The sequence below is a fragment of the Mesorhizobium sp. WSM4989 genome (assembly GCF_029625795.1).
Taxonomy (GTDB): Bacteria; Pseudomonadota; Alphaproteobacteria; order Rhizobiales; family Rhizobiaceae; genus Mesorhizobium.
This window is the reverse complement of record NZ_JARTVN010000002.1, coordinates 1,081,277-1,536,218: the sequence shown is the minus strand read 5'-3', so window position 1 is coordinate 1,536,218 and position 454,942 is coordinate 1,081,277. Positions and strand designations below refer to the sequence as shown.

Here is a 454,942-nt window from a genome sequence, read left to right as displayed (position 1 = left end):
AAGCGGCTTGAAAAGGGTGTCGCCGCCCAGACCTACCCAGACAAGCGACACCTCGGAGGCGATGGGAAACCACATCTCAAGTTCAGGATCGTCGAGGTTGGCTCTTCCAGGATGGTGCAGTTTGTAAACCGGGTAACTCGAAATGATGAAGGCATGTGCCGGGTTTGAGGTGCGGACGATGCAAAGCCTCTTGTTATTGATGGCTTCGACAATGGCCGGGTTGCCCCTCGCAATTACATCCCTCCGGACATTTTGGAGCATGCGGCGCCAAGTCTCGTCCTTCTGGAAATGCTCTCTCTCTTGGTCATTGAGCGCCCCGAATTCCGCCTCGAACTTGCGGAGGGCTTTCTCGCCGTCCTCCCGGATCGTTCCTACGCTCGCATATTGCTTGAAATTGTCCGGCACGCGCTTCCACTGGAAGTAGGTATACAGCGCCAGCAACTGGCGCTCGCCAGGATGAGGAGCCACGTCCTGGCCCTGCCTTGCTCCCTGGACGATTCGGTCAACCACAGGAGCGAGAACGCCTTCTAGGTTAGCAAACGCTAGCTCAAGATCCACGTTCTTCGACAGGTCTTTCTCATATGCGGTGTAAAGCTGGCTTTCGAAGAACACCTTCTCAGGTGAGTTGTTGAACACACCCCGTTGTGAGGTCCGCCGGTCATAGACGTGCAACTCGCCCGCCGCGTCGACAAAATTTCGGAGAAGGAACTGCGGCACGAAGTGATGGTCGGCCGGCGGCTTGTTCTTGACCATGGCGTTAGATAGCAGGCCAACGAAAAGCCTGCCACCGTGAGGCAACGGGGCACTGTTGTTCGCCGTAACAAAACTCAGCCGGCGAGGAGGCCTGTGCCAGCCAGCCGGCGAGCACGGTCCCGAGGAACATGATGTCGCGTTTCTGTTCGCTGAAATCCTCAAGCCGCTCCCCATACAGGCATGGTTGCGTTATCCTGCTTTTTGATGGGGCGGATTCCGGGGATGTTCACGATACGCGGCGTTTGCATGCTCTCGGCATTCGGCATTCTCGCTGGCTGTAACACCAGCCCATCAAGCGAGTGGAGGCCAATCGCCACTGGAAGCTATGAGGCGCGGTTCGAGCGAGCGAAAGCAATCTGCAATGGTCGCGCGGCCGAGACGCAAGTTGCTGCAGGTCGACTATGGATTGCCGGCGCGGTTGCATCAGGCAGCACCTTCCGCGCATGCATGGCCGAACAGGGCTTTGAGCCGAAACGTTAGGCAAAGCAGCTTCCTTGTAATTACTCTAACCGCAGAAGAGATCGGGCGCGCTACTTCAGTCCGTACCGGGGCCTGGTCGGCCATTCCCTCGGTCAGCCGGACGCCCTTCGAGGAAGTGAACAGCAGCCCGGATGATGTTCGGCAGCATGTCGGACGCGCTACCAAACTGTTCGCATTCCTCAGGGGCAAAACGAAGGCGACGGCCCCTCCAAGCGAGATCGCCGGCGCATCCCGCGACATTAAAGGGCCTGCTCGCGCAATGTCTTTTGCCAACGTGGGAATAAAAGAAAATCCAAGCAATCAGCCAGCAAGTTTCGGTAAAGGTTTGTGGGCCACTATAGGGAAATGGAGATTCGCATGCAGAATACTTCACATGCGGTCATGGCTCAGCGGCGAGAAGCAGCCGACAGTGCCGACGACTTTCCAACCCCGCCATGGGCAACTAGAGCACTCGTTGAACACGTTATAGGACGCGATGAGGTTCGAGGACTCACGTGCCTCGAGCCGGCGTGCGGACGCGGGTATATGGCGAGGGCCCTCGCCGAATTTTTTCGATCGGTCGAAGCGGCCGATGCCTATTCCTATGGATTCGGCAAAGTTAGGGACTTCCTTAGCTTTCCCTATGAAGCGCAGTCCCACGACTGGGTGATCACTAACCCGCCATTTCGGCTGGCCGAGGACTTCATAGAAAGAGCGTTCATTGTGGCCCGTAAAGGCGTGGCCATCCTTGCACGAACCGTGTTCCTCGAGAGCGTGGGACGATATGAAAACATCTTTACCGCGAACCCGCCGGTGAAGTTCGCACAGTTTACCGAGCGCGTTCCGATGGTGAAAGGAAGGCTTGACGCCAAGGCGAGCACGGCTACCGGGTACGGCTGGTTTGTCTGGGAAAAGGGGGGACTGTCTCTCTGCCGCGACTTATGTGGGTTCCACCTTGTCGCAAGGCACTGGAAAAGCCTCGGACTACGGCTTTGCTTCAAGCAAGGCGTGAAGCCGGTCCTTGAAGTAGTCATTCGCCTTCTCGACAAGCTCGATGATAGGGAAACCGAAGTGCTGGTCTAGCTCAGACTTATCCAGCGACCAGGGGCGAGGCAGCGATCGCATTCCGTAATAGAAGATGATCCTAGATTCAGCGCTCATGGGCTGAAACTTGCAGAACTCCCCATAGCTTCTCAGAAGCACCTGAATGCACATGAGATCGCGGCGGATCGACCGAATCTTGCCAGCGTCAAAATGCCCGTTGCCTCGTTTAATCTCGTAAGCTCGCATGGTCCTGTCGGCGTTGTCGAACGCCAGCAGGTCGATCTGGAGCGTTCGAACCGCGTCCCCGTAGGAAAGAACGCTCTTGGCGCACTCATCCAGGCTGAGAGAGCTTGCCAGCCCGTCAGCCGCACGAGACACCCGGAAAATGTCATCCTGCCAAACGCTGTGTCGGTTGCTCTCGCGCAAGCCTTCTCGGGTGGCGGTCTCCAGGATCTTACCGTGGCGCTTATAGGCGGAGCTGATGATGCTTGTCGCGCGAGAGTATTTCACCCCGGCGATTGGGTCTTCAACAAACTTGGTCCTCGCCAGCGTTGCTATCGTCTCGTCGACCACAGGAGCAACGCGGTCCATAAAACCCATGACAATCCCCGCCTCTGCCGCAACTATTGTCGCAGGAATTATTTAAATCCATGTGGACGGAGATGGTGAGTGATTGCTTAAGAAAGGCTAGGTCCATGTGACCCACGAATTACCGGTTTAACATCCTTGCTGCCCGGTGCACTTGAGTATACCGTATCTTCTTCCTCGCGGGCTTTGTGCATTCCGCCCTATCTTCTCGCTGAGCCTTAACCATCTACTTGTCCTCTTGTTTCGATCGGCCCCAACCCCGCAGGCCTGCGCATTTGTTCTCCGGCCCGAGCGGTTTAAGGCACCGGTCTTGAAATTCGCTCGCTCCCGTCCCTACCCTTCCCGCTTCGTCACGGCAAATCCTTGCCTGTCAAGGCTTTCAGCGGTTCCGGCGGGTGCCTTGTCCCCAACGGTCCCTGCCCATACCGTAGCATTTAGTTGCAAAAAGCGTAGCAGCGTATTCCCGGCACGTTGCTTGAAATAGCGGACACTAAAAAGGCCCGGCAAGCCGAAGAAAGCCGCCGGGCCGGTCCCATGGAGTAATTTAGGTGACGCAGGTCACTCTAACCCGCAATCCGGTTCAAATGCACATCACACATTCGCGATTGCTAAAAAGCCCGGCCACCGGAGCAGCCGGGCCAAAAGAGAACCCCAACTTGGAGAGTTCAGGTGTGTGGCGTCATTGTATGCTGGAAGCTGGTTGTGCGCCACAAACGCGGGGTTGCCGCGCCCATTAGAACCCTTCGCTGCCCAGTAGTGCGCGCGGAGGTCCATCGCGTCGGGATCGAGCGGCGGGCTCGACGGCGGGTCCAATTTCAACTCTCCGGCGCGGCGGGCGCCCGCGCCTTCTTACAGCTTTTCAGCGATGGCACGGCCGGAGCCGTCACCGTAGGTGATAGGGTCGTCTTCACCTGTCGGCTCCCGCTCGTCGTCATCGTGAGGCCTGTCCTGGATGTCTTCCTCTAGATCTCCTTCGCTGCCGTAGCAGCCCAGGTTGCCGGTTAGCGAGGCGACTTCCGTCCAGCCGAGTGAGTGCTCGTCGTCGCTATCGTCTGCCTGCGGCTCGTCGTTGCTGTCGCCGCCGTGCTCGTCTTCAGCCTCTCGATCGTCATAGGCGCTGCCACGTCCATCCATGAACATGTTGCTGCTGGCTTGCGGCCCGCGATCGGTCCAGCCTTGGCGACACCCCGACCTTCTCGGGAAGACGCGGCTGGTCAGATTGAGGGGTCGCGAGAAGGGGCGGCCACCAGCCCAAACATTAGCGGATTCTTTCGAACCAATTTGCCGCGCCGGAGTTGTTGGCGCATGGCAAACGGCTCTTTGAAAGTCGGGGATGAGGTCGTGATAACAGCAACCGTGCGAAAGCGCGTGACGGAGGATCGCGTGGCCGTCCTCATTCCGTCCTACCATCAGCCGCATTCGATCGTGGATACCACTCCGAGCATTAGCAGCGGCCAGAAGATCGAGCTGATCGGCGAGGTGACGCGGGTTGACGAAAACACCGTTACCGTTAGCGGACAACATCTCGGGATAACGGTCAACCGGGACGCTGTCAGAAAGCGTTCTGGCTGATGATGCCGGTCCATCGCAGGGTCGCATTGCCGCAATCGGCATTGTGATGGTCGCCAGCGCGGTCTGGCGCTATCGGCAGCGAGATATGGTCGGGATGGTCGCAAGCCTTGTGATGGCTGCTCTGGCCGTTTATGCTCTGCTTCTGCCCGTTCGGGCTAAGGACTAGACGTTCACCCTTTCCGCTTATCCGGCGTCACTGCATGATTGGTGAACTGAAGGTTTCGGTTCTGACGGCCGGCGGCGCGGCACTCGTGGCAGAAGATGGCCTTCACCAAATCCCAGTGCAGGCATCCATGGTCCGGCCCGAGCCGCTAACCAGTGCGGCAACGTCCAGCACCGCCGACCGCCGACAAGTGAGGCAACAGACAGACAGGCCCGTCCCGGCCTCCAGCTTTTTGCCGAGCGGGTCTTCCGTGAAGGGAAACTTCATTGTCATGGCGATCCTCGTGAAGTGGGGTCGCCGCACGGGTGAGGATTATATTCCTGATCTCCAGCCGATTGCCAAGAGGTTACGCGATCACGCCATGTCCTTTTGAGGTAGACATTAGCTATCTTGCATGTGCGGCGGACCTTTCGTTCGCCAGGCCGGCGCCGGGACTCAGGCAATTCTCCCCCACGAGAACAGGCGCCGGTCACCTTAGCCCGCCGCTGGGTGTGGGGGCACACCGAGCGGCGGGTTATCGGATTCTGCCGAATATTGGCATCCGCTTAGCGAGGCGTAAGAAGCCAGTGGCCACGCTGCCTCGCATCGCAGGTCGATGAGCGCTTTTTGGTTGAATTTCATTATTAGCAGCTGCGCATATAGTGGCTCGCCGGCTCTTACCCCTGCCGGCAAGGCCCGGTGGCCACCCCCAAAGCCACACCGGCGAACATACGTGGTATCGCTGTTGGGCTCGCGGTCGCGGGTTAAGCCGAACATGGCATCCGCGAACTGGCCAGTTGCTCCAAAAATGAGGTCGCCGCACCAGCGAGGATTATATTCCTGATCGATGGACGAACCGAGAGGTACGCGATCAGGCCCTGTCCTTTTGAGGTAGAAATTAGCTATCTTGCAAGTGCGGCGGCCCCCTAGTTCGCCAGGCCGGCGCCGGGGCTCCACCGGGCTTTCACCTGGTGCTTCCTGATGACCACGTGATGCCGAATCAGGAGCGATCCGACCGGTCGTCGACAGGGTCTTTCCATTTGAAGCGACCAATGAGGCTCTGGCGTCGAACAGGCGTGCCAAGGGCAAGGTACTCATCAAGGTCTGGTAGTAGCTCTCCTTTGTTGTGAGAAGACATCGCTGATGCCAGCCTATGGCTAAACGCCGCTCAGCCTCGCAAGCTATGTCTGCCTCGGGAACGGCACGGGACTTCCTTTGCCTCGGCGATTTCGCTGGCGCCTTGGTAGTTAGTCTTGGACTTATAGCGCAGACAGCGCCCTTCGCCTGCCGCTCTCCGCGCCGGTCTGACCCGGGTGCGACGTTTGCACCGATCAGGCGCTGCCGGCCAGTCTATTTGCAATCGAACTGTGCGAGGGAACATTCCCGCTGATGGACGGTTCGGGGAACCCCAACCCTGGAGAAAACTCATGTTCATGCACAATAAGCGACTGCAATACACCGTCCGTGTGTCGGAGCCGAATCCGAAACTGGCATGCATGATAATGGAGCAATTCGGCGGAGCCGATGGCGAGTTGGCCGCCGCTATGCGCTACTTCACCCAGGGGCTGGGCGAGGATGATGTCGGCCGGAAAGACATGTTGCTCGACATTGCGACCGAAGAACTAAGCCACCTCGAGGTGGTCGGATCTATTGTCACAATGCTGAACAAGGGGCTCAAGGCGCAGCTTGCCGAGGGACAGATGAAGGAAGCCGAGCTGTATTTGATGGTTGGCGCCAGCGGCACAACGGCCAAGGAGTCAATCCTGTTTGGCGGCGGACCCGCATTGTGCGACTCGGCCGGAGTGCCTTGGACCGCCGCCTACATCGATTCTCGCGGCGAACCAACGGTGGACCTGCGCTCCAACATCGCGGCCGAAGCTCGTGCCAAGATTGTGTACGAGCGACTGATCAACATCACCGATGATCCCGGCGTCAAGGATGCCCTCGGCTTTCTGATGACGCGCGAAGTCGCCCACCAGAAGTCTTTCGAGAAAGCGCTGTACGCGATAGAGAACAACTTCCCGACGGGCAAACTGCCGGGCATCGAGAAATATGCCAGCATGTACGTCAACACCTCGCAAGGCGAAGGAGACGCCACGGGACCCTGGAACTCGGGAGGCGAATGGGACCGCATCGACAATCTCGAAGAGGTGATGCCCGCCGACGGCGGTGACGGGATGGCGACTATCAAGCTAAATGCCAAGGACAAGAAGCTCGCGGCCAATATGGCGGAGCGGACACTCTCGGACCCCGCTTCCGATCCGATGACGGGCGCCGATATTGGAGCAGGACCGGGGGCGGGCCGTACCAAGAATGGTGACATGGGCGGCGCCGCCAACATCCAGGAGGCGCCGGCGCGGGCAGCTGCCGCTCGCAAGAGTAGGTAGAATTAGGCGGCATGCAACGACGGAAAGCCGGTGAGAACGTTTTTTGCCGTGCCGAAGCCAAAAGAAACACCTGTCGCGACCGAGCATGGGAGCTCCCCTGCCCCGTCGGCGCGACCAACTTCAGAAAAAGCAAGAAGGCAACGCGGCCTTATGACCGTCCAAAGGGCCAGCGAGAAATACCCATCGCACCGAGCGGCGATTCTCGCATTGCCTCGTCACCTTCGATACCACGGGAGCGAAAATGCAAGGTTTGAAGCGGTCGTGTTGGGAGGAAGCCTACGACCTTGGGGAGTTTGCGGGGAGGCACGGTCTGACGGCCTTTGTTCCACTATCCGCCAACGGGATGCAGGCCGCCCGATGATCAGTTGTCTGTCATCTTATGAAGGCCACGCCGCATCATCTGGGCTTCGGCAAAGTTAAAGGCTGGCACCCCTCCCTGAATGTGCGGCTGATCGTGCCTACACCGCATTCCTCTACCACGACCCGCCATTCATCACTGGTGTCAGATATCCCGACCGCATTCCGGGTGATAAGGTGGCTTAACCGGTGCGGGTTACCAGCGGCCTGGTTTCACGCAATTTCTGACAGGAACGGTCGATAGCTTCCCTCGGCGACTAGCTGAAAGTCGTTGTTATAGAGGTGCGCGTGAAGGGATTGACAGGGTACATACCGCCTCCAGTCGCAGAAGGGAGCTGTCTCTCAGCCGCCGATATCCATTTGGCTGTTACCGGCGGTGCGCATAAACTTACAGGAACCGGGCTCGGTTCCCGACTATTTTATCAAATGTTGTGAAGACATGATTGCTGGAAAGGCAAGAGCCCGCTCGCGGGAGGGTCGAGCGGGCTCCGTTGCTGCTTATCAGGCGACTCGGATAGAACTGGGACACCAACCGTGCCGCCGAGTTCATAACCGCTCGCCGGTCCGAACGTTCCCCGAGGTCGGAGAGACGGCGGGGCCTAGCTTGGGGCAGGAGGACCCGGCCTGTCGCGGGGTGGGTGGGGACGTGGAGAGCAGGCCGGGGCCTCTTACCCGTTCCAAGCCTGGGCAGATGCAGCGTCGTCTACTCCCACGGCAAGGTGCAAGCGGCCGCGTCCGTCAGGAAAGCAACAGCCCTGCCAGCAGCACAGTCAGGGCAAGCGAAGCGGGCACGGCGAGAAGCCAACGAGCTTCCAGGACACTGTTGCGAGGGTCTTGCATTTCCTTCACTCCTAGCAAGACGGCTCCAGCGCGAACCCGCCAAGCGCTGGAGCCGATGGCTTGCGCTCAACCGCCGTTACCGGGAGCTGCCGGCACCCCTTTTCAACGGTGCCTCTATCCATTCGTTCCGAGTTCGGGCACACAGCCGGCGCTAGGTACGACTGAAGCCCTGTCACCGCGCGCATAGGTCCACACCGTGAAACATAGAGCCCGCTATCGCACATTGGCTCCGGATTTGAAGAGTGGGTAGATGCCCGCCCCCGTTGCCTGGGGTGACGGCATTTCTCCTTTGCATGTCAGCCGGCCAACCTGCCTCGCGGTGCTGCAGCGTCGAAGATAACTTCGAAAACGCTGTCAACCTCGTCTGAAACTCTTTGGGCGAGTTGCCTTCGCGCCTCGCGGCCGCCATCCCCGGCCGCCTTCGGTCGGGGCGAGCCGGCGCCACAGACAGGGGCCTGGAATGGCCCGATTACTTGGAAAACTGTTTTAGGTAAGCAATGACGTTGGCCACGTCCTGATCGTTCTTGAGGCCGGGAAACGCCATCTTCGTACCCTTGACCGTCCCCCTCGGGTCCTGAAGGTACTTTGTCAGCCTAGGCTCATCCCATTTGATGCCGGATTTTCCGGCCTCGGTCATGGCCATGGAATAAGTGAAACCGGGATGCGTGCCCGCGGTGCGCCCGATGACGCCGTGCAGAGACGGGCCGACCTTGTTCTGGTCCTGGTCTGCAATGTGGCAGACCTTGCACTTGGTGAAGACCTTCTCGCCTGCGGCGACATCCTGCGCCAGCGAAGGACTTGCAATGAAGATCGTGGCCGACGAGGCGATCAAAAGTGCGATTGCGCGCATGGCATACCTCCCTGATCGATCGTCATTTGCGCCGGACGATCCGTACCACGCCAGCTGCGCTGGGGCAGCCTGCACGGTAGAGCGGAATATCCGTGGTCCCACCAATGGAATTGCGGCATCTACATACCACAGTATCAAGCCGATGGGTAGAAACGCCAGTTTATGTGAAGACCTAAAGCGCGTCCCAAGGAAACGGACTCAGGCGACGCGGTCATGGCGCTCGGCCTGCTGTCGGGACGCGGCGAGGCTGCCTTAGGTTCCTTCCTCGAAGTCCTGTAGTGTCGCATGGCGTAGCGTATGCTCGCCGCGAAGGAATCTTACCCGGCCCGTGATGCCTGGCTTAACCCACTCGACAGCATCGGCAAAGGCGCTCGGCACCCGCTGCGCGGGCTTTGGCGCGCTGGCCTCCTGGACACGCTTCCAAAGCCGTTCCCTGAGGCCGCTGGGCAGCGTTATGAACGCGGTGCCGGCATATCGGCCACCGCGCGCCATGATCGCCACAGCAGGCTTCCCAGGCTCGCGTCCGATGCCCAGAAGCTTGAAGTCGCCGACACTTCCCGCTTCGATAGGGCCTTTCGCGTCGCTTCGAGACCATTCCTTCAAGGGCCATCTGCTCGACGGCTTCGAAGAACGCGGCGCCATTGCCCTCTACATGATCGCCGTATTGAATGATCCCCTTGGCCGGCTTAATCAGGTTCCAGAGCTTGGCCTTGCGCTCCATCAGCGGCAGGGAACGAAGATCCTGGCCGTCGAGGTGCAGGATGTCGAAAGCGACGAATGCAAGCTGTTCGGCATTCCACACCATCCGCGAATGCATCCGGTGAAAGTTCGGTCGTCCATCCGGCTCCGGCGCGATCATCTCCCCGTCAAGGATGAAGGCCTTGGCGGGCAGCTTCTCGGCCGCAGCGACGATAGGCCAATACCTTTGCGACCAGTCGTGCCCATGGCGGGAGAAGGCGCGCGCGCCGGCCCCGTCGAGGATGACCTGGATTCTGTAGCCGTCGTATTTGATTTCGTGCAGCCAATCATCGCTGACTGGCGGTGTTTCAACCTGGATTGGCTCAAGAGGCCTAATAAAGTACAGCCGGGCTTCGCCGGCAGGCTTACGCATACGAACCCCAACGCAAAACTCCAATTTGATTCAATCTCGAATGGCGGCTTCGGTTCCGTTAGCAGTTACTGAAATACCTTGCCGCGATTTGGCATTCACACTAGACTCTGCGCTTCTCGAAGCGTGCCACGTCCTCCGGTTTGCACAGGGGATGCCGAATGCGCGACGTTTTGCTTTTCATTCTGTTACTGCTTCTGCCCGTTCCGACGGCATCGTATGCCGCCGCCATCCACGACGCCGCTATGAAGGGCGATATCGGGGCGATCACGGCAGCTCTCGACGCAGGTGCAGGCGTCGATGAGAGTGACGGGAAAGCGACACCACTCTATCTTGCGGTCAAGGGTGGGCATTTTGCAGCGGCAAAAATGCTCATTGAACGCGGTGCGGACGTCAACGCCGCCCCGACACCGTGTTTTGGGTCCTGCGCTCATGCCAGCTTTGGCAAAACGCAGGATCGACCTGATCAATCTGTTGCTGGACGACGGCGCGAATCCAAATCCGCAGCCGCGAAAACGCTATCCACATCGCGGTCAATCTCGGTTGCATCGATTGCGTGAAGGCACTGGTCGAGGCCGGCGCGGACGTGAATGCGAGGACAAAGGACGGCAAGACACCGATCCATCTCGCAAAACGCAAGGGGCAACGCGAAATCGCTGACTATCTCATGTCGCACGGCGTCGTCTTGCCGACACCGGCTCCGATCTCGATGAAGTTGGCTGCTGCCGACGTCGAGAATGGCCGAACCTACTTCACCCATGTGTGTCACGGTTGCCACAATGGCGAGCCCCAGGGAGGGAGCAAAACGGGACCGAACTTGTGGGGGGTAGTCGGCCGCGACAAGGCTTCCACGGCAAAAATGGATTATTCCGATGCCTTGCTGGGCTGGGAAGGTGTGTGGGTGTGGACGTATGAGGACCTGAACAGATATCTTTTCGGGCCCATGCTCACCACGCCCGGCGTTAAGATGGAGACGCCTGGCGTTCCGGACGAGACTGAACGGGTCAACCTGATCGCCTACTTGCGCACACTCAGCGACAAGCCGATCCCGCTCCCCTGATTGCTCGCGAAGGGAGCCTGTATGCCGATCATGAAAGCATACGCGCAGCACGCCTTGGCCGGCTGAGACCAAACACATCTGTGTCGTTTTAGGACGGGAATGCTGGCATCGACCTTGCATCGAAGAAATTGCCGGTAACGCCTCACCGGACTTCCTGATTGGGCATCAGGAAGTAACTACGCCGGGCTTGAGGATTTGGGGTTCCTCGCCCGGCGATCTCTTTCAGCAGTCGCCAAACTGGTGCGAAAACGCCAGCCTATGGACGCGATCTTCGATGATATCGCCACTGCCCTCAGAGAGCTCCGCGTAGACGTTTGGGCCAAGGTCCGCGTCATTGCCCTAGGTGCTGCTGGCAAGTTCTTTACGGGCATTGCAATCGGGCTCGGTTTCGGGATCGGACGCCTTCGTGGGCTGACCCAATCAACAATTGCCATCGCCCGCCGTGACGCTATGGTTAACGCTGTCCGGGGTTTTTGGCTACCCACTCCCGGACTACCTCGGCACGGCGGTGCGTCACCACTTCCCCCCGAAGCAAGATGGCTGCCGGGCCGTTCTATAGCCTCCAGGCTCGTGAGCGCGGCAGCGTTCCAGCCGAGGCCATAGCCCTGGCTATGTAAGTTGCCTGCCATTCAGAGGCCAGAACGGAAAGAGTACGAGAGCGTGGTGACGCTCCATAGCCGTCGACGAGAAGGCGCCTCTGGCGACCAGCCGAGTTGAGGGCTCTCGGCGTTGATCAGAAACCTTATCGACGGTCCGGCGTTGGCTCCTCACGATTTCGGGACCAGGAGATAAAATGCAAGGTTTGAAGCGGTCGTGCTGGACGGAAGCCGACATAGACGAGTTTGCGGCAAAGCATGGTCTGACAACCAGGCAGGCCGAAATTGTCATCCAGAGCAACGGTCCATCCAAGCGCAAATGCGACCTGGCAGCCGAGGCATTTATGGCCGCGCTCAGACAGTGCAGTTATTCGAAAAGGCGCGAGAAGATCCCCTCTAAGGTCGGGAAGCAATGATAGCCGTAGGGTTTGAACTATGTCCGGTGAAGCCGCGACCTCTCACAAGGTCGCGAGCGAGGACAGACCGGAGGCCGCAGCTACCAAGATGACTTGGCCGGGCCGTTGGAGGCCGGCGCCCGAAAGTCAAACCCGTCGCAGCTTCCTGCCCGTTGTTGTGATCGTATCGCTGATACACCTAGCCGTGCTTACGCCCGTTCGTTGGCTTCTTCGCCGTCGGCGTGTACGTATTTGTTGCCTCCCTGGCAAGCCTCGCCAGCCTTAACCGCTCGGTCTTCTGTTCTCGCGCGGCGTCTTCACCGTCGATAATTTGGCGGGCGGCCCTGGCTGTGGCGTCCTGCCTTGTCTCGATCGCGGTCGGCTTGGGCTTGAATATTCCTTGCGGTATATCGGGGTGTCGCATGATGCGCTCTCCAAATCGGAAAACAAAAAAAGGCCGGGCTTGCCCGACCTCTCTGATCTGCGCTCTGTGGCCTGTGCCAGTACATCCGTGGTCAACGGCCAGAGCGCAATAATTTATGCGGCTTGCAGGTTCTCGGCCGCGAATTTGCCGTTACGCTTGTCCTTCACGAGTTCGAAGCTGAGTTTCTGGCCCTCGACCAGTGAGCGCAGACCGGCCCGCTCGACAGCGGAGATGTGGACGAACACGTCCGGCTGGCCGCCACCCTGCTCGATGAAGCCGAAGCCTTTGGTCGAATTGAAGAACTTTACGGTTCCCGTATTCATGGCGATTTCCTTTCAATCATCCATAGAAAATTGCTTGCCGTGCAAGACACACGGCAAACGGTTCAGATCGATTTTGAGAGGAGAAGATCGCCGAAGACGCGTTTCGCGTCAGAAACAAAGTTCGACAGACAAGATCGATATTTGCAACATAGACCCGTTCAGTGTTCTAAACAAGGCGCGGCCGGCACTAATTCTCGCCTTTCAAGACCGACGGCCTTCCAGCTGGCGAGTCGGTTCTGGAATGGCACTCGGCAGCTGATTGCGTAATCCACCATCCGACCTGAATGGCGGGACGATCACCGCGAGTGGCGGAAAGTCACCAGGCCGGGTGGTGACACAGAACCATTCGTTGCGTCCGCTCTTTCTCCATGCCAATTCCCCCGCGGAGGACCACTTTAAGGAAACGAAGGGTCAGCTCACGAAAATCGAACAGGTGTTCAAGTCGACCGGCAAGAAGACTTCCGGCGAGAAATACGACGTTATCGAAGGGCCTCGCTTGGAAGTCGGCGGCCCGATCGCGAATGCCGGCTTGCTGGCGGCCTGCCAGGCGGTTGAGCACCCATGACATTGCCCGGCCGGCTCTTTGGGGAATGGGCGCAGGAGCTCGAGCACGATAAGACGCATAAGCTGCTCAGCAGATCCTCGACCAGGAGAAACACCTCGCGTCAACAAAACGGCTTGACGGCGAACTGGGAGGTCCCCGCGCGAATTGGGGCGGAACGTGGAATTGCCTCGCTATCCAGGCGTCAATGCCCTAAGGACAGCGATGCAAAATCCCAAATTCACTCAGCCGGTGACTGTTCGGGCCAGTGCTCAAGGCGCCGAGACGATCATCACTGACGTTTACGAATGCTCGTCATTTCTGCTTCGGAAGTGGCCGGGCAAGCGTGGACCGTCACATCGCGCCGCGCTCCAGGCTTGCCACGATGCCAGCGCGGACAAAAAGCCCATATCGAGCGTTCGGCGGGCGTTCGCTTTGGCTGCGCGCGAGGCTGGTATCCTGGTGGGGCAATAACGGAGCGGGCTTGCCGAGGGACACGCGGGATATATCTATCCCCACGCCGAGGGTAGTTACCTGGCCAACCGACATGAATAGACGACCAGCGTGATGCCGTTTGCAGACAGGTCAAAGGAGGTCCGCCATGTCAAACCCGTCACGGGCATTCTACACAAGTTCCAACGGCGACCGCTGGCTGGTCGTCAAGGTCGGCGAGCGCGATGAGATTTTCGTGAGGCATGAGCCAAACCGGGCTTCGGGCGGTCAACCCTCCGAGGTTGACATCGAGACGTTCATGGCCCGCGGGCCTGGCTCGCCCGAAGGCGAAGCCTTGATCGATCTGCTCGACCAGCTGCGCACCGAACAGGACCGGGCGAGCATGGAAAAGCCAGACGGTCGATAAATAGCCAACCTGCAAGGACTCGGATAGCTGCGCCGTACCGGTCACGCCTTCCGCCCTCCCCTTCGCGCTGCCTGCGGTTTGATTCTTATGCGCAACGTCCCGCCCTCCGGGCGGTCGATTTCGAACGCGTTCGTCTTGCGGACGAGATCGCTTAGCTTGCGAAAACCAAAGGTGCGGGGATCGAAGTCGGAGGCCAGATTGGCAAGCTGCGTGCCGACCGCACCGAGCGGAACCCAGCCATCCTCGCTTTCCATCTGCGCGATAATCTTGCGGATGATCGGCACGGCCGCTGAGGGCGGTTGCAATGGCTTCACGCTCGATACCGCCTCAGGTTCGTTGCCCGGCGCAGACGGAAGCAGATTCTCGGTATAGACAAATCGCCGGCATGCCTGTCGGAAACTCTCGGGCGTCTTCTGTTCGCCGAAGCCGAAGACGTCGATGCCCTGCTCGCGGATGCGGGCGGCCAGCCGGGTAAAATCACTGTCGGAGGAAACCAGGCAGAAACCATCAAACCGACCGCTATGGAGCAGATCCATCGCGTCGATCACGAGGGTGATGTCGGAGGCGTTCTTGCCTGTTGTGTAGGCGAACTGCTGCTGGGGTATGATTGCGTGCTTCGAAAGAACGTCGGCCCACGCTTTCGAACGCGAGCTTGAAAAATCGCCGTAGATGCGACGCACGCTGGCCTCGCCAATCTTGGCGATCTCCTCGAACAGCCCGTCGGCGATCTTGGCGGAGGCATTGTCGGCATCGATCAGAACGGCTAGGCGCGGCGACCGCGGCTCGGACGGTATCATAGAGCTTTCCTAGCGCTGTTCGTGCGACCTGAAGTTTTTGCTCTCAATGTCAATGATGTCGCCGCAGTTGGAGCATTCCATCTGGGTGTGAGTACGAATCCAGCCGACGACGGTCTTTGCCTGATGATGGCAACGGGGACATTCCACGTCGATTTCGAAGCTGTCTGTCTCGCGCTGCGTCATCGCCATGCCTCAGCTTTCGTCAGCAGCAGGCTCTCGCGCCTCTTTCTGCTCTATGGGTTTCTCCTTCGCAGCTTTCCCGGCAAGCTTGGCTTCTTTCTTGGCCGCCTTGGCCTTGTCTCGTTGACTCCGCTCGGATCGATAGTTTGGCTTCATCGCCATTCGAACTCTCCCTATCTGGTAGTCCGCAAGGCGCCGAATGCTAGCTGTCGCTACCCGGCCAGCGCGCGGCTTCAAACCGCGCAGTCGTTCGCCAAGCTCAGTAAATCTCAACCGTGCGGTCGTACCCGATCCCCGCCCCCTCAAGCGCGGTGAGGAATGCGACACTCGCGTCATCGGCAGCACCATCTTCGGCGCAGCGCTTCATCGCGTCGGTCCAAGCCAGGCTGTCGTTTCCTTGCCAATGGTCAAACAGGAAATCCGAGGCCTGTGCAACGGATTCAATCAGAGTGAAGCCGATCGGACCGGCGACATAGACAACCACGGGAACCCGGAATTTTTTGCCAGCCATCGTGCACCCTACGCCCAATTGTATGGAAAGACGAGCGCGGCGGGTCGATTGTTCACCCGCTTTGACCGCAACCGATGCTGCTACCTGAAATCGGCGGCGGTCAAAGTGTAGGAGTCGCGGCGGTGGCGCGCATAAACCTTGCCTGCCACGTGCTGGATGGAGGTTCGCAGGCCATCGAATGCCGAAAGATAGGCCGTCTCCACGCTAGCCTTCCCACCCAGGACAATGCCGTTTTTGGCCAGAGCCTCGGCCTCGATGAAGAAACGGATTTGAAACATGCCGTCATGACCGATGAAGTAGACGCCGTTACGCTCCTGATCGGAACTTCGGTTCGGGAACGCGAGCGTCATGACTGATCTGCCGGTGTCTCGGGAGCAACGAAGAAGCGCGCGGCGATCCTCTGCTTGCGGCGCTCCCTGTTGCAAAAGTTGAGGGACAGCATGCTTCTCGTCGCTTCCGAACGGCTGAGCCCGATCATGGAGGCGCCGTTCACATGCGCTGGAATGCCCGTGAAGACGTGATAGACGGTCCAGGAACGATCGACTTCGACGCGGCGGCCATATTGATGATCCCCAAAGTCGCATGCCTGCGCGCCGGCCGCATTGTCCTCGCCTGGATTAGCGGATAATTCGCGAGCTGCATCGGTGCGATGGTTGCTGGCGTTCATGATGCCGGCCCTTTGTCCATGTCACCCTGCGCAGCAATAACGCTGGAATAGACCGTCGCACCCTCGGCGTCGGCAATGGCGACGGCATCTGGCCATTGGGGCATGTTCAGTGTCCTCGCCAGAAGCCGCGCGATCTCGATCGCCGCGTCGAGGTCGGCCGCGTCCACGGTCTCACGGCCGACGACGGCGTGCGCGTCGTCGGCAACGCGCGTGCGATAGAATTGGATCACGACCTTCATCCGAGTTCGTCGCGCACGACCATCCTGCCGTCAGCCCTTGCTCTTGCTTTGGGCGTGGGTGCCGCCGGCGCCCTTGATTTGGCCGAACGCACTCTCAGGCTTCAGCGGAAGCTTTTCCTGCTTCGGCTTCCTGATCTCTCTGTTCGAGCGTTTCTGTCCCTTGGCCATGTCCGAACGTCCTTTCGATGAGCCTTATGCCGCCGTGCGATACTTCGGCGACCGGTTCCAGCCTGTCCTCCGTGACAACCCGCTCGTGCGGTTCGGCGTCGCTGCGGATGCGATATTGCGGCGAGTTTCCCCTCGGAGGCAGGGTACGAGTGACACGGTAGATTTCGCCGGTCTTTGGACCGACGCCGAGACCGCCCTTCAACCGGACCGCCTGTCCGATGTCAAAAAGGCGTGCCGGGGCTCCGTGCTGGATGGGTCGTGCTTTGCGTTGCATGAGGGTGGTCATGGTTGTCTCCGGTCCTTGTCGAGCGCCGCCTCGAGTAATGCCGGCTCAATCTGCACCATTTGTTCCTTGGACCCCCTCAAGGAGATCGCTGGCAGGTGAATGAACGCGGCCACGCGGCGCCAAGCGGTGTGGGAAGCGCTTTCGAGAGCCTCCTCATCAAGATCGACACGATACTCTCCAGCCGGTTGCGGCGCATCGAAGCCGGGCAGCAAAAACGCTGCATTGAAGCGAACGACGGTCGACGTAGTGCGAGTGGTCACTTGCGGCTCTCTGCGGAAACGTGCGCATGCGGCGACTGCTTCAGTTCCAGCCAACCGGCGAAACAATCTCGGATGCCGCTCGTACATCCTTGGTCAGCGCGGGATCATCTTCAGGGTACGAACGTAGCGAGATGCCGCGCCGGGAGCAGCGCAATGCATTCGCTATCGAAAATTCGGATACGGATGGCGAGGCTTCACGCATGACCTCGACAAAAATCAACGAACTTATATATGCGCCCCAATTGCGCTGGGAACAAGGTGCTTCCGCGTTTTTATTTTATTGGTCAAATAAAAACTCAAATGCATCGCTCAAAAAGCGGCAGAATTTTTCCTCGTTCCACGCAAAATTTTCCCCGTTTCCGCAATTATTTCGACGAATTATCTGCGGGGTTGGCAAATAATTTCGCTTCTCCTATCTATCGCTAGGAAAGCAGTCTATAGAAAGGGTATGCGAACCCGTTCCGCCACGCGAAAGAAATTGCCATTAAGGCTTGGTCGCCCGACAGCCGCGCCAACCACCAAGCCTGGCATGTTGAGCACATCCGGAGTGTCCTCCAAGCATGAACTGCACCGCGGTTTCGGCAAGCTTGGCACCAAGGCGCAGCTGAGTATGGCGACGGCGCGGACTAGCGCAAATTTGATGATGGGGACGCGCATGGGTGCGGCACTCTCTTCATATGGTCCATTCGCCTTAAAGGTGTGTGTCGCGCTCTGGATTACCCCTTTGCTGGCCTCGGTTTTTGTCATCTTAAAAGCCTGAACTCGGTCGGCATTCGTGGAGAGGCGAAAACGAGAAGGATGCGAGCATGGCAAACCGCTACGCGCTTCGGATGGACGAGCCGAACAGCTGGACCGTTTTCGACATCTTCACCGGCCAGCCCGCCGAGTTCGAGAAGAAGATGATGGTCGGTATCAAGACGCGCCCGGCGGAAAAGATTGTTGGCGAAATGAACATTCAGGACGCCAAGCGGCGGGAAGTGGCCGGCCGGGAATCCTAATTGGCAGGCCCACAATACGGTTCAGGGCTTCTGGGCCGGTCATGTGGAGCAACCGCCGAATGTCGACTGCTCCTGCAGTCATTCAGTTGAAAGGATAATACCAATGAGAACCTTGAAAACACCGGATGCACCGCCCCTGGTGATCGAGGCGGTCACCAAGTCACCCAAGATTATCTCAGCTCGGCTGACGATTAGAACCGACGAAGCAACAAGGCGCAGGATCGCTGACACTGACGGCACTCTGAGGCGGGCACGCGAACTCGCGGAACGCAATCGCCTGATTTGAACGAGCCCCTCGTTGGCCCAAGGTATCGACCGAACTAGAGCCGAAAAACTGCAATTCCCAGCCAACCGAGGTGAGGGATTCGGGTGACGAGTGGGAGAGTAACAATGGCAACTGTCGAATTGATAACAGTTGAGGAGCGGCCCGGTGGCCAGCTTTTATTTAATGTTCGCGTGACCTCACCCGCCGGCAAAATAGAACTGCCGATCGCTATCGAGGGCCAAGGATCTGTCGCTTCGAATGAAACGACGGTTCTTCAGTTCGCGCTTGGTTTTGCCAAAGACCTAGAGGCTTCGGTCCGGCTTCGCCTTGGAGTGCAAAGTAGCGGTCTCTAGCAGCGACGATTCACTGTGCCAATGCATCACCGGCGATGACCTTGGCCGTCCAGTAACGTCGCCAGTCGCTTTTCTGTCCCCAGCAGCGGCTTCCACGATTAACGCCGACCGAAGCCTTGATCCTGCTTTGATTCCCGCGCTGAGGCGTGGCTGAATACCTAGCCGCGGAGCTCCTTCGCTGCGCCCTTAACTTCGTCTCTGTGCATCGTTCTCGCCTTTTGAGCAGCGAAGTCTGCTTACGGCCGTCGGGCAAGCTAGCTCCAATGGCCGGACGGCGGCGCAAAGCAGCCGAACTGGTTCCTTTCGCCGTGACTCAGATTTGCGTCCCGCGTCATACGTGCAGACATTGTACCTAATTAAACGGACGATCGTGTTCGTGCGTTCAACGTTGTTGTCCTAATGACTAGCTAAAGACGCGCCAAGCCATTGCCGATCGTCATCGACCCGGCAACTGAACTGCGTCTTTCAACGTACCGTTTCCATGGGCCGGGGGCTCGTGCGCAAAAACATCCAGCACCACTTGGCGCGCGACACGACGCTGACTTGTTCTCGGTGGTTTTGCTGCTGATTTCTTCAAGATCGCAAACCTTGAGATCCCATTCCCCAACGAGAGCAGTGTCGCCGGGATAGTTCTGCAAGACCAACGCCTCGTCGACCAGTTCCTGAAGCGTCCAGCCGTTACCCATGCCCAGTCATGTAGGCTGGTAGTGTCTCAGTTTGAAATTTGAGGCCGCGAAAGCCGTTGTCGCAGCTTTCCCCAAACTCCTGTATGCTCAGCGCTGCTATGGACCACAGGAAAACGACCCTTGAGCGCGCATTCGAACTCGCCAAGTCTGGCGTTTACGCCAATTTTGGTGAGGTGCGTACAAAGATCAAAAAAGAAGGCTACGACATTCGTCAGATGATCGGCGGCTTGAGCCTTCGCAAGCAGATCAATCAAATAATTCAAAGCGCGAGAGCGAATGCCGACTGTGGCGTTGGAACCTCAGAGGCAAGAGCCCGCTCGCCTGAGGGGGTCGAACGGGCTCCCGGGAGGAGCGCCCCAGTGCGGTGAGTCTCATGCCGGAAAGACACGCTGCGAGACTCAACCGGGACACTGGTGGGAATGTTCCCGTCCGCCGATGCGACCGAAGTCGGATAGGCTGATGCTTTGGTCCCTGTCCGGAAACCTTCGCCTCGCTGCATCATTTCACAGAGCCCGCCAGCATACGTCCCTTCGTTCGGCGGCATCAGAGAGCGAATAGATGCCCGCAATCTCGTTGCCTGGGGTGACTGGCGTGTCTGTTAACCGACCGGCCTTCGCAGTGCTGCTGTCGGTGGGTCGCGCTACAGCTTTTTCAGCAACCGCGCCTCTCGAAGGAGCGAAGCCGGGGCATTGCCGATCATGTCTACGAGGTCGCGCGCTTGGGCTTCGGTGATGCCGGTTTCCCGGGTTAGGAACTGCACGATCAATTGCTTATGTGCCTGCGCGCGGTCGCTAAGCTCTTGCCCGGTTTCGGCCATAGGAAAAGTCCCCAGTGGTCCGCAACGCGACTTGATCGGTTTGGTTCCACAAAAAAGCCCGTCGCGGACAATCAGCGCAAGCAACGGGCTTTTTAGGTTGCCACCGCGCGGCTGCATCCCCGAAGGGATCGACCTCCGCGGGTTATCTCTGACCACCGTCAATCTATTCTACTGGTAAACATTAGCTCAACCTTGACGAAGTCAGTAGCCGCGCCAGACACCTCATGGCAAAGGGCGGCATTAACATTGGCGATGAGGTCGCGATCACGGCCAAGGTTCGCAGGCGCGTCACCGAGGATCGAGTGAGCGTGTCGATCCCGTCTTATGGGCAGCCCCATTCCATCGTTGATCGGATCTCGAAGGTTAAGCAGGGCCAGGAGATCGATCTGCGAGGCGATGTCACCCGCGTAGACGAAGGCAAAGTGACCATCAACTTAGGCGTTCCTGCCACGGTGAATGCCGATACGGTCAGAGTGGTGACCCCTTACAAACCGCCGACAAGGAAGACGCCGCTTGTGGACAAGGCGACGTGACCAAGCTGTCCGAGGCCGCTCGGCCGCCGCCACCAGCAAGGAATACGTCAACGAACGCGACCATTTCCGCAAGTGCCCGGTCTGCGGACAGGCGGTCGACTGGCGCGATCTGCGACAAGTGATCTTGCATGAACAGCCGGGCCACGAACCGCTAGAGACAGACGCCTAGAAGCGTAGCGCTTGCCTGTCTCACTTCGGGACCAAAATGCTGGCATCGACCTTACATCGAAGAAATTGCCGGTGACGCCTCACCGGACTTCCTGATTGGGCATCAGGAAGTAACTTCGCCGGGCTTGAGGATTTGGGGTTCCTCGCCCGGCGATCTTCCTTTCAGCAGTCGCTAAGAACTGGTGCCTTCGCGCCAGAGGACGGGAGGATTCACAGCGAATCCGTTTCGATCTAGGATCTCTGCTATGGCCGCGATCTTCGATGATATCGCCACTGCCCTCAGAGAGCTCCGCGTAGACGTTTGGGCCAAGGTCCGCGTCATTGCCCTAGGTGCTGCTGGCAAGTTCTTTACGGGCATTGCAATCGGGCTCGGTTTCGGGATCGGACGCCTTCGTGGGCTGACCCAATCAACAATTGCCATCGCCCGCCGTGACGCTATGGTTAACGCTGTCCGGGGTTTTTGGCTACCCACTCCCGGACTACCTCGGCACGGCGGTGCGTCACCACTTCCCCCCGAAGCAAGATGGCTGCCGGGCCGTTCTATAGCCTCCAGGCTCGTGAGCGCGGCAGCGTTCCAGCCGAGGCCATAGCCCTGGCTATGTAAGTTGCCTGCCATTCAGAGGCCAGAACGGAAAGAGTACGAGAGCGTGGTGACGCTCCATAGCCGTCGACGAGAAGGCGCCTCTGGCGACCAGCCGAGTTGAGGGCTCTCGGCGTTGATCAGAAACCTTATCGACGGTCCGGCGTTGGCTCCTCACGATTTCGGGACCAGGAGATAAAATGCAAGGTTTGAAGCGGTCGTGCTGGACGGAAGCCGACATAGACGAGTTTGCGGCAAAGCACGGTTTGACGACCAGGCAGGCTGAAATTGTCATTCAGAGCAATGGTGCATCCAAGCGCAAATGCGACTTGGCAGCCGAGGCATTTACGGCCGCGCTTAGATATTGCCGTCACTCGCGAGAAAAAGGTGCGAGAAGATCTCCTCTAAGGTCGGGAAGCAATGAAGCGCCTCAGGGTTGAAGTTATGTCCGGGGGAGCCTGACAGGGGCGGCGCTCATTCAACGCCGGCTCTTGAGCATGTCCGCGCACACTTGCATACCGTTGGCTATCTAAGGCCAGCAGCCGCAAGCGCTCGGTAGACCGACCCCCGCCCGATGCCGAGAGACGTGGCGATCTCTGACACGGACTTCTGCTGCTGAAACAAGACGACCGCCTCGCCAGCCTTGGCTCGCGCCGTCGGCTTCCGCCCTTTATACTTCTTCTCTGCCTTTGCCTTCGCGATGCCTTCCTTCTGTCGTTCTCTCATCAGGTCTCGCTCGAACTCGGCGAAAGCGGCGAACATGTTCAGCATCAGCCGACCGTAAGCTCCCGTCGTGTCCAACGTGTCCTTGCCGAATTGCAACACCTTCAGACCGACACCCCTTCCATGTAGACCATCGACAAGATCGCTCAGCGTGCGCGTGTTCCGCGCGAGGCGATCAATCTTCGTGATCACCAACGTATCACCCTTGCGGAGGAACTTCAGGGCGCGGTCCAATTCCTTTCGATCTCCTAGAGCCGACACTTGCTCCGAATAGACTTCCTCGCAACCCGCGGCCTGGAGGTCTCGAACCTGTGCCTCCAGACCAGCCACCTGTTCTTCTGTTGAGGTTCTCGCGTAACCGACCTGCACCCCACCCTCCAATGTCCAATAGCATTTAGACTTTTGAGTCAAATACGTCCAAACGTCAACAGACCTTATTGGACGCGATTGGGCTGCGGTTCAGGACGTCCGATAAAGCCTGCCCATGCGGACGGTTGCTCACATGTCTCTGGGTCTTCAGGGCACCCTTCAGTGGGTAGAAGGCAGCAGAAGTCGCCAGCAGGGCGCCGCAGACTGGCTGCGAGCTTCTCTATGGACCTAAATCAGACCTTCGCTCTCAGGGAGGAGGTCTGCACGACGGCCTTCGAACAATAGATGCATCCAAGGCGCTCTTCTTCGCCGGAAAGAGCCGGTAGAAAGGCTCGAGCGCGCCTTTCCAGGCTTCCTTACGGCGTGACGGACGACTGTAATGCGTCAGCGCGTTGCGGTAATGAGAACGGATCCAGTAGGGGTTGGCTTGCCTTTTGCGCTTCCCGAAGCAGGGGCCCTACGCCACCTCTGGTTCGGCGACGGCAAATCCGTGCGCCTTGACCTCGGCGCTGATCCACTTTCGGGCCGTAGTCAGGCTCTGGCGGTAGTCATCGGCAGCGAGAGAAAGAGACTCTGGAGAGGTTGCCCGGTCGAGATCTTCGAGCGACCATCCGTCCACCAGCCGTTTGCTGATCGCGTAACAGGTGGCTTTGCCCACGCGGTACGCCATGGATCGCTGCGCCGCTCTCAAGACGATGCTGCGAAGCGCCTCTCCCTCTGCCTGCCCCACAAAGTGTATCTCGAGCTCTGCAATCATCCTGTCGACCGCCGAATAAAGCCCGTTGATGAAAAGTGTCTGTGCATCCTTATAGAAGCGCGCGGCGCGACCCTTCATCTGCTTCTCGTCAATTTCTGCGGGATCGTCCAATATCTCGATCGTTGGCGCACGCTCGAGTGCCTGCGCCTCTTTGGAGAGCTTCGCGCCCTCTGGCGCCTTTCGGACCTTCTTCTCCGTCGCCCTCTGCCCGAAGTTCCGCTCGCCGCGAAGGAAGCGATCTTCGTCAACGTCAATCGGATCGACTTCGGCCGAGCGGGCCTCGTCGAGTCCGAAATCACTGGTTTCGGTGCGCTCGGGCGCCTTGAGTGACTTTATGTATGTCGAAGTCGGCAAGCGGAACTCGTCGAGTAGCTTCTGAAGATCCTTCTGCAGATCATCGAGGTTCTCGTCCCTTGGTGGGTGCGCCTCTCTGATCACATCTTTGACCCACTCGGGCATTAATTCTCGGACCTTCACCGCGTAGTCATCGGTAGTAATCGGATTGCGCTCCTCGACGGTCGTGAGGGCGTCGCGATATTGGTTCGGAAGAGCTGAATCGTCCGGGAGGTATATCTCGACCGTGAGGACGGTGGATCCGAAAGGAATTCCGTAATTTGGGGCGACTGCGGACCATTTCTTCCCAGTGCGGAAATCGTATCGCTCACCTCTATGAACTAGTGCGCAGAACGAGGTCGATGAGGTCGCTGGGTTGTTGAGCGCGCTAATAGAGTGACTGTAATTCGCGTGCTTCGGGTCGTGCAGGTATTGAATCTTCACGCCTGTCTCGGGACAGGCGACGATTTCAGCGTTCGGGAGTTGCGAGACGACGTCCTGCAGCGTTTTGAGGGTGCGCGTCCTTCCCGTTTCATCGCGCCCTCCCCCTTTTGTCACGGAGACATCCAAAATCACCCTAACGCCAGGTCGAAATTCCGCGAAGCGCCGAAAAATTTGGGTTGCAACATAGCTGCGATCGACGCGGATTCCCTTGCCGATTGGCTCTGATATCGTGTCGTGGTCATCGTCCTCGCCTATGAGCACGACCTCCGTCCAGTCAAAGGAGAGATCGGCCGTCTTTCGAACCGCCTGGGTGACGTCGAAAACGGACTCCTGTCTTCCCTCAACCTCGTAGACGAAGCGAACAAACGTGTCAGCTTCTTGGTCGAATCCTATCGTGACCTCGTGAACCACGCCGTTCTTGCAGGAACGATAGCGGATACCCGCTGGCGAGACAGTCAGGCCGGAAACCTTAGCACCGATGCCGAAGTTCCCACTGAGCGACATCTGTTTGTTGATGGAGGCAGAGATGTTCGTTGCCGTCCGAAGCTCTACTGCATCCATTCCCGGACCCGTATTCCAGAACGTTAGCTTTCGAACACCTTCGATCAGCGTCGGGTAAATGCGAACGAATCGCTGGCCCTCCGGTGCCAACGTTGCACTTTCCTGCGCGTTCATGAAAAACTCGCGGACGAGCGTATATCGCGGCGCCTGTCCGATAAGGCGGTTGATCAGAAATCTGTCATCTTGGATTGTCAGGCGTTCGAAGCTCATCGCAGAAATCCTAAAGTTTGAAGACGTCCTTCTCGGCTGCCGAAGTGGATCCGAACTTCCGTTCGATGTCTGACGTCGCATCTCGCAGCGCCTTGATCATCTTCTTTACGTCGCCGTCATCGAATTCGTAGGCTCGCCTGTTCGAAAGATTCCCAATTTTCCGAATAGCTTCCAACGCCGCTTGGGTCCTAGCCTCGGCAAGTTTCACGAATTTCATCCTCTTTTCCGACATGCGGGAACTCCAGAATTCAGAGAAAGGATGAATCAATAGCCCATTTGAGATGTCAAGATGCAATGAATATCTCGTCGAAATACGCGGAAATTTTGCAGTCGGGCGCGCTGGCCAACTATGAGAAGCGATCCCCTGGTAATTTTCAAAACAGCGCCACAGCGGTGGGCTTAATTGGACGTTGTGCCGGAGGGAGGACAGGTATGATGAGAGAAGACGAACGGATTTCGATTGTTAAGGAGCTCCTCTTTGCCTACGTGAAGAGCCCGTCCCTGCGCCACATCCGCGATCCCTATTCTGTGATTAGGTTGGCGCAGGAGATCGTCAGGCGCATCGATCGGAGCAACTCAATCTGGAGGAAATGGGACGGGCAACGCGAGGTCCTTCTCAAATCCGCCTTGGCTTGTTGGGTACCAATCGAGGCTCTGCGCGATTTCATCAATGACATGCCGGGGCCACAGGTGACGACGACGGATGTCGACCAGCGCATGAGAGCGTTCGAGGACGAGGAATACTTCTCGTACCCAAAAGAGGAGCTTCGCCCAGGGTGTCTCGCGATCTACGAGAAGGAAAGGGCCGAGGGTACCGAGCTGCCGGCCATCATCGGCCTGCTCAGAGACCACGTGGAGCGGGAAGAGGAGCGGCTTCGGGCGGAGCAACAGGAGAGGTATCAGAGATTGAGGGAAGAGGATCGAGTGGCTCGCGAACAGCGCCTCCTGTCGGGCGCTGACTGCAAGTGGACGCAGCTCCAGAAATCTCCTCACTGGTTTTGCCGCGCCAATGGCAGAACATACCGTCTCTCGCCAACGAAAGACAAAATGTGGAAACTGTACCGCGTTAGCTCGGTCTCGGAGGACGACGAGAAGGGATTGATAGGGAAGTACCAACGGCGCGGAGACGCAACGAAGGTGATCGCTCAAATGGCTTATCAGCCGGAGCCAAGATGGTAGTTGGCCGGAGCAGCACCCAAAAGGCAACGGATTAGGCGACGCTCTCTGGATTTCTTGGCGGCTGCGAGCGTTGCCGCTGTGGGGAGGCGGCGGTGGGTCTTCGCGCTTCGGCTGTCTGCTGAGGGCCGGTACGAAATTCCGACCCTCGGGCCTGTCCACGTGGACGTGTTGCTAGCATGTCAATGATCGTAGGATCGGACAGGGCCGTCCGCCTGGCCGTCGCACCGATGAACGAACGCAGGTTTCAGGATCATCGCAAGATTTCCACCGAAAGAAGGCACTGAGGCGCGAAGCAGCCATGACGTCTTTGGGGCCGACGAACGAACCCGCTGCGCGGGATGGGCGCGTGGGGTGAGGTAGAGATCACGAGCCGGACGTCGCGCCCGCGTTGAGCGGGGTTCGGCAGCGGCAGAGCATCACGGGCTTCTTCAACAAGGAGCCCGACCATGCCCTATCCTGTTCTTGATGCACCTATCAGTCCACTGCGTCAGCGACTGATCGACGACATGAACATGCGACGTTTCTCACAGGAGACGCAGCGCAACTATCTCCGCGACATCGGACGCCTGGCGACGTTCCTCGGCCGGCCGCCGGATACAGTGACCACCGACGACCTGCGCCGGTTCCAGATCGAGCAGCAGGACGACGGCGTGCCGGTTCCGACGATGAACAGCATCGTGTCGGCGCTGCGCTTCTTCTTCACGCATACGGTCGATCGTCCCGATCTGGCGCGCAAGCTCGTTCGTCTGGCGCACCCGCGCAAGCTGCCGGTGGTGCTGAGCCGCGACGAGGTCGCCCGGCTGCTCAACGCCACCACCTGCCTCAAGCACCAGGCCGCGCTCTCGGTCGCCTATGGCGCAGGCTTGCGCGTGGCCGAGGTGGCGATGCTGAAGGTCGCCGACGTCGACAGCGAGCGGATGCTGCTACGTGTCGAGCGCGGCAAGGGCGGACGATACCGGAACGCCATGCTGTCGCAAGACTTGCTCTTGTTGCTGCGTCAGTGGTGAAAGGTCGGACGCCAGCAGGGGGTGATGCATCGCGACGGCTGGCTGTTTACGGGGCAGCATGCGATGAAGCCGATCAGCACCCGCCAGCTCTATCGCGTGGTCGTCGAGGCAGCACAGGCCGCCAACATCGCCAAGCGGGTCGGACTGCACACGCTGCGCCACAGCTTCGCCACCCACCTGCTGGAGGACGGCACCGACATCCGGATCATCCAGGTCCTGCTCGGGCACGCCAAGCTCAACAGCACCGCCTTCTACACCAAGGTTGCCACCCGCACGGTGCGCACCGTCACGAGCCCCTCTTCAAGCCGGAAGAGATCTCAGCCGACGGCTGAGCGTGCGCGCCTCGATCGAGGTTGCCGACATCTTCCGCACTGCCGGGCCCGCCTACCGGGTCGCCCATGCCGGGCATCTGAGCCTCGCCCAGCTCAAGGTCATGTCGGCGATCGAGCACTGCCGCACCGCGGCCCTTGGTGGTCACGTCGAGGCCTGCGAGGACTGCGGCCAGTGGCGCATCGCCTACAATTCCTGCCGCAACCGGCACTGCCCGAAGTGCCAGGGTGCCACGGCGCGGACATGGCTTGTCGAGCGCGAGGCCGACCTGCTGCCGGTCGGCTCCTTCCACGTCGTGTTCACGCTGCCGGCCGAGGTCGCCGACGTCGCCTTCCACAACAAGGCGGCGGTCTACGACCTGCTGTTCAAGGCAGCGTCGGAGACGATGCTGACGATCGCGGCAGATCGGAAGCATCTCGGCGCACGCATCGGCATCACCGCCGTGCTTCACACCTGGGGTTCGGCGATGACGCACCATCCGCACGTGCACATGATCGTGCCGGGCGGCGGCATTGCACTCGGCGGAAGCCGCTGGGTATCGTCGCGCCCGGCATTCCTGCTTCCGGTGCGGGTACTCGGCAAGCTGTTCCGCCGCCTCTTCCTCACCCGTCTGGTCGGGCTGGCGACGCCGGCCGGCTCGTCTTCTTCCGATCGATGGCGCACCTCACCGACCGGCGGGCATTCCTGCGCCACCTCGCTCCCGTCGGGAGGAAGCGCTGGGTGGTCTACGCCAAGGCACCCTTCGCCGGCCCGGAGGCGGTGCTCGCCTACCTGTCGCGCTACACGCACCGTGTCGCCATCTCGAACCGACGCCTCATCCGTTTCGACGAGGACCGCGTCACTCTCCGCTACAAGGATTATCGTCGCCCTAGCGCAGACCAGCAGCAGGTCATGACGCTCGCCACCGACGAGTTCGTCCGCCGCTTCCTGCTCCATGTCCTGCCACGTGGGTTCCACCGCATCCGTCACTATGGGCTGCTCGCAGGCTCCGCCCGCAAGGCCAGCCTCGCGCTTGCTCGTGAACTCCTGAACGTCGCCGCACCGTCCGACGATGACACCACGCACGAACCGGACAACTTCCGCCCGCCATGCCGCTGCTGTGGCGGCCGCATGATCGTGATCGAGGTGTTCGAACGATGGAGGCAGCCGCGCGGACCGCCACACGGTTCCCCGTCGACCGAGAGCAGCATGCCATGACCCGGCATGGAATGGTTCAGCCTTCAGCTGCAGGCTCCGACAGAGCCTCGCCCAGCCGCCCACCGTCCCGACAACACCGCGCGGAGGCGCAGCGAAGCGGTCTGTCCGCATTCACCCCAGAGCTTCCCGACGGCGGTCGCGCCATCGCCGACATCGGCCGAAAATCGAAATCCCCATAGCCATCGCCTGTGGCCCGCGGGTTCCTTCCTCGGGGACTTTCGTACGCCTGCCGGCGCCCGAAACTCCTCACGACAGCGGAATGGCAGCTTTTGGTTTCCGAAGAGTGATAACGGACGTTCAGATCTCAAGCTGATCCGATGCAGGCCGCAGTAGACTCAAAGTGGCACTCGCAACAGCGGGAGGCGGTCTCCCTCGCGTGACGTTTGGCGCGAGTAAGTTTTGCGCTCGCAGCCAACACAAATTGGGCGTATCGTGGCATATCGTCGGCGGCCAATGACCCGGCGACTGAGAGCGCAAGACTCCCGCATCGGACTGGGCGCGCTAGAACCCACAACTACTCGTCGCGCTCACAAGACCATCTGCCTCTGCCGAAGCCTCTTTTGCTGGTTCCGGCCAGATTTGCCCTTTGCAATTCGGAATAGGAGCCTTCCGATGCAGATCATCCAAACCCGCCGCCGATTCCTGGCCGGCGCTGCAGTGGCAGGCGCCGCCGGTATCATCGGCTTTCCGAGCTCACTCCATGCGGAACCGACGCTGGAAACGACCACGGTTCGTCTGCCACGGTGGATTGGTGGTTCCTACTGCTGGGCAGGCGCTTACATCGCCGGGGAACTGATGCGCGCAGAGGGCTTCACAGACGTTCGCTACGTGGAAGGCGACAGGAACGTCGACCAATCGGAGTGGATCGCACGCGGTGAGACCGATTTCTCGGTCAACTTTCCGCCGAACCAAATCGCGTCGATCGATGCCGGCGTGCCGATCAAGGTGCTAACCGGATTGCACTCAGGATGCCTTGAACTGATCGCCAAGGAGAGCATCCGCAGCGTCACGGATCTGCGGGGCAAGAGGGTGGGCGTTGATGGTTTCAACAACTCGCGACACGTGTGGCTGTCCCTCATGTCCGCCTATGTCGGGCTCGATCCCGTCAACGATATCCAGTGGGTCTTGACTGAGGGCGTCAAGCCCACGGAACTCTTCGTCCAGGGGAAGATCGACGCATTCCTCGGCACGCCGCCCCAGCCGCAGGAGCTGCGCGCCAAGAAGATCGGCCACACCATCCTCAACAATGCCGTCGACCGCCCATGGTCACAGTATTTCTGCTGCATGATCTCCGCGACGATGGATTACGTGAATAGGTATCCGGTGGCGACCAAGCGGGTCTTGCGATCCATCCTGAAGGCCGCCGACCTCTGCGTGTCGGATCCGGAAAGGGTGGCCCGGCAGATGATCCATCGCGATTTCGTCCCATCGTATGACTACGCGCTGCAAACGCTGAAGGATATCCGGTACGACCGCTGGCGGGAATTCAATCCTGAAGACTCCCTGCGATTCTACACACTGCGCATGCAGGAGACGGGCATGATCAAATCGAGCCCGCAACAGATCATCGCATACGGAACGGACTGGCGCTTCCTCGACGAGTTGAAGAGTGAGCTGAAAACCTGATCCGATTTGTCTCAAGGGGAGACGTGGAGATGCAAATCATCCAGAGTCGCCGTCATTTCCTGGCCGGGATTGCGGCGCTGGCAGCTCCAAGCACTCGAGACGAGGCTACCCAAGAATGCCGCGCCGGGCACGGCAGAGATGCTAATGCTTCTGCTCATCTATCGCGAGATGAAGAACTGGAAGGATTGCGCTTGACCTGTCGAAGCTGATCGACACGCTGCGCGTGGTCCGGGTGACATGCGCCAGCATAATTAAGAGCCATAACCAGACAAAGGTATGATCGGGGATGGACGCCCGTAGCTGCTATCGCCGCTTGCTAACGGTCCCTGCCCACAAGTTGCGTTTGGCAATGCGAGCTTCTTGCTCCTCGGCAAGGTATCGAGTGTCGGCCACCGCCAATCCGTGTTTCACCAGGTCCCGTCCGAGATCGATGCCTCCCACGAAGCAGACCCCGACGTCGTCGTTATAATCTTCCTTACCTTCGATGATGCAGGATACATCGCCTGAGGCAATAAGATGTTGGATGTGGTCACGCGCATACTTGCCGCAGGGCCAGATCTTGTCAGCGGCATCAAAACACACCTGCGAAAGTTCGGGGGCATCAAAACCGAGCAATTGAATTCGTTTTTTGTTGTGCCACAGCGTGTCGCCGTCCTCAGCAGACCAATGCTCTGCTGCGGACACAGGGCACAGGTGAGCACGAAGGCAAGGGTGAGGATCAACCTACACATGGCCGTGCTAAACGCACACCCCCTACGGCAGTGGCACCGGTGTGTCGGCGAGCGTTCTGAGATAGGCGATCACGTTCAACCGGTCGGCCTCTTCAGGCACCCCGCGAATATCCATGTTGACGCCGGGCGTCGTCAGCGTGGGACCGGCCAGGAAGATGTTCAAGTCCTCGTAGGTCCAGTTTCCCTCCCAGCCCAGCAGGGTCTTGGAGTAACGCTCGAACTTCGTCGATGCCTTGTCCCGCCCGACGACGTTCCATAGGTTCGGCCCGATGGTAGGAAGTTCCTTTGGCCGCACGACATGGCAGGGTGCGCAGGTGCTTTCAAAAAAGGCCCCGCCTTTGATGGGATCGCCTTTCGCAAGCCGGGCGGAAATCGGCTCCGGCTTCAGGATGACGACGCCATGCTCCAAAAGGTAGGCGGCGATGTCCTCATGATCGTCGTGCTTTGCCAGATGGTAGGCCGTGATGATGCCCGGCCGTTGATTGGGATCGCCCTGGAGCCAGATGGCGTTGACGTCGGCGCCAGCCTCGACCAGCGCCTTGACGCAATCGAGGCAGCCACTCGCGACCGCGAGGATCAGCATCGGTTCACCCCGCGTCCTGCCGTTGGCATCGGCACCATGCGCCAGCAGCAGCCGGATCATGTCGGCGGCTTTCTTCAGAACGGCAACGGTGATCGGCCGGCCGAGCGCCGCCTCCTTGTTCACCTCGGCCCCGCGCTTGATCAGCAGTTCCGCCGCCTCGATGTGGCCGCTTCGCACCGCCAAGAACAGCGGTGTTGCTCCCTTCTCCTGCTCCTCGATGTCAGCGCCTGCATCGAGTGCGGCCGCAATTGCCTTAAGGTCTCCGCTCTTGGCCGCGTTGTGGAGCGCACCGCCATGCGCTGTTGTGACGGCACATAGCAAGAGTAGGAAGCTTGCGAACAAACCCCGCATTTCGGCATCCCTCCGCCGATAAGGAGGAAGATACATCCGATAGGCGCTCGCTTCCAGCATATATTAGCGGCGACTAATGGTGTATAATGGCCTTGACGACATCAGATGCCGTTGAGGGCGGCCACGTCGATGCATGCGGTCGGCAGAAGACAGGTGAACTGCTTTGCAGGCGTGATCGCGACGGCTGCGGCAGTTCAGGGAAGTGCGGCGTTGGCCCACGGCCCGGATCGGAATTGGGGCTATCCACCAGCTTGCTGCCACGGCGACCCGCTCACTGGCGACTGCGGGAAAATTCCCAGTTCAACTGTGACGCCCAGGCCAGATGGCTTTGTGGTTATCCTACGACCGGGCGACCATCAGAAAGTCACTCATCAGGACCGCTACTTCGTGCCGTACGATGTCGTCATCCCCTCGGGGGATGGCAACTTCCACATCTGCCTACACCCCACGGAGGAAGACGAAAACTGCTTCTTCGCGCCACCCGATGCGATGTGAATGTTCTTCTGTCTTCGCTCGATTGAACCTGTCCCCGCCGGGGCGAAAAAGCACGTCCGCCGAAATCTGTGATAGGCCTCGAAACTCATGTGCGGGGTCAGCGACCGATAGAACGTCATCAGGCGCTATACCATTCGTGGGCGGCATTGCCGAGGAGTGCGAGCCACGCCAATGCGAAATACCGCGACTGCGTCATCCAAATCCCCTCTAATCTTCAGACTTGAGGTCGCATCGGTCGCCGCAGAGGTCCGGCCGCCTTGTCTAATCAGCCTCGCGAAAGTCCTTCAACGGCGCATGGCGAAGCTTCTCCTCGCCCTTGAGGAACTTGACCCGACCCACCAAGCCCGGCTTGAGCCACTCGGGCTTGTGGGCAGAACTTACTACGCCAAGCTCGTCGAGCAGATGAACGCACGTCTGGCACCCTATCTGCTCAAGCATGGCGGATCGGCAAAGCAGGCGCTGATCGCGCCCCGACTGAAAGACGACGATCGCCGAAAACGGCTGCCCAGGGGCCGCCAGCAGCGTCCGCTTTTCGGCTGATCGTGCAAAGGACTGCCTTCACGCCCGCTTGCCGCGACCCGGAAGGCGAGATGCTACACTTCCCCGCTGGAGCACCGCGGCATGGATTTATTCGGCGGCTATTCTGAGACCGGATTTGGTGGCTAGCAGAACCGCGGTTTCATCAACCGCCTGTGCCGCTCGCTTCAGGATCAGTTCGGACCGAAGCACACCATCGGTGAAGTCTTTGTCGGTCGCGTACACGGCTGTGGGCAGCGCGAAAGCCTCGAAGAAGCCAAATAGCGGCCTGAGTTGATGCTCAACGATAAGGGCATGGCGCTCACCGCCCCCGGTGGCTGTGAGAAGCACGGGCTTACCTCTCAAGGCCGTTGGATCGATCAAGTCGAAAAAGTGCTTGAACAGTCCGGTATAGCTACCCTTGTATGTCGGAGAGCCGACGACGAGCACGTCCGCGGCGACAACATTTGCAACTACGGTTTGGGCTTGCGCGTCTAGGTCGCGCTGCCATTTGGCGGCCCCCAGCGACGGACCAACATCCTCGATATCATAGGTTCGATGGGAAAGGTGGTGGCGGCTGGCGATGTTCTGAACGACGAGGTCGACGAAAGCGCGGGTCTTCGAGGGTCGGCTGAAGTTCCCCGAAAAACCGACGATTGATGGATTTGACATAAGCCGAACTCCGATGGTCAAACTCAGACGTAAGCGGGCCTGGCACGGCACCAGCGATGCTGCGTGGACCACTTCTCTCCTCTAGGCAAGAAATCGACCTGCCTAAGACGCCGCTACTCGGACACCGGCGCCCCGGCCGCGCCCAAACTCCAGATCCCAGCCGCGCTCCTTGACGGGCAATTCACCCTGCAGTCCGAGCCGTGGAAAAAGCAGCTCGGCAACATTGAAAGCTTCCTCCAGATGCGGATAGGCCGAGGCAATAACCGTCTCCACCCCTATTTCTTGATATTCGCGAATGCGGGCGGCAACGCTTTCCGCACTCCCGACAAGCGCGGTGCCGGCACCCCCTCGCACGAGACCCAATCCGGCCCATAGATTGGGAGCTATAACCAGCTTGTCGCGGCGTCCCTGGTGCAGAGCGGAGATGCGCTTTTGCCCGACCGACTCCGAAACCTTGGTGAATTGATGCTGGGCTTCAGCGATCACGTCGTCGGTGACGCGGCTGATCAGTCGATCCGCCGCCGCCCAGGCCTCCTCCTCCGTTTCACGCACGATCAGGTTTATGCGCAATCCGAAGCGGATTTTGCGACCTTGAGCCGCCGCTCGTGCCCTGACTCTATCGAACTTCTCCTCCACCTGCTCGACGGGTTCACCCCAGCTCAGATAGACGTCGGTGTGTTTGGCGGCGACCTCGATGCCCGCCTCCGATGACCCGCCGAACCAAAGTGGCGGATAGGGTTGCTGGACCGGCGGGAAAGAAATGTCGGTGCCGTGAGCAGATAGATACTTGCCCTCGAAGTCCGCCGGCTCTCCGGACAGGATACGGCGCCAGATCGTGAGGAATTCATCAGTCTGGGCATAGCGCGCGTCATGACCGAGCTTGTTGCCGTCGCCGGCAAGGTCGGCCGGATCCGCCCCAGTGACGACATTGAGCAGCACCCGGCCGCCGGAAATGCGGTCCAGCGTGGCCGCATGGCGCGCGAACAGTGCCGGCGTCCCGCTGCCCGGCCGCAGCGCCACCAGGAATTTCAGCCGTTCGGTCAGAGGGATCAGCCCGGCGGCCACGATCCAGGCGTCCTCACACCGTGTTCCGGTTGGCAGGAGCACGCCCTTGAAGCCAAGCCGATCGGTGGCTTGCGCAATTTCCTTGAGATAGCCGAAGGTTGCCGGCCGGTGCCGCTCGTCGGTGCCGAGATAGGGGCCGTCGCCATGGGTCGGCAGGTACCAGTAGATATCGAGCGGGCGGGTGCTGTTGCCGGACATCGGATTGTCTCCTTCAATGATTGCGGAATCTATGGGAGCAAGCCTCAGAGCTTGCCTTTCCAGGGGATCAGGCGATGTTCCAGCCAACGCATGCCGCTGGTGAAGGCGAAGGCGAGCACGGCGATGACGATGAGGCCGACGAACACGACGTCGGTCGCGAGGAAATTGGCCGCCGACATGATCATGTAGCCGAGCCCCGACTGGGCTGCGATCAGCTCGGCCGCGACCAGCGTCGACAGTCCGGCGCCGATAGCGATCTTCAGGCCGGTCAAGATCTCCGGCAAAGCGGACGGCAGGATGATGCTGGTGAAGAGTTGCAGCCGGTTGGCGCCGAGGGACAGCGCGGCGTTGATACGTTCGACGGGCACCGATCGCACGCCCGCCTGTGCCGCAAAGCAGATCGGGGCGAACGTCGACAGCGACAGGAGAACGATCTTGGAGGTTTCGCCGATACCGAGCCATATGATCAGCAGCGGCAGGTAGGCCAGCGGCGGCAAGCCCCAGTAGAGATCGATCGGCACGCTGAAGATGCCCTTGACCCAACGATTGAGCCCCATGAGCAGGCCAAGCGGAATGCCGACGATAATGCCGACGCCGAGGGCCGCGGCAATGCGGCCGAGGCTTGCCAGCGTGTGGTCGAGCAGCGTGCCATTGGCATAGCCATCGGCCGCGACGGCGTTGAACTGGGTCAGCACGTCGGCCGGCGACGGCAGGAACAGCGGCGATGCCCAGCCGAATTGCGCGGCGAGTACCCACAATGCGATCAGCGCCGCCAACGTCACCAGGCTGATGCCGAACGTCCTTGCCGATGCTGAGCTGCGCGGCCGGGGGGACGGCCTCCGCTGAGCCGTGGCGGGAGGAAACGGGGTTTGGGAATTGGCGGCGAGCGTCATTGCAAGGCTCCTCTGCGGGCGCCTTCCGGCTGGTGGATGAGCGAGCGGATTTCCTGCCGCAGCTCGATGAAGCGCGGGTGGGACTGGATCGGCCCGATATCGCCGCTCTCGGCGAAATCGCGCACGAAATCGGCGTCGAAGCGGGCGACGATACGGCCCGGCCGGGGCGACATCACGACGATGGTCGTGCCGAGTGTGAGGGCTTCCTCGATCGAATGGGTGATGAACAGGATCTGCTTGTTGGTCTTGACCCAGACGGAGGCCAGAAGCTGCTGCATGGTCTCGCGCGTCAGACTGTCGAGGGCGCCGAATGGCTCGTCCATCAAAAGGATTTTCGGATCAGTGGCCAGCGCCCGGGCGATGCCGACGCGCTGGCGCATCCCGCCCGACAGTTCGTAGGGTGGCTTTTCGGCGAAATCGGCGAGCCCGACCAGTTCAAGAAGGTGCCTCGAGCGCTCATGGCGTTCGATGCGCGACACGCCCCGGTACTTCAGGCCGAGCGCGACGTTGTCCAGCACATTGGCCCACGGCAGCAGGGTGTCTTTCTGGAACACGACGCCGCGATCGCCGCCCGGCGTCGCGATTTCCTGTCCGTCCAGCGTGATCGAGCCTTCGGTGAGCGGCAGGAAGCCGGCGATCGCGTTCAGCAATGTCGACTTGCCGCAGCCGGAAGCGCCGACCGCGACAACGATGGAAGCGGGAGCGATATCGAGGGAGACGTGATCGAGCGCATGCACGTCCTGGCCATCGGAAGCCGGAAAGGTGACGCTGGCATCGCGGATTCGAAGCATGGTGGCCTCCAGGCGATCTGGCTGGCGTGCCAGCCAGATCGGCGTTTCCTTCAGGGATTGCTAGTTCGAGGCCTTGGCCACTGCCGCATATTGCGGATCGGCGAAGGCCGCGTAGCTGTCCTTGATCGAGGTGATCTTGTGCTGGTCCTTCAGGAAGCCCGCGGTGTCCTTGAGGATTTTCGCCACCGCGCTCTTCTCGCCGCCGCCCAGCCATTTGTCTGAGACCTGTTCGTCGAGCGGCGGGACGACCGTCGTCTTCAACTGCTCCGAATTCTCGGCCGCTGTGCCGCCCTGCAATTTCGCGATCAGCTTGGCGCTCTCGGAGTCTGGCCCCCAGGCGGCCGGGTTGCTCAGATAGGCCTGGTTGTAGCCGTCGATCAGCCTGACATACTGGCCGAGGAACTCCGGATTGGCCTTGGCGAATGCGCCGGTGACGACCAGCGCGCTAAAGGTGGGCGCGCCGCGATCAGCAACTTGGCCGGCCGTGAGCAGGACCTTGCCGTTCTTCTTGAGTTCGGACAGCGCTGGATCCCAAACGAAGCCGCCGTCGATGTCGCCGCGCTTCCAGGCCGCGACGATCTCGGGCTGCGGGATGGCTATGACCTGGGTTTCCCTTTCGGAGATGCCTTCCTGCTTGAGCACGGCCAGAAGCTGGTAATGGTCGGTCGACACTGGTGCGGCGGCGAGCTTCTTGCCGCGCAAATCCGCCGGCGACTTGATTTCTGGGCGCACCACCAGCGCCTCACCGTCGCGAGAGACGGACGAGATGTAGAACGCCTTCACATCGAGGCCCTTACTGACGGCAGCCGAGAACGGGCTCGATCCGACATCGCCGATCTGGACGTCGCCGGAAGCGATAGCTGCGAAAATGTCGGCGCCTGAATTGAAGCGGCGGAATTCGATGTTCCAGCCGGTTTTCTTGGCAAGGTCGCCGTTGGCGATGCCAAGATTATAGGGATTAGCCCCGGTTTGGTAAGCGATGACGACCTTCTTCTCGTCGGCATGAGCCATTCCAGGACTGGCCGTCGCTGCGAGCGCAACCAGGGCGGCGGAAATCAGTTTTCGCATGAGATCGATCCTTTGAGCGGAGGGTTCACCCTCGATTGCCGCTCCATCCAGAGCGTTGGCTCAAAATCTACTTAGTTTATAGAATAAGACAGGAACGAATTTCCGAATGACAAGGGGAGAGCGGAAAATTGACTCTCATCTGGATCGTCAGTCCGACGAATGATCGTGCGCTTTCTCTCACCTTCCGAGGCGAAGCGAGGCGAAACCCTACTTCAAATCCGCGACAACACCTTATGGCGGATCATCCGATGTCCGCTTGTAGGCAGGGCGCGAGCGGCGAGAGCAGTCAGACTAGCGCCTTGCCCGAGCTTACACGCCCATTGCTTCAACTTGCGTCGACAGAATATCCGGTTTTTGGATAAAATGAAATTCGGATTACCGCAACGTCGAAGCGAAATTTGCTCGACGAGCGGATGGCCAAAACCCTGCATTCGGACCGCCATCGGCGACTTGCTGAGCTGCTGACCGAGAAGCGAAAGCAGGCAGGATTGACGCAGGCAGCTGTCGCCAAAGCTCTCCATCGCCATCAACCGTTCATCGCGAACATTGAAAATGGCGATCGCCGTTTGGACCTCGTTGAGTTTCTCGAACTGGCCAAGGTGGTGGGCTTCGACCCTTATGAAGTCCTGCGCCAAGTCGAGGCCGTCGACCCACTGAAGGATTAGAAGTTGCCCGGCTCCGGACCTGTTCAATAGACAGCGCGGTTGGCTTCCGTCGAAAGAAGCCCTTGATGAGATCCTACGGCGCGGACTGATCCCGCTGACATGCGCCGTCCTCACGGACTGACTATCGGGCTCTAAGGGGCAACTTTCCGGTCGAAGCCCATTTCAAGGGGCACTTTCTCGCCATCTAAAGGGAATATCGACGAACGAAATTAAGAACAGTCATATGTCTATCGACGTGTCCGGCAAAGGGGGCGCATGTGAAGGTACTTGTGTCCGGCGGCCGAACTTTCACGGACACAACGTAGCTTGATCATCTCATGGGCAGTACCACTTCCAGCTCGTTATCGAGGGCGACGCGAGGGCGGGTCCTACGCCGACACGCCTCTCGCACTCTGGCGCTTCTCGCTGGCCCGCTGCATGCTGGCGCCGTCGGCGCGCGCGCCGACAAAACGGTGATAGCGATCCCAAGTCACGAACGTGCACCGCACCGGCCTCGAGGCGGCCAGAAAGGTATCCAGCGGCGAGCCCACCGTTCATCTAAATCGGCCGAGAAATTGGCTGACGTACGTGTCCACCACGGTGCTAATGCGCCAACGGTATAGTCGAGCGGTTACTCGTTCGCGCCCCAAAATCCTCTCTGCGTGTTCTGTCGCGAGTTTGAGTAGCGTTTCCGAGACTTCCTGCGCCGACCAGCCTCTCTCAAGGCAAGCCTTCACCAAAGCTTCAAACACGGGATCGAGCGCAACCTCGCAGTTGACTGAGCGGTCGGGGCAACCTTCAGGAAGCAGGGGCGGTTCGATTGGTGGCATCTTGGCCATGCACCCAGAAAGCTCAGCAAGGAAATTCGTTCCGCCTGTCATTGATAGGCGCGCGCGATCGTCCCCTGATCTTTTTAGTAGCTGCTAACGGAATAACGGAACGCTTACGCAGACAAAACACGCCGACGTTTCTGAGCAGCAGTGCGGCCCTCCGCAGCAGCACTTGCAAATCGGCCCGCGAAGCGTCCGCTATCTGGTCGGCCGCGTTTTCCAGTTCATGCACGAATTGATGGCGGGACGGTCACGCTCCTATAGGAATTTCTCGCCTTCCGTCCGGTGCTCAAAGCAGAACCAATGCGGCGCCTGCTTCGGCTTGGCGAAACCCCAACCCGCATCCTTGCTGCACCCGTCGTGCTCGCAAACGTGGTGCTGGACGCCGGCCGGAGTGGCGTATTCGGGTCGCGGCAGTCTGATTTCGTCGCTCATGGGCAACAGTGAACAAAATGAGAACAAAAGAGTCAAGCGGCCCCTCGACCGGATGGGAATATGTTCTCAATTCGAGTGAAAGCCCGAGCAACCGGAAAAGTGGCCGAGAGGCGCCCCCGTGGACCCTGACCACGCCCTTGACGCCGGGCAGGTGGCGGGCATTCGCTGCGCCCGCTGCAACGTCACCCCGGTACTACAAACCGAACGAGTTGCGGGAAGTGATCGGCAACGTCACGATCGACGACGTGCGGGACAAGGTGCGCTGCCAGCAGTGCAAGAGCTGGGAGGGCTGAGCGCGCAGCTATTCCATCCGACCGGAGAGCAGGCGCACACGATCCGATATCGGCGGCTAGTCCAGATCCGATGGGAGAAGCGGGTGATCTGGCGGGATGAATGACTGGTCCGTAGGACCTAGTCGCATTCTGGGCTGTCGCTACACTAGTTCGATAGGCAAGGAGGAAACGATGTCGGTCTTCGATGATCTACAGGAGATTTGGGACCTGTATGTCGCCGCGTACCGATCAGGGGATGCTGCCGGCTGCGCTGCCATTTTTACGGATGATGCGGAAGTGCATTCACCTTACGGGCCTCCAGCGCGCGGCCGAGCGGCAATCGAGGCGTTGCACGGCACTTGGGTTCAACATGCCGGGCCTAACAAGACTCTTCAAGTAATCGAAGCGGGCAGATCAGGAGATCTCGCCTGGACACTGGCCACCTACTCGGAAGGGGAGGCAGTCGGCAACGGCACCTCGCTCAGTGTCTTTGAGCGTCAGGTCGGCGGAGGTTGGTTGATCCGGATCTGCAGTCTGAACAGTACTGACGCCGTCGGCTGAAGCCCCGCCGCAATTCTGTCGTTAGGTGGCCTTTCGCCTCGCGCTCGCCTTCTTGACCGGCTTGGCCGCCGGCTTCCGACCAAGCCCACTGGCCTTAGCCAATTCAGATCGCTGGGCGGCATAGTTAGGCGCTACCATCGGGTAGTCCGGCTTCAGACCCCATTTGGCCCGGTATTCGTCCGGTGTCAGGCCGTGGTCGGTCGACAGGTGCCGCTTCAGCGACTTGAACTTCTTCCCGTCCTCGAGGCAGATGATGTAATCCGGGAACACGGATCGCTTCGGATTGACCGCGGGAGCCTGGGCCGGCGTCTCGGGTTTGGCCGATCCCTCGATCTTCGAAAGAGACAAGTTCACGCTCGCGATCAATTCCGGGAGAGACGCAACCGGCACGGGGTTGTTGCCGACGTAGGCAGACACGATGTCGGCGGTGAGCTCGATCAATTGGCTTCGGCTGTCTTCCGGCATGCAGTATCTCCGCTCGTGGCACTAGGTAGCCGAACTCTCTTAGCCGGTTTTTGGCCAAGCGCAACAGCGCGATGATTACCTAAACGAAGCCATAGCTAAGCATCAATTGCCCGTTGTGCCGCTGGTAGCCGTTCCCGTCACAGTGCCCGTACTGGTATTTTCCATGCTGCCGCCGATGAACTGCATCGAGGGGCTTTCGCGCATGACTGGCATCAAGATCGATGGCACAAAGGTCGACTCCTCGAGCCGGCAAACCATCGTGCTAAGGCGCATCGCCGGTTCTTGGAAAATCATTCACGAACATGCCAGCTTCCTATGGCAATGGACGGAAGTGGGCTCGCTGTTACGGATCTTTTGCCGTAGTTCCGGAGTGCGCCCTCAAAAGGGATTCGGCTTTCACGCGGCTAAGGTCCGTAGGTGAACGGTCGATTTTTGGGCGCGTAGCTGCCATTTGTCGGTTCGGCATCTGCCGCCCCACACCACCTCGCCGACACCGGCGGGGTTGTCGGCTTGGCACCATTTAGCCTGGACTATTCCAGGCCTGCACTTCGTAGGCCTTCGATATACCTCGATCGGTCTTCGTAACACGCAGCTAACGTGGAAGGTCAGCAGATTGTTGCGAGCCGGATCTACTTATTCGATGCAAATCAAAGGAAGAGGGTATCGATCTCTACAACAATCTTCCCGTCGACTCAGCCTTGCAGATCAGCAAGTTACAAAAGCTTGTCTTTGATGAGTCCACCCCTAGTAAACGTCCGCGATCTATTTTTTAGTTCGCGGTCGTTTTCGCGCCTGTGCCGGTCCGACCAGTCCCATACCGACCATGGGATTCTCTTTGGCGTAATCTTCAAGCTTCGTGGCACTAATCAAGGACGCAGGCTGGTATTTGAACTCGCTCCGGGATGGATCTCTCGACCAGTAAGCTCGAAGCTTTGTGATCGCTTCGGAAAGGTTAGGCGATTTTCGTATGGCGTCATTCAGACCAGCTATCGCCGATTCTGAATCATATGACCAAAAAGTTCTGTAATGATATCGGTAACCAATTGACCAATAAGTTCCTAAGTACCTCGCACCGTCAACCTTTTCCACCGTCTGCCGAATGAAAGCTTCATTGTCTACCAGGAATTGATGGAATGCGGGCACATCCTGGTAAGGAATGCCAAATGTCCATTCAATCAGAATACAACCCAGGGCGTAGGGAACAGCCGGCTCGCACGGTGTAAATGAAATAGCCCCGTGCGTGCGAACTTCAACGACAACCGGCTCTACCGCCGGTGGCGCCGGAATGCCTTGCCGACGTACCAAGCGCTTGACCTGTTCGATAGTCGGTTTGCGTGCCACTAGGAAGTCCTCCTGGTCGCGAATGGTTTCTTCGGCGCTTCAAGCCGGTTCTACAGGCTCTATGACACCCTGCTGAATGAGGTCCTCAATGCCCCGCCGCAGTTCAAGCCGTGCCACTTCGCGCGAGCGCGAAGGTTCGATTGTAGCAAAATAGCTACGCTCCAGCGACCTCCAACTCCGCCCGTCGCACAATTCCATTATAAGCCACGCAGACGAATTGAGGGTGTATAGCCTCGGGTTCTCTGGGGTGAACACGATGCAGATACCCATCTCATCGATGGGGCGAATACGTAGGTTTGCGACCTTTCGAAAGGAGACGCGACGGTAAGACACGTAAGTCGACTCCATTATTCAATGTCGAGCAGAACGGGTCAGGCGCCCCCCAGCGACCATGATAGGCATAGGCTGCCGAGCGGCATCCTCCGCGCGTTCCTTCAACGGCATCGCAGGTCGGGCAGGACTTTTCGACCACACCGGAGCGCAGTTCTCGGTAGAGGGCGTGCTCCCAAGTGGCGAGGAACGGCACCTCGCGAATATTGCCGTAATTGACGTACTCGCGGAGATAAGCGCAACCAATTGATCGGCCGAATGGATCTACCGCGGCAGCCTGCCAGCAGCAGTTTCGGTCATTGGGATGCCACGACTTCATCACGGTAAGCCCAGATGGTGGTGCAAGCGAGTTGAGCACAGCCATCTGCTCTTGCAGGGACATCGCCAACTCACCCCAGCGGTACTTAGCCCGCCCCAGGGGATAGAGACGCAGAATTCCTGCGCGGGGAACACCGAGCTCGTGTGCAAGTTCCAAATAATCTTGCAGTTCGTGCATATTTCTCCGGTTTAGGATCGTGAGCACATCAGTATCGATGCCAGCCTCGAGCAGGTAGCTGACCGCTTCGCAAGCTTTCTGGAAGCTCCCGCTAACTCCGGTGAAATAATCGTGCGTCTCGGCTCTCGCTCCCATCAGGTCGATGAGCACACGTCCTATGCCGATCTGCTTTAGGCGATGCGCCATCTCGCGATTGATGAGGGTTCCGTTGCTCCGCAACATAGTCATCATGCGGCGAGCGCAGTGCGCCAAAATTTGAAGAAAATCTTGCCGAAAAAGAGGTTCCCCACCTTCGAAATAAACGGAAATAAAATCATTGCTGACCAAGTAATCGAGAAACCTCTGCCATTCGTCAGTAGTAACTTCGGCAGGCGCTTCGCTGATCTGGCAATCTGCATAACAATGCTTGCACTCTAAATTGCACGTCTGGGTTATTGACAAGGTTATGCTTAGGGGTGAGTTCAGAACAGGTGGCAACTTCAGGTCCTCCTCCGCAAGAATAGCACCTCTCGTTAGGGAAATCCAACGCGGCGCCGCTGGCGCTCTGACGGGCAGCCCTGGAGTCAGCGCCTCGTTTTGCGTCAATCGGTGCCCCGAGCCTGGTTTCGGCTTAGAGTGCTCGCAATTCCAGGGCGTAAAAGATCGCGTTGATGATTTCACGCGACGACCAGCGCGCGCGCTTTCGCACGTCGGCATAAACGGCTCGGTCAGAGTCCATTCGGAGTTTCTAACATAAGCCGCCGCGGCTATGATGTCGCCGGATCCACATCGTGGTTCCAAGAGGGCTTCGACAACCTTTGGAGTCGCACGAACCCGGCCACAAACCCATTTCTCGGGACGGGCACCCACAGGTCCATAAGCTGGAGACGCTCCGTATGCGCTGTCCTCAGTGTCGGTTCGAGAATGGGGTTGGTATGCGGTTCTGCGGCAACTGCGGAGCACCCCTGACGAGCGCACCTTCGCCCCTGTCCGACGCCGCCGCACTCGCCTCCGCAGAGCGCAGGCAGATCACCGTCGTGTTTTGCGACATCGTCGGGTCAACTGCTTTGTCGGAGCAACTCGACCCCGAGGATCTCCGGGACCTTTTTGCTACCTATCGATCCACTTGCGATGAGGTTGTTCGCCACTGCGGCGGGTGGATAGCTTCATACTTCGGGGACGGTCTTCTCATTTACTTCGGCTATCCCGGTGCAAGCGACGACGATCCGGTAATGGCTGTGCGCGCTGCGATTGAAATCATCTCACGTTTCCAGCAACGTAGCACTGAAATGGTCGATTGCGCTGATGCCAGCTTGCAGGTTCGCATCGGCATTCATACCGGATTGGTGGTTGCTGGCGATCTCCCCAGTGGATCTGAACGGGAGATTTATTCTATCGTCGGCGAAACTCCCAATCTCGCAGCTCGTCTGCAAGCGCTCGCTGCGCCCCAGACGGTACTCATCAGCGATGCCACATACGCTCTGGTCAAGCATCGATTTGAATGTCGCGCTTTGGGAGAGCGCCACGTCAAAGGCATTTCGCGTCCGATTCGGGTCTATGTACCGTTGGCTGAATCAGCCTTCACGTGGCAGGATGCATTTGAAGTCCGAGACCTTACTCCCCTCGTTGGACGCACACGCGAGTTGGCACGCCTCAGAGAAGGTTGGGAGCGCGTACTGCAGGGCAAGGGTCAAGTGGCGTCAATTTGCGGCGACCCAGGATTTGGCAAGTCACGCCTCGTACATGCTTTTCACGCCAGCATAGCCGACGAGCATTCAATGCTTGCGTGTAACTGCGTGCCGCATTCGTCCGACAGCGCGTTCCTCCCGATTATTGATTTGCTGCATCGGCATCTTTCAATTGCCTCGTCGGATGGCGCGGCCGAAAGACTCGCGAAACTTGAAACGTCGCTAAAGCAATCGCCCTTTCGGGTGGAAGAAGCGCTGCCTCTGATTGCCTCTCTGCTGTCGCTTCCGACTCCTGCCGGATTGGACACGACCAATATGCTGCCTCGGAGGCGGCGGGAGAGGACGATTGAAATCCTGCTGACCTGGTTGCTTCGAGAGACGGAGCGTCGCCCAGTTATTCTTGTCGTTGAGGATCTCCATTGGGCCGATCCCTCCACGCTCGACGTCATCAAGCAACTTCTTCAGCTAGTTCCAACCGCGAAGCTATTTCTCCTCCTGACGTTTCGGCAGGAGTTCGTGCAACCTTGGGTCGATCCCTCTTACGCTATGCGATTTACGCTTTCGCGCCTCTCCTCTGGTGAGACCAACGAGATCATTGCCAACCTGACCAAAGGAACCGAGCTATCACCGGCGTTGCTCAGTCAGCTGATTGAACGGGCTGACGGCGTGCCGCTATTCGTGGAGGAATTAACGAAGACCGTTATTGAATCTGCGCAGGCCAGCGATAGCGCGGCGACTCCCGCCCTCCTCGACGAGGCTACTATCCCTGTAACGCTGCGCGACTCCCTGATGGCCCGACTAGATCGGCTGAATTCCATCAAAGCGACCGCGCAGATCGCGGCAACTCTTGGCCGCGAGTTTCCGTTCGAGTTGCTGAAGGCAGTCACGTTGGCTTCTGAGACAGAGCTGCTGAGCGCTCTATCCCAGCTGGTCGACCGTCAGATTCTGTTACAGCGTGGTATTCCTCCGCAGGCTTCGTATTCTTTCAAGCATGCACTCATTCAGGAGGCAGCCTACCAATCTCTGCTTCGAAGCTCACGGCGCCGCTATCATCTGCGGGCCGCCGAGGCGTTGGTTGTTCAGTTCCCGGATTTCGCCGAGCGGCAACCGGAGCTGATAGCTGGGCATCTCAACCTCGCTGGAGATACAGAGCGCGCCATAGACTACTGGCAAACAGCCGGCGAACGGGCACTGAGCCGCTATACAAACCTCGAGGCAGAAGCTCACTTCCGAAAAGCATTGGCTGCTATCATGAGCCTTTCTTCCTCTCGCCAGCGCCAGCAACAGGAAGCCTCGCTCTTGATCGGGCTTGGCACCGCGCTGACCGCGATCAGAGGTTGGGCCGCTTCTGAGGCTGAGCACATCTATGCGAGGGCGCGTTTGCTGTGCCAGACAATCGGAGATACGCCACAGCTCGCGGCTGCCCTTCGAGGTTTGCAGTCGTACTACCAGGTGCGAGGACCTGTTCAAGCGGCACGAGAAATCGGTGAACAACTCCTTGAGGTGGCAGACCGGGGTAATGATCGCTCAATTCGAGTCGAGGCTCGACGCGCCCTCGGCTGGTGTCTCTTCTGCCTCGGCGAATTCACGGCAAGTAGAAAGCAGCTCGAGGCTGCCATCGGCGACTACGATCCAGCGTTGTCGCGCAGAAACGTCGTTGCGTACGGATCCGATGCTGGTGTCGCTGGCCTTGCCAATCTTGCCTGGCTCGAATGGTGCGTGGGTAACTCCGAGTGTGCAGTTGAGCGAAGCCGCGAAGCAATCCGTTTGGCAGAAACGCTCGCGCATCCGCTAAGCCTCACCTATGCACTCTGTATGTCGGCAGCTGTCCATCAGGGCCTCCGTCAGCCAGAAATTGCTGAGGAGCTCGCGACGAGCACCGTTGCGATAGCTACCGAGAATAACCTTTTGTACTGGATGTCCTGGGGTACCATTCTTCGGGGCTGGGCCGTTGCCGAGCAAGGCTCAACCGATGCAGGGATCAACATGCTGAACGAGGGAATCCAGGCGTACGCCGCAACAGGTGCGGAGCTGTTTCGGGGCTATGCTCTCGGGCTTCTCGCCGACGCCTGCGGCAAAGCAGGGCAGCCAAGCGAGGGGCTTCGCCATATCAACGAGGCGGTCGTCAGCAGCACGGCCGTAAACGTGCACTTCTTCGACGCGGAACTCCACCGGATTGAAGCGGCCCTTCTTCTACAGTCGGGAAGTGGCCCCAAGGCAGCCACTGAGGCGCTTGAACGCGCGATAGAGACTGCCCGTAGTCAGGATGCGAAGATGCTCGAGCTTCGCGCCCTGAACGATCTGGTACAATTGCGCAGGCGAGCTGGCCCGTCCGTCTGACGATCAGACCGCGATCGCGACATTGTTGCTAGACCGCCCTGGTGTCAGCATCGCAGTGGATGCGCCGAGCCCGCCAATTGGGGTTCAGCCATCCCGGGCCTCATGAGGCCGAGCCAGCTGCACTGTCGAAACGAGAACTGCTCGACCCTGCCCCGGTCTGCCACAAGGCCGAGAGCCAGGTGCCGACCATCGCAGGAGCGGCGCTTCGTGGCCCCTCCATCCGAAATTCCCCGAGGAAGAAGCGCAGCAATGTACGCTGAGGTATAGCCTATCGATCAACGGAAATGGGGTCCGAAGAAGTGTCCGTTAGGGTTGACTTGGATCAACCGACAGGATATTCAACGGACACAACCCTTTCGGATAGATGTCGTCCTGTGACCAAGACCGTCTTTTATGCCCGTGTCTCGACTGCCGACCAGACGCTTGAGCATCAACGCAGGCAGGCCGAGCTGGCAGGTTTCAAGATTGATCAAGAGATTGCCGATCATGGTGTATCCGGCATCTCGACGAAGCTGGCGGAGCGACCTCAAGGAAAGCGGCTGTTCGACATCCTTCGTCCTGGTGACACGCTTGTGGTGCGCTGGGTCGACCGGCTGGGCCGCGACTATAGGGACGTGTCGGATAGCATCCGGCATTTCATGCGTGAGGGTGTGGTGGTCAAGACCGTTGTCAATGCCATGGTGTTCGACGGAGCGACCAAAGACCCCATCCAGCAGGCCGTTCGGGACGCGCTGATAGCCTTCATGGCAGCAACGGCTGAAGCACAGGCGGTCGCAGCCAAGGAAGCCCAGAAGGCAGGCATTGAGGGCGCCAAGTCCGACCCCAGGTCGTACCGTGGCAGGAAGCCGAGCTACGACCGTAAGGCATTCGACACGGTGGTTGCAATGCTGGGTACAGGGGCTGGTGCATCAGCCATAGCCAAGGTCACGGGCTTGACGCGGCAGGCGGTCCTCAGAATCAGGGACGACCGGATTGGAGCGGAGAGGGCACTCGCAATGTGGGCGCTTTAGGCGTGGTCGGCGGGAAGGTCACCTGGCCCATCCTCACCAAGCGCAAGGGGTTCGCACCGTAGGAGCGAAGGCCACCCGAAAAGCTAGAGGGCTCCAACCGGATTACCCCACGCCCCAGGCCGTCTTGGCCCCCCATTTACCCGGCATAACAGGAGATAGAACTCTCAGTGCTCTGATTTCTTCGCCGGCAGCGCCAGCGGCGGCTGGCCCTTGATCGCCCGCGCCTCGTTGATCATCGAGGCCACCTCGAAGCGCAGCTCGTCGTCGGTAAGCTGGCTGAAGGTGCCAGTCAGGTTGACGTTTAGGCTCCGCTGGATGTCGTGGCCGGTGATCTTCGCCTTGGCCGCCAAAGCCGTCGCTGCGGCACCGTACTGCTTTTCCCGGTGTGCGGCGGCAATTATCTGATCGTACTCGGCGACCAACGATTCCCGCGTCACGACCATCTTGTCGGCCAGATCGTCGATAAGCTCCTTAAGCCGCGCCCGAATGTTATCCTTCCTCATCAGCCTCGCAGAGTTGGCGATGGCTGCCTCTTCGGTGCATTTGTACCCTGCTTTCAGGTATGCCTGATAGGCCGGCATGCCTTCTGCCTTGAACTGACAAAACTGCTCCCAGCGTGCATCCTTCAGCGCAGGCATCGCATCTCGTATCCCACGGATTGCAAGCGCTCGGCGACTCTTCGGCGATCGCGCATGAGGCTTGGGCGCATCAGCTTGACGCCGTGCAGCTTGTGCCTGTTTTTCCCTCTCCCCTCTGGCGACATGACAGCAAGTTCGCACAGGACAGTGAAGCACTTGAAGATGTATTGGTTGATCAGATTGAAAAGCTGCGTCCATTCGCGCTTGGCGCGGGCCGGAGGGGACCATGACTGTGCAGCGGCCCGGACACTGCATTTGTAGCCAGCTTCGAGGTACGCCTTATAGGCGGGCAGGCCATCCACATAGGCTTGGTGACGCGGATTTTTAAGTGGCGCGCATTTGACCTGGCTTTCCTCGTTGCTCATGGGCCTCGCTCTCCATTGATACCGTTCCCAAGGTACACACATGCGCCCCCATAAATTCTGAAAGCGCATGCGGGGGGCCGCGGCCCATGAGCAGGATGGTGAAGTCTCGGGGCAGCGACGATTGCTGATTGGCGGCGACACGCAACCCGCTGATCAAGGGGGAAAGATGTGGGAGTTCGATCGACTACTATCTCGCACGGACTGAAAAAGGCTGGTTGCGGAGTTGGTTCCAGAAGGAATTTCCTCGCTTGCACTGTGCATGTCTGATCTGCCGTGCCTTCTTCAGGCCAACTAGGCGACCAAGGCAGAGATCGAAGAGCCCTTCATTCCGGGAGAAGGACAGCAGAAGGCACGAAGACGCCGTTCCAGGCTCTTCTCGGGAATCGTAGGGCGCAGCTAGTTCGACCACCGGCCGGAGTCGAGGCGCCGCGCAATTTCTTCAGATTGGCTGGGGGCGAAGCAGTCGGCACGTTTATCGGCGCTTCCTTCCCTCCGCCGCCATCGCACCATTCGAGCATGCGCGGCCGCGCTCGGATTATGCACTCTTCGCGGGACCTCCTCGAGATGATTCCGTCGACCGTCATCACCGTGCCGTCTTCCTCCGCCCTCGACAGATAGGCGCCTTTGCGCTCTCTTGGCTTCGAGCTTCGTCGCCTTGCGTCGGCTCGCCAGGTGTCGTGCCGTTACCTCCGTTTCGGTTCGCGCCGGCTCTGACCGCGGCCTTTGCCGTGGCGCGCCTCTTCCGGCCTTCAGATCGACGCGAAGGGGGCCGTCGCTAATCCGAATGCCGGGTTCCAATTCTCGCTCCGCCTCAACCTCCCTGACCGCATGTCCGGTTTACACACCTAGGCCGCAGTTTCGGTTCTCGCGGTTAGTGTGATCCCGATCGTGGCCTGGCTCGTCACGCAACATCCCCGCCGGCGCCGATTAATTCGATGAGTGAGACGAATGATCTCGGCCTGGATGGCAGCTTGGAAAGGCGCCGAGATGTTGGTCCTGCTCCGCCACGCCAATGCCAGCGCCGACATTTGCCGGATCAGGGCGTCCGTCACCTGGCCTCGGTAAGACTGGGCCGAGCGGAGGGTCGGCTTGGCGAGCGTCTTTTCTCCCGTCGAACGGATACAGCCTAGCCTCCGGACCATTGAAAGACGACGACGGTCATGCCGCGCCACCGTAGCTGCGCCGTTGCCTTTCGGCCTCGGCGGCTCGCCTCATTTCTGCCTGAACGGCTTCGGCGAAACGATCGACGTATGCCCGAATCTCAGCATCGGCCAGCCCCTGCACCTGAAGCCGAGCGTATAGGCGCTGGCACTCCATCCGCCAGAACCGCACCGCACGTTCGCCCTGCCGGCGCTCAAGAATGCGCGCAGTCTGCCGGATAAAACGAATCTCCGGATCGATCGGGAACGGAATAATCTCGGCCTGTGTACATACGTGCGTACATGCTTTTTCGTCATTGTGTCTGCACATTTTCGTCACGCTGCTTTCCTCCTCGCACACGTTCGTCGCAACTCCCAGGGACCCAAGCCCCTGGCACCCCTGCTGGGGGATGATCCCCCAGACCCTCTCGCGCGGTCGGCTTCGCCAGCCGCGAGTGGCAAGGAGCGAGGAACGGGAGATGGCAGTGCGTCCCTCTGGAGGATCATGCCGCAGCCTCCTGCTTCGATGACACAACTGGGTCGCCGTCCGTCTTGGCATCCCTTTGCACAGGTGTGTCGCCGTTCCTAGGAACATCTACTCGCGACGGACTTGTGCAATCGGTCCTCGCCTTCCTGTAGAACCACGTCCGTCGGCTGATGCCCTCGGCGTTCCAAGGCTCCAGATGCTCAGCGGACTCGGCCTCGTAGGACTCGCGATCTTTGCAGCCGCGCGCCTTTCTGCCCTCCGCTTTCTTGCTTCGATCGCGGTCCCGCTTCCGCTCTTTCGCGAGGTTCGCCCGCTCCTCCTTGGAAATGTCGCACGCGCCGATCGTCTTAAGCCGAAGCCGATCACGCTCGGCCATCGTCACCGCCAGAAGCCCGGCGACACCATCCGCAGCCATCATGCGACTGTGACGGCTGGCTTGAGCGAGAATATCAGTGAGTTCGGCATCGAGCAGCCACGGCGCCCATTTCCGGCACCAATTGAACATGTCCTGCCCCGATGGGGAAAAGGCCGCGGCCTTGACGTAGTTGAGGCAGGTTTCGCGATCGTCGGTATCTTCTGGATCCGGGATCATGCCGCCGTGGCGATCCTTGATGACCTTCTCGACTTCACGCAGGCGCAGAAGCTGAATCGAAAAGGGCTTGGTTGTCTTGTGAGCCGGCTTCTCTTTCAAGATGACGTAGCCGAGCATCAGGCGCTCGGAGCCGTCCTTGTTGAGTTTGACGACCGGCCGCACCTACGTCGCCCTCCGCAGTTCATGGCTCTGACGAATGGCCTCGATCGCTTCAGCGGCGCTCAGGCCAAATGTCTTTCGCAACGCCGGGAGAAGCGGCTTCGGCCGGGCCTGGAAAGGTGTCGCGACCAGGAAGCGGGCGGCCGCGTCGATCTTGGAGGGGTGCTTGGTCATGCCGCTCCCCTCTTTCCGCCGCTCGGACACACCATGCGTGCGCTGACGATGGCATCGGCCACGATCTGCAGCTCACGCTTTTCGCCGGCTTGCGTTGTCAAAGTGCTGCGCTGGACGCGGCCTGACGCGCTGAGCAGGCCACCGTTGCCGTGCCGGAGGAGATCGTCAGCCACGCTGCCTAACGCAACGATGCCGATCCACAAGGGTGCAGCATCGTTGTCATCGAAGCAAACGACGTGCCTGCCGTTCTCGCGTCTACCTGTTCTACAAGACGCCATGACTTGCCATAAAAATCAGTCGGGATGGAAGCTGTCGCCGGTCTCGGCGAGGATCTGGGCGATGCTCAGCCCGCCGGAGGAAGGCAGCGTCATCCGGTCACCGTCAGCGTGCCGTCGCCCTTCGCCGAGGCCTTATTGTCATTGATACCGTCTCGGTCTTTCAGGGACCGGGCGGGCAACGCACGAAGGAACGCTTCCAGGTCTTCACGCAGGATGACCGTGCGCCGGCCGAATTTTCGGGCTAGAAGCTGTCCATTGCCGATTGCGGAAAAAATCAGCGTGCGGCCGATGCCGGACACTTTCGCTGCTTCCTCGACGGAAAAGCCGAGTTTCTCGATTTCGTTCATCACGACGCTCCGCGAGCCGTTAAAGATCGCGGACGACGGTAGGGAGGGAGCGCCGAAAAAATTCTGACGCGCAAAAAAAGTTCCGTGGAAATTAAAAAGCGCCCGCATGTGGGGCTGGATTTCTATCTGCCGCTGGAGATCTTTGCGCTCGGAAGCCCGCTCAGCCTTGGCGGATCTGCCCTTAACTCTATCGCGGCGATTGGCGTCGATAGGCTTTGGTCAAGTGGGATCGTGCCAGGCTCATGGCATCACGCTCACGCTTGGAAATCTCCCCGTCGGCCTGGAACATGGCTCTGGCTGCGGCCAGCACTTCGCATTCTTCGGCCGTCAACTCGTCTTCCGACTGCGGGTCGCTCCGTTTCGGCGGCTGTGCCTGCACCCTTGGGTCTTCAGTCGGGATTTGCTGGGCTTCGACGGTAATGCTCCCCTCATGGCCGACGACATAAAGGCCGACCCCTCGGGCGCGAGCTTCCTTGCGGGCCTTCTGCACCAAGAGCGTGAGTTCTTCGTCCCGGCGCGCCCCGTACAATCGATCTTCAAGCGTCCGCCTATTCTCATCGTTCCAGTGATTGAATCGCCTCGAGGTGACCAGGATCCGCACGGCTGCCCTATCGGAACACTGCCGCTCAGTAATGACGCGATCGGCATCGAGGATTAATGCGATGTCTTTCCCGTAGTCCCGCGGACGGCCACTCCTGTGGCGCTTGTGCGGCCGAAAGCCCTGCTCGGGTTTCACCAGGAGTGCCGTCAGGAGTCCGATGAAGCCGTCGGCGGTTGGCTCGATGCCGAAGTGCACGTACAGCAGTCTCAACTTGTCCAAGTCGGTCACGACCGACCTGCGATCTGGATGACATTTCCATTGCTCTGGGCAGGCACCAGCGGAACCACTGCCGCCGCCGCAAGGTCTTCGAGGCCATCGGCAATCCATCGGCCATAGTGGCGCTCGATCATTGGCACAGACGTGTCGTGCAGCGCAGCGACAAGCCGTATCGGCAGATTTGCCCTGATGCCTCGCACGATCGAGCTGTGCCGCAGGCTGTAGGGGATCACGGTCGGCATCTTTGCCCTGGCCCGGATCTCATACCAAGGGCGCTGCATTTCACTGGCGAACTGCCATGCGCCACGGCCGGCGCGCTCCCATCCAATCGAGCCCGCAACCTGCTTGCTGCGCCACCGCTCCATCAAGATCTCATCATTGCCCCTGCCCGTCGTTGCCGGCAGCAGCGCGTCCATCACATCCTTCCCGACCGGCACCGGTACACTGGCGATCTTGCCGCCACGGCCCTTGCGGGAGCTTGGAACCATGAGGCGCGACTGTGCCCGCTGCACGTCGCCAACCTTCATGCGGGTGATCTGGGAGAACCGGGCACCGGTTGCCGCAAGCACGACCACCAGCCGAAACAGATCGCCATTCCAATTCCCTTCGATGTCGATTTCACGAGCGGCGGCGAGCAACTTGCCGACTTGCGCGGCTGATAGGATCTGATTGTCTCGGGCAAGCGGCGCTGCTTCGTCGGTGTCCATCTTCTCAGCCTTGAGGCCTTGCTTGATGACCGCCGGCAATGTCGGATCCAAATGCTCCCGATGCGCAGCATAGGCGCCGTTGAGAGCGGCCTTGAGGTCGTTGATGAGGCGCTGCTCGGTCGAGCCCTTCAAATCGTCTGGCAGCAACTTGCGCCAGTTCAGAAGGTCACTTTCCTTGAGAGCATGCAGGCCGACATCGGCCAGCGGCGCCGCAGCCACGGCTCCCCGACTGCCTCGCTTGTCCTGACCGAGTATATAGCGCCGCAATCGTTGCCCGGCATCTGAGCGCACCGGGCGGCCCTTCCTGCGGCTTTCCCTTGCATCTCGCTCGGCAATGTAGCTTTCAACAGCAAGGCGCACGGTCAGCGCAGGACCGGCAGCTGCAGCCTTCGCTTCCTGTCTGGCCTTGGTGACGATCTGGCGAGCCTGAGCTTCCGCCTGAGCGAACGTTAGCACGCCGTCCGTGAGCTTGTCGTTGACGTCGTTTGCTGGCCCGACTGGCGCCTGCAGATAGTTCGCGCCCGGCCCATGGTTACGCCAGCGAGCGAACCAGACCCCTCCCCGTTTGCCCCGGCGATACCAGACCGCAGCATCGGCATCGAGGCGACGAGCGTATTCGCCAGCAGGCAACTTTGAACGTGCGCTGGCAGTGGTGATCGGGGCTTCCCTGAGGGTCTTGGCCATCGTGTTCCCGCCTTGCGGTTTTGAAAACACGTCGAATATAGGTCGAATAAACCCCGGTGTACAGCAGCGAACCGAAATGAATGAAAAGCCCAGAAATCCTGGATTTCAGCGAACCAGCGCGAACGCAAAGCCTCGAAAATCATGCCCTTTCACGGCGGTAACAGGGGTTCGATTCCCCTTGGGCGTACCAGCAGATGTCAGCGACTTAGCACCCTCTCCCGGCAAATCATCCAATAACGTCAAATAGCGACTGCGTATTTCGGCCGACGGTGACCGCGAAATGGCCCGCTCTGAGAATCCGTGGCGGCTCGCGTCATCCGGTGGCGCTTTTCATAACGTGAACGCCCTCCAGCGCTCCTCGAGTCAGACATTATGGCTCAAGCAGTGCGAAACCATATAGCGCCCACAACTGCTCACATTCTCTCGCCCTGAGGCTCGGTGTTCCTGCTTTTCCGTAAAACACCATCGCTCCGCGAACTCCGTATCCAAGCACGGATGCATTCGCAACGAACTGGATAGCTTCCCCCAGGCGCATGGTGCCGATCTTGGCATCAGTCTTGTTGGCGAGGTCGACGACTCCAAGGATCTCAGCGTCAGTGTTCCTGGCTTCGAGAACAGCATCCGAAGTCGCACTGGTGACGCTAAAAGGCATCGTATTAGCCTCTGCTAATAATAACAGCGAACTAACGCGTCTTGTTCCCGAGGATCGACAGGCCCGGCCACCGAGGTCGCCGGGAATTGCCTCGTATTTTAGCGACATCTGAAACAAAGGGATTTCGCGAGCGTTTAAAGCTCCAGAAAGGAGCTTCGACGATGGACCCGGCTACGGCAGCGGTGATGGTTTTGCTTTTGTGCAGCCCAGGCGAGGCTTCGATCTGCAAACCGCTTAATACCGCGCCTCGGGTTTTCGCCTCCCTCAACGAATGCCGTGTCACATTGGAAGCTGAACTCGCCGGCGCTCCTAGCGGAAGAATGGTCGGCCGATGCCAGGTGATCGATCCGACCATCACGGGCTCTTTGCCAGCCGGCTATACGACAGTTACGGTTACGCGCGGCGAGAGCGTTGTCAGGTATATTGTTCCGTACAAGGAATAGCCGGGCCACCTGAGCAGCCGAGCCTCGTCCGAAGAGTATCGATCAGCAGCCCGTCTATTTCCGCCGCCAAACATTCTCCACCCGAACCAAGACGAAGCCAGTGGCGTGGGTCGATCTCAATCCGGTAGGGATCGCCGTGCAGGGTTTCCATCGTATGGGCCAGGAATCGCGCAGCAAGATCGACTTGGGCCAGCTTCGCCTTGACCTCTGCGGCTCCGTCGGCGACGGCATCGGCACGCTGCGGAATTGTCCTCCTGCCGAACAAGGGCGGCTTAGCCGGCTCTACGCTGAAACTTCGTCAGATACCGTCCCAAGTGTTGGAAGAAAGATACTTGGTGGTCGGCATAACTGCCCAGCCAAAATCCATTTGCATTTCGCGCGGCGGGCCGTTCAGCATCCGCGTCGTTTTTTGGGCATCATGCGCATATTTCAGGGCCGCTCCCATGCGGTTGAGCGTTTTTAAGATCGGCATGGCTCATCATCCTTCCATGTGCCGAAGCCGTCCCGCGAGCGATCTTCGGCTGCTTTCGATCGGTACTAGATGGTCGATGATTGTTTCCGCCGCGTCGCACGCAAGCTCACCGGCTGTAACCAAACAGTTGCCCCTGAAACGCTCGCACACAACCAAGCTGGTCAGAAGGTTTTGAGGTGATCGGAGTTGTCCCAGGCATCCCACGCACAGGGAGCGTGTGCCGTTGCCTCCTCGAAACAAAGCCGAAATTGCGCACCATCAGATCGAAACATGATCGCTGCAAAAACGGCGTTGACCGGCACTGCCGGAAATGAGAGCAAAGGGAAACTCAAATGACCAACATCATTCGTAATGCAATTCTGGCTACTGTCGCGGTTTTCAGCTTGTCCGGTGCGGCTTATGCTCAGCAGCAGACCATCACTTCTTGCAGCAATCACGATTATTACTGGAGCCAGTGCCTGGGTGCCGCAAACAACGGCCACCAGAGCGGCGGCCGCGGACACGATCGCCACTGATTGACGATCGGGTTCCAACAAATGCCTCGCCGGCAAGTTGCCGGCGGGGCTTTGTGCGTTCTGGCAACCTCTTTGATCACAGGACGCCGCGCAGCGGCCCAATCGCCCCCGGTGTGTCCTGAGTTGCACGACGGCGGCTGCAGCCGACCAGCCGCTGGCGCTGAGACGCCACGATCGACAGCACGACGCCCGAAGTCATCGAGGCGTCACGACTGGTCCGCAGATGACATCCAAGACGCGTGATACAAAACCGAACGTCTGGCTGACGCCTCGGAACAAATCTCCGTGACCCATAGCTGAAAGCAATCGTGCACTATATTATAACATGGTCGAGGCGATGCGATGTCGAACGTCTACGATCTTGGAAGCGATCTGGTGCGTCGTATCTATGAAAAACGCATAGATGCACCGGCGATTCTTGATGCCTCCACGCATTTTCCCAACGCCACAAAGTTCGCGGCCGTCTGGCAGAGTATTCGCGATGAAGCGCTGTCGGTGCAACTGAACCGGGTGCCGCGTTTTCACGACATCATGCCGGAACAGGCCGAGATTTCGGCCAATGACGGCCTCGATTGGCGCATGTTCGTGCTCAAGGCTTACGACATGACGATCCCGGAAAACCTTGGGAAGATGCCTACCCTCAGCCGGTTGCTGTCCGAGTGCCCCGAGGTCAAATCGGCGGCTGTTTCATTCCTGGCGCCGCGCAAGCACATCCCGCCCCACCGCGGCCCCTTTCGCGGCATCATGAGATTTCATCTCGGCCTTGTCATTCCGAAACTGGCGGACGGCCGCCCGGCAACGATCATGATGATCAACCATGAGGAAAAGCGGATCGCCGACGGCGAATGCCTGCTGTGGGACGACACTTTCGAGCACGAGGTCATGAACAGCGCCGATCAGGCGCGTATCGCCTTGTTGCTTGATGTGTGGCGCCCGGATATGCCGCTGGACATGGAGATCCTGTCCAGGTTGATCGTTCGCGGCGTGCAGGTGGGAATGCACTACAGAGGGGTATCTTTCGCCGGTTGACGCGTCACGCCCTCGCTTCGCGAAATCCTCTTGCGCTGCCGCCGCGCTTCAGCGGCAACATCATGTCCCTTGCAAGCAAACCGCTGACGCGGCAGAAGGCCATGAAGGCCCGGCACGCTTCCTCGGCGCTTGCCACATCGACCGTCGCGCCGAAGCAGGAGTTAAACGCGGCGTCATAAACCTTGCCCTGCCGGCGCTTCGGCCAATTCTGCAGGAAATCGAGCGCCTGCTCGACGCTGTAGATTTCCTCGACCGGCAGGCCAGGCGCGGGCGTGATGCGCACCGGCACCTCGAATTGCAGTCTGTCCATTCCCTGTCTCCCGAACTGGCGAAGTCGGAGCGACGCCGTTCGTTCTGAAAAGTTCTTTGACCGGCTTTTGACGCAGGAATGTGACCTCAGTGCGGTGCGGGCCCGGCGACTGCCGCGGCAGATCGGCGCTCTGGCCACATCGTTCGACCGGGCGATGCAACCGGCATCGCCCTGTCGAGGTTGCGTCTACCGGTTCGCCGGGTCCCTCTCCGCCTCGTAGGCCATGCGCGAGACCACCATCAGCAGATTGGCGGACGGCACGGCGAAGATGACGCCGAGCACAATCGCCGCCGTCCCTTCCACACGAAGCGTTGCGGCTACAGCCCAATAAACGGTGCCTTTGCAGATAACTGCCTGGACGGCGAGAAACGCGGCTGCCGAAGCAGCGCGCGTGAGTGTCTTGAATGTCTTGATACGTTGCATCGAGAAATGTCCAATGGACGCGCCACGCAACCTGCCGACGGCCGATAGCCGTCGCCAGGTCGCGGCGCGCAAGGAATAGTTGAGGTGAGGAAGCTGCGGCCAGCGACCGCCTGACTCAGGCGGTTGGTGGCGCGCGAGGCTGATTGGGATGCGAGAGCGGCGCGGCCACAAAGGGAGGCGCGATGCCGGCCTGCGCCGGCAAAGCCCCGCCAGCGACAAGGAAATCGGATGCGGGAGCGAGAATGCCGGGATTGCCGCTGACGAGCTTTACCGGCAGCGGCCGGCCGGCGCGGGCTTCGAGGGCCTGCGCCTTGCCAGCGATCCTCAGCCAGGCAAGCGTTTCGCCCTGCCGCATCGCGCTGATGCCGGCGCCGCGCGGGGCAGACGCTGTCGAGGCGGAGACCTCGGCCTGGCGAAGCTCACCAGCGCAAGCGCAAGCAGCGCCATCAGAGCCGAGCACGCGGTCCTGCTTGGCAGCAGCGTCGATCTTGCGCGTTCCGGTGCCGTCAACGGGCGTAAATCTCCTGAATCCTGACCCGGCTACCTCAAGGGATGGTGCAAGGAAAGCTTCGCGACACCCAGACGCGCCCGCCCAGCGAATATTCCCTCGGCAAACCGGTTGCAGGCACTTCGTCCTTGAACCTTGCGGCTTCCAGTGCCAAATCTGGAGAAAATTTCCGCACCGGCTCGCGTCAGGAGCCAACCCGCGAACGGACAAGAATGGTTACCTATCTCGACGCCGCAACGGCCCCCTTGAGAAACACCGGCCAGATCCGCCTCTATGGCGAGGAAGGGTTTGCGGGCATGCGCAAGGCCTGCGATCTCACCGCGCGCTGTCTCGACGAGCTTGTGTCGATGGTGAAGCCCGGCGTCACCACCGAGACCATCGACCGTTTCGTCTTCGAATTCGGCATGGATCACGGCGCATTGCCGGCCACGCTCAACTATCGCGGCTACACCAAATCGTCCTGCACTTCGATCAATCACGTGGTCTGCCACGGCATTCCCGACAACAAGCCGCTCAAGGACGGCGACATCGTCAACATCGACGTCACCTACATCCTCGACGGCTGGCACGGCGATTCCTCGCGCATGTATCCGGTCGGCACGATCAAGCGCGCCGCCGAGCGCCTGCTCGAGGTGACTTACGAATGCCTGATGCGCGGCATCGCCGCAATCAGGCCGGGCGCTCGCACCGGCGCGATCGGTGCCGCTATCCAAACCTATGCCGAGGCCGAGCGCTGCTCGGTGGTGCGCGACTTCTGTGGCCACGGCGTCGGCCAGCTTTTCCATGACGCGCCGAACATCCTGCATTACGGCACCGCCGGCGAAGGCGTCGAGATGCGGCCCGGCATGATCTTCACCGTCGAACCTATGATCAATCTCGGCCGCCCGCATGTGAAGGTGCTCTCTGACGGCTGGACGGCGGTGACGCGCGACCGTTCACTGTCGGCACAGTACGAGCATACGATCGGCGTCACCGATAGCGGCTGCGAGATCTTCACGCTGTCGCCAAAGAAGCTCGACCGCCCCGGCTTGCCGGATTAGTCTGCCGCAGGCACGGCATCGGCACGGTCTAATATCCATAACAATTGGCGAGGCGCGCCTAGGCTGGAAGCCCGGCAGTATCACCAAGCCCGGCTCCGGCTAGAAGTGCGGACCTGAGGCACATGGCTGCCGGCAACAAGGGTTTGTCGAGCCGTCGGGCAAGATAGATCCAGCTCTTCGTCGTCCCATTTTCACCAAGCGCAGCGGCTGAAAGCTGCACGAGCCGCTCTTCGACAAGATCCTGCGCGATCAACCAAAGTGGAAGCCGCCCCCAGCCGATGCCTGCTCTGATCAACGCCAGTTTCGCCTCTTGGCTACCCACCCGCCACTTGCGCTGGGAGAGCACGCCATAGTCGCGGCCATGGGAGCGAGGAGAAGCGTCCATCAGCACGATCTGGATGTGATCGGCCAGCTCTGGCGTACTCACCCGGCCTTTCTTCGCTATCAAGGCAAGAGCGTGCCCAGCACCGACGACCGCCGCCATCGACAGCGGCGCGAGGGAATCGAATTCCAGGCGCGGATCGCGCAGGTCTTCGCCCACCGTTATCGCGAGGTCGACCGTGCCTTGCAGGAGGCAATCGATCGGTTCCCCAAGGGTACCTACCTGCAACCGGACGCCAACCGTCGGATAGGTGGCGTGGAGGGCTTCGAGAGCCCTGCCGACGGCCGGCAATGAAACAAGCGTGTCCACCATCAGCGCAAGCTCGATTTCAATGCCGCTGCCCATACCCTGCGCCTTCGCGCGCAGCAGATCGGCGCGTAGAACCAGCGAGCGACAGTCGTCCAGCAGGGCCCGTCCGTCCGAGGTCAAGGTCGGCCGACGAGTCGACCGGTCGAACAGGACCGTCTTGAGTTCGGTCTCCAGATTGGCAATCGCGTGGCTTACCGCCGACTGGGCGCGACCGAGCCGCATGGAGGCCAGGCGAAAGCTACCCGCGTCGCCACGGCCAGGAACATCCGCATCTGATCGAGAGTGAGCGCGTCGAGCATGATCGATCAATTAGATCAGAAAGCGCCAACTTTTAGCAATCCCATCGATCGCCCCGGTGTGTCATCACTTCCTGACCTGAGACAGGAGAGCGAAGTGACTGAACGGCTCAAGCTCGCAGCGCTGATCGGCAGCACGCGGGAACGACGCTATGGCGACAAGGTCGGAAACTGGTTTGCCCAAGAGGCGCAGAGACTGGGAGATTTCGAGCTTTCCCTCATCGATGTTGCAGACATTGATCTGCCCAGCCGGCACTTGGCGGAGCCGACACCGGCGATGAAGGCATTCGCGAGTAAGCTCGCCAAGGCAGACGCCTTCGTTGTCGTCACCCCCGAATACAATCACAGCATGCCCGGTCATCTTAAGCACGCTATCGACCAGGCTACTGAAGAGTGGCACGCCAAGCCGGTCGGCTTCGTTTCATACGGTGGCGTTTCCGGCGGGTTGAGGGCCGTCGAACATCTTCGGCAAGTATTTGCCGAGCTCCACGCCGTCACCGTCCGGGACGCAGTAAGCTTTCACGGGGTGTGGGAGCATTTTGCCGATGGTGCGGGCCCGCTCGATCCGAAGCGCAGCTCCGGCGCTGTCAAAACCATGCTCCACCAACTCAAGTGGTGGGCTCTTGCGCTGAAGGAGGCGCGTTCGCGCGCCCCCTATACCGTAGGCTAACACATGGATTCGCAACGCATCATTGCAGGCGCCCTCATGACCATAGCCATGACGCTGGTCGGATCCGGCGTGGTGGCCTCGAAAATCATTGCCGGCGGCATGCACCCTTTCCTCGCCGTTCCCCTGCGTTTCCTGATTTCGACGCCGATCCTCTGGGGACTCGTCTTCCTGACAAGCACGCCGCGGTCGCGGCTCTTGGCAAAGGAATATATGATTGTGATGATTCAGGCGGCCGCGGGCAGCGCCGGCTATAGCATTCTAATGATCCTCGCCTTGACCTTGACGACGAGTGCCAATGCCAGCGTCATCCACGGCCTTTTGCCTGTATTGGCTGCCCTCGTTGCAACGCTGGCCTTGAAGGAGAGGCTTGGCGCCAAGCTATGGATCGCCGTCGGCGCTGTCACGGCAGGCGCACTTATTGTCAATGTCGCCTCTGCCAAGGGCTTTGGCCTCGATCTGAAGCTGCTGGCGGGTAACCTGCTGGTGGTCCTCGCTGTTTCCGGCGAAGCACTGTTTGCTATCCTGAACAAGAGAATCAGCAAGCCGCTGGCGCCGCTCTATCTCGCGGCGCTGATGAGCAGCATTTCACTGGTGCTGACCTTGCCGCTCGCCACTGCCCTTGTCGCGTTTACCACCGTTGCAGCAGCACCTGCCGCCCTATTGGCGACAGTCTATATCAGCATTTTTCCCACCGTGATCGGCTTCTGGCTCTGGTATTCAGGAGCCGCGCGCGCCAGCGGCGGAGAGGCTGGCGTGTTCATGGCAGTGCTGCCGGTCGCGGCACTCGCGCTCTCGTTTCTTCTTCTCGGCGAGACCATCACGACGATCCACATTCTCGGAACCGCCCTTGTCGTCCTCGGCATCGCTGTTTCGGTCAGCGGGGCAAGAACGGTGAAGAAGCAGGCTGCCGAAGGTGCTCATGTTTAACGCTCGCCAATAGGCGATGCAGCCCTCATCGTCACGGCGTCTTGATATGTCCCAGCAACGCTCCCGGCTACTTTCTTGAAATGATCGAGAACCGTTTCGCGTTTCAGAATCATGCTTTAGTCTCTGGCAAAGGTCTTCTTTCGATCAGCGATGTGGGCGGGCGATGGGAAAAGTCGAGGACGAGCGGGCGTTTTTCTCTGAAGCCTGGGTAGAGCCGCCGAAGAAAGAGGTGGCGCCTGTTGAGAAGCCGCACTACCACGGCCATCGTGATCGTCTGCGCGAACGCTTCTTGGCCGGCGGTCCGGACGCCCTGCCCGACTATGAACTGCTTGAGCTGCTTCTCTTCCGGCTGATCCCGCGCGTCGACACCAAGCCGATCGCCAAGGCGCTGATCGCGCGCTTTGGTTCGCTTGCCGAAGTGCTCGGCGCGCCGGCGTCCCTGCTCGAGGAAGTGAAGGGCATCGGGCCGACGGTGGCGACCGATCTCAAGGTCATCGCCGCCACGGCGCAGCGCATGGCGCGCGGCGAAGTGCGCGGCCGCGAGGTTCTGTCGAACTGGACGCAGCTTCTCGATTATTGCCGCTCGGCCATGGCCTTCGAGGCCCGCGAGCAGTTCCGCATTCTCTTCCTCGACAAGAAGAACGGGCTGATCGCCGACGAGGTGCAGCAGACCGGCACGGTCGACCATACGCCTGTCTATCCGCGCGAGGTGGTCAAGCGCGCGCTCGAACTTTCCGCCAGCGCGATCATTCTGGTGCATAACCATCCGTCCGGCGACCCGACGCCCTCGCGCGCCGACATCGACATGACCAAGCAGATCATCGACACGGCCAAGCCGCTCGGCATCGCCGTTCACGACCACGTCATCATCGGCCGCAAGGGCAACGCCTCGATGAAGGGCCTGCTGCTGATCTGACAGTCCCGAAAATCAGCTGGACACCGATCAGGAAATCATCCCCGGGCGGGCACGTCGCGGGCGATGGCTCGATCGAGACGCGTTCACGTTAGTTCATCAAAAGCACCAGAGCGGGATGCAGCTTCTTCAGGTTCGGCAGTGATTTCGATTGCCAGGGTATGTCGGGCGTTCCGCGCACGACAAGTCGAACATCGGGATGCTTGCGCACCTCGATGGTAAATTTCGCCAGCAGGTTGATGCCGGAAGAGTTGAGAAAGTGAAGGTCCTTCAAATTGAGTGTGATGGAAGCGGGATTTGAGGCAAGAACACTGGTCGCCAAAGCCGTGATCGGGGCACCTGCCTCGGAACTGGCAAGCCGCATTGCACCGTCGAAAAAGATATCGCTTCCCTCAGTCCCTCAGGGTCTCGCAGTTAAGAATCGCTGTCGCCCACATTGATCGGAGGCCTCCGTGCGCGGGAGTAGAACCAGCGGACATAGCCGGATAGAAATAGGTTGTCTGCTGGCGAACCCGACCATATGCGACGAATGGAAGGCGCGGCTTAGCGCGCCTTTAAGGGTTGTTTTTTGCTGGCCGTAGTCGTTGCGTCGGCCGCCAAAGCCGCCAGCGTAGGTGGGCATCCGCGACGTCATCCAGAACGTGAAGCGCGAGATTGACGAGTTCCGGGTGTAGGCAAGCCCCCGTCCCCCATCAGGCCTGCATGGATTCACGGCCTTTGCTCTCACGTTTGCGTGATCCCCAACCTCAGCCTGCGTCATTCGCAAGCGAGTGTTGCGGTCGGGGTACAGCCAATCCCGAACGTTCTGCTAAAACAACCACTGCTTGTAACAACCTGGGCGGGTCCGACTTTGAAAAAGCTAATAGGCTCTATAGCTCTCTACTGTGCATTTAGTTCGTCAGCGTTCGCGGCGGATGCCCTCTCGGTTGGAGGCCCTGCTTCATACAACTGGAGTGGCGGCTACATCGGCGCCGTCGCCGGTGTAAACTTTTTGCAGGGGGATGTGACGATACCTGCGTACGACCCCACTGGTTATGACGGAGATAGTACATCCGCGTCGATCGGCGGGCAGATCGGCTATCAGTACCAGTTCGACAACAACGTCGTCCTCGGAGCCGAAGCGCGACTGGTGGCAGTGTTCAACAGGAAGACTGTGCCGACCCACGACGACGAAACCTTTGAAACCGGTGCCAACTGGCAAGGCAACATCGTGGCGAAAGCCGGCTACGGTATGGGCAATTTTCTCCCTTACCTCAAGGGCGGCGTAGCTTTCCTGCACCTTCACGACACTGGCTACGAATCGGGTTTCGGGATTGCCAAATTTGACCGTACCTACACCGGCTGGACGGTTGGATTCGGAGCCGACTACGCTTTGAACGAGAAATGGGTGGTGGGCGTCGACTACGCCTATTCGCATTTCGCAAAGCACGACTTCTCGGAAGACAGCGCGGCCGTGGGACCGACGATCGTGAAACCCAGCACGCACACTGTGTCGCTGAGCGTCAACTACCGTTTTTAGATCGTCGATCGCGTGAGGCGATTTGGGAAGCCCGTTGGCTATGGCCGGCGGGTTTTTCTTTTTAGTCATCCAACTGCAAACATGGAAGACAAGGCCAACAACCCGGCAATGTGGATGGCATTCTACGAGCGAAGCCGAAACTAGCTTCGAGAGACACGCGACAGTTCGGACAAGCAGGTTAGTTCATCAAAAGCACCAGAGCGGGATGCAGCTTCTTCAGGTTCGGCAGTGATTTCGATTGCCAGGGTATGTCGGGCGTTCCGCGCACGACAAGTCGAACATCGGGATGCTTGCGCACCTCGATGGTAAATTTCGCCAGCAGGTTGATGCCGGAAGAGTTGAGAAAGTGAAGGTCCTTCAAATTGAGTGTGATGGAAGCGGGATTTGAGGCAAGAACACTGGTCGCCAAAGCCGTGATCGGCGCACCCGCCTCGGAACTGGCAAGCCGCATTGCACCGTCGAAAAAGATATCGCTTCCCTCAGTCCACACGCGGTAGTCGTCTGTCTTGATTTCCATATCTGGCTTCGTTTCATCTAGTTGTGAGTTTGCGAGATCGGAATGGAGGCATATGTTTCCAGGCAAATACGGTCGTTTTCATCGGCCGGGCTGAATATCCAGGCCAGACGTGCGCCATAGTCGCTCATCAACGTCAGCAATCCAAGCCCGGAGCTCCCCACGTCGGGGTTCGCGGCATTCGCCTCAATCCGCTGTATCAGCAGGTCCTTTGGGTCGCCAACCGTGATGTCCGCCAGCAGGCTTTGGAACTCGGACGCGATTTCACCATCGACGTCATTCGACACCTTGAGCTTGAAGCACTCGGAATCCATCGACGCCTCAACCACGATTTCGCCTGGTGCGCGGAACTTGACGGCGTTTTCGATGAGTTCGTTGACCAGATATCCGATGCTATGCCGCACCTCCATGTAGTCATTGCGCGACGACTGAAAGCGCAACGCGAAAAGATCGGCAATGAAGTCCGAGGTCGTGGCGCAATGACGCCAACTCAAGTCGAGAGGTCCGTCGAACAGCCGCACGCGACTGACGCTCCCCTTCATCCCTATTGCAATGTCAGGCGTACCGAACAGCGCTGTCATCCTACGTATGCCTTATGATCACGAGTGTGATGTCGTCGTGGATCTTCTGGATTCCGATATGAGCCATCAAATCCTCGATGATCCCGGTCTTGATGTCCTCGGCGCTCCTGCCATGGCGCTTTTGCACGCTCTTGCAGAGGCGATCGAACCCGAACAGTCTTCTGTCTTCATCTTCCGCCTCGGTCACACCGTCGGTGTGCAACACGATTACGTCGCCGCTCCCGAACACGATGTCTCGCGTGTCAACAAACTGCGAGATGTCGTTCTCCAGGCCAACGGGCAGACCCAGATCAAGCGTGTCGATACGTTCGACGTCCCCATCCGCACGCACGACGAGAATGTCCTCGTGCTGGCCGGATAGCGTTACCCGCCCGTCCTCAAAGTCAAGAAAGGCCAGCGAGAGATGCTTGTCGGTGTTCGTCCGCTCGATGTTCTTGTAGATGGCCCTGTTCAGACGAACCAGAAACTGATGCGGATCGCCTTCGTTGGCCTCCTGCAGCGCGCGTGCAACGGATTGGACCATCAGCATCAGCACGCCGCTCTCGAGACCATGACCGGTCACGTCGCCGATGCCTATCTTGACCCGTGATCCGTTCTGGAGGACGTCGTAGTAGTCCCCGCCCACCTCGTCGGCCGGCCGCATGTAGGCCGCGATCTCCAGCCCCGGAATCGCTTCGAGTTCGAACGGTTTCGGCAGGACCATCATCTGGATTTGCCTGGCGACCGCGAGTTCGGCGCCGAGACGGACGTTCTCGTCCCGCAGCTTTTCGTTGAGCGCGGAAATCTCCTGATTTGCGTCGCCGAGTTCCCTGGTGCGTTCGTCGACGAGTTGCTCGAGGTTTTCTGTGTGAAAGCTGATCTGCTCGGCCATGCGGTTGAAGGCGACCCCGACCGCTCCAACCTCGTCGCGCGTTGGAACGCGAACACGGACCGAATAGTCTTTGGACTGTAGCCTCTGGGCGGCGCTGGCAAGCGCCCTGAGGCCGGCCGTGATCCGCTTCGAGATGCCGAGCACTGCCGCAAATACAATCAGAAGCGAAACGACGATGGCGGCGACCTGAAAGAGCAGAATACGATTGGTCGCGCGAGAAATACTCTTTTGCGCGGCGACCAGGGACGCATAGATTTCGCGTTCTGGAACGACGATTCCGACCGACATCGTTTCAGACTTGATCGGTCCCGAGCTCCACAGATTCGTCGGCTTCAATCTTTTGAGGACAACTATGTAGGGTACGTGTTCGCCCTTGTTGTCGAGCATGATATGCTGAATGACACCGTCATTGTTCTGGTCGAGCGGCAGCGACGCGATGGCCGGCTGCGTGCTTCCCCGCAGGGACCTCTCCAGGCCGGTGACGCCCTGCGTGCCCGCATCGTTGGATGAAGTCAGGCCGATGATCGCCTCGCCCGATGGATTGATCGCCACTACATTGCCGGTCGACATCGTGAGGAAGCCGAACCCGGTTTCGGCGATCTTGACGCGCTCGACGACTTCCGCGAGTTGATCGAGAGTGATGTCTGCACCCGCTACACCGGCGATACCGGTACGGTCGCGCGTCCACAGCGGGTGGAAAAAACTGACGATCAGCTTTCCCGTGATCGCATCGGTGTAGGGCGCTGTCTGAGTGATATCGTCGGGGACTGGACGTGAGGCTGGATCCTTCGCCCATTGCTGCCATGACCCATAGATCCCCGGAAAGAAGAACTCCCAGAACTCCGCCTTGTTGTGGCCTGGATAGAGCCGGTCGAAGGTCTGTGCCTGGTCCGTATACGGTACCGTCCTGAAGATCGGCCGTTCCTTCGGACCAATATAGTACATCTGCAGTTTTGGCGATCCGCTGGCCATAAGGGTCGGCGCGACGAGATCCAGAACGGTACTGTCTTCGATTTCCTGCTCAACGCTCGGCAACGGCGTGTGGTCGGCGCCCAGCAGGTAGCCCCAGACGCTAATCACGGAAGGCGCGCCCGGCAGGTTCTGCGCCCAATCGCCCTTCGCGTCATAGACGACCTTCACCGAGCCGGGTGCCTCCTGCGAAAGGGTTGCTCCGACCTGTCGCTGCCGGCTCGGATGGTCGGTCTGGGCCTGCAGAACGCCGGCCAGCGCCTTCACCTCCCCATGAACTCGATCGAGCAGGAGGTCGACGCTTAACGCCGTCGAATCGGCGTAGGAGCGAATGTATTCCTGGTTTGCGGTGGTCAGGCCCTCACCGACTTCCGACGTTGCGTCGCGCGACAGCTTTTGCACGTTCCAGAGCGCCAGGCCGCCGCTCAGCAAGAGATCGAACAGCACGGCGCCGCCAACGACCAATACGAATTTCGCCCGGAAGGAGCGCAGTCCGAAGCGCGGTGTAGGCTGATCGTCGGCTTTCATTGCGGCCTTCGCCCCGATGCGACCCAGATCGGCCAACCCGCATAACCCTTGGGGTGTAGCGCAGCGAATATGTGATCCTGGAAGCCCTGCCGGAACCGTGCAACGAACTCCGGCCCGTCGCCGCGTTTGATGGCCATCTCGCCGGCATAGACATCGGCCCAGGCGACAATGACATCGGCGAAGTCCTGCGGATCTCCGTCCAAGTTGGTGACGGTGAAGGTCTCGACACGTATGTCGTCGAATCCGGCTTCAATCAGATATCGCCGACTCTTGGGCCCGAGCTCGACGTCCATTTCGAAATGCGCGAACAGCTTCGCCACTTCATTGTATGTCCAACGGATGCTTTCGGCGCGCGGCTCGCCGAGGCAATGCGAATTCTTCTCGTTGGTGATGTAGACCCGCCCGCCTGGCTTGCATATGCGGTAGAGTTCCTTGAGGATGAGTTCCGGTCGATTGAAGATTTGAAGCGAATGTCGGCAGGTGACCAAGTCGAACTGCTCCTCGTCGAGCAGCATTTCCGAGGCATCGCCATAAGTATATTCGATGCCCCGGATATCGAACTCCCGCATCACGCGTCGGGCGTAGTCCAGGCTTGATATGGAGTGGTCGAGGGCGACAATCCGCGACGGCTGGAACTCTTTCTGCACGAGCACGGCGAAATCACCGATCCCGCAACAGATGTCGGCCATAACGATCCCGGGTCTCATGCCATGTCGCGGCAGGATTGCACGCTCGTGGCGCCAGGTCATCTTTGTCTGCGTGCGCAGGATTGGAACGAACCCGCCTTCCTCGAGGAAGCCCTGCCCTGGATAGAATTCGCTGTCATACTCCTCGACCGTGATGTTCGGTTCGATTCCGCTCAGCCGACCGAATTTTCGCGAGGTCCATCCGACGACGCTCGACGTGATGACAACAAATTTGAGATCGGGTCGAGCGCGACAGGCATCGATGATGATCCTCGAAAAGGCGTAAAATGCAGCGTTGTTCATCTGCGCCAAGCGCCTGACATTGACGTAGAGAACGCCGCGTACTCGGCCGATCGCATCGCGAAGCAATGCCAGGCTAGGCCCAAGCTCATCGATCGCCTGAGGCCGGACCACCCCAGATATTGAGAACTCCTGGTTGTTCGCATCGTACTGCGCCTTGAAGCGCGCGTGCAGGTTGTAAGGGCTCAATGTTGCAGGCCCTCAAGCGGAAGATCCACGACGAGCGTGATCGCATCGCCGTCGGCTTCCTCGACCCTGAGTGCCGCGTTGTAGTCGACAGCCAGTTCCAGGAGTACCACCTCCCGGCTGGGCGCCAGATCCCCAGACACAGAATTGAGATATCGCTCCTTGGCCTCAAATCCCGCGACTTGCGAAACGGCTTCTTCGTAGAATTGGCGCTCCTCCGGCATGCAGGGAAATGTCAGTTCGATCCTGTCCGTCGCGCCATAGCGAGACACCCTGCATGCCAGTTCGCCGTCGGCGTGGCGGGTACGAAAGGCGACTTCCAGTAATTCGTTGAACGCAGAGGAAAAGAGATTCGAATGCCGCACCGAGTCTGATCTGTTTTGACTGATCATCCGGGCGATGTACGTCGAGACATAATCGCAGTGTTTCCAAGCGGAGACAAAAGTCTTGATTTCCATGTCGATCTGGATCATCGGCTCAAAAGTCGGTTCGCCAACCGGGTCATGATGAACAGATCCCATCCGCATCCTCTCCTATTCCATCCGTATTTGAGCCCAGGTGACGCGATGAACTCCGGGACAGAAATTTGACCGCCTCGTGATGAGCCAGTCCCGCATTGCGCGGCATCTAGCTCGATCGTTTTTACAGCCCTCCGATTTACAAACGGTGCAAGTGGCTAGCGCGCCCGATTTGATTCCTCCATCGCTTCCAGCCCCTTCGCCGGCGACCGCCTGATTAAATCGCCGGTTGCCTCGGATCCGAGCGGCCGTCCCATGAAATTGCCTTGCAGGTAATCGCAATTTTCCTTGATCAGCCACCGTGCCTGCGCCGACGTCTCGACCCCCTCGGCGGTGACGCTTATTCCCAGGCCGTGCGCCAGACTTATGATCGATCGCACAATCGTTTGACTCTTCAGATCCGTCTCCAGGTCCGCGATGAAGTATTGATCTATCTTCAAGGTATCAAACGGAAAATTCTTAAGGTAGCTCAAGGACGAATAGTATGTTCCAAAATCGTCGAGCGAGATTCGTATTCCCAGGACGTTCAACGTATTCAATGTATCTATATTGTCGATAGTCTTCTCAAGAAGAACCGTTTCGGTTATCTCGAGTTCAAGCCTTTCAGCCCGGATTCCAACTGCGTCGATGATCTGAGCGACCGTGTCCGTCAGCGAACCGCTTAGGAACTGAGCCGGCGACAGGTTGACTGCGACTGTCAGCGCGGAAGGCCACGCCAATGCCTGGCGACAGGCTTGCTCGAGCACCCATCGTCCAATTTCGTCCATCAGACCGTCGGCTTCGGCGATCGGAATGAACACGCCGGGCGGAATGATTCCGATCTCGGGGTGCCGCCACCGCAGCAGCGCTTCGAAACCAATCACCGACGAAGGAGGCCTGATGAGCGGCTGATAGTCCAGGTAAAGCTCGCCCCGCTCCAGCGCGGTTCGAAGGCTGCGCCTCAGATTTTCGCGTTGCTCGAGCAACAACAGCATCGAGCGATTGAACGTTCGAGCACAGCCGCGACCATCCGTCTTGGCTGCGTAAAGAGCAATATCTGCGGCTTTCATCAGCTGCTCGCCATCGGTCCCGTGCTCCGGCCCGAAAGCGATTCCGATACTTGAACCGACGAAGACGGGAATGCCGTTGATGACGAAAGGGTCCTTGAACGAGTTGACCAGCGATGTGGCGAGGCGCTCGGCTTCCGCGGGCTGCTCCTTGCCCAATTGGATGACGGCGAACTCGTCGCCGGCATACCGGTACGCAGATTCGCCGTCCTGCAGCGCGTCGCGGATTCGACCTGCCGCGAGTTGCAGAAGCGTGTCGCCTGCCCCATGGCCGAGCGTGTCGTTGACCGCTTTGAAATCGTCAAGATCGATTTGCAGCAGGGCGGCTTTCGGCTGAGATCCGCCGATGGCCGCCAGCGCTTGCTGCAGCCGCTCGCCGAATCGCCGCCGATTCTGCAGTCCGGTCAGCACGTCGTGCGTCGCCTGATGGAGCAGAATCATATGCTCCTGCTCCTGCGCCGCGCTGCGCTCCCCCTGCTCCCGGGATTCGATGATTCCCACACCATCTGCAGTGCCGAAGACGAAAACGGAGCGGGGCGCTTCGCCCGATGATCGCGGCAGGTCAATGCTTGCCGCAGAGCCGCCCTGGAACACCCGAAGAAATTCGTCGCGGCACCTCGTATCGAGGAAGCCAGGATAGATCTCCCAAATGGCTGCGCCTGGCACCACCGCACCTCCGTACAGGCGTTTAAGCCTGGCGGCGTAGTGAGTTAGGCGGAAGTCGCTATCATAGAACGATAGAAGTTCGGTAGTATTCGCCAACAGGTTAGCGAGAAGCGCTTCGCCGGCACGTGAACCATCGCTTGAGGAAGACTCCTCATTCTGCGTGCCGACGCCTGATGCCTCTGAACGCAAAAGCCACCTCCGTAGGCGGTGAAAATTAGCGTCCCCCAGTTTAGAAATAGCATAAGTAACAAGCTTGGCAAACTTTCAGCTCGCTATTTCAACAAGCGGTGCATGCGCTGTAATTGCAATGGATCCTCCGCTGTGATTGGCGGGCAGGTTATTCCACGATGGACGTTCATTCATTGTTAATAAATTGCGAATCGGCAGATAATCGGCGTCGCGCCAGGCGTGATTCGAAATATTGCGATCCACAGGACAGAGCGGAATTCGCGGCCTGGGCTCGATCACAGACCTAGTGTTTCGAGATCGGCTTTCTCAAAAATCTGGTTTTCAGCCACGTTTTCGACGGTCCGCTCTGGTAGGGGCTATCGGCGCGTTTCGAGATGACGCCGTCGAGCTCGGTTTTCTCGGTGGCGCGAAAGATCGCGAGCGCGTCGCCCTCAAAATGCTCGCTGTATTGGATCTTGCCGAGGCCAGGCTCAACCAGTCGCCACAGCGCTTGCTTGCGTTGCAGCAGGGGTAAGGGGATAAGATTGCGACCGTCGAGATGGAGGATGTCGAAAGCGACGAACACCAGCCGGCTCGGCTCGTTCCAGATCGCGGCTTCCAGCTCAGGAGAACCGGGCGAGCCACGCCCGCCTGAGACAATCACCTCGCCGTCGAGAATGGCAGCCCGGCATGGCAGGTCGACAGCTAGCGCGATGGGCCAGTATTTAGTCGTCCAGTCGCGTCCGTTCTTGTTGTAAAGACGCGCGCCGTTCTTATCAATGATGATTTGCGTGCGGTAGCCGTCGAATTTGGCCTCGTGGACCCACCCTTCATCTTCGGGCGGCCGCTCGACAAGAGTTGGTATCTGCGGCGGAATGAACTCCAGCCGTTCGTCGTCGACCTTGTCACGCTGACTCAACTACGCCACCATCTTTGCAGGATAGCGGTGGCGCGAGCGGCACAGGCGATCCGGTATCCATTTGGACTCCTGCCGCCTGTGCCTTGCCCCCACTAAGCCATTCCGCGACGCAATGAACACCGGCCAGCCGCCCCCGGCCATTGGCACGCTACTCAACTACGCCACACCTTCGACGGATAGCGGCAGCGCGAGCGGCACAGGCGATCCGATGTCCCCCAACTTGTGCCGCCTGTGCCGAGCCCCCACTAAGCCATCGAGCCCCCACTAAGCCATTCTGCGGCGGAATGAACACCAGCCGGCCGCCCCGGCCTTGGCACGCTGACTCACTTACGCCTTTGACGGTTTGCGGCGGCGCGGTCGGCACAGGCGGTGCGATATTCCCCCCAACTTGGAAACCTGCCGCCTGTGCCGAGCCCCCGCTAAGTCACAGCGAACATCTACGAATAGGGCCGCGCTGTCGTTAGCTGCGCATCCAGATACTTATCCGGGCGTACATATCTCGATCGGCACGGCATCTCTCGCCAGGGATTTTGCCAATGGGGTACCGCCAGCCAAGGATCGCTTGCCCGGCAAGGATTGTCGCCGGATCCAGTATCACTCCGGGCATACCGATGAAACGTCCGCCGCGGATGCTATGATCAGTTTCCAAGCGCCTTGAGCCATCCTTCAAACGAGGAGGTCTTCTCGTGCTCGCCAAGCGAAACAGAGTGGGCGGGGCGCGGCAACACCGTCGTCCTGCGCCCTTCGCGGGGGCTGTAACCGAACTCCTTGCTGAACGCCCGGCTGAAAGTTGCCGCTGAACTGAACCCGAAGGCCTCCGCAATTTGAACGATGCGCCGGCTGTCCGCCGGATCGCTGAGCGCAACATGGGCCGCTAGAAGTCGGCGACTTTGAATGTAATGAAGCACCCCACCGCTCGGTTCGAACAGCTGGTAGAGACGAGATCGCGAAACACCGAGCGCCCGGCACATGGAATCCGGCGTCAGATGAGCCGCTTCCAGGTTGTTTTGGACGTATCGACGGGCCCGCTCCATCAGCGCGACACTCGCCAGTTGTTCGGCCGCAGCCGCATGTTCGGCCGGCGGCGCTAGGCACGCAATGATCATGCTGCGGGTTGCGTGTACGATGCGAGGCAGGTCGTCAGCGGTGAGACTGCGCAGCCTTGATACGATGCCGTCGACATAGTCGATCAAAAGGTTTGCAAAATTGCCGGAAAGAATTGAGTTGTTGTTTGCGTCGAGGGTTGCCGCCGCGTCGGCGAACAAATCACGCGGCAAATATAGAACGAGACTTTCGGATTCGGTCATCCTCCCGCGAAACGGGTAGCCTAGCGACCTGATCTCAAGTTTGCCCGGCTGGCCCTCCGCGACACGGCGATTGACCTCCGTCCACGACCGGCCGGTATGTGGCAAGACGACATACCAATGATCGATCGAGCTGGACCGAAGCTTTGCGGCGGAACGGATATAACTGTGCGCCGGCGTCCGCTGTTCGACGATCAGCATGCCGCCGAGATTCCAAGCCTTGTGCGCTGCGGGGAAGCCGTCGTCCAGCGATTTGTCATCCGGCAGCCTGACCTCGACAAGCGGTGCCACATGCGCTTGCCAAGCGGGGAATTGATCCTCTGCTGCCAGTTCGAGCGTTGAAAAGGACAGCGGTTCCAGTGCCGGCGCGATTGGCCGAGCCGCCTCATTGTCGGGTTGAACGTCGCGAGGCCAACGCCGTCGCTCGCGCTCCGGTACAGGCCCGGTATGCGCCTCGTCTTGCTCCTTAGCGTCCATCGCGCGTGGTGCCATATCCGATTCCGGTATGCCCATGCCCCCGCAATCATGTGGTGTATCCCGGGATCTGGCAAGCCTGTGGACCGCATCGTCGATCACGCTGGGTTACAATAAGAAATGCATCCCGAGATAAGTTTCTGGATACAAGGCTAACGACACACTTCAGACCGGCGCCTATAGATTCCGACATCGTGAAAGCGACGTTGAGGAGACCAGGTAATGAATGAAAAAGTCAAAGGAGAAGCTCGCCGCAAGATAATTCTTGATGGATATGTCAACAACGAGCCATTGAAAGACATTGCGGCAAAGCTCGGATGCTCACTGGCGAGTTTGAAAGTCAGCGCCAGCAAACTTGGCTGCACTCGCGCCCCGAAAGAGGCGGCTGACTTTCGACGCGGCTTCCGTATACCCGACAACAAACGGCAAGACTATTACCAGCTCATGCGGGTCGGCCAATATAGATCTCGGGACTGCGCACAGATTTTGGGATTATTGACAACACAATCGCCGAGCATGGAGTAACGTTACTAGAAGCTGGGGACAACATCTTTTCAAGCCTCGGTGACAAGGCCCCGCCGCAAAGCACGGGCGGCGGGCGCTGAAAGGTTCGCTCAAATGCTGCGTCGGCGTTTCAATCGCACCTGCCTTAGCCCTCTCGATCTGGCCGTTTGCGAACGCGTGTTCAATCAAGTCTGCGCAGATGAACAGCTCGATCCTTTGGACCCGGACGCCGAAATTCTAGCGGTATTGGTTGTGGCCATCTTTCGAAATGCTCACACCAGCGAACGCGAACTGCTGGAGGCGGTCAAATCTCGCCGGCAAAAGGCCAGGGCAGCCGTCCGCACGCCTAAAATGAACTAGTTGATCTACCCGCCAGCGGCATCTAGCCGGCCATTCATCCCTCTGCACATTGTCCGTAAGGGCAATGCTTCGACGAAGGGCCCGCTGCGCCAAGGCCCCCCGCCCCAAAAGGTCCGGGCGCGCAGCAACGTTTTGCACATCAGCTAGTCGGCTCTGGAATTTCAACCGGAAATCGAGCATGATGCGGCTTGGTATTGGCGTTGGATGCTTCGCGCTCCCATGAAATACCGGAGGACGGGACATGGCCATCGCGCTTGTACTCGTTTTGATCGTCGTGGGCTCGGTGTTGTTCCACTTCCTGAGCCCATGGTGGTGGACGCCGATTGCCTCGAACTGGGACTATATCGACCACACCATCATCATCAGCTTCTGGATCACCGGCGTCGTTTTTGCCGCCGTTGTTCTCTTCATGGCGTATTGCGTGTTCCGCTTTCGCCATCGCGAAGGCAATCGCGCGGTATACGAACCGGAGAACAAGCGTCTCGAATGGTGGTTGACGATCGTCACTGCGATCGGCGTCACCGCCTTGCTCGTTCCCGGCCTGTTCGTCTGGAGCCGCTTCGTCAACGTGCCGAGCGATGCGACCGAAATCGAGGTCGTTGCTCAGCAATGGCAGTGGAGCTATCGCCTGCCAGGCAAGGACGGCAAGCTCGGCACTTCGGACACCCGTGAAGTAGCCGCTGAGAACCCGCTAGGCATCGCCCCAAAGGATCCCAACGGCCAGGACGACGTCGTGGTCGAGGCGGCGGACCTGCACTTGCCGGTCGGCAAACCGGTCAAGATGCTGCTGCGTTCGATCGACGTGCTGCATGATTTCTACATCCCGGAATTCCGCGCCAAGATGGACATGATCCCGGGATCGGTCACCTATTTCTGGTTCACTCCAACAAGGACCGGAACCTTCCAGGTCCTGTGCGCCGAGCTCTGCGGCCAGGGACATCCGCTGATGCATGGCATGGTGATGGTCGACACCGAGCAGGATTACCTGACCTGGCTCGGGCAGCAGCAGACTTTTGCGCAACTGTCGGCGCCTCAGCAAACGGGCTCGGCGAACCCGCTGCCAGGAAAGACAATGGCGTCCGCTTTGGACGTCGGGGCAAAAGTCGAAACTGTCGAGGCCCGCTGAACAGGGAGGTGCTCCCATGGTCGACGTCACACCCGCAGATGCCGTTCCCCCCGCCGAAGTCGGGGAAATGGAACTGTACCATCCGCACAGTTGGTGGACGAAATACGTCTTCTCGCAGGACGCCAAGGTCATAGCGATCCAGTATTCGGCAACGGCAACGGCGATCGGCTTTGTAGCGCTGTTCCTGTCCTGGCTGATGCGCCTGCAGCTCGGCTTCCCCGGCACGTTCGATTTCATTACTCCGGAGGCCTACTACCAGTTCATCACCATGCACGGCATGATCATGGTGATCTACCTGCTCACCGCACTCTTCCTCGGCGGCTTCGGCAACTATCTCATCCCGCTGATGGTCGGCGCCCGCGACATGGTCTTCCCCTATGTCAACATGCTGAGCTACTGGGTCTACCTGTTGGCGGTGCTCGTTCTCGTCGCAAGCTTCTTTGCGCCCGGCGGACCGACCGGCGCCGGCTGGACGCTCTACCCGCCGCAGGCGATCATGACCGGCACGCCGGGTGGCCAGGACTGGGGCATCATCCTGATGCTCTCTTCGCTCATCCTGTTCATCATCGGCTTCACCATGGGTGGCTTGAACTATGTTGTGACGGTGCTGCAGGGCCGCACGCGGGGTATGACCTTGATGCGCCTGCCGCTCACCGTATGGGGCATCTTCACCGCCACCGTCATGGCTCTGCTCGCCTTCCCGGCGCTGTTCGTTGCTTGTGTGATGATGCTGCTCGACCGCGCGCTCGGCACCTCCTTCTTCATGCCGGCGATCGTCGAGATGGGCCAACAGTTGCAGCACAGTGGCGGCAGCCCGATCCTGTTTCAGCATCTGTTCTGGTTCTTCGGCCATCCGGAAGTCTACATCGTGGCCCTGCCGGCCTTCGGCATCGTGTCCGACCTCATCAGCACGCACGCGCGCAAGAACATCTTCGGCTACCGAATGATGGTCTGGGCGATCATCGCCATCGGCGCGCTGAGCTTCGTGGTCTGGGCGCACCACATGTATGTCAGCGGCATGCACCCCTATTTCGGCTTCTTCTTCGCCACGACGACGTTGATCATAGCCGTTCCGACCGCCATCAAGGTCTATAACTGGGTGCTTACCCTGTGGCGCGGCGACATCCACCTCTCGATACCAATGCTTTTCGCGCTCGCCTTCATCGTCACCTTCGTCAATGGCGGGTTGACGGGGCTGTTCCTCGGCAATGTCGTCGTCGACGTTCCCCTGTCGGACACGATGTTCGTCGTTGCCCATTTCCACATGGTGATGGGTGTCGCCCCGATCCTGGTGATCTTCGGCGCGATCTATCACTGGTATCCGAAGGTCACCGGACGGATGCTGGACGAGGCGCTCGGCCAGTTTCACTTCTGGGTCACCTTCCTCGGCGCCTACCTGATCTTCTTCCCCATGCACTATATCGGCCTGATTGGTGTACCGCGCCGCTACGCCGAACTGACAGACATGACGATCATGACGGAGTCGGCCCATCATCTGAATTCGTTCATCAGCATCATGGCCTTCTTGGTCGGCTTCGCCCAGATGGTCTTCCTGTTCAACCTGATCTGGAGCATCCGTCACGGCCGTGACGCCGGCGGCAATCCGTGGCGGGCAACGACGCTCGAGTGGCAGACGCCGCAGACGCCGCCGGCGCACGGCAATTTCGGCAAGGAGCTGCCGATCGTCTATCGTTGGGCCTATGACTATAGCGTGCCGGGCGCGAAGGAGGATTTCATCCCGCAGAACGTGCCGGGCTCCTTCATCCCATCGAGGGAGCCGGCATGAGCGTCATCCTGGTCTTCCTGCTGGTGATCGCCGGCTTTGCCGGATGGTGGCTTTCGCACCAGCGGCTGACCGCGAAGCCGTGGCTCGAGCAAGGCTTGGCCGGGGATTTCGTCGGCCTCGAGCGATCGGCCCTACCCACCGCCAAGATCGGCCTCGGTGTCTTCCTCGCGGTCGTCGGCTGTCTGTTTTCGCTGTTCACCAGCGCCTATTTCATGCGCATGGGTCTGCCGGACTGGCGGCCTCTGCCGCTGCCGCGCCTGCTCTGGCTGAACACCAGCGTGCTGGTGCTGAGCAGCGTTGCGCTGCAATGCGCCGTGATCGCGGCGCGCAGAGGCCAGACGGAAATGGTCAGGCTCGGTCTTGCGACGGCCGGGCTGACCGCCCTCGCCTTCCTGATCGGCCAACTGATCGCGTGGCGGCAGCTGACCGATGACGGCTACCTGCTGGACTCCAATCCGGCCAACAGCTTCTTCTATCTGATCACCGCCATGCACGGCCTGCACATACTGGGCGGGCTGGTCGGCCTTGGCAGGACGAGCATCGGCGCCTGGACGGGCGCCCGGCCGCAGCGGCTTCGCCTCGGGATCGAGCTCTGCGCGATGTACTGGCATTTCCTGCTTTTCGTCTGGCTCGGCATCTTCGCCGTCCTGGCCGGCTGGGCGGCGACATTCGTGAGCATTTGCCAACGGCTGCTGACCTAGGAGACTGGCGATGGCCGAGACGACACTGACGGATAGCAGCCAGTTGGATCGCCCCCAGGGCTGGCGCGGGATTGCGGCCGACTGGGCCTCGGATCAGCGCGCGTTCAAGAACGTGTCCTGGGGCAAGGCCATGATGTGGATCTTCCTGCTCAGCGACACCTTCATTTTCGGCTGCTTCCTGCTCTCCTACATGACCGCCCGCATGTCGACGCGCGTGCCGTGGCCCAACCCAAGCAAGGTCTTCGCGCTGCACATCGGCGGGTCGGAGGTCCCGCTGATCCTGATCGCCATCATGACCTTCGTGCTGATCTCCAGCAGCGGCACCATGGCCATGGCGGTCAATTTCGGCTACCGCCGCGATCGCCGCAAAACCGCGATCCTGATGCTTTTGACCGCCGCGCTCGGCGCAACCTTCGTCGGCATGCAAGCCTTCGAATGGACCAAGCTCATCACCGAAGGAGTGCGGCCCTGGGGCAATCCCTGGGGAGCCGCGCAATTCGGCTCATGCTTTTTCATGATCACCGGCTTCCACGGCACGCACGTCACGATCGGGGTCATCTTCCTGATCATCGTGGCGCGAAAAGTCTGGCGCGGCGATTACGACATCGGGCGTCCAGGGTTTTTCACCAGTCGCCGGGGCCACTACGAGAATGTCGAGATCATGGGACTCTACTGGCACTTCGTCGACCTGGTCTGGGTGTTCATCTTCGCCTTCTTCTATCTTTGGTGAGAGGCAGGCTTTGCTGAGAGGACGAAATGGCTGAAGCAACCGCAAACGGTCTCGGACAACAGGCGCTGCACTCCACCCACGATGCAGCGACCGCCGGCAAATCGGACACGCACCAGGAACACCCGATCAAGCTCTATCTGGTGGTCTGGGTGTGGCTGTTCATACTCAGCGCCTGCTCCTATATGGTCGACTATTTCGGCCTGCACGGCTATCTCAGATGGTCGCTGATCCTGATCTTCATGATGCTCAAGGCAGGACTGATCGTGGCCGTCTTCATGCACATGGCCTGGGAACGGTTGGCGATGATGTATGCGATCATCCTGCCGCCGATATTGGTGCTGGTCTTCGTGGCGATGATGGTCTTCGAGGCCGACTATACGCTGCTGACCCGCATCGCGTTTTTCGGGCCCGGCCCCTGACGCGCGGTTCGGATAAACCGCAGCCTAATCAGCCCGAAATGGCCGGTGCCTCGAAACAACCGGCGGTTTGGTTTTGATATGCGTCGTGAACTCAAGCAAAGGACGCGGAAAATGACGATAGCGAACAGACTGAGGAATTTCATAGACGGCAAGGGAATCCCGTACGACACCGTCGCGCATCATCGGACTGCAACCAGCAGGCAGGCCGCCATTGCCGCCCACGTGCCCGGCAGCATGATGGCCAAGTCCGTGGTCGTTCACCACGAGCTCGGCTATGCGCTGGCCGTGGTCCCAAGCACCCACAGGATCGAACTCGCCAAGCTCCAGGACGTCATGGACAAGCGCCTCGGGCTCGCTTCCGAGGACGAGGTGGTCTCGCTCTTCGACGATTGCGATATCGGCGCCGTACCGCCGATCGGCGCGGCCTATGACGTGCCGGTCATTTTGGACGAAAGCCTCGGCGACGCCGCCGATATCTACTTCGAGGGCGGCGACCACAAGACCCTTGTGCATGTCAGCGGCAAGGATTTCCGCGACCTGACCACAGGCGCGCGTCGGGCACGCTTCAGCCACCCGGCCCTGTGAGAGCACCGGCACTCCAGCCCGTGCTCGACAGGGTTTGCTAGTTCGCCGGTCTTGGGGCGGCGGCCGGCGCTTCCACGACCTTACGATACACGTGCCAGGTGGCATGGCCGAGGACTGGCAGCACAACCGCCAGCCCCGCGAACACCGGCAGCGAACCGACGATCAGCCCAACGGCGACGATCAGTCCCCAGACGGCCATTACGATGGGGTTCGCCAGCACTACGCGTACCGAAGTGTGAATGGCTTCGTAGGCGCCGACATCGCGATCAAGCAGCAGCGGAAAAGCCACCACGGTGGTGCACAACACGACCACGGCGAAGACGAATCCGATGGCGTGACCCAGCACGATCAGGGTCCAACCGCGCCCGGTGGCGAATATCTCAGCGATGAAGCTGGACAGCGATGCCGGGGGCGCGGGACCGAACAGCTGCTCGTAGAAGATTTTGGCGGTCAAAAGCCACGCTATGAAGATCGCGAACAGCATGATCCCGACCGCGGCGATGGCCGGCAGCGCCGGGGAGTTCCTGACCTCGAAGGCATGGCGCCAGGATGCATCGAGCCCGGCTTCCCGTCTGCGGCTGATCTCGTAAAGACCGATCGCCGCGAATGGGCCGATCAGCGCAAAACCGGACACCAGCGGAAACAGCAGTGGCAGCGCGTTCGCTCCCGATGTCCAGGTAGCAAGCACCACGCCGACGAGCGGATAGATCATGCACAGAAACACGATGTGCGAGGGTTTCACCATGAAATCGTCGACACCGCGCCTGAGCGCGTCGAAAAGATCGGAAAGGCCGATCTTTCTCACTCTGGTATGCTCGAGCGTTTCGCTAGCGCCTGCAATGACGTGAAAGCTTGCCATGACCATTCCTCCAGACCAGGGTCCGGCAAGGTCGCGGATTCGCGGTGCTACCGCTCTGCATGTTTGGCCACGCAAAACCGCGACCTGCACCGGCAGCCAACATACTCCATTGCGCCCGATTTGTCTCTTTTCATTGGAACGAGGGTGCGGTGGCCGGCCAGAGCTCCACGCTGGTTCGAGAGGCTTTTTTGCGGTATTCTTATACAACTACAACGCAGTGCCTCCGGTACGCGCAAAGGAGGCTGGATCACTTTGATTGGCCCGTGATCCTTTCCCGATTTCCGGGTCATGCGCCTGGTCGAAGGCGAACGTCATGGACACGCGAACGCTTCTCATACTCGGCCTTGGCATAGCCATTCTGTTGGTGTTGGGATTCTTTGCGCTGCCTGCATGACAGGGCCGGCGGCGGCATTCCAGCAGCGTCATGCCGGCCGCCCTCGGTCGGAGCGAGCCGGCGCCACCGACGGGCCTGGAAGGGCCCGCTTACTTCGAAAACTGTTTCAGGTAAGCAATGACGTTGGCTACGTCCTGATCGTTCTTGAGGCCGGGAAACACCATCTTCGTCCCTTTGATCATGCCCCTGGGGTCTTGAAGATACTTCGTCAGCGTGGGCTCATCCCATTTGATGCCGGATTTTCCGGCCTCGATCATAGCAGGGGAAAAGGTGAAACCGGGATGCGTGCCCGCCGTGCGCCCGATGACGCCGTGCAGAGACGGGCCGACCTTGTTCTGGTCCTGGTCTGCAATGTGGCAGACCTTGCACTTGGTGAAGACCTTCTCGCCTGCGGCTGCATCCTGCGCCCGCGAAGGGCTTGCAATGAAGATCGTGGCCGCCGAGGCGATGAAAAGTGCGATTGCGCGCATGGCATTCCTCCCTGATCGATCGTCATCTGCGCCGGACGATCCGCACCACGCCAGCTGCGCTGGGGCGGCCTGCACGGTACAGCGGAATATCCGTGGTCCCACCAATGGAATTGCGGCATCTACATACCACAGTATCACGCCAATGGGTAGAAACGGCAATTTGTGCGAAGGTGCACGTCGCCCAAGCTGCGCAGCGGTTCTGGCAGAACGACATGCATCAAAACACGGACCTAAAGCGCGTCGCCTGAGTCCGGCTCCTCGCGACGCCCTTTAGGCCGTGTACTGAGACTCACGGCGGATCGGTATTGCAGCTTGCAGCCATCTGTCCGATCGCCTCGGACAGTCCGGCGAGTTCGAAATCGGCCTCGCCGCGTCCCGACAGCAGGCCGAAGCGCCATGACAGCAACAGCCGGCTCGCCGAAACCAGCCGCTTGATGCCATCGGCTCCGTCCCTGACCAGCATTTTACCGCGTGGGCCGACAGACCAGCTTTCATCGAACTTGCCGCCGCCATCGACCATGACCGACATGGTGATCTTGCGGCTGGCGGAGACTGAATCGTTGAGTTGCAGCCATTCGCTCCAACGCGGTTCGCCGCCCGGTCGACAAGCCAGCGTCAGCACCGGACTGTAGCCCAGCGCGCCGCCGCCGGTGATCAGCTTGTTGGTGGCGTATAGCGACGCAGTGACCTGGCCGTCGTTGCCGGCGTCGACGCGCCAGTTGCCGAGATCGGGTCCGGCCTCTGCCACACCGGCCGCGGCAAGCAAGAGCGCCGCGGTAACGACCACGCCCCTCATCGTGAATGCCACACCCACCGACGCCTCCAAACGACCCTGCGCAATGTGATATCGAGCAGATAATCATCAATGTTCGGTATCGCCAGCAGCGTGCATTCATCTGAAGCGGGTGGTGTTGCCCCGCAGCAACAACAGAGAACATGAACGAAAAAGGCCGCCTCGTGGGCGGCCTTTCGAAATCAGCTTATCGCCGGGTTTACTCGGCGTCCTTGGCGGCCTTCTTCTTCGGCGCGGCCTTCTTCTTGGGCTCTTCCGCCTCACCGGCTGCTTCGCCGGCCTTGGCCTCGGCTTTCTTGGAGGAAGCCTTCTTCGCCGGCTTCGCCTTGCTGGCGCTCTCGGCCTCCTCGTCGTCCGCCATCAGCTCTTCCTTGCTGACCTTCACGTCCTCGACCGAAATCTGGCCCAGCAAATAGTCGACGACCTTTTCCTCGAACATCGGCGCGCGGAGCGAATTGATCGCCTCGGGGTTGCTGCGGTAGAACTCGAAAGCTTCCTGCTGCTGGTTGGCCGGGAAGCGGCGAACCTGCTCGAACAGGCCGCGCTGCAGTTCATCGTCCGACACGGTGACCCCGGCCTTCTCGCCGATCTCGGCAAGAACCAAGCCGAGACGCACGCGACGTTCGGCCAGGCGCATATATTCGGCGCGCGCCTCTTCCTCCGTCGTTTCTTCGTCGGCAAAGGTACGGCCGGAGGCTTCGAGGTCGCGGTTGACCTGCGCCCAGATGTTGTTGAACTCGGCCTCGACGAGCTTCGACGGCGCCTCGAAGGAATAGGCGGCATCGAGCTGGTCGAGGAGCTGGCGCTTCACCTTCTGGCGGGTCATGGAACCGAACTGGTTCTCGATCTGGCCGCGCACGATCTCGCGCAGGCGCTCCAGCGATTCCAGGCCAAGGTTCTTGGCCGTCTCGTCATTGATCTCGAGCGCGCCCGGCTTGGCCACTTCCTTGACTGTGACGTCGAAGGTGGCTTCCTTGCCGGCCAGATGCGCTGCCTGGTAGTTCTCCGGGAAGGTCACCGTGACCTGCTTCTCATCGCCCGCCTTGGTGCCGACCAGTTGGTCCTCGAAGCCCGGGATGAACTCTTTCGAGCCCAGGACCAGCGGCTGGTCGGTGCCGGCGCCGCCGGCGAACGCCTCGCCGCCGATCTTGCCGACATAATCGATGCTCACGCGATCGCCTTCGGCGGCCTTGCCCTCCTTGGGCTCGTAGCTGCGAGCCGATTCAGCGACCCGCTTCACCTGGTCGTCGACCTCCGATTCCGGCACGTCGTAAACCTGACGCGTCACCTTGATGTCGGAGAAATCCTTGACCTCGATGGCCGGGATGACCTCGTAATTGAGGCGGAACTCGAAGTCGGCGCCGCCGGCCAGGATCTTCTCCGCCTCCTTCTCGTCCTCGGTCATGATGACTTCAGGCTGCATGGCGGCCTTTTCGCCGCGGCCCGAGATGATCGAGCGGGTCGAGTCGTTGAGGATCTCGTTGACCACCTCGGCCATGAACGACTTGCCGTACATCTTGCGCAGGTGCTGCACCGGCACCTTGCCCGGGCGGAAACCGTTGATCCGCACCTTGCCGCGGGCGTCGTTCAGCCGCGCCATCAGCTTGGCTTCCATGTCACCGGCCGGCACGGTGATCTTGATCTCGCGCTTGAGACCGGAGTTGAGCGTTTCGGTGACCTGCATCCTAAAACCTTTGTCTTCACCAACGAGGCTGCCAAACGGTCCTTAGCCGTTTACAGCCTGCCGGTATATTCTTGCCGGAAATGGCTTTGGTACGGAACCTGGTGATTTGACCGCCAATGCGGCTCAAACTCTCCTGAACTGCGCTTCCAAAATGTGAAGAAGTCTTTGTTTTTCCTACTTCTTCTTACATTCGGCAGAAGCGGATAGTCGCGTCCCGTCACATTCGACACGCCTTTTGTCACAGGCTAGGCTAATTTTCAACCATCTTCGCGATTACGAGAATGACGGTGACTTGGACCCCGACATTGACAGAATGATGGCTACATGGGATTGCCGGGGAACGCGGATGTGGCGGAATTGGTAGACGCCCTGGATTTAGGTTCCAGTGCCGAAAGGCGTGGGGGTTCGAGTCCCTTCATCCGCACCACCCTTCGCCCTGGCGAGCTTCGGGTGGTAGGCCACCCTATGGTCGTCAGAGCGAAGCGTGTCCTCCGAACCCTTGGCAAGGAAGGATCGCAGCCATCAACTCCTGGCGGCGCAAGCAAGGCTCGAGCAGACAATCCGCTTTTTCGGGTCCAATTCCCTTGAAATAGCCCGTCAACAGGTTCTTAGTCGCAGCAACAGGCAGGTTGGGGCTCTGTCAGGCTGTGCGCGTGGTTTCTCTGGTTCTGGCGCTTGGGTCGGCTGTCGCGGCAGCGACATGTCACGTTGAGGCCTTGGAGTACACTTCGGTTTCCTCTCCGGGCCAGCAGCCAATGCTTCTTGTATCCGGTGAGTTTGGCGCCACTGAACCCCTGAACGCCTTCAGCAACGCGGTTGCGAGCAGCAGGGCCAGGATGATCGTATTCAACTCTCCCGGCGGCAACGTCGGCAGTGCTATTCGCTTGGGGCGAATGATCCGTGCGGCGGGGTTGGATACTCTTCAGCTTCGCCAATTGCAGTGCGCTTCAGCCTGCTCGCTGGCCTTCCTGGGCGGCGTCCACCGCATTGCCGAACCAGGTTCCATCGGCGTTCATCGGCCGTCCCTCAAACCGGCTGACGGGATGTCAAATGAAGACGCGGAGGCCCGTTTCCAGTTCGGCACGGCCGCAATCATATCCTATGTGGTCGAGATGGGAGCGGATCCCAAGCTGATGGAATTGGCTTCGAGCTATGACAAGCATGACATACGGTACCTGTCGGCCAGCGAAATGGCAGAGTTGCGTGTGACCAATGCCGGAGCGAACCAGTCGCCAGCGGATGCATTGCAGGTATCAACGACGCCGGATCCTGCGTCCGTGTCCGCTCCTGCGCCCGACGCCAGGCAACAGCCGGAAAGCGTTGCGGTCAACTTCGTCAGGGACCTCATCGAGCATCATGGCGATAACAACGATTTCGCTCTTGCTCAGGCTCAGGCGGCCTACGCTCCCACGGTCGACTATCATGGCAAGTTGACGAACCTAAGTTCGATCATTGAGGACAAGAGGAGCTATTACCAGCGATGGCCTGAACGCGGATACAACGTCCGCAATGACAGCCTTGCGGTCAGCTGCGCCAACGATCGCTGCAAGGTCTCAGGCATCTACGACTGGATTGTGCGCAGCCCCTCGACACACAAGCAGGAGAAAGGCGTAGCGGACTTCAGCTATACGATATCGATCGGTCCCTATCCCAAAATCATCGCCGAGACGGGCGATGTCCGGCCATAACCAGGACCGTCGTTAACGCGGACCGTCGCGCTGACGCCCAGGCCCGAACACACTAATAAAGCGGCTCCTCGAACAGCGTCTTGTCGCCGTCCATGAGCGCCTTGATCTGCGCCTTGCCATTGGCGGAGAGCGCCAGCTTGACGCCGAACGCCCGCACGCGCATGTCGTTCTGGATCGCCATCCCCTTGCCCTCCGGGAGGTAGAAACGCTCGATCCCGTATTCCGGCGTGATCGTCATCTCGGGCGAGCGCAGATCCCAGCCATCCGCTACATGCCCGACAATGTCGGCCTCATCGGAAGCGGCAGGCGCCGGCGCCTGATCGAACCATGCCGCGCTCGGCTGCCAGTAGCCGTCCACAGCCTTCTTCAACCTGACGACGATCTCGGAGTCATTGCTGGTGAACTTGCCCGGCGGAATGTTGGCGATAAGCTTCACCGGGATGCGCGAGATGTCATAGCCAAGCGAGATATAATCGCCGCGCAGAAGATCGCGCGGGTCAACGGGCTCAACCTTGAGCAGGACCTCCTTGCCGTTGCGCAGGATCGCCGCGCGTCCGGCGATGATCCAGCCCAGCAAGCCGATTTGGACAAGAGCCGTCACCAGCGCCGCGATGATCAGTCTTTTGCCGCTCATGCCGCTGCTCCTCCGGCGGGCGTCTTCATTCGTTTTTCAACGCGGATGATGACCAGCGCCAGTATTCCCAGCAGCACGGCCGCGGACAGGAAGAAGCCCGCCGTGTCGAGCATCGACTGCAACATCACCACATAGATAATGGCGAGCTCGAAGGCAAAGCCGGCATACGCCACCCAGCGCAAGCCTCTGCTTTCACGGCCGCCGAGCATGATCGCCGCGACGATGCCGGCAAGCGCGGCTGCCGAGGCAATGGCAAAGCCGCTGTTGTAGCTCGCCTCATCGGCCAGTTCGAACTGGACCATTGCGAGGCCGGCAAGAAAGCCGATGAGCGCATGCAAGGGCAGCCTGCCGCCGAGTTGCACGACGCTGTCGACGGGTTCGGCGACAAAAATCGCTGCCGCGAACAGCAGCATCGAGACGAGCACGAGCGGAATCGCGACCTGGAGCGTGTTGTGGTCGATCGCCAGCAGCAGGAGATAGAATACGATCGAAAGGATGATGACGTGCCGCGCCGCCTGGCTGCGTGTCCAGAATGAAATGGCGAACAGCACCAGCACGATAGCGGCGAAGAGATGCGGGAACTCGGCCCGGCGGAAAAATCCTCCCCATTTAAGGAACAGCCAGGCATCGGCGATGCCGACGGAGGCGACGGTGAGCGGGTTCGAGCGCAATGCGACCGCCGCCAGCGCCGTGCCGGCGCACCACGTCAGCAATGCCGAAGCCTCGTCGCCCGACAGATGATACATCTGACCGATCAGCGCGATTGACCCGCCAAAGGCCGCGGCGGCGATGATCCATAGCGCCTCACCGATCGCCGCATGGTCGCGTGTCTTCAGAACGGCGCCAGCGACATAACCGCCGAGGATGACAGCAAACAGCGCCGTCACGCGCGCCAGGCGCGGAATGGCTTCCCAGTTGGCGGCGACGAAGATCAGGATCGCGGCACCGAACAGTAACGCCGCCATCATCGCCAGGATAGAGCCGAAGCTCAGCGAGGCGCGATCGTTGGCGGCAACGTCACGCGTCAATGCGTCCGCCGTCGGCGCGTCGATCAGGCCCGCCTGCCGCCAGCGGGCAATATCGGCCCTCACCTTCGTCGCATAGCCCGCCATCCGTTCCCCCGAGCTTGGCCATTTTACTACCTCGCGCCGCAAATCGTTGACGCAACGGCATTTTCCGATTCGGTCTTCCTTATGACGCAAGCGTGAATCGCCGTTAATGTTGCATTGCACAATTTGCATTGCTGCCATGCACCAATGGCACTTTTAAACCGATATGACCCTGCCTATTTTCCGTTCGTACACAAACGGAATGATCCGAACCAAAGACGAAACGAGCACTACCATGAACCTGATCCGCAACTACCGCAACTGGCGCCGCTACCGGGACACCGTTTCCGAGCTGAGCCGCCTGCCGAACCGTGAACTGACCGACCTCGGCATCAGCCGCAGCGACATTCACTACGTCGCTCGCAAGGCGGTCTAATCCGCTTCGGACCGCGAATGGTCCGAACCAGTTTTTGAGAAGAGCAAGACAATGAACCTGATCCGCAGCTACCGTAACTGGCGCGTTTATCGCGAGACGGTTTCTGAGCTGGGTCGGCTTTCGAACCGCCAGCTCAATGATCTCGGCATCGTTCGCGACGAGATCAAGATGATCGCCCGCAAGGCGGTTTGACAAGGAATCTCGCCAGGGTCGACCTCCTCCCCGACCCTGACGGATACGGTCAGCCTTTACCTCCTCCCGAAGGTTGACCACCGAAACGGCGCCCGCCGGACCTCCTCCCCCGGCGGGCGTTGTTCTCCGAAAGGATCCGCCCCTTCAATTGGCGGAAGGAATTTCGTCAAAGCCGACCTCCTCCCCGGCAATGACGAATATGGTCGATCTTCACCTCCTCCCGAGGATCGACCCCCAAAACGACACCCGCCGGACCTCCTCCCCCGGCGGGTGTTGTTGTTTTGGAGGTAGTCGGCCCGTCGAGGCCGGCAATTGCATTCGCCGCGCCAAGCGACTATCTCGGCGCTCATGAGCAAAGATCCCGTTCACGTCATCGGCGGCGGCCTCGCCGGCTCCGAAGCCGCATGGCAGATCGCAGAAGCCGGCGTGCCGGTCGTGCTGCACGAGATGCGCCCGGTGCGCGGCACCGACGCGCACAAGACCGACGGGCTCGCCGAGCTCGTCTGCTCCAACTCGTTCCGCTCGGACGACGCCGAGACCAATGCGGTTGGATTGCTCCATGCCGAAATGCGGCTCGCCGGCTCGCTGATCATGAGCGCCGGCGACGCGCACCAAGTCCCGGCCGGCGGCGCTTTAGCCGTCGACCGCGACGGTTTTTCCGAGGCAGTAACCGCAAAAATCGAAGCGCATCCGCTGATTGCCATCCAGCGCGAGGAAGTGCCTGGACTTCCGCCGGCGGATTGGGACCAGGCGATCATCGGCACCGGTCCGCTGACCGCACCTTCGCTTGCGCAGTCGATTGCCGAAGCAACCGGCGCCGATGCGCTCGCCTTTTTCGACGCCATCGCGCCGATCGTGCATTTCGACACCATCGACATGAACACCTGCTGGTACCAGTCGCGCTACGACAAAGTTGGCCCCGGCGGCACCGGCAAGGACTACATCAACTGCCCGATGGACAAGGAGCAATATCTCGCCTTCGTGGCGGCGTTGCTGGAGGGCCAAAAGACCGAGTTCAAGCAGTGGGAAGGCACGCCCTATTTCGACGGCTGCCTTCCGATCGAGGTGATGGCCGAGCGCGGCGTCGAGACGCTGCGCTACGGGCCGATGAAGCCGATGGGGCTGACCAACGTCCACAATCCGTCGGTCAAAGCCTATGCAGTGGTGCAGCTTCGCCAGGACAATGCGCTGGGCACGCTCTACAACATGGTCGGTTTCCAGACCAAGCTGAAGCATGCCGAGCAGGTCCGCATCTTCCGCACCATTCCCGGACTGGAGAATGCCGAATTCGCCCGCCTCGGCGGCCTGCACCGCAACACTTATATCAACTCGCCGACGCTGCTCGATCCGTCGCTGCAGCTGAAGTCGCGCCCCGGCCTGCGTTTTGCCGGCCAGATCACCGGTTGCGAAGGCTATGTCGAAAGCGCCGCGATCGGCCTGCTCGCCGGCCGCTTCGCCGCGGCCGAACGGCTCGGCCGGGCGGCCTCACTGCCGCCGTCGACCACGGCCTTCGGCGCGCTGCTCAACCATATTACCGGCGGCCACATCGTCTCCGACGACGAGCCGGGCAAGCGCTCCTTCCAGCCGATGAACGTCAATTTCGGCCTGTTCCCGCCGGTCGAGGCTCCAAAGTCCGAAGGCAAGCGCCTGCGCGGCAAGGACAAGACCGTTGCCAAGCGCCGCGCGATCACGGCGCGCGCATTGGCCGATTGTCGCGTGTGGCTGGGCCTGCCTTCGCAGGCGCAGGCAGCGGAATAGCTACTCCGCCGGCTCGGCACTCGCCGCCGGCAATCCCGGCTTTCCTGCTTCGGACGGATTCCTCCGCACATAGGCCGCCTTCAACGTCTCCGACGTATCGCGCGAGCCGTCATGGCTCCAGCCTGGCGGCCGGATCAGATAGCTGAGACGCTGGCCGAGCGTCAGTCCCGGCATCATCGCATCCTTGAACATGCCGATCCATTCATGGAAGGCGACCTTCAGCGGGTTGAAGGTGCCGATGTTCTTGACAATGCCGTAGCGCGGCCGGTCCTCGTCCAGTTCCGCAACGAAAGTGCCGAACATGCGGTCCCAGATGATCAGCGTGCCGGCATAGTTGGCGTCCAGATAGCGCGGATTGGTGGCGTGGTGGACGCGGTGGTGCGAGGGCGTGTTGAAGACGAATTCGAACCAGCCCCACATCTTGCCGATCGTTTCGGTGTGGATCCAGAACTGCCAGACGAGGTTGAAGCCGAAGACGAACGCAATGACGGCCGGATGGAAGCCGAGCAGCACCAGCGGCGCCTGCAGCACGAACATGAAGGTGAAGAGACCGGTCCAGCTTTGCCGGAGCGCCGTCGAGAGATTGTAATGCTGGCTGGAATGATGGTTGACGTGCTCGGCCCAAACCCAGCGCACCCGATGCGCGATGCGGTGGTAGACATAGTAACGCAAATCATCGAGCAGGAAGGCGGCGACAAACACCCAGATCGACAGGCCGAGATTGAAGAAACGGAACTGCCAGAGCCGCAGCAGCGCCCAGTAGGATACGACACCGAGCAGCAGGCCGGCGACGACATTGCCCGTCCCCATCATCAGGCTGGCCAGCGTGTCGCGCGTCTCGAACGATCCCTTGGCGCGGCCGGTGCGTACCAGCCAGAGCTCGATCAGGATCGCCGTGACGAAGAACGGGATGGCAAGCTGGGTGACCTGCGGGAAATTGTAATCGTCCATCACGCCGCCTCTCGGATCTGATCGTGCCTCAGCAGCACCGCCGCCACGGTCAGCGCGTCTGCCTCGTCGGCGAGGGCAAACCGCCCGCCTTTCCAGGTGAAATCATCCATTTTCAGCGACAAGACATTACCTTCCCGCACCAGGGCGAGCACATCCCGCGGCGTGACGATGCGGGTTAGGAAACAGTCGCCGATGCTCTGGACGATGCCGCAGCGCTGCGGGTCGAGTTCCAGGATGGCGGCTTGCCTGTCCGATGTCAGCCTGACCGCCCCAGGCTTTTCGTCTGGAAAGTCTTCGGCAAAACGTGCGAGCGCGTGTTCAGCCCCGGCAAGCGTCGCGGTCGCCGTACCGCCGGTGAAATGCACGGCCGCCACCGACAGCGCGATGCCGAACACGACAAGGACGACCAAAACTGGCAGGCTCATGGAAAGGCGGTCCTCCGCTGGCTCGCATTTCTCTGATGCGAGTCCACGCGCAGAACCCGTAGCATGGTTGACGTTTACGTCAAAGGGGCGTCCAGCCATGCATGGCATGACGCAAGAGCAGCCAGTGCCGGCGCAAGGTTGAGAGGGTCGAAGTGCCCCCGAGTGGAGACCGACCCGGCTTTTCCATCCTGTCGAGATAGGCCTGTGTGAGCGCCAACGGCAGGAAGGCGGGGCGCAGCGACGCGGGGAGAGCCGACGCGCCCTTCTCGAAAGCGCCGAGATGCTCTCGCGCCAGCGCGATCATCGCCCCGACCGCGCGCTCCGCGGCAGCATCGCCGTCGCCCTTGACGAACTCTTCCGGCGAGGTGCCGGCGGCTGCCAGGATATCGGAGGGGATAAAGCACTGTCCACGGCGACGGTGCAGCGGCAACAAAAGCAGCAAGCCGGTGATGGCCTGCGCGCAGCCCGCCCTGCCCGCCAGTTCGGCAAAGCGTGGCGCGGCACTCGGATCGAGCACCATGGCCGCAAGCTGGATGATCGCCGCGGCCGTCTCGCCGCAATAACCCTCAAGGTCGGTCCGCGACGGCATCGGATCGTTGTAGAGATCGAAGATACGCGCTTCGAGCATGTTCTCGAAAGCGGCCTTCGGCAGATGGTTGGCGGCGATCGCCGCCCTCAGCGCGTCGGCGGTCGGATGACCTGTCTCCGCCTCGCCCTCGGCCAAGAGGACATCGCGCCACCATTGCAGCCGGACCTCGCCCGGCAGCGGCTCGTGGATGCGGTCGCGAACGCCGGCGACCTCGGCATTGAAGGCATAGAGCGCAAGCAACGCGTCACGCCTGTCGGCGGGCGCGTAGAGCGCGGACAGATAGCGATCATGGTCTGCGGCACGCACCGCATCCATGACGATGTTGGACATGTCGGCCATCAATCGACGGCAATGAGCGCTGCGGCCACGGCACGGTCCTCGGCCAGCAGCACGTTGTAGGTGCGCACGGCCGCGCCCGTCGACATCGGGTCGGCCGAAATGCCCGCCTCTTTCAGCGCGGAGCGGAGTGCAGCCGGCAGCGGCCGCAGATCCTTGCCGGTGCCGACCAGCAGGATTTCTACCTTGTCGGCCTGGGCGAACAGCTTGTCGAAGTCCGAAGCTTTTAGCGCCAGCGGATCGGCCGGCTCCCAGCCATGGATACCGGACGGCAGGCACAGCAGCGAGCCTCGATGCGACATGTCGGCAAAGCGGAACCCGCCATTGCCATAGGCCTCGACCGGCGCCCTGCCCGGGAAATGCGCCTCTCGGATGACGATGCCTTTGGCCATGGGGCTAGAGCATGATGCCGAAAAGGGTGGAGCGGTTTTCGGACGACATTATGCTCTATCTCTTTGATTTAGAGCGGATTCAGATCTCAGTTCGACTCGACCTGAGATCATCCGGCTCTGACGGCTTCAGGTCGCCACGGCCTTGCCGTTCGCCGGCTTGGTCTCTTCGGCGGCTGCGGCCTGCGGCCTGAGCTTGAAGAGGATCAGCAGCGGCGCGGCGATGAAGATCGACGAATAGGTGCCGAACACCACGCCGAACAGCATCGCCAGCGTGAAGGAGCGGATCACCTCGCCGCCGAACAGCACCAGTGCCAACAGCGCAAGGATGGTGGTCACCGAGGTCAGCGTGGTTCTGGACAGCGTCTCGTTGATGGCGTTGTTCAACAGTTGCGGCAACGGCATCTTCTTGTATTTTCTTAAGTCTTCGCGGACGCGGTCATAGACGACGATGGTGTCGTTGAGTGAGTAGCCGATGATGGTCAGGATCGCCGCGAGCGACGACTGGTTGAATTCCAGTCCGGTTATGACGAAGAAGCCGATGGTCATCACCACATCGTGCACCGTGGCGATGATGGCGCCGACGGCGAACTGCCACTCGAAGCGGAACCACACATAGAGCAGGATGCCGACCAGCGCGATGAGCATGGCGATCGTGCCTTGCTTGGCGAGCTCGCCGGAGACCGTCGGTCCGACCACCTCCACGCGGCGGAAGTCATACTGGTCCTGCAGTTCGCCGCGCACCTTGTCGATGACGGTCTGCTCGGCATTCTCGCCGGCGTCCTGCGTGCCGACGCGGATCAGAACGTCGTTCGGCGCGCCGAACTGCTGCACCTGGATCTCGCCGATGTTGAGCTCGGAGAGCCTGTTGCGGATGTCACCGAGATCGGCGTCGCCCTGCTTGGACTGCACCTCGATCATCGAGCCGCCCTTGAAGTCGATGCCGTAATTGATGTCGATGGTGAGGAACCCGACAACTGACAGGATCGACAAGATGCTGGACAAAGCGAACGTCCAGCGGCGGATACCCATGAACGGGATCCTGGTGCCGGGCGGAATGAAGGTGACCGGCGCGCGCGGCAATTCCTTCGGACGGGCGCGGCGCAGCCAGATCGACACCAGCATGCGGGTGAAGGTGAAGGCGGTGAAAACGGTGGTCAGAATGCCGATCGCATAGGTGATGGCGAAACCCTTGACCGGTCCTGTGCCCAGCCAGAACAGCACCACGGTGGCAATCAGCGACGTGACATTGGAGTCGACGATCGTTGCCAGCGCCTTGGCGAAGCCGGTGTCGATCGACTGGATCACCGAGCGGCCAAGTCGCCGCTCCTCTCGAATGCGTTCATAGATCAGAACGTTGGAGTCCACCGCCATGCCGATGGTGAGCACGATGCCGGCGATGCCGGGCAAAGTGAGCGTGGCGCCCAGCAGCGACAGCAGCGCAACGATCATCGCCACGTGGACGGCCAGCGCGATGTTGGCGAGGAAGCCGAGGAAGCCGTATGCGACGAACATGAAGGCGACGACGAGGATCGAACCGATCACGCCCGCCACCTTGCCGGCATGGATGGAATCCTGGCCGAGGCCTGGACCGACCGTTCGCTCTTCGATGACCGTCAGCGTTGCCGGCAACGCGCCGGCGCGCAGCAGCACGGCAAGGTCATTGGCGCTCTGCGGGGTGAAATTCCCGGAAATCTGCCCGGTACCGCCCAGGATCGGCTCACGGATCTGCGGCGCCGAAATCACCTGGTTGTCGAGGACGATGGCGAACAGCTTGCCGACATTCTGCGCCGTCGCCTGGCCGAACCGTGTCGCGCCCTTGGAATCGAAACGGAACGAAACCACCGGCTCGTTGGTCTGCGAATTGTAGGTCGCCTGCGCGTCGACCAGATTTTCGCCGGAAACGATGACGCGGTTTTCGATGAGATACGGGACCGGCGGATCGTCTTGCGAGTAGAGGACGGAAGAGCCTGCGGGCGGACGGCCCTTCAGCGCATCCTGCACAGGCATCGACTGGTCGACCATCTGGAAGGTCAGCTTGGCGGTCTGCCCGAGGATCTCCTTCAGCCGCTGCGGATCCTGCAGGCCCGGCACCTGGACAAGGATGCGGTCGTCGCCCTGCCGCTGCACGATCGGCTCGGTCGTGCCGAGCTCGTTGACGCGCCGCTCGACCACTTCGATCGACTGCGACAGAGCCGTCGAGGTGCGGTATTTCAGGCCGGCGTCGGTGACCGTGAATTTGAGCAGGCCGGGCTCGGAGTCATCCAGCGACATTTCCTGGATGGAGCCGCCGCTGAACAGTCCCGCCGCCACCGGATCGGTCAGCGGTTTCAGGACCTTCTTGGCCTGGTCGAGTTGAGCCTGGTCCGTGATGCGAACCTGCACGGTGCGGCCGGAACCGGAAAGGCCGGTGTAGTTGATCTTGGGATTGGCCTCGCGCAGCAGCGTCCTGATCTCGTCGCGCGTCGTCTCCATCCTATCCTTGATCAGATCGTTCTGATTCATTTCAAGCAGGATGTGCGAGCCGCCCTGAAGGTCGAGGCCGAGCGTCATCTGCCGCTTCGGCACCCAGCTCGGCAGTTGCGCCAGCATGCTTGCCGGAAACAGGTTGGGCGCGGCGAGGACCACTGTCACGGCCACGGCCAGCCAGATCAGGATCATCTTCAGGCGCGAGAAATAAAGCATTAGTTCTTATCCGTTCAGGCGTACAAGCGGCAGCGTTCCGCCATCGAGGTGGTGATTACTTCTTGGCGTTCTGGTTCGCCACCGGCTCGCCCTTGACGCGCACGTCGGAGATCGTCGAGCGCAGCGCCGTCACCTTGGTCCCGCCGCCAAGGTCGATCTCCAGTTCATTGTCGTCGATCACCTTGGTCACCTTGCCGACGAAACCGCCGCCGGTCACCACCGTATCGCCGCGGCGCACTGCGGCCAGCATTTCCTGGCGCTTCTTTAACTGCGTGCGCTGCGGCCTGATGATCAGAAAATACATGATCACGAAAATCAGGACAAACGGCAAAATGCTGATGAACATATCGGGCGAGGTGCCGACGCCTTGGGCGTATGCCGGTGTGACGAACATCAAGAAACTCCTGGATGGTGAAATACCGCCGGGACGGCCCCGCGAAATTTTGGCCGGAATATAGTCGGTAAAGTTGCCAATGCAACTGCGCGACCCGCCGAATCCGTTGCTTTTCCAGCCGTTTGGCGCGTGCTAGAGCGTCGCAGCCGGAAGCCGGTTGGAGCCGGCCGAAAAGATCGTGCTACAACAGAAGCTTGCAGTTGGTTCTTGGTGCGCAGCCGCGGATCCGTTTCACGTTCCGTGATTGCCAAGTTAAAAAGACCGGAAATGACCGATAGCCTGGATGCCCTGAACAAAAAGCTCGACCGCCTGATCGACGCGGTCTCCCGTCTCGGGCCGCCACCGGTTCCCGAGACCGACCTCGGCGTGGCCGATTGCTTCGTCTGGCAGGCCGATCCCGGCTACCTGGAGCCGGTCCATAAGGTCAATCGCGTCGACATCGGCCTGATCCGCGGAGTCGACCGGGTCCGCGACATCCTGCTCGACAACACCGAGCGCTTTGCGTCCGGCTTCGCCGCCAACAATGTGTTGCTCTGGGGCGCGCGCGGCATGGGCAAGTCGTCGCTGGTCAAGGCCGTGCACGCCAAGGTCAACGCCTCGGACAAGCTCGACCGGCCGCTGAAGCTGATCGAGATCCATCGCGAGGACATCGACACCCTGCCCAAGCTGATGAGCTTGTTGAAGGCGGCGCCCTACCGCTTCATCCTGTTTTGCGACGACCTTTCCTTCGACCATGACGACACTTCCTACAAGTCGCTCAAGGCAGCGCTCGAAGGCGGCGTCGAGGGCCGCCCGGCCAATGTCATCTTCTACGCCACGTCGAACCGGCGGCACCTGCTGCCGCGCGATATGATCGACAATGAGCGCTCGACCGCGATCAACCCGTCGGAAGCGGTGGAGGAAAAAGTCTCGCTCTCCGACCGCTTCGGCCTGTGGCTCGGCTTCCACAAATGCTCGCAGGACGAATATCTCGACATGATCGACGGCTATGTCCGTTACCATGCCCTCGCGATTGATCCCGAGACGTTGCGCGCGGAAGCCTTGGAATGGGCAACGACGCGCGGCAGCCGCTCCGGCCGCGTCGCCTGGCAGTTCACCCAGGATCTTGCCGGACGGCTCGGCAAGCCGCTCAAGGACTGATAGCCCATCACCGGCTGCAGTGAAAAAGCCCGCTCCTGGCGGAGCGGGCTGAAGCCGGCGGGCCGGACTGGAGGTCAGGCGGCCCGCAATTTGTTCTTGTTCTATTCGAGATAGCCGCTCGGATCGACCGGGGCGGAGTTCTTGCGCACCTCGAAGTGCAGCTTCGGCGAGTCCGTGGTGCCGCTCATGCCGGACAGCGCGATCTCCTGGCCGCGCTTGACCTTCTGGCCGCGCTGCACCTCGATCGAGCTGGCATGGCCGTAGACGGTGACCAGGCCGTTCTCGTGGCGCACCAGCACCGTGTTGCCGAACTCCTTGAGGCCGTCGCCGGCATAGATGACAACGCCGTTTTCGGCCGCCTTGATCGGCGTTCCTTCCGGCACCGCGATGTCGACGCCGTCCTTGCCGGAGCCGAAGCCGGAGATGACGCGGCCGCGCACCGGCCAGCGCATCTTGCCGATCCCGGTCGCATCCGGCGCCACTGCATCGTCGTCCTCGGCCTGCTGGATGACCTTGGCGTCCTTCTTCGGCGGCGTGTAGGAAGCGAGCGTCTCCGATGGCGTGGTCTTTGCTGGCGGCTGCGTGGTTGCCGTCGTCACCGGATCGACGGTCGGCTTGGTCGCGACAGGCTTCGCGGCAGCGACGGCAACGGTGCCGCCGGCCGGAACCTTGAGCGTCTGGCCGATCTTCAAGAGGCCGTCCTTCATGCCGTTGGCCTGCTTGAGCGCCGTGACGCCGACGCCGGTCTTGCGAGCGATCGAAGACAGGGAATCGCCCTGCTGAACGGTGTAGGTACCGCCGGCGCCGGCCGGCTTTGCCTCGGCCATCTGGGCGGGCGTGGCGTTCTTCGAACCGCTGGCCGCCGCCGACGCATCGACCTGTGCGGCGGATTTGCCGTCCTTGAGTTTTGGCTGCTGCGGCAGCACGGCAAGCTTTTCCGGCGCGCCGGCGGGCTGCTTCGGTGTGTTGGCGGGCTTGGTGCCGTCGGCAACCTTCGGCCCGCCCTTGCTCGAATAGGCATAGGCCGGAATGACGATCTTCTGGCCGGTTCTGATGCCCTTGTTGGCATCGAGCCCGTTGACCTTGATGATCGCATCGGCCGGCACATGATATTGGCGGGCGAGACCGGAAATCGTCTCGCCTTCCCTCACCACGATCTCGGTCGCGTGCGGCGCCGCGCTTGCGTTGCGCACCGCGTCGGGCTCGGCGGTCTTGAACGGCTTGGCCGGCGCGACTGTGTTGGTGGCCGTCCTGTCCAGATGAGGCGCGGCGGGGGCCGGCGCAAGTGCCGGGGCCGAGGCGGTGCGCATCGGCTTGGCGGCGGCCGGCGCCGAGGGCGGCGGCAATTGCTGGGACGTCACCGGCTCGAGACTGGAGCGGCTCACGGACTGGGTGTGACTGCCGTCGACAGGCGCCGGCGCGACCGTATCGCCTGGATAGGGCTGGTCGACATTCTGCTTGTTGATGATGGCGCGCTGATTGTTGGTGGACGATGTGAAGACGTCGTCGACACCATTGAAGCGCATCGCCTGGGAGCTGCAGCCTGCCGCGGCACCGGCGATCATGAGGACGGCGCAGCCGCGCGCCAGATTGCGTCCGTTTGCCTTCAAACCATTGAATTGCATCGCACTAACCCGCACAGACCCGGTACAAACTGGTCATGATTAAAGCGCGTTAATGTTACTGGCCGGTTAACCCATTAGAATCCGCCGAAAATTTTCTTAAAACATTTTTCGACAGGCGCGACCAAGTCCGGACAGATCGTGCCGGCCGAGACGAGACGGACGTCTCGGGAACCGGCGAATCGCACGAAATGAGACCGGGCGAGCAGCGGCACCACCCTCACACGACCACGCCTTCGCTTGGTTTGGCTTGCTGACCGCCCAAGTCGGGTACAGCGTCGACAACGCCCTCTTCTACGTCAAGGGAGGCGCGGCCGTGACTCACGACCGTTTCGATGTTCTCTTTTCACCCGACACGACCGCCGGCGAGACAGACGATCAGACCCGCTGCGGCGGTGCCTTGGGTGCCGGTCTTGAATATGGCTTTGCCCCGAATTGGTCACTCGCGATCGAATACGATCACCTGTTCATGCCCGACAAGACCACCACCTTCACGGTCGTTGGCGCGCGCGGGGGCCCCTTCAGCACCGAGCGCATCGATCAGGATGTCGATCTCGTTGGTTTGCACCTGAACTACCGCTGCGGCGGCTGACTGGAGTGATGGTCGCAGGCGCGTTCGACGCGGTTAGCCGTCGATCGCAGGGCTGGCGCGCTAGATCACCGCAGCAACGCTGGGCAGGACCGGCTGCAGCCTGACCAAGCCGATGTCCTCGCGCTCGAAACGGCTGCCGACCTTGGTGAGCTTGGCCAGCACCTGCTCGCCCTCCTCCGGGCCGATCGGCGCGATGACGACGCCACCGCTCGACAATTGATCGAGCAGGAAGCGCGGCAGACTGTCGAAGGCCGCCCAGGCGATGATGCGGTCGAACGGCCCTTCGTTGGGCAGGCCGTTGGAGCCGTCGGCCTGGCGTACGATGACATTGCTGATGCCGAGCGCCTCGAAACGCTGCTTTGCCTGCTCGGTCAAGGTCTTGTAGCGGTCGACGCTGACGACGCGCGCGGCAAGCCTGGACATCACGGCTGCCGTATAGCCGGACCCGGTGCCAATCTCGAGCACGCGGTTGCCCGGCTCGATGGCCAAAGCCGCAACCACCGCCGCCTGCAGGTCCGCGCCCTCGATCGCCTCGCCGCATTCGATCGGCAGCATGCCTTCCGACCAGGCCATCGAATGGAACTGCGCGGATAGGAAGCCGCGCCGCGGAGTCGCCTCGAAAGCAGCGACCAGTGCCTTCGGCGCCGTGCCCCTGCCGCGCAGCCGCAGCAGGAAAGCGGCGAAACCTTCACGGTCGTCGATAGCCATGGTCATGACAGCGCCTTGGTCAGCTGGTCGCGGAGTTCATGGGCGGTCAGGTCGAGCTGCAGCGGCGTCACCGACACCAGCCGGTTGCGCAGCGCGTAAAGATCGGTGCCCTTTTTGCCTTCGACCGGCTCCCGGCCGAAGCGCAGCCAGTAATAAGGCAGACCGCGACCGTCGCGGCGCTCGTCGACCCAAAGGCTGTGCACGAGCTTGCCCTGCGCGGTGACGACCGTGCCCTCGATTTCGTCGGGTGCGCAGTTCGGGAAATTGACGTTGAGCAGCACGCCTTCCGGCAGCGGCGTTGCGATCAGCTTTTCGAGCAGCGCCGGCGCCAGCGCTTCGGTCGTCTCGTAAGGGACGACGCGGTCCTCGCCCAGATAGGAATAGGCCTGGCTGACAGCGATCGAACGGATACCGAGCAGCGCCCCCTCCATGGCGCCGGCAACCGTGCCCGAATAAGTAACGTCGTCGGCGATGTTGGCGCCGGAATTGACTCCCGAAAGGATGAGGTCAGGGGGCCCGGGGAGGATCTTCTTCGTGCCCATGATGACGCAGTCGGTCGGCGTGCCGCGCACGGCGAAATGCTTCTCGCCGACCTTCCTCAGCCTGAGCGGCTCCGAGATCGACAGCGAATGCGCGTAGCCGGACTGGTCCTGCTCGGGCGCCACCACCCAGACGTCATCCGAGAGCGTTCGGGCGATGCGTTCGAGCGACGCAAGGCCTTCGGCGTGGATGCCGTCATCATTGGTCAGCAGGATGCGCATGAACTCATTTCGATTCGATCTTGGCAAGACCACCCATGTAAGGCCGCAGCACTTCAGGAATGGTTACGCTGCCATCCTCATTCTGGTAGTTTTCGATGACGGCGATGAGAGCGCGGCCGACCGCGGTGCCGGAACCGTTGAGCGTGTGCACGAAGCGGTTGCCCTTGCCGTCCTTGTCCTTGTAGCGGGCATCCATGCGCCTGGCCTGGAAATCGCCGCAGACCGAGCAGGACGAGATTTCGCGATAGGCGTTCTGGCCGGGCAGCCAGACCTCGATGTCGTAGGTCTTGCGTGCGCCAAAGCCCATGTCGCCGGTGCAAAGCGTCACCGTGCGGAAAGGCAGGCCGAGCCGCTTCAGCACCTCCTCGGCGCATTGCGTCATGCGCTCATGCTCGGCGAGCGAGCTTTCCTGGTCGGTGATCGACACCAGCTCGACCTTGTAGAACTGGTGCTGGCGCAGCATGCCGCGCGTGTCGCGGCCGGCCGAGCCCGCTTCCGAGCGGAAGCACGGCGTCAGCGCCGTGTAGCGCAGCGGCAGCTTCTCATGCGGCGTGATCTCCTCGCGCACCAGGTTGGTGAGCGGCACTTCCGCGGTTGGGATCAGGCCCAGCCGTCCGTCGCCATGCGGCGTGAAGAACAGGTCCAGTTCGAATTTCGGCAGCTGGTTGGTGCCGAAGAGAACCTCGTCGCGCACCATCAGCGGCGGCTGGATCTCCTCATAGCCGTGCTCTGTCGTGTGCAGGTCGATCATGAACTGGCCGAGCGCGCGCTCCATGCGCGCCAGATGGCTCTTCAGCACCGTGAAGCGCGACCCGGACAGCTTCGCCGCACGCTCGAAATCCATCATGCCGAGCGCTTCGCCGATCTCGAAATGCTCCTTCACCCAGTTCGGGCGGGTCGGCGCATCGCCGACGACGCGCTTGACGACATTGTCGTGCTCGTCCTTGCCGACCGGCACGTCGTCGAGCGGCACGTTGGGCAGGACCGCAAGCGAGTCGTTCAGCGCCTGGTCGAGCTCGCGCTCGCGCGCCTCGCCGTTCTGGATGAACGCCTTGATCTCGCCGACCTCGGCCTTGAGCTTTTCAGCAAGCGCGGCCTCGCCCGAGCGCATGGCATTGCCGATCTCCTTCGAAGCGGCATTGCGGCGCTCCTGCTTGACCTGCAATTCGCTGAGATGGGTGCGGCGCTCCTCGTCCCTGGCGATCAGATCCTCGACGGCGGACTGGGCGTCTTCAGCCGACCACGAGCGCTTCACCAGCGCTTCGATAAGGGCCTTCGGGTTGTCGCGAATCCATTTGATGTCAAGCATGGCTTTCCGTCCTCGAGTAAGGTTCGAGGGCGTAAACCGCATCCCTGATCGATGCAAGACAGCAGCAGCCGGCAGCCGTGTTTTTCAGGCCTGGGACCAGGTTTAGCGCTAGGTTGACGGCGCGTCCGGCGTCTTTCCGGCGACAGCGCTGCCTGCCTCTTCCTGCCTGTCGCGCGCCAGACGGTCGCGCTCCCGGCTGCGCTCGATCAGGCGCGAAGTGAAGATCGCGACCTCGTAGAGCACGATGGTCGGAAGAGCGAGGCCGATCTGGCTCATCGGATCGGGCGGGGTCAACACCGCGGCGACGACGAAGGCAATGACGATCGCCCATTTGCGCTTCTCGGCCAGCGCCTGCGACGACAGAAGGCCGACGCGCGTCAGCAGGCTGGTCACCACCGGCAGCTGGAACACTAGGCCGAAGGAGAAGATCAGCGTCATGATCAGGCTGAGATATTCCGACACCTTCGGCAGCAAGGAGATCTGCACCTGGTCGTTGGTGCCGACCTGCTGCATGGCGAGGAAGAACCACATCACCATTGGGGTGAAGAAGAAATAGACCAGCGAGGCGCCCATCAGGAACAGGATGGGCGACGCAATCAGGAACGGCAGGAAGGCGCTGCGTTCGTTCTTGTAAAGACCCGGCGCGATGAATTTATAGATCTGCGTGGCGATCAGCGGGAAAGCGATGACCATGCCGCCGAACATGGCGAGCTTCACTTGGGTGAAAAAGAACTCCTGCGGCGCCGTGTAGATCAGCTCGACCTTGTGCGGGTCGAGCCCAGCCCATTGCGTCGCCCATTTGAACGGGACGACCAGAAGGTTGAACAGGCGCTTGGCGAAGAAGAAGCAGGCGAGGAAGGCGATGAAGAAGCCGCCCAGCGACCAGATCAGCCGCCGGCGCAGCTCGACAAGGTGCTCGATCAGCGGCGCCGAGGATTTTTCGATCTCTTCCCTCTCCTTGTCCGAGACGCTCACTTGGCGGCTCCTGCCGTCTTCTTGGCATCGGCGGCCTTTTTCACGGCCGGCTTCTTCGCCGCGGGGTTGGCCTCAACCTTGGGTGCCGCTTCCTTAGCAGGCGCTGCGGCCTTTGCCGCCGCCGGCGCAGATTTTGCCGGGACTTTAGGCGCCGGAGCCTTGGCCGATGCCGCTTTCGCCGCTGCACCGGCGGCTTTCGTCTTCGACGCGGCCACTTTTTTCGCCGGCTGGGCGGACCCGGCGGTCTCCGCAATGGGCGTGGTCACGGAGGCCTCATTCAAGGCCGGGGAGATCGGCGCAGCTGGCGAGGACATCGGCACAGCCGGGGCGACGTCGGTTCCGTTGATGCCCGGGATCTCCGTCGCGCCGTTCTTCAGCGGCTCGGCAGGCTGCGGGGTCGTTGCATCCGAGGGCGCCTGATCGGAAGCCGGCTTGGGCTTCATCATCGTATCGACGCCGGCCCGAACGTCGGCCGCCGCCTGCTCGAACGGATTGAGCTGCTTGCGGATTTCGTTCATCGGGCTGAGCCCACGAAGGCTGTCGACCGAGTCCTTGACATCGTCAAGCTCGGCTTCCTTCAGGGCGTCGTTGAACTGCTTCTGGAAGTCGCCCGCCATGGCGCGCAATTTGGCCGCGGTGCGGCCAAACGTGCGCAGCATGTTGGGCAAATCCTTCGGCCCGACGACCACGATCATGACGACCGCGATCACCAGCAGCTCGCTCCAGCCGACTTCGAACATGGCAATCTATTCCAACGAGAGCCTGTCGCCCAAAAACACGAAAGGGTTCTGGGACAACGACATGCTCAAAGCAACAACCGGACTCAGCTCTTGCTGACCTTTTCCTTGCCCGGCGATACGGTCTCGTCGGCGCGGTGCTCGACGGTCCGCTTGTCGTCGGTATCGTCCTCAGCCATGCCCTTCTTGAAGCTCTTGATGCCCTTGGCCATGTCGCCCATCAGCTCCGGCAGCTTGCCGCGGCCGAACAGGAGCAGCACGATGACCAGAACGATCAGCCAGTGCCATATCGATAGTGAACCCATAACAATCTCTCTCGAATGTTTTCCCTCGGCGATGATCTATGCGTTTTCGCTCGGGGATTCAAACACAACCGCAATGAAGTTGGTAAAATGGCTAGCGGATGTCACGCACTTTCGGCGTGAGCGCCTTGCTACGAATCCGCGCAGCCCCTGCTAATAAACCATTCGTATCGGTTTCGCACTCACTCTTCGGTGACGCGCGGCGTGAGCAATCCGAGCTCCTCGAGGTCGATATCGGTCAGCGCATCCTCGTCCTCGGCCAGCGCGTCCGGATCGGCCGGTGGCACCGGCATCGAGAAATTGGACGGCATGCGCGTCGAAAGCAATCCGGCGCCCTTCAGCTCTTCCATGCCGGGCAGGTCGCGGATCTCCTCCAGCGCGAAGTGATCGAGGAAAGCGTCGGTCGTGCCGTAGGTCACGGGACGGCCGGGCGTGCGGCGGCGGCCGCGCATCCTGACCCACTCCGTCTCCAGCAGCGTGTCCAGCGTGCCCTTCGAGGTCTCGACCCCCCTGATATCCTCGATCTCGGCGCGGGTGACCGGCTGATGATAGGCGATGATCGCCAGCACTTCGAGCGCCGCGCGGGAGAGCTTTCTCTGCTGGACCGAGTCCCGGCTCATCAGGAAAGCCAGATCGCCGGCGGTGCGGAACGCCCAGGCGTCTCCGACCCGCACCAGGTTGACCCCGCGCTTGGCGTAGATTTCCTGCAGATCGGCCATTGCCGCCGCGATGTTCACGCCCTCGGGCAAACGCGCCGCCAGTTGCCTTTCGCTAACCGGCTCGGCACTGGCGAAGATGATCGCCTCGGCCATGCGGACGGCTTCCGACAATTGCAGCCGCTCGGCGGGGTTCTCGATAGAACCCTGTTCGGCCATCTCGTCTTCCGGTTCGTCCTCGACCTTGAACGGGATGACCGAAGCGTTGGCGCGTTCACTCATGATGCCACCTCGACTGCCTTGACCCCTTGTGCACGGCCGCGCAGATAGATCGGCGCGAAGACCTGATCCTGCCGCACTTCCAGCCTGCCCTCGCGCACCATTTCGAGTGTCGCGGCGAACGAACTGGCGACTGCCGTGCGCCTTTCTTCCGGCGCAGCCAGATACTGGATCAGGAAGCTGTCGAGCGCCGTCCAGTCGCCAATTGTTCCGACCAGCAGTGCCAGCACGTCGCGTGCGTCCTTCAGCGACCATACGGCGCGCCTGGCGATCGTCACGTTGCTGATCGCCTGCCGCTGGCGCTGCTGCGCATAGGCGGTCAGCAGATCGTAGAGCGAGGCCGAATAGGCATTGCGCTTCTCGACGATCACCATTTCCGGCATGCCGCGCGCGAAGACGTCGCGGCCTAGCCGGTTGCGGTTGACCAGCCGCGCAGCGGCATCACGCATCGCCTCCAGCCGCTTCAGCCGGAACTGCAGCACCGCTGCCAGTTCCTCGCCGCTCTCGCCCTCTTCGCCCGGCTGTTTCGGGATCAACAGCTTCGACTTGAGGAAGGCAAGCCATGCCGCCATGACCAGATAGTCGGCCGCGAGTTCCAATCTCAGCGCCCTCACCTTCTCGATGAAGGCCAGATATTGCTCGGCGAGCGCCAGGATCGAGATGCGGGCGAGATCGACCTTCTGGTTGCGCGCCAGATGCAGCAGAAGATCGAGCGGGCCCTCGAAGCCGGCGACATCGACCACCAGCGACGGGTCGCTGGTCAGACGTGACTTGTCGTTCTCGGCCCACAGACGGTCCATCGGTGCGGCCTTCGCGGCCTTGCTGTCCAATGTTTCCGCCACTTGCCTTGCTTTCCCTTCGGTTCAGGCCACCGCGTCGAAATAGGTGGCGAATTCCGCGCGTATGGTGCTTTCGTCCGCGACGTCGCGGTCCTTTATATAGGCCAGCGCCCGCTCCGCTCTCGCCAAGGACTTGCCTTCGAGCATCGTCGTACGCGACGCGATCCCCGACATTTCCTCGAAAACGCCGTTGCAGTGAAGGACGAGATCGCAGCCCGCCGCAAGGATCGCGGCCGCCTTTGTCGGGAAATCCCCAGAAAGTGCCTTCATCGAGGTGTCGTCGCTCATCAGGAGCCCGTCGAAGCCGATCTCGCCACGGATCACCTCGTTGACGACCTTGGCCGAGGTCGTCGCCGGATTGTCCGGGTCGATCGCGCTGTAGACGACATGCGCCGTCATCGCCATCGGCAGGTGGTTGAGCGCCTTGAACGGGGCGAAATCATGTTGCCGCAACTCGGCGAGGGGCGTGTCGACCGTCGGCAGCGCGAAATGCGTATCGGCAAAGGCGCGGCCGTGGCCGGGAATATGCTTCATGACCGGCAGGACGCCACCCGACATCAGACCCTCGGCCGAAGCCCGGCCAAGCTCGATCACGGCATTGGGCTCCATACCATACGCGCGCGCGCCGATGACATCGCTGGCGCCCGCAATGGGGACGTCGAGCACCGGCAGGCAGTCGGCGGTGATGCCGTGGCGCAGCAGATCGAAGGCGTGAAGCCGCGCGAGCAGCCACGCGGCACGGCGGCCGGCCTCGCGATCGTCGCGCCAAAGCGCGCCGAGCGCTCCGCCTGCAGGATAGTTCGGCGCCAGCGGCGGTCGCAGGCGCTGCACCCTGCCGCCCTCCTGGTCGATGAAGACCGGGGCATCCGGGCGTCCGACGCTCTCGCGCATCGAGGCGACCAGGTCGCGGATCTGCTCGGTCTCGCCGACATTGCGCGCGAACAGGATGAAGCCCCAAGGACGTTCGTCGCCGTAGAAGCGGATTTCATCTTCAGTGAGGGATTTCCCGGCGCAGCCGAGGATCATGGATTTTGATTCGGTCATGGATCGAAGCTTAGAGCAATTCCAGGAAAAGTGTGTAACGGTTTTGCGTCCGGAATTCCGTAAAAACAAGGAGTTATGCGGGTTCGGTGATTCTGCCGGCGCTGAACCGCTCTAAGATTTTGCGAACCAAAGGGGAATCACCCCTGACCGGTGCCGCATGAATGACGACAGCCGTCCACAACGAAAAAGCCGGCGCGGCCTCGCGGCGACGCCGGCTCTGAACGGTGGTAAATGATCAGCGCGACACGAAGCAGGTGCCGCCGGCCGCCTTGTAGTTGGTGCACAGATTGATCGCGTCGTTGCGCGACTGGGCCGGGACCCGGACTCGGTAGAAAGTGCCCTTGCCGGCGATCTGCGCCTTGACGATGTTGGCTGTGCGTCCGGCGAGCACACTTCCGTAACGGCGCTGCAGGTCCTGGTAGGTGGACTGGGCGCTTTCAACCGTCGGCTGCGAAGCGATCTGCATCGACCACGAGCCGCCGCCTGCCGCCGCCGGATCGATGGAGGCGACCTGGTCGGGCTTGACCTCGCCGACGATATCGACCGGCTGATCGGACGGACGCGGCGGCGCCACCGGCACCTTCGCCGGCGTGTTGGCGGACTGGACCCTGGCTTCGGTCTTCGCCGCGGCGGCTGGCTTCACCGCGGCGGCAGCGCTTTGGTCATCACCGCCCTGGTCGGCAGCCTGATCGGTTGCCGGCGTGACGGCGCCTGTCGGCTGGGCATCGCCCTGCCCGGCGGAAGCGACGTGCTGCGGCGCCGGATCGGTCGGTTCGGTTGCCGCGACCTGCGGCGCGGGAGCCGGATCCTCGCGCGGAACCAGCGAGCCGTCAGGCTTCACCATCATGGTCTTCACCTTGCGCGGCGCCACGGCGACGACATCGTTGTTGGTCCCCTTGTCTGCCTCCTGCAGAACCTGGGCGATGCGGTCTTCCGATTTCGGCGCCGGAGCGGCCTGCTGTGGGGTTGCGGGGGCGGCGGCCTGGGCGTCAGCCGGCGCTGCTGCGTCCGGTGCGGGCGCTGCGGCCTCCGGTGCCGGCGCTGCGGCTTCCGGAGCCGGCGCTGCTTCGGCCGGTGCCGGCGCGGCTGCGGCCGGAGCTGCTGTGTCCGGAACCGGCGCTGCCGCGGCCGCATTGCCGGCTGAGTTGGTGCCAGGCGCGGCGTCGGCGTCGTCAGGCGAAAGGTCGACGATCCGGCTCTGCGCCGGTTCTTTCGACGCCACGTCGATAGGTTCCTCGGTGTTGGTCACCAGTTTCTGCTGCGCCGGTTCGGCGGGCTTGGCCGCCCCACCCTTGGCCACGGCGTCATAGACTTTGTTGTCCTGGTTCGGCACCACGGTGCCGCCCGGGTTTTGCGGCTTGACCTTGATCGGCGAATTGTCCGCCTTCACGATCACGGGCGCTTCGCTGCCGCCCTTGCCGCCAAAGGAGAAGGCGAGAGCGCCGAGACCGCCCGCGACCACAACGGCGCCGACGAGCGCGGCAAGCATCATGCCACGGCTTCGCGGCTTCGCGGCTTCGCGCTCGGCAAAGCCGGGCACAGTCATCGCTTCGTCGAGCTCAGGATCGTAGTCAAGTTCGTCGACGGCGAAGTCGTCCGCCTGCGAGACCGGCCGGCTGCCGGGCAAATCGTCTGCATCGAATTGGCTTGCAGCTGCGGCATAGGACAGGGTCGCCGGTGCAGCGGCCGTCTCGGCCCGCAACTCGCGGCGGTCGTAGCCGGTCTTGAGTCCGGCATTGTGGGAGTCGTCCTCATAGCCCCGGCTCTGCACAGGCGCCTGAGCGATCTCGGTTGCGTTCATCTCGCTAAGCAGACCGGCAAACTCGGCATCGAGATCGTCATAGGCGGGCGCCGCAGGCTGATCCTCCTCGAAGCTGAGCTCCGGAATGTCGAGGTCGTCGGCCAACGCCACCACGCGCTCCGGCACGTCGACCGTCTCGACATCGGGCATTTCCTCCTGCTGGCGAGACTGCGGCGTCGCGGCTGGCTTGGCGTAAGCGGAATAGTCCCTCGCCGGCTCCTCACGATAGGCAGGCGCCGACATCTGCGGCGCCGGGGCCGGCGTGGCGTAACCGGCATAGTCCTTCGCCGGCTCCTCACGATCGGCAGGCGCCGACATCTGCGGCGCCGGGGCCGGCGTGGCGTAACCGGCATAGTCCTTCGCCGGCTCCGCACGATAGGCAGGCGTCGGCATCTGCGGCGCCGGCTTGGCGTATGCGGAATAATCCTTCACCGGTTCGTAGGCAGGGGCCGCGGTTTGCGGCGCCGTAGCCGCAGGCTGCGTGGCATAAGAGGCGTGCACCGGCGCTGCGACCGGGGTCACGCGGCTCCACGACTTTGGCGGCTCGGCAGGCGCGACAGGCGCGTCCATCTCGATGCCCTTGGCGAAGGCGGCGTCGAAAGCCTCGTCATCGAAATCTATGCTGGGTTCGGCATCCTGTTCGGAAGCCGCGCCTTCGAAGCCCTGCCGGTCGAGTTCGCCGGCGAGCAGCCTATCGAGATCGGCATCGGCGGACTGGGCGATCTGCGTGCCGTAGGCGGGCTCGTTGCGTGCGTCGAGGTCCCAATCGAGCTCATCGCCCACGCCAGCCTTCTGGTCGGTGTCGCCAGCCGGCTGAACGACCGACCGCGGTGCCGATGCGGCGGCCGGCACGGGAGCAACCGGGACCGGCGCAACCGGAATTGGCCGCGCCGTCATGGCGCCAAGCAGCGCATTGAGTTCGTCTTCCAGGCTGCGCTCGCCTGCGGCCGGCTTAGCCGGGTCGACTGCCGCAACCGGCGGAACCGGTGCCGATGCAGAAGGAGCAGGCTCGGCAAATGGCGGCTCCGCCGCGGCGACGGCCTCGGCAGCCGGCGGTTCCGGATCCCCGAACGGCACGTTGTCGAAATTGAGTTCGAAATCGTCTCCGAAGACCTCCTCGGCCGCGGCCTCGTGACCGGCGACCGGTTCAGGATCGACAGCCGGACCTTCCGGCTCCTCGGCAAGCGCGTCACGGAAGCTGAGCTCGAAATCGTCTTCGAAGACCTGATCGGCTACAGATCCGTGATCGGGTTGGGGATCGAAGGCGGGCTCGGGATCGGCGGCGAAATGCTCGGCCCCGACAGGCGCCTCGAGGGCCGGCGATGGCTCGTCGTCGACCGACAGTTCCTGTTCCAGGATCAGGTGCTGCGGCTGATCGATATCCATGGCGATATCAGCCGTCGCCTGCTCAAATTGGGCCTGATCAAAATGAGCCTGATCGAGATGGGCCTGATCAACTGCGGCCCGAACGAATTCGGCCTGATCGGACCCACTCTCGTAGTCTTTAGCGGCGATCGGCTGGTCGACAGCGGCGTGAGCCTCGATCGGCTGCACGTCGGCGCCTTCGGGCTCAATATCACGGTCATCGAAGGCCAACTCGTCCTCGAGCGACATCTGGACCGCAGTGTCGAAATCGGCGTCGAACGCCGTCTCGTCCGCAGGCTCAAGGACAGCAGGCTCGACAGCCGCAGGCTCGGCGGCCGCGGCGGCGCTCTCGTCCGTGTCAGGCTGGTCGTCGATCCAGAAGCCCTCATCCAGCGAGGCCGCCATTTCCTGGTCGACGGAAAGCTCGTCCTGCACGGGCGAGACTTCCAACGAACGCGCGACCGCCTTCTCGAAATCATCGTCGTATGCCGTGTCCGCGGCCGGCTCCGGCGCTGGGGGCGTGGCAACAGCGGGCGTGGCAAAATGGGCGTGATCCGCCGCATCGTCGAAGACGAAATCCCGTTCGAGAGAAGCGGCGAGCTCGTCGTCGCTGAGAGTGGCAGCCCAGTAAGCCGGCGCAGCCTGGGCAGCCTGCTGCGCCACCGGCTCGCTTTCCTCGGCAATGTCGAAGTCGCCCATCAGCTCCTTTTCGAGGTCGATGTCGAAGTCGGCCCCATCGGCAGCCTGGTTCGCGGGCGCAGCCTTTGCGGCCGCCGGCGACTGCGGCCTGACCGGTTGACGCGGATCGAAACCCATGATGCGGGTCAGTTCGGCGAACGGATCGTCGTCGGCGATATGATTGCTTGCGGCTACTTTCAGCTGGGTTCTGTCTGCCATTATTGTTCCCGAACTCGCACACAGTCGGACGCCATGGACGTCGCGCAGGGTTGGCCCTTACCAGCGCAATGTGGGCAAAAGGTGACAGGCTTTTTAGTCAAACCTAACGCATTTCGGTAGGCGCATCAGCTCCTATCAGCGTCAGGCCGGAGGTCAAAACATCCGAAACAGCCTGCACCAGCCCCAGTCTGGCATACGTCAATTGTGGGTCGTTAACCTTAACAAAACGTAAGTCTGGGTTGTCGGTGCCCCGATTCCAGTGTGCGTGGAAGCTCGACGCCAGATCGTAGAGGTAGAATGCCAGCCGGTGCGGCTCCAGCGCAAGCGCCGCGGATTCGATTAGCCGTGGATATTCAGCGAGTTTCCGGATCAGGCCGATTTCGCCCTCGTCCGTCAGCGACGCAACCGAAGCCACAAGCCGGTCGCGGTCGAAATTCGCTTCGCCCAATTGCTCGCTCGCCTGCCGGAACACCGAGTGGCAGCGCGCGGAAGCGTATTGCACGTAGAACACCGGATTGTCCTTGGACTGCTCGGTGACCTTGGCGAAGTCGAAATCGAGCGGCGCATCATTCTTGCGGTAGAGCATCATGAAGCGGATCGGGTCGCGGCCGACCTCCTCCACCACGTCGCGCAGCGTGACGAAATCCCCTGACCGCTTCGACATCCGGACCGGCTCGCCGTCGCGGAACAGCTTCACCAGTTGGCAGAGCAGGACCGTGAGCTTGACCGTGTCGCCGGCGACCGCGCGCGCCAGCGCTTCGAGCCGCTTGACGTAACCGCCATGGTCGGCGCCGAGCACATAGATGAGATCGACGAAGCCGCGCTCGACCTTGTCCTTGAGATAGGCGACGTCGGCGGCGAAATAGGTGAACGAGCCGTCCGACTTCACCAGCGCCCGGTCCATGTCGTCGCCGACCGCGGTCGAGCGGAACAGCGTCTGCTCGCGGTCTTCCCAGTCGTCCGGCTTCTCGCCCTTCGGCGGCGGCAGCTTGCCCTTGTAGATATGGCCCTTCAGCGTCAGGTCGGCGATTGCCGCGCGGATCTTCTTGGCGTTGTCGGCATGCAGCGTGCGTTCGGAGAAGAACACGTCATGATGCACGTTGAGCAGCGCCAGATCCTCGCGGATCATCGCCATCATCGCGTCGACCGTGCGATCCTTGACGATCGCCAGCGCCTTGTCTTCCGGCATCTCCAGCAGGCCGAGGCCGAACTGTTCGGCCAGCGCCTGCCCGACGGGTATCAGATAGTCGCCTGGATAAAGGCCTGGCGGAATCTCGCCGACTGCTTCGCCGAGCGCCTCGCGATAGCGCAGCATGGTCGAGCGTCCAAGCACGTCGATCTGCGAGCCGGCATCGTTGATGACATATTCCTTGGTCACATCGTAGCCGGCGAAGGCCATCAGGTTGGCTAAAGTGTCGCCGACGACGGCGCCCCGGCAATGGCCGACATGCATCGGGCCGGTCGGATTGGCCGAGACATACTCGACGTTGGCCTTGCGGCCGCCGCCGATTTTGGAGCGGCCATAGTTGCGGCCCTCGCCGAGCAGCACTGCCAAATGCGCCTGCCAGAAGCCGTCCTTCAGCCGGAGATTGACGAAGCCCGGGCCGGCAACATCGGCGGAAGCGATGTCGGCATCGCTGCGCAGCGCTGCGGTCAGCTGCTCGGCCAGCGCGCGCGGGTTCTGGCCGGTGGGCTTTGCCAGCACCATCGCCGCATTGGTGGCAAGGTCGCCATGACCGGCGTCGCGCGGCGGCTCGACCGCGATGCGCGACAGATCCAGCGCTCCGCCATCCTTGTCCTTCAGATCAAGGGCTTCGACGGCTCTTACGATCCGCGCGTTGAAATCGGCGAAGATATTCATCGGGTATGCTCTGGGCTTTAAGAGGGACCGGCTGCTTGGCCGACAAAATCGTGGCTCGCCCTAGCCCAAATCCGGCGTATGGTCAAACAATCGCCTGTGCTCCTTGAGCGCATAGGTATCGGTCATTCCGGCCAGGAAATCGGCGACGCTGCGCGCCTTGATGCGATCCTGCGCCCTGTCGAGCCCTTCGCGCCAGCCGTCCGGCATGGCGCGCGGGTCGGCGAAATAGACATCGAACAGGTCGCGGACGATCTGCTCGGCGTCGGCCCGCACGCGCATCACTTCGGCATGCCGGTAGAGATGCTTGTAAAGAAAGGCCTTCAGCTCCTTTTCGGCTGCCGCCATTTCGGCCGAGAAGGTGACCATCGTCTCACCCGCGGCCCTCACCGCATCGGCGCTGTCCGGCTTGAGGCGCTCGATATTGTCGGTAGCGGCAGCAATAACATCCTCCACCATCAGCGTGATCTGCCGCCGCATCAGCTCGTGGCCGGTGCGAACGTCGTCGAGTTGTGGGTAGCGGGCGCGCACGCCACTCAGGATCGAGCCCGGCAGGCCGATGTCTTCCAGCATGTCCAGCGTCAGCAGGCCGGCACGCAGGCCGTCGTCGATGTCATGCGTGTTGTAGGCGATATCGTCGGCGATCGCGGCGCACTGCGCCTCGATGCCGGCGAAGCGGTCGAGCTCGAGGTCGTGCAGTGCGGAATAGTCGCGGATCGCCTGCGGCACGGGGCCCTTGAGCCCCTTCCCGCTTGCATCGGTAAGCGGCCCGTTATGCTTGACCAGCCCTTCCAGCGTCTCCCAGCTGAGGTTCAACCCGTCGAACTCGGCGTAGCGCCGCTCGAGCCGGGTGACGACGCGCAACGACTGCGCGTTATGGTCGAAGCCGCCCCAGCCGGCCATCTTTTCGTTCAGCGCCTCCTCGCCGGTATGGCCGAAAGGCGTGTGACCGAAATCGTGCACCAAGGCCACTGCCTCCGCCAGATCCTCGTCGCCGCGCAGCGCGCGTGCCAGGGCGCGGGCAATCTGCGCCACCTCGATCGAATGCGTCAGCCGGGTGCGGTAGTGATCGCCCTCATGCGCAATGAACACCTGCGTCTTGTGCTTCAGCCGGCGGAAGGCGGTGGAATGGATGATGCGGTCGCGGTCACGCTGGAATGGCGTCCGGGTCGGACTTTCCGGCTCATCGAACAGGCGGCCGCGCGAGCGCGCCGGATCGCTCGCGTAAACGGCGCGCGGCCGGTAGCCGAAACCGATCTCACCGAGAGCATCCTTGCCCATTCGCCCACCAGTTGACTTGCCCCCGTCCGCTTCATACCTATCATGGGAAACCGAAAGCAAGGTGACGCCGATGGGCGCGGATGCCAAGACTGCCATGAAGGTCGAAATGACCGAAGCGGCCGCGAAGCGGATCGCCAGGATTCTGGCCGGCGAGCCGGGCAAGAATGCCTTGCGCGTTTCCGTCGAAGGCGGCGGCTGCTCCGGCTTCTCCTACAAGTTCGATCTCGTCGATAGTCGCAACGACGATGACGTAGCCATCGAGAAGGATGGCGCCACGATCCTCATCGACGACCTCTCGCTGGTCTATATGGGCGGCTCGGTGATCGATTTCGTCGATGACCTTATGGGTCAGTCTTTCCAGATCCGAAACCCGAACGCCGTCGCCTCCTGCGGCTGCGGCACCAGCTTCTCCGTCTAGCGGGCCGCCATGCCCACGGTCGGCGCGGTCCGTCAGGTCGCGCTGTCGGCCGGGCGCGATCTCGATAGAACGCTGGCTTTCTGGCACGATGTGCTCGGCATGAGCGTGCATGCGCGCTACGATCCGCCGGGCATCGCCTTCATCATCGCGGGCGGCGTGCGGCTGTTTTTTGGCGACGGCGTGCCCCCCGGCACCGTCTATCTCGATATTGCCGGCCTCGAGGCCTTCCATGCTGAGGCGAAAGCCGCCGGTGTTCCTTTCACCGCGTCGCCGGCGCTGGTCCATCGCGACACCGAGGGCCGGTTCGGTCCGGCGGGGGAAAGCGAATGGATGGCCTTTCTAAAGGATCCGGCAGGCAATACGATCGGCCTCGTCGAGCGCCTTGCGCCGGAAGAACATTGAGGTCCGCATGAAGATCGTCACCTGGAACATCAACGGCGTTCGCGCCCGCATCGGCAACCTCACCCACTGGCTGACCGAGAGCGCGCCGGACATCGTGTGCCTGCAGGAGATCAAGACGGTCGACGACCAGTTCCCGCGCGCCGAGATCGAGGCGCTGGGCTATAATGTCGAGACCAACGGGCAGAAGAGCTTCAACGGCGTCGCTCTCCTGTCGAAGCTGCCCTTCGACGAGGTCAATCGCGGTTTGCCTGGCGACGATGCCGACGACCACGCGCGCTTCATCGAAGGCGTCTTCTCGACCGATAAGGGCGCGCTGCGGGTCGCCTCCCTCTATCTGCCAAACGGCAACCCAGTCGAGGACGAGCGGAAGTTTTCCTACAAGCTGTCATGGATGGCGAGGCTAGAGCGCTGGGCGGAAGAGCGGCTGAGGCTCGAGGAAGCGCTGGTGCTGGCCGGGGACTACAACGTCATCCCCGAGCCCGCCGACGCCAGGTTCCCCGAAAACTGGCGTAGTGACGCGCTATTCCAGCCTCAGACGCGGCAGGCCTTCCGGCGCCTGAAGAATCTCGGGTTCACGGAAGCCGTGCGCGCCGTGACCGATTCGCCGGATGTCTATACTTTCTGGGACTATCAGGCCGGGGCCTGGCAGAAGAACAACGGCATCCGCATCGACCATCTATTGCTGTCTCCCGAAGCCGCCAACCGCTTCTCGTCGGCCTCGGTGGAAAAGCACGTCCGCGCCTGGGAAAAACCTTCCGACCACGTGCCGGTGGCCATCGATCTGCGCTTGCAGCCGGCCTGAAGGCGCTGCTTGCGGGCTCTTGCCGAACCCTGATGTCGCCACAAATCGCGCGTTTGATGCGGGATTGTTGCGGGGTTCGATGGCGATCCGATTTGTTCTTTGCCCGGTCGGCCTTGCGCTGGCATTTGCCGCGCCAGCGCTCGCGGCCCCGGAGTGTCTTGCCAACGGCAAATCGTTCAAGCTCGGTGAGACGGCCTGCCTGACCATTGCCGGCGAAAGTCACCTCGCCCGCTGCGATATGGTTCTCAACAACACGTCCTGGACGAAGGTCCAGGACGACTGCCCCGGCGAGAATCAGGCGCCGAAACTGCACCCGACCTCAATCACGGCGCCGACGGAACCTACCGAAAATTGAAGCCGAAGCTGCGGCCTACTGGTCGCCGTTGTTGCCCTTGGTCAGGATGTCGTCGGCGAGCGAAATCGCCGTGCGACGGTCGGCTTCGCCAGCCGCGGCGAAGGCCTCTTCCTGCATGCTGCGGATCCAGGGCTGATCCGCCGGCGGGGCACGCTCCAAGGCAGCCGTCATCATCGCCAGGCCGCGCACGATCTTGCCGCTCTGGAACAACAGATTGCCGAGCGTCGCCTGCGCGCCGGCATGGCCTTTTTCGGCCGCGAGTTGCAGCCAGCGCCCGGCCTGCTTGACGCTGGCCTTCACGCCGCCCTCGCCTTTCAGGAACATCTGACCGATCTCGAACTGCGCGTTCGGGTTGCGGTAGTTGGCGGCGGCGCGCATGTAGTATTCCTGCGCCGCAACCTCGTTCTCCTCGACCGGGCTGCCGGGGATACCTTTGCGCAGATAGTCGCCGAGCGCGACAAGCGCATCGGAGACATAGCTTTCCTCGGGCGAGCCGGGCTCGACATCCTGATCGACGATCTCGGAGAAGAACTTGAAGGCCGCATAGTCGTCGCGGGCCACGCCGTCGCCCTGGGCATACATGCGCGCAAGCTTCCAGGTGGCGCCGATCTGGCCGTTCTCGGCGGCATATTTATAGGCCTCGACCGCTTGGTCCTTGTGGCCGTTCTTGTAGGCGGAGAAGCCGAACTGGAACACCGCCCACGGGCTCGACTGCGGCTTGACCCCGGTCTTGTCGTCGAACACCTTGTCGTCGAAGGCCATGACCTGCCCGACGGCGCCCAAGGTCGCCACCGCGACCAGTGCCGGCAAGACAAATGACCTCAACACCTCAAATGTCCGCATAGCAGTGTGTTTCTTTTGCGCCGCCCGGATGGGTGACCGCGCCGTCGCGGGCCGACCCTACGGTCTGCGCATATTTCCAGATCGCGCCGGACTGATAGTCGGTCTTGCGCGCCTTCCATTTCTTGGCCCGGGCCGCCAGTTCGGCATCCGACAGCGCCACCTCGATCGTGCCGTTAACGGCATCGATAGAGACCACGTCGCCATTCTTGATGAGCCCGATCGGCCCGCCGACCGCCGCCTCCGGCCCGACATGGCCGATGCAGAAACCACGTGTAGCACCGGAAAAACGCCCGTCGGTGATCAGCGCCACTTTGCCGCCCATGCCCTGGCCGTAGAGCGCTGCCGTCGTCGACAGCATTTCGCGCATGCCCGGACCGCCGCGCGGCCCCTCGTAGCGGATGACGAGAACCTCGCCCTCCCGGTAATTGCGCTGCGTGACCGCTTTGAAGCACTCCTCTTCCGAATCGAAGCAGCGCGCCGGGCCTGAGAATTTCAGCTCCGACATGCCGGCGATCTTCACGATCGCGCCTTCGGGGGCGAGGTTGCCCTTCAAGCCCACAACGCCGCCTGTCTTGGTGATTGGCCGACTGGCGGGACGCACAACATCCTGGCTCTCATTCCAGGCAACGTGCTCCATGTTTTCGGCCAAAGTGCGGCCAGTGACCGTCATGCAGTCGCCATGCAGATAGCCGTGGTCGAGCAGCGTCTTCATCAAGAGCGGAATGCCGCCGGCCTCGAACATGTCCTTGGCGACATATTTGCCGCCGGGCTTGAGGTCGGCGATATAAGGCGTCTTTTCGAAGATCGCCGCCACGTCGAAGAGGTCGAACTTGAGACCCGCCTCATGCGCGATCGCCGGCAGATGCAGTGCCGCGTTGGTCGAGCCGCCGGTGGCCGACACGACCGTCGCGGCATTCTCCAAAGCCTTGCGGGTAACGATGTCGCGCGGCCGGATGTTTTTCGCGATCAGCTCCATGACCTTTTCGCCGGAGGCGAAATTGAACCGGTCGCGCATTTCGTAGGGCGCCGGCGCGCCGCAGGAATAGGGCAAGGCCAGCCCGATCGCCTCGGCGACCGTCGCCATGGTGTTGGCGGTGAACTGGGCGCCGCACGACCCTGCCGACGGACAGGCCGCCTGCTCGATCTCGAGCAGCTCGGCATCGGAGATCGTGCCGACCGAATGCTGCCCGACCGCCTCGAACACATCCTGCACGGTGATCTGCCTTCCGCGGTAGCTGCCGGGCAGGATCGAACCGCCATAAATGAAGATCGACGGCACGTTGAGCCGCACCATCGCCATCATCATGCCGGGCAGCGATTTGTCGCAGCCGGCAAGCCCGACCAGCGCGTCATAGCAATGGCCGCGCATGGTGAGCTCTACTGAATCGGCGATCACCTCGCGCGACACCAGGGACGACTTCATGCCCTGGTGGCCCATGGCGATACCGTCCGTGACGGTGATGGTGCAGAATTCGCGCGGCGTGCCATTGGCGGCCGCGACGCCCTTCTTCACCACCTGCGCCTGGCGCATCAGTGAGATGTTGCAGGGAGCGGCCTCGTTCCAGCAGCTGGCGACGCCGACCAGCGGCTGCGCGATCTCGGCCGCCGACAGTCCCATGGCGTAAAGGTATGAACGATGTGGTGCGCGCGCCGGACCTTCGGTCACGTAGCGGCTGGGCAGCTTGGCCTTGGAGATTGCCTTGGCGTCCATCGTCGTCCTTGCCGCACACCCCGCGGCCGGTCCCATCGCCGAGCCAACCTGGCACGCATCCCGAGACCTATTCGAGTTGCCCCGGGTTTATGGCGGGAAATGGGCAGTTCCCTCGGCTAGCCTTTTAGCTTCGGGGTTGTTCATAAACTGTTGCTGAAACGTCACAATCGTCTGAAGCGCCGGCTGTGCAGCTAATTTGCAACACAGGATCGGCCAACCAGCCCAGGCGTTGATTGCCCAACAGAAAAAGGCCGGGCGGTGCCCGGCCTTCTTCGCGGAATTGCGGGAGCGGCTTAGAACTTGATCTTTATGCCACCCGAGATCGCCGTGACCAGATCGTTGCCGAAGTCGTAGCTGGCGTCGGTGCCGGCCTGATAACCGTTGTCTCCGGTCACGATGCCGGAATGCCCGCTGGTCAGCACACCGAATGCACCAGCCAACCGAACCTCGATGTTCGGCCGCGGCGTGTAGGCAACGCCGCCCCCGAGTGTCCAAGTATCGGTCTGCGCGCCATAGCCGTGCGAAGTGCCGCGATCCCAGGTGAGCTGACCGGCGGCGCTCCACTGATCGTTGAACTTATGGCCTATGCCGCCGGACACCGTCCAACCGTCGCGATACATCAGGTCCAGCGAGGTGGCCTGAAGAGAGCCGGAAGCATCATTGCCCGTAAAACATGCGGCGGTGGGAGTCCCGACAATACAAATGGGAACGCTCTGCAGCACGCTCCAGTTCACCCATTTGATCGAACCGAAAGCAAGCCAGCCTGGCGCGATGCCGGATTGCAATTTCAACTCCACGGAGTCCGGCATGTACTGAGTGCTGCCGTAGATCGGCGCAGAACCCGTGGGTAATGTCGGTGACGTCAGGGTGCCGGAGATGTTGTCGAGCTTGACCTGGGAATTATAGACCAAGCTGGCGCGGAGTGCGATCTCAGGGATTTCGTAGGCAACGCCAGCGCGCCAGCCCCAGCCGCTGGCCTCCAGGTCGACGCGGCCAATCGGTGACGGCCCAACTGGATTGAAACCCACTAAGCTTTGCTTGAAGCCTGAAATATCCTGGTAGAACGCGCCGCCGATAAAGCGGAGCTGGCCCTTACCGACATCGAACTTGTATGAACAGGTACCAGCGTAGTTATTGCTCTTGATGTCCGTTTCAACGTTGGAAAAAGCGCCATTCCACGACGCGCCAGGGGCGGTGTGAGCGCCCCACGGCTGTGAATAGTCGATCATACAGTCGACGCCCGGCACAACCTGAACCTTGCCCCCGATGCGCGGCACCCAATAACCCTCGGCGCCATCCGCCGTGGAACTGAGAAAATTGAATGTCCCATTCAGACCAGTCGCATTCTTGTACTTGCGATCCGGCATCACATAGGTAGCTTCCGCTTCCGTCGCGAACGGCGCCGGGTCGAACAGCAGGTCGATGTCGTAGCCGCCGCGCTCGAGCCCACCGGCATGCACCGGGTGCATCGCCGCTCCGATCAAAGCCAGCGAAAAGCACCCTGCCCCCAGCAGTGCTTTGAGCCGCAAAACGTTCATGGAAATCCTCCCCGAAACACGAAGTGGGGCAAGCTAGAACCAATTCAGGTTAACGGCGCAACAACGAATTCGTGAGCTGTACATGTACACCTTGACAGCTCGTATTTTCGCCATGGTCATCGACCGCCCATTGAGCCTAAAAGCGGCTCACTCGGGATCGGCGCGAGAGAAAAAATTGCAAAAACGGTCCGAAACAGCTCAAAAACGGGCCATTTTGAACGGAATAGGCCCCATTGTTACATTACGGCAACAATGGGCCAAAACTTTCCGTTTACGTCAAAATTAACCCAACGGCAGGCCCTTATCCGAGTGTAGTGACGCTTCGTAAAGCGCCCTCCAGCGGAGCCGAATCTTGCCGGTCACCCGGCGTCTCGGACCCTGGTCAGGGCGACTGAAAGCTTCTCTTGCGCCTCGCGATATTCGGCGAGCTTTTCGCGCTCTGCCTCGACCACCTCCTGCGGCGCGTTGGCGACGAACTTCTCGTTGGAGAGCTTCTTGTGCAGGCGGGCGATCTCCTCGGTCACCTTGGCCAGTTCCTTCTGCAGCCGCGTTGCTTCGGCCTGAAGGTCGATCAGGCTGCCGAGCGGCAGACAGACGGTCGCCTCGTTCAGGACGATCTGGGCCGAGCCTTTCGGCGGCGCATCGACCAGCGCGATGTCGCCGACGCGCGCCAGCCGCTTGATGGCCTGGGCGTGGCGCTCCAGCCTTTCCTGTGTAAGGGCATTGGCGCCGATCACCATCAGCGGCGCGATCGCCGCCGGCGGCACGTTCATTTCCGAGCGCACCGAGCGAATGCCGGAGACGAGCTCGACCAGCCAGTTGATGTCGGCGGCAGCCTCGTCATCCTCGAAATCGGGTGCGGGCCAGGCGGCGTGGCAAAGCAGGGAGGTGCGTTCCTTCCCCTCGCCCGCGGTCTGCGCCCACAGCTCCTCGGTCATGAACGGCATCATCGGGTGCAGCAGCTTGTAGATCTCGTCCAGCACGAAGGCGACACAGGCCCGGCTCTCCGCCTTGGCCGCCTCGTCCGTGCCCATGAACACCGGCTTAAGCAGTTCCAGATACCAGTCGCAGAACAAGTTCCAGACGAAGCGATAGGCGGCGCCGGCCGCCTCGTTGAAGCGGTAGGTGGTGATGCCCTCCGTGATCGCCCGCGCCGCCCGCGTCAGCTCGGTCAGGATCCAGCGGTTGACCGCGAGCTTGGCGTCGTGCAGCCAGAAATCGTCGTTCCTGGCGACCTCGTTCATTTCGGCGAAGCGCGTGGCGTTCCAGAGCTTGGTCCCGAAATTGCGGTATCCGGCGATACGCGCCGGGTCGAGCTTCACGTCACGCCCCTGCGCCGCCATCACGGTCAAGGTGAAGCGCAGCGCGTCGGCGCCATACTCGTCGATCAGGTCGAGCGGGTCGATGACGTTGCCTTTCGACTTCGACATCTTCTGCCCGTTCTTGTCGCGCACCAGCGCATGAACATAGACCGTGTGGAACGGCTCCTCGTTCATGAAATGCAGGCCCATCATCATCATCCGGGCCACCCAGAAGAAGATGATGTCGAAGCCGGTCACCAGCACGTCGGTCTGGTAGTAGGTCTTCAGCTCCGGCGTCTGGTCAGGCCAGCCGAGCGTCGAGAACGGCCACAGCGCCGAGGAGAACCAGGTGTCGAGAACGTCCTCGTCGCGCGTCAGGATCTCGCCCGGCTTGAAATTCTCAAGCTTGTCCTCGACCCAGGCCTTCCACGGGCCTTCCAGTGCCAAATAATATTCGACCGCCGCAGCCAGCGCCTCCTCTTCGGTCTTCTCGACGAAGACGCGTCCGTCCGGCCCGTACCAGGCCGGAATCTGGTGCCCCCACCACAGCTGCCGCGAGATGCACCAGGGCTGGATGTTCTCCATCCAGTCGTAATAGGTCTTCTCCCAGTTCCTCGGCACGAAGTTCGTGCGGCCCTCGCGCACAGAGGCAATGGCCGGCTTGGCGAGCTCCGCCGCGTTGACGTACCACTGGTCGGTGAGGAACGGCTCGATCGGCACGCCGCCGCGATCGCCATGCGGCACGGTGTGGCGATGCGGCTCGACCTTTTCCAGGAAGCCGCCCGCTTCCATCAGCTCGACGATCTTCTTGCGCGCCACGAAGCGATCCAGCCCGTCGAGCTCATCCCAGACGGCCTGGCGCTGCGGCGTCACTTCAAGACCTGCAAGGAACTCCTCGTTATCCTTGAGCTTGATGTAGGCTTCGACGGTCAGGATGTTGATCGCCGGCAGCTTGTGGCGCTTGCCGACCTCAAAGTCGTTGAAGTCATGCGCCGGGGTGATCTTGACCGCGCCGGAACCCTTTTCCGGATCCGAATACTCATCCGCAACAACCGGTATCCTGCGGCCGACGATCGGCAGGATGACGTTCCTGCCGACCAGGTCGCGAAACCGCTCGTCGTCGGGGTGAACCGCCACCGCCGTGTCGCCCAGCATGGTTTCCGGGCGTGTCGTGGCGACGGTGATGAACGTCTGCGGATTCTCGGGATCGAACGCCAGGCCTTCGACCGGGTAGCGGAAATGCCAGAGATTGCCGTTGACCTCATGCTGCTCGACCTCGAGGTCGGAAATGGCCGTCAACAGCTTCGGATCCCAGTTCACAAGGCGCTTGTCCTTGTAAATCAGTCCCTGCTTGTAGAGGGTGACGAACACCTCCAGCACCGCCTTGGACAGACCCTCGTCCATGGTGAAGCGCTCTCGGCCCCAGTCGGCCGAGGCACCGAGCCGCCTCAGCTGGTTGAATATCGCGCCGCCGGATTCGGCTTTCCACTCCCAGACCTTGTCGATGAACTCCTCGCGCGTCAGGTCGCGGCGATGGATCTGCCTCTCCATCAGCTGCCGCTCGACCACCATCTGCGTGGCGATGCCGGCATGATCCATGCCCGGCTGCCACAGCACATTTTTGCCGCGCATGCGCTCGAACCGCACCAGGATATCCTGCAGCGTGTTGTTGAGCGCGTGCCCCATATGCAGCGAGCCCGTAACGTTCGGCGGCGGGATGACGATGGTGAAGGCTTCCGCCCCTTCCTCCGCGCCGGCGCCGGCGCGGAACGCATCGGTCTCTTCCCAGATTTTGGCGATCTTCGGCTCGACGGTCTTGGCGTCGTAGGTTTTATCAAGCATGGAGGAAGTCCGAACTGTCGGGAACAAGCGTCCGGTGTAAATCGGAAGCTCTTGGCCGAGTCAACCGCGAGAAGGATGAGCCGCCTTGCCCAGATAGGCTTGCGGCGATCAGCGGCAAGCCCACGACTCATCGCAAGACAAATCGCGCGGCCGCATTTTCGCGGAGATAAAAAGCATGGCCCGACGGCGGCGCTTTTACGCTGAAAGCCCAGACGAAATCACTGCGCGCCGCGCGCCACGCGCTCGATTTCCTCGCGCACCAGCCGTTCGACCAGTGTCGGCAGGTTGTTGTCGAGCCAGTCCTGCAGCATCGGTCGCAGCATCTCCTCGGCCATCTCGTCGAAGCTCTTCTTGCTGCGGCTGGCGAAGGCATCGGAAAGCTCGCCGAAGGCCGCCGCGACCTGACGGCCCGCATGCTCGGACAGGATTGCCGGCCGGGCTGGCGGCAGGTCGGACGAGGATGGCGCCGGAACGTTGCCAGGCGCCGCGGTTTCGGCCGTTGGCGCCGCAAGATCCTCCTCGTCGATCTCGACTTCGGGCGCCACTTCCGGAGTTGCTACCTTCGCCTTGACGGAACCTCCGCCAACGGCGGCGATCTCGCGCCGCCAATCGGCGACGATGGTATCGGCACCTTGCGGCACGCTCGCCGCGCTCCCCGCAACCGCCGGGGTGTCCGGCTCGGCGGCTACCCTGGCCCCGACTTCCGCCAGGGTGGTGGGAGCGGGCGCGGTCTTCACCGGTTCAGGGCTCGTCTCGGCGATCGTCGGATCGGACGCCGCAAGCTGGGCCTGTATTTCCGCCAGACTCACCGGCTTGCTGGGAGCGGATCCGACGTTGAGCTCGGAACGGAAGGCATCATCAAGGTCGGCCGTCTGCGCCGCCGGCGTCGGCCGGAGGTCCTGGCGAACGTCACCGTTGTCCGCCGCCGGTTGCTTGCGGCCGGTGTCGCTGTCCTCGATGATCCTTCGGATGGAAGCAAGTATCTCTTCCATGGAAGGTTCGCGCTGCGCGCTGCTCGCTGTCGCCATCGTCACATCCGCCGCCCTTGTGACCATTCAAGATTTCCATTCCGGCTAGACCGGAATTCGAATCAATGCGGACAGCGTAACCGACCGATCGTCATCCGAGAATCCCCAATCTGGGGAGACGTTGGATTTCAACAGATTAGCTCGCCATGCCGCCGACAGCCGACCGTTTGGTTCCAATGCAAAAGCGCCGCGCATCCATTGGACACGCGGCGCTTTTGGAAATGCCAAAGGATCAGCGACCGTCCGGCGTGCGCAGCCCGATCCACTTGTCCTTGACGGCGTTGTAGTGCTCTTCCGGGTTGTATTTCGTGACCGCCAGGCCGAGTTGGCCGGCGGACAGGCGGCCAATCGCCGACAAGATGGCGTAGCTCGCCACGACGACATCGCGCTCGGAGCTCGCCTGGTTGATCCTGGCGGTGATGACGGCGTTCTGCGCGTTGAGCACGTCGAGCGTCGTGCGCTGGCCGACATTGCGTTCTTCGATGACGCCGTTGAGCGCCAGTTGCGCGGCGGCGATCACCTGCCTGTTGGCATCCACGCTTTCGCGCGCGGCGGTGTATTGCGTCCACGCCGAAGCCACGGCCTGGCGCACCTGGTCGCGACTGACGTCGACCTCGATGCGGGCCTGGCTGAGCGATTCCTTCGATTGGCGGACCAGCGCAGAGGTGCGCCCGCCCGAATAGATCGGCACGGTAAGCGTTGCACCGATATTGGCCGAATTGGTCGTTCCTTCGGAACCCGCCGATGCAAAAACGCCGGGCGAGGTGTTGCGATACTGGCTCGAAATCCCGGCGCTGGCGGAAAGCTGCGGCAAAAGCGCCCCTTCGGCCGACTTAACCGAAAAGGCCGCGGCGTCGACGAGATGCTCGGTGGCAAGGATGGCCGGATGCTCCGCGGCGGCGATGGCGAAGGCCGAATCGAGGCTTCCCGGCAGCAGCTTTCCAACCGGCGCGGCAGCCCTGAGCTTGCCCGGCTCGTCGCCGATGATCTGGTGGTAGGTCGCAGCGCTTGCCAGCGCCGTCGCGCGAGCGCTGGCGAGTTGCGCCACCGCGGTCGCCCGCGAGGCATCGGCCTGTGCGACGTCGGTGCGGGTGCCCTCTCCGACCTCGAAGCGCGACCGCGCGGCGCGCGCCTGCTCGGTCAGGAATTGCAGGTTCTGTGCGGTCAGGACCGCGATCTGGCGATCGCGGATCACATCCATGTAGGCGCTTGCCGCGTTGAACAGGATGTTCTCTTCGGTGTTGCGGAGACTTTCTTGCGAGGCCCTGACCTGCGCTTCGGCGGCGGCGACATTGTTCTTGGTTTGAAAGCCGTCGAACAGCGTCTGGTCGATCTCAACCCCGAAATTGCCCGTAGTGATATTTAAGGTTTGACCAAGGTTGTTGTTGCGGCTGCTCGTGTAGTCGATGCTAGCCGATCCCCTGATCGTCGGGCGGTAGCCGGACTTGGCGATGGCCACGCCCTCGTCGGTGACACGGGTGCCCGCGCGGGCGGAATTCAGCTGGGAATTGTATTGATAGGCTTTGGCGAGCGCGCCGGTGATGGTTTCGGCGGATGCTGCCAGCGGCGAAAGCGCGGTCGCCGAAACAAGTATGGCTGATAGAAAAGTCTTGTGTAGGGGCGGCACGTATTATCCCTCATTCGTTTGCATGGGAACCACGCCGCGCACCTTTTCCTTCCGGATCAGCTAGCGCCGCGTGTTTATCGTCCCCCGCTGACAGCCCCCGAAAATGCACGTGAAGCAAATCAGCAACGATTGTTCAAGCGCAAGCGATCATGTCAGCGCCTTCGCTGCAAGGCAAAACCGCTCAAAATTCGAACGCATGAGCACGTTCGAACCCCGGTAGTGGCTTAATTGCCGCATTAAATGCGCGTCTGCCGGTTACAACCCCCCCGGCCTTGACAAAAAGACGCGCAACGCCGGAGTTGCCCTGCCCCTCGACCACAACCAGCCGTCCGTCCTCGGCGAGCTGGCCGAGCAATGCCGCGGGCACCTCCTCGACGCTGCCGCCGATGAAGATGACGTCATAGGGCGCCGCGGCGGCATGACCCTGCGGTAACGGCCCGATCACTACGGTGGTGTTCTGGCAATTCAGTGCCGAAAGGGTCGACTTCGCGGCTTCGGCAAGCGCCGGGTCGCTTTCGAGCGCAACCACCGATTTTGCGATTCGGGAAAGCAGCGCGGCCGAATAGCCGGTGCCGCAGCCGACATCGAGCACCGAATCGGTGTCGCTGATTTCGGCCAGTTGCAAAAGCTTGGCGAGCGGTGACGGTTCCATCAGATAGCGGGCACCGCCGCCACTGACGCCATCGGTGATGCGGATGTCCTCGTCGATATAGGCTAGGTCCCGCTGCCCGGCGCCGACAAAAGCCTCGCGCGGCACGGAAAGCATCGCTTCGATCAGCGGCGCGCTGGTCACATCGGTGGTGCGGATCTGGCCATCGACCATCTTCACGCGGCGTTCGGAGAAATCAGCGTTCATGTCCCAACCAACCCGCTTCCCGCGCCCAATTCGCTGCCCGCGCCCGATCCGATTTCCAGGCAAATGACGCGGGCCAATTCGACCGGAACCTAGCGCCCCGGCGCGACAGCGCCGGAGCCCGGGCATTGGAGGCCTCGCCCGGAATCGAACCGGGGTGCAAGGATTTGCAGTCCTCTGCGTAACCACTCCGCCACGAGGCCTTCCATGCTCCCGGCGTTCCGGGGCAACTCAATATGTTGGCGGTGAAAGGTCGTCAAGCACCGGCAAGTCATTCCCGATGCTTTCCCATCCGTCATCGAAGGCAGTGGTTGCCGATTGCTTGCGGCCGATCCCGATGGCGTCGCCGGCACCTGCCGGACCTTCTACCTGCAAAGCGCTCAATCCGGCCGCCGGCGGCGTTCCCACCAGACGACGAAGCGGCGCCTGTGACGACGCACCAATGCGAATTCGTAGGACAGGACCAGCAGGCCGATCGGAACCATCCAGAAACCGAGAATCGGCAGAAAGCCCAGAATCCCGCCGATTGTGAGCAGCACGCCGATCGCGATCCGCAATCCCCGCGAGCGCGGCATGGAGAAGTCGCGGCCGAAGACCGTGATCTTGCGCGCCGGTGGGTTATCGTCGTCAGTTGCCGTCATTCAAAGCCAGATCCCATCTGCGCGGCCGATGTCATAAATACCAAAGGACGACCAGCCGCATTGTTCCATGCCGGTGTCAAGCCGCTCATATGTGGGCACGCCGAGACGATGCCACAAATCGCCGCACGAAAAACTGCAGAAAAATTGCGAATTGCTGCTTTGCAAAGCCGAAAGGTGTTTGCTATAGGCTGCGCCACTCACGTCAGAGCCTCCGTTCCCCGGTAGCTCAGTGGTAGAGCAACCGGCTGTTAACCGGTTGGTCGCTGGTTCGAATCCGGCCCGGGGAGCCAATTGCCATTGAATTTCACTGAATAAACTTCCGATTCTGCAAGCGCGCGGCGCTGGATCCGGCAGCATGCGGCAACGGTCAAGCCGGGCCGGGTCAGTCTGAGAAAATTTCGTAGTAAAGGATTTCGGCGTCGTCGAGGGACGATCTCCGTCCAGGCGAGATGACGCCGGAGCCGAAGAGAAGAATATCTTCGCGGCGCACGAATACCTCATGGTCGGGTCCCATCGACACAAAGGTGCCCGACGAGCTTCGCTCGATAAGCACGGCCTTGCCATTCGAAATGGTGAAGGTCGCGTGGTGCCTTGAGACCCAGGGCCGCTGGATGACGATGTTGCATTCCGGGGATCGGCCGATCGTCACCAACTCGTTGTTTCGGCAGGATCGCAACTGATCTCCATAGCGGATGACCAGATTGATCTGCCGCGGCGGGGCGGAGCGTCTCTCGATAACCGTGCCCCGGCTGACGATTTGCGTACTGAGGGCCCGATCCTCGCTCCCCAGGGTATAGACATCGAAGAGTTCTTGCTTTCCCTTGAAAGCCATTTTGTCGAGGAGCCGCAGGGCACTGCGGCTATCCGCGCAAAGGGCTTCGAAGAAGCTCTGGCTGATCAGCACCTCCCCGGGGTTGGCCGTGGTGGACAACCTTGCGGTGACATTGATAACGTCTCCGAATACCGCGCCCCGCGCGCGAATGACCGCCCCGAAATGCAATCCGATCCGGGCGTGCAACGGCCCTTTCGTCAGTTCGCTGCTGATTTGGAAGACGGCCCTCAGCGCCGCCTCCGAACTGTCGAACAGGCTGAGCACGTCATCGCCCTTCGAGTAAATGAAGTCACCGCCGTGCCGGGCGACGATCTCGCGTATCGCGTCGAGGCAATCCGAGATCTGCTGCAGAGCTGCATCGTCGCCGATGCGCTCATAGAGCGGCGTGCTGCCCACGACATCAGCTAGGAGGACTGCGGCCAGAAGTCTTTCCTGATCCATCGGCTCGTATCCGACCAAGAACGCAACGTATAGCATAAGTCGCCCTCCTTGCCCGCCTGGGAGCCGGGTGCTGTGGCGAGACCACCTTGCACGGACAACCCGGCCTTGTTGCCGCCCTGGCAACTGCACAAGACTTTCCACGGCTATGACCAAGGCTGCCAAGCGCACGTTGAAGCGCAAGCGGACGATGCGGTCCGGAACAGCATTCCGAAAGCGACGAGAGGATAGCGACGAATAGGCGCGGCATACGGGCCGGTTCAGGGTAATGCTGAGCGGCGCCCGTGAGACGAGCGGGTGGAGTGTATCATTTTAATACAATCCTCAATTTGTAGACTCCTGCGATGCATCGGCAGCTAGTGTTCTCCGTCCAGGCTAGTGGAGGGAGCCGCGGACCGGGAGGAAAAAGATGTCCATCCAAAAGGAAGACTATCGCACGAACCGAGCCGACTATGCCTTTGCCGCGAAAGGCCAATCGGCCGTCGATGTGGGCCGCAACGAGATTCTAGAAAGAAGAAAGAAGACTCTCTGGCTAAGAGATCCGCGAATCGCCAGATTGGCCGCAAATCCGTGCGAAAGCCTTCCAGGACCAAAACCCAGACCGCGCGGGAATTAGCGACGTTGCTTCACTTATGGATGCGTGCCCCATCATAGCGGCAGGAGCGTATAGCCGGTGCCGTATTTCGTTTCCTAGGCCCGCCGGCTAGGCCCAGCCCTGTTGGCCTGCCCGCTTTGTGAAGACGAAATCACGGACGCGTTCCTTGCTGCTTCAAGTCCTCCGAGTTTTGTAAGTTGTCATGCTGTTTCGCTGCGCGATCGAGATCGCCAACGGTATAGCCGGTGGATTGGATGCGGTAGAGTCACGAACGTTCTGCTCTAGGTCTCGGGCCTTGTATCAAAGGGGAGATGGTTCCAGGCCGAGACCTGTGGTCCGCGCCGGCGATCGCGCCTGCAGCGAACCGAGTCTGAGATAGATGGCAGGCACGACGAAGAGGTTCAGAAGCGTTGACGTGATCAGCCCGCCCAGAATGATGATGGCCATCGGATGTTCGATTTCCTGCCCGGGAATGTTGCCGGTGACAACCAGGGGGACGAGCGCAAGACCGGTCGCCAGCGTCGTCATGAGAATGGGCGAAAGGCGTTCACGCGCGCCGCGCAGGACAAGTTCCGGTCCGAAGGGCTCGCCCTCCTCGCGCTCCAGATGCAGGAAATGGTGGATCAGAAGCACCCCGTTGCGGGCCGCGATGCCCAACACCGTCAGGAACCCCACGAGGCCGCCTAGCGAGATGATGCCGTCGCCCAGATACGCGGCGATGACCCCGCCGACCATAGCGGCCGGCAGTGACAGGAAAACCAGGGCAGCGAGCCTCCAGCTTCTCAAGGAGGCCTGCAGCAGCATGAAGATTACGACCGCGGCGACAACAGAGGCATAGACGAGCCTGCTTTGCGCAGCGTTGCGTTCCGCCGCCTCGCCCAGCAGCTGGGCATGATAGCCGAGCGGAAACTCGAACTTGGCCAGGCGCTCCTCAACCTCATGGACGACCGAGCCCAGGTCGCGGTCGCGCACGTTGGCATGCACGTCATGGCGGCGCGAGGCGTTCTCACGTTTTATGGTGCTGGCCACCGGGGCAATCTTGACTTCGGCAACGTCGCCGAGCCGGACCTGACCGCCGTCGGGAGTATCGAGGAGAACGTTCTGTACGTCGTCGAGGCCGCGCCGCGATTTGGGCGTCGACCATACCATGACGTCATACACCTTTCCGATGCGATGAACGTCGCTCACCTCGTGACCGGCGAAGATCACGGCAGCAGCGCGACGAACATCGCCGGGCTTGAGACCCCTGGAAGCCGCCTTGGCGATATCCACGGTGACCTGAATTTGCGGTACCGTCTTCTGCGGCTCCTCGTGTAGGTCGATCAGGCCCTCGATGCCGGTCAGGGCGTCGCGGACCCTCACCGCCTGCTCCCGCAACATCGCCGCGTCAGGCCCGAAAATCCGAACCACTATCGACTCGCCCGACCCGGTGAGCACTTCCTTCACGCGCTCGCGAAGGTAGGTCTGGACGTCGCGATAGATACCGGGATAGCCGCCGACCGTGTCCTGAACCGCTTTCAGGGTCTCGTCATAGTCGACCTTCGGATCGACGCTGATCCAGTTCTCCGTGAAGTCGATGCCCACCACCTCGTCGGCCACCAGCGCCCGGCCGATGTGAGCGCCGAAGTTGCGCACCCCGGGAATGGATCTCAGTTCTTTGCTGGCAGCCACCGTCATCCGGTACATCTCTGCATGCGATGTCCCGGGCGGCGTCAGCCAGTGCATGAGGAAGTCACGTTCCTTGAAGGAGGGCAGGAGCGAGGTTCCGAGCAGCGGCCAAACGGCCAATCCCGCGACCACGACGAACGCGGTGATCCCAAAGATCGTGCGAGGAGCCGCGATGATCCGCGACAGCATGGCGGCATAGCCTCGCTGCAACCGCCCGACAAGCGGCGAGACGCGCTCGATCGGCGCTCCTTGAAGCAGGATAAGGCAGAGTGCCGGCGTCACCGTCAGCGCCACGGCCATCGAAGCGAGGAGCGCGATGGAATAGGACGTCGCCAGCGGTACGAAGAAAGTGCCCGACAGCCCCCCCATGAAGAACACAGGGACGACCGAGATGACGATGATGAGGGTCGCGGCGACGATCGGGCTGCGGATCTCGAGCGATGCTTCCAGGATAACTGATGCCACCGATTTGCCAGCGCCGCTGCGGCGATTCTCGCGCAATCGCCGCGTGATGTTTTCAACGTCGATGATAGCGTCGTCCACCACCGATCCCACCGCCACGACGAAGCCGGCCAGCACCATCGTGTTGATGGTCGTTCCGAGCCAGTAGAGAACAAGTCCCGCCGCGACCAGGGAGAGCGGGATCGCCAGCAGGCTGATGAGCGCCACCCGCCACTCGAACAGGAAGGCGCCGAGAACGCAGACCACCAGGACCGATCCCACCAGCAAGGCCATTGTCAGATTATGGATCGAGAGCTCGATGAACGTCGCCGGGCGGAAGATCTGCAGGTCGACGTCGATGCCCTTGAGGCCGTCCCTCATTTCGGCGAAGGCGGCCTCGACGCCGCGCGTGACCTCCAGCGTATTCGCCCACGGGAACTTCTCGACGATCAGCATCATGCCGGGACCGTCATTGATCACAGCGTCGCCGATCGGCAGCGGTTCCCCCCAGGTGACGTCGGCAAAGTCCGCCAGTACCAGTCGCTCGCCGGCTTTTGACTCGACCGGAATTCTCTTGACGTCCTCCAGCTTCACGCTGGACGCTATGTCGGCGCCGACATACAATCGCTGGTTGTCGGTGTCGATGAAGCCTACGGTCTGGCTCTTGGCTGAGCTCGACATCGGCAGCAGGCCGAAGTCCAGCGCATCGGCCGAAGCCTCCATGACCTCGTTCAGCGTCACGCCGTGTTTCAGCATGCGTGCGGGATCGACCTGGATCTGCAGCTGTTTGAGCTTTTCGCCCCACATCGCCACGTTGGCGACGCCGGGCACGCGCAGCAGGCGGAAGCGAATCTTCCAATAGGCGGTCATCGACAGGTCGAGCTGAGTGAGCTCCTTCGACGAAAGGCCGATCTTCATGGTCCTGCTGGTCGACGACAAGGGCTGCAGCATGACGGGCGGGCTCGAGCCGAACGGCAGTCTGGCCGACGCAAGCTGCACTCGCTCCTGGACGAGCTGCCGGGCGTGCATGATGTCGGTTCCCCGCTTGAAGATCATGACAATGGAGGACAGCGACATCACGCTCTTCGAGCGGATGACGTCGAGTTCCGGTGTGCCGCGCAGTGCATCCTCGAGGGGAATGGTGATCAGCTCCTCGACCTCGGCGGTCGACATGCCGATACCCTCGGTCTGAATCTCCACCAGCGGCGGGGAGAATTCGGGGAAGACGTCCACGGGCATCTTGCGGAACACGTCCAGACCCAGCAGCACCATCAGCGCTGCCGCGGCCAGTACCAGATACCGGTATTTCAGATTCGTGCCGATGATCCAGCGGAACATGGCCCTGTCCTTTGTTCGGATGATTGGACGCCGGCTAACTCAGGCGTTCGCAAGCGACGGAATGTCTTTCACGCCCGCTCAGTGGCCGCCAAACTTCAATTCAACCCCCATCAGCTCGACCGCGCCGACCGACACGACCGGCGTGCCGCGCGCTGGTCCGTCCGACAGCACTGCTATGTCGCCAAGGACGCGCTCGACAGCCACTTTTTGGCGGACGAAGACGAGCGGCTCCGGATTGGAGTAGAGCCAGCTGTCCCCGTGCTCGTCATAGACAACCGACGAGTAGGGCACGATCTTCGCCATGCTGCCGCTCTCCGGCGCCTTCATCGCCACGAACGCATGATCGCCTGGCTTGACGCCGCTGCTTGCCTCGAGGAATTCAAAGAACCGCCCGTCGTCCCGGTCCTTCACCGCCACCGGCCGCGCCGTGTAATATTTACCGGAGCGGCCTTGGCCGGTCAGCAGCACGACCACTAGACCGTCCTTATCCTCGTCCGCCGGGTTGGCGACGCCGAAAATCTCGGCAAACTCGTCGTGGTCGCCGGTCTCGTCCTCGTCATCCTCGTCGTCGACAACCGCGATCAACATCTGGCTCGCCGCGTCCACAGGCACCTTGATCAGGGATTGCCGTGCTTGGCCGCTTTCACCGGCCGGCGCGATGGAAGCCGTCTCCGTAATTGCATTCACCGACGGTTCACCGCTCGCAATCTCGACCTGGGCGTTCATCATCATCCACCGCTTGGCCGTCTCCTCCCGCAGCGCTTCGGTCTGGATGCTCAGTCGTTTGGCAGCCTGTTCGGTCAGAACCACGCGTGGAAATGGCGAACCTGCGACCTCTACCAGCTTGGCAGGCGCGCCTGCGGGCGACTCCGCGACCGCGAGGGGTCCCGTGGCAACCACGACGAAAGCCACACCGGCGACGAGGGATGACTTAAGAAAAAGCCTATTGCGAAGCATGTGCAACTCCTCCAAGGCGTCGTGAAACCGGGCCGGAATGGAGCATCATGGCCGGTAGGACGAACAGATTGATCAGGACTGAAATGACTGCGCCTGCGATCACGACCCATCCCATTGGATGCAAAATCTCCAGACCGGCGGCGCTGCCCATGACCACTGCGGGAAGGAAGGCGAGGCAGGTGACCAGCGTGCTCGTCAGCATAGGCGCAAAGCGCTCGCGCGCGGCCGCCGCGACACGGTCCGGCCAGGATTCGTCACCCTCCCCGGTCTGATCGACGCGGCTGGCCAGAACCAGACCGTTGCGGAGTGCAAGCCCGAGGACGGCGAGAAGTCCGGCAAGCGCCCCAACCGAAACGGTGCCCGTTACCGCCACGAGGATCGCCGCGACGCCACCCGACACTGCCACCAGCGAAAGGAACATGCCGGTCGCCAGTCGCCAGCTTTGCAGCGCCGCCTGCAGCAGGAAGAAGATCAGCACTGCCGCCGACGCTGCGAAGAGCGTCACCTGCAGCATGGCTGCACGGCTCTCGGCATACTCGCCCCGAACGTAGGCATGGTATTCGAAGGGGAGCTGCACCTTCTTGAGCTCTGCCGCCACGTCTTCCGCCACTGCCGTGACGCTGCGGCCTGCGACGCTGGCGTGAACGTCCATGCTGCGCGTGACGCCGTCACGCTCGATGGTGCTCAACTGCGGCACCATCCGCACCTCGGCGATATCGCCAAGGCGTGTATGCGGGCGATCAGGCGTTTCGATCAGAAGATTCTCGACGTCGGCGATGCTGCTTCGTGCGTTGGGAGCCCCCCAAACGACCACTTCGAAGACCTTTTGCTGCTCGAACAGATTGCCAACCTCGAGCCCGGCGAAGACCGTCGCTGCCGCGCGCCGGATGTCTCCCGGTTTCAGTCCACGTGCGGCAGCCTCCGCAACGTCGACCTTGACCTCGATTTCGGGCGAGAAAGCGTTCTTGTCGATGCGTACGGAGTTGATGCCGTCAACGGCGGCGATTCTCGCCGCGACGAGCTTTGCCTGCTCTTCAAGCACGGCCGTCTCGGCCCCTTCGATGCGGACCACCACTGGTTCGCCGGCGTCGGCGAAGATCCGCCCGGCCGTACTGGCCAGATAGCCTTCAACCTTCACCTCGAGGTCCGCGAAGCCTTCCATCGTGTCGCGAATTTGCGACAGTGCGGCGGCTCGGTTCCCCCGCTCGTCGAGCCCAATCCAGAGCTGCCCGGATTCGATGCCGGTGACCTGGTCGCCCGTGATGGCCCTGCCGAGATGGCCAGCGACGGAGCTGACTCCATCGATTGCGCGGACTTCGGATTCCAGTCGCGCCATCGTGCGGATCATGGCGGGCAAGGATGCACCCGGCGCGGCCTTGAACGAAACGCGGACGGTGCCTTCGTCAAAGGACGGCGACGGCGACCACTTCAGGGCGGGCGTCGCCGCGAGTAGCGCCAACACTCCGAGACCCACGATCGCATAGGCAGGACCGGTCGTCGCCGAGAACCTCCCCAGCAGCCGCCCATAGGCCGCACCGAACAGCCGCGCCACCACAGGTTCGGACCTGTTTCCTGCTGCGCTGCCCGAACGGAAAAAAACCATCGCGAGGGCGGGCGCCGCCAAGAGCACGACGACCATGGCAGCGGCCACCGTGACGCCATAGGCCTGAGCCAGCGGCCGGAAGAATGCCGCGGTTTCGCCGTCGAGTCCGAGTATCGGAGCGACCGCCAGCAGACCGATCACCGCTGCATAGATCATTGGCTTGCCGATTTCGCCGATCGCATCGAATAGAGGCGCGGCGAGCGGACGGCCGCCACCGGCACGAAGGCGTCGCCCGAGGGCCTCGGCAGCCACTACCGCAGTGTCGACCACGAGGGAAAGCGCGGCCGCGAGGCCGGCCAGGTGGATCAGGTTGAAGATCGGGCTGCTGAAATAGAGAGCGACAAGTGCCGCGACATACGACAGGACGATCGCGACGACGGCGACGCTCGCCGTGCCGACCGGCGTCAAGGACAGGAAGAGGGCTACGGACACGACCACCATGGCGGCGATCACCATCCGGACCAGATTGGCCAAGGCGCTGTCGACATAATCGGAGGCGCGGTAGAGGGAGGCGTCGATGTCGATGCCCGGCATGCCTTGGCTCAACTCCGCGAGCGCAGCTTCGACCCCCGCTACGACCGCTTTGGTGTCGACGTTGGGAAGCTTCTCGACGACGAGGATGAGGCCAGGCTGTCCGTTGATCATCGCATCGCCGATCAGCGGCGGATGGCCTTCGACGACCTCGGCCACGTCTCCTAGCCTGAGCGCGGAAGACGGGACAGCAACCTTCGTCAGGTCGCTGGCCTTGCTGATCGGTTGCACATGCTGGATGCCGAGCCTCTGGTTCGGCGTGTCGATCCAGCCTCCGCTTCCGAGTACTGACGCTTCCAGATAACTGAGCGGCGAGACCCAGAGCGAATCCCCGGCGCTCTCTACGGCCTCATCGAGCGAGACGCCTGCCGATTCGAGGCGCTGAGGTTCGATTTGCACCTGAAGCTGGCGAGCGCGCTGGCCCCAGATCGCGACGTTGGCGACGCCCGGCACGCTGAGCAGCTTCGGCGTCATCGTCCACCGGGCCAGCACCGACATGTCGATCAGCGACACGGTCTTGGACGACAGTCCGACGATCATGGCGCGGCCTGCCGCCGACTTCGGCTGCAGCATGGTGGGCGGCTTCGAGACATTGGGCAGGGCCCAAGCCATCGTAAGACGCTCCTGCACCATTTGTCGGGCTTTCATCGGATCCATGCCGGGCTCGAAGGTGAGCAACACCGAAGCCATCCCCGGCACCGACTTGGAATGAATTGATTTGAGGAACGGCGTCGCGGTCAGAATCTCTTCGAGATTGATGGTCACCAGGCTTTCCACTTCGCCTGTCGACAAGCCGAGCGCCTCGGTCTGCACCTCCACGACCGGCGCCCCGAACTCGGGAAGAGCATCGGTTTTGGCTTTGGGAAGCAGAACGGCACCCGCCGCTACCAAGAGTAGCGCGGCTGCTAGGACCAGATGCCGAAATTCGAGACTCAGCTTGACGAGCGTTTGCAGCACGGCAACCCCCCGCGATTCCGCGGCGCGCGAAAGCGCGCCTGCGACAGATCAGAGACAGTCCCAAAGCGTATCATGCGGGAGGGCGCCGCATAATTAATCAATATTGCAAGGCGCTATTACCGTATATCCGGCGGGTCTCTAACTTTTGGAGTAGAGAAATAGTTCATACAAATTTATTAGGATAGCCACTCACGCCGTGAGTGCTCGCGTCGGTTGCATGCGCGTGTGTCTGTTTCCAGCGAAAGGCTGGACGTGCTCTGGCGCAATTTGCCTCGGTCGGGGAGTGCCCGAATATTGATTCGAGGAAGGCGAAGCGGGACCGCCAATTTGCTGCGCCGGCGGTCCTCGGGGGAGCGTACCGGGCGCGGAACAGCGAAGCAGTGTTGTAGAGATGCGACACGTTTGCGTTTGTATGAGACAAGTCGCGTTTGTAAGGGACAAAATGACGAAATCGCAGTTGCCACAGTGGAACCATCGGATATCATCGACGCGTGGTGCATCTCATGGGGGCTCGCCGGTCATTCGCCTTTTTATCTTAGCACTTAGTGGCATAGGGCTGCTGTACTCTTCGGCTTCGGCACTGGCGGAGGAGCACGAGCGGGCTCTGGCCGAAGAAACTCTACCGGCTCTGGCCGAAGAATGCGCTGCGCCCTGCGCGGGGTACGAGGCTACCGCGGAGTTGCAGAACGACTGGATATTTGGCGCACATCCGTCTTTCCTGAGATCCGATGTGTTCTTTCCGAAGTTGGAGCTCGATCTTTTCTACGCGCCGACGGATTATCTTCGGTTCGTGAGCGCCATCATTACCGAGCCCGTGGTCGACCCGGAACCCGGGGAGGATGCGGCCTTTCAAGGGATCGGCACCTATGTCGGTGAGCTCTACGCCCTCGCTAAGGTCGATCCCCTGACCGTGAGGGCCGGAAAGTTCGACACGGTGTTCAGCCTGGCCAGCGAAGCCCTGCCGGGGATACACGCCCCGGATCTGGCGTCTGTTTTTGACGCTGACGAACGTCTGGGTGGCGAAGCTGTTGTTGGCTTCGAGGGCTTTGGGCTGAACCATGCCCTGGCCGCGACGGTATTCACGACCGACCGGACGTTCCTCAGCGAGTCGCTCTTTACCAACCGTGGACGGCTCACGCTGGCGGATGGCGGTGCCGGCAACACCACCGGTTTATCCTCATTCTCGGTTACCCTTGATGGCTGCAAAGGCGCAGAAAAGGGCGATTGTTACAAGGACGGTGAATTTGGCTATCGCCTTGGCATCCGATACCAGAAGCCCGGGCTCTCCGCCGACACAGGGGAGGAGGAGGAAGAAGAAGAGGAACCGCTGCCGGGGACCGGCAATGAATTGGCCTACCTTGCTGCCGCCACTGGAAGCTTCGACCTCAACGGGAACACACTGAGGCTTCTCGGCGAATCGGCCTACCTTAAGCATTTCGATGGCGGTCCGGACGACGCTCTGCTTCTCACCGGATCTGTCGCGCTAGAAGTGCAACCTATGACCTACATAGCCACCTACACGCATCAGCGGAACTTTGTCGCCGACGGTCCGGACACCCGCGAGCAATTGGCGGATTTCGAAGTGATTTATGCGTCTGGGGAAGAAGAAGACGCGCCGTCCGGCGCGGCGAAATGGAACCTCGGCGCCGCCTACACATTCGCGGAGAATGCTGAGGACGAGAGAACGCACACCTTCAGTGTGCGCGCGACGCTCCAATTCGGCGGACACGTGAAGTTAGGCAGGTAGGTTCGATCGCCCGGATGTCCGGCGCTTGTTGACGGCTGCCTTCTGCTGAACTCGAGTGAGGTCCGCAAGCCCGTCTGCCTGCGCCGGACTTGTTTCTTCTCTCAGGCTGATTGAAGCTATGTCAGCGACCCTTCAGTGCAAGAGTTTCGCCCATCAGCCCTTCACTTCCTTTCCATCCGGATCGAAGACGGGCTGAACGTTCTTGCCCTTGTAGCTTATCTGGAACTCGTAACTCACCTTGCCGTCGCGCATCAGCTTCTCCGCAAGCTTGATCTTTCCACCTGCGAATTTCGTATCAACGGCCGCACGCACCGATTGAGGCACCGCTTCCATCGGAATTGATTCCTCGACGACGATGACCTTGCCGTCTTTATGGTAGAGCACATCGCGCGTCATTGCGCCCTCGACGCTTGCTATCTCGAAAACCAGTTCTCCGTTCTCGACCTCGCGGGCGCATGCCTTGACCTTGGCGACGGGGAAATCCTTGTGGAACATGTCCCGCACCACCAACGGCACCTTCTTGCAGGCTATCGGCTGTTCCGCGGCCGACGCGCCGGTCGCCCCGGCAAGCACGAGGACGAACGCGCCGGGCGCCAGGCAGTAACGAACAGGTTTCATGGGGGACCTCCTTCATATGATTTCATCGGCTTTCGGAGCACCAACACTGGACTCGACCAGACAAGCACGCAGTGCCGCTTTGCCGCCTCTGCCGCGGCGCCGAGTTCGCTTACTCCTAATGGCTCTGCGGCGGTGTGCGGCTGTACGTACTTGCGCGAGCTTCGCCTGCAGCAATGCGACCCACCAAGTTGACAAGTGTTGCGCAACCGACCCGCCGCGCTAGCCAGCGGAGCGTAGGCTTGGCTAAGGGACCCAGCGCGACCGTTGCCCGACGTTGGAAACCCAAGATAGGACAAAGCGCGCCGGCGGACCGATAGCCCAAAACGGCTTTGCCGGCCTAACCGAAAGCCGTAGCGGCTCACCCGAGGTTCCGGACGCCCCCAGCGGGAGGTGGCGCCGTTCCGGTCGTCGCTCCCGTCGCGAGCATGCTCTTTTGCAGCCGCAGCTCCGGCGCCTGCTCGGCGACGACTTCCTTCAAGCGCTACAATGAGCCGAAATCCCGCTCTCTCAGTTAAGCCCACTCTGGCGTTGATTTCGGACAACACGGAAGAAACCCTTCGCAAAAAAGGGGTAATCCCGTCGCAAGCGAGTCAGCTCAACTGCCGAATCGTAAAGCCTGACGACTGCTGCAATACATATGCGCGTCAACCTGAAACGTGCTCGCAGGCACGAGGGAGCCTGCACTGAATGTCTCGCGGAAGTGTCGCCGTAGCGCCCGGCTCATCTGCTCACGTCTTCGCGCCCGAAGACCCTAACAAGTCCTATGGGTCACGAAAGGCGTTTTGCCTGCAGCGCCGTTTGGGCCGAGGAAGCCAAGAACCCGGCCGGCGCGCAGGGGGAACGATCGACACGGAAGCGACCTCCACCCGCATCCTGACGACCATTCTGCAGCCTATCACGGGAGATTTTGTCAACGGAGACGCGGGCTGGCTGCGCGTCGAGCTTCTTGATCCGACGAAAACACCTCCAAGCCGCCAGCTCAACAACGAAATCCCGAACGTCCTGATCCGCGCCGAGATGCCGATCCTCGCCTTCGAACCCGAGAGCGGGCGGCTCCAGGACGTCTTCCTTCAGCTTACCGAGGAGACGATCCAATGATCGATACCCCTCCTGTTCAACCGCACGGCCAGCAAAGCCTGGCAAGCGCAAGCGAGCCGCATATGGGGGGTGCCGTCAAAATGCGGAGCCCAGAAACGCGGCCCCTTCATTCCCGGGGGCCTCGATGAGAGTTCAGTCAGTCAATCAAAGGATGCGGATAAACGCCGCTCGGGCAGCGGGGCTGGTTGCTGCAACCGTTATCCTGTTTTCGCACCCCGGATTGGGTGGGGGCGTACATGAACTGATCCAGATGGCGGGTCTCGGCCTGGTCCTCACCTGCTTCGTGGGCAGGATGTGGAGCATTCTCTATATCGGTTCAAAGAAGAATCTGGAGTTGATTACCTCCGGCCCCTACTCGTTGACCAGAAACCCGCTCTATCTCTTTTCTACGCTTGGAGCAGTTGGAATCGGATTGATCCATGGATCGATCGCCGTCGCTCTGGCGCTGGGATTTTTCAGCTATTGGATCTTGGTCATCACGGCAGCCAAGGAGGCCGAACACCTGAAGACGATCTTCGGCTCGCAATACGATTCCTATGCGCGCTGTACGCCGCTGTTCTGGCCGAAACTGTCCCAATATACGGACTCTGCCGAAGTTGTCTTCTCCCCGAAAGCGCTCAAGCGCAACTTCCAGGATGGACTGTACTTCCCCGCAGCCTATCCCGCCATCGAAGCAATCGAACAATTGCGAGCAGGCAGTTACCTCCCGATCCTCATGACGATCTACTGAGATCCGCCAAGTGCCAGATCCTCTCTCGGCAGCAGGACCAAATGGCCTGCCGATTTCGGCATCGTCAGCAGTTCGTCGAGCTTGATGAGGTAGCCGCGGGAGTCTTGGCGCTCGTGCCGGGCACCGCGATGGCCATTTTGCATGGCCGAACTGTCGCCCAGATGGTTGACCACCGAGGTCTGTGACCTAGCTTAAACTTTACGATGGAGCGTCCAGACTCCGAAATGGTGGCATGGCGTGCACCGTGGGAGAACTCCCCGGGACGTTGAGGATGGAGAGGCGCGAGCTGGCTTTCGACCGGCGCCCAGCCATGCATCGACAAAATTCCCCCAGTACTGGGGCCGAAGCGGTGACAGCTTCGAAGGCAGGCAGCAAAGTTAGCCAGGGCGAGGAGCCACACACCGCTTCACGAGCTTAAAGTTACATCGGAAACCGCGCAGGTACGGCGATGTCAGATCTTGCCGGGTTTTACGCAGACGACACAGGTCTCGCTCTCCTGGGCGGGATGACAATATTTGTGTTGGTAGGCTTCTTTCTTGTGGTCCGGCGTATCCTCATCGCAGCGAGACGGCGTCACCAGTATGGCTACCTGAGCGAAAGCACGCCTATTCCCCTCGATGAGGCTTCTTGGGCCTGGGATCGCCCACGCAATCTTGCAGCCAAGGCGGCTTCTTCCCGGGCCGCCGTGCCCCCGGCCCCGGATGTTCAGGGTCTAAACTCCGGTAAGTCCGGGGTGCGAAAGGATTATCTCAACACGACGCCCGAAGCGGGCGAGAACTCGCGCGAGGACCTGCCCGATGCTTTCGCTCCGGCGACAAGCTTCGCCATGGCCTTACCTCCCCGTGTTCGCAGGCCGACGAGCCCCTTGTTACGCTTGAGCGTCGCCGCAATTTGTCTGGCCGTGCCGCTTGGCTATGCGTTGACGAAACAAAAGCCGGTCGAAAGCGCCCCCGCTGTTTCGCGGGCCGATAGCTACTCCCTTCCCGATCTTTCACGCCCTTTGGAGATTCCTGCCAGCACGGCATCAACCGACGCACCCACGAACGGCGAATTGCCCAAACCGGATCTCAACGCTGCCGAAGCACAGGTCGAGGCAGCTCGTGCTCAGGCAGCAGCTGCAACGGAATTGGCTGGCCAAGAGCACCGAGCGATGGAGGAGGAGCGCGCCAGGAGTGCCGCTCTGGAGAGTGCGCTCGCTGAGACGCGCAAGCAGATCGAGGTGCTGAAGACAAGCCTGGCAGCCGCCGACGACGCCAAGGAGGAGCGTTTGCGCAACGAACTTGTGGCAGCCCGCACACTCGAGGCATTGCGGTGGATTGCGCAAGATGTCCGCGCGCGGATCAGCGAAACCATCGACCATGTCTTTATACAGATGCCCGCTGCTCGCCTCGAACGGGAGCGAACCGAACGGATGGCGCGCGACCTAGCGCAAGCGCGAGCGCAAATTGAACAGCTGGAAGCCAAAGCCGCCGGGGATCGCGCCAAAGCCGAGGCTTCGCTGGCGCAAGCGAGCGGAATGCTTGACGAGGAGCGCCGGAAGTCGGAGGACCTTCGTGGCGACATCGCTGAAATGGAGCAGTCCAAGGCCGCGATCGCGGACACGGCTGAGCGGGAACGGACCGGTGCCGCTGCGACGCGAGCAAGGGTTGAGCAGACTGCCGCCGAGACGGCGCAGGCATTGGCACGGGAACAGGCTTCAGCAGTCGCGAACCGTGCGGACCTCGACAAAGCCCGGCTCGAGCGCGACGCGGCCGAACAGGAGCGAGCCAAGGCCGTCTTAGCAAAAGAGCGTGCCGAGCGGACTGCCGCCGAGACGGCGCAGGCTCTGGAACGCGAACGCGCTTCAGCAATATCGGCCCAAGAGGACGTCACCAGAGCCCGCCTCGAGCGCGACGCGGCTGAGCAGGAGCGAGCGAAGGCTGTCTCGGCGAAAGTGCATGCCGAGCAGGCTGCCACTGAAACAGCGCAGGCGCTGGAGCGCGAACGCGCTTCGGCAGTCGCGGCCCGTGAGGACCTCGACAAAGCCCGGCTGGAGCGCGACGCGGCGTTGCAGGAGCGAGACAGGGCTGTCGCGGCGAGAGAACGTGCGGAGCAGACTGCTAGCGAGACGGCGCAGGCGCTGGAGCGCGAACGCGCTTCGGCAGTCGCGACCCGGGAGGACCTTGACAAGGCCCGGTTGGAGCGCGACGCGGCGTTACAGGAGCGCACCAAGGCGGTCGCAGCGAAAGAGCGCGCGGAGCAGAGTGCTGCCGAGACGGCGCAGGCTCTGCAACGAGAACGCGCTTCAGCAGTGTCGGTCGGAGAGAACCTCAACAAAGCCCGCCTCGAGCGTGACACAGCCCGCCAACTTTTGGGACAGGCCGCCATGAGGCTGAAGGAGGCTCTGGACAAGCAACGTGAAGCGACGGTTTCTTTCGCCCGCGAGCTGGCCGCCGCGCGTGCCGATAATGATAAACTTCGGGCTCAGCGCCGCGACGCTCAGATAGAGCCGCCGCTGAAGCCGCGCACTGGCCGCGCATCGGCCGGCGCAGGCCAGACGAAAGCTGTCAGCCAAAAGAAGACTACGTCCAGCAAGGTTCGCAAACCGTCGCGCGAAATCCGTGTGCGTGCCATCACGCTTCCGTTTTCCCTCCGGCCAAGCCATTCGACGTTGGACTGAGCTGGAACGACTGCCCTGGAAAATCGGGGCTGGGCAGCCTGAACTCGACGTCTACGGCGAGCGCTCCCACTGTGCGCTATGTCAGCCCGATCACGCTGCCTTTCGCGTTCAATTCGCAGCCGACCGGCGCCTGGCGCGTCTCGACGCCGCCTTGATATCCGTAGTCGATGCTGACCTGGACGGGAGCCGATATCCTCTGTCGGCTCAACCGCCGTACGGAACCTGCACTGCTGACGCGCACACTGGTCGCGCCAAACTGAGCTGCGGCCTGCTCGATTGCCTCACGGCAGGCACGAACGATGTTGTCCGGGACACCCGGCAGCACTTCGATTGGATGGACTGCCAGTGGAATGGCGCTGTCTTCGAAGGGCAGCAGGGCGGGCGGAAGGTCGAGCGACCTTCCGCCGTTGCCGGCTACGCCCGCCCTTGACGTCACTGACCCGGTTGTGGTGGGGCTGCTTCCGTCATCGTTAGACGGTGGGGACGGTGGGTCAGACGGCGGACTGCCGCCGGAGCCACCGGGATCGCCGCTAGTTCCGTTGTGCTGACCGTTGTTGCTGCCAGCGCCATGACCTCCGTTATTCCCGTGATCGCCACCAGCGTTACGACCTTGGCCGCGCTCGCCGGCGGCCGCGGCTCCCGCGCAAGCTATCGCGACAGAGCACGCGAACGCGAAACGGACCAAGCTGGATCCCAGATATTGACGCACGGCACCCTCCAAAGGCGCTTCGGCCAGCCGTCCTTCCGCCGCATGCCGTCAGAACGGCGCAGTACCCTCCAGGCAACTCGCGACTACGCCAGGTAAACTAACTAGGGGATGATTCCGGTCTATCAAGGGACTGGGTGCGGCAGCACCCAAGTGCGGGGCAGATTTGAAGGACCTGGCAGCTGATAGTTCATACAGCCCGGGAAGCCCAAATCCTTTCTCCTTGCGAGTCGACAGCGCTTAGGCGATTTTGCCGATCATTTCGGGAGGAAATCGTGCGAAACATTCCGGCATCGGCGCTGCTGCTGGCGGCCGCTTTTTATGCAACCACCGCCGACGCTCTGGACAGTTCGGCCACACCTGTTGTCGTGACGCCATTGGCGTCCAAGACGACGACGGCATCCGGCCAGCCGATCAAGCTGCCCCAGAAGAATGTCGAGGTCCAGGTCTCGGCCTATCAGATCGCGCCCGGCGCGACGCTGCCGGTGCACAAACATCCCTTCCCGCGCTATGCCTATGTCGAGGCAGGCACCCTCAAGGTCACCAACGTCGAGACCGGCAACAGCAACACCTACAAGACCGGCGATTTCATCGTCGAGATGATCGGCCAGTGGCATCAGGCGACCAATATCGGCAGCGACCCGGTGAAGCTGCTGGTGATCGACCAGGTCGAACAAGGCGCCAAGAACACAATCCTGCAGCAGTAGCGAGGCAATGGGGCTCAGCTGTTCCGCGGTAGGGCGGGCGCTCCAAGGCTTGAGCAATCAATAACTGCGCGCCGAACAAAACCGGAAGCGCAAAGTGACCGCTTCGCTTGCTGGACCGATTGATGCGGCTTTCGCCTCGATCGCCCCAATGCTAGGGCTGCGCTTTCTCTTCAACATGGATAGATGATGGTGACCGACACTCAAAGGCCCCTGATCGAACTCTGCGTCGAAGGCATTGACGGGCTGCTTGCCGCGCAGGCCGCCGGCGCCGACCGGGTCGAGCTTTGCGCCAGCCTCGTCGAAGGCGGCATTACGCCGAGCCTCGGCACGGTGCGCGTAGCCCTCGAACGTGCGACCATCCCGTTTCATGTTATCGTGCGCCCGCGCGGCGGCGATTTTCTCTACAGCGAGGCGGAATACCAATCGATGCTGGCCGATATCGGCGCGCTGCGCGATCTCGGCGTGGCCGGCATCGTCGTCGGCTGCCTGACCGCTGACGGCGCAATCGATGAAGCGAGAATGAGCGAACTGGTGCGCGCCGCCGGTCCCCTCAATGTCACCTGCCACCGCGCCTTCGACATGACGCGTGACCCGGCCGAGGCGCTCGAAGCGCTGATCCGCTGCAAGGTCGGCCGCGTGCTGACCAGCGGGCAACGCGACACGGCGCTGGAGGGCGTCGATCTGCTCGCGCGCTTGGTTCGCCAGGCCGGCGCACGCATCATCATCGTCGGCTGCGGCGGGCTGGCGCCCGACAATATCGGCGAGGTTCGCCGGCAAACCGGACTGACCGAGATGCATTTCGCCGCGCTTGCCGACGTGCCGAGCGCCATGCGCTACCGCAACCCGCATGTCGGCATGGGCGGCACCGATCTCGATCGCGAGTACCGCAACACGGTGACCGACCAGGACTTGGCGGCGGCAACGATCGCGGCCGCGAGGGTCTGATGCGGGAAGTGACGATGTCGAAAGATCGCTCGCCGATCGAACGCGTTTCGCCTGCCGACGAGGCCGCCATTCTCGCTCTCAACAACGAGCATGCCGCCGAGTTGTCCTGGCTGGAGCCGGAGCGCCTGTCATTCCTGATCGGGCAGGCTTTCTACACGCGCCGCATCGGGGCGCTCGAAGCCTTCATCATGTGCTTCGATCAGGATGCCAGCTACGAAAGCCCGAACTTCCTCTGGTTTCGTGAGCGCTACTCCCGCTTCGTCTATGTCGACCGGGTGGTGGTCGCGGCCGAAGCGCGCGGCCGTGGCTATGCCCGCCGTCTCTACGAGGATCTGTTCGAGCATGTCAGGCGCGCATGCCACACGATCGTAACCTGCGAGGTCAATGCCGATCCCCCGAACCCCACATCGGATGCCTTTCACGCGGCGCTCGGCTTTGCCGAGGTCGGCGATGCCGTGATCCACGGCGGCAGGAAGTCGGTGCGCTACTACGCCAAGCCGATCGACTAGCGCATGGCCCTGGAAGCCAGAGGCTTTCAACCATGAGCCAAACAAGGTCTCATGCGGCCGCCGCACTGGCCACAAACAGAAGCTGCAGCTAATGTATCGTCTTCGCGTGCCGGGGGCGTGACATCATGCCAAGCAACGTCTTCCGCTTCGACGAGAGTTGGAACATTCCCGATGCCACGCCGCAGGAAGTGTGGGACGTTCTGTCCGACGCCGAGTTGCTGCCGCTCTGGTGGGGCGACGCCTACAAGGAAGTCGAGCCGCTCGACAAGAAAGGCAAGGCCGTCGTCGGGTCACGGGCAAGAGCCAGGGCGCGAGGCGCCCTGCCCTACGAGCTGAACTTCATCATCGAGGCCGCGGAGCTCGAGCCTGGCCGGCTGGTGGTGGTGAAGACCTTCGGCGATTTCGACGGCCTGTGGCGGGCTGAGCTGTCGCCAGCCGGAAGCGGAACGCATGTGAAGCTCACCTGGCAGGTCATCGTGGAGAGGCCGATCCTCAAACTCCTGGCACCCTTGCTCAGACCGGCTTTCGCGTGGAATCACCGCTGGACCACACCTCGCGGCGAAGCCGGGCTTCGGCGCTATCTCGCCGCACAAAAAACCGGCAAGGCCTGACCTCCTCACCAATTGCGGTTGAGCCAGCCGCGCGCCGGTTTCTCGACGATGTAGTAGCTCGCCAGGGCGCAGGCGAAGACCGCGCCCAGCATCGGGATCGGCGCCACGTCGCGGTCATGGACGAATTTGTAGAAGGGCTGCTGCCACAGATAGAGCGAGTAGGACCACAGCCCCAGCATCACCATCGGCCGCGATGACAGTAGGCCGGTCAGATAGCCGCCGGCGAAGTCGAGCGTGTTGACGGCGAGCGCCAGCAGCGGCACGCCCAGCAGATAGTGCAAGGGCGTCGGCACCGGATCGAGGAACAGCAAGATTCCCCCCACCGCGGCCGCCAGCGCCAGATGCCGGCTCCTGAGGAATGCCGGCAGGTGTCCATCGGCCTTGAGCAGGCAGATCGCCGCCGACAGCAGGATCGAGGCGATATGCACGTCGGTTCGCCAATAGCTGGTTTCGTAGTCCATGCCGAAGACCCAGTAGGAAATAGCGCCGTTGGCCATAGCGAGCAGCGACAGCATGACAAGCAGGCGCACGACATTCGCGCGCCTGGAAACCGCCACGCTGATCAGCGCCAGGATGACATAAGAATGCTCCTCGATGGCAAGCGACCAGATATGGTCGAGCGCGCCCGCGCGATTGATGAGAATGCCGGCATAGTTGTAAGTGAATGTCAGCGCGGTAAGCGCCGCCTTCCATTTGAAGGCAATGAAGGTGCCGGAGAGCCCGATCATGACGGCAACCACGAACACCAGCAGGGCTGGATAGACGCGGGCGAACCGGCGCTTGAAGAACTTCTTCAGCGGAAAGCGCTCGACGAACAGGATTTCCCCCATCAGCCGGCCGCTCAGCACGAAGAAGAACTCGACGCCGAGCACGCCGAGATTGATGCCGCGAATCGGAAAGAAATGGCCGATCAGCACGAAGGCGATCGACAGGCCGCGCCAGCCGTCGAGATAGGCCAGCCTTGCCCGTGCCGCCTTGTCGGCTGCGGCCCGCGGCAGGACGCCGGCCGTCGCGGAGATGTCGGTCATGCCCGTCCCTCGCAACTCGAGGTCCCGGCATAGCCGTGCCTGGAACCGCTTCGTTTTCCCCGCCGCAGTTATTTTGCAGTGCGGGATAATCTTGTGCAAGTGCGAAGCAGCGAATTCACAGGCAGTTCCTGCCAACCGATTGCGAACACAAAAGAAAAAGGGGCCGCGGCGGGTCCTGCCGCCGCTTGGTGAACCCGCCATGGTCGGCAATGTTTCGTGGCCTAATGCCTTGCCCGCCTGCCGAAATCGGCCGAATGTGCGGATCGATTCATTTCCAACGCAGAGACCGCCTATGGCAGACTTCGTCCTCCCTCCGCCCGCGATCGCTTCGGTCGCGGTGACCGGCTCGGCGGAACGGTTTGCCGTGCGCCGCATCTTCTGCGTTGGCCGCAACTACGCGGCGCATGCGCGAGAACTCGGCAATGACGAGCGCGATCCGCCCTTCTTCTTCACCAAGCCGGCCGACGCCGTGGTCGACAGCGGCGCCGAGATCCCCTACCCGCCGCTGACTGGCAATCTCCACCACGAGATCGAGCTGGTCGTGGCGATCGGCAAGGCCGGCTTCCGCATCCCTCGCACCGAGGCGCTCGCGCATGTCTGGGGCTATGGCGTCGGCGTGGACCTCACTCGCCGCGACCTGCAGGACCAGGCGAAGAAAGCGGCCCGCCCCTGGGACTGGTCGAAGGCCTTCGACTTCTCCGCGCCTTGCGGCCCTCTGCTTCCGGTCGCAAGGTCTGGCCATCCCCAAACGGGTCGCATCTGGCTCGCTGTAAACGGTGACGTAAAACAGGACGGCGACCTCGCCGAGCTGATCTGGCCCGTCGCCGATGTCGTCTCGATCTGCAGCGAGTCGGTCGAGCTCCAGCCCGGCGACCTGATCTTCACCGGCACGCCGGCCGGCGTTGGCGCGGTTCAGGCGGGCGACAAGATCACTGGTGGCGTCGACGGCATCGGCGCCGTCGAGGTCACCATCGGGCAGCCGAGGCGATGAGCGACCTCGTCCTCCATAACTATTATCGATCCTCCACCTCATACCGGGTGCGGATCGCGCTGGAGATGAAGGGGCGTGCCTACACCTATGTGCCCCACCATCTGCGCCATGGCGAGCATCTCGAGCCCGCCTATCTCGCGGTCAATCCGCAAGGGTTGGTGCCGGCGCTGGTGCTCGACGACGGAACGCTTTTAACCCAGTCGCTGGCGATCATCGAATATCTCGACGAGATCGAGCCCGAGCCGCCGTTGTTGCCCAAGGATGCGCTGGGACGCGCCAGGGTCCGGATGCTGGCGCAGATGATCGCCTGCGACATCCATCCGGTGAACAATCTGCGCGTGCTCACCTCGCTGCGCACCTTGTTCGGCGCCGGCGACGAGGATGTCGTCAACTGGTTCCGGCATTGGGTGAATGAAGGTTGCCAGCCGCTTGAAAAGATTCTGGCCGCCTCGCCCGAGACCGGCAGGTTCTGCCATGGCGATACACCGGGGCTCGCCGATATCTGCCTCGCCGCGCAGGTCACCAACAATGCCCGCTTCGGCGTCGACATGGCGGCCTATCCGGTGATCTCGCGCATCCACGCCGCCTGCATGGCGCTGCCGGCGTTCCAGAAGGCTGCGCCGCAGAACCAGATCGATGCCGAGTAGGGAAGCCAGGGATCCCGACGAGGCTAAGACGCTCGCCGATATGGAGGAGTATGGCTGTCATATTCTCTGCGTGCTGGAGGACGACGAGCACCCGCCATTCGCTTACTCGGTGGGGATAGAGTACAATTTCAAAGCCCCTGAGCTGGTCGTCATCGGGCTCAAGCCGGAGCTTTCGCAGACCATCATCAACGAGTATTGCCGACGAGTGCGCAGCGGCGAGAGGTTCAAGGTTGGAGAGCGGGCGTCGGGTTTCCTGGGAGGAGGCTTCGACTGTCAATTCGGTGCGGTCCATCCCGACCACTACCCTGAATATTTCGGTTGGGGCATATGGTTTTACGACGGGCCCGTTTTCCGGATTATGCAGCTTATCTTTCCGACAACCTCCGGTGTTTGGCCATGGGATGCCGAAGCCGGCGAGTGGTTTTGCAAGCGGCAACCATCGCTCGACCAACCACCATTGCCGACCTAGCTTGGGACCTACTACCCAAAACCGCACTGCCCTTTGAACTGGATAGAAAGCACTCCCATGAAAGCTGTCGTCTTCGAAAAATTCGGCGAAGCTCCCACGATCCAGACCGTGCCTGACCCCAAGCCGGCGGGGGATGGCGTCGTCATCAAGGTCGAGGCGACCGGTCTTTGCCGCAGCGACTGGCATGGCTGGATGGGTCATGACGACGGCATCACGCTGCCGCATGTCCCCGGCCATGAACTGGCGGGCGTCGTCGTCGCCGCCGGCAAGCAGGTGAGCCGCTGGAAGGCCGGCGACCGCGTCACCGTGCCTTTCGCCGTCGGCTGCGGCCGCTGCTTCGAATGCAACTCCGGCAACCATCAGGTCTGCGAGCACCAGACCCAACCTGGCTTCACGGGCTGGGGCTCGTTCGCCGAATATGTCGGCATCGAACATGCCGACACCAATCTCGTACGCCTGCCGGACGAGATGGAGTTCGCCACTGCCGCCAGCCTCGGCTGCCGCTTCGTCACCTCCTTCCGCGCCATCGTCGACCAGGGCCGGGTGACGCCCGGCGAGTGGGTGGCGGTGCATGGCTGCGGCGGTGTCGGTCTCTCGGCGATCATGATCGCCAGCGCCATGGGCGCCAATGTCATCGCCATCGACCTCACCGACGAGAAGCTGGAGTTTGCGAAAAGGATCGGGGCGGTCGCGACCATCAACGCTTCGACCACGCCCAATGTCGTCAAGGCCGTCAAGCAGATCACCAACGGCGGCGCGCATATGTCGATGGACGCGCTCGGCCATCCAACCACGTGCTTCAACTCGATCGCCAATCTGCGCCGGCGCGGTCGCCATGTTCAGGTCGGGCTGATGCTGGGCGACCATGCCCGCCCGCAAGTGCCGATGGACAAGGTCATCGCCTTCGAGCTCGAAATCCTCGGCAGCCACGGCATGCAGGCCTACCGCTATTCCGCCATGATGGACATGATTCGCACCGGCAAGCTGAAGCCCGAACTGTTGGTCGGCAAAAGGATCAGCCTCGATGAGGCGCCAGCCGCATTGATGGCGATGGGCGGCTTCGAGGGCATCGGCATCGGCGTGGTGACGAAGTTTTGAGTAGGCTCCCTACCTGGCGAACTTCTTCGCCCCGAACACGCAGGCCACCACGCCGAGCGTGACCACCACCATCAGCGGGCTGACCTGCTCGTGCAGCAGACTCGCCGCGAGCGCCAGGCCGAAGAAGGGCTGCAGCAGTTGCAATTGCCCGACCGCGGCGATGCCGCCCTGCGCCAGGCCGCGATACCAGAACACGAAGCCGATCAGCATGCTGAACAGCGAGACATAGCCGAGGCCGATCCATGCGCCGGAGCCGACAGCGACAAAAGACGGCGGCAGGGTCGCAAAGCTCAGCGCTAACATGACCGGCAGCGACAGCGCCAAGGCCCAGCAGATCACCTGCCAGCCGCCGAGCTTGCGCGACAGCGCCGCACCTTCCGCATAGCCCAGCCCGCAGGCGATGATGGCGGCGAGCATCAACCCGTCGCCGACCGGTGAGGCGGTCACGCCTTGCGACAGCGCGAAACCCGCGACGAGCGTGCTGCCCAGGCAGGAAAACAGCCAGAAGGCCGGGCGCGGACGGTCGCCGCCGCGCAGCACACCGAAGATCGCCGTCGCCAGCGGCAGCAGGCCGACAAAGATGATGGAATGCGCCGCCGTTACATGTTTGAGCGCCAGCGCCGTCAGCAGGGGAAAGCCGACCACGACGCCTAGCGCAACGACGACCAGCGAGACCAGATCCCCGCGATCCGGGCGCTTCTCGCGGAACAGGAACAGCATTGCGATGCCGAGCAGGCCGGCGATCGCCGCACGGGCCGACGTCAGGAAGGTCGGGTCGAAATCGACCACCGCCACGCGCGTCGCCGGCAGCGACCCGCTGAAGATCAGCACGCCGATGAAGCCGTTGAGCCAGCCGTTGAAACTCTTATCCATCATCCGCTCCGTTTGCGCTTCTGTACCGGCGCAGCGCATGGCTTTGCCAGAGACAATGGGGTACAATTCCGCAAAACTGTATTGGTCAACAGGGAAGTACAGATGGACACGCCCGACCCGAAGGCGACGAATGCCGGAACGCTCGTCGAAGCCGTCATGTCGGCAATCCGGCAGCGGATCGCCGCGCGCATCCTGACGCCGGGCGCGCGCTTGCCTTCGATCCGCGCCTTCGCCGGCACGATGCAGGTGTCAAAATCTACGGTGGTCGAGGCCTATGAGCGGCTTGCGGCGGAAGGCACGATCCGCTCGCGGCCGGGCTCCGGCTTCTTTGCCGCCGGCCCGCTTGCGCCGCTGTCGCTGGCCGAGATCGGCCCGCGGCTCGACCGCGCCGTCGACCCGCTCTGGGTCTCGCGGCAAGCACTGGAGGCATGCGACGATATGCTGAAACCGGGCTGCGGCTGGCTGCCGGCTTCCTGGATGCCTCAGGCCGCGTTGCGGCAAGCACTGCGCGGCGCCGCCCGAGCCGACGATGCGACGCTTGCCGACTACGGCACGCCGCTTGGCCTGCCGGCACTGCGGCAGCTGCTTGCCCGCCGCCTGTCGGCGCACGGCGTCGAGGCTTCGCCGGACCAGATCATGCTCACCGAGTCCGGGACGCAGGCGATCGACCTATTGTGCCGCTTGCTCCTCGAGCCGGGCGATACGGTTCTGGTCGACGATCCCTGCTATTTCAACTTCCATGCGTTGCTGCGCGCGCACCGCGCCAAAGTGGTCGGTGTCGCGATGACACCCTCAGGGCCCGATATCGACCTCTTCGCGCAAGCGCTCGCCGAGCACAAGCCGCGCCTCTACATCACCAATTCCGCGCTTCACAACCCGACCGGCGCGGTGCTCTCGCCGCTTATAGCGCACCGGCTGCTCAAGCTTGCCGATCAATCGGATCTCGCCATCGTCGAGGATGACATCTTCGCCGATTTCGAGCACGCGCCGGCGCCGCGGCTGGCGGCCTTCGATGGCCTCGGCCGCGTCGTCCAGATCGGTTCCTTCTCCAAGACGCTGTCGGCTTCGGTGCGATGCGGCTTCATCGCCGCGCCCCGCGACTGGATGGAACGGCTGATTGACCTCAAGATCGCCACGACTTTCGGCGGCGGGAGGCTCTCCTCGGAACTGGTGCTGACTCTGCTGAAGGACGGCAGCTACCGCAAGCATGTCGAGCAGTTGCGCACCCGCCTGTCGCGCGCAATGGCCGAAACAGCCGGCAGGCTGAAAGCAATGGACGTTATGCCCTGGATCGATCAGGGGGCCGGTATGTTCCTGTGGTGCCGCCTGCCCGACGGCATCGACGCCGCCGATGTCGCCCGCCATGCGCTGGCGGATAATGTCGTGCTGGCGCCCGGCAACGCCTTCAGCCTGTCGCACTCCGCCGGCCGCTTCATGCGTTTCAACGTCGCCCAATGCGCCGATGAGCGCAACTTCAGAGTGCTTGAAAGGGCAATGGCCGCGTCCCGTCGCAAAGGCGCGTCGCAGCCCGGCAGCGGCAGAGCTTAGGCGCCTGCCCGCTTGCGGCGCTCATACATCATCACCAGCGTCTCGGCAGTCAGCGCCGGCTTCTGCTCGCCCTCGATCTCGACGGTGTTCGCGGCCTTCATCAGATATTGGCCGGGGCCGCGGTCTTCCATGGTGAGCAGCGTCGTGCGCAGCCGGATACGTGCGCCGGACTTCACCGGCGCCAGGAAGCGCACTTTGTCGAAGCCATAGTTGAAGGCGGCTTGCGTGTTTTCCGGCACGATGCCCATTTCCAGCGCCAGCGCGCCGATGATCGACAGCGTCAGATAGCCATGCGCGATCGTAGTGCGGAACGGACTCTGCCGCTTCGCGCGCTCCGGATCGACATGTATCCACTGGTGGTCGCCCGTGCATTGGGCGAACTGGTCGATGCGCTGCTGGTCGACCGTCGTCCAGTCCGACACGCCGATCTCCTGGCCGGCCATTGTCCGCAACTGTTCAAAGGTCGGCGGCGTCCTCGGCCGATTTTCCGTCATTCCTGCTTTCCTGCTGGCTTCTGCCAATCTCCCGACCATGAACCGGCGGCTCCTGTCAATTCGCGGCCCCTCGATTTCACCCTCAGAGTTGACGGTTTTACGGCAAGCCGCGAACGCGCAGCCGCACGCGCCGCCGATTGCTCAGCCGCCTGAACCCGATCCGGAAAACCCGAATAGGCGCCCTGGATTGCTCACTTCCCGTCGTAGCCGGCCCGGATTTCCGCCATCGCGTCCTTGATCCTGTCGCGCAGGATTTCGACCGATTCGGTGCCGGATTTCCGAACCAGGTCGGCGACCTCGCCGGCATTCTTCAGCGTTGTCTCGAAGGATTTCCTGGCGAAATCCACCTGCTTCGTCATCAACTCCTGCGGATTGCCCGGAGGCTGGTAGTTGCGTGCCATCCGGGTAATTTCGCCGAGCGCCTCCTGCACCATTTCGTGCTGTCTCGACAGAATGGATGACGCGCCGGCGGCGCTTGCCCGGGCCGACTTCTCCAGAGCCTCGAGATTCCTGCGGTGGTGATCGAGGATCGCCTGGATGTCGACCTTCGGCAGCTTCAAGTCGCGGCCGAACCTGCTGAAGATGTCCAGAAAAGAGTCGGATTCCGGTTGTTTTGCCATGTCGTCGCCTCCCGATCTGCCGCTCTTACAGCGCCCACTAGGGAGAATAGTGCGCGCCCGGTCCGCGTCAATTGAGGAGAAGCAGCCGCTCCGCCGTATAGAGTGCCAAGCCGGCCAGACCGCCGATTACCATGCCGTTGAAGCGGATGTACTGCAGGTCCTTGCCGATATTGATCTCGATCAGCCGCGTCAGCTGGGCCAGATCCCAGCGCTTGACCTGATCGGCGATGAATTTCGACACGCCGCTCTTCTGGCTTTCGACGAAGGAGGCGAGCGCCACAACAAAACCCTGGTTCATGTCGGCCCTGATCTGGGCATCGTCGGCCAAATGTCGTCCGACCTCGACGAACAGGTTGGCGAGGTGCTCGCGGATCGTCGAATTGGCCGCGTTGGCGTCCTGCTCGATGAACAAGCGCAGGCTTGCCCAAGTGTCGCCGGCGAGAGCCCTGACTTCCGGACGGCCCAGGAAATCGCGCTTCAGCTTTTCGGCGCGCCTTGCATATTGCTTCGAGGTCCTGAGCCGCTCGACGAAGCGAAGTACGAAACGGTCGAACTCGGCGCGCGCCGGATGATCGGGATCGGCCCGCACCTCCTCCAGTAGCAACCCGGCGGAAGCGACAATCTTCTTGAGCAGATAGGCGTCGGCGCGAAACAGGTTGAACAGCGACGGCAGTTCCTCACGGATCTTTTCGCGCATCGTCGCCAGCGCCTTCTCGTCGTTCAGGAAGCGCCCGACCACCCTGGTGAACTCGTCGAACAGTTTCTGGTGGCGCCGGTCGTCGGTGAGCGCCGACAACAGCTCCGCGGCTAAAGGCGCCAGCGGCACTTTTTCGATCTGCTCCAGCAAGCGGCTGGTGACGAAGTCGCGCAGCCCGGACTGCTCCACGGCGGTCAGCGTCTGCGGCACCAGGCGGGCGACGAATCGCGACAGGTCGGCGGCGCGTTCGGCGTCGGCCAACCAGTCGGCGACGAGGGCCGCAAAGTCGACCTCGGCGAGCTTTTCCCGCACGGGCTCCGGCGCAAGGAAATTGGCCTCGATGAACCGGCCGAGATTGTCGGCGATGCGGTGCTGGTTCTCGGGAATGATGGCCGTGTGCGGGATCGGCAAGCCGAGCGGGCGCCTGAACAACGCCACGACCGCATACCAGTCGGCCAGCCCGCCAATGATCGCCGCCTCGGCGAACGCGGCAACAAAGCCGAGCCACGGATGGGTGATCTCTAAAGACTTGGCGAGCGCGAAGACAAGGATGCATAGGCCAAGCGCCGCGGCGGCGACGAACTTGGTCCGCCGCAATGCCGAGAGCTTTGCCTGCGCATCGGCGTCGAATCGAACCGGCGCAAGGGCCTGAGCTGATTGTGACATGGAAAGGTCTTCCCTATTGCACCCGGACTTATCTAGGGCCTGCGCCGGGGAAACGCTCGCTCAAAGCGCATTGCGGTGCGATGCGGCGGAGTCGCACAAAAAGTTGACAAGATTATTCAGCTATGTAGCGGTCCAGTCTGGAATTGTTCCAAACTATGGGCCATATATTCGGCCCAAGCTAATTTCGCGAGGATACCATGCGGCTCACGCGCCAGACGAACTATGCGATGCGCATACTGATGTATTGCGCCGCGAACAGCGACCGCCTGAGCCGCATCCCCGAGATCGCCACCGCCTATTCGGTTTCGGAGCTGTTTTTGTTCAAGATCCTGCAGCCGCTGGTCGAGGCCGGCCTGGTCGAGACGGTGCGTGGCCGCAATGGCGGCGTCAGGCTCGGCCGCCCGGCAGAGCAGATCAGCCTGTTCGACGTCGTGCGCGTCACCGAAGAGAGCTTCGCCATGGCCGAGTGCTTCGAGAACGACGCCGCCGAATGCCCGCTGGTCGACAGCTGCGCCTTGAATTCGGCGCTGCGCGAAGCGCTCAACGCCTTCTTCGCCGTGCTCTCCCGCTACACGATCGCAGACCTCGTTGCGGCGCGTCCGAACGTGCGCCACCTACTTGGCATCGACCTCCTGGAGCAGCGCGCCCCGGCTGCCTAAGCTGCCGATTGCGGCAACACGAACGGAACGCTTCCAGCAGGCAGTGCGCCGACCTTGAGCCGACAATCGAACACCTTTTCGATCAGCTCGTCATTGAGCACGTCTTGCGGCGAGCCGGCGGCAGCCAGCTGGCCACGAGAGAGCACGAAAATCCGGTCGGCATACATGGCCGTCAGATTGAGGTCGTGCAGGATCGCCACCACGCCGCCGCCGCGCCGCGCGAAATCGCGCGCAACGTTCATGATGATGAGTTGGTGCTTGACGTCGAGGCTGGAGACAGGCTCGTCCAGGAAAAGGTAGCGCGGCCTGCCCTCGAGAACCGGCGCCCAGACCTGGCAGAGCACACGGGCAAGCTGGACGCGCTGCTGCTCGCCGCCTGAAAGCTCCTGGCAGAAGCGGCCGGCAAAGCCGTCGAGATCGACACCCGCCAGCGCCCGCTCGGGCAAGCGCGCATCCTCGCCGGGCAGCACCCCGGAACGCCCGCCGATCAGGCCGAGACGAACGACCTCTAGCACCGTGAAGGGAAAGGACAGCGTGGTGGACTGCGGCAGCACGGCGCGATGCGTCGCTGCCTCCACCGGCTTCATGGAAACCAGGTCTCGGCCATTGAGGATGACAGTGCCGGTATAGGAGAGCTCGCCCGTCAGCGCCTTGAGCAGCGTCGTCTTGCCTGAGCCATTGGGCCCGACGATTGCCGTTACCTCGCCCGGCCGCGCCGTGAAATCGACATGCGACACGATGCGCCTGGAGCCGATCGCTACGGAGATGTCCCGGGCTTCGATCATCGGCTGCTCACAGATCAATGACGCCGCGCTTGCGCAGCAGGATCCACAGGAAGAACGGCGCGCCGGCCACTGCCGTGACGATGCCGATCGGCAGTTCGGCGGGCGCGACGACGGTACGGGCGACCGCGTCGGCAAGCAGAAGCAGCGAGGCGCCGAGCAAGGCCGAGGCCGGCAACAGGTAGCGGTTATCCGGACCGATCGCGAGGCGCAACAGATGCGGCACGACGATGCCGATGAAGCCGATGCCTCCGCTGACGGCGACCGACGCACCGACCGCCGCCGACACGCCGACGATAGCCGTATATTTCAGCCGCTGGACCGGAATGCCGAGATGGCCGGCGGTCGCCTCGCCGAGCGCCAGCGCATCGAGGCCGCGCGACAGGAACGGCATCGTCGCCAATGCCAGCAAGATCACCGGCCCGACCGTGCCGATTTTCGGCCAAGCGGCGCCGCCAAGCGAGCCGAGTTGCCAGAAGGTGAGGTCGCGCAATTGCCTGTCGTCGGCCACGAAGACCAGTATGCCGGTGAGCGCCATGGCAAGGGCGTCGATCGCCAGGCCGGCGAGCAGCATCGTGGCGACTGACGTCCGGCCGTGGCGCGTCGCAATGGCATAGAGCAGCAGCGTCACCGCCAGGCCGCCGAGGAAGGCTGCCAGCGGCAGGGCGAGCGTGCCAAGGGCGAGCGTGACAGGCGCAAGCCAGGTTGTGCCGAGCACGATGATTGCCACCGCGCCAAGGCTCGAGCCGGCCGAGACGCCGATCAGGCCGGGATCGGCGAGCGGGTTGCGGAACAGTCCTTGCATCACCGCGCCGGAGACGGCGAGCGCGGCGCCGATCAGCACGCCGAGCAGCACGCGCGGCATGCGGATGTCATAGACGATCAGCCGGTCGCGCGCGGCGAGCGCCGTATCGGCCGGCACGCCTCCGGTCAGCCAGTCGCGGATGACGCGAACGGCGGACGCGTCCGAAGCGCCCGAGGTCAGCGACAGGAATATGGACAGCGCAAGCGCGACAGACAAAAGCAGGATGACGATCCTTGCCCGCGCCGAGCGGTCGCCATCGGATGCCCTCACCCTGCCCGCCGGCCCCGCAATCGACTGTTCGGCCATCACCGCTCAGTCCGTGACCTGATTGCCGTAAAGCGAGACGGCGAGGTCGTGGATGGCCGCGGCCGTGCGCGGCCCGAAGCCCAGCAGGTAGCCGCTATCCATGCTGATCAGCTTGCGAGCAGCTCCCGCGGGCGTCGAGGTGATCGATGGATTGGCCAACAGCTCATCTTCCGAGATCGGCGGACCGGCGTTTTTCATGGTCAGGATCACATCCGGCCTTGCAGTGACGATCGCCTCGTCGGACATCTGCTTGTAGCCCGAAAAACCCTCGACCGCGTTGACGGCGCCGGCAAGCCTGATGATGCCGTCGCCGGCCGTATCGCTGCCCGCGGCCAGGATCTTGCCGCCCTGCATCGACAGCACGAACAGGACGCGCTTGCGCTCCTTGATCGCGGCCGTCTGCTTTTCGGCCGACTTCAGCTTCGCGTCCGTCTCCGCAGCGAGCTTCTCCGCCTTGGCCTCGACCCCCAGCGCCCTCCCGACGGTGCGGATCTTTTCGAGGATGCCTTCATGGCTGTAGCGCTCTGGCACCTCGATAAAGGGCACGCTCGATTTCTTCAGCACGTCGACGGTTTCCTTCGGGCCGCTCCCATGCAGGGCTAGAATCCCCGATGGATTGACCGACAGAACGCCCTCCGGCGACAGCGCGCGCATATAGCCCACATCGGGCAATTTCTGCGCGGCTTGCGGGAAAGAGCTGGTCGAATCACGGGCGACGAGGTGACCTTCCTCGCCGAGCGCATAGACGATCTCGGTGATCGAGCCGCCGATGGAGGCAATCCGCGAGGTGTCGGAGAAGACGGCCCTACCTTCATCGGCTCCGGCAGGCAGAGCGGCGGTGGCAAGCAGAACGCCGACCAGCAGCGCAAGCCCAGAGCGGAAACGGTGAACGACACGCATCGAGTCTCGCCTCATGCAGCGGTCGGGCTGGGGATGCGGGGCAGGTTCTCGGCCAGGAAGCGCCAGTCTTCGCGCTCGCCCTCGCCTTCATGGCGCTTGCCGAAGAACTGGATGATCATGCCCCCCTTGGCGTCGTAAGCCTCGAGCGAGGTGACATGGCCATCCTTGGTCGGCTTGCGCACCGCCCAGACTTCATGGATGTGATCGGTCCTCAGGTGCAGGTGGAAGGTCTCGTCGAGCACGTTAATCCATGGTCCCATCGGCTTGACCGACTTGATCGGGCCGGAATGGATCTGGATGCAGCCGCGGTTGCCGACGAAGCACATGATCGGCATCTCGCCTTCCGCCGCGTGGTGAAACATGGCGCTGACGGCATCATTGTCGAGCAGCCATGCATAGTCCTGGCCCACCATGCGCACCGCCTCACGGCGGCTGAGCTTCAGCGTCTTCAGCATGCCGAAGAACTGATGCACGTCGGTCATCCGGCTCCAGCGGTCGCGGAGGTCGTCGATGCTGGCTACCGAGGCTTGCACCTCCACTTCGTCCTCCGGCGCGCTTGAGGGGATTGCGATCGTCGGCTCCTGGTTCGACGATTCAAGGCTCGCCATCAGCTTCTGGTAAGCATAGAGGTTCGAGGCCGCCCGCAGATGCACCTTGTGAACGGCCTCGCCGGCCGCATCGAAGAACTGCAGGCTGCGGCGGATCTCGCCCCCGTCGCGTTTCTCGACGGCAAAGCCATGTGCCCACACTTTCGGGAAGATGCGCAGGTCGATGTTCTCGCCGAGCACCATGGCGTTGTGATTGCCAGTGACGACCTTGTCGTAGACGCCGATCTTTTCGTGCACGGCGCTTTCGTTGCGGGTCAGCGCCATCACTTCGCCGACCGCTTCGAGGCCGCTCAGCAAGTCATTGACGCGCGGCTCGACGCGCACGGCGCCATGGCCGCAATGTGCCGCGACCAGCTCTGCTTCCGAAATGCCGAGTTGGGCCGCCAAATCGCGCTCGCGCATCTTCGGATTGTCTTCCCGCGAACCCCGGATCTCGTCCGGCGACGGCTTCACGCGTTGGTCCATATCGTCCACCTGCCCACTTTTTGTCTGCCCTGTTCGTCTGCCGATCGTGCTTACTTGTTGAGGATCAGCTTGCCCTGGCGGGTGATCTTCAGACGGTAGAGAGCACCATGATGTTCGATGCCGATCTCATGCTCGCCCTGGAACAGCGCGTTGCTGGAGAGCGTGCGCACTGACATCGCCACGCGGTCAAAACGCGCGGGCACGTCGTCGGAGCGGCGGCCGCGGTAGCGAAAGTCGCTTGGATTATGGCTGTTCATCTCATTCGGTCCCTTTTTCCTGTGCCGGCCACCGGGCCGGTCGCCTCGTCAAATGCCGATTAAATTCTTGACTCGATTTCTCATGTTTAATAGTCGTGCATTACCGGACTAAATGAGTCAACATTTAAGACGCCGGACGCGATCAAAAATGCGAGCGAGCCCCGCGCCAGCCAGCATCGAGCCTGAGAATCTGGAGTTGGGGCATGGGGTTGGTGAATTGGGGACGGCCGACAGATCGGCCGATGGCGAAGGAAATGGCGGCCTTGCTGGCTGGCGCGGCGGCAATCGCGCTCTGTATGCCGGCGGCCAAAGCGCAACAGGCCACCCAGCCGGCGGCTGACCAGCAGAGCGACCAGACAAAGAAGACTGACCAGAAAAGTGCAGGCGACTCGACGCTGCTCGACAAGATCCTCGTCATTAGCCGCACCGGCGAGACGGCGATCCAGTCGCTGGCCTCGGCCAGCCATGTCGACAAGGAACAGCTTGAGCGCCGCATGGCGACGACGCCGAACGAGATGCTGCTTGGCGTGCCGGGAGTTGCAGTGCAGGCCGACGCGCGACGCGTCAGCTCCAGCATCAACATCCGCGGCCTGCAGGATTTCGGCCGCGTGGCGGTGATCGTCGACGGCGCCAGGCAGGATTTCCAGCGCTCCGACCACGGCACGCAGTCGACCTTCTATGTCGATCCCGAGCTCATCAAATCCGTCGACGTGATCCGCGGCCCGGTCGCCAACACCTATGGCTCCGGCGCCATCGGCGGAGTGGTGTTCTTCGAAACGAAGGACGCCGGAGATTTCCTCAAGCCGGAGGAAAGCTGGGCGGCTTCCGCCACCGGTCGCTATGAAACGAATGGCAAGGGCTGGACCACCAGCGCTAGCGGCGCCTATCGCTTCAACGAGAACTGGGACGTTTTGGGTAACATCGTCTACCGCGACTACGGCGACTACAAGAACGGTGGCGGCGACACCGTTGCCGGCACCGGCTTCGACGTGCTGAGCGGCCTGCTCAAGACCACCATTCGCCCGACCGAGAACAGCGAGTTGAAGCTCGGCTGGGTCGGCGCGAAGGACGGGTGGACGGAGACCAGTGGCGGCGTTCCGGCCAACGATGTCGACCTGAAATCGAATACCTTCACCGCCCGCTACAACATCACCGACGATGCCAAAAGCTGGCTCGATCTCCACATCAAAGCCTCTTACAACAAGACGCTTCTCGATCTGACGACGCTCGTCCCGCAGAACCGTTTCGATCCGACGACCGGCCTGCCCGTGGTGCTGCCCGCCGGGTCGCTCTCGACTTTCGATGTCGGGACGACCGGCATCGACATATGGAACACGTCGCGATTCGAGACCGCCGGCATTGCGCATGAGTTGACTTACGGCGGTGACTGGGTCGGCGACGACGTTGAAACCGGGGGCACAGCCGGCGGCGACAGCTTCTACACGCCGTCAGGTAAGCGCAACGTGTCCGGCGCCTATGTCCAGGACAAGCTGACCTGGGAATGGCTGGAGGTCATCACCGGCCTGCGCTACGACAATTACAGCCTGAAGGACTCCGAGCACGAGACATCGGGCGACCGGCTGTCGCCGCGCATCACCGTCGGCGTATCGCCCTTCGAAAGCGCTGACCTCGCCGGCCTGCAGTTTTACGGCACCTATGCGGAAGGCTACCGCTCACCCTCGCTGACGGAGACGCTGATCAGCGGTAACCATCCGGCCGGCGTCACCTTCCCCTTCCTGCCCAATCCAAATCTCAAGCCTGAGACCGGCAAGACCGTCGAGTTCGGCGTCAACTACAAGCAGAACGATATTTTCGAAGGCGGCGACGCTCTGCGGCTCAAGGCCGCCTATTTCAACAACAATGTCGAAGACTATATCGACGGCGTCACGCTGTCGGCCTTCGACCCGACCAGCGGCTGCCCGTTCGGCCCCGGCATCCCGATCTGCTTCCAGTACCAGAACTTCGCCAAGGCCAAGATCAACGGTTTCGAACTGGAAAGCGTCTATGACGCCGGCTGGGGCTATGCGGGCTTCTCGGCCTCGATCATCAACGGCCACACTATTTCGTATGAAGGCGAGCGGGCCGACCTTGCCACTATTCCCTCCTCGCAGGTGACGGCGCAGCTCGGCCTTCGCTTCCTCGAGGACAGGCTCACCGTCGGCGGTGAAGTGCAATATAACGGCAAGCCCAAGGGCAATCCGGTGGCCAAGGACTATACGCTGGTCAATGCCTTTGCCAGTTACCAGGCGACCGACAACCTCAAGCTCGACGTCCGCGCCGACAATCTGTTCGATGTCAAATACACCAATCCGCTCAACGCAAGCACGACTGCCGTCCTCTACGAACCGGGCATCACGCTGAAGCTTGCGGCAACCATGCGCTTTGGAGGCTGAGAACCATGAACTTGACGACATCGCTCCGTCTCTTGACCTCGGCGCTGGCGATGTCGCTCGGCCCGGTGCCGGCGCGGCCAGTCTGCGCCAGCGCCGGCCCTTAATCTCGAACTCAACGCCGTGCAGCCTTCGGACAAGGGCTGCCGGCTGACCTTCGTCGTCAACAACGCGCTCGGCGCCGACCTGTCGAAGTCCGCTTTCGAAATCGCGCTGTTCAATGAGTCCGGCGTTGTCGACCGCCTCACCGTGCTCGATTTCAAGGACCTGCCGGTCGGCAAGACGAAAGTCACGCGCTTCGATCTCGCGGGCGCCGACTGCGGCAAGCTCGGCCGCGTGCTGATCAACAGCGCGACGGAATGCGCTGGAACCGGCGTCGAGCCGACGGCCTGCATGCGCGACCTGAAGACCTCGACTAAAACCGCCATCGCCTTCGGCGTATAGAGGTGGGGATTGCATCCGGCCCGCCAGGAGACGCCATGGCGTGGGCCATGGGCGGCAACCGATCTTGATCTGACAATTTCTTATCGCGTACAGCAGGTCTCGGCGCGAGACATGCAGGACATCAATCACTCCTCCGATGCAGGCAGCGAACCGGCGATCACGCCGGCCGAGCCGCTCATGCAGCCGCGGCACTCGGCCGGGCATCGCAAATGGCCGGTGGCGATCATCGCTTCCGGCCTGCTCCATGGCGCTGCGGCGGCCGCGTTCCTGTTCGCGCCTGCCGGGATATTCGACTCCATGGACGCGATTCGGGCCGAGGGCACAGATCAGTCCGGCGCCAACGTCACCGGCAGCGCCCTGGACGACCAGTCGTCCGGCGCCGTGGATGTCACCTTGGTGCCCGATCCGCAGCCGGTGAAACGCCAGGCCGCGCAGCCCGCACCGCCGGTCGAAGCGCAGGAACCAGCAAGCGAACCCTCGACGCCTCAGCTTCCGCCGCAAGCCGTCAAGGAAGCCGCTTCCGCGCCGGATATCGTGGCGGCCACCAGCCCACGCCAGGATGACCAGACTGTCCCCGACGACAGCAAACCTACGCCCGCGACCGAACTGCAAAGCGCTGAAGCGCCACTTGCCGAGCCTCAACAGCCACCGGTCCCCAGTGCGACATCGAGCGCCCCAGCCCCATCGGCAGCGGCAGACCAGACCAATGCAACCGGCGGCACGGCGGATGGCGATACACGCGACGCGCCTGTTGCCGCCAGCAAGGGCAAGAAACAGGCCGCTGCCGGCAATGCCCTGGAATCCCACTACAGCGGTGAAATCCAGAAGAAACTTGCGCGCGCCAACCGTCGCGTTTCGAAATCGATCCAGGCCAAGGCTCGCAACAACGCCAGGGTGGTTTTCGTCGTCGCGGCCGACGGCAGCGTCAGCGACCTGCAGCTCACTGAAAGTTCAGGGTCCGCCGAGCTCGATCAGTTCGCTTTGACGCTGGTGCGCAAGCAAGCCCCGTTCCCTCCCATTCCACCCGAGACCGGCAAATCAAGTTGGGTGTTCAAGGCGCGGATCGGCCCTTTTTAAAGCCTCCGCGATTTCATCGCCTGGACGAAGTCGGAGAACTTCCGCGCCGCCCATCGCAACGCCGGCACCGCCAAGGTGCATTATCTTGGCCACCCCGAGTTCGAAGGGTTTTTGGTCGTCGAGGGCGCCTGACCGCCGCTAACGCGGCGGCCTTCCCGCACCTGATTAGGCTGCCGCGAGCAGGCTGGCATTGCCGCCGGCCGCCGTCGTGTCAACGCAGACCGCGCGCTCATGCGCATAAGCCGCCGGATTAAGCACTTCGCTGACCAGCGGCACGATCGGCCCGGCGCGCTCGGCAACCACCTTGCGCACGATGCGCGCCGCTTCCGGCGTGCCGGAGAAGGCAACGACGTCGACGCGCAGCGAGCGCGCCTCGACCGGGTCCGGCCGACCGTCGATCGCCGCCAGTGGCAGGCCCTTGCCGGTCAGCGCCGACAGCGCCGCCGGCGCGCCTGGCGCCACTGCCAGAACGGCATTGCCGGCGGCTAAAGCCTGGATTGTCTGCGCAAGCAGCGTCTCGGCATCCGGCCCGAGGCAGAGCACCCGTCCGCGCGGCGCCAGCGACAGCGTGTTGGCCTCGCCGGTCGGGCCCGGCAGGTCGACCTGCCCGAAATCGAGGCCCGCTGCGGCGGCGATGGCCGCAGCCCCCTTGCCGCGCAGATGTTTTCTCAGAATCGCCACGCGATCGGGTCGCGTCGACCAACCGCCAAGCGTCGGGTCCGGCAGATTGTCCGCGAGTTCCGTCGCCGTCACCTTGTGGCCGTCGCCGACTTCCGTTCCGGCTTGCGGGCCCTTGCGGAAGCGGCGCAGATAATGTGGCCCGCCGGCCTTCGGCCCGGTGCCGGACAGACCCTCGCCGCCGAAGGGCTGCGAGCCGACGACGGCGCCGATCTGGTTTCGGTTGACATAGATGTTGCCGGCATGGATGCCGTCGACGAAATGCTGGACGCGGCCCTCGATGCGGGTGTGCAGGCCGAAGGTCAGGCCGTAGCCCTTGCGGTTGATGCCGGCAATCACCGCGTCGATGTCGTCGGCGTCGAAGGTGGCGACATGCAGCACCGGACCGAACACTTCGCGCTCCATCTCCTCGATGCCTTTGACCCGAAAGACATGCGGCGCGACGAAGCGGCCGGCAGCCGGCGCTTCGAGCTTGGCGATGAGGCGCCCCTCCAGCCCCTTTTTCTTGCAGTAGTCGCCGATCGAGGCCTGCGCCTCATCGTCGATGACCGGGCCGACATCGGTCGAGATCAGCCACGGATCGCCGACATTGAGGGCTTCCATAGCGCCCTTCAGCATGGCCAGCATCTTCTTCTCGACATCCTTCTGCACGTAGAGCACGCGCAGCGCCGAGCAGCGCTGCCCGGCGCTCTGGAAGGCGGAGGCGAGGATGTCGCGCACCGCCTGCTCGGGAAGCGCCGTGGAATCGACGATCATGGCGTTCAGCCCACCCGTCTCGGCAATCAGCATGGCATCGGGCGCCGCCGTTTCGGCCAGCTGTTTTTCGATCAGCTTGGCGACCTCGGTCGAGCCGGTAAAGCAGACACCTGCGATGCGCGGGTCGGCGGTGAGCGGCGCTCCGACCGACGCACCGTCACCCGGCAGGAGCTGGATGATATCCTCCGGCACGCCGGCCTCGCGCAGCATCTCGACGGCGCGGAAGGCGATCAGCGGCGTCTGCTCGGCGGGCTTCGCGATCACCGAATTGCCGGTGACGAGCGCCGCCGCGATCTGGCCGGTGAAGATGGCCAGCGGGAAATTCCACGGCGAGATGCAGACGATTGCGCCACGGGCTTCAGTGCCCGCTTCGGCATTCGCCGCCTCGGCCGCATAGTAACGCAGGAAATCGACCGCCTCGCGCACTTCGGCGACGCCGTCGGCCAACGACTTGCCGGCCTCTCGAGTGGCCAAAGCGAAGAACTCGGCGGCATTGGCCTCGTAGAGGTCGGCGGCGCGGTTGAGGATCGCGGCGCGCTCGGCAACCGGGCGTTTTGCCCAGGCCGGCTGCGCCTCCACAGCGATACGCACGGCGGTCGCGACCTGCTTGGCCGCCGCCTCATGCACTGTGCCGACGACCTCATCGGGCTTGGCCGGGTTGACGATCTGGCGCGGCTTGCCGTAGCCGGCGGCGGGCGTGATCGGCTTGGCATGCCAGCGATCCGCTCCCGCGAATTCCGCCCGTGCCCTGTCGATGGCTGCAAGAGTCACCGCATCACTGATGTCGAATCCTTTTGAATTGCGCCGGTGGGCGCCGAAGATCGCGGCGGGCCGCGCGATCGCCGGATTGGCGGCGGGGCCTTGTTTCTCTACAGCCTCCAGCGGGTCGCGGGCGATTTCTTCCGGCTCGACCTCCTCGTCGGTCAACTGGTGGACGAAAGAGGAGTTGGCGCCGTTTTCCAAGAGCCGCCGCACCAGATAGGCGAGCAGGTCGGAATGCGCACCGACCGGCGCGTAGATGCGGCAGCGCGTCCTTTCGGCCTTGCGCACCGTCTCGTGCAGCGATTCGCCCATGCCGTGCAGACGCTGGAATTCGAAGGAGTCGCGATCCTTCGCCATCGACAGGATGGCAGCCACCGTGTGCGCGTTGTGGGTGGCGAATTGCGGGTAGATGCGGTCGGTCATCGACAGCAGTTTTCGCGCGCAGGCCAGATACGAGACGTCGGTGTTGGTCTTGCGGGTGAAGACCGGATAGCCGGCAAGCCCAAGCGTCTGTGCCCGCTTGATCTCGGTGTCCCAATAGGCGCCCTTCACCAGCCGCACCATGATCTTGCGGTCGTATTTTTTGGCAAGCGCATAGAGCCAGTCGATGACGAAGGCCGCGCGCGGGCCATAGGCCTGGACGACGACGCCGAAACCATCCCAACCGGCAAGCTCCGGTTCGGCGAGCACGCGTTCGATGACGTCGAGCGACAGATCGAGCCGGTCGGCCTCTTCGGCATCGATGTTGAGGCCCATGCGCGAATGCCGCGCGGCAAGCGCCAGCGACAACAGCCGCTCGGCCATTACCGGCAGCATCTTCTCCTTCTGCGCCACCTCATAGCGCGGATGCAGTGCCGAAAGCTTGACCGAAATGCCGTGGTTGTAGCGAATGTCCGGGCCATTGGACCCCGCGTCGAGCGAGGAAATCGCATCCGCATAGGCGCGGTGATAGCGCAGCGCATCAGCCTCGGTGCGGGCCGCCTCACCCAGCATGTCGAAGGAATAGAGATAGCCCTTCTGCGTCATCGGACGGCCGCGCTTGACCGCTTCGGCGATGGTGCGGCCGAGCACGAACTGCTCGCCCATTTCGCGCATCGCCGCCGCCACGGCCTTGCGGATGACCGGCTCGCCGAGCCTGCGCACCATGGCGCGCAGCGTGCCTTCGATACCGCCCTCGCCTTCATCGAGCACGCGGCCCGTCAGCATCAGCGCCCAGGTCGAGGCGTTGACGAAAATGGAACTCGAGCTGCCCGAATGCGCCGACCAGTCATGGGGCGCGATCTTGTCGGCGATGAGATCGTCCATCGTCTCGGCATCGGGAACGCGCAGTAGCGCCTCGGCGAGACACATCAGCGCCACGCCTTCCTTGGTCGACAGGCCATAAGCCGAAAGAAAAACCTCCATCAGCCGAGGGTCGCTCGAGCCGCGCACCGCGCGCACCAGATCGGCCGCACGCGCCGAGATCGCCTTGCGCTCTTCCGCCGAAAGCCTGGCAGCCGCGGACAGTCGCCTCACCGCCTCGTCTTCGTCGGGCAAATAGTTGGCGCGGATCTGCTGGCGGATGGCATCGAGCGGCATGTCGGATCCTGAGAGCAAGCGTTAGCGAGCAGGTCTGGCGGGTCGCCGGACCGATTGGCGCAACGCTAGCACAGCTGGGAGCCCAGGTCGGTCCAAAGAAATCGACGAGACAGTCCATTCGAGCTATCGTATAGGCCCGCCATTTTGACCGTAAGACCGATGAGCGAAGACCAATTGGACCGCATTGACCGCAACATCCTGGCCGCGCTCGGGCGCGACGGCCGGCTTTCAATGTCCGAGCTGGCTTTGAAGGTCGGGCTGTCGAAGACCCCGGTGCAGGCCCGTGTGAAGCGTCTTGAGAAGGAGGGCTACATCAGAGGCTATCGCGCGATTATCGACCGGGAGCGCATGGGCGAAGGACATGTCGCCTTCGTCCAGGTGAAGCTGTCGGATACGCGCTCGGCGGCGCTCGACGCGTTCAACCGCGCGGTGCAGGGCGTGCCGGAGATCGAGCAGTGCCATATGATGGCGTCGAGCTTCGACTATCTCCTGAAGGTCCGCACCACCGATATCGCCGCCTACCGCCGCGTGCTCGGCGAGCGCATTTCGGCCCTTCCCCACGTGGCACAGACTTCCACCTTCGTCGCGATGGAAACGGTGAAGGATCGCTAGCGCAATTCCAGGAAAGGTGCGCAGCCGTTTTCCGTCCGGAATCGCGCAAAATTAAGACTCTACTCCGACAGAGTCTTCAGGAACGCCACCAGAGCCGCGCGCTCGCGATCGGAAAGCTCGAGCGGGTGGATCTCCGAAACGCCTTCAACGCTGGGCGCCGCTTTCGAATAATGCGCCACCACCTCGTCGAGGGTCGAGAACTGCCCGGCATGCATGTAGGGCGCACGCGTAGCTGCCCCCCTGAGCGACGGCGTCTTGTAGGCGCGCACGAGTTGCTGCCCGTCCTTCACCATGAAGCGCAATTCGCGGCAGGCGCTTTCATCGCCGTCGCGGAACTTGCCGAAGCAGTTGAACGGGTCCGCCTGCACTTGAGCCACGGCATCGACCCGGCCGCGGTCGGGCGGCAGATCTTTGACCGGCGGCACGCCGGTGTTGTGGAACGAACTGTCGGTGAAGCGCGGCCCGTTATGGCAGGTCACGCAATTGGCCTTGCCGATGAACAGCTTCAGCCCGAGGATCTCTTCCGGCGAGAAGGCAGCATCGCCTTGCGGCTTGGTGCCGGTCGCGAGGTCGATCGCGAAGCGGTCGAAACGCGTCTGCCCAGGTTCGATCGAGCGCTCGAAGGCCGCGATTGCCTTGCCGATATTGGCAAAGACGCGGTTGACGTCTTCGGCCTGCCTGGCGGGCATGGCGTTCCATGCCGCCTTTTCGGCCTCGGTGCCGAGCGGGCTGGCATTGGCCGGCACGGTGGAAAGATCGGGCAGCGGCCCGAAAATGCGCTCATAGCGCTCGCCGAACCGGTCCTTGATGTAATGCGCGAAGGCCGCGCGGTTGCCGGCCTGCTCCAGCGGGTTTTCGAGCGGCGTCAGCGCTTGCGCCCACAAACTGTCGTGACGTCCGTCCCAGAAGAACCAAGGATCGCGCGCCACGCCGGCCAGCGGCATGGTTCGGCGATTGGTGTGGCCGACGCCGACCGCCCGCGGCAGGTCGTCCTGGAACTGACGGTCGATCTTGTGGCAGGTCGAGCAGGACACCGTGCCGTCGCGGCTCATGCCGACATCGAAGAACAGCGTCGATCCGAGCGCCGCAGCGGCCGGCACATCGGCATACTGGTTCGTCATGTCCGCTTTGAGCGCCGGCAGCGTGTTCAACGCCAGCGAGGCGATGGCCTTCTTCTCGGCGTCGCTGAACTCGGGCTCGCCGCAACCGCCAAGCCAAGCGAGCGCAGCCAGAGCGGACAGGTTTGCGAGGCGGAGAAGACGCTTCATCGGCCGCTCACAACACGATGTTGAAGACGACGGAATCGGAACCCGCCGCCGCCGAGATCGCGAAGCGCAATTGCCACCAGCCGGTCATGGTGAATTTCACGCCGTCGATGCGGTAGCGTCCCGCCCCCATATAGTCGGTCGCCTGCGGGCTGGTCGGCAGGCCGTGATTGTGCTGCGGCATGCCGCCGGAAACGGTGATCGCGGCGCCCTCCACCGGAGCGCCGGCGGAGGTCTTCAGTGTCAGCAGCCAGGATTGCAGCTCGCCCTGCCGGATGACGCCGCGCTCCGGCTCGAAGCTCGCAACGAACAGGCCGCTCGCCGTCTTTTTCGAACGCGACGTATCGGGGCCCGGTGCCGAATGCGGCGCCGTCAGGTAGACGACAGTCAGAATGCCGACCAGCAGGGCAGCAAGACCGAGACCCGCAAGAATGTAACGCCATATCGATGCCAAACCGGCTCCTCTTCGGCTGATAACGTCACGGGCTGCGCGCAGCATCCCTCCCGCCTGTGGGAAATCGCTTCTGGCGCAAAAATCGGCCTGCGCCAAGCATGGCGCTGCCGGCTGCAAAAAGCTACAGCACCAAAGCTTTAGGAGGACAAGGCATATGGAAGCCAATGGTGTCGCGTCGATCGGCGAATGCATGCTCGAACTGTCGGGCCAGGCAGGACCGAACTGGCGTATGGGCTTTGCCGGCGACACCTTCAATACGCTATGGGCGCTGCATGCGCTCAGCCCCGGCCGGCCCGCGACCTATGTCTCGGCCTTCGGCGACGACCCTTTTTCCCGCGATCAGATCGCGTTCTTAGCCCAGAACGGCATCGGTATTGGCAGCAGCCCGGTCATTGCCGGCGCAAGACCGGGCCTTTACGCCATCACGCTCACTGGAGCCGAGCGCGCCTTCACTTACTGGCGAAGCGATGCTGCCGCGCGCCAGCTTGCCTCCGATGCAGCGGCACTGGCGAAAAGTCTTGAAAACCAGGCGCTTGTCTATTTTTCCGGAATCACTTTGGCAATTCTGGATGATGCCGCGCGCAAAACCCTGCTTTCGGCCGTCGCGACAGCACGCGCGGCGGGTTCGCTGGTCGCCTTTGACCCGAATTACCGTCCCAGGCTGTGGCCGAGCCGTGAAACCGCGCAGGCTGCGATCTTGGAAGCGCTCGCCGTCGCGGATATCGCATTGCCCACTTTTCCGGATGAGCAGATGCTGTTTGGCGATGAGGCGCCGGAAACAACTGCCAGGCGTCTCGGAGGAGTGGTCGGCGAGGTTGTCGTCAAGAACGGCGAGCAGCCGGCATTGATTGCCGTGGACGGCGCCTCGGAAACAATCGAGGCAGTGCATGTCGCCTCGCCTGTCGATACAACCGGCGCCGGCGATTCCTTCAACGGCGGCTATCTCGCCGCCCGGCTTGCCGGTCACGCCCCAGTCGACGCGGTTCGGCGCGCGCATCGGGTGGCTGCGGCCGTCGTACAGGTGCGCGGCGCGCTCGCGCCGTTCGAGATTCTAAGAACAGCCTTTGGGATCTAGCTAGGGAGCCGGAACCTGTATTCCGTCACCTGATGGTAGATCTGGCCCGGCCAAAGCGTGGCCTGTGGGAAATAGGGCCGGTTCGGCGCGTCGGGCCAGGTCTGAGCTTCGAGGCAGAAGCCTGAAAAGGCTTTGTAGCCGCGCCCGTCCAGCCCAGGGGAGGACGGCGCGACATACTGGCCGATATAGAGCTGCAGGCCGGGCTCGGTGGTCCAGACTTCCATTTCGACGCCGGAACTGGCGCCCTGCACCCAGGCTGCCTGGTGCAGCGGTCCACGGCTGGAGGCGAGGCAGTAATTCAGATCGTAGGGAAGCTGCTCGCCTTCCGATTCCATGCGCAGCGGCCGCGCCTGGCGGAAGTCATAGGGCGTGCCGTCGACGGGCTTCACCGCGCCGGTCGGGATCATCTCTGCGTCGACGGGCGTATAAGCGCCGGCATTGAGCATCAGCCGGTGGTCGAGAATGTCGCCCGCGCCCCCGTCGTCGAGATTGAAGTAGGAGTGCTGCGCAAGATTACAGAGCGTCGGCTCCTCGCATGTGGCGGTCAGTTCCATGCTGAGCGTGCCGGGGATCTTCAGCCGGTAGGTGCAGGTGACGTCCAGCGCGCCTGGAAAGCCCATCGTGCCATCGGGATCGTGCAGTGTCATCGTCACGAAATCGCGCCCGTGCAGCGAGACCGACCATGGCCGGTGGAAATAGCCCTCCGAGCCGCCATGCAGCGTGTGTTTCCCTAGAAAATTGCGCTCGGTCTGGTAGCGCTTGCCGGCGATGGTGAAGCGGCCGTCGCGAATGCGATTGGCGAAGCGGCCGACGACGGCGCCGAAATAGGCGCGGTCGGTCTCATAGGGCTCGAACTGGTCGTAGCCCATCACCAGCGGCGCATCATGGCCGGCGAGCCGCAGATCCTGGATGATCGCGCCAAGCCCGATGATGTTGGCCGTGAGACCACCGCCACGGATGGTGAAGCGGCGAACGGCCTCGCCCGCCTGCGTCGTGCCGAAGACCTCGCCGTCCTTCATCGCTGTGCCCGAAAACGTCAGTTCATTGATCTGTGGACTACGCCGGCCATCTCCGGCAAGGGCAGGCCTGATGCCTGCCCCGCCAGTCGAGCGGTGTCAGAGGCCGAGGCCACCGAGGCAGACATATTTGGTGTCGAGATAGTCCTCGATGCCCTGATGTCCGCCTTCCTTGCCGAGGCCCGATTCCTTGACGCCGCCGAACGGCGCCTCGGGCGTGGTGATCAGGCCTTCATTGACGCCGACCATGCCGTATTTCAGCCCTTCCATGACGCGGAAGGCGCGGCCGAGATCGCCGGTGTAGAAATAGCAGGCGAGGCCGAACTCGGTGTCGTTGGCCAATGCGATCGCTTCTTCCTCGGTCTCGAACCTGAACACCGGGGCGACCGGCCCGAAGATCTCTTCCTTCATGAAGCGCATCTTGGGCGTGGCGTCGGCGATGACCGTCGGCTGGAAGAACGAGCCGCCGAGCGCATGGCGATTGCCGCCGGCAACGACCTTGCCGCCCTTCGAGGTGGCATCGGCGATCAGTTCCTCGACCTTCTCGACCGCTTTCTCGTCGATCAGCGGCCCCTGCTGCACGCCTTCTTCCAGGCCGGAGCCGACCTTCAGACTGTTGCTGGCAGCGGCGAGCTTCTCGACGAACTTGTCATAGATACCCGCCTGGACGAGGAAGCGGTTGGTGCAGACGCAGGTCTGGCCGGAATTGCGGTACTTCGCGGTGATGGCGCCGGTGACGGCGCGATCGATGTCGGCATCGTCGAAGACCAGGAACGGAGCATTGCCGCCGAGTTCCATCGATACTTTCTTGACCGTCGTCGACGACTTCTGAATCAGGATCTTGCCGACCTCGGTCGAGCCGGTGAAGGTTATCTTCTTGACCAGCGGGTTGGCGCAGATCTCGTCGCCGATCTCGCCGGCCGAACCGGTCAGGATGTTGATGACGCCCTTGGGGAAGCCGACCTCTTCGGCAAGCGCGCCCCAGGCGAGACCCGAATAAGGCGTCTGCGAGGCCGGTTTGACCACGGCCGTGCAGCCCGCGGCCAGCGCCGGTCCGAGCTTGCGGGCGAGCATCGAGGACGGGAAGTTCCATGGCGTGATGGCGGCAATGACGCCGACCGGCTCCTTCGTCACCAGGATGCGGCGGTCGCCCCAGGGCGACGGCACGATGTCGCCATAGGTGCGGCGGCCTTCCTCGGCGAACCAGAGGATATAGCTCGCGGCCGAGCCGATCTCGCCCTTGGATTCGAACAGCGACTTGCCCTGCTCGATGGTGAGCAACTCGGCCAGCACGTCCTGATTGTCCATCATTGCGTCGTGCAGCTTGCGCAGAAGCTTCGAGCGCTCGAGCGCGGTGGTCTTGCGCCAGCTCTTGAATGCTTCATCGGCGGCCTCGATGGCGCGGCGGGTTTCGGTCTTGCCGGCCTTCGGCACGGTGCCGATCTTCAGGCCGGTCGCCGGATTGTTGACGTCGATGGTCTGGCCGCTGTCGGCCTGCACCCATTCGCCGTTGATGAGATTGGCCTGGCGCATGAAATGACTGGTTTTCTGAAGCATGGTCTGGCCTCCGTTTCGGCGCGCTGATCGGCCGTTTTTCTGGATATTCGGGGGCGTGCAAGGCTGCACGCTGGCGCATTGCTCTTACCTAGGGAAAGCCCGGCAAGCAATCACAAGATGGCATATAGGGGTTGGGCCAGCAAAGACGAGCGCTAGCCGAACACATGCAGGACCACCGTCAGCCAGAAGGATGTGGTGAGCACCGCGCTGGCCGTGGCGATCGTCATCTGGTTGGACGCCAGCGCTTGTCCGGTGTTGAACTGAACGGCGATGAGATAGGAATTGATGCCGGAAGGCAGCGCCGCCACGACCACGGCGACCTTTGCCGTCAGCGGCGGCAGGTCGAGCAGCCAGACCGCGAGCAGCACCAAGGCCGGCATCAGGAAGAGTTTCAGCGCCGACAGCGCGAGTGCCGGGCGGATGTTGCCGGATATGCCGAAGCGGCACAGGCTGAGCCCCATCGCAAACAGCGCCACCGGCCCGGCCGTATCGGCCAGCGCGTCGACCAGCCGCCCGATCAGCGGCGGCATCGGCGCGCCGGTGAAGCGCCAGGCGAGCCCCGCGAGAATGCCAATGATAAGCGGGTTGACGAACAGCCGCCTGAGGAAATTCCGGATGACGCGCAACTGATGCACGGACTGCTCGCCGCGACGGCCGAACATCTCGAACAGCACGATTGAGGCCATCATCATGACAGGCAGATGGATCGAGACCAGCAGCGACAGCACCTCGAAGCCGCTGGTGCCGAATATGCCTAGGATGAAGGGCGCGCCAAGCAGCACGACATTGGAATAGGCCGAGGACACGCCGCCGACGATGCCAGCACGGGCATCGCGGCCGAAGAGCCGCGTCATGACCAGGTGCCCGGCGGACCAGGTGATGGCAACCGCCGCAAAATAGGCGCTCCACAGCGACCATGGCGCCACGCCATGGAAATCGGACTGCACCATCGTCTGGAACAAGAGCAGCGGCATAGCCACGTTGACGGCGAACTCGGATATGCCCTCACCACTCACCGGCTTCAGATAGCCGGTAAGGCCGGCGAAATAGCCGAGCGCAACGAGACTGAAGACGAAGAGGACGGTTTCGGTGAGCGGCGTCATTGTTCGGGCGGAGACATCTTTCCCGTGATAGGCAAGCCCCGAGCGCTGTGCAATCGGCCGTTCTCCGGCCGACCGTTGGTCCTCTGCTTGTTTTTCAGCCGGCTTTGCGGTCCCTATATGCCGATCATGGCCCCGGCCTCTCCCGGCCGCCATAAGGACTTCACATGCTGCGACTTGCCCTGGCGCTTTTCCTGCTTGCCGTTCCCACCCTCGCCCACGCAACCGACGCCGGCTGGGCGCTGCTGCGCGATGGCGGCCATATCGTCCTGCTTAGGCATGCCTTCGTCACCGGGACCACCGATCCGGCGAATTTCGACATCGGCAATTGCGCCACCCAGCTCAACCTGTCCGAGCGCGGCAAGCAGCAGTCAAGCCGCATCGGGGCGCTGTTTGCGGCGCGCGCGGCGCCCATCGAGCGTGTGCTCTCCAGCCGCTACTGCCGCTGCCTTGATACCGCCCGCATCGCTTTCGAGGCCGAACCGAAACCATTTGCGCCGCTCGACTTGCTCAAGACCGATTCGGCTGAGAAGGCCGCTCAGATGGAGGCGGTGATGAAGGAGATCCGGGGCTATTCGGGCTCTGACAATCTGGTGCTGGTCACGCATCTGGAAAACATCCAGGCGCTCACCGGCGTCTCGCCGCGCGAGGGCGAGGCCGTGGTCGTGGCGCCTAATGGAGACGGCCTCAAAGTGCTCGGCCGCGTCACCTTCTGACGGCATAGGTCTGCCCAGCTCAGCACTGTGTCCGAAATGCCACAGCCGCAAGAAGCCGCAAGCCCCCGCGATAATGCCGCTTGCGACAAGCCGTCGCAGGGTCTATAGGCGCGCTCCCGGTCACGAAAACCGAAGCGAGCACAACGGTTGGAGCTTTCGTCTCCGCCCGCGCAGCCAGCTTTGCCGCGCTGTGTACGGCGCCGTTTCGGAGTGTTGGGATCGCCGATGTAGCTCAGAGGAAGAGCGCCGGATTTGGGTCCGGAGGTCAGGGGTTCGAGTCCCTTCATCAGCACCACGGATAGCTCAGTTTGGTTAGAGCGTCAGACTCATAATCTGATTGTCGAAGGTTCGATTCCTTCTCCAACGGCCTGTTAAGCCGACACCTTTGGGTGGTGTTATCCAAAACGGTCCGGGGACCGGAATGCAGAAGACCTGACAGACGGCTAAGCCTTCGGGCCGAGGCCGTATCGAACGGTCCGATGCCATCGGCTCGCGGCCAGGCTCGCGGTGACGATCAAGGCGCGGCAATGCCGGCAAAGGAGCCTTCGGGCGCCGGCGCCCGCCTTGCCGCCCCGCGATCCGCTCCCGAAGGCCCGCCGCCTGGCGATGCCACCGGTCTCCGGATCATCCGTGCCGGGAAACGAAACGAGAAACGAAAGGACGATCGACGCATGACGTGACGCCTCGCACGGGGCCATGCCCGACAGGAGTAACGACAATGAAGACCATTCTCGAAAAGGTTCTGGGACGCCAGCGCGTCCTCGTGAAGGAAAATGAACGTGCCGTCGCCCTCTACAAGGGCGAGATCCAGGCTGTCCTGATGCCGGGCGAACATTGGCTCGACAACCGGCGCGGAAACCTGGAAATCTCCAGGCACGACCTGAAGAACCCGGAATTCGTTTCGGCCTACGAGAAGGCATTGTTCGACAAGCTCCCGGATGTGGCCGCGCGTCACTTCACCGTGGTTCGCACCGGGCGCACCGACATTGCCGTGATCGAGCGCGACGGCGCCCTTCATGCCGTTCTCGCTCCGGATCGCAAGCTCGTGCTGTGGACGGATGCCGGCCCGTGGGCGGTGACCTCCGTCGACGCGGCGGCCGATCTGGCCGTCGATCCGGCCTTGATGCGCTGGATCGGCCAGGCCCGAAAGACGGAACACATGTTCCTGCATCCGGTCGTGGACGGTCAGGTCGGTCTGCTGTTCGTGGACGGCGTCTACACCCGCACGCTTGCCGCGGGGGTGCACGCCTTCTGGAATGTCGGGCGCATGGTCCAGGTGAAGGTCGTCGATCTCAAGCGGCAGTCGCTTGATGTCGCCGGGCAGGAAGTGCTGACCAAGGATCGCGTGACGATCCGCGTCAACATCGCCGCCGAATACCGGGTCGTCGATCCGGTGACGGCGGTGAGCACGGTGAAGGACTTCTCCGAAGCCCTCTACCGCGCCCTGCAGTACGCCTTCCGGAAGACGCTCGGCGCGCTCACCCTCGACCAGATCCTCGACAAGAAGATCACGGTCGATGAGGAGGCAGCCGCCAAGGTGCGTTCCGACATGGCCGCGATCGGTCTCGAGGTCAGCGATATCGCGCTCAAGGATGTGATCCTGCCGGGCGAGATGCGCGAGATCCTCAACCAGGTGGTTTCGGCCGAGAAGCAGGCCGAAGCCAACGTCATCCGCCGCCGCGAGGAGACGAACGCCACGCGTTCGCTGCTCAACACGGCCAAGGTGATGGCCGAGAACCCGGTGATGCTGCGGCTGAAGGAACTCGAGGCTCTCGAGGCCATCGCCGGCAAGGTCGAGCGCCTGACTGTCCACAACGGGACGGGCGGGCTGCTCAACGATCTGGTCAAGCTCCGCGAAGGCTGAGCTTACGTCACGTAAAATGGGCCGGGCCGCGGGTGGCCGGGCGGCCCTACTTGCGTCCACAAAGCCGGCATCCCATCTGCGCCCGGCGTGTCAGGCCTTTTCCTGCCCGGAAAAACCGATTAGACAGCGGCAAAACAAGATGCGGACAGATTCCGCCCGCAACCGAAGGAAGAGCCCTTGTCCACCACGTTCGAGAAAGTCGCCAAGATCATTGCCGACACCAGCGAGATCGATATCGACACCATCACGCCCGAAAGCCATACCATCGACGATCTCGGCATCGACAGCCTCGATTTCCTCGACATCGTCTTTGCCATCGACAAGGAATTCGGCATCAAGGTGCCGCTCGAGAAGTGGACGCAAGAGGTCAATGACGGCAAGGCTTCGACCGACGACTACTTCGTCATGCAGAACCTGTGCGCCAAGATCGACGCGCTGGTCGCGGCCAAGGCCGCCTGAAGAGCGCGACCTTGCCCCGCCTCCAGCCTGACCAGCAAAGCCGCTCATGAGCAGCCCGCGCGACGTCGTCATCACCGGCATCGGCCTTGTCTCTTCGCTGGGAGAAGGACCGGACGCGCATTGGCAGAAGCTGACCCGGCCGGGCGTTGAGCCGGTGCTCGATGCGACGCGCTTTGCGCCCTACACAATTCATCCCCTGCCCGAGATCGACTGGAACCTGCAGATCGCCAAGCGCGGCGACCAGCGCCAGATGGAGACCTGGCAGCGGCTCGGCACCTATGTCGCCGGCCTGGCGCTGGACGACGCCGGCATCAAGGGCAATGACGAGCTTTGCGCGACCATGGACATGGTTGTGGCGGCCGGCGGCGGCGAGCGCGACGAGGCCGTGGACAGCGCGATCCTGGCGGCGTCCGAGAGCCGCAACGACCGCGACGTGCTGCTCAACGAGAAGCTGACCACGGAATTGCGGCCGACGCTGTTCCTCGCCCAGCTTTCCAATCTGCTCGCCGGCAACATCTCCATCGTGCACAAGGTCACCGGCTCGTCTCGTACCTTCATGGGCGAGGAAGGCGCCGGCGTCTCTGCCGTTGAGACGGCCACCGCGCGCATCCGCTCGGGCCAGTCGACCCATGTGCTGGTCGGCGGCGCCTTCCAGACCGAGCACTCAGACATGCTGCTCGGCTATGAGCTCGCCTGTTATCTGCATCGCGGCCCGTGGAGACCGGTCTGGCAAAGACAGGGCGCGGAAGGCGGCGGCGTGGTGACGGGCTCGGGCGGCGCTTTCTTGGTGCTCGAACAGCGAGAGCATGCGCAGAGCCGGGGTCGCAAGATCTATGCTGAGCTCGGTCCTGTGGTTTCCGGCCGGGCGAGGCGCCGGCGCGGCGAGCTGAATGCCGAAATCGCCGCTTTGCTGAAGCAGGCGGCGCTGCCCGCCGGCGAATTGCTGACCATTTCCGGTGCCTCCGGCGCCCATGCCGCCACGGCGGCCGAAAAGGTGGCACTCGATGCCAACCCGGGGCTTGCAGTGCGCGCCTTCTCGACGCTCACCGGCCACATGAAGGAAGCGCAGTTCCCCTTCGCCGTGGCGCTTGCCGCGCTCGCCGTCGACCGCAAGGCCCCCTACCCTGTCTTCGATGCCACAGTGGAGCAACCATTCGAAGGCGCCCCCAGCTCCGTCCTTGCAACGGCGATCGGCTATCACCAATTCGAGGGCCTGGGGCTGATCAAGGCCGCTTAGAGCGAGACAGACAGAACATGGCCAATCTCTGCGATCACATGGGCAGGCCTATCGTCGCCGTGACCGGCATCGGCGTGGTGACTTCGCTTGGCGTCGGCAAGGCCGACAACTGGGCGGCGCTGACCTCGGGCAAATCCGGCATCCATCCAATCACCCGCTTTCCCGTCGATCATCTGAACACCCGCATTTCCGGCATGGTCGATTTCCTGCCGTCGAGCTCCAAGGGTGCCAGTCCCCTCACCTACGAGCTGGCCGAGACGGCCGCCCAGGAAGCGGTGTCGGAGGCCGGCCTCGATTCCGGCGATTTCGGCGGCCCGCTCTTTCTCGCCTCGCCGCCGGTCGAGCTCGATTGGGCCGACCGCTTCTCGCTCTACAATTCCGACAAGAAGGAAAGCGGTTCCGAGAGATTGCTGCGCGTGGCGCGCGGACTGAAGGAGCTCGGCATTTTCGAGACCACCCAGTTCGGCTCGATCGCCGATCGCCTGGCCGATCGTTTTGGCACGCGCGGCCTGCCGATCACGCTGTCGACAGCCTGCGCGTCAGGCGCCACCGCCATCCAGCTCGGTGTCGAGGCGATCCGCCGCGGCGAATGCGACAAGGCGCTGTCGATCGGCGCCGACGGCTCCGCCACGGCCGAAGCCCTGATCCGCTTCTCGCTGCTCTCGGCGCTTTCCACCCACAACGACATTCCCGAAAAGGCCTCGAAACCCTTCTCCAAGGACCGCGACGGTTTTGTCCTTGCCGAAGGTTCCGGCGCGCTGGTGCTGGAATCGCTGGAGGCGGCACTTACCCGGGGAGCCACCATCCTCGGCATCATGCGCGGCTGCGGCGAGCGCGCCGACGACTTCCACCGCACCCGCTCCAAGCCTGACGGTTCGCCGGCCATCGCCGCGGTACGCGCCGCCCTTGCGGATGCCGGCTTGAGCGAGGACGAGATCGACTACGTCAACGCGCACGGCACCTCGACGCCGGAAAACGACAAGATGGAGCATCTGTCGCTGTCGACCGTGTTCGGCGAGCGGATCGGCTCGATGCCGATCTCGTCGAACAAGTCGATGATCGGCCACACGCTGTCCGCTGCCGGCGCGGTCGAGGCCGCGTTCTCGCTGATGACCATGCGCGAAAGCGTCATCCCGCCGACCATCAATTACGACAATCCTGATCCGGCAATCGTGCTCGACGTGGTGCCAAACAAGAAGCGCAACGCAGAGGTCGGCACGGTTCTGTCGAATTCCTTCGGCTTCGGCGGCCAGAACACCTGCCTTGTCATGGCGCGGGAACCGGTCTAAGCGGACGTTTTCCCGCTTCCAAAGTACCGACAGGCCAAATGCGCGCATTGCAACTTATTGAGGACCGCCGCCTTGAAACGGTGGACCTTCCGCCTCCCCCGCCGCCTTCGCAAGGTGAAGTGACGCTCCGCATCAAGGCGGTGGCGCTCAACCATATCGACGTCTGGGGCTGGCGCGGCATGGCCTTCGCCAAGCGCAAGCTGCCGCTGGTCGTCGGCGCCGAAGCCTCGGGCGAGGTCGAGGCTGTCGGGCCAGGCGTCTCCACCCTCCTGCCGGGGCAACTGGTGTCGATCTACGGCGCGCGAACCTGCGGGCTCTGCCGTGCCTGCCGCGAGGGCCGCGACAATCTTTGCGAGCACGTCTCCGGCGTCCACGGTTTTCATCTCGACGGCTTCGCGCAGGAAAAGATCAACCTGCCTGCCCGTCTCCTGGTGCCTGCGCCGCCCGGTGTCTCAGAGATCGGCGCTGCCGTCGCACCCGTCACCTTCGGCACGGTCGAGCATATGCTGTTCGACAACGCGAAACTGGAGCCCGGTGAAACCATCCTCGTCCATGCCGGCGGCTCCGGCATCGGCACCGCAGCCATCCAATTGGCGAAGCGCATGGGCTGCACGGTCATCACTACGGTCGGCTCGAACGACAAGATCGACAAGGCGAAGGCGCTTGGCGCCGACCATGTCATCAACTATCGCGAGGATCGCTTCGAAGGCGTGGTGCGCAAGCTGACGAAGAAAAAGGGCGTCGATGTCGTGTTCGAACATGTCGGCGCCGACACTTTTGCAGGTTCGATGCTATGCCTGAGGCGCGGCGGCCGCCTCGTCACCTGCGGCTCGACCTCCGGCGTCTCGACGCAGGTCAACCTGATGCAGCTTTTCCAGCAACAGCTGAAGCTGCTCGGCTCCTTCGGCTGCCGCATGAAGAACATGGCCGATGCCATGCAGAAAATGGCGGCCGGTCTCGTCGCGCCCGTGATCGACACCGAAGTCGGCTTCGACGACATCGACGCCGCGCTGAAGCGCATGGAAGGCCGCGACGTCTTCGGCAAGATCATTCTTCGCGTTTCCTAAGACAAGATGGTCGGCAAGGTGCTCAAGAAAGCCCGCCGGGACTTCATGTTCCGCTATGGCCGGCGGCTACGCCAAATGGAGCACTGGCTGGTGGCGCGGCTTGCCATGGCGGTCATCGGCCTGCTGCGCCTTTTGCCGCCTGACAGCGCGCTCAACTTCGCCGACCGCGTCGCCCGCCGCATCGGGCCGATGGTCGGACGGCACCGGGTGGCCGTCAACAATCTGCGCCTTGCCTATCCGCAAAAGAGCGATGCCGAAATCGAGGCCATCGCGTCCGACATGTGGGGCAACATGGCCCGGCTTGCCGCCGAATACATCTTCCTCGATGCCCTCTTCGATTTTGACCCGAATGCCGCCAAGCCGGGCCGGGTCGAGGTCAGCGGCATCGAGCATTTCGTCGAAATCGCAGGCGAAAAGAAGCCGCATATCCTGTTCACCGGCCATCTCGGCAATTTCGAGCTTTTGCCGGTCGCCGCCGCCACCTTCGGCATGAACATCACGGCGCTGTTCCGCCCGCCCAACAATCCCTACCTTGCCGACTACATCCACTCGACACGCCGCTCGAGCATGGGAGGCCTGCTGCCGTCCTCGACCGGCGCATCGTTTGCCCTCGCCGCCATCCTGGAAAACGGCGGCAATATCGGCGTGCTGGTCGATCAGAAATTCACGAACGGCGTCGAGACGACCTTCTTTGGCCGCCCCTGCCAGAGCAATCCGGTGCTGGGCATGCTCGCCCGCCACTATGATTGCGATGTCTATCCGGCGCGCTGCGTCAGGCTGCCGGGAAACCGTTTCCGATTGGAAATCGAAGACAAGCTCGGTTTGCCGCGCACCGAAACCGGCAGCGTCGATGTTCACGCGACCACGCAGCTGCTTGCCGACATCGTCGAGCGCTGGGTGCGCGAGGATCCCGGACAGTGGATGTGGTTCCACAAGCGCTGGGAGATGAGCGGCCGCCGACGTAAGCGGCGTTAGCAGGCCAAGGTCAGCTAAAGCGGCCGAGAACGTTCAGATCGCTTTCGTCTGGATCAAACGCGGAACCGCTTTGAAATAGCCTGCTGCTAGGCGTGTTGCGTCCAATGCGCAACGCAAAGCCGCGAGGACCAAGTCCACGCGGCTCCAGGTTCAGCTGTCTCAAAGCGGAGCGGGGATGGTGAAGTTCGGCCGGAACGTATCCATCGTGGCACCGTTGCGATCCTCGGAAAGCAGTGTGTCCGAGCCGAAGCTTGCCCGCAGGCCGACCACGTATTTGTGGATGTTCACGGTGCCTGAAGCTTCCGAGAAGGTTAGGTGATCCAGCTGATAGCGGCCAAATACCGACCAAGGGGTCCCTGAGAACCGATAAGTAGCCTGCAAGGCCGCCGTTACCGTATCGAAATGTCCGCCAAAACCGGACAGCCGCGAGAAGCCGAGTTCACCGTCGAAGCGGAGATTGTCTTGCGCGAAATACCGCACGACACCCCGGCCGCCCCAATTGTCGAAATGTTCGGACTCGCCGCTGGCCCGCAACTGCCCGTAGTAGGCCTGCCCGTAGATCGTCACGTTGCCGAAATAGGCCTGAGCCTCTGGACCGACAGTGAAGGTATAAAGGTCTAAGTCACCGATGCCGTTATCGCCGCCAAATCCGTTTATCGTCGCAAATCCACCCAGCGCATATGAGCTCGGATCGCGCCAGTAACCGTGGATCGCACCGCCGTAGCTGTAGATGTTCGTGCCTTCGACCCAAAGCGAATCGATCACCCCGTCAGTCTGGATGTTCCAGCGGGCGTCGATCGGGAAATTCACCCGAACAGCGCCGCCGGCAGTCGTGCCATCCGAGTCGTCCCCAGGGGTCGCGAAATAGAGACCTCCGAGATAGATTTCGCCATAACCTGACATATGCGGCTGCGCGAGTTCCTGGTCCAGAAGAACGGGTGCATCGGCAGCAAAAGCCGAGGTTGCGGTTGCCGCGATCGCAGCGCTCAATAGAAATCGATACATTAAAGTCCCCAAGCAGCCAGAACAACGCTTCGTACTTACCACTGCGCCGTCATGCAAACCAGCTCCGGCGATGCTCACGCTAGTATAAGCTGCTTGTTTTTGAAGCATGTGCGGCATTGCTGCAACGCTCCGAGCAGGCGCAGCCATCAAATGCTGCCTGCGGCCTAGGCAGCCCTCTCCGGCCCGTTTCAATCGGTGACGACGATTCGCGTGTTGCCGTAGCCGGCTTCCTTCACCATCGAATAGAAAGTCGCGGCATTGGCCGTATGCAGGCGCACGCAGCCATGCGAGGCCGGACGCCCGAGATATTTCACGGCGCCGGTGCCGTGAATGGCGTAGCCGCCGCGGAAGAACACCGAATACGGCATCGGCGAATTGTCATACTTGCGCGAGTACCACATCCGCGCGGTCCATTGCGGCCGGTAGCTGCCGCGCGGTGTGAAGTAGCCCCTTCGGGCCGTCGATACATTCCAGCGATACAGCACCTGGCCGTATCTGCTGACGGTCATCGTCTGCGTCGAGACGTCGATATTGGCGACCAGCGAAGCCGCCCGGCTTGCGATCGACGTGCCGAGCAACGTGGTTGCCAGCACGGCCGCCATGAGGCTGGATTTTTTCATGCGATGAACCCCTTCGATTGCCCCCTGCCATCACGTGGTCTCTTTTCCATCATTTTCGCCGGCAGGTGCGTTAAGTACCACACACTCCTTGACAAATTCGCCAATTCGATTTCGCGAATTTGAATGATTTCCCGTCATAGTTGCTGGGCCGCTGCCCACTCTCAACGGTTTAAGCGCGAGCCTGCCCTCAATCATTGTCCGGCAACCGCGAAAGGCAGCTTGCAAAAGCGCCGCGTTGCTTCTTCAATCAGCAGGATGAATGAACGACTCCTCCGGGCCGTCGATGACCGGGTCGACGACCTGATCGCGCTGACCGCCGAGCTCATCCGCTTTCCGACCGTCAATCCGCCCGGCGAGGCCTACCGGCCATGTGCCGAGTATCTTGGCGCACGCCTCAAGAAGCTCGGCTTCGAAACCGAATTCATTCGCGCAGAAGGCACGCCCGGCGACACCGACCGCTACCCGCGCGTCAATGTCGTCGCCCGCTTCGACGGCCGCTCGCCCGGTGCCTGCGTCCATTTCAACTCGCATATCGACGTGGTCGAGGCCGGCGAAGGCTGGACCGTCGATCCTTTCGCCGGCCTGGTGAAGGAAGGTAAGGTCTACGGCCGCGGCGCCTGCGACATGAAAGGCGGGCTGGCGGCTTCTGTCATTGCCGCCGAAGCCTTCATGGAGGTCTATCCCGACTTTCCCGGCACCATAGAGATATCCGGCACGGTCGACGAGGAATCCGGCGGGTTCGGCGGCGTCGCCCATCTGGCGAAGCTCGGCTATTTCTCGAAGCCGAAGGTCGACCACGTCATCATCCCCGAGCCGCTGAACAAGGACCGCATCTGCCTTGGCCATCGCGGGGTCTGGTGGGCCGAGATCGAGACCAAGGGCGAGATCGCGCATGGCTCGATGCCGTTCCTCGGCGACAACGCGGTGCGCCATATGGGTGCCGTCGTGCAGGCCTTCGAGGACGAGCTTTTCCCGGCGCTCGACGGCAAGGTGACGCGCATGCCGGTGGTGCCCGAGGGCGCCCGGCGCTCGACCATGAACATCAATTCCGTCCATGGCGGCCAGACCGAGGATTTCCGGCCGGGACTGCCCTCGCCCAACGTGCCGGATTCCTGCCGGCTGACCATCGACCGCCGCTTCCTGCTCGAGGAAGACCTCGCCACCGTCAAGGGTGAAGTCACCGGCATCCTCGACCGGCTGAAGCGCGAGCGAGAAAAGTTCGACTACGAGATCCGCGACCTGATGGAGGTGCTGCCGCTGATGACCGAGCGCGACGCGCCGGTGGTGAAAGCCGTCGCCAAGGGCATCATGGAAATCTTCGACCGCGAGCCGGAATACGTCATTTCGCCCGGTACCTACGACCAGAAGCATGTTGCCCGCATTGGCCAGATCTACGACTGCATCGCTTATGGCCCCGGCATCCTCGATCTCGCGCATCGGCCGGACGAATGGGTGGGCATCGCCGACATGGTGGACGCGGCCAAGGTGATGGCGATCGGCCTCGACGTGCTGCTGCGCGGTACGACCGGCTGATCGGGAAAAACATTTCGCTTGGCGCCACCCGGCAGCACGAAACGCAATTTACTCACAGGCCAAATCACGCTTCTATCCGCTGGGCTTGTCCGTTTGACCGCATGGGAGTTCGGCAATGAGATTGTGGAAGACCATTTTGGCCGCCGCTGTGCTTACTTTCGCGGCCGCCACGTCGGCATTTTCGGCCCGTACCGACCTCGTCATCGGCATTCCGCTCGAACCCCCGCATCTCGATCCGACCGCGGGCGCCGCCGCCGCCATCGACGAGGTGCTCTACGCCAATGTCTTCGAAGGTCTCACCCGCATCGGTCCGAACGGCGAGGTGATCCCCGACCTTGCCGAAAGCTGGACCATCTCGGATGACGGCAAGATCTACACTTTCAAGCTGCACACCGGCGTGAAATTCCACGACGGCAGCGATTTCAGCGCCGACGACGTGAAATTCTCTCTCGACCGTGCCCGGGCCGACAATTCGGTCAACGCCCAAAAGGGGCTGTTCGCGCAGATCGACAAGGTCGATGTCGTCGATCCGGCGACGGTAAAGGTCACGCTGAAAAACCCGCAAGGCTCCTTCCTGTACAATATGGGCTGGGGCGACGCGGTGATGGTGTCGCCGAAATCGGCCGACACCAACAAGGAAAAGCCGGTCGGCACCGGCCCCTTCAAGTTCCAGAACTGGGCCAAGGGCTCGTCGATCACGCTTGTGAAGTCGGATAATTACTGGGGTGCCCCGGTTGCGCTCGACAAGGTCGAGTTCCGCATCGTACCCGACGCCGCCGCCGCCGTGCCGGCGCTGCTTTCGGGCGACATCCAGGCCTTCCCCTTCTTCGATCCCGACAGCGTCTCTCAGGTCAAGGACGATCCGCGTTTCAAAGTGGTGATCGGCTCCACCGAAGGCGAGACGATTCTTTCGATCAACAACAAGAAGCCGCCCTTCGACAAGCTCCAGGTGCGCCAGGCCATCTCCTTCGCGCTCGACCGCAAGGCGATCATTGACGGCGCCTCGGCGGGCCTGGGAGTGCCGATCGGCTCGCATATGTCGCCCGCCAACAAAGACTATGTCGACCTCACCGGCCTCTATCCGCACAATGTCGACAAGGCCAAGGAACTGCTGAAGGAAGCCGGCCTAGAAAAAGGCTTCAAGGCGACGCTGAAGCTGCCGCCGCCGTCCTATGCGCGGCTTGGCGGCGAGATCATCGCGTCCGAGCTGCGCGATGTCGGCATCGATCTGGAGATCATCCCCGTCGAATGGGCGCAATGGCTGGATCAGGTCTTCACCAAGAAGGACTACGACCTCACCATCGTCTCCCACACCGAGCCGAACGACATCGATATCTATTCGCGCAAGGACTATTACTTCAACTACGACAACCCGGCCTTCGATGCCATCATCGCCAAGCTCAACCTGACCTCGGACGAGGCGAAGCGGAAGGAGCTGCTAGCAGAGGCGCAGAAGATCCTCGCCGACGACGCCGTGGTCGGCTTCCTTTACGAGTTGCCGAAGGTCGGGGTCTGGGACGCGAAGCTGCAGGGCCTGTGGGAGAATGCACCGATTCAGGCCAATGACCTTACCAAGGTGAAGTGGACGGATTGACGCCGGCGCGGTCGCCTGATCGCCTCCCATGGCCACCTATCTCCTCAAGCGCCTCATCATCGCGACCATCACGCTGGTGCTGGCCTCGATGGTGGTGTTTGCGGTGATGGAAATCCTGCCTGGCGACCCGGCGCGCCTGATGCTGGGCTTCAACGCCAGCGCCGACCAGGTCGAGCTGTTGCGCAACCAGATGGGCCTGAACGCGCCGCTTGTCCTGCGCTACCTGCACTGGGCGGGCGGGTTGCTCAGCCTCGATTTCGGTCGCTCCTACACCTATTCGGTTCCCGTCATCGACCTCGTGGGTGAGCGCGTCGTCGTTTCCCTGCCGCTGGCGCTAATCGCGCTGGCGCTGTCGACCGTCATAGCCATTCCGGTCGGGGTGTTTTCCGCCGGCCGCCAGGGCCGGGCCGGCGACACATTCGCCATGGGCGCTGCCCAACTCGGCGTTGCCGTGCCGAATTTCTGGTTCGCGCTGATGCTGATTTATCTCTTCGCCGTATGGCTGCGGCTGGTGCCGGCGGGTGGATTTCCTGGCTGGGACGCCGGGATCTGGCCGGCCGTGAAATCGCTGCTGCTACCGGCCATCGCGCTGGCGCTGCCGCAGGCGGCGATCCTGGCGCGCGTCGCCCGCTCGGCGCTGATCGAGGTGCTCAACGAAGACTATATCCGCACCGCCCGCGCCAAAGGCCTGCCCTACCGCGCCGTGCTCTGGCGCCACGCGCTGCGCAACGCCATGATCCCGGTGCTCACTATTCTCGGCCTGCAATTCGCGTTCCTGCTTGCCGGCACCATCATCATCGAGAATGTCTTCTATCTGCCGGGGCTTGGACGGCTGGTTTTCCAAGCCATCACCCAGCGCGACCTGATCGTCGTCGAGAGCGTCGTCATGCTGCTGGTCGCCGCCGTGATCGCCGTCAATCTGCTGGTCGACTTCTCCTACGCCGTTGTCGATCCGCGGCTCAGGGGCCGGCAATGATAATGCGCGTCGACCTGCCCGAGGAAACGCTTGCCGGGGTTCTGGCCAAAGCCTTCGGCAACCGCTCTTTTCTGATCGGCTTCGCCATCACGCTGCTGGTGGCCGCGATTGCGCTGCTCTCCTTTGTATGGACGCCCTACGACGTCACCAAGCTGGTCATCGCAGACAAGACGCAGGCGCCCTCGTGGACGCATTGGTTCGGCACCGACCATTTCGGTCGCGACATCCTTTCGATGATCATGGTCGGCGCACGCAACTCGATCGCGGTAGCGCTGGTGGCGGTCGGCATCGGCATGGGCATCGGCGTGCCGCTCGGCGCCTTCGCGGCGGCGCGGGGCGGCCTTGCCGACGAGGCGCTGATGCGCATCAACGATCTCGTCTTCGCCTTCCCGGCACTACTGTCGGCGATCATGATCACCGCCATCTTCGGGCCGGGCGCCGTCAACGCCATCATCGCCATTGGCATCTTCAACATCCCGGTCTTCGCGCGCGTCGCCCGCGCCGGCGCCTTGGCGATCTGGCCGCGCGAATTCATCCTCGCCGCGCGCGCTGCCGGCAAGGGCATGACGCAGATTTCTGTCGAGCACATCCTGCCCAACATCGCGACGCTGCTGCTGGTACAGGGCACGATCCAGTTTGCGCTGGGCATCCTCGCCGAAGCGGGGCTTTCCTATGTGGGCCTGGGCGCGCAGCCGCCAATGCCGAGCTGGGGCCGCATGCTGTTCGACGCGCAGACGCGGATGGTGACGGCGCCGTGGATGGCAATCTTTCCCGGCATGGCGATCATCGTGACCGTGCTTGGGCTCAACCTGCTCGGCGACGGCATCGCCGACATCCTCGATCCGAAATCGCGGCGGCGGCGATGAGCCTGCTCCAGATCGAGAACCTGTCGCTTGTCATCGGCGGAACGCGGATCCTGAAGCAGGTCGAGCTTGCGATTGCGCCTGGCGAGGTGGTCGGCCTGGTCGGCGAATCCGGTTCCGGGAAATCGATGACGGCGCTGACGATCATGAGCCTGCTGCCGCATCTAGCTCAAACCAGCGGACGCGTCACTTTCGACGGCATCGACCTCCTTGCAGCGAGCGAGGACCAGATGTGCGCGCTGCGCGGCGACGACATCGGCATGGTTTTCCAGGAGCCGATGACGGCGCTCAATCCAGTCAAGACCATCGGCGAGCAGGTGGCCGAGGGCATTCGCTGGCACACCAGGGCGGGCCGCGCCGAGGCCGAGGATCGCGCGCGAAAAATGCTCGACCGTGTCGGCCTGCCGGAAGCCAAGTTCCCACTGTCGCGCTACCCGCATGAGCTCTCCGGCGGGCAGCGCCAGCGCGTCGTCATCGCCATCGCCTGCGCGCTGAAGCCAAAATTGCTGATTGCCGACGAGCCGACCACGGCGCTCGATGTGGTGCTGCAGGCGCAGATCCTCGACCTGCTGCGCGATCTGGTCAGCGAAAACCGCATGGGCCTGCTGCTCATCTCGCACGACCTTGCGGTAGTGACCGAGATGGCCGACCGCCTGACCATCCTGCGCGGTGGCGAAGTGATGGAAGCCGGCGACACCGCGCGCACGCTGTCGGCACAACACCACCCCTACACGCGCGAGCTGGCGCTGGCTTCCATGCATGTGCCGGCGCGGCCCAAAAAACACCTTGCCGGTTCGGCAAAGCCGCTGCTCGAAGTCGAAGGCCTGAGCCGCGACTATCCGGGTCGGCGCAAATCACTGTTCCGGGCGGCAGAGCCGATCCGCGCCGTCAACGATGTATCGCTAACCATCGAGCCGGCCCAGTCGGTAGCCCTCGTTGGCTGTTCCGGCTGCGGCAAATCCACGCTCGCCCGCATGATCCTGGCATTGGACAAGTCGACGGCGGGCTCAATCCGCTTTCGCGGCCAGACCATCACCGGCAAATCAGAGGCCGAGCTGAAGCCGGCCAGGCGCGACATGCAGGTGGTCTTCCAGGACCCTTACGGCTCCTTCGATCCACGCCAGAAGGTCGAGAAGCTGGTCGCCGAGCCGTTGCATCTCCTGGAGACCCAGCCGTTGAAAGCCGAGCGGCGCGAGATGGTCGCGAATGCGCTGCATGAGGTCGGACTCGGCCCGCGCGACATGGACAAATACCCGCATGAATTCTCGGGCGGCCAGCGCCAGCGCCTGTCGATCGCCCGCGCCATCATCACCCGCCCGAAACTGGTCGTCGCCGACGAGCCGGTCTCGGCGCTGGATGTGTCGATCCGCGCCCAGATCCTCGACCTCTTCGCCGAGCTTAACCAGAAGCTCGGCATCGCCTATCTGTTCATCACCCATGACCTGACGGTTGCCCGTGCCATGTCGGACGAAGTGCTGGTCATGCATGAGGGCAAGATAGTCGAGCGCGGCAGGACGGCCGATGTGCTCGACAGCCCGCGCTCGGAAGCCGCGCAGGCGCTGGTGGCGGCGGCGCCGGACCTTCACCGTGCGATCGCGCGACGCATGCAGGAACAAGGGTAAGCGGCGAGCCCGCGCTCAGCCCTCCGGTTTGACCAAATCCACCGGGCTGATGTCGAGCAAGTCGAGCGTGCGACGCAGCAGCTTCACCTCGCTCTCGGCAAGCTTGGAATCCGCCTTCGCGATCTCGGCCATGTGGCGCGCAAGCAGCTTTCGCCGCTCGACATCGAGGTCGCGGAACAGCGCGATCGCTTGTGAGCCGTTGGTCTCGTAGCCGTAGTCGTTGAGATATTCGACGACGCTGTCGATCGAGGCTTCGGGAATGCCGAAGGCTTCCTTGCAGATGTGCCGGAAGGCGACCATCTCGCTCTCCGACACCGCGCCGTCGGCCAGGATCATCCGGAACAGCATCAGAAGCTCGGCCGACAGCACCGGATCGTCCGCTACCTTGCGCACGCCCGGGTCGCCGTCGAAGATCGAGCGTATCTGGTCGAGCAGCGCCATCGCCGTAAGCCTCCCCTTGCGATTCCGTTGAAATTGTTAGCGTGGAATCGGTCTTGCGCAAACTGTCTAAGCATGATGGAAGCAGCCGTCCCCCACCTTGACCCACAGCCCGATGATCGACCTTACCTTGCAGACTGTCTTCATGCTCACCGCTGCCGCCTTCGCGGCGGGCTTCGTCGATTCGATCGCCGGCGGCGGCGGCCTGATCACCATCCCGGCGCTGCTTCTGGCGGGCTTCTCTCCGGTGGCAGCGCTCGGCACCAACAAGCTGCAGGGCATGTTCGGGTCCGGCTCGGCCACGATCCACTATGCCGCGAACGGCCAGGTCGATCTGCGCCGACAATTGCCTTCCGCGCTGCTGGCCCTTGTTGGCGCCGCCATCGGCGCCCTGCTGGCGACGATCGTGCCCGGCGACTTCCTGCGTGCCCTTTTGCCGATTCTCCTGATCGCGATCGCTCTCTACTTCGCGTTCAAACCCAACATGAACGACGTTGACCGCGCAGAACGTCTGTCGCCGCTCCTCTTCGGCCTAACGATTGTGCCTGCCATCGGCTTGTACGACGGTCTGTTCGGCCCAGGCACGGGCTCGTTCCTTATGCTCGCCTTCGTCAGCCTTGCCGGCTATGGTCTGCTCAAAGCGACCGCGCACACCAAGCTGCTCAATTTCGCCTCCAACATCGGCGGCTTCGTCGTCTTCGCCGCCGTCGGCGTCATCGACTGGAAGATCGGTCTGATGATGGGTGTCGCCCAGTTTCTGGGCGCCCGCCTCGGCGCAGGCCTCGCCATCAAAATCGGCGCAAGACTGATCAAGCCGCTGCTGGTGATCGCGTGTGTAGCGCTGGCGGTGAAGCTGCTTGCCGACCCGGCCAATCCCCTACGCCAACTCATTGGTGTGTGACTGTCCTGCTGGTAGAATTCGGGTGTTGCGAATCATGTTGGAGGGACCAGACATGAATCTTAGTGCGCCCACGCAGATCGTGTTCATTATTTCGTTGGTCATCGCCGCCATCGGCCTTCTCGCCGCTCTCGGCGTTCTTGCGTTCATTCCTCTCGCGTCGGTGTGGATCATGCTCATCGCCTATGTCGTGCTCGCCGGCGGCTGCCTGATGCGCGGCGCCTAAAGCAATCCAGGAAAAGTGTGGAGCAACTCGGAGCGCCCGGCCCTGCCGGGCGCTTTTGATTTTTGCGAGCGTGTTCTGCTAGGCTCGCGGCATGTCCGACGAGACGGAGCGCCATCGGGAGGATACTCGCTCTCCCGCCCTCCATTCCGAGATGGTGCGGCGCAAACCCGCCGCCCCGCTCGCAGGCATCGTCACGGATATCTGCGGCTATCGGGAAATATTGCCCGGCCATTTCCGCATGGTCGAATATGCCTCGCTGACCGTACCCCTGGTGATCAGCTTCGCCGGAGCCTTCGCCATCGGGCTCGGCCGCAGCCCGGGCGACAACGATTGCCGCGCCAGCTTCGCCGCCGGTCTCTATGCCGGCCCGGTCAAGATCGAATCCTTCGGCGCCGCCTGCTGTGTCCAGGTCAATTTCACGCCGCTCGGCGCCAGGCAATTCTTCGGCCTGCCGATGAGTGAGTTGCGCGACCGCATGGTCGGGTTGGACGATGCGATAGGCTTTCATGGCATCGCGCTGCGCGAACAGCTCGGCGAAGCGTCGGATTGGGACAAGCGCTTCGACATTGCCGAGGGTTTCATCGCAGGCCGCCTCGCGGACGCGCATGCGCTTTCGCCCGAAATCGCCTGGGCCTACCGGACGGTCATCGCATCGGGCGGCCGCACCCGCATTTCGGCGCTCGCCAGCGAGATCGGCTGGAGCCGCAAGCATCTGGCGGCGAAATTCGCCGACGCGACCGGCATCGGCCCGAAGACATTGTCACGCATCGTGCGCTTCAATCGCGCGCTGTCGCTGTCGAAGCGGCAGGACGACAACTGGGCCGGCATTGCCGCCGATTGCGGCTACGCCGACCAGGCGCATCTGGTGCGCGAATTCCGTCAGCTTGCCGGCGAAACGCCGTCCGGGCTCGCCGCGCGGATCTAAGCCTCAGGCGAGGTAATATTTCTTCAAGACGTGGAAACCGCCTTCGCACAGACTGGCATTCATTCAACCGGCACAGGGATATTGTCATGCCAGCAGCAAACGAAGCACCCCGTCTCTATCCAGCCCTGCGATACAGGAACGCCGCTAGGATGATCGACTGGCTCAGCGAGGCCTTCGGCTTCGAACTGCGCGCCCGTTATGGCGATGGCGACATCGTTCACCACGCGGAACTGACCTTTGGGTCCTCGATGATCATGCTGGGCACCGCGCGCGACGACGACTACGGCAAGATGGTCGGCGAGCCCGGCGGTGGCGGCGGCAAGTCCATCTACATCGCCGTCGATGATGCCGATGCCGCCTATGCCAAGGCGAAAAAGGCCGGCGCCAGGATCACCCAGGAACTGGTCGACCGCGACTATGGCAGTCGCGAGTTCATCTGCCTCGACCCCGAAGGCAATGTCTGGTCCTTCGGCACCTACTGGCCGAAGGCGGGCGAGAAGGCGTAGTTGCTATCCGCGCCGGCATTTGCGGCTGGCGAAAACGCCTGAACCTCGTCATCCACGGGCGGAGCGGGAGCGAAGCGGACGCGAAGACCCGAGGATCCATTCCGTGACCTCGATCGAAGGGCGCAGAGGAGCAGAATTCTGCACGGTAGCAACGCCTTACCGTCACGGAATGGATCCTCGGGTCTGCGCCGCGTCGCTTCGCTCCTTGCTCCGCCCGTGGATGACGATGCGGCGGAAGCTTTCGCTAATGGCAAGCGTATGCGCATCGACGGGAGGACCTACCGCGCCAGCCCGAAAATCGCATCGCAGTCGAGATGCTTCTCCAGCTCGGCCGCGACCTCGTCCAGCGCCTTCTCGACCTCGGCGCGATAGTCGATGCCCCCATCCTTGACCCCGAGGCTCGCAAGGTAGGCCGCGCGAAAAGCGTCCGCTGCAAACAGCCCATGCAGATAGGTGCCGATAACCTTGCCATCGGCGGAGACCGCGCCGTCCTCGAGGCCGTTGATGATCGCCGAAGGCCGCGCGGCGTCCGGGCCGGTGGTGCGGCCGAGATGGATCTCGTAGCCTTCGAGCGGCAGGCCGAATTGCACCGAATGAGCGCTCGAGTTGCGCACCGTCTTTTCCGGTTCCATCACCGTCTCGATGTCGAGCAGGCCAAGGCCCTCCGTCTCGATGACGCTGCCTTCGATGCCATCGGGGTCGCGAACCTTGCGGCCGAGCATCTGATATCCGCCGCAGATGCCGACGACATGGCCGCCGCGTTTGCGGTGCGCGGCAAGGTCGCGATCCCAGCCATTCTCGCGGAATTTTATCAGATCGCCGATGGTCGATTTCGAGCCCGGAATGACCACCAGCCCGGCATCTTCCGGGAGCGGCTTTCCCGGCGGCACGAACACCACCTCGACCTGCGGCTCGGCCTTGAGCGGATCGAGATCGTCGAAGTTGGCGATCCGCGCCAGCATGGGCACCGCCACCTTCAGCGCCCGCCTTTCGCCCGAGGCAAGTCGCTCGAGCACAACCGAATCTTCGGACGGCAGCCTTGCCGCGGACTTCAGCCAGGGCACGACGCCGAAACAGCGCCAGCCGGTAAACTTGCCGATGGCGCTGACCCCATCGTCGAACAGCGAGACATCGCCGCGGAACTTGTTGATGAGATAGCCGGCGATCATGCGCCGGTCTTCCTCCGGCAGGATCAGATGCGTGCCGGCGACGGAAGCAATGACGCCGCCGCGGTCGATGTCGCCGATAAGCACCACCGGGACGTTGGTACGCGTGGCAAAGCCCATATTGGCGATGTCGCGGCTTCTAAGGTTGATCTCGGCCGGCGAGCCGGCGCCCTCGACGATGACGAGGTCGGCGTCCTCGCCGACCTTCGCCCAGGAATCGAGCAGCGCATCCATCAGCCTGGCCTTCATTGCCTGATAGTCGCGCGCCCGCGCCTCGCCAAAAACCTTGCCCTGCACCACCACTTGCGAGCCGATGTCGCTTTGCGGCTTGAGCAGCACCGGGTTCATGTGCACGGTCGGCCTCACCCCGCAGGCCAGCGCCTGCAGCCACTGCCCGCGGCCGATCTCGCCGCCGCCGGTCTTGTTTTTGCCGGGGATGTCGGCGACGGCGGCGTTGTTGGACATGTTCTGCGGCTTGAACGGCCTGACCTTCAGTCCGCGTTTTTTTGCTGCCCGGCAGAGCCCCGCCACCAGCACCGTCTTGCCGACATCCGAGCCGGTGCCTTGCAGCATGATCGCCCTGGCCATCAGCCCCTGCCCTCCGCGCCGATGATCGATTTCTGCGCGAGCGGTCCACCTCGCCAGATATAGAGCGCCATCAGTGGCTCCTTGCCGGTACGCATGGCGTGATTGACGTTGGACGCATGGTGGATGATTTCGCCCGCCGCTCGAACCCGAAAGCCGGCCCCGCCCATGCGCCACTCGGTGCTGCCGGTCAGCGGAATGTAGATCTCCTCGGCGGTGTGGTGGTGGTCTGGGTAGACACTGTCGGGCCCGAGGATCAGCAGGCCGCCCGCGACCTCGTCATTGGCGAAATGCCCCCGCGTGCCGAACACCTCCAGCCAGCCGTAATTGTCGATGAAGAGCTGTCCGAAATCGGCAGCGGTATAAGTCTGGCCCCAGCACAGCTCATTGCGATGGTCCGCGATGAACCGCGTCAGCGGCCCGGCGTCCCGCGGCGCAAGCTCCGCAATCCGATCGAGATGGCGAAGGCAACGAAGCGCACGTGGTTCGCGCGAACGAGAGGGCGTGTGCCAATCGATGCGCGCGACGGCGTCCGCAACCAGATCGCTGTCGATGCCGGCGAGATAGAAGTGGAACCGGTCCAGCAGCTGATCGAAAATTGTCGGCACGCAAGACTCCGTTGATCAATCCATGCACAGCCGGTCCACGGCGGGCTGGGTTGCGCGGCGGCATCATTGGTCTAGATTGATCGCTGCGCAAAGCCAAAAACGACAGGCCACAAGGCCTGAAACGACAGGGAGCACGCCATGGACGCGGCAGTCGATGCGGGCACTGGCCAATTCGAACTCACCGAGCAACAGCGCGCCATGAAGGAGATGGCTGAGGCCTTCGCGGCCGATCGGGTCGCGCCGAACGCGCTCGACTGGGACCGGGCAAAGCACTTTCCGGCCGACGTGATCCGCGAGACCGGGCCGCTCGGCCTGGGCGGCATCTATGTCCGCGACGATGTCGGCGGCTCGGCGCTCGGTCGGCTGGATGCGGTGCTGATCTTCGAGGCGCTGGCGCATGCCGATCCGGCCTTCTCCTCCTTCATCTCCATCCACAATATGGCGGCGTCGATGATCGACCGCTTCGGCAGCGACGAGCAACGCCGGCGCTTCCTGCCGAAGCTGACCTCCATGGAATGGCTGGCGAGCTATTGCCTGACCGAGCCCGGCTCCGGCTCCGATGCCGCCGCCTTGAAGACGAGAGCGGTGAGGAGCGGCGGCGACTATGTCTTGAACGGCGCCAAGCAGTTCATCTCCGGCGCTGGCGACAGCGACCTCTATGTCGTCATGGCGCGCACCGGCGGCGACGGGCCCAAAGGCATTTCGACCCTGGTGGTGCCCAAGGATGCGCCCGGCCTCTCCTTCGGCGCCAATGAGCACAAGATGGGTTGGCATATGCAGTCGACCCGCCAGGTCATCTTCGAGGATTGCAAGGTGCCGGCCGAGAACCTGCTTGCCACCGAAGGCGCGGGCTTCGGCATGGCCATGGCCGGGCTCGACGGCGGCCGGCTCAACATCGCCGCCTGCTCGCTGGGCGGCGCGCAGTCGGCGCTCGACAAGGCGCTCGCCTACACGAGCGAGCGCAAGGCCTTCGGATCGAAGATCAACCAGTTCCAGGCCCTGCAGTTCAGGCTGGCCGACATGGAGACGGAGCTGCAGGCGGCCCGCATCTTCCTCTATGCCGCCGCCTCGAAGCTCGATCGCAAGGCGCCGGATGCCGGCAAATGGTCGGCGATGGCCAAGCGCTTCGTCACCGACATCGGCTTCGACATCGCCAACGAGGCGCTGCAGTTGCATGGCGGCTACGGCTATCTGCACGATTACGGCATCGAGAAGCTGGTGCGTGATCTGCGCGTCCACCAGATCCTCGAAGGCACCAACGAGATCATGCGCGTCATCATCGCGCGAACGCTGATCGGCCGCTGAAGCAGCAAATTTCGGGAGACAACGATGGCAACGATCGCCTTCATCGGCCTTGGCAATATGGGCAACCCAATGGCTGCCAACCTCGTAAAGGCGGGGTATGCGGTGCAAGGCTTCGACCTCGTGCCGGAGAACCTCACGATCGCAAAAGAGCATGGCGTCACCGTCATGGCCAATGCCGTCGCCGCGGTGAAGGACGCCGACGTGGTGATCACCATGCTTCCCGCCGGCAAGCATGTGTTGTCGGTCTACGAGGACATCGCGCCCAAGGCGAAGAAAGGCGCCTTGCTGATCGATTCCTCGACCATCGATGTCGAATCGGCACGCAAGGCTCACGCCATTGCCGCCAGGCACGGCTTGCCTTCGATCGACGCGCCTGTGTCCGGCGGCACCGGCGGCGCCACCGCCGGCACGCTCACTTTCATGGCCGGCGGGTCGGATGCAGCATTCGCCTCTGCCGAGCCGATCCTGAAGCCGATGGCCGGCCGCATCGTTCATTGCGGCGGTGACGGCGCCGGCCAGGCCGCCAAGATCTGCAACAACATGATTCTCGGCATTTCGATGATCGGCGTCGCCGAAGCCTTTGTGCTCGCCGAGAAACTCGGCCTGTCGCACCAGGCGCTGTTCGACGTCGCCTCCACCTCCTCCGGCCAGTGCTGGTCACTGACCACTTACTGCCCGGTGCCCGGCCCTGTTCCGGCGTCGCCCGCCAACCGCGACTACAAGCCGGGTTTTGCTGCCGCCCTCATGCTCAAGGACCTGAAATTGTCGCAGGAAGCCGCGCAAAGCGCCGGCGCCGTGACGCCTCTGGGCGCCGAGGCGACGCAGCTCTACGCTCTGTTCAATGCGCAGGGCAACGCAGGCGCCGACTTTTCCGGCATCATAAATTTCCTGCGCGGCGATCAAACCTAAGCAGCTGCTTGCAAAGGGTTATTAGCAATTTTTTTCGACAGAAATCCGGCAAATTTAGATTTGCTTAAGGTCTCGCTAACTCACCGGTAACGATGTGCCTTTAAAACGGACTGCGAGGCGGACATCGCAACCGCCCGGCGCTCCGGATCAGGTCTCGCGTACCGGAGCCCGTAAGTTTCGCAGGTCTCGAGTAGCGAAACGCCATGCGTATCTGGCAAAGCCGCGTTCCCTTCTGGGACGCGGTTTTTGCGTCTGGGCAAGGCTTCGCTGCAGATTCGGGTCGCCGGGCACCCTCTAGCAAGGGCGCCCGGCTGTGTTTTCTCAGCGCTTCCGCAAATCCGCCTCCGCAAGGTCGAGCGCCTTGGCGATGCGCTCGCAGGACATGTCGATGGTGTCGCGCGTCCAGATCAGCGGCGGCGACAGTATCATCGTGTCGCCGGTGGCGCGCAGCATCATGCCCTGCGAGATCGCGTGATCGCGCACGACGACCGCCGCACTTCCCGACGGCAGGTATCGTTCCTTGGTCGCCTTGTCCTTGACGATCTCTATCGCACCCATAAGACCGATCGAGCGCACCTCGCCGACCAGCCTGTGGCCGGCGATGCGCTCCTGCAGCGCCTGCGCGAAATAGGGACCGGTGTCGGTCCTGACGCGCTCGACCAGACCTTCCCGTTCAATGATCTCGAGGTTCTTCAGGGCCACCGCGCACGCGACCGGGTGACCGGAATAGGTGTAGCCGTGGTAGAACTCGCCGCCCTTTTCGACGAGCGTCCTGCTGATGCGGTCGCCGACCAGGAGCGCCGACAGCGGCTGGTAGCCGGAGGTCAGCGCCTTGGCGGTGGTGATGGTGTCGGGCTGGACGTCAAAGGTCTGCGCCGCGAACCATTCGCCGGTGCGGCCATAGCCGGTAATCACCTCGTCGAGCATCAAGAGCACATCGTATTTGCGGCAGATGCGCTGCACCTCCGGCCAGTAGCTGATCGGCGGGATTTTCACACCGCCCGCACCCATCACCGGCTCGCCGATAAAGGCGGCGACCTTGTCGGCGCCGGCTTCGAGGATGGCGTCCTCGACGGCCTTGGCGGCGCGCAGGCCGAAATCGTGGTCGCTTTCGCCGGCCAGCGCGAGCTCATAGGCATAGGGCATCATCACATGGACGATGTTCGGCACCGCGCCGCCGAGCTGCTTGTGCATGGGCTCCATGCCGCCGAGCGAGGTGCCGGCGATCGTCGAGCCGTGATAGGCCATCTTGCGCGAGATGATCCGGTTCTTCTCAGGCTTGCCTTCGAGCGCCCAATAGTGGCGCACGAGCCGCAGCGCTGTGTCGTTGGCCTCGGAACCGGACGAGCCGTAGAAGACCTGACCGACATGCTCCGGCGCCAGTTCCGCCAGCTTCTGCGACAGCAGCACCGGTGTAGGCGTCGAACACTTGAAGAAGGAGTTGTAGTAGGGCAGCTCCTTCATCTGGGCGCAGGCGGCCTCCGCCAGTTCGTCGCGGCCGTAGCCGACATTGACGCACCAGAGGCCCGCCATGCCGTCGAGGATTTCCGTTCCGTCGGAATCATAGATGAACGGCCCTTTGGCGTGGGTGATGATGCGAGAGCCCGCTTCACGCAGTTCCTTATGGTCGGTGAAGGGATGAAGGTGATGCGCGGCATCGATCTGCTGAAGCTGCTTCAGCGAATAGTTCTGATAGGTCATGGGTTTGTCTTTCCTCTTGAATCAATCCGGCGGTGGCCGGGGCGGATTCGTCAGAGGAAACGGGGCGGCGAATAGCCGATGCGGGCGCACAGCCGCAAAAGCTCGGCGCGCAGCGTGCGCGGTGACGGCGTCACCGCGACCCCGAAGGCGCCTGATGTGCTGATGCGGACCATGGCGGCACCTTAAGCCGCCAACGGCCAGCAATTCAAGCTGGACCGGCAAGCGTGCGCTGCAGAAAGACGTAGCGCATCGCCGTTTGCGCGGCCTGGGGCCGGCGATCGCCGCGCCCGCCATGGCCGCCTTCGGTCTCCTCGAAGAACAGCGTCTTGCCGTGACCGGCGGCCTGGAGCCGCGCCGCCATCTTGCGCGCATGCCCCGGATGGACGCGGTCGTCCGCGGTCGAGGTCATCAGCAGCACCGGCGGATAAACGGCACTGGTCGCCACACGCTGATAGGGTGAATAGGCGGCGAGCCATGCAGCCTCCTCCGGCTTTGACGGATCGCCATATTCCGCCATCCACGAGGCACCGGGCGGCAGTTCGGTGTAGCGCAGCATGTCGAGCAGCGGCACGTCGATGATGACGGCGCCGAACAGCTCCGGACGCTGCGTCAGCGAGACGCCGGTCAGCAGGCCGCCATTCGAGCCGCCCTGGATGCCGAGTTGTGCCGCCGTGGTGATGCCGCGCCTGACCACATCCTCGGCGACCGCGGCGAAATCATCGAACGCTTTCTGGCGCTTGCCCTTGAGCGCCGCCTGATGCCAGGCCGGGCCGAACTCGCCGCCGCCGCGGATATTGGCCTGCACATAGGCATGGCCCTTGTCCAGCCAGAGCCTGCCGCGGATCCCGGCATAGCCGGGCAAGAGCGGCACTTCGAAGCCGCCATAGCCATAGAGCAGCGCCGGCACCGGTCCCGTCTGGTCGCGCCGCCTGACGACGAAATACGGGATCATCGTGCCGTCCTTCGAGCGCGCCTCGAACTGCTCCGAAGTATAGGGCGATGCATCGAAGCGCGCCGGCTGCGATTTCACGGTTTGAAGTGTGTCGCCATTGTCGTCCGACCATATGATCGAGCTCGGCGTCAGGAAATCGGTGAAGGAGAAGGAGACGCTGGAGCCGAAATGCTCGGCATGGCTGATGCCGACATTGCCCTTGTCGGGCAGGTCGACCGGCTTCACCGACCAGCCATTGCCGGTGCGGTCGCAAACGACGACCTTGCCGCGCACATTGTCCATCAGGTTGATGAACAGCCGGTCCTGCGTCCTCGCGAGACCTGCGATTGAAACGCGGGGCTCCGGTTTGAGCAGCGTCTCGACCGGTTCGAACGAACCGGTTTCAATCCAGCGGTCGAAATCCACGGAATAGAGCCCATCCGGCAGGCAGCGCGTGCCGTCCGGCGCCGTCCACGGACTGCGGACGCCAAAGACCAGCTGTCCCTTGAAGATCGCGGTGTCGGTCGCGTCGTCGGGCAGCGGGATGCGCCGGTTCTCGCCCGAAGCCAGCCGGAGAAAACTGTGCGAGGTGAAGAAGTCGATGGTCTTGCCGAGCATGACATGTTTCTTGTCGCCATCGAACTCCACGCCGCCGCCGACCGCGAGATGATTTTTTTCGCCCTCGAAGATCGGCGTCGCCTCCTCCAGCTTCGTGCCGCGCCGCCAGAGCTTGATCACCCGCGGATAGCCTGAGTGAGTTTTGTCCTCGTCCTCGAAAGCCGCCGAGACGATCACCGTATCCCTGTCCAGCCAGGAAAACCCCGACTTCGAAGCCGGTGCCCGAAACCCGTCCTCGACGAAGGATTTGGTCGCAATGTCGAACTCGCGCATCTCGCTGGCGTCGCCGCCGTCCGGCGACATGAACAGCAGGCAGCGGTCGAAATCGGGATAGAGCCGGGTCGCGCCGCCGAACACCCATTTCACGCCTTCCTTGGCCGAGAGCTGATCGAAATCGAGGATCGTTTCCCATTCCGGCTTGTCGGTCTTGTAGGAGGCGACCGTCGTGCGGCGCCACAAGCCCAGCGCGTTGGTCTTGTCCTGCCAAAAATTGTAGACGTAACCGGCGAGCGCCGATCCGACCGGGATATTGTCCTCGGCCGTCATCAGGTCGAGCGCGGTCTCGAATGCCGCCTGATAGGATGGATCGCCCTGCAGTTCGGCGACAGTCGTCGCATTCTGGCGATGGACCCACTCAAGCGCTTCCTTGCCGTTGCGATCCTCCAGCCACAGGAAAGGATCCTCGACCGGCAATTCAGGCTGGGTTTGGGTCATCGGGCTGGTCATGCTGGTCTCCGGGTCTGGCGGCCCTGCCTACATCGCGTTCGCCGTGCCAACATTCAAGAGCAGCGCTGCCTGCGCTCAGCCAGCCGGCCCTACATCACCCGCCGGCGAATGACGGTGGCTACAGCCAGCGCCGCGCAGATCGCGCCGAGCGTCACCGGAAGCCCTGCGGCGCCGATCAGGTCCATCACACCGCCGGTCAGCGGCGGCACGAGGATGCCACCGACGCCCCACATCAAGGAGAAGGAGGCATTGCCCGCGACCAGCGCCGAGCCGGTAAAACGCTCGCCGAGCTCGATGATCGACATCGTATAGATCCCGTAGGACACCGCGCCCCAGATGAAGACGCAAGGCCAGATCAGCGGCGTCTCGATGAGCGCCGGCAAGAGCGCGCAGCCAAGAACCGTCACCGAGACACAGCCGAATCGCACGAGGCGCGCCGTCAGTCTTTCGGCGAGCAGGCCGAGCGGCACCTGCATGGCGATGTTGCCGGCGATCATCGTCGACAGCAGCGCCGACATGCGCGTCTCGGGAATGTCGAAGTGGGTGCCATAGACGGGAAGCAGCGCCAGCACCGACTGCTCGAAACCGGCGGCGGCGACGACCGCCGACAGGAGCAGCCAGGCGAGCGGCATGAAGCCCAGCACAGAAACTTTTTCACCTGCCTCGTCGACCCTAGGCAGACGTTTCACCACGACCGCCAGGCAGGCGCCGCAGAAAAGAAAAGCAAAGATGCCGACCAGAAAAGGCGGCCAACCCTCCGTGCCGACCGCCAGCAGGCAGAGCGGTCCGGCCGCGAACCCAGCCGAGATGATGGTCGAATAGATGCCCATGACGCGCCCGCGCCGCGACGGCGGCGCCAGCGCGATCACCCAGATTTCGCTGAGCACATAAAGCGGATTGGTGACCACGCCGACCAGGAAGCGCAGTGGGAACCACAAATAGACGTCCTGGGTCCAGCCGATCAGCGCCAGCACCAGGGCCGAGAGCCCGGCGCAGATGAGCGCAGTCCGCCCCGCTCCGAACCGGCGCGCCAGCCCCGGGATCAGCGGCGAGGACAGGATGAAACCGACCGGCGTCATCGCGGCCGACAGGCCGATCACCGCCGGCGACACGCCCTGACGCTGCAGGATGAAGCTCAGCAGCGGATAGGAAAGCCCCTGCGCGATGGCGAACACCGACACGGTCGCGATCACGCCGGTAATCGCGGCCCACTGCACCGTCTCGCCGGTCTCCGATTTCACCAGAGCCATCATTCCTGCTCCATTCAACGGAGGCTTAGCCGCTGCCGGCGACAGCCGTAAGGGCCAACTGACGGCAAGGGCGCATGTTCCAGCCAATCCTTGTCAGGAACGCCGGCAGGGAATGCTTTGGCGGCGGCAATTCGGCGGGCCAATCTGCCCTTCCGTCATGTCGCTTCCCTCGCCCTAGTGGTCGCCGCCTCCTTACCGGCAGCATTGCCGCCGGTCCATTATGCCGACCACTTTCGCATCCCCACGAGGCCTCTCATGACTGCCGCCCTTCATCCCGCCGAACCGGCATTGGCAACAGATCGCGCCCGCCGCGGCGGCCGTGCTGGCAAACGCGCCGGCGGATCGGCAGCCTTCGAGCAGCCGCCGTTCCGGCAGCTTAAGAACCCGCTGGTGCCCACCAGGCTGGTGTCCGACGACGAACTGGAATCGATCCACCTCGCCTCGCTGCGCGTTTTGAAGGAGATCGGCGTCGACGTGCTGCATGACGAAGCCCGCCGCATCATGAAGGCGCATGGCGCCGACGTTCGCGAAGGCAGCGAGCGCGTTCGCTTCGACAGCGACATGATCCTCGAGCTCATCGCGTACTGTCCGCCGGAGTTCACGCTGCACGCCCGCAACCCGGCGCACAATCTGCGCTTCGGCGGCAACAACGTCATCCTGTCGATGATGGCCTCGGCGCCGAACTGCTCCGACCTCGACCGCGGCCGCCGCCCCGGCAACCAGGTCGACTACCGCAATTTCCTGCGCCTGGCGCAGATGCACAACATCCTGCAGTGCACCGGCGGCTATCCGGTCGAGCCGATCGACATCCATCCCTCGGTCCGGCATCTCGAATGCATCCGCGACCTCGCCACGCTGACCGACAAGGTCTTCCACATCTATTCGCTCGGCAAGGAACGCAATGTCGACGGCATCGAGATCGCCCGCATCGCGCGCGGCGTCAGCCGCGAGCAGCTGATGGAGGAGCCGTCGGTCTTCACCATCATCAACACCAATTCGCCGCTCAAGCTCGACGTGCCGATGATGGAAGGCATCATCCAAATGGCCAGCATGGGCCAGGCGGTGATCGTCACGCCGTTCACGCTCTCCGGCGCCATGGCGCCCGTTACCATCGCCGGCGCGCTGGTGCAGCAGAATGCCGAGGCGCTCTCCGGCATCGCCTTTGCCCAGATGGTGAAGAAGGGCGCGCCGGTCGGCTATGGCGGCTTCACCTCCAATGTCGACATGAAGTCGGGCGCACCGGCCTTCGGCACGCCCGAATACATGAAGGCGCAGCTCGCCGGCGGCCAGCTCGCCCGCCGTTACAATATCCCCTACCGCACCTCAAACACCTGCGCCGCCAACACGGTCGACGCGCAGGCCGCCTATGAAAGCGTCTTTTCGCTGTGGGGCGCCATCCAGGGCGGCGGCAATCTGATGATGCACGGCGCCGGCTGGCTGGAAGGCGGCCTGCGCTGCTCCTACGAAAAGACCATCCTCGACATCGACCTCCTGCAGATGGTGGCCGAATTTCTCACCCCGCTCGATCTCTCCGAAGACGCGCTCGGCTTCGACGCCATCCAGTCGGTCGGCCCGGGCGGCCATTTCTTCGGCACCCAGCACACGCAGGAGCGCTACAAGACAGCCTTCTACTCGCCGATCGTCTCCGACTGGCGCAATTTCGAGACCTGGACCGAGGCGGGTTCGCCGACGGCGCTGGAACGCACCAACAAGGTATGGAAGGAGCGCCTCGCAGCCTACGAAGAGCCGTATATGGACCCGGCCATCCGCGAGGAGCTCAACGACTTCGTCGAGAAGCGCCGCGCCGAAGGCGGCGCGCCGACCGATTTTTGATCTTTCACGCCCCGCTCACTCGATTCAGTCTCTGCAAAAACGGACCTATCTTCATGAAATCCCATGTTAAAGCGGTTGTCATCGGCGGCGGTGTCGTCGGCTGCTCGGTGCTCTACCACCTCGCCAAGGCCGGCTGGACCGACATCATGCTGATCGAGCGCTCGGAGCTGACCTCCGGCTCGTCCTGGCACGCGGCGGGCGGCTTCCACACCCTGAACGGCGACCCGAACGTCGCCAAGCTGCAGGCTTATACCGTCCAGCTCTACAAGGAGATCGAGGAGCTTTCCGGCCAGTCCTGCTCGCTGCATCTGACCGGCGGCGTGATGATGGCCGATACCCCCGAGCGCATGGATTTCCTGCGGCTCGCCCACGCCAAGGGCCGCTATCTCGGCATGGATACCGAGCTGATCACGCCGTCCGAAGCCAAGGCGATGTTCCCGCTGATGGACGAGAAGAATTTCGTCGGCGCCATGTGGGATCCCGTCGAAGGCCATCTCGACCCCTCCGGCACGACCCACGCCTACGCCAAGGCCACGCGAAAACTCGGCGCTGAGATCGTGCTGCGCAACCGCGTCGTCGAGCTGACGCAGGAAGCCGACGGCACCTGGAACGTCGTCACCGAGCAAGGCACGGTGAAAGCCGAGCATGTCGTCAATTGCGGCGGGCTGTGGGCGCGCGAGATCGGCCGCATGGTCGGCGTCGAGCTGCCGGTGCTGGCGATGGAGCACATGTACCTGCTCACCGAGCCGATGCCGGAGGTCGAGGAATTCAACAGATCGACCGGCCGCGAGATGATCGGCGTGCTCGACTTCAAGGGCGAGATTTACACCCGCCAGGAGCGCAACGGCATCCTGCTCGGCACCTATGAAAAAGCCTGCAAGCCATGGTCGCCGGTCAACACGCCCTGGGATTTCGGTCATGAACTCTTGCCACCCGACATCGACCGCATCGCGCCGTCGCTGGAGATCGGCTTCAAGCATTTCCCCGGCATCGAGAAGGCCGGCATCAAACAGATCATCAACGGCCCCTTCACCTTCGCGCTCGACGGCAACCCGCTGGTCGGCCCAGTCCAGGGCCTGACCAACTTCTGGTGCGCCTGCGCCGTCATGGCCGGCTTCAGCCAGGGCGGCGGCGTTGGCCTGGCGCTGTCCAACTGGATGGTGCACGGCGATCCGGGCTTCGACGTCTGGGGCATGGATGTCGCCCGCTTCGGCGAATGGGCGACGCTGCGCTACACCAACGCCAAGGTGCGCGAGAATTATTCGCGGCGCTTCTCGATCCGCTTCCCGAACGAGGAACTGCCGGCCGCCCGGCCGGCGCAGACGACGCCGCTCTACGACACGATGCTCGCCAACAATGCGGTCATGGGCGACTCGTGGGGACTGGAAACCCCGCTCTGGTTCGCGCCAAAGGGCACCGAGCCAAAGGACATCGTCTCCTTCCACCGCTCCAACGATTTCGGCCCGATCGGCGAGGAAGTTCGCGCGACGCGCGAACGGGTCGGCGTCAACGAGATCGCCAACTTTGCCAAGTACGAAGTTTCCGGGCCCGGCGCCGAGGATTTCCTCAACCGGCTGATGACCAACCGGATGCCGAAGACCGGCCGCATTGTGCTCACCCCGATGGTCAACGAGTTCGGCAGGCTGATCGGCGACTTCACCATCGCCAAGACCGGTGAGGACCGTTTCATGATCTGGGGCTCTTCGGCCGCGCAGAAATACCATATGCGCTGGTTCGAGAAGCACCTGCCCAAGGATGGTTCTGTGCGCATCCACCGCTTCGACCAGACGCTGGTCGGCCTGTCCATCGCCGGACCGAGCTCGCGGGATTTGCTGCAGAAACTCGTGGACGTCGACGTCTCGACCAAGGCCTTCCGCTTCATGGACTTCCGCGAGATGGCGGTCGGCGGCGCGCCCTGCATGGTCAACCGCATCACCTATACCGGCGACCTCGGCTACGAGATCTGGATGGCCCCCGCCTATCAGCGCCTCGTCTACAAGGCGATCAAGGAAGCAGGCGAGGAATTCGGCCTCGTCGATTTCGGCATGCGCGCGCTGCTGTCGATGCGTCTCGAAAAGAACTTCCCAACCTGGTTCCGCGAGTTGCGTCCGATCTACGGGCCGTTCGAAGGCTCGATGGACCGCTTCATCAAGCTGGAGAAGAACGACTTCATTGGCCGCGAGGCGGCTGCCAGGGAGCAGGCGCAAGGGCCGAAGCTGCGCCGCGTCTCCTTCATCGTCGATGCTGCGGACGCCGACGTGATGGGCGACGAGCCGATCTGGGCCAAGGTCAGCAAGGATTATGGCACGGTGGAGAAACCGCATGGCTACGGCGCGCCGCGCTTCGACGAGACGGGCAAGGAAGTGCGCGGCTCCGAAGCCGCCGAAGGCGCTTCGGCCGTGCGCGGCATCGTCGATGGCGAGTGGCGCGTTGTCGGCTGGGTGACCTCGGGCGGCTATGCGCACTACGTGCAAAAGTCGATGGCGCAGGGCTATGTGCCGGCGGCCCTTGCCGAGGACGAGAGCGCCGGCCTGTTCGAGATCGAGATCCTCGGCCACCGCCGCCCGGCCCGCATCAACGTCGAACCGCCCTTCGACCCGAGCGGCGAGAAGATGCGCACCTGATTCCAGGAAGCCGCAATGTACCGCTTTCGGATCGTGTTGGTGGCCGGCTATATAGCAACCGGCCACCAACGCATCAGATGAGAAGACGACCCTTGCGGCAGCTGGAGAAATGGACCGACTGGCTCTGCGATGAACGGGGCGGCCCTTTCAGTGCCGCAATCGCGTTTGCACTTGCCTATTGCCTGGTCCAGATCGTGGTTATGCCGCTCTCGTCCCATTTCGTGGGCACCGGCGTCGGCGTCGACGACGCCGAACAGTTGATGGCGATGCGCTTCCTCGCGGCCGGCTATGGCGGCTCGCAGCCGCCTTTATACACCTGGTTCGGCATCCTCACGGCCTCGCTGGTTGGAACCAGCATTCTCGCGCTCAAGATCGTCAAATACACGCTGCTGGCCGGTGGATTGGTCGCGTCCTTCGCCACAGTGCGCCGCCTGGGCTACTCAGCCCGCGCGGCGACCGCCGCCATGTTCGGCCTGCTGCTGTTTCCACAGATCGTATGGGAGATGCAGCATGCCCTCACCCACTCGGTCGCGGTTTTTTGCTTTTCATCGCTGCTGCTCCTGGCAGTCGCCGAGTTGCAGAAACGGCGCTCGACTACCGCGTATGTGCTGCTTGGCTTGGCGACCGCCGCCGCAATGCTGTCGAAATACAATGAGGTGATCTTTCTCGCTGCGCTGTTCCTTGCGGCGCTGTCCGTCCGCGAAACACGTGAGGCGATCTTCGATCGCCGTTTCCTGATCAGTGTGGTTGTGGCGATCCTCGCCTGCCTGCCCACATTCTACTGGAGCCTCACGCATCTGGGAGACCTGCTGGCGCACAGCGGTGGCCTGGGCGTCGCCGAGGGGGGCAGCGCGGCAAAGACCCTGTCTCGCGGCATCCGCGGCTTGGGCAATGCGATACTCAATTTCGCCGGGCTGCCGGCCACGATCTTTGCCGTCGCGTTTTTCCTGGCGCGCAAGCAATCCGCACCACCGCCCGAGGCCGCACCGTGGCCAGAGACGCTGGTCTGGCGAGCGATAGGCTTCGCCTTGCTGATCACGCTCGTGGTGGTGCTGGCGGGAGGCATCACACAGTTTCGCGATCGCTGGATGCTGCCCGTATTCGTGCTGTTGCCGGTCGCCATTGCCATGCGGCTGGACGCGATGGGGGAAAGGGGCAGGAAGACGCAGGCTACAATCGTCTTCGTCGGCGCCGTGATGGCCATCCTGGTGCTTCCGGTAAGCTGGTACATGCAGGTCCACGGCGGCGACAACCGCGGCAGCATCGTGCGCTTGGACTACGCTTCGCTCCATCGTCATCTGACAGCCGACGGACCGGTCGGCACTGTGGTCTCGAGTTGGTTCTGGATCGGCAATCTCCGCCTCGTCGATCCCGATCTCATCGTGCTCGACGACGAGATACCCGATTTCGCCAAGTCGATCCGCGAGCCCGCGGTGCTTGTGCTCGCGGATGACGAGGAACCGGCTTCCGTCATCTTCAAGAGGATCACCGAGGCCGGCTATGTGATGGACACTGTCCATCGGCGCATCGCGGTGCCGCAGTTGGGGAACGCACCGCGCCAGGTCACGATCACCAGGCTGCACATGACGACGCCGCAATAGACAGCCAGGGGACCGCATGGACACACAACGTTTCGGCCGCCACCGCAAGATCATGCCGTTCGAACCCGGCTCCGTCGAGGCGCTGCGCGCCGCCTCCCGCGAGAAGGCTGCCGCGCTCAACCAGCACGCTCTGGGCTATGGCGCGGTAGCCGAAGCCGAATGGGCGGCGGCAGGCATCGCCGCTCCCGACCTGCCTGCCATGCGAACCTATCGGCTCGAGCGCATCCGCGCCGAACTCAGGCGCCGCGACTATGCGGGCGCCCTGCTCTACGATCCGGTCAACATCCGCTACGCGACGGATTCGACCAACATGCAGCTCTGGGTCGCGCACAACCCGACCCGCCACTGTTTCGTCGCCACAGAAGGCCCTGTGGTGCTGTTCGACTATTTCTCCTGCGAGCATTTGTCGGATCACGCCGGCGTCGTCGACGAGGTGCGGCCGGCGGTGTCGTGGATGTATCTTTATAGCGGCGAGCTGACCGACAAGAAGGTCCGCCGCTGGGCGGCCGGCATCGCCGAGCTCCTTGCCGAGCACGGCGGCGGCAATCGGCGGATCGCCGTCGACCACATCAATCCGGAAGGCGTCGAAGAGCTTGCCCGCCGCGGCATAACAGTCGGCAATGGCGAGCCGGTGATGGAGAATGCGCGCCTCATAAAGTCGCCCGACGAGATCCTCGCCATGCGCCGCGCCATTGTCGCCTGCGAGGCGGCGATGGGCGAGATGGAAGGGGCGCTGAAGCCTGGCATTTCCGAGAACGAGCTCTGGGCGGAACTGCATCGCGGCAACATCGCGCGCGGCGGCGAATGGATCGAGACCCGGCTTCTGTCGTCCGGGCCGCGCACCAACCCCTGGTTCCAGGAATGCTCGTCGCGCATCGTCGAGGACGGCGATCTCGTCGCCTTCGACACCGACCTCATCGGTCCCTATGGATTTTGCGCCGACCTCTCGCGCACCTGGCTCTGCGGCGATGGCCGGCCGTCCGACGAGCAGCATGACCTGTTCCGCATCGCCGCCGACCAGATCGCCCACAACACGGTATTGATGCGGCCGGGCATTTCCTTCCGCGATCTCGTCGAACGCTCCGCCGTGCCGCCGGGAGACTGCTTCCCGGCGCGCTACGGCGTGCTCTACCACGGCGTCGGTCTGGCGGACGAATATCCGACCCTGCCGCATGCCAGCGACTGGACGGACGACACGCCGGATGGCGTCCTGGAACCCGGCATGGTGCTGTGCGTGGAAAGCTATATCGGCAGGCTCGGCGGCCGCGAGGGCGTCAAGATCGAGGAGCAGATCCTCATCACCGAGACCGGCAACGAAAAACTCTCAGCCTACCCGCTCGACGAAAAGCTGCTTGGCAACTGACCCGTCCAAGCCAAGCTCGGCGATGGCCTCGCGCATGGACGCAACGACGTCCGCCGATGTGGCCCTGGCCGAGATAAACGGCAATCCCTTCCGCCTGGTCGTCCAGCCGACCACTTTCACGCGCCGCGCCGCCGGCTCGAATCGCTGCGCCAATGCCCAGCTCTGGCAGTCGATGGCGGCGATATCGGCCCTGCCCTCGGCGATGGCGACGATCGACGACCGGTGGCCGCCGCTTTCGCCGCACGAGGCGAAGACGCCCAGACTTTCGCCGATCGCCTCCAGGTCGCGCGTCAGCCCGAGCAGCCCGGACATCGAATCCGGATTGTTGAAGATGAAGCGCTTGCCGCGGATGAGATCGAGCGGGATGACGGCCTTGCCATCCTCGGGCGAGGCAACCGACGTCCCGCCATCAGCCGGCATCACCAGCGCGCTGGAATAGAGCTCGCCCTGCCCGCCCTCGAAGGCGTCATAGCTTGGCTGAGCGACCACCTGCACATGCCTGGCCAGGCCGAGCTCCATCGGCCCCCAGCAGGTCTGTCCGAAAAGCAGCGCCGGGCTCAGCCAGAGCTGGTGAAAATCGAACTCGTCCGGGGGCAATGTCGCGGGGTCGGGCGCTATCAGCTTCCCGGCGCCGTCTTGGATGCCGCCGGACACCGGCGGCAGGTCGCGATTGCTGCGCGCCATTCTTTCCGGCGCGTCGATACCCCTCCGTCGAAAAGCGTCGCGGAGCTGCGCCCATTGCGCGTCGATCTCGCCGCGAACTTCCGGCCAGTCATACATCGGCAGAGCCGCAATCAACTTGCTCATGACGAACAGCTTTCAAAACAGGCGGTCATCGGCGCCTGAATTCCGCGGCGATAAAGCAGTCGCGAAAGTTCGAAATTACTCTTTCGGCGGCTCAGCCGGCACCGGAGCCGTGCCAAGTCCACTCACATTACGCGCTCTGATGCGCGGCTTGAAGGCACGGCCGGGTTCGGGCGCGCGGCGCAGCACCGGATGCACCACCGGCTCCTTGGCCTTGAAGGCAAATGATTTGATCAGCGCGAAATAATTCGGATAGACGTAGCCGTTGTTCATCCGCAGCCATTCTTCGCGGCGATCGCGAAACATCTTCGGCAGTCTGTACCAGGCGACGGTCGGGCTCTTGTGGTGCACGAAATGCAGGTTGTTGTTGAGGAACAGGAAGGAGAGCGGCGACCGCTCGACGATGATCGTGCGGCCCTCCGGGTGTTCCGACCACTGATGCTCGGCATAGGTGCGCACCGAAATCAGGGACTGGCCGAGCCACACCGGCCCCAGTATGTAGAGCCAGAGCGGGATGCCGAAGCCGAAGGTCACGATCGGCACGACCACTGCAAGTCCGACCGCATGCAGCAGCCAGGCTTTGCGGATCGCCTTGTCGCCGGCGGCCATCTGTCTGGCGTCTTCGAGGAAGAAGCCGATCGACGACAGCCAAGGTCCGAGAACGAAGCGGCCGACCATTGTGTTGTTGATCTTGAGCAGGACCTTCATCGCCGGCGGCATTTCCGCATGCATCCAGAGCGCCTGGTAATAGCTTTCCGGATCGTCGAGCGGGTCGGTCAGCCGCTCGTCGGCGTGGTGGCGAAGATGGATCGCCTTGAAACGGCGGAACGGCCAGACCAGCCCGATCGGCAGGATGACGAAGGCTTCGTTGATGCTGGCGTTGCGGGTCGGATGGCCATGCAGCACTTCGTGCATCAGCGAGGATTGCAGGGCCAGTATCAAGGCCAAGGCGACAAGGGCCAGCAGCGGATAGGAAGGCCAAAGCAGGAAGCCGGTGGCAAGCCAGGCGCCATAACAGAACAGTGTGAGGAATACTGTCGGCCATTCCACGGCCGGTGTGCTGCTATGTCTCTTGCGTATGCCAGTCATGCTATCGACCACTGCCTTCCAGTCGCCGGAACCACTTTGATTCCTGACAGCATTGTGTCAGGAGCCTGTCGTTGTCGCAACGCGACAAAGTGAACAATCTGTTGCGAATGCGCATATTTGGCTGCATATGTTATATATTGTAAACAGATTTGGGGATTCATTTGCGCCTGAGCACCTAACCACAGGCCTGGGCGCAAATTTTTCCTCCACTGGAAAGGAGCGGCGTGATGGACAAGCGTGATCTGTCGACGGTCTTCAGAGAGCGCCTGAAATTGCTCTTGACACGCTCGGACTTGAACCAGTCGGCCTTCGCGAGCGCCGTCGGTATCGATCGTTCGGCGCTGTCGCAGCTCCTGTCGGGCGCCTCGACGCGCCTGCCCCGCGCCGAGACGCTTCTCAACATCGCCGCCGAGTTCAAGGTATCGCTCGATTGGCTGCTGGGCCTTAGCCAGGACGAAGGCGTCACCGGCGAGATTCGCGAAAGCCTCGAGATCGAGGAGGCGCCGGACGGCTTTGACCGCACGCTACTTGCCAAGTGGCACGCCGAGGCGGTCGGCACCAAGATCCGCTACGTGCCGGCGGGCATTCCGGACCTCCTGCGCACCGAGGCCCTTGTCGAATACGAGGCCGGCATTACCAACAAGAGCCGCGAGGCGCAGGCCGGCGAAACGCAATACCGCATCGACTACAACAGGCGGCCCGAGACCGACATGGAGGTCTGCATGCCGCGCCATACGCTGGAGATTTTCGCACGCGGGCTCGGCGTCTGGGACCGGTTCCCGGAAGCCGAGCGCCGCCGGCAATTGCTGCACATGGCAACGCTCCTCGACGACCTTTACCCGACCTTCCGCCTCTTCCTCTATGACGGCCGCATGCGCTATTCGATCCCTTATACGATCTTCGGGCCGTACCGCGCCGCAATCTATGTCGGCGACATGTATCTGGTGCTGAACGCCACCCAGCCGGTCCGTACCCTGACCAGCCACTTCGACAATCTGGTCCGAGCCGCCGACATCAACGCGCATGAGGCGGCGAGCTTCACGCAGAAGCTGGCCGGGATCTCCTTCACCTCAGGCTCTGTCTGAACGCGGCCATCATCGCCATGCTGGCATGCGGCGACCAACCTGGCCGACCCGTCCGTTTTAGGAAACTCATGCAAGAGCGGGGGCGCAAATTCATTGACTAGATATAAAGACTTCTTTATATCGTTATTTGAATTCAAGATGCGAAAGCCAGAGCCATGACCGCCACCAATCCGATCGACGCATTGCTTGCCGAAAAAGGCGTGCTGCTGGCCGACGGCGCCACCGGCACCAATTTGTTCGCGATGGGACTTGAGGCCGGCGAAGCCCCCGAGCTGCTCAACGAGACGGCGCCCGACACCATCGCCGCGCTGCATCAGAATTTCGTCGATGCCGGCGCCGACATCATCCTGACCAATTCCTTCGGCGGCACCCGTCATCGGCTGAAGCTGCATCACGCTCAGGACCGCGTGCATGACTTGAACAAGCGCGCCGCCGAAATCGCCCGTTCGGTGTCCGACAAGGCAGGCCGCAAGGTGATCGTTGCCGGCTCCGTCGGCCCGACCGGCGAGCTTTTGGTGCCGCTCGGCGCTATGTCCTATGAGGAAGCGGTCGATGCCTTTGCCGAGCAGATCGAGGGCTTGAAGGCCGGCGGAGCCGAAGTCGCATGGATCGAGACCATGTCGGCGCCGGATGAGATCCGCGCCGCGGCCGAAGCCGCGATCCGCGTCGGCCTGCCCTACACCTATACCGGTTCCTTCGATACGGCCGGCCGCACGATGATGGGGCTGTTGCCCAAGGATATCCACGGCGTTGCGGATGGACTGTCGCAGGCTCCGCTTGGTGTGGGCGCCAATTGCGGCGTCGGCGCAGCCGACATCCTGGCCTCGCTGCTCGACATGACCGACGCGAAGCCGGAAGCCACCGTGATCGTCAAGGGCAATTGCGGCATTCCGGAATTCCGCGGCAGCGAGATCCACTATTCCGGCACGCCCGAACTGATGGCCGACTATGTCCGGCTGGCAGTCGATGCGGGCGCCAAGATCGTCGGCGGCTGCTGCGGCACCTCGTTCGCTCACCTTGCCGCGATGCGCAAGGCGCTCGACGCGCACACCAAGTCGGCGCGTCCGACGGTCGAGTCCATCGTCGAGCGCATCGGGCCGATGCGCAACAAGATAGCGAGCGCTGCCGAGGCAGGCGAAGGCCGTCGCGAACGCCGGCGCAGCCGCGCCTGAAGTTGGCCTGCTCTATTCGCTGTTTTCAGCGTAGCGCGACAGCGCCGTACCGAGATCGGTGGCGGCGCTGTTCTTGCCGTCGCCGCCCATCGTCATCAACGCGCCGGACGCGCGCGGGTCGCTGATCTGCTCCAGCATCACGCGAAAGCGGTCGTTGTTGAGCGCAGAGAGCGCCGTGTCGCGGGCCGCATCGACATTATTCCTGATCCGCGCGGATTCCGCCGACGGAGCGGACGGTGCTCGCGTCTGAAGATTGCCCGCAGTCGGCGTCACGTTGCCGGTGATATGCAATTCCAGCCCCTCACTTCTATCAGCTTTGACTAACAGGAGGGCATTGCGATCAAGTTCCGGAAAAGCCGCGCAATTTAACGATCGGCAAAAGCCGGCAGGTCCTCCGCCGGCTTTTTGTTCCATGGACGGCACCCGCCCTATCTGTTGGTGCCCAGCGACGAGGCTAGCCGCACCAGCGACAGGAATTCCGCCCTGTAGCCGAACGGATCAGCGCCGCGCGCGGCGTTGGCGATCTCCAGGATCCGGTCGTAGCCGAAATTCGCCGTCTGATCCGCGTCGCGCAGCTTCTGCCCGAAAGCCGCGACCGCGACCGAAAAGCGCTGGTCGACGCCGGCTTCATCGAAGGACGGCACCTCGTTGGCCGCGGTCACCGGTGTCGTGATCAGTTTCGAGACATTCTCGTTCGGCAGCTTGTAGCGGATTTTTACGAAGGCATATTCGCCCGCATTGGCAACGCCGCCATTGTCGACCTTCGCCTCGCCATAGCGCAACGGATCGACCTGCTCGGCGCCGCTTCCCTTGGGCGTGACCTCGTAGATCGCCGTCACCGAATGGCCGGAACCGATATCGCCGGCGTCGACGCGGTCATTGTTGAAATCCTCGCGCTTGAGCGCCCGCGTCTCATAGCCGACCAGCCGGTATTCCGAGATCTTGGCCGGGTTGAACTCGACTTGGATTTTCACATCCTTGGCAATGGTGAACAGCGTCGAGGACGCGTCCTCGACCAGCACCTTCTCGGCCTCGGCAAGCGTGTCGATATAGGCGGCCGTGCCATTGCCGTTCTGGGCGATGGTCTGCATCATCTGGTCGTTGAGATTTCCGCGGCCGAAGCCGAACACCGAGAGAAACACGCCGGTCTTGCGCTCCTTCTCGATCAACCGTTTGAGGTCGTCGTCATCGGTCTGGCCGACGTTGAAATCGCCGTCGGTGGCAAGCATCACGCGGTTGATGCCGTCCTTGACGAAAGACTGCTGCGCAAGTTTGTAGGCTTCCTTGATGCCTGCCTCGCCGGCGGTCGAACCGCCTGGCTCCAGATTGTCTATCGCTGCAAGAATCTTCTGCCTTTCCGCGGCCTTTGTCGGCATCAGCACCGTGCCGGCATTGCCGGCATAGGTGACGATGGAGACGGTGTCGTCGGCCTTGAGCTTGCTGACCAGCAACCGGAACGCCGACTTCAAGAGCGGCAGCTTGTCCGGCTCGTCCATCGAACCCGAAACATCGATCAGGAACACCAGGTTTGCCTTCGGCGCCTCGACCGGCTTCACGTCAAAACCCTTGATCGCAACATGCATCAGCTTGGTGCGCTCGTTCCAGGGCGTCGGCATGACGGTGACAGTCGAATTGAACGGCGTCGCGGCCGAGTCTGGCCCCTTCCAGTCATAAGGGAAGTAGTTGATCATCTCTTCGACCCGGACCGTGCCTGGGTCGGGCAGAATACCTTCCTTCAGCGAGCGGCGGACGAAGGAATAGGACGCCGTGTCGACATCGATCGAGAAGGTCGACACCGGATCCTGGGCAGCTTGGTGCACCGGATTGGTCTTGAAGGTCTCGATGCGGTCGCGGTTTTGCTCTTGCGGCTGCATTTGATCGGCCGGCATGGGCGCCGGCTGAACCATCGGCCCGAAACCAGCGACGGCGCCAGCCGGCATCTCTGCAGGCTGCATGGCGGTTGCCGGCGCCTGGGCATTCGCGCGTCCGCCGGCGGCCAGCTGGTCAACCTCCGCAGGTGCAGGCGGCGGCGCAGGCAGCGCCTGTGGTACTTGCTTGGCAAAGTCCTTCAACGCCCCGTATTCCTGCCTGGTCCGATCATCGGATCGGCTCAATTCAGTTTTCGGCGGCGATGCCGGTGCGACCTGCGCCTCGTCTTCGACACGCCTCTCGCTGTCGGCGCCGGTCTTCTTCTCCTTGGCAGGCGCGGCCGCCAGCGGCTCGCTGATCGCGGGCTGGTTCGGTATCGGCTTCTGCGCAACCGGCTTGTCGGCCACCGTTTCGGTGACCTTCCCGTTTGAAATAACGGGCGGCTGCTCCCTCAGCATCTCAAAAGCGGCATAGCCGGCGATAGGCAGCGCGACCAGCGCGGTCAGGGCCGGGGTGGCAATGAGTTTCCGTTGCATGATCTCTCTCCAGAGCCTTTGTGCTCGCTCCGTGAGACGAAGACCTGCCGGCGATCCTTGGGGGGCGGTCGAAATTTTTTCGTTCAAGTCGAAGGCGTGCATCGCGGCGGCCAACGCACGCGTTTGCGCTTCGCTGTCCGGCGCCGGAACTGCCAGATTGCGCAGCCTTTCGAGTTCGTTGTCGTCGACCATGGTCACACTTCCCCGGCTGAGCGCATGAGCAGCTTCAGCCGTTTCTTCGCTTCATGGATGTGCCAGGAAACCGTCGCCTCCGAGATCGCCATCACCTCGGCCGCAGCCGCGTGGCTCAACCCTTCGCCATAGACGAGCAGCACCGCGTCGCGCTGCTTGTCCGGCAGCATGCGCACCGCCGCCCACAGCGCCTCGGCCGGGTCCTGGGCTTCCGCCGAGCCCTCCCCCGCGATCAGCGCATACGTGCCGAAGGCCTCGGTCTTGGCGCTGTCGCGGGCGCGCTTGCGCATCATGTCGCGCGAAGCGTTCAGTGTCATGGCGTAGAGCCAGGTCGTGAACACGCCATTGCCCTGATAGTCGCGGATTGCCCGGCCGAGCCGCACGCAGACATCCTGGGCGATGTCTTCGGCATCGGCCTTGCGGCCGCACCAGCGATAGGCGGCGCGATAGACGAAGCCATAGTGCCTTTCGAGCAGTTTGCCGAAAGCCCCCCGGTCTCCGCCCCTCGCCCGCCCGATCAATTCGGCATCGGAGGCTTCGCTGTCGTCCAGCATCATCGCCGTCATTTGCCTGTTGGACGAAGGCTAATGGCGATTCCTTGGGGCGATGGAAAGATTTTTTTGCGGCAGCCTCCGCACCCTACCCCAAGGTTTCGGCGAACAGCGTGATGAGCCGCTTCCAATGGCGCTCGGCGCCCGCTTCGTCATAGACGCTGTGGTCCTTGACGCACCAGCCATGACCGACGCCGACATAGTTCTCGATCGTGTGGTCGACTTCGGCGACCCTGAGCGCCTCTGCCAGCCGGGCTGATTGCTCCGGCGGAAAGCTGCGGTCCACGCCGGCGACCCCGACGTAGATGCGTGCCTTGATCGACGCTGCCTTCCGGTGCGGGCTGTCGGGCGCATCACTTGCCAGATTGCCGCCGTGGAAGCTGGCCGCGGCAGCAATGCGGTCGGGATAGGCCGCGGCGGCATTGAGAGCCCGAGCGCCGCCCATGCAATAGCCGACGACGCCGACCGGCCCGTCCAGGCCTTCGGCAGTGAGCGCATCGAGGAAGGCCGCGCTGTCGCGGATGGTCATCTCTTGCGTGGTGCCACCGCTCAGCGCCGTCAGTTGAGCCCTGGTCTTATCCTCACCAAACGCAGTCTTAGGGTCGAACGGTCCATAGGGCACGCTGCGATAGAACAGATCGGGCACCAGCACGGCATAGCCATGCGCTGCGAGGCGTTCGGCCATCTGGTCGAGCGTCGGCCGCGGGCCGAAAATATCCATGTAGAGGATGACGCCGGCCCTGGCCGCCGCCGCCGGTCGGAACAGCCCGGCCTTGGCCTTCCCGTCCTGGGTTTCGATCTCGATCTCTTGCTTGGCCATGCTGCTCTCCGTCGTCTGTCCGCGCGATAGATATCCGGCTGGAGCGGCCCGGCAAGACAATCCCGGAGCCTGGCGTTCAAGACTTCGTGCGGTTGGCCTTCATCTTACAGCCGAGCAAAGGCCGCCATATGAAAGGCCTGCACCTCTGGCGGATAGCGATAGTCCGCCCCGTAGGGACATGCGTTGCGGTCGAGGCAGCCGCTCGTGCGGCACAGGCCGCCTCCGGGGCCGCGCACATGCCCAAGACAGGCTTCATGGGCAAAACCCTGTTCGGAATAGGCATCGATCGGGCAGGATTTCATGCAGGGTTTTTCGACGCATGTGTCGCAGAGATGAATCGGTTCTTGAGGTTCGGGGAGGAAAATCTCTTCCTCGAACAGCAGCGCGCCGCGATAGGCATGCCAGAGCCCATACTGCGGATGCATGAGGATGCCGAGCGGCGACGGCTTCAACCCTTCCGCCCGCATCGCCCATTGCTGGAACGGCAGATAGGGCCTGTCGGAGGGCGACACGGCGCGAGCGCCGAACGCTTGCGCCACCGCGCCGATCACCTCCCGCGACCAGGTGTCGAGCGGGTTGACGATCCCGCTGGCCCGCTGCCCAAGCCAGCGCTGGAAGTGCGGCCAGAGTGCGACGCCGGCCTGCCCGACCAGGAGGGCGGACTTGGCAGGCGCGCCTGAAAGCCCCGCAGGCGCCGTTTCATCACTGGCGAAGCGAAAGCCGCCCCGAAGGATCAGGCCGTGGGCGGCAAGCGCGGCCGCGGTCCCTTCGATCGTGCCGCGCGAAAAGATCATCCCTTCTTGTCCGGGTCGGAGAACGCGCTCCGCCAGACTTCCTTATGGATGATGTTGGCGACTTTAGCCCGGCCTGACTCGGGCTCCTTTCAAGTGAAGGCGTCGGCCATCGAGGCCTTCTTCCTGTCGATGAAATCCTTCAGTGCCTCGTCGATCGCCGGATCGAGATGCGGTGCTTCGTAGCTTTCCAGCCAGCGGCGGGCGAGCTCGTTGGCGCGCTGCGGCGCTGTCTTTTCGCCTTCGGCCAGCCACTGCTCGTAGGAATTGTTGTCGGCGATGTTGGAGCGGTAGAAGGCGGTCTGGAAATTCGCCTGCGTGTGGTCGCAGCCGAGATAGTGGCTGCCCGGACCGACCTGGCGGATGGCGTCCATCGCCTGGCCGTTCTCCGACAGGTCGACGCCCTCGGCGAATTTCTGAGTCATGCCGAGCTGGTCGATGTCCATCATGAATTTCTCGTAGCAGGACGCCAGTCCGCCCTCGAGCCAGCCGGCCGAATGCAGCACGAAGTTGGTGCCGGCAAGGATGGTCGAGTTCAGCGTGTTGGCGCTCTCATAGGCCGCCTGCGCATCCGGGACCTTCGAGGCGCAGAGCGAGCCGCCGGTGCGGAACGGCAGGCCTAGCCGGCGAGCGAGCTGCGCTGCGCCATAGGAGACCAGCGACGGTTCCGGCGTGCCGAAAGTCGGCGCGCCCGACTGCATCGAGATCGACGAAGCGAAAGTGCCGAACAGCACCGGCGCGCCGGGCCTGATCAGCTGCGTGAACGAGGCGCCGGCAAGCACCTCGGCCAGGATCTGCGTCAGCGTTCCGGCAACCGTCACCGGGCTCATCGCGCCGGCCAGGATGAACGGCGTGACAATGCAGGCCTGGTTGTGGCGCGAATAGACTTTCAGCGCACCGAGCATGGTCTCGTCGAACACCATCGGCGAGTTGGCGTTGATCAGGCTGGTCAGCACCGTGTTGTTCTCGACGAAATCCTCGCCGAACACGATCTTGGCCATCGCCACCGTGTCCTCGGCCCGCTCCGGCGCCGTCACCGAGCCCATGAACGGTTTGTCCGAATAGCGGATATGCGAATAGATCATGTCCAGATGGCGCTTATTGACCGGCACGTCGACCGGCTCGCATACCGTGCCGCCCGAATGGTGGATCGACGGCGCCATATAGGCGAGCTTCACGAAATTCTGGAAATCCTCAAGCGTTGCGTAGCGGCGGTTGCCGTCGAGGTCGCGCACGAAGGGCGGGCCGTAGACCGGCGCGAACACTGTTCCCTTGCCCCCGATCTGCACCGAACGCTCCGGATTGCGCGCATGCTGGGTGTAGATCGAAGGCGCGGTCTTGAGCAGCGAGCGGCAAAGCCCCTTGGGAAAATGCACGCGCTCGCCTTTCACATCGGCGCCGGCCTCTTTCCACAGCGCGAGCGCCTCGGCGTCGTCGCGGAAGATGATGCCGATCTCTTCCAGCACCGTGTCTGTGTTCTTCTCGATCAGCGCCAGGCCTTCCTCGTCGAGGACCTCGTAGACGTTGATCTTGCGCTTGATATAGGTGAGTTGGGTGCCCGGACCGCCGCCTGCGCGCGCCGCGCGCCTAGCCGCCGCGCCGCCGCTGGCGCCGCGTCCGCGTCGTCCGCCCGACGCTGCCTGCTCGACTGCCGCGTTATCGCTCATGATCGTTCTTCCTATAGATTTTAGATTTGGGCCTGAATTGGCTGGCGGCCGGTTCGCCGCCGCTTCTTTCCGGATCGTAGCCATGCACCCTATTGGAAACGGCCCGCCAGCGCCAACGCCTGTCGCAAAATCGACAAGAAAACCGCCAACTTTTCAGTCGCTTTCCTTTTGCGGGAAGTCGCAAATCAGCTATGGCTACCTTGCCCTCGCGGGTTAGGTATTGGCGCATCGATTTTTGAGCTGCAGCAAGCATTCCGAGCAGCAAGGAGCCCGAGGAAAAAATGTCCGACGACGAGATCATCCTTTCCGAGCTTTCCGACGAGGAACTCGTGCAGCAGATGCATGACGACCTTTATGACGGGCTGAAGGAAGAGATCGAGGAAGGCACGCATATCCTTCTTGAGCGCGGCTGGCAGCCCTACACGGTGCTGACCGAGGCGCTGGTCGAAGGCATGCGCATCGTCGGCGAAGATTTCCGCGACGGCATCCTGTTCGTGCCGGAAGTGCTGCTCTCGGCCAATGCCATGAAGGCCGGCATGGCCATCCTGCGCCCGCTGCTTGCCGCCACCGGCGCGCCCAAGCAGGGCAAGATGGTGATCGGCACCGTCAAGGGCGACATCCACGACATCGGCAAGAACCTCGTCGGCATGATGATGGAAGGCGCCGGCTTCGATGTCATCGACCTCGGCATCAACAATGCGGTCGAGAAATATCTGGAAGCGATCGAGCAGCATCAGCCTGACATCATCGGCATGTCGGCGCTGCTCACCACGACCATGCCCTATATGAAGGTCGTCATCGACACGATGAAGGAAAAGGGCATTCGCGACGATTACGTCGTGCTGGTCGGCGGTGCGCCGCTCAACGAGGAATTCGGCAAGGCCGTCGGCGCCGACGCTTATTGCCGCGATGCCGCGGTGGCGGTCGAGACCGCCAAGGACTTCATGAAGCGCAAGCACAACGTTCGCGCTTCCGCCTGATCCCAGGGCATCAGGATGGATCGAAAAAAGCCGCGCCTTGCAGCGCGGCTTTTTTGTTCCCAGATGATGATGAGGCTGAACGATCAGTTGGCGACAGTGTCTTTGACCGCCCTCGCCGTCGATTTGACGTCCTTGCCGACGCCTCGAATGGTGTTGGCGCAGGCGGTGAGTGCAAGCGCGCAGGCAAGGATGGCAATCGGCGCGATGCGTAGCAGTTTCATGGGTGTCTCCCTCAACAGATAATTAGCCCCGCAGCGAAAACCGGCTCGACTGGTTCATGGTCAAAACGCAAAAAACGAAACCGAATCAAACAGACAGGCTGCTCGTCATCGCCTGCGGGATGATTGCGCGCGAAGTTTTGGCCGTCAAGCAACAGCTAAAGCTCGATCACCTTGAGTTGACCTGCCTGCCGGCCGAGTTCCACTTCTATCCGGACCGCATCGCGCCGGCCATGGACAAGGCCATCGAAAAGGCCAAGGCGGAAGGCTACAAACACATCTTCGTCGGCTATGCCGATTGCGGCACCGGCGGCATGCTCGACCGCGTGATCGAGAAGCATGGCGTGGAGCGCATGGCCGGCCCGCATTGCTTCGCCTTCTACCAGGGCATGGACCTCTACGCGAAGGTCGCCGACGGCGACATGATGTCGTTCTACATGACCGACTTCCTCTGTCGCCAATTCGACGCCTTCTTCATCAAGCCGCTCGGGCTCGACAGGCATCCCGAGCTTATCAAGGACTATTTCGGCAATTACGAGAAGCTGATCTATCTCGCGCAAACCGACGATCCGGATCTCGACAAGATTGCCGAGAAAGCCGCCGCCATGCTCGGCCTCGCCTACGAGCGCCGCTCGACCGGCTATGGCGATCTGACGAGCGAACTGGCGCGGGCGGCAGCCAACGCTTGAGGCTCGAGCAGGGCTGCTTCAACGGCGGCCAGCGGAACGGACGATCGACTTGCAGACGAAGCCCCCTCGCCTCCGCTGGCAAGCCGGATGACAGCGGCCTGCGAACGGGTAAGTTGTGCCCCAAGCAGACCAAACAGCTATTCCAGCCACCGATTCGGGAAACGCCCATGATCCCTCGCCTGCTGCTTGCCGCCCTTTGCCTTATCGGCTTCGCCCTGCCCGCCTATGCCGACGGCGAGTTGCAGAAGCTGATCACCGCCGCAGACAAGGCGCGACTGGATAAATATGGCGAAACGCGCAAGGCGGCTCTCGAGGAGGCAAAGGCCAGCGATCCGGCTGAGGTCAAGCAACTCGATGCGCTGCTCTCCAAGCCGCTGGTCGCTTTCTCCGACAAGGATCTGACCGGCAACTGGAAATGTCGCACCATCAAGGCCGGCGGCTTGAGCCCGCTAGTTATCTATGGCTGGTTCAAGTGTAAGGTCACCGGGGACGGCTCGGGTTGGCGGCTGCAGAAGATCAGCGGCTCGCAGCGCACCACCGGTCGCTTCTTCGACGACGGTGAGAAGCGCGCCATCTATCTCGGCTCGTTTTCGGTCAATGACGAAAAGGCCAAGCCCTATGGCAGCGGCGCCGAAAGCGACCAAGTGGGCTATGCCTTCCGCAACAGTGCCACCGAGTGGCGCATCGAATTCCCCGCGCCCTATTATGAATCGAAGCTCGACATCATGGAATTCAAGCGCTGACTGAGCCCGAAAAGTTGCAGAGTTTTCGGACCAGGATCATGCGCGACCATTGGCTCACCAAGGGTTAACCCGCTCTCCCTAGCATGCGCCCGACTTTGAGAGCGGGTGCTTGCCATGGCAACGTCGGAATCCGGTCCGCGGCGGACTGTTGTCGTCACCGAAGGCGGTCCGCATATCTGGGCAATCGTTAACGCCATCGCCGATCGCGTCGGCCCTGTGAGTGTCATCCTCGAAACCCCTGAATCAAAAAAGCGTTTGCTGCTCGGCCGCGCCCGCCGCCAGGGCTGGATCTCGGCCATCGGCCAGCTCGGCACGATGGTGCTGACCAAGCTTGGCAAGCGGTTCTTTGCCGGCCATGCTGCACGGCTGATTGCCGAGGAAAAGCTCGAGACAGAACCTCGCCCGACCCAGACGATCATCCATGTGCCTTCCGCCAACGGTCCGGAATGCCTTCAGGCGATTGAGAAGATCGGGCCGGGCGTCGTGCTCCTCGCCGGCTGCCGGCTGCTGTCGAGGAATATGCTCGCGAAGATGCCTTGCCCGGTGCTCAACTATCACGCCGGCATTGCCCCGAAATATCGTGGCATGAATGGCGGCTACTGGGCGCTGGCCTCCGGTGATCGAGGGAATTTCGGCACCACTGTGCATCTGGTCGATGCCGGCGTCGACACCGGCGGAGTGCTGAAGCAGGCGCGCGGCAAGTCGAAACGCGGCGACACCATCGCCAGCTACGCGCTGCGGCAGGCGGCATTTTCCCGCGACATCTGCGTCCAGGCAGTGGCCGAGGCGCTGGCGGGAAAACTTACGACGATCGATCCCGGCCTGCCCTCGAAACAGTGGTTTCACCCGACGATTTGGTCCTACCTCTGGACCGGCCTGACGAAGCGCGTCTGGTAATCTGCCGGCGTCGGAAATTCAGCACTCGCTTTGCGTCATCGCCAGCGTCGCTTTTGAAGGCGCGCGCGTCGTCCCATAACAAGCGGCACAAGGGCGCATGCGGCAATGCTCCCAACATCGAGGAGTTGAGAATTCATGGCCGATCTGATCGTCGTCTATTGGCGCGATATCCCTGCGCAGGTCATCGTCAAGAAAGGCCGGCAGAACGCCAAGCGCGAGTTGCCGCTGCGCTTCACCGAGGCGATCGACATGTGCGCCATGCGCACCGGCGCCGGCGGCACCGACGATTACCTCGCCGAATGGCGTAAGGCCGATCCGGTTCCGGTCGGCGACGACATCGAAGCCGAGGTCGAGAAGGCCTACCAGGAACTCGATACGAAATATGACCGCGAGCGGCTGGTCGCTCTGGTCAAGGCTGGCGGGAAAGAAAATGTCTGAGAAGCAGCCGGCGGTCACCCAGGCCACCCTGGTCAAGAAGGCGGCGCCGAAGTCCGACTACAAGCCTGCGGACGTGTCGCCGCAACGCCGCGTTCAGCGCACTTTTGCCGTGAGGTTGTGGTCCATCCGCCATTCGCGACTGCTCGAATGGTTTTATGGCAGGTTCGCCGATGTCTTCCTGCTCTTGCATCCTTTGTGGAAGGGCATCGGCTACGGCCGCGTCGAAGCGCCGGTGAAATTCGTCGAGAAACGCGTCAAGGGCTTCATGTTCGACTGCCGCATGTGCGGCCAGTGCGTGCTCTCCTCCACTGGCATGTCGTGCCCGATGAACTGCCCGAAGCAGCTGCGCAACGGCCCGTGCGGCGGCGTGCGCGCCAACGGCAATTGCGAGGTCGAGCCGGACATGCCCTGCGTCTGGGTCAAGGCCTGGGAAGGCTCCCGCAACATGAAGCATGGCGACAAGATCCTCACCGTGCAGAAGCCGGTCGATCAGTCGCTGCGCGAAACCTCGGCCTGGCTCAGGGTGACCGCGCAGGCGGCCGCGGCGCGTGAAGCCGCCCAGAACCCGCAGAACCCCGGAGCTTCAGCATGAGCATCCGCCACCAGCGCGACGAGAACCCGGCCGGCGTTCACCTGCCGCTCGATCCCCTGCCCGGCCATTCGTCGCGCGGTCGGTTGGAGCGCGTGCTGCGCCGCGGCGAGTTCGCGGTGACGACCGAGCTCAACCCGCCCGACAGCGCCGACCCGGAAGACGTCTACAACCGCGCCAAGATCTTCGACGGTTGGGTCGACGCCATCAACGCGGTCGACGCCTCCGGCGCCAACTGCCACATGTCTTCGGTCGGCATCTGCGCGCTTTTGACCCGCATGGGCTACGCCCCGATCATGCAGATCGCGTGCCGCGACAAGAACCGCATCGCCATTCAGGGCGACGTGCTGGGCGGGGCGGCAATGGGCGTCGCCAACATGCTCTGCCTCACAGGCGACGGCGTGCAGGCCGGCGATCAGCCGGGCGCCAAGCCGGTCTTCGACCTCGATTCCATGTCGCTGCTCGAAACCATCCGCATCATGCGCGACAACGGCAAGTTCCTGTCCGGCCGCAAGCTGACGACGCCGCCGCAGGTCTTCCTCGGTGCTGCCGTAAACCCCTTCGCGCCGCCTTACGATTTCCGTCCCATCCATCTCGGCAAGAAGATCGCCGCCGGCGCGCAATTCGTGCAGACGCAATATTGCTTCGATGTGCCGATGTTCCGAACCTTCATGCAAAAGGCGCGCGACCTCGGCCACACCGAAAAAGTCTTCATCCTGTGCGGCGTCGGGCCGCTCGCCTCTGCCAAGACCGCCAAATGGATCCGCTCCAACGTGCCGGGCATCCATATCCCCGATGCGGTGATCAAGCGGCTCGAAGGCGCGCAGGACCAGAAGAAGGAAGGCAAGCAGCTCTGCATCGACATCATCAACGAGGTGAAGGAAATTGCGGGCGTCGCCGGCGTCCATGTGATGGCCTACCGCCAGGAAGAGTATGTCGCCGAGATCGTCGATGAATCCGGCGTGCTGAAAGGCCGCCAGCCCTGGAAACGGGAGATCCGTCGCGACGACCAGATCGTCGCGGAGCGGCTCGACCACATACTGCACGACGAGATTACCGAAACCCAGGTCGACATGGTGAAGACCGCGCATTGATGTATGTCGCCCAAAAGTGAGAACCGGTTTGGGGCAACGACATACATGAACTTAAAGTCCAAGGCGCGGCCGGCACCCGTCCGCTTGAACAAGACCAGATAACGATATAAAGAACTCTTTATATCCCGACGGAGAGATTGCATGACCCGCACCATCGTCGCCTCGGCGACCCGAGAAATCGTCATCGGCTTCGATCAGCCCTTCTGCGTGATCGGCGAGCGCATCAACCCGACCGGCCGCAAGAAGCTGGCCGCCGAGATGGTGGCCGGCAACTTCGAGACCGTCATCAAGGATGCGCTGGAACAGGCCGCCTGCGGCGCCACCATGCTCGACGTCAATGCCGGCGTCACTGCCGTCGACCCCAATGCGACCGAGCCGGCGCTTTTGGTGCAGACGCTGGAGATCGTGCAGAACCTGGTCGATCTGCCGCTGTCTATTGACTCTTCGGTGACCGCCGCGATCGAGGCGGCGCTGAAGGTCGCCAAGGGCCGCCCGCTGGTTAACTCCGTCACCGGCGAGGAAGAGAAGCTTGAAGCCATCCTGCCGCTGGTCAAGAAATACAACGTACCGGTCGTCGCCATCTCCAATGACGAGACCGGCATCTCGATGGATCCGGACGTCCGCTTCGCGGTTGCCAAGAAGATCGTCGAGCGCTGCGCCGATCACGGCATTCCCGCGCATGACGTCGTCGTCGATCCGCTGGTGATGCCGATCGGCGCGCTGGGCGATGCCGGCCGCCAGGTGTTCGCACTGCTGCGCCGTCTGCGCGAGGAACTCAAGGTCAACACCACTTGCGGCCTTTCCAACATCTCGTTTGGCCTGCCGCATCGCCACGGCATCAACGCCGCCTTCATCCCGATGGTGATCGGCGCCGGCATGACGAGCGCCATCATGAACCCGGTCCGCCCGCAGGAGATGGAGGCCGTGCGCGGCGCCAACGTGCTGAACGGCACCGACGAGAACTGCACCAACTGGATCCGCACCTACAAGGACTACAAGCCGGCCGAAGGCGGCCATGCGGTCGCGGCTCCGGTCGCGGTCACCGCCCCCGGCGATGGCGCCGCCGCTGCCGGCGGGCGTCGCCGCGGCGGTCGTGAAGCCCGCATGGCCAGGGGGTAAGCGCGCAATCGTGAGCCGCATTGCAAACAGCCCTGATCCGGTCGCATCGTCGATGCGGTCGGAGAAGTCTGCTTTGCGGTCAGGCGACGCCCAATATGGCGTCGAACAACGCCATTCCAGCCCAGGATCCGAAGATGCCTGTGCCGCCGCCGACGATGACATCATCGTCGTAGGCGGGCCAGAATGCGTGGAGCAGGAGCGCTCCGACGATCGCGCCGAGAATTCCGGAGGCCAGATATTGCGGATTGCGCAGCCATGGGCCTTTGAGCACGCGCACCATGGTGAAAGCGGTGAAGATGGCGGGCAGCAGAATATCCGACATGTTTGGCCCCTGGACCAACGTACACTCCACCCAACAGTAAAACGATCCGTTAATCGGTATCGGCAATTGCCATCGAGACGCGTGCCAGCATGAATCCCCCGCCCAACATCACCGATCCGCTTGTGCTGTTCATGCCGTCAGGCAAGCGCGGGCGGTTTCCCGTTGGCACGCCGGTGCTGGACGCCGCGCGCCAGCTCGGCGTCTATGTCGAGAGCGTGTGCGGCGGCCGCGCCACTTGCGGGCGCTGCCAGATCGAGGTGCAGGAAGGCAATTTCGCCAAGCACAAGATCGTCTCTGCCAACGACCACATCTCGCCCAAGGGCGCCAAGGAAGAGCGCTACGAGCGCGTGCGCGGCCTGCCCGAGCGCCGCCGCCTCTCCTGCTCAGCGCAGGTACTCGGCGACCTCGTCATTGACGTGCCGCAGGACACGGTCATCAACGCCCAGACCATCCGCAAGGCAGCCGACACCAGGGTGATCGCTCGCGATACGGCAATCCGCATGTGCTATGTCGAGATTGAAGAGCCCGACATGCACAAGCCGCTCGGCGACCTCGACCGACTCAAGATCGCCTTGATGAAGGACTGGGGGTTCAAGAATGTCGAGTTCGACTTCTATCTCATGCCGCAGGTGCAGGGCATTCTGCGCAAGGGCAATTGGACCGCCACCGCCGCCATCCACAAGGATGCGGACAGCGACATCGCGCGCGTCATCGCGCTGTGGCCGGGCCTGAAGAACGAGGCCTACGGGCTCGCCTGCGACATCGGCTCGACGACCATTGCCATGCATCTCGTGTCGCTGCTGTCGGGCCGCGTCGCCGCCTCTTCCGGCACCTCCAATCCGCAGATCCGCTTCGGCGAGGATCTGATGAGCCGCGTCTCCTACGTGATGATGAACCCGGACGGCCGCGAGGGCATGACGGTCGCCGTGCGCGAGGCCGTTTCCGGCCTAGTCGACAAGGTCTGTGCGGAAGGCAATGTCCAGCGCAACGACATCCTCGACGCGGTGTTCGTCGGCAATCCGATAATGCATCATCTGTTTCTCGGCATCGATCCGACCGAGCTCGGTGGCGCGCCGTTCGCGCTCGCCGTTTCCGGCGCCGTGCGCATCAAAGCCTCCGATCTCGGCTTGAAACTGAACCAGGGCGCGCGCCTTTATATGCTCCCTTGTATCGCCGGCCATGTCGGCGCCGACGCAGCCGCGGTCACGCTCTCCGAGGGTCCGCACCGCCAGGACGAGATGATGCTGATCGTCGACGTCGGCACCAATGCCGAGATCGTGCTCGGCAACAGCACGCGCGTCGTTGCGGCCTCCTCTCCCACCGGCCCGGCCTTCGAGGGCGCCGAGATTTCCGGCGGCCAGCGCGCGGCGCCCGGCGCCATCGAGCGCGTGCGCATCGATCCCGACACGCTTGAGCCGCGCTACCGCGTCATCGGTTCGGAACTCTGGTCGGATCAGCCGGGCTTTGCCGAAAGCGTGCAGGCGACCGGCGTCACTGGCATTTGCGGGTCCGGCATCATCGAAGTGGTGGCCGAGATGTATCTCGCCGGTATAATCTCCGAGGACGGCGTCGTCGACGGATCGCTTGGCGCGCGCTCGCCGCGCATCGTCGCCAACGGCCGCACCTTCTCCTATGTGCTGAAGGACGGCGAGCCGAAGATCACCATCACCCAGAACGACGTGCGCGCCATCCAGCTCGCCAAGGCGGCGCTCTACGCCGGCACCAAGCTATTGATGGAAAAGCAGCACACCGACCATGTCGACCGCATCCATTTCGCCGGTGCCTTCGGTTCTTTCATCGACCCGAAATACGCCATGGTGCTGGGGCTCATTCCCGATTGCGATCTCGACAAGGTCTCGGCCGTCGGCAACGCCGCCGGCGCCGGCGCGCGCATGGCGCTCCTCAATCGCGGCTACCGCCGTGAGATCGAGGAGACGGTGAGCAGTATCGAAAAGATCGAAACCGCGCTGGAGCCAAAATTCCAGGAGCACTTCGTCTACGCCATGGCGCTGCCGAACAAGGTCGACCCTTTCCCGAAGCTCGCGGCCGCAGTGAAGCTGCCGCCGCGCAAGACGGTCGGCGAGGACGGCGCCGCAGGTGACGCCACCCCGCGCCGGCGCTCGCGCGAGGAACGGGCGGCGCGGCGTGGGCGCGAATAGGGTCCCCTTCGCCCGACGCCATGCAAATGTTTCCGGATCCATCGATCCGGAAACCGGAACGCTGTTTTCGTGAAATCCGCCGGAAACATGCCGGGCGCATTTAGCCCGCCAGCGAAGGGCTGGCGCGAAATGTCTTCGAGCCGGCGCGACCTTCCGGAGGAACCCACTATGTCGATGTTCGATAACCTCGGCCGCTTCGGCGTGACCATCAGGCAGGCTCATGCCCGGAGCAAGGCGATCCGCGCGCTCAACGACCTGCCCGTGCATGTGCAGAAGGATATCGGCTGGCCGGCTTCGCCGCCGAGCGACCCGCAGGCAGCCCTGCACGCGCTGCTCCTGGGAACCGCCCGCTGATGACCTTCGCCGACAAATGTAAGCTGCTCGGCAAGCGCCGAGGCCGGCAAGCGGCCTCGGCGATCGACGACAACAAGTTGCGCGCCGCGCTGCTGCCAGGGCGCCGTTGACGCGACCGCCGTCGCATCACGCCGATGTGCCCGCTGCGAACCTTGACATTTTCAACCTAACTACAATCTTCGCATAGCAGGGGGAATCTCTCTTAGTCGGCTCGACCGATCCGTGTTCCGTATGCTCAGTTTGAAAAGCCACGTCGTTTCGTTCATTCTCAGGCACAGCCGCAAGAAGGCCTTTTCCAGTCCCGAGAATCTGCAGCGCTGGATCGCCTACGCCCGCAAGACCGAAGACTATCATCCGCCGGCCCTTCTGAAGGCGCGGCTGGGTATCGCGGAGACCAGCGTGGATGGTTTCCCCGTCTATGAGATCGCACCGAAATCGGGCGAGCGCCGGCGCATCCTCTATTTGCATGGCGGCGCCTTCGTCTTTCAGATCACGTCCTATCACTGGGTGCTGATTGCCGAGATGGCGGAGCGGCTGGGCTTCGGCATCACCGTGCCGATCTATCCGATCGCGCCGGAGCACAATTTCCATGACATGTTCGGCATGGTCGGCGACGTCTACCGGCGCATGCTGCTAGAGACCGATGCCGAGAACATCGTCTTCATGGGCGATTCCGCCGGCGGCAACATGGCAGTCGTGCTCACCATGATGGCCGCCGAGGAAGGCCTGCCCTCGCCGGCGCGCCACGTGCTGATCTCGCCCGGCCTCGATATGTCCTTGTCCAATCCGGAAGTGTTCGAAGCCGAACGCAACGACCCCTGGCTGGGCATCCCCGGCGGGCTCGAGGCGATCCGGCTCTACAGCGCCGGCATCGACCGCTCCGACTGGCACATCAGCCCGCTCTACGGCGATCTCTCGGTGCTGCCGAAGACGCTGCTGCTCACCGGCTCGCGTGACCTGCTCAGCCCGGACAATGTGATCTTCGCCGAACGGGCGCGCGCCGCAGGCGTCGAGGTCGATGTCGTCTATGAGGAAGGCATGTTCCACGTCTGGCCGCTGATCGATATGCCAGAAGCGCGGCGCGCACGTGACAGCATTGTCGACTTCCTCACAGCCGAGACCGTACCGCAGCGAGCCCATGCATCGCGCCGAACCACTTATGCGGCGCGACCTGCGCCGGCGGCCGAATAGCTCAGAACTTGCCGGTTTCCCGGAACAGTTCAAAGGTCGCACGGATGTGGTCGGCAACCGCCTTCACCGGCGCGCTGGCATCGGGTGCCACCACCATGGCGAGATTGTAGGTGCCGATATCGGGCATGCCGTCCTTGGCGCCTAGTGAAACCATCTCGTCGCCAAGGAAGGACTTCGGCAGCGGCGCGACGGCAAGGTCGGCCATGATGGCGGCGCGCTGGCCGGCGGTATGAGCGCTCATATAGGCGATGCGGTAGTTGCGGCCTTCCCGGCCGAGCGCTTCCAGGGCGCCGGCCCGCCAGGCGCAGCCTTCTTCCCAAAGCGAAACCGGCAGCGGTTCGCGCAGATGCGCGCAGCCGCCCTTGGCGCCGGCCCAGACGATCGGCTCGGTTAGCAGCACCTCGGCGCCGACCGCGCTGGTCTTGTAGGAATTGGTGAGCAGCGTAATGTCGAGCGCACGGTCGTCCATGCGGCGGCGCAGATTGACGCTCTGGTCGATGGTGACGTCGACGGCGATCGACGGATGCGATTGCGCGAAGCGCTTCAACACGTGAGGCAGCACGCGCTCGCCATAGTCGTCCGGCGAGCCAAGCCTGACCACACCGACAATGTCGGGAATGATGAACTTCGACACCACTTCGCGGTTGATCGACAAAAGCCGCCGGGCATAGCCGAGAAGCATCTCGCCGTCCGTGGTCAGCGTCACCGAGCGCGCGTCGCGCGCGAAGACGGAACGGCCGAGAATGTCTTCGAGCTTCTTGATCTGCATGGAGACGGCCGAGGGGGTGCGGAACACCGCATTCGCGGCGGTGGTGAAGCTGCCGGTCTCGGCGATCGCCACGAAGGTGCGCAGCACGTCGAGATCGAGCAGCGGCAAAGGATGGTTGAGTGGGGCGTTCATCGGAGCTTGCCTTCAATTTTTCTGATGCAAATGATCATTCCATTTCGTTTGATTGAACATCACTTCGAGCGCATAGTCAACTCGATCGATGCAGGATGCTGCCAAAAGCAGCCATCGAACGACCATGATACAGGCCTGCACTCGACATGAAATGAAGCTGAAACAGACCTGACGTAACCAATTGCCGGGCGCCTCCCTGCCCGAATCGAGGAGAAAGAAAATGTCTATCCTGTCGTCTATCGGTCGGCTCGCGACCGAATTCAGTGCCGCCCGCGCTCGCTACCAGACCGAACGCGCAATCCATGCGCTGCCGATCGAACTGCAGAAGGATATCGGCTGGCCGGAAGCCGCCGATGTCAAGACTGGATTGCGCCACGGCGTGGGAACCTGGGCCGGAGCCAAGTAAATAAGTGTGCATCACGTGCTAAGGGCCTGCCGCGTGTCAGACCGGCAGGCCCTTTTGTTTGTACTCAAATGACTTTTCCAGCCATGCGGCCGTCGCATGACGCATATGAAGCACTCGCATAGCGACGTCCGTTTCGAATTAAAGCGCTGTAACTAATAGTAAATTTCGAGCGCAGAGCTCAAAAAAGTCGCATGGGATGTCGCTTTTCATAACAAGCGCTTCGTTTTTGCGATTTAGTTTTGGCTGGAGCAGGCCTATATCACCGCCAGCAAAAACGAGCTGCCCCACTCCATTAAGCGAAGGCGACCCGTCTGAGCAACCAAATGGAGATGATGATGAAGCTGTTTGCCCGCCTGTTCCCCCGTCGCGAAATGAACCTGACGACCGCTCTTGAGCGTCAGCGTCTTGCCAAGACCATGCCCGGCCAGACCGGCGCCATGGCTGCCGCTCGCCTCGGCTTCGTTGCCTGAGACAGCAGTTTCGAACGGCACCTGGTTGCCGTCGCGCTGAATGAAATTCAACGTCGCCCGGCTCCGCCGTGGCGGCGTTTTTCTTCTGACGGCGCATTCGTTGGAACCTGAAGTAGCAACCTTCGGTCTCGCGCCATCGACGATTGCCCGTTTGCGACCCGTGTCGCAAATTTAATCGTCGCTTAGCCGTCTAGCCGATTGACAGGAATGATTTTTCCTGATGTCGCTATGCTATTAGCGACATTCTGTTCGCGTCATGGCCGCGTGAGGTTTCCCGTGAATGCCGTAAAGCACCCGATCAAGAGATCGTTTGTGTTCTTCCTCATCCCCGACTTTACCATGATCGCCTTCGCAACGGCGCTCGACCCGCTCCGCTCGGCCAACCGGATGCTCGGCTACGAGGCTTATAGCTGGCGCCTGGCCAGTATCGACGGCAAGCCCGTGCGCGCCTCGAACGGCGTCGAATGCGCCGTCAACACCTCGCTCGAGGAAGAGCGCAGGAAGATGGCCGGGCCGGACCGCCCGAACATGGCGATCGTTTGCAGCGGCATGAATGTCGAGCGCTATCATAACAAGTCGGCCTTCGCCTGGCTGCGCGAGGAATACAACCGCGGCGTCGCCGTGGGCGGCCTGTGCACCGGCGCGCACATCCTGGCGGCCGCGGGCCTGCTCTCCAACAAGCGCTGCGCCATCCATTGGGAAAACCTGCCGGGCTTCTCGGAGGCCTTTCCCAAGGCCAACGTCTTCGCCGACCTCTTCGAGATCGACCAGAATGTCTACACCTGCGCAGGCGGCACCGCGGCGCTCGACATGATGCTGAAGCTGATCGGCGACGACTTCGACGAAAGCCTCGTCAACCGCGTCTGCGAGCAGGTGCTGACCGACCGCGTGCGCAGCCCGACGGATCGCCAGCGCCTGCCGCTGCGCGCCCGTCTCGGTGTGCAGAATTCCAAGGTGCTGACCATCATTGAATTGATGGAGGCGAACCTCTCCGAGCCGCTGTCGCTGATCGAGATCGCCGACCATGTCGATCTGTCGCGCCGGCAGATCGAGCGCCTCTTCCGCACCGAGATGGGCCGCTCGCCTGCCCGCTATTATCTCGAGATCCGGCTCGACCGCGCCAGGCATTTGCTCATCCAGTCGTCGCTGCCCGTGGTGGAAGTGGCTGTCGCCTGCGGTTTCGTCTCGGCCTCGCACTTCTCCAAATGCTACCGCGAGCTCTATGCCCGCTCGCCGCAGCAGGAGCGCGTAGACCGCAAGCAGTTGCTGGCCGCCTAAGCGACAAGGCTACGAAAACCTACGGCGGCTGTGCGGTCCGTATCGCCTCAATGCGGATGTCTTCGGTCAACTGCGCCTTCAGCGCCGAGAATTCCGGGCTGTTTTTGAGCGTTGCGTTATGACCGCTGGCAGGTTCGACCAGCTCAATATCGGTCGCAATAGCACTCCGCGGACGAGATGCGGTCGTTCCAGCCGGAACCTCCGAAATCGCGGACCCTGCGGTTGAGCTCGATCGAGCGGCCGCGCCTTCCTGCATTCTCATAGGCGACGAGCGTACAGCCCCGCCGCACCAGCACCGAGGAAACGCGGTCGTTCCAGAAGCCGCCCCGGAAATTGACGGCGTCGTCAGGACCCATTGCAAGCGAGCGTCCGCGGAAGTTCGCATTCTCGAACAGCACGCAGGCGGCCTCGCCGTAAAATTGGGCGCTGGCGCTTCCGGCAAATATTGTCGACGCAAGCGCCGCCAGGATGACCAAACGTTTCATGCAATATTTCCTCATTTCATCGCGTTGCGCGATGGCGCGGGCCCGATCACATTTTGCCATTGTGCCACATGAGGAAGCAAGTCCGAACCCCGCTCCGGCGGAGCTTGCCGACCGTCACCGGCTATCCATCATCCAGCCGCGGTTGCGCCACATCTTCTCACCGGCCAGGCAATCGGCGGCCGGCCTGTCGTCGGCAAGCACGACCGGCGGGTGAGCCGCCTCTTCTGCCGCCCATTGCCGCGAGGCCGGGCCGGCGAGCTCGAGCACCAGCTTGCGGCGGATCGCTTCCGGGAATTGCGTCCAGTCGTTGACCGGGATCATGAAGGCGCCCGGCCCGCCGATCACGCAGTCGCTGTAGTAGCGGTCGAGATTGGCGACGTCGAAGGCGCCGCCGTACCCGCCCCTTGTCATCAGCGGCAGTCCGTTGATGGTGATGCCCTGCCTCACCACCTCGTCGCGCGTGATGTCGACCGGCGCGCCCTGGTTGTTGGGTCCGTCGCCCGAAACGTCGATGACGCGCTTGGTCCCCTGAAAGCCGCTTTCGGCGAAAAGGTCGCTGCCGAAGGCAAGTGCGCCGGAGATCGAAGTACGTCGCGCGCTGTCCGGCGGACGCGCGTTCATCTGCGCAACGACCCGTTCGGCGTCGGCGCGATTGGCAATCGCTGTCCACGGTACGACGACCCGCTGCCATCTGGTGCCGGCCCACTCGACATAGGTGACCGCGATCTTGCCGTGGACGCCATCGGCGATGGCCTTGAGCACGTTGTCATCCGTCAGTGCCGCCGCATAGCCACGGCGCTGGATCTCGAGTTCGGCCGGCGACATGGAGAGCGAAACATCGACTGCGAGCACCAGCTCGACATCTACCGGCTCTATCGCACTCGATCGCGTGGGCGGGCCGAGGAGCAGCGCCAGCGCGGCGGCGCCGGAAAGCCAATGCCTTGTTCGGCCCAAAGCGGACATGACGCAACGGTAAGCGATAATCGCGCATGAACAAAGCAAAAAGGCCCGGCGTCGACCGGGCCTTCCACCAATCCGGACGAACGCCCGCTCGCTTAGCTGCGCGGCTTGAGATTCTCCGGGTCGTAAAGCGGCTTGTAGCCGACGCCGGCCACCTCGACCGGATAGGTCTCGCCGAAATACTCCACCTGCAGCTTGCGACCTTCCTGGCAGTAGGCCCAGGGCAGATAGGCGAGCGCGACGTTCTTGCCGATGGTCGGGCCGTAGGCGACCGACGTGGTGAAGGAGCGCCGGCCGAGCTCGTCGACCAGCGTCTCGCCGGTCGCGGGATCCTGCACCGGCATGATGCCGACCGGATAGCGCGCGACGCCCTTGGAATCGGTGTTCTCGGTCATCACCAGCGTGCAGAGCATAGCCGGCTGATGCTCGCGGGCGCGATATTCCAGGTGCTTGGCCTTGCCGCAGAAGTCGTTCTCCTTGACCTTCGGGCGGGCAAGATCTGCCTCGAGCAGATTGTATTCGGTCAAGAGGTCGGCGTTCTGCAGCCGCAGGCTCTTCTCCATGCGGCGCGTGTTGGCGTAGGTCTCGACGCCGAACGGCATCACACCGGTCGAGCGCAGCGCGTCCCAGACGGCGAGCCCGTCCTCATAGCGCATATGCAGTTCCCAGCCCTGCTCGCCGACATAGGAGATGCGGAAGGCCGTGACGTCCTTTCCGCCGATCCTGATCGGCTTGATCGCCGCGAACGGGAAATTGTCCGGCGTCAGCCCGTTCGGGTCCTCGACCACCTTCTGCAGCGTCGTGCGCGCATTCGGCCCCCAGATGCCGATGGTGACGTATTTTTCGGTGACATCGGTGACAGTGACATCGAAACCTTTGTCCTGCGCGGTGCGCTGCATGTAGCGGAAGTCGCGCGGCCCGGCGTCGGCGCCGTCGATGACGCGGCAGCGATCGGCCATGCGGATCACGGTGAAGTCGGCGCGCACCATGCCCTCCTCGTCGAGGAAGTGGGTGTAGATGCCCTTGCCGATATTGTTGTCGCCGCCGATCTTGGCCGCGCACAGCCATTCCAGCAGCGCGACATGGTCCGGCCCCTCCACGTCGTACATCGAAAAATGCGAGAGGTTGACGATGCCGCAATCCTCGCTCATCGCCAGATGCTCGGCATTGGAGACGCGCCAGAAATGGCGGTTGTCCCACTCATTCTCGCGCACCGGGACGCGGTTGGCGTATTTTTCCAGGAGATGCTCGTTGGCGGCATAGCCATGGGCGCGCTCCCAGCCGCCCAGCTCCATGAAGTAGCCGCCGAGTTCCTTCTCGCGCTCCCAGAACGGCGAGCGGCGGATGTTGCGGCCCTTGGAGAACGGCTCGCGCGGATGCACCGGCGGATTGTAGACCTTCATCGCCGTCTCGGTGCAGCGATCCCAGATGAACTCTTCCTTCGTCTGGTGCGGGTAGAAGCGCGCATAGTCGATGGCGTGATGATCGATCGCGGTGCGGCCGTCGGTCATCCAGTCGGCGATCAGCTTGCCCATGCCCGGGCCGTCCTTGACCCAGATGGCGACGGCGTACCAGAGGCCCCTCACCTTCTGGCTTTCGCCCATGGACGGGCCGCCGTCGGTGGTGACCTGCAGCAGGCCGTTGAAGGAATGGCCTTCATTGTAACCGAGCTCGCCGAGGATCGGCGTCAGTTCCATGGCGCGCTCCAGTGGCGCCATGATCTGCTCCATGTCGAGGTCACGCTGCGAGGGCGAGAGCCGCGCCTGGTCTTTTTCCAGCAGGTCGCGCGGATGGCAAAGGCGCGGATTGGTCTCCTCGTAATAGCCCCATTCGATCTGCCCGCCCTCCGCGGTCTTGGGATCCCCGGTGTCGCGCATATAGGCCGAGTTGCCCTGGTCGCGCAGCAGCGGCCAGCCGATCTCCTTGCCGGTGCCGGCGAACTCGTTATACGGGCCGAAGAAGGTCAGCGGGTGGTCGATCGGCATGACCGGCAGGTCTTCGCCGACCAGTGCCGCGGTCAGCCGGCCCCAGATGCCGGTGCAGACGACCACATAATCGGCTTCGATCGTGCCGCGCTCGGTCGCGACGCCCTTGATGCGGCCGTTCTCGACGATCAGGTCCTTGGCCGAGGTGTTGGCGAAAGCCTGGAGTTTGCCGGAAGCGACACCCTGGTCGACGAGCTTGCCGGCCACCGTCTGCGAGCGCGGGATGACGAGACCGGCGTCGGGGTCCCACAACCCGCCCTGCACAAGATGCTCCTCGATCAGCGGGAACTTCTGCTTGATCTCGGCCGGCTCGATCAGGCGCGCGCGGGTGCCGAATGCCTTGGCGGAAGCAATCTTGCGCTTGATCTCGTCCATGCGGCCATCGTCGCCGACGCGCGCGACTTCGAGGCCGCCGATGCGCGCGTAATGCCCCATCTTCTCGTAGAAATCGATGGAATAGAGCGTCGTCCAGCAGGAGAGAAAATCGTGGCTGGTCGTGTAGCAGAAGTCCGAGGCATGCGCGGTCGAGCCGATATCGGTCGGGATGCCCGACTTGTCGATGCCCACGATGTCGTCCCAACCGCGCTCGATCAGGTGATGGGCGACCGACGCGCCGACAATACCGCCAAGACCGACGATGACGACCTTCGCCTTTTTCGGAAACTCTGCCATGCCCGCGACTCCAAAGTGCTAAAGCGGGCGCGCCGGCGCCCGTTCGAATTGCGCCAGAATATGCAGAGGACGCAGATTGAGCTACCGCCTGTTTGCGACACATCGCGGATGCCGCGCGACCCGCCGCGCCGGCTCGGCTCCACATGCGATTTCGCTCAGGCGAAAACCCCGAAGTCCTCGGCCTGGAAGCCGACCTGGCAGCTGGCAGTCTTGAGCTTAGCCACGACGGGAACACTTCCGGCGTTATCGTTAAGCAGCGGCTACCGGAACGATAAAAGGCCGGACAAACGCCCGGCCTTGCCGATCATATTCAAGGAGTTCTTACTTGATCCGCGCGACGCCGCCGGAGATCTCGACCGTTTCCGAACCGGTCAGCGCTTCGAGATCACCATTGGGTAGAGTGACGAAGCAGCCATTCGGGCAGAACTCCACCGTCTCGCCGGCGGCCAGCGCCAGCTCGGTCTTGCCGCCGCCTTCGGTCACGATCAACGTCCGCGTCTGGGCGTCCTTGTTGACCGCGCTGGCGGCAAAAGCCGAACCGCTAAGGGCCAGGAAAGCGACGGCGGCAAGGAAAGACTTCCACATTGCAATTCCGGTGTTTCCACACCGCCTCTGTTCAATTTCGCAAGGCATTCTCGCCCTTTGCGTGAGAGCTTATATGAGATGTAACGTGAACCGCAACTGAATGCCGCATTCATGCCACAATCGGCTTCGGCGGCCGCCAAAGCTAGTCGGGGTCGGGCTTGCGGCCTCTTCTCTTGGTTTTAGCCAGACGCGCCTGCTCGGCCGCGGCCTCCGCTTCCAGCCGCTCGCGTTCGGCGAATTCGGCCTCGATCTTGTCGTCGTCGATCGGCCATGGCTCATGCTTCTTGCTCTCGACCACGGCGCGGGGCGCCGACGGGATCTCGATGTGCTCGTCTTCGAAGATGTCGAAGATCGCGAATCGGATGTCGTTCTGGACGATGCTGCCGTTCAACACGTCGGCCACGAACACGCGGATCTCGAATTCCAGTGCAGCCGGGCCGAAATTGGCAAACAGCACAAAGGGCTCGGGGTTCTTGAGCACCATCGGATGGGCGCGGGCAATGCCGAGCAGGACGGCGTGGACGCGCTTGACGTCGCTGCCATAGGCGACGCCCACCTTGATGTCGACGCGGCCAAGCTTGTTGCGGTGCGTCCAGTTGCCGACCGCATTGTTGATGAGGTTCGAGTTCGGCAGGATCACCGACTGGCGCTGGAACGTCTCGATCTCGGTGGCGCGCACGCTTATCTTTCTGACCGTGCCGCTGATGTCGCCGGCGACGATCCAGTCCCCGACCTTGAACGGTCGCTCGGCAAGCAGGATCAGCCCGGAGACGAAGTTCGAGACGACGTTCTGCAAGCCGAAGCCGATACCCAGCGAAAGTGCGCCGGCGACCAGCGCCAGATTGGAAAGATCGATGCCCGCCGCCGATATGCCGACCAGCGCTGCAAGCGCGACGCCGGCATAGCCAACCGCCAGCCGGATCGAATTGCGCACGCCGGTGTCGACCTTGCCGCGCGCCATGACCGAGCCGTCGAGCCAACCCTGGAACCAACGCGTGAGAAAATAGCCGATGGCGAAAACGACGATGCCGGTGAGGATGCCGAGCACCGAGATGGTCACCGACCCGATGGTCACGCCCGTTGCGAGCTTAAAGGCCCAGGTTTCGATATCGCCGGGCTGGAAGCCCCACATCAAGAGGATCAGCGGCAGGAACACCAGCACGATCATCAGATTGATGGCGATGCTGACCACCAGACCGAGCTGGTCGAGCGCGGTGTCCTCATAGCTGGAATTGGCTGACAGCCAGCGCCCGACCGAAGTGTCGGCGAAGCCGCCCTCCTCGCCGATCGCCCGCGCCGACAGGAAGCCGATATAGGCGGTGATCAGCGTGGTGCCGGTGACGACGACCTGAATAGAGACGAAAAGCGCAAGACCGATATAGCCGAGCAGTGCCGCGGCGATTGTGGAGACGCCGAGCCCGATGGCAATGAAGCGAAGCCAGGCCGGCCACGGGCGCCACGAGCCGTCCTTCGCCCTGAAAGGCTTCAGCACACCCATCAGGATCAGGATGACGCCCACGATGACGGTGGCAACGAAGCTCCTGGCGATCGTCAGCGAAAGCGGCGAGCCCATCTTCTCGTTGACGACGGACAGGAAGTAGTTGAAGCCGAGGACCACGGCCATGGCGGTGGCCAGCCGCACCAGCCAACGCGCCGGTCCGGTTGCGACTGGAATAAGCCGCCAGTTCGGCAGCCGCGGCTCAAGGGCGGCATTGGTCAGCCGGTTGACGCAGAACGCCACCGCGACGACCGAGAGCAGCGCGTTGAGGAATTCGCCGATGTCGCCGCGCAGGACGTTGTAATAGTTGAAGAAGAACACGGTCGAGGCGAGGAACGCGCCGAGCGCCACGGTCGGCAGCAGCGTCGACCAGAACGCCACCGAAAGCCGGCTCAGGTACGACGGCTCTTCGACCGAAGCATCGGCCTCGAAGATGCGGCCGAAGAGACGCCTGCCGCCGATCAGCAGCACGGCCGCCAGCGCCAGCGCCATCAGCGTCGCCGCAAGCATCGCCTGGAACTTGAACTTCAATGCGAAGGTGAGCCAGGACGCCACCGCCTTATAGAGGCCGGTGAACTGGTCGTGCGCGTCGGAAAAGGCCTGCGGGCTCAGCGCATCGCTCAACTCGTAGCGTTTCGTCAGAACGCTGCGGAAAAGCTGACTGCGTAGCGTGGCGATCCTGTCGACCAGCCCGCTGATGCGGATGGACAGGTTCTGCGCGCCGGCGACCACGGCGTTGATCTCGGCCTTCTCGGCCGTAAGCGCCGCGCGCTCGTTGGCGACGATCGCCGGCTCCGGCGGCTGCCCCTGGGCCGGCGGCGGCCCCAATACCTGGATGCGCGCGTTGATGTCGTTGAGGCGCGATCGGAACGCGAGCGCGCTGTTCAGCGCCGCCCGTGAAATATCCTCGAGCTGCAAGCGGATGTCGACAAGGCCGGCGTCGTCCTGGTCTGGGGCGCTTAACTTCTTCTCCAGTCCGTCGGTCTTGGCCGTCAGATCCTGGATGGCCTTGGTCTGGTCGGCGATGAGCTGCGTGGAGCCCTGGCCGATCGCCTGCGCCATCGCGCCGGGCGAGGGCTGCGCCGCGACGGCGACAATGGCGATCAGGATCAGGCGGAGCAGTCGGAAAATCATGACGTGACGGGCGACTCACGGCCGAAAAATCTTCGAAAATCCTGCCCTTGATAAAGACCGGCCTATCAGGCGGCAAGACGTCTCCATCCGCGGGCCTCGGCGCGGATCGAAGTCGGCCTGTCGAAAAGCGATGGCGCAATCTTGGCTTTGCGCTTCTCGCCTGCTCTATAGTCTGCCGGCTCGCACCAAAAGGACGACAGGAAGAATGGCGGAATACTCAGCCTTTTCGCTGCTCAAGAACGCGCTCAACGGCAACCAGGACTGGAAACCGGCCTGGCGCAAGCCGGACCCCAAGGCGTCCTATGATGTGATCGTCATCGGTGGCGGCGGCCATGGGCTCTCGACCGCCTATTACCTCGCCAAGGAGCACGGCATCACCAATGTTGCGGTGCTGGAAAAAGGCTGGCTGGGCTCGGGCAATGTCGGCCGCAACACCACGGCGGTGCGCTCCAACTATCTTTTGCCGCAGAACACCCGCTTCTACGAACATTCGATGAAGCTGTGGGAGAACCTGTCGCATGACCTGAACTACAACGTCATGTTCTCCCAGCGGGGCTGCCTGAACCTCGCGCACACGCCGGCTCAGCTCGACGGCTACGCAAGGCGCGGCAATGCCATGCGTCATCTCGGCGTCGACGCCGAACTGATGAGCGTCAAAGAGATCAAGCGCCTTGTTCCGGCCCTGGACGTTTCGGGCTCGGCGCGATTTCCAATCCTTGGCGGGCTGATGCAGCCGCGTGCCGGAACCGCGCGCCACGACGCCGTCGCCTGGGGCTATGCGCGCGGCGCCGACCGGCGCGGCGTCGACATCATCGAGAATTGCGAGGTCACCGGCTTCCTGCGCGACGGCGACCGCATCACCGGTGTGACGACGACGCGCGGCGATATCCGCGCCAAGAAGGTGGCGCTTGCGGTGGCCGGCAGCACTGGCCAAGTCATGCAGCTTGCCGGCATTTCGCATATGCCGATCGAAAGCCACGTTCTGCAGGCCTTCGTCACGGAATCGCTGAAGCCGATCATCGGCACCGTTCTCACCTTCGGCATGGGCCACTTCTACATCTCGCAATCCGACAAGGGCGGCCTCGTCTATGGCGGGGACCTCGACGGCTACAACAGCTATGCCCAGCGCGGCAGCCTGCCCGTCGTCGACGAGGTGATGAGCGAGATGCTGGCACTCTTCCCGGGCCTGGCGCGGGTGCGCATGCTGCGCTCCTGGGGCGGGCTTTGTGACATGACGATGGACGGTTCGCCGATCATCACCACCGGCCCGCTGCCCGGCATGTATCTCAATTGCGGCTGGTGTTATGGCGGCTTCAAGGCAACGCCAGCCTCAGGATGGTGCTTTGCCTGGACCATCGCCAAGGACGAGCCGCACGAGTTCAACGCGCCCTTCACGCTCGACCGTTTCTATCGCGGCCTCATCATCGACGACAAAGGCCAGGGCGCGACGCCGCGGCTGCATTAGGTTTCGAATCATATGCTGATCACTTGTCCCTATTGCGGCCCGCGCGATGTCATTGAGTTCACCTACCAGGGCGACGGCAACCGCGAGCGGCCGCAGCCTGCCTCGCAGGATCTCGACGCCTGGAATGCCTATGTCTACGACCGGCTGAACCCGGCCGGCGACCACAATGAGATCTGGCAGCATTCCGGCGGCTGCCGCGCGCATCTGCGGGTGGTGCGAAACACCTTAACCCATGAAATCTTGAGCACTGCCTTTGCCCGTGGCGGACACAAGTCCGCGGGCCACAAAGCGGGAGGCCACCAGTGAGCCCTCGCCGCACAGAAACCGGCGGCCGCATCGACCGGCTGCGCACCATCCGCTTCACCTTCGACGGCGCGCGCTATACCGGACACGCCGGCGACACGCTGGCTTCGGCGCTGCTCGCCAACGGCGTGACGCTGTTCGGCCGTTCGTTCAAATACCATCGCCCGCGCGGCCTGCTCGCCGCCGGCGTCGAGGAACCGAACGCTCTGGTGACGGTGCTGCGCGGCGAGGTGCGCGAGCCCAACATTCCCGCCACCATGGTCGAGATCTATGACGGGCTGGTCGCGGTCAGCCAGAACCGCTCCCCCTCGCTCGCCTGGGATATCGGCGCGCTCAACCAGCTCGGCGGCAAGCTCCTGTCGGCCGGCTTCTATTACAAGACCTTCATGGGACCGGTGATCGGCCCGTTGAAAGGCACGCGCTTCTGGATGTTCTGCGAGCATTTCATCCGCCGCGCCGCCGGCCTCGGCAGAGCCGGCACCGCGCCCGATACCTCGCGCTACGAGCGCATGAACGCCTTCTGCGACGTGCTGGTCGTCGGTTCCGGCCCGGCCGGGCTGATGGCGGCGAAGGCCGCGGCCGACCAGGGCGCCCGCGTCATCCTGGCCGAGCTCGAAGCAAAGTTCGGCGGCTCCGCCAACTGGTCGGGCGAAACCATCGACGGGGCGTCGGCAGCCGACTGGGCGGCGCGCATCGTCGGCCAGCTCGAAGGCAATGACAATGTCCGCCTTCTGCCGCGCACGACGGTGTGGGGCTATTACGACGGCAACACGCTGGCCGCGCTCGAACGGGTGACGGACCACAAGGAAGTTCCGGCCAAGGGCGAGCCGCGCCAGCGCTACTGGGCGATCCGCGCCAAAACGGTGGTTCTCGCCACCGGCTCCTTCGAGCGTCCGCTGGTATTCCCCGGCAACGATCGTCCGGGGGTCATGCTGGCGCATGCGGCCGAACGCTACGCCAATGAATATGGCGTGCTGCCCGGTGGACGCATCGCACTGTTCACCAACAATGACAGCGCCTATCGTTCCGCCGTTGCACTGAAGAAGGCCGGGGCCGCCGTCGTCGCCATCGTCGATGTCCGCAGCGACGTGTCGAACGAGATGAGCAGGCTGGCGAGCCTGGCCGAAGCAGAGCTGCTTGCCGGCCATGCCGTGGTTGCGACCGAAGGCGGCAAGGCGCTCACCGGTCTCAAGGTGCGGCGCTTCGAATTGATGAACGGCGCGCTGAGCGGCGACGAGCGCAGCATCCATGCCGACTGCCTGTTGATGTCGGGCGGCTGGTCACCGACGATCCATCTCGCCAGCCAGGCTGGAGCCAGGGCCATATGGAACCCTGCCAGGCAGGCCTTCCTGCCGCCGCAGCCGACGCAGCGCTGGATCGGCGCCGGCGCCTTCACCGGCAGTTTCACGACCGCGGAAGCCATTGCCGAAGGCCGCGCGGCTGGCCTTCAGGCCGCCGGCGGAAGCGCGTCCTCCGCTCCGCTACCCGTCGTGGAGGCCGTCCCCGGCGAACCGGATCCGGCACCGGTCTTCGAGATCAAGGCCAAGGGCAAAAGCTTCGTCGATTTCCAGCACGACGTGACCGCCGAGGATGTGCGGCTCGCGCACCGCGAGGGCTTCGTCTCGGTCGAGCATCTGAAGCGCTACACCACGCTCGGCATGGCGACCGACCAGGGCAAAAACTCCAACGTGCCGGGCCTCGCCATCATGGCCGAGGCGCTGGGCAAGCCGATCCCCGAAGTCGGTACGACGCGGTTCCGGCCGCCCTACACGGCCGTGTCGATCGGCTCGCTGGCGGCCGAGCGCTTCGGCGACCTGAAGCCCGAGCGGCTGACGCCGATGCACGACTGGCACATCGACAACGGCGCGACCATGTATGCGGCCGGTCTCTGGTACCGCCCGATGATCTACGGTCTCGCCGGCGAGACGGTCGAGCAGGCCTATGTCCGCGAGGCCGCGGCAACGCGTGAGAGCGCCGGCATCGTCGATGTCTCGACGCTTGGGAAGATCGCCGTTCAGGGCCCGGATGCGGCGGAATTCCTCGACCGCGTTTACACGAACATGTTTTCCACCCTCGCGGTCGGCAAGGCCCGCTACGGTCTGATGCTGCGCGAGGATGGGCTTGCCTTCGACGACGGCACCACATGGCGGCTTGGCGAACAGGATTTCCTGATGACCACCACCACCGCCAATGCCGGCAAGGTGATGCAGCATCTGGAGTATTTCCTCGACGTGATCTGGCCGGAACTGAAGGTCACCGTCACCTCCGTCACCGACGAGTGGGCGGGGGCCGCGATCGGCGGACCGAAAGCCAGGGCGATCCTCGCTGCCTGCGTGAAGGGCACGGCCGTCGACAACGCCGCGCTTCCCTTCATGGGCATTGTGCACGGTGAGATCGCCGGCGTGCCGGTGATGATCTGCCGCCTCTCCTTCTCCGGCGAGATGGCTTTCGAGGTCTATTCCGGCGCCGGCTATGGAACGCGCGTTTGGGAGGCTCTCATCGAGGCCGGCAAGCCTTTCGGCCTGGTCGCCTACGGGCTCGAGGCGCTTGGCACCATGCGCATCGAGAAGGGCCACGTCACCGGCGCGGAGATCGACGGCCGCACCACGGCGCGCGACCTGCATCTCGACTGGATGCTGTCGAAGAAGAAGCCCTTCATCGGTTCCGCCATGATGGATCGCGAAGGCCTGATCGCCCCGGACCGGCTGGAACTTGTCGGCTTGATCGCTCTCGACAACCGCGCGCTCAACGGTGGCGGACATATCGTCGAGGAACTCGACGAAGCGAACCCGCACGATTCGATCGGCCATATCACCGCCTGCTGCTATTCGCCGGCGCTCGGCAAATACATAGCGCTTGCGCTGGTCAAAGGCGGCAAGGCGCGCCACGGCACGCGCGCCTTCGTCTCCGATCCGCTGCGCAACCGGTTCGGGCCGGTCGAGATCGTCTCCAACCATTTCTACGATCCGGACGGGAGCCGCATGCATGGTTGAACGACAACTTCCCGAGCGGCAATTGCCTGAGCGGCTGTCGCCGCTTGAACCGGTCTATCATCCAGGCTCGCACGGTAATTTCGAGCATGGCGTTGACGTTATCCTGTCCGATACGCGGCCGGGCTCGATCCTGCAGCTCGCAGCATGGCCGGGCGAGGAGAAGCGGCTGATGTCCGGCATATACAAGGTGACAGGCCTTGCCCTGCCGGATGGAGCCGGCGGCGGCGTCGTCAACGGCGCGAAAGCCGCGTTCGGATTCGCGCCGGGCAAATTCACCGTGGTTGACGAGGCCGAGGGCCTGGCTTCCGCGTTCACCGGCCTGATCACGCCGTCCATCGGCACGATTACCGATCTCTCGCATGGCCGCACCGCGATTCGCATCGCCGGGCCGAAAGCGGAGTGGGTGATGGCGAAATTCTTCGCTATCGACTTCGCCTTGCCGGCCTTCCCGCTCGGCGCCGGCCGCTCGACCAACCACCACGATGTCTTTGCACAGATCCAGCGCACCGGTGGCGACCAATTCGACATCTATGTGTTCCGCTCCTTCGCGCGCTCCTTTTGGAAGGCCTTGTGCCACGCGAGCGAGGAAGTCGGCTACGAGGTGCACTAAGCGCAATTCCAGGAAACTGCGCGGCGGTTTTCCGTGCCGAATTTGCCTCTAAGCAGGCAGCACCCGGGGATTGGTTCAGCCGGCGCGTGGCATTATCGACGGCCACAACTGCCGCTTGAGCCTTGGGCCAGCGAAGACGATAGATAAGGAACGCGGCTCTCGGAGCCCTCAGGCAACCGGTTCGACAACATCCTTCCATGACCGCAGAGACTACGGCGACAGCCACGACCCGCTTTGCTCCGGCGGGTGACCCGTCGCTGCTGTTGCCGGCGACCGTCGCCTGCGGCGTGTTCATGACCAGCCTCGACCAGAATGTCATTGTGACCGCGCTGCCCGGCATCGGCGAAAGCCTGGGCCGCCCGCCGAGCCAGCTCGGGCTTTTGATCACCGTCTATGTCGCGAGCCTCATCGTCACGATGCCGCTCGGCGGCTGGCTGGCCGACCGCTTCGGCCTGCGCAACGTCTATTGCTTTGCGCTGCTGGTCTTCGCCAGCGCCTCGGCCCTCTGCGGCCTGTCGGAAAACATCTGGATGCTGGTCGGCTCTCGCGCGCTGCAGGGCTTCGGCGGTGCGCTGATGGGCACCCTCGGGCAGGTCGTGATCCTGTCGAGCTTTCCGCGCGACCGCACGCTCAGGATCAACATGTATATTTCGCTCGCCGGCCAGTCCGGCCCGCTGGTCGGGCCCCTCGTCGGTGGCGCGCTGACCACTTACGTCTCGTGGCGCTGGATCTTCTACATCAACATACCGATCGCGCTGACGGCCGCGTTGCTCGCGGCCTCGCTGTTCCCCACGACCACCAAGCCGGTCCGCACGCCTTTCGATTTTCCCGGCTTCCTGCTAGTCGGCGGCGGCATGGCGCTGCTCGTCTTCGGCATGGATTCGCTTGCCGCGAAGGACGCCGCCGCCAACATTATCGGCGTCGAGCTTGGCCTGGCAATCGCCATCCTCACCGTCGCCGCCTTCTATTGTCTGCGGGCCCGAAACCCTTTGCTCGACCTCAATCTGCTGCGTATCCGCACCTTCCGCATCAGCTTTCTGACCGGCGGCGGGCTCGACACGATAGGGCTAAGCTCCGTTGTCTTCCTGCTGCCGCTGATGTTCCAGCTCGGCTTCGGTATGAGCGCGGTGCAGGCCGGATCGCTGACCTTCGTCGCGGCGATCGGCTCGCTGCTCATGCGCTTCTTCATGCCGCGCATCTTGAACCGCTTCGGCTTCAAGCGGGTTCTGATCGTCAACACGCCGATCGCCGCCCTGCTGGTCGCCGGTTTTGCCTTGATGCAGGAAAGCACGCCTCCCTGGATCGTGCTTGCCTACATCTTCGCCTTCGGCCTTTTCCGTTCGGTGCAGTGGGCCTCGACCGGCAACCTCGCCTACTCGGACATCGCGCCCGAGCAGCTCTCGCGCTTCAGCGCCCTGTACTACATCCTTTGGCAGCTGGCGGTGGCGATCAGCGTCGGTCTGGCCGCTGCGATGCTCTCGCTGCTCGCGGGCGGCGGCCAGGCGAGCGTCAACGACTACCGGCTCCTGTTCGTTGTCGAAGGCTTGATCACGCTTTGCGCGCTGCTCGCCTATTTCAGGCTCACCCCGCAGGACGGTGCCCATGTCAGCGGCCATGGCGGGCATATCGGCACGGATTAGCACATCGGGCTGCGGTCCGCGCCGGAGAGCTATGTCGCGAACGTCACCCAGTCTTCGAGCGGCGCGCGGTCGGTGCGGAATTCGTTCTCGGGCTTGGACGTGTCCTCATAACCAAGCGCCATGCCGCAGACCACGATCTCCTCGTCTGGTATGTCGAGCACCGGGCGGATCTGCCGGTGATAGGGCGCGAAAGCCGCCTGCGGACAGGTATGCAGGCCCCTGCCCCGTGTCGCGACCATGATGTTCTGCAGAAACATGCCGTAGTCGATCCACGAGCCCTTGTTCAGCCGCCGGTCGACCGTGAAGATCAGGCCGACCGGCGCGTCGAAGAAGACGAAGTTGCGGTCGTGCTGCGCCCGCATCCTGTCGACTTCGCGCCGGCCGATGCCGATCGCGCCGTAGAGACCGAAACCGTTGGCGCGACGCCGGCTGAGATAGGGCTCGAAGAACTGGTCGGGATAGTAACGGTACTCGTCCCATTCGGCCTTTTCGGCGCGGATGCCCGAATTGAGGATGGCGTCGCTGATGCGCCGCTTCACCTCGCCCTTGGTCACATAGACACGCCAGGGCTGCATGTTGGTGCCCGAGGGTGCCCTTGCCGCGACCGTCAGGATGGCGCGGATTGTGCTGTCGTCGACCATGTCGGGCAAAAACGCGCGCACCGACCGGCGCGACATGATCGCCTCATCGACGATCGCTGCGTCGAGCGTGCTCCGGTCATTCTTCTCCAGCATGGGCCGTCCCTTCACGCATGGCTGGACCCGGCAACCCGATTCCCGCAACGACCATAGGCAGACACAAATAACTAACTGGTCCTCGACCGGACGCCCCACTCGCGATTCGATGGCGAGGCTTTGCATCAACCGCCAAAATGGCGCAAGCAAATCTTGCGTTGCATGAAAATTCACTTGATTTTTTCATGCACTTGCTTTCTCATGAAATTTGAGCAGATTTTTTCACGAGGAGCGGGTGACCTTGACCGCCATCAGATCGGAGCAGGACAATGGCGAGCGGCTGCTGGCCGGCGACATTCGTGCGCTGCGCAAGGCCCGCGGGTTGACGCTTGCCGAGATTGCTCTGAAGCTCGACCGCTCGGTAGGCTGGGTCAGCCAGGTCGAGCGCGGCTTGTCGATCCCTTCGCTTGGTGACCTGCGGGCCTTCGCCGAACTCTTCGGCGTGCCGCTCAGCCTGTTCTTCAGCCATGACGTGCCTGCCGAAGAGGAGCGCGGCGTGGTTGTGCGCGCCGGCAGCCGCCGCTCGCTTGGCACAAGCGAATCGGGCCTCGTGGAGGAGCTTCTGTCGCCCGATCTTGGCGGTAGCTTCGAGATGCTGCGCTCGGTCTTCGCGCCGGGCGCGGAATTGAAGACCGAAGCGCGCCGCCCGACCGAGGAAGCGGGCTACGTCGCGTCGGGCACTTTCGAGCTCGAGATCGGCGGCGTCTGGCATCGGCTCAGCGAAGGCGACTCGTTCCGCTTCGAAGGCAAGCCGTTCCGCTGGCGCAATCCTGGCGCCGAGCCGGCGATCGTCATCTGGGTGGTTTCGCCACCGGTGTACTGAACCAATGCATGCCGCCCAAAACTGTGCCGCGGTTTTTGGGGCCTGCGTGAAACAAAGAATCAAAAGCGCGTCCTGACGCGCTTTGGACGTTGGAGGAGAACATGGCCGGTTTGCCGACCACGGCACGCGTGGTGATCATCGGAGGCGGTGTCGTTGGCGCCTCCTCACTTTACCACCTTTGCAAGGCGGGCTGGACCGACTGCGTGCTCTTGGAAAAGAACGAGCTGACCTCCGGCTCGACTTGGCACGCGGCCGGCAACGTGCCGACCTTCTCGTCGTCCTGGTCGCTGATGAACATGCAGCGCTATTCTACCGAGCTCTACCGGGGCCTCGCCGACGCGGTCGACTATCCGATGAACTACCATGTCACCGGCTCGTTGCGGCTCGCCCACACCAAGGAGCGCATGCAGGAGTTCCAGCGCGCCAAAGGCATGGGCCGCTATCAAGGCATGGACATCGACCTCGTCGGCCTCGACGAGATCAAGCGCCGTTACCCCTTCATCGAGACGCATGAGCTGAAAGGCGCGCTCTACGACCCGAGCGACGGCGACATCGATCCCGCGCAATTGACGCAGGCGCTTGCCAAGGGTGCGCGCGACATGGGCGCGAAAATCATCCGCTTCTGCCCGGTCACCGGCGTTCGCCGCGAAAACGGCGAATGGGTGGTGGCGACGCCGCAGGGCGAGATCCGCTGCGAGATCGTGATCAATGCCGCCGGCTATCGCGCCGCCGAAGTTGGAAAAATGTTCGGCCGCGAAGTGCCGATGATGGTGATGAGCCATCAATATATCCTGTTCGAGGAAATCCCCGAGCTGGCCGCATGGACCAAGGAACAGGGCAAGAAACTGCCGTTGCTGCGCGACGTCGACACCTCCTACTACCTGCGCCAGGAAAAGACCGGCATGAATCTCGGTCCCTATGAGCGCAATTGCCGCGCGCATTGGGTCGGCCACAACGATCCGATGCCGGAGGATTTTTCCTTCCAGCTTTTCCCGGACGATCTCGACCGTCTCGAGCATTACCTTGCCGACGCCGTAGCCCGTGTGCCGATCCTCGGCACCGCAGGCCTTTCCAAGGTGATCAACGGGCCGATCCCTTACGCGCCGGACGGCAATCCGCTGATCGGTCCGATGCCCGGCGTGCCGAATGCTTTCGAGGCCTGCGTCTTCACCTTCGGCATTGCGCAAGGTGGCGGCGCCGGCAAGGTGCTGGCCGAATGGGTGACCGAGGGCCAGACCGAATGGGACATGTGGTCCTGCGATCCGCGCCGCTTCACCGCCTTTGCTTCGGCACCCGACTATTGCGTTGCCAAGGGCATGGAGATCTACGGCAACGAATACGCCATCCAGTTCCCGCGCCACGCCTGGCCGGCCGGCCGCGACCGCAAGCACTCGCCGCTGCATGAGCGCGTCAAAGCGCGGGGTGGCCAGTTCGACGCTTATAACGGCTGGGAGCGCGCCACCTGGTACGCGCAACCGGGCGACGACATTTCGGAAGAATCAACGCTGACTTTCCGCCGCGACGGGCCATGGCAGCAGCGCGTTCGCGAGGAATGCCTGGCTGTGCGCGACGCAGCCGGCATCCTCGATTTGCCCGGCTTCTCGCGCTTCAATCTCGAAGGTGAAGGCGCCGCCGAGTGGCTGGCCCTGCAGGTCACCGGCCTCGTGCCGAAGGCCGGCCGCATCGGCCTGGTTTATTTCGCCGACGATAAGGGCCGCATCGTTACCGAAATGTCGGTCGTGCGCCATGGCGAGGACCAGATGACGCTAATCACCGCGGCCGTCGCGCAGTGGCATGACTTCGAATGGTTGAAGTCGCGCATGCCGGCCGATGCGGCCTTCAGGCTGACCGATCGCACGGAGGAATACTCAACCCAGATTCTCGCCGGCCCGAACTCGCGCGCTATCCTTGCTGACGTCGGCGACGCCGATCTCTCCCTGCCTTGGCTGACGCATCAGGAGACGGCCATCGCCGGCCGCTGGGCGAAGCTGGTGCGCGTCTCCTTCGCCGGCGAGCTCGGTTGGGAGATCCACACCAAGGTCGCGGACACGGCCACTGTCTTCGACGCGGTTTGGGCCGCCGGCCAGAGGCATGGCCTAAAGCCCTTCGGCATGTACGCGCTGGATTCGCTTCGGCTGGAAAAAGGCTACCGCACCTGGAAAGGCGACCTCTCGACCGACTATTCGATCCTGCAGGGCGGGCTCGAACGCTTCGTCAAATGGGACAAGCCCGACTTCCGCGGCAAGGCGGCGCTGCTCAACGAAAGGCAGCAGGGCGTGAAGAAGCGCTTCGTCACGCTGGTCGTAGAAAACCCCAGCGATTGCGACGCGCCCTATATGTCGACGCTCTGGCATGACGGCAAGATTGTCGGCGAGACGACGTCGGGCGGCTGGGGCCATCGCGTCGATAAGTCGATCGCGCTCGGCATGCTGCGTTCCGACCTGACGGAGCCCGGCACGGCGGTCGAGGTCGAAATCTTCGGCGACCGTTTCAAGGCGGTGGTGCAGAAGGACGAGCCGTTGTGGGATCCGAAGAACGAAAGGTTGAGAGCATGACATCCGTCATTCTTACCGATGGCGGCATGGGCCAGGAGCTGGTCCGTCGCAGTCAGTCCGAACCGACGCCTTTGTGGTCGGCCAGAGTGCTGATCGACGAACCGGAACTGGTGCGCGACCTGCATGCGGCATTCATCCGTGCCGGCGCCCGCGTCATCACCATCAACACCTATTCGGCCACGCCCGAGCGCCTGGCGCGCGAGGGCGCGGAAGAGCTGTTTAAGCCTCTGCAGAAGCGCGGCATCGAGCTCGCCCGGCAGGCGCGCGACGAAGCGGGTGAAGCCGCCATCGCCGGCTGCCTCTCGCCTCTGTTCGGCAGCTACGCGCCGGCGCTGACCATCTCCTTCGAGGAGACGCTCGGCATCTACCGCCGCATCGTCGCCGAACAGGCAGAAGGCGTCGATTTGTTCCTGTGCGAGACCATGGCTTCCGCCGACGAGGCCCGCGCGGCGGTCACCGCGGCATGCGAGAGCGGCAAGCCGGTCTGGGTATCCTGGACTCTCGCCGACCACGGCACGCCCCGCCTGCGCAGCGGCGAGAGCATTGCCGCCGCGGCTAGCGCCCTCGGCGATCTGCCGGTGGCGGCACGGCTGCTCAACTGCTGCCGGCCCGAAGCCATTGCCGCCGCATTGCCGGAACTGCTGGCCCTCGGCGGTCCGGTTGGCGCCTATGCCAATGGCTTCACCTCGGTCGAGGCGCTCAAGCACGGCGGCACGGTCGACGTGCTGCACGCGCGCCATGATCTCGATCCGCACGCCTATGCCGACCAGGCGATGGGCTGGGTCGAGACTGGCGCCAGCATTGTAGGCGGCTGTTGCGAAGTCGGGCCGGCGCACATCGCTGCGCTACGCGACCGGCTCATTGAGGCCGGCCATCACATCTCGGGAGCAGCCTGATGCCAAAACCATCAAAGCGCATTACCGGCATCGTGCCATCGGGCAAGGATGGCTGGGAAGTCCACTTCGCCGCCTGGACCCGCAGGGCAGCCGGCGAGGACATCATCGTGCTCTCGGTCGGCGACCATGATTTCGACACGCCGCCGCAAACGATCGAGGCCTGCGTCAACGCCGTCCGCGGCAGCAACCACCACTACACGCCGCTTCCCGGGCTGCCGCGCCTGCGCAAGGCGATGGCGGCTGCCTCCACCGCCTGCACCGGCGTCCTGACGGAGCCCGACGAGGTCATCGCCACGGCCGGCGGTCAGGGCGCACTCTATGCCGCCGTGCAGGGCGTGCTCGACCCCGGCGATCACGCGATCGTCGTCGCGCCTTACTATGCCACCTACCCCAACACCTTCAGCGCCGCCGGCGCCAGCTTCACCGTGGTCGAGACGCCGGCCGAGGACGGTTTTCAGCCGCGCGCCGACAGGATCCGCGCGGCGCTCAGGCCCAACACGCGCGCCATCCTGATCAACACCCCGAACAACCCGACAGGCGCAGTCTATTCGCGCGAACGGCTCGAGCAATTGGCCGAAATCTGCAAGGAGCACGATCTCTGGCTGCTGTCCGACGAGGTCTACTGGACGCTTGGCGGCGGCGAGCACATCTCGCCGCGCTCGCTGCCCGGCATGTCCGAGCGCACGCTGGTCATCAATTCCATGTCGAAAAGCCACGGCATGACCGGCTGGCGCATGGGCTGGCTCACCGGCCCGAAGGCGATGATTGCGCTGATGACCGATCTCAACCTGGTGACCACCTACGGCCTGCCGGCCTTCATCTCGATCGCTTGCGCCGAGGCGCTTGAAAACCACTACGGCGTGGACGAAATAGCCGAGCGTTACGCCGGGCGCCGCGCCGTGTTCCTCGACGCCATTCGCGGCGCAAATGAAGTCACCGTGCGCGGCTCCGAAGGCGGCATGTATGTCATGGTCGACATATCGGCCATCGAGCCCGACGACGAGAAATTCGCCTGGGCGCTGCTCGACAAGGAGAAGATCGGCGTCATGCCTGGCTCGAGCTTCGGCGAGGCCGCCGCCGGCCACATCCGCATCAGCCTCTGCCAGCCTGAACCTGTCCTTCAGGAAGCAGCGCTTCGCGTGCGCCGCTTCGCTTCCGACTACCGCCGCGAGGCCGCATGACCAAAACCATTCCAACCAAAGCTCGCGCGGTCATTATCGGCGGCGGCGTCTCCGGCTGCTCGGTCGCCTATCATCTGGCCAAGCTCGGCTGGACCGACATCGTGCTGCTTGAGCGCAAGCAGCTCACCTGCGGCACGACCTGGCACGCCGCCGGCCTGATCGGCCAGTTGCGCGCCTCGCAGAACATGACCCGGCTGGCGAAATACTCGGCCGACCTCTACGTCAAGCTCGAGGCGGAGACCGACGTCGGCACCGGCATGCGCCAGGTCGGCTCGATCACCGTGGCGCTGACCGAGGAACGCAAGCATGAAATTTATAGGCAGGCCTCGCTAGCCCGCGCCTTCGATGTCGACGTGCGCGAGATTTCGCCAACCGAAGTCAAGGAGCTGTACCCGCATCTCAACGTCTCCGATGTGGTCGGCGCGGTGCATTTGCCTCTCGACGGCCAGTGCGACCCCGCCAATATCGCCATGGCGCTGGCCAAGGGCGCGCGGCAACGCGGAGCGACGGTTATCGAAAACGTGAAGGTCACCAAGGTCCACACCAGGAACGGCGGCGTCTCCGGTGTCTCCTGGGCTCAGGGCGAGGACCAGGGCACGATCGAGACCGACATCGTCGTCAACTGCGCCGGTATGTGGGCGCGCGAGCTCGGCCGGCAGAACGGCGTCACCATCCCGCTGCACGCGTGCGAGCATTTCTACCTCGTCACCGAGCCCATCCCCGGCCTCACCCGCCTGCCGGTGCTGCGCGTGCCGGACGAGTGCGCCTACTACAAGGAAGACGCCGGCAAGATGATGCTCGGCGCCTTCGAGCCGGTGGCGAAACCCTGGGGCATGGACGGCATCCGCGAGGATTTCTGCTTCGACCAGTTGCCCGAGGACATGGACCATTTCGAGCCGATCCTCGAAATGGGCGTCAACCGTATGCCGATGCTGGGCACGGCCGGCATCCACACCTTCTTCAACGGCCCCGAGAGTTTTACTCCCGACGACCGCTACTATCTCGGCGAGGCGCCGGAACTCTCCGGCTACTGGATGGCGACCGGCTACAATTCGATCGGCATCGTTTCCTCCGGCGGCGCCGGCATGGCCCTGGCGCAGTGGATCAATGACGGCGAGGCGCCTTTCGACCTCTGGGAGGTCGACATCCGCCGCGCCCAGCCCTTCCAGAAGAACCGTCGCTACCTCAAGGAACGCGTCTCCGAAACGCTCGGCCTGCTCTACGCCGATCATTTCCCCTATCGCCAGATGGCTACCTCGCGCGGCGTGCGCCGCTCCCCCTTGCATGAGCACTTGAAGGCGCGCGGCGCCATCTTCGGCGAGGTGGCCGGCTGGGAGCGCGCCAACTGGTTTGCCCGCGAAAGACAGGAGCGCGAATACCGCTATTCCTGGAAGCGGCAGAACTGGTTCGACAACCAGCGCGAGGAACACCTCGCCGTGCGCAACGGCGTCGGCCTGTTCGACATGACCTCGTTCGGCAAGGTCCGCGTCGAGGGCCGCGACGCCTGTGCCTTCCTGCAGCGGCTCTGCGCCAACGACATGGACGTGGAACCGGGCAAGATCGTCTACACGCAGATGCTCAACGCCAAAGGAGGCATCGAGAGCGACCTCACCGTGACGCGGCTCTCGGAGACGGCCTATTTCCTCGTCGTGCCGGGAGCCACCTTGCAGCGCGATCTCGCCTGGCTGAGGCGGCACGTCGCCGACGAATTCGTCGTCATTACCGATGTAACCGCTGCCGAAGCGGTCATCTGCCTGATGGGCCCCGATTCGCGGAAACTGATCCAGAAGGTGAGCCCCAACGATTTTTCCAACCAGGCCAATCCGTTCGGCACCTTCCAGGAGATCGAGATCGGCATGGGGTTGGCCCGTGCCCATCGGGTTACCTATGTCGGCGAGCTCGGCTGGGAACTCTATGTCTCGACCGATCAGGCCGCCCATGTCTTCGAGGCGATCATTGAAGCCGGCGCCGATGTCGGGCTGAAGCTCTGCGGCCTGCATACTCTGGATTCCTGCCGCATCGAAAAGGCCTTCCGCCATTTCGGCCACGACATCACCGACGAGGACCATGTGCTGGAGGCAGGCCTTGGCTTCGCGGTGAAGACGGCCAAGAGCGACTTCATCGGCCGTGACGCGGTGCTCAGGAAGAAGGAAGCCGGGTTGAGCCGCAGGCTGGTGCAGTTCCGCCTCAAGGACCCGCAGCCGCTGTTATTCCACAACGAAGCAATCCTGCGCGACGGCATGATCGTCGGTCCGATCACCTCGGGCAATTACGGCCACCATCTCGGCGGCGCGATCGGGCTCGGCTACGTGCCCTGCGAGGGCGAGAGCGAGGCTGATGTGCTGGGCTCATCCTACGAGGTCGAGATCGCAGGCGAGCGTTTCGCCGCGGAAGCCTCGTTGAGGCCAATGTACGACCCGAAGGCTGAACGGGTGCGGATGTAGCGCAGTGTTCCCTTCTCCCCGTTCAACGGGGAGAAGGTGCCCGAAGGGCGGATGAGGGGCAGCGCCACACCTTTGCGACGCCGCCCCTCATCTGCTGCCGCCGTCTTCTCCTCATTTAACAGGGAGAAGAGAGCTATCCTCAAAAGCTTTCCAGCCTCGCCCTTACCTTCGCCAGAAACGCCGTCCGGCTCTTCGGCGTTGAGGAATCCATCAGGTAGTGCGCCAGGAAGAATGTCTTGCAGCGGGGGGCGCAGATGGCGCGCATGCCGCGCAGGATCGTCTTGCGGCCGGGCTGGCCGACAACGACGCTCCACCACGTCGGCGCGCCACAGGTGGTGATGACGCCGACCTTGGTCACATGGGTCATCAGCGATTGGATCCGGCCTCTGCCGCGCGGCAGCTTGAAGGCGATGTCGGTCGCCCACACGCGATCGAACCAGCCCTTCAGCATCGCCGGCAATCCGTACCACCAGGTGGGGTAGATGAAGAGGATCGCCTCGGCCCATTGCAGATGCTCGAAATGCGGCCTGAGCTCGGGATCCTCAGGCGCGCGCTCGTTGTAGGAGCGCCGCTCTTCGCAGCTCATCACCGGATTGAACTTCTCGGCATAGAGATCGAGCAGCCGCACGTCCCAGCCTCGTCGCGTCAGCACCTCTATCGCCATGTCGCGGATCGCGGCGCAATAGCTCTCCGGCACCGGATGGCAATAGACCACCAGCACGCGCATCAGAATTGATCCATGCTGGCGGCTACCTTCGCCATGAAGGCCTTGCGCGTCTGATCCGTCGAAAGGTTCATCGAATAGTGTGCGAGGTAAGAGACGGAGGCGCCTGGCTTGATGGTGGCCCGCAGCGTGCGCTTCACCATTTTGCGCGGCGGATCGCCCATCAGCATGGCGCGAAAACGACTGCCGCCGTAGGTGGTGATGGCCGCGAGCTTGCGGATGTTGTGCAGCGTCGGCCGAACCTTGCCGTCGACCAGCTTGAACGATACGCCGGGCAGGAAGACGCGGTCGAAGAAGCCCTTCAGGATAGCTGGATAGCCGTAATTCCAGACCGGAAACGACAGCACCAACGCTTCCGCCTTCTGAAGCCTTGCGATGTAACCGGCGACCGCCTCGTTCGGCCCGCGCTGATCGTGGTAGCCGAGCCGCTCTGCGCGCGTCATCCGCGGATCGAAATCCTCGGCATAGAGGTCGCAGTCGTCGATCGTGTGGCCCGCCGCGCCGAGCCGCTCGACGATCGTCCGATGCAGTCCGGCGTTGAAGCTGGTCTCCACCGGATGTGCGTAGAGCACGAGGATGTTCACGGGAGTGGATCCCGCAGGTCAGCTCGACAAACCCCTGTTGTCCCATGCCACATCTCCTCCCTTGTGCGGGAGATGTCGCCAAAGGCGACAGGCCAGAGGAGGGTGCAGCGCCGGGCGCTCATCGCGATCACCTCGCCTTTTGCAGCCCCTTGAACAGGAACGGCTTGCCGGAGCGATAGTCATAGCCCGGATTCTCCCAGGCAATCATCTTGCCGGGGTTGAGCAATCCTTGCGGGTCGGTCTCGCGCTTGAAGGCAAGCTGAACCTCGTCAGTCTGCTTCATGCCGCCCTCTTCCAGCGTGTAGCGATGGGGGTTGAAGATCCAGCAGCCATTGTCCTCGTGGATACGGATGATCTCGTCGAGCCTTTCTTCCGTGGTGAAACGGACCAGCGGCAGCCCGGCGGCGCCGATCGCGCCGTCGAAGCGGATGAATTCGAGATGCGCCGGCACCTCGTCGCCGAAGCGGTCGACCATCGCCTTGACGTGCGCGAGATGGTCCGGCGACGGATAGCGCGCCTGCAGATAGGTGATCGTCGGATCGACTCTTATGGCGCGCAGCGTCGTGTGATTCCAGGTCAGCTCGTAGGCCGGCGGCAATCCCTTGAGGTCGGTCTCCTGGTCGGCCCGGAAGACGATTTCGCCTTTGCTGGCCCGGACGAACGCGAGGAACCCATCCATCGCGTGCGGCGCGATCATGCACACCACGATGCTCTGCTCGCGCCGGAAGAACTTCTGGTGTCGCTTGAAATAATCGTAAGGAATGGGTGCCGCGATCGGCGTGATCAGCTTCGCCAATATGCCGTCCTGCTCGGCGAGGTCGTTGCCGAAGCCCGCTGCACCCATGAAATCGTCGAAGCCGACGATGACATCGACCCAATCGTAGGACGCCGTCAGCGGCATCTCAACCTCGGTGATGATGCCGTTGGTGCCATAGGCATGCATCACCTTGAGCACGTCCTCGCCCGAGAGGTCCATGACGCGCGGCTCCGCCTCCATCGTCACGGTCCGCAGCCGGATGACATTGCCGAGATCGCGCAATCCGCCCCAGCGGATCGAGCCGACGCCGCCAGAGCCGCCTGCGACGAAGCCGCCGATGGAGGCGGTGTTGTAGGTGGAGGGCGACATGCGCAGTTCCTGCGCGGAATGCGCCCGCGCGGCGCGATCGATGTCGGCCAGAACCGCTCCGGGCCCGGTCACCACGCGGCCCGGCGCGATCGCCTTGACTTCGTTCATCTCGGCGAGGTTGAGCACCACGCCGCCCGACAGCGGCATCGCCTGTCCGTAATTGCCGGTGCCGCTGCCGCGCGGTGTGACTGGAACGCCGTGCCGGTGGCAGGCGGCCAAAATGCGGATCACCTCGTCCTCGTTCTTTGGCGTAACGATCAGGTCGCCGGTGACGTGGTCGAGCTGTTGTTTGAGGACGGGGCTGTACCAGTAGAAGTCGCGGCTCTTCTGCTGGACGATGGCCGGATGGTCGTCGATCTTGAGGCCTTCGAGATCGCGCTTCAGCGCTGCGATATCCATCATCACACCATCAATTCGTCGAGTTCAGCATAGTCGGGCAGCCGGCGCTCGATCGCCCTGCCCTCGCGCACCACGATGCGATCCGATTCGGGCCGCGACAGCAATTCGGTCCAGCTGCGTCCCTTGAAGACGATGAAGTCGGCGCTACCGCCGGCGGCGAGAGTGCCGACACCTTCCAGCCGCATCACCTCGGCCGGCGTCGCCGCTATCGCTTTCGGCCAGTCACCGACAGGGTGATCGAAATGCAGGATGCGTGTCGCCATGCGATAGACCTCCAGCATATCGAGGTCGCCATAGCCGTAGAACGGGTCGCGCGTGTTGTCGGAAGCGACAGCCACTTTGATGCCGCGTGCCTTGATCTCGTGCAGCAGCGTCACGCCGCGCCAGCGGGGCGTCGTGCCGTTGTTGCGCCGGTCCTGCAGATAGAGGTTGCACATTGGCAGCGACACGACCGCCAGTCCGGCCTTCGCCACCTTGTCCAGCGTGTCGAGAACTTCGAGGTCGGGCTGGCGCGCCAGCGAGCAGCAATGCCCGATCAGGATATTGCCCCCAAAACCGTTCCACAGCGAAGCCTCGGCGATCTTCTTCAGCGAGACGGCCGCGACATCGTCGGTCTCGTCGGCATGGAAATCGAGGTCGAGCCCATGCTTGATGGCTTCAGCGAACACCTTGTCGAGCAGTTCCTCGAGGTCGGGCACCATGTAAGTGACAACGCCGAGCACGCCCTTGGCCGCGGCGACGCGTTTTGCCAGACGCTCGAACCAGGCCTTGTCGCGCACGCCTTCGATGCCAAGCAGACAGGCGGCCTGCAGCTCGATCCGGCCTCGCCATTTTTCCCGCATCGTCTCGAACACCGGCCAGGAAATTTCCTCCTGCGGCGCCACGCTGTCGAGATGCGTGCGCAAGGCCCTGGTACCGTGCGCGTAAGCTGAGCGCAGCGAGAAATCCATGCGCCTCGCCACGTCCTCCGCGCTCCAGCGAGCGGTGCGATCGGCGCCAGTTGCGTTGAGCGCGCCTATGAAGGTGCCGTCGGGATTTGGCTTGCGCGGCCAGATATGGCCCTTGTCGATATGCGTATGGCAGTCGACGAAGCAGGGCAGCACGATGCGGCCGCCAAGGTCGATTGCGTCGAATGGCGGCTCGGCTTTGCCGTGCGCAATGATGCTAGCAATCTTGCCGTCGGCGACGGCAATGTCGGCGAGCGCAAAACCATCGGCATCGAAGCTTGCGGCAAGACCGGGCGTCAGCGATTGATGAACGCGGACGTTGGCGAGTTGGTAACGACCAGAGGCTGGGATCAACATTCAGGCACCCTAGCGCTCCTGCTTCAGCGCGCTCTCGTGCCAGCGGCGCAGGATGAGATGCGACACCAGCGACAGCACGAGGAAGATCAGGATGCCGGTGAGCGAGATCAGGATCAGCGCCGCGAACAGCCTGGGAGCATTGAGCCGGTAGCCCGCCTCGATGATGCGCGAGGCAAGCCCGGACGATTGCCCCTGCGCGCCGGCGACGAACTCGGCCACCACGGCGCCGATCAGCGACAGGCCGCCGGCGATCTTCAGCCCACCGAGGAAATAGGGCATCGCCGCCGGCAGGCGCAGATAGCGCAATTGCTGCCAGCGGGTCGCGCCGTTGAGCTTGAACAAATCGCGCAGGTTGCGGTCGACCGAGTTCAGCCCGAGCGTGGTGTTGGAGAGGATCGGGAAGAAGGCGACGATCCAGGCACAGAGCAGGAGTTTGGTCGTCTGGTTGTTGATGTAGATGTTGATCAGCGGGAAGATCGCCACGATCGGCGTCACCTGCAGCACGATGGCGAAGGGGAAGAACGACATCTCCACCCATTTCGACTGCGCGAACAGCACCGCCAGCCCGACGCCGCCGATGACGGCAAGCAGCAGGCTGAGGAAGGTGATCCTGAGCGTCACCAGCAGCGAAGAGAACAACAGCCCGGCATCGTCATGCAGCGTCTGCAGGACCACGCCCGGGCGCGGCAGGATGTATTGCGGGATCCCGTTCCAGACGCAGATGCGATCCCACAGCCAGATCGCAAGCACCATGATCGCCAGCGGCAGTACCCATTTGCCGATCCGCTCCAGCCGCTCCTGGCGGACGCGGCGCGCCTCTTCCGGGTCGAGCTTCAGGGCATTGTTTTCAATGGCCGTCATGATGAGGTCCGGCGGTTGAGTTGATGGCATTGACCAGCACGTCCGAGGCCTGCCGGCAGAGCGCCGCATAGTCGGGCGAAGTCCGGAATGCCTCGTCGCGCGGGTAAGGCGCTTCGATTGCAAGCTCGCCGTGGACGCGGCCCGGTCGTGCCGCCATGACGACGACACGGCTGGAGAGGAACACGCTTTCGAAGACGCTGTGGGTGACGAAGACGACGGTAAACCGCTCGTCCTGCCAAAGCTCGAGAAGATCGTTGTTGAGCTTGAAGCGGGTAATCTCGTCGAGCGCCGCGAAGGGCTCGTCCATCAGAAGAATGCGCGGCTTGGTCACCATAGCCCGTGCGATCGAGACACGCATCTTCATGCCGCCGGAAAGCTCGCGCGGCACGGCATTCTCGAAACCGGTGAGGTGCACGCGCGACAGCATTTCCATCACCGCGGGCTTGGCCTCCGCGCGCGATACGCCTTTCAGCCTGAGCGGCAGCCAGACATTGTCGAAGACGCTGGCCCATGGCAGCAGCGTCGGCTCCTGGAAGACGAAGCCGATATTCGAGCGGTCGATCGAGCCGCGCCAGTCGAGCTGACCGGAGGTCGGCGTCGACAGGCCGGCGATCAACCTGAGCGCCGTCGACTTGCCGCAGCCCGAGGGCCCGAGCAGGCTTAGGAAATCGCCTTCGCGGATCGTCAGGTCGACCTTGCTCAGCGCCGTGACGCCGTTGGAAAAGACCTTGCCGACATTGCGTAAGGAAAGCAGCATCGGGCTCTCACCCGATGCCGTTGCCTGCGCCACTTTCTCCTGGATCATCTCAGGCAGGCCGCCTTACTTCTTCAGCTCCCGCCCGACCCCCTTGTTGATGAAGGCGAGCGTATAGGCCTTCTTGATGTCGATGCCCGGCTGCGCGACCTTGGCCTTGACCATCTTGTCGTAGAAGCTCTGGATGCGCGCTTCGGTCATGCCGCCGATACCGAGCTTTTCCGTATCGCCGGAATCGACAATGCCGAACTTCTTCAGCTGTTCGATCGAGAAGGCGATCTGCTCATCCGTCATGTCCGGATTGTCCTTCTTGATCATCTCGTTGGCGGCCTTGTTGTCGCCGTAGAGGTAGTTGTACCAGCCCTTGGCCGAGCCATCGACGAAGCACTGCACCACCTCCGGCCGCTTGTCGATGGTGTCCTGCATCACTTCGATGGTCGTGGCATAAGTATCCCAGCCATTGTCGGCGAGCAGGAACTGGTTCGGCACGAAGCCGCCCTGTTTCTGCACCGCGTAGGGCTCCGACGTGACATAGCCCTGCTGGATCGACTTCTTGTTGGCGTTGAAGGGCGCCGGATTGAAGGTGTATGGCACGCGCTTGGCGGCATCGAAGCCGAGATCGGTCACCATCCACTGGAAGAAGGTCTGTGCGCCCTCGTCGCCGAGGATATACTGGTCGGCGTTCTTCAGGTCCTCCCACTTGTCCAGCCCTTCGCCCGGATGGGACATGATGACCTGCGGGTCCTTCTGGAAGTCGGCGGCGACGACGCGCATCGGAATCCCCTGCTGCACGGCGTCGAAGGCCGAGAGCAGGTTGCCGCCCATGTAGAAATCGATCTTGCCGGCCAGCAGCATCGGCCGGCCGCTGACCTGCGGGCCGCCCTGCATGATGGTGACGTCGAGGCCGCAGGCGGCGTAGGTTCCGTCGGCGATCGCCTGGTAGTAGCCGCCATGTTCCGGCTCGGCCAGCCAGTTGGTGCCAAAGGTGACCTTCTCGTTGGCCGCAGCGCCCAGCGTGCTGGCAGCAAGCAGCGCGATCGCACCCGCCAGGATTTTTTCTTTTCCGTACATAAACATCACCCTCTCTTGGCTCCGGCGCGCTGCGCGCTGGGCTCCACTCCATTGGTTCAAGAAGCAAGACACATGCCACCGCCTTGGGCCGCCTGCTTGCGCGGCAGTCATTGCCGAGACCGGACGGGTCATGCTGTACAAATGGCATCGTGCCCATTTTTTGGACGCCTGTCCATAATCGCCCGGGCGGCATGCACCGCATCTTGAAGCTTTCATGAATCCGGCCTTAGTCTGCCTGCCGACAGGAGAATGCCATGCTCAATTATCTCGCCCCCAAGTCGATCAAGCCGCCCTTTGCCCGTTATAGCCATGGCGTTGAAATTCCAGCGGGAAAGCGCCTTGTGCTATGTTCGGGTCAGTTGGGCATCGCGCCGGATGACGCCGTCCCGGAGGATGCCGGCGCGCAGACCGAGCTTTGCTTCAAGAATATTGCCGCAATCTTAAGCGAAGCCGGGCTGACGCTGAACGATGTCGTGCGCATCAACGCCTTCGTCACCGATCGCGCGCATCTGCAGGCCTATATGGACGTTCGCAATCGCCTGTTTTCCGATCCGGCGCCCGCTTCGACGCTGATGATCGTTTCAGGTTTTGCCCGCCCGGAATTCAAGGTTGAGGTGGAGGTTCTGGCAGCAGGCTAGCTGTTGCCCGGAATGCCCAGGCGCTTTAGACCTTCGGGCCGAACAGCAGACCATCGGGAGACGACAGTGACGACAAGACGTGTGTGGTGGGGCGACTATCGGACGACCGAATACGCCTCGATCGACGCGGAAGCGACGATTGCCGTTCTGCCGGTGGCCGCGGTCGAGCAGCATGGCCCTCACCTTCCCGTCTCGACCGACACCTCGATCATGATGGGCATGCTGGAGACGGTGATTGCGCGCCTGCCCGAGGACATCGACATCCGCCTCCTGCCGGTGCAGGCGGTGGGCAAGTCGAACGAGCATCTGCATGCGCCGGGAACGCTCACCTTGCCGGCCACCACCCTGGTCGACGCCTGGACGGAGCTTGGCCTCTCGGTCGCCCGCGCCGGGGTCAGAAAGTTGATCGTCGTCAACTCGCATGGCGGCAACGAGGAGATCATGGGCATTGTCACGCGCGAATTGCGCGTGCGCGCAAAGATGCTGGCGGTGAAGACGAGCTGGCAGCGCTTCGGCCGTCCCTCCGGCATGTATACCGAGCTCGAGGACCGTCACGGCATCCATGGCGGCGATGTCGAGACCTCGCTGATGCTGCATTTCCGGCCAGATCTCGTCGATATGGGCAAGGCCGACAATTTCGTCTCCAATGTCGGTCGCGCCGAAAAGGAATTCGCCCTGCTGCGGCACACCGGAACGCACGCCTTCGCCTGGATCGCCAGCGACCTCAATCCGAACGGCGTGGTCGGCGACGCCAGCATCGCCACCGCCGAAAAAGGCCGGCTCACGGCCGAGCATCAGGCCGATGGCTTCATCAGCCTGGCCAGGGATGTGCGTAAGGCGAGGCTTGCCGACTGGCTGGCGTAGCGGAACAGTGCGAGCTCAATCTCTAATGCTGAGTTCGAACGGAATCCCTTCAAATGCATCTGCACCGCGCCCGATTGCTTCGACCGCCGCGATCATCCGGCCTTCTCGCCCAAGCAACATATCCGCAACGGCAATCAGCCTTGGATTGGGCGTCGCTGACGGCGAGAGAAAGCGCAGCGTCTTCGCCAGCTCCGCCTCGTCGCGTTTGGGCGCCAGTGCCGCCGCGATAATATAGGCCGATGCCGTCGAGCGGCTGATACCGGCATAGCAGTGCACGACCATCGGTTTGGCCCTGTCCCAGCGATAGGCGAAGTCGAGCAGCGCGCGCACATGCTCCTCGCCCGGCATGGTCATGCCTTCCTGCGCGGCGACGATGTCGTGCATGACGAGATGCAGATGGTTTTCGGCCAGTATCGAGGCCGGACGGATCATCCCGGTGCCGTCGGCGAGCAGCGACAGCAAGCGCTCCGCGCCGGTTCTCGCAACGGTCTCCTCCACCTTCGACAGCGAACAGACATGGATCATCGTCAGCACTCCTTCGGCGCATAGTCGCGCCGCGAGGCCCACGCTGCAAGCGCGCTCTCGAGCCGCTGCCACTCCTCTTCGCTGCCGGGCAGACCGACGCGCAAGGCGTGCGGACGATCGGCAAAATGGCGGACCAAGATACCGCGTTCGCCAAGAGCGGAGAACAGGGAGGCAGCATCGGAGAACGACAAATAGCGGAACAAACTGGTGCCGCCGGCGACCGCGATACCGAATCGGCTGAGCAGCGCGTCGAGGCGCTTGGCATCGGCTGCCAGGCCCTGTCGCATGTCATCCTGCCACCCGGCATTCGCCAATGCGCGGATTCCGTATTCAAGTGCAGGACCGGCGACAGCCCATGGCCCAAGCTGCGCCTCCAGCCGCTCGGCTGTCAGTTGGTCGGCCAGCGCGAAACCAAGCCTGACGCCGGCAAGGCCGAAGAATTTGCCGAAGGAGCGCAGAACCACCATACCACCCTGGCCCACATCGCCGGCAAGGCTGTGTTGGACCGGGCCGACATCCATGAAGGCTTCGTCGACCACCAGCAGGCCGCCCTTCGCGCGAAGCCGCGCAGCAAGGCCGACCAGGCGGTGCCTTTCGATCACTCGCCCATCCGGATTGTTCGGGTTGACCAGCACGGCAAGGTCAGCGTCCGCCAAGGCGTCGAAGTCGCCCACCTCCACAATCGCATGGCCTGCAATCGCGGCCGCCCTGGCGTGTTCGGCATAGGTTGGACCCAGCACCAGTGCCTTGCCGGGCCTCACCAGCGAAGCGACCCGCGGCAACAGGATCTGCGTGCCGGGCGCGGCCACGACATGCGCCGCCGACCGCGCGCCATACGCCTTGGCCGCAATTTCGGCCAATTCGCGCAGTCGTCCTGGCTCGGGCAATCGTGACAGGGCGGTGGCGGGCAGATCGAAAAGCGGATAGGAGTGCGGATTGATACCTGTCGAGAGGTCAAGGAAAGGCTGTGGCGCATGAGGAAAGAGCGCGCTTGCCCGGCCAAGGCTGCCGCCGTGATCAACCGCTGCAACCGCTCCGCTTAGAAGCTTCATGTCGATACTGATCGCTTTCCTGTCACTCGCCATCGAACGTGCCCTTGGCTACCCGGACTGGCTGTTTAACGCCATCGGTCATCCGGTAACCTGGATCGGCAGGCTGATATCCTTTCTCGATCGCAGGCTCAACCGCGCCACCGATTCCGACGAATTGCGTCGCCGCCGCGGCCTCCAGGCGCTTCTGGTCGTCCTGCTGGTGCCGGCGGCCATAGGCCTGGCGCTGCATGTCCTGCTCTGGCTGATCTTTCCGTCCGGCCTGGTCATCGCGGCCATTCTCAGCTCCTCGCTTCTGTCGCAGAAGAGCCTCGCCGAGCATGTCGAGGATGTCGCCGATGCGCTGGAGACCGGCGGCCTCACGCTCGGCCGCATCGCCGTTTCGCGCATCGTCGGCCGCGATCCGGACAAGCTCGACAGGGCGGGCGTTGCCCGAGCCGCGATCGAAAGCCTGGCAGAGAATTTCTCCGATGGCGTCGTCGCGCCTGCCATATGGACCGGTGTCGGTGGTTTGGCCGGGGGTGCTGCCTACAAGGCCGCCAACACCGCCGATTCCATGATCGGCCACCGCACGCCGAAATACGAGGCCTTCGGCCGGGCGGCCGCTCGCTTCGACGACCTGGTCAACCTGCCGGCATCGCGGCTCACCGGCCTGCTGATTGTGCTGGCGGCCTTCATCGTCAAGGGCGCCGACCCCCGCAACGCCTGGCAGGTCATGCGGCGTGACGCGAAGAAGCACCGTTCGCCCAATGCCGGCTGGCCGGAAGCCGCCATGGCCGGCGCGCTGGGGCTCGCCCTGGCCGGACCGCGCAGTTATGGCGGCGAGGTCGTCGAGGATGCCTTCATGGGCGAAGGCGGCAGGCGCGAGGCCGAAAGCACCGACATAAGGCAGGCGCTGGAACTCTATCGCGTCGCCGACGGGCTGCTGATCGGCCTGTTCGCGATTTTGTCGGCGACGGTGATCTATCTGACCATTTTGATCGGCGGCTAAGGCGCCTCAGAACTCGATCCCCTGCTGCGCCTTCACGCCGGCCGCGAAATGGTGCTTGGTCAGCCCCATCTCGGTGACGAGATCGGCCGCCTCGACCAGCAGCGGCTTGGCGTTGCGGCCGGTGACGACGACATGCAGGCCCTCGCGGCGCGCCTTCAGCGCCGCGACCACCTTTTCCAGCTCGAGATAATCGTAGCGCAGAGCGATGTTGAGCTCGTCGAGGACGACGAGGCTGATCGAAGGGTCGGCAATCAGCTCGAGCGCCTTCGCCCAGGCAGCCTCGGCGGCGGCTATGTCGCGCTTCAGGTCCTGCGTCTCCCAGGTGAAGCCCTCGCCCATCGCGTGCCAGACGACGCGATCGCCGAAGGCGGCGAAGGCATCCTTCTCGCCCGTGTGCCATTTGCCCTTGATGAACTGGACGACGCCGACGCGCTTGCCGTAGCCAAGCATCCTCAGCGCCAGGCCGAACGCAGCCGTGGTCTTGCCCTTGCCCGGCCCCGTATTGACGATCAGCAGTCCCTTCTCGATCGTCTTGCCGGCCACCTCGGCATCCTGCACCGCCTTGCGCTTGGCCATCTTGGCTCGATGGCGTTCGGCATCCTTGTAGTCGATGATCGTGTCTTTGATCTCGCCCATGTCACTTCGCCTTGAGCGGCAGCCCCGCCACCATCATCAGCACGCTGTCGGCGACAGCCGCGACCTGCTGGTTGAGCCGCCCGGCGGCGTCGCGGAACCGGCGCGCCAGCGCATTGTCCGGCACGATGCCGAGCCCGACTTCGTTAGACACCACAAACCACGGTCCGCGCGGCTGCGAAAGCACATCCGAGAGCCGCCGGCACTCGGCCTCGATATCGTGGTCCGCCAGCATATGATTGCTCAGCCACAATGTCAGGCAATCGATAAGCACCGGCTGGTGATCGGGCAAGGCGTCGATCGCGCCGACCAGGTCGAGCGGCGCATCGACGGTGACCCAGCCTTTGCCGCGGCGCGAGCGATGCAGCGCGATGCGCTCGCGCATCTCCTCGTCATAGGCCTGCGCGGTGGCGATATAGGCCCAAGGCGACGGGCTTGCCGCCACCAGGCACTCGGCATGCGCGCTCTTGCCGGAGCGCGCACCGCCGATGATGAAGGTCAGATGGCCCTCCGCGCGATCAGGCAAAGCTGTCGCGCAGGCTGGTCGACGTACCGGTGAAGCGGCCGCGCACCACACCGACGGCCGCACCGAGCACCAGCCAGAAGACCAGATCGGTGAGGGTCACCGCCACCACGAACTGATGGTGCAGCCCCTCGGGAATCGCCGTCTCGAAGCTGACGGGCTGCGGCGCGCCGACTACGTGCGGAGCGACGATCAGCACGACCGCCAGAATTGCCAAGGGCAGCGACTTGCGAAAGGCGATCAATCCAAGGCCGACCGCGGTTGCGGCCACCGTCGAAATCCACCAGATCTGGCGCGGCAGAAGTTCCGCCGCCGGCATGGCCGGCAGTTCCGGCGGCAGGCCGAGGCCGGGCGCGAGCGTGAAAACCGCAAAACCGGCAAGGCCCCAGAACACGCCCTGGCGCCAGCTGCCGATGCCACCGGCGAATTCCGAGACCGCGACCAGGATCAGCGCGAAGCCGATGCCGGTGACGATGTTTGCGACAACGTTGAAGGCGAAGCGCTCGAAGCCGTCGGCCGGAGCCCAGCCCTCGTCCTCGGTCGGAGCCGCCGCTTCCGTCGACGCAGGAGCGGCGCTGCTCATCGCATTGCCCGCCGGTTCGGCCGAGCTCATGGCAGTGCCAGTTCCAGTGTTGGCGGCATGGTCGTGGTGATGACCGCCGCCCGCCTTTTCATAGACTTCCGCTTTGAGGATCAGCGGCACGGTCGCATAGGCCTGCATGCAGGCAAGCGCGATGCCCGCCACGAGCCCTGCGATCGCCGCGACGAACACGACGTTGCGAAACAGATTCATGATATCGGGCCTTCGTCAGTGGCAGGGAAAAGCCATCGAGTGACGATAGTCGTGGGCAGCGTTGTGGACCGCATCGATGTGCGAGAAGCCGACGAAACCGACGACGAAAATGCCGAGCAGCGCGGCGAGAGCCAGCTGCATGATGCGCGACTGCGAGGAGACGGAGGCGCCGAGGGCGACGGAAGCGGTATTCATGTCTTGTCCTTTCGCCCTCCACCCGAGGGCATCGAAGTCAACTTTCCTGTCGCCGGCAGGTCTCCTGGCTCGCGGATTCGCACCCTTCCCCACCTTCCCGAGGACAAACCTCAGTGGTCTATGGAGAGGACTACCGCACACAGTTGCGGGGGCAGCCACGGCTTAGGGCAAAGACTCCACCCTCACCGCATTCCCTCTTGGCTCCAAAAACGGAACCGACGACGCCAGCGACTATAGGCAGAATCGTCGCGACCGGCAAACCAAATTCCGTCACGCCGCAGCGTGATTGCGGCACCGGTTTCGAACTAAGATCCGGCGATCCGCTCGGCGACGAGCTTCTGCAATCGCCACAAATGGCGGTCGTGAATACCGCGCTGTTCGAGGTTCTTCACCGTGTTGTAGAGATAGTCGGCGCCTGAACCCCAGTGGCCGCACGAGGTCGCCAGCCTTTCGACCACCTCGTCTTCGTTGAGTGGGCCGGCATAGGTCGTGCCTTTGCGATTGATGACGAAGGCAAGCGCTCTCAACGGCCCCTTGTCGGTTGCGAGTTGCAGCAGGCGCGGCCGGTAGCTGGTCGGCTTCAGCGTCATCTCGCGGCGAAAAAGCCTGTCCAGCGCCTGCCGGCGGTCACCACCGTTCAGGCGGAAAGCAACGCCCTTGCATTGGCCGCCACGATCCAGCGCCATCATCAGCCCGGGGCTTTGCTTGGTGCCGCGCCAGCGCGTCATCTTCATGCAGAAGGAGCGATGCCAGCCGCGAGCCACGGCGACGCGCTCCTCAAAATGCTCGATTTCCGGTTTCCAGATCAGCGAGCCGTAGCCGAACAGCCAGAGAGGCTCGGTTGCAGGTAGCTCGGCCTCGAATGCATCCAGCATGGCTTCATAGTCGCTGTCCACGAGATGCTCGGCATCCGGGTCGGGCCCCGGGTCATCGACCGCGCGAAAACAGCGGGCGACCAGTTCCACGGTCAGCGACATCGTTCTTGCAGGCATACTTTGCAATCCTGGGCAGCCGGCGAAACCGCAGGCGATTACGAAGTGACCTTAAGGGCAGCACCCGGAAGCGACAATGGCCGCGCAATTGACAACGGTCCTGCCCGGGTGTCGGCTGTCATCAGCCAAGGGGAGCCGCTCATGCAGCCAAATCCTAGCGAACACAGCCGCTACAATGGCCTCACCAGCCTCGAGCCGACGTTGCCTGCAAGCGCCTATCGGGAAGCCGACGCTTACCGGCTCGATCTCGAAGCGATCTGGTATCGGAGCTGGCTCATGGTTTGCCGCGAAGCCGATCTCGCGGAACCTCTTGCCTTTCGAACCGCGCGTATCGGCTCGCAGCAGGTCGTCGTGCTGCGCGACGAGACCGGGAGCTTGCGCGCCTTCCACAACACCTGCCGGCATCGCGGCTCGCAGCTCTGCCTGGAAAGCGAAGGGCGGCTGAAGGCAAGGCTGCTCACCTGCCCCTACCACGCCTGGTCCTATTCGCTGCGCGGCGATCTCGTCCGTGTCCCATCGAAATCGCTGCCCGAAGGCTTCGACAAGGAAAATTATCCGCTCTACCGGGTGGCGCTGTCAGTTTGGCGCGGCTTCGTCTTCATCAATCTCGCAGAGGATCCCGATGGCTCGGCGGAAGCCTCCTTCGACTCCGCCTCCCGCGATCTTTCGAACTGGCCGCTGGAGACGCTCGTCCCCGGGCACCGGTTCACCAAGGTGATGAACTGCAACTGGAAAATCTTCTGGGAGAACTTCAACGAATGCCTGCATTGCCCGGGCGTGCACAAGGACCTGTCGCGGCTGGTGCCGATCTATGGCCGCGGCCTGATGGCGAGGCATGACGATCCGGAATGGGCGCGCTATGCGGATAATGATGCGCCGGAGTTTTCCGGCGGCCTACGCGCCGGCGCCGAGACCTGGTCGCGCGACGGACGCGTCCATGGGCCGGTCTTTGCCGGGCTGACGCCGGCCGAGCGAGCCGCCGGCCAGACCTACGCTACCTCGCTGCCCTCGATGTTCGTCGTCGGCCATGTCGACTATGTCCGCACGGTGCGTCTCGCCCCGCTCGGGCCGGAGCAGACGGAACTCACCGCCGAATGGCTGTTCGCGCCCGATGCCCTGGCACAAACCGATATCGACAACATCGTCGCCTTCGGCACCCAGGTGCTGGAGGAGGACGCCGCGATCTGCGAGATCAACCAGAAGGGCATGCACTCGATCCGCCACCAGGCCGGCGTGCTGATGCCCGAGGAGTACGATTTGCGCCGCTTCCACGAGTGGGTGCGTGGGCGCCATGCCGCGTTGCAGCCGGTCAAAACGACTTCGGCAGATAGCGCCAGGTGAAGAAGCCACAGAAGGCGGCCAACAGGCCGAGCGTGACGAACACCGAGCCGAGACCGAAGAAGGAGAGCACCACCGAATAGACCAGCGGCGGCGTCAGCTCGGAGAAATCGAGATAGGTTCGGTAGACAGCCGCCATCTGCGCTCGTTCATAGGAACGCACTGAGCCCATGAAGGCTGTCGAGCCCAGCGCGTCGAGCGCAATGGTGAACAAGGCGCCGCCGAGCAGGAAGGCGGCGGTGAGCAGCGGCGTCGGCGCCGCCGGCCACGAAGAGCATCGCCGCCATGGCGAAATAGGCGAAAGCCATGGTCCGACGGCCGCCGAAGCGCTTTCCCGCCCTGCCCCAGAAGATCGCCATGAACAGAAGCGCATTGCCGGCCGAAACCAGCAGCCCGCCGGCAAGCTTGCCCTCGCCCGTGATCACCATGAACAGCGGGCCATAGACGAAGAAGGTCGTCCAGAACACGAGCGCCCGAAGGCGATCAGCCACGCGAGGCGCAACCGCGGCTGCGCGACGAAGCGGCCGATATTGGCGAGCGGGTTGATCGGACGGCTCTTGCCGGGACGGATCGAAGGGTTGTCGCCCAGCCGATAGGTCCAGAACAACGCCAGCAGCGCCAGCGCGAAAGCCACGACCGCGCCGTTTGCGGCATAAATCCCGAAGCGCGTATAGAGGAAAATGCCGAGCGTCGGCCCGCCGGTCCAGGCGAACATCGACCAAGCCATGCGCAGCGATTCCGCCTGCATGAAGTCGGTCTTGCGGATATGGTCCATGATGTAGAGGTTAAGCGTGATGGACAGCGCGCTCGCCCCCATGACACGGCACAGCATCCCGGCGAGTTGTCCCGGCAGCGTGTGGGTGACGAAGAACACCGAGCCGATCGCCAGCATCAGGCAGCCGGCCGTGTAGACCCAGCGCCGCGCGAAGCGGCGGATCAGCATCGGCATGAACAGCGTCACCGACAGCCCGAGCAGCGACACGATGGTGTAGAGGATCGAGACGATCTGCTCGTTGTGCAGGATTTCGTAGGCCTGGATCGGGATGACGCTGGAGATGGTGGCGCGAGCAAAGGATTCGACCGCATAGAGCGAAGCGAAGGTGCGCGCATCGGCGGGCCTGAGAGCCGGAAGCCAGATCGGATGGCGCACATGGGTGGACATCGGCCCTCCGAAAAGTGAATCGCTCGCCAAATCTGGCCGGACCAATCGCGGACCGGTAGCAGGAAACCGACTCCGAGAGGCCGAAAAGCGAAGCCGGCCAGAGGCTTTCCGCCGCTGGCCTAAAGCGGCTTGCCATGCCGCCTGAATGGCAGCAGCCGATCCACCCTCTGTTGTTCGCCCGAACCGTGATAGTCGTTTGGCACGACTGAATCGGATTGCGAGATCAATGACCCTTCAGACGACCGGCGTCGCCGTTCAAGACGCGCCGAAACACGGCCGCATCGTCGCCATCGACGTCCTGCGCGGCATCGCGCTGATCGCGATGGCGAGCTATCATTTCACCTGGGATCTCGAAAACTTCGGCTACACCTCGCCGGGCCTCACCGCCTTTGGTTGGTGGAAGCTCTACGCCCGCTGCATCGCCTCGACTTTTCTGTTCCTGGTCGGTGTCAGCCTTTTCCTCGCACATGGCCGCCATATCCGCTGGCCTGCCTTCTGGAAGCGCTTTGCAATGGTTGCGATTGCGGCGATCGCCATCTCGGTCGTCACCTATATCGCCACGCCGGACGGCTTCATCTTCTTCGGCATCCTGCACGAGATCGCGCTGGCAAGCCTGCTCGGCCTGGCTTTTCTCAGGCTGCCGACATTGCTGACGGCGATCGTCGCCGCGGCCGTGATTGCGGCGCCCTATTATCTGCGGTCGGAAGTCTTCGACCATCCGGCGCTGTGGTGGGTCGGACTGTCGCCGACCAACCCGCGCTCGAACGACTATGTGCCGCTGTTTCCATGGTTCGGCGCAGTGCTTGCCGGCATCGCGGTCGTCAAGCTCGCTTCGGCATCCGGGCTTCTCGCCCGGCTGGCGACCTGGATGCCCGGCCGCTGGTCGACCCCGCTGACTTTTATCGGCCGGCACAGCCTCGCCTTCTATCTCATCCACCAGCCGCTTCTGTTCGGCGCGGTGTGGCTGTTCTCGCAGGCCATGCCGGCCGCGCCACAAGACAAGGACGCTGGTTTCCTGTCGGCTTGCCAGGCGCAGTGCGAACAGCAACGGGACAGCAAGTTCTGTTCCAGCTATTGTGGCTGCATGCTGGACACGCTGAAGGGCGAAGGGTCTCTCGACAAGCTCTACAGCAACGACCAGTCCAGCGCCTGGAAATCGCATCTGGCCGATCTGGCGAGCACTTGTACCGCCGCGACCGAGGACGAGATGGAAGGAGGGCAGCAATGACAGGCATCGCAAAGCCCGGACACGGGATCATCCCCTGGCCACCTGTGATCTATGTCGTGGCGATCGCACTGAGCGTCGTGCTCGGCATGCTCTACCCGCTGCCCTGGATCGGGGACATATTCGGCGCTATCCTCGTCGGCGCCGGCTGGGTAGCGCTCTTTGGCGTGGCAGCGCTCTGGGTTACCGCGATCCGCGCGATGGTGCGCGCCAGGACGACGCTCAATCCCAATGCCGAGCCCGACCATCTGGTGACATCGGGGCCCTTCGGCATCACCCGAAACCCAATGTATCTCGCCAATACGCTGCTGTTGATCGGCGTCTCCTTCATCACCGGTATCGTATGGTTCCTGCTGTTTGCCTTCCTCGCTGCCTTCGCGACGCAGAAAATGGCGATCGAGAAGGAGGAAAAGATACTGGCGGCAAAGTTCGGCAAGAAATACCGCGATTACGCCAAGCGGGTCCGGCGCTGGATCTGAGGCTGTATCGACAATGAAGGTTGCTGGGTGCGAGCAGGGCCGCACCTCGGCGATTAGCAGAAGCATCCGTGACATCCTAGGGCGAAGCAAGCCGCGACGCCGCTTCGCGGCTGCTCCGCCGTGGGATGACGAAGTTCGAAAGCTCCGGCCAATCTCGAACGTCTGCGACGGTTAGCCTAGCTGAATTCTTTGGCTGTCAGCGGGCTACGTGTTCACGCCCAGCTCCGCCAACCGCTCCACGCAGGACTCCTCGGCCTGGTCGAGCTCGGCAAGCGTCTCCTCGAGGTCGCGCCGTTTCTGGCGTAGGTCCTCGCGCTTTTCCTCGATGCGCTTGATCATCAGCTTGAGCTGGCCGACCTCGCCGGGCGGTTCCTTGTACATCTGGATGATTTCGCGGATTTCGGCGATCGAGAAGCCGAGCCGCTTGCCGCGCATGATCTGGCGGATCAGATGCCGGTCGGACGGGCGAAACAGCCGCGTGCGCCCGCGCCGGATCGGCTGTACCAGCCCCTCGTCCTCATAGAACCGCAACGTCCGGGTTGACACGTCGAATTCGCGCGTCAGCTCGGTGATCGTGTAATATTCCCGCATTCTGGCTCCCACGCCCAAACGTCCAGGCATCGCCACGCAGAAGCGTCGCCCTTCTCCAATCAACCCCGTCTGTGCCGGAATCGGCATCTGACCCCAGGGCAACGTCGCACGGCATTTACGTAAAAGTCAATTATAGCACTGTCTCAGGGAACGCCAAACCACCACGTGGCCAATCCGAGGAATGCGAAGAAGCCGACGCAGTCGGTGACGGTCGTGACGAAGACGGCGGAGGCTACCGCCGGGTCGATCTTGAAGCGGTCGAGCAGCAGCGGGATGAGAATGCCTGCCAGGGCCGCCGCGAACATGTTGATGATCATCGCCGCCGCGATAATGCCGCCCAGGTTCGGGTCGTGGAACCAGAGTCCAGCAACCATGCCGATCAGCACGGCAAAGACGATGCCATTGATGAAGCCAACCCCCACCTCACGGCGGATGATCCGGGCGGCGTTGTAGATGTCCAGATCCCTGGTCGCCAGCGCCCGCACCGTGACGGTCATCGTCTGCGAGCCGGCATTGCCGCCCATGCCGGCAACGATCGGCATCAGCACAGCGAGCGCCACGATATGCTCGATGGTCTGGTCGAACAGGCCAATCACCGAGGCCGCGAGGAACGCCGTGACCAGATTGACGAGCAGCCACGGCACACGCGATCGCGAGGTCGCAAGCACGGTGTCGGATAGCTCTTCGTCGCCGACGCCGCCCATGCGCAGAAGGTCCTCCTCTGCCTCCTGCTGGATGACGTCGACCACGTCGTCGATGGTGAGCACGCCGACCAGACGCTCGTTCTCGTCGACCACGGCGGCCGATAGCAGGTCGTACTGCTCGAATTCCCGCGCCGCCTCTTCCTGGTCCATGGTGGCGGGGATGGCATGGCGCGTTTCATGCATCACCTCCTCGACCTTCACCGCGCGCTTGGTGCGTAGGATCTGGTCGAGATCGATGGCGCCGAGCAGTTTGAAGCTCGGGTCGATGACGAAGATCTGGCTGAAGCGATCGGGAAGGTTCTTGTCCTCGCGCATGTAGTCGATCGTCTGGCCGATGGTCCAGAACGGCGGCACGGCGACGAACTCGGTCTGCATGCGCCGGCCGGCCGTCTCTTCCGGATAGTCGAGCGCGCGCCGCAGCCGGATGCGCTCGGTGAACGGCAGTTGCGACAGGATCTCGTCCTGGTCCTCCTGGTCGAGGTCTTCCAGGATGTAGACGGCGTCGTCGGAATCGAGTTCCTGCACCGCCTGCGCGATCTGTTCGTTGGGCAAATTGTCGACGATGTCGAGCCGGATCGCCTCATCGACCTCTGTCAGCGCCGAAAAGTCGAAATCCGAGCCAAGCAATTCGACCAGCGCGCGGCGCTGCTCGGGATGGAGTGCTTCCAGCAGATCGCCGAGTTCCGACTGATGCAGGTCGTCGACTTCGCGTTTTAAGATGAGCGTGTCGCGATCGGCGATGGCCGCGCCGATCTGCGCAAGGAAGGCAGAACGGACGGCGCCGTCCTCGCCATAGATGTCAGCGCCGCCTTCCTCGACGGTCCTGGCGCCGGTCGTCTCTCTGTCCTGGCCTTCCACCAGCGCCTCCCGCCAACAGCAATCCGGAAAGGGTGTGAATCAGGTCTAGAGCATGAGCCCGAAAAGTGGAAACCGCATTTCGGGAAACCCGATGCTTATGCGGCAGATAGGGTCGAGACACGATTCGTCCTGAGAAAATATAGCCGTAGCGCGCGGAATATTCAGAGAAATGTCCCCGCGACGCCTCCCGGTAAAGGCGGGTCGCGCCGCATTTGCGGGTTCAGCCGCCGCGACAGCGCATGTCGCTGCGGAAAGAGCGCCCTTTTGCTGTTGGGGCAGAATTGCCATGATGCAGGTCCAGGTGGATCGGCAAGCGCGAGATCGACAGGACAATCGGCAGGCCTTGAACCTCAAGTCCCGGAAAACGAACGAAGCAGTTGGCGAGCAGCGCGTGCGTGTTATCGTCGCCGAGCGCAATCCGCTTGTCGTGTCTGCGCTTCGCGAGATGCTGGAATGCGACGGGCGTTTCGAGCTGTTGAGCTCCGTGCCGAGCGGCAAGCAATTCTTGGAATTGGCGGCGAACACCGGGTTCGACGTCGCCGTCATCGGCTGGAAGCTCGCCGACATGGATGGCGCCGATGTCCTGGCGGAAGTCCAGATCCGCAAGCTCGACCTGCGCATCACGGTCTTTTCCAATGATCATGACATCGGCATCCTGAAGCAGTGCGTGCGGCTCGGCGCCCAGGGCTATTGCTTTCAGTTCGACGATCCCTCGATCATATTCGAGACGATCCTGGCGGTCGCGCATGGGCGCATCTGCATCCCTTACATCGACATCAACAAGGTCAACGATACGCCGCTGTCGCAACTCACCGTGCGTGAGCGCGAATTGCTTGCGGTGCTTTCCGACGGCTGGACCAATCTCCAGATCGCGACCCGCACCGGGATCTCCGAGAACACGGTGAAGTACCATCTCAAAAATCTTTACGACAAGCTCGACGTGCGCAACCGCGCCATGGCTGTCGCGCTCTATGCCAACGAGAGGAGACGCGGCTCCAAATCGCCTTTCGGGTAGGCGGATCGGGTAGGCTCGACCTACCCGCGCGTGGCGACAACTTACCCGGCAAGGTGTTGTTGCTCGGCGCCATCGACACGAAACTTCCTCCAGCATCCCAAAACGTAGGAGGAGTTTGCGCATGGCCGGGTTTACCCATCTTTTCATCCCTGGACCCACCAACATTCCTGAAGAGGTCCGGCAGGCGATGAACCTGCCGATGGAAGACATGCGCGCCGCCTCCTTCCCCAATCTGACGCTGCCGCTGTTCGAGGACATCAAGAAGGTTTTCAAGAACGAGACCGGCCGCGTCTTCATCTATCCGTCGTCCGGCACCGGCGCCTGGGAGGCGGCGATGACCAACGTGCTCAACCCGGGCGACCGGGTGCTTATGTCGCGCTTCGGCCAGTTCTCGCATCTGTGGGTCGACATGGCCGAGCGCCTCGGCTTCGATGTCGACGTCATCGACTGCGAATGGGGAACCGGCGTCCCGCTCGACCTCTATGCCGAAAGGCTGCGGGCGGACAAGTCGCACCAGATCAAGGCGGTCTTCTGCACGCAAAACGAGACCGCGACCGGCGTTACCAGCGACGTCGCTGGCTGCCGAGCGGTGCTCGATGCGGTGAACCACCCAGCGCTCCTCTTCGTCGACGGGGTCTCGTCGATCGGCTCGATCGACTTCCGTCAGGAGGAATGGCGCGTCGACTGCGCGGTAAGCGGCTCGCAGAAAGGTTTCATGCTGCCCGCCGGCCTCGGCTTCCTGTCGGTCAGCAAGAAGGCGCTGGCGGCGTCGCGAGTCGCGACCCACCGGCGCTGCTACTTCTCCTTCGATGACATGATCCGCGCCAACGACGCCGGCTATTTCCCCTACACGCCCGCCACGCAGCTGCTGCGCGGCCTGCGCGCCTCGCTCGACCTGATCGCCGAGGAAGGGCTGGACAACATCTTCGCGCGCCACCATCGCCTGGCCGAAGGCGTGCGCAAGGCGGTCGACGCTTGGGGGTTGAAGCTGTGCGCCAAGGCGCCGCAATGGCACTCCGATACGGTGAGCGCGATCCTGGTGCCGGAAGGCATCGACAGCGGCGACGTGGTCAAGCGTGCCTACCGCACCTATCAGACATCGCTCGGCGGCGGCCTCAACAAGGTCTTCGGCAAGGTCTTCCGCATCGGCCATCTCGGCTGGCTGAACGAGGTGATGGTCTGCGCCTCGCTGTCGGCGGCCGAAATGGCGCTGCTTGATTGCGGCGTGCGCCTGGCGCCGGGCTCGGGCGTGGCGGCTGCGATCGAGCATTTCCGGCGCACGGCCGCAATGCCGGTCGCCGAGGCGGCGTGAGGAACGGACGATGAGCCACACCATCAACCACCTCAAGAAGCTCAGGCTCCAGCGCAGCGAGCTGGCGGTTCCCGGCTCCAGCCCGGAAATGATCGACAAGGCGGCGAACAGCGCCGCCGACTTCGTCTTCCTCGACATCGAGGACGCGGTGGCGCCGCCCGACAAAGAGCGCGCGCGCAAGAACATCATCCAGGCGCTGAACGACATCGATTGGCGCGCCAAGGGCAAGACCGTATCGGTGCGCATCAACGGCCTCGACACCCACTACATGTACCGCGACGTGGTCGACGTCATGGAACAGGCCGGCGACCGGCTGGACACGATCCTGGTGCCGAAGGTCGGCGTACCGGCGGACCTCTATATGGTCGAGGCCATGGTCAACCAGATCGAGATGGCCAAGGGTTTCAACACCCGGGTCGGCCTCGAAGCGCTGATCGAAACCGCGCTCGGCATGGCCAATGTCGAGGCGATCGCCGCCACGCCCGGCCGGCTCGAAGCGATGCATTTCGGTGTCGCCGATTACGCCGCCAGCAACAAGGCGCGCACCGTCAACATCGGCGGCCTCAACCCTGACTATCCCGGCGATCAGTGGCATTTCGCCCTGTCGCGCATGACTGTCGCCTGCCGCGCCTATGGCTTGCGCGCCATCGACGGACCGTTCGGCGATTTCTCCGACCCCGAAGGTTACACAGCAGCCGCCAGGCGCGCCGCCGCACTCGGCATCGAAGGCAAATGGGCGATCCATCCCTCGCAGATCGCTCTGGCCAACGACGTGTTCTCGCCGCCGGAAAAGGAGGTCACCCGCGCTCGCCGCATCCTTGAGGTGCTCAAGGAAGCGGAGGCGCTCGGCAAGGGCGCGGCGGCGCTCGACGGCAAGATGATCGACGCTGCCTCGGAACGCATGGCACGCAATGTTCTGGTGGTGAGCGAGGCGATCGAGCGCGCCAGCCAGGCGCATAGCGCAGCGCATTAGATTACCGGGAGGACAAGATGGACATTCACGAATACCAGGCCAAGGAACTGCTCGCCCGCCACGGCGTGCACGTCCCACGCGGCGGCCTTGCCTACAGCCCCGAGCAGGCGACCTACCGGGCGCGCGAGATCGGCGGCTCGAAATGGGTGCTGAAGGCGCAGGTCCATTCCGGCGCGCGCGGCAAAGCCGGCGGCATCAAGCTCTGCTCCAACGACGAGGAGATCTCCAACGCCGCCGAGGGAATGCTCGGCCGCAAGCTGGTCACCCAGCAGACCGGCCCGCGCGGCAAGCTGATCTCGCGCCTCTATCTCGAGGAAGCCGTCGACATCGCGCAGGAGCTCTATCTCGGCTTCGTGCTCGACCGCAAGGAAGAGCGCGTCATGATCGTGGCATCGGCCGCCGGCGGCATGGAGATCGAGGACATCTCCGAAAAGAAGCCGGATTCCATCATCCGCGCCACCGTCGATCCGGGCGTCGGCATGCAGGGCTTCCAGGCGCGCGAGATCGCCTTCGGCCTCGGACTTGAAAGCAACCTGATCGGCAAGGCGACCGAGACCATCCTCGGCTGCTATCAGGTGTTCCGCGACTACGACGCCTCGATGCTGGAGATCAATCCGCTGGTGGTGACCCGCGACGGCAGCCTCGTCGCGCTCGACGCCAAGATGTCGTTCGACGAGAACGCGCTGTTCCGCCGCCCGGAAATCTCGGAACTGCGCGACAAGAGCCAGGAAGACCCGCGCGAGACTTTTGCGAGCGATCGCGGTCTCTCCTATGTCGGGCTGGACGGCAATATCGGCTGCATCATCAACGGCGCAGGCCTCGCCATGGCGACGATGGACATGATCAAGATCGCCGGCGGCGAGCCCGCCAATTTCCTCGACATCGGCGGCGGCGCCTCGCCCGAGCGGGTGGCGAAATCCTTCCGCGCCGTGCTCGGCGACAAGAATGTCGAGACCATCCTGGTCAACATTTTCGCCGGCATCAACCGGTGTGACTGGGTCGCCGAAGGCGTCATCAAGGCGATCCGCGAGGTCGGCGTCGACGTGCCGCTGGTGGTGCGCCTCTCCGGCACCAAGGTCGAGGAAGGACGCAAGATCCTGGCCGACTCCGGCGAGGCGGTGATCGTCGCCGACACGCTGGCCGAAGCCGCCGAAAAGGCCGTCGCCGCCTGGCGCGAAGCCACCAAGAACAAGAAAGCAGCCTGAGGGAGGTCGAGAAATGGCAATCCTGCTCAACCGCAGCACGCGCGTCATCGTCCAGGGTTTCACCGGCAAGATCGGCAGCTTCCACGCCGACGACATGAAGCGCTACGGCACCAAGCTGGTCGGCGGCGTCACCCCCGGCAAAGGCGGCCAGACGCATCTCGGCCTGCCCGTCTTCAACACCGTCAAGGGTGCTGTGCGCGAGACCCGCGCCGAGGCGAGCATCGTCTTCGTGCCGCCGCCCTTCGCCGCCGATTCGATCATGGAGGCGGCGGACGCCGGCATTAAGCTTTGCGTCTGCATCACCGACGGCATCCCCTCCCAGGACATGATGCAGGTGAAGCGCTACATGCGCCGATACCGCTTCGAAGACCGCATGCGGCTCGTCGGCCCGAACTGCGCCGGCGTCATCACGCCCGGACAGGCGCTGATGGGCATCATGCCCGGCAGCATCTATCTCCCCGGACGCGTCGGCATCGTCGGGCGCTCGGGCACGCTGGGCTACGAGGCCGCCTCGCAGATGAAGGCGTTGGGGATCGGTGTGTCGACCAGCGTCGGTATCGGCGGCGATCCGATCAATGGTTCGTCCTTCAAGGATATCCTTCAGCTCTTCGAGCGCGACGAGGACACCGACGCCGTGGTGATGATCGGCGAGATCGGCGGACCACAGGAAGCCGAAGCCGCGATCTGGGCGCGCGACAACATGCGAAAGCCGCTGATCGCCTACATCGCCGGGCTCTCGGCGCCGAAGGGCCGCCGCATGGGCCATGCCGGCGCCATCATCTCCGCCTTCGGCGAGTCGGCGCAGGAAAAGGTCGAGATCCTGAAAGACGCAGGCGTCGTCATCGTGCCGACGCCTGCCTCCTTCGGCGAAGTCGTGGCTGATACGCTGGCGCGGACCAAGAAGGCGGCGTGACGGCCGGGCGACGGCCGCATAGTCCACAAAATGTGAAGTCTGGGCCGCCGTAAACGCCGCGGCGGCCCGTCGATCAGCAGGAAACTCGATGAAACCGCGTTTGATTGTCACCCGCAGATGGCCGGCCGCCGTCGAAGCGATCCTGGCCGAGCGCTTCGACATGACGTTCAACGACAGCGACGAGCCGCTGAGCCCTGCCGCAATGACTTGCGCCTTCGCGCATTTCGACGCGATCCTGGCGACGGTCAGCGACCGCTTGCCGGTTGCGGTGTTCCCCGAGACCGCCGCCCGCACCCGCATCATCGCCAATTTCGGCGTCGGCTTCAGCCATATCGATGTCGCGGCAGCCCGCGACCGCGACATCGTGGTGACCAACACGCCTGGCGTGCTGACGGATTGCACCGCCGACCTTGCGCTTAGCCTGATGCTGGCCGTCGCGCGCCGGACCGGCGAAGGCGAGCGGCAGCTGCGAGCCGGAGAGTGGCGAGGCTGGTCGCCGACCCACATGGCCGGGGCAAAAGTGTCGGGCAAGACCTTGGGTATTGTCGGCATGGGGCGCATCGGCAAAGCGACGGCCAGGCGCGCGCATTTCGGCTTCGGCATGAAGATCGTATTCTTCAACCGGTCGCCGGTCGATGATGACGAGACGCGCGCTATGGGCGCGGAGCAGTTGCCGACTTTGGACGATGTGCTTACGGCATCCGATTTCGTCTCGCTGCACTGTCCGGGCGGCGTGGAAAACCGCCATCTCATCGATGCTCGAAGCCTGGGGTTGATGAAACGCGGCGCCTTCCTGATCAACACCGCGCGCGGCGACGTCGTCGACCAGGATGCCCTGATCGGTGCACTGCAACGGCGCGAGATCGCAGGTGCAGGTCTCGACGTCTTTGCCGACGAGCCCGCCGTTCCGGAAGCGCTGAAGCAGTTGGAGAACGTCGTGCTGTTGCCGCATCTCGGCAGCGCGACCGAGGAAACGCGGGTGGCGATGGGCATGAAGGTGGTGGAGAACCTGACCGCCTTCTTCGAGGGCCGCCCCGTCCCCGATCGGGTCGCCTGACAGCCGGCGCCGCCCTCCATTCAAGGCGCTGCTGCAGTTGCAATCGATGCAGCCGAGGAAAGCGGTTTGGAACAGAGCAGACGCATCAAATTTCGCGAGGACGAGCGCAGCCTCCTGTTGCGCCTGCTGCTTCAGGTCGCAAGCGCTCGTGAGCCCGAGGTCGCCGCCGTTCTGAGCGGGCGTCGGTCGCTTGTCTCTCTCGCCGCGGAACAGCGCATCCCGGCGCTTCAGGCGAGCGGCGTGTGGTTCCAGTTGCTGACGATTGCCGACGAGTTGCTTGCCATGCGGGCGCGGCGCGAACTCGAACAAGGCGCGGGCGCCGACGAGGTGCCCGGGTCTTTCGCCAGCGTGGTCGCGCAGATGGCGGCGAACGGCCGCTCGGCGGGGGAAGTCCAGGCCACGCTCGATGAGCTATGTGTCGGGCCGACCATGACCGCGCACCCCACGGAGGCCAAGCGCGTCACGGTGCTGGAGATCCATCGCCGCATCTATCGCAAGCTGACCGAGCTCGACCAGCCGCGCTGGGCGCCGCGCGAACGCGACCTGTTGGTCGCCGATCTGGAAAGCGAGATCGAGCTTCTGTGGATGACGGGCGAGCTGCGACTTGAGCGCCCGACGGTCGAGGGCGAAATCGCCTGGGGCCTGCACTTCTTTCGCGAGGTCATCTTCGAGGCAACGCCGCAGCTCTACGGCAAGCTTCAAGGCGCGTTCGAGCGCCACTATCCGGGAGAGCCGATCAGAATCCCGTCCTTCATGCGCTATGCCTCGTGGATCGGCGGCGACCGCGACGGCAATCCGAATGTGACGGCCGCAGTCACCGCTCATGCCCTGGCCGAATACCGCAATACTGCCATGGGCTGGTATCTGACGCAGGTGCAGCGGCTGGTGACGGTGCTCAGCGCCAGCTCCAACGTCATCGACCTGCCGCCGGGCTTTAAGCCGGTGCTGCAAACGGCGCTTGATAAAAGCGGACAGGCGCAAGCGATTGCCGCCCGCAACCCCGATGAACCGCTTCGCCAATTCGCTTCGGCCATGCTTGCCCGGCTGGCGGCGACGCGCGACGGCGGCACGGCGGCATATCTCTCGGCGGAAGCGTTTCGTGTCGATCTCAACGCACTGTCTTCCGTTCTCGAAGCGATCGGTGGGCGCGCGGTCGCCAGGCGCTTCGTCCAGCCTCTCATCTGGCAAGCCGGAAGCTTCGGCTTCCGTACGGTCTCGCTCGACATCCGGCAGAACTCCACGGTCGTCAACCGGGTGCTGGCCGAGCTGTTTGCGCTGACAGACCCGGCCGACCCGGTCTCACCCGGCACGCCGCGATGGTCGGCGCACCTCCGCTCAAGCCTCAGCCAGGGCGAGCAACCGGAGATCGACGCAGGCCGGCTCTCGCCTGAGGCGGCCGAACTGCTTTCGACATTCTCTGTCATCGCCAGGCACAATTCGGGCGCGGATGCCGACGCCGTTGGCTCGTTCGTGCTCAGCATGACCCGCTCGGCCGACGACCTGCTCGCGGTCTATCTGCTGGCACAATATTGCGGACTTTCGACCGCCCCTGGTAGTAGCGGCACGATCAGGCTGCGCATCGTGCCATTGTTCGAGACCATCGCCGATCTGCAGGCCGCTCCTGCCGTCCTGAATGATTTGCTCGGCGTTTCGCTGGTGCGGCGGACTGTGCGCGATTTTGGCGCGCGCCAGGAAATCATGCTTGGCTATTCGGATTCCAACAAGGACGGCGGCTTCCTCGCCTCCAATTGGGAACTGGCGAAAGCACAAAAGCGCCTTGCCGCGATCGGGCGCAAGCACAAGGTCAGGATCAGTTTCTTTCACGGTCGCGGCGGCTCCGTCAGCCGTGGCGGCGCGCCGACCGGCCGGGCGATCGCGGCGCAGCCGGCGGGCACTGTCGCCGGCAGGATGCGGGTAACCGAGCAGGGCGAGGTCGTTTCTTCGAAATTCGCCAATCGCGGCACCGGCCTCAACCAGCTCGAGGTTCTCGCCGCCGGCGTTCTGGCCCACAGTGTCGGATCGCCCGCTGATGTCGGGCCGAAGGAAACGCCGGAGTTCGACGAAGCGCTCGAGGCTCTGGCGGGCATGTCGCAGGCATCCTATGCCCGGTTGATGGCCGAGCCCGGCTTCCTCGATTATTTCAACCAGGCGAGCCCCGTTGCGGAACTGGCGCTGCTGAAGATGGGCTCACGGCCGGATCGCCGTTTCGGCGCCAGCGGCATTGCCGACCTGCGCGCCATTCCATGGGTGTTCGCCTGGAGCCAGAACCGTCATCTGTTGACCGGCTGGTATGGCATCGGCAGCGCGCTGAACGCCTTTGTCACGGTGCGCGGCGAGGCCGGGCGCGAGCTTCTGGCCCGCATGTTCGAGCGCTCGCGCTTCTTCCGTCTGATCGTCGACGAGGCCGAGAAGACGCTCTACCAGTCCGACATGGAGATCGCGCAGCTCTACGCCGGCCTGGTAGCCGACGCCGATGCAGCTTGGCGAATCTACGGCCGCATCGGAGCCGAATACGAGCTGACGCGACGCCTGATCGGTGACCTCACCGGCGGCGATCTTTCCGCGCGCTTTCCGATGTTCAAGCGGCGTTTCGACAATCTGCGGCGACAGATGGACGACATCCACCGCCTGCAGGTCGATCTGCTGCGCGAGGTTCGGACCAGTCCCGGCACGGCGGATCGAAGGCGGACGACCGACGCCCTGCTCGTCTCGATCAATTGCATCTCGGCCGGCCTTGGCTGGACGGGATAGGCCCGGGTTTTTTCAGAACGGAAGGGCTTGAAACCCAAAGCGGCGGCGCGGTCCGCAGGATCTGGCGCCGCTTTTGTTTTGGCCCGCAGAACGTCGGACGCGCCGCCTCACGGGCTCATCCAAGCAGTGCCTTTTTGGGGGAGAATGGTGCGGTCGAGAAGACTCGAACTTCCACGGGTTGCCCCACAGCGACCTCAACGCTGCGCGTCTACCAATTCCGCCACGACCGCACGTGGTAGGAGCCGGAACCGTCCGGCCCGGGGCCTGTAGCAAATCGTTTCCGGCGAAACAAGGGTGCCGTGCGGAATATTCGCTAATGCATGTCGCCCAAAAGTGCATGACGGTTTTGGGAGAACGACATGCATCAGACAAAGCTCCTGGCGCAATGCTCCACAGCCTCGACACGGGCCGGCCGAAACTGGACGTTTCAGCTAATTGCCGCCATATGAGGGGAGCATCGAGAAAGTTCCATGACAGAACGCAGCCAGATCGCCACGTCGTTCCTGCCCCTTCCCGGTTCGGCGCCGGTCGAGTGGGTCATCGAGCCCGGCCTGACGTCTTATCCCGACGCGCTCGCCTTCATGGAATCGCGCGCCGAGGCCATCCGCAATGGCGCTGCCGGCGAGATGGTCTGGCTGGTCGAGCATCCGCCGCTCTACACCGCCGGCACCAGCGCCCGTATCGAGGACCTCATCGACCCTGACCGCTTTCCCGTCTTCGCCGCAGGACGCGGCGGCGAATACACCTATCACGGCCCCGGCCAGCGCGTGGCCTATGTCATGCTCGACTTGAAGCGCCGGCGCGAGGATGTCCGCGCCTTCGTCGCCGCGCTCGAAGAGTGGATCATCGGCACGCTTGCCGCCTTCAACGTGCGCGGCGAGCGCCGCGAGGATCGCGTCGGCGTCTGGGTGGTGCGGCCGGATCGCCCTGCCATGCCTGACGGCAGGCCCGCCGAGGACAAGATCGCCGCCATCGGCATCAGGCTCAGGCGCTGGATAAGCTTTCACGGCATTGCCATCAATGTCGAGCCGGAGCTTTCCCACTTCGGTGGCATCGTGCCCTGCGGCGTTTCGGACCATGGCGTGACCAGCCTCGTCGATCTCGGCCTTCCGGTCACCATGGCCGATCTCGATCTTGCGCTGAAATCCGCCTTCGAGGACGTGTTCGGGCCTGCCGCGGCCCCGGTCGCCGAGCCGGCCCGAAAGGCAGGGTAATCCGGCGCGGCTACATCAGTTGCGCGGAGGCCCAGAGCACGCCATAGCCGTGAATGGAAAAGACCGCCAGCAGCGCGCCGGCCATGGCCAGGCGATCGAAGGCGTGGATCGGCTTCAGCTCGTGACGCGGTTTCACGCCGCTGCCGACCGTGAGCAGGCTGAGGACCGAGAACACCGCGCCGGCGACGAGCAGAAAGCTTGGCGAGAAGCCGGCGCGCCAGCCGAGCGCCAGCAACGCGAACAGCAGCAGGAAGGAGGCCAGCGCCAGCGCGATCGGGCCCGGGCAGATTTGGCGCAGCACTTGGCCGCCGTCGAACTTCCACACCGGCACCAGATTGGCGATGTTGAACAGCGACGCGCAGCCGGCAAGCGTCGCCAGCAGCACTGCCGCCGGGCGGTGTCCTTCGCTGCCGGCAAGGCCGCTGGCGGCGATCAGCAGAGGCACCAGGAAAGCGGAGAAGCCCCCACCCATCAGCGCCACGAAGGCGACCTCGAAGCGGCTGTCATACGGCCTGCCGCCCATGGCGATACCGCCGAGCAACGGAATGAAGATCATGCGCACCCGGCGATGCCCCGTCAGGCGGAATGCCGCCATGTGGCCAAGCTCGTGCAGCGCCACCACCGAAGTTAGGATGACAGCCAGCGCCAGTCCCCCGAGGTTGAGGCCGAAGAACGGCCACAGGATGAAGGCCGAAAGCACGGCAAAGCCTATCTGGCTCACCGGATGCTCGAACCAGCCGCCCCTGCGATACGTTCCGGTTCTCGCCCAGACCTGCAACTTGGCGAGCTCGCGGCGCATGGCGAAGTAGCGGAAGATCAGGAAGGCGACACCGCGATAGCGGTCGGTTTGCGTGAGCGTAACGCGCGTCGCATCGCCTTCGGGCGCGAGCGCGGTGGTTTCGCGATAGTCGGCCCAGAACGAGGGATCGAGAGCCGTGTCCTCAACGACTCGCATCGAGAACCGGCTGCCTTCCACCACATCGTCGAGCCGCGCCTTGCGTTCGATCGGCCGCCCGTCGCGCCCTTCCCAGGACAGTTTGATCAGCGCCGTCCCCTCGCCGTCCAGCGGTTCGACGGAAAGGATTTCACCCGACCAGCCGGCGTCGCTGCCGAACGGCCACAGCGCCTGCCACAGGCGATTCCGGTCAGCCTCGATCACGCGGCTGACCGTAACCGTGCGCAGCCCGAGCGGCACCGTCATCAAGAGAAAGATCAGTCCGAGATTTCCGGCCACGAGTGTGACCGTGGCGATGACCGACACTGCCCCTGCTCCCTGTTTTTGCGAGCCAAGCTAGCGGGGGTGCGGCCAAGAAAAGCTTAACAATGGGCGAGCTCGTGCCCGTCCCAAACAGAGAGCGGGCCCTTCGTCCGCCCAAGGGGGCGGCCGCCAGCCGCCTGCTCACATGGCGCCAATCCAGATCGCCATGGAAATGAGAAAGGTGCTCATGCAGACCAGCGAGACGACATCCTGAACCAGATCGGCCATAACTCTCTCCTGTTGTTAATATGTTCGCAATTTGTTCTAATTTTGTTCGAATGTCAACGATCAGCCGAGAGGCATGCTGGCGAATTCAGGCGATCCGTTTGCGCACGGTTAAGGAAAGGTTGACGAGACGATAGGCTCTTTTTGAGCGCGCGGAGGGCAAGTCGAGATCGGGCAGAGCCGAGGATAGTAAGTTCCGAGGACCGGAGACGGCGGTACTGTACGCGCAAGAAACTGCGGTCGAGGCCGGCCCCAGCCTAATATCGGCTTGCCTTAAAGCGGCACCACCTTGCCTTCTGCCAGCGTCACCCGCCGGTCCATGCGCGAGGCCAGCTCGTGATTGTGGGTGGCGATCAGCGCCGCCAGCCCCGACTGCCTGACCAGCGCCTCCAGCGCATCGAACACGTAAGAGGCGGTGGCCGGGTCAAGATTGCCGGTAGGTTCGTCGGCCAGCAGCACCAGCGGCGCATTGGCGACCGCGCGCGCGATCGCCACGCGCTGCTGCTCGCCGCCGGATAGCTCGGCCGGCCGGTGCTGCGCCCGCTTGCCGATCTGCATGTAGTCGAGAAGCTGCGCCGCCCGCTCGGATGCCTCCTTGCGGCCGAGCCCCTTGATCAGCTGCGGCATCATGATGTTTTCGAGCGCGGTGAACTCCGGCAGCAGATGATGGAACTGGTAGACGAAGCCGACATCGTTGCGGCGGATAGCGGTGCGCTCGTCATCCGACAGCCGGCCACAGGCGCGGCCGCTGAGGATCACGTCGCCGGCGTCCGGCCGCTCGAGCAGCCCCGCCGTATGCAGCAGCGTCGACTTGCCGGTGCCCGACGGCGCCACCAGCGCCACCATCTCGCCACGCCTGAGCGAGAAGTCGGCGCCGTTCAGAATGGTCAGCTTGCGCGCCCCCTGGACATAGTGCCGCTCGACGCCCTTCAGCTCGATAATGGCTTCGGCCATCACTCGTACCTCAAGGCTTCGACCGGATCGAGCCGGGCTGCCCGCCAGGCCGGAAACACCGTCGCCAGGAAAGACAGGGTGAGCGCCATGATGACGACATAGGTGGTCTCGCGCGGGTCCATCTTCGCAGGCAACTGGCTGAGGAAATAGAGCTCGGGATTGAACAGGATCCTGCCGGTCATCCAGGAGAAGAACTGGCGGATCGATTCGATGTTGAGGCAGATGACGACGCCGAGCAGCACGCCGGCGATGGTGCCGGTGACCCCGATCGCAGCCCCCGTCATCAGGAAAATGCGCAGGATCGCGCCGCGCGACGCGCCCATGGTGCGCAGGATCGCGATGTCGTGCCCCTTGTCCTTCACCAGCATGATGAGGCCGGAGATGATGTTGAGCGCCGCCACCAGCACGATCAGCGTGAGAATCATGAACATGACGTTGCGCTCGACCTGCAGCGCCGAGAAGAAGGTCTCGTTGCGCTGGCGCCAGTCTACGAGGTCGACCGGCCGCTGCGCCGCCTGCTCGACCAACGGCTTCAGCGCATCCACATTGTCCGGATTGTCGACATAGATCTCGATGGTCTGCGCCCGTCCGTCCATGTTGAAATAGAGCTGGGCTTCCGAAAACGGCATGTAGACGATCGAGCTGTCATATTCCGACATGCCGACCTCGAAGATCGCCGCCACCTTGTAGCCCTTCATGCGCGGCGTGGTGCCAAGCGGGGTAACGTCGCCTTCGGGTGAGATCAGCGTGATGGTGTCGCCGAGCACCAGCCCGAGATTCTCGGCCATGCGCTTGCCGATCGCCACGCCATCGCCGGTGTCGAAACCGTCGAGCGTGCCCTGCTTGATGTTGCTGGACACAATCGAGATCTTGTTGAGATCCTCGGCGCGAATGCCGCGCACCAGCGCGCCGGTGCCGCCGCCGACATTGCCTTGCGCCAGCACCTGCCCGTCGATCAGCGGGATAGCGTATTTGACGCCGGCAACGCCGTTGATGCGGCTCGCCACCTGCGCATAGTCCTCCAGCGGCGAATCGAGCGGCTGCACGATCAGATGGCCGTTGACGCCGAGGATGCGGGTGAGCAGCTCGGCGCGAAAACCGTTCATCACCGCCATGACGACGATCAGCGTGGCGACGCCCAGCATGATGCCGAGGAACGAGATCGAGGCGATGACCGAGATCACCGTCTCCTTGCGCCGCGAACGCAGGTAGCGCCACGCCACCATGCGCTCGAAGCCTGAAAAGGCGCCTGCCGGCGATCGAGCTGCAGCCGCCTCGCCCATTACGCGATACCCAGTCGTTTCTGGGCCTCCGCGATCGGCAGCGTCTCGCGCTCGCCGCTCCGGCGGTTCTTGATCTCGACCTCGCCGCTAGCCACCCCGCGCGGTCCGACGATCACCTGCCAGGGCAGGCCGATCAGGTCGGCGGTTGCGAACTTGCCGCCCGGCCGCTGGTCGGTGTCGTCATAAAGCACGTCCTTGCCGGCCGAGGTCAGCGCTGCGTAGAGCTCGTCGCAGACGCGGTCGCATTCGGCGTCGCCGACCCTCATGTTGATCAGACCGATATCGAACGGCGCGACCGCTTCCGGCCAAATGATGCCGTTCTCATCATGGCTTGCCTCGATGATCGCCGCGACCAGCCGCGACGGGCCGATGCCGTAGGAACCGCCCGAAGCATAATGGTCCTTGCCATCGGGACCGGTGACCTTCGCGTTCATCGGCTTGGAATACTTCTCGCCGAAATGGAAGATATGGCCGACCTCGATGCCGCGCGCCGAGAGCCTCTCGCCTTCGGGCACCTTCTCCCATGCCGCTTCGTCATGCATCTCGTCGGTGGCGGCATAAGGAGTCGTCCATTTCGTCACGATGCCGCCGATCTCGGCATCGTTGGAGAAGTTCGTATCCGCGCTGGGCACGTCGAGCGACAGATAGGCGCGATCGCAGAACACCTGGCTCTCGCCGGTCTCGGCCAGGATGATGAACTCGTGGCTGAGGTCGCCGCCGATCGGGCCGGTATCGGCCCGCATCGGAATGGCCTGCAGGCCCATGCGCGTGAACGTCCTCAAGTATGAGACGAACATGCGGTTATAGGCGGCTCTGGCGCCTTCAAAATCGAGATCGAAGGAGTAAGCGTCCTTCATCAGGAACTCGCGCGAGCGCATCACGCCGAAGCGGGGGCGCACCTCGTCGCGGAACTTCCACTGGATGTGATAGAGGTTTAGCGGCAGGTCCTTGTAGGACTTGACGTAGGCGCGGAAGATCTCGGTGACCATTTCCTCATTGGTCGGACCATAGAGCATGTCGCGGTCCTGCCGGTCCTTAATGCGCAGCATCTCCTTGCCGTAGTCATTGTAACGGCCGCTCTCGCGCCACAGATCCGCCGACTGGATCGTGGGCATCAGGATTTCCAGCGCGCCGGCTCGATTCTGCTCCTCGCGGATGATCTGGCAGACCTTGTCCAGCACGCGCTTGCCGAGCGGTAGCCAGGAGAAGCTGCCCTGCCCCTGCTGGCGGATCATGCCGGCGCGCAGCATCAGCCGATGCGAGACGATTTCGGCCTCACGGGGGTTTTCTTTCAGAATGGGCAGGAAGTAGCGCGACAAACGCATGGACTGGTCCGTTGAATGAAAAAATGGCGGCGCGGGGAATCGGCGCAACCGAGGCTGCTTGCCCGGGCTTCATAGCCATTTCATGACCGAATGGAAACCCGAGCGCTCCAAAGTGTTGCGGCGTTCTGCGCATGATCAAAAGGGCCCGTTTTGGCCACCAAAGTGCCGCATATGGCCTTTTGATCGATTCACAAGCAAGCCCTGCCCCACTATTGTGCAGTGCAGCACGATATTGCCTATTTGGGGGCAAAATTCTTCGTGACATTTTCACCTGCCTTGGTCTAGTGTGCGCCGATAACCGAGAGGGCGGAGAAAAATCTGCTCTCCTACGCGGTCAAAGTCTTGGGAGGATGCGATCTAGGCGCGGTTACTCGCTGCCGCCGGACACCGGAAACAGATCGGACGCGTTTAAATTGCAAGGCCTCGTGCCTTGCATTTTTTTTGTGCAATCATCTGCTTAGGACGACGACCTGCCAAACAGCATTATGCTGCGTTAGCCCTCAAAATCGGAAGTCGGTTTCCGATTTCAACCAGCACGGGCGCGGGTTGATCAATACTTGCGGAACTGTGCAGGGCGCTAGCGGCCGGCAGTATGAGTAAAGTCCGGCACGATGTGCGGGATGTCGTCGAAGCCGAAGCCGAGCCCCCTTGTCAGGCCGTAGAAAATGCCGATCACGATCGCGGTGACGACCGTCGTGCGGATCGCCGCGCGCAGCATGTGCGGTCCCTTCGGCGCGCTCGACACCGTGCCGAGCGTCACGTCCTTGTCCTCATCCTGGGTGCGCAGGCTGAACGGCAGCACCGCGAACAGCACCAGCCACCAGGTGACGAAGAACAGTGCGACAAAGGAAACCCAGTTCATGCCTGCTCCAATTCGACCAGCGTGCCGAAGAAGTCCTTGGGATGCAGGAACAGCACCGGCTTGCCATGCGCGCCGATCTTCGGATTGCCGTCGCCGAGAACACGCGCGCCGCTCGCCTTGAGATGGTCGCGCGCGACGAGGATATCGTCGACCTCGTAGCAGACATGATGCATGCCGCCCGACGGGTTCTTCGCGAGGAAAGCCGCGATCGGTGAAGCGTCGCCCAGCGGCTCCAGCAGCTCGATCTTGGTGTTGCCGACATCGACGAACACAACCGTGACGCCATGTTCCGGCAGCGCCTGCGGCTCGCTCAGCCGAGCGCCCAGCGTATCGCGATACGCAGCTGTCGCCGCAGCCAGGTTCGGCACGGCAAGCGCGACATGATTTAGGCGTCCGAGCATAAGCGCTCCGAAAGTTAGGGGAGTAGGGGGTAGGAAAAACTCCGAGCTATTTGCTATTCCCTACTCCCTTATTCCCGTACTCCCCTACTCCCTTATCTAGTGACAAACACCGTCACCAGCGGCTTCTTGCCCCAGGCTTCGTTGGCGGCGCCGCGGACGGCGCGGCGCACGGCCTCCTGCACAAGGTCGAGGTCTTTTCTGCGCTGGCGGGGGATCGAGTCCACCGCGCCGATTGCCGCATCGAGCATCAGGTCCTCTAGCGTCTCGCCGCTGGCATCGGCCTCGGCGACGCCGATCGCCACCAGATCGGGATCGCCGGCTAGCTCGTATTTCTCGTCGAGCACGACGTTGACCGCGACATGCCCGGCATAGGACAGCTTGCGCCGGTCGCGTATGCCCATCGCCTGGTCGGTTCCGATCAAGTATCCATCCTTGTAGAGGCGGCCGAACGGCACCTGGTCGATGATCGTGGCCGGACCGGGCCAGAGCCTCAGCATATCGCCGTCGCGCACCTGTGCCACGTGGCCGATGCCCGACATCGACATCAGCGAGCCCTGCGCCACCAGATGCGCCGCCTCGCCGTGCACCGGCACGCCGATCTGCGGCCGCACCCATTCATACATCTTCCGCAATTCGCTGCGGCGCGGATGGCCGGAGACATGCACCAGCGCGTCGCCGTCCTCGATGATCTTCATGCCGAGGTCGATCAGCCGGTTCTTGATCTCCAGGATCGCCTTCTCGTTGCCGGGAATGGTGCGCGAGGAAAACACCACCGTGTCGCCGGCCGTCAGCGCCACCGACTTCATCTCGTCGCGCGAAAGCTTCGCAAGTGCGGCCAGCGGCTCGCCCTGGCTGCCGGTGCAGATGACCACCAGATTCTCGCGCGGGATATAGCCGTAATCCTCCTCGGCAATGAATTCCGGCAGGCCGTCCATGTAGCCGAGTTCGGTCGCGACATCGATCACGCGCTTCAGCGAGCGGCCGAGCACAAGGCACTGGCGGCCGGCGTCCCGCGCAGCCTTGGCGATCGAAACGATGCGCCCGACATTGGAGGAAAAGGTGGTGACCGCGACGCGGCCCTTGGCGTTTTCGATGACGCCTTTCAGGCCCTCGCCGACCGCCACTTCCGACGGCGACTCCCCTTCCCGCAGCGCATTGGTGGAATCGCAGATCAGCGCCAGCACGCCCTTGTCGCCATAAGCGCGGAAGCGCGCCTCATCCGTCTTGGGGCCGATCGTCGGCGCCGGATCGATCTTCCAGTCGCCGGTGTGGATTACCGTGCCGGCGGGCGTAGCGATCGCCAGCGACATCGGCTCGGGAATGGAATGCGCAACCGGGATGGCTTCGATCTCGAACGGCCCGATAGTGAACGTCTCGCCGGCCCTGTAGATCATTGCCGGGATTTTTGGCGCGTTCTGCTCGCCCTGCCGTTTGGCCTCCAGCAGGCCGGCGGTGAACGGCGTCATCCAGACCGGCACTTTGAGCTTCGGCCAGATATCGAGCAGCGCGCCGTAATGGTCCTCATGCGCATGGGTTATGACCACGCCGCGCAAGCCGTCGAGGTTCTCCTCGATGAAGCGTGTGTCGGGCAGGATCAGATCGACGCCCGGATGCGCGCTGTCCGGAAATGTGACTCCGACATCGACTACGATCCATTCGCGCGCGTCCGCGGGCCCGTAGCCATAGAGGGCGAAGTTCATGCCGATCTCGCCGACGCCGCCGAGCGGCGCGAAGACGAGTTCGGCGTTCTCAGTATTCGCCATAAATCCTTTCCTTCCTGGCCAGTCAGGCCAAGCCAATCAAATCAAGTCGTCAAAGACGGGCCGACGCGACCGCGCCGAAATGCACGTCGCCGGCCGCGATCGTCAAAACAGTTCCGTCATCGTCGCGGATCACGAAACGGCAGTCCTCGTCAATGGTTTCGAAGACGCCGCGCACCACATTGCCGTCAATTCTGACAGCAACCTCACCGCCGAGCCCCGCGGCGCGAGCCAACCAGCGTTTCCTGATCGCGCTAAGTCCCCGCCCGTCGTCCCACAATCTGAAATTCTCGCTCCACGCATCCGAGAGCGCCAGGAACAGCATCTCGGCATCGCAATTGGCGCCAAGTGCCTGCAGCGACGTCGCCGGATAAGGCAGATCCTCGGGGTATGCCACGACATTGACGCCGATGCCGACGGCAACCGCGAAACGGCCGCCTTCGAGCAGAGCCGATTCCAGCAGGATGCCGGCAAGCTTGGCGCCGGTGGCGAGCACGTCGTTCGGCCATTTCAGCTCGAAGCGGTTGCGTCCTTCGCTGGCTCCGTCCAGGCCAACGGCGATCCGCCCTTGCGGCACGACGGCATCGAGCGCGTCGGCCAACGCAAGCCCGGCGACGAAGCCAAGCGTCGCGGCGAGCCGCAGCTCGCCATTCGGAACCAGAAGCAGCGTCGCCGCCAGATTGCCTTCAGGCGTCGCCCAGGCGCGGCCGCGCCGACCGCGTCCGCTTTCCTGCTTCTTCGAGACGATCCAGAGTTTTCCCGGATCGCCCGCGCGTGCCTGCTCAAGCGCCAGCGCGTTGGTCGAGCCGACGCTGTCATGGGCCTCGAGCCGGAACCCCTCCGACGCCGCGGTTGGAGCCAGCCGAAATGCCATCCCGTCAGAAGAAGGTCTTGGCGGCGGCTTCGGCATAGCTGCCGATCGGTCCGCCGATCAGCACATAGAACAGCACGAAGGCGCCGCTGACGCCGAGCACGAGGCGCAATTCGCTGGCCATCGGCACGAAGCCGCCGACAGGCTCGTCGAACCACATGATCTTGATGATGCGCAGGTAATAGTAGGCACCCACCACCGAAGCCAGCACGCCGATGATCGCCAGGGCATAGAGATGCGCGTTGATGGCGGCGAGGAACACGTACCATTTCCCCCAGAAGCCGGCGAGCGGCGGAATGCCGGCCAGCGAGAACATCAGGATGGTGAGGATGGTGGCCATGATGGGATTGGTCGAGGCGAGGCCCGCCAGATCGCCGATCTGCTCGACATTGCCCTCCTTGCGCCGCATGGCGAGGATGAAGGCGAAGGTGCCGAGCGTCATCACCAGATAGATCAGCATGTAGATCGCCACGCCGCGCACGCCGGCCTGGCTGTTCGCGGCAAGGCCGACCAGCGCGTACCCCATATGGCCGATCGAGGAATAGGCCATCAGCCGTTTGATGTTGGTCTGGCCGATCGCGGCGAAGGCGCCAAGCGCCATCGAGGCGATCGAGATGAAGACGACGATCTGCTGCCAGTCGGCGGCGATCGGCTTGAAGGCGCCCATGGTGACGCGCACGATCAGCGCCATCGCCGCCATCTTCGGGGCGGCGGCCAGGAAGGCGGTGATCGGCGTCGGTGCGCCCTCATAGACGTCCGGCGTCCACATGTGGAACGGCACCGCCGAGATCTTGAAGGCGAGGCCGGCGAGCACGAAGACCAGGCCGAAGACAAGGCCGAGCTGACGTTCGCCGCTGCCCAGCGCCGTCGCGATCTCGTGAAAGCCGGTGTTGCCGGTATAACCGTAGACCAGCGAGATGCCGTAGAGCAGCATGCCCGACGACAGCGCTCCGAGAACAAAATATTTGAGGCCGGCCTCGGTCGAGCGGACATTGTCACGGTTGATCGCCGCCAGCACATAGATCGCCAGCGACTGCAGCTCGAGCCCGAGATAAAGGCCGATCATGCCGTTGGCCGAGATCATCAGCATCATGCCGAGCGTGCACAGCACGATCAGCACCGGATATTCGAACTTGTCGAAATGCTCCTGCCTGGCAAACCGCATCGACATGACGAGCGTGACGGCCGAGCCGATCAGCGCCAGCATCTTCATGAAGCGGCCGAAGGAGTCCTGGACGAAAGCGCTGCCATAGGCAGACCCCTCGCCGCCGGAGAAAGCCAGCCAGAGGCCGGCGATCACAAGCACCGCGACCGCGAGCCCGGTCACCGTCGTGGTGTTGTTGGAGCGCGAATAGGCACCCACCATCAGAAGCGCCAGCGCGCCGATGGCGAGGATCAGTTCCGGCGTTGAGAGCGAAAGGCTGGAGAGAAGGTCCGGCGTCATGGTATTTCCCCGGTCAGTTCGCCGCCGCGGTCTGCGCGGAATTGATGGATGCGGTGACGTTGGTGACGAGCGCCTTGACCGACTGCGTGGTGGCATCGAACACAGGCGCCGGATAGACGCCGAAGAAGATCACCAGCACCACCAGCGGGTAGATGATCGCCTTCTCGCGCGTCGACAGATCGAGCAGGTTCTTCAGGCTCTCCTTGGTCAGCGCGCCGAAGATCACGCGGCGGTAGAGCCAGAGCGCATAGGCTGCCGACAGGATCACGCCGGTAGCGGCGAAGAACGCCACCCAGGTGTTGACCCGAAACACGCCGAGCATGGTCAGGAACTCGCCGACGAAGCCGCTGGTGCCCGGCAGGCCGACATTGGCCATGGTGAAGATCATGAACGCGGTCGCGTATTTCGGCATGTTGTTGACCAGCCCGCCATAGGCGTCGATTTCGCGCGTATGCATGCGGTCATAGATGACGCCGACGCACAGGAACAGCGCGCCGGAGACGAGCCCATGGCTGAGCATCTGGAACATCGCGCCCTGCACGCCCTCCTGATTCATCGCGAAGATGCCCATGGTGACGAAGCCCATATGGGCGACCGACGAATAGGCGATGAGCTTCTTCATGTCCTCCTGCATCAGCGCCACCAGCGAGGTGTAGATGATGGCGACGACCGAGAGCGTGAAGATCAGCGGCGCGAACATCTCCGACGCCAGCGGGAACATCGGCAGCGAGAAGCGCAGGAAGCCGTATCCGCCCATCTTCAACAGGATGCCGGCCAGGATGACCGAACCCGCCGTCGGCGCCTCGACATGCGCGTCGGGCAGCCAGGTGTGCACCGGCCACATCGGCATCTTCACCGCGAAGGAGGCGAAGAAGGCGAGCCACAGCCAGGTCTGCATGTTGGCCGGGAAGTTATGCGTCAGCAGCGTGGTGATGTCGGTCGTGCCGGACTGGAAGAACATCGCCATGATGGCGAGCAGCATCAGCACCGAGCCGGCAAGCGTATAAAGGAAGAACTTGAACGAGGCATAGACGCGCCGCTTGCCGCCCCAGACACCGATGATGATGAACATCGGGATCAGGCCGCCCTCGAAGAAGACGTAGAAGAGAACAATGTCGAGCGCGCAGAACACGCCGATCATCAGCGTCTCGAGGATCAGGAAGGCGATCATGTAGGCCTTGACGCGCTTCTCGATCGCATCCCACGAGGCCAGGATGCAGAGCGGCATCAGGAAGGTGGTCAGGATGACGAACAGCATCGAGATGCCGTCGACGCCCATATGGTAGGAGATGCCCGAATCCAGCCAGGCGTGCTTCTCGACGAACTGGAAGCCGGCCTGCGAATTATCGAAGCCCTTCCAGATGAACAGCGACACCACGAAGGTGAACGCCGTCGTGATGAAGGCGATCGAGCGGATGTTGCGGCGCGCGTTTTCGCTGTCGTCGCTGATCGGCAGAATGAGCAGAACACCAACCAGCGGCAGGAAGGTGACCAGCGAGAGGATTGGCCAGTCGGTCATCAGAGCATCATCCAGGTGACGAGAGCGGCCACGCCGATCAGCATGGCGAAGGCATAGTGGTAGAGGTAGCCGGTCTGCAATTTGACGACGCGGTTGGTGACGTCGACGACGCGCGCCGAGATGCCGTCGGGGCCGAGCCCATCGATGATGGCGCCGTCACCCGTCTTCCATAGGAACCGGCCGAGGCGCTTCGCCGGCCGCACGAAAAGGAAGTCGTAGAGCTCGTCGAAATACCATTTGTTGAGCAGGAAGCCGTAGAGCAGGCGATGGTTGGCGGCGACGCTCCGGGGCAGTTCCGGCGAGCGGATGTAGAACTTCCACGCGACCGCAAAGCCGATGACCATGGCGATGAACGGAGCCAGTTCCACCCACAACGGCAATTCGTGGATCTCGTGCAGGATGTGGTTGTCCGGCAGCGTGAACAGCGAGGCCTTCCAGAACTCGGCATAGCCCTCGCCGATGAAGGCGCCGTCGAAGATGATGCCGGCAAACAGCGCGCCGGCAGCCAGCACGTAGAGCGGCACCAGCATCACCGGCGGCGATTCATGCACGTGATGCATGACCTCGTGGCTGGCGCGCGGCTCGCCGTGGAAGGTCATGAAGATCAGTCGCCAGGAATAGAAGCTTGTGAAGGCGGCGGCGATCACGAGCAGCACGAAGGCAAAGCCCGCGACCGCGTTGTGGCTGGCAAAGGACGCTTCGATGATGGCGTCCTTGGAGAAGAAGCCGGCGGTGCCGATCACCGTCGCCGGGATGCCGACGCCGGTCAGCGCCAGGGTGCCGATCACCATCATCCAGTAGGTCTTGGGGATGAGCGTCCTCAACCCGCCCATCAGGCGCATGTCCTGCTCGTCGGAGACGGCGTGGATGACCGAGCCCGAGCCGAGGAAGAGCAGCGCCTTGAAGAAGGCATGCGTGAACAGATGGAAGATCGCCGCGCCATAGGCGCCGACGCCAAGCGCCACGAACATGTAGCCGAGCTGCGAGCAGGTCGAATAGGCGATGACGCGCTTGATGTCGTTCTGGACAAGGCCGACGGTGGCCGCGAAGAAGGCGGTGAAGGCGCCGATGAAGGTGACGACGGTCAGCGCCGAATGCGACAGCTCGAACAGCGGCGAGAGCCTCGCCAGCATGAACACGCCGGCCGTCACCATGGTCGCGGCATGGATCAGCGCCGAGACGGGCGTCGGGCCTTCCATGGCGTCGGGCAGCCAGGTGTGCAGCGGCACCTGCGCCGACTTGCCCATGGCGCCCATGAACAGCAGCAGGCAGACCACCGTCAGCGCCGTGTGCTTGTCGAGCGCATGGCCGAGGAAGGTAAGCACCGCGGCCCCCTCCGGCGCGCCTTCGGCCGGAAGGAAGGAGGCTGCGTTGGCAAAGACTGTGCCGAGATTGACCGAGCCGAACAGCACGAAGACGCCGAAAATGCCGAGCGCGAAGCCGAAGTCGCCGACGCGGTTGACGACGAAGGCCTTGATCGCAGCGGCGTTGGCGGAGGGCTTCTTGTACCAGAAGCCGATCAGCAGATAGGAGGCGAGGCCGACGCCTTCCCAGCCGAAGAACATCTGCACCAGATTGTCGGCCGTCACCAGCATCAGCATCGCGAAGGTGAACAGCGACAGATAGGCGAAGAAGCGCGGCCGGTTCGGATCGTGGTGCATGTAGCCGATCGAATAGATATGGACCAGCGCCGACACGGTGTTGACGACGACCAGCATCACCACCGTCAGTGTGTCGATCCTGAGCGCCCAGGCGACGTCGAGCCCGCCCGCCTGGATCCAGCGCAGCACCGGCACGGTGAACACTTCGCCATGGCCGAAGCCGACGGTGAAGAAGGCGATCCACGACAGCACCGCCGCGATCACCAGGAAGCCGGAAGTGATGTATTCGGATGCCTTGGCGCCGAGCGAATTGCCGAACAGACCGACAATCAGGAAGCCGAGCAGCGGAAGGAAGACGATGGCCTGGTACATGGTTGTTCCCGTCAACCCTTCATCTGGTTCACGTCTTCGACCGCTATCGAGCCGCGGTTGCGGAAGAAGACGACAAGAATGGCAAGTCCGATCGCGGCTTCCGCCGCGGCGACCGTCAGCACGAACAGGGCGAATACCTGCCCTACGAGGTCATGCAGCGCCGCCGAGAAGGCGACGAAGTTGATGTTGACCGCGAGCAGGATCAGCTCGATCGACATCAGGATGACGATGATGTTGCGGCGGTTCAAAAAGATGCCGAACACGCCGAGCGTGAACAGGATCGCCGATACGGTCAGATAATGCGCGATGCCGACGACCATCTCAGATACCCTCGCCCGACTTGACCTTGCGGATTTCCATGCCCGTTGCCGGCGTGCGGCCGACCTGGGCGGCGATCGACTGCCGCTTGACGCCTTCCTTGTGGCGCAGCGTCAGCACGATGGCACCGATCATGGCGACCAGAAGCACGAGGCCGGCGATCTGGAAATAATAGAGATAGTCCGTGTAGAGGATGTCGCCGAGCGCCGCCGTGTTGGAGCGCGCGGCGAGGTCCGGCGTTGCCTTGGCCACCGTCGAGGCAAGCTGCGGCGCGAAGCTGTAGCCGCCGAGCACGACGATCAGCTCCGCCGCCAGGATCAGCCCGACCAGCGCGCCGATCGGCGCATATTGCAGCGCGCCCTGCTTCATCTCCGCGAAGTCGACGTCGAGCATCATGACGACGAACAGGAACAGCACCATCACCGCGCCGACATAGACGACGAGCAGGATCATCGCCAGGAACTCGGCGCCGGTCAGCATGAACAGGCCAGCGGCATTGAAGAAGGTGAGGATCAGGAACAGCACGGAATGCACGGGGTTGCGCGACGAAATGACCATGAAAGCCGACGCCACGGCGATAAAGGCGAAGAGGTAGAAAAAGACCGCCTCTAGTCCACTCAGCATGGGGTTCCCTCGGGTTCCTGTCCGAACACTGGCTCAGCGCCCCTGCTCGATGTCGCCGCCGCCTCCGGCTGGCAAAGTTGCGTGTTCCTATCGCATGTTCCGATCGGGTTGAAAGACCCGATCGAAAGAAACATGCGACACTCTTTTCATTCCGGAGGATGATCTGGTCCGAAAGTCTGCAACTTTTCGGGGACCATCCTTTGGACGAGGCCCTCGCCCCGTCCATGCGTCAAATGTCAGCGATAGGGCGCGTCCAACGCGATGTTGCGCGCCAGCTCACGCTCCCAGCGATCGCCGTTCGCGAGCAGCTTTTCCTTGTTGTAGTAAAGCTCCTCGCGCGTCTCGGTCGCGAATTCGAAATTCGGCCCCTCGACGATGGCGTCGACCGGGCAGGCTTCCTGGCAGAAGCCGCAATAGATGCACTTCACCATGTCGATATCGTAGCGCACGGTGCGCCGCGTACCGTCGTTGCGGCGCGGGCCGGCTTCGATGGTGATCGCCTGTGCCGGACAGATCGCCTCGCAAAGCTTGCAGGCGATGCAGCGCTCCTCCCCATTGGGGTAGCGGCGTAGCGCGTGCTCGCCGCGGAAGCGCGGGCTGGTCGGTCCCTTCTCGTGCGGATAGTTGATCGTCTCCTTCGGCGCAACGAACTGGCGCATCGACAGGAAGAAGGCGCTGACGAAATCCTTCAGCAACAGGGCCTTTGCGGCTTGGGCAAGAGCGGACATCACGCAAACCCCGTGATCTTGAGGAAGGCCGCGGTGGCGACGACCATGAACAGCGAGATCGGCAGGAAGACCTTCCAGCCTAGCCGCATCAGCTGATCATAGCGGTAGCGCGGCACAAACGCCTTCACCATCGAAAACATGAAGAACACCAGGCAGACCTTGAGCACGAACCAGATCAGGCCCGGCACCCAGGTGAAGGGCGCGAAATCGAACGGTGGCAGCCAGCCGCCGAGGAACAGGATGGTGGCCAGCGCGCACATCAGGACGACGGCGACGTACTCGCCCAGGAAGAAGAGCAGGAACGGCGTCGACGAATATTCGACCATGTGTCCGGCGACGAGTTCCGATTCCGCTTCCACCAGATCGAAGGGCGGACGGTTCGTCTCGGCCAGCGCCGAGATGAAGAACACGATGAACATCGGGAACAGCGACAGCCAGTGCCAGTCGAGGAAGGTGTTGGGCAGGCCGAGCTTGGTGCCGAGGCCATCCTGCTGCGAGAGCACGATGTCGGAGAGGTTGAGCGAGCCGACGCAAAGCAGCACGGTGACGATGACGAAGCCGATCGACACCTCGTAGGACACCATCTGCGCGGCTGAGCGCAGCGCGCCCAGGAACGGATATTTCGAGTTCGACGCCCAGCCGCCCATGATCACGCCGTAGACCTCGAGCGAGGAGATGGCGAAAACATAAAGGATGCCGACATTGATGTTAGCAATAGCCCAGCCTTGATTGACCGGAATGACCGCCCAGGCCGAGATCGCGAGCACGGCTGAGACCAGCGGCGCCAGCAGGAAGACGCCCTTGTTGGCGCCCGACGGGATCACCGGCTCCTTGAAGACGAATTTCAAAAGGTCGGCGAAGGCCTGCAGCGTGCCCCAGGGACCGACCACGTTCGGGCCGCGGCGCAGCTGCACCGCAGCCCAGATCTTGCGGTCGGCATAAAGCACGTAAGCCACAAAGATCAAAAGAACGACGATCAGCACGACCGACTTCAACAGGATCAGCAGCGCCGGCAGCACGTAGAAGGAAAAGAAGGTGTCCATGCTTATTCCGCCGCCTGCTTGAAGCCGCTCTTGGCCAGCGCCGAGCACTCAGCCATCACGGCCGAGGCCCGCGCGATCGGGTTGGTGAGATAGAAGTCCTTCACCGGCGAGGTGAAGGTGCCCTTGTTCAAGCGTCCGCCGAGCTTCGCCGCCCTGGCAACGCCGTCGGCGCTGCCCGCCGCGACATGATCGACGCGGGCAAGATGGGGGTATTCGCCATAGAGCTTCGCGCGCAGCTGCGCCAGCGAATCGAACGGCAGCTTCTTGCCGAGCACATCCGACAGCGCCCGCAGGATCGCCCAGTCCTCGCGCGCTTCGCCCGGGGCGAAACCGGCGCGGTTGGTCTGCTGCACGCGGCCTTCCGTGTTCACATAGGTGCCGGACTTTTCGGTGTAGGCAGCAGCCGGCAGGATGACATTGGCGCGGTGCGCGCCCGCATCGCCATGCGTGCCGATATAGACGACGAAGGCGCCGCCGGTCTTGGCCATGTCGATCTCGTCGGCGCCAAGCAGGAACAGGAGATCCGTCGCGCCCAGCATGCCGGCGACATTCTTGCCGCCCTCGCCCGGCACGAAGCCGACGTCGAGCCCGCCGACTCTGGCCGCCGCGTTGTGCAGCACCGCGAAGCCGTTCCACTCGGCCGTGACGGCATTGACGGTCGTCGCCAGCCTTGCCGCCTGGCCGAGCACTGCCGCGCCGTCCGAGCGCGCCAGGGCGCCCTGGCCGACGATGATCAGCGGATGCGCTGCATTCTTCAGCACCTCGAAGAACTTGCCGTTGCCGTCGGCCAAGTCCTTCAAGGATTCTGGGCCGGCGCCGATGAGCTCGTAGTCATAGCGCGTGTCGCCGATCTCGCCGATGACGCCGATCGGCAGGTTGCCGACGCGCCAGCGCTTGCGGATGCGGGCGTTGAGCACGGAGGCCTCGAAGCGCGGATTGGCGCCGACGATCAGCACCGCGTCGGCCTGCTCGATGCCTTCTATGGTCGGATTGAAGATGTAGCTCGCGCGGCCGAGCGACGGATCGAGCGCGGCGCCGTCCTGGCGGCAGTCGATGTTCTTGGAGCCGAGCGCCGCCATCAAAAGCTTGAGCGCATAGATTTCCTCGACCGCGGCGAGGTCGCCGGCGATCGCACCGACGCGCTCAGCGGCGGTCTTCGACACCTCGTCCTTGATCGCCGCGAAGGCTTCCGCCCAGCTTGCCGGAGCAAGCTTGCCGTTCTTGCGAACGTAGGGACGATCGAGGCGCTGGGTGCGCAGGCCATCCCAGATGAAGCGCGTCTTGTCCGAGATCCACTCCTCGTTCACGGCCTCGTTGACGCGCGGCAGGATGCGCATCACCTCGCGGCCGCGGCTATCGACGCGGATCGCCGAGCCGACGGCGTCCATGACGTCGATCGACTCCGTCTTGGTCAGCTCCCACGGCCGCGCCTGGAAGGCGAACGGCTTGGAGGTCAGCGCGCCGACCGGGCAAAGGTCGATGACGTTGCCCTGGAGCTCGGAGGTCATCGCCTGTTCGAGATAGGTGGTGATCTCGGCATCCTCGCCGCGGCCGATCAGGCCGAGTTCGGAGATGCCGGCGACCTCGGTGGTGAAGCGGACGCAGCGCGTGCAGTGGATGCAGCGGTTCATCACCGTCTTGACCAGCGGACCGATATACTTGTCTTCGACCGCCCGCTTGTTCTCATGGTAGCGCGAGGAGTCGACGCCGAAGGCCATCGCCTGGTCCTGCAGGTCGCACTCGCCGCCCTGGTCGCAGATCGGGCAATCCAGCGGATGGTTGATCAGCAGGAACTCCATCACGCCTTCGCGGGCCTTCTTGACCATCGGCGTGTTGGTGAAGATTTCCGGCGCTTCGCCATTCGGGCCGGGGCGCAGGTCGCGCACGCCCATGGCGCAGGAGGCCTGCGGCTTGGGCGGGCCACCCTTCACCTCGATCAGGCACATGCGGCAATTGCCGGCGATGGACAACCGCTCATGGAAGCAGAAGCGCGGCACTTCCGCGCCGGCGTCCTCGGCCGCCTGCAGCAGCGTGTAATGGTCGGGTACCGTGATCTCTTTCCCGTCGACCTTGAGCTTTGCCATTCGCCTCAAACCCTCGCGGATTTCCCGCAATCTTTCGTTCCGGGGCGCGACTGCGCCCGGCATTTCATCTCACTACTTGGCGGCCAGCGCCGCCGCTTGGCCAGTCCAGTCGTCGCGGCCGACGCGGCCGGCGAGCGACAGGTAATCCTCGACCCAGGCGATCTCTTCCGCGGTCCAGGCAGCGATCTGGTCGTAGGACCAGATGCCAAGACCATTCAGCACCTTCTCCAGCTTCGGCCCGATGCCCGATATCGCCTTCAGGTCGGACGGCTTTGCCGGCTTGTCGATCGCCTTGGGCTGCCTGAAATCTTCCGGCATCAGACCGGTCGCGGCCGTTCCGGCTACCGTGTCGCCTCTCGCGTCGAGCGCCTTCTCAGCGCTGGCGTTCGCCGCGATGTCGGTCACATCCCTGGCGAAGGTCTGCGCCTCGGCGATCAGGGTCTCGGTCGCCTTGCGCGCCTTGGACGAATTGTTGGCGGCTTCGGTCCGCGCCTCGAGATCGTCGAGGAACGGCTGGAGCATGCGCTGCGAGGCTTCGACGGCGCCGGAGAACGCGCCCATCCAGACACCCAGGGCATGGTTGGCGAAACCGATGCCTACCGCCGATAGTGCAGCCACGCCCGCGACAGGATGCGCCATCAGGTTGACGGCGCTGGCCATCTCCCTCGGCATCATCTTGGTCAGGTCCGGGTTCATCTTCTCGAGTTCGTCCAAATAAGGCATCAGCGGGTAGGCTATCGAATACGGCGCCATAGACATCTCCTGGTCGTTTCTTCGTACGCCCCGCCCCTGCTTTCCGTCCCGGGCAATGCCCGTCTTGCAAATCTATTCCGCCGCCGCCATCACCGGCTCGACCCGGTGCGCGTTGCGCGAAAACTCGTCGATGCGGCGCTCCACCTCGCCACGGAAATGCCGCATCAGGCCCTGGATCGGCCAGGCCGCGGCATCGCCCAGCGCGCAGATCGTGTGACCTTCCACCTGCTTGGTGACATCGAGCAGCATGTCGATCTCGCGCTTCTGCGCTTCGCCGCGCACCAGCCTTTCCATCACCCGCCACATCCAGCCGGTGCCTTCGCGGCACGGCGTGCACTGGCCGCAGCTCTCATGCTTGTAGAAGTAGGAAAGCCTGGCGATCGCCTTCACGATATCGGTCGACTTGTCCATGACGATGACGGCCGCCGTGCCGAGGCCGGATTTGAGGTCGCGCAGCGCATCGAAATCCATCGGCGCGTCGATGATCTGCTCGGCCGGCACCAGCGGCACCGAAGCGCCCCCCGGGATGACCGCGAGCAGATTGTCCCAGCCGCCGCGAATGCCGCCGCAATGCGTCTCGATCAGTTCGCGGAACGGGATCGACATCGCCTCTTCGAAGGTGCACGGATTGTTGACGTGGCCGGACACGCAGAAGAGCTTGGTCCCGGCATTGTTCGGCCGGCCGAAGGACGAGAACCAGGCAGCACCCCGGCGCAGGATCGTCGGCGCGACGGCGATGGATTCGACGTTGTTGACCGTGGTCGGGCAGCCATAAAGGCCGACATTGGCCGGGAACGGCGGCTTTAGCCGCGGCTGGCCCTTCTTGCCCTCGAGGCTTTCGAGCAGCGCCGTCTCCTCGCCGCAAATATAGGCGCCGGCGCCGTGGTGCATATAGACGTCGAAGTCGTAGCCGGAGGTGTTGTTCTTGCCAATGAGCTTGGCCGCATAAGCCTCGTCGATGGCGCGCTGCAGCGCCTCGCGCTCGCGGATGAACTCGCCGCGCACATAGATGTAAGCAGCGACCGCGCCCATGGCGAAACCGGCGACCAGCGCGCCCTCGACCAGCGTATGCGGATCGTTGCGCAGAATGTCACGGTCCTTGCAGGTGCCGGGCTCGGATTCGTCGGCATTGATGACGAGATAGCTCGGCCGGCCATCGCTCTGCTTGGGCATGAACGACCATTTCAGGCCGGTCGGGAAGCCGGCGCCGCCACGGCCGCGCAGGCCGCTTGCCTTCATTTCGTTGATGATCCAGTCGCGTCCCTTGGCGATCAGGCCGGGTGTATCGTCCCACATGCCGCGCGCCTGCGCTCCGGCCAGCGACTTGTCGAAGAGGCCGTAGATGTTGGTGAAGATGCGGTCTTTGTCCTGAAGCATTGTTCGTCCCTCAGACCGGCTTCTTGCCGAAGACGCGGATGTACTCGGCGACGCCGCCCTTGGCGAGCGCCTTGGCCTGCTTCACCCAGTCGTCGCGCTCGATACGGCCGCGGAAATTGAGATAGCCGTCGACCCATTCGCGCTCGGCCTTCCTCCACGCAGAGACCTGCGCGAAAGTATAAATGCCAAGCGAATGCAGGACGCCTTCGATCTTCGGACCGACACCGGAGATCAGCTTCAGATCGTCGACCGTTGCCGGACGCGCGATCCCGGCCGGGCGGTTCTTGTCCTCGAGCGAAGGCTTGGCCGTCTTGGTCGCAGGCTGCTTCGCTTCCGGCGACTTGAAGGCGGACGCCGGCTCGGCCTTGGCCTTCGGCCCGCTGCGCGGCTTCGAAACCGCCTCGACTTCCGGAGAAGCCTGGTTGGCATTGGCTGCGGAGTGGCGCGGCGCCCTGACGCTGGCCGCCTTCTCGATGGCGGGCGAAACCTTGACCGGCGACGGTGTCCTTAGTGCCGGACTGGTTTCGGGCGCGTCGGTTTTCGGCTTGCCGGATTTCGATGGCCCGACAGGGGCCGAGGGCGGCGCGGCAGGCACCTGCGAGACGACGGCGGCGGATGCAGTAGCCGGCGCTGCGGCAGCGGCTTGTCTGGCTGCCTTCGCGGCGGCCTTGGCTTCCTTGTCGCGGGTGGATTTCAGGATTGCCTTCTCGCTCTTCAGCGTCGTCAGGCCCGTGGCCGGCTCCGAACCGATGCGGCCGTTCTGCGGACCGGGCTTCACCTCGGCGCCTTTGCCGGCTTCATAGAGATCGATGATCTCGGCAAGGCGCTCCGGCGTCAGGTCTTCGAACGTGTCCTTGAAGATCATGACCATCGGCGCGTTGACGCAGGCGCCGAGGCATTCGACTTCCTCCCACGACAGCGTGCCCCTGTCGTTGGTATGGAACTGGTCGTGATGGATCTTAGACCGGCACACATCCATCAGCGCTTCCGAGCCGCGCAGCATGCAGGGCGTGGTGCCGCAGACCTGGATATGGGCGCGGGTGCCGACCGGATTGAGCTGGTACTGCGTGTAGAAGGTGGCGACCTCGAGGCCGCGGATGCGCGGCATGCCGAGCATATCCGAGATCGTCTCGATCGCCGCTTTCGTCACCCAGCCTTCCTGTTCCTGAGCGATCATGAGCAATGGGATGATGGCCGACTGCTCGCGTCCCTTCGGATATTTGGCGATCCACTGCTGCGCCGCCGCGGCGTTCGCCTCGTTGAAGGCGAAGGAGGCTGGCTGGACGCTGGCATCTGCGAGACGGCGGACTGACATTTAGCGATCGACCTCACCAAACACGATGTCGAGGGAGCCAAGCACGGCGGTGACGTCGGCCAGCATGTGGCCGCGGCACAGGAAATCCATGGCCTGCAGATGCGCAAAACCCGGCGCGCGCAGCTTGCAGCGATAGGGCTTGTTGGTGCCGTCGGAGACGAGATAGACGCCGAACTCGCCCTTCGGCGCCTCGACAGCCGCATAGACCTCGCCGGCCGGCACGCGATAGCCCTCGGTATAGAGCTTGAAATGATGGATGAGCGCTTCCATCGAGCGCTTCATCGCCGCGCGCTTCGGCGGCACCACCTTGCCGTCGAGGTTCGACACCGGTCCGGCGCTCTCCTTGCCGAGCAGAAGTTCGACGCACTGGCGCATGATCTTGGCCGACTGGCGCATCTCTTCCATGCGCACGAGATAACGGTCGTAGCAGTCGCCGTTCTTGCCGATCGGGATGTCGAAATCCATCTCGGAATAGCATTCATAAGGCTGCGCCTTGCGCAGGTCCCAGGCCGCGCCCGAGCCGCGCACCATCACGCCCGAAAAACCCCAGGCCCAGGCGTCGGCGAGCGACACCGTGCCGATGTCGACATTGCGCTGCTTGAAGATACGGTTGCCGGTGAGCAAGGCATCAAGGTCGTCGACCGACTTCAGGAACGGATCGATCCACTTGCCGATATCCTCGATCAGCTTCTGCGGCAGGTCCTGATGCACGCCGCCTGGCCGGAAGTAGGCCGCATGCATGCGCGAGCCGGAGGCGCGCTCATAAAACACCATCAGCTTCTCGCGCTCGACGAAGCCCCACAGAGGCGGCGTCAGCGCGCCGACGTCCATCGCCTGCGTCGTCACATTGAGGATGTGCGACATGATGCGGCCCATTTCGGAATAGAGCACGCGGATCAGCTGGCCGCGCTTCGGCACCTCGATGCCGAGCAGGCGCTCGGCCGCGAGCGCGAAGGCATGCTCCTGGTTCATCGGCGCGCAATAGTCGAGCCGATCGAGATAGGGCACCGCCTGCAGATAGGTCTTGGCCTCGATCAGCTTCTCGGTACCGCGATGCAGCAGGCCGATATGCGGATCGACGCGATCGACCACCTCGCCGTCCAGCTCCAGCACGAGACGCAAAACGCCGTGCGCAGCAGGGTGTTGAGGCCCAAAGTTAATGTTAAAATTGCGGACGGAGGTTTCAGCCATTGTGGCGCCTCAATTTGGCTTCGCCTTTTCATCGCCCGGAAGGACGTAATCCGTTCCCTCCCATGGGCTCAAAAAGTCAAAGTTTCTAAATTCCTGCTTCAATTCCACCGGCTCATAGATGACTCGCTTGGCCTCGTCGTCGTAGCGAACCTCGACGAAGCCGGTCAGCGGGAAGTCCTTGCGCAGGGGATGCCCTTCAAAGCCGTAGTCGGTGAGGATGCGGCGCAGGTCCGGATGGCCGGAGAAGAGCACGCCGTAGAGATCATAGGTCTCGCGCTCGAACCAGTCGGCGCCGGGATAGACGCCGGTCAGCGACGGCACCAGCGTCTCCTCGTCGGCCTGGACCTTGAGGCGGATGCGGACGTTCTGCTTCGGCGACAACAGGTGGTAGACGACGTCGAAGCGCTTGGCACGCGACGGATAGTCGGCGCCGCAAATGTCGATGATCGAGACGAACTGGCAGCGCGGGTCGTCGCGCAGGAGGGTCGCGACCTCGGTCAGGTTGCCCGGCTCGACGCAAACCGTCAGTTCGCCATAAGCAAGCACCGTTTCGCCGATGCGGCCGGAGAGCTTCTCGCCGAGATAGGTGGAGAGTTCGTGCAACGCCAAGGCCATTGGTTCACCGTTCGATCGTGCCGGTGCGGCGGATCTTCTTCTGCAACAGGAGAATGCCGTAGAGCAGCGCTTCGGCGCTCGGCGGGCAGCCGGGGACATAGATGTCGACCGGCACGATGCGGTCGCAGCCGCGCACCACCGAATAGGAATAGTGATAATAGCCGCCGCCATTGGCGCACGAACCCATCGAGATGACGTAGCGCGGCTCCGGCATCTGGTCGTAGACCTTGCGCAGCGCCGGCGCCATCTTGTTGGTCAGTGTGCCCGCGACGATCATGATATCGGACTGGCGCGGAGACGCGCGCGGCGCGACGCCGAACCTCTCCGAGTCATAGCGCGGCATCGAGGTGTGGATCATCTCGACCGCGCAGCAGGCGAGACCGAAGGTCATGAACATCAGCGAGCCGCTGCGCGCCCAAGTGATCAGCGCCTCGGTCGAGGTGACAAGGAAGCCCTTGTCGGCCAGCTCATTATTGATCTCGAGGAAGAAGGGATCGTCCTCCCCCACCGGCCTGCCGGTGTTGGGATCGATGATGCCCTTGGGCTTCGGCGCGACGAGGGTGCCTGAACTGTCGTTCAATCCCATTCTAGCGCTCCTTTTTTCCATTCATAGGCAAAGCCGATGGTCAGCACCGCCAGGAACACCATCATCGACCAGAAGCCGAGCATGCCGAGCTTGGCGAAGGACACCGCCCACGGGAACAGGAAGGCGACCTCGAGATCGAAGATGATGAACAGGATCGACACCAGGTAGAAGCGGATGTCGAACTTCATGCGGGCGTCGTCGAATGAGTTGAACCCGCATTCATAGGCGGAAAGCTTTTCCGGATCGGGATTGCGGTAGGCAACCAGGAACGGCGCAACGATCAGCGCCAGGCCGACGACCATCGCCACTGCGATGAAGAGCACGATGGGCAGATACGAACTTAGGAGTGCGCTCATGCGGCGACTTTCCTTCGGCGGCCAGTTCACTTTGATTACAGCAACGGACTCTAAGGCGGAAGCGTGACAGTTTAACCCGCTGAACCGTTTTAGGTGGCCTATGCTGCGACGCGGCGAGGGTTAGCGCAGCGGTTTCGGCGACGCAAGTCAAACCTTGTTCAAAATCCGGCCCTGGACGCCATATCGGAACAAACTGGTCCGATCCGCTCCTGTTTGATTTCCTTCATCTTTTACTCCACTTTTCTATCCTGACATATCTCCCGCCATTTGCCTGCTAGCATGGCCGGAATCACCGACTGGAAACCCCGGCAAAGGATCAGGGCAAGGTAGCTGGATGAAAGAAAAGATCTCGCTCGCCGCAGCAAGGCGCATTGCGCTCGGCGCGCAGGGTTTTACCGATGCGCGGCCGGCCGGCACGCCCGATCGTCGCCATCTCGCCCGTGTGCTTTCCCGAACTGGCCTGCTGCAGATCGATTCCGTCAGCGCCGTGGTGCGCGCCCACTATATGCCGCTCTATTCGCGCCTCGGCCCCTACCCCCTTGCGCTGCTCGACAACGCGGCCGTCACGCGCAAGCGAACCGTCTTCGAATACTGGGCCCATGAGGCTTCCTTCCTGCCCGTCGAGACCTATCCGTTGATGCGCTGGCGCATGCAGCGGGCCGAGAAAGGCGAGGAAATGTATCTCGGCCTCGCCAAATGGGGCCGCGAGCGCAAGGCGATGATCGAGGAGATCTACGGGCAAGTCGCGGAACGCGGGCCGATCGCCGCCTCCGACATCGAAGGCCACAAGGGCAATGGCGGATGGTGGGGCTGGAGCGAGGCCAAGCACGCTTTCGAATGGCTGTTCTGGGCCGGGCGCATCACCACCGCCTACCGGCGAGGATTCGAGCGCTATTACGACCTGCCCGAGCGGGTTCTGCCGCAGGCCATCCTCGACCTGCCGGTGCCCTCGGTCGAGGACGCGCATCGCCAATTGCTGCGCATTTCCGCCCGCGCCCATGGCATCGCAACCTATGGCGATCTGCGTGACTATTTCCGCCTGGCGCCTGGCGATACGAGAGCCAGAATCGAGGAACTGGTCGAGATGGGCGAACTGCTGCCGGTGAAGGTCGAAGGCTGGGACAAGCCCGCCTATCTCCACAAGGACGCCCGCTTTCCGCGCCGGATCGAGGCCCGCGCCCTGCTCGCGCCCTTCGATCCGGTGGTATTCGAACGCACCCGGACGGAAAAACTCTTCGGCTTCCGCTACCGCATCGAGATCTACACGCCGGCCGAGAAGCGCCAGTACGGCTACTACGTGCTGCCTTTCCTGCTCGGCGACCGGATCGTTGCCCGGGTCGATTTGAGAGCTGACCGGCCGGCCGGCGTGCTGCGCGTCCATGCGGCTTTTGCCGAAGCCGGCGCTCCCGCCGAAACGGCCGCACAGCTCTTCGATGAGTTGAAACAGATGCAGGCATGGCTCGGCTTGGAAACCATCGAGGTGACGCCGGCCGGCGACCTTGGGCCGGCGTTGGCCGACATTTCGGTGTCGTAGCCGCGCGTTGACATGCCAGCACCTCTAAGCCTAAATCCGCCGCAGACGGTCTCCTCCCGGCAAGGGGAGGAGCCAAGAGGGAATGCGGTGCGGGAAAACCCAAATCCGCGGCTGTCCCCGCAACTGTGAGCGACGAGCCTCAGCCGAAAACCACTGGGATGTTTCCCGGGAAGGCGGCGTAAGGCGACGACCCGCGAGCCAGGAGACCTGCCGTCTGAGACATGAGAATCCGATCGCTCGGCGGGTTTTCCGGGCAAGGAGCCTGGTTTTGGATCGCAACGTCAGTTTTCCGGCTAATACCGCGGACACTTCGTCCGAACCCCGCGACGCGCTATCGGAAGTGACCGTCATCGTCTGCTCCTCCTGCCGCGATGAGACCGGTTCGGACGCGCATCCGCGCGCCGGCGCCCTCCTTGCCGAAGACGCGCGCCGCGCCGCGCCGGACGAGAAAATCCGCATCCGCATCGTCGAGTGTCTCGGCAATTGCAAACGCCGCCTGAGCGCGGCGCTGCTGCGCGACGGCTGCTGGAGCTATGTCTTCGGTGATCTGGAAACGACCAGCGGCGCCGACCTCGTCACCGGCGCAAAGCTCTTTGCCACCTCGACCGACGGCCTCATCCCCTGGCGAGGCCGGCCCGATTCCCTCAAGCGCGGCCTGGTTGCCCGCCTCCCTCCCCTCGACCTGCTGAAGGACTGACATGACCGCATCCCTCTCCCGTGTTCCCTGCACTGTCGTCACCGGCTTTCTCGGCGCCGGCAAGACCACGCTGATCCGCAACCTGCTCGAAAACGCCAAGGGCAAGCGGCTGGCGATCATCGTCAACGAATTCGGCGATGTCGGCATCGACGGCGAGATCCTGAAAGGCTGCGGCATCGACACCTGCCCAGAGGAAAATATCGTCGAGCTCGCCAATGGCTGCATCTGCTGCACCGTCGCCGACGATTTCGTGCCGGCGCTCGACCAGATCCTGTCGCGCACGCCGAAGGTCGACCACATCCTGATCGAAACCTCCGGCCTCGCTTTGCCGAAGCCGCTCGTCCAGGCCTTCCACTGGCCGACGGTGAAGAGCCGCGTCACCGTCGATGGCGTCATCGCCGTGGTGGACGGTCCGGCGCTGGCCGACGGCCGCGTCGCCTCCGACATGGACGCCCTGCAGGCGCAGCGCGCCGCCGACGATTCCCTCGACCACGACGATCCGGTCGAAGAGGTGTTCGAGGACCAGATCGCCTGCGCCGACCTCATCATCCTGTCGAAGAGCGATCTGATGGACGCGGCGGGCTCAGTCCGCGCCAATGCCGTCATCGGCGAGCATGTGGCGCGCGCCGTCAAGGTCGTGCCGACCGCGCAGGGCAAGGTCGATCCCTCCGTGCTGCTCGGTCTTGGTCTCGCGGTCGAGGACGACATCGAGAACCGCAAGACCCATCACGACGACGAGCTCGACCATGAGCATGACGATTTCGACTCCTTCGTCATCGATATCCCGTCCATCGCCAGTCCGGACGAGCTGGCCAAGCGCGTCGCCCTCGCCGCCGAGCAGGAAAACGTTCTGCGCGTCAAAGGCTTTGTCGAGGTGGGCGGCAAGCCGATGCGGCTGCTGCTCCAGGCCGTCGGCCCGCGCGTCAACCATTATTACGACCGCGCCTGGACGCCGGACGACGACCGCCGATCGCGGCTCGTCGTCATCGGCCTCAAGGGGCTGAACCGCCCGGCGATCGAGCGTATCCTCGCCGGCTGAGGCAAGACCGAACCGCGATGCACATCCTCACCACGACATCCGCCTCGCTCGACGATCTCGCCGAGCCGATCGACCTCAGGCAGACGCCCGCGGATGTCGTGGCCCTGTCCTTCACCGACAGCGATCTCGCCGGCCTCGCCGCTGCGTGGAAGGCCGACGCCGCGCGGCTGCCGTCGATGCGGCTGGCAGCACTTCGCGATCTCCGCCATCCGATGTCGGTGGACCTCTGGATCGACAGCGTTGCCCGTCACGCCAAGGTGGTCCTCGTCCGCATCCTGGGCGGCTACGACTGGTGGCGCTATGGCTCCGAGCAGCTCGCCGCGGTCGCACGCGAGCGCGGCATCAAGCTGGCGCTGCTGCCGGGCGGAAGCCATGACGAGGACCAGCGGCTGATCGAAGCCTCGACCCTGCCGCGCGCCGAACTCGACGCCCTGCTCGGCTATTTCCGCGAAGGCGGCCCGGCGAACATGAGCGCGCTGGTGCAAAGACTGGCAAGGCTCGCCGGGTCGGATACGGCCGTGGCCGAGCCGGTGAGCGTGCCGAAGGCAGGGTACTATCAACCAGGAATCGGAGCTGTCGCGAAATCAGTCTTCTTGAACGTCGGCGATCCGTCACACCTCCCTCTGTCCGGCAGGAGAGAGGGGGGTGTGGCGGAGCTCAACATCGACAGCGTCGGTGCCCCCGTCATCCCCATCCTCTTCTACCGCTCGATGCTGCTTGCCGCGGACGTCGCGCCAATCGATGCACTCGCAGATGCCCTTCGCTCGCAGGGCATGACGCCAATGCCGATCTTTGTTTCGAGCCTCAAGGACCCGGTATCGCTGGCTTTCGTCGAAACCGCCATCGCCTCGCTGAACCCGTCCGCGATCGTCACTGCAACCGCCTTCGCCTCCGGTGCCGAGCCGGGTGCCGAAACGCTCTTCGACCGTGCCGGCGTGCCCGTGTTCCAGGTCATCGTCGCCACGACGCGGCGCGAAGTCTGGGAGAAAAACCAGCGCGGCCTGGCGCCCGCCGACCTTGCCATGCATGTCGTGCTGCCCGAGCTCGATGGCCGTATCCTCGCCGGCGCGATTTCCTTCAAGGGCGAGATTGACACCGATCCGGCGCTGGCCTTCCGCGCCTTCGCCAACCGTCCCGAGGCGGATCGCGTCGCCCAGGTCGCCGCCCGCATCGCCGCCTTCCTCCGCCTTCAACGGACGCAGCGGGCGGAACGCAAGCTGGCGATCCTGATTCCGGATTATCCAAGCGCGCCCGGACGTACAGGCTATGCCGTCGGCCTCGACGTTCCGTCGAGTGTGCTCGCCATGCTGCACGACCTCAAGGAACAGGGCTATGCGGTTGATGGGATTCCACAATCGCCACGCGGGCTGCTGGATGTGTTGGAGGTGGGTGGACTTGGTCTCACCTTACAGGAATATCTCGCCTTTTCGGCAGCGCTTCCCGAAGGTGCACGCGACACGGTTGAGGCAGCGTGGGGGAGAGCCAACGACAAAGCTCACGTCAATGCGCCCCCCTCTGTCCTGCCGGACATCTCCCCCTCTAGGGGGGAGATTGCGCCTGCATCGATGCTTTCGCCAATCATCAACGCTGGAGGAGAAGCGCCGTTAGCGAAACTGCCAATCTCCCCCCTTGAGGGGGAGATGTCCGGCAGGACAGAGGGGGGTGTTCAAGGGCCTCCTTCCGCAAGCTTCCCCTTCCGCGCCGCCACCTTCGGCAACGTCACCGTGGCGCTGGCCCCCGACCGTGGCCGCTCCGCAGACCGCCGCGCCGACTACCATGACCCGACCCTTCCCCCGCGCCACGAGTTGATCGCCTTCGGCCTGTGGTTGCAAAAGTCGCTCGGCGTCCACGCCATCGTCCATGTCGGCGCGCATGGCACGCTGGAATGGCTGCCGGGCAAGACGGTCGCGCTCTCCGACAACTGCTTCCCTGAGATCGTCACCGGCTCTCTGCCCGTCATCTATCCTTTCATCGTCTCCAATCCCGGCGAGGCGGCGCAGGCCAAGCGCCGCATCTCGGCCGTCACGCTCGGTCACCTGCCGCCGCCGCTGACCGGCGCCGGGCTCGACGAGGCGCAACAGAGGCTTGAGCGGCTGGTCGACGAATACGCACAAGCCGACGGGCTCGACCGCCGCCGCCGCGACCGACTTGCAAGGCTGATCGTCGAAACGGCGCAGAAGACAGGCCTTGCTTCTGAAGCCGGAGTTGCCGGAACCGATGCGCCGGACGAGGCGCTGCGCCGCATCGACGCGTGGCTGTGCGACCTCAAGGATTTTGCCGTCAAGGACGGGCTGCATGTCTATGGCCGCGCGCCCGATGACGAAGCCGATCCGCTGCGCCGCCAAAGCGTCGAGACCGAAAAAAACGCCCTGCTCGCTGCGCTCGACGGCCGTCACATCAAGGCCGGACCGGCAGGCGCGCCGGCGCGCGGTCGTTCCGACGTGCTGCCCACCGGCCGCAACCTTTTCACCTCCGATCCGCGCACCATGCCGACGTCGACGGCCTATGATCTCGGGCAGGCGGCGGCGGAAGAAGTCGTGCGCAGCTATATGCAGAGCCATGGCGACTGGCCGCGCTCGCTGGTCATCGACCTCTGGGGCTCGGCCTCGTTGCGCACCGGCGGCGAGGAGATCGCGCAGGGCCTGGCGCTGATGGGCTGCCGGCCGCAATGGGATGCCGCCACGGGTCGCGTCACCGGCATCGAGGTGATGCCGCCGGCCGCCCTCGGCCGCCCGCGCGTCGACGTCACCTGGCGCATCTCCGGCCTGTTTCGCGATATGTTCCCGACCCAGATCGCGCTGATCGACGCCGCGGCCAGCGCCGTCGCCGGCCGCGACGAGGACGATTGGGAAAATCCGCTTGCCGCCGCGACCCGTGCCCAAGGCAAAATCGGTCCGCGCATTTTCGGCACCTCGCCCGGCACTTACGGCGCCGGGGTCGAGGAATTGCTGTCGCGCGGCGAATGGAGCGCGCGCGAAGAGATCGGCCGCGCCTATCTCGAAGCAACCTCGCATGCCTATGGCGGCGCCGAAGGTGAGGCCATCTCCGCGCCCGGCGTCTTCGAGGGCCGCATCGCCGAGGCGGACCTGCTTGTCCACACCGGCGACGACCCGGGCCGCGACATCCTCGAAGGTTCGGCCGATGTCGCCTTCATCGGCGGGTTTTCGGCCGCACTTGCCGCGCTTGGCAGGAATGCCGATGTCATCGTGCTCGACACGACTGATCCTAAGAAGCCGAGGCCGCGATCGGTCGGCGAAGCGGTGTCGCGCGTGGTGCGGGCCCGCGCCGTCAATCCGCGCTTCATTGCCGGGCAGATGCGCCACGGCCCCCGCGGCGCCTCGGAATTCGCCGAGACGGTCGACCGCCTGGTTGGCTTCGCCGAGACCACGCATGCCATATCGGGCGCGCTGATCGAGGCGGTGCACGACGCCTATATCGGCGATGCGGAAGTCCGAGCCTTCCTGCTGCGCGAAAATCCCGCCGCCGCGAAGGTCATCGCCGAGCGATTCCTGGCCGCTCGGCGGCGCGGTCTCTGGCATCCGCTCAGGAATTCCATCGACGACGATCTCACGGCCTTGATCGCCGAGTCGCAGGCAAGCGAGGTGGCGGCATGAACGCCTTCTCGCGCCGTGGCGCCTGCCCTGCTTTGTCTGCGCCGATGCAGACCGGCGATGGCCTGCTGGTGCGGCTCAATCCGGTTGCTGGAGGGCTTGCACCCAAGTCGCTGATGGGTCTTTGCGAATCCGCCTTGCGCCACGGCAACGGCATCATGGAAGTGACCGCTCGCGGTAGCCTGCAGATCCGGGGCCTGACCGCAGACAGCGCTGGGCTGCTGGCGGCGGAAGTGGATGCGCTGGGCATTGCCATGCGGACGGGCGTGCCGGTGGAGACCGGGCCGCTCGCGGGTATCGACCCGCAGGAGATTGCAGATCCGAGCCCGCTGGCGGAACGGATCAGGGCGGCGGCTGACGAGGCCGGGCTGACTCGACGGTTGGGGCCGAAGGTGTCCGTGGTCGTCGACGGCGGCGGGCAGTTGACGTTGGACGCAGTGACAGCTGATGTGCGGTTGAAGGCAATGCACACTGCTGCTGGCGTGAAATGGGGCATGTCCGTTCCGGGCGACGCGCACCACGCAAGACCGCTCGCGACAGTCGACGCGGATGCGGCACGCGACATCGCCGTCGCAGCGCTCAGGATGGTCGCTGAGAAAGGCCGCGAGGCGCACACAAGGGATCTATCGGAGCGGCAGTTGGCCTCTCTCGCAGGCTGGCATTCCTTCGCGCCCCCCTCTGTCCTGCTGGATATGTCCGGCAGGACAGAGGGGGGCGCCGTAGGGCGCCAGCATTCGCCCATCGGCCTCTTCGACCTGAGCAGCAGCCACGCCCTCGGCATCGGCCTGCCCTTCGGAAGTATGCCGGCGCAGAACCTCATCGACCTCGCCGCCAGGGCCTCCGATCTGGGCTCGGCTGAAATCCGCATGGCCCCAGGCCGCACCCTACTTTTCCTCAACCTCTCCCCATTCGCCAGCGCCTCTCTCCAAGCCTCCGCGTCCGCCCTCGGCTTCATCACCGCCCCCACCGATCCGCGCACCCGCATTGCCGCCTGCCCCGGAGCGCCCGCCTGCGCCTCCGGCCGCATCGCCACCCGCGCCATCGCCGAAGAAATCGCAACGGAAAGCCCCGATCTCTTCGATGCCTCCCTCACCCTCCACATTTCCGGCTGCGCCAAAGGCTGCGCCCATCCCGGCCCAGCGGGGCTCACCCTGGTCGGTGACGAAAACGGAGCCGGACTTGTCGTGGACGGGACGGCAAAGACCCTTCCTGCCGGATACAGGCCGGGCCATGACGCCGCGCGCGGGGTCGCCGGCATTGCGGCGGCGATCCGAAACGCACGGCATCCCGGCGAGACTGCCGCCGCTTGCCTCACAAGGCTCGGCGCGACTGAGATCGCCGAACTCTATCGACGGAACTGAAGAATGGCCGCCTACGACTATATCCATGACGGGATGGCGATCTACGAGCGCTCTTTCGCCATCATCCGCGCCGAGGCGGACTTGTCGCGCTTTTCCGAGACAGAGGCCGATGTCGCGATCCGCATGATCCACGCCTGCGGCCAGGTCGAGGCAGCCAGCCAGTTCGTGTTCTCCAGCGGTTTCGTTGAAGCGGCCCGTGCCGCCCTTGCCGCCGGGGCGCCGATCTTCTGCGATGCCGAGATGGTCGCCCACGGCATCACCCGTGCCCGCCTGCCGGCCGGAAACGAGGTGATCTGCACGCTGCGTGACCCGCGCACCGTCGAAATCGCCAAGGAAATCGGCAACACGCGCTCGGCCGCCGCTATCGACCTTTGGAGCGAGCGCATGGCAGGTTCGGTGGTCGCCATCGGCAACGCACCGACCGCGCTGTTCTATCTGCTCGAAAAACTGCGCGTCGGCGCGCCAAAGCCGGCCGCCATCATCGGCATGCCGGTTGGTTTCGTCGGTGCTGCCGAATCCAAGGATGCACTGGCGGAAAACTCCTACGGCGTACCTTACGCCATCGTGCGCGGCAGGCTGGGCGGCAGCGCCACGACGGCCGCAGCACTCAACGCATTGGCGAGGCCAGGCCTGTGAACGCTTTCCCCAAAGGCCGGCTCGTCGGCGTCGGCACCGGTCCCGGCGATCCGGAGCTGTTGACGCTGAAAGCCGCGCGGGCATTGGCTGAAGCGAATGTCGTCGCCTATTTCGCCAAGCGCGGCAACAACAGCAACGCGCGCGCCATCGTCGAGGCGCGCTTTCGCCCGGATATGGTCGAGCTGCCCTTGCTCTATCCGGTGACGACCGAGATCGACAAGGATCACGACGACTATCGCTCGCAGATCACCGATTTCTACGAGCGGTCCGCCGAACAGGTCGCCGGGCATCTCGGCGCCGGCAAGATGGTGGCCGTGCTGTCGGAGGGCGATCCGCTTTTCTACGGCTCCTATATGCATCTGCACGTGCGCCTCTCGCACCGATTCCCGACCGAAGTCATTCCCGGTATCACCGCCATGTCCGGCTGTTGGTCGGCGACCGGCCTGCCGATCGTCCAGGGCGACGATGTGCTGACCGTGCTTCCCGGCACGATGAGCGAGTTCGAGCTGACGCGACGGCTGGCCGATACCGATGCCGCCGTCATCATGAAGGTCGGCCGCAACCTGCCGAAGATCCGCCGCGCGCTGGAAGCGACCGGCAAGCTGACGAAGGCCGTCTATGTCGAGCGCGGCACCATGCCGGGCAGCGTGTCGATGCGGCTCGCGGAAAAGCCGGACGACAAGGCCCCCTATTTCGCCATCGTGCTGGTCGCCGGCTGGTCGGCGCGTCCCGGAGTTCCCGGAGCCAAGCCTTGAGCGGCCGCCTCACCGTGATCGGCCTCGGCCCCGGCAATGCCGATCAGGTCACGCCGGAGGCGATCCGCGCCGTGACGGAGGCTTCCTTCTTCTATGGCTACAAGCCCTATCTCGACCGGCTCGAGCTGCGACAGGACCAGACCCGCATCGCCTCCGACAATCGCGAAGAGCTAGCCCGCTCGAACGAGGCGCTGGCCAAGGCAGCCGAAGGTCACAGCGTCGCTGTCGTGTCCGGCGGCGATCCCGGCGTATTCGCCATGGCGGCCGCCGTCTGCGAGGCGATCGAAGCCGGTCCGCCAGAATGGAGGTCAATCGACCTCGCGGTCGTTCCCGGCGTCACCGCCATGCTCGCGGTCGCCGCCCGCATCGGCGCGCCGCTTGGCCATGATTTCTGCGCCATCTCGCTCTCCGACAATCTAAAACCCTGGGAGCTGATCGAGCTGCGTCTGCTGGCGGCGGCCGGCGCCGGCTTCGTCATTGCGCTCTACAATCCGATCAGCAAGGCCCGCCCCTGGCAGCTCGGCCGCGCCTTCGAATGCCTGAAGGCCATTCTGCCGGGCACCACCCCGGTGATCTTCGGCCGCGCCGCCGGCCGGCCCGAAGAGCGCATCGAGGTGTTTCTGCTCGCCGACTCCGATGCGGCAAAGGCCGACATGTCGACCTGCGTCATCATCGGCTCGCCCGAGACCCGCATCATCAAGCGCGGCGACAAGCCCGCGCTGGTCTACACGCCGCGTTCGGCAACTGGGTCGAGAAAATGATCGACCATCGCAGCCAGCTGATCGACGGTCTCGGCCGACGCAACGTCGGGCAGCGGCGGCCTGCGCACCATGATCACCTCGATGCCGAGCGCGCGCGCCGCGGCGATCTTGCCGTAGGTCGCGTCGCCGCCGCTGTTCTTCGAAACGACGGTATCGATGGCGTATTTTTCAAGCAGCGCGCGCTCGTCCGCTTCGGGGAACGGCCCGCGCGCCAGAAGGTAAACTGCGTCAGGCACAGCCAGCTTTGGCTCGATCGGGTCGACGCTGCGAATGAGATAGCGATGCTGCGGAGCGGCCTCGAACGCGCCGGCTTCCTGCCGGCCGATCGCCAGCAAGACTCGTCGCGGCGCCGTGCCAAGCGCCTTGGCCGCTTCAGCGACGCTCTCCACGAAAGTCCAGCGATCACCCGCGACAGGCTCCCAGCCGGCACGCCGCAGCGCAACCATCGGCACGCGGGTTTGCCTGGCCGCCTCAGCGGCATTGGCCGACATACGGGCCGCGTAAGGATGCGTGGCGTCGACCACCAGATCGACCTGTTCCCGATGGAGGTAGGCGGCCAATCCCTCCATGCCGCCAAAGCCGCCGCTACGCATGGGGACGCCTTGCGCCATGGGGCTTTCGGTGCGGCCGGCGAGCGACAGCGTGATCGAGAAATCCTTCCGGCGAGCCAGCTTGCCCGCCAGCTGCCGGGCCTCCGTGGTTCCGCCGAGAATCAGAATACGGTGGGTCATCATGCCTGCTGAGGGTTCGCGCGCTGCCAAGCCGGTCGCAAGATGGCTGACCATCGTCGGCATCGGCGAGGACGGTGTAGCGGGTCTGGGCGACGAGGCCAAGCGCAGGATCGCCGAGGCCGAAGTCATCTTTGGCGGCAAGCGGCACCTCGCGCTCGTCTCAGACTTGGCCAAGGGCAAGGCGCGACCGTGGCCGACGCCGTTCGATGCCGAGATGCATGATGTGCTGGCGCTCGAAGGCAGAAGCGTCTGCGTGCTGGCTTCCGGCGACCCGTTCTTCCACGGCGTCGGCGTCACGCTCGCGCGCAAAGTGAAACCGGATGAGATGCTCGTCCTGCCGGCGCCGTCATCGCTGTCGCTAGCCGCCTCCCGACTCGGCTGGGCGCTGCAGGATGTCGAAACCATCTCGTTGCATGGCCACTCGATCGACCTCCTCCGCCCGCTGCTCCACCCCGGCGCACGTATCCTTGCGCTCACATCCGACAGCGACGCGCCGGCCGCCATCGCCGCGCTGCTCGACGAACTCGGCTTCGGTCCGTCGCGGTTGACGGTTCTCGAAGCGCTTGGCGGCCAGGGCGAAACGCGCCGCGCTGTCCGCGCCGACGCCTTCGATCTCAAAAACATCAATCCGCTCAACGTGCTGGCGCTCGAAATAGAATCGACTCCGGATGCGCGCATCCTGCCTTTGACCGTCGGCCTTGCCGATCATCTGTTCGAGCATGACGGCCAGATCACCAAGCGCGAGATCCGCGCCATGACGCTGTCGGCGCTGGCGCCGCGGCGCGGTGAACTGCTCTGGGATATCGGTGCCGGCTCCGGCTCGATCGGCATCGAATGGATGCTGGCCCACCCTTCGATGCGCGCCTATGCCATCGAGGCCGACAGCGAGCGCGCCGCTCGCATCCATCGCAACGCCGCGCATTGCGGTGTGCCCGGTCTTGTCGTCATCGAAGGCTCGGCACCGAAAGAGCTGGCAACACTGGAGACACCAGACGCCATCTTCATCGGCGGCGGCGGCAGCGATGCCGGCGTGCTGCAGACAGCGATCAAGTCGCTGCGCGCCGGCGGCCGGTTGGTCGCCAATGCTGTGACGCTGGAAATGGAGGCGCTGCTGCTTGACCAGCATACCAGGCGCGGCGGCGACCTACTGCGCATCGCCCTCTCGCGTGCGGCGCCGGTCGGATCCATGCAGGCCTGGCGTCCGGCCATGCCGGTCATGCAATGGAGCTGGGTAAAGCCATGATGGTCGCGGGTATCGGCTGCCGGAAGGGTGTGATGGCGCGCGACGTGCGCGCCGCGATCGAGACCGCGCTCGAAGCGCATGGGTTGCCAAAGACCGCGCTTTCAGCGCTGGCAACGGGCGAAATGAAACGCGACGAGCAAGCGATCTTTCTTGCCGGTCGCGACCTCGACCTGCCCGTGCTCGTCGTCTCCGACGACGCCTTGCAAACCGTCTCATCCGGCACGATCAGCCAATCCGAATGGTCACAGGCTCACGCCGGCACGCCGTCGGTTTCGGAAGCGTCGGCCCTGGCCGCGGCCGGCAAAGAGGCGAAACTGCTTGGACCACGTACTGTTCTTGGTCCTGTTACCTGCGCCATCGCCCTTGGTGGAGGCCCAAAATGACCGTCCATTTCATCGGCGCCGGCCCTGGTGCTGCCGACCTCATCACCTTGCGCGGCAGCCGCCTCCTGGCCTCATGCCCGGTCTGCCTCTATGCCGGCTCGATCGTCGCGCCAGAACTGCTCGAACACTGCGCGCCCGGAACCAGGCTGATCGACACCGCGCCGATGTCGCTCGACGAGATCGAGGCCGAATATCTTGCCGCCCACAAAGCCGGCCAGGACGTCGCGCGCCTGCATTCCGGCGACCTTTCGGTGTGGAGCGCAGTGGCCGAGCAGATCCGGCGGCTCGAGAAGCGCGATATCCCCTACACGCTGACGCCGGGCGTGCCTTCCTTCGCGGCGGCGGCGGCGGCGTTACGGCGCGAGCTTACCATTCCCGAGCTCGGGCAGAGCCTCGTGCTGACCCGCGTCTCCGGCCGCGCCTCGAAAATGCCGCCCGGCGAGACGCTTGCCGGCTTCGGCCGCACCGGTGCAACTCTAGCCATCCATCTCGCCATCCATGCCATCGCCCGCATCGTTGCCGAACTCACGCCGCTCTACGGCGCAGAATGCCCAGTGGCGGTCGTCTTCCGCGCTTCCTGGTCGGACGAGCGCATTCTGACCGGCACGCTGGGCACGATCGAGGCGCAGCTTGCGCAAAATCCGATGGAGCGCACGGCGATCATCTTCGTCGGCAGCGCATTGGCCGCGCAGGATTTCGGCGAGAGCTCACTTTACGACGCCCACTACCAGCGGCGTTTTCGCGGACGGGACGGATTGTGAACGCCAGCACCAACAGAAACGGACGGGCAACGGTGGAGCAGGCGCTGGCGCGGCTGAACTTCAAGCCGCGCGCGCTGGAGCCCGGCCATGTCTGGCTGGCCGGCGCCGGCCCCGGCGATCCCGGCTGCCTGACGCTCGAAGTGCTGGCGGCACTCGGGCAGTGCGATGCGCTGGTCTATGACGCGCTGGTCTCGCCCGATGTCGTCGCGGTTGCTGCAGGCGCGGAGCTCTTCTACGCCGGTAAACGCGGCGGCCAGCCCTCGATGAAGCAGGACGACATCAACGCCCTGCTCGTGCGGCTGGCGCGCGAGGGTCGCCGCGTCGTGCGGCTCAAGGGCGGCGATCCCTATATTTTCGGCCGCGGCGGCGAAGAGGCGTTGTCGCTGGCACGGGAAAACATACCATTTCGGGTGCTCTCCGGCCTCACCTCCGGTCTCAGCGCATTGGCCGCCACCGCCATCCCTGCCACCATGCGCGGCATCAACAAGGCGGTCATCCTTGCCACGGGCCATGCCGCCGGCACCGATGACGACATCGACTGGGACGCAATCGCGCGCACCGGCCAGCCGGTCGTCATCTATATGGGCATGGCCAATCTGCCGGTGATAGCGGCAAAGCTGCTCAGCGGTGGCCTCGCGCCGTCGACGCCTGCCGCCGTGATCGTCGCAGCGACCACGCCGCAGGAGCGCATCGTTGTCGCCACGCTCGCCACAATCGCCGAGGAGGCCGCTGCCGCCGGGCTCGCCTCCCCGGCGCTGATCGTCGTCGGCGGTATCGTCGCCATGCGCGCGGCACTGGCGGGCGGGGCATGACGGCGCGCGCGATCATCATCGGCGCGCCGCGCTCCGGCTCGGGCAAGACCAGCGTCACCATAGGCCTGTTGCGCGCGCTTGCCCGGCGCGGGCTGAAGGTGCGCGGCGCGAAGTCCGGACCGGACTATATCGATCCCGGCTTCCATACCGCCGCCACCGGCCTCTCCGGCGTCAATCTCGACAGCTGGGCGATGCCGCCTTCCCTGCTCAACGCGCTGGCGAACCAGGCAGCGTGTGGTGCCGAGTACGTCATTCTCGAAAGCGCGATGGGCCTTTTCGACGGCATTCCCGCGCCGGAAGGCCGTTCGGGTTCGGCCGCCGATCTCGCCCGGCTCTATGGCCTGCCGGTGCTTCTGGTGCTCGACGTTTCCGGTCAGTCGACCACGGCCGCCGCCGTCGCCAAGGGTTTTGCCACCTACGATCCGGATGTGCGCATGGCCGGCGTCGTGCTCAACCGCCTCGGCAGCGAGCGCCATCGCCGGCTGGCGGGCGACGCGATCGAGGCCATCGGCCTGCCGGTGGTCGGCGCCATCATGCGCGATCCGACGCTCAACCTGCCGGAGCGGCATCTCGGCCTCGTCCAAGCAGGGGAGCACGAGAACCTCATGGCGCATCTCGACCGGCTTGCCGACATGGTCGAGAAGTCGCTCGATATCGACGCCATTCTCGCGCTGGCGAGCCCGCTCGAACCCACGGCCGGCGACTTCGGCGAGGCGTTACAGCCGCCAAGCCAGCGCATTGCACTGGCCGAGGACGCCGCCTTCACCTTCCTCTACCCGCATGTCGCCTCATACTGGCGAAACGCTGGCGCCGAGATCGTGCCCTTCTCACCGCTTGCCGACGAAGCGCCGAGCCAAGATTGCGATGTCTGCTGGCTGCCAGGCGGTTATCCAGAACTGCATGCCGGCAAGCTTGCGGCCGCTGGCAACTTCCGTGCGGGAATGGCCCGTTTCGCCGCGACCAAGCCAGTGCATGGCGAGTGCGGCGGCTTCATGGTGCTGGGCGAGGTGCTGGAGGATGCGGACGGCGAGAGCCATAAAATGCTTGGCCTGCTTGGCCATTCGACCAGCTTCGCCAGGCGCAAGATGAACCTCGGCTATCGCGAGGCGCGGCTGCGCGCCGGGTGTCCGCTTGGCAGCGAAGGCATGCTCATCCGCGGCCATGAGTTCCACTATGCGCAGATCGCTGCCACAGGCAATGACGAGCCGCTGGCGGACCTCGCCGACGGCCAGGGCAATCCGCTGGGCGCGTCGGGTTACCGGCGCGGCCATGTCAGCGGCACTTTCTTCCATGCCATTGCGAGGGGCGCATGAGCGGCGGCCTTTCCGAGCCTCGGCGATTGCTCGACGACATAGGCCTCAGCCTTGTCTTCTTGACGCGGCTGAGGCTGCCGTCGAGCGATTTCGGCGGCCGCAGCCTAGCCGAAGCGATCTGGGCGGCACCCTTTGCCGGTCTCGCCGTCGCCGTCATCGGCGCGCTTGTCTACGCCATCGTTGGCGCCCTGGGCCTTGCCGCCGGTCCGGCTGCGGCGCTCGCGCTTGCAGCGACGATGCTTGTCACCGGCTGCCTGCACGAGGACGGGCTCTCCGATATCGCCGATGGACTCGGCGGCGGCCGGACGCGCGAGAAGAAGCTGGAGATCATGCGCGACAGCCGCATCGGCGCCTATGGCGCCGCGGCGCTCGGCATCTCGCTGCTCATCCGCTGGAGCGCGCTTTCGGAACTGGCCGGCCCTGGCCACATCTTCCTGGCGCTTTTGGCAGCGCACGCCGCCTCGCGCGGCCTGTTCGGCGCCTTTATGCATCTTCTGCCGCCGGCGCGCTCCGATGGGCTGTCGGCCGACGCGGGCTCGGTCACTGCCGAAACCGCCGTCGTTGGTGCCGCGCTCGGAGCCGTGGCGCTGTTGGCGCTCGGCCTCGGCGGCGCAATTGCCGCGGTGATCCTGCTTGGCCTGCTGTTTGCCGCCTTTCGTGCGCTCTGCCTCAGCCAGATCGGCGGCCAGACCGGCGATACGATGGGAGCGCTGCAGCAGCTCGGCGAGATCGCCGTGCTGCTTGTCGCTTCCGCTTGCCTTTCCTGATTCTTCTTTCGGAGACCTTACCCTCATGTCCCCTCAAACAACGTCGTTCAAATCGCTCGAAGACCTTCGCGCCGCCTGCCTCGATCTGTCCGCCGGCAGCGATACGGCCGCCGCCGCCGTTGCCCGTCGCCAGGACACGCTGACCAAGCCGCAGGGCAGCCTTGGCCGTTTGGAAACGATCGCCGCCTGGTTGGCCCGCTGGCAGGGCCGCGACATGCCGAAGCTCGACGCGGTCAAAGTCTTCGTGTTTGCCGGCAATCACGGCGTCACCGCGCAGGGCGTTTCGGCCTATCCTTCGGAAGTCACGGTGCAGATGGTGGCGAACTTTGCTGGCGGCGGTGCTGCCATCAACCAGCTCGCCCGCGTCGCCGGCGCCAGGCTCGACGTCATCCCGCTCGATCTCGATCATCCGACAGGCGATTTCACGCAAGCGCCGGCGATGGACGAGCAGACCTTCCTCGCCGCGGTCTCGGCCGGCTACGACGCCGTGACCAACGATCTCGACCTCGTCTGTTTCGGCGAGATGGGCATCGGCAACACCACGCCGGCAGCAGCGATCTCGGCCGCTCTTTTCGGCGGCGGCGCGGAAAAATGGACCGGCCGCGGCACCGGCGTCGATGATGCCGGATTGATCCGCAAGATCACCGCCATAGAGGCGGGCCTCAAGCGCCATGCCGATTCGCTTTCCGACCCGCTGAAGATCGCCGCCGCCCTTGGCGGACGCGAGCTTGCGGCGATCTTCGGCGCCACGCTGGCCGCGCGCAAGAACAACGTGCCGGTGTTGCTCGACGGCTTCGTCTGCACCGCCGCCGTCGCGCCGCTGGCAAGGCTGCACCCGACCGGGCTGGCGCACACCGTCGCCGCCCATGTCTCGGCCGAAGCCGGTCATCGCCGCCTGCTCGAAGCGCTGGGCCTGCCGCCGCTGCTCGACCTCGGCATGCGGCTCGGCGAAGGCTCCGGCGCCTGCCTTGCCGTCAACATCGTCCGCTCGGCGCTGGAGTGTCATACGAGAATGGCGAGTTTCGCGGAAGCCGGCGTTTCGGAAAAATAATCTTCCTTCAAAATTTCAACGCTGTTGAAATGACGAAATAACGTCGTCTTGATTGATTCGTGCGACAGAGATGTTTCACGGGAGATCGAACGATGTATTTGAAGGGCCTAATATTTTTTACGTTTCTTGCTGGGATGGCACTGCCGGCCCTTGCCCAAGATCAATATGTTCGCCCGCTTCGCCCCGGCGAAGACGGATCTGCCAGAATCCAATCGTCGATTTCGATGACCCTTCCGGTCAAGGACGACGAGGACGCAGCCGTCCAGCAGCAGGCCGCACTTCGCTCTTTCTACAAGGTCGCGGCCGTCAGTTGCGCCATGGTGGCCGAGACTGTCGCCGACACCTGCGAAATCACCGGCATGACAACTAACGTCAATGCCCGGGACCGCAATGTCGGCGGTTATGGCGGATCGCAGGTTACGGTGACCGGCCAGATCACGATGAAGGTCAAGTTCAAGGCCAGCTTGAGCAAGACAGCGCAGTAGGACTGGTGCCCATCTCGCTTGTTTTCTGGCCGCATTATGGAAAGACTTTGGTGGGTGTGCACAGGATCGAACTGTGGACCCGCTGATTAAGAGTCAGCTGCTCTACCAACTGAGCTACACACCCACACCGCCGGGAAATCCAGCGTCGGCGGCGCATATAGCCGCCGGTTTGAACGATGTCCAGCCCTGCCGGATCATTTCCAGACAAATCGCCGAATTGCCGCAGGTGTCACACAAAAATCTGGCCTTCCGCCACTTTGATCGCATGGCCTCCGATGCGCGCGGAGGCCAGTTTTCCGCCGTCGACATTGAGCTCGAGCCGGATGCGCGAGGGTCTCCCCATTTCCAGCCCCTGCTCGATCCAAAGCTGCGAGATCCCGTCCGTTGGACCGTCGAAATGCATGATGGCGCCAGCAAAGGCCGCCGCCGCGGAGCCGGTCGCCGGATCTTCGTAGGAGGGATTGCCCGGCACGATCATGCGCACATGGAAGGCGCTGTCGTGATGCACCGTCTCGCGGCAATAGACGTACGGGCTGGCGAAGGTCCATTCGCTCTTGCGCGGCGCGAGTTCGGACCATGCCTGGTTGTCCAGCCTGACTTTTGCGGCCGCTTCGAGGCCGGCAACCGGAATGGTGACGTAGGGCACGCCGGCCGACCAGAAGGAGACGCGGTGATTCTCGAAGCCGAGCTCATGCGGGCCAAGGCCAAGCGCGGCGCCGATCATTTCCGGTTCGGCGGCGAGTTCCAGCCGCTCAGGCAGTTTCGCCAAGTCGAATTCGGCGAAGGTAGCGCCATCATGCCTGCTGACCGCGCAACGCACGGGGCCGATGTTCTCCTCCAGCACAAAGATGCCAGTCGCTTCGCCAGCCTGCTCCGCAAGCGCGATAGCCGACCCCACGGTCGGATGGCCCGCGAACGGCATCTCATAATCGGGCGTGAAGATGCGTATACGGTTGCGATGCTTGGGATTTTCGGGCGGCAGCACGAACACCGTCTCGGACAGGTTGAATTCGCGCGCGATCGCTTGCATGGCGGCCGAGTCCAGCCCCTCGCTGTCGAGCACCACCGCCAGCGGATTCCCGGCCAGCCGCTCGGTCGTAAACACGTCGTAAAGCAAGTAGTCGCGCGTCATTTGGAAAACCTTCCGCCTCGTCCCGAATTTCTGCTCGATCCCAACATGAGGGAAATTTAATTTGAAATTCGAACGTCAAGGCATGATTTGTTCACGGATAGGGACATCAATTTGTCGTTATAGGGGTCCGTGGTGGACCAGCTTGTCAATCCGCCAAACGCAGAAACCGACGCTTCCATCGAAACGGCCCTCGGGCTCGACCGCAAAGGCGTGAGCCGCAAGCGCCGCCGCTTCCGGCTCTACGCGCTGCTGGCGCTGGCTGTCGTGGCGGCCGCGATCGCCGGCTACCGCTGGAACGCCGTCTCGCCGCCCCGGATCGAATACACGACCGCGCCGGCGACGATTGCCGACCTGACCGTCAAGGTGTCGGCGACCGGCACGCTGCAGCCGCTGACGCAGGTCGACATCTCCAGCGAGCTTTCCGGCATCGTCCGCGCCGTCGCCGTCAACGAGAACCAGCAGGTCAAGAAGGGCGACGTGCTCGCGACGCTCGACACCGCCAAGCTCGAAGTCCAGATCGAGCGCGCCACCGCCTCGGCAAAGGCGGCGGCGGCCGCCGTCGAGGATGCCAAGGTCACGCTGCAGGAAAACCAGAACGCGGTGGTCCGCGCGAGCGCCCTCACCAAGCGCGGCATGGCGACGGATCAATCGCTTGAGGCCGCGACCGCGACACGCGATCGCTCCAAGGCCGCGCTCGACAGCGCCGAGGCCAATCTCGCCATCGCCGAAGCTGATCTGAAGGCCCAGCAGACCGACCTTGCCAAGAGCACCATCTACGCGCCGATCGACGGCATCGTGCTCACGCGCTCCGTCGATCCGGGGCAGACGGTCGCTTCTTCGCTGCAGGCGCCGGTGCTGTTCGTCATCGCTGCCGACTTGCGTAACATGGAGCTGCAGGCGGCGGTGGACGAGGCCGATATCGGCCAGGTCAAGCCCGGCCAGCATGCCCGCTTCACCGTCGATGCTTTCCCGGACCGTCCCTTCGACGCCGAGATCCGCGACATCTCCTATGCCTCCGTCACCACCGACGGCGTCGTCACTTACAATGCACGGCTGGAAGTCGACAACGGCGAACTTCTGCTCAGGCCAGGCATGACCGCCACGGTCGCGGTGGTGACCCGGCAGGCCAAGGGCGTGCTCACCGTGCCGGCCACAGCCTTCCGTTACCGCCCGGCGCAACAGGCGGCCCGCGGCTGGAGCCTGCGCGACCTCTTTACCGGCCGCATGGGGCGCCCCAACCGGCAGCGCGAGGCGACGAAAGCGCCGATCGACGGGTCGCGCACGCTCTATGTGCTGGACAACGGACGGCCGCATGCCCTCAACGTCAGGATCGGCTCGACCGACGGCGAACTGACCGAGATCACGTCCGGCCTCGAGGAAGGCGCAGAGGTCATCACCGGCTCGCCGCAACGGAGCTGACCGTGTCCGCTCCCCTGCTCATCACCTTCGACAGTGTATGGAAGAGCTATGGCGAGGGCGAAGCGTGCGTGCACGCACTTGCCGGCGTCGATCTTGCCATCCGCAGAAGTGAGTTCGTCGCCATCATGGGACCGTCCGGCTCGGGCAAGTCGACGGCGATGAACATCATCGGCTGTCTCGACACGCCGACGGCCGGAACCTACCGCTTCATGGGCGTCGATGCCGGCCGGCTCGACCGCAACCGCCGCGCCCTGTTGCGCAACCTTTATGTCGGCTTCGTCTTCCAGGGCTACAATCTCCTGCCCCGCACCACGGCGGCGGAAAATGTCGAGCTGCCTCTGATCTATCGCGGCGTTTCCGCCCGCGAGCGCCGGGAGCTGGCCATGCAGGCGCTCGCCCAAGTCGGACTTGTCGGGCGCGAACATCACACGCCGGCCGAGCTCTCGGGCGGCCAGCAACAGCGCGTGGCGATAGCGCGTGCCATCGTCACCAAACCGACTCTGCTTGTTGCCGACGAGCCCACCGGAAATCTCGACACCGCGCGCACGCACGAAATAATGGAATTGCTGACCAGGCTGAACGCCGAACTCGGCCTCACCATCGTCATGGTCACGCACGAAGCCGACGTCGCGGCATATGCCGGGCGCACGGTGCGCTTTCTCGACGGCCACGTCGCTTCAGATACAGCGAAAGCCGAGGCAGCATGATTTGGGAAACCGTCCGCCTTTCGCTGATTTCCATCCGCCGGAACGTGCTGCGCTCGTTCCTGACCCTGCTCGGCATCGTCATCGGCGTCGCCGCGGTCATCGCCATGCTCACCATCGGCTCCGGCACCACCGAGAAGGTCAAGGCCGACATCTCGAAACTCGGCAGCAACCTGCTCGTCGTCCGCTCGGGCCGTCCGGCAGGGCCTGGCGGCCCGGGCGGGCTCGACCAGGTCACCCGACCGCTGGCCGCCAAGGACCTCGAAGCACTGGTTGCCCATCTCAGCGGCGCACGCGCCATCGCACCGGCGTCGCAAAAACAGGTGCGGGTCATCTTCGGCACGGAGAGCCTGACGTCGGGCGTTACCGGCACCGACAGCGCCTATCTCGACGCGCGCGACTGGAAGCTGGTGTCGGGCCGTCCCTTCAGCGATTCCGAGACGCGCGCCGGCGCAGGCGTCTGCCTGATCGGCGAGACGGTGCGGCAGCAGTTCTTCGGCGCCGGCGATCCGGAGGGCGAGACGATCCGCGTCAACCGCACCTCCTGCCGGATCATCGGCTTGCTCGAGCCCAAGGGTTACACCGGCTTCGGCCAGGATCAGGACAATGTCGTGCTGATGCCGCTGGCCGCCTACCAGCGGCGCATCGCCGGCAACCGCGACATCGACTCGATCTACATCGCCGCCGACGACAGGACGCCGACCACCGAACTGCAGCCGCGCGTCGAGGACATCCTGCGCGACACGCGCCGCATCACGCCGGACCGCGATGCCGATTTCTCGATCCGCGACATGACCCAGATCGCCGACGCCATGGCCAGCGCCACCACCACCATGACCGGCATGCTGGGTGCCGTCGCCGGCGTCAGCCTTCTGGTCGGCGGCATCGGCATCATGAACATCATGCTGGTATCGGTCACTGAGCGCACGCGCGAGATCGGCATCAGGCTGGCGATCGGCGCGCACGAAAAACACATCCTGATCCAGTTCCTGGTCGAGGCGACGGTGCTGTCGCTGGTCGGCGGCATCATCGGCATCCTGATCGGACTGGCGCTCGCAGGCCTGGCCTCGGTGGCGCTGACGATACCCTTCGCGCCGAGCCCGGCGGTCATCCTGCTCGCCGTCGGTTTTTCGGCGCTGATCGGCATGGTGTTCGGCTTCTTCCCGGCATTGCGCGGCGCGAGGCTCGATCCGATCGAGGCGCTAAGGCACGAGTGAACCGCCGCGTCGTCGGCCCGTGACCGAGTCAGACCAGCTCGTTGGCGAAATGCCACTCGATCAGCGGCTTCATGTGCCCCATCAGCCCGACCGGCAGGTCGGTTGCGTTGCGGATGATGACCGGACCTTCGATCTCGGGCTGCGCTTCAGTTGCAACGAAGGCGCTGATGCGCCGCGCAAGCTCTTCCGCCGGCTCGGGAACGTGATAGCGGCGGAAGATCACCGTGCCGCTCGAAGTCGACAGCGCATAGTAGCGCTGTCCGCGGGCGGCGCCCGACAGATCGATCCCGGTTTCCTCGCCCACCTCGCGGATCATGTTGAAATCGATATCGACGACGCCGTCGCGGAAATCGATCGGCTCGAAGGAGCCGGCGGCGAAATAGACGCGGCCGGCGTTCACCGTGTGCGAGCCCATCCGGATCGCCACCAGCGCATTGTCGCCGGCAACCAGCACGGCGTGCGCATAGGCATGTTCGGCGCCGCTCAGCTCCCGGTTTTTGCGCCACAGCATGAAAGTCGAGTACTTCACCGCATGACAGCGACCGATGAGCCGGCTGTCGCGATAGCTCAGCGCTGAAAGCAACACCACGGTGCCGTCATATAGCGCCGGCTTCATCTCCATTTCGCGGCGCCAGTTTTCCGCGATCGCTGTCTGATTGTCGCGCTCGAACGGATGCGGGCTGGCAACGAGCCGTACGTCGACCGCGTCGACCGGCAAAATGACATTGCGCGGCAGGTCGAAGCTCACGGGCTCAGGCCATGTCCAGGTTGATCACCACCGGGCAATGGTCGGAGGCCTTCGGCCTGTCCCACCCGGCACGCGGAAAACGCTCTGCTTCCTGGCCAGGCGGAAAGATGGTGCGCCAAGGCTGACCGTTGCGGATGATCTCCGGAACCGCAGTGGCGTTCTTCGCCGCCAAGGCCTTCGACAGCAGGATATAGTCCAATTGGCACAAATGCCGCTCTTGCGGGCCGCGCGTGTGATAAAAACTCCAGCGGTCCATCTCGGGCCGCCGCTCGACGACATTTTCGCAAAAGCCGCCGGCGGTCAGAACGTTGATCGAGGACTGGGCTTCGTCGACGACGTGGAAGCGATAGCCGTCGAAGCTGTCGCCTTCGATCTTCACGCGCTGCCGATAATCATTCATGTCGCCGCAGATTGCCCAGCGCTTGTCGGCCGCATGGTCCTTGCCGAAGCGGTCCTCGATGATGCGGCGCACGGCCTGCGCCTCGGCGATGCGCAGTGGCATCGTCGCCTCGCGGCCATCGAGACCGTTGCGCGGCGAGCCCATTGACTTGAAATGCACGAGGTACAGCGTAAGCGGCACGCCGCCGACCGTTATGTCGATTTCCAGGCAGTCGCGCCGGAAGACGCGTTCGGTGGCCAGGTGCCCGAACGCCGCCAGTTCCGGCGTGAACAGTCCGAACTGCTCGAACGTGACATAGGCATGGCTGGTCATGCGCACGAATTCGATCGGCTGCCCCTGCGCGGTCTCGTTGCGCATCATCACGGCGACGTCGATGCCGCGGGAGTCGTTGCCGGCGGTGGTGTATTTCTGACGGTAGCCCTGCCCGATCATCTTGAAGAGATAGCCATATTCGAAGGCCTTCAGCCCCTCGATATTGTCCACCTCCTGCATGCAGATGACGTCGGCGCGTGTCGCGGCTATGGCGAGCGCGGTAAGCTGGCGGGTGTCATCGGACTGGGCGATGGCGCGCGCCTGTTCGAGCAGCCTGTATTCTGCTTCGCTCTGGATGTCGAACAGCGCCAGCGTTCGGTCCTCGTTGAGCTGGTTGCGATAGCCGGAGAAGTCGAACCTGTTCATCAGGTTCTCGACATTGAAGGTGGCGAGGCGCAGCGACATGGCCGAGACCTTTGCCCGCAAGCAATGGCGAACACAAGAGCATACGCACGCCCGCTATGGTTGACGGAACCTTTCTGTTCATCTTCCGTTCAGATGGAAAGTTCCATCAATAGGCCTATTCCCGAGCGTTTTGGGCGTGGGGCCTTACTCGTGGAGAGTGAAATGAAACCGCTCTTGTCTTCCCTTGGATCCGGGCTTCTGGCCTTGGGTCTCTCCGCTGGGCTGACGGTGCCGTCGATTGCCGGCCCGGTCCTGCAGCCCGATATGTCGACCGTGACCAGCACGGCCGCATCCACCATCATCCCCGTTCGCGACAGCTGGGCCGGCGGCAACGACCGGCGGCAGATGTATGACTGGCGCTGGCGGCGCGGCGGTGACTGGCGCGGCCGCGATTTTAGATGGCGTGGCGGCGACTTCCGCGCACGTCATTTCTCCCGCAACTGGGACGGAGATCGCAATTGGCGCTGGCGGCATCATCGCCATCATCGCCATCGCCACTTCGACAGCGGGGGCGCGGCCATCCTTGGGCTCGGCCTAGGCCTCGGCCTCGGCAGCCTCGCCTACAACAATTTCTACAATCCCTATTATTACGATCCCTATCCGCGCTACTATCAGCCGCGGCGCATTTACCGGACCGAGCGGCTTTCCAGGGCCCATGTCCAATGGTGCCACGACCGCTACCGGTCCTATCGGGCCTGGGACAACACGTTCCAGCCCTATAACGGCCCGCGCCGGCAGTGCATTTCGCCCTATATCTGAGCCCCTCGGCACGAAGCTCAACGGCGCCCGGCGGGCGCCGTTTCTTTTTGTCAGGGCGCGCCCGACGGCGACGCGATAACCTTAAATTTAGCAGATGCGTCTATCCGTGATGCGGTGCCCCATATGACAATCGCCAAGCTGCGATCCGCTAGGACGACCCCGCCATGACCGAGAACGAGTTGAGAGGCAAGCGCCGGCAACGCGTGCTGAAGGGCGCGGCGATCCTGACCGGCATCAACAATTCCGGGGTCATGTGCACGGTGCGCAACATGCATCCTGGCGGCGCCGAACTGAAGCTGCCTATCGAGGCGCATGTGCCCGACGAATTCCTGCTTTACGTGACGAAGGACCGGATCGGCTACAAGGCGATCGTCCGCTGGCGCCGCGACGACCGCATCGGCGTGGAATTCGCGGGCACCGAGCCGAAGCCGCATTGGCATTACGGCTGAGCGTGAGAGAAGCCGGCGGATCGCTCCGCCGGCTTTCACGAAGCATGAATAGACCGAATTAATTTTTCGCCTTGTCGACCAGCTTGTTCTTGGCGATCCACGGCATCATCGCGCGCAGCTTCGCGCCAACCTCTTCGATCTGATGACTGTCGTTGTTGCGGCGGATGCCCTTGAAGCGTGACAGGCCGGCGCGATATTCCTGCATCCATTCCGAGGTGAACTTGCCGGTCTGGATGTCCTTCAGGATGCGCTTCATCTCGGCCTTGGTGTCGGCCGTGATGATACGCGGACCGGAGACATATTCGCCCCATTCGGCGGTATTCGAGATCGAGTAGTTCATGTTGGCGATGCCGCCCTCATAGATGAGGTCGACGATCAGCTTCACCTCGTGCAGACACTCGAAGTAAGCCATCTCCGGCGCGTAGCCGGCTTCCACCAGCGTCTCGAAGCCGGCGCGGATCAGCTCGACCAGGCCGCCGCACAGCACCACCTGCTCGCCGAACAGATCGGTCTCGCATTCCTCGCGGAAATTGGTCTCGATGATGCCGGAACGGCCGCCGCCGACGCCGCAGGCATAGGAGAGCGCGAGGTCGAGCGCATTGCCCGAGGCGTCCTGGTTGACGGCAACCAGGCACGGCACGCCGCCGCCCTTCTGATATTCGCCGCGCACGGTATGGCCAGGGCCCTTCGGCGCGATCATGACCACGTCGACCGAAGCCTTCGGCTCGATCAGGCCGAAATGCACATTGAGGCCGTGCGCGAAGGCGATGGCTGCGCCGTCGCGGATGTTCGGCGCGATCTCTGATCTGTAGATGTCGGCCTGCAATTCGTCGGGCGTTGCCATCATCATCAGGTCTGCCCACTTGGCGGCATCCGCCACGCTCATCACCTTCAGCCCGTCGGCCTCGACCTTGTTGGCGGTCGCCGAGCCGGCCTTCAGGCCGATGGCGATCTCCTTGACGCCGGAATTCTTGAGGTTGAGCGCATGCGCCCGGCCCTGGCTGCCATAGCCGATGATAGCGACCTTCTTACCCTTGATCAGATTGAGATCGGCGTCACGATCGTAATAGACACGCATTTCGTCTTCCTTCCCGTTTTTGAAGATCAGAGCATGATGCCGAAAAGTGTGAAGCGGTTTTCGGACGACATCATGCTCTATCTCTTGAATTTGGAGCCGGATTCAGATTTCAGGTCGACTTGACCTGAAATCATCCGTCTCCGGGCCTTGCGGCCGGTTGTTTGCTCTCCCGGTCCTTGAGCCGTAAAGAGCGAGAAACTGCTGCGTCGCGCGGGCGGCATCGCCGCCGATCGTCGCCTCGGTCAATTGCAGCCGGTCGCCGAGCAGAAGCCGTATCTGCACGTCGCGGCCGACCAGACCGAAAAACGTCCGGAACGCCGTCTCGGCGTCGTCTAAGTCGAGCAGCCCGGCCTCGCGTCCCGCTTCGAGCACGGGCTTCAGACGCCTGGCCAGCGCGAAACGCCCATTCTGCAGCACGATCGCGCCAAGGTCATCCTTCCCGGAGCCGGCATGGCCGACCGCGACACGGTTGAGCGCGATAGACGTATCGCTGGAGATGACCCTCAGCCAGTCGGAAGCGAAGCGTTCGAGGCTTGCGGTCAGCCAAGCGAGGTCGAGGCCTTTGCGGTCGACCGGCGCCACGCGCACTTTCGAGGCCTGCCATTGCACTGTCGCCGTCAGCAGCCCGTCGCGGTCGCCGAACCATTTGTAGAGTGTTTCCTTGGAGCAGCTTGCCCGCCGCGCCACCGCGGTCATGGTCAGGTTGTCGCCCTCTTCGACCAGTAGGCGAAGTGCTGCGTCCAGAACGGCCTGCTGCCGCTCGGTGAGCGTTTCGCTGCTGTCGGTGTCGGCGGCGGCTTGCAACACGTTTTCACCCGTTCCCGGTCGCTCAATAATGCGTACCGTACGTTACGGTTCGGCTTATTGCGCATTCGGGTTTCCATCGCAAGGGGCTGCGGCGAAAAAATCTGACGGTACCCACAAACACTCGTGAGCTAATCGCCGGCCGGTGGCTCGCGCAACCGCCCGAGCAGTGCAGCCAGCGTTTCCAGCTCCTTGGCGGAAAGCTTGTCGCCCATCAGTTCGGCTATGGATGCGCCATAGACCGCCCAGATGCGGCGGCGCATCTCCCGGCCGCTTGGCGTGATGCGCACTGTCTGGCCACGGCCGTCATCCGAGACAGGCAGCTTTTCCAGCAGGCCATCCGCTTCCAGCCGGGCCAGCAGTCGCGACACGCTGTACTGCGCCAACAGAACGCGATCGATCAGCTCGAACGGCCGCAAGCCGCCCTCGCCCGCCTCGGCAAGCTCGTGCAGCACGTCGTACCAGGCGAGCGGCGGCAAGCCGCCGGCTTTCAGGGCATACTCGGTCTTTTCGACCAGCTGGCGCGAAACGCGCATCAGGCGGCCCCAGGCTTTGACGGCCTCGGGCGGAAGAGATTTTCTCGTCATCGAGGAACTTTATCCGATAGATGCAATTGCATCAAGCTTGACGGTCGATGCAAATGCATTCATATAGATGCAATTGCATCGATAAGGAGTTCCCGATGAAGCATGAGATCTGTAAAGTGGCCGACATCCCGCAGACTGGCAGCCTGATCGCGCCTTTCTTCGGCCGCGAGGTCCACGTCTGCCGCAGCGGCGAGCGTGTCCGTGCCGCAGCCAATGCCTGCCTGCATTTCGGCGGGCCACTCGACTGCAAGGACGGCGCCTTCATCTGCCAGTGGCACGGCGCCCGCTTCGACATGCAAAGCGGCGAGCGCCTCGTAGGCCCGGCGCCGAAGGGCTCGCGCCCGATGTTCCTGTCGACCCGCGTCGAGGACGGCGCGCTGAACTATGTCTGGGGAGAATAAGATGACGGCCAAACTCACCCTCGTCAGTCATCACCTTTGCCCCTACGCCCAGCGTGCGGCAATCGCCCTCGCCGAGAAAGGCGTGCCGTTCGAGCGCGTCAATGTCGACCTTGCCAGCAAGCCCGACTGGTTCAAGGCTATCTCGCCGCTCGGCAAGGTACCGCTGCTCTGCGTTCGAAACGGCAGCAAGGAGGAGATCATTTTCGAATCCGTCGTCATTCTCGAATTCCTCGAGGAGACGCAGGCCAATCCGTTGCACCCGGCCGATCCGCTCATGCGGGCCAGGCACCGCTCCTGGGTCGAATTCGGTTCGGCCATCCTCAACGCCATCGGGCGCTTCTATTCCGCCGCCGATGAGGCCGGCTTCCTCAAGGAAAGCAGCGGCTTGTCGGAACTGTTTGAGCGTGTCGAGGCGGAACTGTCGGCAAGGCGGAGCGGTCCGTGGTTCGCCGGGAAGCGCTTCTCGATGGTCGACGCCGTCTACGGGCCGATCTTCCGCTACTTCGACACGTTCGACGAGATCGGCGCTAGCGGCATCCTGGACGGTAAGCCTCTCGTCCAGGCCTGGCGCAAGGCGTTGAGCGACCGGCAATCGGTGAAGGAGGCTGTCAGTCCGGACTATCCGCTGCGGCTGCACGCCTTCCTGCGGGCAAAGGCATCTTATCTATCGCGGATGATCCGGCTGCAGGCCATTGCGATTCCGCAAGCCCGATCGGCCTGAACGGATCGATCACCGTTCCCGCGACCATGGCGGCGAGCAACTGCGGCACCGGCGCAAGCGACGTTTTGACGCTTGTATCGGGGAAGGAAAGGCTCAGGCCTGCGCGGCATCGAAGGCGACGCGCGCCTCACGAACGGCATCGTGGTTGAGTTCGGCCCATTGGATCAGCATCTGCAACGGCGCGAACATCGAGCGGCCGAGATCGGTGAGGCTGTATTCAACGCTCGGCGGCTTGGTCGGAAAGACTTCGCGATGCACATAGCCGTCGCGCTGCAGGTCGTAGAGCGTCTGCGTCAGCATACGCTGCGAAATGTCGGGCACCAGGCGGCGCAACTCCCCGAACCGGTACGGCTTCTCGGCCAAAGCCATGACCAGCAGCGAGCTCCATTTGCCGCTGATGCCCTGGATCACATCGCGGACCGGGCAGTCGGCGAAATTGCCGCCGCCGGTCATGGCTTTGTAGACCTCGAGCTTCGATTTCAGACTGAAGATCTTGCTGTCCATCGCGACATCCATTGATCGAAGCGGCGACCCGCCGGTGGTTCCCCGGCTGTGCCTACCTCCCGGAAAACTGCCTTCTTTACGGCCCCTGGTCAATTCTTATTTTAGTGCTGGTCTCTTTTTGAGACCATCGTTCAAATCCCTTCGACGCAATTTTCAGGAACCTCCCATGACCGAAACTCTCCTTGTCACCGGCGCTTCCGGCCATCTCGGCCGCGCCGTGATCAACCATCTGCTCGATGCGCAGAAAGTCGCGCCGGCAAATATCATCGCAACCACGCGCAATCCCGAAAATCTCCGCGACCTGGCAGCCCTCGGCATTGTCGTCAGGCCGGCCGATTTCGACGATCCGGCCTCGCTGGAGCGCGCGTTCAAAGGCGCCGACCGAGTGCTGATCGTCTCGACCGGTGAGCTCGACCTGAAGAGGGACCGGCGCCTCAAGCAGCATCAGGCCGCGGTGGCCGCAGCCAAGGCGGCAAGCGTCTCGCACCTCCTCTACACCTCGATGCCCAATCCCGAGCCGGTCTCGCCGGTGCTGTTTGCCGGCGACCACTACGGCACCGAGCAGGCCATCAAGGCGAGCGGCATTGCCTACACCATCTTCCGCAACGGCTGGTACCAGGAGAACCTTTTCATGGCGCTGCCGCACGCCATTTCGTCGGGCAAGTGGTACACGTCGGCCGGTGACGGTCGGATCGCGCACGCCGCGCGCGACGACATGGCCGCCGCGATCGCCGCGAGCCTCGCTTCCGGCTCGACGGAGAGCCGCGTCTACACGCTGACCGGCCCGCATGCCTACACGACGAACGAAATTGCCGCTCTGGTGAGCGAAGTCACTGGCAAGCCGCTGGAGGTTATCCAATTACCTGACGAGGCTTTGACCGAGGGCGTCAAGGCGGCCGGCCTTCCCGAGGACTTTGCGCGCATTGTCGTATCCTTCGACGCCAACACACGCTCCGGCCGTATCGGCATGGTAACCGACGCTATCGAGACGTTGTCGGGCCGCAAGCCGAAGACGCTCAAGCAGTTCCTGGAAGGGAACAAAGCCGCACTGCTTGGCTGAACCGTTGCGCCTGGGGGGGTACTCTCCCGGGCGCGTCACCTCGACTTTTTGAGCAATCCGAGCCGGACCAGGCTTTCGCCGGTGGCGACGAGCGCTTCTTCGCGCGATCGCGGCGCCCAGCCGAGCATGCGCATGGCCTTGGCCCCGGTTGCGTTTCTGGCCTTGCCCAGTTCCGTCACGATCTGGGCTGCTTGCCCGTCGAACAGTCCGACGGTCCGGACCAGCCAGTCCGGTAGCATTCTCGTCGTAACGCGCGACGCAACGCTGCCCAGCCGCGATTTCAACGTTTGTGCGATCCCCAGCGTCGTCATGAAATCGCCGCTGATGGCGAGGAACCGCTCCCCCTTGGCGGCGGGACTGGTCATGGCGCGCAGATGCAGGTCCGCCACGTCCCGCGCGTCGACCAGGCCGAACACCATGCGCGGCAGACCCGGCATCTCGCCGTCCAGCAAGCGCTTGATGAAGTCCGTCGAGGTCGAATGATCCGGCCCCAGGACCGGTCCAAAGATCCCGACCGGATTGACGACCGTCAGTTCCAGCGCTCCGCCCTGGCTGGCAATGAAATCCCAGGCCGCACGTTCCGCCAGCGTTTTCGACTTCACATAGGCGCTTACCTTGGCCGCCAGGTTGGTCCAGTTCTCTTCCGTGAACGGACTGCCCGGAATTGGCCTCTGGCCATAGCCGATGGGGGCAAAGGACGAGGTGAGCACCACCCGTTTGACGCCCGCATCGCGCGCGGCCCGCAGCACGCGCAGCGCACCCTCGCGCGCAGGAACGATCAGATCGTCCTCGTGTTTCGGCACGCCCGGCGGGAACGGCGAAGCGACATGAAGAACGTACTGGCATCCCGCGACCGCTTCCAGCCAGCCGGGGTCTGTCATCAGATCGGCGTAGGCGAAGGAAAGCGCATCGCCCGGCTCGGCACCGCCGACCCTCAGCATGGCGAGAACATCGGCTTCGCGCTTGGCGGATCGCACTGTTGTGCGGACGCGGTAGCCTGCCTGCAACAGGGCTAGAACGCAGTGCGCGCCGAGGAACCCGGAGCCGCCGGTAACGAGCACCAACTCACCGCTTTAGGCGTTGCAGTCCCTCAAATGGCGACCTGAGTGCCGATCTCGACCACGCGCCCGGTGGGGATCTGGAAATACTCCGTCGCATCCGCCGCCGTCTTCGCAAGGCCGATGAACAGCCTGTCCTGCCAGATCGGCATGCCGGAATTGGGCGAGGCCTTCAGCGAGCGCCGCGACAGGAAGAAGGACGTCGTCATGATGTCGAACTTCCATCCTTGCTTGCGGCAGATCGCCAGTGCGCGCGGAATGTTCGGCTGCTCCATGTAGCCGAAGGTCAGCGTGACCCGCATGAACAGCTCGTTGACCGTCTCCATCTTCACCCGCTCGCTGTCCGGCACCACCGGCTGCGGCGCGGTCACCACGGAAAGAATGACATTCTTCTCATGCAGCACCTTATAGTGCTTCAGGCTGTGCATGAGCGCGGTCGGCGCGCTCAGCGGATCGCTGGTCAGGAACACGGCGGTGCCGGACACCAGCTGCGGCTTTTTCTTCGAAAGGTTCGCCGCCAGGAAGTCGAGCGGGATTTCGTTGCGGCGCGTCTTGTCGAACAGGTAGCGGCTGCCGCGCACCCAGGTCCACATGCCGAGGATGATGGCGAAAGCCACGGCGAGCGACGCCCAGCCGCCTTCGAACACCTTGACGATGTTGGAGGCAAAGAAGCCGACATCGATGAAGGCAAACAGAGCCGTTAACGACACCGCGACCCAGAGCTGCCATTTCCAGATACGGGTCATGACGACGAAGAGGAGCACCGTCGTCACCAGCATATTGCCGGTCACCGAGATCCCGTAGGCCGAGGCAAGTCTGCTGGACGCGCCGAAACCGACCACCAGAAGCATCACCACCAGCGCCAGCAGCATGTTGACGCGCGGCATGTAGATCTGGCCCGACTGTTTTTCGGACGTATGCAGGATCTCCAGCCGCGGCAGCATGTTGAGCTGCACCGCCTGCCTGGTCAGCGAAAAGGCACCGGAGATCACCGCCTGGCTGGCGATAACGGTCGCTGCCGTCGCCAGAATCACCATCGGGATCAGCGCCCAGCCTTCATTCATCTCGAAAAACGGATGGCCGACGACGCCGTTCTTGGCGAGCACGAAAGCGCCCTGCCCGGCATAGTTCAATAGCAGGCAGGGAAATACGATCGCCAGCCATGCCAGCACGATCGGCTTGCGGCCGAAATGGCCGAGGTCGGCGTAGAGTGCCTCCGCGCCGGTGACGGCCAGGAAAATGGCGCCGATCGTGACAAAAGCCACGTCCGGCGAGTGGATCAGGAAGGCGACGATGTAGTGCGGGCTGATCGCCCAAAGGATTTCAGGATCGGCAATGATGTGATTCAGCCCGGACAGGCCGATGGCGAGGAACCACACGGCGGTGATCGGCCCGAAGATCAAGGCGACACCACCTGTGCCGAACCGCTGCACCGCAAACAGAATGGCCAAGATGAGCAGCGTCAGCGGCACCACATAAGGCTGAAAGGCGGGTGTCACGACATTCATGCCTTCGACGGCCGAAAGCACGGAGATGGCCGGGGTGATCACGGCGTCGCCAAAGAAAAGCGAGGCGCCGGCGATGCCGATGGCCAGGATGACCGCCGAACGCGTCGCGAAAGTGCTGCGCGCCAGCGCCATCAGCGAGAGCACGCCGCCTTCGCCACGGTTGTCGGCGCGCAGCACGAACATGATGTATTTGATCGTGACGATGATCGTCAGCGACCAGATGATCAGCGACAGCACGCCAAGGATATCGCCGCGATCGGCGACCTCACCGCGCGAGGAAGCAACGAGCGCCTCGCGGAACGCGTAGATCGGGCTGGTGCCGATATCACCATAGACGACACCCAGCGCACCCAGCATCAGCACCTTGGTGCTGTGCTGCTCTATTTCCGGATGCCCGGTTTGCTCGACGGGTTCTGCCTCAGCACCATTGGCAAGGGCCATGACGACACTCCGATAAAATGCGCGGTGCTCTACGCTTGCTGCAGTGCAATATCAAGTGCCCTGGCGTTAGGGCTCCCATACCGCCAGTGCAAGGCTCGACCTGCAGAGGTGCATTCAAATCTATGGCACAATGTGGATGCTTGAAGCGTCAGATCGCGACCTGCGTACCGATCTCGACCACGCGCCCGGTGGGGATCTGGAAATACTCCGTCGCATCCGCCGCCGTCTTCGCAAGGCCGATGAACAGCCTGTCCTGCCAGATCGGCATGCCGGAATTGGGCGAGGCCTTCAGCGAGCGCCGCGACAGGAAGAAGGACGTCGTCATGATGTCGAACTTCCATCCTTGCTTGCGGCAGATCGCCAGTGCGCGCGGAATGTTCGGCTGCTCCATGTAGCCGAAGGTCAGCGTGACCCGCATGAACAGCTCGTTGACCGTCTCCATCTTCACCCGCTCGCTGTCCGGCACCACCGGCTGCGGCGCGGTCACCACGGAAAGAATGACATTCTTCTCATGCAGCACCTTATAGTGCTTCAGGCTGTGCATGAGCGCGGTCGGCGCGCTCAGCGGATCGCTGGTCAGGAACACGGCGGTGCCGGACACCAGCTGCGGCTTTTTCTTCGAAAGGTTCGCCGCCAGGAAGTCGAGCGGGATTTCGTTGCGGCGCGTCTTGTCGAATAGGTAGCGGGTGCCGCGAATCCAAGTCCACATGATCAGCCCCATGATCAAAGCGACAGTGATCGACACCCAACCGCCTTCGACCATCTTGACGACATTGGCCGAGAAGAAGCCGAGGTCGATGACGCCGAAGAGCAGCGCCAGCGCCAATGCGAGCGCCAGCTGCCATTTCCAGAGCCAGCGCATGACGACAAACAAGAGGATCGTCGTCATCAGCATCTCACCGGTCACCGAAATGCCATAGGCGGAGGCGAGCGCGCTCGAGCTGCCAAAGCCGACGACCAGAAGCATCACGCCGAGCGCGACCAGCAGATTGACCCTCGGCATATAGATCTGGCCGCTTTGCATCTCCGATGTGTGCTGCACCTCGATGCGCGGCAGAAGATTGAGCTGCACCGCCTGTCTGGTCAGCGAGAAGGCGCCGGAGATCACCGCCTGGCTGGCGATGACCGTCGCCGCCGTTGCCAGGGCGACCATCGGCATCAGCGCCCATTCGGGAAGCATCTGGAAGAACGGGTTGGTCGGCTTGCCGCCGTGCGAGAGCACGAAGGCGCCCTGCCCGAAATAGTTGAGGAGCAGGCAAGGGAAAACGATGGAAAACCAGGCCAGCACGATTGGCTTGCGGCCGAAATGGCCAAGGTCGACATAGAGCGCCTCGGCGCCGGTGACCGCGAGGAAAACCGCGCCGACGGTGACGAAGGCGCCCGTCGGCGTGGTGGCCAGGAAATAGACCGCATAGTAGGGGTTTATAGCCAACAGGACGGACCAGTCGTCGACGATGTGATAGAGGCCGGCAACGCCGATGGCCACGAACCATGTCGCCGTGATGGGTCCAAACACTGCCGCCACCTTGCCCGTGCCAAAACGCTGCACGGCGAAAAGCACCGCCAGAATCACCAGCGTGATCGGAACGACATAGGCATCGAGCGCCGGCGTGATGACTTCCAGGCCTTCAACCGCCGAAAGCACGGATATCGCCGGCGTGATGATCGAATCGCCGAAGAAGAGGGCCGCGCCGCAGAGGCCGATCACCAGGATCAGGCTGGAGCCCTGCGGATAGGCGCTCCGTGCCAGCGCCATCAGCGACAGCGTGCCGCCCTCGCCCTTATTGTCGGCCCTCAGCACGAAGGCGACATATTTGATCGTGACGATGATGGTGAGCGCCCAGACGATCAGCGACAGCACGCCGAGCACATCGTTGCGGGCCACCACTCCCCCTGAAGCATGGAGAGCCTCTCGAAAGGCGTAGATCGGACTGGTGCCGATATCGCCGTAGACGACGCCGAGCGCGCCGAGCATCAGAACCTTGGTGCTGTGCTGCCGCTCGGCCTCGGCATGGCCCAAAGGTTCGAGGGATTCTGTTTCGCTGGCGTTGGCTAGCACCATGAACCCCACTTCATCAGATTCGCCACGCTCCGAGGCTGCCGCAAAGCGCGGAACACGCCGGAGCTACGCAAGGCATCCTCGCCCTACCATCCGCAGGCCTTCAAGAACCGCCCAACCGTGCCGGCCATGCCATACTCCAGCGCATCCGCTGTCAACCCATGTCCGATCGATACTTCGGCCAATGCGGGGATGCGTTTGATCAATGCCGACAGATTGTTCACGGTCAAATCGTGGCCGGCATTGACCTGGAGTCCCGCCGCGAGTGCCGCGTCCGCGGTTTTTCCCAGTCTTTCCAATTCCTTGGCTGCCTTGGCGGAATCGGAATGGTAACCGCCATACGGCCCGGTATAGAGTTCGATCCGGTCGGCGCCGGTATCGCGCGCGGCATTCACGCCGGCCGCATCGGCGTCGGAAAACAGCGACACGCGAAATCCGCCCTTCTTCAGCCGCTTGACGATCGGTGTCAGGAACGCGGCCTGCGCGACGAAGTTCCAGCCGTGGTCCGACGTCGCCTGCGCCGGATCGTCGGGCACCAGTGTCACCTGCTCCGGCTGGTTCTTCTCGACAAGCGCCAGGAAATCCTCTGTCGGATAGCCCTCGATGTTGAATTCCGTCTTGGGGAACTCATCGTCGAGCAGCGCCCTGATCTCCGGCAGGTCGGAATGTCTCGTATGCCGCTCATCGGGACGTGGATGGACGGTCAACCCATGCGCGCCGGCGGCAAGAGCGATGCGCCCCAGCCCCGTGACGCTCGGCCACGGCAGGTCGCGGCGGTTGCGCAGCATGGCGACAGCGTTGAGGTTGACCGAAAGCTTTGCAGGCATGAATTGGCATCCAGCTTGGTTTTGGCGGGCATCTATAGCGCCTTTGCAGGGAACAGATAGTGGGTTTCCGGTGTTCCAGAGACTAGCTGATGGCCAACACAAGGATTTGCCAGTGAATTTCCTCGAGGCGGTGCCGGCGATACGCCGCATTGAAACCAACCGTGACGCGCTTTTTGCCATCGACGTCGTCGGCGATGTCTCGCCGGCGGATGCGGAAAACCTGTTCGGCCTGCTGGAAGCTGCCTATGCCCTGCACCCGAGGATCGACGTGCTGGTGCGGCTGACTGACGAGGAGAGCGTCGATTGGGCCAACATCTCGCAAGAGACGCTGCAGCAAGGTGTGGCCGACGCGCTGGAGCATGTCGTCCGTTGCGCAGCTATCGGCGAACCGCGCTGGGCATCGCTTGTCGGCGACTTCTTTCCGAAGGTTCTGCCGTTCGAATTCCGGCATTTCCCCAGTCAGGACGAAGCCGCGGCCTGGCAATGGCTCGATGCGAGGCCCGCGGAATAAGCGGACTGGAGCATTTCCAGGAAAGGTGAGAACGGCTTTCCGTTCGGAATTGCGCCAAAGCAACGAGCTAGAGGGGTTTACCGTTTCCTGACCCGGTGAACCGCTCTATCGCACGATCGTCAGCCGCTCGGCCGCACGCGTGATGGCCGTATAGAGCCAGCGCTGCCGGGTCTCCTTGAAGGCCCAGCTCTCGTCGAACAACACGACGTCGTTCCACTGCGAGCCCTGCGCCTTGTGCGCGGTCAGCGCATAGCCGTAGTCGAAATCGTCGAATCGCTTCTTCTGCTGCCATGGAATCTCGGCATCCGGATCCTCGAACGCCGCCTTCAGCAGCTTGATCTTGGCAACGCCGCGGTCGGGATCGTCCTCCTCCGGCGAGACCAGCAGGTTGATGCCGGGCTTCACCGTCTCGCGCGACGAGGTCATCACTTTCCACAGCGATCCGTTGAGCAGCCCCTTGGCCGGATCGTTGCGCAGGCAAACCAGCTTGTCGCCGGCCTGCGGATAATCGGCGGAAAAGCCCTTCAGCTCGCGCAGGCGCTGGTTGTAGCGCCGCCGCGTGCGGTTGGTGCCGACCAGTACCTGATCGGCTTTCATCACCAGATCCTGCGTGACCCCTTCCCTGCCGATCACCTGCGCCGTGCCGTAGTCGCCATGCATGAACTCGCGGCCTTCTCGCACGTCGAGCGCCAGCCGGATGATCGGGTTGTCGCGAGCCTGGCGATGGATCTCGGTGAGCAGCACATCCGGCTCGTGCTCGGTGAAGAAGCCGCCGCCCGAGATCGGCGGCAACTGCGCCGGATCACCGAGCACTAGGATCGGCGTGCCGAAGCTCTGCAGGTCGCGGCCGAGTTGCTCGTCGACCATCGAGCATTCGTCGATGACGACGAGCTTGGCGCGCGCGATCGGACTTTGCCGGTTGAGTGAAAAGGTCGGCGACATCGACGTCTTGCCGGTCACCTGGTCCTCGACCGATTCCTCGCCCTTCGGCCTGTAGATCAGCGAATGGATGGTGCGGGCGTTGGTCGCTCCCTTGGAGCGCAGCACCTGGGCAGCCTTGCCGGTGAAGGCCGCGAATTGCACCTGCCCGTCGACGTGCTCGGCGAAATAGCGCGCAAGCGTCGTCTTGCCGGTGCCGGCATAGCCGAACAGGCGGAAGATCTGCGGCCGCCCGTCCTTCAGCCAGCGGCCGACCGCCTTCAAAGCCTCGTCCTGTTGGGGAGAGAATTCCATCAGTTCGACAGACCGGATTCGCGAGCGAAACACAAGGTTGGCGTGCCATCACCGGCGTCATCGGCGACGGTCTCATTCATTATCAGCTCGGCACGCTATCAGGCGCAAACAAGAACCTAAGGGAACGAAGTTTGAGTCCGGGCTACCGGTGGGCTCCGGGATCATTCTCCAGCAGGATCGGCTTGCCGTGCGGCGTGGCGTGGGCGGCACGCTCCCAGGCGGCCGCGAGCGCATCGATCTCGTGCTTGCCGGCGACGCCCTTGGTCGCCAGCAATTTTTCCAGCGCCGACAGCCAGTGCTCGTAATAGTCGTGGCCGTCCCTCGCGGCGTCCGGCTTCTTCACTTCGGCGGACAGGGCGTCCGCCCATTCGTTCCACGAAAACAAGCCGCTGTCGTGCAGCGCGACCGTGATGGCGAAAGCCTCCGCCTGCCACGGTTCGGCGAACACCGGATCGTCGAAGCCGCCCGGCAGTTCGGTCTCATGCGGGCTCAAGGTAGCTCTCCCAGGCATCGATCGAGACCTCAAGCGTCGGGTCGGCGCCCTCGCCCCAGATCTCGGCGCCGTCGAAAACCACGGTATAGACCCATTGCGGGTTCTCGCCCTTGCCATGCGCGTTGCTGTCCGGGAACACGAAGCCATCGCGAACGGCCTCGATCCTTCCGTTCTTGCCGCGCGCGTAGCGCGGCAGGCGCGTATGGCCGGTCGGACTGAAATTCTTCGTCCGCACGCGGTCGCCCGCCTGGAAGCGCGCCGGCGCAGCCACGGGACGGTCGCAAGGCCCACCTTTGGCGAGCACGGCAGGCACATCGGCAGCCTTCAGCACGCGTTTGGGTGTCGACGCCGGATCGACAGCCTTGCCGGCGGCAAGGTCGCGTTCCGTCACGAAGCCATGGCGCTTCAGGAGTACCTCAAGCGCCTGGATCCAGATCTGGTAATAGCTCGACGAATAATAATCGGCGGGATGCAGCGACTCTCGCGCATGCCGGCTCTCGTCGATGTTCCAGGCACCCATGGCGCCGGCAGTGAGCGTGACGCCAAGCGCCCGCCGCTCCCAGGCAGCATGGAAGTAAGGCTCGTCCGTCTCGGGCGCGACCGGCCCGAACCCCATCTGCCCGCCGAGATCCTGTGGCCCGTTCATGCCGGCTCCTTCGCCAGCGCCGTGCCGATCATCGCATCGCGGCTGACCAGGCCGGCGAGTTGCTCCTCGCTCCAGCCGTCGGTGCCTTTCGGCCGCATCGGCACCACCAGATAGCGAAGCTCGGCCGTCGAATCCCAGACGCGGATTTTCCTGCCCGCGGGCAAGGTTAGCCCGAATTCTTCCAGCACGCCGCGCGGATCGATAACAGCCCGCGAACGATAGGGCGGCGCCTTGTACCAGACCGGCGGCAGGCCGAGCACGGACCACGGATAGCAGGAGCAGAGCGTGCAGACGACGAGGTTGTGCGTCTCGTGCGTGTTGAACACCGCCTGCATGTGCTCGCCCTGGCGCCCGGTATAGCCGAGCGAGGCAATTGCCGCCGTCGCGTCGCGCTTCAGCCATTCGGCATAGGCCGGATCGTTCCAGGCCTTCGCCACCACCCTGGCGCCGTTGCGTGGGCCGATTTTCGTCTCGTAGGTATCGACGATGACGTCGATGGCCGCCGGATCGATCAGGCCCTTCTCGGTAAGGATCGTTTCCAATGCGCGCACGCGCGCCGCAAACGGATCGAGCTCGTTGTCGTGGTCGTGATCATGGGACATGGCGCAAGGTTACGATCGTGCGCACGCCCCCGCAAGCTCGGCGCCTTGGGCCAGAGCCGAGCCGCCTATTCGGCGGCCAATTTTTTCGGTTCGGCATTTTCTCCGGGGTCGAAGAGCGAGGGCTGCTCGACCGGCTCGACCGCATGCAACGCCGGCCGGCTCTTCTTCGAGGAGAAGCTGAGCAGCCAGCCGGAGAAATGCTCGAAATAGACATAGATGACCGGCGTGACGAACAGGGTCAGCGCCTGGGATGCGAGCAGGCCGCCGACCACCGCAACGCCGAGCGGCTGGCGCAGCTCGGCGCTGGCGCCGGTGCCGAGCGCGATCGGGAACGTGCCCATCAAGGCCGCCAGCGTCGTCATCATGATCGGCCGGAAACGCATCAGGCACGCCTTGTGGATGGAGTCCAGCGCCGACATCCCTTCGCGCCTCAACTCCAGCGCCACGTCGATCATCATGATGCCGTTTTTCTTGACGATGCCGATCAGCATTAGGATGCCGATCACGGCTATGACCGACAGGTCCATGCCGAAGAGCCGCAATGCAACCACCGCGCCCAGTACCGCCGATGGCAGGCCCGTCAGAATGGTCAGCGGATGGATGAAGCTCTCGTAGAGCATGCCGAGCACGATGTAGATCGTGAGGATCGCGCCCCCGATCAGCAGCCCTTGGTTGGCAAGCGAATCCTGGAACGTCTTGGCTGTGCCGGCGAAGGTGGTGCCGATCGCCTGCGGCATGCCGATCTGGTCCTTGAGCTGGTTGATGCGGGTCACCGTGTCGCCGAGCGAGACACCCTGCGGCAGGTTGTAGGAGATCGTCACCGCCGGCAGCTGGCCAAGCTGGTTGACCGTCAAGGCGCCGGCCGTACGATCGACCCGGGCGAAGGCACCGAGAGGAACGAGGCTGCCGCTCGCCGTTCTCACCTGAATGGCCAGCATGCGCTCCGGCGACCACTCGATCTTCGGATCGAGCTCGGTGATGACTTCGTAACTGTCGGCCGAGCCGAAAATGGTTGAGACCTGATCGGTGCCGAAGCCGCCATAGAGGGCGGAGCGCAGCGTGTCCGTGTCGATACCGAGCTGAGCGGCCTTGTCGCGATCGACGACCAGCGACGCCTGCAGCGCGTTGTTCTGCAAATCACTTGTGACGTCAGTGAAGAATTTATGATCGGCGGCCATGGCGTCGTTCAATTTCTGCGCCCAGGCGTCCGTCGCGCCGTTATCGAGGCCTTGGACGACCAGCTGATAGGCGCTGGCCGAGGACCGCGAGCCGAGCCTGAGGTTCTGCACCGGTTGCATATAGGTTTCGATGCCGGCGACGCCGGACAGCTGCCGCCTCAAATCGGAAAGCACCTTCTCTATGTCGGGACGCTTGTCCTTGTCCTTCAGTTGCACGAACAACTGTCCCTGATTGAGCGCATTATTGCCGCTGCCCACCGACCAGGCGACGTGATCGACGTAAGGCGAATGCGAGAAGACGTCGGCGACCTGGCTCTGCAGCTTCGTCATCGCGTCGAAGGAGATGTCCTGGCGGGCGATGGTGGTTACCGAGATCTGGCCTATGTCTTCTTGCGGGAAGAAGCCCTTCGGCGAAACCTGGATCAGCCAGACGGAGGCTGCCGCGGTGCCGACGAAGACCAGGAACACCAGGAAGGTGTGGCGCAGACAGAAGCTCAGGATCCAGTCATAGCCACGCGTGATGAGATCATGTCTGTGACCGTCGGCATGCGCGTCGCGATCGGCCTTGGTCACCGACAAGAGCCGCGAGCACAGCATCGGCGTCAGGGTCAGCGACACGAACATCGACGCCAGGATGGCGACCGTCACCACGACGGCGAATTCGTTGAAGATGCGACCGATGACGCCGCCCATCAGAAGCACGGGGATGAACACCGCCACCAGCGAAATCGAAATCGATATGATGGTGAAGCCGATCTCGCGCGCGCCCTTGACCGCGGCGTCGAAAGCCGACAGCCCGTCCTCTTCCATGTGGCGGAAGATGTTTTCGAGCATGACGATCGCGTCGTCGACGACTAGGCCGACGGCCAGCGTCAGACCCATCAGTGAGATGTTGTCGATCGAGAAGCCGAACAGGAACATCGCGCCGAGCGTCGCGATCAGCGAGATCGGCACGGCCACCGCCGGGATGATCGTTGCCGTGACGCGGCGCAGGAACACGAAGATCACCATCACCACCAACGCGATGGTCAGGAGCAGCGTGAACTGCACGTCGTCGACGGCCTGGCGGATCGAGGTGGATCGGTCGTTGAGCAGTTTGATGCTCGCGGCAGCCGGCATCTGGTCCTGGAAAGACGGCAGCATCGCCTTGACCTTGTCGACGACGTCGACCGTATTGGCGTCGGGCTGGCGCTGCACGGCCATGATAATGGCGCGCGTGCCGTCATACCAACTCGCCGTCGTCGTGGTTTCGACCGAGTCGATGACGCGCGTGACCTCGCCCAGCCGCACCGGATGGCCGTTCTTGGTGGCGATGATAATGTTTGAAAAATCGGCGGCGTTCATCAACTGAGTGTTGGCCGTGATCGTCAGCTGCTGCTTGTCGTTCTGCAGCACGCCGAGCGGGGTGTTGCTGTTGGCCGAGGCCACGGCCGTCTGCAACTGGTCGATCGAGATGCCGCGCGCGGCGAGCGCGGTCGGATCGATCTGGATGCGCACCGCATATTTTTGCTGTCCGTAGATCGAAACCTGCGCAACGCCATCGATGGTCGACAGCGAGGGCGAGATGACGTTTTCGGCGAAGGCGTCGAGGTCGGTGAGTGGAACGGTGTCGCTGACCAGCGACATCAGAAGAATCGGCGCATCGGCCGGATTGACCTTGCGATAGCTTGGCGGCGCCGTCATTTGCGGCGGCAGCGATTTTTGCGTGCGCGCAATGGCTGCCTGAACGTCCGCGGCAGCCGCGTCGATGTCGCGGTTGAGCACGAACTGGATGGCGATCGAGGTCTGGCCCAGCGAGTTGGTGGTCGAAATCGAATCGATGCCGGCAATGGTTGCGAACTGCTTGATCAGCGGCGTCGCGACCGAGGTCGCCATGGTCTCCGGCGAAGCGCCGGCCAGTTGGGCCGAGACATTCACCACCGGGAACTCCGCGCTGGGCAGCGCCGCAACCGGCAGGAACTTGTAAGCGAACAGTCCGCCCAGCACGAGGGCGAACGACATCAGCAGCGTGGCGACGGGCTTTCGTATGCAGAATTCGGAAATCATGGGCGAGCCTCGCCGGCCTTGTCGGCCTGAGCGACCTTAGGCGAATTTTGATCGCCGCTGCTGCTCGCTGTCTTGCCTTCGTGCACCGTCGCGCCGTCCTTTAGCCTTGTCTGGCCTTCGACCACCACTTTCTCGCCGCCCTTGAGGCCCTGGCTGATGGCGCTGTTATCGCCCTCCGTCAGCGCCACCTGCACGGGCCGCATCTCGACCGTGTTGTCCGGCTTGATCACATAGACGAAGGGACCTTTCTGGCTCGGCTGCACCGCGACCGTCGGCACCGAGGTCATCTGCGGCATCGTGCCGGCATCAAGGATGACATTCACATACTGCCCCGGCCAAAGCGAAAGATCGGAGTTCGGTATGCTCGCCCGCGTGGCGATGGTGCCGGAGGCGGTGTCGACGCTGGAATCGACGAAATCGAGCGTGCCCTTGCCGATCGGCGTGGGATCGCCGTCCTTGGTGAGCGTCACGTCGCCTTGCTGTGGGCTCGCCAGCGCCTTGTGCAATAAAGCAAGGTTGCTTTCCGGAAGAGTGAAATTAACCTGCAGCGGGTCCATCTGTGTGATGGTCACAAGCGGCGTCGTGGTGCTTGAGCCGTTGCTGGTGGTGACGAGATCCCCGACCGAGACGTTGACCGCTCCCAGCCTGCCTGAGATGGGCGCGCTGATGGTCGCGTAGCTTAACTGGACGGTATCGGCGTCGATCGTCGCCTTGTCGGCATCGATGGTGGCGGCCGCGGCCTTCTGCGCCGCCAGTGCCTGGTCGTAAGTCTGCTGCGTGCCAGCCTGCTTGGCGACAAGGTCCTTGGCGCGCTGAAGATCCGCCGTGGCGCTCACCAGCAGGGCCTGGTCCTTGACGAGCGTCGCCTGATCCTTGGCAAGCTGCGCCTTCAGTGCGCGGTCATCGAGCGAGAAGAGAAGGTCGCCGGCCTTGACCATTTGCCCGTCCTTCACCGCGATCGACACGATCTGGCTGGAGACACGGGCATTTACGCTGACCACCGACGGTGAGGAGACGAAGCCGATGGCGTAGCGACGGATCGGAAAATCGGCGGTCGTCGCAGTTGCCGAAACGATCGAGGCGGAACGCGCGCCGCCAGCGCCGCCCTTCTGGCTGCCCGATGCCTTGGTCGTGTCGGCGCCGGCTGTGTCGGCCTGCTGGCCGGAGATCAGCTGCTGCACCCTGCCCATTGTGGCGGGCGACAGATAAAGGCCGACACCTGCAAGGCAGGCCAGAGCGACGACTGTAAAGGCGATTTTTCCGCGCATCGACAACTGGCCCTCTATCCGACACGCCGAAACCGGTGGTCTATTCTCAGCTCATTTCACGGCCGTTGCCGCGAATTTCGCCGAATAGATAGGACAAGGCTTTGGCGGAAAAGGGCCAAAACGCGGGATTACGAAGATTTAATATGCACTGCACAATTGTTGTGCAGCCGGCTAACGTGCCGTGGCGATCCCTTAACGCAGCATCGGCCAGAGCGTCGCTGCGAGCAGCAGACCCATTCCTATGTTGAACCATTTCAGCCGCACGGGATCCGAAAGGAAGCCGCGCAGCGCGGTGCCGAACCCGGCCCACACCGAAACGCTGGGCAGGTTGACGATGGTGAAGGCGATCGAAATCAGCGCCACCGAGACGAACGGATGATCCGGATTGGTGTAGACGGCCATGGCAGTGATCGCCATCACCCACGCCTTCGGGTTGACCCATTGGAACGCGGCGGCATCGATGAAGCGCATCGGACGCGCCTTCGCCCCGTCCTTGCCACCCATCGAACGCGACATGGCGATCTTCCAGGCGAGATAGAGCAGATAGGCTGCGCCGGCGATTTTCAGCGCAGCATGCAGCGCCGGAAACGCTGTCAGCACCGCGCCGAGTCCGAAGCCGACGGCCAGCAGCAGAACCAGAAAACCGATGCTGATGCCCAGCATATGCGGAACCGTTCTGACTATGCCGAAATTGACGCCGGAGGCCAGCAGCATGAGATTGTTCGGCCCCGGCGTGATCGACGTCACGAAGGCATAGACCAGGAGTGCAAGGAACGCGTTGACGGACATCATATCCTCCCCGGATAGGTCAGCTATATTGTCCTTTTTCGGCAGGCGCGCAAAAGCCACGGACGGGCGACCGCCGGACCAGCGAGGAGAATTTGAAGCAGCCGGAGCGGTGGGTGGCGCGCCTACATGCCCTGCGGGCCGCGGTTCATGGCTGCGACACCGGTGCGGCAGATCTCGACCAGGCCGAGCGGCTTCATGATGGCAATGAACTGGTCGAGCTTGGAACCCTTGCCGGTGATCTCGAAGATGAAATGCTCGGTGTTGGCGTCGATGACCGACGCGCGGAAGGCATCGGCCAGCCGCAGCGCCTCGACGCGGGCGTCGCCGGCGCCGGCGACCTTGACGAGGGCAAGCTCGCGCTCCAGCGGCCGCTCCTGGCCGAGTTCGTGCGAGCGCACGGTGAGATCGACCACGCGGTGCACCGGCACGATCCGCTCGAGCTGGTGCTTGATCTGCTCCAGCACATGCGGCGTGCCGCGCGTCACGATGGTGATGCGCGACAAATGCTTCTCGTGCTCGGTCTCGGACACCGTGAGGCTTTCGATGTTATAACCGCGCCCCGAAAACAAGCCGATGACGCGGGCAAGCACCCCCGGTTCGTTGTCGACCAGCACGGAAAGCGTGTGCGTTTCCGGCTTTTCGGTTTCCTTGGCGATGAAGTAGGCGGAGCCGGTCGGCTGGAGCTGTGCGTTCATGACGTGAATCTCGATTTCAAACTTTGGCGCTAATTCTATGTTTCCACACGGCTTCCGCCGCAGACGCTGTCTGCCGCTACACCAGTTCCCTGCCCTTGGCGTCGATGGCGTTGGCCACCGCCTCGTCGGTCGCCTCGTCAGGCAGGAGCATCTCGTTATGCGCCTTGCCGGACGGAATCATCGGGAAGCAGTTGGCGAGAGTCGCCACGCGGCAGTCGAATAGCACCGGCTTCGTCACCGAAATCATCTCGCGGATCGCGTCATCCAACTCGTCCGGCTTGTCGCAGCGTATGCCATGGCCGCCATAGGCGTCCGCCAGCTTGACGAAATCCGGCATCGCCTCGGTGTAGGAATGCGACAGCCGGTTGCCGTGCAGAAGCTGCTGCCACTGGCGCACCATGCCCATATACTGGTTGTTGAGGATGAAGATCTTGATCGGCGCGTCGTACTGCACGGCCGAGCTCATCTCCTGCATCGTCATCTGCACCGAAGCGTCGCCGGCGATGTCGATGACCAGCGCATTCGGATGTGCGATCTGCACGCCGAGCGCCGCCGGCAGGCCATATCCCATCGTGCCCAGGCCGCCCGAGGTCATCCAGCGGTTGGGCTTGTCGAAGTGATAGTGCTGCGCCGCCCACATCTGGTGCTGGCCGACTTCGGTGGTGATGTAGGTGTCCATATCCTTGGTCAGCGCATAGAGCCGCTGGATCGCGTATTGCGGCATGATCACGTCGTTGTTCATCCTATAGGCGAGCGAGTCCCGCGCGCGCCATTTCGCGATCTGCTCCCACCATGGATAGAGCGCCTTCTTGTCGGCCTTGGCAGTCGCCCGCCACAGCCGCACCAGATCCTCCAGCACGCGGCCGACATCGCCCAGGATCGGCACATCGGCATGGACATTCTTGTTGATCGAGGACGGATCGATGTCGATATGGATCTTCTTCGAGTTCGGCGAGAACGCGGTCAGCCGGCCGGTGATGCGGTCGTCGAAGCGCGCGCCGATGCAGATCATCACGTCGCAATCATGCATGGCCATGTTGGCTTCGTAGGTGCCATGCATGCCGAGCATGCCGATCCAGTTCTTGCCCGAAGCCGGATAGGCACCGAGGCCCATCAGCGTCGAGGTGATCGGGAAGCCGGTGAGGTCGACCAGCTCGCGCAGCAGATGGCTGGCTTCCGGACCTGAATTGATGACGCCGCCGCCGCTGTAGATGATCGGCCTCTTCGCGCCGGCCATCAATTCGACGGCGGCCTTCACCTTCTCCAGATCGCCCTGGACCTTCGGCTGATAGCTGGTGCGCGGCGCCGTTTGCGGCGGCACGTAGATGCCTTTGGCGAACTGCACGTCCTTCGGAATGTCGACGACGACCGGGCCCGGCCGCCCGGTGGTCGCGACATGGAAGGCTTCGTGGATGGTGGCGGCGAGCTCGTTGACGTCCTTCACCAGCCAATTGTGCTTGGTGCAGGGGCGCGTGATGCCGACGGTGTCGCATTCCTGGAAGGCGTCGGAGCCGATCAGCGAGGTCGGCACCTGACCGGTGAGACAGACCAGCGGAATGGAATCCATCAGCGCGTCCTGCAGCGGCGTCACCGCATTGGTGGCACCGGGGCCGGACGTGACCAGCAGCACGCCGGCCTTGCCGGTCGAACGCGCATAACCTTCGGCGGCATGGCCGGCACCCTGCTCGTGCCTGACCAGAATGTGCTCGACCTCATCCTGCTGGAAGATCTCGTCATAGATCGGAAGGACCGCGCCGCCCGGATAGCCGAAGACATGCTTGACGCCGTTGTCCTTCAGCGCCTGCACCACCATTTCGGCGCCCGTCATTTCGCGCCGCTCGTTATGTCCGTTGCTCATCGGTCTGGTCCCGTACTGTTCGCCATCAGGCGATTTGCTGGTCGTTTAGTTGGGTTTTGGGCAATAAAAAAGGCCCCCGAGGGAGCCTGTGGGATGCGCATGGGAGGTTTTCGCCCGGCGGTTACACCGCCTTGCCCACGCGCCAGCCTACGAGAATGAGTGCTGTTTTCATGGGCGCGGACAATAAGGTCGGTTCCGCGCCGCTGTCAACGGGCAATCTGTCGGTCCCATTGTTCAGCGGCGCGGATTGTTCAGGCCGCCAGCACCACACCCCTTGCCTGGTTGCCGCCAACGCATTTTGCCGGGTATGTCGAGACGCATGATGTTGCCGAGAAACGGCGCACTATTGTAGGCAAGTGTGCCGGGTGGGGCGGCGCCGGTGATCACGTCGCGCTTTGGGCCGCGAACTTTTTCACCACCCGCTCCAGCAGCGGCACGTAGTCGCGAAAGGCGCGCGTCTTCATGTTGGCGACCTTGCCACCCTCGTCCCAGATGCGCACACGTACGGCTTCCTGATGGAATGGATTGCTGCGGAACTCCGCCACCTCCTCCGCGCTCATCGGCCCGCCCTGCAGCGACAGCGTATGGACCGAGGCCGGCGACAGCTTGCCGAAATAGCTCGGATTGGTGGCGCAGAGATAACGCTTGGCCGCAACATGCAGCCTGACGCATTCGACGATGACCGGCGGAAAGAACGGCGCCAGCACCTCGCCACCCGCCTCGTCGTGGTGCTTGTCCTCGACGTCGTCGGGCGAATAGGTGCCGAACTCGCTGGTGTAGTGGCCGATGTCGTGCAGCAGCGCCGCAGCCACAAGCTCCTCCGGCGCGCCATCCTGCTCGGCTAGCCACGCGCCCTGCAGCATATGCTCGGACATGGTGACCGGCTCGCCGAGATAGGATTCCGCGCCGCGACGCTCGAAAATTTCGGCGATGAACTCGACGATGTTGCCGGTGTTCAGTTCATTCGATTTCATTCGGCCGCCTCTCTGACATCGTGTTCGATTGCCGCCAGCGTCGACAGCAGGCCGTCCTTGTCGGCGTAGCAGCCCTGCAGCCAGCGCTTGCCGCTGCCGGAAAAGGCCTTGCGCGCATGCATGACGCGCGTGTTGTCGACGATGAACGACTGGCCCGCCTCGAGTTTGAAGGTCACCTCGAAGGCCGGATCCTCGATCAGTTCGGCGAACCGGCGATAGGCGGCGTAATATGCGTTCATTTCGGCGAACGGCACGTCGATGGTCGGCGCCAGCGAGCGGTTGTTGAAGCGCACGCAGATGAGCTCGCCATCCGGTCCGAGCTCGATCATCGGGCGCTTGGACTGCAGCCGCACGCCCGATGAGCCGGCATATTCGAAGCGCGCCGGATAGGAGGAAAGCAACCGGAAGCCGTTCGAACTCTCCGCCTGCAGCGCGGCCGCCACCGCGAATCCGTCGACGACGCTGGATTCGCCGCCTTCCACCGTATTCTCGATGCAGGCCAGGATCTGCAGCGTCGGCACCGGGTCGCGGTAGGGATTGTCGGTATGCGCCTGCAGGCCAAGGTTGGTGTAGGCAAGATTGTTCGGATTGACCTCGGCGCGCACCTCGAACCAGCGCCCGTAATTGGTCTCCCTGATATATCCGAAGAGATCGGCCACATTGCATAATGCCCCGGATTCGGCCGGCAGACCGTCCATGACGGCAAAGCCAAAGCTCCGTACCGCCGTCAGCCATTGCCGCAGAACATTCCTGTCGTGCCGCGCCTCACTATAGGCCGCGCGCGGCACCGAACTCTGCATCGTCGCCTTGGTCCACCGCCGAATGTCGCTGCCGGTCCAGCCGGGCTGCCGATTTTCTTCGCGGTCGTAAGTATGGGCGCGAAGCCAGCTTGCGGGAAAGCTGACGGTCTTGTCTTCAGGCACGAACGTGACCACCAGCGCCTCGCCCTTGATCGAGGCCTCTCCGATCCGTGTCTCGCCCGGAATGTCCAAAATGGTGACCAGCCGCTGGCCGTTACCGGCGCTGCGGGTCCTGTCGTCCAGTGCGTTGTCGCGCAGCCACATGGCATGGAATCGGCTGCGTGTCCCATCGTCCCAGCCAAGCGCGATCGTTCGCCCTTCGTCGCCAAGGTTTGCTCTCGTCAGCACGTTTCTGAAACTCCCGTCTTCGGGCCGGCGCCGCGGTACCGATTGCATGCTGTCTTTGCCAAAGGCATAATTCAAATTATTGTTTTTCAGCCAATGCCGCCAAAAACCTAATGACTGGAAAAGCTGCCGATCCCATGCCTCCGCTCGACTGGCTACGCAGTTTCGAAGCGGCTGCGCGCCTGTCGAATTTCACCGCCGCGGCCGCCGAGCTCGGGCTCACGCAAGCCGCCGTCAGCCAGCACATCCGCTTTCTGGAAGAGCGTCTCAAGACGCGACTGTTCGCGCGGCTGGCACGCGGCGTGGCGTTGTCGCCGGAGGGCGCCGCCTATCTTCCCCATATCCAGTCGGCATTCGCGATCATCGGCAGCAGCACGCGCGAGTTGTTCGAGCCACGCGTTTTGCAAACCGTCACCATTCGCGTTCCGATTTCTTTCGCGCTGCTGGTGCTGGTCCCGGCTCTTCCCGATCTCGCAAAGGCGCTGCCGTGGATCAGGCTCGATCTGGTGACCATCCATCGACCGACGGACTACGACGACGCAGGCTCGACGCTCGACATCCGCTTCGGCAACGGTTCATTTTCCGGGCGCGACGCCGACCGGTTGACGGTCGAGCGGCTCGTTCCGGTCGCTGCGCCGATCTTGGCCGGAAATGCCGAATGGACATCGCTGCCGCTGCTGTTGGTGGCGGGCGCGCGCGAGATGTGGGCGGAGTGGTTCGCAGCCTCCGGCCTTGCCGGCCACTCCCAACGCTCGCATCGCTTCGACAGTTTTGTCGCCGCGATGGAGGCGGCGAAGTCCGGCGCCGGAGCGCTGCTGGGCTCGCGGCCGCTCATCGAGGCCGCGCTGAAGGACAATCTCCTTGTCAGGCTTTCCGATTTCGAGCTCTCGAGCCCATCGGGTCACTTCCTGACATGGCCATCGTCATCGCGGCTGTCCGGCGCCGAACAGGATTTTCGCCGCTGGCTTTTGTCGCGTCTCGCCAGCATTTCAGCATAGCGCCCGGGCTGGCTCCCCTATCCACTTCCAATAGATGAGCGTGCCGGTGAGCCCACCATGGGGTTTTAGCGCATAGTCCGGAATCTCGCCGGTCAGCGAGAAGTCGAGTTTTTCGTAAAGGCCGCCGGCCCCCTCTTCGCTTGCTGTGTCCAACACCAGCAGGGTGCGCCCTTTCTTGACCGCCAGTTCCTCGGCGGCCCGCATCAGGCCGGTGGCAATACCTTTGCCGCGATAGTCGAGGCGGGTCATCAGCTTGGCAATCTCGGCGCGGTGCGGTTGGTTGGGCGGGCAGTCGAGAAGCAGTGTGACGGTGCCGGCAAGCGTCTTGCCATCCCATGCGCCCAGCACTGCCCGTTCCCCGCGCGCCGCGGCAGCGAGCGATTTGCGCCAGAACTCGTGGGCTGCATCGGGGGACAAGGGATGCATGAAGCTCACCGATCCGCCGGCGGCGACTGTCTCGATCAGCAGGTCGGCGAGCATCCCGCTGGTTTTTGCGTCGTCGTTCAGCGCCCTGATTTCAGGCGGGTTCATGTCGGTGGTCTCCAGTGATGAGGTATCGGGCCGCGGTCATGCGAAATGACTGCTACGTCTTCGGCGGCGCGCCCTTCGGATTTCCGCGATACGCTCGGCTTCGTCCTCGCTGAGGTGCCGCCCGCGCTCCAGGATCTCGAGCGTGTATTCCTCATAGGTGAGCCCAAGCCGCTCGGCCTTTTCCAGCCGCATCAGCATGACGGCGTGGCTCGGCGCCTTCCAGGCTTTGTCGTGGGCGGTGCGCCAGGCAAGAAAGATGTAGGGGTCCCCCTTGCCCCAGGGCGGACCTTCGTAGTCGTCGAGAGGCGGCCCGCCATTGTGGGACCGTTCAGGCCGGCGTGCCATGCGATCAGCCCCGGACCAGCGCCACCAGATACTCGGCGGCTTCCGGTCCCGGAGCGTGGAAGGTGCAGTCCGACGGGGCTCCGAGCGCCAGGCAGTCGCCCGGCTCCAGCCTGTGCACGACATTGCCTTCGGTGAAGTCCAGGCGGCCGCCGATCAGCCAGATCTGCTGCTTGATGAAGGCATAGGACGCTGCCGGGAATTCGACCTTGGCGCCTGCCGGCAGGCTGACCCGGATCAGTTCGAGCGGCATTTGCGTTGCCGGCGACAGATGCCGTCGCACATAGCCGGTCGCCGGATCCTGCCAGACCGGCTGCTCGTCCTTGCGGGACACACTGCCGCCCTGCATTTCGGCGCGGGCAATCAGCGTGGAGAGCGTCATGCCGAAAGCCGACGCGATGCGCACGAGGAGCGCCGCGGTCGGACTTGTCATGCCGCGCTCCATGGCGCTCAGCATCGCCTTGGAAACGTCGGAACGCTCGGCCAACTCGGCCAGCGACCATCCCCGCAAATCACGCTCGGAGCGTATCCGCCTGCCGATCGTGGACGTGATGTCGTTCGATATATCAGTCATTCATCCAATATATCGAAATTCCGGGATGAAGGAAGAGGCTGGTCTATCGCATTTTCGCGAGTGGTTTAACGGGCCCTACACCATCCGACCTCACGCGGCTTTAACCCCGATTGGGATAGCTTTGACCCCGAGGGGAATGGGACAGGTAACCGATGTTTGTTGAACGCGAAGCCTCCATTGGGGAGCCGACCTCGCAGGAGCGCCGCGACGCCCAGCAGAGCGACAAGCGCATCCTGGGCAACGTCGTGCAATGCGACGGTGCGCGCGCTACCATCAGCGCCTATGCCGAAGATGCCGAAGGCACGGTGACCGGCCTGTGGACCGTCGGCAAGATGATTTCCATCAACCTTGGCGCGACGCGAACCGTTGGCCTTGTCTATGCGATCGGCAAGTCTGACCGCGCCTGGAGCAATGAGGGCCAGAACGCAATCGAGGTCAGCATCGAACTGATCGGCGAGGTGCGCGACGGAGCCGAGCCCAGCGCCAAACCGGTCTTCGACCGCGGAATCACCACCTATCCGCATATCGGCGCGGTTGCCCACCGTATCCGCAGCCGCGACCTGCAGGCCGTCTACGATCTCGCCGGCCGCCATTCGATCACCATCGGCACGCTGTCCCAGGACGAGGCGATCGACGCCAACATCGCTGTCGACGACACGCTGGCGCGCCATTTCGCCATTGTCGGCACGACCGGCGTCGGCAAATCCACGGCTGTCTCGCTGCTGTTGCGCAAATCGATCGAGGCGCGGCCCGATCTGCGCGTGCTGATCCTCGACCCGCACAACGAGTTTGCCGCCTCGCTTCCGGAATACTGCGTGAAGGTTGATTCCAAGACGCTCGACCTGCCGTTCTGGATGTTCAGACTGGAAGAATTCGCCGAAGTTCTGTTTCGCGGTCGCGAGACCGTTCCGGAGGAAGTCGACGTCCTGCGCGACCTCATCCCGGCCGCCAAGAACCTCTATCGCAACCCGAGCTCCGGCTCGTATATCAGGCGCGGCAGCGATGCGCTGACGGCGGACACGCCGGTGCCTTACCGCATCGCCGATCTGCTCAAGCAGATCGACGAGCGCATGGGTCTGCTCGAAAGCAAGAACGATCGGCCGACACTGAAGTCGTTGAGGACGCGCATCGAATCGGCCGCTTCCGACCCGCGCTACCGTTTCATGTTTAATTCGCGGCTGATCGAGGACACCATCCACGAGACGATCGGCAACATCTTCCGCGTACCGAACCATGGACGTCCGGTGACCTGCTTCGAGATGGCGGGCATGCCGTCCGAAGTCGTCAATTCGGTCTGCTCGGTGCTGGCGCGCCTCGCCTTCGACCTTGCGCTCTGGAGCGAGGGCCGGCTGCGGCTGCTCCTGCTTTGCGAGGAAGCGCACCGCTACATGCCTGCCGATCCGCGCCTCGGCTTCGCGCCGACCAGGCACGCTTTGTCGCGCATCGCCAAGGAAGGCCGCAAATATGGCTGCTATCTCGGCGTTGTGACCCAGCGTCCAGGCGAGCTCGATCCGACCATCCTGTCGCAATGCTCGACCTTCTTCGCCATGCGGCTCGCCAACGAGCAGGATCAGGCCATCATCCGCTCGGCGATCGCCGATTCCTCGGCCTCGACGTTGGCGTTCCTGTCCTCCATGGGCCAGCGCGAAGCCATTGCCTTCGGCGAAGGCGTGGCGACGACCATGCGGCTCAAATTCGAGAAACTGTCCCAGGAATTCATTCCCGGCACAGCGAAGCGGGAGCAGGCCTTGCCCGCGGATTCCGGCGACGATGTCGATCTCGCCGGAATTGTCGAGCGTCTGCGCAACGTGCCGAAACCGCAGCAGTCGATAGCGTTCGCCGAAGCCGTCGATACCGGGCGCCAGGCTGGCGACCCCGACTACCGCAAGCCATCGGCGCCGCGCGTGCAACCGGACGACGATTTCGACATGCGTTACGGCCTGAGGCCCTCGACCTTCGGCATGCGCCAGCAGAACGACTAATCGTTCTGCATCTTCGCGCCGACTGAGTCCCGGGCTGAGTCGACTGAAGTCGCTTTCGAGAACCGGAGCGGACATATAGTCCGTGAGCACGCGCATGACCCCGAAAATCGAGAACGCTTTTCGGAAAGGATCATAGGAGACGCGCGGCGCGGTAGAAGCGCAGAACACGGCTCCAGGCGGCCAGCGTCAAGAATTTGATCATGGAATTTCAGGCGCAGACGCGGTTGCGGCCCTGCTTCTTCGCCTCGTAGAGCTGCCGGTCGGCGCGGCGATAGAAGTCCTCGGCACTCTCCTTGCGGTCCCAGACGGCGAGGCCGACGCTGGTGGTGACCTTCAGCCGCACATTGCCCGACATGATCGACAGGTTGGCGATCGCCTTGCGGATGCGCTCGGCGAACCGCGCGAGCAGTTCCGCATCCATGTTGGGCGTGACCACGGCGAACTCCTCGCCGCCCAGCCTCGCCACCACATCGTGATAGCGGGTCATGCCCCGTACGCACTGCGCGACGGACCGCAGAACCTCGTCGCCGACATCGTGGCCATGCGTGTCGTTGACCTGCTTGAAATGATCGAGATCGAGGATCATCAGGCCCACCGGCTTGTCGATGCGGCCGAATTCGTCGAGATATTCCCGCAACGCGTCATCGAAGTAGCGGCGGTTCTGCATTCCGGTCAGGCCGTCGGTGAGTGCTGCGTGCTCAAGCGTTTGCGAACGGGCGCTCAGCGACACCGTCATGGCGCGCAACTTGCCCTCTTCCCTCACCTGGCCGCGGATCAGCGGGTAGATGAAGAAGGTTCCAAAGAACAAGGCAGCAGCCAGCAGCGCACCGGTCACGAACAGCAATTTGTTGAGATAGGCGATTCTGTCGAGACGCGATGCGGTGTCGAGAGCGGTCGCGATATCCTGCAATTGGCCATAGGCGTGAAAGGTCACCAGGCCGGCGGCCAGGATCACGAAGATAAAGACGAAAAACGCCGATTCCGCCTTGTGAAAACGCATAACGCCCCGCGGTACTGCGACCGTCGCCGTTATGGCATGCCAGGCCTTACGGACGGTTAACCCGGACAACCGTGACGGGAAGCTGCGCTCACAATTCCAAGCCCTGATCAAATCGCATTCTATCAGTCCGCGATTGACCATTTCTCGCCCGGGCGTAACCTTTGCCACTCCGGCCCCAGTTGGTGTTTGAACCAGGTCGTCTGCCGCTTGGCATATTGGCGCGTCGCGATCTTGGCTCGCTCAATCGCTTGGGGAAAGCCCATATGTCCGGCCATCGCGGCCTGCAGCTCGCGCACGCCGATCGCCTTCATCGCCGGCAGGTTCGGATCGAGGTCGAGTGCCATCAACTGCCTGACCTCGTCGAGCGCGCCCTTGTCGAGCATTTGATCGAAACGCGCCCCGATACGCGCCACCAGTTCGCCGCGATCCGGCTCGATCACCAGGAAGCGTGCGCTGTCGCGGTCGATGAGCGGCTGGCCGCGTGCCGCTTGCCATTCAAGGATCGACCGTCCCGACGCGTCGAGCACCTCCAGCGCCCGCACAATGCGCTGGCCATCGGTCGGCCGGAGCTGCATGGCGACAGCCGAATCCTGATGCATCAGTACACGGTGCAGCCGTTCTGCCCCTTGTTCCTTGAGTTCGTAGCGCCAGCGCTCACGCACCGAAGGCGGAATGTCGGGCATGTCCGAGATGCCTTCGGCTAAAGCTCGGAAATAGAGCCCGGTGCCGCCGACGAAGACAGCCGGCCGGCCGGAGAAAATACCTTCCGCGATCAGCCCGGTGACGTCGCGCAGCCAGGCGCCGGTCGAGTAGGCTGTCGAAGGATGCACGTGACCGTACAGATAATGCGGCACGCGCGCCGTTTCGGCCGCGCTCGGACGCGCCGTCAGCACGTCAAGAACCGAATAGCCCTGCATGGAATCGGTGTTGACGATGACGCCGCCCTTGCGCTCGGCGATGTCCAGCGCCAGCGCCGACTTGCCGCTGGCGGTCGGCCCCGCTATCAGGATGGCGTTTTTCACGCGGCCTTCGCCCGCCTGCCTGCCGGAATTTTCGATGCCTCTGATCGCCACGCTTGTGTCCAATCCCAAAGACCGCCGAGTGTCGGTCCCGCTTGCGAATATCGCCTCGCGAGCGGCAGGCGCAAGCGCCGTTCATTGGCTGGCCGAGGATGTCGCCTGCGATCTGGTTTTGCCGGAGACTCCCGACATCGGCGAATTGACGGCCAATCTGCGCGCGGCATTGGCCTCCGAGCCGGTCGACATCATCGTCCAGCCGGCTGAAGGCAGGAGGAAGAGGATCCTGCTTGCCGATATGGATTCGACCATGATCAATCAGGAATGCATCGACGAGCTTGCTGACGAGATCGGCGTCAAAGACCGTGTCGCTGCGATCACCGCGCGATCGATGAATGGCGAGATCGCATTCGAGCCGGCCTTGCGCGAACGCGTCGCCTTGCTGAAGGGCCTCGACACGGCGGTGGTCGACCGCATCCTCGCCAACCGGCTGACGCTGGCCGCCGGCGGCCGCGCGCTGGTGCAGACCATGCGTGCCAACGGCGCCTGGACGGCGCTGGTCTCAGGCGGCTTCGACGTCTTCACCAACCGCATCGCCGCAATGCTGGGCTTCCAGGAAAACCGCGCCAACCGGCTGATCGAGGACGGCGGCAGATTCACCGGCACGGTGGCCGCGCCTATTCTCGGCCGCGCCGCCAAGGCCGAGGCGCTGCTCGACATCGCGGCAAGGCTGGGCGTGACGACGCAGGATGCCGTTGCCGTGGGCGACGGCGCCAATGACCTCGACATGATCCGCCTGGCCGGCACTGGCGTCGCTCTTCACGCCAAGCCGGCGGTGGCTGAGCAGGCAAGGATCCGCATCGACCACGGCGATCTGACGGCGCTGCTCTACCTCCAGGGCTATCGCCAGGACGAGTTCGTGCAATGAAGCCGATCCGCACCGAGCGCCTCATCTTGCGCAATTGGGAAGAGCGCGACCGCGCGCTCTTCCATCGCATCAACTCGGACGAGCGCGTGATGGAATTTTTTCCGTTCCGCCGCGACCGGGCCGCGGCGGACGCAAAGATGGACGAGCTCCGCGCCTGGATCGATGAGGATGGCTACGGTTTCGCCGCCGCCGAGATTGCCGCCACCGGCGAGTGCATCGGCTTCGTCGGCCTCCTCCAAACCGATCATGTGCCTTCCCTGCCGGCCGGCACGATCGAGATCGGCTGGCGGCTGGCACCGGAATACTGGCGCAAGGGCTATGTCACCGAGGCATCCGAAGCCTGGCTCTCCTTCGGTTTCGAAACGCTGGAGCTGGACGAAATCGTCTCCTTTGCCGTCGTGGAAAACCATCGTTCGATCGCCGTCATGAAGCGGCTCGGCATGCGCGCCGACCCGGGCGCCGATTTCGACCATCCCGCCGTGCCGGACAGCCACCCTCATCTTAAGCGGCATGCGCTGTACCGGCTGTCGCGCGACGACTGGCAGGCGCGAAAAAGGGCGGCCCGCTAGCCGCCCATTCTTGCGAATCAACCCGTTCGGGCTCTCCGGAATCAGTCCATCCGGATCGTGACGAAGCGCAACTCGCCGGATTTCGAGGCGAGCATCAGCAGCGCGTTCTTGCGGCCCTGCTCTTTCAGCGCGCCGATCCGGTCCATGACATCCTTTGGCGTGCCGACCGATTCCTGCGCGATCTCGGTGATCACCTCGCCGGGCTGGATGCCGCGTTCGGCGGCGGCCGAATCCTTGGCGACGTCGGTGATGACCACGCCCGACACATCGGCCGCGATGCCGAATTTCTGTCTGGTCTGCTCGTTGAGCTCGCCAACGGTCATGCCGAGCACCGAAGCCGTCGACACAGGAGCCGCCTTGTCGCCCTTGTCCTCGCCGGTACTGCCGTTCTCGCCGCTGGCCAGCTTCTCGCCGTCCTCGAGCCGGCCGAGCGTCACCTTCACTGTCTGCTCGACGCCCTTGCGCACGATGACGACGTCGACGGCCTTGCCGACCGGGCTTTCGGCGACGACGCGCGGCAGGTCGCGCATTTCGTGGATGTCCTTGCCGTCGAATTTGATGATGACGTCGCCGGCTTGAACCGTGCCGTTGTCGACCGGTCCGCCCTTGATGACACCGGCCACCAGCGCGCCCTTGGCCGTCGCCATGCCGAGGCTTTCGGCGATGTCTTCCGTCACCGGCTGGATGCGCACGCCAAGCCAGCCGCGCCGCGTTTCGCCGAACTGGCGAAGCTGATCGACGACGCCCGCGGCGAGCTGCGAGGGAATGGAAAAGCCGATGCCGATCGAGCCGCCGGACGGCGAGATGATCGCCGTGTTGATGCCGATGACCTCGCCACTGCTGTTGAACAGCGGACCGCCGGAATTGCCGCGATTGATGGCGGCGTCGGTCTGGATGAAGTCGTCATAGGGGCCGGAATTGATGTCGCGGTTGCGCGCCGAGACGATGCCGACCGTGACCGTGCCGCCAAGACCGAAAGGATTGCCGATCGCCATCACCCAGTCGCCGACGCGCATCTTAGTGGAATCGCCGAACTTCACCGCCGTCAATTTGTGGCCCTTCGGATCGACCTTCAGCAACGCGACGTCGGTCTTTGTATCGGTGCCGACAAGCGTCGCCTTCAGCGTCACGCCGTCGGAGAAATTGACCTCGATGTCGTCGGCATCGGCGATGACGTGATTGTTGGTCACCACGATGCCCTGCTCGGCATCGATGACGAAGCCGGAGCCAAGCGACTGCACCTTCTGCCCACCGCCCTTGTCGCCGCCACGGTTCTTGAAGAAGTCATCGAAAAAGTCCTGGAAGGGCGAGCCTTCCGGAAGCTGTGGCATCGGCACAGCACCGGGGCCTTCCGTGCCTTTGACGGTTTGCGAGGTCGAGATGTTGACCACCGCGCCGAGCAGGCGTTCGGCGAGGTCGGCGACGGAAGGCGGCGCGTCGGAGGCGATCGTGGGCGTGACGAAGGACGGGACGGCAATTATGCCGACGACGAATGCGGTGGCGCCGGCGAAAAACCTGCGCCGCGCCGCGCGCAACAGGGTGTCGGATATCATCGTGGCCTCCCGGCGTTTTTGAAAAAGAAAGGCGCTTCCGCAAAGGCGCCCGTCCAATTCATGTTGGCAAGAAATAAGGCACGTTTGCGGCTATAGCTATCGGCGGAAGATAAATCGTCAATCGCCTCGGCACCAAGGAATTTCATCAGCCGCGAACCAGCCAGACGATGGCGACGCCAAGGGCGATTGCAGCCAATCCGGCGATCCGCAGCACATTCTCCGGCAACGACAGCACCTCCGCCGCCAGTTTCCTGGCCAGAGCCGGAAACCCGCCATAGACCAGGCCCTCGATGACGAGGACCAGGCCGATAGCCGCGAGGAAATCCTGCACCGTCCGCTACTGGGCGCTGCCGGGTTGCGTGGCCGGGGCTGCCGGCGCCGCGGGCGCGGGCTGCGGTGCCGCCGGCTGTCCGGGCTCGGGCTTGCTTTCCGGATCGCGGAAGAAACGGAAGAACTCGGAGTCGGGCGACAGCACCATGGTGGTTCCGGTGCTGTCCAAGGCCGTGCCGTAAGCATTCATCGAGCGATAGAAATCGAAGAAGCCCGGGTCTCGCTTATAGGCTTCAGCAAAGGTGGCGCTGCGCTGCGCCTCGCCCTCGCCGCGCAGGATCTCCGATTCCTTCTGCGCCTCGGCGATGATCTCGACGACCTCGCGGTCGGCCCTGGCTTTGATACGCTGCGCCGCCTCGTTGCCGCGAGCTCTCAGCCGCTCGGCTTCCGCCAGGCGTTCGGCTTTCATGCGATCGTAGGTCTGCTGCGATACTTCGGCGGTCAGATCCGTCCGGCGGATGCGCACATCTTCGATGTCGAGGCCGAGCGACGTCGCGTCCGGACGCAGTTGGTCACGCACCTCGCGCATCATGACGCCGCGTTCTTCGGAAAGTGCCGCCTCGAAATCGCGCAGACCATAGACGCGGCGCAGCGCCGCATCGAGACGCGTCTTCAGCCGGGCTTCGGCGAGTTCCACCTGCCCCGATACCGCCGCGCGGAACGTGCGCGGATCCGAAATGCGGTAGGCGATGAAGGCGTCGACCTCGTAGAACTTGCCGCCGGAGACCTGAACGCGGATATTGTCGAGGTCGAAGCGCATCACTTTTTTCTCGATCGTCTGAACGCTGTCGGCATCAAAGAAGGCGAATGGCGCCTTGAAATAGATGCCCGGCTCGGTCTTGACGTCGATGATCTCGCCGAACCTCAGCACGATTGCCTGCTCGCCCGCCTTGACGACGAACACCGACGAATAGAGCAGAAACAGAAGGACGGCCGCGATGACCGCGATGATGGGAAGACGGTTGGCCATCACTGGTTACCTCCCAGCGCAGGCGCGGGCGGCGCCTTGGGCTGCAGTGCCGGCAGCGGCAGATAAGGAAGCACACCCTGCCCGTTGCCCTGCTCGACGACGACCTTGTTCGAGTCCTTCAGGATCCTCTCCATTGTTTCCAGGTAAAGGCGCTTGCGCGTCACGTCGGGCGCCTTGGCGTATTCGTTGTAAACGGAGATGAAGCGCTGCGCCTCACCTTCGGCTTCCTGCACGACCCGGTTCTTGTAGGCGGCGGCATCTTCGCGGATCTGGGCCGCCTCGCCGCGCGCCTGGCCGAGCTTCTGGTTGGAATATTGATTGGCCTGCTCGACGAACTTGTCCTCGTCCTGCTCGGCGCGCTGCACCTCGTCGAAAGCATCGGCGACCTCGCGCGGCGGGGCGGCGTCCTCGATGGAGATTGCGTTGACTTGCAGACCCGTCTTGTAACCGTCGAGCGTGTTTTGGATGATCTCACGCACCGATGTGGCAATACCCTGGCGATCGTCGCGGAAAATATCCTGCGCGGGGCGCCGGCCGACGACCTCGCGCATGGCGCTTTCGGCCACCTGCGTCAGCATGCCGTCGGGATCTGAGACGTCGAAAAGATAGGCCCTTGGATCGGAAACCTGGTAGGCGACCGAGAACTGCACATTGACGATGTTCTGGTCGCCGGAGAGCATGAGCCCGGAGCCGCTGCTCGCCCCGCCGCCGATGCTGACGAGCTGCTCGGAAATCTTTGCCGTTTCGACCGTTTCGATCGGCCACCAGTGGAAATGCAGGCCTGGCTGCGAGAGCTCGGCCTTCGGCTTGCCGAAGCGCAATTCGACCGCGACCTCGTCAGGCTGCACGGTATAGATAGCCTTGAAAGCCCAAAGCACGACAAGCGCGAGCGCGATCAGCCCGAGGACGGCCGGGCTGGCGCCGCCGCCTCCCGGAAGAGCGCGCCGCAGCCTGTCCTGGCCGCGGCGGATGATGTCCTCGAGATCGGGAGGCGACCCGGGCGGGCCGCTCGGGCCTTTCGGTCCCTGTCCCCAGGGCCCCTGATTGCCGCCGCCGCCCCATGGGCCGCCGCCACCGCTCTTGTCGTTCCAGGGCATGAATGTCCTTTCGCTTCGGTTCCCTCAGGCCTTGCGGCGCGATCCTAGCGCATGACCTCGAAAACCGATATCGGTTTTCCGAAAGGAATCATGCGCCAAATCAAAGTTTTACGGCGACCTTCTTGCGCGTCCGGTTGGAAGCGTGGCGCTGTACCCTCGTTCTTCTATAGGGACGCCGTGACGCGCTTTCAACGCGATCCGCTACGCGCGCCTGCGATTTGAGCCGTCAGCGACCCTTTGTCCTCGTCAGTGACCGTCGCCGCGGCGCTCGTAAACCGTATAGCGTGTCGCGTGGCTGTCCTTTTCGCCCGCCGGAAAATCCTCGGATCGGACGATCCGCCAGATCGCGGGGTCGATCGGCGGAAAATGAGCGTCGCCATCGACCGCGGCCAGCACATGCGTGACGTGGAGACGATCGGCCAACGGCAGGGCCTGGGCATAGATCTCGCCGCCGCCGACGACGCAGATCTCCTCGGCACCTGCCATGCAGCGGCCGCGCACCTTGGCCAGCGTGATCGCCTCGTCGAGCGAATGGGCAACTTCGGTGCCCTCGGATCGCCAGTCTCTGGCTCGCGTCACCACGATGTTGAGCCTGCCGGGCAGCGGCCGGCCGATGCCCTCATAGGTCTTGCGGCCCATGATGATCGGCTTGCCCATCGTATCGGCCTTGAAGCGTTTCAGGTCGCTGGAAAGCCGCCACGGCAGCCCGCCTTCGCGTCCGATCACGCCGTTCTCGGCAATGGCGACGTAGATCGCGATGTCCATCAGCCGCCGTTCCCGCTATTGTCCGACGGCTCGAGCAGCAAGATGCCGATATCGTGCTCCGGATAAAAATCCTTGGCCGTCATCTCGAACGTCGTCGGACCCACCTTGCGGACGTTGTCGCCGCAGAAGGAGACCAGATTCTTTGGGCTGCCCTTGTCGATGGTGAGCTTGAAATTGCCGATACTACCGGACGCCCAGTTGCCGCCGGTGGTCAGGATATATGCGATGCGGCTCTCGAAATATTTGGGATAGCCGTCGGGATTTTCCTTCGCCGCCTTGCGCACAGCGTTCTCGAACCCGCCGTCCATGCAGTAGCGGGTCTTGTAAGTGTCGTACTGCCCCTGGAACTTGCCGTCGTAATAGAAGCTGACCGATGACGTGCCGCCGACGCTCGGCTTGTAGCGGTGCGAGACATGGACTTGCTTGTTGGCCGGGAAGGTGGAGCGCCACCAATAGGTCGAGCGCAATTGCCAGAACGGCGCGTAGGCAGTTTGCATGCCCGAACTGTTGTCGGCGGTGTCTTCGATGATGATGCCGCGATCTTCCCAATCCTCCGCGACGTCCTTGGGCAGCTTTGCCAGCGCCGCCTTGGCGGCGTCGCCGAACGGATAGAGCGGCACGTCGTGCGCCTGGAGTTCCGCGGTGATGTCGATGCCCAGCGCGAACGCCTTTTGTTCGAGCTGCGGGTTGGCGTCGACGCCGTCGATCGTCACCTCGAAGCCGAGGAAATTGTCGCTCTGCGCTTCCGGGATCGCCGGCATCTCGTTCGGGTCGCCTTCGATGTCCGGCATCGGGAAGGCGACGATCGCGCTGACGTCCTTGTCGGTATTGTTGCGGAAAACGTAGTCGACGGTCACTTTTTCCGGCGAGATGAAGAGATCCTCGCTTTCCATGGCAACCGCATCGCTGCGCGACAGGATCAGCCCGCCGGTGCCAAGCTCGGCAACGGAATCGTTGGCGAAGGCAGGTGCAACCGAGAATGCCAGCGCTGCGGTCAGGATAGTGCGTAACATGGCTCCCCTCTCGACGGCATGACCGGGATCATGCGGATGCGCTTCCATCTAGAGCAATTCCAGGAGAAGTAGCTAGAGGCGTTCAACGTTTCTGCCAATCGGTGGAAGTTTTGCGTTCCCGCATGCCTGCCTGCCCCCGTCTGGACACCGGCCGCCCGATCGGGCAGGAGGACGCCTATGCGCAAGCTTCTCGTCATCGGCATCGGGGCCGGCAATCCCGACCACATGACCGTACAGGCCATCAACGGCCTGAACCGGGCCGACGTGCTGTTCGTTCCCGACAAAGGCGCCAGAAAGAACGACCTCGCGGAACTCCGCCGGCAGATCTGCGACCGCTTCGTCACAAACCCGAAGTCGCGCCGCGTCGAATTCGACGTCCCGGTTCGGGCCGAGCCGACATCGTCCTATCGCGTGACCGTCGACGACTGGCACGAGGCGATCGCCGAAATCTATGAAGGGCTGATCCGCGACGAGCTTGCCGAGGACGGCTGCGGCGCGTTCCTGATTTGGGGCGACCCCTCGCTCTACGACAGCGCGCTGCGCATACTGGAGCGCGTGCGCCTGAGGGGCAATGTCGGTTTCGAGCTCGAGGTCATTCCGGGCATCACCGCGATCCAGGCGCTTGCCGCCGTCCACGCGACCGCGCTCAACCGCATCGGCGATTCGATCCTGGTCACCACCGGCCGCCGGCTGACTGAGGAAGGCCTGCCCGCGAATGCCGGAAGCACCGTTGTCATGCTGGACGGCAAGTGCGCCTTCAACACACTGGTCGATCAAGATGTTTTCATTCAGTGGGGCGCTTATCTCGGCACGGCGGACGAGATCATCCTTTCCGGCCGCCTCGGCGATGTCGGCGCCGAAATCGAGAAGGTCCGAGAGGAAGCTCGGCGCAAAAAGGGCTGGATCATGGACACCTATTTGCTCCGCAAGCCCGGGGAGCCGGAGGAATAGGCCCCTTACAGGCCCAATCAACCGGCGTCGATCTCGGCCTGCAACGCCTGCATATGGACGGCCGCCGCTGAAGCCGCCGCGCGCTCGATCGCTCTGAAACGGCTGACGACGGCGAGACCCACGGCGGTCAATTGCGCGCCGCCGCCTTTTCGGCCGCCGGTCTGCGCCGCCACCAGCGGCTTGCCGAACACCCGGTTCATGTCCTCGACCAGGTCCCAGGCATGCTTGTAGGACATCTCCATGCCGCGCGCCGCGGCCGAAATCGAGCCGAAAGCGGCGATCTGCTCCAACAATTCGATCTTGCCCGGACCAATTCGTCCGTCAGGGTCGAGATTTATCCGCAGGCTCAGCGATGGCATCCTTTGTCCTCTGCGATCATGTCGAGATTACCCTCTCCGCCGCCACATCGCTATTCCAAACCAACATAGCGATATTGCCCTTCGTCAACCATCGGCCTCCACCGGCAGCCCAGCACCTGTCGTCGCGCTGTCAAAGCTCACCGTCTTGATCACCGCGAAGACCTCGCGGCCGAGCGCGAGCCGAAGGCTCTGCTTCGACTGTTTGGTGACGCGCGCCAGCACCGTTGCTCCGTTGCAGTCGATGGCGATCTCCACCGTAGGCCCGACGCCCGGCCTGACTGCGGCGATTTTGCCCGGCAGTATGTTGAGCGCGCTAAGACCCGACGGCTGTTCGGTCGCGATCATGACATCGCGGGCGCGGATGCGGAGCCGCACCAGAGCTCCCGCCGGGCGTGAAACGCGTGGCACGCGGATCTCGCCGGCCGGCGAGCCGAGCACAGTCATGCCGAAAGCCTCGTCGTGACGCAAAACCCTGGTGTCGAGCACCGCGCCGCCCTCGCCGCGCTCCTCCGCCGGCAAGAGGTCGAGCCGCTGCATGATCGCCTCGGTCGGGCCGAAAGCCGCGATCTTGCCTTGGGACAGCACCGCCACGTCGGTCGCCAGCCGCGCCACCTCGGCGACGGAATGGCTGACATAGGCGATCGGGATCTTCGTCTCATCGCGCAGCCGCTCGATATAGGGCAGGATTTCGGCCTTTCGCGCCTCGTCGAGCGAGGCGAGAGGCTCGTCCATCAAAAGCAGTTTCGGGCTGGCAAGGAGCGCGCGGCCGATCGCCACGCGCTGCTTTTCACCACCCGACAATTTCGCCGGCCGCCGGTCGAGCAGGGGACCGATGCCAAGAAGTTCGACCACCGCATCCATACTGGCGTAGCGCTCGGCAACCGGCGTGAACCAGCGGCCATAGCGCAGATTGCCGGCGACGCTCAAATGCGGGAAGAGCCGCGCATCCTGGAACACCATGCCGATCCGTCGCTTGTGCATCGGCACGAAGATGCCGGCGGCGGTGTCGACCAGCACGCGCCCGTCCACCGCGATCCGCCCTTTCCGCGGCCGGATCAGCCCGGCGATCACATTGATCAGCGTCGACTTGCCCGAGCCCGAAGGCCCGAACAGCGCCGTCAGCCGGCCGGCGCTTTCGAAACTCGCCTCGATGGCGAAATCGCCGAGACGATGACTGACGTCCACCGAGAGCGTCATTCGATGTCCATCCGCTGGCCGATCCGGCGCGCCAGAACCTCGGAGGCCACCAGCGCCACCATCGAGATGACGATCGAAATCAGCGTCAGGCGCAGCGCTCCGGGATCGCCGCCCGGCACCTGCGTGAAGGTGTAGATCGCCGAGGGCAGCGTCTGCGTCTCGTTGGGGATGTTGGAGACGAAAGTAATGGTCGCGCCGAACTCGCCCATCGCCTTGGCGAAGGACAGGATCGCGCCGGCGATCAGGCCGGGCAGGATCAGCGGCAGCGTGATTGTGGCAAACACCCAGATCGGGTTGGCGCCGAGCGTGCCGGCGGCCGCCTCCATCTTGCGGTCGACCGCCTCGATCGACAGCCGGATCGCCCGCACCATCAGCGGAAACCCCATCACCCCGCAGGCAAGTGCTGCCCCCGTCCAGCGGAAGGAAAAAACGATGCCGAAATGCTCGGCGAGGAAGGCGCCGGCGGGCCCGCGCCGGCCGAAGGTGAGCAGCAGCAGATAACCGGTCACCACCGGCGGCAGGATCAACGGCAAATGCACCAGCCCGTTGAGCAAGGTCTTGCCCCAGAACCGCCCCCGGGCCAGGACCAGCGCGATCAGGATGCCGGGCGGCAGGCTGGCGATCATCGCCACAGTCGCCACCTTGATCGACAGCCGGACCGCATTCCATTCGTCGGGAGTGAGGTCCAGCAGCCAGTTCATTTGCGGTGTTAGGTCTTTCTCAGTTGCTCGGCGCGAGCACCGTAAAACCCTGTTCCTTGAAGAGCGCGGCGGCCTTGGCTGACTCGACGCATTTCAGGAAGGCAGCCGTATCCTTGTCCTTCGAATCCGCGGTCTGGGCAATCGGGTAGATGATCGGCGGGTGCGAATCCTCGGGGAAGGTGCCGACGACCTTGACGCCCTTTTCGGCATGGGCGTCGGTGGCGTAGACGATGCCGAGCGCGGCCTCGCCCGTCGACACCAGCTTGAGCGCGGCGCGGACATTCTCGGCCTGCGCGACCTTGCCTTCGACGGAGGACCAGACGCCCAGCCATTCCAGCGCCGCCTTGCCATATTTGCCGGCGGGCACCGCCTTGAAATCGCCCATGGCGAGCCGACCGTCGCCGATGAGCCCGGCGAGGTCGAAGCCCTTCTCGACCTTCGCCTCGACCTTGGAATCTTGCGGCGCCACCAGCACGATCTGGTTGCCGAGCAGTTTCACTTCGGTGTCGGGCCTGGTCAGCTTCTTGTCGGAGAGATACTTCATCCAGTCGAGGTCGGCCGAGACGAAGACATCGGCCGGCGCGCCGCCTTCGATCTGCTTGGCCAGCGCCGAGCTTGCCGCATAGGAAATCGTGGCCGCCTCGCCGACCTCCGGCTCGCAGGCCTTGTTGACCACATCGAGCGCGTCCTTGAGACTGGCCGCGGCGAACACGATCACCTTGTCGTCGGCGTGGGCTGCCGGCACAGCCGCCATCAACGCTGCCGTCAGTCCGCCAATGGCCATCGCCTTCAATCCAAAACCCTTGCCCGTCATGAAACCTCGCCCTCTTCTGAAAATCCGTTCGGTTCGAGCCCTGATTCGATATATCCGGATGAACATAACAAGAAAAGGATTTTTAGGCTCTGCGCCGTTGTACGTCAGGATCCCACCAGCCCACGGTGAAGTCCGTTCGATACAGCGAGGCATAGGCAGATGTAGATCAGCGCCGGCAATATCCTGAAGGGCAAGGTCATCGTCGAGGGAGCGACCACGTCGCATGTCCGGATAGCTATCGGCGGCGACGTCCTCGACACGGCTTCGATCACCAACGAAGCGGTTGCCGATCTGCGACTGGGCAAGTAGGGCCTATGAGGTGATCAAGGCCTCCGACGTCATCGTCGCGACTGGCTGACGACTTGAGCGCTGGCAGCGCTCAAAGCGGGCCTTATACCGCGATCGGCGCCTTGATATTGGCGTCCGCAAAATAGTTCTCGAGGCGGAAATCCTCGAAGCGGAAGGCAAAAAGATCCTTCACATCTGGGTTGATCCACATCTTCGGCAGCGGCTTCGGCGTGCGCCGCATCTGCTCGCGCGCCTGCTCGAAATGGTTCGAGTAAAGATGCGCATCGCCGAGCGTGTGGACGAAATCGCCAGGCTTCAGGCCGGTGACCTGCGCCACCATCAGGGTCAGCAGGGCGTAGGATGCGATGTTGAACGGCACGCCCAGGAAAATGTCGGCCGAGCGCTGGTAGAGCTGGCAGGAGAGCCGGCCTTCCGAAACGTAGAACTGGAACAGACAATGGCAGGGCGGCAGCGCCATCGCCTCCACTTGGGCCGGATTCCAGGCTGAGACGATCAACCGGCGCGAATTGGGATTCTTGCGTACCTCCTTGAGAAGGGCGGCGATCTGGTCGATCTCGCCGCCGTGCCCATCCGGCCATGAGCGCCACTGCTTGCCGTAGACAGGGCCGAGATCGCCGTTCTCGTCGGCCCATTCGTCCCAGATGGTGACGCCGTTGTCGTTGAGATATTTGATGTTGGTGTCGCCCGCCAGGAACCACAGCAACTCGTGGATGATCGACTTCAGATGCAGCTTCTTGGTGGTGGTGACCGGGAAGCCGCGTGAAAGGTCGAAGCGCATCTGGTAGCCGAACACCGACCGCGTGCCGGTGCCGGTGCGGTCGCCGCGATCGGCGCCGTTCTCCAGCACATGCTTCAACAGGTCGAGATATTGGCGCATCGGCTCGGCCTCGATTCGGATGACAAGCGATCATAGCCGACTGGCGGTCGGTCGAATACCCAAAGCCTACAGATGTCGATCCGGCGCCGAAAAATCCACGGCGCCGGCACGTTGCCATGCTGGCTGCCGATAGCCTTGCCTCAGAGAGAACCCAGTTTGCCCAGGTCCTTCGCCACCAGATAGTAAAAAGTCACGCGGCTCTTGGTGTTGTCGGCGGCCATCGCCTTGCATGCCTTCTCGATCGAGGCGTCGGCCTTCTTGGCGTCGACAATCCCAAGCTTCTTGGTCACCCAGTTGTCCCGGACGCGCTCGAGCTCCTTCGGGTCTGCGCAGGAGACCAAGGAGGAATCGCGGTTCCTGAGCGCGATGCCCAGATGCTTGACGATCTTCTCGACCGCATCGGCGCTGGCGCCGGCATCGTATTTCTTCACATCCGCAAGATAGTCGGCCATGAAACTTCCCCTCGTCGGCGCCACGGATCCGATCGATGAGGCTTGTGGCGCGCCGCGCAACTTATGCGCTAGGTCAGGATATTCCTCATCGCCGGCGGAGCTTCGATTGAGTAGACGCGCAAGTCAACCCTCGGCTGTCGAGTTTGGCGCAGGGGACAAGCCTCGACTTGGCCCTTTCATTTTTCGTAACCGCTCCCTATATTCGCTTCGTCGGCTTGACCGACTATGGCGATAAACAGGCGATGAAATAAGCCGTTCGGACCCGGGGGCGGTACCCGGCGCCTCCACCAAAAACCGCTCTTCCAAAGGGAGCGGCTTTTGCTGGGGGCGAAATAGGATCGACGAAGGTGTAAAGATCGTACTTTTGCCCGGCATTGTACCACCGTCATCGGGCTAAACTTATAGTTGCCAACGACAACTATGCGGAAGCTCGTCTCGCTGCTTAATGCAGTGCGAACGCTTCAAATGAAGCCCTAGAGGTTCGCACTTCTAGGCGGGGTTCGGAGGTACCTGGCAACAGAAACCTCCACCTTCCCCCTCGCCTTCCAAGTCAATTGAACGGCCAAGCATGCTTGGCGCGCCTGCTTGCGGTCCTGCCTGGGCTGAAAAAGGCCGGGCAATCCCGGCCTCTCCGATTTTCTATCCGCGTCTTACTCGGCAGGCGCTTCGACCGCTTCGCGCGCACGGCCGAGCGTCAGCTTGGCCAGCGTGAAGGAAATCACCGCGCAGAGCGTGATGCCGGCCACCATCGGCAGCGGCGTGCCGTCGAAGAAGAGGCCCGCCACGCCCATCGCCAGCGCGCCGATGGCGAAGTGCAGCGTGCCCATCAGCGCCGATGCCGTGCCGGCGATCTCGCCATGCTCTTCCATCGCCAGCACGGAGGTGGTCGGAATGACCAGGCCAAGGAAGCCGTAGCCGACAAAGAGCAGCGCCGCCATCACGTCGAGCCGGTCGACACCGGATGCCATGATCGCGAACAGCGCCACCATCACCGTGGCATAGCCGGTCACCGCGACCCACACGACCCGCTTCAAGCCGAAGCGATCCGCCAGCATCCCGGTCAGCTGCGACATGCCGATGAAGGCGACCGCGTTGATCGAGAAGAACACGCTGTAGACCGACGGCGACAGGCCGTAGTGGTCGATCAGGATGAAGGACGAACTCGACAGATAGACGAAGAAGCTCGCAATGCCGAAGCCGGCGATCGCCGTCAGGCCAAGGAAGTTGCGGTCGCTCATCAGGTAGCGGTAACCGGCAAGTGCCGTGCCGAAGGACGAGTTGGCGCGCTCCTCCGCCGAACGCGTCTCTTTCAGCGAGGTCGCGAGCAGGATGGTGGCTAAAGCGGCGGCGCCCGTCACAGTCCAGAACACGGCACGCCAGCCGAAGCTCTCGATGATCTGGCTGCCCGTGAGCGGCGCGAGGATAGGCGACACCGAGAACACCAGCATCAGCAACGACATCAGCTTGGCGGCCTCGTTGCCGGTGTGCAGGTCGCGCACGATGGCGCGCGGCACTGCCATGCCCGCGCTGGCGCCGAGCCCCTGCAGGAAGCGGAAGGCGATCAGCCACTCGATATTGGGCGCCATAGCCGAGCCGACGCCGCCAACCATGAACAGCGCGAGTCCGACATAAAGCGGCAGCTTGCGCCCAACCATATCTGAGATCGGTCCGACGACGATCTGGCCGAAGCCCATCGACAGGAAGAAGATCAAGAGGCTCATCTGCACGGCGGCGGTGCCAGCTTTCAAATCCTCACCGATCGAAGGCAGCGCTGGAAGGTACATATCGATGGCGAAGGGGCCGATTGCGGACAACAAGCCGAGCACGACCGCGATGCGGAGGAATTTGGGACTCATGGTAGGGCTTCTTTCGGATCTGGTTGTCGCCGTGGTCCGGCGCTACCCGAGGACGTTCCATCCCGTGGAACCCCGACATCCGGGATGTGAAATCATCGTCGCTTCAAAGCGCGAATCTGTCGTTTCCCGGGAGCGGACTTCGCTTTATGGTGTCTATAAATTTAGACAGGCTTGTCCAATTCGTCAATCATCGCTATATAGATTTTTATGAAGGTCGGCGTTTCTCCTGACACTTTCCCGCCACGCAGCCACGAGGCCAAGCGCATATCGGTGGTTGATGCTGCCGCTTCGGTCTTCTGCCGCGAAGGCTATGCCGGCGCCAATATCGACCTGATCGCGGCCGAGGCCGGCGTTTCGCGCCAGACCGTCTACAATCACCATGGCGATAAGGAAAAGCTGTTCATGGCCATTGTGCGCGACCTGACGGAGCGCTGCAATGCCGGCATCTTCGCCACCATTGCCACCTTTCCCGACCAGCCCGCCGATCTCGAAGCCGATCTTGTCGCCTTCGCGGTGCGCATGAACCGCAACTGTATCTGCAACCGCGACGGCCGCTTCCTGCGCAAGCTGATCCAGGCCGAGGGCGAGCGCTATCCCGAGCTTTTTGCCGAGTGGCGCGAACAGGGACCGGGCCGCACCTGGTCGGCGCTTGCCGCCCGCTTCGCGCGGCTGGCCTATGCCGGGCACCTCTCGATCGACGATCCGGACGTGGCGGCGCGGCAGTTCCTCGCACTAGTCAACGCCGAGTTGCAGACAACCTTCATGCTCGGCGGCATACCGACGGAGGAAGAGGTGTTGCGCTCAGCGACCAATGGCGTGCGCACCTTCCTGGCCGCCTTCGGCAGGAAGAAAGCGGCAGCCGCCCGGCAGGCCGCCCTCGCCCACGCCTGAGCGATCAAATCGCCGCCAGCCCTCTTGGCCTTAGCTTTCGGCGCCTATATGCGGTTTACGCCGCGCCCAAGCTTGATTACAGCTATGCGGACGATTCAACGGAACCCGACCGTCACATGGCCGACGACCACATCCGCTACGACATTCTGGCCCAGGAGGCATTGCGCGGTGTCATGCGCAAGGTCCTGGCCGAAGTCGCGCGCACGGGCCTTCCGGGCAACCATCATTTCTTCATCACCTTCCTGACCGGCGCGCCGGGCGTGCGCATCTCCTCGCGGCTGCGCGAGCGTTATCCGGAGCAGATGACCATCGTCATCCAGTTCCAGTACTGGGACCTGAAGGTGACCGACACCGGTTTCGAGGTGGGACTCTCCTTTTCCGACGTGCCCGAAAAGCTCGAAATCCCCTTTTCCGCCGTGCGCGGTTTCTATGACCCATCAGTGAATTTCGAACTCGAATTCGACGTCAAGGCGGACAACGCCGCGGAAGACGACGACGCCGCGCCGGCCCCGGAGCTGCCGATCGCGGTCGTGACCGAAAAGAAACCGGAATCGAAGAAAAAGGCCACCGAGGCCGAGAAGAAGCCGGCTGCCGCCGATACCGGCGGCAAGGGTGCCGAAGTGGTTTCGCTCGACGCCTTTCGCAAGAAGTGAGCCGGGGAAATGGGCGAGGTCGTCAATCTCCGCCAGGCCCGCAAGCAGAAAGCGCGCATCGAGAAGGAACGCCTGGCCAGGGAAAACCGGGCATTGCACGGCCGTTCCAAAGCCGAGCGCGAGCGTGACCGGCTGACGTCCGACATGACGGAAAAATTCATGGACGGCCATCGCCGCGAAAAGCCCGGCGATCCGGACCGGCGCTGAGCGCCCGGATGGCCGCTGTCGAAAAACGCTCGGTGACGATCCGCGGCCACCGCACCAGTTTTTCCCTGGAGCAACCCTTCTACGACGATTTGGTGGCGATCGCGACGCAGCGCTCGCTGTCGCTCGCGGCCCTCGTTGCCGAGATCGACGAAACGCGGACACGTGACGCCAACCTCTCCTCCGCGCTCAGACTCTACGTGCTCGCCTGGGCAAAGCGCGGCGGCAAGGCATCTTGACCGGCCTCAGACCGGATCGCCGAGGCTTTCCTGCGCCTTGCGCTTGGCGCCGAAGCAGAGCAGGGCCGAACGGTCGCGTTCCTCGGCCTGCTTTTTCGACCGCACCCGCATCAGGTCCTTCCAGCCGATATAGCCGACCAGCCGTGCATCCTCGCGCGAGACGACCGGCAGATGCGAGACGTTGGCCAGGAGCAGCTTGTCTGACAGTCCTTCCAGATATTCGTCGGGATAGGCGAGCGTGACCTTGCTGCCGGCCAAAAGTTCGCCGAGCGTCGTCTTGCGGTGCTTGCCGGCGCGGCGCCAACGCAGGATCGCCGGCGGATCGATGAGGCCGAGCACATGGCCTTTCTCGTCGATCACAGGAAAGCTCGGATGGCGCGTGTCCGGGGCGGTCAGGAATGCCGCCGCGCCGTGCAGCGTCATCGTCGCCGGCACGCTCTCGACCTTGGTCGTCATCACCTCGCGCACCCTGGTCAGCGCGAAGGGATCGACGCGGTATTCGCGAACGAGGTGGTGTCCGCGCCGCGCCACCTTTTCGGTCAGGATCGATCGCTTCATCAACAGCACGGTGACGGCATGGGCGGTGGCGCAGGCTGCGATCAGCGGCACCAGCATGTGGGTGTTGCCGGTGAGTTCGACCGCGAAGAAGGTCGCGGTCAGCGGCGCGCGCATGGTGCCGCCCATGGTCGCGGCCATCGCCAGCAGCGGCCAGAAGCCGGGCGTCGCCTCGGGCAGGATGCCGGCAAGCACCGCGCCCATCGCGCCGCCCATGATCAAGAGCGGCGCCAGCACGCCGCCCGACGTTCCCGAACCCAGCGCCACCGACCAGATAATGGCCTTGACGACCAAAAGCGTCAGCGCTGCCGCCGCCAGCACATGGCCATCCAACATGTTGGCGATGTTGTCGTAGCCGACACCGAGCGCCTGCGGCTCGATCAGTCCACCGATACCGACCACCAGGCCGCCGATCATCGGCCACCACATCCAGTGTATCGGCAGCTTCTGGAAGGCGTCCTCGCAGGCATAGACCATTTGCGTCAGCAAGCCGGAGAGCAGGCCGGCGCCAATCCCGACCAGCACCCAGCCACCCAATCCGGCGATCGACGCTTCCATGCTGCCCGAGAACGGGAAGATCGGTCCGGGCAGGTGCAGCAAGGTGCGTTCGACCTCGGCGATGATGGCGGCGACGGCGACCGGGATGAAGCTGCGCGGCGTCCATTCGAACAGCAGCAGCTCGACGGCAAGCATGATTGCCGCGATCGGCGTGCCGAACACGGTCGTCATGCCGGCCGCCGCGCCCGCAACCAGCAGCGTCTTGCGTTCATTGTCGCTGACCGGCAGCATCTGCGCGATCAGCGAGCCGATCGCCCCGCCGGTCATGATGATCGGCCCTTCGGCGCCGAACGGTCCGCCTGAGCCGATCGAGATCGCCGACGACAATGGCTTCAATACCGCCACTTTGGCGTCGAGCCGCGAGCGGCCGAGCAGGATTGCTTCGATGGCTTCCGGAATGCCGTGGCCGCGGATCTTTTCGCTGCCGAAGCGCGCCATCAGCCCGATGACCAGCGCGCCGATTACTGGAACCAGCACGGCGGCATAGCCGAGCGGCGTGTCCTCGAGCCTGAGCTCGGCCAGTGTGAACTGGCCGAAATAGGCGATGTTGGTGGCGAGCCTTATCAGCTTCAACAGCGCGATGCCGGCAAACAGCCCGGCGGTCGCCACAACGACTGCGATGGCGGCGATGATGAGCACCCGCGGATCGGTGGTGAAGTCGCGGAGATGGCCGTTTCCGGCATGAGCGGATTTCATTTGGGAGCCTGAGCTTTCTGGCGGCGCGGTACCGTCCGGTTGTCGGGCGGCTACATATCGTAACACGATATAATTCTTCAAGGCCGTTTTTGGTGGTTGCTCCGCGTCATTTTGGTCATGGATGCGCCAGGCTTTCATTAGAGTTGAGCTTTGGCCGGAAAGGGCGATAAGTCGTGGCATGACGCATCCGAAGAAACCACGTCCCGCCATCAGCCAGGCCGACTATCAGCGGCTTTCGGAGTTCCGCTACCTGATCCGCCGCTTCCTCGAATTCAGCCAGTTGCAGGCGAATGAGGCGGGCTTGACCCCGCGCCAGCACCAGGCGCTGCTGGCGATCAAGGGCTATCCCGGCGGCGGGCCGGTGGCAGTGGGCGATCTGGCGGAGCGGTTGCGCATCCGCCACCACAGCGCCGTCGAACTGGTGAATCGGCTGAGCGAGGCCGGCTTGGTCGCGCGGGATCAAGACAAGGCCGACCACCGCCGCGTCCTGCTGCAACTCACCCCGCTCGCCGACGACCGTCTCGCCGAATTGTCGGCCGCCCATCTCGACGAGCTTGCCCGCATCGAACCTATGCTCAAGCGCCTGCTTTCGCGGCAGGAGCCGGTTTGAGCGCTACATCCAGTGCTGTCCTTCGCGACGTCTTGGGTGTTTTGTTCGCCCGCGATTCCGGGCGGAACCGCTATGCAGTTTTCCTGGAATAATGGGTTTCAACCGCCGTCCAGCGACTTCAGGAGGTTGTCGATCGTGAACGGATTGGACTTGGGCTTCGGCGGCTCTGGAACGGAACCGTCGTTGACGCCGGGAAGCGACCGGTCGACTTTTGGCGCCTGCTCAACCGCCCTGCGTTCAGCTTCCAGCCTCGCCTGCTCGGCACGCTTGCGATCCGCCTCGGCCTGGGCTTTCGCGGCTGCGGCCTGTTGTTCGGCCTTTGCCTTGGCGTCGGCATTCGCCGCTGCTTGCGCATCAGCCTCCGCCTTGGCACGCGCCTCGGCCTCGGCCTGAGCCTTGGCATCGGCTTCCGCTTTTGCCCTTGCCTCTTCTTCCGCTTTGGCTTGCGCCTCGGCTTCTGCCTTCGCTTGCGCTTCCGCTTCGGCATTCGCCCTGGCTTCAGCCTCGGCTTTCTGCCGCGCCTCTTCCTCTTGCCGGCGCAGTTCCTCGGCCGCCCGGTCGCGCTCCGTCTGCAGCGCAGCGTAGTAGCGCACCTCGCGCCGCAGCCTCTGCTTCTCGAGCAGCGCCGCCTGCATCGCCTCGACGCGCTGCTGCTCCTTCTCCAGCGCGCGCTGGGTCAGGAACTGCGCCAGCGGCGCGCTGTCGAACTGGAGCGACGTCGCCCCGATCTGGCCTGCAAGGCTGAAGTTCACAGCCGGTTCGGAGCCGACAAGCGCCTCGTCGCCCGGTCGATAGGTGATCGCTCCCTTGGCGGCCAGCGTGCTCGCATCGAGGTCGGCGGTAACTTCCGCCGACAGCGTCGCCGCCGGATTGTCGAGGCTGATCGGCGGCGCCCGCAGCGTGCCATTGGCAACGGTGAAGGGGATATCGGTGTTGCCGGCCGCGAAACTTCCCTGTCCGGCGATCTCAGGCGCGAAGCCGGCGGTCTTGGCGGCATCGATGTCGCGTCCGATTGCATCGGCCTTGGCGATGACGGGGGCAAAAGCATCGGGATTGATGCCGGCGATGGTCAGTCCCTTCAGCGCGGCCGTGCCGGACCCTGACAGGGCGGCGATCATCGCATCGACAGACTTGCCGCTGGTCGACAGCGCGGCCGAAATGTCGCCGCTGCCGCTGATTCCGGCGCCAGGCAGCACTGCGGCAAGATCACTGCCCGCCAGCTTCAACTGACCCGATAACAGGCCGGTGCCCTCCGTGTTCTTGAGCTCGAACAGGCCGGTCAGCGTGCCCTCATAGAGCTTGGCTTTGAGGTCCGAGACACGGATGCCTTCCCGGTCGAGCTTCAGCGACAGCGTCGCGTCATGCGCAGTCGCGAACGGTCCGGCGGCAAGGGCCGCCGTGTTGAGGTCGAGATCGGCGCTGAACGGCAGGGTCGATTTCCGGCTGAACGGCGTCGTCGGCCAGCCACCGTCCTTCCCGGCGAGGAAGGACTGGTCGCCGAACAGCGACACCGCCAACGGATCGAGGTCGAGCTCATCAAGCGCCAGCGCGCCGGCAAGATGCGGCAGTCCGTCTTTCATGTCGGCGTTGACGTCGCCGGACACAGTCGCCTTGTTGATGGCGCCGCTGAGCCCGCTCAGCACCAGAAGCCCATTGCCGAAGTCGGCATCGCTGGCGAGCGAAGCCGACGTCCCGGTGCCCATGCCGGGCAGCCCGACGCCGGTCGTCATCAGCCATGGCTCGATATCGACGGCGTCGAGATTGACCTTGCCCTTGGCGGTGGCGCCTTGCTCTGTCTCGGCGATCGTCCCGTCAAAGCTCGCCCTGAAATCGTCGGCCGTCAGGTTGAAGCTGGTTGCCAGACCGCCGCCCAGCGAGCCTTTGGCCGTGATATCGGTGGTGGCCTGTCCAAGCATGCCGAGCGGCAGCGCCGGCAGGCCGTAGAGTGCAAGCAGCGTGGCGGCGTTCTCGTTCCTGGCATTGAAGGTGATCGATACCGGCGCATCGGGAAGCCGATCCCGCGTCCCCCTGCCCGAAAGCGAAGCCGAGAAAGCGGAACCGCCGGCCTTGCCTTGCGCGGAGAGCGCGAGTCCGGTGGTGCCGTCGCCATTGTCGGCGGCACTTGTCACCAGGTCGATCCGGGCGTCCTGGAACAGCTCCGGATAGGCAGCAACACGGGCAGCAAGGCCTTTCAGAACCTCATTGTCCGGATAATGCTGGGCTGCGACATCTATGAGCGGCTTGAGATCGACGGCCACCACGGATGCGTCGAGCTTGCCGGTCGGGCTTTCCGGAAAATCCTTGATGCGCCCGGTGGCGCTGATCGAAGCGCCGGCGAGCCCTCCGACCGAGAGCCGGTCGATCTCGAGCAGGCCCTTGCGCAGCCTCAACGCCGTATCCACTCTGTCGGCGGTCAGCCCGGCGGCGCTGACCGGGCCCGCCTTGATCTGGAAATCGAGGTCGCGGTCGGAGAAGCGGTTGGCGCCCTTGTCGCTGACGAAGATCGAGGCGAAGGCCGCCAGCCCATCGACGTCGAGCTCGCCGCCCTCCAGCTGCATCAGCACCGAGGGCCTGGCGCCATCGGGCTGGCTGGAATCGATGCGGCCGGAAAATTTCGCCTTGCCGAGGATCAGCTCGAGGTCGCTGAACGACTGCCGGTTCTCGCTGAGATCGACCTTGGCCTTGAAGCCCGCCGCCGGCAGACGGCGGATCGCGTCGTCGACATCCTTCGACAGCCAGGCGGCGAAACCGGACGGCTGTCCGACAGCAAGCAGCAGGGATCCGGTGAAGCCGAAATGGTCCTCGACGTTCAGCATGCCGTCGGCTTCAAGCGTCGCCCGGCCCGGCAGTGTCGCGGCGAGCGACTTCACCGACCACCCGCCTTCGGCCGGCTCCGCCGAGAGCCGCACGTCGCGAACCGTGGTATCGCCCGCCACCACGGCCGGCAGCCTGACCTCGACCGTGCCCGGTATCGTCGGCTTCGGCATGTGCTGAAGCGTCTGCTCGAACGCCGCGATACGCTGGTCGAGCGTCAATCCGGCACCTGCGGATGCGCCCACCGCCTCGTCGAACTGCACCTGCGCGCCGTTCGCTTCGATCGAAAAATGCGGTTTCAGGCCGAGATCGACCGAGGCCTTGCCGTCGGCGGTATAGGGGTTGTCGAGCGGTCCGGTCTCGAAGCGGAATTCATCGACACCGAGCTTCTGATGGTCGAGCGCGAATTTGCCGTTCAGCCGGAAGCCGGGATCGGGCTTGCCGGCGCTGACCTTCACGGGCTCGCCGTCAGTGCCGCGCAATTCGGCCGAGCTCCTGTCGGCCCCATTCTTGTCAGAGGCCGAAACCTTGAACTGACCGGAATAGACCGCCGCGCCTCTGACGATGCCGGCATTGCCGTCCGTCTCGATGATGAGCGGATAGGCATCCGGGTCGGCTTTGAGTCTGACCCGCATCTGGCCGTCGGCTTCCGCTCTGCCGGTTGAGGCCGAGACTTCCGTGCGCAGTCCGTCGAAGCGCAGGGAGCCATCCATCCGCCACGGACCGGCGAGCGACTTTGCCGACACGGTCGAGTTGATCTCGGAGATGAAATGGCTGCGCCCGCCGGCGGCATGGCGCAATTCGATCTGCCCTTCGGTCACCGTCAGCTTCTCGATCGCGATCTGTCCGGGATCAAAGGGCGTCGACGGCCGGATCGCCCAGTCGACCGTGCCGTCGCCGGCAACATCGATGGTCGCCTTCGGATGCACCAGCCGCATGTCGAAGATCAGCAGTTCGCCGCGCAGGAACGGCGCCAGCTCCGCGTCCATGGAGAAGGTCTCCATCGTCATCGCCGGCTGTCCGCCAGGGCCGCCTGCGACCTCGACATTGGAGAAGGTCACCGAAGGGAATGGCAAGAGCCGCGCGGTCGCGTCGCCTTTCACGGTCACCTTGCGACCGAGGATGGTGCTCGCCTCGCGCTCGAAATCGGCGCGGTAGCCGGTCCAGTCGACGAAATACGGCACCACCAGCGCCGCGCAAAGCACCAGCACGAACAGGCCACCGAAGATCACGAACAGGCGAGCGAGCATCGGCTCCAAAGCCTAGGGTTAAAGTCAGCCGCACTCTACCCGCATCCGCGCGGCGATAAAGAGGCAATTCGGCTGCAACCCTCGGCGTCTAGGCTCCCGGCAAGATCTTGCCGGGGTTCATGATGTTCAGCGGGTCGAGCGCCTGCTTGATGGTGCGCATGACGTCAACGCCATGGCCGAGTTCATGGCGCAGGAAGCCGACCTTGCCCTGGCCGATGCCGTGCTCGCCGGTGCAGGTGCCTTCCATGGCGATCGCCCGCATGTTGAGCCGCGCGACGAATTTTTCAGCGAGTGCGATCTCCTGCGGGCTGTCGACATCCATCAGCACCAGCACATGGAAATTGCCGTCGCCGGCGTGGCCGACGATCGGCGCGATCAGGCCCATTTCGGCAATGTCGGCTTCGGTCTCGGTGACGCATTCGGCAAGCCGTGAGATCGGCACGCAGACATCGGTCGAAAGCCCCTTGGCGCTGGGGCGCAGCGTCAGCGACGACCAGTAGGCGTCGTGCCGCGCCTTCCAGAGCTTCGTCCGCTCCTCGGCGACGCTGGTCCACAGGAATGGTCCGCCGCCATTCTCCTCGGCGATCATGCCGAAAGTCTCGGCCTGTTCGGCGACACCGGCGTCGCTGCCGTGAAATTCGACGAAAAGGCACGGGCTCTCGGGGTAGTCGAGCTTCGAATAATTCTTCATCGCCCGCATCTGCAGCGCGTTGACCAGTTCGATGCGCGCCACCGGGATGCCCATCTGAATGGTCGCTATCACTGCGTTGCATGCGGCCTCCAAGGTCGGGAACGGGCAGACGCCGCCGGAGATCGCCTGCGGAATGCCCTGCAGCCTGAGCGTCAGTGCTGTGATGATGCCGAGCGTGCCTTCCGAGCCGACCAAGAGCCGCGTCAAGTCGTAGCCGGCCGAGCTTTTCTTTGCCCGCTTGCCGGTCGTCACTGCCTCGCCGTCGGCCATCACCGCCGTCAGCGACAGCACGTTTTCGCGCATCGTGCCGTAGCGCACGGCATTGGTGCCGGACGCCCGTGTTGCCGCCATGCCGCCCAGCGAGGCATTGGCGCCGGGGTCGATCGGGAAGAACAGGCCGGTGTCGCGCAAATGGCGGTTGAGATCCTCGCGTGTCACTCCGGGCTCGACCGTGCAGTCGAGATCCTGCGGATTGACCGAGAGGATGCGGTTCATGCGAGAGGTGTCGATGGATATGCCTCCGCCCGGCGCATTGGTGTGGCCCTCGAGCGAGGAGCCGACGCCGAAGGCGATGACTGGGACGCGGTGCGCGGCGCAGGTGCGCACGATCTCCTGCACCTCCGGCGTGGTTTCGGCGAAGACGACGCCGTCCGGCGCCTGGGTCGGGATGTAGGTGGTGGTGTGCGCATGCTGGTCGCGGATCGCCTCGCCGGTCTGAAAACGCTCGCCGAACCGCTGCTTGAGGATGCCGAGTGCGGCGGCGATGCCTTTCTCGTTGCGCTCGACGGGGTTGAGGTCGCTCAAAGCCATGAATTCCTCCGCGAATGGACCAGCGGCCACTCTTGTAATGCAGCTATGGATGATGCCTAAAGCAATTCCAGGAAAAGAGTGAAGCACCGGAATTGCGCCAGAGCGAAGAGAACCTCACCAGCCAGGCCATGTCCAGCGACGATCAAGGAAAGCCAGATGACGATGACCGCGCCGATCATTTCCAAGCCGATGGCGATCGAGAAGGATTGGATCGACTATAACGGCCATCTCAATATGGCCTATTACAACGTGCTGTTCGACCGCTGCTCGGACGAAGCGTTCGAGCTGATGGGCATGGGACCGAACTATGCCAGGGACCGCCGCCTCACCATCTACACGGCGGAAGTCCATGTCTGCTACGTGCAGGAGCTTCACCTCGACCACAAGGTGAAGGTCTCGTTCCAGCTCATCGACCACGACGAGAAGCGGCTGAGGGCCTATCAGGAGATTCGCCACGTCGATGGCTGGCTGGCCGCGACGTCCGAGCAGCTTGCGCTGCATGTCGACATGGCCGGGCCGAGGGTCGCTCCCTTCCCGGCCGATGTGATGGCACAGGTTGAAGCCATGCGCGCCGCCCACGCCGCGTTGCCGATGCCGGAGCGTGCCGGCCGTTCGATCGGCATCAAACGCAAGAGCGCTTGAAAACCCGCACACCCGCGTTAACCTTACCAAGGTTTTAACGTGAACAAGCCGATTGAGTCTGTTGAACGACTCAGTGGCGCGTTCGAAAACCGCCGCACCGGGTTTACGCGCGGGCGGCAGGCGGAATGCGGTGCGAGGACAGTGCATGAAAACCGACATCAAGGTCGAAGTGGAGCGGTTGGCGGCCGATCCGCGCATCACCGACTATGATTTCTGGCGATCGTTGAAGAACGTCAACAACGAGATCTTCCACATCGCCAACAACAACGAGCCCATCCCCTTCGACATGATCCGCTGGCGCGCGATTCTCAAGCAGGCGCGCATCAGACGCGGTCACACTGAGCCTTCAGCGCTCCCTTAAACTGCCAAGCGGCGAGCGCGCCTCGACCGGCGACGACTGTATGATGGCGGTGTTGGTCATCGCATAGGGAATAATTTTGTCGATCACCCGCTCCAACTCGGCCACCGAGCCGACATGCGCGAGCGCGATGAAGCAATCCTCGCCGGTCACTCGGTCGCATTGGGCGATTTCCGGCAGGTCGCGAATGATCCCGGCCACCACGGCAAGCTGCCCCGGGACCGGCCTGATTCGCAGCCATGCCGACAGCTTCATGCCGAGCGCCGTCGGATTGATCTTCACCGTATAGGCTTCGATCACGCCATTCTCCTGCAGCTTGCGAATGCGTTCGGCCACGCTCGGCGCCGAGAGCCCGACGGCGCGCGCCAGCTCCGCCGTGCTGGTGCGCGCATCCTTTTCCAGGAGTCGCAGGATTTTCAGGTCCGCCGCATCCAGCTCGCCATTTTCATTTCGAAGGCGTTTCAAATAATTCTCTTTTCTTCAGAAGGTGAACGGCGATCGGAGCCGTGCATCATCCATATAAGTCGCGAAGTTCGCCTGCGATAATGACCTATGAATTCTGAAGCGCAAGTTCGTCCGACAAACCGGGCCGGCAGCGACACCGACGCTGCACGCCCTGCCCTCGCCGGACTGGCCGATGCGGTGCCGCCGCATGTCTGGTTCTGCGTCAGCGCGATCTTCCACTATCTTGGGCCGGCCTTCGCCGTGCTGCTGTTCGCTCAGGTCGGCGTGCTCGGCATGGCCTGGCTGCGCATCGCCACGGCCGCGCTCGTCTTCGCGCCGCTTACCAGGCCATGGACGGTTTTCACGCGCGCCGACCGCTCGGCCCGCCTGCTGCTGTTGGCCTTCGGCGCCTGCCTGGCGGTGATGAACTGTGCCTTCTATCTGGCTCTAGACCGCCTGCCGATCTCGCTAGTCGCCGCGATCGAATTTGTCGGCACCATAGGCGTCGCGATGGTCGGCCTCAGAACCCCGCGCAATTTCGCGGCGCTCGCCATCGCTGTCGCCGGCACGTTGCTGCTCATCGATGTCAAATGGTCGAGCGATCCCGTCGGCCTGTTCTGGGCTTTTCTCAACGGCGCGCTGTTCATCGGCTATATCGTTTTGGGCCACCGCATCGCCCGAACTGGCCTCGGCATCGCCGGCCTCGGCACCGCCATGGCGATCGCCTTGCTCGTCGTGCTGCCGGTCGGCTTCAGCGAGGCGCTGCCAGCCTTCTCGGCGCCGCAACTGCTGATCGCCGGTATCGGCGTCGGCCTCTGCTCCTCCGTCATCCCCTACATTTGCGATCAGCTCGCCATGGCGCGGCTGCCGCGCGCGAGCTTCGCGCTCATGCTATCGCTCTTGCCGCTCACCGCGACCCTGATCGGCGTGGTCGTGCTCAGGCAGGTTCCGAGCCTCACCGATTGCCTCGGCATCGCGCTGGTTGTGGCGGGCGTCGCCATGCACAAGCCAGCGCCGGAGTGATCCGCCGCCGTCGAGGTGTGTTGAGCTTCAGGTCAGGCCGAGCCGAGAATGGTGGATTCCGAGAACCGGAGCGGAGCGTACTTTGAAGTACGTGAGCACCGGAAGCGCAGGAAGCCGCCATTCGCAGGCCGGGCTCACCTGAATATCAACACACCTCAGGCCAGTTTCTCCTTAAGGAAGGCGACCGTCCTCCCCCAGGCGAGATCGGCCGCCTTCTTATCGTAGCGCGCGGCCGAGGTGTCGTTGTTGAAGGCGTGGTTGGCGCCGTCATAGACATAGACGGTGTATTCGATATGCGCGGCGTCGAGCGCCTTTTTGTAGGCGTCGATGCCGGCATTGATGCGCTCGTCCAGCCCGGCATAATGCAGCAGCAGCGCCGCCTTGATCTTCGGCACATCCTCGGCCTTCGGCTGCATGCCGTAATAGGCGACGCCGGCGCTGAGGTCCGGCGCATTGACGGCGAGCGTGTTCACCGTGCCGCCGCCCCAGCAGAAGCCGACCGCCCCGACCTTGCCGTTGCTGTCTTGGTAAGCCTTGAGATAGGTGACCGTGGCTACGCCGTCGGCCGCGACTTGGGCAGCATCGAGCTTGCTGAACATGTCGCGCGCCTTGTCCTCGTCGGCTGGCGTGCCGCCGAGCGGCGACAGGAAGTCCGGCGCCAGCGCGACGAAGCCTTCCAGCGCCACGCGCCGGGCGACGTCGCGGATATGCCCATTGAGCCCCCGGTTCTCATGGACGATGATCACCGTGCCGAGTTTGCCGGAGTGATTCGCCGGCTTGACCAGATAGCCCTTCATCTCGCCGCGGCTGCCGGGATAGGTGATGTCCTCGCCCTTCACCCTCGGATCGTTCTCGGCGACGATCGCCGCCTTGGCCGAATTCGCAGCCAGCATCGGCGCGATCGCGGCGGCCGCGGCGCCCGATCCAGCGAGCCGAGTCAATTGCTCCATGAAGCGCCGCCGGTCGAGCGTCAGATGCGTATATTCGTCATAGGCATCGATCATCGCCTGAGTGATGATGGGCTGTGTGACGACAGGCTTGGCGACAGGTTCGGTCATGGCTCTCCTCGACGACTGTTTGACGCGCAAGATAGGGTTAGAACGCGCACGGTCCAGTCATCCGCCGGCGACAACGGCACTCGATCCGAACTTCGACCATGACGATTGCCGGTGGCTTCTGCATCCATCATATTTTGGTCATTCCGAAAAAGTTGATGGTGCTGTCACGGTGGGACGGGAAACTGCGGAGCGGCCCCGCCCGGTCCGAAAGGCAAAAAGGGGAATGCCGGGAACGTGATGGCCGCCGGCGTAGCGGCTGGCTGAGGCGGCGCTTGCTGTCGTCGCTGCAGGCGCTTGGCCACGTGCTCGGCGAAGAAGGCCGGCGCGATTGGATGTCCTCGTCTACTTGGGCAGCGTGTAAGCCATCACATAATCGCCCGGCTTGGTACCGACCGAGCCGTGGCCGCCGGCGACGATGACCACGAACTGGCGGCCGTCGGCGACGGTGTAGGTCATCGGTGTCGACTGGCCGCCGGCCGGCAGCCTCGCGCGCCAGAGCTGCTTGCCCGTCGTAAGGTCATATGCACGCAGATAGTCGTCGACGGCGGCCCCGAGGAAGGCGACGCCGCCGGCCGTGATCATCGGCCCGCCGATGCCTGGAACGCCGACCTTGAGCGGCAGGGGCAGCGGCGTCATGTCGTAGACGGTGCCGTTGCGATGCTTGTAGGCGATCTGGCCGGTTCTCAGGTCGACGCCGGCGACATAGCCCCAGGGCGGCGCCTGGCAGGGAATGCCGAGTGGCGACAGGAATGGCCCCATCACCACCGCGTAAGGCGCGCCCTCATTGCGGTTGAGCCCCTGCTCGCTGCCCTTGGTGTCGCCGGGCGGCGGCACGTCCGCGCGCGGAATGAGTTTCGACGTGAAAGCGAGATAAGTCGGCATGCCGAACATCACCTGTCGCACCGGGTCGACCGCGACGCCGCCCCAGTTGAACACACCGAAATTGCCGGGATAGACCAGCGTGCCCTGCAGCGAGGGCGGCGTGTAGCGTCCCTCGTAACGCAGTCTCTTCAGTTCGATCCGACACGCCAGCTGATCGAACATGGTGATTCCCCACATGTCGGCGCCGGTCAGCGGCTTCGGGTTGAACGACAGGTCGGAGGACGGCTGCGTCGGCGAGGTATGGTCGCCTTCGATCGCTCCGCCCGGTGCCGGCACTTCCTTCACCGGAATGATCGGTTCGCCAGTGCGCCGATCGAGCACATAAAGATCGCCCTGCTTGGTCGGCCCTACCAGTGCCGGCACCACGCCGCTCCCCGTCGTGATGTCGACCAGCGTCGGCTGCGCCGGCACGTCCATGTCCCACAGGTCGTGATGCACCGTCTGGCGCACCCAGCGCAACTGTCCGGTGTTGAGGTCGAGCGCAGTGATCGAGGAGGAGAATTTTTCGACATCGGCGCTGCGGCCCATGCCGAGCTGGTCGGGCGTCTGGTTGCCGAGCGGCAGGTAGAGCAGGCCAAGCTTCTCGTCGGCGCTCGCCGTTGACCACATGTTGGGCGAGTTGTTGGTGTAGTTCTGCCCCGCCGGCAGCGGCGTCGTCTGATCCGGTTTGCCGGAATCCCAATTCCACAACAGCGCGCCGGTGCCCGCGTCATAGGCGCGGATGACGCCCGACGGCTCCTCGGTCGAATAATTGTCGTTGACCGCGCCCCCAACGATGATCTTGCCGGCGAGGATGAGCGGCGCCGAGGTCGAATAGTAATAGCCCGACTTCGGAAAGGGCATGTTGGCCATCAGGTTCAGCGTGCCGCCTTCGGCGAAGGACGGACAAACTTGCCCGTTCGCGGCATCGAGAGCGATCAGCCGGGCGTCCGAAGTCGGCAGGTAGATGCGTGCCGCGCAGGGCTGGCCCGCCGCGATCTTCGCATCGGCGTAATAGGAAACTCCGCGGCAGGTCTGGTGCTGGCGGTTGGGATCGAGCTTGATCTTCGGGTCGTAGCGCCATTTCTCCTTGCCGGTCGCGGCATCGATGGCGATGGCGAAATTGTGGGGCGTGCAGATGTAGAGCGCATCACCGACCTTGAGTGGCGTTACCTGATAGGTCGTCTCGCCGATGTCGTCCGGACCCTTCATGTCGCCGGTGCGGTAGGTCCAGGCCGGCTGCAGCTTGGCGACATTATCCGGCGTGATCTGAGCGAGCGGCGAGTAACGCTGGCCGAACGGCGTGCGGCCGTAGAAATGCCATTCGCCCGCCGGCATGTCGCCGCCGAGATTGGCCGTCGGCGTCACCTTATCGGTGTTGAGCGTGCCGCCGATGTCCTTCGGATCGGCGGTCATCGAATAGCCAGCCACTGCAAGCGATGCGAGCACCGCCAGGATGAGCGGAGCGCGTCCGTCCGGACCGGTGAATCCCCGCCTGGCCCATGGCGTCAGCAGCCAGAGCGCGATGAGAACGATGATGCCGCCGCGCGGGCCGAGCTGCCACCAATCAAAGCCGGTTTCCCACACCGCCCAGCACAGCGAGGCGAGCACGATCGCGGCATAGAGCCAGAGCCCTGTCGATCTGCGGCGGAAAACGAGCCAGGCGGTGATCAGGAAGGCCAGTCCGGCAATCAGGTAGTACCAGCTGCCACCCAACGTCACCAGCCAGATGCCGCCGCCGCCGAGGACCAGGCCGATAAGCAAAAGGACGAGGGAGGTGATGGTGACAGCCAAGACGATACTCCTTCGACTGTTGCGCCGTGCGGCGCCTGTGAGGCAACGGCTTGCCGTCCCTGCCCTGCTGGCAGCTTTCTCTCGCAAGTTGCGCCTGTCAAGCCGGCCCCGAACAGGAACAACTAGAACAAAACGGAGACACTTCTGGCCTTTCGCTGCCGAATCACTACATTCGGGGGCGATGTCCGGCTTTTCGGAAGACATGCCCTTTTTTGACGAACCGAATGCGCGGCCCGCCGCCCCATCCGGCCTTGCCGCGCGCGCCATGGCCGCACGCAACGCGCAGAACCGTGCGCCCGATTATCTGAACGGCCTCAATCCCGAACAGCGGCTCGCTGTTGAAACGACCGAAGGCCCGGTTCTGGTGCTGGCCGGCGCCGGCACCGGCAAGACGCGGGTGCTCACCACGCGAATCGCCCACATCCTTGCCACCGGCAGGGCCTTCCCCTCGCAGATTCTCGCCGTCACCTTCACCAACAAGGCCGCGCGCGAGATGAAGCAGCGCATCGGCTTGCTGATCGGCGAGCAGAATGTCGAGGGCATGCCCTGGCTCGGCACCTTCCACTCGATCGGCGTCAAGCTGCTGCGCCGGCATGCCGAGCTTGCCGGATTGAAATCCGATTTCACCATCCTCGATACCGATGACGTGGTGCGGCTGATCAAGCAGCTGATCCAGGCCGAAAATCTGGACGACAAGCGCTGGCCGGCCAAGACCTTCGCGCAGATGATCGACAACTGGAAGAACAAGGGCCTTGGCCCCGACGAGATTCCGGAAGGCGACGCGCGCAGCTTCGGCAACGGCAAGGGGCGCCAGCTCTACAAGGCCTATCAGGAACGGCTGCAGACGCTGAATTCCTGCGACTTCGGCGATCTCCTCTATCACCCGATCCGCATCTTCCGCGCCTATCCGGACGTGCTGAAGGACTATCACCGCAAGTTCAAATACATCCTGGTCGACGAGTACCAGGACACCAACACCGCGCAATACATGTGGCTGCGCTTGTTGGCGCAGAGGCCGCAATACTCCCCCCTTGAGGGGGAGGTGTCCGCGAAGCGGACGGAGGGGGTCGCCGCGGAAGGCGCCGCCCAGTCATCAGGCGCCGGAGCGTCGAGCACTGCCGCGAGGACCCCTCCCGACCGGGCTTCACCCGGCCACCCTCCCCTCAAGGGGGAGGGAAACCGGCGTCGATCCACTGTCAACATTTGCTGCGTCGGCGACGACGACCAGTCGATCTATGGCTGGCGCGGCGCCGAGGTCGACAATATCCTGCGCTTCGACAAGGATTTTCCGGGCGCCACCATCATCAGGCTGGAGCGCAACTACCGCTCCACCGCGCATATACTGGGTGCGGCTTCGCATCTTATCGCCCACAATGAGGGCCGCTTCGGCAAGACGCTGTTCACCGACCGCAACGACCCCGAGGACGACAAGGTGCATGTCCATGCCGCCTGGGATTCGGAGGAAGAGGCGCGCGCCATCGGCGAGGCGATCGAGGCCTACCAGCGGCAAAAGCACAACCTCAACGATATGGCGATCCTGGTGCGCGCGTCCTTCCAGATGCGCGCCTTCGAAGACCGCTTCATCACGCTCGGCTTGAGCTACCGCGTCATCGGCGGTCCGCGCTTTTACGAACGGTTGGAAATCCGCGACGCGCTGGCCTTTTTCCGCGTCGTCGCCAACAGCGGCGACGACCTTGCCTTCGAGCGCATTGTCAACGTGCCGAAGCGCGGGCTCGGCGAAGCCACCATCCGCCAGATCCACGACACGGCGCGCGCCATGCAAATCCCGATGCTGGAGGCCGCGGCGACGCTCGCCGAAAGCGACGAGCTGAAGCCGAAGCCACGCGCCGCGCTGCGCGAGGTCGCGGCCAATTTCGAGCGCTGGCAGAAGGCGCTGGAGACCACGCCGCACACCGAGCTCGCCGAGACCATCCTCGAGGAGAGCGGCTACACCGACATGTGGAAGAACGACCGTTCGGCGGAAGCGCCTGGGCGGCTGGAGAACCTCAAGGAACTGATCCGCTCCATGGAGGAGTATGAATCCCTGCGTTCCTTCCTCGAGCATGTCGCGCTGGTCATGGAGGCCGAGCAAGGCGAATCGCTCGATGCGGTCTCGATCATGACGCTGCATTCGGCGAAAGGGCTTGAATTCGAGACCGTATTCTTGCCCGGCTGGGAGGAAGGTCTGTTCCCGCATCAGCGCGCGCTGGACGAAGGCGGCCGCTCCGGCCTCGAGGAAGAACGCCGCCTCGCCTATGTCGGCCTGACGCGCGCGAAAAAGAACCTGCACGTCTGGTTCGTCTCAAACCGCCAGATCCACGGCCTGTGGCAATCGACCATTCCGTCGCGTTTCGTCAATGAATTGCCGGAAGCCCATGTCGATGTCGCCGATGGCGGCAATTCCTATGGCGGCTATGGCAATCCCTATGGCGGCGGCTCCTTCGCCTCAGGCCGCGGCGGCGGCCGGCAGAATCCCTACGGCGCCTCGCGCTTCGACAATATCGGCGCGGAAAAACCCGGCAGCTTCTCCAACACCTATGCGACACCCGGCTGGCAGCGCGCGCAGGCGAACCGCACCGAAGCGACCGACCGCAACTGGGGCACACGCTCCGGCCACCAGGTCGAACGCATCGGCTATGGCGAGACCGACAGCGGCTATGGCGCCGGCCGCACCTCGGTGAAAGGCCGCACCATCGAAGGCGAGCTGGTCGCCAAATCGGTCGCCGACACACCTTCGCCATTCAAGCTCGGCGACCGCGTCTTCCACCAGAAATTCGGCAACGGCAACATTGCCGCCATCGATGGCAACAAGCTGACCATCGATTTCGACAAGGCCGGCCAGAAACGCGTGCTGGACGGGTTTGTCACCAGCGTTTGAGCGGCGGCCGCCAACGGATCACCGTCCGAAAACCGCAGCCTCTCAGCGATACCGCGCCTGGTTCCATTTGTGGCCGAGCAGCGACAGGATGATGATCAGCCCGTTGAAGAACTGCACGTAGAAGCCGCTGAGGCCCGCGGCGACGACGCCCGTCTGGATGAACGACACGGTGACCGCGCCGATCGCGCCGCCGACCACTGTACCGATACCGCCCCAGGTCGGAGTGCCGCCGACGAACACCGATGCCAGCACCGGCAGCAGATAGCCGTCACCCGCCGTCGGCCACCAGGTGAAGTTGATCATCACCGAGAAGGTTCCGGCGATCGCCGCCCCGATGCCGGTGAAGACGAACACCTTGACCCGGACGCGCTGGACGTCGATGCCCATCTGCTTGGCGCTGTCCGGATTGTCGCCGACCACCTTGACCTGGGCGCCGAAGCGGTGGCGGTTGTAGAGCAGCGCCGAAAACACGACGAAGGCGATCGCCCAGAAGATCTGCACCGGGATGCCCCAGAGCTGGCCGGAGAAGATCGCGTAAGCTGAGCTGTCGGCCAGACTGGTCAGCGCCGTCGACTTGCCCTCGTTGATGATCTGGATCAGCCCGCGCAGCAGGAAGTTCATGCCGAGCGTGGCAATCAGCGACGACAGGCCGCCATAGACCACCAGCGATCCGACCAGGAAGCCGAGCAGCGTGCCGGTGAGAAGCGCCGCGGCGATGCCGAGGAACGGATCGTAGCCGGCCTGCACGACGATCGCGAAGGCCCATGAGGCGAAACCCATCGTCGCCGGGAACGATAGGTCGATCTCGCCGCAGGTGACTACGAAGACCAGCGGCACGACAACGAACAGCGCGACGGGAAGCGTCGTCAGCACCGAGCTGTAAAGATACCAGGTGGTGAAGACGGTCGGGTTGGCGATCATGAAGATCGCCATCATGACGATGAACACGGCGAGCGTGCCTAGCGCCGCGCGATTGTCGAGGACGAAGCCGCGCAGCCAGTGATCGGAAGGATGACTCCACTGCTTGCCTGATTCTGTCGGGCCGCTTGCCCTTCCCAGAGGTGTTTGCAGATCGGGTTCCATGGCCTTGCTCATCACGCTCTCTGCTCCGCTCCGCCCGCCTCGTGTAGCCCTGGCAGGCCACCCGGATGCGCGATCTCTTCCATAAAGTTGATGAGGTCGTCGGCTGACTTGACCTCGCTGCGGTCAGCCGTCAGCGCCACCTTGCCGCGGTCGAGCACCACGAAGCGGTCGGCGATGTCGAAGACATGATGAATGTTGTGGCCGATGAACAGGATCGAGCGGCCACTCGCCCGCACCTGGCGCACGAAATGGAAGACCTTGGCGGTTTCCGTCAGCGACAGCGCCGTCGTCGGTTCGTCGAGGATGATCAGCTCCGCCTGCTTGTAGATGGCCCGCGCGATGGCCACGCCCTGACGCTCGCCGCCCGAAAGCTGGCCGACGATGGAATGCGGCGTGAACACTTTCGAGGTGAAGCCGATCTCGCGCATCAGCCGGCTTGCCTCCTCGATCTCCTTGTTGACTTTCAGCCAGCCCATGAAGCCGGTCAGCTCGCGGCCCATGAAGATGTTGCGCACGATCGTCTGCTGCACGGCCAAAGCGCGGTCCTGGAAGACTGTCTCGATGCCGGCATCGCGCGAGCGGGCGGCACTCCATCCGGTCACCGGCTTGCCGCGTACGAGGATGTCGCCGCTTGTCGGCTTGACCACGCCGGATAGGATCTTGATCAGCGTCGATTTGCCGGCGCCGTTGTCGCCGATCAAGCCGACCACCTCGCCGCGTTCGACGCTGAGGTTGACGCCGCCCAGCGCATAGACCTGGCCGTAGGATTTCTTGATATCGCGCAGTTCTATGATGCGTTCGCCCATGCGATCCTCGCTCGGGTTGTCTGTCTTGCCGGTCTCCTCGCCGGCGGCCCCGCCGGCCGGGCGAAATCCCGGCCGGCGGCTTGGGAGGTCAGCGCAGCGCCTGCTTGGCCAGCTCGGCGACGATCTCGTAGTTCTGCGGCGTGACGAAGCCGGCGCCGGTATCGACATTCATCGGCGCCAGGCCCAGCACCACCTGCTGGCAAAGGCTCAAAATCGGCAGATAGCCCTGCAGGAAAGGCTGCTGGTCGGCCGTCAGCTGCACCCAGCCGCCCTTGAAGCCTTCGACGATCTGCGGGCTGGTATCGAAGCCGAAGTTGAAGACGTCGCCGGGCTTGCGTCCCGCCGCCTGCATATAGGTGGCGACGTTGCCGAGCATCTGCCCGCCGGGATAGCCGACCGCCTTGACGTCGGGGTGGTTGAGCAGAGCCGCCGTGATCACCGGAATGGCGAGGTTCGGATCGGACGCCCACTCGCCGCTCGGCGGCGAGGACAGCTGGATCACCTCGACGCCCGCCTCCTTCAGCGCCGCGACCGTGCCGCGCTCGCGCGCGCCGCGATTCTCGTTCTCGAACGGGCCGATCATGATCGCCTTGTCGCCGGACTTGAGCTTGCCGAGCTTGAACGCCTCGGCGCCGAGCGCGCGGCCCTGCTGCTCCTGCTGCGCGCCGACATAGCCGCCGCCGAATGCTTCCACCACCTTCGGCACCGGCACGTTCTGGTACATCATCTTGATGCCGTCCTTATGCGCCTGCTCGGCCAGCGGCATGATCGCGGCATCGCCCGGATGGCCCATCATGGCGATGCCTTGCGGCTTGACCGCGACCGCCTCGCGCAATTGCTGCACCATCTTCTCGACATCCCACTGGGAGAAGATGTAGTCGACCTTCGGCCCAAGATCGGCCGCCGCCTGCTTGGCGCCATTGTAGACGATGGTGCCGAAGGCGTCGCCCTCGGCGCCGCCGACGAAGAAGCGGATATGGACGTCCTTGCACCATTGGGCGTCAAGCGCCTTTGCCGGCAAGGTGGAGATCGAGGCGCAGAGCGCCGCGGCGGCCGCCACGACGGTCGAGCGCAGAACAGTCCTTCTGGTCGTGATGCTCATGCACGTTCCTCCCTTTTGGTCCCTCGCAACGGAGGGTTTCGACGATTGCTTCGGCCGTAGTCTTGGTGGCCGGCTCCTCCCGCCGGCCGGTCCTCACACCGGATTGGGCAGGTAGCTGGCTCCTCCCCTGCACTGCTTCAGATAGCCCAGCGCCCGCACCTGACCGGTCATCTCGAGGTCGCCGCGATAGACCGGGTCGTGCCAGCCTTCGATGTCGATGGCGCCCTTGTAGCCGGCCAGCCGCAATTCGCTGATCACCCGGGTCCAGTCGCTGTCGCCGAAGCCGGGGCTGCGCATCTGCACGAATGGCAGGCGTCCGAACACGCCGTGCTCGCGGATCACGTCCCAGCGCACGGTGGCGTCCTTGCCGTGGACGTGGAAGATACGCGGCGCCCATTTGCGAATCTGCGGAATCGGGTCGATCAGATAGACGAGCTGGTGGCAGGGCTCCCATTCGAGCCCGAGATTGTCGTCGGGCAATTCGTTGAACATCAGCTCCCAGGCGTCCGGGTTGTGGGCGATGTTCCAGTCGCCGCTCGCCCAGTTGCCGTCCATCGCACAGTTCTCGAAGGCGATGCGCACGCCCTTGTCGGCGGCGCGCCTGGCCAGCGGCCCCCAGACCTCGCGGAAACGGGGCAGGCTGTCGGTCAGCGGTTTGCCGCGCAGCCGGCCGGTGAAGCCGCAGACCATCGTGGTGCCGAACAGATGTGCGTTGTCGATGACGGTCTCCCACGCCGCGAGCACGCCGCGGTCGACCTCGCCGTTCTCCAGCGGATTGCCGAACACGCCGATCGATGAGACGGCGACGTCCGCATCGCCGATCGCTTCGCGGATTTCGCCCGCCAGGCGCTTTAGGTCCTTGCCGCCCAGCGTCTGCCAGAAAAAGGGCTGGATGCTCTCGAAGCCGAGCGGCAGGATCTGTTTCACATAGGCGGCCGGGTCGTCGAGATTGGCTCGCACCATGGTGCCGATCCTGATGTCGAGAAGCGGGTTCGGCATCACGGCGTTTCCTTTGCGATTGCGACGCGGCGTGCGGTCTCTGCGCTTTCGATGGCGCCAAAGACCATGGCTAGGCTTTTGATGTTGTCGGTGCCGCGCGTCTCCGGTTCGGTGCCGGTCTCGATCGCGCGCATGAAATCCTGGATGATGCCGAGATGGCCGTCGACTCTGTCGGCCGCGTCGAGCGCCGGCACTTCGATCGACTGGGTCTTGTCGATGATACCGTCGCGGCCGGACGCAACCACCTCGGCCTTCAACCCGTCATGCCCGTCCCACAACAGGCTGCCGCGCTCGGCGACGATGCGCCAGCTGCCTTCCCAACTCGTGCGGAAACCGTCCGCGCACCAGGAGCCGGCATAGGTGAAGACCTTGCCGCCGCCGAAATCGAACACCGCGCTGGCCGACGAGCCCTGACGGTACCAGGAATTGGCAGGCTCCCACTCCTGGCAATAGACGCCGGCCGGTTCGCCGGCGACCATGTAGCGGGCGGCGTCGAACGTGTGGATCGCCATGTCGAGCAAAAGCACGTGGCGCATCTCCTCGCGAAAGCCGCCGAAGTGCGGCGCGACGAAGAAGTCGGCATGGATGCTGGTCGGCTTGCCGATGGCGCCGGAATCGAGGAACCGCCGGATCCGCCTGACATTGGCGACATAGCGCCGGTTCTGAACCACGGCATGGACCCGCCCCGCGCGGCGCGCCGCTTCGATGATGGCGCGCGCATTTTCTGGGCTGTCGGCAAGCGGCTTTTCGGTGAGCAGATGGCAGTTATGGGCAAAGGCTGAAAGCGCGACCTGGCGCCGCGCAGCAGGAACCACGACATCGAACACGGCATCGGGCCGGGTCTGATCGAGAACGGCATCGAGGCTGGTGCCGATGACGGCATTGGGGAGCTCGTACTCGCGCGCCCTCGCCTGTGCCCGCTCGGCATCGAGATCGACAAGGCCGGCAATGGCAAGCCCGTCGATCTGCCTCGCGGCATCGAGCCACTGCCTGCTCATGGCTCCGCACCCGACCAGGACGACCTTCATCATCCAGCGCTCCTCCTCCGCTCGGCCCCTCCAGGCCGAGTGTCACGGCATTTCCGGCTTCACCGTAAACGTTTTTCCGTAAACGTTTACGAGAACACACCCGATGGCGTAGAATGTCAATCACCTGCTCGCGAAAATCACTTCCACTGCTTGGCCTGAAGGACGGCCGGTGCTAGCGAGGTCAGGGGGAGAACCTGCCTTGGCGTCCAGCATCCACGATCTCGCGCGTCACCTGAACATTTCGATCGGCACCGTGTCGCGCGCGCTGAACGGCCGCGCCGACGTCAATGCGGAGACGCGCCAGCGCGTGCTCGAGGCGGCCAGGAAGCTGAACTATTCGCCCAACCAGTCGGGCCGCAGCCTGCGCCAGGGCGCCACCCGCTCGATCGCCTTCATGCTGCAACCGCATCCCGGCGACCAGCAATATGGCGAGCCATTCTTCATTCCGTTCCTGACCGGCCTGCAGGCGCGGCTCGCCGAGCATGAGCTGGATCTGATGGTCGTCATGGGCGAGCCCGGCCAGTATCAGCAGGAGCGGCTGCGCCGCGTGGTTGAGACGCGCCGGGCCGACGCGGTCGTGTTGGCCAATACACGGCGGGAAGACGATCGGATCGACTATCTCAGCAAGGCCGGCTTTCCCTTCGCCACGCTTGGCCGAAGTCAATCCGGCGGCGACACCTATCCTTCGCTCGATATTGATTTCGAGAGGGCGGGTGATGAAGCCGTCGACCGGCTGGTTGCGCGCGGCCATCGCCGCATAGCTGCCATCCGCCCTTCGCTTGATCTCAACTTCGGCTACCTGTTCCTCGACGGCTACCGCAAGGCTCTGAAGCGGCACGGCATCGAAGTCGACCCCGGCCTGATCGCCGACGGCTTCATCAACGAGACCGGCGGCTACCAGGTGACGCCGCGTGTCATGCTCTCCAAGGACCGGCCGACAGCCATCATCTTCAACAATGACGCGATGGCGCTCGGCGGCTGCAAGGCACTGGCCGAGATGGGCATCAGGCCCGGCCACGACATCGCGGTGATCGTCATCGTCGACACGCCGCTCTGCCGCTACTTCTCGCCGACGCTGACCGCCTTCCGTCCGGCGCTGGAGCCGATGGGCCGGCGGCTGGCCGAGATGCTGCTGGCGTCACTCCCGGCCCATGCCGGTCCGGAGGGGCCACGCACGATCCGCGAAGTCTGGCCGCTGGAACTCGTCGCGCGCGAGAGCGATTGAGCACCCTCTCCTTCTCTGGGAAGAAGGCAAGTACCCCACTCCTGTCACGCAAGTATCATGTTCGCGTCCTAGACCCGATGTCTTGCCATTCCGGCTCTGCTCGTCACATGGGGGACATCATGAAGCACCTCAACCGAACCGTCGCGCTTGGCGCGGCACTCGCCCTGTTCACCGTCCTCAGCCCTGCGCTCGCCGAGGGTGTTGGCTATGTCAACAAGGGGCTGGTCGGCGTTGGCCGCATCCCCGCCAGCCAGAAGGACAAGTTCGGCGAGACCTTTGGTTCGGGCTCCGGCATGGCGATCGAGGCCAAGAGCTGGGCGCGTGACGGCGCCGGCTACAAAGGCTCGCTCTGGCTGCTGCCGGACCGCGGCTACAACGTCGCCGGCACCACCGACTACCGGCCCCGCTTGAACACAATTGCAATCGAGCTGACCCCGACCGCCCCGGGCGCGGCGCCCGCCGCCAGCCAGGAACAGTCGGGCGTCAAGGCAACGCTCGCCGACACCATGCTTCTGACCGACGACAAGGGCGCCGACGCCACCGGCCTCGACCCGCTCAACGGCGTGCGCCCCGCTGCCGGCGACATGCCGATCCTGCCGCAGGCCGACAACGGCAAGCTTTCGCTCGACGACGAGGCGGTCGTGCGCCTGCCCGACGGCACCATGTTCATTTCCGACGAATATGGCCCCAACATCTATCGCTTTTCGGCCGACGGCCGCCTGATGTCGGCGACGCAGCCGCCGGCGGCCCTGGTGCCGATACGCCATGGCAAGCCAAACTTCGCTTCCGACAATCCTGGCCCGGGTGCCGCCGAGCCGGATCCCAAGGATCCCGAGACCGGCCGCCAGAACAATCAAGGCCTCGAAGGCATGTCGATGACGCCGGACGGCAAGTTCCTGATCGCCGTGCTGCAGTCGGCGCCGCGCCAGGATGGCGGCGATTCCGGCTCGACCCGCCGGAATGCCCGCGCGCTGGTCTATGACGGCTCCGACCTTGCCCACCTCAAGCTGGCGCACGAATATGTCGTGCCGCTGCCGGTGTTCAAGGACGCCAAGGGCAAGACCAAGGTGGCCGCGCAGAGCGAGATCGTGGCGCTGTCCGACAAGAGCTTTTTGATGCTGGCACGCGACAGCGGCAACGGCCAGGGGCTGAAGGACGCCGAGTCGGTCTACCGCAAGATCGAGATCGTCGACCTGTCCGCGGCCACCGATATCGCCAACGGCCCATTCGACGCCGCCGACAAGCCGGTTGCGCCGAAAGGCGTGCTCGATCCGTCGGTGACGCCGGCCAAGCTCACCTCGTTCATCGACATCAACGACAAGGGCGAACTCGGCCGTTTCGGCCTGCACAACGGCGCGCCGAACGACAGGAACAACCTCTCGGAGAAGTGGGAGGCGATGTCGCTGGTGAGCGTGGTGGACCCGAAGCTGCCTGACGACTATTTCCTGTTCGTCGCCAACGACAACGACTTTCTCACCCAGGACGGCTTCCAGGTTGGTGCCCCGTACAAGGCCGAGGATGGCGCCGATGTCGACACCACCTTCCTGGTCTATCAGGTTACCCTGCCCGGACTGTCGGGGAACAGTCTCGCCGCAAACTAGTTGCGATTACCTGGTTTACGCTGGACAGGCGGTTCGAGCGTCTCGTGGAAAGATAGCGGGTTCTTACTGCCGCATCGCTTTCAGTTTTTCTGCCGCCGAGGCGGCAAGGTCGGCATAGCGCTCTTCCAGCCGCTCTGCGGCCTTGATGACGGGAAAGTCATGGCCGAACTTCTCCAGCGCCAGGCGCAGCTTTTCCGCGAAGTCCGCCTGTTGCTCCAGTGCCGAAAACAGGGTCTTGACCTGCGCCTCGCTGATATCGGGGTTGGCGAGCATCTTCGGCACATCCCGGCCCATCTGTTCGCCGGTGGCGGTCTGCTCCTTCAGGATTCCGATCCAATCGGTCAATGCCGAACTCCTTTTCCGGCAGCATGCGCGGGGCAAGCTGCTGCCGTCAACCCATTGGCGGTACCGCCGTCGATCATTGCAGCGATCAAGGCTTGCCTCGCCCCTGACCGGCGTTAAGTTCGGCTCGACCCGGAACAAGGACATCAACCATGACCAGCGACGCCGAAATCCAGACCGCCCTGCCCGCTTTCGCCTCCGGCAATGTCGCCGTCATCACCGGCGGCGCCAGCGGCATAGGCCTGGCCGCCGCGAAGCGCTTCGCGGCCATGGGCATGAAGACCGTGCTTGCCGACATAGGCGGCGTGCGCCTCGACCAGGCCCGGCAGGCGGTCGCCGTCATTGCCGGGGACGATGCCGTTCTCCCTATCCCCACCGATGTCTCCAAGGCCGACGAAGTCGACCGGCTCGCGGAACTCACCTACGGTGCATTCGGTGCGGTTTCGGTGCTGATGAACAATGCCGGCGTCGGCAACAATCCCGGCAAGCCGTGGGAAAACCGTGAAGCCTGGAAACGGCTGCTGGACATCAATTTCTGGGGCGTCGTGCATGGTGTCGAGGCCTTTGCGCCGCGCATGCTGGCTGCGGGCGAGCCCGGCCTGATCATCAACACCGGATCCAAGCAAGGCATCACCACGCCGCCCGGCAATCTCGCCTACAACGTCTCCAAGGCGGGCGTGAAGACCTTCACCGAGGGCCTGGCCCACACGCTGCGCAACGAGCCTGGGGCCAAGCTTTCCGCGCATTTGCTCATCCCCGGCTTCACCTATACCGGCCTGACCGAGGGCGCGACGGAAAAGCCGGCCGGCGCCTGGACGGGCGAGCAGGTGATCGATTTCATGCTGGCATCGCTCAAGCAGGACGACTTCTACATCCTTTGCCCGGACAACGAGGTCGCTCGGCCCATGGATGAAAAGCGCATGGCCTGGGCGATCGGCGACATCATCGAAAACCGCCCCGCTTTGTCGCGCTGGCATCCGGATCACAAGGACGCTTTCGCCGCCTTTATGAACCGCTGACGGGCCGTTCAGGCGGCGCCTTCCTCTTAGAGCTTGCCTTCCGTGGCACGGTCTTGTTGGCGGCCGCCTCAGCGATCTTGCGGTCGCGCCCGGAACCGTTTTTTATCGTCATAGCCTGCTTGGCCGCTGTTTCGGCGATTTTGCGGTCGTGCCGTTTTGCCGCCGCTTCGCATTTGGCGCGGATCTCCTCGACCTCCGATTCCGTCAGGTGCTCGATGCCGATGAAATGGTTGTGGGCCTCGCTGACGCGAATCAACTCGTCGAGCTTGGTCTGGATTGCCGCGCCATCGCGGTTCTGCGTGTTCTGGATCAGGAACACCATCAGGAAGGTGATGATGGTTGTCCCGGTGTTGATCACCAGTTGCCAGGTATCCGAGAAGCCGAAGACCGGGCCAGTCGCGGCCCAGATCACTACGATCAGAACGCAGACGGCAAAAGTCAAAGGCATACCGGCCAGGTGAGCCACCCAATTGGCAACCTTGGTGAAAAGCTTTTCGATCATCCAGTCCTCACAAAACGCAAGAGCGCGGCATTTCGAGAGAAACAAGGGCCGGCCTCTCCGGTTCCCGCCGGCCCGATTTTCCGCCTGCAATCGCATACACGCGAGAGGCGCATGCCGACGAAAAAACACCTTATGCGTTGTTGCCATGGTGCCGGTGCGGGTCGAAAAGCCTGCTCGTTCCGCTTCACGGCGGCTTACCTCCGGCCCCTTCAGCTGCTCCCCCCGCATGGCGGAGGGGCGCTTCACGGGTTCAGGTCGCGGCGTTTTCCCAACGATCGAGGAAGGCCTCGATCGGCAACGACTGCATGTCCGGGATCGCCCTGGCGAGTTTTTCCGGCGTCCAGTCCCACCAGGCGAGGTCTTCAATGCGCGCCGCCACGTCGGCGCTAAAGCGCCGGCGCAAGGGTTTGGCCGGAACGCCGGCGACGACAGCGTAAGGCGGCACGTCATGCGTCACCACCGCGTTGGCACCGATGACGGCGCCATTGCCGATCGTGATGCCTGGCATGATGACGGCGCCATGGCCGATCCAGACATCGTGCCCGATGCTGACCGGCTTTGCCTGCCGCCGCTCTCGAAATGCCGCGTCGACGCCAAGCCAGCGGAAATATTCGTTGGGCCGGTAGCTTACCTTATGCTGGGTCAGCCGCTCGATCGGATGCTCGAGCGCGTTGATGCGGCTGTTGGCGGCGATGGAGCAGAACTTGCCGATCGTCGTGTAGATCGCTTCCGAATGACGCTCGAAATAGGAAAAATCGCCGATCGTCACGTCGCGCAGGATAACCCGCTCGCCGATCGATGCATAGCGGCCAAGCTTGCACCCCTTCAACTCCGCGGTCGGATGGATGCGCGGCTCGGGATCCTTCGCAACGAGATGTTCAGGACGGTCCATGGCGCGGCTTTACGCCCGAGCGATTGCCCCGGCAAGCGGGACCAATCATCATTGCGGCTTGCCCTTGGCCCACACGACGTTCTGGCCATAGAGCGGCACGGTCGTGACCGACATCTTCGCTGAGCCGTTCTGGACCTGGCGCGAATGCGAGAGATAGATCAGCGTCTCGTTCTTCTTGTCGTAGATGCGGTTCACCACCTGTTTCTTCCAGATCAGGCTGAGGCCCTGCTTGAACACCTCTTCGCCGCGCTCGCTCATGTCGATGTCGCCGATTGTGATCGGTCCGGTCTGCCGGCAGGAGATCGACGAGTCCGACGGATCTTCGAACCAGTTGCCCTTGTGCAACCGATCGATGATGCTGCGGTCGAAATAGGCGACGTGGCAGGTGACGCCGTCCACCTTTGGATCCTTGATCGCATCGATCATGATGTCGTTGCCGACCCAGTCGACGCCGACCTTGCCGACCTCGTCCGGCATCGCTGCGCCGGCGCCGAGGGCAACGCAGGCGGCAATCAAGCCGATCAGTTTTCGCAAGGAAGCCTCCTCGGGTTTTGCGTTTAGCCGATGTCAGGTGGGACAGGACAATGGCATTTGCAAGCCATTCGATGATCGTCGCGACGGAGGCGGCAGGTCTCGTGGTTGCGGCAACGCGACCTCTTTGCGCGCGCGCCGCCAAACCGCTAAGACTGTCGCCGAACAGGCTCGCGCCGGATCCGCCGGGCCGCGACGATCGCGACGGATAGTTTCTGATGATGCGCTCAATTCTGGTCGGCATCCTCGTCCTGATGGCGGCGGGCATCGGCTGGCTCACTTTCGACTGGTATCGCGGCCATTATGGCGGCCAGCCCTACGGCGCACCGTTCACACTGATCGACCAGAAGAACGCGCCGATCACCGAGGCCGCGTTCCGGGGCCACCCAAGCGTGGTCTTCTTCGGCTTCACGCATTGTCCGGAAGTCTGCCCGACAACGCTGTTCGAAATGGCCGGCTGGCTGAAGACGATGGGCGACAGCGGCAAGAACCTCAACGCCTACTTCGTCACGGTCGACCCGGAGCGGGACACGCCGCAGATCGTCAATTCCTACGTCGGCAACTTCTCCGACCGCATCACCGGCATCACCGGCGACCCGGACAAGGTGCATGCAATGGCCAAGGCCTTCGGCATCTACTGGAAGAAGGTCGACACCGGCGACGGCGATTACACGATGGACCACACGGCCTCCGTGCTGCTCCTCAACGCCAAGGGCGAGTTCGCCGGCACCATCGCCTATGGCGAAAGCGCCGACACGGCTATTGCGAAGCTGAAGCGGCTCGCAGCAGGCGGCCAGGCCTGATCCCGAACCGAAGGTTTGCGTAGCAACAAGTGGAACCGGTTCTCGGAAATGATCACGCTCAAACATGAGTCGTCCTGATGGGGCAGACCAGGTTCCATTTCACCACGGGCAAGGCCGAGGTTGACCGCATCTTCGCGGCGCTTGATGCAGCTTTCGAGGACGAAGGCCTGCCGCTTGCCCTGCTGGAGGTCGATGAGGCCAATGACATCCACGAAGTGTCGCTCTATGCCGATGGCGATGTCGATGCCGTCGCAGTCCGGATCAACGGCATACTCGCGGACCTGGGCCTGCCGAAGCAGGTCGAGCGCGAGGCGCTCCCCGACATCGACTGGGTTGCACGCTCGCTCGAAGGACTGAAACCGGTCCGCGCCGGGCGTTTCTTTGTCCACGGCGCGCATGATCGCGACAAGCGCCGCAGCGGTGACCTCGCCATTGAGATCGAGGCGGGTCTTGCCTTCGGCACCGGCCATCACGGCACCACGGCCGGCTGCCTCGAACTGCTGGAACAGGTGGTGCTGCGCGAACGCCCCGGCAACGCGCTCGACCTCGGCACCGGCAGTGCCGTGCTGGCGATAGCGCTGGCCAAGCTCGCGCACATCCCGGTGCTGGCGACCGACATCGATCCGGTCGCCGTTCGCGTCGCTGCGACCAATGCGCGACTGAACCGAGTGAAGGCGCTTGTCGAGACGGTGACGGCGCCCGGCTTCCACCATCCGATCTTCTCTAGGCGCGCGCCCTTCGACCTCATCGTCGCCAATATCCTGGCGCGCCCGCTGATGCGGTTGGCGCCTGAGATGGCCAGGCACATCAGGCTCGGCGGCTCGCTGGTGCTCTCCGGCATTCTCGACCGTCAGCGCGATGCGGTGATCTCGGCCTATGTCGGCCATAGCTTCCGCCACGTCCGCACCTTGCACCGCGAGGGCTGGGTGACCATCCACCTCAAGCGCTGAAAACCGGATCGTTCAAGACTGGCCCTGTCGAAATCGATTCCGGTTTCGAAGACCTTGCGCTACGGTCGCGCGAGCCATTCCAGGAGATGCGGCAAAATGTTCCAGACCTTTGATTCCGCCGGCGATCCGGCTATCGGCAAGCCGCGCGTGGCGACGCTGCGCCAATGGCTGGCCGAGAACAAGCTGGACGGCTTCATGGTGCCGCGCGCCGACGAGCATCAGGGCGAATATGTCGCCGACCGCTCGGCCCGGCTGAAATGGCTGACCGGCTTTTCCGGCTCAGCCGGCGTCGCCATCATCCTGCGCGACCGCGCCTTCATCTTCGTTGACGGCCGCTACACGCTGCAGGTGCGCAATGAGGTCGATCTTTCGATCTTCACCGTCGAGAGCCTCGTCGACAATCCGCCGGCCTCCTGGATCAAGGACAATCTCGGCAAAGGGGCCAGGCTCGGCTTCGACCCTTGGCTGCACACGATCGGCGAGATCAAGGCATTGAAAGCCTCGGCCGAGCAGTCCGGCGCGAAACTGGTGCCGCTCGACAAGAATCCGATCGACATCATCTGGGAAGATCAGCCCGAGCCGCCGCGCGCACCGGTGGAACTCCACCCGATCGCCTTCGCCGGCGAGCTCGCCAAGGACAAGCTGGCGCGGCTGGCGGGCGCGATCGAAAAGGAGGGCGCGACGCACGCCGTGCTCACCGACCCTTCTTCCATCGCCTGGGCCTTCAACATCCGCGGCGGTGACGTGGCGCATACGCCGCTGGCGCTCGGCTTCGCGATTCTTGCCGCCGACGGCAAGCATCAACTCTTTATGGACCAGCGCAAATTTTCGCGCCAGGTCGCGGCTTATCTCACCCAGCTCGCCGATCCGCACGACCCAGGCGAATTCGAATCGGCGGTCGCCAACCTCGCCAAGGGCGGCGCAAAAATCGCGCTCGATCCCGTTTTGGCGGCGGAAAAGCTCAAGATGCTGGTCGAGGGCAATGGCGGCATCGTTGTCTCTGCGCCAGACCCCGCTCGCATTCCGCGCGCCACCAAGAACCACGCCGAGGTCGCCGGCAGCCGCGCCGCGCATCGTCGCGACGGCGCCGCTATTGCCAAGCTGCTCTGCTGGCTCGACCGGCAGCAACCGGATACGCTCGACGAGATCGACGTCGTGACCAAACTCGAGGAGGTGCGGCGGCAGACCGGCGAGGAAACACAGATGCCGCTGCGCGACGTCTCCTTCGACACGATTTCCGGCGCCGGCCCGAACGGCGCCATCATGCACTACCGCGTCTCCCGCGCCACCAGCCGCAAGCTGCAAAGCGGCGAGCTGTTCCTGCTCGATTCCGGCGGACAATACCAGGACGGCACCACCGACATCACCCGCACCGTGCCGATCGGCCAGCCGACCGAAGAGATGCGCGAGCGCTTCACGCTGGTGCTGAAGGGCATGATCGGCATCTCGACGCTGCGCTTTCCGGCCGGCACGCGCGGTTCGGAAATCGATGCCGTTGCCCGCGTGGCGCTGTGGAAGCATGGCTGCGACTTCGCCCACGGCACCGGCCATGGCGTCGGCTCTTACCTCGCCGTGCATGAGGGCCCGCAGCGCATTGCCCGCACCGGCACCGAGAAACTGCTTGCCGGCATGATGCTGTCCAACGAGCCGGGCTATTACAAGGAAGGCTCCTACGGCATTCGCATCGAGAACCTGATCCTGGTCACGCCTGCCGAGCAGATCGAGGGCGGCGACATCGCCATGCACGGCTTCGAGACGCTGACGCTGGCGCCGATCGACAAGCGCCTCATCCGCAGCGACTTGCTGACCCGCGACGAACTGCACTGGCTCGACCAGTATCACGCGCGGGTTCTGGCCGAGATCGGTCCGATGGTGGACGGCGAGACGCTGGCCTGGCTGGAGAAAGCCACGGCGCCGCTGCCGCACGACGCCAAGATCTGACTTCTAGCCGACGAACTGCCTGGCCAGAATCAGCACCGCGGCACCGGCCAAAAACATCGCCATCAGGCCGCCGCGCAGCGACACCAGCGCGGTGACGATCAGCGCTGCCCATTCGGCCGGTCCGGCGCCGAGCGCGGCAGGTGCCACAAGTGTCGTCAGCACAGCGGCCGGCACGGCGTTGAGGCCGGCCTCGACGCGCGGGTGGACGGTCTCGAAGCGCGAGATGACGAGATGGCCGCCGACACGGGTGAGATAGGTGGCGACGGCGCCGGCGAGGATGATCCAGAAGGTCGTGCTCATGTGCGCTGCCCCACGCCGCTATGATGCGGCGGCAGAATCACCGCTAGGAGCACGCCGGCAATGGCGCCGATCGAGACATGCCAGGGCGAGCCGACCGTCTTGTAGGCGACGATCGAGGCGGCCGCGCTGGCGACGACCACCGGCAGCCACAGTGGCCGCTTGCGGAAGCCGAGAACCAGGCCGAGGAAATAGATCGGCAGCAGGAAATCGATGCCCAGCGCATGGGTGTCCGGGATCATCTTGCCGAAGACCGCGCCGAGCGCGCTTTCGGCCACCCAGAACACATAGACCGGCAGGCCGAGCCCGAGATACCAGACGAACCCGACCGATCGGCCGGAGGCCGCGCGCGCCTCGGCCACGGCATATTGCGGATCGGTCAGGATGAAATAGCCTAGCGCCTGCTGCAGCAGCGGCCAATGCGCCATGCGCCGGCCGATGCCGGCGGAATAGAGCACGTGACGGAAATTCACCGCGAAGATCGAGAGCACGATCAGCCAGGGCGCGACATGCTGGCCGAACAATTCGATGCCGACCATCTGGCTGGCGCCGCCGAAGATCAGCGCGCTCATTAGGAATGCTTCCAGGACCGAAAACCCGTTGTCCACGGCAATCGCGCCGAACAGGATCGCGAACGGCGCGGAGGCGACGACGACCGGCATCGACAGCCGCACGCCGTCCCAGAAATCGCTCCTCGCACGGCTTTCGGAGATTGCTTCCGCCGTCATCCAACTGCTCCCTTGAGCGGCTTGATTTAGGGAGCGTCGCCCCGCTTGTCACACCAATTCGCTTGAGCCGACGATCAGCGGAACTGATTGCCGGGCTTTGAGCGGCTCAGGCAGCCTTGCCCTGGATCGCCCTGCCCCAATCGAGCAGCGGCTTGGCGCGCAAGGTGAAGCCGACGAGATCGTCAACTAGCGCCGCCATGCAGATGGTTTCGGGATCAATATTATGCCGCACCACGAAATGGCGGTTGCGGACTGCTTGCGCGAGATCGGCTTCGCTGACGTCCTCGAAACCACGCGGCGCGCGCTTCAGGCAATCTTCCCTATCCAGCTCCAGCCCAGTCTTTTTCAGCGCTGAAACCATGGCGCGGAAGGCGGCCGGCTTCGTCACGATCGCCTTGCGCATCGCCTGCAGCAACTCCGGTCCGGGCTGCCACCAGGCGACGCCGGCAAAGCAGCGCTCGAGGCCGATATGCACATAGAACACGCCCTGCTCCATCTTGGTGCCGTCTGGCGACAGGATTGCCGACAGGTGCCGATTATAGGGGCGCTTGTCCTTGGAGAAGCGAACGTCGCGATTGATGCGGAACAGCGACTTCTTGCGGTCGCCGCGCAGGCCAAGTCCCGCCGCCGCGAAACGCTCGCTGAGCGCTTCGACGAGATCGCAGAACGGCTCGTGCAGCTCACTCTCGTAGAGACCGCGGTTTTCCTGAAACCATTCGCGGCTCTGGTGGAAGTCGAGCGCCTTGAGGAACGGAATGGCCTTCTCGCCAAAACCCTTGAACGCTCCGGCCATCAGCCGCCCCTGCCGATGCGCTGCAGCCAGGTGTCCTCGTCGATCACCTCGATGCCGAGATCGCTCGCAACCTTGAGCTTGGAGCCGGCGCCCGGACCCGCCACCACCAGATCGGTCTTGGCCGAAACCGAGCCGGCGACCTTCGCCCCCAGGCGCTCCGCCATCGCCTTGGCCTCGGAGCGCGTCATCTTTTCCAGCGTGCCGGTGAACACCACCGTCTTCCCGGATACCTCGCTGCCGGCCGAGATCTCGACCACATAGGGCTTGGGATGGACTTGCGCCAGCAGCGCATCGAGCACGTCGTCATTGCGCTCATTGCCGAAGAAGTCGCGCAAGGCGTTGATCACGGTATCGCCGATGCCGTTGATCGACGGGAACACGTCATGCGGATCCTGCGCCTTCGCCGTCTCCTTGCCGACGCGGATCAGTTCCTCGATGGTCGAGAACTGGCGGGCAAGCACCGCCGCCGTCGTCTCGCCGATATGGCGGATGCCGAGCGCGAAGATGAAGCGGTCGAGCTCCGGCTCGCGGCGCGCGTCGATGGCTGCGAACAGTTTGTCGAGGCCTTCGTAGTTGCGATCTTCAATGCTGCGCACATTCTTGCGCGTCTTGCCCGATGCGGCCTCGCGCAGTCTGGCCTGCTCCTCACGCCGCTCCGCCAACGCCTTGGTGACGGCCGGCCGGCGGTCCTTCAGCGTAAAGATGTCGGCGGCGGTCTTCACCAACCCGGCATTGAAGAACAGGTCGATGTTCTCGGCGCCGAGGCCCTCGATATCGAGCGCGCCGCGCGACACGAAGTGGCGCAGCCCCTCCACGGCCTGCGCTGCGCAGATCAGCTCGCCGGTGCAGCGGCGCCGCGAATCCTCCTTGCCGGTCTTCTCGTTGATCTCGCGCGTCGCCGGCGAGCCGCAGACCGGGCAGGTGTGCGGGAACTCATACGGCACCGCATCGGCCGGCCGCTTGTCGATGAGGACCCTGACGATCTGCGGGATGACGTCCCCTGCCCGCTGGATCACCACCGTGTCGCCGATGCGAACGTCAATGCCGTCGCGGATCGGCTGCCCGTTGCTGTCAAAACCCTTGATGTAATCTTCATTGTGCAGCGTGACGTTTTCCACCACCACGCCGCCGACCGTCACCGGCGCCAGCCGCGCCACCGGCGCCAACGTGCCGGTGCGGCCGACCTGGATGTCGATCTTCTCAACCGTCGTCATCGCCTGTTCGGCCGGGAATTTGTGGGCAACTGCCCAGCGCGGCTCGCCGGTGACAAAGCCCCAGCGGCGCTGCAGCTCGAGCTGGTCGACTTTGTAGACAACGCCGTCGATGTCGTAGCCCAGCGAAGAACGCTGCTCCTCGATCCGATGGTAGTGCGCGATGAGTTCGTCGATCGACCTCGCCCGCACCATCAGCGGACTGACCTGGAACCCCCATTCCTTGAACTTCTGCACGGAATCGTACTGGGTCGAAGTGGGATCCGCCGTCGTGTAGCCCCAGGCATAGGCGAAGAATTTCAGATTGCGGCTGGCGGTGACGGCTGGATCCTTCTGGCGCAGCGACCCGGCCGCCGTGTTGCGTGGATTGACATAGTCCTGGCCGCCGATAGCTGCCGAGCGCTGCTTCAAAGCCTCGAACTCCGCGTAGGTCATGTAGACCTCGCCGCGGATTTCGATCACCTTCGGCCAGCCCGAGCCCTGCAACTTCTTCGGGATGTCGGCGATGGTCTTGAGATTGGCAGTGATGTCCTCGCCGACCGCGCCGTCGCCGCGTGTCGCGCCTTGCACGAAGATGCCGTTTTCGTAGCGCAGTGATGCCGATAGCCCGTCGATCTTCGGCTCCGCCGTGAAGGCGATATCGAGGTCCTTGTCGCGGTCGAAGAAGCGCCGGCCACGCTCGATGAAATCGGCCACGTCCTGGTCGGTATAGGCCTTGGCGAGGCTCAGCATCGGCACGGCATGCCGCACCTTGGTGAAGCCTTCCGCCGGCGGCGCGCCGACCCGACGCGACGGCGAATCCTCGCGAACGAGATCGGGAAAGCGCCCCTCGATGGCAAGGTTGCGCCGCGCCAGTGCGTCGTATTCGGCGTCCGAAATCGTCGGCGCATCCTCCATATGGTAGCGCCGGTCGTGCTCGGCGATCTCCGCCGCCAGCCGCTTCAGCTCCTCCGCGGCCTCGCTTTCGCTCAGCGAATCGACTGGTTTTTCAGACATGAAGCGCGGTCCTCGAATTGTGGCGGGCCACTATAAATCAGGATTCGGTATGGAGGAGTCGGCTTGCGCAAAAATCATTGCCGAACAGCAGGATGCAGCCACCTGCTGACTCGGCATTCCAGCCGGGGAATCAAGAAGCCTAGGCTGCCGCCGTGTTCTCGCGCAGCAACCGCTCAGCGGCGGCGCGCGCTTCATCGGTGATGGTGGCGCCGGCCAGCATGCGCGCGATCTCTTCCTGGCGCGCCGCGCGATCCATTTCGGCAATGCCGGTGGCGACACGGTCCTTGCCGCCGGACTTCGAGATTAGAAAATGCGTCGCAGCGCGCGCCGCCACTTGCGGCGCATGCGTGACCGAAAGCACCTGCACCCGCTTCGACAGCCTCGCCAGCCGCTGACCGATGGCGTCGGCCACGGCGCCGCCGACGCCGGTGTCGATCTCGTCGAAGACCAGGGTCGGCGCCGAGCCGCGGTCGGCAAGCGCCACCTTCAGGGCCAGAAGGAAGCGCGACAGCTCGCCGCCGGACGCAACCTTCATCATCGGCCCGGGCCGTGTGCCCGGATTGGTGCGCACCCAGAACTCGACCTGGTCGATGCCTTCTTCCATGCGGCCATCGGCATCGCTCACCATCTCGACGATGAACTCCGCCCGTTCGAGCTTGAGGGCCGGCAGTTCGGCCATCACCGCCTTGGTGAGGCCCGCCGCCGCCGCATGGCGCAGCGAAGAGAGCTGCGCCGCGGCTATGTCGTAAGCTTCGCGCGCGGCGGCTGCTTGTTTCTGCAGCCCGTGCAGGCGTTCCTCGCCCGCATCGAGATCGGCAAGGTCGGCCGCCATCGTGTCGCGCAGCTGCGCCAGATCGTCGACCGCGACATTGTGCTTGCGTGAGGCCGCGCGCAGCGAGAACAGCCGCTCTTCGGCCTTTTCCAGGCGCTGCGGATCGTATTCGGTGGCGCGTAGTGCTGTCTGGACGCCGGACTGCGCCGCGTCGAGCGAGATCATTGCCTCGTCCAGCGACTTGACCACATCGTCGAGCAGGCCCGGCACCTCACCCGATTTGCGCTGCAGCCGCCTGAGCAGGCTGGCGAGCTGCGGCAGGGGCGAAGACGGCCCCGACAGCACATCCTGCGCATCGTGAATCTCGGACGCGATCTTTTCGGCGCGCATCATCTGGGCGCGTAATTCGGCAAGCTCGGTCTCTTCGCCCGGCTGCGGATCGAGCTTCGCCAACTCGGCGACCGAGGCCCTGAGATAATCGGCCTCGCGCGCCGCCGCCTCGACCTTGGCGCGGTGCCGCGAAAGCTCCTGTTCGCAGTTCCGCCAATAGCGCCAGGCTTCGCCCGTCCCGCGCACGGCGCCGAGATGGCCGCCGAAACTATCCAGCAATTCGCGGTGGGCGCCGGGATCGACGAGCGCCCGCTCGTCATGCTGGCCGTGTATCTCGACCAGCGCGCGGCCGACGTCGCGCATCAGGGTCACGCTGGACGGCTGATCATTGACGAAAACGCGGGTGCGGCCGTCGGCGGTCTGCACGCGGCGCAGGATGATGTCGCCATCATCCTCGATGTCGTTGTCGGCAAGCAGCGCGCGCGCCGGGTGGTTGCGCGGCACGTCGAACACGGCGATGACCTGGCCCTGCGCCGCGCCATGGCGGACGAGCGAAGCGTCGCCGCGCGCGCCAAGCGCCAGCGACAGCGCATCGAGCAGGATGGATTTGCCGGCGCCGGTCTCGCCGGTCAGCACCGAAAGCCCAGGCAAGAAGTCGATGTCCAGCTTCTCGATCAGGACGATATCGCGGATCGACAGTCTGGACAGCATCAGAAGTGTCAGGCGCCGGTGATCAGCTTCCCGGCCTTGGAGATCCACGACCCAGCATTCTCGCGCGGTTCAAGCCCGTTGCTCTGCAGGAGCTTGTAGGAATCCTTGTACCACTGGCTGTCCGGATAGTTGTGGCCGAGCACCGCTGCGGCTGTCTGCGCTTCCGAAGTCAGGCCCATCGCGTAGTAGGCTTCGGTCAGTCGCGCGAGCGCCTCCTCGACATGGCGCGTGTTGGAGTAGTTCTCGACCACGGTGCGGAAGCGCTTGACGGCGGCGATATATTCGCGGCGTTCCAGATAGTAGCGGCCGATCTGCATCTCTTTGCCGGCGAGCTGGTCGGTGGCAAAGCGGATCTTGTCCTTGGCGTCGTCGACATACTCGGAATTCGGCCAGCGGGTCACCAGGTCCTGCATGGTCTGCACCGTCTGGCGCGCTTCCTTCTGGTCCTGGGTGACGTCCTTGATCTGCCGGTAGTAGCTCAAGCCGATGATGTACTGCGCATAGGCGGCATCGTCGGTTGACGGATAGAGCGTCAGGTAACGTTTGGCGGAACCGATCGCCTCGTCATAGTTGCCGGCGCGATAATCGGCGAAGGCGCCCATCACCATCGATTTGCGGGCGAATTCCGAGTAGGGATGCTGGCGGTCGACGGCGTCGAACTTCTTGCTCGCCTCATCGAGGCGGCCGGCATTCAGATTGGCGAGGCCCTGGTTGTAGAGAACGTCTGCGGGTTCGGTGTGGTCGACATAGGTCGCCAGATTGACGTCCTTTTCGGAGGACATGCAGGCCGACAGCATGAGCGACGGGGCGACCAACGAAAACGCCAGGAAAACAGCCCGATACGGCGCCTTCGATTGACCAACTCGCGAAAAAAACATGTTTGGATTCCGCCCTTTCGGCGTCGTTTCGGTCCCGGCCGCAGCCATAAACCATTATCCCCTTGCCCGGCAACGCTATGTCCGGCCAATCGCACATTTTTGTGGCGGTTTGGGACCGTCCCCAAAGCCGCTCGATTTCACGGGTTTGTGATGCATTTGCGCAACACCGGCTTCGCTACAAAGCCAGAAAATCGTTAAAAATCAGATGACCCAGGGCGCGTAGACCGGTCCGCTGACGGCGATCATTTCGGCGACCCGGCCGCGCTCGCGGCGCCGCGTCTCGACGATCTCGAAGGCCGTACGGTCCGAAAGCAGGCGGCGCAGCGCCGCCGCGTTCATCCGATGGCCGCCACGATAGGAGCGGAAGCAGCCGATGAAGCGCGCGCCGGCAAGCGCCAGGTCGCCCATGGCGTCGAGCGTCTTGTGGCGGGCGAATTCGTTCGGATAGCGCAGTCCGCCGACATTGATGACGCGGTTGTCGTCGCCGATGACCAGCGAGTTCTCCAGCGACGACCCGAGCGCGTAGCCGGCGGCCCACAGCCGCTCGACATCCTTCATGAAGCCGAAGGTGCGGGCCCGCGCGATGTCGCGGCGGAAGATGTCGGGGTTGATGTCGGAGGCGAAGAGCTGGCGGCCGATGGCCGGGCTCTCGAAGTCGATCTCGACCTCGAATCGCGTGCCGTCATAAGGACGGAACTCGGCCCAGGATGCACCGGCTTCGACGCGGATCGGCTTGACCACGCGGATATAGCGGCGCTTCACCGAAAGCGTCTCGATCCCCGCCTGGTCGAAGGCTTCGACAAAGGCCACCGCGCTGCCGTCGAGAATGGGAACTTCCGGACCGTCGATCTCGATGATGAGATTGTCGATGCCAAGTCCGAACACCGTCGCCATGAGATGTTCGACGGTTCCGATATGCTGGCCGACCGGATCGCCGAGCATGGTGCACAGGTCGGTGGCGCCGACCTCGGAGACCAGCGCGCGGAACTCGCGGAACTCGCCGCCATTCGCGAGGTGGAACACGATGCCGGTATCGGCGTCGGCGGGCAGGAAATGAACGGTGACGGGCTTGCCGCTGTGGACGCCGGTGCCAGTCAGCGTCACGCGCGCCTTAACTGTCGTCTGATAGTCCTGCAAGACAAACCCCATAAGCCCAAACCGCCTGTGTCCGCTTGTCAGCCTTAGGCATTATGGCCCGACGGATCATCTGGCCTGCGCGCAAAAGCGGCGAATGAGCAAGGCAGCGGCTCTGATGTATCGGCAGGCAGGGCCAACTCCCCGAATCCCGGCAAACCGACTTTAGTCCGACGCGAAGATAGTGGCCCGTCTGGGAGACTCCAAATCACGGTTTCTTACCCCGTGTAACCGCTGCCCTGAGCGAAAAAACACTCGTAATGCGTTGTTTTTCTATAACTTTTAAAGGCAACAGACAGACGATCTCTCGCCCGCCTGTTAACAGCTGTTATATATCGTTAGTGTATGTTCCGCCCGAAAGTGCACAGCGGTTTTGGGAGAACGACATTATCAAACATTGCTTAAAGCGCGCCGCATAGGCGGCGCGCTTTAACGATTAGTTCGCCTGGCGACGCAGGAACGCCGGGATCTCCAGCTGGTCGTCTTCCTGCACCGTGCGGCTTTGAGGCGTGAGGCGCCCCTGGTCGTCGAGCTGGCCGCGGCGCGGCGCATAGAGCTGCGGGTCCTGGCTGGCGAGGCGGCGCATTTCCGGTGCCGCCTGGCGCAGTTTCGGCTCGCGCGGCTGCGCCGGCTGCAGCCGGGCCGGCTCTTCCTCGCGGCGGGTCAGGCCGTTGGTCAGCCGCTTGATCAGCCCCATCGGTCCGCTGTTCTCATGATCCGCAGGGCGGCTCTTGGCCTCCACCTCGGCCCTCACAACCGGTGGAAAGTCCTCGACGCGCGGCATGCGCTGCGGCGCTGCAGCCACAGGCTGCGGCATCTCGCGCTGCGGCGCGGGCTGCATGACCGGCTGCTGGGCGATCGGCTGCGGCTGAGGCTGGGCCGGCGGAGCCTGGAAGATCTTGCTCTGCGGGCGGAAGTCGTCGACCGGCGCGGGGCGCGGCTGTGCCATCGCGGCGGCGTTCGCCTCTGCAAGCTGGATCGCCTCGGCAACCGGATCGACGGCGCGCGGCTCGTAGGCCTGCTGCTGAACCGGTGCGGGACGGCTTTCCTGAACAGGTGCCGCGGGACGGGCGACCGGCTTCTGCGGCGCGCGGATGGAGATTGGCGCTGCGGCGATTTCGGCCGCCGACTTGTCGATGCCGGTAGCGACCACCGAGACGCGGATCACGCCTTCCAGTTCCTCGTCGAAGGTGGCGCCGAGGATAATGTTGGCGTCCTGGTCGACCTCCTCGCGGATCCGGGTCGCAGCTTCGTCGACCTCGAACAGGGTGAGGTCGCGGCCGCCGGTGATCGAGATCAGCAGGCCCTTGGCGCCCTTCATCGAGGTCTCGTCGAGCAGCGGGTTGGCGATCGCCGCCTCGGCGGCGGCCATGGCGCGGCCCTCGCCCGAAGCCTCGCCGGTGCCCATCATCGCCTTGCCCATCTCGCGCATCACCGAGCGGACGTCGGCGAAGTCGAGATTGATTAGGCCTTCCTTGACCATCAGGTCGGTGATGCAGGCTACGCCGGAGTAGAGCACCTGGTCGGCCATGGCGAAGGCATCGGCGAAGGTGGTCTTGTCGTTGGCCAGCCGGAACAGGTTTTGGTTGGGGATGACGATGAGCGTATCAACGCATTTCTGCAGTTCCTCGATGCCCATGTCGGCCGTCTTCATGCGGCGCTGGCCTTCGAAGTGGAACGGCTTGGTGACGACGCCGACGGTGAGGATGCCCTTTTCGCGCGCCGCGCGGGCAACGACGGGTGCAGCGCCCGTGCCGGTGCCGCCGCCCATGCCGGCGGTGACGAAGCACATATGCGTGTTGGACAGATGATCGATGATCTCGTCGATGCACTCTTCCGCCGCCGCGCGGCCGACTTCCGGCTGCGAGCCGGCGCCGAGGCCTTCCGTGACATGCGCGCCGAGCTGAATCAGCCGCTCAGCCTTCGACATCGTCAGCGCCTGCGCGTCGGTGTTGGCCACCACGAACTCGACGCCGCGCAAGCCGGCTGTGATCATGTTGTTGACCGCGTTGCCGCCGCCGCCGCCGACACCGAACACGGTGATGCGTGGCTTAAGCTCGGTGATGTCCGGCTTCTTGAGATTGATGGTCATACTCTCCGTCCTTTGCCTTTCCCGCCGCCTCGCCGCTGCGGCCGCCTTTGGGGCTGTCCCCGTCAAATTAAAAACTGTCTCTCAACCACTGACTCATGCGATGCAGTTTTCCGCCCGTTCCGGTCATCCTGAAACCGGAAAGTCCTTTCGCCGAATGGCTCTCGAAGCTCGCCATTTGAGGATAGATCAGAAGCCCGACCGGGGTCGAAAACGCCGGCCCCTTGGCCGCTTCCGGCAGGCCTGCCACGCCGAGCGGCCGGCCGATGCGCACGTTGCGCCCAAGAATGCGGCGCGCCGCCTCCGGCAGGCCCGCCAGTTGGCTGGCGCCGCCGGTGAGGACGACCCGTTTGCCGACGGCGTTGCCGTAGCCCGATTTGTTCAGCCGGTCGCGCAAAAGCTCGAGCGTCTCGTCGATGCGCGCCCGGATGATCCGCGTCATCACCGAGCGCGGGATCTGTAGCGGCAGCTCGCCCTCCTCGCCGATCGGCTGGATGGAAACCAGGTCGCGGTCGTCCGCACTGCCCGGCAGCGCAGAGCCATGCATCACCTTCAGCCGCTCGGCGGCGTCGAGCGAAGTCGACAGCCCCTTAGCCATGTCGAGCGTCACATGATTGCCGCCGATGGCGATGGCGTCGCCATGCACGAACTTGCCTTCCGAGAACACCGAGATCGTGGTCGTGCCGCCGCCCATATCGATGCAGGCCGCGCCCATTTCGAGCTCGTCGTCGACCAAAGCCGCGAGACCGCTGGCATAGGGCGTCGCCACCATGCGCTCGACCGACAGATGCGAGCGGTTGATGCAAAGCTCGAGATTGCGCATCGGCGCAGCATCGCCGGTCAGCACATGCATATCGACGCCCAGCGTCTCCCCGACCATACCGCGGGGATCCCGCACGCCGCGCTCGGCATCGAGCGAGAAGCCGACGGGAAGCGAATGAACCACCTCTCGCTCGGCCCGCAGCGCCTGCTTCGCGCCGGCAGCGAGCACGCGCTTGATGTCGGCTTCCTCGACCTGATGGCCGCCGAGATTGATGGTTGCCGAAAAGGCCTCGCTCTTCAGCCGGCCGGCCGTCATGTTGACGATAAGGGAATCGACGGTGAGCCCCGCCATGCGCTCGGCGGCGTCGACAGCGAGACGGATGGCATGCTCGGCGCGGTCGAGATCGACCACGACGCCCGACTTAACTCCCTGCGACTTCTGATGGCCGATGCCGATCACCTGGATGCGATGCGAGCGTCCGCGCAACAGCTTGCCGTCCTCGCGCGGCTTCAGCTTCGCCACCACGCAGCAGACCTTGCTCGAGCCGACATCGAGCACCGTCAGCGTGCCCGACCGGCGCGAAGAGGCATCACCGCCGCCGCCAAGCCAGCTCATATCTTCGTCTCCGGCTTGCGTTTCGTCGGGCTCTTCGGCTTGTCGCTGAGCGCGGCTTCGCGCTGCGTCGCCGCTTCCGGCGAGAGCTCGACCACCAGGCGATCGGACAACCGCATGTCGACGGCAGCGATGTCGCGCGTCAACAGTCCGTTGTCATGATCAAGCTTGATGAGCTCGGCGATGGCCTGATCCTCGCCGTCTTCCGGCAGCTTCACGGTGATGCCGTTCTCCAGCTTGAGATCCCAGCGCCGCTCGCCGACACGGATATAGCCTTTGACCCGCGCCGCCAGCTCGGGATAGCGCTTGATCCTCTCCAGGAAATCCGGTGCCTTGGCCGGCGCGCCCGTGCCGATGATCAGCGGCAGCAAAGCCTGCTTGCCGCCCGAGAACGGCGCGATCACCTCGCCCGACCGCTCGATGACCGAAAGCGAATTGCCCTGCTGCCAGAGCGCGAAGGGCTCACGCTCCTCGACACGGACCTCCAGCGTGTGAGGATAGATCTTGCGCACCGCCGCAACCTCGACCCAGGGCAACGTCGCGATGCGCTCGCGCGCAGCCTCGGCATCAAAGCCGATCAGCGACGTCCAGCCATCGAGGCCGAGGCGGTCCAGTATATCGATCTCGGAAGTCTGGCGATTGCCGACGACCTTGATCTGGTCGACGGCAAAACCGGTTCGGGCCGTCACGCCCTGCACGATGATGTCGGCGTAGCCGCCGAGATAGGCCCCATAGGCGCCGGCGGAAACCAACAAGGCAGCCGAGAGGATCGCAGCCGAAAAACGCGGCGCCTCGTACTCGCCATCGCAGAGACGGGCAAGCAAACGCACCGGCCGCCGCAGCTGGCGCGGCAACACGAAATGATCGAACGACAGCGGCACGCCGAACAGCGCAGGCCCAGTCCCGCGACCTTTGCCCTGGCCCCACCTCAACGCAGACACGAAGCGTCCTCCACCATCCAACTCAACAATTCGCCGAACGAATGCCCCGCTTGCGCGGCGATTTCAGGCACCAGAGACGTCGGCGTCATGCCCGGCTGGGTGTTGATCTCGAGCCAGACAACCTCGCCGTTTTCGGAGTGACGGTCGTCGTAACGGAAGTCCGACCGGGAAACGCCCCGGCAACCGATAGCAAGATGAGCCTTGAGGGCCAGTGTCTGTATTTTTTGGTAAATATTCGGTGAAATTTTTGCAGGGGTTTCGTGTTTTGATCCACCCGGGACGTACTTTGAATCGTAGTCGTAGAAGGAATGACCGGTCGGGATGATTTCACAGACCCCAAGCGCCACGTCACCCATCACCGCGCAGGTCAACTCGCGCCCGTGGATGTAGCGCTCGACCATGACGATCTCGCCATACTTCCATTCGGACGAGCCGATGACTTGCGGCGGATGCGACTGCCCCTCGTGCACGATGACGACGCCGAAGCTCGAGCCTTCATTGACCGGCTTCACCACGTAAGGCGGCTTCATCGGATGCTTGTTCTGGACGGAGAAGCGGTTGACCACCTTCGATTCCGCGACGGGAATTCCGGACGCCTTGGCGACCTTCTTGGCCTGCTCCTTGTTCATGGCCAGCGCCGAAGCGAGCACACCCGAATGGGTGTAGGGAATTCCGAGATATTCGAGAATTCCCTGGATGGTGCCGTCCTCGCCGAACGGGCCATGCAGGGCGTTGAAGGCGACATCGGGCTTGAGCTCGGCAAGCACAGACCCGACATCGCGCGAAACATCGACGCGGGTGACCTGATAGCCTTCATTCTCGAGCGCATCCGCACATGCCTTCCCCGACGACAGAGACACGGGCCGCTCCGAGGAAAATCCCCCCAGGAGAACAGCCACATGCTTCTTCTTCATCCCGCCTTCCCCTCTCACGCCGGGCCTGCAACCAATATTTCCGCACGCAACATTTCCGCACATTGAGTCCGAGTCTTCCGGCAGGTTGCCCCCCAGACGGAAAACGCGGGTAACGCGTCAAACGACTCAAATCAGGAAACGCTTTAGAGCAGAGAATCAGAGAGTTGATTCCCTGGCAAGTACCTATGATTCCGAGAGATTCACTTTCCGCGAAAACGGGCGAGAAAAGTGTGTTGTTGAGTCTTTGCGGTAACGCTTGACGGCGTCGCCGACGACGCAAGTTCAAGCACTACTTGAACATCACAGCGAGCTAAAGAAGCTGGCCCAGGAACTCCTGCACCGCGTGACCCGGCCGGAAGTTGCCCAGCCGCTTGATCTCCCAATGCAGGCGGATGCCCGAATTTTCCAGCACCCGCGCGCGCACCGTCTCGCCGAGATATTCGAGATCGTAGCCGGTCGCCGTGCCGGTATTGATCATGAAGTTGCAGTGCATGGGAGACATCTGCGCGCCGCCGATCATCAGCCCGCGGCAGCCGGCCTTGTCGATCTCTTTCCACGCCGACGAGCCTTCCGGGTTCTTGAAGGTCGAACCGCCAGTCTTCTCGCGGATCGGCTGCACCGTCTCGCGATGGTTCTGCACGGCATCCATCGCCGCCTTAATCGCAACCTTGTCTTGCGGGATGCCCTCGAAGATGGCGGAGGTAAAGATCAACCCGCCAGGCGCCGACGAATGGCGGTAGGCATAGCCCATATCCGCATTGCTCAGCGTATGAACATTGCCTGCGCGATCGAGCGCCCGCACCTCGACCACGCGCTCGCGCGTCTCGACGCCATTGGCGCCAGCGTTCATCCTCAGCGCCCCGCCGACAGCGCCCGGAATGCCGTGATAGAAATGGAACCCGCCGATGCCGGCTTCATAAGCCACGGCGGCCAGACGCTTGTCCGGCGTTGCCGCGCCAGCCTTGATGGTGGTCGATCCGGTGACTTCGGCCTCGCCGAAGCCCTTGGCGGAGAGCCTCACCACAAAACCGAGGATGCCGCCGTCGCGCACCAGAAGGTTTGAGCCGACGCCGACGACCGTAATCGGGATTTCCTCCGGCACCGCGCGCAGGAAGGCCGCGAGGTCCTCCTCGTCGGCCGGCTGGAACAGCGCTTCCGCCAGCCCACCGGCACGGAACCAGGTGATCTTGTCCATCTCGGCATTGGGCGTGACGCGGCCGCGCAGGCCGGCAAGCTTGTCGCCGAGCTTGTCGATCAGGTCCTGGCCGCGCATCATGAGGCACCGAGTTCCTTGGGCAGCGCATAGGCCCATTGCGTGATGTTGCCGGCGCCAAGGAAGATGACGAAGTCGCCGGGCTTGGCAAGTTCGCGGACGGCCGGCGCGACCGCCGTCGGGCCTTCGATATAGCGCGCGTCGCGATGGCCGCCGGCACGGATGCGCGACACCAGCGCGTCCGAGGTCACGCCCTCGATCGGTTCCTCGCCGGCCGCGTAAACGGGCGCCACCATGACCGTGTCGGCATCGTTGAAGCAGACGGAAAACTCATTGAACAGGTCGTGCAGCCGGGTGAAGCGGTGCGGTTGCGCGATCGCGATGACGCGGCCCTTTGTGGCCCCGCGCGCGGCCTTGAGCACCGCCGCGATCTCCACCGGGTGGTGGCCGTAATCGTCGAAGACCTCGACGCCGTTCCAGGAACCGGTGTGCGTGAAACGCCGCTTGACGCCGGCGAAGGATGACAGGCCTTTCTTGATGGCTTCGGCGGACAGACCGAGCTCGTGCGCGACCGCGATCGCCGCCGTCGCGTTGGAGACATTATGGCGGCCGGGCATGGGCAGTCGCAGACCTGTGATCGTCGTCGTGCCCCGTCCCTTGCGGTCGCGGATCACCACGTCGAACTCGGATGTAGCTCCGTCCATGCGATGATTGGCGAAGCGCACGTCGGCCTGGGCGTTCTCGCCATAGGTGATGACGCGCCGGTCCTCGATGCTGCCGACCAGCGCCTGCACCTCCGGATGGTCGGTGCACATCACGCCGAAACCGTAGAACGGTACGTTCTCGACGAACTGGCGGAAGGCCTCGCGTACCTTATCGAAGCTGCCATAGTGGTCGAGATGCTCGGGATCGATGTTGGTGACGACGGCGATGTCGGCCGGCAGCTTCAGGAACGTGCCGTCGCTCTCGTCGGCCTCGACCACCATCCACTCGCCGTCACCCATGCGGGCATTGGTACCATACGCGTTGATGATACCGCCATTGATGACGGTCGGATCGAGCCCGCCGGCTTCGAGCAGCGTCGCGACCATGGAGGTGGTCGTCGTCTTGCCATGCGTGCCGCCGATGGCGACCGCCTGGCGGAAGTGCATCAGCTCGGCCAGCATCTCGGCGCGGCGCACGACCGGCAGCAGTTTCTCGCGCGCCGCCTTGAGCTCTGGGTTGGATTTCTTGATGGCGGTCGACACCACGACCACCTCGGCCTCGCCGATGTTCTCGGCCTTGTGGCCGACGAAACATTCGATGCCCTTGTCGCGCAGCCGCTGCACATTGGCGCCGTCCGCCTGGTCCGAGCCCTGCACCTTGTAGCCGAGATTGTGCAGCACCTCGGCAATGCCGCTCATGCCGATTCCGCCGATGCCGATGAAATGCACGAGGCCGATCGTCTGCGGCATCTTCATGCGCGCGTCCTCCTGTAGTCGGAAACCGTTTTGCCGGACGCAATAGCCTCTGTGAGATCGCCGAGCAACCGCGCCGCGTCGGGTTTTCCGGCCGAGCGGGCAGCCGCGGCCATTGCGGTCAGCCGGCCGGGATCCTCCATCAGCCCGCCGACCAGCGCGGCGATCCGCTCGGCCGAGAGCGTCGATTGCTGATGGACCTCGGCCCCACCGGCGGAGGCAAGTGCCGCGGCATTCGCCGCCTGGTCGTGATCGAGCGCATGCGGGTAAGGCACCAGCAGCGCCGGGCGTCCGATGACCGCGATCTCCGATACGGTCGAGGCACCGGACCGCGACATCACCAGATGTGCGGCCGCCATGCGCGCCGCCATATCGGTGAAGAAGGGCGAGACCTGCGCGTCGACGCCGAGATCGGCATAGGCGGTCTTCACTCGCGCCACGTCTTCCGCGCGCGCTTGCTGGGTGATCGCCAGCCGCTTGCGCTGCGCTTCGGGCAAAAGCGCTATCGCCGCCGGCACAGCATCGGAAAAGAACTGCGCACCCTGGCTGCCGCCGAAGACCAGGAAGCGGAACGGCTCGCTGGCATCCGACGCGACATAAGGCGATTTCGCCGCTTCAAGTATCTGCGGCCTCACAGGATTGCCCGTGGTCACCGTCTTGGCGCCGGCCGCGCTTTCCCCCTCGGGCAGGAACCCGCCGGCAATCACATCGACCCGGCTCGACAGCGCCTTGTTGGCACGTCCCATGACGGCGTTCTGCTCATGGATCAGCGTCGGCACCTTGCGCCGTGTCGCCGCATAGAGCGGCGGCAATGTCGGATAGCCGCCGAAGCCGACGACGACGTCGGGCTTGATCCTGGCGATGACACGCCCCGCTTGCCGCACGCCTTGCCAGATCGCCCAGAAGGCGGCGAGCACGGCGAAGGGATTCTTCGAGCCCAAAGTCGCCGATCGGATGGAGTGGATCGCGGCGGCGGGAAAGTGGCCGGAGTAGCGCTCCGCGCGGCGGTCGGTGGCAAGATGCACCTCCCAGCCCCGCTCGATCAGCTCATGCGCAAGCGCCTCGGCTGGGAACAGATGTCCGCCCGTTCCGCCGGCCGCCAGCAGGATGACACCCCTCGACATCCCGCCTCATTCCGCCGGCATGGCGCGCTGCGAGAAGGCGTAGCCAATCTGCTTGCGCTTTTCGGGATGCCTGCGCGTCAGCGCCAGCACCATGCCCATCGAGACGGCAATCGCGATCTGCGAGGAGCCGCCGTAGGAAATGAAGGGCAGCGTCATGCCCTTGGCCGGCATCAACTGTAGGTTCACGCACATGTTGATGGCCGACTGCAAGCCGAAAATGGTGACGAGCCCGCCGACGGCGTAACGGGTGAAGTCGTCATGCTCCTTGAGCGCGATGCTCAATCCGCGCAGCACGATGAAAGCGAAAATCGACATGATGAAGAAGCACATGATCAGCCCGAACTCCTCGCCCGCGACCGAAAACACGAAGTCGGCGTGGCTGTCGGGGATGACCCGCTTCACCGTGCCCTCGCCTGGGCCGACGCCGAACCAGCCGCCATTGATCAGCGCCTCGCGGCCCATGTCGACCTGGAAAGTGTCGCCTTCGCCGGTGAGGAACTTGTCAATGCGGGCGGCCACATGCGGAAACACTGTATAGGCCGCGAACACGCCGCCGACGCCGGCAGCCCCCAGCGCGACGATCCAGAACCACGGCAGGCCGGCCATGAAGAACATCACGCCCCAGGTGCCCAGCACCAGCATGGTCTGGCCGAGATCCGGCTGCGCGATCAGCAGCGAGATCACCAAGGCCAGCAGCAGCATGGCGAACAGATTGCCGGGAATGTCTGGCTGGCGCTTGTGCTCGGCAAACAGCCAGGCGCAAATGATGACAAAGGCCGGCTTCAGGAACTCGGACGGCTGGATCGAGAGCCCGGCGAGCGATACCCAGCGCCGCGCGCCCTTCACCTCGACGCCGATATAGAGAACCGCCACCATCAGCACCAGCATGATGCAGATCATCGCCAGCGACATGCGCCTTATTTGTCGCGCTTCCAGGAAGGAAACCGCGAGCATCACGACGAGCGCCGGGATGGTGAAGATGATCTGTCTTGTGGCGAAGTGGAAGCTGTCGAGACCGATGCGCTCGGCGACCGCCGGGCTTGCGGCGAAGGACAAGACGATGCCGAGCCCCATCAGCGACAGGAATGCCGCCAGGAACCAGCGATCGATCGTCCACCACCAGGTTGCGACCGGACTTTTGTCGAGACGGCTTTGCATCAACGTGGCCCTCCGATGGGTTTCACCCCATCAATAGCAGTCGCAGCTTGCCTGAAGGCTTCGCCGCGAACCTCGAAATTCTTGAACTGGTCGAAACTGGCGCAGGCCGGCGAAAGCAGGACGACGGCCTCGCCGCCGGTGTCGCCCGCGGCGTCATGGGCGGCGTGCTCGACCGCGGCCGCCAACGTTCCGGAAATTTCGTAAGGCACCGCCTCGCCGAGCGTGGCGGCGAAAGCGGGAGCGGCCTCGCCGATCAGATAGGCCCTGGCGATGCGTGGGAAGAAACCGCGCAGCGGCTCTATCCCGCCTTCCTTGGGTAGGCCGCCTGCGATCCAATAGATGCGGTTGAAGCTCGACAGCGCGGGAGCCGCCGCATCGGCATTGGTCGCCTTGGAATCGTTGACGAACAGCACATGATCCTTGCGGCCCACCTGCTCCATGCGGTGCGCCAGCCCCGGGAAGCTTTCCAGCCCCGCCTGGATCTCGCCGAGTTCCAGCCCGACCCTGAGGCAGGCGGCCACGGCGGCGAGCGCGTTCTGCGCATTATGCTGGCCGCGCAGCGAGCCGATGCCTTCCAGGAATGCGATGCGGCTGTAGCGACCGTGCACGGCTTCCATCAGATTCGTGCCGTCAGCGAAATAGCCGTCGGTCAGCGGCAGGCGCTTGGAAATGCGGATCACTTGCCGGCCTGCCCGCTCCAGCCGGTCGGCGATCTGGGCGCACCAGGAATCGTCGACGCCGATGATCGCGGTGTCGCTGCCGGCGACCAGCCTTTCCTTGATCGAGGCGTAATGCGCCATGGTGCCGTGGCGGTCGAGATGGTCGGGCGTCAGATTGAGCAGGATGCCGGCGGTCGGATTGATCGAGGGCGCGAGATCGATCTGGTAGGAAGAGCACTCCACCACATAGTGCCGTTCGGCCTCGGGCGGATCGAGCGTCATGATGGCGCGGCCGATATTGCCGCCCATCTGGGTGTCGCGTCCGGCCGACTTCAAGATGTGCGCCGTCATCGCTGTGGTCGTCGATTTGCCGTTGGTGCCGGTGATCGCGACGAAGGGTGCGGCCGGCGCGCGCTGGATGCGCTCGCGGCAGAACAGCTCGATATCGCCGATCACCTCGACGCCGGCGCCGCGCGCCAGTTCCACCGTCCAGTGCGGCTTCGGATGCGTGAGCGGCACACCGGGCGACAGGACGAAGGCCGCAAAGCGCGACCAGTCGGCGCCGCGCAGGTCGCCGGTCGCGATCCCGGCGGCTGCTGCCTTGGCGACGCTGTCCGGATTGTCGTCCCAGGCGAGGATCTCGGCGCCGCCGGCGATCAGCGCATGCGCGGTGGCAATCCCCGACCCGCCGAGCCCGAAGAGCGAAACGCGTTTGCCTGCAAATGAAGCGGCGGCGATCAAGCGGGCATCCTATCTGAGCTTGAGGGTGGAGAGGCCGACCAGCGCCAGGATGACGGCGATGATCCAGAAGCGGATCACCACCTGGCTTTCGGTCCAGCCGAGCTTTTCGAAATGGTGATGGATCGGTGCCATCAGAAAGACGCGCTTGCCGGTCATCTTGAAATAGCCGACCTGGATGATGACCGACAGGATCTCCACCACGAACAGGCCGCCTACAATGACCAGCACGATCTCGTGCTTGGTGGCGACAGCGATGGTGCCGATCAGGCCGCCCATGGCAAGCGAGCCGGTGTCGCCCATGAAGATTGCGGCCGGCGGTGCGTTGAACCATAGGAAGCCGAGGCCGGCGCCGATGACGGCGCCCAGCACGACCGCCAGTTCGCCGGTGCCGGGAACGAAATGGATCTGCAGATACTCGGCGAACACCGCGTTGCCGGAAAGATAGGCGATGACGCCGAACGACGCCGCAGCGATCATGATCGGCACGATCGCCAGCCCGTCCAGACCGTCGGTCAGGTTCACCGCATTGCCGGCGCCGACGATCACGAAGCAGGAGAACGGCACGAAGAACCAGCCGAGATGGATCAGGAATTCCTTGGCGAACGGGAAGGTCAGCGACGACGAGAACGGCGCCTGGCCGTTATGCATGATCACCCAGGCCGCGATGCCGGCGACAACGAATTCGATCGCCAGCCGCGCCTTGCCGGAGAAGCCCAGATGCGACTGTTTCGTCACCTTGAGATAGTCGTCGTAGAAACCGATCGAGCCGAAGCCGACGGTGACCAAAAGCACCACCCAGACATAGATGCTGGAGAGGTTTGCCCACAGAAGCGAGGAGCCGATGATGCCGGACAGGATCATCAGCCCGCCCATCGTCGGCGTTCCGGCCTTCTTGAAATGCGTCTGCGGTCCGTCGGCGCGGATCGGCTGGCCCTTGCCCTGGCGAAGCCGCAGCGAATTGATGATGGTCGGTCCGAATATGAAGACGATCAGCGCCGAAGTGATCAGCGCACCGCCGGTGCGAAAGGTGATGTAGCGGAAGACATTGAAGGCCGAGATCTTGTCCGCGAAATCAACGAGTAAAGTGAGCATCGGTCCCCCGGATCCCGACCTCAGGTCGGTTCAATGGTTGCGGCTTCCGCCGGAAATTTGCCGAGCAATGCCTCGACCAGCTTTGAAAAGCCGATGCCTTTCGACGACTTGACCATCACCACGTCGCCCGGCCTGATCGCCGACATGACGACGGGCTTCAGCTCTTCGGCTCCTGGCCGGTACTCGGTTTCGACATCCGAAGGCAAAACCTCGGCCAGTGCCCGCATCTCCGGGCCGCCGAGAAAGACGTTGCGCGTTTCTGTGCCGACAATAAGTTCGGCAAGGGCCGCGTGGAGCTTCGCCGAATGGCTGCCGAGTTCCAGCATGTCGCCAAGCACGGCGATGCGCCTGCCCTCGCCCGATACCGGCGTGGCGTTGAGCAGCGCCATGGCTGCCGCCATCGACGCCGGATTGGCATTGTAGCTCTCGTCGATCAGCGTGATCGGACCGTTCGGATGGCGCAAAATGTGGCGCCGGCCGCGCCCGCGCTCGGCCGAAAGATCGGCGAGCGCCGCCGCGACCTTGTCGAGATTGGCGTCGACCAGTTGCGCGGCGCCAAGTACCGCCAGCACATTCTGCACGATGTGGCGGCCGGGCGCCCCCACACGGGCCGTCACGTCCCTCTTGCCGATCTTGACCGCGATATCGGAGTGATCGGCATAAAGGTCGCAGCCAATAAGACGAAAGGCCGAGCGGGCGCTCTCGCCGAAGCCGAAGACATGCTCGACACCTGCATCCTTGGCCACTTTCCCGAGCAGCTTCCAACGCGGATCGTCGCGATTGAGCAGCGCGGCGCCGCCGGCCTCTATGCCCTCGAAAATCTCGGCCTTGGCCATGGCGATCTCGTCGAGATTCTTGAAGAAGCCGAGATGGGCGGCCGCGATCAGCGTGACGATCGCGACATGCGGCCTCACCATCTTGACCAGCGGCCTTATCTCGCCCGGATGATTCATGCCGATCTCGAAGATCGCGTAGTCGCAGTCTGCGGGCATGCGCGCCAAGGTAAGTGGCACGCCCCAGTGATTGTTAAACGACTGCGCCGAGGCGTGCACCTTGCCCACCGCCGACAGCACATGGCGCAGCGCTTCCTTTGTGGTCGTCTTGCCCGCAGAGCCGGTCACCGCGATGATCTTGGCCCGTGAGCGAGCGCGCGCCGCAATGCCGAGCTTTTCCAGCGCCGCAAGCACATCCTGCACGACGATCATCGGCGCCGTCAGCCGGCCGAGCGACGGCAGCTTGCCCTCGGCGACGACCAGCACGGCAGCGCCCGCCTTCACTGCGGCGGTCGCGAAATCGTGGCCGTCCATCGTCTCGCCCTTGATGGCGAAGAAGGCGTTGCCCGGTTCGAGGCTGCGGCTGTCGATCGAAATGCCGGTGATGCCTTCCGGCAGCGAGCCGATCGGCCTGCCGCCCATGGCCTCGACAAGCGCTTGCGACGTCCACAGCAAGCTCATGCGGCGCGCTCCTGGAGCGCCTCGCGCACTTCCTCGTGATCGGAAAAGTGGAAGGTTTCGGTGCCGATCGTCTGGCCTTCCTCATGCCCCTTGCCGGCAACGATCAGCGTATCGCCGGCATGGAGCATGGCGACGGCCTCGTGGATCGCTTTGCGGCGGTCGCCGATCTCGATGGCGCCGGGCGCCGCGGCAAGGATTGCCGCGCGGATGGTTTCGGGGATTTCCGTGCGCGGATTATCGTCGGTGACGATGACGACATCGGCGAGCCGGGTCGCGATCTCGCCCATGATCGGCCGCTTGCCGCGATCGCGGTCGCCGCCGCAGCCGAAGACGACAACGACCCGGCCCGTGGTGAACGGACGAACCGAGGTCAGGACATTTTCCAACGCGTCGGGCTTGTGCGCGTAGTCGACATAGACCGGAGCGCCGGCGGCCGTCGTGCCCACAAGGTCGAGGCGGCCCGGCGCACCTTTGAGTTTCTCCAATGCGGCCAATGCCTTATCAACGGATGTTCCAGTCGAGATGGCGAGGCCGGCCGAAACCAGGGCGTTGGCGATCTGGAAATCACCTGCCAACGGCAGGTCGATCTCGTGAAGCACACCATCGGCCTCCACCTCGGCACGCTGGCGCCGCCGCTCATGCTCGACGCGCTTCAGCGTCAGGAATTCGCCGTGGCGGCCGACGGTCAGAACATTGAGGCCCGCTGCCCGCGCGGCATGAACCGTCGGCTGCGACCAGGGATCGTCGGCGAAGATCACGGCCGGCGCCCCCTTCGGCAGCAGCGTGTCGAACAGACGCAGCTTGGCGCGATGATAATCCTCGACCGTCGGATGGTAATCCATGTGGTCGCGGCCGAGATTGGTAAAGCCGCCGGCGGCCAGTTTGACGCCGTCGAGCCGACGCTGGTCGAGACCATGGCTGGAAGCCTCCATCGAGGCGTGCGTTACCCCTGCCTCCGCCAGTTCCTTGAGCAACTCGTGCAGCGCGACCGGATCGGGCGTAGTCAATGAGCCATATTCGTTGCGGCCCGGCGCCACCACGCCGGTCGTGCCGATCGAAGCGGCGGCAAAACCTGCCTGCTCCCAGATCTGGCGGGTGAACGCGGCAACCGATGTCTTGCCGCTGGTCCCGGTTACGGCGACCATCGTCCGAGGCTGCTTGCCGAAGAAGCGCGCCGCGCTCAGCGCCAATGCCAGACGGGGATCATCGACGGCAAGAACCGGGATCGACAGACCGGAGATTGTATTGCCTTTGGCCGCCACGATTGCGGCAGCGCCGCGGCCGGCGGCATCGGCGGCATAGGTCGAGCCATCAGCCTTGCTGCCGGCGAGCGCGAAAAAAACGACGCCCGGTCTTACCTGGCGGGAATCGGAGGAGAGACCGGTAACCTCCAGATCGGGGGAAGCTGTTCCCTCGACAGGCAGGATACCGGCTAGATTTTTCAGATACATTGAGTCCCGTTCACCGCAACAAAATAGCGCGCAGTTGCCGGCGCGCCCCAAGAATCACTGATAGGAAACCAGCGTTGCACCATTTTCATGGCTGAAATCTGGCTTCACGCCAAGCATCGAAGCCGCACGCCTGATGATGTTGCCTGCCATGATGCCGGCATTCGAGGCGGCGGTGGCGCCCATGCCGGGCTTTTCCGGCTTCGGCTCATCGGCGATGGTCAGCACGATATATTGCGGATCGTCCATCGGAAAGGCGGCGACGAAGGCGTTGAAATTCTTCTCTTTCGAATAACGGCCGTTGACGACCTTTTCCGCCGTGCCCGTCTTGCCGCCGACGCGGTAACCCGGAACCCTGGCGCTCTTGCCCGAGCCTTTCTCGGCGTTGAGTGCGTAGAGATAGCGCATCCCTTCCACGGTCGTGTCCTTGACCACCCTTTTGGCCACCTCCATCGCCTGCTCGGCCGTGCGCGGCAGAAAAGTCGGCTCGATCAAATAGCCACTCATCAATGCGGCGCAGCCGACGGCAGTCTGCAGGGGCGTTGTCGAGACGCCATGGCCGAAGGCGATGGTGATCGAATTGACCTGCTTCCATACTTTCGGTTCGGTCGGGCGCGCCACTTCCGGCAATTCCGTCTGCATCTTTTCGAGCACGCCTAGCCGATGCAGGAACTCGCGATGCCCTTCGATGCCGACAGCCTCGGCTTCTTTGGCCGAGCCGATGTTGGACGAATAGATGAACACTTCGGGCACCGAAAGCACACGGCCTTTGCTGTGGAAGTCATGGATGGTCTGGCGGCCGATCCTGATCGGGCGCGACGCATCGAAGCGACTCTCCAGCGTCACCTTGCCGGAATCGAGCGCCATGCCGGTGGTGAAGCTCTTGAAGGTCGAGCCCATCTCGTAGAGCCCGGCCGACATACGGTTCAGCCGGTCCTTTTCCTGAGCATTGTAGGGATTGTTGGGGTCAAAATCCGGCACCGAGGCCATGGCCAGGACTTCGCCGGTCTTGATATTGAGGACCACCGCGCCGGCCGCGATCGCGTGGAACCGTTCCATGCCGGTCGCCACCTCGTCGCGCACCACATGCTGGACGCGCAGGTCTATCGACAGCTTCACCGGCTTCAGATCCCTGGCCACCGCCAGTCCTGACGCCTGCAGATCGGTCAGGCCCTGGTCATCGATGTACTTCTCCATACCGGAGATGCCCTGATTGTCGATGTTGGTGAGCCCGACAATGTAGGATGACGTTTCGCCGCTCGGATAGAAGCGGCGCTTTTCGGTGCGGAAACCGAGACCCGGGATGCCGAGCGCCATGATGTCGGCCTGCTGCTTCGGCGTCAGCTGCCGCTGCAGCCAGACGAAGCCGGCGCCGCTCTTCAGCTTGTGATAAGTCTGCTCGTAGTCAATCTCGGGAAGCACGGTCGAGAGCTTCTCGATCGCCTCGTCGGCGTCGACGATACGGCGCGGCTCGGCGAACAGCGACGCCGTCTTGATGTCGGTCGCCAGCACCTCGCCGTTGCGGTCGACGATGTCCGGCCGCGATGCAGTGACGCGGCTCTGCGGACCACCTGAATTGTCCGGATTCTGCAGGCCGAGATAGACCAGTCGGCCGGCAATCGTCGAATAGATGGTGAAGAACACCGCCATCGTCATGACGATGCGGGTCTTGGCCTTGCCGCCGGTTGCCTTGCGGGCGGCGTCGACGACGATCGAGCCGTCCTCAGCTGCCTTGCTTCGGCGCTTCAGCAGGTTGCCGATCCCTGGAAGCCTGCTGCTCATTGCACGGTGCTCCCGGTCACCACCGGATCCTTGCCGTCCGACGGCCCTTTGCCCGAATTGTCGGCCATGCCGCCGAGCGGCTGCGACGACAGGTCCTCGATATTGAGCGGCTTCATCGGCACGTCGTCGAGCCCGCCGATTTGGTGGGCGTTGAGCGGCTCGAGCCCGAGCTGCGACTTGTAGATTTCGGCAAGCTTCTGCAGCCGCGCCGGCTGGGTGAGCAGGCTCCAGTCCGCCTTGAGAAGATCGATTGTGTCTTCCTCGTAGCGGATCTGCGCCTGCAGCTTCTGCACCGCCGCCAGCTGGTCCTCGGCCTCGCGCTTGGTCTTGTAGGTCAATGCCGCCGCCGAGACCATTACGGCGATCAGGACTATATCGCTGGTGCGAAACACGTGCTTACCTCTCCCCCGGCCGCTCGACGGCGGGAAGCTTTGGAAGGCCGAAAATCGAAAAGTCGCCGGCGCGCGCAGGCGCGCCGGTGCGGATTGCCGCGCGCAGCCTCGCCGAGCGCGCCCGCGGATTGCCGGCGATCTCGGCCTCTCCCGGCGTCACCCCGCCGCCGGATTTGCGGAAGGTCGCCAGCCGCGCCGGCGCGTCCGGCATATGACGCGATCCGCTGGCCGCATCGGCGCGATCGGCGATGAAGCGCTTGACGATGCGATCCTCCAGCGAATGAAATGTCACGACGGCGAGCCTGCCGCCCGGCTTCAGCACCCGCTCGGCGGCGAACAGCGCGCTCGCCAACTCGCCGAGCTCGTCATTGACGAAGATGCGCAGCGCCTGAAAGACGCGGGTGGCGGGGTGGATCTTGTCCTTCGGCGCGCGGCCGACATGGGTGGCGATGGCGTCGGCAAGATCGAGCGTGCGCTCGAAGGGCCGCTTCTCGCGCCGGGCCTCGATCATGCGGGCGATGCGGCCGGCATGCCGCTCTTCGCCGAGAAAGCCGAAGATGCGGGCAAGGTCGCCCGCCTTGAAGGTGTTCACGACGTCGGCGGCGCTCAGGCCAGCCTGCGCCATGCGCATGTCGAGCGGTCCGTCGGCGCGAAAGGAAAAGCCGCGCCCGGCCTGGTCGAGCTGCATCGACGAGACGCCGATGTCGAGCACGACGCCGTCGGCGCTTTCGACATGCTTGTCCAGGGTCGAGAACGGCTCCTGAACGAGCTTCAGCCTGCCGCCGGCCTGCTGTTCCAGAGCCTTGCCCGCGGCGATCGCATCCGGATCGCGGTCGATGGCCACGACCGAGGCGCCGCGCTCGAGGATGGCGGCGGTGTAGCCGCCGGCGCCGAACGTGCCGTCGACGATCGTCTCGCCCGCCTTGGGTTCAAGCGCCTCCAGCACTTCGGCAAGGAGGACCGGAATGTGACGGACCAGTCCGCCAACGGCGTGAGGATCATCGCCGTGGCCAGTCATCATTCCGGTCGCTCCCCGGGCTTCGTCCCCTGCCGAAGCTGCAAAAGCCTGGCTCGAGCCTGCGCCCCATAGGCGGCAAGCCGGCCCGGCTCCCAGATCTGGAAGAAATTGCCGCGGCCGACAAAGGCCACCTCGTTCGAGATGCCCGTGTGCTCGCGGATGAAATCGGTCATCGTGATGCGGCCGTCCTGGTCGAGTTTCAGGAACGTCCCGTCGCCATGGCAGAAGAAGGACATATCGTCCGCCGTCTGCAGGAAGGGATCTTCCAGCGCGATCCGCTGCTCGTAGCGGTCGAGCAGATCGAGCCCGCCGACGTCCATCGCCGGAAGGTCGAGGCAGCGTAGCGCATAGAGTTCCGCATAGCCACGTTTCTGCACGACCGAACGGAAATGCGCCGGAACGGATACCCGCCCCTTCGCATCGATCCTGTTTACTGCGTTTGACAGAAATCGGTCCACTACGCCTTACAGCCGCTGTCGCCGCCGCACCCCTGCCCATGTTTTTCTCCGCGCCGCCGCGCATCGCCTCGCGACAAATCGCTTCATTCACCAAGGCGAAAACCGGCAAACGCGCAGCCGCCGCGACTGCCCGATTGGCGTACGCTTCACCCTGACGCGGAACGAAAGCTTGATGGGAATGGGATATCATGGGGCAATATGGGCGTCAACGGGAAGAGGCATCACAAACACGCATGCCACAACCTGAAAGCGCAGGCTCGCGGCACGTCTCGTCTTTATCGTCCATTAAGCCTAACGAAGCGTTTAGAAGGCTCTGGCCCAAAAGGACGCGGCTTGCCGCGAAGGGCCGCCACGCCTAGCGTTCGGACGTCAGTTCAGCGAAGGAATGCGCCCAATGTCCGAAACCGCGAAGTCACGCGCCGCGACACTTGCCCATCTGCGCAGCGGCGATTTCGCCAAGGGCGATCCCATCCCTTTGCCGCTGACAATGGCCTCGATCTTTCATTCGCCGGGCGACGCGACGGGCTTCGATCAATACGGCCGCTTCAGCAATCCGACATGGCACGCGGTCGAGCATGCGCTTGGTCATCTCGAAGACGCGCAGTGCGTCGCCTTTCCGTCGGGCATGGCGGCGATTTCGGCAACGTTCTTTGCGCTGGTCAAATCTGGCGACCGCATCCTCTTGCCCTCGGACGGCTACCACACGACGCGGGCTCTGGCGGAGCGTTTCCTGAAACCGCTCGGCATCGCCTATGACGTGAGGCCGACATCGAGCATGCTCGACGGCGGCTTCGCCGGCTACCGCCTGGTCTTCGTCGAAACCCCCTCGAACCCAAGGCTGGATATCTGCGACATCGCCGCCGTCGCCAAGACCGCCCACGAACAAGGTGCGCTCCTCATCGTTGACAACACGACGATGACGCCCTTCGGCCAGCGCCCGCTCGACCTTGGCGCCGACATCGTGGTCTCGGCCGACACCAAGGCGATCAACGGTCACTCGGATGTGCTGTTCGGCCATGTCGCCAGCCGCGATCCGGATATTATCGCCAAGGTCAGGGACTGGCGAGAAACCGCCGGCGGCATTCCCGGGCCGTTCGAGGCCTGGCTCGTGCATCGCGGCCTTGAAACACTTGAGGTGCGGTACGATCGCATGTGCTCCTCGGCGGAAACGATCGCCCGCCGGCTCAAGGGGCATCGCGCCGTGAGCGGCTTGCGCTTTCCAGGCCTTGAGGGCGACCCCTCGCACAATCTGGCGCGTGCCCAGATGGAGCGCTTCGGCTTTCTCATCTCGTTCGAACTGGCTTCGGAAGAGAAGGCCGAGGATTTCATCAACAACTGCGCGCTGATTGAATCGGCGACCTCGTTTGGTGGCGTCCATACATCGGCCGAGCGGCGATCGAAGCGCGGCGATGCCGTGCCGCCCGGCTTCGTGCGGCTGGCCGTCGGCTGCGAGCCGGTGGAAGAGCTCTGGCAGGCGATCGAGGCGTCTTTGGACCGGCTTGGCGGCTGAGCGGCTCGGAGCGCTGTGGAGGAAAATGCCAGCTGGCCTGTAAGCCGGGTTCTGTATGGCCCCACGCCTTGCGGCGCGGGAACGTGGCGGCCATTCATCTTGGGCGCATGTCGCCATGCGCCTCACGCAACCTACCCGGGCGGTGGGCCGGAAACAGCCCTCGAAGGTTTCCCTTCGCACCGCCCCTATTCGGTCTTGCTCCCGGTGGGGTTTGCCGTGCCGCTTCTGTTGCCAGTCGCGCGGTGGGCTCTTACCCCACCCTTTCACCCTTGCCGCGGCGAATGCCGCGGCGGTTTGCTTTCTGTGGCACTTTCCCTGGGGTCTCCCCCGCCGGCCGTTAGCCGGCACCGTGTCTCCATGGAGCCCGGACTTTCCTCACCCGCAGCCTTTCGGCTCTTGTGGGCGCGGCCGCCCGGCCAGCTGGCAAGGGCGTATAAAGGGATTCGCGCCTGAAAACGCAACAAAAAAGGCAACTGTCCCGCTTAGACAGGCGAACCGAGCGCTGCCATCTGCACCTTCACCTTGCTGCAATAGGCGGCCGAAATCGGATTCATCCGCGTCGCCCCATGGCCGGCATTGTATTTGAGGATGGTACCGCAGGTGGTGCCGCCACCTAGCCCCTGCGCCATGGCGAGGTACTTCATGCCGTATTTGATGTTGGTGTCGGGATCGAACAGTCCCTTGACCGAACCGGTATAGCCCATCATCCGGGCCGTCGCCGGCTTGATCTGCATCAGGCCGATCTCGCCGGCGCCGCCGACCATGTTGGGCCGGAAGTTGCTCTCGATCGTAATGACGGCCTTGGCCAGCGACACCGGTACGCCGTAGCTTGCCGCATAGCGGGCGATGATCGCCGAATATTGGCCGTCGCCAGTTGCCGAAGACAAGGCGGGCTTTTCAGGACGGATGGAAGCTGTCGCGGTCAGGTCGATGGTTTGCCTGCTGCGCTTTGCGTAGCGTTTGACTCTTGATTTCGCGGACCGCGCTGCGGCGGCTTTCTGCACCTTCGCCGGGGTAGCTCTCTTGGCCGTCGAAGTCTTGGCGCTTAGCGCAGCCTTGGGCTTTGAGGGGGTCGCAGCAAACCCATTGTCCGCCGCCCGGAGGCTCAGGGGGGCGCTGTTCGCTGGGCTGAAGGCAAAAGTCATCACTCCGGCAGCAACGGCTGCCGCTACAACGGTCAATCTTTGCATGTATTCCTGTTCTGTTAGAACCGCGCGAAGAATTTCACGCGGCGAGGCCAATCCAACACCGGAGCATCTTGGAGGGATAGATGCCCGACAACTTGCGGGAGATGCGTTTGGAGACCGAATTGGCGCCAATAAAGGCGAGGCAATTCACTTTGTATGACAAATTGTAATTTAGTCAGCTTGACCGGCTATTTGGAAGAGGCTGCCTTTACCGCAGCCAGCAGCCTTTGGAGCGTGCTGATCGTCGAACCGTCCGCCACGCCGTCGACGAGCCGCCGTCGAAAATGCCGCTGAAACGCCGCCACCACGATTTCCGTCTGGCGGTCGAAGACACCCGATATCTCGGCGCTGTAGCCGTAAAGCGCCAGCATCGATTGCAGGGCTTCCACGTCAGCACCTGCGTCGCCCGCCCTCAGCGCCGCGCCCGTCCTGATCGGAGCCGCGGGAACCAGATGGCCGACACCGGCGGCAAAGAGCGCCTTCCAGGGAAACTTCTCGCCCGGGTCGACCTTGCGTCCCGGCGCCACATCGGAATGCGCAAGCACCCTTTGCGGTGGAATGGAATGCCGGCCCGCGATCCCCGCGCATAAATCGATCACGGCCTTGACCTGCCGCTTCGGGAAGGTTTTGTAGCCCAGCGAATGCCCGGGGTTGACTATCTCGATGCCGACAGAGCAGGAGTTGATGTCGGTGCACCCGAACCATGAACTCTTGCCGGCATGCCAGGCGCGGTCGCTTTCGCGCACCATTTGCACGATGCGGCCGTCCTCATGCACAAGATAGTGCGAGGATACCTCGCTTGCCGGATCGCACAGCCAGGCCTCGGCCCCGGGCCCCGTCGGCATGCCGGTATAGTGCAGCACGATCATGTCGGGCCTGAGCGTCTCGCGTCGCGGACCGAAATTCGGCGATAGCCTGACCTCGGCACCCGGCTGGTCGGGCAAGAAACCGCTCATACGTGCCTGAGGCCCCGTTCGATCATCTCATAGGCGGCATTGATCGCAGCGACCCTTGTCGTGGCGATCTTGATGAATTCCTGCGGCAGGCCGCGCGCGATCAGCCGGTCGGGATGGTTGTCGGAGATCAGCTTGCGATAACGCTTCCTGACCTCCTCGAATGGCTTCCCGCGTTCGACGCCGAGAACCACATAGGGATCGGCGGCGCCCAGATTGACGTGGCGCGCCAGGATCGCCTGGTAATGCGCCTCATCGATCTGAAAAATCTCGGCGATGCGATGCAGGAATTGCCCTTCCCTCTCGTGAACCAGGCCATCCGCCTTGGCGATGTGGAACAGCCCGTCGAGTATGTCTTCCAGCATCTTGCAATTCGCATGACCGGAACCGCAAAGCTGCGACATGCGCTGGGCGTAGATTTCAAATCCGGCAACATCGCGCTTGGCGAGGTCATAGAGGCGCGCCACATTGCGCGTTTCGCTCGGCGGCACCTCAAAGATTTCCTGGAAGGCCCTCACCTCGTCCTGGGTGACGATGCCGTCGGCCTTCGCCATCTTGGCCGAAAGCGCGATCATCGCCACCGAGAAGGCCACGCGCCGGCGTAGATCCGGGTCGCCCGAGTACACGGTCCGCACGGCCTCGACGACATCGCCGACGCCCGAGGACGCCGACGACGAAACACGAGCGATGAAGTCGCCGAGGCGGTCCCAAATCGACATGCGGCTTCTTAGTGCGAACCGGGCACCGCTATCAAGCCGGGACGATGCCGCAGGTCGAACGACTTTGAGAACAGTCCCGCCAAAAAGGAAGGCCGGCACAGGGGCCGGCCTTCCTGATTTCAGTGGATGAACTTCTACTGCGCGGGCGCAGCAGGAGGTGTTGCCGGAGCCGGTTCAGCAGGCTTCGAAGGGTCAGGGGTGGCCGGCTTCATTGGCTGTTCGTTGGCCGGCGGGTTGGTGCTCTGCGTGGTGGTGTTGTCGGTGCTGCTGTCGCTGCAAGCCGCGACCCCCAGCAGGGCGAGCGCCGAAACAGACGCCAGAATAAGCTTCTTCATGGTATCTCTCCTTCAGCAAACGCTCACGTTTCGGTGAACGTCGCAGAAGAAATGCAGAAATCAGACCTGGGTTTCGTAACGTTGCGTTTCCATGTGTAACACCAGGCGCATGGTTGCCGGGGCCAAAACGGCGAACTAACAGAACGGGTTGTCGCAGATAACGGATAAGCAGCATGCAGGACGCCGCAGCCAACAAATGGGATTTCTGGATCGACCGGGGCGGGACCTTCACCGACATCATCGGCCGCGATCCGCAAGGCCGACTGCATCCCCGGAAGCTTTTGTCGGAGAACCCTGAGGCCTATGCCGATGCCGCTATCCAGGGCATCCGCGAACTGCTTGGACTGAAAACCGGCGCCGCCATCCCCGCGGAGCGCATCGGCGACATAAAAATGGGCACCACTGTCGCTACCAACGCGCTGCTGGAGCGCAAGGGCGACCGCGTGCTGTTGCTCATCACCAGGGGTTTTCGCGACGCGCTGCGCATCGCCTATCAGGCGCGGCCGGATATTTTCGCCAAGGAGATCATCCTGCCCGAACAGCTCTATGAGCGGGTGGTAGAGATCGACGAGCGCGTGCGCGTGGACGGGTCCGTCGAGCGCCTGCTCGACATCGCCGCCTGCCGCCCGGCCATCGAGCAGGCCAAGGCCGACGGCATCGACGCGGTCGCCATCGTCTTGATGCACGCCTGGAAATATCCCGACCATGAAAAGGCAGTCGCGAAAGTCTGCCGCAAGATCGGCTTCAGCCAGATATCGGTCAGCCACGAGGTCTCGCCGCTCATCAAGCTGGTCGGTCGTGGCGACACCACGGTGGTCGACGCCTATCTGTCGCCGATCCTGTCACGCTACGTCGAAAGGGTGGCGGGAGAATTGGGCGCCGGCCCGCGGCTGATGTTCATGATGTCATCGGGCGGGTTGACCGCCGCCGACATGTTCCAAGGCAAGGATGCGCTGCTTTCCGGCCCAGCCGGCGGCGTCGTCGGCATGGTCGAGACGGCGAAGCTCGCCGGCTTCGACAAGGTCGTCGGCTTCGACATGGGCGGCACCTCGACCGACGTCGCCCATTATGACGGCGAATACGAGCGCGCCTTCGACACTGAAGTCGCCGGCGTTCGCATCCGCGCGCCGATGATGCGTATTCATACCGTCGCGGCCGGCGGTGGCTCGATCCTGCACTACGAGGCCGGTCGCTTCCGCGTCGGCCCGGACTCCGCCGGCGCCAATCCCGGCCCGGCCGCTTACCGACGCGGCGGCCCGCTCGCCGTCACCGACGCCAATGTCATGCTCGGCAAGCTGCAGCCCGATGTCTTCCCGGCGATCTTCGGCCCCGGTCAAGACCAGCCGCTCGACGTCGCCGCCGTGCGCGAAAAATTCGCGGCTTTAGCCGCCGAGATCGGCGATGGACGCTCGCCCGAAGCGGTGGCCGAGGGTTTCGTCACCATCGCCGTCGAGAACATGGCCAACGCCATCAAGAAGATTTCGGTGCAGCGCGGTTACGATGTCACTGAATATCTCCTGAACTGTTTCGGTGGCGCCGGCGGCCAGCATGCCTGCCTCGTCGCCGATGCGCTCGGCATGGAAGCGGTGCTTATCCACCCCTTCTCCGGCTTGCTTTCGGCTTACGGCATCGGGCTGTCGACGGTTTTCGCCTCGCGCCAGCAGGCGTTGCTGAAGCCGCTCACCGAAGAGTCCCGCTCCTCGATCGAGGACCTGATTGCGACCTTGCACCAGGGCGTCATCGCCGACCTTGCAGTGCAAGGCATTGCGCAAGACGCCATCGCCTCAAAGCCGGTCCTGCAGATCCGTTATGACGGCACCGACACAACTTTGCCGGTCAACTTCGAGCACGGCTCGATTTTTCGCGCCAGGAGCGATTTCGAGGCCGCCCATCAAGCGCAATTCGGCTTCGTCTACGAAGACAAGCCGATGATCGTCGAGGCAGTCGGCGTCGAAGGCAGCGATGTCGGGACCGCCAGCCGCGACGAAAGTGAATCAGGGCTCGAAGACCAGGTGGGAAGCCCCTGGCAGTCCCGGCAATTCTTCGCCGACGGCGCCTGGCGCGATGCCGGCATCTTCCGTCGCGAGGATTTGAAGCCTGGTCACAAGGTGGCCGGCCCCGCGCTCGTCATCGAGCCGAACCAGACCATCGTCGTCGAGCCGGGCTGGCAGGCCGAGATCACGGCCAGGAACCATGTGCTGCTGCGGCGTATAGAGAAAAAGGCCCGACAGGCGGCGCTCGGCACCAAAGCCGATCCGGTGATGCTCGAGGTCTTCAACAACCTTTTCATGTCGATCGCCGAGCA

The 454,942-nt window shown here is 63.2% G+C and carries 433 protein-coding genes, 7 tRNA genes, 2 other RNA genes, 9 pseudogenes and 2 riboswitches (2 of these 453 cut by a window edge); of the genes and pseudogenes, 181 read left to right on the top strand and 270 right to left on the bottom strand.

Annotated elements, in window-relative coordinates; translation table 11 throughout:
* Positions 1–753, bottom strand: the 5' portion of a protein-coding gene (locus tag P9217_RS20150; RefSeq protein ID WP_278054103.1) for a DUF4238 domain-containing protein. 168 nt of this gene lie to the left of the window's left edge; 753 of the gene's 921 nt are visible here — the first part of the coding sequence; its start codon is at positions 751–753; its stop codon lies beyond the left edge, outside the window.
* Between the two features lie 1,005 nt (positions 754–1,758).
* On the opposite strand from P9217_RS20150, the gene P9217_RS20145 reads away from it, so the two are divergent.
* On the top strand, positions 1,759–2,295 hold the full coding sequence (locus P9217_RS20145; protein WP_278054102.1) for a hypothetical protein: 537 nt from the start codon (positions 1,759–1,761) through the stop codon (positions 2,293–2,295).
* Here the strand turns inward: P9217_RS20145 and P9217_RS20140 are convergent.
* Together P9217_RS20140 and P9217_RS20135 are read right to left on the bottom strand one after the other, a co-directional pair.
* Entirely contained in the window at positions 2,197–2,856 is a 660-nt protein-coding gene (locus tag P9217_RS20140) for a hypothetical protein (RefSeq protein ID WP_278054100.1), read from the bottom strand. The two genes, P9217_RS20145 and P9217_RS20140, sit on opposite strands and share 99 nt — an antisense overlap.
* 837 nt (positions 2,857–3,693) lie before the next feature.
* Positions 3,694–3,978, bottom strand: a complete 285-nt coding sequence (locus tag P9217_RS20135; protein WP_278054098.1) for a hypothetical protein — start codon at positions 3,976–3,978, stop codon at positions 3,694–3,696.
* Positions 3,979–4,149: 171 nt separating this feature from the next.
* Between P9217_RS20135 and P9217_RS20130 the strand changes: the two genes are divergently transcribed.
* The 4 genes and pseudogenes from P9217_RS20130 (at position 4,150) to P9217_RS20115 (ending at position 6,945) form a co-directional block, all read left to right on the top strand.
* Positions 4,150–4,416, top strand: coding sequence for a hypothetical protein (locus P9217_RS20130; protein WP_278054097.1), 267 nt, complete (start codon positions 4,150–4,152; stop codon positions 4,414–4,416).
* Positions 4,417–4,616: 200 nt separating this feature from the next.
* Positions 4,617–4,952 carry a hypothetical protein gene (locus tag P9217_RS20125; protein WP_278052901.1) on the top strand — a complete coding sequence of 112 codons (336 nt, stop codon included), beginning with the start codon at positions 4,617–4,619 and terminating at the stop codon, positions 4,950–4,952.
* Between the two features lie 603 nt (positions 4,953–5,555).
* Positions 5,556–5,669, top strand: a pseudogene (locus tag P9217_RS20120) (NADP-dependent oxidoreductase); the annotation flags it as partial.
* A 316-nt stretch (positions 5,670–5,985) separates the two neighbouring features.
* A complete protein-coding gene (locus P9217_RS20115; protein ID WP_278052902.1) occupies positions 5,986–6,945 on the top strand; it encodes a manganese catalase family protein in 960 nt (319 codons plus the stop codon).
* 1,666 nt (positions 6,946–8,611) lie between these two features.
* Here the strand turns inward: P9217_RS20115 and P9217_RS20110 are convergent.
* Positions 8,612–8,992: a cytochrome c family protein gene (locus tag P9217_RS20110; protein ID WP_278052903.1), complete on the bottom strand. Its 381-nt coding sequence runs from the start codon at positions 8,990–8,992 to the stop codon at positions 8,612–8,614.
* Positions 8,993–9,332: 340 nt separating this feature from the next.
* Positions 9,333–10,103 (bottom strand): RNA ligase family protein, encoded by a 771-nt coding sequence (locus P9217_RS20105; protein WP_278088221.1) that lies wholly within the window; start codon positions 10,101–10,103, stop codon positions 9,333–9,335.
* A 158-nt stretch (positions 10,104–10,261) separates the two neighbouring features.
* On the opposite strand from P9217_RS20105, the gene P9217_RS20100 reads away from it, so the two are divergent.
* The 3 genes from P9217_RS20100 (at position 10,262) to P9217_RS20090 (ending at position 12,172) form a co-directional block, all read left to right on the top strand.
* Positions 10,262–10,660, top strand: a complete 399-nt coding sequence (locus P9217_RS20100; protein ID WP_278088222.1) for an ankyrin repeat domain-containing protein — start codon at positions 10,262–10,264, stop codon at positions 10,658–10,660.
* Positions 10,657–11,160: a c-type cytochrome gene (locus tag P9217_RS20095; RefSeq protein WP_347404361.1), complete on the top strand. Its 504-nt coding sequence runs from the start codon at positions 10,657–10,659 to the stop codon at positions 11,158–11,160. Before P9217_RS20100 ends, P9217_RS20095 begins: the two co-directional genes overlap by 4 nt.
* A gap of 793 nt (positions 11,161–11,953) precedes the next feature.
* Positions 11,954–12,172, top strand: a complete 219-nt coding sequence (locus P9217_RS20090; RefSeq protein WP_278052906.1) for a hypothetical protein — start codon at positions 11,954–11,956, stop codon at positions 12,170–12,172.
* Positions 12,173–12,688: 516 nt separating this feature from the next.
* Here the strand turns inward: P9217_RS20090 and P9217_RS20085 are convergent.
* Positions 12,689–12,898, bottom strand: coding sequence for a cold-shock protein (locus P9217_RS20085; RefSeq protein WP_278088236.1), 210 nt, complete (start codon positions 12,896–12,898; stop codon positions 12,689–12,691).
* A gap of 259 nt (positions 12,899–13,157) precedes the next feature.
* Here P9217_RS20085 and P9217_RS30445 point away from each other — a divergent pair, with 259 nt between their 5' ends.
* From P9217_RS30445 to P9217_RS20070, 3 genes are all read left to right on the top strand, one after another.
* Positions 13,158–13,463 carry a DUF892 family protein gene (locus tag P9217_RS30445; RefSeq protein WP_336618935.1) on the top strand — a complete coding sequence of 102 codons (306 nt, stop codon included), beginning with the start codon at positions 13,158–13,160 and terminating at the stop codon, positions 13,461–13,463.
* 201 nt (positions 13,464–13,664) lie between these two features.
* Positions 13,665–13,913, top strand: coding sequence for a DUF982 domain-containing protein (locus P9217_RS20075; protein ID WP_095825941.1), 249 nt, complete (start codon positions 13,665–13,667; stop codon positions 13,911–13,913).
* Between the two features lie 127 nt (positions 13,914–14,040).
* On the top strand, positions 14,041–14,298 hold the full coding sequence (locus P9217_RS20070; protein WP_066995590.1) for a hypothetical protein: 258 nt from the start codon (positions 14,041–14,043) through the stop codon (positions 14,296–14,298).
* A 41-nt stretch (positions 14,299–14,339) separates the two neighbouring features.
* On the opposite strand, the gene P9217_RS20065 is transcribed toward P9217_RS20070, so the two are convergent.
* The 9 genes from P9217_RS20065 to P9217_RS20025 all read right to left on the bottom strand — a co-directional run bounded on the left by P9217_RS20065 (position 14,340) and on the right by P9217_RS20025 (position 17,406).
* Positions 14,340–15,092 (bottom strand): NYN domain-containing protein, encoded by a 753-nt coding sequence (locus P9217_RS20065; RefSeq protein WP_066995625.1) that lies wholly within the window; start codon positions 15,090–15,092, stop codon positions 14,340–14,342.
* A 12-nt stretch (positions 15,093–15,104) separates the two neighbouring features.
* Positions 15,105–15,284, bottom strand: a complete 180-nt coding sequence (locus P9217_RS20060) for a hypothetical protein (RefSeq protein WP_278052907.1) — start codon at positions 15,282–15,284, stop codon at positions 15,105–15,107.
* A gap of 3 nt (positions 15,285–15,287) precedes the next feature.
* Complete coding sequence (locus P9217_RS20055) at positions 15,288–15,437, bottom strand: hypothetical protein (RefSeq protein WP_278088235.1); 150 nt, start codon at positions 15,435–15,437, stop codon at positions 15,288–15,290.
* Positions 15,438–15,534: 97 nt separating this feature from the next.
* Positions 15,535–15,786, bottom strand: coding sequence for a DUF982 domain-containing protein (locus P9217_RS20050; protein WP_095833000.1), 252 nt, complete (start codon positions 15,784–15,786; stop codon positions 15,535–15,537).
* A gap of 80 nt (positions 15,787–15,866) precedes the next feature.
* A complete protein-coding gene (locus P9217_RS20045) occupies positions 15,867–16,136 on the bottom strand; it encodes a DUF1488 domain-containing protein (protein ID WP_278052908.1) in 270 nt (89 codons plus the stop codon).
* Entirely contained in the window at positions 16,133–16,453 is a 321-nt protein-coding gene (locus P9217_RS20040) for a hypothetical protein (protein ID WP_066995579.1), read from the bottom strand. Before P9217_RS20040 ends, P9217_RS20045 begins: the two co-directional genes overlap by 4 nt.
* Complete coding sequence (locus P9217_RS20035; RefSeq protein WP_278052910.1) at positions 16,450–16,692, bottom strand: hypothetical protein; 243 nt, start codon at positions 16,690–16,692, stop codon at positions 16,450–16,452. Before P9217_RS20035 ends, P9217_RS20040 begins: the two co-directional genes overlap by 4 nt.
* A gap of 94 nt (positions 16,693–16,786) precedes the next feature.
* On the bottom strand, positions 16,787–17,146 hold the full coding sequence (locus P9217_RS20030; protein WP_278052911.1) for a hypothetical protein: 360 nt from the start codon (positions 17,144–17,146) through the stop codon (positions 16,787–16,789).
* Positions 17,143–17,406 carry a hypothetical protein gene (locus tag P9217_RS20025; RefSeq protein ID WP_278052912.1) on the bottom strand — a complete coding sequence of 88 codons (264 nt, stop codon included), beginning with the start codon at positions 17,404–17,406 and terminating at the stop codon, positions 17,143–17,145. Before P9217_RS20025 ends, P9217_RS20030 begins: the two co-directional genes overlap by 4 nt.
* A gap of 26 nt (positions 17,407–17,432) precedes the next feature.
* Between P9217_RS20025 and P9217_RS20020 the strand changes: the two genes are divergently transcribed.
* From P9217_RS20020 to P9217_RS20010, 3 genes are all read left to right on the top strand, one after another.
* Entirely contained in the window at positions 17,433–17,807 is a 375-nt protein-coding gene (locus tag P9217_RS20020) for a hypothetical protein (RefSeq protein WP_278052913.1), read from the top strand.
* A 405-nt stretch (positions 17,808–18,212) separates the two neighbouring features.
* The gene (locus P9217_RS20015) at positions 18,213–18,404 is read left to right on the top strand and encodes a hypothetical protein (RefSeq protein ID WP_278088234.1); all 192 of its coding nucleotides are present in this window, start codon (positions 18,213–18,215) and stop codon (positions 18,402–18,404) included.
* Between the two features lie 390 nt (positions 18,405–18,794).
* Positions 18,795–19,022, top strand: a complete 228-nt coding sequence (locus tag P9217_RS20010; RefSeq protein ID WP_278052915.1) for a hypothetical protein — start codon at positions 18,795–18,797, stop codon at positions 19,020–19,022.
* Between the two features lie 1,326 nt (positions 19,023–20,348).
* Here the strand turns inward: P9217_RS20010 and P9217_RS20005 are convergent.
* The gene (locus P9217_RS20005) at positions 20,349–20,642 is read right to left on the bottom strand and encodes a hypothetical protein (RefSeq protein WP_278052916.1); all 294 of its coding nucleotides are present in this window, start codon (positions 20,640–20,642) and stop codon (positions 20,349–20,351) included.
* A gap of 107 nt (positions 20,643–20,749) precedes the next feature.
* Here P9217_RS20005 and P9217_RS20000 point away from each other — a divergent pair, with 107 nt between their 5' ends.
* Positions 20,750–21,058 (top strand): hypothetical protein, encoded by a 309-nt coding sequence (locus P9217_RS20000; RefSeq protein WP_278052917.1) that lies wholly within the window; start codon positions 20,750–20,752, stop codon positions 21,056–21,058.
* 1,273 nt (positions 21,059–22,331) lie between these two features.
* Here P9217_RS20000 and P9217_RS19995 read toward each other — a convergent pair.
* The 3 genes from P9217_RS19995 to P9217_RS19985 all read right to left on the bottom strand — a co-directional run bounded on the left by P9217_RS19995 (position 22,332) and on the right by P9217_RS19985 (position 25,435).
* Complete coding sequence (locus P9217_RS19995) at positions 22,332–22,898, bottom strand: recombinase family protein (protein WP_278052918.1); 567 nt, start codon at positions 22,896–22,898, stop codon at positions 22,332–22,334.
* A 457-nt stretch (positions 22,899–23,355) separates the two neighbouring features.
* Positions 23,356–25,203, bottom strand: coding sequence for a hypothetical protein (locus tag P9217_RS19990; RefSeq protein WP_278087621.1), 1,848 nt, complete (start codon positions 25,201–25,203; stop codon positions 23,356–23,358).
* 10 nt (positions 25,204–25,213) lie between these two features.
* Positions 25,214–25,435, bottom strand: coding sequence for a hypothetical protein (locus P9217_RS19985; RefSeq protein WP_278087622.1), 222 nt, complete (start codon positions 25,433–25,435; stop codon positions 25,214–25,216).
* Between the two features lie 203 nt (positions 25,436–25,638).
* On the opposite strand from P9217_RS19985, the gene P9217_RS19980 reads away from it, so the two are divergent.
* The 4 genes and pseudogenes from P9217_RS19980 (at position 25,639) to P9217_RS19965 (ending at position 30,542) form a co-directional block, all read left to right on the top strand.
* Positions 25,639–26,382: a hypothetical protein gene (locus P9217_RS19980; RefSeq protein ID WP_278088305.1), complete on the top strand. Its 744-nt coding sequence runs from the start codon at positions 25,639–25,641 to the stop codon at positions 26,380–26,382.
* 446 nt (positions 26,383–26,828) lie between these two features.
* Positions 26,829–27,721 (top strand): annotated as a pseudogene (locus P9217_RS19975) (site-specific integrase).
* A 2-nt stretch (positions 27,722–27,723) separates the two neighbouring features.
* A pseudogene (locus tag P9217_RS19970) lies at positions 27,724–28,916 on the top strand (IS91 family transposase).
* Between the two features lie 612 nt (positions 28,917–29,528).
* Positions 29,529–30,542, top strand: coding sequence for an ABC transporter substrate-binding protein (locus P9217_RS19965; protein WP_278052922.1), 1,014 nt, complete (start codon positions 29,529–29,531; stop codon positions 30,540–30,542).
* A gap of 303 nt (positions 30,543–30,845) precedes the next feature.
* Here the strand turns inward: P9217_RS19965 and P9217_RS19960 are convergent, their stop codons facing one another.
* Both P9217_RS19960 and P9217_RS19955 read right to left on the bottom strand, forming a co-directional pair.
* Complete coding sequence (locus P9217_RS19960) at positions 30,846–31,226, bottom strand: thermonuclease family protein (protein ID WP_278087624.1); 381 nt, start codon at positions 31,224–31,226, stop codon at positions 30,846–30,848.
* A 69-nt stretch (positions 31,227–31,295) separates the two neighbouring features.
* Positions 31,296–32,207 carry an ankyrin repeat domain-containing protein gene (locus P9217_RS19955; RefSeq protein ID WP_278087625.1) on the bottom strand — a complete coding sequence of 304 codons (912 nt, stop codon included), beginning with the start codon at positions 32,205–32,207 and terminating at the stop codon, positions 31,296–31,298.
* Between the two features lie 129 nt (positions 32,208–32,336).
* Between P9217_RS19955 and P9217_RS19950 the strand changes: the two genes are divergently transcribed.
* A complete protein-coding gene (locus P9217_RS19950) occupies positions 32,337–32,702 on the top strand; it encodes a hypothetical protein (protein ID WP_278052925.1) in 366 nt (121 codons plus the stop codon).
* Between the two features lie 261 nt (positions 32,703–32,963).
* Here P9217_RS19950 and P9217_RS19945 read toward each other — a convergent pair.
* The 6 genes and pseudogenes from P9217_RS19945 to tauA all read right to left on the bottom strand — a co-directional run.
* A pseudogene (locus P9217_RS19945) lies at positions 32,964–33,068 on the bottom strand (ATP-dependent DNA ligase); the annotation flags it as partial.
* A 261-nt stretch (positions 33,069–33,329) separates the two neighbouring features.
* Positions 33,330–33,890, bottom strand: a complete 561-nt coding sequence (gene msuE / locus P9217_RS19940; RefSeq protein WP_278087626.1) for an FMN reductase — start codon at positions 33,888–33,890, stop codon at positions 33,330–33,332.
* A gap of 102 nt (positions 33,891–33,992) precedes the next feature.
* Complete coding sequence (ssuD, locus tag P9217_RS19935) at positions 33,993–35,153, bottom strand: FMNH2-dependent alkanesulfonate monooxygenase (RefSeq protein WP_278087627.1); 1,161 nt, start codon at positions 35,151–35,153, stop codon at positions 33,993–33,995.
* Positions 35,154–35,197: 44 nt separating this feature from the next.
* Positions 35,198–36,046: an ABC transporter permease subunit gene (locus tag P9217_RS19930; RefSeq protein WP_278052928.1), complete on the bottom strand. Its 849-nt coding sequence runs from the start codon at positions 36,044–36,046 to the stop codon at positions 35,198–35,200.
* Entirely contained in the window at positions 36,043–36,837 is a 795-nt protein-coding gene (locus P9217_RS19925) for an ABC transporter ATP-binding protein (RefSeq protein ID WP_278052929.1), read from the bottom strand. The genes P9217_RS19930 and P9217_RS19925 overlap by 4 nt, the downstream gene beginning before the upstream one ends.
* 60 nt (positions 36,838–36,897) lie before the next feature.
* A complete protein-coding gene (gene tauA, locus P9217_RS19920) occupies positions 36,898–37,905 on the bottom strand; it encodes a taurine ABC transporter substrate-binding protein (protein WP_278052930.1) in 1,008 nt (335 codons plus the stop codon).
* 413 nt (positions 37,906–38,318) lie between these two features.
* Between tauA and P9217_RS19915 the strand changes: the two genes are divergently transcribed.
* Positions 38,319–38,570 (top strand): helix-turn-helix transcriptional regulator, encoded by a 252-nt coding sequence (locus P9217_RS19915; protein WP_278088304.1) that lies wholly within the window; start codon positions 38,319–38,321, stop codon positions 38,568–38,570.
* Positions 38,571–38,995: 425 nt separating this feature from the next.
* Here the strand turns inward: P9217_RS19915 and P9217_RS30440 are convergent.
* Positions 38,996–39,088 (bottom strand): annotated as a pseudogene (locus tag P9217_RS30440) (thermonuclease family protein); the annotation flags it as partial.
* Positions 39,089–40,278: 1,190 nt separating this feature from the next.
* Between P9217_RS30440 and P9217_RS19910 the strand changes: the two are divergent.
* Positions 40,279–40,647: a nuclear transport factor 2 family protein gene (locus P9217_RS19910; RefSeq protein ID WP_278052934.1), complete on the top strand. Its 369-nt coding sequence runs from the start codon at positions 40,279–40,281 to the stop codon at positions 40,645–40,647.
* Between the two features lie 21 nt (positions 40,648–40,668).
* Here the strand turns inward: P9217_RS19910 and P9217_RS19905 are convergent, their stop codons facing one another.
* The 4 genes from P9217_RS19905 to P9217_RS19890 all read right to left on the bottom strand — a co-directional run bounded on the left by P9217_RS19905 (position 40,669) and on the right by P9217_RS19890 (position 43,756).
* Positions 40,669–41,112, bottom strand: coding sequence for a MucR family transcriptional regulator (locus P9217_RS19905; protein WP_278087629.1), 444 nt, complete (start codon positions 41,110–41,112; stop codon positions 40,669–40,671).
* A 102-nt stretch (positions 41,113–41,214) separates the two neighbouring features.
* Complete coding sequence (locus P9217_RS19900; protein ID WP_278087630.1) at positions 41,215–41,406, bottom strand: hypothetical protein; 192 nt, start codon at positions 41,404–41,406, stop codon at positions 41,215–41,217.
* Positions 41,407–41,874: 468 nt separating this feature from the next.
* Positions 41,875–42,453: a hypothetical protein gene (locus P9217_RS19895; protein ID WP_278087631.1), complete on the bottom strand. Its 579-nt coding sequence runs from the start codon at positions 42,451–42,453 to the stop codon at positions 41,875–41,877.
* A gap of 271 nt (positions 42,454–42,724) precedes the next feature.
* Positions 42,725–43,756: a radical SAM protein gene (locus P9217_RS19890; protein ID WP_278087632.1), complete on the bottom strand. Its 1,032-nt coding sequence runs from the start codon at positions 43,754–43,756 to the stop codon at positions 42,725–42,727.
* A 437-nt stretch (positions 43,757–44,193) separates the two neighbouring features.
* Here P9217_RS19890 and P9217_RS19885 point away from each other — a divergent pair, with 437 nt between their 5' ends.
* Both P9217_RS19885 and P9217_RS19880 read left to right on the top strand, forming a co-directional pair.
* Positions 44,194–47,286 carry an adenylate/guanylate cyclase domain-containing protein gene (locus tag P9217_RS19885; RefSeq protein WP_278087633.1) on the top strand — a complete coding sequence of 1,031 codons (3,093 nt, stop codon included), beginning with the start codon at positions 44,194–44,196 and terminating at the stop codon, positions 47,284–47,286.
* Positions 47,287–47,660: 374 nt separating this feature from the next.
* Positions 47,661–48,296 carry a recombinase family protein gene (locus P9217_RS19880; RefSeq protein WP_278052940.1) on the top strand — a complete coding sequence of 212 codons (636 nt, stop codon included), beginning with the start codon at positions 47,661–47,663 and terminating at the stop codon, positions 48,294–48,296.
* A 164-nt stretch (positions 48,297–48,460) separates the two neighbouring features.
* Here P9217_RS19880 and P9217_RS19875 read toward each other — a convergent pair whose 3' ends face one another.
* The 13 genes from P9217_RS19875 to P9217_RS19815 form a co-directional block, all read right to left on the bottom strand.
* Positions 48,461–48,934 (bottom strand): terminase small subunit, encoded by a 474-nt coding sequence (locus P9217_RS19875; protein WP_278052941.1) that lies wholly within the window; start codon positions 48,932–48,934, stop codon positions 48,461–48,463.
* The gene (locus P9217_RS19870; protein ID WP_278052942.1) at positions 48,922–49,299 is read right to left on the bottom strand and encodes a hypothetical protein; all 378 of its coding nucleotides are present in this window, start codon (positions 49,297–49,299) and stop codon (positions 48,922–48,924) included. The genes P9217_RS19875 and P9217_RS19870 overlap by 13 nt, the downstream gene beginning before the upstream one ends.
* Positions 49,300–50,457: 1,158 nt before the next feature.
* A complete protein-coding gene (locus tag P9217_RS19865) occupies positions 50,458–50,769 on the bottom strand; it encodes a DUF6074 family protein (RefSeq protein WP_278087866.1) in 312 nt (103 codons plus the stop codon).
* A gap of 172 nt (positions 50,770–50,941) precedes the next feature.
* Entirely contained in the window at positions 50,942–51,679 is a 738-nt protein-coding gene (locus P9217_RS19860) for a hypothetical protein (protein ID WP_278052944.1), read from the bottom strand.
* Positions 51,680–51,850 carry a hypothetical protein gene (locus P9217_RS19855; RefSeq protein ID WP_179294620.1) on the bottom strand — a complete coding sequence of 57 codons (171 nt, stop codon included), beginning with the start codon at positions 51,848–51,850 and terminating at the stop codon, positions 51,680–51,682.
* Positions 51,847–52,053: a hypothetical protein gene (locus tag P9217_RS19850; RefSeq protein WP_278052945.1), complete on the bottom strand. Its 207-nt coding sequence runs from the start codon at positions 52,051–52,053 to the stop codon at positions 51,847–51,849. Before P9217_RS19850 ends, P9217_RS19855 begins: the two co-directional genes overlap by 4 nt.
* 164 nt (positions 52,054–52,217) lie before the next feature.
* On the bottom strand, positions 52,218–52,475 hold the full coding sequence (locus tag P9217_RS19845) for a helix-turn-helix domain-containing protein (protein ID WP_179294621.1): 258 nt from the start codon (positions 52,473–52,475) through the stop codon (positions 52,218–52,220).
* A gap of 187 nt (positions 52,476–52,662) precedes the next feature.
* Entirely contained in the window at positions 52,663–53,304 is a 642-nt protein-coding gene (locus tag P9217_RS19840; RefSeq protein WP_278052946.1) for a hypothetical protein, read from the bottom strand.
* Positions 53,301–54,683: an integrase gene (locus P9217_RS19835; protein WP_278052947.1), complete on the bottom strand. Its 1,383-nt coding sequence runs from the start codon at positions 54,681–54,683 to the stop codon at positions 53,301–53,303. Before P9217_RS19835 ends, P9217_RS19840 begins: the two co-directional genes overlap by 4 nt.
* 370 nt (positions 54,684–55,053) lie before the next feature.
* Complete coding sequence (locus P9217_RS19830; protein ID WP_127216544.1) at positions 55,054–55,335, bottom strand: hypothetical protein; 282 nt, start codon at positions 55,333–55,335, stop codon at positions 55,054–55,056.
* A gap of 414 nt (positions 55,336–55,749) precedes the next feature.
* Positions 55,750–56,043 (bottom strand): hypothetical protein, encoded by a 294-nt coding sequence (locus tag P9217_RS19825; RefSeq protein ID WP_278087634.1) that lies wholly within the window; start codon positions 56,041–56,043, stop codon positions 55,750–55,752.
* A gap of 33 nt (positions 56,044–56,076) precedes the next feature.
* The gene (locus P9217_RS19820) at positions 56,077–56,250 is read right to left on the bottom strand and encodes a hypothetical protein (protein ID WP_095802158.1); all 174 of its coding nucleotides are present in this window, start codon (positions 56,248–56,250) and stop codon (positions 56,077–56,079) included.
* A 161-nt stretch (positions 56,251–56,411) separates the two neighbouring features.
* Positions 56,412–56,783 carry a hypothetical protein gene (locus P9217_RS19815; RefSeq protein ID WP_278087635.1) on the bottom strand — a complete coding sequence of 124 codons (372 nt, stop codon included), beginning with the start codon at positions 56,781–56,783 and terminating at the stop codon, positions 56,412–56,414.
* A gap of 324 nt (positions 56,784–57,107) precedes the next feature.
* Here P9217_RS19815 and P9217_RS19810 point away from each other — a divergent pair, with 324 nt between their 5' ends.
* Positions 57,108–57,794 carry an aspartyl/asparaginyl beta-hydroxylase domain-containing protein gene (locus P9217_RS19810; RefSeq protein ID WP_095826126.1) on the top strand — a complete coding sequence of 229 codons (687 nt, stop codon included), beginning with the start codon at positions 57,108–57,110 and terminating at the stop codon, positions 57,792–57,794.
* A gap of 4 nt (positions 57,795–57,798) precedes the next feature.
* Here the strand turns inward: P9217_RS19810 and P9217_RS19805 are convergent, their stop codons facing one another.
* The 3 genes from P9217_RS19805 to P9217_RS19795 form a co-directional block, all read right to left on the bottom strand.
* Positions 57,799–58,104, bottom strand: coding sequence for a DUF982 domain-containing protein (locus P9217_RS19805; protein WP_095826127.1), 306 nt, complete (start codon positions 58,102–58,104; stop codon positions 57,799–57,801).
* A gap of 186 nt (positions 58,105–58,290) precedes the next feature.
* A complete protein-coding gene (locus P9217_RS19800; RefSeq protein WP_278087636.1) occupies positions 58,291–58,527 on the bottom strand; it encodes a hypothetical protein in 237 nt (78 codons plus the stop codon).
* A 115-nt stretch (positions 58,528–58,642) separates the two neighbouring features.
* On the bottom strand, positions 58,643–58,987 hold the full coding sequence (locus P9217_RS19795; protein ID WP_278087637.1) for a hypothetical protein: 345 nt from the start codon (positions 58,985–58,987) through the stop codon (positions 58,643–58,645).
* A gap of 260 nt (positions 58,988–59,247) precedes the next feature.
* On the opposite strand from P9217_RS19795, the gene map reads away from it, so the two are divergent.
* Complete coding sequence (gene map, locus P9217_RS19790) at positions 59,248–60,075, top strand: type I methionyl aminopeptidase (protein WP_067000098.1); 828 nt, start codon at positions 59,248–59,250, stop codon at positions 60,073–60,075.
* A 58-nt stretch (positions 60,076–60,133) separates the two neighbouring features.
* Here the strand turns inward: map and P9217_RS19785 are convergent, their stop codons facing one another.
* Complete coding sequence (locus tag P9217_RS19785; RefSeq protein ID WP_278087638.1) at positions 60,134–60,988, bottom strand: LysR family transcriptional regulator; 855 nt, start codon at positions 60,986–60,988, stop codon at positions 60,134–60,136.
* A 75-nt stretch (positions 60,989–61,063) separates the two neighbouring features.
* Between P9217_RS19785 and P9217_RS19780 the strand changes: the two genes are divergently transcribed.
* The 3 genes from P9217_RS19780 to radC all read left to right on the top strand — a co-directional run bounded on the left by P9217_RS19780 (position 61,064) and on the right by radC (position 63,575).
* Entirely contained in the window at positions 61,064–61,732 is a 669-nt protein-coding gene (locus tag P9217_RS19780; RefSeq protein ID WP_278087639.1) for an NAD(P)H-dependent oxidoreductase, read from the top strand.
* A 3-nt stretch (positions 61,733–61,735) separates the two neighbouring features.
* Complete coding sequence (locus P9217_RS19775; protein ID WP_127242150.1) at positions 61,736–62,659, top strand: DMT family transporter; 924 nt, start codon at positions 61,736–61,738, stop codon at positions 62,657–62,659.
* 163 nt (positions 62,660–62,822) lie between these two features.
* Complete coding sequence (radC, locus tag P9217_RS19770) at positions 62,823–63,575, top strand: DNA repair protein RadC (protein ID WP_095779209.1); 753 nt, start codon at positions 62,823–62,825, stop codon at positions 63,573–63,575.
* Between the two features lie 88 nt (positions 63,576–63,663).
* Here the strand turns inward: radC and P9217_RS19765 are convergent, their stop codons facing one another.
* Positions 63,664–63,954 (bottom strand): hypothetical protein, encoded by a 291-nt coding sequence (locus P9217_RS19765; protein ID WP_095802249.1) that lies wholly within the window; start codon positions 63,952–63,954, stop codon positions 63,664–63,666.
* Positions 63,955–64,422: 468 nt separating this feature from the next.
* On the opposite strand from P9217_RS19765, the gene P9217_RS19760 reads away from it, so the two are divergent.
* Positions 64,423–65,091: an outer membrane protein gene (locus P9217_RS19760; protein WP_278087640.1), complete on the top strand. Its 669-nt coding sequence runs from the start codon at positions 64,423–64,425 to the stop codon at positions 65,089–65,091.
* Positions 65,092–65,269: 178 nt separating this feature from the next.
* Here P9217_RS19760 and P9217_RS19755 read toward each other — a convergent pair whose 3' ends face one another.
* From P9217_RS19755 to P9217_RS19720, 8 genes are all read right to left on the bottom strand, one after another.
* Positions 65,270–65,608, bottom strand: coding sequence for a hypothetical protein (locus tag P9217_RS19755; RefSeq protein WP_067000080.1), 339 nt, complete (start codon positions 65,606–65,608; stop codon positions 65,270–65,272).
* A gap of 17 nt (positions 65,609–65,625) precedes the next feature.
* Complete coding sequence (locus P9217_RS19750; protein ID WP_170950193.1) at positions 65,626–66,186, bottom strand: ATP-binding protein; 561 nt, start codon at positions 66,184–66,186, stop codon at positions 65,626–65,628.
* Position 66,187: 1 nt separating this feature from the next.
* Positions 66,188–68,554: a SpoIIE family protein phosphatase gene (locus P9217_RS19745; protein ID WP_127241308.1), complete on the bottom strand. Its 2,367-nt coding sequence runs from the start codon at positions 68,552–68,554 to the stop codon at positions 66,188–66,190.
* On the bottom strand, positions 68,551–69,729 hold the full coding sequence (locus P9217_RS19740; RefSeq protein ID WP_127214214.1) for a class I SAM-dependent methyltransferase: 1,179 nt from the start codon (positions 69,727–69,729) through the stop codon (positions 68,551–68,553). Before P9217_RS19740 ends, P9217_RS19745 begins: the two co-directional genes overlap by 4 nt.
* Positions 69,726–70,247 (bottom strand): ubiquinone biosynthesis methyltransferase UbiE, encoded by a 522-nt coding sequence (locus P9217_RS19735; RefSeq protein WP_095829875.1) that lies wholly within the window; start codon positions 70,245–70,247, stop codon positions 69,726–69,728. The genes P9217_RS19740 and P9217_RS19735 overlap by 4 nt, the downstream gene beginning before the upstream one ends.
* Positions 70,248–70,402: 155 nt before the next feature.
* Positions 70,403–72,052 (bottom strand): EAL domain-containing protein, encoded by a 1,650-nt coding sequence (locus tag P9217_RS19730; protein WP_278087867.1) that lies wholly within the window; start codon positions 72,050–72,052, stop codon positions 70,403–70,405.
* 376 nt (positions 72,053–72,428) lie between these two features.
* Positions 72,429–73,043: a DNA ligase gene (locus tag P9217_RS19725; protein ID WP_095825597.1), complete on the bottom strand. Its 615-nt coding sequence runs from the start codon at positions 73,041–73,043 to the stop codon at positions 72,429–72,431.
* Positions 73,044–73,681: 638 nt separating this feature from the next.
* Positions 73,682–74,839: an AraC family transcriptional regulator gene (locus tag P9217_RS19720; protein ID WP_278087641.1), complete on the bottom strand. Its 1,158-nt coding sequence runs from the start codon at positions 74,837–74,839 to the stop codon at positions 73,682–73,684.
* Between the two features lie 204 nt (positions 74,840–75,043).
* Between P9217_RS19720 and P9217_RS19715 the strand changes: the two genes are divergently transcribed.
* The 8 genes from P9217_RS19715 (at position 75,044) to P9217_RS19680 (ending at position 81,032) form a co-directional block, all read left to right on the top strand.
* Positions 75,044–75,346 carry a hypothetical protein gene (locus P9217_RS19715; RefSeq protein WP_127214219.1) on the top strand — a complete coding sequence of 101 codons (303 nt, stop codon included), beginning with the start codon at positions 75,044–75,046 and terminating at the stop codon, positions 75,344–75,346.
* A 93-nt stretch (positions 75,347–75,439) separates the two neighbouring features.
* Positions 75,440–75,685, top strand: a complete 246-nt coding sequence (locus P9217_RS19710) for a hypothetical protein (RefSeq protein ID WP_067000066.1) — start codon at positions 75,440–75,442, stop codon at positions 75,683–75,685.
* Positions 75,686–75,926: 241 nt separating this feature from the next.
* On the top strand, positions 75,927–76,811 hold the full coding sequence (locus P9217_RS19705) for a cytochrome c oxidase subunit II (RefSeq protein ID WP_067000063.1): 885 nt from the start codon (positions 75,927–75,929) through the stop codon (positions 76,809–76,811).
* A gap of 16 nt (positions 76,812–76,827) precedes the next feature.
* A complete protein-coding gene (locus tag P9217_RS19700) occupies positions 76,828–78,597 on the top strand; it encodes a cbb3-type cytochrome c oxidase subunit I (protein WP_095779206.1) in 1,770 nt (589 codons plus the stop codon).
* Positions 78,594–79,298 carry a cytochrome c oxidase subunit 3 gene (locus tag P9217_RS19695; protein WP_278087642.1) on the top strand — a complete coding sequence of 235 codons (705 nt, stop codon included), beginning with the start codon at positions 78,594–78,596 and terminating at the stop codon, positions 79,296–79,298. The genes P9217_RS19700 and P9217_RS19695 overlap by 4 nt, the downstream gene beginning before the upstream one ends.
* 10 nt (positions 79,299–79,308) lie before the next feature.
* Positions 79,309–80,028, top strand: a complete 720-nt coding sequence (locus P9217_RS19690) for a heme-copper oxidase subunit III family protein (protein ID WP_067000053.1) — start codon at positions 79,309–79,311, stop codon at positions 80,026–80,028.
* 26 nt (positions 80,029–80,054) lie between these two features.
* On the top strand, positions 80,055–80,447 hold the full coding sequence (locus P9217_RS19685; protein WP_082980618.1) for a cytochrome C oxidase subunit IV family protein: 393 nt from the start codon (positions 80,055–80,057) through the stop codon (positions 80,445–80,447).
* Positions 80,448–80,558: 111 nt separating this feature from the next.
* On the top strand, positions 80,559–81,032 hold the full coding sequence (locus tag P9217_RS19680; RefSeq protein WP_067325364.1) for an aminoacyl-tRNA deacylase: 474 nt from the start codon (positions 80,559–80,561) through the stop codon (positions 81,030–81,032).
* A gap of 37 nt (positions 81,033–81,069) precedes the next feature.
* On the opposite strand, the gene P9217_RS19675 is transcribed toward P9217_RS19680, so the two are convergent.
* From P9217_RS19675 to tig, 4 genes are all read right to left on the bottom strand, one after another.
* On the bottom strand, positions 81,070–81,891 hold the full coding sequence (locus tag P9217_RS19675; protein WP_067325381.1) for a DUF2189 domain-containing protein: 822 nt from the start codon (positions 81,889–81,891) through the stop codon (positions 81,070–81,072).
* Between the two features lie 483 nt (positions 81,892–82,374).
* A complete protein-coding gene (locus P9217_RS19670) occupies positions 82,375–82,755 on the bottom strand; it encodes a cytochrome c family protein (protein WP_067000047.1) in 381 nt (126 codons plus the stop codon).
* 289 nt (positions 82,756–83,044) lie between these two features.
* Positions 83,045–83,551 carry a hypothetical protein gene (locus P9217_RS19665; protein ID WP_067000878.1) on the bottom strand — a complete coding sequence of 169 codons (507 nt, stop codon included), beginning with the start codon at positions 83,549–83,551 and terminating at the stop codon, positions 83,045–83,047.
* Between the two features lie 196 nt (positions 83,552–83,747).
* Positions 83,748–85,232, bottom strand: coding sequence for a trigger factor (tig, locus tag P9217_RS19660; protein ID WP_278087643.1), 1,485 nt, complete (start codon positions 85,230–85,232; stop codon positions 83,748–83,750).
* Positions 85,233–85,574: 342 nt separating this feature from the next.
* Between tig and P9217_RS19655 the strand changes: the two genes are divergently transcribed.
* Both P9217_RS19655 and P9217_RS19650 read left to right on the top strand, forming a co-directional pair.
* Positions 85,575–85,659: transfer RNA gene (locus P9217_RS19655), tRNA-Leu, on the top strand.
* A gap of 409 nt (positions 85,660–86,068) precedes the next feature.
* A complete protein-coding gene (locus tag P9217_RS19650) occupies positions 86,069–86,920 on the top strand; it encodes a hypothetical protein (RefSeq protein WP_278087644.1) in 852 nt (283 codons plus the stop codon).
* Between the two features lie 52 nt (positions 86,921–86,972).
* On the opposite strand, the gene P9217_RS19645 is transcribed toward P9217_RS19650, so the two are convergent.
* Together P9217_RS19645 and P9217_RS19640 are read right to left on the bottom strand one after the other, a co-directional pair.
* Positions 86,973–87,554 carry a GDYXXLXY domain-containing protein gene (locus P9217_RS19645; protein ID WP_278087645.1) on the bottom strand — a complete coding sequence of 194 codons (582 nt, stop codon included), beginning with the start codon at positions 87,552–87,554 and terminating at the stop codon, positions 86,973–86,975.
* Entirely contained in the window at positions 87,551–88,666 is a 1,116-nt protein-coding gene (locus P9217_RS19640; protein WP_278087646.1) for a DUF2157 domain-containing protein, read from the bottom strand. The genes P9217_RS19645 and P9217_RS19640 overlap by 4 nt, the downstream gene beginning before the upstream one ends.
* A gap of 232 nt (positions 88,667–88,898) precedes the next feature.
* Between P9217_RS19640 and P9217_RS19635 the strand changes: the two genes are divergently transcribed.
* The 3 genes from P9217_RS19635 to trmFO all read left to right on the top strand — a co-directional run bounded on the left by P9217_RS19635 (position 88,899) and on the right by trmFO (position 90,989).
* Positions 88,899–89,039, top strand: coding sequence for a DUF1127 domain-containing protein (locus P9217_RS19635; protein ID WP_278087647.1), 141 nt, complete (start codon positions 88,899–88,901; stop codon positions 89,037–89,039).
* A gap of 51 nt (positions 89,040–89,090) precedes the next feature.
* A complete protein-coding gene (locus P9217_RS19630; protein WP_067000031.1) occupies positions 89,091–89,231 on the top strand; it encodes a DUF1127 domain-containing protein in 141 nt (46 codons plus the stop codon).
* A gap of 348 nt (positions 89,232–89,579) precedes the next feature.
* Positions 89,580–90,989, top strand: coding sequence for a methylenetetrahydrofolate--tRNA-(uracil(54)-C(5))-methyltransferase (FADH(2)-oxidizing) TrmFO (gene trmFO, locus P9217_RS19625; protein WP_278087648.1), 1,410 nt, complete (start codon positions 89,580–89,582; stop codon positions 90,987–90,989).
* On the opposite strand, the gene P9217_RS19620 is transcribed toward trmFO, so the two are convergent.
* The 6 genes from P9217_RS19620 to yajC form a co-directional block, all read right to left on the bottom strand.
* Complete coding sequence (locus P9217_RS19620) at positions 90,990–91,940, bottom strand: sterol desaturase family protein (protein ID WP_278087649.1); 951 nt, start codon at positions 91,938–91,940, stop codon at positions 90,990–90,992. It lies immediately after the preceding gene.
* Positions 91,940–92,365 carry a hypothetical protein gene (locus P9217_RS19615; RefSeq protein ID WP_067329583.1) on the bottom strand — a complete coding sequence of 142 codons (426 nt, stop codon included), beginning with the start codon at positions 92,363–92,365 and terminating at the stop codon, positions 91,940–91,942. The genes P9217_RS19620 and P9217_RS19615 overlap by 1 nt, the downstream gene beginning before the upstream one ends.
* Before the next feature lie 79 nt (positions 92,366–92,444).
* Entirely contained in the window at positions 92,445–93,293 is an 849-nt protein-coding gene (locus P9217_RS19610) for a phytoene/squalene synthase family protein (RefSeq protein ID WP_278087650.1), read from the bottom strand.
* Entirely contained in the window at positions 93,293–93,682 is a 390-nt protein-coding gene (locus P9217_RS19605) for an Mth938-like domain-containing protein (protein WP_067329577.1), read from the bottom strand. The genes P9217_RS19610 and P9217_RS19605 overlap by 1 nt, the downstream gene beginning before the upstream one ends.
* Positions 93,683–93,808: 126 nt before the next feature.
* Complete coding sequence (gene secDF / locus P9217_RS19600; RefSeq protein ID WP_095801856.1) at positions 93,809–96,364, bottom strand: protein translocase subunit SecDF; 2,556 nt, start codon at positions 96,362–96,364, stop codon at positions 93,809–93,811.
* Positions 96,365–96,419: 55 nt separating this feature from the next.
* Positions 96,420–96,758, bottom strand: coding sequence for a preprotein translocase subunit YajC (yajC, locus tag P9217_RS19595; protein ID WP_067000009.1), 339 nt, complete (start codon positions 96,756–96,758; stop codon positions 96,420–96,422).
* 267 nt (positions 96,759–97,025) lie between these two features.
* Here yajC and P9217_RS19590 point away from each other — a divergent pair, with 267 nt between their 5' ends.
* Entirely contained in the window at positions 97,026–97,898 is an 873-nt protein-coding gene (locus tag P9217_RS19590; protein WP_095778420.1) for an ATP-binding protein, read from the top strand.
* A 101-nt stretch (positions 97,899–97,999) separates the two neighbouring features.
* Here the strand turns inward: P9217_RS19590 and P9217_RS19585 are convergent, their stop codons facing one another.
* Positions 98,000–99,523, bottom strand: a complete 1,524-nt coding sequence (locus P9217_RS19585) for a LysM peptidoglycan-binding domain-containing M23 family metallopeptidase (RefSeq protein WP_127324932.1) — start codon at positions 99,521–99,523, stop codon at positions 98,000–98,002.
* 247 nt (positions 99,524–99,770) lie between these two features.
* Here P9217_RS19585 and P9217_RS19580 point away from each other — a divergent pair, with 247 nt between their 5' ends.
* A complete protein-coding gene (locus tag P9217_RS19580; protein WP_278087651.1) occupies positions 99,771–100,112 on the top strand; it encodes an outer membrane beta-barrel protein in 342 nt (113 codons plus the stop codon).
* A 60-nt stretch (positions 100,113–100,172) separates the two neighbouring features.
* Here the strand turns inward: P9217_RS19580 and P9217_RS19575 are convergent, their stop codons facing one another.
* From P9217_RS19575 to P9217_RS19520, 12 genes are all read right to left on the bottom strand, one after another.
* Positions 100,173–100,826, bottom strand: coding sequence for a protein-L-isoaspartate(D-aspartate) O-methyltransferase (locus tag P9217_RS19575; protein ID WP_278087652.1), 654 nt, complete (start codon positions 100,824–100,826; stop codon positions 100,173–100,175).
* Complete coding sequence (gene surE, locus P9217_RS19570; protein ID WP_067329562.1) at positions 100,823–101,581, bottom strand: 5'/3'-nucleotidase SurE; 759 nt, start codon at positions 101,579–101,581, stop codon at positions 100,823–100,825. The genes P9217_RS19575 and surE overlap by 4 nt, the downstream gene beginning before the upstream one ends.
* Positions 101,582–101,585: 4 nt before the next feature.
* A complete protein-coding gene (gene serS / locus P9217_RS19565; RefSeq protein ID WP_278087653.1) occupies positions 101,586–102,890 on the bottom strand; it encodes a serine--tRNA ligase in 1,305 nt (434 codons plus the stop codon).
* A 108-nt stretch (positions 102,891–102,998) separates the two neighbouring features.
* Positions 102,999–103,865, bottom strand: a complete 867-nt coding sequence (tatC, locus tag P9217_RS19560; RefSeq protein WP_095778424.1) for a twin-arginine translocase subunit TatC — start codon at positions 103,863–103,865, stop codon at positions 102,999–103,001.
* Complete coding sequence (tatB, locus tag P9217_RS19555) at positions 103,862–104,605, bottom strand: Sec-independent protein translocase protein TatB (RefSeq protein WP_095825611.1); 744 nt, start codon at positions 104,603–104,605, stop codon at positions 103,862–103,864. Before tatB ends, tatC begins: the two co-directional genes overlap by 4 nt.
* Positions 104,606–104,688: 83 nt before the next feature.
* Positions 104,689–104,907, bottom strand: coding sequence for a twin-arginine translocase TatA/TatE family subunit (locus P9217_RS19550; protein ID WP_066999984.1), 219 nt, complete (start codon positions 104,905–104,907; stop codon positions 104,689–104,691).
* Between the two features lie 179 nt (positions 104,908–105,086).
* Positions 105,087–105,842, bottom strand: coding sequence for an SMC-Scp complex subunit ScpB (gene scpB, locus P9217_RS19545; protein ID WP_127324929.1), 756 nt, complete (start codon positions 105,840–105,842; stop codon positions 105,087–105,089).
* Entirely contained in the window at positions 105,839–106,639 is an 801-nt protein-coding gene (locus P9217_RS19540) for a ScpA family protein (RefSeq protein WP_278087868.1), read from the bottom strand. The genes scpB and P9217_RS19540 overlap by 4 nt, the downstream gene beginning before the upstream one ends.
* Positions 106,640–106,702: 63 nt before the next feature.
* Positions 106,703–107,722 carry a beta-N-acetylhexosaminidase gene (gene nagZ, locus P9217_RS19535; RefSeq protein ID WP_127216655.1) on the bottom strand — a complete coding sequence of 340 codons (1,020 nt, stop codon included), beginning with the start codon at positions 107,720–107,722 and terminating at the stop codon, positions 106,703–106,705.
* Positions 107,723–107,957: 235 nt separating this feature from the next.
* Complete coding sequence (locus P9217_RS19530) at positions 107,958–111,785, bottom strand: SPOR domain-containing protein (RefSeq protein WP_278087654.1); 3,828 nt, start codon at positions 111,783–111,785, stop codon at positions 107,958–107,960.
* A gap of 103 nt (positions 111,786–111,888) precedes the next feature.
* A complete protein-coding gene (argS, locus tag P9217_RS19525; RefSeq protein WP_278087655.1) occupies positions 111,889–113,646 on the bottom strand; it encodes an arginine--tRNA ligase in 1,758 nt (585 codons plus the stop codon).
* A gap of 60 nt (positions 113,647–113,706) precedes the next feature.
* Positions 113,707–114,924, bottom strand: coding sequence for a deoxyguanosinetriphosphate triphosphohydrolase (locus P9217_RS19520; RefSeq protein WP_067329538.1), 1,218 nt, complete (start codon positions 114,922–114,924; stop codon positions 113,707–113,709).
* Between the two features lie 70 nt (positions 114,925–114,994).
* On the opposite strand from P9217_RS19520, the gene erpA reads away from it, so the two are divergent.
* The 4 genes from erpA to P9217_RS19500 all read left to right on the top strand — a co-directional run bounded on the left by erpA (position 114,995) and on the right by P9217_RS19500 (position 116,901).
* The gene (gene erpA / locus P9217_RS19515) at positions 114,995–115,342 is read left to right on the top strand and encodes an iron-sulfur cluster insertion protein ErpA (RefSeq protein ID WP_066999964.1); all 348 of its coding nucleotides are present in this window, start codon (positions 114,995–114,997) and stop codon (positions 115,340–115,342) included.
* 9 nt (positions 115,343–115,351) lie between these two features.
* On the top strand, positions 115,352–115,744 hold the full coding sequence (locus P9217_RS19510) for a VOC family protein (protein WP_095778431.1): 393 nt from the start codon (positions 115,352–115,354) through the stop codon (positions 115,742–115,744).
* Positions 115,745–115,751: 7 nt separating this feature from the next.
* Positions 115,752–116,546 (top strand): exodeoxyribonuclease III, encoded by a 795-nt coding sequence (gene xth, locus P9217_RS19505; RefSeq protein ID WP_095825616.1) that lies wholly within the window; start codon positions 115,752–115,754, stop codon positions 116,544–116,546.
* Between the two features lie 79 nt (positions 116,547–116,625).
* On the top strand, positions 116,626–116,901 hold the full coding sequence (locus P9217_RS19500; RefSeq protein WP_066999955.1) for a hypothetical protein: 276 nt from the start codon (positions 116,626–116,628) through the stop codon (positions 116,899–116,901).
* Positions 116,902–116,916: 15 nt separating this feature from the next.
* Here the strand turns inward: P9217_RS19500 and P9217_RS19495 are convergent, their stop codons facing one another.
* The 10 genes from P9217_RS19495 to P9217_RS19450 all read right to left on the bottom strand — a co-directional run bounded on the left by P9217_RS19495 (position 116,917) and on the right by P9217_RS19450 (position 128,486).
* Complete coding sequence (locus tag P9217_RS19495; RefSeq protein WP_066999951.1) at positions 116,917–117,744, bottom strand: tetratricopeptide repeat protein; 828 nt, start codon at positions 117,742–117,744, stop codon at positions 116,917–116,919.
* Entirely contained in the window at positions 117,731–119,455 is a 1,725-nt protein-coding gene (gene ilvD, locus P9217_RS19490) for a dihydroxy-acid dehydratase (protein WP_278087657.1), read from the bottom strand. Before ilvD ends, P9217_RS19495 begins: the two co-directional genes overlap by 14 nt.
* Before the next feature lie 293 nt (positions 119,456–119,748).
* Positions 119,749–120,993, bottom strand: coding sequence for an OmpP1/FadL family transporter (locus P9217_RS19485; protein WP_278087658.1), 1,245 nt, complete (start codon positions 120,991–120,993; stop codon positions 119,749–119,751).
* A gap of 359 nt (positions 120,994–121,352) precedes the next feature.
* A complete protein-coding gene (locus P9217_RS19480; RefSeq protein ID WP_278087659.1) occupies positions 121,353–124,136 on the bottom strand; it encodes a valine--tRNA ligase in 2,784 nt (927 codons plus the stop codon).
* A gap of 218 nt (positions 124,137–124,354) precedes the next feature.
* Complete coding sequence (locus P9217_RS19475) at positions 124,355–125,164, bottom strand: PopZ family protein (protein ID WP_278087869.1); 810 nt, start codon at positions 125,162–125,164, stop codon at positions 124,355–124,357.
* Positions 125,165–125,396: 232 nt separating this feature from the next.
* Positions 125,397–126,791, bottom strand: a complete 1,395-nt coding sequence (locus P9217_RS19470) for a TolC family outer membrane protein (protein ID WP_278087660.1) — start codon at positions 126,789–126,791, stop codon at positions 125,397–125,399.
* 181 nt (positions 126,792–126,972) lie between these two features.
* The gene (locus P9217_RS19465; protein WP_278087661.1) at positions 126,973–127,647 is read right to left on the bottom strand and encodes a protein-L-isoaspartate O-methyltransferase; all 675 of its coding nucleotides are present in this window, start codon (positions 127,645–127,647) and stop codon (positions 126,973–126,975) included.
* A gap of 126 nt (positions 127,648–127,773) precedes the next feature.
* Positions 127,774–127,847 (bottom strand) — tRNA-Cys (locus P9217_RS19460).
* A gap of 177 nt (positions 127,848–128,024) precedes the next feature.
* Positions 128,025–128,285, bottom strand: coding sequence for a hypothetical protein (locus P9217_RS19455; RefSeq protein ID WP_066999931.1), 261 nt, complete (start codon positions 128,283–128,285; stop codon positions 128,025–128,027).
* A complete protein-coding gene (locus tag P9217_RS19450; protein ID WP_127214986.1) occupies positions 128,286–128,486 on the bottom strand; it encodes a hypothetical protein in 201 nt (66 codons plus the stop codon).
* A 14-nt stretch (positions 128,487–128,500) separates the two neighbouring features.
* Between P9217_RS19450 and P9217_RS19445 the strand changes: the two genes are divergently transcribed.
* Positions 128,501–128,575 (top strand) — tRNA-Asn (locus P9217_RS19445).
* A gap of 92 nt (positions 128,576–128,667) precedes the next feature.
* Here the strand turns inward: P9217_RS19445 and P9217_RS19440 are convergent.
* The 4 genes from P9217_RS19440 to P9217_RS19425 form a co-directional block, all read right to left on the bottom strand.
* Positions 128,668–129,558: an FHA domain-containing protein gene (locus P9217_RS19440; protein ID WP_164747268.1), complete on the bottom strand. Its 891-nt coding sequence runs from the start codon at positions 129,556–129,558 to the stop codon at positions 128,668–128,670.
* Positions 129,559–130,450: 892 nt separating this feature from the next.
* A complete protein-coding gene (locus P9217_RS19435) occupies positions 130,451–133,597 on the bottom strand; it encodes an efflux RND transporter permease subunit (protein ID WP_278087662.1) in 3,147 nt (1,048 codons plus the stop codon).
* A gap of 78 nt (positions 133,598–133,675) precedes the next feature.
* The gene (locus tag P9217_RS19430; protein ID WP_127214972.1) at positions 133,676–134,554 is read right to left on the bottom strand and encodes a hypothetical protein; all 879 of its coding nucleotides are present in this window, start codon (positions 134,552–134,554) and stop codon (positions 133,676–133,678) included.
* Positions 134,541–137,645, bottom strand: coding sequence for an efflux RND transporter permease subunit (locus P9217_RS19425; RefSeq protein WP_095825623.1), 3,105 nt, complete (start codon positions 137,643–137,645; stop codon positions 134,541–134,543). Before P9217_RS19425 ends, P9217_RS19430 begins: the two co-directional genes overlap by 14 nt.
* A 442-nt stretch (positions 137,646–138,087) precedes the next feature.
* Between P9217_RS19425 and P9217_RS19420 the strand changes: the two genes are divergently transcribed.
* Positions 138,088–139,392 (top strand): hypothetical protein, encoded by a 1,305-nt coding sequence (locus P9217_RS19420; protein WP_278087663.1) that lies wholly within the window; start codon positions 138,088–138,090, stop codon positions 139,390–139,392.
* Positions 139,393–139,545: 153 nt separating this feature from the next.
* Here P9217_RS19420 and P9217_RS19415 read toward each other — a convergent pair whose 3' ends face one another.
* Positions 139,546–140,010 (bottom strand): hypothetical protein, encoded by a 465-nt coding sequence (locus tag P9217_RS19415; protein ID WP_127403953.1) that lies wholly within the window; start codon positions 140,008–140,010, stop codon positions 139,546–139,548.
* Between the two features lie 768 nt (positions 140,011–140,778).
* Positions 140,779–141,105: a hypothetical protein gene (locus tag P9217_RS19410; RefSeq protein WP_278087664.1), complete on the bottom strand. Its 327-nt coding sequence runs from the start codon at positions 141,103–141,105 to the stop codon at positions 140,779–140,781.
* A 127-nt stretch (positions 141,106–141,232) separates the two neighbouring features.
* On the opposite strand from P9217_RS19410, the gene P9217_RS19405 reads away from it, so the two are divergent.
* Positions 141,233–141,838: an isoprenylcysteine carboxylmethyltransferase family protein gene (locus P9217_RS19405; protein ID WP_278087665.1), complete on the top strand. Its 606-nt coding sequence runs from the start codon at positions 141,233–141,235 to the stop codon at positions 141,836–141,838.
* Here the strand turns inward: P9217_RS19405 and P9217_RS19400 are convergent.
* Positions 141,832–142,011, bottom strand: coding sequence for a hypothetical protein (locus P9217_RS19400; RefSeq protein WP_127240287.1), 180 nt, complete (start codon positions 142,009–142,011; stop codon positions 141,832–141,834). The genes P9217_RS19405 and P9217_RS19400 overlap by 7 nt on opposite strands.
* A gap of 275 nt (positions 142,012–142,286) precedes the next feature.
* Here P9217_RS19400 and P9217_RS19395 point away from each other — a divergent pair, with 275 nt between their 5' ends.
* On the top strand, positions 142,287–144,497 hold the full coding sequence (locus P9217_RS19395; protein WP_278087666.1) for a hypothetical protein: 2,211 nt from the start codon (positions 142,287–142,289) through the stop codon (positions 144,495–144,497).
* A 76-nt stretch (positions 144,498–144,573) separates the two neighbouring features.
* On the opposite strand, the gene P9217_RS19390 is transcribed toward P9217_RS19395, so the two are convergent.
* Entirely contained in the window at positions 144,574–144,933 is a 360-nt protein-coding gene (locus tag P9217_RS19390) for a hypothetical protein (RefSeq protein WP_067329484.1), read from the bottom strand.
* Between the two features lie 545 nt (positions 144,934–145,478).
* Between P9217_RS19390 and P9217_RS19385 the strand changes: the two genes are divergently transcribed.
* From P9217_RS19385 to P9217_RS19370, 4 genes are all read left to right on the top strand, one after another.
* Positions 145,479–145,910, top strand: coding sequence for a cupin domain-containing protein (locus P9217_RS19385; protein WP_127217354.1), 432 nt, complete (start codon positions 145,479–145,481; stop codon positions 145,908–145,910).
* A 186-nt stretch (positions 145,911–146,096) separates the two neighbouring features.
* Positions 146,097–146,855, top strand: coding sequence for a copper homeostasis protein CutC (locus tag P9217_RS19380; RefSeq protein WP_278088303.1), 759 nt, complete (start codon positions 146,097–146,099; stop codon positions 146,853–146,855).
* A 14-nt stretch (positions 146,856–146,869) separates the two neighbouring features.
* On the top strand, positions 146,870–147,364 hold the full coding sequence (locus P9217_RS19375; protein WP_278087667.1) for a GNAT family N-acetyltransferase: 495 nt from the start codon (positions 146,870–146,872) through the stop codon (positions 147,362–147,364).
* A gap of 125 nt (positions 147,365–147,489) precedes the next feature.
* Positions 147,490–147,975, top strand: a complete 486-nt coding sequence (locus tag P9217_RS19370; RefSeq protein WP_095778449.1) for an SRPBCC family protein — start codon at positions 147,490–147,492, stop codon at positions 147,973–147,975.
* A gap of 5 nt (positions 147,976–147,980) precedes the next feature.
* Here P9217_RS19370 and P9217_RS19365 read toward each other — a convergent pair whose 3' ends face one another.
* Positions 147,981–149,003, bottom strand: a complete 1,023-nt coding sequence (locus P9217_RS19365) for an acyltransferase (protein ID WP_127245672.1) — start codon at positions 149,001–149,003, stop codon at positions 147,981–147,983.
* A 292-nt stretch (positions 149,004–149,295) separates the two neighbouring features.
* On the opposite strand from P9217_RS19365, the gene P9217_RS19360 reads away from it, so the two are divergent.
* The 4 genes from P9217_RS19360 to P9217_RS19345 are packed head-to-tail and all read left to right on the top strand — an operon-like array spanning position 149,296 to position 152,208.
* Positions 149,296–149,994 (top strand): fumarylacetoacetate hydrolase family protein, encoded by a 699-nt coding sequence (locus P9217_RS19360; protein WP_278087668.1) that lies wholly within the window; start codon positions 149,296–149,298, stop codon positions 149,992–149,994.
* Positions 149,991–150,641 carry a maleylacetoacetate isomerase gene (gene maiA / locus P9217_RS19355; protein WP_278087669.1) on the top strand — a complete coding sequence of 217 codons (651 nt, stop codon included), beginning with the start codon at positions 149,991–149,993 and terminating at the stop codon, positions 150,639–150,641. The genes P9217_RS19360 and maiA overlap by 4 nt, the downstream gene beginning before the upstream one ends.
* Positions 150,631–151,110 (top strand): DUF4262 domain-containing protein, encoded by a 480-nt coding sequence (locus P9217_RS19350; protein WP_278087670.1) that lies wholly within the window; start codon positions 150,631–150,633, stop codon positions 151,108–151,110. Before maiA ends, P9217_RS19350 begins: the two co-directional genes overlap by 11 nt.
* A 57-nt stretch (positions 151,111–151,167) precedes the next feature.
* The gene (locus P9217_RS19345; protein ID WP_067329463.1) at positions 151,168–152,208 is read left to right on the top strand and encodes a zinc-dependent alcohol dehydrogenase family protein; all 1,041 of its coding nucleotides are present in this window, start codon (positions 151,168–151,170) and stop codon (positions 152,206–152,208) included.
* Between the two features lie 9 nt (positions 152,209–152,217).
* Here P9217_RS19345 and P9217_RS19340 read toward each other — a convergent pair whose 3' ends face one another.
* Positions 152,218–153,081, bottom strand: a complete 864-nt coding sequence (locus P9217_RS19340; RefSeq protein WP_278087671.1) for a DMT family transporter — start codon at positions 153,079–153,081, stop codon at positions 152,218–152,220.
* A 102-nt stretch (positions 153,082–153,183) separates the two neighbouring features.
* Here P9217_RS19340 and P9217_RS19335 point away from each other — a divergent pair, with 102 nt between their 5' ends.
* Positions 153,184–154,629: a PLP-dependent aminotransferase family protein gene (locus P9217_RS19335; RefSeq protein ID WP_278087672.1), complete on the top strand. Its 1,446-nt coding sequence runs from the start codon at positions 153,184–153,186 to the stop codon at positions 154,627–154,629.
* Here the strand turns inward: P9217_RS19335 and P9217_RS19330 are convergent.
* The 3 genes from P9217_RS19330 to P9217_RS19320 all read right to left on the bottom strand — a co-directional run bounded on the left by P9217_RS19330 (position 154,626) and on the right by P9217_RS19320 (position 157,106).
* A complete protein-coding gene (locus P9217_RS19330) occupies positions 154,626–155,123 on the bottom strand; it encodes a MaoC family dehydratase (protein ID WP_066999871.1) in 498 nt (165 codons plus the stop codon). The two genes, P9217_RS19335 and P9217_RS19330, sit on opposite strands and share 4 nt — an antisense overlap.
* A gap of 191 nt (positions 155,124–155,314) precedes the next feature.
* On the bottom strand, positions 155,315–155,743 hold the full coding sequence (gene phaP / locus P9217_RS19325; protein WP_095801903.1) for a TIGR01841 family phasin: 429 nt from the start codon (positions 155,741–155,743) through the stop codon (positions 155,315–155,317).
* A 67-nt stretch (positions 155,744–155,810) separates the two neighbouring features.
* Positions 155,811–157,106 (bottom strand): DUF445 domain-containing protein, encoded by a 1,296-nt coding sequence (locus tag P9217_RS19320; RefSeq protein ID WP_095801904.1) that lies wholly within the window; start codon positions 157,104–157,106, stop codon positions 155,811–155,813.
* Between the two features lie 197 nt (positions 157,107–157,303).
* On the opposite strand from P9217_RS19320, the gene rirA reads away from it, so the two are divergent.
* Positions 157,304–157,765: an iron-responsive transcriptional regulator RirA gene (gene rirA / locus P9217_RS19315; RefSeq protein ID WP_066999863.1), complete on the top strand. Its 462-nt coding sequence runs from the start codon at positions 157,304–157,306 to the stop codon at positions 157,763–157,765.
* On the opposite strand, the gene P9217_RS19310 is transcribed toward rirA, so the two are convergent.
* From P9217_RS19310 to hemP, 5 genes are read right to left on the bottom strand one after another with little or no spacing between them, the layout of a single operon-like run.
* On the bottom strand, positions 157,762–158,550 hold the full coding sequence (locus P9217_RS19310; RefSeq protein ID WP_278087673.1) for a heme ABC transporter ATP-binding protein: 789 nt from the start codon (positions 158,548–158,550) through the stop codon (positions 157,762–157,764). The two genes, rirA and P9217_RS19310, sit on opposite strands and share 4 nt — an antisense overlap.
* Before the next feature lie 7 nt (positions 158,551–158,557).
* Positions 158,558–159,658: an iron ABC transporter permease gene (locus P9217_RS19305; protein ID WP_278087674.1), complete on the bottom strand. Its 1,101-nt coding sequence runs from the start codon at positions 159,656–159,658 to the stop codon at positions 158,558–158,560.
* A 6-nt stretch (positions 159,659–159,664) separates the two neighbouring features.
* Positions 159,665–160,558, bottom strand: coding sequence for a hemin ABC transporter substrate-binding protein (locus P9217_RS19300; RefSeq protein WP_278087675.1), 894 nt, complete (start codon positions 160,556–160,558; stop codon positions 159,665–159,667).
* Between the two features lie 11 nt (positions 160,559–160,569).
* On the bottom strand, positions 160,570–161,631 hold the full coding sequence (locus P9217_RS19295; RefSeq protein WP_278087676.1) for a hemin-degrading factor: 1,062 nt from the start codon (positions 161,629–161,631) through the stop codon (positions 160,570–160,572).
* Positions 161,632–161,681: 50 nt separating this feature from the next.
* A complete protein-coding gene (hemP, locus tag P9217_RS19290) occupies positions 161,682–161,888 on the bottom strand; it encodes a hemin uptake protein HemP (RefSeq protein WP_066999851.1) in 207 nt (68 codons plus the stop codon).
* A gap of 203 nt (positions 161,889–162,091) precedes the next feature.
* On the opposite strand from hemP, the gene P9217_RS19285 reads away from it, so the two are divergent.
* The 4 genes and pseudogenes from P9217_RS19285 to P9217_RS19270 form a co-directional block, all read left to right on the top strand.
* The gene (locus P9217_RS19285) at positions 162,092–164,281 is read left to right on the top strand and encodes a TonB-dependent hemoglobin/transferrin/lactoferrin family receptor (protein WP_067329445.1); all 2,190 of its coding nucleotides are present in this window, start codon (positions 162,092–162,094) and stop codon (positions 164,279–164,281) included.
* A gap of 5 nt (positions 164,282–164,286) precedes the next feature.
* Positions 164,287–164,722: pseudogene (locus P9217_RS19280) on the top strand (hypothetical protein).
* Positions 164,723–164,938: 216 nt separating this feature from the next.
* Positions 164,939–165,799, top strand: a complete 861-nt coding sequence (locus P9217_RS19275; protein WP_245307693.1) for a TonB family protein — start codon at positions 164,939–164,941, stop codon at positions 165,797–165,799.
* 9 nt (positions 165,800–165,808) lie between these two features.
* A pseudogene (locus P9217_RS19270) lies at positions 165,809–165,931 on the top strand (antibiotic biosynthesis monooxygenase); the annotation flags it as partial.
* 33 nt (positions 165,932–165,964) lie between these two features.
* Here the strand turns inward: P9217_RS19270 and putA are convergent.
* A complete protein-coding gene (gene putA / locus P9217_RS19265; RefSeq protein ID WP_278087677.1) occupies positions 165,965–169,573 on the bottom strand; it encodes a bifunctional proline dehydrogenase/L-glutamate gamma-semialdehyde dehydrogenase PutA in 3,609 nt (1,202 codons plus the stop codon).
* 159 nt (positions 169,574–169,732) lie between these two features.
* On the opposite strand from putA, the gene P9217_RS19260 reads away from it, so the two are divergent.
* Positions 169,733–170,185: an Lrp/AsnC ligand binding domain-containing protein gene (locus tag P9217_RS19260; RefSeq protein WP_095778463.1), complete on the top strand. Its 453-nt coding sequence runs from the start codon at positions 169,733–169,735 to the stop codon at positions 170,183–170,185.
* A 59-nt stretch (positions 170,186–170,244) separates the two neighbouring features.
* Here the strand turns inward: P9217_RS19260 and P9217_RS19255 are convergent, their stop codons facing one another.
* Both P9217_RS19255 and P9217_RS19250 read right to left on the bottom strand, forming a co-directional pair.
* On the bottom strand, positions 170,245–171,453 hold the full coding sequence (locus tag P9217_RS19255) for a cytochrome c peroxidase (protein ID WP_278087678.1): 1,209 nt from the start codon (positions 171,451–171,453) through the stop codon (positions 170,245–170,247).
* A gap of 7 nt (positions 171,454–171,460) precedes the next feature.
* Positions 171,461–171,904 carry a FixH family protein gene (locus P9217_RS19250; RefSeq protein ID WP_067329635.1) on the bottom strand — a complete coding sequence of 148 codons (444 nt, stop codon included), beginning with the start codon at positions 171,902–171,904 and terminating at the stop codon, positions 171,461–171,463.
* A gap of 154 nt (positions 171,905–172,058) precedes the next feature.
* Here P9217_RS19250 and P9217_RS19245 point away from each other — a divergent pair, with 154 nt between their 5' ends.
* Entirely contained in the window at positions 172,059–172,979 is a 921-nt protein-coding gene (locus P9217_RS19245) for a sugar kinase (protein WP_095778464.1), read from the top strand.
* On the opposite strand, the gene P9217_RS19240 is transcribed toward P9217_RS19245, so the two are convergent.
* The 3 genes from P9217_RS19240 to P9217_RS19230 form a co-directional block, all read right to left on the bottom strand.
* A complete protein-coding gene (locus P9217_RS19240) occupies positions 172,976–173,998 on the bottom strand; it encodes an aldose epimerase family protein (RefSeq protein WP_127241316.1) in 1,023 nt (340 codons plus the stop codon). The two genes, P9217_RS19245 and P9217_RS19240, sit on opposite strands and share 4 nt — an antisense overlap.
* Positions 173,999–174,094: 96 nt before the next feature.
* Positions 174,095–175,552 carry an NAD-dependent succinate-semialdehyde dehydrogenase gene (locus P9217_RS19235; RefSeq protein ID WP_127241315.1) on the bottom strand — a complete coding sequence of 486 codons (1,458 nt, stop codon included), beginning with the start codon at positions 175,550–175,552 and terminating at the stop codon, positions 174,095–174,097.
* Between the two features lie 152 nt (positions 175,553–175,704).
* Entirely contained in the window at positions 175,705–176,655 is a 951-nt protein-coding gene (locus tag P9217_RS19230) for an AEC family transporter (protein ID WP_278087679.1), read from the bottom strand.
* A gap of 164 nt (positions 176,656–176,819) precedes the next feature.
* On the opposite strand from P9217_RS19230, the gene P9217_RS19225 reads away from it, so the two are divergent.
* The 9 genes from P9217_RS19225 (at position 176,820) to P9217_RS19185 (ending at position 184,259) form a co-directional block, all read left to right on the top strand.
* Positions 176,820–177,368 carry a histidine phosphatase family protein gene (locus tag P9217_RS19225; protein WP_066999807.1) on the top strand — a complete coding sequence of 183 codons (549 nt, stop codon included), beginning with the start codon at positions 176,820–176,822 and terminating at the stop codon, positions 177,366–177,368.
* Positions 177,369–177,589: 221 nt separating this feature from the next.
* Positions 177,590–177,663, top strand: a tRNA-OTHER gene (locus P9217_RS19220).
* A tRNA-Met gene (locus P9217_RS19215) sits at positions 177,664–177,732 on the top strand. It begins immediately after the preceding tRNA gene.
* A 354-nt stretch (positions 177,733–178,086) separates the two neighbouring features.
* On the top strand, positions 178,087–179,232 hold the full coding sequence (locus P9217_RS19210; protein WP_278087680.1) for a slipin family protein: 1,146 nt from the start codon (positions 178,087–178,089) through the stop codon (positions 179,230–179,232).
* A gap of 177 nt (positions 179,233–179,409) precedes the next feature.
* A complete protein-coding gene (locus tag P9217_RS19205; RefSeq protein ID WP_066999801.1) occupies positions 179,410–179,691 on the top strand; it encodes an acyl carrier protein in 282 nt (93 codons plus the stop codon).
* Positions 179,692–179,737: 46 nt separating this feature from the next.
* Positions 179,738–180,928 carry a beta-ketoacyl-ACP synthase gene (locus P9217_RS19200; protein ID WP_278087681.1) on the top strand — a complete coding sequence of 397 codons (1,191 nt, stop codon included), beginning with the start codon at positions 179,738–179,740 and terminating at the stop codon, positions 180,926–180,928.
* Positions 180,929–180,945: 17 nt separating this feature from the next.
* The gene (locus P9217_RS19195) at positions 180,946–182,217 is read left to right on the top strand and encodes a beta-ketoacyl-ACP synthase (RefSeq protein WP_067329407.1); all 1,272 of its coding nucleotides are present in this window, start codon (positions 180,946–180,948) and stop codon (positions 182,215–182,217) included.
* A gap of 38 nt (positions 182,218–182,255) precedes the next feature.
* Complete coding sequence (locus P9217_RS19190) at positions 182,256–183,284, top strand: zinc-binding dehydrogenase (protein WP_067329404.1); 1,029 nt, start codon at positions 182,256–182,258, stop codon at positions 183,282–183,284.
* Positions 183,285–183,290: 6 nt separating this feature from the next.
* On the top strand, positions 183,291–184,259 hold the full coding sequence (locus tag P9217_RS19185) for a lipid A biosynthesis lauroyl acyltransferase (protein ID WP_127325454.1): 969 nt from the start codon (positions 183,291–183,293) through the stop codon (positions 184,257–184,259).
* A 159-nt stretch (positions 184,260–184,418) separates the two neighbouring features.
* On the opposite strand, the gene P9217_RS19180 is transcribed toward P9217_RS19185, so the two are convergent.
* A complete protein-coding gene (locus P9217_RS19180; RefSeq protein WP_278087682.1) occupies positions 184,419–185,264 on the bottom strand; it encodes a hypothetical protein in 846 nt (281 codons plus the stop codon).
* A 188-nt stretch (positions 185,265–185,452) separates the two neighbouring features.
* On the bottom strand, positions 185,453–185,884 hold the full coding sequence (locus tag P9217_RS19175; RefSeq protein ID WP_066999783.1) for a L,D-transpeptidase: 432 nt from the start codon (positions 185,882–185,884) through the stop codon (positions 185,453–185,455).
* A 255-nt stretch (positions 185,885–186,139) separates the two neighbouring features.
* Between P9217_RS19175 and P9217_RS19170 the strand changes: the two genes are divergently transcribed.
* From P9217_RS19170 to P9217_RS19150, 5 genes are all read left to right on the top strand, one after another.
* Entirely contained in the window at positions 186,140–187,417 is a 1,278-nt protein-coding gene (locus P9217_RS19170; protein WP_278087683.1) for an acetylornithine deacetylase/succinyl-diaminopimelate desuccinylase family protein, read from the top strand.
* A 115-nt stretch (positions 187,418–187,532) separates the two neighbouring features.
* Positions 187,533–189,011: an ABC transporter substrate-binding protein gene (locus P9217_RS19165; protein ID WP_095801922.1), complete on the top strand. Its 1,479-nt coding sequence runs from the start codon at positions 187,533–187,535 to the stop codon at positions 189,009–189,011.
* Positions 189,012–189,039: 28 nt separating this feature from the next.
* Entirely contained in the window at positions 189,040–189,987 is a 948-nt protein-coding gene (locus P9217_RS19160) for an ABC transporter permease (RefSeq protein WP_067329389.1), read from the top strand.
* Positions 189,984–190,853, top strand: a complete 870-nt coding sequence (locus P9217_RS19155; protein WP_067329386.1) for an ABC transporter permease — start codon at positions 189,984–189,986, stop codon at positions 190,851–190,853. Before P9217_RS19160 ends, P9217_RS19155 begins: the two co-directional genes overlap by 4 nt.
* On the top strand, positions 190,850–192,472 hold the full coding sequence (locus P9217_RS19150; RefSeq protein ID WP_278087684.1) for a dipeptide ABC transporter ATP-binding protein: 1,623 nt from the start codon (positions 190,850–190,852) through the stop codon (positions 192,470–192,472). Before P9217_RS19155 ends, P9217_RS19150 begins: the two co-directional genes overlap by 4 nt.
* A 15-nt stretch (positions 192,473–192,487) precedes the next feature.
* Here P9217_RS19150 and P9217_RS19145 read toward each other — a convergent pair whose 3' ends face one another.
* Positions 192,488–192,913, bottom strand: coding sequence for a TerB family tellurite resistance protein (locus tag P9217_RS19145; RefSeq protein WP_066999766.1), 426 nt, complete (start codon positions 192,911–192,913; stop codon positions 192,488–192,490).
* A 112-nt stretch (positions 192,914–193,025) separates the two neighbouring features.
* On the opposite strand from P9217_RS19145, the gene P9217_RS19140 reads away from it, so the two are divergent.
* The 4 genes from P9217_RS19140 (at position 193,026) to P9217_RS19125 (ending at position 195,465) form a co-directional block, all read left to right on the top strand.
* Positions 193,026–193,811, top strand: a complete 786-nt coding sequence (locus P9217_RS19140; RefSeq protein ID WP_278087685.1) for a TSUP family transporter — start codon at positions 193,026–193,028, stop codon at positions 193,809–193,811.
* A gap of 52 nt (positions 193,812–193,863) precedes the next feature.
* Positions 193,864–194,034, top strand: coding sequence for a hypothetical protein (locus tag P9217_RS19135; RefSeq protein WP_127325719.1), 171 nt, complete (start codon positions 193,864–193,866; stop codon positions 194,032–194,034).
* A 91-nt stretch (positions 194,035–194,125) separates the two neighbouring features.
* Positions 194,126–194,959 (top strand): helix-turn-helix transcriptional regulator, encoded by an 834-nt coding sequence (locus P9217_RS19130; RefSeq protein WP_278087686.1) that lies wholly within the window; start codon positions 194,126–194,128, stop codon positions 194,957–194,959.
* A gap of 86 nt (positions 194,960–195,045) precedes the next feature.
* Positions 195,046–195,465, top strand: a complete 420-nt coding sequence (locus tag P9217_RS19125; protein ID WP_127325721.1) for a VOC family protein — start codon at positions 195,046–195,048, stop codon at positions 195,463–195,465.
* 278 nt (positions 195,466–195,743) lie between these two features.
* Here the strand turns inward: P9217_RS19125 and P9217_RS19120 are convergent, their stop codons facing one another.
* Both P9217_RS19120 and P9217_RS19115 read right to left on the bottom strand, forming a co-directional pair.
* Positions 195,744–197,219, bottom strand: coding sequence for a cobyric acid synthase (locus P9217_RS19120; RefSeq protein ID WP_278087687.1), 1,476 nt, complete (start codon positions 197,217–197,219; stop codon positions 195,744–195,746).
* Complete coding sequence (locus P9217_RS19115) at positions 197,219–197,824, bottom strand: dimethylsulfonioproprionate lyase family protein (RefSeq protein ID WP_278087688.1); 606 nt, start codon at positions 197,822–197,824, stop codon at positions 197,219–197,221. Before P9217_RS19115 ends, P9217_RS19120 begins: the two co-directional genes overlap by 1 nt.
* A gap of 138 nt (positions 197,825–197,962) precedes the next feature.
* On the opposite strand from P9217_RS19115, the gene P9217_RS19110 reads away from it, so the two are divergent.
* Both P9217_RS19110 and mmsB read left to right on the top strand, forming a co-directional pair.
* A complete protein-coding gene (locus P9217_RS19110) occupies positions 197,963–199,129 on the top strand; it encodes an isobutyryl-CoA dehydrogenase (RefSeq protein ID WP_278052996.1) in 1,167 nt (388 codons plus the stop codon).
* A 24-nt stretch (positions 199,130–199,153) separates the two neighbouring features.
* Entirely contained in the window at positions 199,154–200,038 is an 885-nt protein-coding gene (gene mmsB / locus P9217_RS19105) for a 3-hydroxyisobutyrate dehydrogenase (RefSeq protein ID WP_095778484.1), read from the top strand.
* A gap of 321 nt (positions 200,039–200,359) precedes the next feature.
* Here mmsB and P9217_RS19100 read toward each other — a convergent pair whose 3' ends face one another.
* The 4 genes from P9217_RS19100 to P9217_RS19085 form a co-directional block, all read right to left on the bottom strand.
* On the bottom strand, positions 200,360–201,739 hold the full coding sequence (locus P9217_RS19100; protein WP_278087689.1) for an aspartate aminotransferase family protein: 1,380 nt from the start codon (positions 201,737–201,739) through the stop codon (positions 200,360–200,362).
* A 50-nt stretch (positions 201,740–201,789) separates the two neighbouring features.
* Positions 201,790–201,912: a capsid protein gene (locus P9217_RS19095; protein ID WP_066999731.1), complete on the bottom strand. Its 123-nt coding sequence runs from the start codon at positions 201,910–201,912 to the stop codon at positions 201,790–201,792.
* A gap of 32 nt (positions 201,913–201,944) precedes the next feature.
* Positions 201,945–204,014: a prolyl oligopeptidase family protein gene (locus tag P9217_RS19090; protein WP_278087690.1), complete on the bottom strand. Its 2,070-nt coding sequence runs from the start codon at positions 204,012–204,014 to the stop codon at positions 201,945–201,947.
* Positions 204,015–204,103: 89 nt separating this feature from the next.
* Positions 204,104–205,264 (bottom strand): MFS transporter, encoded by a 1,161-nt coding sequence (locus tag P9217_RS19085; RefSeq protein WP_278087691.1) that lies wholly within the window; start codon positions 205,262–205,264, stop codon positions 204,104–204,106.
* 255 nt (positions 205,265–205,519) lie between these two features.
* On the opposite strand from P9217_RS19085, the gene P9217_RS19080 reads away from it, so the two are divergent.
* The 4 genes from P9217_RS19080 (at position 205,520) to P9217_RS19065 (ending at position 212,685) form a co-directional block, all read left to right on the top strand.
* A complete protein-coding gene (locus tag P9217_RS19080) occupies positions 205,520–207,097 on the top strand; it encodes a trimethylamine methyltransferase family protein (protein ID WP_066999726.1) in 1,578 nt (525 codons plus the stop codon).
* Positions 207,098–207,150: 53 nt separating this feature from the next.
* Positions 207,151–209,721: an FAD-dependent oxidoreductase gene (locus tag P9217_RS19075; protein ID WP_278087692.1), complete on the top strand. Its 2,571-nt coding sequence runs from the start codon at positions 207,151–207,153 to the stop codon at positions 209,719–209,721.
* Positions 209,722–209,813: 92 nt separating this feature from the next.
* Complete coding sequence (locus P9217_RS19070; RefSeq protein ID WP_278087693.1) at positions 209,814–211,322, top strand: glycosyltransferase family 39 protein; 1,509 nt, start codon at positions 209,814–209,816, stop codon at positions 211,320–211,322.
* Between the two features lie 16 nt (positions 211,323–211,338).
* The gene (locus P9217_RS19065) at positions 211,339–212,685 is read left to right on the top strand and encodes a Xaa-Pro peptidase family protein (RefSeq protein ID WP_278087694.1); all 1,347 of its coding nucleotides are present in this window, start codon (positions 211,339–211,341) and stop codon (positions 212,683–212,685) included.
* On the opposite strand, the gene P9217_RS19060 is transcribed toward P9217_RS19065, so the two are convergent.
* Both P9217_RS19060 and P9217_RS19055 read right to left on the bottom strand, forming a co-directional pair.
* Entirely contained in the window at positions 212,647–213,492 is an 846-nt protein-coding gene (locus P9217_RS19060; protein ID WP_278088302.1) for a PhnD/SsuA/transferrin family substrate-binding protein, read from the bottom strand. The genes P9217_RS19065 and P9217_RS19060 overlap by 39 nt on opposite strands.
* A gap of 75 nt (positions 213,493–213,567) precedes the next feature.
* On the bottom strand, positions 213,568–214,578 hold the full coding sequence (locus P9217_RS19055) for a fatty acid desaturase (RefSeq protein WP_095801937.1): 1,011 nt from the start codon (positions 214,576–214,578) through the stop codon (positions 213,568–213,570).
* A 227-nt stretch (positions 214,579–214,805) separates the two neighbouring features.
* Between P9217_RS19055 and P9217_RS19050 the strand changes: the two genes are divergently transcribed.
* Positions 214,806–215,663, top strand: coding sequence for a helix-turn-helix transcriptional regulator (locus tag P9217_RS19050; protein ID WP_278087695.1), 858 nt, complete (start codon positions 214,806–214,808; stop codon positions 215,661–215,663).
* Positions 215,664–215,818: 155 nt separating this feature from the next.
* Positions 215,819–216,835 (top strand): betaine--homocysteine S-methyltransferase, encoded by a 1,017-nt coding sequence (gene bmt, locus P9217_RS19045; protein ID WP_066999705.1) that lies wholly within the window; start codon positions 215,819–215,821, stop codon positions 216,833–216,835.
* Positions 216,836–216,847: 12 nt separating this feature from the next.
* Here the strand turns inward: bmt and P9217_RS19040 are convergent, their stop codons facing one another.
* The 6 genes from P9217_RS19040 to P9217_RS19015 form a co-directional block, all read right to left on the bottom strand.
* A complete protein-coding gene (locus tag P9217_RS19040; RefSeq protein ID WP_245433184.1) occupies positions 216,848–217,249 on the bottom strand; it encodes a hypothetical protein in 402 nt (133 codons plus the stop codon).
* Between the two features lie 14 nt (positions 217,250–217,263).
* Complete coding sequence (locus P9217_RS19035; protein ID WP_278087696.1) at positions 217,264–219,432, bottom strand: von Willebrand factor type A domain-containing protein; 2,169 nt, start codon at positions 219,430–219,432, stop codon at positions 217,264–217,266.
* 2 nt (positions 219,433–219,434) lie between these two features.
* Complete coding sequence (locus tag P9217_RS19030; RefSeq protein ID WP_095801941.1) at positions 219,435–219,998, bottom strand: RNA polymerase sigma factor; 564 nt, start codon at positions 219,996–219,998, stop codon at positions 219,435–219,437.
* Positions 219,999–220,071: 73 nt separating this feature from the next.
* On the bottom strand, positions 220,072–220,803 hold the full coding sequence (locus P9217_RS19025) for a dienelactone hydrolase family protein (RefSeq protein ID WP_278087697.1): 732 nt from the start codon (positions 220,801–220,803) through the stop codon (positions 220,072–220,074).
* Between the two features lie 104 nt (positions 220,804–220,907).
* On the bottom strand, positions 220,908–221,597 hold the full coding sequence (locus P9217_RS19020) for a hypothetical protein (RefSeq protein ID WP_278087698.1): 690 nt from the start codon (positions 221,595–221,597) through the stop codon (positions 220,908–220,910).
* Positions 221,598–221,686: 89 nt separating this feature from the next.
* Positions 221,687–223,261: a trimethylamine methyltransferase family protein gene (locus P9217_RS19015; protein ID WP_278087699.1), complete on the bottom strand. Its 1,575-nt coding sequence runs from the start codon at positions 223,259–223,261 to the stop codon at positions 221,687–221,689.
* Between the two features lie 281 nt (positions 223,262–223,542).
* Between P9217_RS19015 and P9217_RS19010 the strand changes: the two genes are divergently transcribed.
* Entirely contained in the window at positions 223,543–224,241 is a 699-nt protein-coding gene (locus tag P9217_RS19010; protein WP_066999684.1) for a B12-binding domain-containing protein, read from the top strand.
* A gap of 83 nt (positions 224,242–224,324) precedes the next feature.
* Here P9217_RS19010 and P9217_RS19005 read toward each other — a convergent pair whose 3' ends face one another.
* Entirely contained in the window at positions 224,325–224,462 is a 138-nt protein-coding gene (locus tag P9217_RS19005) for an entericidin A/B family lipoprotein (RefSeq protein ID WP_019858698.1), read from the bottom strand.
* A 56-nt stretch (positions 224,463–224,518) separates the two neighbouring features.
* Between P9217_RS19005 and P9217_RS19000 the strand changes: the two genes are divergently transcribed.
* The 7 genes from P9217_RS19000 (at position 224,519) to P9217_RS18970 (ending at position 230,028) form a co-directional block, all read left to right on the top strand.
* A complete protein-coding gene (locus tag P9217_RS19000) occupies positions 224,519–225,148 on the top strand; it encodes a DUF1638 domain-containing protein (RefSeq protein ID WP_095801944.1) in 630 nt (209 codons plus the stop codon).
* A gap of 167 nt (positions 225,149–225,315) precedes the next feature.
* Positions 225,316–225,891: a DUF4893 domain-containing protein gene (locus tag P9217_RS18995; protein ID WP_278087700.1), complete on the top strand. Its 576-nt coding sequence runs from the start codon at positions 225,316–225,318 to the stop codon at positions 225,889–225,891.
* 114 nt (positions 225,892–226,005) lie between these two features.
* A complete protein-coding gene (locus P9217_RS18990) occupies positions 226,006–226,788 on the top strand; it encodes a formyl transferase (protein WP_067329308.1) in 783 nt (260 codons plus the stop codon).
* Positions 226,789–226,923: 135 nt separating this feature from the next.
* Positions 226,924–227,226, top strand: a complete 303-nt coding sequence (locus P9217_RS18985; RefSeq protein WP_066999671.1) for a virulence factor — start codon at positions 226,924–226,926, stop codon at positions 227,224–227,226.
* Positions 227,219–227,818 carry a methylenetetrahydrofolate reductase C-terminal domain-containing protein gene (locus P9217_RS18980; protein ID WP_066999668.1) on the top strand — a complete coding sequence of 200 codons (600 nt, stop codon included), beginning with the start codon at positions 227,219–227,221 and terminating at the stop codon, positions 227,816–227,818. The genes P9217_RS18985 and P9217_RS18980 overlap by 8 nt, the downstream gene beginning before the upstream one ends.
* Entirely contained in the window at positions 227,815–228,909 is a 1,095-nt protein-coding gene (locus tag P9217_RS18975) for a methylenetetrahydrofolate reductase (protein ID WP_127243229.1), read from the top strand. The genes P9217_RS18980 and P9217_RS18975 overlap by 4 nt, the downstream gene beginning before the upstream one ends.
* 141 nt (positions 228,910–229,050) lie before the next feature.
* A complete protein-coding gene (locus tag P9217_RS18970) occupies positions 229,051–230,028 on the top strand; it encodes a methyltetrahydrofolate cobalamin methyltransferase (protein ID WP_095778498.1) in 978 nt (325 codons plus the stop codon).
* Positions 230,029–230,107: 79 nt separating this feature from the next.
* On the opposite strand, the gene P9217_RS18965 is transcribed toward P9217_RS18970, so the two are convergent.
* Positions 230,108–230,350, bottom strand: coding sequence for a hypothetical protein (locus tag P9217_RS18965; RefSeq protein ID WP_245299687.1), 243 nt, complete (start codon positions 230,348–230,350; stop codon positions 230,108–230,110).
* Positions 230,351–230,439: 89 nt separating this feature from the next.
* Between P9217_RS18965 and P9217_RS18960 the strand changes: the two genes are divergently transcribed.
* The 3 genes from P9217_RS18960 (at position 230,440) to P9217_RS18950 (ending at position 234,054) form a co-directional block, all read left to right on the top strand.
* Positions 230,440–232,509, top strand: coding sequence for an ASKHA domain-containing protein (locus P9217_RS18960; protein WP_278087701.1), 2,070 nt, complete (start codon positions 230,440–230,442; stop codon positions 232,507–232,509).
* A gap of 168 nt (positions 232,510–232,677) precedes the next feature.
* A complete protein-coding gene (locus tag P9217_RS18955; protein ID WP_067329623.1) occupies positions 232,678–232,863 on the top strand; it encodes a hypothetical protein in 186 nt (61 codons plus the stop codon).
* A gap of 231 nt (positions 232,864–233,094) precedes the next feature.
* Positions 233,095–234,054 (top strand): alpha/beta hydrolase, encoded by a 960-nt coding sequence (locus P9217_RS18950; RefSeq protein WP_278087702.1) that lies wholly within the window; start codon positions 233,095–233,097, stop codon positions 234,052–234,054.
* Between the two features lies 1 nt (position 234,055).
* On the opposite strand, the gene P9217_RS18945 is transcribed toward P9217_RS18950, so the two are convergent.
* The gene (locus tag P9217_RS18945; protein WP_066999645.1) at positions 234,056–234,955 is read right to left on the bottom strand and encodes a LysR substrate-binding domain-containing protein; all 900 of its coding nucleotides are present in this window, start codon (positions 234,953–234,955) and stop codon (positions 234,056–234,058) included.
* A 220-nt stretch (positions 234,956–235,175) separates the two neighbouring features.
* Between P9217_RS18945 and P9217_RS18940 the strand changes: the two genes are divergently transcribed.
* Complete coding sequence (locus tag P9217_RS18940; RefSeq protein ID WP_127245716.1) at positions 235,176–235,361, top strand: hypothetical protein; 186 nt, start codon at positions 235,176–235,178, stop codon at positions 235,359–235,361.
* Positions 235,362–235,615: 254 nt separating this feature from the next.
* Here P9217_RS18940 and P9217_RS18935 read toward each other — a convergent pair whose 3' ends face one another.
* Complete coding sequence (locus tag P9217_RS18935) at positions 235,616–235,882, bottom strand: hypothetical protein (RefSeq protein WP_164748305.1); 267 nt, start codon at positions 235,880–235,882, stop codon at positions 235,616–235,618.
* A 225-nt stretch (positions 235,883–236,107) separates the two neighbouring features.
* On the opposite strand from P9217_RS18935, the gene P9217_RS18930 reads away from it, so the two are divergent.
* Positions 236,108–237,109 carry a GlxA family transcriptional regulator gene (locus P9217_RS18930; protein ID WP_066999637.1) on the top strand — a complete coding sequence of 334 codons (1,002 nt, stop codon included), beginning with the start codon at positions 236,108–236,110 and terminating at the stop codon, positions 237,107–237,109.
* 143 nt (positions 237,110–237,252) lie between these two features.
* On the opposite strand, the gene P9217_RS18925 is transcribed toward P9217_RS18930, so the two are convergent.
* From P9217_RS18925 to P9217_RS18905, 5 genes are all read right to left on the bottom strand, one after another.
* Positions 237,253–237,594: a peptidase inhibitor family I36 protein gene (locus tag P9217_RS18925; RefSeq protein WP_067000849.1), complete on the bottom strand. Its 342-nt coding sequence runs from the start codon at positions 237,592–237,594 to the stop codon at positions 237,253–237,255.
* Positions 237,595–237,708: 114 nt separating this feature from the next.
* Complete coding sequence (locus P9217_RS18920; protein ID WP_067329284.1) at positions 237,709–238,557, bottom strand: DUF1194 domain-containing protein; 849 nt, start codon at positions 238,555–238,557, stop codon at positions 237,709–237,711.
* Positions 238,558–238,649: 92 nt separating this feature from the next.
* A complete protein-coding gene (locus P9217_RS18915; protein WP_278087703.1) occupies positions 238,650–241,211 on the bottom strand; it encodes an FAD-dependent oxidoreductase in 2,562 nt (853 codons plus the stop codon).
* Between the two features lie 321 nt (positions 241,212–241,532).
* Positions 241,533–241,796 carry a hypothetical protein gene (locus tag P9217_RS18910; RefSeq protein ID WP_278087704.1) on the bottom strand — a complete coding sequence of 88 codons (264 nt, stop codon included), beginning with the start codon at positions 241,794–241,796 and terminating at the stop codon, positions 241,533–241,535.
* Positions 241,797–241,938: 142 nt separating this feature from the next.
* The gene (locus P9217_RS18905; RefSeq protein ID WP_278087705.1) at positions 241,939–244,428 is read right to left on the bottom strand and encodes a mechanosensitive ion channel family protein; all 2,490 of its coding nucleotides are present in this window, start codon (positions 244,426–244,428) and stop codon (positions 241,939–241,941) included.
* A 205-nt stretch (positions 244,429–244,633) separates the two neighbouring features.
* On the opposite strand from P9217_RS18905, the gene P9217_RS18900 reads away from it, so the two are divergent.
* The 5 genes from P9217_RS18900 to P9217_RS18880 all read left to right on the top strand — a co-directional run bounded on the left by P9217_RS18900 (position 244,634) and on the right by P9217_RS18880 (position 251,439).
* On the top strand, positions 244,634–245,893 hold the full coding sequence (locus tag P9217_RS18900) for a sarcosine oxidase subunit beta (RefSeq protein ID WP_278087706.1): 1,260 nt from the start codon (positions 244,634–244,636) through the stop codon (positions 245,891–245,893).
* Positions 245,894–245,905: 12 nt separating this feature from the next.
* Positions 245,906–246,199, top strand: coding sequence for a sarcosine oxidase subunit delta (locus tag P9217_RS18895; protein ID WP_067329272.1), 294 nt, complete (start codon positions 245,906–245,908; stop codon positions 246,197–246,199).
* Entirely contained in the window at positions 246,196–249,189 is a 2,994-nt protein-coding gene (locus tag P9217_RS18890; RefSeq protein WP_278087707.1) for a sarcosine oxidase subunit alpha, read from the top strand. Before P9217_RS18895 ends, P9217_RS18890 begins: the two co-directional genes overlap by 4 nt.
* A gap of 22 nt (positions 249,190–249,211) precedes the next feature.
* Positions 249,212–249,799: a sarcosine oxidase subunit gamma gene (locus tag P9217_RS18885; protein ID WP_278087871.1), complete on the top strand. Its 588-nt coding sequence runs from the start codon at positions 249,212–249,214 to the stop codon at positions 249,797–249,799.
* A 197-nt stretch (positions 249,800–249,996) separates the two neighbouring features.
* Positions 249,997–251,439 carry an MFS transporter gene (locus P9217_RS18880; RefSeq protein WP_278087708.1) on the top strand — a complete coding sequence of 481 codons (1,443 nt, stop codon included), beginning with the start codon at positions 249,997–249,999 and terminating at the stop codon, positions 251,437–251,439.
* 29 nt (positions 251,440–251,468) lie between these two features.
* Here the strand turns inward: P9217_RS18880 and P9217_RS18875 are convergent, their stop codons facing one another.
* Positions 251,469–252,173 (bottom strand): nitroreductase, encoded by a 705-nt coding sequence (locus P9217_RS18875; RefSeq protein WP_278087709.1) that lies wholly within the window; start codon positions 252,171–252,173, stop codon positions 251,469–251,471.
* Between the two features lie 235 nt (positions 252,174–252,408).
* On the opposite strand from P9217_RS18875, the gene P9217_RS18870 reads away from it, so the two are divergent.
* The 5 genes from P9217_RS18870 to P9217_RS18850 all read left to right on the top strand — a co-directional run bounded on the left by P9217_RS18870 (position 252,409) and on the right by P9217_RS18850 (position 260,072).
* Positions 252,409–252,996: an XRE family transcriptional regulator gene (locus P9217_RS18870; RefSeq protein WP_278087710.1), complete on the top strand. Its 588-nt coding sequence runs from the start codon at positions 252,409–252,411 to the stop codon at positions 252,994–252,996.
* A gap of 101 nt (positions 252,997–253,097) precedes the next feature.
* A complete protein-coding gene (locus P9217_RS18865) occupies positions 253,098–255,551 on the top strand; it encodes an FAD-dependent oxidoreductase (protein ID WP_278087711.1) in 2,454 nt (817 codons plus the stop codon).
* A complete protein-coding gene (locus P9217_RS18860; RefSeq protein ID WP_278087712.1) occupies positions 255,548–256,447 on the top strand; it encodes a homocysteine S-methyltransferase family protein in 900 nt (299 codons plus the stop codon). Before P9217_RS18865 ends, P9217_RS18860 begins: the two co-directional genes overlap by 4 nt.
* Positions 256,447–257,628, top strand: coding sequence for a pyridoxal phosphate-dependent aminotransferase (locus P9217_RS18855; protein ID WP_278087713.1), 1,182 nt, complete (start codon positions 256,447–256,449; stop codon positions 257,626–257,628). The genes P9217_RS18860 and P9217_RS18855 overlap by 1 nt, the downstream gene beginning before the upstream one ends.
* Positions 257,625–260,072, top strand: coding sequence for an FAD-dependent oxidoreductase (locus P9217_RS18850; RefSeq protein WP_278087714.1), 2,448 nt, complete (start codon positions 257,625–257,627; stop codon positions 260,070–260,072). Before P9217_RS18855 ends, P9217_RS18850 begins: the two co-directional genes overlap by 4 nt.
* Before the next feature lie 139 nt (positions 260,073–260,211).
* Here the strand turns inward: P9217_RS18850 and P9217_RS18845 are convergent, their stop codons facing one another.
* The 7 genes from P9217_RS18845 to P9217_RS18815 form a co-directional block, all read right to left on the bottom strand.
* On the bottom strand, positions 260,212–260,799 hold the full coding sequence (locus P9217_RS18845) for an NAD(P)H-dependent oxidoreductase (RefSeq protein ID WP_067329249.1): 588 nt from the start codon (positions 260,797–260,799) through the stop codon (positions 260,212–260,214).
* Positions 260,799–261,380 (bottom strand): NAD(P)H-dependent oxidoreductase, encoded by a 582-nt coding sequence (locus tag P9217_RS18840; protein ID WP_067329247.1) that lies wholly within the window; start codon positions 261,378–261,380, stop codon positions 260,799–260,801. Before P9217_RS18840 ends, P9217_RS18845 begins: the two co-directional genes overlap by 1 nt.
* Before the next feature lie 127 nt (positions 261,381–261,507).
* Positions 261,508–262,905: an FAD-binding oxidoreductase gene (locus P9217_RS18835; protein WP_095801962.1), complete on the bottom strand. Its 1,398-nt coding sequence runs from the start codon at positions 262,903–262,905 to the stop codon at positions 261,508–261,510.
* 2 nt (positions 262,906–262,907) lie between these two features.
* Positions 262,908–264,206, bottom strand: coding sequence for a cytosine deaminase (locus tag P9217_RS18830; protein WP_278087872.1), 1,299 nt, complete (start codon positions 264,204–264,206; stop codon positions 262,908–262,910).
* 12 nt (positions 264,207–264,218) lie between these two features.
* On the bottom strand, positions 264,219–265,070 hold the full coding sequence (locus tag P9217_RS18825; RefSeq protein ID WP_127239510.1) for an ABC transporter permease: 852 nt from the start codon (positions 265,068–265,070) through the stop codon (positions 264,219–264,221).
* The gene (locus P9217_RS18820; protein ID WP_127323701.1) at positions 265,057–265,875 is read right to left on the bottom strand and encodes an ABC transporter ATP-binding protein; all 819 of its coding nucleotides are present in this window, start codon (positions 265,873–265,875) and stop codon (positions 265,057–265,059) included. Before P9217_RS18820 ends, P9217_RS18825 begins: the two co-directional genes overlap by 14 nt.
* 15 nt (positions 265,876–265,890) lie before the next feature.
* Complete coding sequence (locus P9217_RS18815; protein ID WP_278087715.1) at positions 265,891–266,895, bottom strand: ABC transporter substrate-binding protein; 1,005 nt, start codon at positions 266,893–266,895, stop codon at positions 265,891–265,893.
* Positions 266,896–267,149: 254 nt separating this feature from the next.
* Here P9217_RS18815 and P9217_RS18810 point away from each other — a divergent pair, with 254 nt between their 5' ends.
* Together P9217_RS18810 and P9217_RS18805 are read left to right on the top strand one after the other, a co-directional pair.
* Entirely contained in the window at positions 267,150–267,533 is a 384-nt protein-coding gene (locus P9217_RS18810) for a RidA family protein (protein ID WP_067329236.1), read from the top strand.
* Between the two features lie 66 nt (positions 267,534–267,599).
* Positions 267,600–268,397: a creatininase family protein gene (locus tag P9217_RS18805; RefSeq protein ID WP_095801965.1), complete on the top strand. Its 798-nt coding sequence runs from the start codon at positions 267,600–267,602 to the stop codon at positions 268,395–268,397.
* A gap of 15 nt (positions 268,398–268,412) precedes the next feature.
* Here the strand turns inward: P9217_RS18805 and P9217_RS18800 are convergent, their stop codons facing one another.
* Both P9217_RS18800 and cobD read right to left on the bottom strand, forming a co-directional pair.
* Positions 268,413–268,922 (bottom strand): tyrosine phosphatase family protein, encoded by a 510-nt coding sequence (locus P9217_RS18800; RefSeq protein ID WP_067329232.1) that lies wholly within the window; start codon positions 268,920–268,922, stop codon positions 268,413–268,415.
* Positions 268,923–268,924: 2 nt separating this feature from the next.
* Entirely contained in the window at positions 268,925–269,974 is a 1,050-nt protein-coding gene (cobD, locus tag P9217_RS18795; RefSeq protein WP_095801966.1) for a threonine-phosphate decarboxylase CobD, read from the bottom strand.
* On the opposite strand from cobD, the gene cbiB reads away from it, so the two are divergent.
* On the top strand, positions 269,973–270,962 hold the full coding sequence (gene cbiB / locus P9217_RS18790) for an adenosylcobinamide-phosphate synthase CbiB (protein WP_095801967.1): 990 nt from the start codon (positions 269,973–269,975) through the stop codon (positions 270,960–270,962). The two genes, cobD and cbiB, sit on opposite strands and share 2 nt — an antisense overlap.
* Positions 270,963–270,968: 6 nt before the next feature.
* Here the strand turns inward: cbiB and cobO are convergent, their stop codons facing one another.
* From cobO to P9217_RS18765, 5 genes are all read right to left on the bottom strand, one after another.
* Positions 270,969–271,598 carry a cob(I)yrinic acid a,c-diamide adenosyltransferase gene (gene cobO, locus P9217_RS18785; RefSeq protein WP_095825696.1) on the bottom strand — a complete coding sequence of 210 codons (630 nt, stop codon included), beginning with the start codon at positions 271,596–271,598 and terminating at the stop codon, positions 270,969–270,971.
* A gap of 1 nt (position 271,599) precedes the next feature.
* Positions 271,600–272,121, bottom strand: a complete 522-nt coding sequence (gene cobU, locus P9217_RS18780; RefSeq protein ID WP_095801969.1) for a bifunctional adenosylcobinamide kinase/adenosylcobinamide-phosphate guanylyltransferase — start codon at positions 272,119–272,121, stop codon at positions 271,600–271,602.
* On the bottom strand, positions 272,114–272,911 hold the full coding sequence (locus tag P9217_RS18775; protein ID WP_067329223.1) for a CbtA family protein: 798 nt from the start codon (positions 272,909–272,911) through the stop codon (positions 272,114–272,116). The genes cobU and P9217_RS18775 overlap by 8 nt, the downstream gene beginning before the upstream one ends.
* Before the next feature lie 15 nt (positions 272,912–272,926).
* Positions 272,927–273,106: a CbtB domain-containing protein gene (locus tag P9217_RS18770; protein ID WP_066999556.1), complete on the bottom strand. Its 180-nt coding sequence runs from the start codon at positions 273,104–273,106 to the stop codon at positions 272,927–272,929.
* 36 nt (positions 273,107–273,142) lie between these two features.
* A riboswitch (cobalamin riboswitch) is annotated at positions 273,143–273,341 on the bottom strand.
* Positions 273,342–273,411: 70 nt separating this feature from the next.
* Positions 273,412–274,098: a gamma-glutamylcyclotransferase gene (locus P9217_RS18765; protein WP_095825697.1), complete on the bottom strand. Its 687-nt coding sequence runs from the start codon at positions 274,096–274,098 to the stop codon at positions 273,412–273,414.
* A gap of 141 nt (positions 274,099–274,239) precedes the next feature.
* Between P9217_RS18765 and P9217_RS18760 the strand changes: the two genes are divergently transcribed.
* The gene (locus P9217_RS18760; RefSeq protein ID WP_278087716.1) at positions 274,240–275,439 is read left to right on the top strand and encodes an aromatic ring-hydroxylating dioxygenase subunit alpha; all 1,200 of its coding nucleotides are present in this window, start codon (positions 274,240–274,242) and stop codon (positions 275,437–275,439) included.
* On the opposite strand, the pseudogene P9217_RS30435 reads toward P9217_RS18760, so the two are convergent.
* Positions 275,408–276,598: pseudogene (locus tag P9217_RS30435) on the bottom strand (MFS transporter). The gene P9217_RS18760 and the pseudogene P9217_RS30435 sit on opposite strands and share 32 nt — an antisense overlap.
* A gap of 226 nt (positions 276,599–276,824) precedes the next feature.
* On the opposite strand from P9217_RS30435, the gene P9217_RS18740 reads away from it, so the two are divergent.
* Together P9217_RS18740 and P9217_RS18735 are read left to right on the top strand one after the other, a co-directional pair.
* Positions 276,825–277,826, top strand: a complete 1,002-nt coding sequence (locus P9217_RS18740) for a DUF1624 domain-containing protein (protein WP_127245730.1) — start codon at positions 276,825–276,827, stop codon at positions 277,824–277,826.
* The gene (locus P9217_RS18735) at positions 277,823–278,302 is read left to right on the top strand and encodes an isoprenylcysteine carboxylmethyltransferase family protein (RefSeq protein ID WP_067329213.1); all 480 of its coding nucleotides are present in this window, start codon (positions 277,823–277,825) and stop codon (positions 278,300–278,302) included. The genes P9217_RS18740 and P9217_RS18735 overlap by 4 nt, the downstream gene beginning before the upstream one ends.
* A 204-nt stretch (positions 278,303–278,506) precedes the next feature.
* On the opposite strand, the gene P9217_RS18730 is transcribed toward P9217_RS18735, so the two are convergent.
* Positions 278,507–278,893: a MerR family DNA-binding transcriptional regulator gene (locus tag P9217_RS18730; RefSeq protein ID WP_040969921.1), complete on the bottom strand. Its 387-nt coding sequence runs from the start codon at positions 278,891–278,893 to the stop codon at positions 278,507–278,509.
* A 143-nt stretch (positions 278,894–279,036) separates the two neighbouring features.
* Positions 279,037–280,455: a magnesium transporter gene (gene mgtE / locus P9217_RS18725; protein WP_067329211.1), complete on the bottom strand. Its 1,419-nt coding sequence runs from the start codon at positions 280,453–280,455 to the stop codon at positions 279,037–279,039.
* A 391-nt stretch (positions 280,456–280,846) separates the two neighbouring features.
* Between mgtE and P9217_RS18720 the strand changes: the two genes are divergently transcribed.
* The 7 genes from P9217_RS18720 to P9217_RS18690 all read left to right on the top strand — a co-directional run bounded on the left by P9217_RS18720 (position 280,847) and on the right by P9217_RS18690 (position 289,681).
* Positions 280,847–281,470 carry a response regulator transcription factor gene (locus P9217_RS18720; RefSeq protein ID WP_095829713.1) on the top strand — a complete coding sequence of 208 codons (624 nt, stop codon included), beginning with the start codon at positions 280,847–280,849 and terminating at the stop codon, positions 281,468–281,470.
* 121 nt (positions 281,471–281,591) lie between these two features.
* A complete protein-coding gene (locus tag P9217_RS18715; RefSeq protein WP_095829707.1) occupies positions 281,592–282,782 on the top strand; it encodes an aminotransferase class V-fold PLP-dependent enzyme in 1,191 nt (396 codons plus the stop codon).
* A 10-nt stretch (positions 282,783–282,792) separates the two neighbouring features.
* A complete protein-coding gene (locus P9217_RS18710; protein WP_095829706.1) occupies positions 282,793–283,755 on the top strand; it encodes a CoA ester lyase in 963 nt (320 codons plus the stop codon).
* Between the two features lie 17 nt (positions 283,756–283,772).
* Positions 283,773–284,960, top strand: a complete 1,188-nt coding sequence (locus P9217_RS18705) for a malate--CoA ligase subunit beta (RefSeq protein ID WP_067001218.1) — start codon at positions 283,773–283,775, stop codon at positions 284,958–284,960.
* Positions 284,961–284,973: 13 nt separating this feature from the next.
* Positions 284,974–285,873: a succinate--CoA ligase subunit alpha gene (gene sucD, locus P9217_RS18700; protein WP_067001220.1), complete on the top strand. Its 900-nt coding sequence runs from the start codon at positions 284,974–284,976 to the stop codon at positions 285,871–285,873.
* An 88-nt stretch (positions 285,874–285,961) separates the two neighbouring features.
* Complete coding sequence (locus P9217_RS18695) at positions 285,962–286,930, top strand: D-glycerate dehydrogenase (RefSeq protein WP_278087718.1); 969 nt, start codon at positions 285,962–285,964, stop codon at positions 286,928–286,930.
* 66 nt (positions 286,931–286,996) lie between these two features.
* Positions 286,997–289,681, top strand: coding sequence for a phosphoenolpyruvate carboxylase (locus P9217_RS18690; protein WP_278087719.1), 2,685 nt, complete (start codon positions 286,997–286,999; stop codon positions 289,679–289,681).
* A gap of 145 nt (positions 289,682–289,826) precedes the next feature.
* Here P9217_RS18690 and P9217_RS18685 read toward each other — a convergent pair.
* Positions 289,827–289,911 (bottom strand) — tRNA-Leu (locus tag P9217_RS18685).
* 240 nt (positions 289,912–290,151) lie between these two features.
* On the opposite strand from P9217_RS18685, the gene lipB reads away from it, so the two are divergent.
* Positions 290,152–290,895 carry a lipoyl(octanoyl) transferase LipB gene (lipB, locus tag P9217_RS18680; RefSeq protein WP_067329200.1) on the top strand — a complete coding sequence of 248 codons (744 nt, stop codon included), beginning with the start codon at positions 290,152–290,154 and terminating at the stop codon, positions 290,893–290,895.
* A gap of 10 nt (positions 290,896–290,905) precedes the next feature.
* Here the strand turns inward: lipB and P9217_RS18675 are convergent, their stop codons facing one another.
* From P9217_RS18675 to P9217_RS18565, 23 genes are all read right to left on the bottom strand, one after another.
* On the bottom strand, positions 290,906–292,156 hold the full coding sequence (locus P9217_RS18675) for an SRPBCC family protein (RefSeq protein WP_278087797.1): 1,251 nt from the start codon (positions 292,154–292,156) through the stop codon (positions 290,906–290,908).
* 495 nt (positions 292,157–292,651) lie between these two features.
* Positions 292,652–293,335, bottom strand: coding sequence for an ABC transporter ATP-binding protein (locus P9217_RS18670; protein ID WP_278087798.1), 684 nt, complete (start codon positions 293,333–293,335; stop codon positions 292,652–292,654).
* Positions 293,332–294,615 (bottom strand): lipoprotein-releasing ABC transporter permease subunit, encoded by a 1,284-nt coding sequence (locus P9217_RS18665; RefSeq protein ID WP_067001237.1) that lies wholly within the window; start codon positions 294,613–294,615, stop codon positions 293,332–293,334. Before P9217_RS18665 ends, P9217_RS18670 begins: the two co-directional genes overlap by 4 nt.
* On the bottom strand, positions 294,615–295,940 hold the full coding sequence (gene proS, locus P9217_RS18660) for a proline--tRNA ligase (RefSeq protein ID WP_278087799.1): 1,326 nt from the start codon (positions 295,938–295,940) through the stop codon (positions 294,615–294,617). The genes P9217_RS18665 and proS overlap by 1 nt, the downstream gene beginning before the upstream one ends.
* Before the next feature lie 577 nt (positions 295,941–296,517).
* Positions 296,518–296,802, bottom strand: a complete 285-nt coding sequence (locus tag P9217_RS18655; protein WP_067001240.1) for a DUF1467 family protein — start codon at positions 296,800–296,802, stop codon at positions 296,518–296,520.
* Positions 296,799–297,203 (bottom strand): methylmalonyl-CoA epimerase, encoded by a 405-nt coding sequence (gene mce, locus P9217_RS18650; RefSeq protein WP_095826197.1) that lies wholly within the window; start codon positions 297,201–297,203, stop codon positions 296,799–296,801. Before mce ends, P9217_RS18655 begins: the two co-directional genes overlap by 4 nt.
* A 92-nt stretch (positions 297,204–297,295) precedes the next feature.
* Entirely contained in the window at positions 297,296–298,966 is a 1,671-nt protein-coding gene (locus tag P9217_RS18645) for a ribonuclease J (RefSeq protein WP_278087800.1), read from the bottom strand.
* 49 nt (positions 298,967–299,015) lie between these two features.
* Complete coding sequence (locus tag P9217_RS18640; protein ID WP_127241605.1) at positions 299,016–299,837, bottom strand: biotin--[acetyl-CoA-carboxylase] ligase; 822 nt, start codon at positions 299,835–299,837, stop codon at positions 299,016–299,018.
* Between the two features lie 4 nt (positions 299,838–299,841).
* On the bottom strand, positions 299,842–301,278 hold the full coding sequence (gene nuoN / locus P9217_RS18635; protein WP_095829778.1) for an NADH-quinone oxidoreductase subunit NuoN: 1,437 nt from the start codon (positions 301,276–301,278) through the stop codon (positions 299,842–299,844).
* Between the two features lie 13 nt (positions 301,279–301,291).
* Positions 301,292–302,797 carry an NADH-quinone oxidoreductase subunit M gene (locus P9217_RS18630; RefSeq protein WP_095826201.1) on the bottom strand — a complete coding sequence of 502 codons (1,506 nt, stop codon included), beginning with the start codon at positions 302,795–302,797 and terminating at the stop codon, positions 301,292–301,294.
* Positions 302,797–304,770 carry an NADH-quinone oxidoreductase subunit L gene (nuoL, locus tag P9217_RS18625; protein WP_278087801.1) on the bottom strand — a complete coding sequence of 658 codons (1,974 nt, stop codon included), beginning with the start codon at positions 304,768–304,770 and terminating at the stop codon, positions 302,797–302,799. Before nuoL ends, P9217_RS18630 begins: the two co-directional genes overlap by 1 nt.
* 11 nt (positions 304,771–304,781) lie before the next feature.
* Entirely contained in the window at positions 304,782–305,090 is a 309-nt protein-coding gene (nuoK, locus tag P9217_RS18620) for an NADH-quinone oxidoreductase subunit NuoK (protein ID WP_066998791.1), read from the bottom strand.
* Position 305,091: 1 nt separating this feature from the next.
* A complete protein-coding gene (locus P9217_RS18615; protein WP_066998787.1) occupies positions 305,092–305,712 on the bottom strand; it encodes an NADH-quinone oxidoreductase subunit J in 621 nt (206 codons plus the stop codon).
* 236 nt (positions 305,713–305,948) lie between these two features.
* Positions 305,949–306,440 (bottom strand): NADH-quinone oxidoreductase subunit NuoI, encoded by a 492-nt coding sequence (nuoI, locus tag P9217_RS18610; protein ID WP_066998784.1) that lies wholly within the window; start codon positions 306,438–306,440, stop codon positions 305,949–305,951.
* Positions 306,440–307,483, bottom strand: coding sequence for an NADH-quinone oxidoreductase subunit NuoH (gene nuoH, locus P9217_RS18605; protein WP_066998780.1), 1,044 nt, complete (start codon positions 307,481–307,483; stop codon positions 306,440–306,442). The genes nuoI and nuoH overlap by 1 nt, the downstream gene beginning before the upstream one ends.
* 2 nt (positions 307,484–307,485) lie before the next feature.
* A complete protein-coding gene (nuoG, locus tag P9217_RS18600) occupies positions 307,486–309,567 on the bottom strand; it encodes an NADH-quinone oxidoreductase subunit NuoG (RefSeq protein ID WP_278087802.1) in 2,082 nt (693 codons plus the stop codon).
* Between the two features lie 72 nt (positions 309,568–309,639).
* A complete protein-coding gene (locus tag P9217_RS18595; RefSeq protein ID WP_067329173.1) occupies positions 309,640–310,320 on the bottom strand; it encodes an NADH-ubiquinone dehydrogenase in 681 nt (226 codons plus the stop codon).
* A 72-nt stretch (positions 310,321–310,392) separates the two neighbouring features.
* Positions 310,393–311,697 (bottom strand): NADH-quinone oxidoreductase subunit NuoF, encoded by a 1,305-nt coding sequence (gene nuoF / locus P9217_RS18590; RefSeq protein ID WP_066998771.1) that lies wholly within the window; start codon positions 311,695–311,697, stop codon positions 310,393–310,395.
* Positions 311,698–311,707: 10 nt separating this feature from the next.
* On the bottom strand, positions 311,708–313,012 hold the full coding sequence (locus P9217_RS18585) for an NADH-quinone oxidoreductase subunit E (protein WP_278087803.1): 1,305 nt from the start codon (positions 313,010–313,012) through the stop codon (positions 311,708–311,710).
* The gene (locus tag P9217_RS18580) at positions 313,013–314,203 is read right to left on the bottom strand and encodes an NADH-quinone oxidoreductase subunit D (RefSeq protein ID WP_278087804.1); all 1,191 of its coding nucleotides are present in this window, start codon (positions 314,201–314,203) and stop codon (positions 313,013–313,015) included. It abuts the gene before it with no gap.
* A 9-nt stretch (positions 314,204–314,212) separates the two neighbouring features.
* On the bottom strand, positions 314,213–314,818 hold the full coding sequence (locus P9217_RS18575; RefSeq protein WP_278053635.1) for an NADH-quinone oxidoreductase subunit C: 606 nt from the start codon (positions 314,816–314,818) through the stop codon (positions 314,213–314,215).
* 4 nt (positions 314,819–314,822) lie between these two features.
* Complete coding sequence (locus P9217_RS18570; protein ID WP_013531090.1) at positions 314,823–315,404, bottom strand: NADH-quinone oxidoreductase subunit B; 582 nt, start codon at positions 315,402–315,404, stop codon at positions 314,823–314,825.
* The gene (locus P9217_RS18565) at positions 315,395–315,760 is read right to left on the bottom strand and encodes an NADH-quinone oxidoreductase subunit A (protein ID WP_127240923.1); all 366 of its coding nucleotides are present in this window, start codon (positions 315,758–315,760) and stop codon (positions 315,395–315,397) included. The genes P9217_RS18570 and P9217_RS18565 overlap by 10 nt, the downstream gene beginning before the upstream one ends.
* Positions 315,761–316,094: 334 nt before the next feature.
* Between P9217_RS18565 and P9217_RS18560 the strand changes: the two genes are divergently transcribed.
* The 8 genes from P9217_RS18560 (at position 316,095) to P9217_RS18525 (ending at position 326,154) form a co-directional block, all read left to right on the top strand.
* Positions 316,095–317,294, top strand: a complete 1,200-nt coding sequence (locus tag P9217_RS18560; protein ID WP_278053633.1) for a winged helix-turn-helix domain-containing protein — start codon at positions 316,095–316,097, stop codon at positions 317,292–317,294.
* Positions 317,295–317,323: 29 nt separating this feature from the next.
* Positions 317,324–317,524: riboswitch (cobalamin riboswitch) on the top strand.
* A 38-nt stretch (positions 317,525–317,562) separates the two neighbouring features.
* Entirely contained in the window at positions 317,563–317,991 is a 429-nt protein-coding gene (locus tag P9217_RS18555) for a DUF1636 family protein (protein WP_278087805.1), read from the top strand.
* A 1-nt stretch (position 317,992) separates the two neighbouring features.
* Complete coding sequence (gene cobW, locus P9217_RS18550; protein ID WP_278053631.1) at positions 317,993–319,030, top strand: cobalamin biosynthesis protein CobW; 1,038 nt, start codon at positions 317,993–317,995, stop codon at positions 319,028–319,030.
* Positions 319,031–319,047: 17 nt separating this feature from the next.
* On the top strand, positions 319,048–322,644 hold the full coding sequence (cobN, locus tag P9217_RS18545; RefSeq protein WP_278087806.1) for a cobaltochelatase subunit CobN: 3,597 nt from the start codon (positions 319,048–319,050) through the stop codon (positions 322,642–322,644).
* Complete coding sequence (cobG, locus tag P9217_RS18540) at positions 322,641–324,002, top strand: precorrin-3B synthase (protein ID WP_278087807.1); 1,362 nt, start codon at positions 322,641–322,643, stop codon at positions 324,000–324,002. The genes cobN and cobG overlap by 4 nt, the downstream gene beginning before the upstream one ends.
* Positions 324,003–324,005: 3 nt before the next feature.
* The gene (locus tag P9217_RS18535) at positions 324,006–324,638 is read left to right on the top strand and encodes a precorrin-8X methylmutase (RefSeq protein WP_278087808.1); all 633 of its coding nucleotides are present in this window, start codon (positions 324,006–324,008) and stop codon (positions 324,636–324,638) included.
* Positions 324,635–325,393, top strand: coding sequence for a precorrin-2 C(20)-methyltransferase (locus tag P9217_RS18530; RefSeq protein WP_095826214.1), 759 nt, complete (start codon positions 324,635–324,637; stop codon positions 325,391–325,393). Before P9217_RS18535 ends, P9217_RS18530 begins: the two co-directional genes overlap by 4 nt.
* The gene (locus P9217_RS18525) at positions 325,390–326,154 is read left to right on the top strand and encodes a precorrin-3B C(17)-methyltransferase (protein ID WP_278087809.1); all 765 of its coding nucleotides are present in this window, start codon (positions 325,390–325,392) and stop codon (positions 326,152–326,154) included. The genes P9217_RS18530 and P9217_RS18525 overlap by 4 nt, the downstream gene beginning before the upstream one ends.
* Here P9217_RS18525 and P9217_RS18520 read toward each other — a convergent pair.
* Positions 326,118–326,885: a cobalt-precorrin-6A reductase gene (locus P9217_RS18520; RefSeq protein ID WP_278087810.1), complete on the bottom strand. Its 768-nt coding sequence runs from the start codon at positions 326,883–326,885 to the stop codon at positions 326,118–326,120. The two genes, P9217_RS18525 and P9217_RS18520, sit on opposite strands and share 37 nt — an antisense overlap.
* Before the next feature lies 1 nt (position 326,886).
* On the opposite strand from P9217_RS18520, the gene cbiE reads away from it, so the two are divergent.
* From cbiE to P9217_RS18480, 8 genes are all read left to right on the top strand, one after another.
* Positions 326,887–328,128, top strand: coding sequence for a precorrin-6y C5,15-methyltransferase (decarboxylating) subunit CbiE (cbiE, locus tag P9217_RS18515; protein WP_278087811.1), 1,242 nt, complete (start codon positions 326,887–326,889; stop codon positions 328,126–328,128).
* Entirely contained in the window at positions 328,125–328,511 is a 387-nt protein-coding gene (locus tag P9217_RS18510) for a cobalamin biosynthesis protein (protein WP_095801993.1), read from the top strand. The genes cbiE and P9217_RS18510 overlap by 4 nt, the downstream gene beginning before the upstream one ends.
* A complete protein-coding gene (gene cobM, locus P9217_RS18505) occupies positions 328,508–329,272 on the top strand; it encodes a precorrin-4 C(11)-methyltransferase (protein WP_278087812.1) in 765 nt (254 codons plus the stop codon). Before P9217_RS18510 ends, cobM begins: the two co-directional genes overlap by 4 nt.
* On the top strand, positions 329,269–330,084 hold the full coding sequence (cobA, locus tag P9217_RS18500) for a uroporphyrinogen-III C-methyltransferase (protein ID WP_278087813.1): 816 nt from the start codon (positions 329,269–329,271) through the stop codon (positions 330,082–330,084). Before cobM ends, cobA begins: the two co-directional genes overlap by 4 nt.
* Positions 330,081–331,397 (top strand): cobyrinate a,c-diamide synthase, encoded by a 1,317-nt coding sequence (locus P9217_RS18495; protein ID WP_095826217.1) that lies wholly within the window; start codon positions 330,081–330,083, stop codon positions 331,395–331,397. Before cobA ends, P9217_RS18495 begins: the two co-directional genes overlap by 4 nt.
* Positions 331,394–332,164 (top strand): adenosylcobinamide-GDP ribazoletransferase, encoded by a 771-nt coding sequence (gene cobS / locus P9217_RS18490; RefSeq protein ID WP_278087814.1) that lies wholly within the window; start codon positions 331,394–331,396, stop codon positions 332,162–332,164. The genes P9217_RS18495 and cobS overlap by 4 nt, the downstream gene beginning before the upstream one ends.
* A 25-nt stretch (positions 332,165–332,189) precedes the next feature.
* A complete protein-coding gene (gene cobT / locus P9217_RS18485) occupies positions 332,190–333,215 on the top strand; it encodes a nicotinate-nucleotide--dimethylbenzimidazole phosphoribosyltransferase (RefSeq protein ID WP_095826218.1) in 1,026 nt (341 codons plus the stop codon).
* Positions 333,216–333,307: 92 nt separating this feature from the next.
* The gene (locus P9217_RS18480; protein WP_278087815.1) at positions 333,308–333,700 is read left to right on the top strand and encodes a hypothetical protein; all 393 of its coding nucleotides are present in this window, start codon (positions 333,308–333,310) and stop codon (positions 333,698–333,700) included.
* 48 nt (positions 333,701–333,748) lie between these two features.
* Here P9217_RS18480 and P9217_RS18475 read toward each other — a convergent pair.
* Positions 333,749–333,824, bottom strand: a tRNA-Lys gene (locus P9217_RS18475).
* A gap of 105 nt (positions 333,825–333,929) precedes the next feature.
* Positions 333,930–334,832, bottom strand: a complete 903-nt coding sequence (locus P9217_RS18470) for a PhzF family phenazine biosynthesis protein (RefSeq protein WP_278087816.1) — start codon at positions 334,830–334,832, stop codon at positions 333,930–333,932.
* 132 nt (positions 334,833–334,964) lie between these two features.
* On the opposite strand from P9217_RS18470, the gene P9217_RS18465 reads away from it, so the two are divergent.
* The 3 genes from P9217_RS18465 to P9217_RS18455 are packed head-to-tail and all read left to right on the top strand — an operon-like array spanning position 334,965 to position 338,172.
* Entirely contained in the window at positions 334,965–336,251 is a 1,287-nt protein-coding gene (locus tag P9217_RS18465; protein ID WP_278087817.1) for an efflux RND transporter periplasmic adaptor subunit, read from the top strand.
* Positions 336,248–336,958, top strand: a complete 711-nt coding sequence (locus tag P9217_RS18460; protein WP_095780861.1) for an ABC transporter ATP-binding protein — start codon at positions 336,248–336,250, stop codon at positions 336,956–336,958. The genes P9217_RS18465 and P9217_RS18460 overlap by 4 nt, the downstream gene beginning before the upstream one ends.
* Positions 336,955–338,172, top strand: a complete 1,218-nt coding sequence (locus P9217_RS18455) for an ABC transporter permease (RefSeq protein WP_278087818.1) — start codon at positions 336,955–336,957, stop codon at positions 338,170–338,172. Before P9217_RS18460 ends, P9217_RS18455 begins: the two co-directional genes overlap by 4 nt.
* A 28-nt stretch (positions 338,173–338,200) precedes the next feature.
* Here P9217_RS18455 and P9217_RS18450 read toward each other — a convergent pair whose 3' ends face one another.
* Both P9217_RS18450 and P9217_RS18445 read right to left on the bottom strand, forming a co-directional pair.
* The gene (locus tag P9217_RS18450) at positions 338,201–338,920 is read right to left on the bottom strand and encodes a hypothetical protein (RefSeq protein WP_127241153.1); all 720 of its coding nucleotides are present in this window, start codon (positions 338,918–338,920) and stop codon (positions 338,201–338,203) included.
* 4 nt (positions 338,921–338,924) lie between these two features.
* Positions 338,925–340,037 carry an endonuclease/exonuclease/phosphatase family protein gene (locus tag P9217_RS18445; RefSeq protein WP_127241152.1) on the bottom strand — a complete coding sequence of 371 codons (1,113 nt, stop codon included), beginning with the start codon at positions 340,035–340,037 and terminating at the stop codon, positions 338,925–338,927.
* Positions 340,038–340,199: 162 nt separating this feature from the next.
* Between P9217_RS18445 and P9217_RS18440 the strand changes: the two genes are divergently transcribed.
* Both P9217_RS18440 and P9217_RS18435 read left to right on the top strand, forming a co-directional pair.
* On the top strand, positions 340,200–340,796 hold the full coding sequence (locus P9217_RS18440) for a BA14K family protein (protein WP_095829681.1): 597 nt from the start codon (positions 340,200–340,202) through the stop codon (positions 340,794–340,796).
* A gap of 164 nt (positions 340,797–340,960) precedes the next feature.
* A complete protein-coding gene (locus tag P9217_RS18435) occupies positions 340,961–341,245 on the top strand; it encodes a PilZ domain-containing protein (protein WP_067323293.1) in 285 nt (94 codons plus the stop codon).
* A 58-nt stretch (positions 341,246–341,303) separates the two neighbouring features.
* Here P9217_RS18435 and ilvC read toward each other — a convergent pair whose 3' ends face one another.
* The 3 genes from ilvC to P9217_RS18420 all read right to left on the bottom strand — a co-directional run bounded on the left by ilvC (position 341,304) and on the right by P9217_RS18420 (position 343,714).
* On the bottom strand, positions 341,304–342,323 hold the full coding sequence (gene ilvC / locus P9217_RS18430) for a ketol-acid reductoisomerase (protein WP_278087819.1): 1,020 nt from the start codon (positions 342,321–342,323) through the stop codon (positions 341,304–341,306).
* A 102-nt stretch (positions 342,324–342,425) separates the two neighbouring features.
* Complete coding sequence (locus P9217_RS18425; protein ID WP_067323287.1) at positions 342,426–343,130, bottom strand: TetR/AcrR family transcriptional regulator; 705 nt, start codon at positions 343,128–343,130, stop codon at positions 342,426–342,428.
* Positions 343,131–343,258: 128 nt separating this feature from the next.
* Entirely contained in the window at positions 343,259–343,714 is a 456-nt protein-coding gene (locus tag P9217_RS18420) for a MarR family winged helix-turn-helix transcriptional regulator (RefSeq protein WP_067323285.1), read from the bottom strand.
* A 95-nt stretch (positions 343,715–343,809) separates the two neighbouring features.
* On the opposite strand from P9217_RS18420, the gene P9217_RS18415 reads away from it, so the two are divergent.
* Entirely contained in the window at positions 343,810–344,115 is a 306-nt protein-coding gene (locus tag P9217_RS18415; protein WP_278087820.1) for a Rieske (2Fe-2S) protein, read from the top strand.
* Position 344,116: 1 nt separating this feature from the next.
* Positions 344,117–344,836, top strand: a complete 720-nt coding sequence (locus P9217_RS18410) for a glutathione S-transferase family protein (protein ID WP_278087821.1) — start codon at positions 344,117–344,119, stop codon at positions 344,834–344,836.
* Positions 344,837–344,929: 93 nt separating this feature from the next.
* Here P9217_RS18410 and P9217_RS18405 read toward each other — a convergent pair whose 3' ends face one another.
* Positions 344,930–345,340 carry a helix-turn-helix domain-containing protein gene (locus P9217_RS18405; protein ID WP_066998811.1) on the bottom strand — a complete coding sequence of 137 codons (411 nt, stop codon included), beginning with the start codon at positions 345,338–345,340 and terminating at the stop codon, positions 344,930–344,932.
* A gap of 166 nt (positions 345,341–345,506) precedes the next feature.
* Here P9217_RS18405 and P9217_RS18400 point away from each other — a divergent pair, with 166 nt between their 5' ends.
* Positions 345,507–346,400 (top strand): SDR family oxidoreductase, encoded by an 894-nt coding sequence (locus tag P9217_RS18400; protein ID WP_278087822.1) that lies wholly within the window; start codon positions 345,507–345,509, stop codon positions 346,398–346,400.
* 35 nt (positions 346,401–346,435) lie between these two features.
* On the opposite strand, the gene P9217_RS18395 is transcribed toward P9217_RS18400, so the two are convergent.
* From P9217_RS18395 to P9217_RS18380, 4 genes are all read right to left on the bottom strand, one after another.
* Positions 346,436–347,461, bottom strand: coding sequence for an aldehyde reductase (locus P9217_RS18395; RefSeq protein WP_292201481.1), 1,026 nt, complete (start codon positions 347,459–347,461; stop codon positions 346,436–346,438).
* Positions 347,462–347,490: 29 nt separating this feature from the next.
* Positions 347,491–349,407, bottom strand: coding sequence for a potassium transporter Kup (locus P9217_RS18390; protein ID WP_127847196.1), 1,917 nt, complete (start codon positions 349,405–349,407; stop codon positions 347,491–347,493).
* 148 nt (positions 349,408–349,555) lie between these two features.
* The gene (locus tag P9217_RS18385; RefSeq protein ID WP_336618906.1) at positions 349,556–351,382 is read right to left on the bottom strand and encodes a potassium transporter Kup; all 1,827 of its coding nucleotides are present in this window, start codon (positions 351,380–351,382) and stop codon (positions 349,556–349,558) included.
* A gap of 170 nt (positions 351,383–351,552) precedes the next feature.
* Entirely contained in the window at positions 351,553–352,293 is a 741-nt protein-coding gene (locus P9217_RS18380) for a pyridoxine 5'-phosphate synthase (protein WP_278087824.1), read from the bottom strand.
* 112 nt (positions 352,294–352,405) lie between these two features.
* Between P9217_RS18380 and P9217_RS18375 the strand changes: the two genes are divergently transcribed.
* On the top strand, positions 352,406–352,804 hold the full coding sequence (locus P9217_RS18375) for an STAS/SEC14 domain-containing protein (protein WP_067323262.1): 399 nt from the start codon (positions 352,406–352,408) through the stop codon (positions 352,802–352,804).
* Between the two features lie 105 nt (positions 352,805–352,909).
* Here P9217_RS18375 and P9217_RS18370 read toward each other — a convergent pair whose 3' ends face one another.
* From P9217_RS18370 to P9217_RS18320, 11 genes are all read right to left on the bottom strand, one after another.
* Positions 352,910–354,037: an ATP-dependent RecD-like DNA helicase gene (locus P9217_RS18370; RefSeq protein ID WP_095783855.1), complete on the bottom strand. Its 1,128-nt coding sequence runs from the start codon at positions 354,035–354,037 to the stop codon at positions 352,910–352,912.
* Between the two features lie 142 nt (positions 354,038–354,179).
* Complete coding sequence (locus P9217_RS18365; protein ID WP_067323256.1) at positions 354,180–354,548, bottom strand: nitrile hydratase accessory protein; 369 nt, start codon at positions 354,546–354,548, stop codon at positions 354,180–354,182.
* The gene (nthB, locus tag P9217_RS18360) at positions 354,517–355,176 is read right to left on the bottom strand and encodes a nitrile hydratase subunit beta (protein WP_095783766.1); all 660 of its coding nucleotides are present in this window, start codon (positions 355,174–355,176) and stop codon (positions 354,517–354,519) included. The genes P9217_RS18365 and nthB overlap by 32 nt, the downstream gene beginning before the upstream one ends.
* Positions 355,173–355,778, bottom strand: a complete 606-nt coding sequence (gene nthA, locus P9217_RS18355) for a nitrile hydratase subunit alpha (protein ID WP_278087825.1) — start codon at positions 355,776–355,778, stop codon at positions 355,173–355,175. Before nthA ends, nthB begins: the two co-directional genes overlap by 4 nt.
* Before the next feature lie 65 nt (positions 355,779–355,843).
* The gene (locus tag P9217_RS18350; protein WP_127241823.1) at positions 355,844–359,002 is read right to left on the bottom strand and encodes an efflux RND transporter permease subunit; all 3,159 of its coding nucleotides are present in this window, start codon (positions 359,000–359,002) and stop codon (positions 355,844–355,846) included.
* Positions 358,999–360,270, bottom strand: a complete 1,272-nt coding sequence (locus tag P9217_RS18345) for an efflux RND transporter periplasmic adaptor subunit (RefSeq protein ID WP_095802662.1) — start codon at positions 360,268–360,270, stop codon at positions 358,999–359,001. The genes P9217_RS18350 and P9217_RS18345 overlap by 4 nt, the downstream gene beginning before the upstream one ends.
* 192 nt (positions 360,271–360,462) lie before the next feature.
* The gene (locus P9217_RS18340) at positions 360,463–361,059 is read right to left on the bottom strand and encodes a LysE family translocator (RefSeq protein ID WP_127241707.1); all 597 of its coding nucleotides are present in this window, start codon (positions 361,057–361,059) and stop codon (positions 360,463–360,465) included.
* 122 nt (positions 361,060–361,181) lie between these two features.
* Complete coding sequence (gene ilvN / locus P9217_RS18335; protein WP_040969991.1) at positions 361,182–361,754, bottom strand: acetolactate synthase small subunit; 573 nt, start codon at positions 361,752–361,754, stop codon at positions 361,182–361,184.
* Positions 361,755–361,830: 76 nt separating this feature from the next.
* Positions 361,831–363,612 carry an acetolactate synthase 3 large subunit gene (locus P9217_RS18330; protein WP_127241708.1) on the bottom strand — a complete coding sequence of 594 codons (1,782 nt, stop codon included), beginning with the start codon at positions 363,610–363,612 and terminating at the stop codon, positions 361,831–361,833.
* A 383-nt stretch (positions 363,613–363,995) separates the two neighbouring features.
* Complete coding sequence (locus P9217_RS18325) at positions 363,996–364,586, bottom strand: HD domain-containing protein (protein WP_278087826.1); 591 nt, start codon at positions 364,584–364,586, stop codon at positions 363,996–363,998.
* Positions 364,583–365,734, bottom strand: coding sequence for a gamma-butyrobetaine dioxygenase (locus P9217_RS18320; RefSeq protein ID WP_067323356.1), 1,152 nt, complete (start codon positions 365,732–365,734; stop codon positions 364,583–364,585). Before P9217_RS18320 ends, P9217_RS18325 begins: the two co-directional genes overlap by 4 nt.
* 134 nt (positions 365,735–365,868) lie before the next feature.
* On the opposite strand from P9217_RS18320, the gene P9217_RS18315 reads away from it, so the two are divergent.
* The gene (locus P9217_RS18315) at positions 365,869–366,729 is read left to right on the top strand and encodes a LysR family transcriptional regulator (protein ID WP_278087827.1); all 861 of its coding nucleotides are present in this window, start codon (positions 365,869–365,871) and stop codon (positions 366,727–366,729) included.
* Here the strand turns inward: P9217_RS18315 and P9217_RS18310 are convergent.
* Genes P9217_RS18310 through P9217_RS18300 form a run of 3 tightly spaced genes read right to left on the bottom strand, consistent with a single transcriptional unit; the run spans position 366,721 to position 368,176 of the window.
* The gene (locus P9217_RS18310; protein ID WP_278087828.1) at positions 366,721–367,260 is read right to left on the bottom strand and encodes a GNAT family N-acetyltransferase; all 540 of its coding nucleotides are present in this window, start codon (positions 367,258–367,260) and stop codon (positions 366,721–366,723) included. The two genes, P9217_RS18315 and P9217_RS18310, sit on opposite strands and share 9 nt — an antisense overlap.
* Before the next feature lie 36 nt (positions 367,261–367,296).
* On the bottom strand, positions 367,297–367,605 hold the full coding sequence (locus P9217_RS18305) for a hypothetical protein (RefSeq protein WP_095824890.1): 309 nt from the start codon (positions 367,603–367,605) through the stop codon (positions 367,297–367,299).
* A 4-nt stretch (positions 367,606–367,609) separates the two neighbouring features.
* A complete protein-coding gene (locus P9217_RS18300; protein WP_095802667.1) occupies positions 367,610–368,176 on the bottom strand; it encodes an XRE family transcriptional regulator in 567 nt (188 codons plus the stop codon).
* Between the two features lie 152 nt (positions 368,177–368,328).
* On the opposite strand from P9217_RS18300, the gene P9217_RS18295 reads away from it, so the two are divergent.
* Complete coding sequence (locus P9217_RS18295) at positions 368,329–370,158, top strand: ATP-binding protein (protein ID WP_095824891.1); 1,830 nt, start codon at positions 368,329–368,331, stop codon at positions 370,156–370,158.
* Between the two features lie 208 nt (positions 370,159–370,366).
* Here P9217_RS18295 and P9217_RS18290 read toward each other — a convergent pair whose 3' ends face one another.
* Both P9217_RS18290 and miaA read right to left on the bottom strand, forming a co-directional pair.
* Complete coding sequence (locus P9217_RS18290) at positions 370,367–371,158, bottom strand: GGDEF domain-containing protein (protein ID WP_066990920.1); 792 nt, start codon at positions 371,156–371,158, stop codon at positions 370,367–370,369.
* A 122-nt stretch (positions 371,159–371,280) separates the two neighbouring features.
* Positions 371,281–372,225 carry a tRNA (adenosine(37)-N6)-dimethylallyltransferase MiaA gene (miaA, locus tag P9217_RS18285; RefSeq protein WP_278087874.1) on the bottom strand — a complete coding sequence of 315 codons (945 nt, stop codon included), beginning with the start codon at positions 372,223–372,225 and terminating at the stop codon, positions 371,281–371,283.
* Between miaA and serB the strand changes: the two genes are divergently transcribed.
* Together serB and P9217_RS18275 are read left to right on the top strand one after the other, a co-directional pair.
* Positions 372,215–373,102 (top strand): phosphoserine phosphatase SerB, encoded by an 888-nt coding sequence (gene serB, locus P9217_RS18280; RefSeq protein WP_095802669.1) that lies wholly within the window; start codon positions 372,215–372,217, stop codon positions 373,100–373,102. The genes miaA and serB overlap by 11 nt on opposite strands.
* On the top strand, positions 373,099–373,671 hold the full coding sequence (locus P9217_RS18275; protein ID WP_095802670.1) for a GNAT family N-acetyltransferase: 573 nt from the start codon (positions 373,099–373,101) through the stop codon (positions 373,669–373,671). The genes serB and P9217_RS18275 overlap by 4 nt, the downstream gene beginning before the upstream one ends.
* 41 nt (positions 373,672–373,712) lie before the next feature.
* Here P9217_RS18275 and P9217_RS18270 read toward each other — a convergent pair whose 3' ends face one another.
* From P9217_RS18270 to P9217_RS18245, 6 genes are all read right to left on the bottom strand, one after another.
* The gene (locus P9217_RS18270; RefSeq protein ID WP_278087829.1) at positions 373,713–375,224 is read right to left on the bottom strand and encodes a DegQ family serine endoprotease; all 1,512 of its coding nucleotides are present in this window, start codon (positions 375,222–375,224) and stop codon (positions 373,713–373,715) included.
* A gap of 145 nt (positions 375,225–375,369) precedes the next feature.
* Positions 375,370–375,555 carry a DUF2065 family protein gene (locus P9217_RS18265; protein ID WP_095783779.1) on the bottom strand — a complete coding sequence of 62 codons (186 nt, stop codon included), beginning with the start codon at positions 375,553–375,555 and terminating at the stop codon, positions 375,370–375,372.
* Between the two features lie 6 nt (positions 375,556–375,561).
* Complete coding sequence (locus tag P9217_RS18260; RefSeq protein ID WP_278087830.1) at positions 375,562–376,524, bottom strand: protease modulator HflC; 963 nt, start codon at positions 376,522–376,524, stop codon at positions 375,562–375,564.
* Positions 376,524–377,621, bottom strand: coding sequence for an FtsH protease activity modulator HflK (gene hflK, locus P9217_RS18255; RefSeq protein ID WP_066990906.1), 1,098 nt, complete (start codon positions 377,619–377,621; stop codon positions 376,524–376,526). The genes P9217_RS18260 and hflK overlap by 1 nt, the downstream gene beginning before the upstream one ends.
* 246 nt (positions 377,622–377,867) lie before the next feature.
* The gene (locus P9217_RS18250) at positions 377,868–378,386 is read right to left on the bottom strand and encodes a dihydrofolate reductase (protein ID WP_278087831.1); all 519 of its coding nucleotides are present in this window, start codon (positions 378,384–378,386) and stop codon (positions 377,868–377,870) included.
* Entirely contained in the window at positions 378,386–379,399 is a 1,014-nt protein-coding gene (locus P9217_RS18245) for a DUF4424 domain-containing protein (RefSeq protein ID WP_067323348.1), read from the bottom strand. The genes P9217_RS18250 and P9217_RS18245 overlap by 1 nt, the downstream gene beginning before the upstream one ends.
* A gap of 177 nt (positions 379,400–379,576) precedes the next feature.
* Here P9217_RS18245 and cobF point away from each other — a divergent pair, with 177 nt between their 5' ends.
* Positions 379,577–380,350, top strand: coding sequence for a precorrin-6A synthase (deacetylating) (gene cobF, locus P9217_RS18240; protein ID WP_067323209.1), 774 nt, complete (start codon positions 379,577–379,579; stop codon positions 380,348–380,350).
* Positions 380,351–380,367: 17 nt separating this feature from the next.
* Here the strand turns inward: cobF and P9217_RS18235 are convergent, their stop codons facing one another.
* The 4 genes from P9217_RS18235 to modA all read right to left on the bottom strand — a co-directional run bounded on the left by P9217_RS18235 (position 380,368) and on the right by modA (position 383,421).
* Complete coding sequence (locus P9217_RS18235) at positions 380,368–380,709, bottom strand: winged helix-turn-helix domain-containing protein (protein WP_066990897.1); 342 nt, start codon at positions 380,707–380,709, stop codon at positions 380,368–380,370.
* Positions 380,710–380,793: 84 nt separating this feature from the next.
* Positions 380,794–381,906 (bottom strand): molybdenum ABC transporter ATP-binding protein, encoded by a 1,113-nt coding sequence (gene modC / locus P9217_RS18230; protein WP_067323206.1) that lies wholly within the window; start codon positions 381,904–381,906, stop codon positions 380,794–380,796.
* Positions 381,903–382,607, bottom strand: a complete 705-nt coding sequence (modB, locus tag P9217_RS18225; RefSeq protein ID WP_067323203.1) for a molybdate ABC transporter permease subunit — start codon at positions 382,605–382,607, stop codon at positions 381,903–381,905. The genes modC and modB overlap by 4 nt, the downstream gene beginning before the upstream one ends.
* 19 nt (positions 382,608–382,626) lie before the next feature.
* Positions 382,627–383,421 carry a molybdate ABC transporter substrate-binding protein gene (modA, locus tag P9217_RS18220; RefSeq protein WP_278087832.1) on the bottom strand — a complete coding sequence of 265 codons (795 nt, stop codon included), beginning with the start codon at positions 383,419–383,421 and terminating at the stop codon, positions 382,627–382,629.
* A gap of 165 nt (positions 383,422–383,586) precedes the next feature.
* Between modA and P9217_RS18215 the strand changes: the two are divergent.
* Positions 383,587–383,779 (top strand): annotated as a pseudogene (locus P9217_RS18215) (transporter).
* Between the two features lie 33 nt (positions 383,780–383,812).
* On the opposite strand, the gene P9217_RS18210 reads toward P9217_RS18215, so the two are convergent.
* Positions 383,813–384,607, bottom strand: a complete 795-nt coding sequence (locus P9217_RS18210) for a thymidylate synthase (RefSeq protein WP_278087833.1) — start codon at positions 384,605–384,607, stop codon at positions 383,813–383,815.
* A 140-nt stretch (positions 384,608–384,747) separates the two neighbouring features.
* Positions 384,748–385,059, bottom strand: a complete 312-nt coding sequence (locus tag P9217_RS18205; RefSeq protein ID WP_127326048.1) for a DUF2853 family protein — start codon at positions 385,057–385,059, stop codon at positions 384,748–384,750.
* A gap of 170 nt (positions 385,060–385,229) precedes the next feature.
* Here P9217_RS18205 and ssrA point away from each other — a divergent pair.
* Positions 385,230–385,590: a transfer-messenger RNA gene (gene ssrA, locus P9217_RS18200) on the top strand.
* 119 nt (positions 385,591–385,709) lie between these two features.
* On the opposite strand, the gene P9217_RS18195 is transcribed toward ssrA, so the two are convergent.
* Positions 385,710–386,915: a multidrug effflux MFS transporter gene (locus P9217_RS18195; protein ID WP_278087834.1), complete on the bottom strand. Its 1,206-nt coding sequence runs from the start codon at positions 386,913–386,915 to the stop codon at positions 385,710–385,712.
* A gap of 207 nt (positions 386,916–387,122) precedes the next feature.
* Between P9217_RS18195 and P9217_RS18190 the strand changes: the two genes are divergently transcribed.
* From P9217_RS18190 to P9217_RS18175, 4 genes are all read left to right on the top strand, one after another.
* Positions 387,123–387,806: a TetR/AcrR family transcriptional regulator gene (locus P9217_RS18190; RefSeq protein ID WP_095783789.1), complete on the top strand. Its 684-nt coding sequence runs from the start codon at positions 387,123–387,125 to the stop codon at positions 387,804–387,806.
* A 116-nt stretch (positions 387,807–387,922) separates the two neighbouring features.
* The gene (locus P9217_RS18185) at positions 387,923–388,459 is read left to right on the top strand and encodes an SspB family protein (protein WP_066990875.1); all 537 of its coding nucleotides are present in this window, start codon (positions 387,923–387,925) and stop codon (positions 388,457–388,459) included.
* A gap of 9 nt (positions 388,460–388,468) precedes the next feature.
* A complete protein-coding gene (locus P9217_RS18180; protein WP_095802677.1) occupies positions 388,469–388,666 on the top strand; it encodes a DUF4169 family protein in 198 nt (65 codons plus the stop codon).
* 8 nt (positions 388,667–388,674) lie between these two features.
* Positions 388,675–388,902 (top strand): ribbon-helix-helix domain-containing protein, encoded by a 228-nt coding sequence (locus tag P9217_RS18175; RefSeq protein WP_095779013.1) that lies wholly within the window; start codon positions 388,675–388,677, stop codon positions 388,900–388,902.
* Positions 388,903–388,908: 6 nt separating this feature from the next.
* On the opposite strand, the gene P9217_RS18170 is transcribed toward P9217_RS18175, so the two are convergent.
* On the bottom strand, positions 388,909–390,711 hold the full coding sequence (locus tag P9217_RS18170) for a chloride channel protein (RefSeq protein WP_278087835.1): 1,803 nt from the start codon (positions 390,709–390,711) through the stop codon (positions 388,909–388,911).
* A gap of 178 nt (positions 390,712–390,889) precedes the next feature.
* Between P9217_RS18170 and P9217_RS18165 the strand changes: the two genes are divergently transcribed.
* A complete protein-coding gene (locus P9217_RS18165; protein WP_066990862.1) occupies positions 390,890–391,321 on the top strand; it encodes a helix-turn-helix domain-containing protein in 432 nt (143 codons plus the stop codon).
* A 98-nt stretch (positions 391,322–391,419) separates the two neighbouring features.
* On the opposite strand, the gene P9217_RS18160 is transcribed toward P9217_RS18165, so the two are convergent.
* Both P9217_RS18160 and P9217_RS18155 read right to left on the bottom strand, forming a co-directional pair.
* Positions 391,420–395,385, bottom strand: a complete 3,966-nt coding sequence (locus tag P9217_RS18160) for an AsmA-like C-terminal region-containing protein (RefSeq protein ID WP_278087836.1) — start codon at positions 395,383–395,385, stop codon at positions 391,420–391,422.
* Between the two features lie 88 nt (positions 395,386–395,473).
* Entirely contained in the window at positions 395,474–396,886 is a 1,413-nt protein-coding gene (locus tag P9217_RS18155) for an FAD-linked oxidase C-terminal domain-containing protein (protein WP_278087837.1), read from the bottom strand.
* Positions 396,887–397,042: 156 nt separating this feature from the next.
* Between P9217_RS18155 and P9217_RS18150 the strand changes: the two genes are divergently transcribed.
* A complete protein-coding gene (locus P9217_RS18150) occupies positions 397,043–397,528 on the top strand; it encodes a thioesterase family protein (protein WP_067323174.1) in 486 nt (161 codons plus the stop codon).
* A 145-nt stretch (positions 397,529–397,673) separates the two neighbouring features.
* Positions 397,674–397,889: a hypothetical protein gene (locus tag P9217_RS18145; RefSeq protein ID WP_067323171.1), complete on the top strand. Its 216-nt coding sequence runs from the start codon at positions 397,674–397,676 to the stop codon at positions 397,887–397,889.
* On the opposite strand, the gene P9217_RS18140 is transcribed toward P9217_RS18145, so the two are convergent.
* Positions 397,875–398,351 (bottom strand): Lrp/AsnC family transcriptional regulator, encoded by a 477-nt coding sequence (locus tag P9217_RS18140; RefSeq protein WP_067323168.1) that lies wholly within the window; start codon positions 398,349–398,351, stop codon positions 397,875–397,877. The genes P9217_RS18145 and P9217_RS18140 overlap by 15 nt on opposite strands.
* Positions 398,352–398,438: 87 nt before the next feature.
* On the opposite strand from P9217_RS18140, the gene P9217_RS18135 reads away from it, so the two are divergent.
* Positions 398,439–399,353 carry a DMT family transporter gene (locus P9217_RS18135; RefSeq protein ID WP_127403912.1) on the top strand — a complete coding sequence of 305 codons (915 nt, stop codon included), beginning with the start codon at positions 398,439–398,441 and terminating at the stop codon, positions 399,351–399,353.
* 155 nt (positions 399,354–399,508) lie between these two features.
* Here the strand turns inward: P9217_RS18135 and P9217_RS18130 are convergent, their stop codons facing one another.
* Together P9217_RS18130 and P9217_RS18125 are read right to left on the bottom strand one after the other, a co-directional pair.
* A complete protein-coding gene (locus P9217_RS18130; RefSeq protein ID WP_278087838.1) occupies positions 399,509–400,411 on the bottom strand; it encodes a dienelactone hydrolase family protein in 903 nt (300 codons plus the stop codon).
* Positions 400,412–400,753: 342 nt separating this feature from the next.
* Positions 400,754–403,066, bottom strand: a complete 2,313-nt coding sequence (locus P9217_RS18125) for a glucose/quinate/shikimate family membrane-bound PQQ-dependent dehydrogenase (protein ID WP_278087839.1) — start codon at positions 403,064–403,066, stop codon at positions 400,754–400,756.
* Between the two features lie 181 nt (positions 403,067–403,247).
* On the opposite strand from P9217_RS18125, the gene P9217_RS18120 reads away from it, so the two are divergent.
* A complete protein-coding gene (locus P9217_RS18120) occupies positions 403,248–405,944 on the top strand; it encodes a UvrD-helicase domain-containing protein (RefSeq protein ID WP_278087840.1) in 2,697 nt (898 codons plus the stop codon).
* 42 nt (positions 405,945–405,986) lie between these two features.
* On the opposite strand, the gene P9217_RS18115 is transcribed toward P9217_RS18120, so the two are convergent.
* The 5 genes from P9217_RS18115 to P9217_RS18095 all read right to left on the bottom strand — a co-directional run bounded on the left by P9217_RS18115 (position 405,987) and on the right by P9217_RS18095 (position 410,965).
* A complete protein-coding gene (locus P9217_RS18115; protein WP_095779023.1) occupies positions 405,987–407,039 on the bottom strand; it encodes an ABC transporter permease in 1,053 nt (350 codons plus the stop codon).
* Complete coding sequence (locus tag P9217_RS18110) at positions 407,039–407,833, bottom strand: ATP-binding cassette domain-containing protein (RefSeq protein WP_127215483.1); 795 nt, start codon at positions 407,831–407,833, stop codon at positions 407,039–407,041. The genes P9217_RS18115 and P9217_RS18110 overlap by 1 nt, the downstream gene beginning before the upstream one ends.
* An 88-nt stretch (positions 407,834–407,921) precedes the next feature.
* Positions 407,922–408,935 (bottom strand): substrate-binding domain-containing protein, encoded by a 1,014-nt coding sequence (locus P9217_RS18105; RefSeq protein WP_278087841.1) that lies wholly within the window; start codon positions 408,933–408,935, stop codon positions 407,922–407,924.
* 93 nt (positions 408,936–409,028) lie between these two features.
* A complete protein-coding gene (locus P9217_RS18100) occupies positions 409,029–409,934 on the bottom strand; it encodes a sugar phosphate isomerase/epimerase (protein ID WP_197504177.1) in 906 nt (301 codons plus the stop codon).
* On the bottom strand, positions 409,934–410,965 hold the full coding sequence (locus P9217_RS18095; protein ID WP_278087842.1) for a Gfo/Idh/MocA family oxidoreductase: 1,032 nt from the start codon (positions 410,963–410,965) through the stop codon (positions 409,934–409,936). Before P9217_RS18095 ends, P9217_RS18100 begins: the two co-directional genes overlap by 1 nt.
* 196 nt (positions 410,966–411,161) lie before the next feature.
* Here P9217_RS18095 and P9217_RS18090 point away from each other — a divergent pair, with 196 nt between their 5' ends.
* Both P9217_RS18090 and P9217_RS18085 read left to right on the top strand, forming a co-directional pair.
* Positions 411,162–412,187 (top strand): LacI family DNA-binding transcriptional regulator, encoded by a 1,026-nt coding sequence (locus P9217_RS18090; RefSeq protein ID WP_095783804.1) that lies wholly within the window; start codon positions 411,162–411,164, stop codon positions 412,185–412,187.
* A 119-nt stretch (positions 412,188–412,306) separates the two neighbouring features.
* Positions 412,307–413,788 carry an esterase-like activity of phytase family protein gene (locus tag P9217_RS18085; protein ID WP_278087843.1) on the top strand — a complete coding sequence of 494 codons (1,482 nt, stop codon included), beginning with the start codon at positions 412,307–412,309 and terminating at the stop codon, positions 413,786–413,788.
* Between the two features lie 63 nt (positions 413,789–413,851).
* Here P9217_RS18085 and P9217_RS18080 read toward each other — a convergent pair whose 3' ends face one another.
* Positions 413,852–414,133: a hypothetical protein gene (locus P9217_RS18080; RefSeq protein ID WP_066990806.1), complete on the bottom strand. Its 282-nt coding sequence runs from the start codon at positions 414,131–414,133 to the stop codon at positions 413,852–413,854.
* 149 nt (positions 414,134–414,282) lie between these two features.
* Here P9217_RS18080 and P9217_RS18075 point away from each other — a divergent pair, with 149 nt between their 5' ends.
* Positions 414,283–415,149 carry an SDR family NAD(P)-dependent oxidoreductase gene (locus P9217_RS18075; RefSeq protein WP_095802432.1) on the top strand — a complete coding sequence of 289 codons (867 nt, stop codon included), beginning with the start codon at positions 414,283–414,285 and terminating at the stop codon, positions 415,147–415,149.
* On the opposite strand, the gene P9217_RS18070 is transcribed toward P9217_RS18075, so the two are convergent.
* The 3 genes from P9217_RS18070 to P9217_RS18060 all read right to left on the bottom strand — a co-directional run bounded on the left by P9217_RS18070 (position 415,136) and on the right by P9217_RS18060 (position 417,020).
* The gene (locus tag P9217_RS18070; protein WP_066990799.1) at positions 415,136–415,651 is read right to left on the bottom strand and encodes a low affinity iron permease family protein; all 516 of its coding nucleotides are present in this window, start codon (positions 415,649–415,651) and stop codon (positions 415,136–415,138) included. The genes P9217_RS18075 and P9217_RS18070 overlap by 14 nt on opposite strands.
* Before the next feature lie 250 nt (positions 415,652–415,901).
* Positions 415,902–416,543, bottom strand: a complete 642-nt coding sequence (locus P9217_RS18065; RefSeq protein WP_278087845.1) for a DapH/DapD/GlmU-related protein — start codon at positions 416,541–416,543, stop codon at positions 415,902–415,904.
* Positions 416,544–416,591: 48 nt separating this feature from the next.
* The gene (locus tag P9217_RS18060; RefSeq protein WP_278087875.1) at positions 416,592–417,020 is read right to left on the bottom strand and encodes a CreA family protein; all 429 of its coding nucleotides are present in this window, start codon (positions 417,018–417,020) and stop codon (positions 416,592–416,594) included.
* A gap of 272 nt (positions 417,021–417,292) precedes the next feature.
* Here P9217_RS18060 and P9217_RS18055 point away from each other — a divergent pair, with 272 nt between their 5' ends.
* From P9217_RS18055 to P9217_RS18045, 3 genes are all read left to right on the top strand, one after another.
* A complete protein-coding gene (locus P9217_RS18055; protein WP_278087846.1) occupies positions 417,293–417,877 on the top strand; it encodes an SCO family protein in 585 nt (194 codons plus the stop codon).
* A gap of 77 nt (positions 417,878–417,954) precedes the next feature.
* Entirely contained in the window at positions 417,955–418,827 is an 873-nt protein-coding gene (locus tag P9217_RS18050) for a 50S ribosomal protein L11 methyltransferase (protein WP_278087847.1), read from the top strand.
* Positions 418,828–418,923: 96 nt separating this feature from the next.
* Entirely contained in the window at positions 418,924–420,768 is a 1,845-nt protein-coding gene (locus tag P9217_RS18045) for an aminopeptidase P family protein (protein WP_278087848.1), read from the top strand.
* Between the two features lie 3 nt (positions 420,769–420,771).
* Here P9217_RS18045 and P9217_RS18040 read toward each other — a convergent pair whose 3' ends face one another.
* The 23 genes from P9217_RS18040 to mraZ form a co-directional block, all read right to left on the bottom strand.
* Positions 420,772–421,068, bottom strand: coding sequence for an AzlD family protein (locus P9217_RS18040; protein WP_067329066.1), 297 nt, complete (start codon positions 421,066–421,068; stop codon positions 420,772–420,774).
* On the bottom strand, positions 421,065–421,793 hold the full coding sequence (locus P9217_RS18035) for an AzlC family ABC transporter permease (protein WP_278087849.1): 729 nt from the start codon (positions 421,791–421,793) through the stop codon (positions 421,065–421,067). The genes P9217_RS18040 and P9217_RS18035 overlap by 4 nt, the downstream gene beginning before the upstream one ends.
* A 106-nt stretch (positions 421,794–421,899) precedes the next feature.
* Positions 421,900–422,586, bottom strand: a complete 687-nt coding sequence (locus P9217_RS18030) for a TIGR02453 family protein (RefSeq protein WP_067329064.1) — start codon at positions 422,584–422,586, stop codon at positions 421,900–421,902.
* Positions 422,586–424,793, bottom strand: a complete 2,208-nt coding sequence (gene ligA, locus P9217_RS18025) for an NAD-dependent DNA ligase LigA (protein ID WP_278087850.1) — start codon at positions 424,791–424,793, stop codon at positions 422,586–422,588. Before ligA ends, P9217_RS18030 begins: the two co-directional genes overlap by 1 nt.
* 139 nt (positions 424,794–424,932) lie before the next feature.
* Positions 424,933–426,606 carry a DNA repair protein RecN gene (recN, locus tag P9217_RS18020; RefSeq protein WP_127216228.1) on the bottom strand — a complete coding sequence of 558 codons (1,674 nt, stop codon included), beginning with the start codon at positions 426,604–426,606 and terminating at the stop codon, positions 424,933–424,935.
* An 8-nt stretch (positions 426,607–426,614) separates the two neighbouring features.
* The gene (locus P9217_RS18015; protein WP_066990991.1) at positions 426,615–427,484 is read right to left on the bottom strand and encodes an outer membrane protein assembly factor BamD; all 870 of its coding nucleotides are present in this window, start codon (positions 427,482–427,484) and stop codon (positions 426,615–426,617) included.
* Between the two features lie 201 nt (positions 427,485–427,685).
* Entirely contained in the window at positions 427,686–428,633 is a 948-nt protein-coding gene (gene lpxC / locus P9217_RS18010) for a UDP-3-O-acyl-N-acetylglucosamine deacetylase (protein WP_278087851.1), read from the bottom strand.
* A gap of 421 nt (positions 428,634–429,054) precedes the next feature.
* Positions 429,055–430,710, bottom strand: a complete 1,656-nt coding sequence (gene ftsZ, locus P9217_RS18005; RefSeq protein ID WP_067329056.1) for a cell division protein FtsZ — start codon at positions 430,708–430,710, stop codon at positions 429,055–429,057.
* Between the two features lie 67 nt (positions 430,711–430,777).
* Positions 430,778–432,085, bottom strand: a complete 1,308-nt coding sequence (ftsA, locus tag P9217_RS18000; RefSeq protein WP_066990759.1) for a cell division protein FtsA — start codon at positions 432,083–432,085, stop codon at positions 430,778–430,780.
* The gene (locus P9217_RS17995) at positions 432,082–433,023 is read right to left on the bottom strand and encodes a cell division protein FtsQ/DivIB (protein WP_278087852.1); all 942 of its coding nucleotides are present in this window, start codon (positions 433,021–433,023) and stop codon (positions 432,082–432,084) included. Before P9217_RS17995 ends, ftsA begins: the two co-directional genes overlap by 4 nt.
* A complete protein-coding gene (locus tag P9217_RS17990; protein WP_066990754.1) occupies positions 433,011–433,937 on the bottom strand; it encodes a D-alanine--D-alanine ligase in 927 nt (308 codons plus the stop codon). The genes P9217_RS17995 and P9217_RS17990 overlap by 13 nt, the downstream gene beginning before the upstream one ends.
* Positions 433,938–434,247: 310 nt before the next feature.
* Positions 434,248–435,213, bottom strand: coding sequence for a UDP-N-acetylmuramate dehydrogenase (murB, locus tag P9217_RS17985; protein WP_278087853.1), 966 nt, complete (start codon positions 435,211–435,213; stop codon positions 434,248–434,250).
* Positions 435,210–436,610: a UDP-N-acetylmuramate--L-alanine ligase gene (gene murC / locus P9217_RS17980; RefSeq protein WP_278087854.1), complete on the bottom strand. Its 1,401-nt coding sequence runs from the start codon at positions 436,608–436,610 to the stop codon at positions 435,210–435,212. The genes murB and murC overlap by 4 nt, the downstream gene beginning before the upstream one ends.
* Entirely contained in the window at positions 436,607–437,731 is a 1,125-nt protein-coding gene (gene murG, locus P9217_RS17975) for an undecaprenyldiphospho-muramoylpentapeptide beta-N-acetylglucosaminyltransferase (protein WP_278057327.1), read from the bottom strand. Before murG ends, murC begins: the two co-directional genes overlap by 4 nt.
* 6 nt (positions 437,732–437,737) lie before the next feature.
* Complete coding sequence (gene ftsW, locus P9217_RS17970; RefSeq protein WP_067329044.1) at positions 437,738–438,889, bottom strand: putative lipid II flippase FtsW; 1,152 nt, start codon at positions 438,887–438,889, stop codon at positions 437,738–437,740.
* Positions 438,889–440,289 carry a UDP-N-acetylmuramoyl-L-alanine--D-glutamate ligase gene (gene murD / locus P9217_RS17965; RefSeq protein ID WP_278087855.1) on the bottom strand — a complete coding sequence of 467 codons (1,401 nt, stop codon included), beginning with the start codon at positions 440,287–440,289 and terminating at the stop codon, positions 438,889–438,891. Before murD ends, ftsW begins: the two co-directional genes overlap by 1 nt.
* A gap of 9 nt (positions 440,290–440,298) precedes the next feature.
* On the bottom strand, positions 440,299–441,381 hold the full coding sequence (gene mraY, locus P9217_RS17960; protein ID WP_095802416.1) for a phospho-N-acetylmuramoyl-pentapeptide-transferase: 1,083 nt from the start codon (positions 441,379–441,381) through the stop codon (positions 440,299–440,301).
* Between the two features lie 20 nt (positions 441,382–441,401).
* A complete protein-coding gene (locus P9217_RS17955) occupies positions 441,402–442,835 on the bottom strand; it encodes a UDP-N-acetylmuramoylalanyl-D-glutamyl-2,6-diaminopimelate--D-alanyl-D-alanine ligase (RefSeq protein WP_278087856.1) in 1,434 nt (477 codons plus the stop codon).
* A complete protein-coding gene (locus tag P9217_RS17950) occupies positions 442,832–444,286 on the bottom strand; it encodes a UDP-N-acetylmuramoyl-L-alanyl-D-glutamate--2,6-diaminopimelate ligase (RefSeq protein WP_095824925.1) in 1,455 nt (484 codons plus the stop codon). The genes P9217_RS17955 and P9217_RS17950 overlap by 4 nt, the downstream gene beginning before the upstream one ends.
* A 54-nt stretch (positions 444,287–444,340) precedes the next feature.
* Positions 444,341–446,065 (bottom strand): penicillin-binding protein 2, encoded by a 1,725-nt coding sequence (locus P9217_RS17945; RefSeq protein ID WP_278087857.1) that lies wholly within the window; start codon positions 446,063–446,065, stop codon positions 444,341–444,343.
* The gene (locus P9217_RS17940) at positions 446,062–446,457 is read right to left on the bottom strand and encodes a hypothetical protein (protein WP_066990723.1); all 396 of its coding nucleotides are present in this window, start codon (positions 446,455–446,457) and stop codon (positions 446,062–446,064) included. Before P9217_RS17940 ends, P9217_RS17945 begins: the two co-directional genes overlap by 4 nt.
* A gap of 4 nt (positions 446,458–446,461) precedes the next feature.
* The gene (gene rsmH, locus P9217_RS17935; RefSeq protein ID WP_066990720.1) at positions 446,462–447,478 is read right to left on the bottom strand and encodes a 16S rRNA (cytosine(1402)-N(4))-methyltransferase RsmH; all 1,017 of its coding nucleotides are present in this window, start codon (positions 447,476–447,478) and stop codon (positions 446,462–446,464) included.
* Positions 447,475–447,933, bottom strand: coding sequence for a division/cell wall cluster transcriptional repressor MraZ (gene mraZ, locus P9217_RS17930; protein WP_095783823.1), 459 nt, complete (start codon positions 447,931–447,933; stop codon positions 447,475–447,477). The genes rsmH and mraZ overlap by 4 nt, the downstream gene beginning before the upstream one ends.
* Positions 447,934–448,327: 394 nt before the next feature.
* Between mraZ and P9217_RS17925 the strand changes: the two genes are divergently transcribed.
* Positions 448,328–449,443, top strand: a complete 1,116-nt coding sequence (locus tag P9217_RS17925) for a cystathionine gamma-lyase (protein WP_278087858.1) — start codon at positions 448,328–448,330, stop codon at positions 449,441–449,443.
* 24 nt (positions 449,444–449,467) lie between these two features.
* Here the strand turns inward: P9217_RS17925 and rnpB are convergent.
* The 5 genes from rnpB to P9217_RS17900 form a co-directional block, all read right to left on the bottom strand.
* Positions 449,468–449,867: RNase P RNA component class A (gene rnpB, locus P9217_RS17920), an RNA gene on the bottom strand.
* Positions 449,868–449,925: 58 nt separating this feature from the next.
* On the bottom strand, positions 449,926–450,633 hold the full coding sequence (locus tag P9217_RS17915; protein ID WP_278087859.1) for a transglycosylase SLT domain-containing protein: 708 nt from the start codon (positions 450,631–450,633) through the stop codon (positions 449,926–449,928).
* 185 nt (positions 450,634–450,818) lie between these two features.
* Entirely contained in the window at positions 450,819–451,586 is a 768-nt protein-coding gene (locus P9217_RS17910; protein WP_095779053.1) for an N-acetylmuramoyl-L-alanine amidase, read from the bottom strand.
* Positions 451,583–452,302, bottom strand: a complete 720-nt coding sequence (locus tag P9217_RS17905) for a DnaJ family molecular chaperone (protein ID WP_127324987.1) — start codon at positions 452,300–452,302, stop codon at positions 451,583–451,585. The genes P9217_RS17910 and P9217_RS17905 overlap by 4 nt, the downstream gene beginning before the upstream one ends.
* Before the next feature lie 134 nt (positions 452,303–452,436).
* On the bottom strand, positions 452,437–452,637 hold the full coding sequence (locus P9217_RS17900) for a hypothetical protein (protein WP_082954075.1): 201 nt from the start codon (positions 452,635–452,637) through the stop codon (positions 452,437–452,439).
* A gap of 173 nt (positions 452,638–452,810) precedes the next feature.
* Between P9217_RS17900 and P9217_RS17895 the strand changes: the two genes are divergently transcribed.
* Positions 452,811–454,942, top strand: partial view of a hydantoinase B/oxoprolinase family protein gene (locus tag P9217_RS17895; protein WP_278087860.1) — the 5' portion only. 1,492 nt of this gene lie beyond the right edge of the window; 2,132 of the gene's 3,624 nt are visible here — the first part of the coding sequence; its start codon is at positions 452,811–452,813; its stop codon lies off the right edge, out of view.

Coding starts and splice junctions, on each gene's coding strand:
- P9217_RS20145 (WP_278054102.1), top strand. CDS start 1,759: ATGGCGAGGGCCCTCGCCGAATTTTTTCGATCGGTCGAAGCGGCCGAT.
- P9217_RS20140 (WP_278054100.1), bottom strand. CDS start 2,856: ATGGGTTTTATGGACCGCGTTGCTCCTGTGGTCGACGAGACGATAGCA.
- P9217_RS20135 (WP_278054098.1), bottom strand. CDS start 3,978: ATGGATGGACGTGGCAGCGCCTATGACGATCGAGAGGCTGAAGACGAG.
- P9217_RS20130 (WP_278054097.1), top strand. CDS start 4,150: ATGGCAAACGGCTCTTTGAAAGTCGGGGATGAGGTCGTGATAACAGCA.
- P9217_RS20125 (WP_278052901.1), top strand. CDS start 4,617: ATGATTGGTGAACTGAAGGTTTCGGTTCTGACGGCCGGCGGCGCGGCA.
- P9217_RS20115 (WP_278052902.1), top strand. CDS start 5,986: ATGTTCATGCACAATAAGCGACTGCAATACACCGTCCGTGTGTCGGAG.
- P9217_RS20110 (WP_278052903.1), bottom strand. CDS start 8,992: ATGCGCGCAATCGCACTTTTGATCGCCTCGTCGGCCACGATCTTCATT.
- P9217_RS20105 (WP_278088221.1), bottom strand. CDS start 10,103: ATGCGTAAGCCTGCCGGCGAAGCCCGGCTGTACTTTATTAGGCCTCTT.
- P9217_RS20100 (WP_278088222.1), top strand. CDS start 10,262: ATGCGCGACGTTTTGCTTTTCATTCTGTTACTGCTTCTGCCCGTTCCG.
- P9217_RS20090 (WP_278052906.1), top strand. CDS start 11,954: ATGCAAGGTTTGAAGCGGTCGTGCTGGACGGAAGCCGACATAGACGAG.
- P9217_RS20085 (WP_278088236.1), bottom strand. CDS start 12,898: ATGAATACGGGAACCGTAAAGTTCTTCAATTCGACCAAAGGCTTCGGC.
- P9217_RS20075 (WP_095825941.1), top strand. CDS start 13,665: ATGCAAAATCCCAAATTCACTCAGCCGGTGACTGTTCGGGCCAGTGCT.
- P9217_RS20070 (WP_066995590.1), top strand. CDS start 14,041: ATGTCAAACCCGTCACGGGCATTCTACACAAGTTCCAACGGCGACCGC.
- P9217_RS20060 (WP_278052907.1), bottom strand. CDS start 15,284: ATGGCGATGACGCAGCGCGAGACAGACAGCTTCGAAATCGACGTGGAA.
- P9217_RS20055 (WP_278088235.1), bottom strand. CDS start 15,437: ATGGCGATGAAGCCAAACTATCGATCCGAGCGGAGTCAACGAGACAAG.
- P9217_RS20050 (WP_095833000.1), bottom strand. CDS start 15,786: ATGGCTGGCAAAAAATTCCGGGTTCCCGTGGTTGTCTATGTCGCCGGT.
- P9217_RS20045 (WP_278052908.1), bottom strand. CDS start 16,136: ATGACGCTCGCGTTCCCGAACCGAAGTTCCGATCAGGAGCGTAACGGC.
- P9217_RS20040 (WP_066995579.1), bottom strand. CDS start 16,453: ATGAACGCCAGCAACCATCGCACCGATGCAGCTCGCGAATTATCCGCT.
- P9217_RS20035 (WP_278052910.1), bottom strand. CDS start 16,692: ATGAAGGTCGTGATCCAATTCTATCGCACGCGCGTTGCCGACGACGCG.
- P9217_RS20030 (WP_278052911.1), bottom strand. CDS start 17,146: ATGACCACCCTCATGCAACGCAAAGCACGACCCATCCAGCACGGAGCC.
- P9217_RS20020 (WP_278052913.1), top strand. CDS start 17,433: ATGCGGCGACTGCTTCAGTTCCAGCCAACCGGCGAAACAATCTCGGAT.
- P9217_RS20015 (WP_278088234.1), top strand. CDS start 18,213: ATGGCAAACCGCTACGCGCTTCGGATGGACGAGCCGAACAGCTGGACC.
- P9217_RS20010 (WP_278052915.1), top strand. CDS start 18,795: ATGGCAACTGTCGAATTGATAACAGTTGAGGAGCGGCCCGGTGGCCAG.
- P9217_RS20005 (WP_278052916.1), bottom strand. CDS start 20,642: ATGCAGCCGCGCGGTGGCAACCTAAAAAGCCCGTTGCTTGCGCTGATT.
- P9217_RS20000 (WP_278052917.1), top strand. CDS start 20,750: ATGGCAAAGGGCGGCATTAACATTGGCGATGAGGTCGCGATCACGGCC.
- P9217_RS19990 (WP_278087621.1), bottom strand. CDS start 25,203: ATGAGCTTCGAACGCCTGACAATCCAAGATGACAGATTTCTGATCAAC.
- P9217_RS19985 (WP_278087622.1), bottom strand. CDS start 25,435: ATGTCGGAAAAGAGGATGAAATTCGTGAAACTTGCCGAGGCTAGGACC.
- P9217_RS19980 (WP_278088305.1), top strand. CDS start 25,639: ATGAGAGAAGACGAACGGATTTCGATTGTTAAGGAGCTCCTCTTTGCC.
- P9217_RS19965 (WP_278052922.1), top strand. CDS start 29,529: ATGCAGATCATCCAAACCCGCCGCCGATTCCTGGCCGGCGCTGCAGTG.
- P9217_RS19955 (WP_278087625.1), bottom strand. CDS start 32,207: ATGCGGGGTTTGTTCGCAAGCTTCCTACTCTTGCTATGTGCCGTCACA.
- P9217_RS19950 (WP_278052925.1), top strand. CDS start 32,337: ATGCATGCGGTCGGCAGAAGACAGGTGAACTGCTTTGCAGGCGTGATC.
- msuE (WP_278087626.1), bottom strand. CDS start 33,890: ATGTCAAATCCATCAATCGTCGGTTTTTCGGGGAACTTCAGCCGACCC.
- ssuD (WP_278087627.1), bottom strand. CDS start 35,153: ATGTCCGGCAACAGCACCCGCCCGCTCGATATCTACTGGTACCTGCCG.
- P9217_RS19930 (WP_278052928.1), bottom strand. CDS start 36,046: ATGACGCTCGCCGCCAATTCCCAAACCCCGTTTCCTCCCGCCACGGCT.
- P9217_RS19925 (WP_278052929.1), bottom strand. CDS start 36,837: ATGCTTCGAATCCGCGATGCCAGCGTCACCTTTCCGGCTTCCGATGGC.
- tauA (WP_278052930.1), bottom strand. CDS start 37,905: ATGCGAAAACTGATTTCCGCCGCCCTGGTTGCGCTCGCAGCGACGGCC.
- P9217_RS19915 (WP_278088304.1), top strand. CDS start 38,319: ATGGCCAAAACCCTGCATTCGGACCGCCATCGGCGACTTGCTGAGCTG.
- P9217_RS19910 (WP_278052934.1), top strand. CDS start 40,279: ATGTCGGTCTTCGATGATCTACAGGAGATTTGGGACCTGTATGTCGCC.
- P9217_RS19905 (WP_278087629.1), bottom strand. CDS start 41,112: ATGCCGGAAGACAGCCGAAGCCAATTGATCGAGCTCACCGCCGACATC.
- P9217_RS19900 (WP_278087630.1), bottom strand. CDS start 41,406: ATGATTTTCCAAGAACCGGCGATGCGCCTTAGCACGATGGTTTGCCGG.
- P9217_RS19885 (WP_278087633.1), top strand. CDS start 44,194: ATGCGGTTCTGCGGCAACTGCGGAGCACCCCTGACGAGCGCACCTTCG.
- P9217_RS19875 (WP_278052941.1), bottom strand. CDS start 48,934: ATGCCTGCGCTGAAGGATGCACGCTGGGAGCAGTTTTGTCAGTTCAAG.
- P9217_RS19870 (WP_278052942.1), bottom strand. CDS start 49,299: ATGAGCAACGAGGAAAGCCAGGTCAAATGCGCGCCACTTAAAAATCCG.
- P9217_RS19865 (WP_278087866.1), bottom strand. CDS start 50,769: ATGTGCAGACACAATGACGAAAAAGCATGTACGCACGTATGTACACAG.
- P9217_RS19855 (WP_179294620.1), bottom strand. CDS start 51,850: ATGACCAAGCACCCCTCCAAGATCGACGCGGCCGCCCGCTTCCTGGTC.
- P9217_RS19845 (WP_179294621.1), bottom strand. CDS start 52,475: ATGAACGAAATCGAGAAACTCGGCTTTTCCGTCGAGGAAGCAGCGAAA.
- P9217_RS19835 (WP_278052947.1), bottom strand. CDS start 54,683: ATGGCCAAGACCCTCAGGGAAGCCCCGATCACCACTGCCAGCGCACGT.
- P9217_RS19830 (WP_127216544.1), bottom strand. CDS start 55,335: ATGCCTTTTAGCGTCACCAGTGCGACTTCGGATGCTGTTCTCGAAGCC.
- P9217_RS19820 (WP_095802158.1), bottom strand. CDS start 56,250: ATGCCGATCTTAAAAACGCTCAACCGCATGGGAGCGGCCCTGAAATAT.
- P9217_RS19810 (WP_095826126.1), top strand. CDS start 57,108: ATGTCGAACGTCTACGATCTTGGAAGCGATCTGGTGCGTCGTATCTAT.
- P9217_RS19805 (WP_095826127.1), bottom strand. CDS start 58,104: ATGGACAGACTGCAATTCGAGGTGCCGGTGCGCATCACGCCCGCGCCT.
- P9217_RS19800 (WP_278087636.1), bottom strand. CDS start 58,527: ATGCAACGTATCAAGACATTCAAGACACTCACGCGCGCTGCTTCGGCA.
- map (WP_067000098.1), top strand. CDS start 59,248: ATGGTTACCTATCTCGACGCCGCAACGGCCCCCTTGAGAAACACCGGC.
- P9217_RS19785 (WP_278087638.1), bottom strand. CDS start 60,988: ATGCGGCTCGGTCGCGCCCAGTCGGCGGTAAGCCACGCGATTGCCAAT.
- P9217_RS19780 (WP_278087639.1), top strand. CDS start 61,064: ATGATCGATCAATTAGATCAGAAAGCGCCAACTTTTAGCAATCCCATC.
- P9217_RS19775 (WP_127242150.1), top strand. CDS start 61,736: ATGGATTCGCAACGCATCATTGCAGGCGCCCTCATGACCATAGCCATG.
- radC (WP_095779209.1), top strand. CDS start 62,823: ATGGGAAAAGTCGAGGACGAGCGGGCGTTTTTCTCTGAAGCCTGGGTA.
- P9217_RS19755 (WP_067000080.1), bottom strand. CDS start 65,608: ATGGAAATCAAGACAGACGACTACCGCGTGTGGACTGAGGGAAGCGAT.
- P9217_RS19750 (WP_170950193.1), bottom strand. CDS start 66,186: ATGACAGCGCTGTTCGGTACGCCTGACATTGCAATAGGGATGAAGGGG.
- P9217_RS19745 (WP_127241308.1), bottom strand. CDS start 68,554: ATGAAAGCCGACGATCAGCCTACACCGCGCTTCGGACTGCGCTCCTTC.
- P9217_RS19735 (WP_095829875.1), bottom strand. CDS start 70,247: ATGGGATCTGTTCATCATGACCCGGTTGGCGAACCGACTTTTGAGCCG.
- P9217_RS19720 (WP_278087641.1), bottom strand. CDS start 74,839: ATGGCACCACGCGCGATGGACGCTAAGGAGCAAGACGAGGCGCATACC.
- P9217_RS19715 (WP_127214219.1), top strand. CDS start 75,044: ATGAATGAAAAAGTCAAAGGAGAAGCTCGCCGCAAGATAATTCTTGAT.
- P9217_RS19710 (WP_067000066.1), top strand. CDS start 75,440: ATGCTGCGTCGGCGTTTCAATCGCACCTGCCTTAGCCCTCTCGATCTG.
- P9217_RS19705 (WP_067000063.1), top strand. CDS start 75,927: ATGGCCATCGCGCTTGTACTCGTTTTGATCGTCGTGGGCTCGGTGTTG.
- P9217_RS19700 (WP_095779206.1), top strand. CDS start 76,828: ATGGTCGACGTCACACCCGCAGATGCCGTTCCCCCCGCCGAAGTCGGG.
- P9217_RS19695 (WP_278087642.1), top strand. CDS start 78,594: ATGAGCGTCATCCTGGTCTTCCTGCTGGTGATCGCCGGCTTTGCCGGA.
- P9217_RS19690 (WP_067000053.1), top strand. CDS start 79,309: ATGGCCGAGACGACACTGACGGATAGCAGCCAGTTGGATCGCCCCCAG.
- P9217_RS19685 (WP_082980618.1), top strand. CDS start 80,055: ATGGCTGAAGCAACCGCAAACGGTCTCGGACAACAGGCGCTGCACTCC.
- P9217_RS19680 (WP_067325364.1), top strand. CDS start 80,559: ATGACGATAGCGAACAGACTGAGGAATTTCATAGACGGCAAGGGAATC.
- P9217_RS19675 (WP_067325381.1), bottom strand. CDS start 81,891: ATGGCAAGCTTTCACGTCATTGCAGGCGCTAGCGAAACGCTCGAGCAT.
- P9217_RS19670 (WP_067000047.1), bottom strand. CDS start 82,755: ATGCGCGCAATCGCACTTTTCATCGCCTCGGCGGCCACGATCTTCATT.
- P9217_RS19665 (WP_067000878.1), bottom strand. CDS start 83,551: ATGAGGGGCGTGGTCGTTACCGCGGCGCTCTTGCTTGCCGCGGCCGGT.
- tig (WP_278087643.1), bottom strand. CDS start 85,232: ATGCAGGTCACCGAAACGCTCAACTCCGGTCTCAAGCGCGAGATCAAG.
- P9217_RS19650 (WP_278087644.1), top strand. CDS start 86,069: ATGATCGTATTCAACTCTCCCGGCGGCAACGTCGGCAGTGCTATTCGC.
- P9217_RS19645 (WP_278087645.1), bottom strand. CDS start 87,554: ATGAGCGGCAAAAGACTGATCATCGCGGCGCTGGTGACGGCTCTTGTC.
- P9217_RS19640 (WP_278087646.1), bottom strand. CDS start 88,666: ATGGCGGGCTATGCGACGAAGGTGAGGGCCGATATTGCCCGCTGGCGG.
- P9217_RS19635 (WP_278087647.1), top strand. CDS start 88,899: ATGAACCTGATCCGCAACTACCGCAACTGGCGCCGCTACCGGGACACC.
- P9217_RS19630 (WP_067000031.1), top strand. CDS start 89,091: ATGAACCTGATCCGCAGCTACCGTAACTGGCGCGTTTATCGCGAGACG.
- trmFO (WP_278087648.1), top strand. CDS start 89,580: ATGAGCAAAGATCCCGTTCACGTCATCGGCGGCGGCCTCGCCGGCTCC.
- P9217_RS19620 (WP_278087649.1), bottom strand. CDS start 91,940: ATGGACGATTACAATTTCCCGCAGGTCACCCAGCTTGCCATCCCGTTC.
- P9217_RS19615 (WP_067329583.1), bottom strand. CDS start 92,365: ATGAGCCTGCCAGTTTTGGTCGTCCTTGTCGTGTTCGGCATCGCGCTG.
- P9217_RS19610 (WP_278087650.1), bottom strand. CDS start 93,293: ATGGCCGACATGTCCAACATCGTCATGGATGCGGTGCGTGCCGCAGAC.
- P9217_RS19605 (WP_067329577.1), bottom strand. CDS start 93,682: ATGGCCAAAGGCATCGTCATCCGAGAGGCGCATTTCCCGGGCAGGGCG.
- secDF (WP_095801856.1), bottom strand. CDS start 96,364: ATGCTTTATTTCTCGCGCCTGAAGATGATCCTGATCTGGCTGGCCGTG.
- yajC (WP_067000009.1), bottom strand. CDS start 96,758: ATGTTCGTCACACCGGCATACGCCCAAGGCGTCGGCACCTCGCCCGAT.
- P9217_RS19590 (WP_095778420.1), top strand. CDS start 97,026: ATGACCGATAGCCTGGATGCCCTGAACAAAAAGCTCGACCGCCTGATC.
- P9217_RS19585 (WP_127324932.1), bottom strand. CDS start 99,523: ATGCAATTCAATGGTTTGAAGGCAAACGGACGCAATCTGGCGCGCGGC.
- P9217_RS19575 (WP_278087652.1), bottom strand. CDS start 100,826: ATGACCATGGCTATCGACGACCGTGAAGGTTTCGCCGCTTTCCTGCTG.
- surE (WP_067329562.1), bottom strand. CDS start 101,581: ATGCGCATCCTGCTGACCAATGATGACGGCATCCACGCCGAAGGCCTT.
- serS (WP_278087653.1), bottom strand. CDS start 102,890: ATGCTTGACATCAAATGGATTCGCGACAACCCGAAGGCCCTTATCGAA.
- tatB (WP_095825611.1), bottom strand. CDS start 104,605: ATGTTCGAAGTCGGCTGGAGCGAGCTGCTGGTGATCGCGGTCGTCATG.
- P9217_RS19550 (WP_066999984.1), bottom strand. CDS start 104,907: ATGGGTTCACTATCGATATGGCACTGGCTGATCGTTCTGGTCATCGTG.
- scpB (WP_127324929.1), bottom strand. CDS start 105,842: ATGAGTGAACGCGCCAACGCTTCGGTCATCCCGTTCAAGGTCGAGGAC.
- P9217_RS19540 (WP_278087868.1), bottom strand. CDS start 106,639: ATGGACCGTCTGTGGGCCGAGAACGACAAGTCACGTCTGACCAGCGAC.
- nagZ (WP_127216655.1), bottom strand. CDS start 107,722: ATGACCGAATCAAAATCCATGATCCTCGGCTGCGCCGGGAAATCCCTC.
- P9217_RS19530 (WP_278087654.1), bottom strand. CDS start 111,785: ATGGCAGACAGAACCCAGCTGAAAGTAGCCGCAAGCAATCATATCGCC.
- argS (WP_278087655.1), bottom strand. CDS start 113,646: ATGAATATCTTCGCCGATTTCAACGCGCGGATCGTAAGAGCCGTCGAA.
- P9217_RS19520 (WP_067329538.1), bottom strand. CDS start 114,924: ATGGGCAAGGATGCTCTCGGTGAGATCGGTTTCGGCTACCGGCCGCGC.
- erpA (WP_066999964.1), top strand. CDS start 114,995: ATGGGCGCGGATGCCAAGACTGCCATGAAGGTCGAAATGACCGAAGCG.
- P9217_RS19510 (WP_095778431.1), top strand. CDS start 115,352: ATGCCCACGGTCGGCGCGGTCCGTCAGGTCGCGCTGTCGGCCGGGCGC.
- xth (WP_095825616.1), top strand. CDS start 115,752: ATGAAGATCGTCACCTGGAACATCAACGGCGTTCGCGCCCGCATCGGC.
- P9217_RS19500 (WP_066999955.1), top strand. CDS start 116,626: ATGGCGATCCGATTTGTTCTTTGCCCGGTCGGCCTTGCGCTGGCATTT.
- P9217_RS19495 (WP_066999951.1), bottom strand. CDS start 117,744: ATGCGGACATTTGAGGTGTTGAGGTCATTTGTCTTGCCGGCACTGGTC.
- ilvD (WP_278087657.1), bottom strand. CDS start 119,455: ATGGACGCCAAGGCAATCTCCAAGGCCAAGCTGCCCAGCCGCTACGTG.
- P9217_RS19485 (WP_278087658.1), bottom strand. CDS start 120,993: ATGAACGTTTTGCGGCTCAAAGCACTGCTGGGGGCAGGGTGCTTTTCG.
- P9217_RS19480 (WP_278087659.1), bottom strand. CDS start 124,136: ATGCTTGATAAAACCTACGACGCCAAGACCGTCGAGCCGAAGATCGCC.
- P9217_RS19475 (WP_278087869.1), bottom strand. CDS start 125,164: ATGGCGACAGCGAGCAGCGCGCAGCGCGAACCTTCCATGGAAGAGATA.
- P9217_RS19465 (WP_278087661.1), bottom strand. CDS start 127,647: ATGAACGCTGATTTCTCCGAACGCCGCGTGAAGATGGTCGATGGCCAG.
- P9217_RS19455 (WP_066999931.1), bottom strand. CDS start 128,285: ATGACGGCAACTGACGACGATAACCCACCGGCGCGCAAGATCACGGTC.
- P9217_RS19440 (WP_164747268.1), bottom strand. CDS start 129,558: ATGGATCAGGAAAGACTTCTGGCCGCAGTCCTCCTAGCTGATGTCGTG.
- P9217_RS19435 (WP_278087662.1), bottom strand. CDS start 133,597: ATGTTCCGCTGGATCATCGGCACGAATCTGAAATACCGGTATCTGGTA.
- P9217_RS19430 (WP_127214972.1), bottom strand. CDS start 134,554: ATGCTTCGCAATAGGCTTTTTCTTAAGTCATCCCTCGTCGCCGGTGTG.
- P9217_RS19420 (WP_278087663.1), top strand. CDS start 138,088: ATGACGAAATCGCAGTTGCCACAGTGGAACCATCGGATATCATCGACG.
- P9217_RS19415 (WP_127403953.1), bottom strand. CDS start 140,010: ATGAAACCTGTTCGTTACTGCCTGGCGCCCGGCGCGTTCGTCCTCGTG.
- P9217_RS19405 (WP_278087665.1), top strand. CDS start 141,233: ATGAGAGTTCAGTCAGTCAATCAAAGGATGCGGATAAACGCCGCTCGG.
- P9217_RS19395 (WP_278087666.1), top strand. CDS start 142,287: ATGTCAGATCTTGCCGGGTTTTACGCAGACGACACAGGTCTCGCTCTC.
- P9217_RS19380 (WP_278088303.1), top strand. CDS start 146,097: ATGGTGACCGACACTCAAAGGCCCCTGATCGAACTCTGCGTCGAAGGC.
- P9217_RS19375 (WP_278087667.1), top strand. CDS start 146,870: ATGTCGAAAGATCGCTCGCCGATCGAACGCGTTTCGCCTGCCGACGAG.
- P9217_RS19370 (WP_095778449.1), top strand. CDS start 147,490: ATGCCAAGCAACGTCTTCCGCTTCGACGAGAGTTGGAACATTCCCGAT.
- P9217_RS19365 (WP_127245672.1), bottom strand. CDS start 149,003: ATGACCGACATCTCCGCGACGGCCGGCGTCCTGCCGCGGGCCGCAGCC.
- P9217_RS19360 (WP_278087668.1), top strand. CDS start 149,296: ATGGCAGACTTCGTCCTCCCTCCGCCCGCGATCGCTTCGGTCGCGGTG.
- maiA (WP_278087669.1), top strand. CDS start 149,991: ATGAGCGACCTCGTCCTCCATAACTATTATCGATCCTCCACCTCATAC.
- P9217_RS19350 (WP_278087670.1), top strand. CDS start 150,631: ATGCCGAGTAGGGAAGCCAGGGATCCCGACGAGGCTAAGACGCTCGCC.
- P9217_RS19345 (WP_067329463.1), top strand. CDS start 151,168: ATGAAAGCTGTCGTCTTCGAAAAATTCGGCGAAGCTCCCACGATCCAG.
- P9217_RS19340 (WP_278087671.1), bottom strand. CDS start 153,081: ATGGATAAGAGTTTCAACGGCTGGCTCAACGGCTTCATCGGCGTGCTG.
- P9217_RS19335 (WP_278087672.1), top strand. CDS start 153,184: ATGGACACGCCCGACCCGAAGGCGACGAATGCCGGAACGCTCGTCGAA.
- P9217_RS19330 (WP_066999871.1), bottom strand. CDS start 155,123: ATGACGGAAAATCGGCCGAGGACGCCGCCGACCTTTGAACAGTTGCGG.
- phaP (WP_095801903.1), bottom strand. CDS start 155,743: ATGGCAAAACAACCGGAATCCGACTCTTTTCTGGACATCTTCAGCAGG.
- P9217_RS19320 (WP_095801904.1), bottom strand. CDS start 157,106: ATGTCACAATCAGCTCAGGCCCTTGCGCCGGTTCGATTCGACGCCGAT.
- rirA (WP_066999863.1), top strand. CDS start 157,304: ATGCGGCTCACGCGCCAGACGAACTATGCGATGCGCATACTGATGTAT.
- P9217_RS19310 (WP_278087673.1), bottom strand. CDS start 158,550: ATGATCGAAGCCCGGGACATCTCCGTAGCGATCGGCTCCAGGCGCATC.
- P9217_RS19305 (WP_278087674.1), bottom strand. CDS start 159,658: ATGGCCGAACAGTCGATTGCGGGGCCGGCGGGCAGGGTGAGGGCATCC.
- P9217_RS19300 (WP_278087675.1), bottom strand. CDS start 160,558: ATGCGTGTCGTTCACCGTTTCCGCTCTGGGCTTGCGCTGCTGGTCGGC.
- P9217_RS19295 (WP_278087676.1), bottom strand. CDS start 161,631: ATGGACCAACGCGTGAAGCCGTCGCCGGACGAGATCCGGGGTTCGCGG.
- hemP (WP_066999851.1), bottom strand. CDS start 161,888: ATGAACAGCCATAATCCAAGCGACTTTCGCTACCGCGGCCGCCGCTCC.
- P9217_RS19285 (WP_067329445.1), top strand. CDS start 162,092: ATGGGGTTGGTGAATTGGGGACGGCCGACAGATCGGCCGATGGCGAAG.
- putA (WP_278087677.1), bottom strand. CDS start 169,573: ATGCCGCTCGATGCCATCCGCCAGCAGATCCGCGCCAACTATTTGCCC.
- P9217_RS19260 (WP_095778463.1), top strand. CDS start 169,733: ATGAGCGAAGACCAATTGGACCGCATTGACCGCAACATCCTGGCCGCG.
- P9217_RS19255 (WP_278087678.1), bottom strand. CDS start 171,453: ATGAAGCGTCTTCTCCGCCTCGCAAACCTGTCCGCTCTGGCTGCGCTC.
- P9217_RS19245 (WP_095778464.1), top strand. CDS start 172,059: ATGGAAGCCAATGGTGTCGCGTCGATCGGCGAATGCATGCTCGAACTG.
- P9217_RS19240 (WP_127241316.1), bottom strand. CDS start 173,998: ATGAAGGACGGCGAGGTCTTCGGCACGACGCAGGCGGGCGAGGCCGTT.
- P9217_RS19235 (WP_127241315.1), bottom strand. CDS start 175,552: ATGCTTCAGAAAACCAGTCATTTCATGCGCCAGGCCAATCTCATCAAC.
- P9217_RS19230 (WP_278087679.1), bottom strand. CDS start 176,655: ATGACGCCGCTCACCGAAACCGTCCTCTTCGTCTTCAGTCTCGTTGCG.
- P9217_RS19225 (WP_066999807.1), top strand. CDS start 176,820: ATGCTGCGACTTGCCCTGGCGCTTTTCCTGCTTGCCGTTCCCACCCTC.
- P9217_RS19210 (WP_278087680.1), top strand. CDS start 178,087: ATGAAGACCATTCTCGAAAAGGTTCTGGGACGCCAGCGCGTCCTCGTG.
- P9217_RS19200 (WP_278087681.1), top strand. CDS start 179,738: ATGAGCAGCCCGCGCGACGTCGTCATCACCGGCATCGGCCTTGTCTCT.
- P9217_RS19195 (WP_067329407.1), top strand. CDS start 180,946: ATGGCCAATCTCTGCGATCACATGGGCAGGCCTATCGTCGCCGTGACC.
- P9217_RS19190 (WP_067329404.1), top strand. CDS start 182,256: ATGCGCGCATTGCAACTTATTGAGGACCGCCGCCTTGAAACGGTGGAC.
- P9217_RS19185 (WP_127325454.1), top strand. CDS start 183,291: ATGGTCGGCAAGGTGCTCAAGAAAGCCCGCCGGGACTTCATGTTCCGC.
- P9217_RS19180 (WP_278087682.1), bottom strand. CDS start 185,264: ATGTATCGATTTCTATTGAGCGCTGCGATCGCGGCAACCGCAACCTCG.
- P9217_RS19175 (WP_066999783.1), bottom strand. CDS start 185,884: ATGAAAAAATCCAGCCTCATGGCGGCCGTGCTGGCAACCACGTTGCTC.
- P9217_RS19170 (WP_278087683.1), top strand. CDS start 186,140: ATGAATGAACGACTCCTCCGGGCCGTCGATGACCGGGTCGACGACCTG.
- P9217_RS19165 (WP_095801922.1), top strand. CDS start 187,533: ATGAGATTGTGGAAGACCATTTTGGCCGCCGCTGTGCTTACTTTCGCG.
- P9217_RS19160 (WP_067329389.1), top strand. CDS start 189,040: ATGGCCACCTATCTCCTCAAGCGCCTCATCATCGCGACCATCACGCTG.
- P9217_RS19155 (WP_067329386.1), top strand. CDS start 189,984: ATGATAATGCGCGTCGACCTGCCCGAGGAAACGCTTGCCGGGGTTCTG.
- P9217_RS19150 (WP_278087684.1), top strand. CDS start 190,850: ATGAGCCTGCTCCAGATCGAGAACCTGTCGCTTGTCATCGGCGGAACG.
- P9217_RS19145 (WP_066999766.1), bottom strand. CDS start 192,913: ATGGCGCTGCTCGACCAGATACGCTCGATCTTCGACGGCGACCCGGGC.
- P9217_RS19140 (WP_278087685.1), top strand. CDS start 193,026: ATGATCGACCTTACCTTGCAGACTGTCTTCATGCTCACCGCTGCCGCC.
- P9217_RS19135 (WP_127325719.1), top strand. CDS start 193,864: ATGAATCTTAGTGCGCCCACGCAGATCGTGTTCATTATTTCGTTGGTC.
- P9217_RS19130 (WP_278087686.1), top strand. CDS start 194,126: ATGTCCGACGAGACGGAGCGCCATCGGGAGGATACTCGCTCTCCCGCC.
- P9217_RS19125 (WP_127325721.1), top strand. CDS start 195,046: ATGCCAGCAGCAAACGAAGCACCCCGTCTCTATCCAGCCCTGCGATAC.
- P9217_RS19120 (WP_278087687.1), bottom strand. CDS start 197,219: ATGGCCAGGGCGATCATGCTGCAAGGCACCGGCTCGGATGTCGGCAAG.
- P9217_RS19110 (WP_278052996.1), top strand. CDS start 197,963: ATGGACGCGGCAGTCGATGCGGGCACTGGCCAATTCGAACTCACCGAG.
- mmsB (WP_095778484.1), top strand. CDS start 199,154: ATGGCAACGATCGCCTTCATCGGCCTTGGCAATATGGGCAACCCAATG.
- P9217_RS19100 (WP_278087689.1), bottom strand. CDS start 201,739: ATGACCTATCAGAACTATTCGCTGAAGCAGCTTCAGCAGATCGATGCC.
- P9217_RS19095 (WP_066999731.1), bottom strand. CDS start 201,912: ATGGTCCGCATCAGCACATCAGGCGCCTTCGGGGTCGCGGTGACGCCG.
- P9217_RS19090 (WP_278087690.1), bottom strand. CDS start 204,014: ATGACCAGCCCGATGACCCAAACCCAGCCTGAATTGCCGGTCGAGGAT.
- P9217_RS19085 (WP_278087691.1), bottom strand. CDS start 205,264: ATGGCTCTGGTGAAATCGGAGACCGGCGAGACGGTGCAGTGGGCCGCG.
- P9217_RS19080 (WP_066999726.1), top strand. CDS start 205,520: ATGACTGCCGCCCTTCATCCCGCCGAACCGGCATTGGCAACAGATCGC.
- P9217_RS19075 (WP_278087692.1), top strand. CDS start 207,151: ATGAAATCCCATGTTAAAGCGGTTGTCATCGGCGGCGGTGTCGTCGGC.
- P9217_RS19065 (WP_278087694.1), top strand. CDS start 211,339: ATGGACACACAACGTTTCGGCCGCCACCGCAAGATCATGCCGTTCGAA.
- P9217_RS19060 (WP_278088302.1), bottom strand. CDS start 213,492: ATGAGCAAGTTGATTGCGGCTCTGCCGATGTATGACTGGCCGGAAGTT.
- P9217_RS19055 (WP_095801937.1), bottom strand. CDS start 214,578: ATGACTGGCATACGCAAGAGACATAGCAGCACACCGGCCGTGGAATGG.
- P9217_RS19050 (WP_278087695.1), top strand. CDS start 214,806: ATGGACAAGCGTGATCTGTCGACGGTCTTCAGAGAGCGCCTGAAATTG.
- bmt (WP_066999705.1), top strand. CDS start 215,819: ATGACCGCCACCAATCCGATCGACGCATTGCTTGCCGAAAAAGGCGTG.
- P9217_RS19040 (WP_245433184.1), bottom strand. CDS start 217,249: ATGGAACAAAAAGCCGGCGGAGGACCTGCCGGCTTTTGCCGATCGTTA.
- P9217_RS19035 (WP_278087696.1), bottom strand. CDS start 219,432: ATGGTCGACGACAACGAACTCGAAAGGCTGCGCAATCTGGCAGTTCCG.
- P9217_RS19030 (WP_095801941.1), bottom strand. CDS start 219,998: ATGACGGCGATGATGCTGGACGACAGCGAAGCCTCCGATGCCGAATTG.
- P9217_RS19025 (WP_278087697.1), bottom strand. CDS start 220,803: ATGGCCAAGCAAGAGATCGAGATCGAAACCCAGGACGGGAAGGCCAAG.
- P9217_RS19020 (WP_278087698.1), bottom strand. CDS start 221,597: ATGATCTTTTCGCGCGGCACGATCGAAGGGACCGCGGCCGCGCTTGCC.
- P9217_RS19015 (WP_278087699.1), bottom strand. CDS start 223,261: ATGAGCGATAACGCGGCAGTCGAGCAGGCAGCGTCGGGCGGACGACGC.
- P9217_RS19010 (WP_066999684.1), top strand. CDS start 223,543: ATGTCCGACGACGAGATCATCCTTTCCGAGCTTTCCGACGAGGAACTC.
- P9217_RS19005 (WP_019858698.1), bottom strand. CDS start 224,462: ATGAAACTGCTACGCATCGCGCCGATTGCCATCCTTGCCTGCGCGCTT.
- P9217_RS19000 (WP_095801944.1), top strand. CDS start 224,519: ATGGTCAAAACGCAAAAAACGAAACCGAATCAAACAGACAGGCTGCTC.
- P9217_RS18995 (WP_278087700.1), top strand. CDS start 225,316: ATGATCCCTCGCCTGCTGCTTGCCGCCCTTTGCCTTATCGGCTTCGCC.
- P9217_RS18990 (WP_067329308.1), top strand. CDS start 226,006: ATGGCAACGTCGGAATCCGGTCCGCGGCGGACTGTTGTCGTCACCGAA.
- P9217_RS18985 (WP_066999671.1), top strand. CDS start 226,924: ATGGCCGATCTGATCGTCGTCTATTGGCGCGATATCCCTGCGCAGGTC.
- P9217_RS18980 (WP_066999668.1), top strand. CDS start 227,219: ATGTCTGAGAAGCAGCCGGCGGTCACCCAGGCCACCCTGGTCAAGAAG.
- P9217_RS18975 (WP_127243229.1), top strand. CDS start 227,815: ATGAGCATCCGCCACCAGCGCGACGAGAACCCGGCCGGCGTTCACCTG.
- P9217_RS18970 (WP_095778498.1), top strand. CDS start 229,051: ATGACCCGCACCATCGTCGCCTCGGCGACCCGAGAAATCGTCATCGGC.
- P9217_RS18965 (WP_245299687.1), bottom strand. CDS start 230,350: ATGTCGGATATTCTGCTGCCCGCCATCTTCACCGCTTTCACCATGGTG.
- P9217_RS18960 (WP_278087701.1), top strand. CDS start 230,440: ATGAATCCCCCGCCCAACATCACCGATCCGCTTGTGCTGTTCATGCCG.
- P9217_RS18955 (WP_067329623.1), top strand. CDS start 232,678: ATGTCGATGTTCGATAACCTCGGCCGCTTCGGCGTGACCATCAGGCAG.
- P9217_RS18950 (WP_278087702.1), top strand. CDS start 233,095: ATGCTCAGTTTGAAAAGCCACGTCGTTTCGTTCATTCTCAGGCACAGC.
- P9217_RS18945 (WP_066999645.1), bottom strand. CDS start 234,955: ATGAACGCCCCACTCAACCATCCTTTGCCGCTGCTCGATCTCGACGTG.
- P9217_RS18940 (WP_127245716.1), top strand. CDS start 235,176: ATGTCTATCCTGTCGTCTATCGGTCGGCTCGCGACCGAATTCAGTGCC.
- P9217_RS18925 (WP_067000849.1), bottom strand. CDS start 237,594: ATGAAACGTTTGGTCATCCTGGCGGCGCTTGCGTCGACAATATTTGCC.
- P9217_RS18920 (WP_067329284.1), bottom strand. CDS start 238,557: ATGTCCGCTTTGGGCCGAACAAGGCATTGGCTTTCCGGCGCCGCCGCG.
- P9217_RS18915 (WP_278087703.1), bottom strand. CDS start 241,211: ATGGCAGAGTTTCCGAAAAAGGCGAAGGTCGTCATCGTCGGTCTTGGC.
- P9217_RS18910 (WP_278087704.1), bottom strand. CDS start 241,796: ATGTGGAAGTCTTTCCTTGCCGCCGTCGCTTTCCTGGCCCTTAGCGGT.
- P9217_RS18905 (WP_278087705.1), bottom strand. CDS start 244,428: ATGATTTTCCGACTGCTCCGCCTGATCCTGATCGCCATTGTCGCCGTC.
- P9217_RS18900 (WP_278087706.1), top strand. CDS start 244,634: ATGGCGGAATACTCAGCCTTTTCGCTGCTCAAGAACGCGCTCAACGGC.
- P9217_RS18895 (WP_067329272.1), top strand. CDS start 245,906: ATGCTGATCACTTGTCCCTATTGCGGCCCGCGCGATGTCATTGAGTTC.
- P9217_RS18880 (WP_278087708.1), top strand. CDS start 249,997: ATGACCGCAGAGACTACGGCGACAGCCACGACCCGCTTTGCTCCGGCG.
- P9217_RS18875 (WP_278087709.1), bottom strand. CDS start 252,173: ATGCTGGAGAAGAATGACCGGAGCACGCTCGACGCAGCGATCGTCGAT.
- P9217_RS18865 (WP_278087711.1), top strand. CDS start 253,098: ATGGCCGGTTTGCCGACCACGGCACGCGTGGTGATCATCGGAGGCGGT.
- P9217_RS18860 (WP_278087712.1), top strand. CDS start 255,548: ATGACATCCGTCATTCTTACCGATGGCGGCATGGGCCAGGAGCTGGTC.
- P9217_RS18855 (WP_278087713.1), top strand. CDS start 256,447: ATGCCAAAACCATCAAAGCGCATTACCGGCATCGTGCCATCGGGCAAG.
- P9217_RS18850 (WP_278087714.1), top strand. CDS start 257,625: ATGACCAAAACCATTCCAACCAAAGCTCGCGCGGTCATTATCGGCGGC.
- P9217_RS18845 (WP_067329249.1), bottom strand. CDS start 260,799: ATGCGCGTGCTGGTGGTCTATTGCCATCCGGTGCCGGAGAGCTATTGC.
- P9217_RS18835 (WP_095801962.1), bottom strand. CDS start 262,905: ATGGATATCGCAGCGCTGAAGCGCGATCTCGAAGGCCTCAAGATCGAC.
- P9217_RS18825 (WP_127239510.1), bottom strand. CDS start 265,070: ATGACGGCCATTGAAAACAATGCCCTGAAGCTCGACCCGGAAGAGGCG.
- P9217_RS18820 (WP_127323701.1), bottom strand. CDS start 265,875: ATGATCCAGGAGAAAGTGGCGCAGGCAACGGCATCGGGTGAGAGCCCG.
- P9217_RS18815 (WP_278087715.1), bottom strand. CDS start 266,895: ATGTACGGAAAAGAAAAAATCCTGGCGGGTGCGATCGCGCTGCTTGCT.
- P9217_RS18810 (WP_067329236.1), top strand. CDS start 267,150: ATGCTCAATTATCTCGCCCCCAAGTCGATCAAGCCGCCCTTTGCCCGT.
- P9217_RS18800 (WP_067329232.1), bottom strand. CDS start 268,922: ATGATCCATGTCTGTTCGCTGTCGAAGGTGGAGGAGACCGTTGCGAGA.
- cbiB (WP_095801967.1), top strand. CDS start 269,973: ATGTCGATACTGATCGCTTTCCTGTCACTCGCCATCGAACGTGCCCTT.
- cobD (WP_095801966.1), bottom strand. CDS start 269,974: ATGAAGCTTCTAAGCGGAGCGGTTGCAGCGGTTGATCACGGCGGCAGC.
- cobO (WP_095825696.1), bottom strand. CDS start 271,598: ATGGGCGAGATCAAAGACACGATCATCGACTACAAGGATGCCGAACGC.
- P9217_RS18775 (WP_067329223.1), bottom strand. CDS start 272,911: ATGAATCTGTTTCGCAACGTCGTGTTCGTCGCGGCGATCGCAGGGCTC.
- P9217_RS18770 (WP_066999556.1), bottom strand. CDS start 273,106: ATGAATACCGCTTCCGTCGCCCTCGGCGCCTCCGTCTCCTCGCAGTCG.
- P9217_RS18765 (WP_095825697.1), bottom strand. CDS start 274,098: ATGCCTGCAAGAACGATGTCGCTGACCGTGGAACTGGTCGCCCGCTGT.
- P9217_RS18760 (WP_278087716.1), top strand. CDS start 274,240: ATGCAGCCAAATCCTAGCGAACACAGCCGCTACAATGGCCTCACCAGC.
- P9217_RS18740 (WP_127245730.1), top strand. CDS start 276,825: ATGACCCTTCAGACGACCGGCGTCGCCGTTCAAGACGCGCCGAAACAC.
- P9217_RS18735 (WP_067329213.1), top strand. CDS start 277,823: ATGACAGGCATCGCAAAGCCCGGACACGGGATCATCCCCTGGCCACCT.
- P9217_RS18730 (WP_040969921.1), bottom strand. CDS start 278,893: ATGCGGGAATATTACACGATCACCGAGCTGACGCGCGAATTCGACGTG.
- P9217_RS18715 (WP_095829707.1), top strand. CDS start 281,592: ATGGCCGGGTTTACCCATCTTTTCATCCCTGGACCCACCAACATTCCT.
- P9217_RS18710 (WP_095829706.1), top strand. CDS start 282,793: ATGAGCCACACCATCAACCACCTCAAGAAGCTCAGGCTCCAGCGCAGC.
- P9217_RS18705 (WP_067001218.1), top strand. CDS start 283,773: ATGGACATTCACGAATACCAGGCCAAGGAACTGCTCGCCCGCCACGGC.
- sucD (WP_067001220.1), top strand. CDS start 284,974: ATGGCAATCCTGCTCAACCGCAGCACGCGCGTCATCGTCCAGGGTTTC.
- P9217_RS18695 (WP_278087718.1), top strand. CDS start 285,962: ATGAAACCGCGTTTGATTGTCACCCGCAGATGGCCGGCCGCCGTCGAA.
- lipB (WP_067329200.1), top strand. CDS start 290,152: ATGACAGAACGCAGCCAGATCGCCACGTCGTTCCTGCCCCTTCCCGGT.
- P9217_RS18665 (WP_067001237.1), bottom strand. CDS start 294,615: ATGGGCGAGGCGGCTGCAGCTCGATCGCCGGCAGGCGCCTTTTCAGGC.
- proS (WP_278087799.1), bottom strand. CDS start 295,940: ATGCGTTTGTCGCGCTACTTCCTGCCCATTCTGAAAGAAAACCCCCGT.
- P9217_RS18655 (WP_067001240.1), bottom strand. CDS start 296,802: ATGAACTGGGTTTCCTTTGTCGCACTGTTCTTCGTCACCTGGTGGCTG.
- mce (WP_095826197.1), bottom strand. CDS start 297,203: ATGCTCGGACGCCTAAATCATGTCGCGCTTGCCGTGCCGAACCTGGCT.
- P9217_RS18645 (WP_278087800.1), bottom strand. CDS start 298,966: ATGGCGAATACTGAGAACGCCGAACTCGTCTTCGCGCCGCTCGGCGGC.
- P9217_RS18640 (WP_127241605.1), bottom strand. CDS start 299,837: ATGGCATTTCGGCTGGCTCCAACCGCGGCGTCGGAGGGGTTCCGGCTC.
- nuoN (WP_095829778.1), bottom strand. CDS start 301,278: ATGACGCCGGACCTTCTCTCCAGCCTTTCGCTCTCAACGCCGGAACTG.
- P9217_RS18630 (WP_095826201.1), bottom strand. CDS start 302,797: ATGACCGACTGGCCAATCCTCTCGCTGGTCACCTTCCTGCCGCTGGTT.
- nuoL (WP_278087801.1), bottom strand. CDS start 304,770: ATGTACCAGGCCATCGTCTTCCTTCCGCTGCTCGGCTTCCTGATTGTC.
- nuoK (WP_066998791.1), bottom strand. CDS start 305,090: ATGGTCGTCGGCATCGCGCATTATCTGACCGTATCGGCGATCCTGTTC.
- P9217_RS18615 (WP_066998787.1), bottom strand. CDS start 305,712: ATGCTGAGTGGACTAGAGGCGGTCTTTTTCTACCTCTTCGCCTTTATC.
- nuoI (WP_066998784.1), bottom strand. CDS start 306,440: ATGTCCGCTCTTGCCCAAGCCGCAAAGGCCCTGTTGCTGAAGGATTTC.
- nuoH (WP_066998780.1), bottom strand. CDS start 307,483: ATGGACACCTTCTTTTCCTTCTACGTGCTGCCGGCGCTGCTGATCCTG.
- nuoG (WP_278087802.1), bottom strand. CDS start 309,567: ATGGCAAAGCTCAAGGTCGACGGGAAAGAGATCACGGTACCCGACCAT.
- P9217_RS18595 (WP_067329173.1), bottom strand. CDS start 310,320: ATGGCGCCGTATTCGATAGCCTACCCGCTGATGCCTTATTTGGACGAA.
- nuoF (WP_066998771.1), bottom strand. CDS start 311,697: ATGCTTCAGGACAAAGACCGCATCTTCACCAACATCTACGGCCTCTTC.
- P9217_RS18585 (WP_278087803.1), bottom strand. CDS start 313,012: ATGTCAGTCCGCCGTCTCGCAGATGCCAGCGTCCAGCCAGCCTCCTTC.
- P9217_RS18580 (WP_278087804.1), bottom strand. CDS start 314,203: ATGGCTGAAACCTCCGTCCGCAATTTTAACATTAACTTTGGGCCTCAA.
- P9217_RS18575 (WP_278053635.1), bottom strand. CDS start 314,818: ATGGCCTTGGCGTTGCACGAACTCTCCACCTATCTCGGCGAGAAGCTC.
- P9217_RS18570 (WP_013531090.1), bottom strand. CDS start 315,404: ATGGGATTGAACGACAGTTCAGGCACCCTCGTCGCGCCGAAGCCCAAG.
- P9217_RS18565 (WP_127240923.1), bottom strand. CDS start 315,760: ATGAGCGCACTCCTAAGTTCGTATCTGCCCATCGTGCTCTTCATCGCA.
- P9217_RS18560 (WP_278053633.1), top strand. CDS start 316,095: ATGAAAGAAAAGATCTCGCTCGCCGCAGCAAGGCGCATTGCGCTCGGC.
- cobW (WP_278053631.1), top strand. CDS start 317,993: ATGACCGCATCCCTCTCCCGTGTTCCCTGCACTGTCGTCACCGGCTTT.
- cobN (WP_278087806.1), top strand. CDS start 319,048: ATGCACATCCTCACCACGACATCCGCCTCGCTCGACGATCTCGCCGAG.
- cobG (WP_278087807.1), top strand. CDS start 322,641: ATGAACGCCTTCTCGCGCCGTGGCGCCTGCCCTGCTTTGTCTGCGCCG.
- P9217_RS18535 (WP_278087808.1), top strand. CDS start 324,006: ATGGCCGCCTACGACTATATCCATGACGGGATGGCGATCTACGAGCGC.
- P9217_RS18520 (WP_278087810.1), bottom strand. CDS start 326,885: ATGACCCACCGTATTCTGATTCTCGGCGGAACCACGGAGGCCCGGCAG.
- cbiE (WP_278087811.1), top strand. CDS start 326,887: ATGCCTGCTGAGGGTTCGCGCGCTGCCAAGCCGGTCGCAAGATGGCTG.
- P9217_RS18510 (WP_095801993.1), top strand. CDS start 328,125: ATGATGGTCGCGGGTATCGGCTGCCGGAAGGGTGTGATGGCGCGCGAC.
- cobM (WP_278087812.1), top strand. CDS start 328,508: ATGACCGTCCATTTCATCGGCGCCGGCCCTGGTGCTGCCGACCTCATC.
- P9217_RS18495 (WP_095826217.1), top strand. CDS start 330,081: ATGACGGCGCGCGCGATCATCATCGGCGCGCCGCGCTCCGGCTCGGGC.
- cobS (WP_278087814.1), top strand. CDS start 331,394: ATGAGCGGCGGCCTTTCCGAGCCTCGGCGATTGCTCGACGACATAGGC.
- cobT (WP_095826218.1), top strand. CDS start 332,190: ATGTCCCCTCAAACAACGTCGTTCAAATCGCTCGAAGACCTTCGCGCC.
- P9217_RS18480 (WP_278087815.1), top strand. CDS start 333,308: ATGTATTTGAAGGGCCTAATATTTTTTACGTTTCTTGCTGGGATGGCA.
- P9217_RS18470 (WP_278087816.1), bottom strand. CDS start 334,832: ATGACGCGCGACTACTTGCTTTACGACGTGTTTACGACCGAGCGGCTG.
- P9217_RS18455 (WP_278087818.1), top strand. CDS start 336,955: ATGATTTGGGAAACCGTCCGCCTTTCGCTGATTTCCATCCGCCGGAAC.
- P9217_RS18445 (WP_127241152.1), bottom strand. CDS start 340,037: ATGTCGCTGCGCCTCGCCACCTTCAATGTCGAGAACCTGATGAACAGG.
- P9217_RS18440 (WP_095829681.1), top strand. CDS start 340,200: ATGAAACCGCTCTTGTCTTCCCTTGGATCCGGGCTTCTGGCCTTGGGT.
- P9217_RS18435 (WP_067323293.1), top strand. CDS start 340,961: ATGACCGAGAACGAGTTGAGAGGCAAGCGCCGGCAACGCGTGCTGAAG.
- ilvC (WP_278087819.1), bottom strand. CDS start 342,323: ATGCGTGTCTATTACGATCGTGACGCCGATCTCAATCTGATCAAGGGT.
- P9217_RS18420 (WP_067323285.1), bottom strand. CDS start 343,714: ATGACGAGAAAATCTCTTCCGCCCGAGGCCGTCAAAGCCTGGGGCCGC.
- P9217_RS18415 (WP_278087820.1), top strand. CDS start 343,810: ATGAAGCATGAGATCTGTAAAGTGGCCGACATCCCGCAGACTGGCAGC.
- P9217_RS18410 (WP_278087821.1), top strand. CDS start 344,117: ATGACGGCCAAACTCACCCTCGTCAGTCATCACCTTTGCCCCTACGCC.
- P9217_RS18405 (WP_066998811.1), bottom strand. CDS start 345,340: ATGGACAGCAAGATCTTCAGTCTGAAATCGAAGCTCGAGGTCTACAAA.
- P9217_RS18400 (WP_278087822.1), top strand. CDS start 345,507: ATGACCGAAACTCTCCTTGTCACCGGCGCTTCCGGCCATCTCGGCCGC.
- P9217_RS18390 (WP_127847196.1), bottom strand. CDS start 349,407: ATGGCCCTTGCCAATGGTGCTGAGGCAGAACCCGTCGAGCAAACCGGG.
- P9217_RS18385 (WP_336618906.1), bottom strand. CDS start 351,382: ATGCTCGGCGCGCTCGGCGTCGTCTACGGCGATATCGGCACCAGTCCG.
- P9217_RS18380 (WP_278087824.1), bottom strand. CDS start 352,293: ATGCCTGCAAAGCTTTCGGTCAACCTCAACGCTGTCGCCATGCTGCGC.
- P9217_RS18370 (WP_095783855.1), bottom strand. CDS start 354,037: ATGGAATTCTCTCCCCAACAGGACGAGGCTTTGAAGGCGGTCGGCCGC.
- P9217_RS18365 (WP_067323256.1), bottom strand. CDS start 354,548: ATGCCTGGGAGAGCTACCTTGAGCCCGCATGAGACCGAACTGCCGGGC.
- nthB (WP_095783766.1), bottom strand. CDS start 355,176: ATGAACGGGCCACAGGATCTCGGCGGGCAGATGGGGTTCGGGCCGGTC.
- nthA (WP_278087825.1), bottom strand. CDS start 355,778: ATGTCCCATGATCACGACCACGACAACGAGCTCGATCCGTTTGCGGCG.
- P9217_RS18350 (WP_127241823.1), bottom strand. CDS start 359,002: ATGATTTCCGAATTCTGCATACGAAAGCCCGTCGCCACGCTGCTGATG.
- P9217_RS18345 (WP_095802662.1), bottom strand. CDS start 360,270: ATGCGCGGAAAAATCGCCTTTACAGTCGTCGCTCTGGCCTGCCTTGCA.
- P9217_RS18340 (WP_127241707.1), bottom strand. CDS start 361,059: ATGTCCGTCAACGCGTTCCTTGCACTCCTGGTCTATGCCTTCGTGACG.
- ilvN (WP_040969991.1), bottom strand. CDS start 361,754: ATGAACGCACAGCTCCAGCCGACCGGCTCCGCCTACTTCATCGCCAAG.
- P9217_RS18330 (WP_127241708.1), bottom strand. CDS start 363,612: ATGAGCAACGGACATAACGAGCGGCGCGAAATGACGGGCGCCGAAATG.
- P9217_RS18325 (WP_278087826.1), bottom strand. CDS start 364,586: ATGAAATCGAATGAACTGAACACCGGCAACATCGTCGAGTTCATCGCC.
- P9217_RS18315 (WP_278087827.1), top strand. CDS start 365,869: ATGCCTCCGCTCGACTGGCTACGCAGTTTCGAAGCGGCTGCGCGCCTG.
- P9217_RS18310 (WP_278087828.1), bottom strand. CDS start 367,260: ATGAACCCGCCTGAAATCAGGGCGCTGAACGACGACGCAAAAACCAGC.
- P9217_RS18305 (WP_095824890.1), bottom strand. CDS start 367,605: ATGGCACGCCGGCCTGAACGGTCCCACAATGGCGGGCCGCCTCTCGAC.
- P9217_RS18300 (WP_095802667.1), bottom strand. CDS start 368,176: ATGACTGATATATCGAACGACATCACGTCCACGATCGGCAGGCGGATA.
- P9217_RS18295 (WP_095824891.1), top strand. CDS start 368,329: ATGTTTGTTGAACGCGAAGCCTCCATTGGGGAGCCGACCTCGCAGGAG.
- P9217_RS18290 (WP_066990920.1), bottom strand. CDS start 371,158: ATGCGTTTTCACAAGGCGGAATCGGCGTTTTTCGTCTTTATCTTCGTG.
- serB (WP_095802669.1), top strand. CDS start 372,215: ATGCCTCTGATCGCCACGCTTGTGTCCAATCCCAAAGACCGCCGAGTG.
- P9217_RS18275 (WP_095802670.1), top strand. CDS start 373,099: ATGAAGCCGATCCGCACCGAGCGCCTCATCTTGCGCAATTGGGAAGAG.
- P9217_RS18270 (WP_278087829.1), bottom strand. CDS start 375,224: ATGATATCCGACACCCTGTTGCGCGCGGCGCGGCGCAGGTTTTTCGCC.
- P9217_RS18260 (WP_278087830.1), bottom strand. CDS start 376,524: ATGGCCAACCGTCTTCCCATCATCGCGGTCATCGCGGCCGTCCTTCTG.
- hflK (WP_066990906.1), bottom strand. CDS start 377,621: ATGCCCTGGAACGACAAGAGCGGTGGCGGCGGCCCATGGGGCGGCGGC.
- P9217_RS18250 (WP_278087831.1), bottom strand. CDS start 378,386: ATGGACATCGCGATCTACGTCGCCATTGCCGAGAACGGCGTGATCGGA.
- P9217_RS18245 (WP_067323348.1), bottom strand. CDS start 379,399: ATGTTACGCACTATCCTGACCGCAGCGCTGGCATTCTCGGTTGCACCT.
- cobF (WP_067323209.1), top strand. CDS start 379,577: ATGCGCAAGCTTCTCGTCATCGGCATCGGGGCCGGCAATCCCGACCAC.
- P9217_RS18235 (WP_066990897.1), bottom strand. CDS start 380,709: ATGCCATCGCTGAGCCTGCGGATAAATCTCGACCCTGACGGACGAATT.
- modC (WP_067323206.1), bottom strand. CDS start 381,906: ATGACGCTCTCGGTGGACGTCAGTCATCGTCTCGGCGATTTCGCCATC.
- modB (WP_067323203.1), bottom strand. CDS start 382,607: ATGAACTGGCTGCTGGACCTCACTCCCGACGAATGGAATGCGGTCCGG.
- modA (WP_278087832.1), bottom strand. CDS start 383,421: ATGACGGGCAAGGGTTTTGGATTGAAGGCGATGGCCATTGGCGGACTG.
- P9217_RS18210 (WP_278087833.1), bottom strand. CDS start 384,607: ATGCGCCAATATCTCGACCTGTTGAAGCATGTGCTGGAGAACGGCGCC.
- P9217_RS18205 (WP_127326048.1), bottom strand. CDS start 385,059: ATGGCCGACTATCTTGCGGATGTGAAGAAATACGATGCCGGCGCCAGC.
- P9217_RS18195 (WP_278087834.1), bottom strand. CDS start 386,915: ATGAGTCCCAAATTCCTCCGCATCGCGGTCGTGCTCGGCTTGTTGTCC.
- P9217_RS18190 (WP_095783789.1), top strand. CDS start 387,123: ATGAAGGTCGGCGTTTCTCCTGACACTTTCCCGCCACGCAGCCACGAG.
- P9217_RS18185 (WP_066990875.1), top strand. CDS start 387,923: ATGGCCGACGACCACATCCGCTACGACATTCTGGCCCAGGAGGCATTG.
- P9217_RS18180 (WP_095802677.1), top strand. CDS start 388,469: ATGGGCGAGGTCGTCAATCTCCGCCAGGCCCGCAAGCAGAAAGCGCGC.
- P9217_RS18175 (WP_095779013.1), top strand. CDS start 388,675: ATGGCCGCTGTCGAAAAACGCTCGGTGACGATCCGCGGCCACCGCACC.
- P9217_RS18170 (WP_278087835.1), bottom strand. CDS start 390,711: ATGAAATCCGCTCATGCCGGAAACGGCCATCTCCGCGACTTCACCACC.
- P9217_RS18165 (WP_066990862.1), top strand. CDS start 390,890: ATGACGCATCCGAAGAAACCACGTCCCGCCATCAGCCAGGCCGACTAT.
- P9217_RS18160 (WP_278087836.1), bottom strand. CDS start 395,385: ATGCTCGCTCGCCTGTTCGTGATCTTCGGTGGCCTGTTCGTGCTGGTG.
- P9217_RS18155 (WP_278087837.1), bottom strand. CDS start 396,886: ATGGCTTTGAGCGACCTCAACCCCGTCGAGCGCAACGAGAAAGGCATC.
- P9217_RS18150 (WP_067323174.1), top strand. CDS start 397,043: ATGACGATGACCGCGCCGATCATTTCCAAGCCGATGGCGATCGAGAAG.
- P9217_RS18145 (WP_067323171.1), top strand. CDS start 397,674: ATGAAAACCGACATCAAGGTCGAAGTGGAGCGGTTGGCGGCCGATCCG.
- P9217_RS18135 (WP_127403912.1), top strand. CDS start 398,439: ATGAATTCTGAAGCGCAAGTTCGTCCGACAAACCGGGCCGGCAGCGAC.
- P9217_RS18130 (WP_278087838.1), bottom strand. CDS start 400,411: ATGACCGAACCTGTCGCCAAGCCTGTCGTCACACAGCCCATCATCACT.
- P9217_RS18120 (WP_278087840.1), top strand. CDS start 403,248: ATGTCCGGCTTTTCGGAAGACATGCCCTTTTTTGACGAACCGAATGCG.
- P9217_RS18115 (WP_095779023.1), bottom strand. CDS start 407,039: ATGAGCAAGGCCATGGAACCCGATCTGCAAACACCTCTGGGAAGGGCA.
- P9217_RS18110 (WP_127215483.1), bottom strand. CDS start 407,833: ATGGGCGAACGCATCATAGAACTGCGCGATATCAAGAAATCCTACGGC.
- P9217_RS18105 (WP_278087841.1), bottom strand. CDS start 408,935: ATGAGCATCACGACCAGAAGGACTGTTCTGCGCTCGACCGTCGTGGCG.
- P9217_RS18100 (WP_197504177.1), bottom strand. CDS start 409,934: ATGCCGAACCCGCTTCTCGACATCAGGATCGGCACCATGGTGCGAGCC.
- P9217_RS18095 (WP_278087842.1), bottom strand. CDS start 410,965: ATGATGAAGGTCGTCCTGGTCGGGTGCGGAGCCATGAGCAGGCAGTGG.
- P9217_RS18085 (WP_278087843.1), top strand. CDS start 412,307: ATGAAGCACCTCAACCGAACCGTCGCGCTTGGCGCGGCACTCGCCCTG.
- P9217_RS18075 (WP_095802432.1), top strand. CDS start 414,283: ATGACCAGCGACGCCGAAATCCAGACCGCCCTGCCCGCTTTCGCCTCC.
- P9217_RS18070 (WP_066990799.1), bottom strand. CDS start 415,651: ATGATCGAAAAGCTTTTCACCAAGGTTGCCAATTGGGTGGCTCACCTG.
- P9217_RS18065 (WP_278087845.1), bottom strand. CDS start 416,543: ATGGACCGTCCTGAACATCTCGTTGCGAAGGATCCCGAGCCGCGCATC.
- P9217_RS18060 (WP_278087875.1), bottom strand. CDS start 417,020: ATGCCGGACGAGGTCGGCAAGGTCGGCGTCGACTGGGTCGGCAACGAC.
- P9217_RS18055 (WP_278087846.1), top strand. CDS start 417,293: ATGATGCGCTCAATTCTGGTCGGCATCCTCGTCCTGATGGCGGCGGGC.
- P9217_RS18050 (WP_278087847.1), top strand. CDS start 417,955: ATGGGGCAGACCAGGTTCCATTTCACCACGGGCAAGGCCGAGGTTGAC.
- P9217_RS18045 (WP_278087848.1), top strand. CDS start 418,924: ATGTTCCAGACCTTTGATTCCGCCGGCGATCCGGCTATCGGCAAGCCG.
- P9217_RS18040 (WP_067329066.1), bottom strand. CDS start 421,068: ATGAGCACGACCTTCTGGATCATCCTCGCCGGCGCCGTCGCCACCTAT.
- P9217_RS18035 (WP_278087849.1), bottom strand. CDS start 421,793: ATGACGGCGGAAGCAATCTCCGAAAGCCGTGCGAGGAGCGATTTCTGG.
- P9217_RS18030 (WP_067329064.1), bottom strand. CDS start 422,586: ATGGCCGGAGCGTTCAAGGGTTTTGGCGAGAAGGCCATTCCGTTCCTC.
- ligA (WP_278087850.1), bottom strand. CDS start 424,793: ATGTCTGAAAAACCAGTCGATTCGCTGAGCGAAAGCGAGGCCGCGGAG.
- recN (WP_127216228.1), bottom strand. CDS start 426,606: ATGCTGTCCAGACTGTCGATCCGCGATATCGTCCTGATCGAGAAGCTG.
- P9217_RS18015 (WP_066990991.1), bottom strand. CDS start 427,484: ATGTTTTTTTCGCGAGTTGGTCAATCGAAGGCGCCGTATCGGGCTGTT.
- lpxC (WP_278087851.1), bottom strand. CDS start 428,633: ATGGGGTTTGTCTTGCAGGACTATCAGACGACAGTTAAGGCGCGCGTG.
- ftsZ (WP_067329056.1), bottom strand. CDS start 430,710: ATGACCATCAATCTCAAGAAGCCGGACATCACCGAGCTTAAGCCACGC.
- ftsA (WP_066990759.1), bottom strand. CDS start 432,085: ATGAGCTGGCTTGGCGGCGGCGGTGATGCCTCTTCGCGCCGGTCGGGC.
- P9217_RS17990 (WP_066990754.1), bottom strand. CDS start 433,937: ATGAAGAAGAAGCATGTGGCTGTTCTCCTGGGGGGATTTTCCTCGGAG.
- murB (WP_278087853.1), bottom strand. CDS start 435,213: ATGATGCGCGGCCAGGACCTGATCGACAAGCTCGGCGACAAGCTTGCC.
- murC (WP_278087854.1), bottom strand. CDS start 436,610: ATGAAGATGCCGCAGACGATCGGCCTCGTGCATTTCATCGGCATCGGC.
- murG (WP_278057327.1), bottom strand. CDS start 437,731: ATGTCGAGGGGTGTCATCCTGCTGGCGGCCGGCGGAACGGGCGGACAT.
- ftsW (WP_067329044.1), bottom strand. CDS start 438,889: ATGCAAAGCCGTCTCGACAAAAGTCCGGTCGCAACCTGGTGGTGGACG.
- mraY (WP_095802416.1), bottom strand. CDS start 441,381: ATGCTCACTTTACTCGTTGATTTCGCGGACAAGATCTCGGCCTTCAAT.
- P9217_RS17955 (WP_278087856.1), bottom strand. CDS start 442,835: ATGAGCTTGCTGTGGACGTCGCAAGCGCTTGTCGAGGCCATGGGCGGC.
- P9217_RS17950 (WP_095824925.1), bottom strand. CDS start 444,286: ATGTATCTGAAAAATCTAGCCGGTATCCTGCCTGTCGAGGGAACAGCT.
- P9217_RS17945 (WP_278087857.1), bottom strand. CDS start 446,065: ATGAGCAGCAGGCTTCCAGGGATCGGCAACCTGCTGAAGCGCCGAAGC.
- rsmH (WP_066990720.1), bottom strand. CDS start 447,478: ATGATGACTGGCCACGGCGATGATCCTCACGCCGTTGGCGGACTGGTC.
- P9217_RS17925 (WP_278087858.1), top strand. CDS start 448,328: ATGTCCGAAACCGCGAAGTCACGCGCCGCGACACTTGCCCATCTGCGC.
- P9217_RS17915 (WP_278087859.1), bottom strand. CDS start 450,633: ATGCAAAGATTGACCGTTGTAGCGGCAGCCGTTGCTGCCGGAGTGATG.
- P9217_RS17910 (WP_095779053.1), bottom strand. CDS start 451,586: ATGAGCGGTTTCTTGCCCGACCAGCCGGGTGCCGAGGTCAGGCTATCG.
- P9217_RS17905 (WP_127324987.1), bottom strand. CDS start 452,302: ATGTCGATTTGGGACCGCCTCGGCGACTTCATCGCTCGTGTTTCGTCG.
- P9217_RS17900 (WP_082954075.1), bottom strand. CDS start 452,637: ATGAAGAAGCTTATTCTGGCGTCTGTTTCGGCGCTCGCCCTGCTGGGG.